352 protein-coding genes, 3 tRNA genes, 1 other RNA gene and 3 pseudogenes (1 of these 359 running past the window's edge) are annotated in these 404998 nt (G+C 58.4%); 166 read left to right on the top strand and 193 right to left on the bottom strand.

Going from position 1 to position 404998, the window contains the following annotated elements; genetic code table 11:
- Positions 1 to 392: 392 nt before the first annotated feature.
- Positions 393 to 485: transfer RNA gene (locus CBB62_15645), tRNA-Ser, on the bottom strand.
- A gap of 279 nt (positions 486 to 764) precedes the next feature.
- Here CBB62_15645 and CBB62_15640 point away from each other — a divergent pair.
- Complete coding sequence (locus CBB62_15640; protein ID OUT39780.1) at positions 765 to 1016, top strand: hypothetical protein; 252 nt, start codon at positions 765 to 767, stop codon at positions 1014 to 1016.
- Between the two features lie 138 nt (positions 1017 to 1154).
- Here CBB62_15640 and CBB62_15635 read toward each other — a convergent pair whose 3' ends face one another.
- From CBB62_15635 to CBB62_15615, 5 genes are all read right to left on the bottom strand, one after another.
- Positions 1155 to 1619 (bottom strand): hypothetical protein, encoded by a 465-nt coding sequence (locus CBB62_15635; GenBank protein ID OUT39779.1) that lies wholly within the window; start codon positions 1617 to 1619, stop codon positions 1155 to 1157.
- Positions 1620 to 1697: 78 nt separating this feature from the next.
- Complete coding sequence (gatB, locus tag CBB62_15630; protein ID OUT39778.1) at positions 1698 to 3152, bottom strand: aspartyl/glutamyl-tRNA amidotransferase subunit B; 1455 nt, start codon at positions 3150 to 3152, stop codon at positions 1698 to 1700.
- 40 nt (positions 3153 to 3192) lie between these two features.
- Positions 3193 to 3426 carry a hypothetical protein gene (locus CBB62_15625; protein OUT39777.1) on the bottom strand — a complete coding sequence of 78 codons (234 nt, stop codon included), beginning with the start codon at positions 3424 to 3426 and terminating at the stop codon, positions 3193 to 3195.
- Positions 3427 to 3473: 47 nt separating this feature from the next.
- Entirely contained in the window at positions 3474 to 4958 is a 1485-nt protein-coding gene (gene gatA / locus CBB62_15620; protein OUT39776.1) for an aspartyl/glutamyl-tRNA amidotransferase subunit A, read from the bottom strand.
- Positions 4959 to 4964: 6 nt separating this feature from the next.
- Positions 4965 to 5252 carry an aspartyl/glutamyl-tRNA(Asn/Gln) amidotransferase subunit C gene (locus CBB62_15615; protein ID OUT39775.1) on the bottom strand — a complete coding sequence of 96 codons (288 nt, stop codon included), beginning with the start codon at positions 5250 to 5252 and terminating at the stop codon, positions 4965 to 4967.
- Positions 5253 to 5475: 223 nt separating this feature from the next.
- Here CBB62_15615 and CBB62_15610 point away from each other — a divergent pair, with 223 nt between their 5' ends.
- The 9 genes from CBB62_15610 to CBB62_15570 all read left to right on the top strand — a co-directional run bounded on the left by CBB62_15610 (position 5476) and on the right by CBB62_15570 (position 17404).
- Positions 5476 to 5979 carry a Holliday junction resolvase RuvX gene (locus CBB62_15610; protein ID OUT39857.1) on the top strand — a complete coding sequence of 168 codons (504 nt, stop codon included), beginning with the start codon at positions 5476 to 5478 and terminating at the stop codon, positions 5977 to 5979.
- Between the two features lie 81 nt (positions 5980 to 6060).
- On the top strand, positions 6061 to 7068 hold the full coding sequence (locus tag CBB62_15605; GenBank protein OUT39774.1) for an aspartate carbamoyltransferase: 1008 nt from the start codon (positions 6061 to 6063) through the stop codon (positions 7066 to 7068).
- The gene (locus tag CBB62_15600; protein OUT39773.1) at positions 7065 to 8393 is read left to right on the top strand and encodes a dihydroorotase; all 1329 of its coding nucleotides are present in this window, start codon (positions 7065 to 7067) and stop codon (positions 8391 to 8393) included. The genes CBB62_15605 and CBB62_15600 overlap by 4 nt, the downstream gene beginning before the upstream one ends.
- Positions 8394 to 8426: 33 nt before the next feature.
- Positions 8427 to 9095: an acyl-phosphate glycerol 3-phosphate acyltransferase gene (locus CBB62_15595; protein OUT39772.1), complete on the top strand. Its 669-nt coding sequence runs from the start codon at positions 8427 to 8429 to the stop codon at positions 9093 to 9095.
- Positions 9095 to 10291: a DNA protecting protein DprA gene (locus CBB62_15590; protein ID OUT39771.1), complete on the top strand. Its 1197-nt coding sequence runs from the start codon at positions 9095 to 9097 to the stop codon at positions 10289 to 10291. The genes CBB62_15595 and CBB62_15590 overlap by 1 nt, the downstream gene beginning before the upstream one ends.
- Before the next feature lie 66 nt (positions 10292 to 10357).
- Positions 10358 to 13054, top strand: coding sequence for a DNA topoisomerase I (locus tag CBB62_15585; GenBank protein ID OUT39770.1), 2697 nt, complete (start codon positions 10358 to 10360; stop codon positions 13052 to 13054).
- A gap of 68 nt (positions 13055 to 13122) precedes the next feature.
- The gene (locus CBB62_15580) at positions 13123 to 15174 is read left to right on the top strand and encodes a ribonuclease R (protein OUT39769.1); all 2052 of its coding nucleotides are present in this window, start codon (positions 13123 to 13125) and stop codon (positions 15172 to 15174) included.
- A gap of 65 nt (positions 15175 to 15239) precedes the next feature.
- Entirely contained in the window at positions 15240 to 17036 is a 1797-nt protein-coding gene (locus CBB62_15575) for a hypothetical protein (GenBank protein OUT39768.1), read from the top strand.
- A gap of 200 nt (positions 17037 to 17236) precedes the next feature.
- Entirely contained in the window at positions 17237 to 17404 is a 168-nt protein-coding gene (locus tag CBB62_15570) for a 50S ribosomal protein L33 (GenBank protein ID OUT39767.1), read from the top strand.
- Positions 17405 to 17530: 126 nt separating this feature from the next.
- Here the strand turns inward: CBB62_15570 and CBB62_15565 are convergent, their stop codons facing one another.
- Both CBB62_15565 and CBB62_15560 read right to left on the bottom strand, forming a co-directional pair.
- Entirely contained in the window at positions 17531 to 18991 is a 1461-nt protein-coding gene (locus CBB62_15565; GenBank protein OUT39766.1) for a PleD family two-component system response regulator, read from the bottom strand.
- 77 nt (positions 18992 to 19068) lie between these two features.
- Complete coding sequence (locus tag CBB62_15560; protein OUT39765.1) at positions 19069 to 19575, bottom strand: hypothetical protein; 507 nt, start codon at positions 19573 to 19575, stop codon at positions 19069 to 19071.
- Between the two features lie 58 nt (positions 19576 to 19633).
- On the opposite strand from CBB62_15560, the gene CBB62_15555 reads away from it, so the two are divergent.
- Complete coding sequence (locus CBB62_15555; protein ID OUT39764.1) at positions 19634 to 20989, top strand: DNA polymerase IV; 1356 nt, start codon at positions 19634 to 19636, stop codon at positions 20987 to 20989.
- Positions 20990 to 20995: 6 nt separating this feature from the next.
- On the opposite strand, the gene CBB62_15550 is transcribed toward CBB62_15555, so the two are convergent.
- The 3 genes from CBB62_15550 to CBB62_15540 form a co-directional block, all read right to left on the bottom strand.
- On the bottom strand, positions 20996 to 21931 hold the full coding sequence (locus CBB62_15550) for a hypothetical protein (GenBank protein ID OUT39763.1): 936 nt from the start codon (positions 21929 to 21931) through the stop codon (positions 20996 to 20998).
- Between the two features lie 75 nt (positions 21932 to 22006).
- Complete coding sequence (locus CBB62_15545) at positions 22007 to 22777, bottom strand: hypothetical protein (GenBank protein ID OUT39762.1); 771 nt, start codon at positions 22775 to 22777, stop codon at positions 22007 to 22009.
- A gap of 18 nt (positions 22778 to 22795) precedes the next feature.
- Positions 22796 to 24607: an aspartate--tRNA ligase gene (locus CBB62_15540; GenBank protein OUT39856.1), complete on the bottom strand. Its 1812-nt coding sequence runs from the start codon at positions 24605 to 24607 to the stop codon at positions 22796 to 22798.
- Between the two features lie 196 nt (positions 24608 to 24803).
- On the opposite strand from CBB62_15540, the gene CBB62_15535 reads away from it, so the two are divergent.
- The 3 genes from CBB62_15535 (at position 24804) to CBB62_15525 (ending at position 28050) form a co-directional block, all read left to right on the top strand.
- Positions 24804 to 25916: an S-(hydroxymethyl)glutathione dehydrogenase/class III alcohol dehydrogenase gene (locus CBB62_15535; protein ID OUT39761.1), complete on the top strand. Its 1113-nt coding sequence runs from the start codon at positions 24804 to 24806 to the stop codon at positions 25914 to 25916.
- A gap of 42 nt (positions 25917 to 25958) precedes the next feature.
- The gene (locus tag CBB62_15530; protein OUT39760.1) at positions 25959 to 26783 is read left to right on the top strand and encodes an S-formylglutathione hydrolase; all 825 of its coding nucleotides are present in this window, start codon (positions 25959 to 25961) and stop codon (positions 26781 to 26783) included.
- A 103-nt stretch (positions 26784 to 26886) separates the two neighbouring features.
- Positions 26887 to 28050 carry a ribonuclease D gene (locus CBB62_15525; protein OUT39759.1) on the top strand — a complete coding sequence of 388 codons (1164 nt, stop codon included), beginning with the start codon at positions 26887 to 26889 and terminating at the stop codon, positions 28048 to 28050.
- Between the two features lie 85 nt (positions 28051 to 28135).
- On the opposite strand, the gene CBB62_15520 is transcribed toward CBB62_15525, so the two are convergent.
- The 3 genes from CBB62_15520 to CBB62_15510 all read right to left on the bottom strand — a co-directional run bounded on the left by CBB62_15520 (position 28136) and on the right by CBB62_15510 (position 32516).
- On the bottom strand, positions 28136 to 28558 hold the full coding sequence (locus CBB62_15520) for a hypothetical protein (GenBank protein ID OUT39758.1): 423 nt from the start codon (positions 28556 to 28558) through the stop codon (positions 28136 to 28138).
- A gap of 103 nt (positions 28559 to 28661) precedes the next feature.
- On the bottom strand, positions 28662 to 30173 hold the full coding sequence (locus CBB62_15515) for an exopolyphosphatase (protein OUT39757.1): 1512 nt from the start codon (positions 30171 to 30173) through the stop codon (positions 28662 to 28664).
- 87 nt (positions 30174 to 30260) lie between these two features.
- Complete coding sequence (locus tag CBB62_15510; protein ID OUT39855.1) at positions 30261 to 32516, bottom strand: RNA degradosome polyphosphate kinase; 2256 nt, start codon at positions 32514 to 32516, stop codon at positions 30261 to 30263.
- A 292-nt stretch (positions 32517 to 32808) separates the two neighbouring features.
- Between CBB62_15510 and CBB62_15505 the strand changes: the two genes are divergently transcribed.
- Together CBB62_15505 and CBB62_15500 are read left to right on the top strand one after the other, a co-directional pair.
- Positions 32809 to 33381: a hypothetical protein gene (locus tag CBB62_15505; GenBank protein OUT39756.1), complete on the top strand. Its 573-nt coding sequence runs from the start codon at positions 32809 to 32811 to the stop codon at positions 33379 to 33381.
- 3 nt (positions 33382 to 33384) lie between these two features.
- Positions 33385 to 34989 carry a hypothetical protein gene (locus tag CBB62_15500; protein OUT39755.1) on the top strand — a complete coding sequence of 535 codons (1605 nt, stop codon included), beginning with the start codon at positions 33385 to 33387 and terminating at the stop codon, positions 34987 to 34989.
- 18 nt (positions 34990 to 35007) lie between these two features.
- Here the strand turns inward: CBB62_15500 and CBB62_15495 are convergent, their stop codons facing one another.
- From CBB62_15495 to CBB62_15480, 4 genes are all read right to left on the bottom strand, one after another.
- Entirely contained in the window at positions 35008 to 35787 is a 780-nt protein-coding gene (locus CBB62_15495; protein OUT39754.1) for a 3-oxoacyl-ACP reductase, read from the bottom strand.
- Positions 35788 to 35806: 19 nt separating this feature from the next.
- A complete protein-coding gene (locus CBB62_15490) occupies positions 35807 to 36520 on the bottom strand; it encodes a hypothetical protein (GenBank protein ID OUT39753.1) in 714 nt (237 codons plus the stop codon).
- On the bottom strand, positions 36513 to 37625 hold the full coding sequence (locus tag CBB62_15485) for an AI-2E family transporter (GenBank protein OUT39854.1): 1113 nt from the start codon (positions 37623 to 37625) through the stop codon (positions 36513 to 36515). The genes CBB62_15490 and CBB62_15485 overlap by 8 nt, the downstream gene beginning before the upstream one ends.
- Before the next feature lie 79 nt (positions 37626 to 37704).
- The gene (locus CBB62_15480) at positions 37705 to 39006 is read right to left on the bottom strand and encodes a hypothetical protein (GenBank protein ID OUT39752.1); all 1302 of its coding nucleotides are present in this window, start codon (positions 39004 to 39006) and stop codon (positions 37705 to 37707) included.
- Positions 39007 to 39076: 70 nt separating this feature from the next.
- Between CBB62_15480 and CBB62_15475 the strand changes: the two genes are divergently transcribed.
- Both CBB62_15475 and CBB62_15470 read left to right on the top strand, forming a co-directional pair.
- The gene (locus tag CBB62_15475) at positions 39077 to 40171 is read left to right on the top strand and encodes a phosphoribosylformylglycinamidine cyclo-ligase (GenBank protein OUT39751.1); all 1095 of its coding nucleotides are present in this window, start codon (positions 39077 to 39079) and stop codon (positions 40169 to 40171) included.
- Positions 40168 to 40788, top strand: a complete 621-nt coding sequence (locus tag CBB62_15470; protein ID OUT39750.1) for a phosphoribosylglycinamide formyltransferase — start codon at positions 40168 to 40170, stop codon at positions 40786 to 40788. Before CBB62_15475 ends, CBB62_15470 begins: the two co-directional genes overlap by 4 nt.
- 353 nt (positions 40789 to 41141) lie before the next feature.
- Here CBB62_15470 and CBB62_15465 read toward each other — a convergent pair whose 3' ends face one another.
- The 3 genes from CBB62_15465 to CBB62_15455 all read right to left on the bottom strand — a co-directional run bounded on the left by CBB62_15465 (position 41142) and on the right by CBB62_15455 (position 43779).
- The gene (locus CBB62_15465; protein ID OUT39749.1) at positions 41142 to 41564 is read right to left on the bottom strand and encodes a nucleoside-diphosphate kinase; all 423 of its coding nucleotides are present in this window, start codon (positions 41562 to 41564) and stop codon (positions 41142 to 41144) included.
- 125 nt (positions 41565 to 41689) lie between these two features.
- Positions 41690 to 42205: a DNA polymerase III subunit chi gene (locus tag CBB62_15460; GenBank protein OUT39748.1), complete on the bottom strand. Its 516-nt coding sequence runs from the start codon at positions 42203 to 42205 to the stop codon at positions 41690 to 41692.
- A 23-nt stretch (positions 42206 to 42228) separates the two neighbouring features.
- Complete coding sequence (locus CBB62_15455; protein OUT39853.1) at positions 42229 to 43779, bottom strand: leucyl aminopeptidase; 1551 nt, start codon at positions 43777 to 43779, stop codon at positions 42229 to 42231.
- 341 nt (positions 43780 to 44120) lie between these two features.
- Between CBB62_15455 and CBB62_15450 the strand changes: the two genes are divergently transcribed.
- From CBB62_15450 to CBB62_15430, 5 genes are read left to right on the top strand one after another with little or no spacing between them, the layout of a single operon-like run.
- Positions 44121 to 45314, top strand: a complete 1194-nt coding sequence (locus tag CBB62_15450; GenBank protein OUT39747.1) for an LPS export ABC transporter permease LptF — start codon at positions 44121 to 44123, stop codon at positions 45312 to 45314.
- 3 nt (positions 45315 to 45317) lie between these two features.
- Positions 45318 to 46415 (top strand): LPS export ABC transporter permease LptG, encoded by a 1098-nt coding sequence (locus CBB62_15445; protein ID OUT39746.1) that lies wholly within the window; start codon positions 45318 to 45320, stop codon positions 46413 to 46415.
- The gene (locus CBB62_15440; protein ID OUT39745.1) at positions 46408 to 47727 is read left to right on the top strand and encodes a hypothetical protein; all 1320 of its coding nucleotides are present in this window, start codon (positions 46408 to 46410) and stop codon (positions 47725 to 47727) included. The genes CBB62_15445 and CBB62_15440 overlap by 8 nt, the downstream gene beginning before the upstream one ends.
- A gap of 21 nt (positions 47728 to 47748) precedes the next feature.
- Positions 47749 to 48780 carry a 4-hydroxythreonine-4-phosphate dehydrogenase PdxA gene (locus CBB62_15435; GenBank protein ID OUT39852.1) on the top strand — a complete coding sequence of 344 codons (1032 nt, stop codon included), beginning with the start codon at positions 47749 to 47751 and terminating at the stop codon, positions 48778 to 48780.
- Positions 48770 to 49636 (top strand): 16S rRNA (adenine(1518)-N(6)/adenine(1519)-N(6))-dimethyltransferase, encoded by an 867-nt coding sequence (locus tag CBB62_15430; GenBank protein ID OUT39744.1) that lies wholly within the window; start codon positions 48770 to 48772, stop codon positions 49634 to 49636. Before CBB62_15435 ends, CBB62_15430 begins: the two co-directional genes overlap by 11 nt.
- A gap of 2 nt (positions 49637 to 49638) precedes the next feature.
- Here CBB62_15430 and CBB62_15425 read toward each other — a convergent pair whose 3' ends face one another.
- The 7 genes from CBB62_15425 to CBB62_15395 all read right to left on the bottom strand — a co-directional run bounded on the left by CBB62_15425 (position 49639) and on the right by CBB62_15395 (position 55900).
- Entirely contained in the window at positions 49639 to 50322 is a 684-nt protein-coding gene (locus CBB62_15425) for a guanylate kinase (protein ID OUT39851.1), read from the bottom strand.
- Positions 50323 to 50433: 111 nt separating this feature from the next.
- A complete protein-coding gene (locus CBB62_15420; GenBank protein OUT39743.1) occupies positions 50434 to 51345 on the bottom strand; it encodes a YicC family protein in 912 nt (303 codons plus the stop codon).
- A gap of 3 nt (positions 51346 to 51348) precedes the next feature.
- On the bottom strand, positions 51349 to 52410 hold the full coding sequence (locus CBB62_15415; GenBank protein ID OUT39742.1) for a hypothetical protein: 1062 nt from the start codon (positions 52408 to 52410) through the stop codon (positions 51349 to 51351).
- 28 nt (positions 52411 to 52438) lie between these two features.
- Positions 52439 to 53704 (bottom strand): beta-ketoacyl-[acyl-carrier-protein] synthase II, encoded by a 1266-nt coding sequence (locus CBB62_15410; protein ID OUT39850.1) that lies wholly within the window; start codon positions 53702 to 53704, stop codon positions 52439 to 52441.
- 79 nt (positions 53705 to 53783) lie between these two features.
- Positions 53784 to 54023 (bottom strand): acyl carrier protein, encoded by a 240-nt coding sequence (locus tag CBB62_15405; protein ID OUT39741.1) that lies wholly within the window; start codon positions 54021 to 54023, stop codon positions 53784 to 53786.
- A gap of 150 nt (positions 54024 to 54173) precedes the next feature.
- Positions 54174 to 54914: a beta-ketoacyl-ACP reductase gene (locus CBB62_15400; GenBank protein OUT39740.1), complete on the bottom strand. Its 741-nt coding sequence runs from the start codon at positions 54912 to 54914 to the stop codon at positions 54174 to 54176.
- Positions 54915 to 54952: 38 nt separating this feature from the next.
- Positions 54953 to 55900, bottom strand: a complete 948-nt coding sequence (locus CBB62_15395; GenBank protein ID OUT39739.1) for a [acyl-carrier-protein] S-malonyltransferase — start codon at positions 55898 to 55900, stop codon at positions 54953 to 54955.
- A gap of 349 nt (positions 55901 to 56249) precedes the next feature.
- Here CBB62_15395 and CBB62_15390 point away from each other — a divergent pair, with 349 nt between their 5' ends.
- The 13 genes from CBB62_15390 to CBB62_15330 all read left to right on the top strand — a co-directional run bounded on the left by CBB62_15390 (position 56250) and on the right by CBB62_15330 (position 68468).
- Complete coding sequence (locus CBB62_15390) at positions 56250 to 56723, top strand: 30S ribosomal protein S6 (GenBank protein OUT39738.1); 474 nt, start codon at positions 56250 to 56252, stop codon at positions 56721 to 56723.
- Positions 56720 to 56965, top strand: coding sequence for a 30S ribosomal protein S18 (locus tag CBB62_15385; GenBank protein OUT39737.1), 246 nt, complete (start codon positions 56720 to 56722; stop codon positions 56963 to 56965). Before CBB62_15390 ends, CBB62_15385 begins: the two co-directional genes overlap by 4 nt.
- Before the next feature lie 54 nt (positions 56966 to 57019).
- Positions 57020 to 58102, top strand: coding sequence for a hypothetical protein (locus tag CBB62_15380; protein ID OUT39736.1), 1083 nt, complete (start codon positions 57020 to 57022; stop codon positions 58100 to 58102).
- Positions 58095 to 58724: a 50S ribosomal protein L9 gene (locus CBB62_15375; GenBank protein OUT39735.1), complete on the top strand. Its 630-nt coding sequence runs from the start codon at positions 58095 to 58097 to the stop codon at positions 58722 to 58724. The genes CBB62_15380 and CBB62_15375 overlap by 8 nt, the downstream gene beginning before the upstream one ends.
- Positions 58725 to 58848: 124 nt before the next feature.
- Positions 58849 to 60360 (top strand): replicative DNA helicase, encoded by a 1512-nt coding sequence (locus tag CBB62_15370; protein ID OUT39734.1) that lies wholly within the window; start codon positions 58849 to 58851, stop codon positions 60358 to 60360.
- Between the two features lie 42 nt (positions 60361 to 60402).
- Positions 60403 to 61536: an alanine racemase gene (locus tag CBB62_15365; GenBank protein OUT39733.1), complete on the top strand. Its 1134-nt coding sequence runs from the start codon at positions 60403 to 60405 to the stop codon at positions 61534 to 61536.
- A 43-nt stretch (positions 61537 to 61579) separates the two neighbouring features.
- The gene (locus CBB62_15360; protein ID OUT39732.1) at positions 61580 to 62371 is read left to right on the top strand and encodes an ABC transporter permease; all 792 of its coding nucleotides are present in this window, start codon (positions 61580 to 61582) and stop codon (positions 62369 to 62371) included.
- Complete coding sequence (locus CBB62_15355; GenBank protein ID OUT39731.1) at positions 62368 to 63177, top strand: ABC transporter ATP-binding protein; 810 nt, start codon at positions 62368 to 62370, stop codon at positions 63175 to 63177. Before CBB62_15360 ends, CBB62_15355 begins: the two co-directional genes overlap by 4 nt.
- Positions 63177 to 64601 carry a DNA repair protein RadA gene (locus CBB62_15350; GenBank protein ID OUT39730.1) on the top strand — a complete coding sequence of 475 codons (1425 nt, stop codon included), beginning with the start codon at positions 63177 to 63179 and terminating at the stop codon, positions 64599 to 64601. Before CBB62_15355 ends, CBB62_15350 begins: the two co-directional genes overlap by 1 nt.
- A complete protein-coding gene (locus CBB62_15345) occupies positions 64601 to 65362 on the top strand; it encodes a hypothetical protein (protein OUT39729.1) in 762 nt (253 codons plus the stop codon). The genes CBB62_15350 and CBB62_15345 overlap by 1 nt, the downstream gene beginning before the upstream one ends.
- 49 nt (positions 65363 to 65411) lie before the next feature.
- On the top strand, positions 65412 to 66899 hold the full coding sequence (locus tag CBB62_15340; protein OUT39849.1) for an amidophosphoribosyltransferase: 1488 nt from the start codon (positions 65412 to 65414) through the stop codon (positions 66897 to 66899).
- Positions 66900 to 67018: 119 nt separating this feature from the next.
- Positions 67019 to 67687 carry a hypothetical protein gene (locus CBB62_15335; protein ID OUT39728.1) on the top strand — a complete coding sequence of 223 codons (669 nt, stop codon included), beginning with the start codon at positions 67019 to 67021 and terminating at the stop codon, positions 67685 to 67687.
- Between the two features lie 79 nt (positions 67688 to 67766).
- Positions 67767 to 68468: a hypothetical protein gene (locus CBB62_15330; GenBank protein ID OUT39727.1), complete on the top strand. Its 702-nt coding sequence runs from the start codon at positions 67767 to 67769 to the stop codon at positions 68466 to 68468.
- A gap of 6 nt (positions 68469 to 68474) precedes the next feature.
- On the opposite strand, the gene CBB62_15325 is transcribed toward CBB62_15330, so the two are convergent.
- From CBB62_15325 to CBB62_15315, 3 genes are read right to left on the bottom strand one after another with little or no spacing between them, the layout of a single operon-like run.
- Positions 68475 to 70040, bottom strand: coding sequence for a ribosome biogenesis GTPase Der (locus CBB62_15325; GenBank protein ID OUT39726.1), 1566 nt, complete (start codon positions 70038 to 70040; stop codon positions 68475 to 68477).
- Positions 70041 to 70085: 45 nt separating this feature from the next.
- Positions 70086 to 71453, bottom strand: coding sequence for a hypothetical protein (locus tag CBB62_15320; GenBank protein OUT39725.1), 1368 nt, complete (start codon positions 71451 to 71453; stop codon positions 70086 to 70088).
- Positions 71425 to 72093, bottom strand: coding sequence for a hypothetical protein (locus tag CBB62_15315; protein OUT39724.1), 669 nt, complete (start codon positions 72091 to 72093; stop codon positions 71425 to 71427). The genes CBB62_15320 and CBB62_15315 overlap by 29 nt, the downstream gene beginning before the upstream one ends.
- Before the next feature lie 246 nt (positions 72094 to 72339).
- On the opposite strand from CBB62_15315, the gene CBB62_15310 reads away from it, so the two are divergent.
- A complete protein-coding gene (locus CBB62_15310; protein OUT39723.1) occupies positions 72340 to 72690 on the top strand; it encodes a hypothetical protein in 351 nt (116 codons plus the stop codon).
- Positions 72691 to 72709: 19 nt separating this feature from the next.
- Here the strand turns inward: CBB62_15310 and CBB62_15305 are convergent, their stop codons facing one another.
- On the bottom strand, positions 72710 to 74191 hold the full coding sequence (locus tag CBB62_15305; protein ID OUT39722.1) for an isocitrate dehydrogenase: 1482 nt from the start codon (positions 74189 to 74191) through the stop codon (positions 72710 to 72712).
- Between the two features lie 195 nt (positions 74192 to 74386).
- On the opposite strand from CBB62_15305, the gene CBB62_15300 reads away from it, so the two are divergent.
- Positions 74387 to 75142, top strand: coding sequence for a hypothetical protein (locus CBB62_15300; GenBank protein OUT39721.1), 756 nt, complete (start codon positions 74387 to 74389; stop codon positions 75140 to 75142).
- A gap of 26 nt (positions 75143 to 75168) precedes the next feature.
- On the opposite strand, the gene CBB62_15295 is transcribed toward CBB62_15300, so the two are convergent.
- Together CBB62_15295 and CBB62_15290 are read right to left on the bottom strand one after the other, a co-directional pair.
- Positions 75169 to 76611, bottom strand: a complete 1443-nt coding sequence (locus CBB62_15295) for a hypothetical protein (protein OUT39720.1) — start codon at positions 76609 to 76611, stop codon at positions 75169 to 75171.
- A 76-nt stretch (positions 76612 to 76687) separates the two neighbouring features.
- The gene (locus tag CBB62_15290) at positions 76688 to 77875 is read right to left on the bottom strand and encodes a VWA domain-containing protein (protein ID OUT39719.1); all 1188 of its coding nucleotides are present in this window, start codon (positions 77873 to 77875) and stop codon (positions 76688 to 76690) included.
- A 182-nt stretch (positions 77876 to 78057) separates the two neighbouring features.
- On the opposite strand from CBB62_15290, the gene CBB62_15285 reads away from it, so the two are divergent.
- Complete coding sequence (locus CBB62_15285; protein OUT39718.1) at positions 78058 to 78726, top strand: hypothetical protein; 669 nt, start codon at positions 78058 to 78060, stop codon at positions 78724 to 78726.
- Between the two features lie 69 nt (positions 78727 to 78795).
- On the opposite strand, the gene CBB62_15280 is transcribed toward CBB62_15285, so the two are convergent.
- The 10 genes from CBB62_15280 to CBB62_15235 form a co-directional block, all read right to left on the bottom strand.
- Complete coding sequence (locus tag CBB62_15280; GenBank protein OUT39717.1) at positions 78796 to 79671, bottom strand: ATP-binding protein; 876 nt, start codon at positions 79669 to 79671, stop codon at positions 78796 to 78798.
- Positions 79668 to 80468, bottom strand: coding sequence for a hypothetical protein (locus CBB62_15275; protein OUT39716.1), 801 nt, complete (start codon positions 80466 to 80468; stop codon positions 79668 to 79670). Before CBB62_15275 ends, CBB62_15280 begins: the two co-directional genes overlap by 4 nt.
- 50 nt (positions 80469 to 80518) lie before the next feature.
- Entirely contained in the window at positions 80519 to 83203 is a 2685-nt protein-coding gene (locus CBB62_15270; GenBank protein ID OUT39715.1) for an alanine--tRNA ligase, read from the bottom strand.
- Between the two features lie 245 nt (positions 83204 to 83448).
- Positions 83449 to 84525 carry a recombinase RecA gene (locus CBB62_15265; GenBank protein ID OUT39714.1) on the bottom strand — a complete coding sequence of 359 codons (1077 nt, stop codon included), beginning with the start codon at positions 84523 to 84525 and terminating at the stop codon, positions 83449 to 83451.
- Between the two features lie 165 nt (positions 84526 to 84690).
- A complete protein-coding gene (locus tag CBB62_15260; protein OUT39713.1) occupies positions 84691 to 85782 on the bottom strand; it encodes a flagellar biosynthesis protein FlhB in 1092 nt (363 codons plus the stop codon).
- 49 nt (positions 85783 to 85831) lie between these two features.
- A complete protein-coding gene (locus CBB62_15255; protein OUT39712.1) occupies positions 85832 to 86605 on the bottom strand; it encodes a flagellar biosynthetic protein FliR in 774 nt (257 codons plus the stop codon).
- Between the two features lie 51 nt (positions 86606 to 86656).
- Positions 86657 to 86926: a flagellar biosynthetic protein FliQ gene (locus CBB62_15250; GenBank protein OUT39711.1), complete on the bottom strand. Its 270-nt coding sequence runs from the start codon at positions 86924 to 86926 to the stop codon at positions 86657 to 86659.
- Between the two features lie 135 nt (positions 86927 to 87061).
- The gene (locus CBB62_15245; GenBank protein OUT39710.1) at positions 87062 to 87403 is read right to left on the bottom strand and encodes a hypothetical protein; all 342 of its coding nucleotides are present in this window, start codon (positions 87401 to 87403) and stop codon (positions 87062 to 87064) included.
- 114 nt (positions 87404 to 87517) lie between these two features.
- Positions 87518 to 87925, bottom strand: a complete 408-nt coding sequence (locus CBB62_15240) for a flagellar basal body rod protein FlgC (GenBank protein OUT39709.1) — start codon at positions 87923 to 87925, stop codon at positions 87518 to 87520.
- Between the two features lie 71 nt (positions 87926 to 87996).
- Positions 87997 to 88404: a flagellar basal-body rod protein FlgB gene (locus tag CBB62_15235; GenBank protein ID OUT39708.1), complete on the bottom strand. Its 408-nt coding sequence runs from the start codon at positions 88402 to 88404 to the stop codon at positions 87997 to 87999.
- Between the two features lie 272 nt (positions 88405 to 88676).
- On the opposite strand from CBB62_15235, the gene CBB62_15230 reads away from it, so the two are divergent.
- The 3 genes from CBB62_15230 to CBB62_15220 all read left to right on the top strand — a co-directional run bounded on the left by CBB62_15230 (position 88677) and on the right by CBB62_15220 (position 90471).
- Positions 88677 to 89129, top strand: a complete 453-nt coding sequence (locus CBB62_15230; GenBank protein ID OUT39848.1) for a hypothetical protein — start codon at positions 88677 to 88679, stop codon at positions 89127 to 89129.
- Positions 89130 to 89209: 80 nt separating this feature from the next.
- Positions 89210 to 89605 carry a hypothetical protein gene (locus tag CBB62_15225; protein OUT39847.1) on the top strand — a complete coding sequence of 132 codons (396 nt, stop codon included), beginning with the start codon at positions 89210 to 89212 and terminating at the stop codon, positions 89603 to 89605.
- Positions 89606 to 89628: 23 nt separating this feature from the next.
- A complete protein-coding gene (locus tag CBB62_15220) occupies positions 89629 to 90471 on the top strand; it encodes a flagellar biosynthetic protein FliP (protein OUT39707.1) in 843 nt (280 codons plus the stop codon).
- 30 nt (positions 90472 to 90501) lie between these two features.
- Here CBB62_15220 and CBB62_15215 read toward each other — a convergent pair whose 3' ends face one another.
- The 9 genes from CBB62_15215 to CBB62_15175 all read right to left on the bottom strand — a co-directional run bounded on the left by CBB62_15215 (position 90502) and on the right by CBB62_15175 (position 100112).
- Positions 90502 to 93864: a hypothetical protein gene (locus CBB62_15215; GenBank protein ID OUT39706.1), complete on the bottom strand. Its 3363-nt coding sequence runs from the start codon at positions 93862 to 93864 to the stop codon at positions 90502 to 90504.
- A 94-nt stretch (positions 93865 to 93958) separates the two neighbouring features.
- Positions 93959 to 94690: a hypothetical protein gene (locus CBB62_15210; GenBank protein OUT39705.1), complete on the bottom strand. Its 732-nt coding sequence runs from the start codon at positions 94688 to 94690 to the stop codon at positions 93959 to 93961.
- Positions 94680 to 95381, bottom strand: a complete 702-nt coding sequence (locus tag CBB62_15205) for a hypothetical protein (GenBank protein ID OUT39704.1) — start codon at positions 95379 to 95381, stop codon at positions 94680 to 94682. The genes CBB62_15210 and CBB62_15205 overlap by 11 nt, the downstream gene beginning before the upstream one ends.
- Positions 95382 to 95392: 11 nt before the next feature.
- Positions 95393 to 96091, bottom strand: a complete 699-nt coding sequence (locus tag CBB62_15200) for a hypothetical protein (GenBank protein OUT39703.1) — start codon at positions 96089 to 96091, stop codon at positions 95393 to 95395.
- A 147-nt stretch (positions 96092 to 96238) separates the two neighbouring features.
- Complete coding sequence (locus CBB62_15195) at positions 96239 to 96625, bottom strand: two-component system response regulator (protein OUT39702.1); 387 nt, start codon at positions 96623 to 96625, stop codon at positions 96239 to 96241.
- 246 nt (positions 96626 to 96871) lie between these two features.
- Positions 96872 to 97576, bottom strand: a complete 705-nt coding sequence (locus CBB62_15190) for a hypothetical protein (protein ID OUT39701.1) — start codon at positions 97574 to 97576, stop codon at positions 96872 to 96874.
- Between the two features lie 66 nt (positions 97577 to 97642).
- Positions 97643 to 98230 (bottom strand): hypothetical protein, encoded by a 588-nt coding sequence (locus tag CBB62_15185; GenBank protein OUT39700.1) that lies wholly within the window; start codon positions 98228 to 98230, stop codon positions 97643 to 97645.
- A gap of 106 nt (positions 98231 to 98336) precedes the next feature.
- Positions 98337 to 99401 carry a flagellar motor switch protein FliM gene (locus CBB62_15180; GenBank protein OUT39699.1) on the bottom strand — a complete coding sequence of 355 codons (1065 nt, stop codon included), beginning with the start codon at positions 99399 to 99401 and terminating at the stop codon, positions 98337 to 98339.
- Between the two features lie 165 nt (positions 99402 to 99566).
- Entirely contained in the window at positions 99567 to 100112 is a 546-nt protein-coding gene (locus tag CBB62_15175; protein ID OUT39698.1) for a flagellar basal body protein FliL, read from the bottom strand.
- 360 nt (positions 100113 to 100472) lie between these two features.
- Here CBB62_15175 and CBB62_15170 point away from each other — a divergent pair, with 360 nt between their 5' ends.
- The 5 genes from CBB62_15170 to CBB62_15150 all read left to right on the top strand — a co-directional run bounded on the left by CBB62_15170 (position 100473) and on the right by CBB62_15150 (position 103973).
- The gene (locus CBB62_15170; GenBank protein OUT39697.1) at positions 100473 to 101216 is read left to right on the top strand and encodes a flagellar basal-body rod protein FlgF; all 744 of its coding nucleotides are present in this window, start codon (positions 100473 to 100475) and stop codon (positions 101214 to 101216) included.
- Positions 101217 to 101294: 78 nt separating this feature from the next.
- Positions 101295 to 102080 carry a flagellar basal-body rod protein FlgG gene (locus CBB62_15165; protein OUT39696.1) on the top strand — a complete coding sequence of 262 codons (786 nt, stop codon included), beginning with the start codon at positions 101295 to 101297 and terminating at the stop codon, positions 102078 to 102080.
- A gap of 82 nt (positions 102081 to 102162) precedes the next feature.
- Entirely contained in the window at positions 102163 to 102402 is a 240-nt protein-coding gene (locus CBB62_15160) for a hypothetical protein (GenBank protein ID OUT39695.1), read from the top strand.
- A gap of 60 nt (positions 102403 to 102462) precedes the next feature.
- Complete coding sequence (locus CBB62_15155; GenBank protein ID OUT39694.1) at positions 102463 to 103089, top strand: flagella basal body P-ring formation protein FlgA; 627 nt, start codon at positions 102463 to 102465, stop codon at positions 103087 to 103089.
- Between the two features lie 83 nt (positions 103090 to 103172).
- Positions 103173 to 103973, top strand: a complete 801-nt coding sequence (locus CBB62_15150; protein OUT39693.1) for a flagellar basal body L-ring protein — start codon at positions 103173 to 103175, stop codon at positions 103971 to 103973.
- 131 nt (positions 103974 to 104104) lie between these two features.
- On the opposite strand, the gene CBB62_15145 is transcribed toward CBB62_15150, so the two are convergent.
- Positions 104105 to 104560: an RNA polymerase-binding protein DksA gene (locus CBB62_15145; GenBank protein OUT39692.1), complete on the bottom strand. Its 456-nt coding sequence runs from the start codon at positions 104558 to 104560 to the stop codon at positions 104105 to 104107.
- 135 nt (positions 104561 to 104695) lie between these two features.
- Positions 104696 to 105187: a hypothetical protein gene (locus tag CBB62_15140; GenBank protein OUT39691.1), complete on the bottom strand. Its 492-nt coding sequence runs from the start codon at positions 105185 to 105187 to the stop codon at positions 104696 to 104698.
- A 195-nt stretch (positions 105188 to 105382) separates the two neighbouring features.
- On the opposite strand from CBB62_15140, the gene flgI reads away from it, so the two are divergent.
- The 6 genes from flgI (at position 105383) to CBB62_15110 (ending at position 111721) form a co-directional block, all read left to right on the top strand.
- Positions 105383 to 106558 (top strand): flagellar biosynthesis protein FlgA, encoded by a 1176-nt coding sequence (gene flgI / locus CBB62_15135; protein OUT39690.1) that lies wholly within the window; start codon positions 105383 to 105385, stop codon positions 106556 to 106558.
- A complete protein-coding gene (locus tag CBB62_15130) occupies positions 106558 to 106929 on the top strand; it encodes a hypothetical protein (GenBank protein ID OUT39689.1) in 372 nt (123 codons plus the stop codon). The genes flgI and CBB62_15130 overlap by 1 nt, the downstream gene beginning before the upstream one ends.
- The gene (locus CBB62_15125; protein OUT39688.1) at positions 106926 to 107435 is read left to right on the top strand and encodes a hypothetical protein; all 510 of its coding nucleotides are present in this window, start codon (positions 106926 to 106928) and stop codon (positions 107433 to 107435) included. Before CBB62_15130 ends, CBB62_15125 begins: the two co-directional genes overlap by 4 nt.
- A 145-nt stretch (positions 107436 to 107580) precedes the next feature.
- A complete protein-coding gene (locus tag CBB62_15120; protein ID OUT39687.1) occupies positions 107581 to 109074 on the top strand; it encodes a hypothetical protein in 1494 nt (497 codons plus the stop codon).
- Positions 109075 to 109106: 32 nt separating this feature from the next.
- Entirely contained in the window at positions 109107 to 109916 is an 810-nt protein-coding gene (locus tag CBB62_15115) for a hypothetical protein (GenBank protein ID OUT39686.1), read from the top strand.
- A 62-nt stretch (positions 109917 to 109978) separates the two neighbouring features.
- Positions 109979 to 111721, top strand: coding sequence for a hypothetical protein (locus tag CBB62_15110; GenBank protein ID OUT39685.1), 1743 nt, complete (start codon positions 109979 to 109981; stop codon positions 111719 to 111721).
- 233 nt (positions 111722 to 111954) lie between these two features.
- On the opposite strand, the gene CBB62_15105 is transcribed toward CBB62_15110, so the two are convergent.
- The 3 genes from CBB62_15105 to CBB62_15095 all read right to left on the bottom strand — a co-directional run bounded on the left by CBB62_15105 (position 111955) and on the right by CBB62_15095 (position 116268).
- On the bottom strand, positions 111955 to 113283 hold the full coding sequence (locus CBB62_15105) for a UDP-N-acetyl-D-glucosamine dehydrogenase (protein OUT39684.1): 1329 nt from the start codon (positions 113281 to 113283) through the stop codon (positions 111955 to 111957).
- Between the two features lie 95 nt (positions 113284 to 113378).
- Complete coding sequence (locus CBB62_15100; GenBank protein OUT39683.1) at positions 113379 to 114050, bottom strand: hypothetical protein; 672 nt, start codon at positions 114048 to 114050, stop codon at positions 113379 to 113381.
- 103 nt (positions 114051 to 114153) lie between these two features.
- On the bottom strand, positions 114154 to 116268 hold the full coding sequence (locus CBB62_15095) for a hypothetical protein (GenBank protein ID OUT39682.1): 2115 nt from the start codon (positions 116266 to 116268) through the stop codon (positions 114154 to 114156).
- A gap of 232 nt (positions 116269 to 116500) precedes the next feature.
- Between CBB62_15095 and CBB62_15090 the strand changes: the two genes are divergently transcribed.
- The 6 genes from CBB62_15090 (at position 116501) to CBB62_15065 (ending at position 123138) form a co-directional block, all read left to right on the top strand.
- Positions 116501 to 117652: a hypothetical protein gene (locus CBB62_15090; GenBank protein ID OUT39681.1), complete on the top strand. Its 1152-nt coding sequence runs from the start codon at positions 116501 to 116503 to the stop codon at positions 117650 to 117652.
- 177 nt (positions 117653 to 117829) lie between these two features.
- Positions 117830 to 119005 carry a hypothetical protein gene (locus CBB62_15085; protein ID OUT39680.1) on the top strand — a complete coding sequence of 392 codons (1176 nt, stop codon included), beginning with the start codon at positions 117830 to 117832 and terminating at the stop codon, positions 119003 to 119005.
- Positions 119006 to 119113: 108 nt separating this feature from the next.
- Positions 119114 to 119539: a hypothetical protein gene (locus tag CBB62_15080; GenBank protein OUT39679.1), complete on the top strand. Its 426-nt coding sequence runs from the start codon at positions 119114 to 119116 to the stop codon at positions 119537 to 119539.
- Positions 119536 to 119985 carry a hypothetical protein gene (locus CBB62_15075; GenBank protein ID OUT39678.1) on the top strand — a complete coding sequence of 150 codons (450 nt, stop codon included), beginning with the start codon at positions 119536 to 119538 and terminating at the stop codon, positions 119983 to 119985. The genes CBB62_15080 and CBB62_15075 overlap by 4 nt, the downstream gene beginning before the upstream one ends.
- Before the next feature lie 195 nt (positions 119986 to 120180).
- A complete protein-coding gene (locus CBB62_15070) occupies positions 120181 to 121899 on the top strand; it encodes a flagellar hook-associated protein FlgK (GenBank protein ID OUT39677.1) in 1719 nt (572 codons plus the stop codon).
- 30 nt (positions 121900 to 121929) lie between these two features.
- Positions 121930 to 123138 (top strand): hypothetical protein, encoded by a 1209-nt coding sequence (locus CBB62_15065; GenBank protein ID OUT39676.1) that lies wholly within the window; start codon positions 121930 to 121932, stop codon positions 123136 to 123138.
- A 69-nt stretch (positions 123139 to 123207) separates the two neighbouring features.
- On the opposite strand, the gene CBB62_15060 is transcribed toward CBB62_15065, so the two are convergent.
- Entirely contained in the window at positions 123208 to 123843 is a 636-nt protein-coding gene (locus CBB62_15060; protein ID OUT39675.1) for a hypothetical protein, read from the bottom strand.
- A gap of 397 nt (positions 123844 to 124240) precedes the next feature.
- On the opposite strand from CBB62_15060, the gene CBB62_15055 reads away from it, so the two are divergent.
- The 10 genes from CBB62_15055 (at position 124241) to CBB62_15010 (ending at position 136657) form a co-directional block, all read left to right on the top strand.
- Positions 124241 to 125935, top strand: coding sequence for a flagellar M-ring protein FliF (locus CBB62_15055; GenBank protein OUT39674.1), 1695 nt, complete (start codon positions 124241 to 124243; stop codon positions 125933 to 125935).
- A gap of 100 nt (positions 125936 to 126035) precedes the next feature.
- Positions 126036 to 127079: a flagellar motor switch protein FliG gene (locus tag CBB62_15050; GenBank protein OUT39846.1), complete on the top strand. Its 1044-nt coding sequence runs from the start codon at positions 126036 to 126038 to the stop codon at positions 127077 to 127079.
- Positions 127080 to 127131: 52 nt separating this feature from the next.
- Positions 127132 to 128121: a hypothetical protein gene (locus tag CBB62_15045; GenBank protein OUT39673.1), complete on the top strand. Its 990-nt coding sequence runs from the start codon at positions 127132 to 127134 to the stop codon at positions 128119 to 128121.
- Positions 128121 to 128468 carry a flagellar motor switch protein FliN gene (locus CBB62_15040; GenBank protein ID OUT39672.1) on the top strand — a complete coding sequence of 116 codons (348 nt, stop codon included), beginning with the start codon at positions 128121 to 128123 and terminating at the stop codon, positions 128466 to 128468. Before CBB62_15045 ends, CBB62_15040 begins: the two co-directional genes overlap by 1 nt.
- A 147-nt stretch (positions 128469 to 128615) precedes the next feature.
- Positions 128616 to 129401, top strand: coding sequence for a flagellar motor protein MotA (locus CBB62_15035; protein ID OUT39671.1), 786 nt, complete (start codon positions 128616 to 128618; stop codon positions 129399 to 129401).
- A gap of 45 nt (positions 129402 to 129446) precedes the next feature.
- Positions 129447 to 130859, top strand: coding sequence for a sigma-54-dependent Fis family transcriptional regulator (locus tag CBB62_15030; protein ID OUT39670.1), 1413 nt, complete (start codon positions 129447 to 129449; stop codon positions 130857 to 130859).
- 4 nt (positions 130860 to 130863) lie between these two features.
- Positions 130864 to 132984, top strand: a complete 2121-nt coding sequence (locus CBB62_15025; GenBank protein ID OUT39669.1) for a flagellar biosynthesis protein FlhA — start codon at positions 130864 to 130866, stop codon at positions 132982 to 132984.
- A gap of 124 nt (positions 132985 to 133108) precedes the next feature.
- Complete coding sequence (locus CBB62_15020; protein ID OUT39668.1) at positions 133109 to 134359, top strand: hypothetical protein; 1251 nt, start codon at positions 133109 to 133111, stop codon at positions 134357 to 134359.
- A 76-nt stretch (positions 134360 to 134435) separates the two neighbouring features.
- Positions 134436 to 136211, top strand: a complete 1776-nt coding sequence (locus tag CBB62_15015; protein OUT39667.1) for a hypothetical protein — start codon at positions 134436 to 134438, stop codon at positions 136209 to 136211.
- A 26-nt stretch (positions 136212 to 136237) separates the two neighbouring features.
- Positions 136238 to 136657 carry a hypothetical protein gene (locus tag CBB62_15010; GenBank protein OUT39666.1) on the top strand — a complete coding sequence of 140 codons (420 nt, stop codon included), beginning with the start codon at positions 136238 to 136240 and terminating at the stop codon, positions 136655 to 136657.
- A gap of 8 nt (positions 136658 to 136665) precedes the next feature.
- Here CBB62_15010 and CBB62_15005 read toward each other — a convergent pair whose 3' ends face one another.
- Both CBB62_15005 and fliI read right to left on the bottom strand, forming a co-directional pair.
- Positions 136666 to 137097 (bottom strand): hypothetical protein, encoded by a 432-nt coding sequence (locus CBB62_15005; GenBank protein OUT39665.1) that lies wholly within the window; start codon positions 137095 to 137097, stop codon positions 136666 to 136668.
- 28 nt (positions 137098 to 137125) lie between these two features.
- Complete coding sequence (gene fliI, locus CBB62_15000) at positions 137126 to 138547, bottom strand: flagellum-specific ATP synthase FliI (protein ID OUT39664.1); 1422 nt, start codon at positions 138545 to 138547, stop codon at positions 137126 to 137128.
- A gap of 172 nt (positions 138548 to 138719) precedes the next feature.
- Between fliI and CBB62_14995 the strand changes: the two genes are divergently transcribed.
- Positions 138720 to 139439 carry a DNA-binding response regulator gene (locus CBB62_14995; GenBank protein OUT39663.1) on the top strand — a complete coding sequence of 240 codons (720 nt, stop codon included), beginning with the start codon at positions 138720 to 138722 and terminating at the stop codon, positions 139437 to 139439.
- 52 nt (positions 139440 to 139491) lie between these two features.
- On the opposite strand, the gene CBB62_14990 is transcribed toward CBB62_14995, so the two are convergent.
- The 6 genes from CBB62_14990 to CBB62_14965 form a co-directional block, all read right to left on the bottom strand.
- The gene (locus CBB62_14990) at positions 139492 to 140358 is read right to left on the bottom strand and encodes a chemotaxis protein CheR (protein ID OUT39662.1); all 867 of its coding nucleotides are present in this window, start codon (positions 140356 to 140358) and stop codon (positions 139492 to 139494) included.
- Positions 140359 to 140365: 7 nt separating this feature from the next.
- Complete coding sequence (locus CBB62_14985; protein ID OUT39845.1) at positions 140366 to 141457, bottom strand: chemotaxis response regulator protein-glutamate methylesterase; 1092 nt, start codon at positions 141455 to 141457, stop codon at positions 140366 to 140368.
- Positions 141458 to 141651: 194 nt separating this feature from the next.
- Positions 141652 to 142017: a two-component system response regulator gene (locus CBB62_14980; protein ID OUT39661.1), complete on the bottom strand. Its 366-nt coding sequence runs from the start codon at positions 142015 to 142017 to the stop codon at positions 141652 to 141654.
- Positions 142018 to 142067: 50 nt separating this feature from the next.
- On the bottom strand, positions 142068 to 142556 hold the full coding sequence (locus CBB62_14975; protein ID OUT39660.1) for a chemotaxis protein CheW: 489 nt from the start codon (positions 142554 to 142556) through the stop codon (positions 142068 to 142070).
- 2 nt (positions 142557 to 142558) lie between these two features.
- Positions 142559 to 145294, bottom strand: coding sequence for a hybrid sensor histidine kinase/response regulator (locus tag CBB62_14970; GenBank protein OUT39659.1), 2736 nt, complete (start codon positions 145292 to 145294; stop codon positions 142559 to 142561).
- Between the two features lie 252 nt (positions 145295 to 145546).
- On the bottom strand, positions 145547 to 146260 hold the full coding sequence (locus tag CBB62_14965) for a hypothetical protein (protein OUT39658.1): 714 nt from the start codon (positions 146258 to 146260) through the stop codon (positions 145547 to 145549).
- Between the two features lie 193 nt (positions 146261 to 146453).
- Here CBB62_14965 and CBB62_14960 point away from each other — a divergent pair, with 193 nt between their 5' ends.
- The 3 genes from CBB62_14960 (at position 146454) to CBB62_14950 (ending at position 148638) form a co-directional block, all read left to right on the top strand.
- The gene (locus CBB62_14960) at positions 146454 to 146633 is read left to right on the top strand and encodes a DUF3553 domain-containing protein (GenBank protein OUT39844.1); all 180 of its coding nucleotides are present in this window, start codon (positions 146454 to 146456) and stop codon (positions 146631 to 146633) included.
- Positions 146634 to 146706: 73 nt separating this feature from the next.
- A complete protein-coding gene (locus CBB62_14955; GenBank protein ID OUT39657.1) occupies positions 146707 to 148011 on the top strand; it encodes an adenylosuccinate lyase in 1305 nt (434 codons plus the stop codon).
- A gap of 60 nt (positions 148012 to 148071) precedes the next feature.
- Positions 148072 to 148638, top strand: coding sequence for a hypothetical protein (locus tag CBB62_14950; GenBank protein OUT39656.1), 567 nt, complete (start codon positions 148072 to 148074; stop codon positions 148636 to 148638).
- Positions 148639 to 148643: 5 nt separating this feature from the next.
- Here the strand turns inward: CBB62_14950 and CBB62_14945 are convergent, their stop codons facing one another.
- From CBB62_14945 to CBB62_14915, 7 genes are all read right to left on the bottom strand, one after another.
- Positions 148644 to 152987, bottom strand: coding sequence for a hypothetical protein (locus tag CBB62_14945; GenBank protein ID OUT39655.1), 4344 nt, complete (start codon positions 152985 to 152987; stop codon positions 148644 to 148646).
- Between the two features lie 8 nt (positions 152988 to 152995).
- Positions 152996 to 154873: a hypothetical protein gene (locus CBB62_14940; GenBank protein OUT39654.1), complete on the bottom strand. Its 1878-nt coding sequence runs from the start codon at positions 154871 to 154873 to the stop codon at positions 152996 to 152998.
- Positions 154874 to 154879: 6 nt separating this feature from the next.
- Positions 154880 to 155881 carry a hypothetical protein gene (locus CBB62_14935; GenBank protein OUT39653.1) on the bottom strand — a complete coding sequence of 334 codons (1002 nt, stop codon included), beginning with the start codon at positions 155879 to 155881 and terminating at the stop codon, positions 154880 to 154882.
- A complete protein-coding gene (locus CBB62_14930; protein ID OUT39652.1) occupies positions 155878 to 157329 on the bottom strand; it encodes a hypothetical protein in 1452 nt (483 codons plus the stop codon). The genes CBB62_14935 and CBB62_14930 overlap by 4 nt, the downstream gene beginning before the upstream one ends.
- 71 nt (positions 157330 to 157400) lie before the next feature.
- The gene (locus CBB62_14925) at positions 157401 to 158402 is read right to left on the bottom strand and encodes a hypothetical protein (protein ID OUT39651.1); all 1002 of its coding nucleotides are present in this window, start codon (positions 158400 to 158402) and stop codon (positions 157401 to 157403) included.
- Positions 158403 to 158404: 2 nt separating this feature from the next.
- A complete protein-coding gene (locus CBB62_14920) occupies positions 158405 to 160981 on the bottom strand; it encodes a hypothetical protein (protein ID OUT39650.1) in 2577 nt (858 codons plus the stop codon).
- A gap of 165 nt (positions 160982 to 161146) precedes the next feature.
- A complete protein-coding gene (locus tag CBB62_14915) occupies positions 161147 to 161692 on the bottom strand; it encodes a hypothetical protein (GenBank protein OUT39649.1) in 546 nt (181 codons plus the stop codon).
- Between the two features lie 69 nt (positions 161693 to 161761).
- Here CBB62_14915 and CBB62_14910 point away from each other — a divergent pair, with 69 nt between their 5' ends.
- From CBB62_14910 to CBB62_14895, 4 genes are all read left to right on the top strand, one after another.
- Positions 161762 to 162172: a hypothetical protein gene (locus CBB62_14910; protein OUT39648.1), complete on the top strand. Its 411-nt coding sequence runs from the start codon at positions 161762 to 161764 to the stop codon at positions 162170 to 162172.
- 77 nt (positions 162173 to 162249) lie between these two features.
- Positions 162250 to 163368 (top strand): hypothetical protein, encoded by a 1119-nt coding sequence (locus CBB62_14905; protein OUT39647.1) that lies wholly within the window; start codon positions 162250 to 162252, stop codon positions 163366 to 163368.
- Between the two features lie 388 nt (positions 163369 to 163756).
- Positions 163757 to 164332 (top strand): hypothetical protein, encoded by a 576-nt coding sequence (locus CBB62_14900; protein ID OUT39646.1) that lies wholly within the window; start codon positions 163757 to 163759, stop codon positions 164330 to 164332.
- 195 nt (positions 164333 to 164527) lie between these two features.
- A complete protein-coding gene (locus CBB62_14895; protein OUT39645.1) occupies positions 164528 to 166831 on the top strand; it encodes a hypothetical protein in 2304 nt (767 codons plus the stop codon).
- Between the two features lie 312 nt (positions 166832 to 167143).
- Here CBB62_14895 and CBB62_14890 read toward each other — a convergent pair whose 3' ends face one another.
- The 3 genes from CBB62_14890 to CBB62_14880 form a co-directional block, all read right to left on the bottom strand.
- Positions 167144 to 167560, bottom strand: coding sequence for a hypothetical protein (locus CBB62_14890; GenBank protein ID OUT39644.1), 417 nt, complete (start codon positions 167558 to 167560; stop codon positions 167144 to 167146).
- A gap of 158 nt (positions 167561 to 167718) precedes the next feature.
- Positions 167719 to 170487, bottom strand: a complete 2769-nt coding sequence (locus CBB62_14885; GenBank protein ID OUT39643.1) for a hypothetical protein — start codon at positions 170485 to 170487, stop codon at positions 167719 to 167721.
- Between the two features lie 113 nt (positions 170488 to 170600).
- On the bottom strand, positions 170601 to 171083 hold the full coding sequence (locus CBB62_14880) for a hypothetical protein (protein ID OUT39642.1): 483 nt from the start codon (positions 171081 to 171083) through the stop codon (positions 170601 to 170603).
- A gap of 341 nt (positions 171084 to 171424) precedes the next feature.
- On the opposite strand from CBB62_14880, the gene CBB62_14875 reads away from it, so the two are divergent.
- The 6 genes from CBB62_14875 to CBB62_14850 all read left to right on the top strand — a co-directional run bounded on the left by CBB62_14875 (position 171425) and on the right by CBB62_14850 (position 176333).
- A complete protein-coding gene (locus tag CBB62_14875) occupies positions 171425 to 171964 on the top strand; it encodes a hypothetical protein (GenBank protein ID OUT39641.1) in 540 nt (179 codons plus the stop codon).
- 65 nt (positions 171965 to 172029) lie between these two features.
- A complete protein-coding gene (locus CBB62_14870; GenBank protein OUT39640.1) occupies positions 172030 to 172566 on the top strand; it encodes a hypothetical protein in 537 nt (178 codons plus the stop codon).
- Positions 172567 to 172655: 89 nt separating this feature from the next.
- Positions 172656 to 173204, top strand: coding sequence for a hypothetical protein (locus CBB62_14865; GenBank protein ID OUT39639.1), 549 nt, complete (start codon positions 172656 to 172658; stop codon positions 173202 to 173204).
- A gap of 69 nt (positions 173205 to 173273) precedes the next feature.
- Positions 173274 to 174431, top strand: coding sequence for a hypothetical protein (locus CBB62_14860; protein OUT39638.1), 1158 nt, complete (start codon positions 173274 to 173276; stop codon positions 174429 to 174431).
- A 121-nt stretch (positions 174432 to 174552) separates the two neighbouring features.
- Positions 174553 to 175665, top strand: coding sequence for a hypothetical protein (locus tag CBB62_14855; protein ID OUT39637.1), 1113 nt, complete (start codon positions 174553 to 174555; stop codon positions 175663 to 175665).
- Between the two features lie 101 nt (positions 175666 to 175766).
- Positions 175767 to 176333 (top strand): hypothetical protein, encoded by a 567-nt coding sequence (locus tag CBB62_14850; GenBank protein ID OUT39636.1) that lies wholly within the window; start codon positions 175767 to 175769, stop codon positions 176331 to 176333.
- Between the two features lie 43 nt (positions 176334 to 176376).
- Here the strand turns inward: CBB62_14850 and CBB62_14845 are convergent, their stop codons facing one another.
- The 10 genes and pseudogenes from CBB62_14845 to CBB62_14800 form a co-directional block, all read right to left on the bottom strand.
- Positions 176377 to 177087: a hypothetical protein gene (locus CBB62_14845; protein OUT39635.1), complete on the bottom strand. Its 711-nt coding sequence runs from the start codon at positions 177085 to 177087 to the stop codon at positions 176377 to 176379.
- 63 nt (positions 177088 to 177150) lie between these two features.
- Complete coding sequence (locus CBB62_14840) at positions 177151 to 178350, bottom strand: transcriptional regulator (GenBank protein ID OUT39634.1); 1200 nt, start codon at positions 178348 to 178350, stop codon at positions 177151 to 177153.
- Positions 178351 to 178377: 27 nt separating this feature from the next.
- On the bottom strand, positions 178378 to 179079 hold the full coding sequence (locus CBB62_14835) for a hypothetical protein (GenBank protein OUT39633.1): 702 nt from the start codon (positions 179077 to 179079) through the stop codon (positions 178378 to 178380).
- A 23-nt stretch (positions 179080 to 179102) separates the two neighbouring features.
- Positions 179103 to 179582 (bottom strand): hypothetical protein, encoded by a 480-nt coding sequence (locus CBB62_14830; GenBank protein ID OUT39632.1) that lies wholly within the window; start codon positions 179580 to 179582, stop codon positions 179103 to 179105.
- A gap of 222 nt (positions 179583 to 179804) precedes the next feature.
- A pseudogene (locus CBB62_14825) lies at positions 179805 to 180872 on the bottom strand (radical SAM protein).
- Positions 180869 to 182044 carry a hypothetical protein gene (locus CBB62_14820; protein OUT39631.1) on the bottom strand — a complete coding sequence of 392 codons (1176 nt, stop codon included), beginning with the start codon at positions 182042 to 182044 and terminating at the stop codon, positions 180869 to 180871. The pseudogene CBB62_14825 and the gene CBB62_14820 overlap by 4 nt, the downstream one beginning before the upstream one ends.
- A complete protein-coding gene (locus CBB62_14815; protein ID OUT39843.1) occupies positions 182041 to 183009 on the bottom strand; it encodes an SPASM domain-containing protein in 969 nt (322 codons plus the stop codon). The genes CBB62_14820 and CBB62_14815 overlap by 4 nt, the downstream gene beginning before the upstream one ends.
- Positions 183010 to 183405: 396 nt before the next feature.
- Positions 183406 to 186894 carry a hypothetical protein gene (locus CBB62_14810; GenBank protein ID OUT39630.1) on the bottom strand — a complete coding sequence of 1163 codons (3489 nt, stop codon included), beginning with the start codon at positions 186892 to 186894 and terminating at the stop codon, positions 183406 to 183408.
- A 17-nt stretch (positions 186895 to 186911) separates the two neighbouring features.
- Positions 186912 to 187607 (bottom strand): hypothetical protein, encoded by a 696-nt coding sequence (locus CBB62_14805; protein ID OUT39629.1) that lies wholly within the window; start codon positions 187605 to 187607, stop codon positions 186912 to 186914.
- Positions 187608 to 187845: 238 nt separating this feature from the next.
- The gene (locus CBB62_14800) at positions 187846 to 188472 is read right to left on the bottom strand and encodes a hypothetical protein (protein ID OUT39628.1); all 627 of its coding nucleotides are present in this window, start codon (positions 188470 to 188472) and stop codon (positions 187846 to 187848) included.
- A gap of 147 nt (positions 188473 to 188619) precedes the next feature.
- On the opposite strand from CBB62_14800, the gene CBB62_14795 reads away from it, so the two are divergent.
- Positions 188620 to 189759, top strand: coding sequence for a hypothetical protein (locus CBB62_14795; protein OUT39627.1), 1140 nt, complete (start codon positions 188620 to 188622; stop codon positions 189757 to 189759).
- 6 nt (positions 189760 to 189765) lie between these two features.
- On the opposite strand, the gene CBB62_14790 is transcribed toward CBB62_14795, so the two are convergent.
- Positions 189766 to 190800 carry a hypothetical protein gene (locus CBB62_14790; protein OUT39626.1) on the bottom strand — a complete coding sequence of 345 codons (1035 nt, stop codon included), beginning with the start codon at positions 190798 to 190800 and terminating at the stop codon, positions 189766 to 189768.
- Entirely contained in the window at positions 190800 to 191171 is a 372-nt protein-coding gene (locus CBB62_14785; protein ID OUT39625.1) for a hypothetical protein, read from the bottom strand. Before CBB62_14785 ends, CBB62_14790 begins: the two co-directional genes overlap by 1 nt.
- A gap of 150 nt (positions 191172 to 191321) precedes the next feature.
- On the opposite strand from CBB62_14785, the gene CBB62_14780 reads away from it, so the two are divergent.
- A complete protein-coding gene (locus CBB62_14780) occupies positions 191322 to 192296 on the top strand; it encodes a pseudouridine synthase (GenBank protein OUT39624.1) in 975 nt (324 codons plus the stop codon).
- Between the two features lie 97 nt (positions 192297 to 192393).
- Positions 192394 to 193281, top strand: a complete 888-nt coding sequence (locus CBB62_14775) for an RNA polymerase factor sigma-32 (protein ID OUT39623.1) — start codon at positions 192394 to 192396, stop codon at positions 193279 to 193281.
- 22 nt (positions 193282 to 193303) lie between these two features.
- Here the strand turns inward: CBB62_14775 and CBB62_14770 are convergent, their stop codons facing one another.
- From CBB62_14770 to CBB62_14690, 17 genes are all read right to left on the bottom strand, one after another.
- A complete protein-coding gene (locus CBB62_14770; protein ID OUT39622.1) occupies positions 193304 to 193894 on the bottom strand; it encodes a hypothetical protein in 591 nt (196 codons plus the stop codon).
- A complete protein-coding gene (locus CBB62_14765; protein ID OUT39621.1) occupies positions 193894 to 195981 on the bottom strand; it encodes a hypothetical protein in 2088 nt (695 codons plus the stop codon). The genes CBB62_14770 and CBB62_14765 overlap by 1 nt, the downstream gene beginning before the upstream one ends.
- 151 nt (positions 195982 to 196132) lie before the next feature.
- Positions 196133 to 197428, bottom strand: a complete 1296-nt coding sequence (locus CBB62_14760) for an adenylosuccinate synthase (GenBank protein OUT39620.1) — start codon at positions 197426 to 197428, stop codon at positions 196133 to 196135.
- 36 nt (positions 197429 to 197464) lie between these two features.
- Positions 197465 to 198661 carry a hypothetical protein gene (locus tag CBB62_14755; protein OUT39619.1) on the bottom strand — a complete coding sequence of 399 codons (1197 nt, stop codon included), beginning with the start codon at positions 198659 to 198661 and terminating at the stop codon, positions 197465 to 197467.
- Positions 198662 to 198743: 82 nt separating this feature from the next.
- Positions 198744 to 199856, bottom strand: a complete 1113-nt coding sequence (locus tag CBB62_14750) for a hypothetical protein (GenBank protein ID OUT39618.1) — start codon at positions 199854 to 199856, stop codon at positions 198744 to 198746.
- 120 nt (positions 199857 to 199976) lie between these two features.
- Positions 199977 to 201557, bottom strand: coding sequence for a phosphoglycerate dehydrogenase (locus tag CBB62_14745; GenBank protein ID OUT39617.1), 1581 nt, complete (start codon positions 201555 to 201557; stop codon positions 199977 to 199979).
- A gap of 125 nt (positions 201558 to 201682) precedes the next feature.
- Positions 201683 to 202852 (bottom strand): phosphoserine aminotransferase, encoded by a 1170-nt coding sequence (locus CBB62_14740; protein OUT39616.1) that lies wholly within the window; start codon positions 202850 to 202852, stop codon positions 201683 to 201685.
- A gap of 112 nt (positions 202853 to 202964) precedes the next feature.
- Complete coding sequence (locus tag CBB62_14735) at positions 202965 to 204716, bottom strand: hypothetical protein (GenBank protein OUT39615.1); 1752 nt, start codon at positions 204714 to 204716, stop codon at positions 202965 to 202967.
- A 72-nt stretch (positions 204717 to 204788) separates the two neighbouring features.
- On the bottom strand, positions 204789 to 205256 hold the full coding sequence (locus CBB62_14730; GenBank protein OUT39614.1) for an acyl dehydratase: 468 nt from the start codon (positions 205254 to 205256) through the stop codon (positions 204789 to 204791).
- A 36-nt stretch (positions 205257 to 205292) separates the two neighbouring features.
- Positions 205293 to 206666 carry a phosphoglucosamine mutase gene (locus CBB62_14725; protein OUT39613.1) on the bottom strand — a complete coding sequence of 458 codons (1374 nt, stop codon included), beginning with the start codon at positions 206664 to 206666 and terminating at the stop codon, positions 205293 to 205295.
- 95 nt (positions 206667 to 206761) lie between these two features.
- Positions 206762 to 207610 (bottom strand): dihydropteroate synthase, encoded by an 849-nt coding sequence (locus CBB62_14720; protein OUT39842.1) that lies wholly within the window; start codon positions 207608 to 207610, stop codon positions 206762 to 206764.
- A 101-nt stretch (positions 207611 to 207711) separates the two neighbouring features.
- Positions 207712 to 209646 (bottom strand): cell division protein FtsH, encoded by a 1935-nt coding sequence (locus CBB62_14715; protein ID OUT39612.1) that lies wholly within the window; start codon positions 209644 to 209646, stop codon positions 207712 to 207714.
- A 134-nt stretch (positions 209647 to 209780) separates the two neighbouring features.
- Complete coding sequence (locus CBB62_14710) at positions 209781 to 211142, bottom strand: tRNA lysidine(34) synthetase TilS (GenBank protein ID OUT39611.1); 1362 nt, start codon at positions 211140 to 211142, stop codon at positions 209781 to 209783.
- Complete coding sequence (locus CBB62_14705) at positions 211129 to 212277, bottom strand: tol-pal system protein YbgF (protein OUT39610.1); 1149 nt, start codon at positions 212275 to 212277, stop codon at positions 211129 to 211131. Before CBB62_14705 ends, CBB62_14710 begins: the two co-directional genes overlap by 14 nt.
- 155 nt (positions 212278 to 212432) lie before the next feature.
- Complete coding sequence (locus tag CBB62_14700; GenBank protein OUT39609.1) at positions 212433 to 212936, bottom strand: peptidoglycan-associated lipoprotein; 504 nt, start codon at positions 212934 to 212936, stop codon at positions 212433 to 212435.
- Positions 212937 to 213107: 171 nt separating this feature from the next.
- Positions 213108 to 214424 (bottom strand): Tol-Pal system beta propeller repeat protein TolB, encoded by a 1317-nt coding sequence (locus CBB62_14695; protein ID OUT39608.1) that lies wholly within the window; start codon positions 214422 to 214424, stop codon positions 213108 to 213110.
- A complete protein-coding gene (locus CBB62_14690; protein OUT39607.1) occupies positions 214424 to 214756 on the bottom strand; it encodes a hypothetical protein in 333 nt (110 codons plus the stop codon). Before CBB62_14690 ends, CBB62_14695 begins: the two co-directional genes overlap by 1 nt.
- Positions 214757 to 214763: 7 nt before the next feature.
- On the opposite strand from CBB62_14690, the pseudogene CBB62_14685 reads away from it, so the two are divergent.
- Positions 214764 to 215192: pseudogene (locus CBB62_14685) on the top strand (hypothetical protein).
- Positions 215193 to 215515: 323 nt separating this feature from the next.
- On the opposite strand, the gene CBB62_14680 reads toward CBB62_14685, so the two are convergent.
- From CBB62_14680 to CBB62_14650, 7 genes are all read right to left on the bottom strand, one after another.
- On the bottom strand, positions 215516 to 215950 hold the full coding sequence (locus CBB62_14680; GenBank protein ID OUT39606.1) for a protein TolR: 435 nt from the start codon (positions 215948 to 215950) through the stop codon (positions 215516 to 215518).
- Between the two features lie 5 nt (positions 215951 to 215955).
- Positions 215956 to 216687: a protein TolQ gene (locus CBB62_14675; protein OUT39605.1), complete on the bottom strand. Its 732-nt coding sequence runs from the start codon at positions 216685 to 216687 to the stop codon at positions 215956 to 215958.
- A gap of 90 nt (positions 216688 to 216777) precedes the next feature.
- Complete coding sequence (locus CBB62_14670; protein OUT39604.1) at positions 216778 to 217290, bottom strand: hypothetical protein; 513 nt, start codon at positions 217288 to 217290, stop codon at positions 216778 to 216780.
- Positions 217290 to 218366, bottom strand: a complete 1077-nt coding sequence (locus CBB62_14665; GenBank protein OUT39603.1) for a Holliday junction branch migration DNA helicase RuvB — start codon at positions 218364 to 218366, stop codon at positions 217290 to 217292. The genes CBB62_14670 and CBB62_14665 overlap by 1 nt, the downstream gene beginning before the upstream one ends.
- Positions 218363 to 219025, bottom strand: coding sequence for a Holliday junction branch migration protein RuvA (locus CBB62_14660; GenBank protein OUT39602.1), 663 nt, complete (start codon positions 219023 to 219025; stop codon positions 218363 to 218365). Before CBB62_14660 ends, CBB62_14665 begins: the two co-directional genes overlap by 4 nt.
- Positions 219022 to 219546: a crossover junction endodeoxyribonuclease RuvC gene (locus tag CBB62_14655; protein OUT39601.1), complete on the bottom strand. Its 525-nt coding sequence runs from the start codon at positions 219544 to 219546 to the stop codon at positions 219022 to 219024. Before CBB62_14655 ends, CBB62_14660 begins: the two co-directional genes overlap by 4 nt.
- A gap of 20 nt (positions 219547 to 219566) precedes the next feature.
- Positions 219567 to 220316 (bottom strand): YebC/PmpR family DNA-binding transcriptional regulator, encoded by a 750-nt coding sequence (locus CBB62_14650; protein OUT39600.1) that lies wholly within the window; start codon positions 220314 to 220316, stop codon positions 219567 to 219569.
- A 187-nt stretch (positions 220317 to 220503) separates the two neighbouring features.
- Between CBB62_14650 and CBB62_14645 the strand changes: the two genes are divergently transcribed.
- Positions 220504 to 221022 (top strand): hypothetical protein, encoded by a 519-nt coding sequence (locus tag CBB62_14645; protein OUT39599.1) that lies wholly within the window; start codon positions 220504 to 220506, stop codon positions 221020 to 221022.
- A gap of 19 nt (positions 221023 to 221041) precedes the next feature.
- Here CBB62_14645 and CBB62_14640 read toward each other — a convergent pair whose 3' ends face one another.
- The 5 genes from CBB62_14640 to CBB62_14620 all read right to left on the bottom strand — a co-directional run bounded on the left by CBB62_14640 (position 221042) and on the right by CBB62_14620 (position 223351).
- Entirely contained in the window at positions 221042 to 221887 is an 846-nt protein-coding gene (locus tag CBB62_14640; protein ID OUT39598.1) for a metallophosphoesterase, read from the bottom strand.
- A gap of 23 nt (positions 221888 to 221910) precedes the next feature.
- Positions 221911 to 222540, bottom strand: coding sequence for a 5-formyltetrahydrofolate cyclo-ligase (locus tag CBB62_14635; GenBank protein ID OUT39597.1), 630 nt, complete (start codon positions 222538 to 222540; stop codon positions 221911 to 221913).
- Between the two features lie 52 nt (positions 222541 to 222592).
- Positions 222593 to 222754: non-coding RNA, 6S RNA (gene ssrS, locus CBB62_14630), on the bottom strand.
- 14 nt (positions 222755 to 222768) lie between these two features.
- The gene (locus tag CBB62_14625) at positions 222769 to 223110 is read right to left on the bottom strand and encodes a hypothetical protein (protein OUT39596.1); all 342 of its coding nucleotides are present in this window, start codon (positions 223108 to 223110) and stop codon (positions 222769 to 222771) included.
- Positions 223091 to 223351, bottom strand: a complete 261-nt coding sequence (locus CBB62_14620) for a hypothetical protein (GenBank protein ID OUT39595.1) — start codon at positions 223349 to 223351, stop codon at positions 223091 to 223093. Before CBB62_14620 ends, CBB62_14625 begins: the two co-directional genes overlap by 20 nt.
- A gap of 351 nt (positions 223352 to 223702) precedes the next feature.
- Here CBB62_14620 and CBB62_14615 point away from each other — a divergent pair, with 351 nt between their 5' ends.
- Both CBB62_14615 and CBB62_14610 read left to right on the top strand, forming a co-directional pair.
- Positions 223703 to 225682, top strand: coding sequence for a transketolase (locus tag CBB62_14615; protein ID OUT39841.1), 1980 nt, complete (start codon positions 223703 to 223705; stop codon positions 225680 to 225682).
- Between the two features lie 51 nt (positions 225683 to 225733).
- Positions 225734 to 226744 (top strand): type I glyceraldehyde-3-phosphate dehydrogenase, encoded by a 1011-nt coding sequence (locus tag CBB62_14610; protein ID OUT39594.1) that lies wholly within the window; start codon positions 225734 to 225736, stop codon positions 226742 to 226744.
- A gap of 24 nt (positions 226745 to 226768) precedes the next feature.
- On the opposite strand, the gene CBB62_14605 is transcribed toward CBB62_14610, so the two are convergent.
- The 6 genes from CBB62_14605 to CBB62_14580 all read right to left on the bottom strand — a co-directional run bounded on the left by CBB62_14605 (position 226769) and on the right by CBB62_14580 (position 233249).
- Positions 226769 to 227371: a hypothetical protein gene (locus CBB62_14605; protein ID OUT39593.1), complete on the bottom strand. Its 603-nt coding sequence runs from the start codon at positions 227369 to 227371 to the stop codon at positions 226769 to 226771.
- 85 nt (positions 227372 to 227456) lie between these two features.
- Positions 227457 to 227999 (bottom strand): hypothetical protein, encoded by a 543-nt coding sequence (locus CBB62_14600; GenBank protein OUT39592.1) that lies wholly within the window; start codon positions 227997 to 227999, stop codon positions 227457 to 227459.
- A 161-nt stretch (positions 228000 to 228160) separates the two neighbouring features.
- A complete protein-coding gene (locus CBB62_14595; GenBank protein OUT39591.1) occupies positions 228161 to 229915 on the bottom strand; it encodes a hypothetical protein in 1755 nt (584 codons plus the stop codon).
- A 67-nt stretch (positions 229916 to 229982) separates the two neighbouring features.
- Positions 229983 to 231686, bottom strand: coding sequence for a thiamine pyrophosphate-binding protein (locus CBB62_14590; GenBank protein ID OUT39590.1), 1704 nt, complete (start codon positions 231684 to 231686; stop codon positions 229983 to 229985).
- Between the two features lie 79 nt (positions 231687 to 231765).
- Positions 231766 to 232131, bottom strand: a complete 366-nt coding sequence (locus tag CBB62_14585) for a hypothetical protein (GenBank protein OUT39589.1) — start codon at positions 232129 to 232131, stop codon at positions 231766 to 231768.
- On the bottom strand, positions 232128 to 233249 hold the full coding sequence (locus tag CBB62_14580) for a hypothetical protein (GenBank protein OUT39588.1): 1122 nt from the start codon (positions 233247 to 233249) through the stop codon (positions 232128 to 232130). The genes CBB62_14585 and CBB62_14580 overlap by 4 nt, the downstream gene beginning before the upstream one ends.
- A gap of 132 nt (positions 233250 to 233381) precedes the next feature.
- On the opposite strand from CBB62_14580, the gene CBB62_14575 reads away from it, so the two are divergent.
- From CBB62_14575 to CBB62_14540, 8 genes are all read left to right on the top strand, one after another.
- Positions 233382 to 233930: a peptidylprolyl isomerase gene (locus CBB62_14575; protein ID OUT39587.1), complete on the top strand. Its 549-nt coding sequence runs from the start codon at positions 233382 to 233384 to the stop codon at positions 233928 to 233930.
- A 297-nt stretch (positions 233931 to 234227) separates the two neighbouring features.
- Entirely contained in the window at positions 234228 to 236249 is a 2022-nt protein-coding gene (locus tag CBB62_14570) for a hypothetical protein (protein ID OUT39586.1), read from the top strand.
- Positions 236250 to 236381: 132 nt separating this feature from the next.
- The gene (locus CBB62_14565; GenBank protein OUT39585.1) at positions 236382 to 237752 is read left to right on the top strand and encodes an outer membrane lipoprotein-sorting protein; all 1371 of its coding nucleotides are present in this window, start codon (positions 236382 to 236384) and stop codon (positions 237750 to 237752) included.
- A gap of 34 nt (positions 237753 to 237786) precedes the next feature.
- Positions 237787 to 238797: a hypothetical protein gene (locus CBB62_14560; GenBank protein OUT39584.1), complete on the top strand. Its 1011-nt coding sequence runs from the start codon at positions 237787 to 237789 to the stop codon at positions 238795 to 238797.
- Positions 238794 to 241163 (top strand): RND transporter, encoded by a 2370-nt coding sequence (locus tag CBB62_14555; protein ID OUT39583.1) that lies wholly within the window; start codon positions 238794 to 238796, stop codon positions 241161 to 241163. Before CBB62_14560 ends, CBB62_14555 begins: the two co-directional genes overlap by 4 nt.
- Positions 241160 to 242023 (top strand): hypothetical protein, encoded by an 864-nt coding sequence (locus CBB62_14550; GenBank protein OUT39582.1) that lies wholly within the window; start codon positions 241160 to 241162, stop codon positions 242021 to 242023. The genes CBB62_14555 and CBB62_14550 overlap by 4 nt, the downstream gene beginning before the upstream one ends.
- 113 nt (positions 242024 to 242136) lie before the next feature.
- Positions 242137 to 242706, top strand: a complete 570-nt coding sequence (locus tag CBB62_14545; GenBank protein ID OUT39581.1) for a hypothetical protein — start codon at positions 242137 to 242139, stop codon at positions 242704 to 242706.
- Positions 242707 to 242733: 27 nt separating this feature from the next.
- On the top strand, positions 242734 to 246231 hold the full coding sequence (locus tag CBB62_14540) for a hypothetical protein (GenBank protein OUT39580.1): 3498 nt from the start codon (positions 242734 to 242736) through the stop codon (positions 246229 to 246231).
- Between the two features lie 11 nt (positions 246232 to 246242).
- Here the strand turns inward: CBB62_14540 and CBB62_14535 are convergent, their stop codons facing one another.
- The 10 genes from CBB62_14535 to CBB62_14490 form a co-directional block, all read right to left on the bottom strand.
- Positions 246243 to 247421 (bottom strand): peptide ABC transporter permease, encoded by a 1179-nt coding sequence (locus tag CBB62_14535; protein OUT39579.1) that lies wholly within the window; start codon positions 247419 to 247421, stop codon positions 246243 to 246245.
- Positions 247422 to 247426: 5 nt separating this feature from the next.
- Positions 247427 to 248425, bottom strand: coding sequence for an ABC transporter permease (locus CBB62_14530; protein OUT39578.1), 999 nt, complete (start codon positions 248423 to 248425; stop codon positions 247427 to 247429).
- Positions 248426 to 248460: 35 nt separating this feature from the next.
- Positions 248461 to 250446, bottom strand: coding sequence for a hypothetical protein (locus CBB62_14525; GenBank protein ID OUT39577.1), 1986 nt, complete (start codon positions 250444 to 250446; stop codon positions 248461 to 248463).
- Positions 250443 to 252341: an ABC transporter ATP-binding protein gene (locus tag CBB62_14520; protein ID OUT39576.1), complete on the bottom strand. Its 1899-nt coding sequence runs from the start codon at positions 252339 to 252341 to the stop codon at positions 250443 to 250445. The genes CBB62_14525 and CBB62_14520 overlap by 4 nt, the downstream gene beginning before the upstream one ends.
- Positions 252342 to 252379: 38 nt before the next feature.
- A complete protein-coding gene (locus CBB62_14515; GenBank protein OUT39575.1) occupies positions 252380 to 253123 on the bottom strand; it encodes a hypothetical protein in 744 nt (247 codons plus the stop codon).
- Positions 253120 to 254289, bottom strand: a complete 1170-nt coding sequence (locus CBB62_14510; protein ID OUT39574.1) for a hypothetical protein — start codon at positions 254287 to 254289, stop codon at positions 253120 to 253122. Before CBB62_14510 ends, CBB62_14515 begins: the two co-directional genes overlap by 4 nt.
- A 74-nt stretch (positions 254290 to 254363) precedes the next feature.
- On the bottom strand, positions 254364 to 255524 hold the full coding sequence (locus tag CBB62_14505) for a hypothetical protein (GenBank protein ID OUT39573.1): 1161 nt from the start codon (positions 255522 to 255524) through the stop codon (positions 254364 to 254366).
- Positions 255521 to 256780 carry a hypothetical protein gene (locus tag CBB62_14500; GenBank protein ID OUT39572.1) on the bottom strand — a complete coding sequence of 420 codons (1260 nt, stop codon included), beginning with the start codon at positions 256778 to 256780 and terminating at the stop codon, positions 255521 to 255523. Before CBB62_14500 ends, CBB62_14505 begins: the two co-directional genes overlap by 4 nt.
- A 101-nt stretch (positions 256781 to 256881) precedes the next feature.
- The gene (locus CBB62_14495; GenBank protein OUT39571.1) at positions 256882 to 258096 is read right to left on the bottom strand and encodes a hypothetical protein; all 1215 of its coding nucleotides are present in this window, start codon (positions 258094 to 258096) and stop codon (positions 256882 to 256884) included.
- 209 nt (positions 258097 to 258305) lie between these two features.
- Positions 258306 to 258800, bottom strand: coding sequence for a hypothetical protein (locus CBB62_14490; protein ID OUT39570.1), 495 nt, complete (start codon positions 258798 to 258800; stop codon positions 258306 to 258308).
- 136 nt (positions 258801 to 258936) lie between these two features.
- On the opposite strand from CBB62_14490, the gene CBB62_14485 reads away from it, so the two are divergent.
- Complete coding sequence (locus CBB62_14485; GenBank protein OUT39569.1) at positions 258937 to 259809, top strand: hypothetical protein; 873 nt, start codon at positions 258937 to 258939, stop codon at positions 259807 to 259809.
- Positions 259810 to 259922: 113 nt separating this feature from the next.
- The gene (locus tag CBB62_14480) at positions 259923 to 261806 is read left to right on the top strand and encodes a hypothetical protein (protein OUT39568.1); all 1884 of its coding nucleotides are present in this window, start codon (positions 259923 to 259925) and stop codon (positions 261804 to 261806) included.
- 6 nt (positions 261807 to 261812) lie between these two features.
- On the opposite strand, the gene CBB62_14475 is transcribed toward CBB62_14480, so the two are convergent.
- Positions 261813 to 263024, bottom strand: a complete 1212-nt coding sequence (locus CBB62_14475) for a glycosyl transferase (protein OUT39567.1) — start codon at positions 263022 to 263024, stop codon at positions 261813 to 261815.
- Between the two features lie 260 nt (positions 263025 to 263284).
- Between CBB62_14475 and CBB62_14470 the strand changes: the two genes are divergently transcribed.
- Both CBB62_14470 and CBB62_14465 read left to right on the top strand, forming a co-directional pair.
- A complete protein-coding gene (locus tag CBB62_14470) occupies positions 263285 to 264073 on the top strand; it encodes a 3-hydroxybutyrate dehydrogenase (protein ID OUT39566.1) in 789 nt (262 codons plus the stop codon).
- Positions 264073 to 265107, top strand: coding sequence for a patatin (locus CBB62_14465; protein OUT39565.1), 1035 nt, complete (start codon positions 264073 to 264075; stop codon positions 265105 to 265107). Before CBB62_14470 ends, CBB62_14465 begins: the two co-directional genes overlap by 1 nt.
- 65 nt (positions 265108 to 265172) lie before the next feature.
- Here CBB62_14465 and CBB62_14460 read toward each other — a convergent pair whose 3' ends face one another.
- Both CBB62_14460 and CBB62_14455 read right to left on the bottom strand, forming a co-directional pair.
- Entirely contained in the window at positions 265173 to 266852 is a 1680-nt protein-coding gene (locus tag CBB62_14460; GenBank protein OUT39564.1) for a hypothetical protein, read from the bottom strand.
- 103 nt (positions 266853 to 266955) lie between these two features.
- Positions 266956 to 267666 carry a hypothetical protein gene (locus tag CBB62_14455; GenBank protein ID OUT39563.1) on the bottom strand — a complete coding sequence of 237 codons (711 nt, stop codon included), beginning with the start codon at positions 267664 to 267666 and terminating at the stop codon, positions 266956 to 266958.
- A 125-nt stretch (positions 267667 to 267791) separates the two neighbouring features.
- On the opposite strand from CBB62_14455, the gene CBB62_14450 reads away from it, so the two are divergent.
- On the top strand, positions 267792 to 269525 hold the full coding sequence (locus CBB62_14450) for a hypothetical protein (protein OUT39562.1): 1734 nt from the start codon (positions 267792 to 267794) through the stop codon (positions 269523 to 269525).
- Here CBB62_14450 and CBB62_14445 read toward each other — a convergent pair.
- From CBB62_14445 to CBB62_14425, 5 genes are all read right to left on the bottom strand, one after another.
- Positions 269522 to 270652 carry a 2-methylcitrate synthase gene (locus CBB62_14445; protein ID OUT39561.1) on the bottom strand — a complete coding sequence of 377 codons (1131 nt, stop codon included), beginning with the start codon at positions 270650 to 270652 and terminating at the stop codon, positions 269522 to 269524. The two genes, CBB62_14450 and CBB62_14445, sit on opposite strands and share 4 nt — an antisense overlap.
- Positions 270653 to 270722: 70 nt before the next feature.
- A complete protein-coding gene (locus tag CBB62_14440) occupies positions 270723 to 270986 on the bottom strand; it encodes a Rho termination factor (GenBank protein ID OUT39560.1) in 264 nt (87 codons plus the stop codon).
- 71 nt (positions 270987 to 271057) lie between these two features.
- Positions 271058 to 271972: a methylisocitrate lyase gene (locus tag CBB62_14435; protein ID OUT39559.1), complete on the bottom strand. Its 915-nt coding sequence runs from the start codon at positions 271970 to 271972 to the stop codon at positions 271058 to 271060.
- A 31-nt stretch (positions 271973 to 272003) separates the two neighbouring features.
- On the bottom strand, positions 272004 to 273515 hold the full coding sequence (locus CBB62_14430; protein ID OUT39840.1) for a 2-methylcitrate dehydratase: 1512 nt from the start codon (positions 273513 to 273515) through the stop codon (positions 272004 to 272006).
- A gap of 311 nt (positions 273516 to 273826) precedes the next feature.
- Complete coding sequence (locus CBB62_14425; GenBank protein ID OUT39558.1) at positions 273827 to 275167, bottom strand: hypothetical protein; 1341 nt, start codon at positions 275165 to 275167, stop codon at positions 273827 to 273829.
- Positions 275168 to 275568: 401 nt separating this feature from the next.
- Between CBB62_14425 and CBB62_14420 the strand changes: the two genes are divergently transcribed.
- The 5 genes from CBB62_14420 to CBB62_14400 all read left to right on the top strand — a co-directional run bounded on the left by CBB62_14420 (position 275569) and on the right by CBB62_14400 (position 280948).
- Positions 275569 to 276585 carry a sulfonate ABC transporter substrate-binding protein gene (locus CBB62_14420; GenBank protein OUT39557.1) on the top strand — a complete coding sequence of 339 codons (1017 nt, stop codon included), beginning with the start codon at positions 275569 to 275571 and terminating at the stop codon, positions 276583 to 276585.
- Between the two features lie 221 nt (positions 276586 to 276806).
- Complete coding sequence (locus CBB62_14415; protein OUT39556.1) at positions 276807 to 277646, top strand: ABC transporter permease; 840 nt, start codon at positions 276807 to 276809, stop codon at positions 277644 to 277646.
- Positions 277647 to 277675: 29 nt separating this feature from the next.
- Positions 277676 to 278482, top strand: a complete 807-nt coding sequence (locus CBB62_14410) for a hypothetical protein (protein OUT39555.1) — start codon at positions 277676 to 277678, stop codon at positions 278480 to 278482.
- Positions 278460 to 278972, top strand: a complete 513-nt coding sequence (locus tag CBB62_14405; protein ID OUT39554.1) for a peroxiredoxin — start codon at positions 278460 to 278462, stop codon at positions 278970 to 278972. The genes CBB62_14410 and CBB62_14405 overlap by 23 nt, the downstream gene beginning before the upstream one ends.
- A gap of 167 nt (positions 278973 to 279139) precedes the next feature.
- Entirely contained in the window at positions 279140 to 280948 is a 1809-nt protein-coding gene (locus CBB62_14400; GenBank protein ID OUT39553.1) for a hypothetical protein, read from the top strand.
- Positions 280949 to 281008: 60 nt separating this feature from the next.
- Here CBB62_14400 and CBB62_14395 read toward each other — a convergent pair whose 3' ends face one another.
- On the bottom strand, positions 281009 to 281944 hold the full coding sequence (locus CBB62_14395; GenBank protein OUT39552.1) for a branched-chain amino acid aminotransferase: 936 nt from the start codon (positions 281942 to 281944) through the stop codon (positions 281009 to 281011).
- A 77-nt stretch (positions 281945 to 282021) separates the two neighbouring features.
- On the opposite strand from CBB62_14395, the gene CBB62_14390 reads away from it, so the two are divergent.
- The 4 genes from CBB62_14390 to CBB62_14375 are packed head-to-tail and all read left to right on the top strand — an operon-like array spanning position 282022 to position 286015.
- Positions 282022 to 282555, top strand: a complete 534-nt coding sequence (locus CBB62_14390; protein ID OUT39551.1) for a MarR family transcriptional regulator — start codon at positions 282022 to 282024, stop codon at positions 282553 to 282555.
- Between the two features lie 12 nt (positions 282556 to 282567).
- Positions 282568 to 283305, top strand: coding sequence for a DNA-binding response regulator (locus CBB62_14385; GenBank protein OUT39550.1), 738 nt, complete (start codon positions 282568 to 282570; stop codon positions 283303 to 283305).
- Positions 283283 to 284752 (top strand): two-component sensor histidine kinase, encoded by a 1470-nt coding sequence (locus CBB62_14380; protein ID OUT39549.1) that lies wholly within the window; start codon positions 283283 to 283285, stop codon positions 284750 to 284752. Before CBB62_14385 ends, CBB62_14380 begins: the two co-directional genes overlap by 23 nt.
- 45 nt (positions 284753 to 284797) lie before the next feature.
- Complete coding sequence (locus tag CBB62_14375; GenBank protein ID OUT39548.1) at positions 284798 to 286015, top strand: hypothetical protein; 1218 nt, start codon at positions 284798 to 284800, stop codon at positions 286013 to 286015.
- Positions 286016 to 286061: 46 nt separating this feature from the next.
- On the opposite strand, the gene CBB62_14370 is transcribed toward CBB62_14375, so the two are convergent.
- The 4 genes from CBB62_14370 to CBB62_14355 form a co-directional block, all read right to left on the bottom strand.
- Entirely contained in the window at positions 286062 to 286751 is a 690-nt protein-coding gene (locus CBB62_14370) for an orotate phosphoribosyltransferase (GenBank protein ID OUT39547.1), read from the bottom strand.
- Between the two features lie 139 nt (positions 286752 to 286890).
- Positions 286891 to 288276, bottom strand: a complete 1386-nt coding sequence (locus CBB62_14365) for a C4-dicarboxylate ABC transporter (protein ID OUT39546.1) — start codon at positions 288274 to 288276, stop codon at positions 286891 to 286893.
- Between the two features lie 101 nt (positions 288277 to 288377).
- Positions 288378 to 288968: a hypothetical protein gene (locus CBB62_14360; GenBank protein ID OUT39839.1), complete on the bottom strand. Its 591-nt coding sequence runs from the start codon at positions 288966 to 288968 to the stop codon at positions 288378 to 288380.
- A gap of 137 nt (positions 288969 to 289105) precedes the next feature.
- Entirely contained in the window at positions 289106 to 290185 is a 1080-nt protein-coding gene (locus CBB62_14355) for a C4-dicarboxylate ABC transporter (GenBank protein OUT39545.1), read from the bottom strand.
- Positions 290186 to 290663: 478 nt separating this feature from the next.
- On the opposite strand from CBB62_14355, the gene CBB62_14350 reads away from it, so the two are divergent.
- On the top strand, positions 290664 to 292160 hold the full coding sequence (locus CBB62_14350) for a methylmalonate-semialdehyde dehydrogenase (CoA acylating) (GenBank protein ID OUT39544.1): 1497 nt from the start codon (positions 290664 to 290666) through the stop codon (positions 292158 to 292160).
- 55 nt (positions 292161 to 292215) lie between these two features.
- On the opposite strand, the gene CBB62_14345 is transcribed toward CBB62_14350, so the two are convergent.
- A complete protein-coding gene (locus tag CBB62_14345) occupies positions 292216 to 292911 on the bottom strand; it encodes a hypothetical protein (protein OUT39543.1) in 696 nt (231 codons plus the stop codon).
- Positions 292912 to 293061: 150 nt separating this feature from the next.
- Between CBB62_14345 and CBB62_14340 the strand changes: the two genes are divergently transcribed.
- The 3 genes from CBB62_14340 (at position 293062) to CBB62_14330 (ending at position 296459) form a co-directional block, all read left to right on the top strand.
- The gene (locus CBB62_14340) at positions 293062 to 294237 is read left to right on the top strand and encodes an alcohol dehydrogenase (GenBank protein ID OUT39542.1); all 1176 of its coding nucleotides are present in this window, start codon (positions 293062 to 293064) and stop codon (positions 294235 to 294237) included.
- A gap of 15 nt (positions 294238 to 294252) precedes the next feature.
- Complete coding sequence (locus CBB62_14335; GenBank protein ID OUT39541.1) at positions 294253 to 295611, top strand: hypothetical protein; 1359 nt, start codon at positions 294253 to 294255, stop codon at positions 295609 to 295611.
- A gap of 287 nt (positions 295612 to 295898) precedes the next feature.
- Positions 295899 to 296459, top strand: a complete 561-nt coding sequence (locus CBB62_14330; GenBank protein OUT39540.1) for a hypothetical protein — start codon at positions 295899 to 295901, stop codon at positions 296457 to 296459.
- Positions 296460 to 296479: 20 nt separating this feature from the next.
- Here CBB62_14330 and CBB62_14325 read toward each other — a convergent pair whose 3' ends face one another.
- Positions 296480 to 297721 carry a hypothetical protein gene (locus CBB62_14325; GenBank protein OUT39539.1) on the bottom strand — a complete coding sequence of 414 codons (1242 nt, stop codon included), beginning with the start codon at positions 297719 to 297721 and terminating at the stop codon, positions 296480 to 296482.
- A gap of 158 nt (positions 297722 to 297879) precedes the next feature.
- Between CBB62_14325 and CBB62_14320 the strand changes: the two genes are divergently transcribed.
- Positions 297880 to 299541, top strand: a complete 1662-nt coding sequence (locus CBB62_14320; GenBank protein OUT39538.1) for a hypothetical protein — start codon at positions 297880 to 297882, stop codon at positions 299539 to 299541.
- Between the two features lie 68 nt (positions 299542 to 299609).
- On the opposite strand, the gene CBB62_14315 is transcribed toward CBB62_14320, so the two are convergent.
- The 4 genes from CBB62_14315 to CBB62_14300 all read right to left on the bottom strand — a co-directional run bounded on the left by CBB62_14315 (position 299610) and on the right by CBB62_14300 (position 305130).
- Positions 299610 to 300689, bottom strand: a complete 1080-nt coding sequence (locus tag CBB62_14315; protein OUT39537.1) for a hypothetical protein — start codon at positions 300687 to 300689, stop codon at positions 299610 to 299612.
- Positions 300690 to 300828: 139 nt separating this feature from the next.
- Positions 300829 to 301851: a signal peptidase I gene (locus CBB62_14310; protein ID OUT39536.1), complete on the bottom strand. Its 1023-nt coding sequence runs from the start codon at positions 301849 to 301851 to the stop codon at positions 300829 to 300831.
- A gap of 91 nt (positions 301852 to 301942) precedes the next feature.
- Positions 301943 to 303574, bottom strand: coding sequence for a hypothetical protein (locus tag CBB62_14305; protein OUT39535.1), 1632 nt, complete (start codon positions 303572 to 303574; stop codon positions 301943 to 301945).
- A gap of 53 nt (positions 303575 to 303627) precedes the next feature.
- Complete coding sequence (locus CBB62_14300) at positions 303628 to 305130, bottom strand: hypothetical protein (GenBank protein OUT39534.1); 1503 nt, start codon at positions 305128 to 305130, stop codon at positions 303628 to 303630.
- Positions 305131 to 305827: 697 nt separating this feature from the next.
- Here CBB62_14300 and CBB62_14295 point away from each other — a divergent pair.
- The 3 genes from CBB62_14295 (at position 305828) to CBB62_14285 (ending at position 308497) form a co-directional block, all read left to right on the top strand.
- Positions 305828 to 306508: a hypothetical protein gene (locus tag CBB62_14295; protein OUT39533.1), complete on the top strand. Its 681-nt coding sequence runs from the start codon at positions 305828 to 305830 to the stop codon at positions 306506 to 306508.
- 224 nt (positions 306509 to 306732) lie between these two features.
- Complete coding sequence (locus tag CBB62_14290; GenBank protein OUT39532.1) at positions 306733 to 307923, top strand: hypothetical protein; 1191 nt, start codon at positions 306733 to 306735, stop codon at positions 307921 to 307923.
- A gap of 169 nt (positions 307924 to 308092) precedes the next feature.
- Positions 308093 to 308497, top strand: coding sequence for a hypothetical protein (locus CBB62_14285; GenBank protein ID OUT39531.1), 405 nt, complete (start codon positions 308093 to 308095; stop codon positions 308495 to 308497).
- 161 nt (positions 308498 to 308658) lie between these two features.
- Here the strand turns inward: CBB62_14285 and CBB62_14280 are convergent.
- Positions 308659 to 308745, bottom strand: a tRNA-Leu gene (locus CBB62_14280).
- Between the two features lie 152 nt (positions 308746 to 308897).
- On the opposite strand from CBB62_14280, the gene CBB62_14275 reads away from it, so the two are divergent.
- Positions 308898 to 309719 carry a hypothetical protein gene (locus CBB62_14275; protein ID OUT39530.1) on the top strand — a complete coding sequence of 274 codons (822 nt, stop codon included), beginning with the start codon at positions 308898 to 308900 and terminating at the stop codon, positions 309717 to 309719.
- Between the two features lie 16 nt (positions 309720 to 309735).
- On the opposite strand, the gene CBB62_14270 is transcribed toward CBB62_14275, so the two are convergent.
- Complete coding sequence (locus CBB62_14270; protein OUT39529.1) at positions 309736 to 310596, bottom strand: hypothetical protein; 861 nt, start codon at positions 310594 to 310596, stop codon at positions 309736 to 309738.
- 278 nt (positions 310597 to 310874) lie between these two features.
- Between CBB62_14270 and CBB62_14265 the strand changes: the two genes are divergently transcribed.
- Together CBB62_14265 and CBB62_14260 are read left to right on the top strand one after the other, a co-directional pair.
- Complete coding sequence (locus CBB62_14265; GenBank protein OUT39528.1) at positions 310875 to 311477, top strand: cytochrome B; 603 nt, start codon at positions 310875 to 310877, stop codon at positions 311475 to 311477.
- Between the two features lie 87 nt (positions 311478 to 311564).
- A complete protein-coding gene (locus CBB62_14260; GenBank protein ID OUT39527.1) occupies positions 311565 to 312161 on the top strand; it encodes a hypothetical protein in 597 nt (198 codons plus the stop codon).
- A gap of 22 nt (positions 312162 to 312183) precedes the next feature.
- Here the strand turns inward: CBB62_14260 and CBB62_14255 are convergent, their stop codons facing one another.
- The 5 genes from CBB62_14255 to CBB62_14235 all read right to left on the bottom strand — a co-directional run bounded on the left by CBB62_14255 (position 312184) and on the right by CBB62_14235 (position 317702).
- Positions 312184 to 313842 (bottom strand): hypothetical protein, encoded by a 1659-nt coding sequence (locus CBB62_14255; protein OUT39526.1) that lies wholly within the window; start codon positions 313840 to 313842, stop codon positions 312184 to 312186.
- Positions 313843 to 313969: 127 nt separating this feature from the next.
- Positions 313970 to 314524 carry an HNH endonuclease gene (locus CBB62_14250; protein OUT39525.1) on the bottom strand — a complete coding sequence of 185 codons (555 nt, stop codon included), beginning with the start codon at positions 314522 to 314524 and terminating at the stop codon, positions 313970 to 313972.
- Between the two features lie 273 nt (positions 314525 to 314797).
- Positions 314798 to 316705: a hypothetical protein gene (locus tag CBB62_14245; GenBank protein OUT39524.1), complete on the bottom strand. Its 1908-nt coding sequence runs from the start codon at positions 316703 to 316705 to the stop codon at positions 314798 to 314800.
- Positions 316696 to 317238 carry a hypothetical protein gene (locus CBB62_14240; GenBank protein OUT39523.1) on the bottom strand — a complete coding sequence of 181 codons (543 nt, stop codon included), beginning with the start codon at positions 317236 to 317238 and terminating at the stop codon, positions 316696 to 316698. Before CBB62_14240 ends, CBB62_14245 begins: the two co-directional genes overlap by 10 nt.
- Positions 317235 to 317702: a hypothetical protein gene (locus CBB62_14235; GenBank protein OUT39522.1), complete on the bottom strand. Its 468-nt coding sequence runs from the start codon at positions 317700 to 317702 to the stop codon at positions 317235 to 317237. The genes CBB62_14240 and CBB62_14235 overlap by 4 nt, the downstream gene beginning before the upstream one ends.
- A 459-nt stretch (positions 317703 to 318161) precedes the next feature.
- Here CBB62_14235 and CBB62_14230 point away from each other — a divergent pair, with 459 nt between their 5' ends.
- Together CBB62_14230 and CBB62_14225 are read left to right on the top strand one after the other, a co-directional pair.
- Positions 318162 to 318959 carry a hypothetical protein gene (locus CBB62_14230; protein OUT39838.1) on the top strand — a complete coding sequence of 266 codons (798 nt, stop codon included), beginning with the start codon at positions 318162 to 318164 and terminating at the stop codon, positions 318957 to 318959.
- Between the two features lie 54 nt (positions 318960 to 319013).
- Positions 319014 to 319664: a hypothetical protein gene (locus CBB62_14225; protein ID OUT39521.1), complete on the top strand. Its 651-nt coding sequence runs from the start codon at positions 319014 to 319016 to the stop codon at positions 319662 to 319664.
- Positions 319665 to 319709: 45 nt separating this feature from the next.
- On the opposite strand, the gene CBB62_14220 is transcribed toward CBB62_14225, so the two are convergent.
- Complete coding sequence (locus CBB62_14220; protein ID OUT39520.1) at positions 319710 to 321389, bottom strand: energy-dependent translational throttle protein EttA; 1680 nt, start codon at positions 321387 to 321389, stop codon at positions 319710 to 319712.
- 90 nt (positions 321390 to 321479) lie between these two features.
- Here CBB62_14220 and CBB62_14215 point away from each other — a divergent pair, with 90 nt between their 5' ends.
- Positions 321480 to 321914, top strand: coding sequence for a hypothetical protein (locus CBB62_14215; GenBank protein ID OUT39519.1), 435 nt, complete (start codon positions 321480 to 321482; stop codon positions 321912 to 321914).
- Here CBB62_14215 and CBB62_14210 read toward each other — a convergent pair.
- Entirely contained in the window at positions 321911 to 322543 is a 633-nt protein-coding gene (locus CBB62_14210; protein OUT39518.1) for a hypothetical protein, read from the bottom strand. The genes CBB62_14215 and CBB62_14210 overlap by 4 nt on opposite strands.
- 409 nt (positions 322544 to 322952) lie before the next feature.
- Here CBB62_14210 and CBB62_14205 point away from each other — a divergent pair, with 409 nt between their 5' ends.
- The 4 genes from CBB62_14205 to CBB62_14190 all read left to right on the top strand — a co-directional run bounded on the left by CBB62_14205 (position 322953) and on the right by CBB62_14190 (position 326583).
- A complete protein-coding gene (locus CBB62_14205; protein OUT39517.1) occupies positions 322953 to 323231 on the top strand; it encodes a hypothetical protein in 279 nt (92 codons plus the stop codon).
- A gap of 14 nt (positions 323232 to 323245) precedes the next feature.
- Complete coding sequence (locus CBB62_14200) at positions 323246 to 325096, top strand: cation acetate symporter (protein ID OUT39516.1); 1851 nt, start codon at positions 323246 to 323248, stop codon at positions 325094 to 325096.
- Positions 325097 to 325377: 281 nt separating this feature from the next.
- A complete protein-coding gene (locus CBB62_14195) occupies positions 325378 to 325623 on the top strand; it encodes a hypothetical protein (protein OUT39515.1) in 246 nt (81 codons plus the stop codon).
- Positions 325624 to 325656: 33 nt separating this feature from the next.
- A complete protein-coding gene (locus CBB62_14190) occupies positions 325657 to 326583 on the top strand; it encodes a hypothetical protein (protein OUT39514.1) in 927 nt (308 codons plus the stop codon).
- A 35-nt stretch (positions 326584 to 326618) separates the two neighbouring features.
- Here the strand turns inward: CBB62_14190 and CBB62_14185 are convergent, their stop codons facing one another.
- Positions 326619 to 327782 carry an alpha-hydroxy-acid oxidizing enzyme gene (locus CBB62_14185; protein OUT39837.1) on the bottom strand — a complete coding sequence of 388 codons (1164 nt, stop codon included), beginning with the start codon at positions 327780 to 327782 and terminating at the stop codon, positions 326619 to 326621.
- 215 nt (positions 327783 to 327997) lie between these two features.
- On the opposite strand from CBB62_14185, the gene CBB62_14180 reads away from it, so the two are divergent.
- From CBB62_14180 to CBB62_14150, 7 genes are all read left to right on the top strand, one after another.
- Entirely contained in the window at positions 327998 to 328435 is a 438-nt protein-coding gene (locus tag CBB62_14180) for a hypothetical protein (GenBank protein OUT39513.1), read from the top strand.
- The gene (locus tag CBB62_14175; GenBank protein OUT39512.1) at positions 328432 to 328740 is read left to right on the top strand and encodes a hypothetical protein; all 309 of its coding nucleotides are present in this window, start codon (positions 328432 to 328434) and stop codon (positions 328738 to 328740) included. The genes CBB62_14180 and CBB62_14175 overlap by 4 nt, the downstream gene beginning before the upstream one ends.
- A gap of 138 nt (positions 328741 to 328878) precedes the next feature.
- Entirely contained in the window at positions 328879 to 329253 is a 375-nt protein-coding gene (locus CBB62_14170) for a hypothetical protein (protein ID OUT39511.1), read from the top strand.
- A gap of 113 nt (positions 329254 to 329366) precedes the next feature.
- Entirely contained in the window at positions 329367 to 330113 is a 747-nt protein-coding gene (locus tag CBB62_14165; protein OUT39510.1) for a hypothetical protein, read from the top strand.
- Between the two features lie 24 nt (positions 330114 to 330137).
- Positions 330138 to 330731: a hypothetical protein gene (locus CBB62_14160; GenBank protein OUT39509.1), complete on the top strand. Its 594-nt coding sequence runs from the start codon at positions 330138 to 330140 to the stop codon at positions 330729 to 330731.
- Positions 330718 to 331320, top strand: coding sequence for a hypothetical protein (locus CBB62_14155; protein OUT39508.1), 603 nt, complete (start codon positions 330718 to 330720; stop codon positions 331318 to 331320). Before CBB62_14160 ends, CBB62_14155 begins: the two co-directional genes overlap by 14 nt.
- Before the next feature lie 15 nt (positions 331321 to 331335).
- Positions 331336 to 332157 (top strand): hypothetical protein, encoded by an 822-nt coding sequence (locus CBB62_14150; GenBank protein ID OUT39507.1) that lies wholly within the window; start codon positions 331336 to 331338, stop codon positions 332155 to 332157.
- Positions 332158 to 332160: 3 nt separating this feature from the next.
- On the opposite strand, the gene CBB62_14145 is transcribed toward CBB62_14150, so the two are convergent.
- Positions 332161 to 332237 (bottom strand) — tRNA-Met (locus CBB62_14145).
- 188 nt (positions 332238 to 332425) lie between these two features.
- Between CBB62_14145 and CBB62_14140 the strand changes: the two are divergent.
- Positions 332426 to 333376: pseudogene (locus tag CBB62_14140) on the top strand (hypothetical protein).
- Here the strand turns inward: CBB62_14140 and CBB62_14135 are convergent.
- Positions 333377 to 334075 (bottom strand): hypothetical protein, encoded by a 699-nt coding sequence (locus CBB62_14135; protein ID OUT39506.1) that lies wholly within the window; start codon positions 334073 to 334075, stop codon positions 333377 to 333379.
- 269 nt (positions 334076 to 334344) lie between these two features.
- Between CBB62_14135 and CBB62_14130 the strand changes: the two genes are divergently transcribed.
- Positions 334345 to 334752, top strand: a complete 408-nt coding sequence (locus tag CBB62_14130; protein ID OUT39505.1) for a hypothetical protein — start codon at positions 334345 to 334347, stop codon at positions 334750 to 334752.
- A gap of 81 nt (positions 334753 to 334833) precedes the next feature.
- Here the strand turns inward: CBB62_14130 and CBB62_14125 are convergent, their stop codons facing one another.
- The 3 genes from CBB62_14125 to CBB62_14115 form a co-directional block, all read right to left on the bottom strand.
- The gene (locus CBB62_14125) at positions 334834 to 336900 is read right to left on the bottom strand and encodes an RNA polymerase sigma factor RpoD (GenBank protein OUT39504.1); all 2067 of its coding nucleotides are present in this window, start codon (positions 336898 to 336900) and stop codon (positions 334834 to 334836) included.
- 305 nt (positions 336901 to 337205) lie between these two features.
- Positions 337206 to 339086: a DNA primase gene (locus tag CBB62_14120; GenBank protein OUT39503.1), complete on the bottom strand. Its 1881-nt coding sequence runs from the start codon at positions 339084 to 339086 to the stop codon at positions 337206 to 337208.
- 130 nt (positions 339087 to 339216) lie between these two features.
- Complete coding sequence (locus CBB62_14115; protein OUT39836.1) at positions 339217 to 339678, bottom strand: glutamyl-tRNA amidotransferase; 462 nt, start codon at positions 339676 to 339678, stop codon at positions 339217 to 339219.
- A 382-nt stretch (positions 339679 to 340060) separates the two neighbouring features.
- Between CBB62_14115 and CBB62_14110 the strand changes: the two genes are divergently transcribed.
- From CBB62_14110 to CBB62_14100, 3 genes are all read left to right on the top strand, one after another.
- Positions 340061 to 341215, top strand: a complete 1155-nt coding sequence (locus CBB62_14110) for a carbamoyl phosphate synthase small subunit (protein OUT39502.1) — start codon at positions 340061 to 340063, stop codon at positions 341213 to 341215.
- Positions 341216 to 341244: 29 nt separating this feature from the next.
- Positions 341245 to 344505: a carbamoyl phosphate synthase large subunit gene (locus CBB62_14105; protein ID OUT39501.1), complete on the top strand. Its 3261-nt coding sequence runs from the start codon at positions 341245 to 341247 to the stop codon at positions 344503 to 344505.
- A gap of 153 nt (positions 344506 to 344658) precedes the next feature.
- Positions 344659 to 345132: a transcription elongation factor GreA gene (locus tag CBB62_14100; GenBank protein OUT39500.1), complete on the top strand. Its 474-nt coding sequence runs from the start codon at positions 344659 to 344661 to the stop codon at positions 345130 to 345132.
- A 111-nt stretch (positions 345133 to 345243) separates the two neighbouring features.
- Here CBB62_14100 and CBB62_14095 read toward each other — a convergent pair whose 3' ends face one another.
- Both CBB62_14095 and CBB62_14090 read right to left on the bottom strand, forming a co-directional pair.
- Positions 345244 to 345606, bottom strand: coding sequence for a hypothetical protein (locus CBB62_14095; protein ID OUT39835.1), 363 nt, complete (start codon positions 345604 to 345606; stop codon positions 345244 to 345246).
- 219 nt (positions 345607 to 345825) lie between these two features.
- Positions 345826 to 346107 (bottom strand): BolA family transcriptional regulator, encoded by a 282-nt coding sequence (locus CBB62_14090; GenBank protein ID OUT39834.1) that lies wholly within the window; start codon positions 346105 to 346107, stop codon positions 345826 to 345828.
- 326 nt (positions 346108 to 346433) lie between these two features.
- On the opposite strand from CBB62_14090, the gene CBB62_14085 reads away from it, so the two are divergent.
- The 3 genes from CBB62_14085 to CBB62_14075 all read left to right on the top strand — a co-directional run bounded on the left by CBB62_14085 (position 346434) and on the right by CBB62_14075 (position 350148).
- Positions 346434 to 347057, top strand: a complete 624-nt coding sequence (locus CBB62_14085; protein OUT39499.1) for a hypothetical protein — start codon at positions 346434 to 346436, stop codon at positions 347055 to 347057.
- Between the two features lie 176 nt (positions 347058 to 347233).
- Positions 347234 to 348256, top strand: a complete 1023-nt coding sequence (locus CBB62_14080; protein OUT39498.1) for a cobaltochelatase subunit CobS — start codon at positions 347234 to 347236, stop codon at positions 348254 to 348256.
- Between the two features lie 20 nt (positions 348257 to 348276).
- Positions 348277 to 350148, top strand: coding sequence for a cobaltochelatase subunit CobT (locus CBB62_14075; GenBank protein OUT39497.1), 1872 nt, complete (start codon positions 348277 to 348279; stop codon positions 350146 to 350148).
- Positions 350149 to 350181: 33 nt separating this feature from the next.
- Here CBB62_14075 and CBB62_14070 read toward each other — a convergent pair whose 3' ends face one another.
- Positions 350182 to 350811, bottom strand: a complete 630-nt coding sequence (locus CBB62_14070; GenBank protein OUT39496.1) for a hypothetical protein — start codon at positions 350809 to 350811, stop codon at positions 350182 to 350184.
- A gap of 258 nt (positions 350812 to 351069) precedes the next feature.
- On the opposite strand from CBB62_14070, the gene CBB62_14065 reads away from it, so the two are divergent.
- Positions 351070 to 352104, top strand: a complete 1035-nt coding sequence (locus CBB62_14065) for a Fe(3+) ABC transporter substrate-binding protein (GenBank protein OUT39495.1) — start codon at positions 351070 to 351072, stop codon at positions 352102 to 352104.
- A 53-nt stretch (positions 352105 to 352157) separates the two neighbouring features.
- Here CBB62_14065 and CBB62_14060 read toward each other — a convergent pair whose 3' ends face one another.
- Positions 352158 to 354005, bottom strand: coding sequence for a hypothetical protein (locus CBB62_14060; protein ID OUT39494.1), 1848 nt, complete (start codon positions 354003 to 354005; stop codon positions 352158 to 352160).
- 81 nt (positions 354006 to 354086) lie between these two features.
- Between CBB62_14060 and CBB62_14055 the strand changes: the two genes are divergently transcribed.
- From CBB62_14055 to CBB62_14035, 5 genes are all read left to right on the top strand, one after another.
- A complete protein-coding gene (locus CBB62_14055; GenBank protein ID OUT39493.1) occupies positions 354087 to 355409 on the top strand; it encodes a histidine--tRNA ligase in 1323 nt (440 codons plus the stop codon).
- A gap of 26 nt (positions 355410 to 355435) precedes the next feature.
- Positions 355436 to 356272 (top strand): purine-nucleoside phosphorylase, encoded by an 837-nt coding sequence (locus tag CBB62_14050; protein ID OUT39492.1) that lies wholly within the window; start codon positions 355436 to 355438, stop codon positions 356270 to 356272.
- A gap of 113 nt (positions 356273 to 356385) precedes the next feature.
- Positions 356386 to 356862: a hypothetical protein gene (locus CBB62_14045; GenBank protein ID OUT39491.1), complete on the top strand. Its 477-nt coding sequence runs from the start codon at positions 356386 to 356388 to the stop codon at positions 356860 to 356862.
- A 170-nt stretch (positions 356863 to 357032) separates the two neighbouring features.
- Complete coding sequence (locus CBB62_14040) at positions 357033 to 357962, top strand: hypothetical protein (GenBank protein ID OUT39490.1); 930 nt, start codon at positions 357033 to 357035, stop codon at positions 357960 to 357962.
- Positions 357963 to 357979: 17 nt separating this feature from the next.
- Complete coding sequence (locus CBB62_14035) at positions 357980 to 358927, top strand: hypothetical protein (protein ID OUT39489.1); 948 nt, start codon at positions 357980 to 357982, stop codon at positions 358925 to 358927.
- Between the two features lie 5 nt (positions 358928 to 358932).
- Here CBB62_14035 and CBB62_14030 read toward each other — a convergent pair whose 3' ends face one another.
- The 4 genes from CBB62_14030 to CBB62_14015 form a co-directional block, all read right to left on the bottom strand.
- Complete coding sequence (locus CBB62_14030) at positions 358933 to 359472, bottom strand: alkyl hydroperoxide reductase (GenBank protein OUT39488.1); 540 nt, start codon at positions 359470 to 359472, stop codon at positions 358933 to 358935.
- Between the two features lie 27 nt (positions 359473 to 359499).
- A complete protein-coding gene (locus tag CBB62_14025; GenBank protein OUT39487.1) occupies positions 359500 to 362658 on the bottom strand; it encodes a hypothetical protein in 3159 nt (1052 codons plus the stop codon).
- A gap of 181 nt (positions 362659 to 362839) precedes the next feature.
- Positions 362840 to 363394, bottom strand: a complete 555-nt coding sequence (locus CBB62_14020; GenBank protein ID OUT39486.1) for a hypothetical protein — start codon at positions 363392 to 363394, stop codon at positions 362840 to 362842.
- A 47-nt stretch (positions 363395 to 363441) separates the two neighbouring features.
- A complete protein-coding gene (locus tag CBB62_14015; protein OUT39485.1) occupies positions 363442 to 364308 on the bottom strand; it encodes a hypothetical protein in 867 nt (288 codons plus the stop codon).
- Between the two features lie 215 nt (positions 364309 to 364523).
- Here CBB62_14015 and CBB62_14010 point away from each other — a divergent pair, with 215 nt between their 5' ends.
- Complete coding sequence (locus CBB62_14010) at positions 364524 to 366344, top strand: translational GTPase TypA (protein OUT39484.1); 1821 nt, start codon at positions 364524 to 364526, stop codon at positions 366342 to 366344.
- Between the two features lie 25 nt (positions 366345 to 366369).
- Here the strand turns inward: CBB62_14010 and CBB62_14005 are convergent, their stop codons facing one another.
- Complete coding sequence (locus tag CBB62_14005) at positions 366370 to 367320, bottom strand: hypothetical protein (protein ID OUT39483.1); 951 nt, start codon at positions 367318 to 367320, stop codon at positions 366370 to 366372.
- Positions 367321 to 367822: 502 nt separating this feature from the next.
- Here CBB62_14005 and CBB62_14000 point away from each other — a divergent pair.
- The 6 genes from CBB62_14000 to CBB62_13975 all read left to right on the top strand — a co-directional run bounded on the left by CBB62_14000 (position 367823) and on the right by CBB62_13975 (position 375002).
- Entirely contained in the window at positions 367823 to 368290 is a 468-nt protein-coding gene (locus CBB62_14000; GenBank protein ID OUT39482.1) for a hypothetical protein, read from the top strand.
- Positions 368291 to 368314: 24 nt separating this feature from the next.
- The gene (locus tag CBB62_13995) at positions 368315 to 370153 is read left to right on the top strand and encodes a hypothetical protein (GenBank protein ID OUT39481.1); all 1839 of its coding nucleotides are present in this window, start codon (positions 368315 to 368317) and stop codon (positions 370151 to 370153) included.
- Positions 370150 to 371220 carry a hypothetical protein gene (locus CBB62_13990; GenBank protein ID OUT39480.1) on the top strand — a complete coding sequence of 357 codons (1071 nt, stop codon included), beginning with the start codon at positions 370150 to 370152 and terminating at the stop codon, positions 371218 to 371220. The genes CBB62_13995 and CBB62_13990 overlap by 4 nt, the downstream gene beginning before the upstream one ends.
- Positions 371221 to 371289: 69 nt before the next feature.
- Positions 371290 to 372540 carry a hypothetical protein gene (locus CBB62_13985; GenBank protein OUT39479.1) on the top strand — a complete coding sequence of 417 codons (1251 nt, stop codon included), beginning with the start codon at positions 371290 to 371292 and terminating at the stop codon, positions 372538 to 372540.
- Positions 372537 to 373643, top strand: coding sequence for a hypothetical protein (locus CBB62_13980; protein OUT39478.1), 1107 nt, complete (start codon positions 372537 to 372539; stop codon positions 373641 to 373643). Before CBB62_13985 ends, CBB62_13980 begins: the two co-directional genes overlap by 4 nt.
- A 12-nt stretch (positions 373644 to 373655) precedes the next feature.
- Positions 373656 to 375002, top strand: a complete 1347-nt coding sequence (locus CBB62_13975; GenBank protein OUT39477.1) for a hypothetical protein — start codon at positions 373656 to 373658, stop codon at positions 375000 to 375002.
- A gap of 5 nt (positions 375003 to 375007) precedes the next feature.
- Here CBB62_13975 and CBB62_13970 read toward each other — a convergent pair whose 3' ends face one another.
- The 9 genes from CBB62_13970 to CBB62_13930 form a co-directional block, all read right to left on the bottom strand.
- Positions 375008 to 376042 (bottom strand): hypothetical protein, encoded by a 1035-nt coding sequence (locus CBB62_13970; protein ID OUT39476.1) that lies wholly within the window; start codon positions 376040 to 376042, stop codon positions 375008 to 375010.
- 227 nt (positions 376043 to 376269) lie between these two features.
- Entirely contained in the window at positions 376270 to 377760 is a 1491-nt protein-coding gene (locus CBB62_13965; protein ID OUT39475.1) for a glycerol kinase, read from the bottom strand.
- 44 nt (positions 377761 to 377804) lie between these two features.
- A complete protein-coding gene (locus CBB62_13960; protein ID OUT39474.1) occupies positions 377805 to 379307 on the bottom strand; it encodes a glycerol-3-phosphate dehydrogenase in 1503 nt (500 codons plus the stop codon).
- Positions 379308 to 379368: 61 nt separating this feature from the next.
- Positions 379369 to 380118 (bottom strand): hypothetical protein, encoded by a 750-nt coding sequence (locus tag CBB62_13955; protein ID OUT39473.1) that lies wholly within the window; start codon positions 380116 to 380118, stop codon positions 379369 to 379371.
- Between the two features lies 1 nt (position 380119).
- A complete protein-coding gene (locus tag CBB62_13950) occupies positions 380120 to 380776 on the bottom strand; it encodes a hypothetical protein (GenBank protein ID OUT39472.1) in 657 nt (218 codons plus the stop codon).
- Complete coding sequence (locus CBB62_13945; GenBank protein ID OUT39471.1) at positions 380773 to 381228, bottom strand: hypothetical protein; 456 nt, start codon at positions 381226 to 381228, stop codon at positions 380773 to 380775. The genes CBB62_13950 and CBB62_13945 overlap by 4 nt, the downstream gene beginning before the upstream one ends.
- Positions 381229 to 381279: 51 nt before the next feature.
- A complete protein-coding gene (locus CBB62_13940) occupies positions 381280 to 382122 on the bottom strand; it encodes a hypothetical protein (protein OUT39470.1) in 843 nt (280 codons plus the stop codon).
- A 17-nt stretch (positions 382123 to 382139) separates the two neighbouring features.
- Positions 382140 to 383939, bottom strand: coding sequence for a hypothetical protein (locus CBB62_13935; protein OUT39469.1), 1800 nt, complete (start codon positions 383937 to 383939; stop codon positions 382140 to 382142).
- A gap of 71 nt (positions 383940 to 384010) precedes the next feature.
- Complete coding sequence (locus tag CBB62_13930) at positions 384011 to 384454, bottom strand: AsnC family transcriptional regulator (protein ID OUT39468.1); 444 nt, start codon at positions 384452 to 384454, stop codon at positions 384011 to 384013.
- 184 nt (positions 384455 to 384638) lie between these two features.
- Here CBB62_13930 and CBB62_13925 point away from each other — a divergent pair, with 184 nt between their 5' ends.
- The 5 genes from CBB62_13925 to CBB62_13905 all read left to right on the top strand — a co-directional run bounded on the left by CBB62_13925 (position 384639) and on the right by CBB62_13905 (position 394105).
- Positions 384639 to 385754 (top strand): alanine dehydrogenase, encoded by a 1116-nt coding sequence (locus CBB62_13925; protein OUT39833.1) that lies wholly within the window; start codon positions 384639 to 384641, stop codon positions 385752 to 385754.
- A gap of 224 nt (positions 385755 to 385978) precedes the next feature.
- Positions 385979 to 386953: a C4-dicarboxylate ABC transporter substrate-binding protein gene (locus tag CBB62_13920; protein OUT39467.1), complete on the top strand. Its 975-nt coding sequence runs from the start codon at positions 385979 to 385981 to the stop codon at positions 386951 to 386953.
- A 148-nt stretch (positions 386954 to 387101) separates the two neighbouring features.
- Positions 387102 to 389402, top strand: a complete 2301-nt coding sequence (locus CBB62_13915) for a C4-dicarboxylate ABC transporter permease (GenBank protein OUT39466.1) — start codon at positions 387102 to 387104, stop codon at positions 389400 to 389402.
- Between the two features lie 135 nt (positions 389403 to 389537).
- Positions 389538 to 392915 (top strand): IMP dehydrogenase, encoded by a 3378-nt coding sequence (locus CBB62_13910; GenBank protein ID OUT39465.1) that lies wholly within the window; start codon positions 389538 to 389540, stop codon positions 392913 to 392915.
- Positions 392912 to 394105, top strand: coding sequence for a hypothetical protein (locus CBB62_13905; GenBank protein OUT39464.1), 1194 nt, complete (start codon positions 392912 to 392914; stop codon positions 394103 to 394105). The genes CBB62_13910 and CBB62_13905 overlap by 4 nt, the downstream gene beginning before the upstream one ends.
- Positions 394106 to 394108: 3 nt before the next feature.
- Here CBB62_13905 and CBB62_13900 read toward each other — a convergent pair whose 3' ends face one another.
- Positions 394109 to 394597 (bottom strand): bacterioferritin, encoded by a 489-nt coding sequence (locus CBB62_13900; GenBank protein OUT39463.1) that lies wholly within the window; start codon positions 394595 to 394597, stop codon positions 394109 to 394111.
- Between the two features lie 163 nt (positions 394598 to 394760).
- The gene (locus tag CBB62_13895) at positions 394761 to 395048 is read right to left on the bottom strand and encodes a hypothetical protein (protein ID OUT39462.1); all 288 of its coding nucleotides are present in this window, start codon (positions 395046 to 395048) and stop codon (positions 394761 to 394763) included.
- Positions 395049 to 395317: 269 nt separating this feature from the next.
- On the opposite strand from CBB62_13895, the gene CBB62_13890 reads away from it, so the two are divergent.
- Entirely contained in the window at positions 395318 to 396724 is a 1407-nt protein-coding gene (locus CBB62_13890; GenBank protein ID OUT39832.1) for a pyruvate kinase, read from the top strand.
- Between the two features lie 15 nt (positions 396725 to 396739).
- On the opposite strand, the gene CBB62_13885 is transcribed toward CBB62_13890, so the two are convergent.
- Positions 396740 to 399184: a hypothetical protein gene (locus CBB62_13885; protein ID OUT39461.1), complete on the bottom strand. Its 2445-nt coding sequence runs from the start codon at positions 399182 to 399184 to the stop codon at positions 396740 to 396742.
- 233 nt (positions 399185 to 399417) lie between these two features.
- Complete coding sequence (locus CBB62_13880) at positions 399418 to 400344, bottom strand: glutaminase (protein OUT39460.1); 927 nt, start codon at positions 400342 to 400344, stop codon at positions 399418 to 399420.
- Between the two features lie 168 nt (positions 400345 to 400512).
- On the opposite strand from CBB62_13880, the gene CBB62_13875 reads away from it, so the two are divergent.
- A complete protein-coding gene (locus CBB62_13875; GenBank protein OUT39459.1) occupies positions 400513 to 401670 on the top strand; it encodes a carnitine dehydratase in 1158 nt (385 codons plus the stop codon).
- A gap of 5 nt (positions 401671 to 401675) precedes the next feature.
- Here CBB62_13875 and CBB62_13870 read toward each other — a convergent pair whose 3' ends face one another.
- Positions 401676 to 402539 carry a formyltetrahydrofolate deformylase gene (locus tag CBB62_13870; GenBank protein OUT39458.1) on the bottom strand — a complete coding sequence of 288 codons (864 nt, stop codon included), beginning with the start codon at positions 402537 to 402539 and terminating at the stop codon, positions 401676 to 401678.
- A 274-nt stretch (positions 402540 to 402813) separates the two neighbouring features.
- On the opposite strand from CBB62_13870, the gene CBB62_13865 reads away from it, so the two are divergent.
- Entirely contained in the window at positions 402814 to 403347 is a 534-nt protein-coding gene (locus CBB62_13865; protein ID OUT39457.1) for an inorganic pyrophosphatase, read from the top strand.
- A 39-nt stretch (positions 403348 to 403386) separates the two neighbouring features.
- Here CBB62_13865 and CBB62_13860 read toward each other — a convergent pair whose 3' ends face one another.
- Together CBB62_13860 and CBB62_13855 are read right to left on the bottom strand one after the other, a co-directional pair.
- Positions 403387 to 404007, bottom strand: coding sequence for a hypothetical protein (locus CBB62_13860; protein ID OUT39831.1), 621 nt, complete (start codon positions 404005 to 404007; stop codon positions 403387 to 403389).
- A 29-nt stretch (positions 404008 to 404036) separates the two neighbouring features.
- A protein-coding gene (locus tag CBB62_13855) for an S-adenosylmethionine--diacylglycerol 3-amino-3-carboxypropyl transferase (GenBank protein ID OUT39456.1) crosses the window boundary here: on the bottom strand, positions 404037 to 404998 show its 3' portion. It continues 319 nt past the right edge of the window; only the last 962 of its 1281 coding nucleotides appear in the window; the start codon falls outside the window, past its right edge; the stop codon is at positions 404037 to 404039.

The following is a 404998-nucleotide window of genomic DNA, read 5'->3' as shown; positions in this document are numbered from 1 at the left end:
GAAATTAAATACCCAATATGCACCTGTTATGCCCGACCATGTTCCCTGTTATGGGTGGAAAATGTCCCTGTTATGCCCCCCAAAACACCCTAAAACAGGACCGCCCTGAATTATTCAATGAATACAGGGACATGACCTCAAAAACTGGGTCAAAAACCCACCCAAATCGCTGTTAAACAGGTCAAAATAAAAAATTTACCCTGTTAACGTGCACACACACCCCAAACTCATCTACCAGCAGACGCGCCAGAGACCGGGCTGCACAAACGGCCATAAGATCGGCTGACCGGATGAGAAACAGCGGCGCATGAATAGGAATCAGCCAGAATAAGCACGACAAAACCGCTGCTTACAGAGCGCCCAGATTTACAAAGACAGTATCTGTGGGTTGATGGCGGTGCGGGAGGGATTCGAACCCTCGATACGGTTTTAAACCGTATAACGGATTAGCAATCCGCCGCCTTCAGCCGCTCGGCCACCGCACCATCGGGGAATGTCGGTCAAGAATAACGAGCGCGGCTTGAACGCTCACCGATCATTCGAACACCGCTTCTAGCGACATGACCCCAAGCCTGTCAATCAGCCATAGCCCTTCAACCGACAAAAGTTTTTGTTATGCCCGCAATCCGTGAGCTAATCGGGCAAATTACTAACAGTCGTGAACGCTTTTTGACAAAAACATCGGGCGGTTAGCGTGGCGTTAACCTTTTTGAACCATCATCAGCATCAGTTAAGCCACATAACCGAGGGATGGACAGGAGGCGATGATGAGCAACATTCAAACCCAGATCGTGGAAGCACAAAAAATTCTCAACCGCCCGGCAGTCGAACTGCTGATCGACATGCTTGATAACAAGCTGACCTGTCTTGAGGTAATTGATCGCGATGATGTACGCGAGCTCAAGCTGATGCGCGATACGATGGAGCGGCTGGAGAGCTGGCTCGTCCATGCACCGTCCGTGCTTGAGACCGGCCGCCGCGGGCGTCGGCCCCGCGTCGATGCGTTGACCGCATAGGGCCAGCCGTCAACTGCTGACGGTAAAACGACTGCTGATCCCGGTATGCCTGTTCACGGAACGGCTTGCGGGGATCGGCATCCTGATCCCGGATCAGATCGGGTCGCGCTCTGTAAGATACGTCCTGTAACAGGCGTCCTAGCTGTCGGACATCAACTCTTCACAGGAGACGATATCCGGCCCCAGGCGCAGCTTGCTCTCTTCCCAACCATTTTTAAAAGCGAGGATTCCCTTGGGACGGTCGGTAATCTCTATCTTTTCCAGATGGACTTTGTAGTCCTCAACCCAGGTTGGATCACCACAGGCCTGACGCACATAGGCACGACCACCCTCAATCTCCATGATACGGAACTGCAGCAATTTGCGTCTTTGTTCCGGTGTCAGCTGGGGCTGCTGGGGCTGGGGCAAAGAGCCCTGCTGCTGGGTTGGTGGCAAGGTACCACCGGAGCCGATGCGTGGTGTCAGCAAGGTCGGCTGGCGCGCAGCACCCTGTGCCCCCTGCTGTGCCAGAGCATCGGACACAGCTACACAAGGCAGCGCCAGACCAACAGCTAAAGCAGCCAGAACCGAAAGTTTTTTCGTGCAAGCCATCATGGCATCCATGCTCCCAAGAGTGTCGGCTGAATACCGACACGCAAAACCAATGCCTAAAATAGCTAAAATTTGATCAAATAACCAGCGTCAGCCTGAAAGCTTTGATTTCAGTAACTGATTAACCACACCCGGATTGGCCTTGCCCTGGCTGGCCTTCATCACCTGACCGACGAAAAAGCCGAACAGCTTGTCCTTGCCACTGCGATATTGCTCAACCATATCCGGGTTGTTGGCCAGAATTTCGTCGATCATGGTTTCGATGGCACCGGTGTCGGAGACCTGCTTCAGCCCCTTCTCCTCGACGATGGCGCTGGCAGCCTTGCCGGTCTCCACCATCTCGGCAAAAACATCCTTGGCGATACGACCGGAAATGGTGTTGTCGGAAATCAGATCGATCAGGCCACCGAGGTCCTGCGCCGATACCGGGCTTTCGCCGATATCCTTGCCTTCCTTGTTCAGCACACCGAACAGCTCGGTTGTCACCCAGTTCACCGCCAGCTTCGCGTCACGGCCATTGGCAACGGCCTCGAAGTAATCGGCAGATTCCCGGTCGGCAACGAGAACGGCAGCGTCATAGAGCGACAGGCCGTAATCATCCATGAAGCGGTGTTTCTTGGCATCCGGCAGTTCCGGCAGGGTTGCCTTCAACTCGTCGACCCAGCTCTGTTCCAGCTCCAGCGGCAGCAGATCGGGGTCGGGGAAATAGCGATAGTCATGCGCCTCTTCCTTCGAGCGCATGGACCGGGTTTCACCGGCACGCGGATCCCAGAGACGGGTTTCCTGTACCACTTCACCGCCATCTTCGATCAGCTCAACCTGACGCTGGGCCTCATACTCAATGGCCTGTTGCACGTGGCGGATCGAGTTGACGTTCTTGATCTCGCAACGCGTACCAAATTCAGCACCCGGCTTGCGCACGGAGATGTTCACGTCACAGCGCATGGAGCCTTCCTCCATATTGCCGTCACAGGTGCCGAGATAACGCACAATGGCGCGGATTTTCTTCAGATAGGCTGCCGCCTCTTCCGGTCCGCGCAGATCGGGTTCGGAGACGATTTCCATCAGCGCCACACCGGATCGGTTCAGGTCGACATAGGTCTTGGTCGGGTGCTGGTCATGCAGGCTCTTGCCCGCATCCTGTTCGAGGTGCAGACGGGTTACGCCGATCATCTTGGTCTCGCCGCCCGGCAGGTCGATCTCAACCTCACCGAGGCCGACAATCGGATGCTCATACTGGGAAATCTGATAACCCTGCGGCAGGTCGGCATAGAAGTAGTTCTTGCGCTCGAACACCGAACGGAGATTGATCGCGGAGTTGATGCCAAGACCGGTACGCACCGCCTGACGCACACATTCCGCGTTCAGCACCGGCAGCATACCGGGCATGGCCGCATCAACGAGGCTGACCTGGGTATTCGGATCGGCACCGAACTCGGTGGCAGCACCAGAAAACAGCTTGGAATTGGAGATGACCTGCGCGTGGATTTCCAGACCGATAACAGCCTCGAAAACACCGGTTTCGCCCTGAATTGTGAACGCCATCTGGCTTTAGCTCCGTATAATCGAAATCAGTTCCGAAAAATCAGTTCTTGTTGGCAGCGGGTGGCACCACCGTGACATTGTCATCCGGCTCGCCATCCGGCGTGGCCTCGACAATCAGGATCACCGCCACATCGCCGTTATCCAGCTCGAATTTGTCGATCTGCACGATCTCATGCACGCCCAGATCGGCCTCATCCTGAAAATCAAGCGCGACAGCCACATCAGCATCGGGTTCGAGGCGACCCAGCACCTCCATGAGTTCTCCGACTTTCATATTTCTGGCCCCGCGTAGTTGTTGGTAGTCGTAATCGTCATGCCTGCTCAGGCCGCAATCAGGCCGTTCGGTTTGGCAGAAAAGGCTGCCGCCTCTTCCATCACGCCACCGACCCGGATCACTGTTTCTTCGTCAAATGGACGACCGATCAGCTGCAGACCGAGCGGCAGGCCATCCTTGTTCACCGTGGCCGGCAGTGACATGCCCGGCAGGCCGGCAAGAGAAGCCGGAACGGTGAAGACATCGTTCAGATACATGGCTACCGGATCATCGGAATTTTCACCGACGGCAAAGGCAGCACTCGGCGCGGTTGGCGTCAGCAATACATCGACCTGCTCGAATGCCTTGCGGAAATCCTCAGCGATCAGCGCACGGACCTTCTGTGCCTTGATGTAATAGGCATCATAGTAACCGGCAGAGAGAACATAGGTGCCGATCAGGATGCGGCGCTTGACCTCGTCACCGAAACCGGCAGCACGGCTGCGCGCATACATGTCGTTGAGGTCTTCACCCTCGACCCGCAGACCATAGCGAACACCATCATAGCGCGCGAGGTTCGATGAACATTCGGCAGGCGCCACAATATAATAGGTCGGCAGGGCATAGGATGTGTGCGGCAGGTCGACTTCCACCGCCTCGGCACCAGCGGCTTTCAGCCACTCAACGCCCTGATCCCACATCGCTTCGATCTCGGCATCCATGCCATCGACGCGGTACTGTTTCGGAATACCGACCTTGAGCCCGCGAATATCGCCGGTCAGCGCTTTTTCATAGTTAGGCACCGGCGTGTTGACGCTGGTGCTGTCCTTCGGATCATAACCGGCCATGGAGCGCATCATGATCGCCGCATCACGCACCGTGCGGGTCATCGGCCCGGCCTGATCGAGCGATGAGGCGAAGGCAATGATGCCCCAGCGTGAGCAACGGCCATAGGTCGGCTTCAGACCGACAATACCGGTGAAGGCAGCTGGCTGGCGGATCGAGCCACCGGTATCGGTGCCGGTTGCCGCCAGTGCGGCACGGGCAGAAACCGCCGCCGCAGAACCGCCGGAAGAACCACCCGGCACCAGCGGACGATTTTCGCCCGGACGCTTCCACGGGCTTTCCACCGGACCGAAGGCACTGGTGATATTGGCTGAACCCATGGCGAATTCGTCCATGTTCAGCTTGCCCAGCATCAGGGCACCATCGCGCCAGAGCTGCGAGGTGACGGTTGATTCATAAGGTGGCTTGAAGCCCTCGAGGATTTTACTGCCAGCAGCAGCCTGCACACCCTTGGTGCAGAACAGATCCTTGATGCCAAGCGGCAGACCCTCAAGCGGACGTGCCTCGCCCTTGGAAATACGCTCGTCACTCAGCTTCGCGCCTTCGAGGGCGGCATCAGGAGTTTCCACGAGATAGGCATTGAGGCTGCGGATTTGCTCAACCGCATCCACATGAGCCTCGGCCAGTTCAACAGCGGAGAAATCCTTGGCAACCAGACCGTCACGCGCTTCGGCCAATGTCAGGCCGGTCAGTTCAGCTTTGCTCATCGTTCCTTACTCCACCACTTTCGGCACAACGAAGAAGCCTTCCATGGCTTCCGGTGCATTGGCGAGCACGTCATCACGCACATTGCCATCATTGACCACGTCTTCACGCAAGGGCGCATCCATCGCCACAACCGAGGTCATCGGCTGCACGCCATCGGTATTCACCTCGGCAAGCTGCTCAACGAATTTCAGGATATTGCCGAGCTCGGCAGCCATTGGCTCGAGTTTGTCATCCGGCACCTCGATGCGGGCGAGCCGGGCAATGCGGGCGACTGTGTTCTGATCGATCGACATGGTCGGTTCAATTCTCCAAACAGGCGGGTCAGCGTAAATGAGGAATGAAAGCTGCCGCTTCCACATAGCGGGTATAAACACCAGCCACGCAGAGGCAAGTAACTTCGTGATTTGTGTGCTGCCTGTGATAACGATGCTTGTGGTAATGAGCGTTGGCTGGCATTTCAAGCGCTTCTCTCAATTACCGCCAATCTATCCGATTGCACCAACCGGCTTTATCCCCATGCCCCTTCTGGAATTATCCGACTTTATCGCCGTCATCCGTCCCGGCAGCGCCGTCCTCGGCCTAGATCTGGGTGAGAAAACCATTGGTGTTGCCGCCTCTGACCGTGGCCTCAGCCTGTCAACGCCGGTCGAGACAATCCAGCGCCGGAAGATCGGTGCCGATCTCGTGCGCCTCGGCGCGCTGGCCAAGGACCGTGATGTGAAAGGCTTCGTTCTGGGCCTGCCGCTCAATATGGATGGCAGCAAGGGCCCCCGAGTCCAGATCACACAAAGCTTTGCCCATGAGATTCTGAAAGCCGCCGCCAAAGACCGCTCGCTGTTCGGTCATATCGATCCGCCGATACTGCTCTGGGATGAGCGCCTGTCGACCAGTGCGGTTGATCGTTTCCTGATTGATGAGGCCGATCTCAGCCGCAAAAAACGCGCTGCAGTTGTGGACAAAATGGCCGCCAGTTTCATTTTGCAGGGCGCTTTGGACGCCATGGCCAATCAGCGTGGCTAGAATCCCGTTTCCTTTTACCGGCAAACGATCTAAGTTGCGCGCTTAGCCGACAATCTGACCTGTATTTAAGCGAGAGACGCCATGACCAGCGCCCCTGCATCCGCTAAGCCTGCGTCCGCATCGGACCAAACCGCCACCGGATATCCCCCTTTCGCCCATCGGCATATTCTCGGCATCGGCGGCATGCCGCCCTATGACATCACCACGATCCTCGATTGCGCCGATAAATATGTCGAGTTGAACCGCCAGTCGGGTCGCAAGTCATCACTCCTCACCGCACGCACGATCATCAACCTGTTCTTCGAGAACTCAACCCGCACCCGTACCAGCTTCGAGCTGGCAGGCCAGCGGCTCGGTGCCGATGTGATCAACATGTCGGTGGCCACCAGTTCGGTGAAGAAGGGTGAAACCCTGATCGATACCGCCCTCACCCTCAACGCCATGCACCCGGACTTCCTGATCGTCCGGCATCAGGAATCAGGCGCGGTCAATCTGCTGTCGCAGAAGGTCAACTGCCCGGTGATCAATGCCGGGGACGGCTCACATGAACACCCGACACAGGCACTGCTCGACGCCCTGACCATCCGCCGCCGGGTCGGCCGGATCGAGGGTCTGCGCATTGCCATCTGCGGCGACATCACCCACAGCCGGGTCGCCCGCTCCAATATCCATCTGCTGAGCGCCATGGGTGCCGAGGTTCGGGTCATCGCCCCACCCACCCTGCTGCCGAGTGGCATCGAGCGTATGGGCTGCACCGCCTTCACCGATATGCGCGAGGGCCTAAAGGATGTGGACATCGTCATGATGCTGCGGCTGCAGACCGAACGGATGCAGGGCAGCTTCGTCCCCTCGATCCGCGAGTACTACCATTTCTATGGCCTGACCTATGAGAAGCTGAAGGTGGCGAAACCGGAAGCACTGGTCATGCACCCCGGCCCGATGAACCGGGGCGTCGAAATCGGCTCGGAACTGGCGGATGACATCAACCGCTCGGTCATTCTCGATCAGGTTGAGCTCGGCGTTGCGGTGCGGATGGCCTGTCTCGACCTGCTCTATCACGTCTGGCATCCGGAAGGAGCTTCAGCATGACCACCAAGACCACCGTTGTCCGCAACGTTCGTATCATTGATCCTGCCAACGGCATGGATGCAGCACCGGGCAACAATGCGGGACTGATCGCCGACCACGGCGTTATCAAGGCTATCGGGCCGGATGCCCTGTCCCAGGGGGTACCGGATGATGCCGTTACCATCGACGGTCAGGGCCTCGTGCTCGCCCCCGGTCTCGTCGATATGCGGGTTACCGTTGGTGAGCCCGGCTTGGCGCACAAGGAAACCCTCGCCACCGCATCCCGCGCCGCTGCCGCCGGTGGCGTTACCAGCATGGTCTGCCTGCCGACCACCGATCCGGTCATCGCCGATGCCGCCGGGCTTGAGTTCATCGCCCGCCGTGCGCGTGAACAGCGCGGTGCCAAATTCTATGCCTATGCCGCTGCCACCCGCGATCTCGCCGGACAGGATCTGACCGAATACGGGCTATTGGCCGAGGCCGGTGCAGTCGGCTTCACCGATGCCGGCAACGCGATTGCCAGCGCATCGGTCATGCGCCGCGCGTTGAGTTACGCCCATCAATTCGACCGCCTGATCATTCAGCACCCGGACGAACCGAGCCTGACCAAGGAAGGCCAGATGAATGGCGGCGAGACCGCCACCCGTCTCGGGCTGAAGGGCATCCCGCGTCTGGCCGAGGTCATGATGATCGAACGCGACCTGCGACTGGTTGAGATGACCGGTGCCCGCTATCACGTCGCCCATATCTCGACCAAGGAAGCCGTCGCGGCCATTCGTCTGGCGAAGAGCCGGGGCTTGCCTGTCTCCTGTGACACCGCCCCGCATTACTTCTCCCTGACCGAGATGGATGTGGCCGACTACCGGACCTTTGCCAAGGTATCGCCGCCCCTGCGCACTGACGAGGACCGGGAAGCCATCGTTGCCGGTATCAGCGATGGCACCATCGACGCCATTGCCTCCGATCACATGCCGGAAGATGTGGACAGCAAGCGTCTGCCATTCGCGCAGGCAGCAACCGGTGTCATCGGCATCGAAACCATGCTGCCGATCGCCCTCAACCTCTACCATCAGGAACATATCGGCCTCGCCGATCTGCTCGCGACCATGACCAGCAATCCGGCCCGTCTGCTCGGCCTCAAGGCTGGTACGCTCGGCATTGGTGCCGCCGCTGATTTCGTCATCATCGACCCGGATCACGCATGGCGGATCGAGGCGGAGAAACTGCATTCCAAGTCGAAAAACTCTGCCTTTGACCGCCGCCCCGTGCTAGGCCGGGTGGAAAAGACGGTCATTGATGGGCGTCTGGTATATGACCGACTGAATGAATTGAGTGCCGCCGCCTGATGGCCCGAACCAGAACTGTACAGAACCAGCACCATGTTTGATCCTGCTTCCTGGCAGCTTTACCTCCTCGCCATCATCATCGGCTATCTCGTCGGTTCAACGCCGTTCGGCCTGATCCTGACCCGCATGGCCGGTCAGGGCGATATCCGCAAGATCGGTTCCGGCAATATCGGTGCCACCAATGTCCTGCGCACCGGCAACAAGGCCCTCGCCGCCCTGACCCTGATACTGGATGCTGGCAAGGGTGCGGTGATGGTCGTGCTTGGCAGCATCCTGTTCGGCACCGATGTTGGCTGGATTGCCGGTCTCGGCGCGTTTCTCGGTCACCTGTTCCCGGTCTGGCTGAAATTCAAGGGCGGCAAGGGTGTTGCCACCACCCTTGGCATCCTGTTTGCCGTCGACCTGTTGCTCGGCGCCGCCACCGCCCTGACATGGCTCGCCACCGCCTTGCTGTTCCGCTACTCGTCGCTGTCAGCGCTGGTCTGCCTCGCTGCCGCGCCGTTCATTGGCTATGCCCTGATCGGCCCGGAAGCGCTGGTCTTTGTCGGTATTCTGAGCGTGATCTCATGGGCCCGGCACAGCAGCAACATCATCCGCCTGATCCGTGGAGAGGAGAGCAAAATCAACCTCTCGCGCAAGCGCAGCCCGGATGCTGATACCAATCCGGCGACCGCTGCGGAAACCGGCGACGGTGGCACCTGATGACACGGACACAGCCGCCACAGCAGATTTCCGATGCCGAGCGGCTTGCCTGGTTACGTCTTGCCCGAACAGAACATCTGAGTGCCGCCGCTGCCGATCAGTTGCTGGCGCGCTACCCCTCCGCCATCGAAGCACTCGCCACCCTGCCGGAACTGGTGAGCAAACGCCGCGGCGGTAAACGCCCGGTCGTCCCGCCCGAGGATATGGCACGGGCCGAACTGGATCGCATCAACCGCCATGGTGCCCATCTGGTCGTGCGCGGTGAAGCACGCTACCCGGAAATTCTGCGCCAGATCGACGGCGCGCCCATTGTCCTGACCGTGATCGGCAATCCGGCGCTGCTGTCCCGCCCCGGCATCGGCATTGTCGGCTCGCGCAACGCCTCGGTAAACGGCCAGCGCTTTGCCGGTGAAATCTCCCGCGACCTCGGACAGGCTGGCCTGACTATTACCTCCGGCCTCGCCCTTGGCATTGATGGCCGGGCACATGAGGCAGCACTGGCAACCGGCACAATTGCCGTGCTCGCCGGTGGTGCTAATGTCATCTATCCGCGCCAACATACGAAACTGTATGAACAGATCGCCGAACAGGGTGCGATTGTCAGTGAACGGCCATGGGGTGCGGAACCCATGGGCAAGATGTTCCCGCATCGCAACCGGATCATCTCCGGCCTTTCCCTCGGTGTGGTTGTGGTCGAAGCGGCGCGGCGTTCCGGCACCCTGATCACCGCAACCCGGGCGGTGGAACAGAACCGCGAGGTCTTTGCCGTGCCGGGCTTCCCCTATGACCCGCGCAGCAGCGGTGCCAACCATCTGTTGCGGCAGGGCGCAGTGCTGACCGAAACCGCTGATGATGTGCTCGATGTGATCCGGCCGATGATGGCTGATCCTGCCGCCGCGCTTGAAAAATACCGCCCGGATAATTTTATGCAGTCCGATGCGCCACTGTTTCAAAGCACAGCCAGAGACATTGAAGATCATGATTTCATTGAAGAAACAGATAGCGCACCTATGTCTCTGGAAGATGACCAGATCATCCTCAATGCGCTCAGCTCTTCACCAACAGCAGTTGACGAGTTAATTCGCGTCTGCAATTTGTCTGCGCCTAAGGTAGCGACGATCCTGACCGAACTGGAGTTGACCGGTCAGGTGGTACGCCACCCGGGAAATATGGTTGCGCGGGTCGGATCATCATGACAAGAGCACGATGGATAGCCCCCAGACCGGCCAGATATAAAACAGTTTAGAAAGAACACGCCGCCCATGTCCGCCAGCAATCTCGTCATCGTTGAGTCGCCCGCAAAGGCCAAGACGATCGAGAAATATCTCGGTTCCGATTACAAGGTACTTGCCTCCTATGGCCATATCCGCGACCTGCCGCCGAAAGACGGATCGGTACGGCCCGATGACGGCTTTTCAATGGATTGGGAACTCGGCGACCGTGCGGGCAAAACGGTCAAGGACATCACCCAGGCGGTAAAGTCTGCCAAGCGCCTCTATCTCGCAACTGACCCGGATCGCGAGGGAGAAGCCATCTCGTGGCATGTCGAGGAAGTCCTGCGGGACAAAAAGCTCCTCGACGACAAGGAAGTGCATCGCATCACCTTCAACGAGATCACCAAGCGCGCGGTTCAGGATGCTATCGAGCATCCGCGTCAGGTGGATGATTCACTGGTTCAGGCCTATCTCGCCCGTCGGGCACTCGATTATCTCGTTGGCTTTACCCTGTCGCCGGTCCTGTGGCGCAAGCTGCCCGGCTCCAAATCCGCAGGCCGCGTGCAGTCGGTTGCCCTGCGCCTGATCTGTGAGCGAGAAGCCGAGATCGAGGTATTCAAGGCCGTTGAATACTGGTCGATCGAGGTCGATTTTACCACCGATGACGGCGCGACCTTCACCGCCCGCCTGACCCATGCCGATGGCAAGAAGCTGGATAAGCTCAGCATCTCCAACGAGGCCGAGGCAAAGGCCCTCGCCGACCGTATTGCCGCCGGTCTGTTCAAGGTCGCGGAGATCGAGAAGAAACAGACCAAGCGCAACCCTTATGCGCCGTTCACAACCTCGACCCTGCAGCAGGATGCGTCCCGTCGCCTCGGTCTCGGTGCCAGCCAGACCATGCGCCTCGCCCAGCAGCTTTATGAAGGTGTCGATATTGGTGGCGAGACGGTCGGTCTCATCACCTATATGCGTACCGACGGCATCCAGCTCAGTCAGGAAGCCATCAGCCAGAGCCGTGCCCTGATCGGTCAGGATTATGGTGCGGATTATGTGCCCGGCAGCCCACGCATCTACAAATCGAAACAGAAGAACGCGCAGGAAGCCCACGAGGCAATCCGCCCCACCGACCTCAGCCGTCGCCCGGGCATGATGCGCAAGTTCCTCAATCCCGAACAGCTCAAGCTCTATGATCTGATCTGGAAGCGCACCATGGCGAGCCAGATGGAATCCGCCGTGCTTGATCAGGCAGCCATTGATCTGGTCGATGACAGCGGCAATCTGACCCTGCGCGCGACCGGTTCGATCATCGCCTTTGACGGCTTCCTGAAGCTGTATCAGGAAGGTCGCGACGAGGATGACGAGGACGAGCAAAGCCGCCGCCTGCCGCCACTGAACAAGGGCGACACACCGAAGCGCGAAACGGTTAAACCGGACCAGCACTTCACCCAGCCGCCACCACGATATTCCGAGGCCAGCCTGGTTAAGAAACTGGAAGAACTCGGCATCGGTCGTCCTTCCACCTATGCCAGCATCATGCAGGTGCTGCAGGATCGTGATTATGTGATCCTCGACAAGCGCCGTTTCGTGCCCGAGGACCGGGGCCGGATGGTTACCGCCTTCCTGTCGAACTTCTTCGAGCGCTATGTGGAATATGATTTCACTGCGCAACTCGAGGAACAGCTCGACGATATTTCCGGCGGTCGCGCCCAGTGGCAGGAAGTGCTCAGCCAGTTCTGGGGCAACTTCTCCAGCGCGGTCGAGGGCACGCAGGATCTGAAGATCAGCGACGTTATCGATGTGCTGGACGAAAATCTCGGCCCGCACTTCTTTCCCGAGCGTCAGGACGGACAGAACCCGCGTGAATGCCCGGCCTGTAAGGAAGGTCGCCTGAGCCTCAAGCTCGGTCGCACCGGTGGCTTCATCGGCTGCAGCCGCTATCCCGAGTGCAAATACACGACGACACTGGCAGTACAGGACGAGACCTCCGGCGAGGGTGTGATCGAGGGCGGGCTGCAGATGCTCGGCCACGATCCGGAAACCGGCCTGCCGGTCACCCTGCGTCAGGGACCATACGGCGCCTATGTCCAGCTCGGACCGTCCGAGGAAGAGGAAGCGGCAGCCGCCGCAGAAGCCGAGGCCGCAGCCGCCGAAGGCAAGAAGCGCAAGCCTAAGAGCAAGGCACCAAAACCGCCACGCGCCTCCCTGCCCAAGGAAATGTCACCGAACAGCATTGATCTCGACATTGCCCTGCAACTGCTGTCCCTGCCCCGTGATGTGGGCATTCATCCGGACAGCGAGCAGATGATTACCGCCGGTATTGGCCGCTATGGTCCATACCTCAAGCTTGGCAGCACGTATCAGTCACTACCGGCTGACGACACAGTTCTGACCATCGGCCTGAACCACGCGGTTCAGATGATGGCCGAGAAGCTGAGCAAGAGCGGCGGCAAGCCTGCCGGCCTGATCCGCGAATTGGGCAACCACCCCGAGGATGAGAAGCCGGTGACGCTGAACAACGGTCGCTTCGGCCCGTATGTGAAGCATGGCAAGGTCATGGCATCGCTGACCAAGGCGGACAGCCCGGATGACATTACCTTCGACCGGGCAATCGAACTGATCGCGATCAAGGCCGAGAAAATGGCTGCCAAGGGAGGCGCAACCAAAGCCGCGCCAAAGAAAAAGGCTGCCCCCGCGAAGAAGACCACGAAGAAAAAAGCGGCCACCAAAACCAAGAAGAGCGCCTGAGGCACTTGGCTAAACGCGACGCCCCTATTCTGCCCCGTGTGGCTGTACTCGAAGTGACCGGCACCGATATGGATGGCGAGCCCTTGGCTCGTCCGGTGAACTGGGAGCACGACACCGATCCGCCGCCGATTATTGTCACCGACAAGGGCAGCCGTGCGGCAAACCTCGGCGTCGGTGACCGGGTACTGGCGGAAATCTCCGGCAATCAGAAAAACGGCTTTGTCGCCAAGATCATGCGCCGCCTGCCCGGCGCACCGGCCCGGATCATCGGTATCTATGAGATGGGCGAGGAAGGCGGTCGCCTCCGCCCCACCGACAAGAAGGCCAAATCCGACTTCATCGTCCGCAGCAAGAATGCCAATGGTGCCACGCCCGGCTCGCTCGTCCTTGCCCAGCCGGTCAGCCGCAAACAGCACCGCCTCGGCCTGCCGGAAGCCAAGGTCATCGAGGTGCTGGGCGATATGTCGGCACCGCGTGCTGTCAGCCTGATCGCCATCACCACCCATGACATCCCGGTCGATTTCCCGGAAGCAGCACTGGAAATTGCCGAGACGGCAGAACCACCAGCCGCCGATGACAAGTACCGGGTCAATCTGCGTGACCTGCCGCTCGTGACAATCGACGGTGCCGATGCTCGCGATTTCGACGATGCGGTCCATGCCGAGCCGGACACCTCGAAGGACAACAAGGGCGGCTGGAAGCTGACCGTCGCGATTGCCGATGTTGCCCATTATGTGCGCAGCGGCTCGGCTCTTGATGAAGCGGCGAAGGAACGTGGCAACTCGGTATACTTCCCGGATCGGGTCGTACCGATGCTGCCGGAACGGCTGTCAAACGACCTCTGCTCCCTCCGGCCGGATGGCGACCGCCCCTGCCTTGCCGCCCGCATGGTAATCGACAAGTCCGGGCGGCTGATCGCCCATCGGTTCGAGCGCGCCTGGATGCGCAGCCATGCCCGTATCACCTATGAGGAAGCGCAGGACGCCCGTGACGGCAAGCCGAGCAAGCAACTTAAGCCGCTGATGAAAACGGTGATCGAGCCGCTCTATGCCGCCTATGCCGTACTGGCCGCAAACCGGGCTGCCCGTGGCACCCTCGATCTAGACCTGCCGGAGCCGGTGATCGTTTTTGATGATGACAATCACATCAAGGAAATCGTCACCCGCCCGCGTCTCGACAGTCACCGGCTGATCGAGGAATTCATGATTACCGCCAATGTCGCCGCCGCCGAGGCGCTGGACAAGGCACAGCAGCCCGCCCTCTATCGCACCCATGACAGCCCGGATCGCGACCGGATCAATGGCCTCAGCGATATTCTGAAGGGCATGAACATCACGCTCGCCAAGGGACAGGTGATCAAGCCCGCTCATCTGGCCAAGGTCATTGAAGAGGTCGAGGGCCATGATGACCAGCGACTGGTGCACCAGCTGATCCTGCGTGCGCAGGCACAGGCGCGCTATGCCCCGAACTGCACCGGCCATTTCGGTCTCGCCCTACGGCACTATGCCCATTTCACCAGCCCGATCCGGCGCTATGCCGATCTGATCGTACACCGGGCGCTGATTGATCTGTTCAAGCTCGGCGAAGACGGGTTGCAGCCATCCGACGCCACCGATCTGGATGAGATCGCAATCCATATCTCCGCCACCGAGCGCAAGGCTATCGCCGCCGAGCGCAGCGCCAATGACCGCTATATGGCGCTCTACCTCAGTGAGCATATCGGCAGCAGGCAGCATGGCCGCATCAGCGGTGTCGGTCGCTTCGGTCTGTTTGTGACGCTGGACCAGACCGGCGGTGACGGGTTGATCCCGATCCGCAACCTGCCGGATGATTACTACATTCACGACGAGGCAAAGCATTCGCTGACAGGACGCCGCCGGGGACGCCAGTTCCGTATGGGCGAGCCGATCATCGTCACGATCAAACGCGCTGACCCGGTCACCGGCATCATCGATCTTGAGCTGCATGACAGCTCGCCGGAAAAATTTGGCAAGGCTCCATCCGAAGGCGGCGCGAAACGCCGAGACGGCAGGAAACATCCAACAAAATCAAGGAAGTCGACAAAAGGTCCGAAGCGGAACAAAAAGGGCAAAGGAACCACACCTAAAGGCCGACGTTAATAAGAACAGACCTCTGATTGAATTTTGCCGCGAATCGAAACCGAATCGATGGTATAACGATTCGCATGCAGTGGTTTCCGGATCGTATCTCGAAAAACAACGCGTTGGGCCTCAACGGACAGGATCGTATTGACCTGATTGACCGGGTCGTGAACGGTCTGCGTCGCGGCATAGCGACCGGCGTTTCAATCGGTCGCCCAACCCTGATCGCCGGACTTGTTCTCGCAGCCTGTAACACGACCGACAGCCTGCCGCTCCAACAGCATACCGCCGCCATCAACACCCAGGCCATTGCCACAACCGATATGGCCGTGGCCACGCCAGAGGCAGCCGTCCTGAGCGCCGGGATCACCCGCATTGCCGAAGTGTTCTTCCGTCATATCAGCCTGCAGGATATGACGCTGGACGGCCTGAATGCCCTCGCCCGCCTCGATAAGGACATTGCCTTCGCGGCAACCGATGACTGGGTCAGTGTCAGCCATAATGGCCGCATCTTCTATCAGATCGAAACGCCGGGCGCGGAAGAGGCCGAGCGCTGGGCGCAGGTTGCGACCCTCGCTCTTGATGCGGCCCGCCAGAAATCCCAGAAACTGTCCGGCGTTGATCGCGAACTGGTGCTGGAAACCATGTTCGATGCCATGACCAGTCGCCTCGACCGTTTCTCGCGCTATGCCAGCGCCAGCAACGGCTCAAAAGAGCGCCGGATGCGTGAAGGCTTCGGCGGTGTCGGCCTCGCCTTCGAGCATACCGATGGCCAGTTTATCGTTCGCAGCATCTTCCCCGATGGTCCGGCCTTCCATGCCGGTCTCGAGGTCGGTGATATCATCAGCCGGATTGATGGCAAGGAGGTTGCAGACCTCACCCTCACTCAGGTGCGCGACAAGCTGCGCGGTCGGGTCGGCAGCTTTGTCATGGTCGATGTTCTGCGCGGTGGCCAGTCGGTCGAGGATATGAGCCTGCTGCGTGAGCGGGTTATCTCGAACACCGTTGTCGGTCGTATCGAGGACAATATCGGCATCGTTACCATTGAGCGCTTCAATGCGGCGACAGAAGCCCATGTCCGCTCCGCCATCGCTGTGATCCAGCATCGCCTCGGCGATAATCTGCGCGGCGTTGTGCTTGATCTGCGTAACAATCCGGGCGGGCTGCTCGAACAGGCGGTGTCCGTCTCTGACCTGTTCATCAAACGGGGCCGGATCATCCGGACTGCCGGGCGCCACCCCGAGAGCTTCCAGAGTTTCTCCGCAGATGATCTCGATATCCTGAATGGCGCGCCGATTGTCGTGCTAGTCAATGGCGGCTCCGCCTCTGCAGCCGAGGTTGTCGCCGCGGCTCTGCAGGAAAGCGGTCGCGCCGTCGTGGTCGGCAGCGCCTCATACGGCAAGGGCAGCGTCCAGACCGTCACCCGCCTGCCCAATGACGGCGAGTTGTTCGTGACATGGTCGGAAATCTTCACCCCCGATGGTCATGGCCTGCATGATGTTGGCATCCTGCCGAATATCTGCACCAGCCAAGGCGAGTTACGCCGCGCCGGTACCACCGGCCCGCTGCTGACCGATGTACTCCAGCGCGCCAAGCCAACCCGGATGATTTGGCATGATCACCTGCAATATGAAAATCACGAGGTAAAGCCGAACCACGAGCTTGTGGTCAATATCGCCTCAGCCGGTCGCAAGGCCTGCCCGCCAAACAGCGAGGCCGCGACCGAGGATCAGGAAATTGCCAAGCTGCTGATCAACAGCCCAAGCCTGATTGCAGAAATCAGCTCCGGCAGCAGTTCGACCGTCGCCAGCCGCAATACCGGCGATTCAATTCAGTCGGCCTCAACAACCGGCATTATTGTCAATCAGCTGAAACAGTGATTTGCCGCATCCCGGGCGCTCAACCGGGTTAAATCATCCCTGCCCTGCGTGTCCTTTCTTGACATCTGTGGGATAGCAGCATAAATCTCCCGCTCACGAATTTACTAAATGGCCGTTATATCGTCCGCGGATTGTGCGACACGCACCCCGGAGCCTTGTAGTCGGTCAGCAGCGCATTTTGTTTTTAAGGAACCAAACCGATGGCTAAATCAGCAACCATCCTCGTCAAGCTCGTCAGCACTGCCGACACGGGCTATTTCTACGTGGCGAAAAAGAACCCACGTCAGATGACCGAAAAAATGCAATTCCGTAAGTATGACCCACGGGTTCGCAAGCACGTCATCTTCAAAGAAGAGAAAATGAAGTAAGCCATAAGGCTTCACAGGGTTCCGACTTGTCCGGAAACTGTTTTATGGCGGGGCGCATCAGCGTATCCCGCCATTTTTCGTTTCCGAAATGCTGTATGGGAAAACCGTAGAGCGGCTCGAACCGCCTTATACCGGCGCGGTATCATCCGAGGTTGCAGTGGCTTCACCACCGGCCTTGCCGATTGATGCCTCTTTCTGGCGCGCGACCTCAAGGTCTTCAACCGTACAGACCTTGTTCCGGCCACTGCGCTTGGCCATATACAGCCCCTCATCCGCCCGTTTGATCAATTCCAGCGGGTTTTCATCCGGGCTGGTGGCATAGGCAACACCAATACTGATCGTGACGTTGAGTTCACCGACCGGACCAGAGACACGAAACGGGCGGCTCTCACAGCTCTTGCGCAGGCGTTCGGCGACAGCCATAGCAGTATCAAGCCCGCTGTCAGGCAGTACGACGGCAAATTCCTCACCACCGATACGCGCGACAAGGTCAAAGCTGCGCGCGCCATTGGCAACCCGCTGGGCCAGTTCACGCAAGACCTCATCACCCACGGCATGGCCATGATTGTCGTTGACCAGTTTGAAGTGATCGACGTCGAAAATGAGGGTTGAGAGCGGCTTCTTGTTCTCGGCAATCCGGTCAAGCAGACGCCGCAGGTGCGCCAGCAGGTACCGGCGGTTGAACAGCCCGGTCAGGCTGTCGGTCAGCGCCAGAGACAGGCTCTCTTCGTAATTCAGGCGCAGGCGCTCCTGATAGCGGCGACGGCGGATCTGGGTACGGCTGCGCGCCAGCAACTCGTTCCGGTCCATCGGCTTCAGGATATAGTCGTTTACGCCGATCTCCAGCCCCTTGGCACTGCGCTCGAGGTCGCTCTCGTCAGCAATCGCAAGGATCGGTATCTGCCGGGTCCGTTCGTTCGAGCGAAGATGCGAGCAGAAGCGCAAGCCATCCTCGTTCTCCAGCGCGAGGGATACGACCACCAGATCGAAATCCTCTTCCTGCAGGGCGGAAATGGCATCCTCGCCCCGCTCGACTGCGCGCACATGGTGACGGTCGCGCAGCAGAGTCTCGTTGATCTTGTCACGATCAATCGCGCTGTCCTCGACCACGAGAACGTAACCGTCCTCATAGGATTCTTCCTGCAGGCTGTTCTCGCCCATCAAAACACCGAGTTGACCGGAGGTGTTCTGGCGCAGACGCCATTCATCCATGGTCATCTTCAGACGCACAAGGGAGCGAACGCGGGCAAACAGGGCGACATCATTGACCGGCTTGGTCAGGAAATCATCGGCACCGGCCTCAAGACCACGGACACGGTCAGAAGTATCCGACAGCGCGGTCACCATGACGATCGGAATATGGGCGGTTTCCGGGTCCGCCTTGATCCGCTCACAGACCTCAAACCCGTCCATGCCGGGCATCATAACATCAAGCAGGATGATATCAGGGCTCTCTTCCTGAACCTTCTGGAGCGCCTCCTGACCATTAAAGGCCGTCACAACGTCAAAATATTCCCGCTGCAGTTTGGCAGCGAGAAGTTTCACGTTGGGCAATACGTCGTCAACAACAAGGACGCGAGCGGTCATAGGTGCGCCAATAGGAAAAGAGCAAAAGAACAACGTTCAAGGTACAACACCATCATCAGGCATCAACCAAAAACATACTAGGCCAGTGTACTGGACGAGACATATTTTTGAACAGTTTCCGTCAATTCGCTTACGGAAATCGGTTTAGCGATATAGGCATCACACCCGGCGTCCAGTATTCGTCCCTCATCATTATTCATCGCCAGCGCCGTAACGGCAATGATCGGTACCGATTTCCAGTGCCTGTCGGCCTTCAGTTCACGGGCCAGCACGAGACCCGATTCATCCGGCAGGCGAATATCGAGCAGGATTGCCGCTGGCATCTCACCGCGCACCCGCAACATGCGCAGAATCTGTCTCGCATCGCCGACGGTTTCGGTTTCAATGCTGTTCCAGCCCTGCACCCGGATAATATCCCGCACGAGCCGCTGATTGACCTTGTTGTCCTCGACGATCAGGATCAACGGCACATCCGGCAGCAATGGTGGCAGTACAGGCAGATTTACCGGCGCGGACAATCTGGAATTTGGCGCATACAGGATCGTGCCTGATATACTATCAGGATCGGCGGGATGACGACGCATTCAATGACGGTACAGCAAGAGTGACAAGACAGGGCAAGAGTAGCGCTTTTCCATGCAAATGACCACGCTTTGCCGCGATTGCCTCAGGTTTTCGGAGAGCGATGAGGATGCCGGCAAGAAACACTGCCCATCCTGCCAGTCCACCCGCCTGCTCCGACACCCCGAACTGGGCACGCTCGCGATTGCCCATCTGGATTGCGATGCCTTCTTTGCCTCGGTCGAGAAACGTGACGATCCATCGCTGCAGGACAAGCCGGTGATCATCGGTGGCGGCAAGCGCGGGGTGGTTGCCACCGCCTGTTATGTCGCCCGCCTGCATGGTGTCCGCTCGGCCATGCCGATGTTCAAGGCACTGGAGCGCTGCCCCGATGCCGTGGTGATCAAGCCCAATATGGCAAAATACAGCGAGACCGGTCGGGCGGTGCGCCAGATGATGCTCGATGTATCCCCTGCGGTCGAACCGCTCTCGATTGATGAGGCCTTCATCGATCTGCGCGGCACCGAACGCCTGCATGGCCACTCACCGGCGGTCACCCTCGCCCGGCTGGCACTCGATATCGAACAGGCCCATGGCATTACGGTGTCAATCGGCCTGTCCCATAACAAGTTTCTGGCCAAGATCGCCTCGGACCGCGACAAGCCGCGCGGATTCTCGATCATCGGTCAAGCCGAAACCGACAGTTTCCTGGCCAATCAGCCGGTCAGCATCATCTGGGGTGTCGGCAAGAAATTCGAGGAAAAGCTGGCCCGTGACGGCTTCCGCAGCCTGCAGGATATCCGCAACAGCAGCGAGAGCGACCTGGTCCGGCGCTATGGCAAGATGGGGCAGCGCCTGCATGATCTGGCCCATGGCCGCGACAGCCGGGAGGTGAAGCCCGACCGGGCGACCAAGAGCGTATCGGCGGAAATCACCTTCGATACCGATATCAGCGATCCGGCAACCCTCGCCAGCCATCTATGGCGACTTAGCGAACGGGTGGCGGACCGGTTGCGGGAGAAAGGCCATGAGGGCAAGACCGTGACCCTCAAGGTCAAGACAGCCCAGTTCAAAACCATCACCCGCAGCCAGACACTGCCGGTAGACATCCGCAGCGCCGAGACCCTGTATCAGGCTGCCCACCCCATGCTCTACAAGCTGGCGGACGGCACGCCCTATCGCCTGCTCGGCGTCGGCCTCGACGTGATCGACCAGCGCAATGCCGCCTCAAGCGAGGCAACGGCCCAGCAGGCATTGTTCGGTGATCTGGAATTGGATCAGCATGATGCCGCCTATCGCTCGGAGCATGAACACAGAAAACTCGAGGATGCCCTGCACACCCTGCGCAGCAAGCTTGGCAAGGACACCATCCTCAAGGGGCGGTCACTGGCGACAAAACGGCCCGCCGCCAAAGACCGGGATAGTCAGAAACGCTGACAATGATTATTCGCAGCCGTCGAGTGCGTCGATGGTGACGAGATCGCCCTTCAGCGTAAACTCGTCATAGTCGATTTCCATATCCCGAACGATGCCATTCTCCAGCAGCGTGATGGTCATCTCGTAATTCGCTTCCGAGGCGTCATTGTTGAAATCGAAGAACGCCATGCGTACGGGCCAGCCAGCCGGGCGCAGCATTTCATTATCCTGATCATCCGCCGTCAGGGCATCAATGGGGTTGCCGATTACCGCATTGACCAGGATCGGGCCGTCATCATCCGAGCCGTCGAACATCACCGCACTGTAGAACTTCTTGCCCGCCGTGGCGGACTGCAACAGCTTGAAGGTATGCTCGGACGGGAAGACAAAGCCCTTGGGGATCGGCATCTGCTTTTCCTCGGGGCGGCTGAAATCCACTTCCCCGCTGCCGCTCTTCTCACGCTCGGCACTGCCGCGATAGACCCGGTTTACCTGACCATTGTTCAGGTTCTTGGAGGTGAAGGAAAAGCTCTGCCCGTCCTTGGCTTCCCATGATGAATAATCGCTGACGTAACGCTGACCGGCGCCTTCGGTGTAGTTGTAATCGAGCTGGAATTTCTGGGTCGTGGTCCATGCCTCGCAGGCATCGCCCCACTCGAAGAACATCTCGCCGCTGACCGAGGAAATCTTCTGCAGATTCCGAATCTCAGTCATGGTGAGTTTGTAGATTGCCTTGTGTGGCTGGAAAATCTCGGCAAACTTTGCTGCCGGATCATCGGCGGCCGGAGCGGCATTGGCAGCGAATGAGAACAGCGCACCACCGACCAGCAAGACCGCGGCACCGCTCCACAACCAGAATGAGCGATCCTGAGCAACAGACCTAACTGTTGATTTTCCACGATAATTTCGGTTCTGGTCAGTCATTGGCATCCGCTTCCGCATCTTCCCGCCTGTAGAATTCATCCACTATCTACATGGGAAGTGTGCCACGGGATCGCCAGACCGACAATCGTTGAAAACAGGCTTAACCTGTCCCGGTCATTTTCGGCGCAGGATTGCTGTACCTTTTTCCGTGCCGACCATTTCACATGTCCATGCCGGGAATTCCTCAAGCCAGCGCTTCAGAGTCGCCTGTTCACCGGGACGGTTGGCGTCATCCAGCACGATTACCGCCTTGTCGCTCAACCGGTCATGCAGCAATGGCAGGGCCGGATAACGCGCGAGCATATTGTCACTGGAGACAATCGGCCCATCAACCAGCAACAGGTCGATCTGTTCCGGGAGCGGCACGCCCTCGGTCTGGTACCAGAGGAAGGTTTCGCCACCGATCACATGCTCCACATGGGGGGCCGCGGCAATGGTCAGGCCCGTACCATCGGGCAAGCCGCGTTCCTGCAACAGGGCGGCTGTCTGGTTGGCGAATGCCTCATTATGATCAAAGCTGACGATATTGCAGTCGGACTGGCCCGCCAGCAGCCTTGCCAGCGTGATGGTGGAAACACCGCTGCCGCACTCGACCACATTGGTCGGCTGGACCTCATCAACAAGGCGCGCGACCACCATGAGGAAGTCAGGCGATGCCGCCCAACCACGCGTCGGCGGCAGCCAACCATTGGAAACCCCGAGACGATCCGAGAGTATCTGCCGGTTCTCAAGCTGCTGGGTAGCAAAGACCAGCCCCCAGTGCACATCGCGCTGGGCCAGCATGTTCAGACGTTGATCCAGACCGTCGAGCCGTTGCTCAATCCGCTCGACCGCGGACAGCAGTTGCTTCAGCGTGTCTTGAGCGTTTTTGTCACTTCCGAACATTGCGCCGGGCCTTTCCTGTTAGCTGGCTTCGGCTACTTTGACCTTTGGCAGGTTCAGCTTGATATGCAGCTCTTTCAGGCGCTCTGGCTCAACCTCTGCCGGTGCCCCCATGAGCAGGTCTTCCGCCTTCTGGTTCATCGGGAAGGTGATAACCTCACGGATATTCGGCTCATCAGCCAGCAGCATGACAATACGGTCGATGCCCGGTGCGGAACCACCATGCGGCGGGGCGCCGAACTTCATGGCTGACAGCATGCCGCCGAAGCGCTCTTCCAACACGCTCTCCGGATAACCGGCAATGTCGAATGCCTTGACCATGATGTCGGGGCGGTGGTTCCGGATGGCACCGGAAGACAGCTCAACGCCGTTACAGACGATATCGTACTGATACGCCTTGATGGTGAGCGGGTCCTGATTTTCCAGTGCTTCGAGACCACCCTGCGGCATGGAGAACGGGTTGTGACTGAACTCGATCTTGCCGGTGTCCTCATCCATTTCATACATCGGGAAGTCGACGATCCAGCAGAACTTGTATTCGTTCGGATCGATCAGCTCGAGATCATGGCCGATCTTGGTGCGGGCAGCGCCAATCAGCTTGGCCGCAGCGCCCGGTTTGTCACAGGCGAAGAACACAGCATCGCCATCCTTGAGACCGGCGAGTTCTTTCAGCTGCGCCTGAGCCGCTGGTGGCACAAATTTGGCAATCGGCCCCTTGCCCTCGCCATCGGCGAAGGTGATGTAGCCGAGGCCCACAGCCCCCTCACCGCGCGCCCAGTCATTCAGCTTGTCGAAGAAGCTGCGCGGCTTGTCGGCAACGCCGGGCACCGGCAGAGCACGGACGACGCCGCCATTGGCGATCACGCCCTTGAATGCCTTGAACTCAACATCGTCACGCTCGAAAATCTCGGTCACGTCGACGATTTCCAGCGGGTTGCGCAGGTCCGGCTTATCGGAACCGTATTTCAGCATCGCTTCATCGAACGGGATACGCGGGAATGGCGGCTTGGTCACAGCGCGCTTGGTGCCGGAAAAGTCGGAGAATTCTTCAAAGATACCGTGCAGCACCGGCTCGATGGCATTGAAGACATCTTCCTGAGTAACAAAGCTCATCTCGAAATCGAGCTGATAGAACTCACCGGGGCTACGGTCGGCGCGGCTGTCCTCATCGCGGAAACATGGGGCGATCTGGAAGTACTTGTCGAAACCGCTCATCATCAGCAGCTGTTTGAACTGCTGTGGTGCCTGTGGCAGGGCATAGAACTTGCCGGGATGAACCCGTGACGGCACGAGATAATCGCGGGCACCCTCGGGGGAAGATGCGGTCAGGATCGGAGTCTGGAACTCCATGAAGCCCTGATCGATCATGCGCTGGCGGATTGACGAGATAACCTTGGAACGCAGCTCGATATTCCGCTGCATCTTGGCCCGGCGCAGGTCGAGATAACGATAGCGCAGGCGGATTTCCTCGCCGTAATCCTCATCGGAATTGACCTGCAGCGGCAGGGTATCGGCATGGGACTGGATTTCCAGTTCCAGCACCTGAACCTCGATCTCGCCGGTCGGGATATTGCTGTTTGTGGTCTCGGCGCTTCGCTTGACCACCTTGCCGGTCACGGTGATGACAGTTTCCAGCCGGGCTGATTCCAGTGCCTTGAACACATCGCTGTTCACCGTGGTGACAACCTGTGTGATGCCGTAACGGTCGCGCAGATCGATAAACAGCAGCTGACCATGGTCGCGCTTGCGATTGATCCAGCCGGACAGGCGGACGGTGTCGTCAACATGATCGGCGCGGAGTTCACCACAGGTATGGGTACGATAGGCGTGCATGGTCATTGATTGCTACCAAGTCTGGACGGAAAAGGGATTGATTGCCGGGAAACCACACCGTTCGCCACGCGAAGTCAAGCCACCATTACACTTGTGACAGCAATTTACCCGTGGCGGATTTTCGATTATGTATACCGCCCTATTCATAAGTTGCTGGATTCACCAGCTTTCGAGCCCCAATCCGAGGACACTACCCATGAGAACACGCGCCGCCGTAGCATATGCCGCAGGCAAACCCCTGTCGGTTGAAGAAGTGAATCTGGAAGGCCCGAAGGCGGGTGAGGTTCTGGTCGAGATCAAGGCAACCGGTATCTGCCATACCGACCAGTTCACCCTGTCCGGCGCCGATCCAGAAGGCGCATTCCCGGCCATTCTCGGCCATGAGGGTGCCGGTATCGTGCTGGAAGTCGGCGAAGGCGTCACCTCGCTCAAGCCCGGCGATCACGTAATCCCGCTCTATACCCCGGAATGCCGTGAGTGCGAATATTGCCTGCATCCGAAAACCAACCTGTGTCAGGCGATCCGCACTACCCAAGGTCAGGGCGTGATGCCTGATGGCACCTCCCGATTCACCAATCTCGATGGCGAGCCGATCCTGCACTATATGGGCTGCTCTACCTTCTCCAATCACACGGTACTGCCGGAAATCGCGCTGGCGAAAATCCGCTCCGACGCGCCGTTCGACAAGGTCTGCTATATCGGCTGCGGCGTCACCACCGGCATCGGTGCCGTGATTCACACCGCGAAGGTTGAAATCGGCTCGAAATGTATCGTGTTCGGCCTTGGCGGCATTGGCCTCAATGTCATTCAGGGTCTGCGCCTCGCTGGTGCCGATATGATCGTTGGCGTCGATCTCAACGAAGGCAAGGTCGATATGGCCAAGCGTTTCGGCATGACCCACTTCGTCAACCCCAATCAGGTCGAAGGCGATCTCGTCCCTTACCTCGTGGATTTGACAAAGGGCGGTGCCGATTACACCTTTGATGCTACCGGCAATGTGCAGGTGATGCGCAATGCCCTCGAATGCGCCCATAAGGGTTGGGGCGAGAGCATTATCATCGGTGTTGCCCCTGCCGGTGCTGAAATCTCCACCCGTCCGTTCCAGCTGGTTACTGGCCGGAGCTGGCGCGGCACGGCCTTCGGTGGTGCCCGTGGCCGGACCGATGTGCCGAAAATCGTCGACTGGTACATGGAAGGCAAGATCGAGATCGACCCGATGATCACCCACACCATGCCGCTGGAAGACATCAACAAGGGCTTTGACCTGATGCATCAGGGCAAGTCGATCCGCGCTGTCGTCACCTACTGATCCCGCCAGCTAGTCACACAAGACAAACCAGGAAACTTTCCAATGGAACTCGTTTCGGAGAACCGCTGTTTCGGCGGCGTTCAGGGCGTTTACAAACACAAGTCGAGTGCCTGTCGCGGTGAGATGACCTTTGCCGTCTATATGCCGCCACAGGCAGAGCACGGCAAAGTGCCATGTCTGTGGTACCTCTCCGGCCTCACCTGCACCCATGAAAACGCCATGACCAAAGCAGGCGCACAGGCATGGGCTGCCGAGGCCGGTATCGCCATCATCTTTCCAGATACCTCCCCGCGCGGTGAAAATGTCGCCGATGACGACGCCTATGACCTCGGTCAGGGTGCCGGTTTCTATGTTGATGCGACCGAGAAACCCTGGGCTCCGCATTTCAGCATGTATTCCTACATCACCAGTGAATTACAGAAGCTGGTGGTGAAGGAATTTGCGATTGATCCTGACCGTCAGGGCATTACCGGCCATTCCATGGGCGGGCATGGCGCCCTCACCCTCGCCATGCGCAAACCGGATTTGTACAAATCGGTGTCAGCCTTTGCCCCGATTGCCCATCCAACCGCATCCGACTGGGGCAGAAAACAGCTATCCGCCTATCTCGGTCCGAATGAAGCCGACTGGCAGGAACACGACTCAACCCTGCTGCTGGATGGCAAGGGCTGGGCGCGAGACATCCTGATCGATCAGGGGACCGATGATCAGTTTCTGGAACTGCTAAAGCCGGAAGCACTGGCCAATGCGATTGCCGAGACACGGACTGCCGGAACCATCAGAATGCAGCGTGACTATGATCACAGCTACTATTTTGTTGCCAGCTTCATGCAGGACCATATCAACTGGCATCGGAACCGGTTGTAACGGTTGACGTTAACGGAAGCGACGAGCGAATTTCTTGTCGCTTACAAGCTCTGGGTTTAAATTCCCGACAATATTCACTGACCGTTACCACATACGGATATGTATGCCCGTCATTACAAAATCTGACGACCTCGCCGCGCTGGCAGAACGTTTGCGCGATGAGCCCTACTTGACTGTTGATACCGAGTTTCTGCGCGACAGCACCTATTACGCCAAACTCTGCCTTGTCCAGATCGCCGGCAAGGACGAGGCCGTCTGTATCGACCCCCTCGCCGATGGCATCGACCTACAACCGCTTTTCGACCTGCTCTCCAATCCCAAGATACTCAAGGTCTTCCACGCCGCCCGGCAGGATCTGGAGATTTTCTATCAACTGATGGGAAAAGTTCCGACCCCGCTGTTTGACAGCCAGATTGCCGCCATGGTCTGTGGCTATGGCGAGAGCGTTGGCTATGAACAGCTCGTTCGGGAAATCGCTCACCAGACACTGGACAAAAGCAACCGGTTTACCGACTGGTCGCGCCGCCCCCTGACCCAGAAACAGATCAAATATGCCCTCGGCGATGTCACCCATCTGCGGGTGATCTACGAACACCTTGCCAAGCAGATCGCCAAACAGGGACGCGAGGCATGGGTGCGTGAGGAAATGGATATTCTCACCGATTCCGCAACCTATGAGATGAAACCGGAAGATGCCTGGCAGCGTCTGAAGCTGCGCAGTACCGAACCGCTGTTCGTCCTGACCGCCCAGATGCTGGCCACATGGCGCGAGACCGAGGCCCAGCAACGCAATCTGCCGCGTAACCGCGTGCTGCGTGATGATGTGATCCTCGAACTGGCGGCTCAGCGCCCGACAAATGCTGACAGCCTTGGCCGTATTCGCGGTCTCGGCGGCAATGCCAAGGGAAAAACCGGAGAAGCCCTGCTAAAGGTTATTCAACAGGCCATGGATACCCCGAGCGATAAACGTCCAAAGCTGGAGCGCAAAAAACCGATCAACAGTAAGGCAGCTGCTTCGGTTGAGTTACTCAAGGTCCTGCTGAAAGGCCGCTGTGCCGCCCATGGCGTCGCCTCAAAGATGGTTGCCACCTCTTCCGAGCTTGAGGGGCTGGCTGATTTCGCCATCAACGGCACCGGCGATGCCAAGGATATTGCCGCCCTGCGTGGCTGGCGCCGCGCCGTCTTCGGTGAGCCCGCCGAACGCCTGATGCGCGGAGAACTGGCGCTGGCGATGAAGGATGGCAAGGTGGTCGAGTTCGAGGTTTGACGCCTCCAGATTACGCTTGGGCCAACAAAAAAGCCGCTGATGCGATTATCAGCGGCTTTTGTTTGTCTGGCATCAGGGGCAACAATCAGATTTGTGCGCGTGCCTGAAAGGTATTCTCGAGCTTGGCAGGCACATGGGCTGCCGGATTGCTCGCGGGGACTTCGGAGTCTCGGAAATGGCGCTTGTACAGCTCTTCCGCCGGACCGGCAGAGTTGCGGATCATGCCATGAACCCGCTGGGCCCATGGCTCAGTGCGGTATGGGGCCGAGGCGACCATGCCCAGATCAGGGCCGATACGCTTGAGGAAATCGGTCATGTCCTTGGTGGCCGGATCGGTGCTGGCACCATCGCGCTTGAGCACGGCGGCGATGCGGGCACTGAGGTCGGCAGGCTTCACGCCCGGCTCGTTGCTGTCATTGGCGACAATCTTGCTGGCTGCCGTCGCGGCGCCAATTGCCTCAAGGGTTACGGTCTCAACTGAATCTGAACGAAGAAATGCTGCGCGCATGGGGGAGAACTCCTGTTTGCGTCAATCACTCATGTTCGTATACGCCCGTTTTAAGAAAGCTGCCCATTTTTAGACAGAATTCAAAAGCTGACATCAGCAGGAGCTATGCCGCCTCGTCCGTCGAAGGCTCGATGGCCGGATTGACGCCGACAACCTTGGCAACGGCATTGAGACGCCGCTCAACCACGTCGGTCACGAGGTCGGAAAATGCCGCCGGCACCTGCAGGATCAGGCGCTTGTCATTGAGAATGAGCGGCATGTGATCGAGTACGTTTTCAGCACCGCCACACAGATTCTGCCCCAGTCTCAGTGCGTTACCGAGCAATTCCGCCTTACGATGCAGACGGTCATCCAGCACATGGGATGCAACTGCATGGGCATCGAACTTACCGCCATAGCGGCGATGCAGCACCGTTGCCAGAAAGACCCGCTCCGGGTGAGTGATGCCGACCATGGTCGAGCGCAAGACCCGCAGGAAGGCATGTTCGGCACGGTAGTCGGGGTGCTCAGCCCAACAGAAGTCACTGAGCAGACAGGACGCCCGGCGCAATCGCTCTTCCGATGCGGTCTCCTCGGGAAACAGGCTTCTGGTCCAGCGGAACAGTGCCGCCGAACCGTCAAACCGGCTGTTGCGCGCCTCGATCGAGCGGCAGGAATAGAGCAAGGGGTCAAGCGCCTGCTGCTTTGCATCCAGACGGTCGAACATCAGCCCTTCTCGCAGGCCATAGGACGAGAACGACAATTCCTTCGGTCGCAATTCCTCAAGCAATACGCGCATCAGCAGGGCAGCATGGGGAATGACATCAATCCGGCGACTGGACAGGCTCGACATCTTTTCCAACGAGCTGCGTGACTGTTTCGACAACAGATCGGTGAAATCCACCGCCTCGGCATAGGGCATGGCATAAGCATGGACGATATGGATCGGGTGCTTGACCTGCTCCATATGCGCCTTGGCAATGGCCCGCCATGCACCACCCACCGCATATAGCCGCTTGCCGCGCTTTTCCTTCAGCCAGTCACAGGCGGCAAACTGCTTGCGGATATATTCGGCTGCTTCTTTCTGGTTCTTGAAGCTATCGGGGAACTTGAACGGGCCGAGCGGCAGGCTGGTGTGATGGTGATGCTGTTGATCGGCAACCGAGACCAGCTCCAGCGACCCACCGCCGAGGTCACCGACAATGCCATCGGCATCGGGCATCCCGGCGATAACCCCCATGGCGGCAAGGCGTGCCTCTTCCTCACCCGAAATCACCTCAATATCCAGTCCGGTATCACGGTGAAGCTTATTGGCAAACTCCACACCATCTTCAGCCGTCCGCAGCGCCGCAGTAGCAGTCGCAAAAACAGTGCTTACCCCAAGCCTGGATAGCAGGCTGGAAAATCGCGTGAGTGTTTTGGCCGCCAGTGCCTTGCCCTCGGGATTAAGGTGCCCATTCTTGGCAAGACCACGGCCAAGCCCGCACATCTGTTTCTCGTTGAACAGGGTCAACGGCGTGCGATCAAGCCGATCAAAGACAACCAGACGGACGGAGTTCGAGCCAATATCGATAACGGCGATCCTGTCGTCATTATTGTCAATGGACTTGCGCGGCGCGGGGTTCTGATCTGGCATAAATACAGTGTGGTTACGGGCTGTTCCCCGTGGTCATACGGTGGCACAGCGCTGAGAGCAAGAACAGCATCGCATTAACAAACGCCGCTAGCGCCTGCGCCGTTCATCGAGGCTCAATGTCGGTGGACGGTGTTGTTCCTGCATCGCACTGCCCCGACCGGACAGGCTCGGATTGGTCATGAAGTAACGATGCGCGGAAAACCGCTCTTTCGGGTCGGCATCCTCGGGCAGATGGAACCGCTCATACTGCCCGTCAGGCTGCATCACCCAACATTGTTCGGTGTCTTTGAGATTGGCGACCATAATCTGGTTCAGCACCTGTCGGTGCACCGTCCGGTTCTCGATCGGGACCAGGGTTTCTATCCGGCGATCAAGATTGCGCGGCATCAAATCAGCCGAGGAGATCATTACCAACGCCTCATCCGACGGCAGACCACGGCCATTACCGAAACAATAGATACGGCTGTGCTCCAGATGGCGACCGACGATGGAATAGACAGTGATGTTTTCCGACAATCCCGGGATGCCGGGCCGCAGGCAACAGATGCCGCGCACAACCAGTGCGACTTTCACACCGGCATTCGATGCCTCATACAACAGATCAATCAGCGTATCATCGACCAGAGAGTTCATCTTGAACCAGATCGCTGCCGGCTCGCCCGCTTTGGCGTGCTCGATCTCCGCCTTGATTGACTGCTCAAGCTTCTCCCGCAGGTTCAGCGGTGCAATCGACAGCTTGTTCATCCGGGATGGCTTGGCATAGCCGGTCATATAGTTGAACAGCTGTGCCGCATCGTAACAGAGCATCGGATCACAGGTGAAGAATGACAGGTCGGTATAAATCTTTGCCGTGATCGGGTGATAATTGCCGGTGCCGAGGTGGACATAGGTCCGCAAACCCTGCGCTTCCTTGCGTACCACCATAGAGACCTTGGCATGGGTTTTGAGATCGGCAAAACCGAGCACCACCTGCGCGCCGGAGCGTTCAAGGTCGCGGGCCCAGCGCAGATTGGCTTCCTCATCGAACCGGGCGCGGATTTCCACCATGGCGGTAACCGATTTGCCCGCCTCGGCGGCCTCGACCAGTGCGCTGATGATCGGAGAGTCCTTACTGGTCCGGTACAGCGTCTGCTTGATCGCGATGACATCCGGATCGCGTGCCGCCTGCCGCAGGAACTGCACCACCACATCGAAGCTCTCATAGGGATGGTGGACCAGAATGTCCTTGTGCCGGATCGCGGCGAAGCAATCGCCGTTGAAATCGCGAATACGCTCGGGGAACCGGGCCTGATAGGGCGGAAACAGCAGATCCTCGCGCTCGTCGAGGATCAGCTCCTTGGTATCGACAAGGCCGAGCAGACCATCGAAGACGAAGCAATCCTCGGGATCGGCTTCCAGTTCCTCGCGCAGAAACTCACGCAGATCGGCGGGCATGCGCTGTTCAAAGGTCAGGCGGATCACCTCACCGCGCTTGCGCCGCTTCAAGGCACTCTCGAAGGTGCGGACGAGGTCTTCCGCCTCTTCATCAAGCTCGACCTCACTGTCCCGGATCACCCGGAACGCTCCACTGCCGACCAGTTCGAATGGTGGCGGGAACAGATGATACAGAAACTCGATAACCATGCGTTCAAGCAGGACAAAACGCGCGGTACCGCTGGCATCACCGGGCAACCGGATAAAGCGCGATAACCCGTTCGGCAGCGGGATCAGCGCATCCATATCCTCGTCACTGTCGGCATTGCGCAGCTTGATCGCCAGCGCAAACCCCTCATTCGGAATGAACGGGAACGGATGCGCCGGATCAATGGCAATCGGCGTCAGCACCGGGAAGAAATCGGCGAGAAACTTGTTCTCCAGCCATTTCAGGTCTTCCGGTTCGAGATCATTGGTGCGCACCACCCTGATCCCCTGCTCCGCCAGCTCCGAACGTAGGGTGCGGTAACAGGTCTGCTGATCCTGCATCAGTTCCGCCGCACGCTGGTTGATCACGGTGAGCTGTTCCGACGGGGTCAGCCCTTCCGGAGTCAGCTTCCTGAAACCTTCCGCCTTCTGACCGATCAGACCGGCCACGCGAACCATGTAGAACTCATCCAGATTGCTGGCCGAGATGGACAGGAACCGGACCCGTTCGAGCAATGGGTGGCTGGCGTTATAACTTTCCTCAAGCACCCGCTGGTTGAACGACAACCAGGACAACTCACGGTTGATAAACCGGTTGGGATCATCGGTTGCGATCGCCTCGGGCACCGGTGCATCACGACCGGTTGCTGGGCGGATTTTCAGGGCATTCTCACCCGGCTGTATCTCCGGTATCTGGTCGATAACCATATCCGGCAGCGACATATCACCATCGAAATCACCGGATTCATCCGCACTCTCATTGCTGGCTAGCGCGGGGTCGAGGGATGGTGTTTCGGTCATGCTCACAACAAAGGGGTGCTGAATTCGGCAGGCTGCAATGGTATGCTGGGAAACATATACAGGAAAACACGCCGCAATCACCAGCGCCAAACGACAGTAAAAACGGTTTTTCATCAATAAACCGCCTGAGAAAACAGACACTTGGTCAAGTTGCTTGGCTAATATTCGTTCTATCAACAAGCGATAATAAACAAACCGGAGACAGGTGAGGAAAATGTCAGAAGCAGCACAACCGGATGAGGACAGGCCGAGGCATCGGCTCATCCTCTTGCGCCACGCCAAATCGGCATGGGATCAACCGGAACTGGCCGACCATGACCGGCCACTGGCACCACGCGGGGTTCGTGCCGCCAAATCCATGGGCCTGTTCATGGCGGAACAGGGCCTGCTACCCGATCTGATCCTGTGCTCCTCAGCGACCCGCGCACTGGACACACTGGAACTGGCCGAACGCAAATGGAGTACCAGCATTACCGCCGAGATTGATCGCGGCCTGTATCTCTGTGGCGTCGAGGGTTTCATCCGGCGGCTGCGGCAGGTGGAGACGGCACCGCGCAGCATCATGATCATTGCCCACAACCCTGACTTGCATGATTTTGGCCTGTCCCTGCTCAGACCCGCCGATATGGATAGCGAGGGTGCCATTGCCATGCGCCGGAAGTACCCGACTGCCGCACTGGCCGTATTCGATCTCGACATACCGGACTGGTCCGCACTGCCCGATGCGCCAACAGGCGATCTGGCCCTGTTCCGCACACCCAAATCACTGATGGCCATGGCGGGGTAAGCGATGGCCGCATCCGGCAAGATCAGGCAGGGCGATAAAACCGGCACGGCCAAGCCAGCGGTCAGTGAAGAAATCGAACTGAAATTCACCCTGCCCCCGGCCCGGCTGAAGCAACTCGCCGAACACGGATTGCCGGACATTAAAGCCGCGGCACCCCGCGCGGTGAAGCTGATCAGCCGTTATTACGATACGCCCGACCGCCTGCTCTGGCAGAACGGCATCGCCCTGCGGGTCCGCAACAAGGGCGATCAATGGCTGCAGCACCTGAAATGGCGCGGTAGCGACAAGGGCTTTGCCGGTGGTTCACGGCGACAGGAATGGGAATGGTCGCTGAACGATGCCGAACCACGGCCCGAAATTCTCGATCTGGCATTTGGCGACAGCATCACCCTGCCGCTGGAGTGGCACCGATCACTGGAACCGGTGTTCGAGACCGATATCACCCGGCATATCCAGAATATCGACCTCAATGGCACCCTGATCGAAATCGCCTATGACCACGGCGTCCTGCGCGCCGGTGCTGCAGAACAGGTTCTGGCCGAGGTGGAGCTTGAGCTGAAAAAGGGCGATGAAAATACTCTGTACCGGCTGGCCGAAATCCTCGTCACCGCAAGCGGTGCCCGGCTGGCCGGGGGCAGCAAGGCCGAACAGGGCTACCGGCTCGCCGATGGCCGTTATCCGGTGGTGCAAAAGGCCAAACCGGCGCAACTCTCACCCACGGACAGCGCCGCCACCGCCCTTGCACGGCAAGCGGGAAAGACCCTTGGCGATCTGCTGGCCAACCAGTTTGTCGTGTTTGCCGACAGCAGCCCCGAGGGCGTGCACCAGATGCGGGTATCACTCCGCCGACTGGATGCGATCACCCGCCCCTTGCGTGCGCAACTTGAAGCCTCACCATGCGGCACCTTGCTGACCGAACTCAAATGGCTGCGCGGCAAGCTCGGCAGTTTGCGCAACTGGGATGTGTTCCTGTCCGAGACCCTGCCCGACCTCCGGCACTGTCATATGGATGATGAAGACAACATCGCTGACTACCTCCAGCCCGCCGCCGACGCCTGTCGACGTGAAGCGCGGGCAAGGCTGATCTCGGCATTGAATGACCAACGCTATGCCGATCTGCTGTTACGCCTGACGCAACTGGCCACCGGCCAGACCAGGCTGCCCAATACCATGCAACAGGAGTTCAGAGCGATTGGCTCCCGCTGGCTGATAGAACAGCTGGACCGCATGGACAGGCGCGGACAGAGGCTGCACAGCCTCAAACCGAGACGCCAGCACCGGTTCCGCCTCAAGGTCAAAAAGACGCGCTATGTCGCTGATATTGTGAGTGAACTGACTGGAACCAGTCATCTAAAAACAGCCACTAAGGCAATGGCGAAGCTGCAGGACAAGCTCGGGCAGCAGAATGATATGTTCACCGCCATCGACCTGCTGGGACGCCTCTCGGAACATGCCTCACTGCGCGGCAATCAGGATGCGGAAACAGCCCTTGGTGAACAGCAGGCGATCTGGCGAACGGCGCTGGAACATGCGGATCCAAAACTGACAAAACGCTGGCAGAAGGTCCGCCGCAAGGCCGATGACTGGATCATCGACCCGAGCCACTAGCGAAAGACAGGCAATAGATCAGAGCGTGCCCCGGAAGGCACCACCATCGAGTACCAGATTTTGCCCGTTGATGAAACCGGCCTTGTCGCTGGCCAGAAACGCACAGGCAGCACCGAACTCCACCGGATCACCGAACCGGCCCGCCGGGTTCTGCGCCATACGCTCGGCCCGAACATCGGCAATCGGTCGTCCGGTCTTGTCGGCAACGGCACCAAGGGTGCTTTTCAGCCGGTCGGTCTCGAACGGTCCCGGCAGCAGATTGTTGATCGTGATCCCGTCACCGGCCAGTTGCCGCGCCAACCCGGCCATAAAGCCGGTCAGACCGGCGCGCGACCCGTTGGACAGGCCGAGCAGCTCGATCGGTGCCTTGACCGCCGCCGAGGTGATATTGATGATCCGACCAAATTTGCGCGCCGCCATGCCATCGACAACGGCCTTGCTCAACATGATCGCGGTCAGCATGTTGGCATCGAGCGCCTTGATCCAGTCATCCCGGCTCCAGTCCCTGAAATCACCGGGCGGCGGGCCACCGGCGTTGTTGACCATAATATCCGGCGTTGGACAGGCCAGCAGTGCTGCCGCCTGTCCTTCTTCTGTTGTGATGTCACCAGCGACATAGCCAACCTTCTGACCAGTCTTCGCCTCGATCTCGCGCGCGGTGGCGATCAGCTGCGCCTCATCACGGGCGGTGATGGTAACGGCACAGCCCTCGGCGGCGAGCGCCTCGGCACAGGCGCGCCCCAGCCCCTTGCTGGCGGCACATACCAATGCTGTTTTTCCGGTCAGGCCCAAATCCATGATTTTATGCTCCCTGGCACTAAAACAATGACTGATCTTGTTCGTTCAATATTTCCCGTGCAAGCGGCACGGTAATCCGGCGGTGTTTGGCGAGCGACAGCTGATCCAGTGCCGCCACCAGATCACGAATGGCAGCATAGGAACGCTCGACCCGCGCCAGCAGGTAATCCACTACTTCCTGTCCGACGATCAACTGTCGGTCGGCAAGCTGTTTCACCAGTAGGGCTGCCATCATGGCGTCATCGGGTGCCGCCAGTGTGATAACCGGCGATGCCTTGAGCCGGGATTCCAGATCGGGCAGCGCCAATCCCCAGCGCGCTGGTTGCTGTGCCGCCGTCAGCAGCATCGAGCCACCCTCGGCCCGGACATGGTTGAACAGGTGAAACAACCCCTCTTCCGCCACCGGATCACCGACAATCCGGTCAGCCTGATCGATGGCCAGCAATGGCGGTTGTTCGCGTCCGCCGATCTCGGCAATCAGGTCAGGTGCCAGTTTCTCAACCGGCAGGTTTTCCGCACCACTCTGTTGTTGCCAGATGGTCAGGAGGTGGGACTTGCCGGCACCCGGTGGGCCGACGAGGACGATAACCGGCGCGGGCCAGTCGGGCCAACGGTCACACCAGGCGAGAGCCGCCTCATTGCTCGCCCCGACCATATAATCGTCGCGCCCGAACCGTGGCGCATTCTCCAGCGGCAGGGCGATCTGGTCGGCTGCTGAAATCGTATCAGCCATTCTCGCCTGCGCCGGTTGTCTCGCTTACCGCCGGGGCAGCCTCAACCGTTTCGCCCCCCTGATAGACGGCGGATTGCTTGTAACGACTGATACCGAAGCGGATAAGTACCCCGATAATCGCCGCAACCGGCACCGCCAGCATCAGCCCGGTAAACCCGAGCAGCGAGCCGCCAACCATCAGGGCAAAGATCACCCAGACATCATGCAGGCCGACACTGCCGCCCACCAGACGCGGGGTCAGGTAATTGCCCTCGACCAGCTGTCCGCCGAGGAAGATGGCGGCGATAATGCCAACCATGGTCGGGTCCTGAAACTGGAAGATCGCAACACCGATACTGGCAACCAGCCCGAAACCGGAACCGATATAGGGGATAAAGGACAGCAGGCCAGAGGTCAGGCCGATCACAAAGCCGAAGTTGAGCCCGGCGATGCTGAGCGCGATGGCATAGAATGAGCCGAGGATAAAGCAGACGGTCAGCTGTCCGCGCACAAAACCGGCCATGGTCCGGTCAATATCCTGCAGGATACCGCGAATGGTCGGCGCATGTTCCTTTGGCAGCAGGTCGTCAACAATTTTGGTTATATGCGGCCAGTCACGCAGCATGTAGAAGGCCACGAGCGGGGTCAGCAGAACCACCGACAGGATATTGGCAATCGCCGCACTGCTGGTGACAATCCCCTCGATCAAGCCGCCGATCCATGACAGGAACGAACCGGCATAGTTACCAGCGGCACTGCGCAGCCGCTCCACATCTTCGCTTGAGAACTGGGCGGTAATATCGGCAATCCGGGGACCGATCACATCCTTGATCTGTCGGGTATATTCCGGGATGGCGGCAATCAGGTCGGCCACCTGCTGCTTGATCAGCGGTGCCGCAATCAGGATCAGCAGGATAAAGGCGAGACCAAAGCTGCCGAGCACACAGAGCACGGCGAGCCAGCGCGGCATGCGCCCAGCCGCCAGTTTCTCCACCACCGGGTCGAGCAGATAGGCGAGAGCAATACCGGCAACAAATGGCAGCAGCACATCATTGAGCAGCCAGACCAGCGCGATGAAGACGAGCGCCGCCAGTCCCCAGAACCGCAGCTGGTCCTTGGCCGGGATGGTTGCCTTGCGCGGTGGCTGGGTATCTGGATCAAGCATGGTCTGGTAGCACTATGTTAGGGGCAGCAGAAAGGTTGGCTCAGGACCGTGACAGGGTCAGCAGATAGGTCGGGGTCGAGATCACTGCCCCCTGACGCTGGGGATCATTGATCGCATTGGTCACCGGATCGATCAGGCGTGGCTGGCTGCGGGTCAGATCGCCATCAAGGGATGGATCGACCGACAGCGCCTCCGCCGACAGGTTCAGGCCCTTCTGGGCCAGCAGGCGACGCAGCTCTCCGACACTGCCAAGATGGTCAACGGCGATGCGGGCACGGTTCTTGGCCATGGACAGGATCGTGACACCGGAAATCGCGGTCTCGCTCGCCAATAGGCGCTGTACCTGACGCCATTCGCCGAGGGAACTGATCGCCACCGCCATATTGATACGCCCGCTCTCGGTCGACAGGGTCACGACACTGGCCTGTTTCCAGGCACGGTTCAGGCGATCGAGTACTGCGGCACGGGCGCGGTACATGAGTTCAGTTTCGCTCTCCCCGGCATTTGCCGACAGGGTGATCGAGGTGGTGTCGATCAGGCCGAAGATACGTTCACCGGCCCGTACGCCCTCACCCCGGATGGCACGCCCGAACTCGGTATATTCCACGGCAAGACGCAGCGGCGCTGTATCTGACGCCGGGATCACACGGGCCGCCGCAACCAGAACCGATTCCGCACCATAGCGGTTGCGCAAATTGACAATCGCCTCTTCCGACCCGGCCATGACCTGATCCACATTGCCTGCCACCATATCATTGAGGCCGCCGGACGGTATCATCAGGCTCAGAAGCTGATACTGGCCGGATGCGTTCTGCCAGATATCGCGCCACGGGTTCGGGGAGTCCCAGAGCCGGTTGCCGAAATCACCCTGCAGTACCGGCAGCACCAGCATCGGCGGGCGGAACGCTTCGGAGAACCCGACACCGTTCTCCCGCAGGAAGCGACGGATCTCCTGTGGTTTGAACTGGACCGTAAACTCGCCGAGATAGCGAACATTGGAGCTGCGCTCACCGGCAATCTCGAAATTCTCCACCAGATTGCCCGGATTGGCCTCGGCCAGTTTCGAGGCACCGACACTATCCAGCAGGGTCAGACGCTGCAGCAGGATTGAGAGCGCACGATTCTGCGCCTGTGCGATGGCCTGCTCACGTGCCTGCACGGCGTTCTTGGCCGTAACATCCACATTGATGCCGGAAACGGTATGCAGGGTTGCAAGCGACGGTTCAGCCTTGGCAAAGCCGGAAAAACCGAGCACAACCACGAGGAACAGGGCGCCAGTCAACAGGGCTGGTATCTGATTTTTTACTATTCTCATCACGCAAAGCATCTGCGGCCATTGCATTGGCCGTAAGGTCCGTTATGTTCGCGGGCACTATAACAGCCACCCATTTGTCAGCCAGCTATAACCCACCGTGACACAAGAAACTAGAACCAGTCAGACATACCGCGATGCCGGGGTCGATATCGATGCCGGAAACGCACTAGTCGAGGCAATCAAGCCACTCGCCCGTTCAACCGCCCGTCCCGGTGCCGATGGTGCCCTCGGTGGCTTTGGCGCGGCCTTTGATCTGAAGGCTGCCGGTTACAAGGACCCGATACTGGTCGCCGGAACCGACGGTGTCGGTACCAAGCTGAAACTGGCGATTGAAAGCGATACCCACCACACGATCGGCATTGATCTCGTCGCCATGTGCGTCAATGACCTCGTGGTACAGGGTGCCGAACCGCTGCTGTTCCTCGACTATTATGCCACCGGGCGTCTGAGTGTTGAAACCGGCCGCGCAATCCTGAGCGGTATCGCCGAGGGTTGCCGCCGCGCCAACTGCGCACTGATCGGTGGCGAGACCGCCGAGATGCCGGGTCTCTATGACAAGGATGATTACGACCTCGCGGGCTTTTCTCTCGGCGCGGTTGAGCGTGAGGAAATGCTGAAAGGCGACCTCACCCGTCCTGGTGATGTTATGTTAGGCATTGCCTCTAACGGCTTGCATTCAAACGGTTTTTCTCTTGTGCGCCAGGTTATCGAGCAGCAGGGTCTGAGCCTCGACGCACCGGCGCCATTTGATGCCGGACAGAGCCTCGCCAGCGCCCTGCTCGCCCCGACCAAAATCTATGTGCGTTCCTGCCTCGCTGCCTTCAGAACCGGGCATGTGCATGGCTTCTGTCACATCACCGGCGGCGGGTTGCCCGAGAACATGCCACGCATCATGCCCGATGATGTGACCGCCGTTTTCGACATGAACAGCTGGAAACCGGCACCGGTATTCGGCTGGCTGTCAAAGGCCGGAAATATCGTCCCGACCGAAATGCTCCGCACCTTCAACTGCGGTATCGGCATGGTTGTGACCGTGCCCGCCGATCAGGCCGATGCGGTCAGCGCCGTGCTGAAACAGAATGGCGAAACCGTCATGAAAATCGGTCGCATTGAGCAACGCGACGGCGATGAGCCACAGGTTCGCTACGAAAATCTGGATGCAGACTGGCTTGCCTGGGAGCCTGCCGCATGAGCAAGCCCCAAACGAAGAAGCGCGTCGGGGTGCTGATCTCTGGTCGCGGCAGCAATCTGCAATCCCTGATCGATGCCGCCCGCGCCGAACAGTACCCGGCGGAAATCGCCCTCGTTATCTCTGACAAACCCGATGCCTATGGCCTGCAACGCGCCAAAGAGGCAGGAATTGAAACCCGGGTGATCGAGCGCAAGGATTTTGCTGACAAACCGGCCTTCGAGGCTGCGATTGACGACAGCCTGCGTAGTGCGGATATCGAGATTGTCTGCCTCGCCGGGTTCATGCGCCTGCTCTCGCCATGGCTGGTGGATCGCTGGCTCGGCAAGCTGATCAATATCCACCCGAGCCTGCTGCCTTCGTTCAAGGGGCTGGATGCGCAGGGTCAGGCGATCCGCGCCGGAGTGCGCATTGCCGGTTGTACCGTGCATTTCGTCACCGCCGAGATGGATGGCGGGCCGATCATCCAGCAGGCCTCGGTTCCTGTGCTCACTGACGATACCCCCGACAGCCTGAGCGACCGGATTCTAACGCTTGAGCACAAGATTTACCCGGAAGCGCTGGCCATGCTGGCCAATGGCGGGGTCACCCTCGACCGGAACCGCGCAACCTTCGCGTAAAAGATCACTAACCGGTACCTGTTTGGCTTGCATGGCTCGCCGACAGGCACCATAAATCAGTCATGCGGTGTTCAGACACCGTAACCCGTTACACAAATTCATTTGCAGGTAGACAGACAATGGCCGGTACACAACAACCACAACAGGTTTCAGCCGAAGATCTCGAGCGCGCCCAGAATGGCTGGAAGTGGTTCACCAAGGTTTCAACCTATGCCACCATCGCTGTGGTTATCGTAGTTGCGCTTATGGGCATTACCCTGCTCTAAAACAATCCCATAAGACATTGTTGCAAAACAAAAAGGCGACCGGATATCCGGTCGCCTTTTCTTGTTTCACATCACTGGAAGCAACGATCAGCCGACAATCTCGGTCTGGGCGAAGAAGTAGCTTACTTCGCGGGCTGCGCTTTCTGGTGAATCAGAGCCGTGAACCGAGTTTGCCTCAATGCTCTCGGCGAAATCCTTGCGGATGGTGCCCGGATCGGCGTTCTCAGGGTTGGTTGCACCCATGATCTCGCGATTTTTGGCAATGGCGCCTTCGCCTTCCAGAACCTGCAGAACAACCGGACCGGAAATCATGAAGGTCACCAGATCACCGAAGAAAGGACGCTCGCTGTGCTCGGCGTAGAAGCCTTCGGCTTCAGCCTTGGTCAGCTGGGTCCGCTTCTGAGCGACGATGCGCAGGCCGGCATCTTCAAAACGGGTGTTGATCTTGCCGGTCAGGTTACGACGGGTGGCATCGGGTTTGATAATTGATAATGTGCGTTCGACCGCCATGGGGACGCTCTCTCATGCTAGTTGGATTGATGGGAAGCACGGGTCGAACAGTGTTGATCGCCCGACCACTTGTTTAACGGGGCGGTTATATCCATGGGAAGGCGCTGCCGCAAGCCTCAGATGGATTATGCATCCGGGCTATGCGCCGCCTTCTGTTCCCAGCCGCCATTCGGGGTTTCCTGCCAGTAGCTGAGCGCGAAACCGGCATCCCGGTAACTGACCCAGCGCTGGCGGGCATCGGCCACCGCCTGCTCGTTCTGGCCATCGAACAGATCACAGCACATGGCATAGGGCCCGATGGCCGCCGCATCGGCGGTTGCCCCGTCGATCTGCAGCAGAATATCAGCGGCATTCGGCGGCACGCCATCAGTGCCCAGCTGGTCGGTGAGCCAGATCGGCTGGTCAGCAATATGCGCCTCCGCTGCCGCATCACCGGCCAGACCATGCGGCAGAAAGCCGTTCGGATTACCGGCCCAGAGCGCCTTGTCGAGCGAAGCTAGATGTTCCGGCAAACCGCCATAGACAAGTGCGCGCTGACCACGATCCATGATGCGTTGCAGGATCATGCCCAGCGCCCGCTCCACCGGCATACGCTGCAGGTGATAGAACCGTATCTCGGTCGGCGATTTTACATCAGACATTCAGAACAAGACCTTGAATGTGCTTACTTTTCGTAATTGTCCCGGACCAGCTGATCAAGCAGACGGACACCAAATGCCGTGCCACCCTTGGGCGTACGCGGCGTGGTCTTTTCTGACCAGGCCATACCGGCAATATCCAGATGCGCCCATGGCACCTCACGGACGAAGCGCTTGAGGAAATGTGCCGCCGTGGCACTGCCCGCGTCACGCCCGCCGATATTCTTCATATCGGCAGCAGCGGTATCCAGCATCTTGTCATAGGCATCGTCCAGCGGCATGCGCCAGACCTTCTCGCCTACCGTTGACCCGGCCGCGCTCAACCGCCCGGCCAGTTCGTCATTGTCGGTGAACATACCGGCAAATTCCTTGCCGAGCGCTACCAGAATGGCGCCGGTCAGGGTTGCCAGATCGACCATGAATTGCGGCTTGAAGCGATCTTCGGTGTACCAGAGGGCATCGGCCAGAACCAGACGGCCCTCGGCATCGGTATTCAGCACCTCAATCGACTGGCCGGAGAGCGAGCCGATGATGTCGCCCGGACGGGTTGCCTTGCCCGATGGCATGTTCTCCGCCAGCGCGATAACACCGACCGCATTGACCTTGGCCTTGCGCCCGGCAAGTGCCGCCATGACGCCGACCACCGCGGCAGACCCGGCCATATCCCATTTCATGTCGCCCATACCGGCAGGCGGCTTCAGTGAAATACCACCGGTATCGAAGGTGATGCCCTTGCCGACAAAAGCCACCGGCGCGGTCGAAAACTCTTTTTCTTTCTTGGACTTGCCCTTCGACTTTGAAGCCTTGCCGCTCTCCAGCCCCTTGTACTTCATCACCACAAGGGCGCTGTTGCGGTCACTGCCCTGCCCAACGGCGAGCAATGCCTTGAAGCCCTGTTTCTCAAGCTGCTTCTGATCCAGCACCTCGACCTCGAGACCCAGCTCCTCGAGCTTGGCAACGCGCTTGGCGTACTCGTCAGGATAGAGCTCATTCGGTGGTTCACTGACCAGATCACGGGCATAATGCACGGCATCGGCCACGGCCTCATAGCCGGTGTAAAGCGTCCGCGCCTTCGCCGCACCATCAGCGACAATTTTCAGTTTTTTCAGCCCCTTGTCTGACTTCTCTGATTTCTTGTCAGCTTTTTTGGTCTTGTACTTCTCAAAGCTGTAATCGCGCAGCGCACAGCCGAAACCGATGCGGGCGGCCAGTTCGGTCAACTCGATGGCGATATCGTCCGGTGCTTCAAGCAACAGGGTCGCGTCGGTTACCTTGATCTCACCAAGGCTGGCGAACAATCGGCCACCGGCCTCTTCTGCCGCCATATCGGTAACAGCGCTGGCCTTGCCGAGGCCGACCAGCACCAACTCGTCATAATCGAGCCCTGATGGCTTGGTCACCACCTGCACCGAACCTGCGGTACCGGTGAAGTCACGCCGTTTCATGACCGCGGAAATATAGCCGCCGGAAGCCTCATCCAGTTCCTTTGCCGCCGTTCCGAGGACAGAATCGGCAAATACAGGGATGACCAGACTGCCGGATTTAGGCAGGGAACGATCCGAGAAACTAACTTTCAACAAGGCAAAAACCCCTCAATCAAGAACCGGTGGCGAGACTGGAGAGCTGTAAAAATCCCAGCTTTCCCTAGCCTGACAATGATTTATGCACCATATGGGACCTGAGAACCGGTCCCGGCAGGATGATAGAGAATAACGGCTGCACGCAATCAGACGATGCCCGTAACGCTCTAATTTGCTAATACCGCCATAGGGTAGCCATGTTTGGCGGTGAAACAAGCATTCGCTTGGGCCAACCGCATAAAAACGCCGGGCCCGAGACAAAATGCACGGCAATCCATTTGTGACCGCAGCTGTGATCACAGATCTGATGCCGGACCCGCTACAGAGACGAATTAGAAGTGCCGCGTCTGTACAGTTACATTCTGACCCTGCTGATGACAGCGACCGGGCTGATTCTGATCACGCTGGCGGTTGCCCTGTGGTTGACCCAGTCCCTGCGGTTTCTCGAACTGGCGGTCAATGGCGGGGCCGGACTGGCCGAGTTTCTGGCACTGGTTCTGTTCACCCTGCCCAACTTCCTGACTGTACTGTTGCCGATCGCAGCCGGGGTCGGAATTGTGTTTGTTTACAACAAATTGCTCAACGATTCTGAACTTGTTGTCATGCGTGCCGTCGGCATCAGCCAGTGGACACTGGCCCAACCTGCCCTGTTCCTGTCGATCGGCATCATGCTGGCCCTCATGGCCCTGCACACCTATGCCCAGCCGAGCGCCAAATGGCAATTCACCCTGCAGCAGGAACAGCTGGCGGCACAGTTCTCCGATGTCCTGATCCGCCCGGGCGTCTTCAACTCCCTCGGCGGCAACATGACCCTCTATGTCCGCGAACGTGAGGAGCGCGGCGTTCTGCATGGCATCGTGTTTCAGGACACCCGCGATCCGGCAAAGCCGGTGGTGATCATGGCCGAGCGCGGCCAGCTGCGCGAAGGGCCACAGGGGCCACAGGTCATCGTGTTCAACGGTGTCAGGCAGGAAGAAACCGAGCAGCCGGGCCGATTGCAGCAGCTCTCGTTCGACCGCTACACCATCGACCTCGCCCTGTTTACCAAGAATGCCGAAGAACCGATCCCGGAAATCGGCGAGCGTACCCTGTGGCAGCTGCTGTTCCCGAAAGAACCGACCGATGCGGAAACCATGCGCCGCTATCGGGCCGAGGCACACAGCCAGCTGTCGCAACCGCTCTATGGCCTCGCAATACCACTCAGCCTGCTGGCGATCCTGCTGACCGGTGAATTCAACCGACGCGGGCAGTCAAAGCGGGTTTCCTTTGCCTTTCTGATGCTGATCATTCTGGAGGCGGCTACCCTCGGCCTCAGCGATGCGGCCAATCGCGGCTGGTGGGGTGTCACGCTGATGTATGCCGTACCGCTGACCGCAACCGCTGTCTCCCTGCTGGTGCTGACCGGCTCCCTGACCCGGTTGCTGCACCGGAAGCCACCACCGGCACGCGGCAATGATGGCGATACCGGCCATACGTCCGGCTCAACATCGCTTGGCCCGCGCCCGGCCTATGCCCCACAGCGGGAGGGTTAGGCCATGCTGAACAAACTGCCGCTCACCCTGTACCGCTATATCGGTCGTACCTTTGCCGGTTACGTGGCGTTGATGCTCGGTATGCTGCTCGGCGTTGTGCTGCTGTTCGATACCCTTGAGCTGTTCCGGCGGGCCTCGAAGAAGGCGGAACTGGACATCTTTGCCGTTCTGCAGATGAGCCTGCTGAAACTGCCCGAGGTCGGCCAGCAGATCATCCCGCTCGCCATCCTGTTCGGCGCCATGTACGCGTTCTGGAAGCTGACCCGCAGTCAGGAGCTGATCGTCGCCCGCTCCGCCGGGGTTTCGGCCTGGCAGTTCCTGTTGCCGGCACTGGTGATCGGTCTCGGCTTCGGCATCGTCAAGATCACGGTTATCAATCCGTTTTCCTCGGTCCTGATCACCAAATTCGTGGAACAGGAAAACCGCTATTTCCGGGGCCAGACCAGTGGGATCAACCTCGCCGCCTCCGGTCTCTGGCTGCGTCAGGCCAATCCGCAGGGCGAAACCATCATCCATGCCGAAAATATCAAGCCGGAAACCATGGAGATCAGCGACGCGGTCGCCCTGTTCTTCGAGGGCGACCAGTTCATGGGCAGGCTCGATGCCACCTATGGCCGTCTGGTCAATGGCGAATGGCAGTTCGGCCATGCCTGGATCAATGAACCCGGGCGTGCGCCGGTCGAGGTTGAGGGCTATCGCATCAACACCGATCTCACCGCCAATACGATCGAGGAAAGTTTTGCCCAGCCGGACCAGATTTCCTTCTGGGCGCTGCCTGACTATATCAGGACGCTGGAGGAAACCGGCTTCTCCGCCATCCGTACGCGACTGCATTATTACGGCCTGCTCGCCGAACCGCTGCTGTTCGCGGGCATGGTGCTGATTGCCGCCGCCTTCTCGCTGCGCCCGCCGCGGCGTGGCGGCACCTTGATGCTGGTCGCCGCAGGGCTTATGACCGGTTTCGGCTTTTTCTTCCTGCGCGATCTGGCACAGGCTCTCGGCACATCGGAAACCATACCACCAACAATCGCCGCCTCTATCCCGGCCATCTGCAGCATCCTGACCGGCCTCGCCGCCCTGCTGCAATCTGAGGATGGATAGCAAAAAACACGCAACAGAAAAACCAAAAACAATGTTCAGAAACACCAAACAACACATTGTAAAGGCGATATTTTTAGCCATCGCCTTCAGCGCATCACTGGCCTTTGCAGCCCCGCCTGCTCATGCGCAGGTAGCGGGCATTGCCGCCGTGGTCAATGACGATGTGATTTCTTTCTCCGACCTGCGTGACCGCATGGCCATCGCCATCAGCGCTGCCGGCTTGCAGGACAGCGAGGAAATCCGCGCGCGGCTGCAGCCACAGGTGGTCCAGACCCTGATCGACGAAAAACTGAAGCTGCAGGAAGCCAAGCGCCTCGAACTTCAGGTCACGGAAGAAGAGCTGGATGAGGAACTGCGCCTCATGGCCGAACGCAACAGCATGACCCCGGAAGGCTTTGCAAGCATGATCAATGGTCTCGGCATTCCCATGTCGAGCCTGCGGGACCAGATGCGTGCTGACGTGGCATGGCGCAAGGTAATTCAGGCGCGCCTGAACCGGCAGGTGTCGATCAGCAAGGATGACATCGCAATTCGTCGCGACCAGATCCGCCAGCAACAGACCCAGACCGCCTATCTGGTACAGGAAATCTTCCTGCCGGTCGATGATCCGTCGCAATCCCAACAGGTAGAAGCCCTCGCCCGGCGTCTGCTGGAGCAGATCCGTCAGGGCGCGCCCTTCGTCGCCGTGGCCGCCCAGTTCTCCCGTGGTGTCGGCGCGCAGAATGGCGGCAGCCTCGGCTGGGTCCAGCCCGGTCAGCTTGCGCCCGAGCTTGACGCGATCCTGCCGCGTATTGGCGTCAACCGGATCAGCCCACCGGTACGCACTCAGGACGGCTGGCACCTGCTCGCCATCCGTAATGTCCGCGAACCTAAGGCCGCCGAGAATACCAAGGTCAGCCTGAAACAGCTGATTTTTGAGCCGGTTGAGGGACAAAGCGCCAGCGAGCGTATTGCAGCCGCAGCCACTGCCGCCAAGAACATTGCTGACTGCGATGCCATGCAGGCAGCGATTGATGCCTCATCATCCAACCTATCGAGCGATATGGGCGAGGTTACGCTCGGCAATCTCAACCCGACGTTTCAGGCCGCCGTATCCAACCTCTCGGTCGGCCAGATCAGCGCGCCACTCAACCTCGGTGAGATTGCCGCCCTCGTCATGGTTTGTGGCCGTGAGGAAGGCGATCTGACCCTGCCGAGCGACACCGAGATCGAGAACACCCTCAGCCTTGAGCGTCTCGACCTGCTGCAAAAGCGCTATCTGCGTGATCTGCGCTCCGCCGCCTATATCGACCGGCGCACAGCAGAAGAGTAAGGCAGCAGGCAACAGGGCATGATGAAACCGCTTCTTGTCACCATGGGCGACCCGGCCGGGATCGGCGGGGAAATCCTGTTGCGCGCCATCGCCGATGCGCGGCTGAAGACCGGCGATCGCCCGGTCATTGCCCTTGATGACCCTGACCGCCTCAACAAACTCAAACAGCAGTTGGGGATCGACACGGCAATCAATGTGCTTGATGCCACCGATACGTTGGACAGCATTCCTGAAGCAAAATCCGACACACTGCATGTCTGGCCGCTGCCGATGCCAGTTGCCGCAGAGCCAGGCAAACCATCGAGCGACAATGCCGCCGCCATTCTGGCCAGTATCGAGCGCGCTGTTGCCGCAACGCTCGATGGCCACGCTGCCGCTGTCATTACCAATCCGATCGCCAAAGACGTGCTGATCCGCGCCGGGTTCAGGCATCCGGGCCATACCGAGTATCTGGGACAGCTCGCCGAGGATGCGGGACATACTGTGCGCCGTCCGGTCATGATGCTGGCGGGACCGTCTCTCCGCACCATACCGGTTACCGTGCATATCGCGCTCGCCACGGTGCCGTTGGTGCTCAACACCGATCTGATTATCGAAACGGCGGAGATTGCCGCTGCCGACCTCACGGCGAATTTCGGCATCACCCACCCACGCCTCGCAATTTCCGGCCTCAACCCCCATGCCGGGGAAAGCGGCCTCATGGGCAAGGAGGATGACGAGATCATCAAACCCGCCATTGCCGCGCTGCAGGCCAAGGGCATTGATGCCAACGGCCCCTTCCCCGCCGATACCCTGTTTGAACAGAGCAAGCGCAGCTTCTATGATGTGGCGCTCTGCATGTATCACGATCAGGCGCTGATCCCGGTAAAGACACTGGATATGGCGAATACGGTGAATGTCACGCTTGGCCTACCGTTTATCCGTACATCACCGGATCACGGCACCGCCTTCGACATTGCCGGCAAGGGTATTGCCCAACCGGACAGCCTGATTGCGGCGATCAATATGGCGGCAGAGATGGCCGATAAGGGCGAGCATGACAATGACCACTGATCTTGCCAGCCGTATTGCCCATGTGGAGGCCATGCCCAAGCTCAGCGATCAGTTGCAGAGCGAGGGGCTGTGGGCGCGCAAATCCTTCGGCCAGCATTTCCTGCTCGACCTGAACCTGACCCGGCGGATCGTGCGTGAAGCCGGGCTGACACCGGCAATCAATGCCATCGAGATCGGCCCTGGCCCCGGTGGCCTGACCCGGGCACTGGTCGAGGCTGACCTCGCCAGCTTTATCGCCATCGAACGCGACGAACGGTTTGTCGCCTTCCAGCAACCGCTGGTCGATGCCTGCGACGGCTTTTTCCGGGTGATCTCCGCCGACGCCCTGACCGTGAACCTCGTTGAGGCAGTACCGGCCCCACGGGCGATCGTCGCCAATCTGCCCTATAATGTGGGCACGCCGATGCTGATCAACTGGCTTGGCCAGATGCCGGAATTTCACTCACTGACCCTGATGTTCCAGCGTGAGGTTGCCGACCGGATAGCCGCTGCGACCGGCAGCAAGGCCTATGGCCGGTTGTCGGTGCTGGCGCAGCTTTGTGCCAATGTCAGCTATGTTATGACCATCCCGGCCCGTGCCTTTACCCCGCCGCCCAAGATCGACAGTGCCGTTGTCCGCCTGACGCCGCGCGAGCCGGGTCTGTCACGCGAAGAATTTTCCGCACTGGAAAAGGTAACAGCAGCCGCTTTCGGTCAGCGGCGCAAGATGCTGCGCAGCAGTCTGAAAACCGTGTTCGATGATCCGGTTGCAGCACTGGAGGAGCTTGGCATCAAACCCACGGCCCGTGCGGAAGAAATCGCACCGCCGGACTTCCTGCGCATCGCACAGATGCGTGTCGGGACAACAGCGGGCTAGAGCTAGCAGCCCTGCTGCAACTGCCGGACGAAGTCGATCAACCCGCTCTGACGCACGCGCTTGAGGCGTTCGGCCTCGATAATGGTCTGCACCCGCTCAACGCTCAGATCCAGATTGTGATTGATGATCACGTAATCATATTCCGAATGGTGGCTCATCTCGCCAGCCGCCTTGCCCATGCGCTTGGCGATCACCTCGGCACTGTCCTGTGCCCGTGCCTTCAGGCGGCGCTCCAGTTCATCCGCTGAGGGCGGCAGGATGAAGACCGTAACGAGGTCCGGGCGGGCACTGTCCGCCATCTGCTGCGTCCCCTGCCAGTCAATATCAAACAGGATATCCCGACCGGCACTCAGGGCCGCCTCAACCGGCGCTTTTGGCGTGCCGTAATAGTTGCCAAAGACCATGGCATGTTCGAGCAACTGGTTATGCTCCACCAGCAGCCGGTACTCTTCCTCGGTGACGAAGTAATAGTCGCGACCATCCTCCTCACCCGGACGCATCGGGCGGGTGGTGACGGAGATCGACAGCGCCATTCCCGGATTATCGGCCAGCAGGCGGCGTGAGATGGTGGTTTTTCCCGCTCCCGATGGCGAGGACAGCACCAGCATCAGGCCGCGACGCTTGACCCCGGGCGCGGCAATCGCGCCCTCACGGTTCGGCACCTCAGAGCCATCGCCCAAGGGCATGGAGTTGAAGCGCTTTGTCAGGGCGACAAGCGCCTCGGGCAGGCCGTTTTCAGCGGTATTGGCAGTGGTCTCGGTCATGGGGCACGCGGTAGCTCAGAGGGTCATAGCCTGTTATTCAACATTTTGAACCTGTTCGCGCAACTGATCGATGACAGTTTTCAGTGCAAGACCGGTTTTTGTCATGCCGGTCGTGCTGGATTTCGAGCACAGGGTATTAGCTTCCCGGTTGAATTCCTGTGCCAGAAAATCGAGCCGCCGCCCGATACCGCGCCCCTCACCCAGCAACTCGTCTAGGCTCGCCATATGGGCCTTCAGCCGGTCGATCTCCTCACGCACATCGGCCTTGGTCGCGAGCATAACGACTTCCTGCGCCAGGCGTTCCTCGGCAATCGAGACATCCGTCTCTCTGGTAAGTTCTTCAATACTTTGGGTCAGTTTGCTGCGCAGTTCGTCCGGTATGGTCCGGGCCTGACCCTCCGCCTGTACAATCAGGTCACCGAGGGTTTGCCGGTGCCCCTTCAGGATATCGTGCAGAGCCGAACCCTCGGCACGGCGAGCGGTCTGCAGGGCACTGATCAGCGCCTCGATATCCGTTGTGATTGATGCTTGAACCGCCTCGATTGTCGTCTCGAGCTGGCGGGTCGGTTCTGCCTCTTCCAGCACACCGCGAATGGTCAGAATATTGTCGAGACTGACCGTCTGGCCGGTAATGGCAGCGGCCTTGTCGGCAATTTCGGTCAGTTGCCGGACCAGTGATTCGTTTAGCGACATGGCGGTATCGGCCTGATCGCTCTCGATCTGAACCGAGATCGAAACATTGCCCCGGACCAAATGCTTGCGGCACTGCTCCTTGATGATCCCATCGAGCACGTCCCAGCCGGATGGCAGGCGCAGCTTGATATCAAGGCCACGGCCATTGACGCTGCGCGCCTCGAACGTCCAGCGCACGCCCTCGGCACCACCGGCGATATTGGCGTATCCGGTCATACTGGATACCGGTGCGGAGGCAGTCTTATCAGTCATGGGTCAGTTTCCGTTCCGCGCAGCCCTGGCCCGCGCGATGTTCCGTTTATGCTCGTCATAGGTGACGGCAAAGGCGTGACCACCGCTGCCATCGGCGACGAAGAAGATGTAATTATGGCTGTCGGGATTAAGCACGGCCTCAATCGACGCCCGACCCGGATTGGCAATCGGTCCCGGCGGCAGTCCGGCAATCCGGTAGGTGTTATAAGGGTGATCGAACTTCCAGTCGGCGCGGGTCAGCATTCGACCCAGCGGCTGCTGCCCGTCGGTCAGGGCATAGATCACGGTCGGGTCCGATTGCAGTTTCATACCGCGCTTCAGGCGATTGACGAAGACAGCGGCAACCTTGGCCCGCTCGGCATCGAGGCCGGTTTCCTTCTCCACGATGGAAGCCAGTGCTAGCGCCTCTTCCTTGGTGTTGAACGGCAAGCCCTCGACGCGGCTGTCCCACAACGCATCAAGGGTGTTACGCATGGCCTGTTCCATGCGTGAGACCAGTTCCTGCCGATCATCATCACGCTGGTAGTTATAGGTCTCGGGCAAGAGCCAGCCTTCCGCTGGCGGGGCAGTGATCTCGCCACTCAACCGGTCATCAGCTTCCAGCCGGTCGAAAACCTCACGGTTGGTCAGACCCTCGGGAATGCGCTGCTGATAGATAACCACATCGCCTTCCTCCAGCAGCGCCAGCGCACCGCGCGGGCTGGTGCCGGGGCTGAAACTGTACTCACCGGCCTTGAGGTTGCGGCCCATATCGTTGAGCCGGGCCCAGAGCACCAGACGCTGCGGATGCTCGATTACCCCGGCAGCCTGCAGGCTTTCGGCAATCGAGGACAGTCCCTGTCCGGATTTGATAACAACGGTCGTCTGCTGGCTGAGCGGCCCGGCGCGGAAGGCCCAAGCGTTGATCCAGGCAAAGCTGCCGGCAATGACCGAGGCGACAACAATCGCCACCACGGCAAAGCCCAGAATCACAAAACGCCATAGCCGTGACTTGCGCGGCCGTGGCGTTTCAGTGGTTTCGGGTTCTGGCACTTCCGGCGTTGTCGTTTGATCCGTGTCGGTCATCAGAAGGCTCGGATAGTGTGTCCAGTGATCAGCTGGCGGCTTTGAAGATCAGGCTGGCATTGGTGCCGCCGAAGCCGAAGCTGTTGGACAGCGCCACATCAATCTTACGCTCTTTTGCCTTCAGAGGCACCAGATCAATCCCGGCAAGACCGTCTGACGGGTCCTTGAGGTTCAGGGTCGGCGGTGCCACCTGATCCCGGATCGCGAGGACCGAGAAGATTGCCTCAACCGCACCGGCAGCACCAAGCAGGTGACCGATGGCTGATTTGGTCGAAGAGATGCTCACATGGTCATAGTCATTGCCAAGCAGGCGACGAACCGCGTTGATCTCGATTTCATCACCGAGCGGAGTCGAGGTGCCGTGCGCATTGACGTAATCAACGTCAGAAGAGTTCAGACCGGCACGCTTGAGCGCGGCCTTCATGGCGCGGTAACCGCCATTGCCATCCTCGGCTGGTGCCGTCACATGGTGGGCGTCACCGGACATGCCGTAGCCGACAACCTCGGCATAGATTTTGGCACCGCGCTTTTTCGCGTGCTCATATTCTTCCAAGACGACGACACCGGCGCCCTCCCCCATGACAAAGCCATCGCGGCCCTTGTCAAACGGACGCGAAGCCTGTTCCGGCGTGTCGTTGTAGCTGGTGGACAGGGCACGGCAAGCGGCGAAACCGGCAATGCCGAGGCGGTTCACCGCGGCTTCTGCACCACCGGCAACCATCACATCGGCATCGTCGAGCGCAATCATCCGGGCCGCATCACCAATGGCGTGGGCACCGGTTGCACAGGCGGTTACGACAGAATGGTTCGGGCCACGGAAACCGTAGCGGATGGATACCTGACCGGACGCCAGATTGATCAGACAGGCCGGGATAAAGAACGGCGACAGACGGCGCGGTCCCTTGGTGTCCATGATGCGGGAACTCTCGTCGATGGTACCGAGACCACCGATACCGGAACCGATCATGACGCCGGTACGGTCCTTGTCCTCATCATCCTCCGGCAACCAGCCGGAGTCTTTTACCGCCTCATCGGCTGCCGCCATGGCGAGCACGATGAAACGGTCATTTTTGCGACGGTCCTTGGCTGCCATGGCAGCATCGGGATCGAAGCCGTGATCGCCCTCGGACACATCAGGCACGGTACCGGCAATCCGGCACGGCAGGTCGCTGGCATCAAAGCTATCAATAGGCCGGATACCGGAATTACCGGCAATCAGGCGGTCCCAGCTGGAGACAACAGAGCCACCAAGCGGTGACACCATGCCAAGTCCAGTTACCACGACGCGTCGCATAACGATCAATTCCCTGAGATTTACATGCAGGTCCAAGCAGGGCCCGGTCCGGGCTTACACCCAGACCAGTTCCCAAAGCTTAGGAATCAGAGTTGGCTTTGATGAACTCGACAGCATCGCCGACGGTCAGAATTTTTTCTGCCGCATCGTCGGGGATCTCGACACCGAACTCTTCTTCAAACGCCATGACCAGCTCAACGGTATCAAGGCTGTCTGCGCCAAGATCATCAATGAAGCTGGCGTTTTCACTTACTTTGTCTTCCTCAACACCGAGGTGTTCAACAACGATCTTCTTAACGCGTTCGGCAATATCGGCCATCGCTATAGGTCCTTCTACTAGTCAGAATTGTCTCGAAACGGACAGTGGAGGCAGCTCATACGAAACTGCCGATTGCAAAATAACGCGGTCCCTTAGCATGATTGTTGGACACGCGCCAAGACTGTTCGGGAAAGTACCGTCCCGATACGGTTAAATCATGGCCATGCCACCATTGACGTGCAGGGTCTGCCCGGTCACGTAACCCGCTTCCGGTGACGCGAGGTAGGCAACAGCCGAGGCGATGTCATCCGGCGCACCGAAAGTCCCTGTAGGAATGCGGCCTAGCATGGTTTCGCGCTGCTTGTCATCCAAAGCATCGGTCATGGCGGTCTGGATAAAACCGGGGGCAACACAGTTGACGGTAATACCCCGGCTGGCAATCTCCTGCGCCAGCGATTTGGTCATACCGATCATACCGGCCTTGGCGGCGGCATAGTTGGTCTGGCCGGGGTTGCCGGTCACGCCAACGACAGAAGTAATGCCGATGATTCGGCCCCAGCGGCGTTTCATCATGCCGCGCAGCATGGCCCGGGCGAGGCTGAAAGGTGCCGTCAGATTGACGTCGAGAACCGATTGCCAGTCCTCTGCCTTCATGCGCATGGCCAGTTGATCACGGGTGATACCGGCGTTGTTGACCAGAATATCGACCTGACCGGTCACCGCTTCGGCATCCTTGGCGAGCTTCTCGATCCCTTCGGCGTCACCGAGATTGGCGGTCACCACATGTACCCGGTCGCCACCGATTTCCTGTGCGACCTCATTCAGCACCGCTTCACGGGTACCGCTCAGAATGACATGGGCGCCATTGGCATGGAGGCTTTTCGCAATGGACTGACCGAGACCACCGGAAGCGCCGGTGACGAGTGCTGTTTTGCCATCAAGACTGAACATGGATTACCTATCCCAACTGTAATGAATGAAAGACCGGATCAGGCGAGCAGCTTGGCGAGTTCTTCGAGCTCACCCGGCGTGCCGACATTACCGGTTTTGATATCGCGGTTGATGCGTTTGACCAGACCCGACAGCACATTGCCGGCACCGAGTTCATAGATCGCCTCAACCTCCTGCGCCGCCATATAATCAACGCAACCGCGCCAGCGCACGGTACCGGTGACCTGATCCACAAGGACACGGCGTAGATCGGATGGTGCAGAGACCGGCTCGGCGATCACATTGGAGACCATCGGCACCGAAGCGGGCTTGAGGTCGATCTGGGCCAGCGCATTGGCCATGGCATCGGCTGCCGGGGCCATCAGGCGACAATGGAATGGCGCACTGACCGGCAATGGCAGCGCACGCTTGGCACCTTTATCCTTGGCAAGCGCAATCGCCCGGTCGACAGCAGCCACATGACCGCTGACCACCACCTGCCCCGGCGCATTGTCATTGGCCACGGCAAGGACATCATCACCGCTTGCCTCACTGACCAGATCGGTCACGGCATCAAGCTCAAGCCCAAGAATGGCAGCCATGGCCCCCTCGCCCGGTGGTACGGCGGCCTGCATGGTCTCACCGCGCAGACGGAGCAGTTTTGCCGTCTGGCCAATGTCAAAGACACCGACAGCAGCGGCAGCGCTGTACTCACCCAGCGAATGCCCAGCGACCAGGCTGGCCTTTGAACAGATATCGATACCCATTTCCCGGCGCAGCACCTCGGTTACGGCGAGGCTGACGGCCATCAGGGCCGGTTGCGCATTGGCGGTCAGGGTCAGTTCCTCGGCCGGGCCATTGAACATCAGGCGGCTCAGATGCTGATCCAGCGCGTCATCCACGGCTTCAAAGACTTCGCGTGCGACGCCGAATGCCTCGGCCAGTTCCTGCCCCATGCCCGGCTTCTGGCTGCCCTGTCCGGGGAATACAAACGCAAGTTTGGTCATGACTGCTGTCACTCTCGTGTTTCGCTGTTGGTGTCCGTGTTCGCACATTGATGTGCTTGTTGTCCTGTTGGGCGCGCATGGATAAACACCATCGGCCCGTTGTCAAGCAATCGCGGGACAGCGGTACTGCAAGGCTGTTCCCCTGTGTTCAGCGACCGGGCTTTCCAAACTGGGCTTGAGTTTGTGCGCGTTCTGGCTATATTGCGCCATCCCCGCCATATGGGGATACCTCCTTGCCGGTATCGCTTTTGATATCGGCTAGATCTGGGCGGCCAAGCCAAAACACTGATTATTCAGCGTTTTTGGAAGTGGCGCCAGATCACTCAACAGCCAGAAGGAGCACATTGCAGTGGCTTTATACGAAACCGTGTTTATTGCACGGCAGGACGTTTCGGCAGCGCAGGTTGATGCGATCACCGAAAGCCTGACCAGCATTTTGACTGAAAATAGCGGCAAAGTCGTCAAGACCGAAAACTGGGGTCTGCGCGCTTTGTCTTACCGGATTCAAAAGAACCGCAAAGGGCATTATGTGATGCTAGGCATCGACGCCCCTCCAGCCGCTCTTGCGGAAATGGAGCGTTCCCTGCGTTTCAACGAAGACGTTATCCGTTACATGAGCATTCGCGTTGAAGAGCTCGACAGCGAGCCATCTGCTGTTCTGCAGCAGCGTGACCGCGGTGAGCGCAGTGAGCGTCCCGGTGGCCGTGGCGAGCGTGGTGATCGTGGTGACCGCAACGATCGTGGTGATCGTGGCAGCCGCCGCCCACGTAACGAAGACTCTTCCGATAACAACGAAACCGAAACCGTAGGAGATGACGCATGAGCAACGTACGTTCAGCACGCCGTCCATTTTTCCGGCGTCGCAAGACTTGCCCATTCTCTGGTGAAGGCGCTCCGGCGATCGACTATAAAGACGTTCGCCTGCTGTCTCGCTATATCTCCGAGCGTGGCAAGATTGTTCCAAGCCGGATCACTGCCGTTTCTGCAAAGAAACAGCGTGAACTGTCCAAGGCGATCAAGCGTGCACGCTTCCTGTCATTGCTGCCTTATGTCGTGAAGTCATAAGGATTTTTTAAGCGACCAGTTATGCGCCCCGATCCGGGCGCGTAACCGGCCGGTTTGGAACTGACGGGTTTCGTCATGACTGACAGTGATATTGACGAAACAGGCAGAACCGAGGTTATCCCGGGCAACAAAAGCTGGCGGCAGAAGATCATCGCCGGAATTTGTTTTGGCATGATTGCCACCGCCTGCATCTGGGCGGCTCAGGTAACTACAATCATTGGCTTGCCATTCTTTTATACGGTGCCCCTGATTTTTGGTCTGCTTGGCTTTATCTATGGTTTTGACAGCCTGTTGGTTGGCTTTTTGACAGTTTTTGTCGGCGGCCTGTTCTATCTGGACCTGCCAAGCCTGATAACGGCGACATGCGGAATTTTCATTCCAATCGCGCTGTTTATCGGATTGCAGGACCGGCGGCTCTGGCCAGACAAAACAGAGGAGAGAAAAGAGAGTAGTAACAGCTTACAGTGGTTTTTATGGCCGGATGTAGCCCATGGCCGATTGAGGAATGGCATCACACTGATGTCCTTTATCGGGGTTTATGGCACTGCATTTGTCGTCTCGGAGCTTGTATTAGGTGAATACAGCATCGGCTTCATGAACGAGTTTCTGTTCGGTGAAATCGACAGCGCTCCGGCAACCGAAGGCCAGCGTCAGATAATGTCGATGCTGATGAATGCAGCACAATACGCACCGACTTATGTGACCGTGGTGTTCAGCATCTGGATATTGGCATCCCTTAAGTTTGCCATGGCCTCTATCCGGTTCATCCAGATGACCGTTCAGCCAACTGTAAGACTGGGACAGGCAGCCTTGCCGGTATGGTACGTGATCATCACGGCACTGTTCGGCATCATTGCCAGCCAGACCATCGGTGATATCAGGTTCATTACCCTGAATATCGCCATGATACTGGCGATACCCGCTGTTATTGCCGGCTTTGGCGTTATTGGCGATATAACCAGACAGATCAAATATGGCTGGTTCCTTCGCTGGATGATTTATCTGGTGGTTACGCTTACCGCGACTTTCGGTTCGCTGGCCATCATTGCAATTTTGGGTTTTTTGGATGCGCCCCTGCAGATGCGCGAATGGTTTATTGCCAAGCTGGGGCCTAAGTTGGAGAAGAAATATGCTTGACGTTATCCTGTTAGAGCGCGTCGAACATCTGGGCCAGATGGGCGATGTCGTTAAAGTAAAGCCGGGCTATGCCCGCAATTTCCTGTTGCCTAAAGGCATTGCGCTGCGGGCCAACAAAGACAACCTCGCTCTCTTCGAAACACAGAAGAAAGAGCTGGAAGCACGCAACCTGAAGCGTCGTCAGGAAGCTGAAGCCGTCGCCAAGAGCATGGACGGTCAGGAAGTTGTCCTGATCCGCCAGGCTGGTGAAGCCGGTCAGCTTTATGGTTCCGTCACCGCCCGTGACGTTGCCGACGCCCTCAACGACGCCGGCTTCAAGGTCGGTCGCGGGCAGGTTGTTCTCAACCTCGCCATCAAGACGCTGGGCCTGTTCGACGTTCGCGTTTCCCTTCACTCCGAAGTCAGCGTGACCGTCTCTGTGAACATCGCCCGTTCTGCCGACGAAGCGAAAATCCAGCGCGAAACCGGTGGTGCCCTCGTCCGTAACGAGGAAGGCGATCTGGTCAGCGAGGAAGAGCTGAAAAACAGCGAGATTGAGGAAGTCGACGAAGCCGATGCGGAAGCACTGGCCGAAGCTGCTGACGCTGAAACCGCTGAAGAGAGCGAAGAAGTTACCGCATAAGGGTTGGCAAGGGTCACGCTTGTTACCGTGATTCACAGCCTGTGAATAAACGGCCGGTGTTTTCACCGGCCGTTTGCTTTTTTCCCGCTGGCTGTCGTCCCCAACTATCGGTAGCTTGTCGCCCATGCAACAGGCTCCCCTATATCCCGGTTCCGGCGACGTGATCGCCGCCAATGATCCCAGCACGCAAGGCGATGTCCAGCGTTCCGTGCCGCCCTCCAATATCGAGGCGGAACAGGGCCTGCTGGGCGCTTTGCTGTATGAAAACCGGCTGCTCGACCGGCTCGATGACAAGCTGAAGCCGGAATATTTCTATGTGCCGGCCCATGGTCGGATTTTTGAAGCGATCCAGCGCCTGATCCAGCAGGGTCAGGTCGCCGATCCGCGCACGCTCCGCACCTATTTCGATCAGGATGCGGATTTGGCCGAGGTCGGTGGCGGCGGCTATCTGGCAGAGATTGCCGCCAATGCCATCACCGGTGGCGCCGTGGTCGATTACGCCAATGCGATTGCCGATCTGTATCTGCGCCGCCGCCTGATCGAACTCGGTCACGACATGGCGACCAAGGCGGCGAAGGCCAGCCTTGAAGACAGCGCGAAAGCACAGCTCGGCGAGGTTGAAACCCAGCTGTTCAATCTCGCCACCACCGGTGATACCGACCGTGGCAGCGTCTCGCTCGTCGAGGCCATGACCGTGGCGATTGATGCTGCGGAGAAGGCCTATCAGCATGGTGGCGGCATTACCGGGGTCACCACCGGCTTCAAGACACTGGATGCCAAAATGGGTGGTTTCCACCCTTCTGACCTGATCATCCTCGCCGGTCGCCCCTCGATGGGTAAAACCGCGCTCGCCACCAATATGGCCTTCCGCGCCGCACGGGAGTTCGACAAGAGCAATGGCGAGGCCGGTGCTCCGGTCCTGATCTTCTCACTCGAGATGTCCGCCGATCAGCTCGCCGGTCGTATTCTGGCCGATGTTACCAGCATTCCGTCACACAAGATCAGACGTGGCGAGTTGACCGACCGCGACATCCCGACCTTTATCGAGGCCAGCCGCGATCTGCAGAATACCGGCCTCTATATCGACGACACGCCTGCCCTTACCATCGGTCAGGTCCGCCAGCGCTCGCGCCGCCTGCAGCGGACCAAGGGCATTGGCATGATCGTCATCGACTACCTGCAGCTGCTGCGCGGTTCTGCAAGCTCATCCGAAAACCGGGTGCAGGAAATCTCCGAAATCACCCGCGGCCTGAAGGCACTCGCCAAGGAACTGCATGTTCCGGTCGTCGCCCTGTCACAGCTCTCGCGTGCCGTCGAGCAGCGTGAAGACAAGCGCCCGCAACTGGCCGATCTGCGGGAATCGGGCTCGATCGAGCAGGATGCGGACGTGGTCATGTTCGTATTCCGCGAGTCCTATTACCTGCAACGGGCAGAACCGGCACAGCGCCCGGATGAGAGTCAGGACCGTTATAACGAGCGTTTCGCGGCATGGTCGGAACGCGCGCAACTCATGGAAGGCAAGGCTGAGGTGGTGATTGCCAAGCAGCGTCACGGTCCGATCGGCAACCCGATGCTGGCCTTCATCGACGAGTTCACCCGCTTTGACGACCTCGACAATTACCATATGGACGACTAGCTTTGTGGGCATCCCGAATGCCCCGATTGGAACTGCTCGCCCATGGATGCCGCCCAGCCTACCTCGCTCAACAGCAATGCCATTCTGCGGATCAATCTCGACGCCATCGCTGCAAATTACCGGAAGCTCCGGGATCGCGTAGAACCCGCGATCTGCGCTGGCGTGGTGAAGGCCGATGCCTATGGCCTCGGTATCGGCAAGGTAGCACCAGTGTTATGGGACAATGGCTGCCGCTGGTTCTTCGTCGCCACGGTCGATGAAGCCATCGAACTGCGCCGAATACTGCCCGAGGCAGAAATCGCGGTCTTGAGCAACTATCTGCGCGGCACCGAGGTCGAGTTGATCAGCAATAAGCTGGTGCCGGTACTGAATGATCCTGCCGATTTTGCCTGCTGGTCCTCCGCCTCCCGCGCCGCCGGGCGCAAACTGCCCGCGATCATACAGCTGGATACCGGCATGTCCCGGCTCGGCATGATGCCGGAAGACGTGGAAAAGCTCGCTGGCGATCAGGATGCCTTCAAGGGCTTCACCGTCAAGTTCATCATGAGCCATCTGGCCTCTGCCGATGTTCATGACAGTGAACAGAATCTGCAGCAGCTCGACAATTTCCGCAATGCGCTGGCCCTGCTGGAACCGCTGGAACCGAATGCCAAGGCCTGTTTCGCCAACTCCGCCGGGATCTTCCTTGGCAGTAATTATCTCTACAACATGGTACGCCCGGGCATCGCGCTTTATGGCGGCAACCCGACCCCGCATCTCAGCAACCCGATGAGCCCCGTGGTCCAGCTCTCCGCCCGCGTCTTGCAGGTCCGCGATGTGCCCGCCGGTACCCATGTGGGGTACAGCGCCACATGGACCGCGAAACGCCCCAGCCGGATCGCCACCCTCGGCCTCGGTTATGCCGATGGCTTTCTGCGCACCGGCAGTGGCAAGGGACGTGTGGCCTTCGGCGATCTGAACGCACCGATCATTGGCCGCATTTCCATGGACATGACCGGCATCGATGTCACCGATATTGCCACCGAGGCCTGTCGTCCCGGCGATTATGTCGAAATCATCGGCCCCAACCGTCCGCTCGACGATGTCGCCACCGATCACCAGACAATCAGCTATGAAATCCTCACGAGCCTTGGCAAGCGCTATCGCCGGGTTTATGAGACATCACACAAATCCTGATCCCCCGTATCCAAGCCTGTATTTTTCGGACAAGCATCAAGCAATGGCCAGCAGTCAGACCGTCAATCCAATCGCCATGATCGGCGCCGCCTTTCTCGGCCTTCTGGCCCAGCTCGGTCGCTTCGGGCTGTTTACCGGCAAGGCCATCTGTCATGTTCTGACACCGCCGTATTTCCCGCGGCTGATCGGTCGCCAGCTGATGCAGATGGGCTTCTACTCCCTGCCGGTGGTCGGCCTGACCGCGCTGTTTACCGGCATGGTGCTGGCCCTGCAGAGCCATACCGGCTTCTCGCGCTTTCAGGCCGAGGGTGCAGTTGCCACGGTTGTCGTTCTGTCCATGACCCGTGAGCTTGGCCCCGTGCTGGCCGGACTAATGGTTGCGGGACGGGTCGGTGCCGCCACCGCCGCTGAAATCGGCACCATGCGCGTAACCGAGCAGATCGACGCGCTCTGGACCCTGTCCACCAACCCGTTCAAATACCTGATCGCCCCGCGCCTGCTCGCCGGTGCCATCACCCTGCCCCTGCTGGTCATCATCGCTGACAGCATCGGCGTCATGGGCGGCTATCTGGTCGGCGTGCATATCCTCGATTTCAACAGTGCCGCCTATCTGAAAAGCACGGTGGAATACCTTGAGCCGATCGACGTTATCTCCGGTCTGGTCAAGGCATCGGCCTTCGGCTTTGTGATCGCGCTCATGGGTTGCTATCAGGGCTATCATTCCGGTCGCGGCGCGCAGGGTGTCGGCAAGGCCACCACCAATGCCGTGGTGACCGCCTCGATCCTGATCCTGACCCTCAATTACCTTATTACCGAACTGTTCTTTGCCGGATGAACCAGACGCTTTCCACTATCGACGCCGCCACAGGCGTTGAGCCAAAAATCGAGATCAATGACCTTAAGAAGTCATTCGGTCCGAAGCATGTGCTGCGCGGCCTCGACCTGACCGTCGGCAAGGGCGAATCCGTTGTCGTCATCGGCGGGTCTGGCACCGGCAAATCCGTACTGCTCAAATGTATTCTCGGCCTGATGCAGCCCGATAGTGGCAGCATCAAAATCGATGGCGAGGAAACCACCGGTCTGCGCGGCAAGAAACAGGAAGAACAGTTCGGTCGCTTCGGCATGCTGTTTCAGGGTGCCGCCCTGTTTGACAGTCTGAGCGTCTGGGAAAATGTCGCCTTTGGCCTGATCCAGGGCAAGAAGATGGCGCGCGCCGCCGCCCGTGATGTTGCGGTTGAGAAGCTGGCGGCGGTCGGCCTCAAAAGCGACGTTGCCAATCTGTTTCCGGCGGAACTCTCTGGCGGGATGCAGAAGCGCGTCGGCCTCGCCCGCGCCATTGCCGGCAATCCCGAGATCATCTTCTTCGATGAGCCAACCACCGGCCTCGACCCGATCATGAGCGACGTGATCAACAAGCTGATCAACGAACAGGTCAAGGCGCTCGGCGCAACGGCGGTATCAATTACGCACGACATGGCCAGCGCCCGCAAGATCGCCGACCGTATTGTCATGCTCTATGAGGGCGAGCTGATCTGGAACGGTCCGGTTGACCAGATCGACAACTCCGGCAATCCCTATGTCGAACAATTCGTCACCGGCAGCGCCGAAGGCCCGATCGCCATGCAGGTGAAAGCGGGATAATGGCCAGAAAACGCCCCAGCTTCGTCTGTCAGGAATGCGGGACTGCCCATGGTCAATGGGTCGGCAAATGCGATGGCTGCGGTGCCTGGAATTCGCTGGTCGAGGAGAGCACGGAAGACCTCAATCCCGGTGGCCTGAAAAATCGCAGCGCCAAGGGCAAGGCAATCGAATTTGCCGATCTGCAGGCCAAAAGCACCGATGTTACCCGCCACCTCACCGGCATCGGCGAGTTTGACCGGGTCTGCGGCGGCGGTGTTGTGCCCGGCGGCGCGCTTCTGGTTGGCGGCGATCCCGGCATCGGCAAATCGACCCTGATGCTGCAGGTTGCGGGCGCGTTGTCCCAGAGCCTGAAGGTCGCCTATATCTCCGGCGAGGAAGGTCTGGAACAGATCCGTATGCGGGCCGCCCGGCTCGGCCTGTCACAGGCACCGGTGCAACTGGCCGCGGCTACCTCGGTCCGCGATATCGTCGCCACCATGAATGATACCGACCGCCCGGATATCCTGATTATCGACTCAATCCAGACCATGTTTGTCGATACCATCGACAGCGCCCCCGGCAGCGTCGGACAGGTCCGGGCCTCGGCGCAGGAAATGATCCGGATCGCCAAGCAACGCAATATCGCCATTATTCTGATCGGTCATGTGACCAAGGAAGGCACCCTCGCCGGTCCCCGTGTGCTCGAACACATGGTCGATACCGTGCTGTATTTCGAGGGCGAGCGCGGCCATCCGTTCCGCATCCTGCGCACGGTCAAAAACCGCTTCGGTGCCACCGATGAAATCGGCGTGTTTGAAATGATCGAAGCTGGCCTTAGCGAGGTAGCCAACCCCTCAGCCCTGTTCCTCGCCGACCGTCGGGAACAGGTGCCCGGCACCTGCGTCTTCGCCGGGATCGAGGGCACCCGCCCGCTGCTGGTCGAAATACAGGCACTGGTCGCGCCCAGCGCCTATGGCACACCGCGCCGCGCCGTGGTTGGCTGGGACAGCAACCGGCTGGCGATGATCCTTGCCGTGCTGGAAACCCGTTGCGGGCTGACCTTCCATACCGAAGACATCTATCTCAACGTCGCCGGTGGGCTGCGGATCAACGAACCGGCAGCCGACCTCGCCGTTGCTGTTGCCCTCATCAGCGCGCTGAAGGAAAAGCCCGCACCATCCGGCACAGTGGTATTCGGGGAAATCGGCCTGACCGGCGAGGTCCGCTCGGTCGCCCGCGCCGATGCCCGCGCCAAGGAAGCCCAGAAGCTTGGCTTCACCCGTGCCTGGATGCCCAAGAGCGTGCAGGGAAAACAGGGCAAGAAAACAATCGAAGGCATAGCGATTGAGACCTTTCACACGGTCGGCGACCTGCCGCAAGCAATCGACTATGCCGATGAAAATCATGCTGCAAGCGACAGCAGCAACCGGGAGCATGTTGCCTGATGGAAAACGAAGCGGCCAATGTTGTTGCCGGCACCATACCGGCCTTTCACTGGGTGGATGCCGCCGCCCTCGCCACCCTGCTGCTCTCTGGACTGCTGGCATTGTTCCGCGGTTTCACCAAGGAGTTCTTTCAGGTGGTGAATGTGGTGACGGCGCTGTTCGTTTCCGCCGCTGCCATGCCCTACGCCCTGCCCTTCGTTGAGGAGTTCATTCCGGCGGGCTGGATATCCAAGGCGGTGACCGGCACCGTTATCTTCATTATCGTCGCGGCGATCATGGCGCTTATCTCCGGTCAAATCTCCAAGGCGATCCGCAAATCAAGTCTGAGCGCGCTTGATCGCTCCCTCGGCTTTGCCTTCGGGCTGGTGCGTGGTGCACTGATTATCTGCCTGACCTATATCGTGCTGCTCTTGGTCTCCAACCCGCAATCGGTTGAGGCGGCAATCTCGGAAGCACGATCTGGAAACTTGATCCTGCTCGGTGCCAACACAATTATACAGTTACTGCCTGAGGAAACCGTCGCCGCTATCGGGCTGGACGAGGCACTGGAGCCAGCGAAAGAGAGCGCAGGCCCGCGTCCAACGCTGGATGAGGTCAAGACGATAGACGAGAACAAGCCATCCGCAGATGAAGACGGCAAGGCATCCGACAGCGATGAAAACGGCGCATCCGGCCAAGATGATGATGCAACGCTGCTGCGTGACGGCTATAAAGAGATTGAACGAAAGGCCATTGAGGCCTTATTAGACGCCAACAGATAGTTAACCGACCAGCCTGCCCCGAAACGGCCTTAGGATTAGTGATATGGCGATGACTGACTGCACTACTACCGACGCTGGTTTTACGACCAATCCGTTTGATGATGACAAGCTGCGCGAGGAATGCGGCGTCTTTGGCATCTTCGGACATGAGGATGCCGCCGCCCTGACGGCGCTCGGTCTGCATGCGCTCCAGCACCGCGGTCAGGAAGGCACCGGGATCATCTCCACCGATGGCGATGACTTCTTTTCCCACCGCGCCCTCGGTCATGTCGGCGACCATTTCTCCAAGCGGGAAGTGATCGAGCAGCTCAGGGGCCATATCGCCATTGGCCACAACCGGTATGCCACCACCGGCGGCTCACAACAGGCCAGCAATGTACAGCCGCTGTTCGCGGAAATGGAATTCGGCGGCTTTGCCCTCGGTCAGAACGGCAATATCACCAATGCCCTGACGGTCCGCGAGCAACTGGTTCGCCGTGGCTCGATCTTTCAGGCAACCACTGATACCGAGGTGATCATTCACCTGATGGCCCTCGCCCGTGGTGCCAGCGTTATCGACCGTCTGGTCGAGGCGATGCGCCAGCTTGAAGGTGCCTATTCCGTCGTCTGCATGACTAATGAACAGATGATCGGTGCCCGTGATCCACTTGGCATCCGGCCACTGGTGCTCGGCAAGCTCGGCGACAGCTATGTGCTGTCTTCTGAGACCTGTGCCCTCGATATTATCGGCGCGACCTTCATCCGTGACATCGAGCCCGGTGAAATGGTCGTGGTCGACAAGAACGGCCTGCAGACCATGCGCCCGTTCAACGAACAGAACTCACGCTTCTGTATCTTTGAATATGTCTATTTCTCACGCCCCGACAGCTTCTTCGCCGACCAGTCGGTCTATGAGGTACGCAAGCAGATCGGGCGCGAACTGGCCAAGGAAAGCCCGGCCCTCGCCGATGTGGTCGTACCGGTACCGGACAGCGGCGTGCCATCGGCCATCGGCTTTGCCGAGCAGTCAGGCATCCCGTTCGAGTTGGGCATCATCCGCAACCACTATGTTGGTCGTACCTTCATTGAGCCGACCGATGAAATCCGCCACCTCGGCGTCAAACTCAAGCATAATGCCAACCGCCGCCTGATCGAAGGCAAGCGCGTGGTTCTCGTCGATGACAGCATCGTGCGTGGCACTACCTCCAAAAAGATTGTCGAGATGATCCGCGCTGCCGGTGCCTCGGCGGTCCATATGCGCATCTCCAGCCCGCCAACCACCCACAGCTGCTTCTACGGCGTTGATACGCCAAGTCAGGACAAGCTGCTGGCGCACCAGTATTCGGTGAAGAAGATGGCGGAAATGATTAATGCCGACAGCCTCAGCTTTGTCTCCATTGACGGGCTGTACCGCGCCGTTGGCGAGGCCAAGCGCAATACCAACCAGCCACAGTTCTGTGACGCGTGCTTCACCGGCGATTATCCGGTTCGCTTGACCGACAAGGCAGCAAAAGAAGCAATCGGTACCGAGAGTGTACAGGTCCGTCGTCAGGCGTGACGTACCGCGCATCGGTGGCATCTGATATTTCCGTGAAGGGCTGTTTAGACTTGGGAAATTCAGCCGCTTTGTGCAAATATCGGGTGAAACAAACCGGTTCAGTGGGAAACACCGAGATCATGCGCATCCAACAGACAACGCTGTCCGTTTCAGGCGTTTCAGGTCATATCGTCAAATTCGCTATTGGCGTATTCACCGCCGCATCGCTGCTCTCCACAACACTGCCGGGTACCGCCAATGCGCAACAGGGCGGACAGATGGATGAGCTCCGTCAACGCATCGTCAACATGTGTAACGAGGCATGGGCCGACGATCAGCCACGCGAAGAGCAGTGCCGCAAGGATAGTATCAAACAGCTCGAAGACTACATCAAACTGGTCAACAGCTACCCGCCGAACAGCGACCATTACCGAGTTCTGATCGAGTGCTCCCAGAAATGGCCGGATGCCATCCCCATGTGGAAGATGTGCGCCAATCTTGAAATGCCAAACGAGCCTGCTTTCAAGCCATTCAGCACCGGCATCACCCCGATGGAGGCCCTGCGCCAGTATCAGGCGGCACAGCCGAACAGCATGGCACCGGCTGACCCGCGCCGCCTGCCTGATAATCTGCGCAACCTACCCAATGTCACCTTACCAAACAGTGATGGCAGCGGCAGCTATGCCGGACAGACCGGATCACCACAGCGCGCACCGGCGAGTTCACTCTACGCCCCGCGCCCGGTCCAGCAGCAACAGCAGCAATCCGGTGGTGGTGTTTATGTTCCCGGTGGTGGCATAAACCGATAAATTCTGCATAACTACGCCCGATTTCATGCGGCTGCCCGGATAGGCGGCTGTTCCCCGTTTTCTTTCGCCTGCCTGATCCATGACTGACCAACCCATCTGCCTGATTACCGGGGCGTCACGCGGCCTCGGCGCTGCCCTCGGCCTCGCCTTTGCCAAGGCCGGTTACCACATCATTGCCGTGGCCCGCACCGTCGGCGGGCTTGAGGCTCTCGACGATCAGATCAAAGCCGCCACCGGTCAGGACGCAACCCTCGTGCCCCTCGACCTGCGCGACAGCGATGCCATCGACCGCATGGGCGGTGCCCTGCACCAACGCTTCGGCAAAATTGATGTGGTGATCAGCAATGCCGCCAATATGGGCACGCTCAGCCCGATCGCCCAAAGCAATCCCAAGCCGTTCGAGGATGCCTGGCGTACCAACTGTCAGGCTCCCTACCGCCTGATCCGTAGCATGGACCCGCTGCTGCAGTTGAGCGGCAATGGCCGGTTTATCGGCGTTACCTGTGCTGCCGCTGTCGATCAGCAACCGTTCTGGGGCGGTTATGGTGCCAGCAAGGCCGCGTTTGACCGCATGGTCATGGGTTATGCCAGCGAGGTGCCGAATGGCAAGGTGCGGGTCAATCTGGTTGATCCCGGTCCGATGGCGACCAAGCTGCGCGCGATTGCCTTCCCCGGTGAGCCGGAGGGCACGCAACCGGACCCGGCAACAAGGACAGATGCCTTCATCGCCCTTGCCAGCGCCGATGACACCCGCCATGGCGAGCGGATCATCCTCGACTGATGACGATCAGGTTTTGCGGGCCTTGTGTGCGTAGGGGTTGTCGGCCTTGCGCATGGAAATCCGCATCGGCACACCACCGAGATCGAATGTCTCCCGCATCCCGTTGAGGAGATAGCGGCGATAGCTCTCGGGCAGGTCTTTCGGGCGCGAACACCAGAGTGCGAAATGCGGTGGCCGGTTCTTGATCTGGGTCATATAGCGCAGCCGGATCGGACGCCCCTGTGATGCCGGTGGCGGATGCGCCCCGATCATGCCATCGAGCCAGCGGTTGAGGCGACCGGTGGAAATACGGGTGTTCCAGCGCTGATAGACATGCAGCACGGCGCCCATCACCTTGTCGAGGCCCTTGCCGCGCAGACCGGAAAGCGTCACCAGCGGCACACCTGCAACCTGGGTCAGTGAGGTCTGCAACCGGTCCTCGAACCCGCGCAGGGTCATGGCCCGGTCATCGACCGCGTCCCATTTATTGACACCGATCACCAGCGCCCGCCCCTCATTGATAACCCGGCGGGCAATGGTCAGGTCCTGCTTGTCCAGCCCTTCATTGGCATCGACCAGCAACAGAACCACCTGTGCCATATCAAGGCTGTTGAGCGTGCTCGAATTGGCAATCTGCTCAAGACGGTCGGTGACCTTGGCACGGCGACGCAGACCGGCGGTATCGACCAGATTGAAGGTCCAGCCCTCATAGGTCCAGTCGCTGGCAATGGCATCACGGGTGATACCCGGCTCCGGCCCGGTCAGCATCCGTTCCTGTCCCAGCAGGGTATTGACCAGTGTCGACTTGCCTGCATTCGGACGACCGATGATCGCCATCTGGATTGGCCGGGCGCGCAACTCCGCCTCAAGCTGATCCGCGAGGCTGGCTTCCTCGGCCTCGTCGATGATCATCATCTCAGGGTCAACGCCCTCGGGCAGGACCATGCCGCTCGTGGATTTAACCGCTTCGCCCTCGCCTTCCTCGTCAATTATCTCGTCGAGGTCGTCTTCATCATCATCCCCGTCATACTCTTCCGGCACATCAGCCCAGCCATCGGCCTCGATCTCGGTCTGCATGCGGATCGCTTCGGTTACCTCGGCGGCCTCATAAGGCAGCAGGGCATCGAACAGCACATTCATGCCATCGCCATGCTCGGCGGACAGGCGCAGCGGCTCACCAAGCCCGAGGGAATATGCCTCGAGATACCCGCTCTCCCCGGCCTTGCCCTCGGCCTTGTTGGCAATCAGGATCACCGGGATCTTGTGACGACGCAGCTTATTGGCGAAGAATTCATCCAGCGGTGTAACACCGGCACGGGCATCGATCAGGAACAGCGCAACATCGGCTTGGCCGAGTGCTTCCTCGGTCTTGAGCCGCATCCGGCCCGCGAGTTTCTCGTCCGGCTCGTCCTCAAGCCCCGCGGTATCGAGCACATCGAAATTGAGCGAGCCGATACGCCCGGTGCCGCGCCGCCAGTCACGGGTCAGCCCCGGCGTGTCATGGACAAGCGCTACCCGCTTGCCGACAAGCCGGTTGAACAGCGTGGATTTGCCCACATTGGGGCGGCCTACCAGCGCGACGGTGAAGCTCATGACATGATGCCGTTGGTTAAAGGTGATGATCGGAAATAGCCCGACCTAGTGATAGGCCGTCAAACGCCCGGTCTCGTCAAGCAGCAGCAGATAGCCGTCAACCACCACCGGATCAACCAGAACCGACGCCCGGCTTTCCCAACTGCGCACGGTACTGCCATCACTCGGGTCCAGTTCAAGCACCTGATCATTGGTGCCCGCCACAATCAGACGGCCACCGGCCAGGACCGGGCTCGTCCAGATGATCGGGTCCTCGCGGTCCTCCTCATCCTCATAGCGTGGCAGCTGCAGCGTCCAGCGGATGCGCCCATCCTGCCGGGTCATCGCAACCAGCTCATTCTCATTGGTCAGCACGAAGATGAAATCGCCCGCCACAACCGGGTTTGCCGTGCTGCCGATACGGCGCTGCCAGAGACGGTTGCCGTTGCGGATATCAATCGCAAGGAAACGCGACGCGTGGCTGATGGCATAGACGGTACCATTAGCAATCACCGGCATGGATTGAATATCGGCAAGGCTGGCCATCATGCCGAGGCGACGGACCGGGGCCAGGCTGTCCTGCCAGACCGATGATCCGTTCTCGACCCGCAGGCCATGGAGCTCACCCGAGGAATAGCCGACAACGATAACCGTGCCATCGGATGCCGGGCTTGCCGCACCGAGCAGGCCCGCAGCCTCGCTCAGACCGCTGTGGCTCCAGCCGACAGTGCCGGTTTCGGCATCATAGGCGAACAGCTGGTTGTCGACGGTCAGGACAAAGACCTTGCCCTGCACCACGGTCGGTGCCGCGCGCGACGGGGCCGCCAGACGCTGCCGCCACAACTCGCCGCCATTCTGGATTTCAAATGCCGCAAGGGTGGCATAGCCCGTGGTAACAAAAATCCGGTCACCGGCAACGGCAATGCCACCGGTCAGGACATCATCATCCTCATTGTCGAGGCGGGTTTCCACCGACCACAGCTCGCGGCCGGTCTCGAGATTATAGGCACGCAGACCAGCATCGGCATCGAGGGTATAGACCCGGCCATCACTGACCACCGGCTGGGCAACGAGACGGACACTGCGGGACGAGCCGGTGCCGATATTTGCCCGCCACTTTTCCTGCAGCAACGGGCCGAGCGCCAGATGCCCCATATTGTGGTCCGGATAACCACCGGCCTGTGGCCACTGGCTGTTGCCGAACTCACCCGGCAGCGAGACCTGTAGCTGGGACAGTTCGGGGTCAGGCTCAAGCTGGGTTTCAAGCTGCAGTACGGAGAGGCGCTTGCCCGGCAATGGCGGCGGCGCGTCATCCTCAAAGAAGTCGCCGACTGTATCGCAAGCGGTCAGGCTAACCAGCAGACCAAGCGCGACACAGACTGTCCGTGCAAACACAGGCAACCGATCAGGATTGTTCAGGGTTGGCAGGCTCACCGTAAATCTCCGTCCATTGGAACAAGCGACGACGCATGCCGAGTGGCAGGTTCGTTACCTCGAGCAGATCGGCAATGATCTGACGCCCCTGCTCTTCATTCCCGTTCTTGATATGCAGCAATGCGGTCAGTTCCTGTGCCGTCAGGTTCCAGGCAACATCAGCACCGGTCAGTGGGGCCAGCTCGGCGATCAGGGCATCCGCCGTCTGGCTCTCGTCATTCATGCGCAGCATGATGCTGTAGAGCGAGGCCAGATCACGCAGCTCCTGTGTCAGGTCGCTATTGGCCGCCAGCTCCTTGTAATTGGCGAGAGCACCATCGACATCACCATCACGTGCCAGTTCACCGGCGAGGTGGAACTGCCCGATTGCGGCAATCTCGCCCTTGGTGTTCGCGACATATTGCTGGAGTTGCTCGACCGAAAGGTCGGTCGGGCGCGGCCCCTCACCGACGATACCTATGAGTTCAGCGGTCGCAGCTTCCCGGCGTTCCATTTCCTGCTCACGCAGATAGACGCCGATGGCGACAAGAAAAATTCCGATCACGCACACGATCAGAATGCGCGGGCCGTATCGCAACAGCCATTCGCGCGCTTTGTCTTGTCGCAACTCACTATCGATTTCTCGAAATAGCTCGCTCATCAGTCGGGTCCTGCCAGCAATGGTTCGGGTAGTCTGAGGCACCGTAACAGGGCCGCATCAACCGGATAATTTTGTGAGGATGGTATAGCCATCTTTGGGCCGGAAAACAAAGGGCAGTTGACCATATATACATATGAACGGCACGATAATGGGGTGGATTGCACAAATGTGACCACCACACAGCTGACCTACGATTGAGATAACCGACGACCGCCGCCTACAGGTATATCAAAACGAGGAGCCTGCATGCCCCATCTGATCCGCCTCTCGGACTATCAGAACAAGCCTAAAGCCAAGAATTCAAAGGTCTTTTTCGACAGAGCGGAATTAACCCAACTCCTCGGCCTCTACAGTGAGTTTGTCGCAAAAGGAGATTGGCGGGACTATGCAATCGACCACCTGAGCGATGCAGCCATGTTCTCGGTTTTCCGGCATGCACACGAATCACCCCTGCTCACGGTGATCAAAACCACCGACCACAAGCGCAAACGGACCGGGTTCCAGCTGTTTCACGGCGAGAAGCGGATCAAGAAAAGCCAAAGCCTGGGTGAGATACTCTCAATCATGAGAGATCGCCCCAGGCTTGTCCGTGACTGATTACGAGAATTGTCCGGCCTTATGAGCCTTGCGCGGCGGAATAGCCGGGACGGCCATCGAAGTCGTACAGATGCTCGGTCTTGATGAAATCAAGGCCGGTTGCATCAATCCGCTTCAGCAGCTCAATGACATCGCCATGGCTGACAATCGCATTGTTCTTGCCCGCATAACGGCAACGCCAGTGATCCGAGCAGAATGTCTCCGGCAGACCATCGGGCCAGACCTTGGTGCCTCGGTTCGAGATCACCTGCAGGTTCATCACCTCACCACCGGTCTCCTTGAGCTTCTCTGCCAGCTCCTCGGTCGTCAGATCGCGGTTGTCGATAAAAACATCGACACCGACCAGATCCTTCTTCGCCGGTTCCGGCACGGTCAGGCGAATGCCGGACTGGTTGCGATCGGTCTCTTTCGGTGAATAGGTCACCGGCGTCATCTGCTCTGGCTTCTCACCGAGGCAATCGATAACCGCCTGCGTGAATTCCTTGGTCGTGCAGCGCTGTTTGGAGTGTTTGCGATCAAAGATATCGCCGGTGTGATAGCCGCGCTCAATGGCGGTCAGCCACGCATTGTGGATGTTCTCGGCCACATCCGGCTGACCGATATGGATCAGCATCATGACCGAGGCCAGCAACAGGCCCGATGGGTTGGCAATCCCCTTGCCTGCAATCGGCGGGGCGGAACCGTGGATCGCCTCGAACATGGCAGACTGGTCGCCGATATTGGCCGAACCGGCAAGACCGACCGACCCGGTGATCTGGGCCGCAATATCCGAGATGATATCGCCATAGAGGTTGAGCGTGACGATAACGTCAAACATTTCCGGTGTATCGGCAATACGGGCCGCACCGATATCAACGATCAGGTGATCAGCTTCGATATCAGGGTAGTCGGCAGCAACCTCATCAAACACCTGATGGAAGATGCCATCGGTGATTTTCATGATGTTGTCCTTGACGAACGCCGTCACCTTCTTGCGGTGGTTGGCGCGGGCATATTCAAAGGCATAGCGGACGATGCGTTCACAACCGGGGCGTGAGATCAGCTTCAGACACTGATAGACATCATCGGTCTGGCGATACTCGATCCCGGCATAGAGATCTTCCTCGTTCTCCCGGATGATCACCACATCCATATCCGGATGGCGGGTGGTGACAAACGGATGATAGGAAACGCAAGGCCGGACGTTTGAATACAGGCCGAGCCCCTTGCGGACCGTCACGTTGAGGGATTTGAAGCCACCGCCCTGCGGGGTGGTGATCGGTGCCTTCAGGAACACCTTGTTCTTGCGCAGCACGTCCCAGCTCTCCGGGGCGATACCGGCAGCGAAGCCCTTGTTGAACATGGCTTCACCGATTTCGATTTCGGTAATGTCGAGACGGGCCTTGGCCGCCTCCAGAATGGCAAGTGTGGCCTCCATGATCTCGGGGCCGATACCATCACCACGGGCAATGGTAATTGGCACGAGACCGGTCGCGCCGTCCGTTGGGGAGTTCCCGTTCATTTCAGGTCCTCATGGGGTAAATAGACAAGACAACTGATTACGGCCTTCACTCTGCCATAACCAGAACGCTAAATTCTTAACATGGAACTGCATTTTGCGCACCAGATACTGGGCAGTGAACGCAAGAATTGTTACTTTACCGACAGTCACTTATCATGGACACCTCACCAGCGGCCAAAGGTATACAGCTGAACCATGCGTGAACTGTTCCCCACTCCAGCCACACTGGCCGACCCGCCGGAGCAGGTCGCACCGGGACCGGACCGTCCGGGCTGGGAACAGATCGATATTGAAAAGCGACCGGAAACCCTCAACGAAATCCTGCACAAGCTGTATTTCGAGACGGTGAACAAGCGCCAGCCCAATGGCCGGATCAATGGCGGTCTCGATCGGAACGGCAACCCGGTCTATTACTTCGTCTCGCCCTATGCCGACCGGTTCTGGGAGAATGTGGAGCCGGGTGTCGAACCGCTGGTACGTGCCCTGAAATCAAAGCGCTACCTGACCTATTCCTCCTGCGAGGGGCATTGTCTGGTCAGCCGCCGCTATGTGGGCGTTGCCTTTGCCGATCACGAGAGCCGGGAGCGGTTCTGTAAGCCGATTGAGGCGGCACGCATACCCGGTGTCGTCCTGAACCGGATCGAGACCGCCGCCAATCAGGTAGCGGAAGTAACGCCATCCGGCACGGTCCGCCTCGTCAAGGAAGCACCAGACCCGGCCAAGGAAGCAACCGGTTTCAACTATGCCTTCGGACGCGAATATGAGCATTACTGCTTCGTCGAACTGATCATCTGTGATCGCCTGCCCGGCAAGTATCCGTTTCTGGCGGTCATGCTGAACCCGCTGAAACATGTGCCGACGGTCTGGCGCAAGGCATTCCGCTGGAACAGCCTCACCGGTCAGGTGGCAAGCCTCATCCGCTCGGACGACGTGCCGAAATACCGCTACTGACGATCAGAATTACTTACGGCTAGCGACTAGAAACCGCCGCTGTCAAATCCGCCGCCCATGCTCATGCCACCACCGACATCGATTGACGACAGGCCACTGTCGATGCTGCCGATGCCACTGTCGATACCGCCGACATCAACGTGGAAATCACCCACATCAACACCTTTGAGATCAAATTCAGCGATGTCGATGCCAGTATCGGTCAGGGCAACATCGATATTGCTGACATCGGGGGTCAGGTCATCGAGATTGAGCCCGGCCTGATCAAGGGCATCGGTGCTGGCCTCAAGCTGTTTGGCACTGAAGTATGAATCATTGTCCGAGGAAGCGAGAATGGCCACGGTCATCAGCAGATACATGTTCGTGGCGCTGGAGGTATCGGTGAACTGGTGACTGCGAACACTGTCACGTACAGATGCGGCATTTGATGCCCGCATCCGCGCCATCGCATTCTGGCCGGTCACCTTATAGGCAATGTCATCGGCATCAACGCGCACACTGCGACCACCGGCACGGCGCAGCTTGCTCATCGGTTTCTCAAGCTGGGCTTTGGTCGTCTCTGCGGTGCTGATCTGGCTGCCAAGATCGGTCGCAACCGCCTCGAGAGCCTTGGCCTTGACTGCATTCGGCAGGGTCTCGGCGACACCGGCCTTCGGAAAATTCCGGGCAAGCTGATCGACATAATCAGCATCAACGGCTCGCTCGACCACAGCCTTGCGCACCCGTTCGGCAATCTGCCCTTCATCAAGCATCCGTTCCCGCAAGCCGATGGCATTGATTTCGTTCTGGAACCCTTCCGCCTTTGTCGTAGCGGCTGCCTTGGCTTTCACTGCCCCCTGATATGACGCGACATCATCAAACGGATTGCCGGTATGATCGGGACGGAAATGATAACCCTTCGCCAGCTTCTCATATTTGGCAATGGCTGAGCGGGCCTGACGGAAATCTGGATCGGTCAGATAACGCCAATATTGGCCGCTGGCATATTCCGTGCTCGTGTTCTTGCCGATTTCGGGCTTGCCAGCTGCCTTCAGCTTCTCATTTGCCTCAATGATCGGCTGAACGACCTTGAGCAGGCCCTTGCGTTTGCTGTCGGCGTTGTCTGCAGTCGCCTGTGCCTTGTTGCGATCATCAATCGCTGTCTTCATGTCACGACCGAGGTCATGCTCCCTGACCCCTGCGTACTCTTTACCGGCAGCAATGCTATCGGCATTGAGGTCGGCCCACATCTTCGCCGGATCAAGCGCGGCATGGGCATCGGTCTTCGGTGCACTGAATTTGCCAAGCTCTCCATCCGGTCCGGTTATCCGGGCTGCTGCAAGTTTCTTAACAGCGGCCAGAACCGGTGTACGCTCTTCATTGGCAGCGCGAAGCGTTTGCTCCTGCTCACTCTGCAGGGTTTCGATCAGACGGCTCTGGCCATCGATCAGGGTTTCAAATTTTGCACGAACTTCGCGGGCGCTGGGCATGGCAACTTCCTGTATCGGGGAGATAGGTTGCCAGTGAAATCACACACTCGATCGAAAGCGCCAACAGGCAAGTTTCCTACCGCCCGAGAACCTGCATGGCCTGATCCAGCCCCTCGAGGGTCAGCGGGTACATCCGGTCTTCGAATATCTGTTTGATCAACCGGGTTGAGTGGGTATAGCGCCAGTAATCCTGTTGTACCGGGTTGAGCCATACCGAATTGGGATAGACCTCACGCAGCCGCTGCAGCCAGATACCGCCTGCGGTTTCGTTCCAGTGCTCAACCGATCCGCCGGGATGGCTGATTTCATAGGGGCTCATGGCGGCATCCCCGACAAAGATCACCCGGTAATCGCTGGCATAGGTGCGCATCACCTCTTCGGTCGGCACGGTGTCCGACTGCCGCCGGGCATTGTCCTGCCACAAGCGTTCATAGGGGCAGTTGTGGAAGTAGAAATACTCCAGATGCTTGAACTCTGTCCGGGCAGCGGAGAACAGCTCCTCACAGGACCGGATAAACGGGTCCATTGAGCCGCCGATATCGAAGAAGATCAGCACCTTGGCCGCATTATGCCGCTCGGGCCGCATTTTCAGATCGAGCCACCCGGCATTCTCCGCCGTCGCCTTCACCGTGCCGTCGAGATCAAGCTCGGTCGGCGCACCGGTGCGGGCGAACTGGCGCAGGCGGCGCAGTGCTACCTTGATATTGCGCGTACCCAGCTCGACGCTGTCATCGAGATTGCGGAACTGGCGCTGGTCCCAGACCTTGACCGCGCGTTTGTGACGGCTCTCATCCTGTCCGATGCGCACCCCTTCCGGGTTATAGCCATAGGCACCGAAGGGCGATGTGCCCGCCGTACCAATCCATTTATTGCCGCCCTGATGGCGTTTCTCCTGTTCAGCCAGACGCTGTTTCAGGGTTTCCATCAGTTTGTCGAACCCGCCCAGCGCCTCGACATCGGCCATCTCTTCCGGGCTCAGATGCTTCTCCGCAAGTCTCCGCAACCACTCTTCCGGCAGACTGGCCATAATCTCCTCAAGTCCGGTGGCGTCGCTCTCGATGCCCTTGAATACCTGTCCGAACACCTGATCGAAGCGGTCGAGATGACGTTCGTCCTTCACCAGTGTGGCGCGCGACAGAAAATAGAATTCCTCGACAGAGAACCGTGCCAACCCTGCCTGCATCGCCGCCATCAGCATCAGGTATTCCTGCAGGCTGACCGGCAAGCGTGCCTCGCGCAGTTGATAGAAGAAGGTCGGAAACATCCTGTGCCATTCGGGTTTGCTGCATTCACGTCACACCATGCAACGGGACCAGCAGCATGGTCCATGATCGTTCAAAAAATTGATCTGTATCAACACAAACGAATCACGACGGGCGTATGACGACCCTATCAAATGTGGCACGCGCCTGCATCCTGCGACGCGGCGTATTGGGGACAAAGACTATGGAACTGAAAAATGCACTGACGGTTGCGGCCGTCGCCGGCCTGATTGCTGCCGGTTTCACACCGGCAACAGCGCAGGCGGAAGAGGTCTTCACCGGTAAATCCGCTGGTGACTTCATGATCCGCGCCCGCGGCCTGCTGGTGGCACCAAGCGAAGATGCGAGCATCAGCCCGATCGGTGGCGATACGGATATCGATGAGAGCTTCGTGCCCGAGGTCGATTTCTCCTACTTCATCACCGACAACATCGCGCTTGAGCTGATCGCGGCGGTTACCCCGCATGATGTAACGGCAACCGGCACCTCTGTCGGTAATGTGGACCTCGGCGATGTCTGGCTGCTGCCACCTACCCTGACCGTGCAGTATCATCCACTGCCGAAGGACAAGTTGAGCCCGTATTTCGGTGCCGGTATCAACTACACCCACTTCTTCAGCGACGATATTCCAGGCGGTGGCCCGGTTACCGGGATCGATTATGACGACAGCTTCGGCTTTGCCCTGCAGGCAGGCGTCGACTACTTCGTCTCTGACAATCTGTTCGTGAACTTCGATGTGAAGAAGGTCTTCATCAACACCGATGTGACCATTGATACAACCCTTGGCCGGGTGAATGCCGATGTGGATATCGATCCATGGATCGTCGGCGTCGGCGTCGGCTACAAGTTCTAAGAAACCGGTTTCAAGAAACCAACAGGGTTGCAAACTGACAGGTCGATGCCATGCGCATCGGCCTGTTTTTTATCCCTGCTCGCGCCGATGCAGGAAGGCGAGCCGCTCCAACTGATGGACGTCCTGCTCGGTTTTCAGCAAGGCACCATAGAGCGGCGGCAAGGCGGTCTTGGGATCGGCATTGCGCAGCACCTCGGGATCAATGTCCTCGACCATGAGAAGCTTGATCCAGTCGAGCAGTTCGGATGTGGATGGCGGCTTTTTCAGGCCCGGTATCTCACGCAGTTCATAGAAAACCGTCAGCGCTTCCTGCAACAGCCGGTCGCGCAGATTTGGAAAATGCACATCGACGATGGAGGCCATGACCTCCGGCTCGGGGAACCGGATATAGTGGAAGAAACAGCGGCGCAGAAAGGCGTCGGGCAGCTCCTTCTCGTTATTCGAGGTGATGAAGACAATCGGCCGGTTTTTGGCCGTCACCGTCTGCTGTGTCTCGTGGACATAGAACTCCATACGGTCGAGTTCCTGCAGCAGATCATTGGGGAACTCGATATCGGCCTTGTCGATCTCATCGATCAACAGAACCGGGCGCACCTCACTGTCGAGCGCTTCCCACAGCTTGCCACGCACAATGTAATTGCCGATGTCATGCACCCGCTCTTCACCGAGCTGGCCATCACGCAACCGGCGCACGGCGTCATATTCATAGAGGCCATGCTGAGCCTTGGTGGTGGATTTCACATGCCATTCGATCAGCGGCGCACCGAGGCTCGCGGCAACCTCGCGGGCCAGAACGGTCTTGCCGGTCCCCGGCTCGCCCTTGATCAGCAAGGGGCGTTCAAGGGCAATCGCGGCATTCACCGCCACAGCCAGATCCGGCGTGGTCACATAGCTGTCGCTGCCGTCAAAGCGCTGGCCCGGACCTGATTGTGTTGCATCGCTCATGATTTACCTGCCTGCCCCATCTGTTCCAACCGGTCCAGCTGTGCGCGGATTGCTGCCATTTCAGCCAGCACCCGGTCGCCCTCGCCATGGGCAATCGCCTCGATTTCTTCCTCGAATTCATGCTGCTCGATCTGGATCGCACTGACCATCACCGCAATGAACAGGTTCAGCATGGTGAAGGTGGCGAACAGGATGAACGGCACGAAAAATGCCCAAGCATAGGGATGGTACACCATAACCGGGTTGACCACATCAGCGGCCCAGCCCTCGAGCGTCATGACCTGAAACAGGCTGTAGGCACTGTTGGGCAGATCGCCGAACAGTTCCGGGTTGGTATGGCCGAACAGCTTGGTCGCCATGACCGAGGCGACATAGAAGAACACGGTCATCAGCCCGATGATCGAAGCCATACCCGGCAGCGCCGCCAGCAGGCCGGAGACGACCCGTCGCATGGATGGCACCACGGAGACCACGCGCAGCACCCGCAAGACGCGCAGCGCCCGCAGGATCGACAGTGCGCCGCCATCGGGGACAAAGGAAATGCCGATCACGGCGGCATCAAACAGCCGCCAGCCGTCACGGAAAAAGCGCATCCGGTGAACAAAGAAGCGGATGCCAAGCTCAACCACGAACAGCCACAGAATGACCTTGTCGATCAGATGCAGCAGCGTGCCGAACGGCTCCATGACCGAGGGTACAGTCTCAAGCCCGAGCACGATGGCATTGATGATAATCAGCCCGAGGATCACAGGGTCCCAAGCAGGGTGACGGATCAGGCGTTCGGCCCGACCACGCATCCCGTCATAGTGCAGTGTTCTTTTAAGCGGCAGTCTCACGTGGCTATCGCTCAGCCTGCGCTGGCAGCGATTGCCTGTTCAACCGCGCTCAGGGCGGCTTCCGCTGCGGCACCGTCCGGACCACCGGCCTGTGCCATGTCGGGACGACCGCCGCCGCCCTTGCCGCCAACGGCATCGGATGCGACGCGAACCAGATCAACCGCACTGACCTTGCCGGTCAGGTCATCGGTGACACCGACCACAACAGAGGCCTTGCCCTCGCTGACCGCTACCAGTGCGACCACCCCGGACCCGAGTTTCTGCTTCATGGTATCGGCGAGCGGTTTCAGCTCCTTGGCTGGCAGATCGGCCAATACCCGACCGATATAGGCAACACCACCCACATCGCGGGCTTCCGCTGACTGATCATTGGAATTGGCACCGCCACCACCGGCAGCCGCCAGTTGACGCCGCAGTTCACTGACTTCACGTTCCAGCTTCTTGCGTTCGTCGAGCAGCGCCTGTACCCGCTCGGTAACCGTTGCCGGGGTGGTTTTCAGCGCCTCGGCAGTGGCCTGCAACTGGCGCTCCTGGGTCAGGGCCAGTTCGAGGGCATCACCGGCGGTCACCGCCTCAACCCGGCGGACACCGGCAGACACCGCGCTCTCGCTGACGATGCGCAACATGCCGATATCACCGGTCTGGGCCACATGGGTACCGCCGCAGAGCTCAACCGAATACTCGATATTGGACCCGGCTTCCGGCTTGCCCATGGAGACAACCCGCACTTCATCGCCGTATTTCTCACCGAACAGTGCGCGGGCACCGCTCTCCATTGCCTCATCAATCGACATCAGGCGGGTGGTGACCGGCGAGTTCTCACGAATGCGGGCATTCACCTCGCGTTCGATCTCGATCAGTTCATCAGCGCTCATCGGCTTCTGGTGTGAAATATCGAAACGCAGGCGTTCCGGTGCCACGAGCGAGCCTTTCTGGGCCACATGATCGCCCAGATGGCGGCGCAGCGCCTCGTGCAGCAGGTGGGTTGCCGAGTGGTTGGCGCGGATGCGTGAGCGGCGGGTGTTGTCGACACTCAACTCAACCGCGAGCCCCTTTTTCAGGGTGCCCTTGGTCACCTTGACCACATGCACGAACAGATCGCCGAGCTTCTTCTGGGTATCGGTGATCGTGGCCTCGACGCCTTCGGCGCTGAACAGCCCGCCGGTATCGCCCATCTGGCCGCCGCTCTCACCATAGAACGGGGTCTGGTTGGTGATGACAAAGCCCTCCCCGCCAGCAGCGATGCTCTCAACCGGTTTGCCATCAGCAACCAGTGCGCGGATTTCAGCCTCTGCATGTTCGGTATCATAGCCGAGGAATTCGGTGGCACCGACCTGCTCACGCAGCTCGAACCAGACGGTTTCGGTTGCCGCCTCGCCGGACCCGGCCCATGCCTTGCGGGCTTCGGCCTTCTGCTGTTCCATCGCGGCATTGAAGCCGTCGGTATCGACAGTCTTGCCCTCGCCGCGCAGCACATCCTGCGTCAGGTCAAGCGGGAAGCCATAGGTGTCATAGAGCTTGAACGCCACATCGCCGGGCAGCGTACCGCGATCGCCCAGTTTCGCACTCTCCTGATCAAGCAGGCCAAGACCGCGGGACAGGGTCTTCTTGAACCGGGATTCCTCGAGCTTCAGGGTCTCGGTAATCAGCGCCTCGGCACGGCGCAGTTCCGGGAATGCCTCACCCATCTGGGCGATCAGCGCCGGCACCAGTTTGTACACCACCGGCTCTTCCGCACCGAGCAGATGGGCATGACGCATGGCGCGGCGCATGATCCGGCGCAGGACATAGCCACGACCTTCATTCGATGGCAGCACGCCATCGGCAATCAGGAAGCTGGTGGCGCGCAAATGGTCGGCAATAACCCGGTGGGAAACCGCACGCTCGCCATCCGGCTCGCCATTGGTGACATTGGCCGATGCCTCGATCAGGGCGCGCATCAGGTCAATATCGTAATTGTCATGCTTGCCCTGCAGGACGGCGGCAATCCGCTCCAGCCCCATGCCGGTATCAATCGACGGTTTCGGCAGGCTGATCCGCTCTTCGAGCGAAACCTGTTCGAACTGCATGAAGACGAGGTTCCAGATTTCGATGAACCGGTCGCCATCCTCATCCGGGCTGCCCGGCGGGCCACCGGGGATATGATCGCCATGGTCGAAAAAGATTTCGGAACACGGACCGCAGGGGCCGGTATCGCCCATGGCCCAGAAATTGTCGGAGGTCGGAATGCGGATGATTTTTTCATCGCTCAAGCCGGCAATTTTTTTCCAAAGGGCGTGGGCCTCATCATCCTCGGAATAGACGGTAACCAGCAGCTTGTCTTTCGGCAGGCCATAATCCCGGGTAATCAGGTTCCAGGCATACTCAATGGCGTTTTCCTTGAAATAATCGCCGAAGGAGAAGTTGCCGAGCATCTCGAAGAAGGTGTGGTGCCGGGCGGTATAGCCGACATTCTCCAGATCATTGTGCTTGCCACCGGCACGCACGCATTTCTGTGACGTCACGGCGCGTTTGTAATCACGCTGCTCGGTGCCGGTGAATACGTTCTTGAACTGAACCATCCCGGCATTGGTGAACATCAGGGTCGGATCATTGCGCGGCACCAGCGGGCTGGATGCAACAGGCTGATGACCGGCATCGGCAAAGAAATCGATGAATTTTTGACGGATTGCGTTGGTTGTGGCGCCGCTGCTCATGATCGGATGACTTTATATAATCGAGTTGGAAGTCTGGTCGTCACCAATCCACCGCAGCAAACCCAGATGGCACAACCGAAGGGCAGAACCAAAGATTTGCTGACAGGCACTCATGGCAACACGGCGCCGTTTGTACACGGGCGCCGTGAAGCCTGTCCAGACAAGCGTGAGGGTTTGGGGGACAAAACCTGCTGGACGTCAGATAATGATGGGCGTGCGGGCAGTCACCTCAGGCGTCGAGGTGCCTATTCCTCACCACCATTATCGTCATTATCGTTCTCTGCATCACCGGTCATCATGGCATCGGCGACCAGCCCGGCATTCTCCCGGATCAGGCTCTCGATAGCATTGGCGATATCGGTGTTTTCCTTGAGGAAACGACGGGCATTCTCACGCCCCTGTCCGATCCGCTGGTCCTTGTAGGAGAACCATGACCCGGCCTTCTCAACCACACCGGCCTTGACGCCGAGATCAAGCAGTTCGCCGGTCTTTGAGATACCCTCACCATACATGATGTCGAATTCGACCTGACGGAATGGCGGGGCGAGCTTGTTCTTGACCACCTTCACCCGGGTCTGGTTGCCAACCACCTCGTCACGATCCTTGAGCGCACCAATGCGGCGGATATCCATACGGATGGAGGAATAGAATTTCAGTGCGTTACCGCCGGTGGTGGTCTCCGGGTTACCGAACATCACGCCGATTTTCAGGCGGATCTGGTTGATGAAGATCACCATGCACTTGGAACGGGAGATCGAGCTGGTCAGCTTGCGCATCGCCTGGCTCATCAGACGGGCCTGCAGACCGGGCAGGCTGTCACCCATCTCGCCTTCCAGCTCGGCCCGTGGCACGAGGGCGGCGACACTATCGATGACCAGAATATCGATAGCCCCGGACCGGACCAGCGTATCGGCAATCTCCAGCGCCTGCTCACCGGCATCAGGCTGGGCGATCAGCAGATCATCGACGTTACAGCCGAGTTTCTTGGCATAGATGGGGTCGAGCGCGTGTTCCGCATCGATAAAGGCCGCCGTACCACCACGTTTCTGGCATTCGGCAACCGCATGCAGCGACAGCGTGGTTTTACCGGAGCTTTCCGGGCCATAAATCTCGATAATCCGCCCCTTGGGCAGGCCACCGATGCCAAGCGCGATATCGAGCCCCAGCGAGCCGGTCGGGATAACTTCGGTTTCAACGGTCTGACGCTGCCCCAGTTTCATCAGCGCACCCTTGCCATGGGCACGTTCGATCTGGGACATGGCCGCTTCAAGGGCCTTCTGCTTATCCATGTTGTCCTCAACAACTCTAAGAGCTGAGCTCATAATCACGCCTCCTCTTCTGGCACAGGGTTCCGGCCGCTGCAACAAGGGTTGTTACATTTGACCGCTGAAAAGCAATGCCAGTTGTACGCTATTTGTTCTTCATGTCAACAAATGAGAACAAAAAGCGAAAAATAATTCCGAAGGCGTTCGCGTAAAAATATCACATCACATGGCAATAGGTTGTTTTGCCAATGACTTACGGTTCAGCTTGAAGACATAGGAGATGATTTCGGCCACAGCCTGATAATGTTCCGGCTGGATGATATCATCGATGTCATAGGCGGCGTGCAAGGTCCGGGCGAGTGGTGGGTTCTCCACCACCGGCACGTCATGTTCAAAAGCGAGATCACGGATTCGCAAGGCGATCAGGTCCTGTCCCTTGGCGACAACCTGCGGCGCATCCATGTCCTCGCCGTTATATTGCAGGGCAACCGCGAAGTGGGTCGGGTTGGTGATCACCACATCAGCCTTGGGGACGCTGTTCATCATCCGGTTGCGCGCCCGCTCCATCCGCAATCGGCGCAGGCGCTGCTTTACATGCGGATCACCCTCCGCCTGCTTCATCTCGTCCTTGACCTCCTGCTTGGTCATGCGCTGCTTTTTCATGTACTCGAAGCGCTGATAGAAGGTGTCGGCGAGCGCAATGATCGCCATGACGAAGACCACGCCGCCAGCCACCTTGAGCGCATAGAAATACATCTGGCTGAGTGCTGCCCCCATCTCCATACCGGAATAGCTGGCAAAGCCCGCCATCACCGGCCAGAGGATGATGCCGGCGACCAGCCCGACAATCGAGATCTTGATAATGCCCTTGATCAGCTCCACCACCTGCCGGAGCGAGAACATCCGGCCGAGGCCCTTGATCACGCTGATCTTGCTCAGCTTCGGTGTGATCGGTTCAACGGTCAGCAGAAGGCCGAACTGGATCGGTCCGGCAATCAGCGCCATGACCACAAACAGCGCCAATGGCAGCGACAGTGCCGTCAATACCGACAGGGTCAGCTGATAAACCAGCGAGCCGATAGAATTGTAATCCACCTGAAACTCGTGGGCATGTTCAAACAGGGCCGCCAGACTGATGTAGATCGAGCCGAGCGTATACGGGGCGAGCACCAACAGAAACAGGGCACCACCAAGCAGCAACAGGAAGTGGTTGACCTCCTGCGAGCGGGCGACCTCGCCCTTCTTCCGGGAGTCCGACAGCTTTTTCTGGGTCGGCTCCTCGGTCTTGCTGGCTTCATCCTGATCTTCGGCCATTGCCTCTTACCGTCTGTTCCTCGTCTTGCCTGCTTCAGGGGCCTGCCAATTACGGCGGATTGAGAAAGATACCGATCTCGCTGTCGGCATATTCGAGCCACCCCATGAGAATAGCACTAATGCCAAGGGTCAGCATGATAATCCCGCCCATCTGCTGGACCGGCAGCGCGACAAAGAAAATCTGCATCTGCGGCATAATCCGGGCAATCACGCCCAGCGCCATAAAGAACAGCAGGCTGACCATGATGAACGGCACGGCAAGCTGGGTACCGATGGTGAAGCTGTCCATGGTCTTGCGGGCGATCAGGTCGGCCATGTCATCGGTCGGGATGAAGACACCCGCCGGAAACACATTATAGGTATCGACCAGCGACATCAGGATAAGATGATGCAGGTTGGTGACGAACAGCAGCACCAGCCCGGCGGTTGCCAGCAACGCCGATGGCAGGGATGATTGGGAATTGAACATCGGGTTGAACAGGAAGGCGTTGGCCAGGCCCATGTTCAGGGACACGATCTGACCGGTAATCTGCAGCACCGACATGATCAGGCGCATGAGGGTCCCATACAGCGCCCCGACAATCATTTCCGCGAATAACAGCAGCATAAGGTCGCTGACCTGCTGCGGTTCGGGTGGCAACTGGTCCTGAACAACCGGCGTGACGATCAGCGACAGAACGAGGGCAAACAGCAACCGTGCCCGTGGCGATACCGTACTGTCACCGAAGCCCGGCAACAGAAACACCGCCGCACCAAGGCGGACAAAGACCAGCATGACGGCAAAAACATTACCGGCGAGGGTTTCGTTCAGAATCTCAAGCATTGGTCTTCCAGCGGATCAGCACGCCCACCCCTTGGCCCTGTTCTGCCCGGTTCAACCGCCAAGACCGATAATCCGGTCGGCGATCGTCTGGGCAAAGGCCTGCAGGACCGACATCATGAATGGCGCCAGAAACAGCATGCTGACGAAGACGGCAAAAATCTTCGGTACGAAGGTCAGGGTAATTTCCTGAATCTGGGTCAGCGCCTGGAACAGAGCGACAATCAGACCGACAACCAGTGATACCAGCATGATCGGGCCGGAAATCTGGATCAGAACCACCATTGATTCCGACAAGACATCAAGAACGTCTGAAGATTCCATGTAGCTGTCCAACCCTGCTCAAAACCGTATCGGCAAGAATTGCCGCAAAAACGATGCCCAAGCTAGACCGGTCCCGCCTGCCTCACAAGTCCGATCCGCATCGGACTTCGGAATAAGACACCGTCATACACCGGATTACATCGGCATACGGAGGATTTCCTGATAGGCGCTGATCATCCGGTCGCGCACGGCAACCACGGATTGCAAGGTCAGTTCGGCATTGTTGATCGCCATGACCACCTCGGTCATATCGGCCTTGCCAAGCACGGCACGGGCGCTGATACGCTCGCCTTCCTGCATGGTGGTGACGGCATCCTTGGCGGCAGTGCCCATCAGCTCCTGAAAGCTCGGCGCCTTGCCGGCACCGGCCTGAACCGTATTGCCGACACCGGATTGCAGATTGTCATCCGCACCAGTGACAAAACGGCGGGACGCCGTGTTATAGGCATTCAGGGCTGATTCAAAACTAATCGCCATTTCAGCAATCCTTACCGCTACCTTGTCAATTCCGGGGCAATCATCATGCCCTTAACAATTAGAACAGTTTACACCAATTTCCAGCCGCGCAGCAGATCAACCGCGCGCAACAGCTTATTTCAACAAATCAACCGTTGAGGACAGCATGCTGCGGCTCATCTCAATCATGCTCAAATTAGCCTCGTAACTGCGCTGGGCCTCACGCATATCGGTCATTTCGATCAGCGGATTGATATTCGGGGTCAGCACATAGCCTTGCGCATTCGCCGCTGGGTGCTGCGGGTTGTATTCACGGCCCAGAGGCGAATAATCCTTGCGGATTCGGTCAATCTCGACCTTGTCAGTACCGCTCGCCCGGTCCAGCTCGTTGCGGAAGGTGATGGTCTTGCGACGATAGGGCAGCTCATCAGGGGTCGAGCCGGTGGTATTCGCATTGGCGATGTTCTCACTGACCACCCGCATCCGGGTGCCCTGAGCTTTCAGACCGCTTACCGCGATGTTCATGGCATTTTGCAGTTCCATATCATGTTCCCCTGCACTCTACTTTCCAACTCAACCGGCAAATCCTGCCGCCACTCCAATCAGACTATGCCTTAACCGGCACCTGTACCGCGCAATGCGTAACGCATCATGGAGATATTCTTTTCATAAACGCGGGTCATCAGGGTGAAATCCATCTGGGTCTGGTTTGCCTTGATAACCTGCTCCTCGATCACCACGCCGTTGCCATCCGGTGAGCTCTCGTAAATCCGACGCTGTTCGGGGCTGGTGAATGGCCGTGGCGAGCCGAGTGTACCGTCCATGTGTTTGACATTGCTGGTTTTCATCATCAGATGATGCCGGTCGATGGTTTCCTCGAACGTGAACGGCTTGAGGTCGCTCGGGATGTATCGGGGCGTATTGGCATTGGCGATATTCTGGGCCAGAACCCGCTGACGCTGGGTCAGATAATTCATCTTCTCACCCAGAGCGTTGAACAATGTTAATGCGCTTGTATCCATAACCAGCAATCCATAATCGGTTTGTCGATATCTGTATCTGCCGGGATATATGCATAAGCCGTGCCAGATTTTGCTTTGGTGATTTGGCGCAATGCTTGCAGAATTGATCGTGAGACAGCCCGAGGGCCAGCAACCGGACGGACAAGCATCAGGCAATGGCATCCAGTGACACCCCCAAACCCGGCCAGAAACCCGGCGCTAAGCCGGGCTCAGGCGACGGCAGACAAACCGGCAGCAACCTGCCGGTGCCGCTGCAGGAGCGCCTTGATGCCATGGATACCGGTGAGGCAGAGGACAAGCCCGATACCGAACCGGCCAAGAGCCGCGCTGACCAGACCGCCATCGCCCTCTCCTATGAAATCGGCGGCGAGCATCTGCCTAAGGTGGTGGCAACCGGGCGCGGCAAGCTGGCAGAGGATATTATCCGCCTTGCCTTCGAGGCCGGGGTAAAGGTCCGTCAGGATGCCGATCTGGCGCAACTGCTGGTTACCCTCGACCTTGATTCCGAAATCCCCACCGAAGCACTCGAAGCGGTCGCGGAAATCCTGTCCTATGTCTATAAGGCGAATGGCAAGATGGCGGAGATGAAGGAAGCCGCGAAGGCCGCTGCCGAGGCCGCCGAAACCGCCGAGGCCGAGGCCGAACGCGCCCTTGCCATGCAGAAAATCGAGAAACCCGTCCCGAGTGAGAAGACAGAAACACCGGAGCCCAATGATAAAATCTGACCGGGCTGCCGCTTTTATGCGGATAACTTGCCTGCTAACACTTGCCCGCTCGCGCAAACCATGCTTCATCACCACTCATGATTGATATGGCTGACTATATCCGCTACGTGGCGGCGCTCGCCTTTGTGGTAGCGCTGATCCTCGGGCTTGCCTACCTGCTGCGCAAACTGGGCACCAGCAGCTTCATGAATGGTGGCAGGGGTCGTGGCGACAAGCGTCTGGGCATCGTCGAGGTACAGCCGATCGACCCGAAACGCAGGCTGGTACTGATTTCCCATGATGACCGGGAGCATCTGGTTCTGCTCGGCCACGAGCGTGATCTGGTGATCGAAGCCGGGCGCCCCAAAACCGGCAGCATCACCAGCCAGCCGGCCACTGACATCACCAGCAATCCCGATGAGCCACACAAGCTGACCGCCCCCCGTTATATCCCCGGCTCCCGCAGCACCGGTAACCCGACCGACAATGGTCACTGAGTTTGAATTCAAGAAATCGCCTCATGTCTGACCAGAAACACTGTTCTTCTTCAACGACCGACCGGGTTGCCAACAAGGCGACGAGCCAGCGTCGGGCCGAGTTGATCGCGGCGCTGCGATCCTTTGCCCTCGCCCTGCTGTTTACCGCTATTGCCGGTGCCGTACTGTCCCTGACCGCCGGTGTCGCCGAGGCGCAGGAACTCAATCTCGATTTCGGTGATGGCGGCGGCAGCAGTACCGCGCGGATCATCCAGATACTGGCGCTGCTGACGGTCATCTCGCTGGCCCCGTCGATACTGGTGATGATGACCTCGTTCACCCGGATCATCGTGGTGCTGTCATTCCTGCGCAATGCCATGGGTACCCAGCAGACGCCGCCGAACAACGTGATGATCAGTCTGGCGCTGTTCCTAACCCTGTTCATCATGACCCCGACCCTTGAGCGGGCCTATAACGAAGGCATCGCACCATTGATCAATCAGGAGATCACCGAGGCGGAAGCGTTTGAGCGCACCATGCTGCCGATGAAGCAGTTCATGATCGTCAATACCCGCGATGAAGACCTCAGCCTGTTCATGGATATCGGCCAGATCGAAACGCCTGAAAATGCCGATGCCACGCCGATCCATGTGGTTATTCCGGCGTTCATGATCTCGGAACTGCGCCGGGCATTCGAGATCGGCTTCCTGCTGTTCCTGCCGTTTCTGGTGATCGATATGGCCGTCGCCTCGATCCTGATGTCGATGGGTATGATGATGCTGCCACCGATCATGGTCTCACTGCCATTCAAGGTGGTGTTCTTCGTGCTGGTCGATGGCTGGTATCTGGTCGCAGGCTCACTGGTCCAGAGCTTCACCCAGCCCTAGAGCCCTCAACAACAACGAAAATCTGGTAGATCAGTTTGGCAGCTGTGCCGTTTGCGGCTCGCCCGTCTCAATCGCGGCATCGTTCTGGATCTGGCGATAGCCCTCAAGGAAACCACCGAACAGATCAACTTCCTGCATCTGCTGCTGCAATGTCTGGAAGTCTGCCAGCAATGAACCGGACAATGGTCGTGTAACCAGACGGAAGCTGTCGGCAACCGGGGTCAGGTTCATCGCCGGGCCATAGGTATCACGCAGACGGTTGAGCGCAGGTTGCTCTCCGGCCAGTGACAGGGCAATCGCCGCGTTCATGACCAGTTGTATCTGCCGCTGCGGCAGGGCAACGCCCTCCGGTGGCGGTGGCTCGAGCAGGTTGGTCAGGGCACGACCGGCCACGTCCCAGCGCCCGAAACGCCAGCCGATATCGGCCCGCAGACGGGTTGCTGCCTCGCTGTCGAGACCACTGATCACAGCCAGTGCCTGATCCGGCTCGCCCATCTGCTGATAGGCCCTACCCTCAAGCAGGGTGCGTTCGCTGGACAGTTCAATCGGCAGCGGCTCATCGACCACGCTCAGCTCCAGCGCCTCCAGCGCCAGTTCCGGCAGATCGTCCAGCAGGCGGACACCGGCAAGGCGCGCACCAAGGCGGGATTTTTCGAGACCAAGCGCCCGGAACTCAACCTGCTGTTGCAGCAATTCGGCGGCCTCACCGAGCAGATCAACACTGATCAGGCGCTCGGCCAGACGCTGAATAACCTTGTCACCGGTATCGCCGAGCGGGTTCAGCTCTCGGAACTCATCGAACAGACCATAGGCCTCGATCGGCGACATCTGATCCGCCTCACCGTCCACATAGAGACGGCGGAAGGCCTGTGCCAGATCGGCGGTCAGGGCCTGTGACTGTGTACTGCCAGGGAAATAGCCCGCCGCACGACGCAGCAGTTCAAAACCGCCAAAGTAATCACCGGTATCGAGATAGAGCACCCCGAGGCGGCGCAGGATCGCCAGTTCAAGCGTATCGCCGCGCCAGGCAAAGCGCAGTTGCTCCAGCGACGGGATCGCCTCTTCCTTGGTGATCGCACCAGCAGCCAGTTCAGATTCAATCAGGCCGAGACGGGCCTTGACCCGATAGAGCTGGTCTTTTCCTTCATCCGCAACCTGCTTCCAAAGGCTCTGGCCATCTTCCAGAAGGCCCTGGCGCAGTGCAATGTCACCACGCAAATAGTTGATGGCAGCCTGATTGACCGAAATCTCAGCACTACGACGGCTCAGTTCGTTCACAATAGCCTCTGCTACATCCACTTCATCAACAACGAGCAGAGCCTCTGCCATCAAACCGGCGATCTCTCGATACAGGCCATTTGGATAAGACAGGATCAGATCACCGGATTGCAGAAATTGTTGCCCGGCCTGTGCCCATCGTCCGAGACGGGTCAGAGCCACACCACGCCAGAGCGCTGCTTCAGGATGAATATTCAGCGCTTCGATTTCCAGATCGGCAAGCGCTTCGGCACCATCACCGCGCAAGGCCATGGCTGCACCACGCAAGGCACGCACCTCGGGCTGCTCTCCAAGTTCCGGCATTATCTCGACCGCAAGTCGGATCAACCCTGTCGCCTCGGCACCGAAACCATGGGCAAAATACAGTCTGGCCAAATCGAGGTAATAAGGCGCGCGTTCGCTGAGCGGAATCTCGGAGATATCCTGCTGCAATTGTATTCGGTTGCCCTCGAAGGCAGCCATTGGTCCGCGTTGCCATTCTTCAAGATCAAACAGCTTGAGACCATCAACTGTCGGTGCGCCCTGTGTTGCCGCACCGAGCAAGTCACTGCGTGACGCAGACAGCAACAGGCCTTCAGGTGCCTGAACCTTTACCGTTTCCGTGCCGGCGGTAACTTCCAGATCATCAATCAGCGGACGGATCACCGCGCCCTGCACCGCTGGGATAAACTCCAGCTCCGGCAAGCGGCGCGCTTCACGCACAGCCACGCCGGCCTTGTTGGCCGGGACCAGGAACAACCGGTCGCCTATCAGTGGATCTTCCAGTTCCATGACCACGCCGGATACATCCATGCCGATGCTGAGACGTTTGCCCGCCGATACCTCGCTGCCCTCGATCTCAATCCGGGCGGTTGGCGTTGGTGTTACGATCGGAGATAGATTGACCTCCCAAACCCGACCATCCAGTTCTGCACGGGGGTAAAGGCCGGGAGGCAGCGGGAAGCGGTAGGCCATGCCATTTTCCAGACGGAAGACATCGGCACGGCGCACCTGACTGGCGGCAGGTCCCTCGATCAGGGGCGTCACGTCAAGGTCTGGCAGGCTGAAGGCAATCCAGAGCGCATCTGCACGGGCAAAGATCGCCGCCGCGGTCGGCACATTGGGATCAATACGAATACTGGTTGTCTGGGCCGCGATCTGATTCTCATCGCTAGCCTCGCCCTCGACAACCGTCAGATCAACGGATTCCTGATCCGGCGCCCGTGGCAGCACGAGTTCCTGTGCCTCGGGCGTTTCCGCCGGTTCTGCTGGTTCATTATTGACCAGCGGCGTTCCTGCCTGCTGAGTGATCGGCGCCGATGGTGTTGCCACCGCCGTTTGCGCGGACGTCCCTGCAGTTACAGCCGGACGCTGATCCGGCACCGGTGCTGTGGGGCTTGGTGCTGCGGCAGGTGCCGGTACCTGTACCGATTGCCGGACCACCGGTTGTGTGTTCGACGGCTGGCCAACGATATCGACCACCACCTTGGTATCGAGCCGGAAGTCGCGGATTTCGGCATCTGCCGGGATGCTCATGCTGAGCGCCATGGCATTTGCCGTGCCCGTGGACACAACCGATGTCGCCAGTTGCAACTCCATGAAGGCAACGGCGCGTAAATCCGGCTCGCCCGGCTGGTCAAACCGGACCGTCAGGCGATCGCCCTGCCGATCCAGCTGATAATCAACCGTCTCCGGCCAATCAAAGACCAGACGCTCGAACCCGGGATGTTTGCCGGCCCGAACAACAATCGCACCCTCTACCGGGGCTGCGGGTGCCGTTGCCTGTGGTCGGGTAGCTGGCGGTGTCGCCTGTGCGGTAACAGCGAGAGCACCGTCATTGTTGATCTGCTCAATCGCCTCGGCATCGGTAAGCGGGCGGACATTGCTGTCAACGCCCTGAACATTGCCTGTTTCGGCAGACGCAGCTGCCGGAGCCGGAGAGGATTGGGCGGAAGGAGATTGCAGGAGGTCAATCGGCCTCTGATCCTGCGCCCGTGCAGTCATCGGCACCGAGGCGAGTGCAACCGACAGAACCGACAAGGCAACGCCATTCAAGAGCCAATGGCGCAATGGTGCTGCCTGCTGATTTGCCCTGTTCTGCGTTTCGGGGTTCTTCACGTCAACAATCCTGCCCATCGGTAGCCGGGCTATGGCCTTTCCTGCGTCACTGATCCTAGTCCAAGACAATGAAGTCTAGAGACCATATGGTACGTTGCGTGGCAAGGAATGGCTATTGTGTTGCTTCAGGGTCGATCAGAATATCAACACGGCGGGCGAGCTTGTAACGCTCGGCTTCCGGGATCGAGGTCGCCAGATCACCATAGCGTCCGTCGCCCATACCCGCGATTACCATGTCTTCCCGATAACCGCTGGAGCGCAGATAGCGCCCGACAGTCACGGCACGGGCCAGTGACAATTCCCAGTTCGACGGATAGGTGCCATTGCGCAGCGGGGTCGGATCGGCATGGCCAAACAGCCGAACCTGGTTTTCGATTCCCCCGAGCAACTGGGCAATCGGCTGCACCGCATCCCGACCATCCGCACTCAATTCAGCGCTGGCTGCCTCAAACAACGCATCGCCAGGCAGGGAAATAATCAGCCCTTCAGCAGTACGATTGATAAGCACCTTCGGCGCATCATCAACCTCGCTCAGCTTCTCATGCAGCAGCGAGGCGAGATAATCGAGGCTGGCGGCCTGCGGAATATCAACAACCGTGACATTGCGCTCGGCATCGGGTCGGACCGGCGTGTCGGGATCCTCGATGATCGGCTGGTCCGACAGGGTCAGCGCCGAGGTCACCTCTTTCCAGGTATCCTCATCCGGCACTGACATGGCAAACAGCATGACGAAGAAGGTCAGCATCAGACAGACCAGATCGGTGAAGGTCACCATCCAGGCGGGCGCATCACCTTCCTGAACGCTGGTCAGCTGGGCTGCGGTATTCATCCCCTCACTGCGCATCACTGCCCTCCCCTGCCGGATCGGGATTTACCAGACCGGTAAACAGGACATCGGAACCGATATCGCGCACCTCGAAATAGAAATGCACCTCATTGCGCAACCGCTGACGCACACCGATGGAGATTGCATAGCCCGGCGCACCATAGGCAGTCAGGGCACGGGCAAAACGTCCACCCCGCCGTACGGCCAGATCACGATCAGAGGCGGAAAGACCAAGCGGGATAATCATGTCCAGATGATAGCGAGCACCATCAATCTGCTTCTTAAGGGTTTCAGACAGGCGGCCCATCAATCCGGCGGTCTCAACCCGCAACTCCATGCTGTCCGGCTCAAACACCGCATCGAGTGGCACGGCGACGATCATCTGATCGCCTTCGGTGACAACCCGCACCTTGGCGAACTGCAATTCATCGCGAAACAGTTTGTCGACCACTTCAAAGAAGGTCTGTTGCTGACTTAGATTACCGTCGCGAGATGTTACTGCCTGATTGCTCAAAAGCATTTCCGGCTGAACTTCAAAGACCTCATCGAGGCTGAACAGGACCTGATCAATCTTCTCGGTTTCGAATTTCGAAATCGCCACCAGCAGAATAAAGAATGCCAGCAAGAGCAGGAACAGCGCCAGTGCCAGTACCGTGGAGGAGCCGGTGCCCCCGCCGCTCGATGCTTCCTCTGGTGCTGAAATGGCCATGAGCCCGACCTTTAATTGTCAAGATCGGCCAAAAGCTTATCAATCTGATCCTGATCGATAGCAGCGCCCGGCAAGGCTGGACCGTTGAGCAGTTTCAGACGCTCGTCATCTTCCAGACTGACGTCCTCAACCTCTTTCTCGGTGGTGGTGGTCGGCATCGGTGCATTGCCGAACACATCCAGCAATTCATCAATGCGGTTTTCCAGATGCTTCAGCGTGCGTACCACCTTGGCGATGCGCTGGCCTGTAATGTCCTGGAAATTACAGCTCTCATAGATTTTGGTGACCCCGTCCACCACGCCGTCACGGGCATGACCTTCCGGGATCTCTGTAACCACCCCCTCGATCTGCTCGCAGGCATCAAGAATGGAACTGGTGGCATCTTCGGTCGCAGCAACCACGGCATCGAGTTCATCAGATGCGTTTGAAATATCCGTCATCTGCCGTTCAACCGGCTGAATGGCAGCGATCTCAAGCTTGGCAGCCTTGATATACTGGGCGATGGCGTCGAGTTCGGAATACAGCTTCACATTGGTGGCGCGCAAGTCGCCATCCATGGTGCCGATAACGCTTGAGACGATTGAGGCAACGTCATCACGTGTTAAAGGCGCACCGGATTGCCGATGCGCTTCAATGATCTTCTCCGGCAATGGACGTCCGTCCTTGCCCGTTTTTTCCGGCGATCCGGTATTACCGTCATGCGCTGCCATAGATACCTTCGTACTTTATACCTCTAACACGTCTGCAGTACATACTAGAGGCGACTTGCCGCCAAGCCCAGCAATATCGCGCAAACTGCGCATTCTTTAAGGCAAGGCACCAAATCACGTGTCCCAATAACAATAGTTTGGGACCGATTAAAAACTACCGAAAACAGCGCCGATTTTCTGTTTCAGCGTTTCGGCATTGAAAGGCTTGACGATATAGTTGGTTACGCCTGCAGCTTTTGCGGCGACAACGTTCTCGGTTTTACTTTCAGCCGTAATCATAATGAACGGCGTTTTTGACAGGCGATTGTCGGCGCGCACTTCTTTCAGCAGCTGCAGACCGGTCATTGGCTCCATGTTCCAGTCGGAAATGATCAGCCCATAATCCTTGTCGCGCAACTTGGCCAAAGCCGTTGCGCCGTCGGTTGCCTCGTCAATCTGCTGAAAACCGATCTGTTTCAGCAGGTTGCCAATAATACGCAACATTGTCTTGTAATCGTCGACCACCAGAATTGGCATATTCAAGTCAACGGCCATTGATAAACTCCATCACACAAGAGACCAACAAAACCGGTCCGATACGCCTGCAATCCCCTGTTGAACAGCGATCCCGCGGATCATTCGGATTGCACTGTAGCGTAACGCCTCACAACTACCGATCATGTCGGGCAGAAACCCAGTCGAAAAATTATTACACTGAGAGCCTAACCCGCTAAACCTTAAAGTCGAGTAAAATTCTTGAATATCGAATGATTTCTGACGCTAAAACCGCAGCGGGTGACCTCATTCCAACACAACCGGCTCAGGCAGGTTGCGCTGATCGGCCAGTTGCAGGGTGACTTCCTTGGCACGATCCGGGGTCATTTCGGCCAGAACGGCAGCAGAGCGCGCTTCTTTCATGCGCATGACAACGTCAAGCAGCACATCCATATCGAGCGTGTCGAAAATCCGCGCGGCGTCCTTCGGCTTCATGCTCTCATAGATTTTGACGAGGCTGTTGAGTTGCGCTTCCTGCTGGCTGTCATGCTGTTTCAGCAGCACCTGCAACTGATCACGCAAGCCCGCCAGCTCGGCAAATTTCTGCTCGAACCGGGATTCCGCGGCTTCAAGCAATGCCTCGCGCTGGTCCAACTGCTGCTCCCGGCGCGCCAGATCCTGACGACGCTCGGACAGTTCCTGCAGCAGCCGCAACTCGGCACGGGTCAACTCACGATTTTCGGGATCGAACCAGAGGTCCTCGTCATCCCCCTCGGCAACCGCTTCATCACCGGCGTCCATGGCGGCAACCTGTCCGCCCTCGCCCATGGTTTCCTCATTCCCGTCAATGGCCTCATCGGCGACCTCATCACCATCCGCAGCACGGGCCTGGGACAGGGTCACCTCGGCGTTGAAATCGAACGGGTCATGGGAAATGCTCTCGCCGGTCACGACATTGACAACGCGCAGCCCCATGACAATGAAGCACACGATGATGAGTGCAGGCAGCAATCGAATTGAAGGTATCATGACTGTATCGCCTTCCCCGGGCGGTTGTTCAAAGAGGATGGTTCCATTTTACCGCATGTTCTGCAGCGCGCGCAGCAGTTCCTGTTCGGCCCGGCTGCGGCCTTCCTGACGACCGCCGCCACTCTTGCCGCGTTCGCCCTCATCACCTTCCGCATCGGCTGCGGCCTCGATTGATCCCGGTGCCGGCGACTGTTTGTCCGCTGGCGCATCGGGCTTTGACAGGGCCGGTGCCGGCGGTGTCGTATCGAGTACGCCGGTATTGTCATCATTGGGCACAAAGGCAGGCTGGGTGCCATAACCCGGCACCTTGCGCCCCTGCTCCACAACGCTCTCCAGCCGTTCGGCGAGACCGTTGCCACTCTCGATCATCAGTTTCAGCTCATCGCTGAGCAACTGGGCGCGCTTGGTATCGCCATCCAGCTTCTGCGAGGTATCACCGGCGGATTTCTGGAAATTGCGGATGGCCAGTTCGGCTTTTGCGGAGGCCTCGAAGAATTGACGGATCGTGGCATCCATCTCCTTCCGGCTCTCGTTGAAGACAGAGAGTTTACGCCACAGGCGAACGCACTGGATGATCGCCACCACCAACAGCACGATGATAACAATGTCGAGTACCAGATTGATAATATTGCCCATTAGGCGCCCCTCCTGATGATTTGGTTAAAGTCGCGGCCAATCATCAACACCGCATTGTCACGAAACGAATATCGCCCTGCCCCTCTCACAGCAGCAAATCCGGGCGTTATTCATCATCCTTGTCGTCATCAACATCATGCTCGATCTTGACGGCGATCTTGCCATTCTTCTGGCCCATACGGGCAAGGAACATGGTCCGGTCACCGCAGCGCAGATCAATCAGATGCTCCGGCCCATTGGGGAGCAGTATCTGCGTACCCGGCGTCCAGTTGATCAGATCGCTCAGGCGCACGGTCATTTCGCCGAGCACGGCACTGAGTTCAATATCGGTACGGTAAAGCTGTCCGGCAAGGTGTTCCTCCCAGATGGAGTCACGACCGAACTTCTCACCCATGAACATCTGCAGCAGCAATTCGCGGATCGGCTCCAGCGTCGCATAGGGCAGCATCAACTCCATCCGGCCACCGCGGTCTTCCATATCAATACGGAACTTGGCAATCACACCGGCGTTTGCAGGTCGGGCAATCGCGGCAAAGCGCGGGTTGGTTTCCAGACGGTCGAAACGGAATGTCACCGGCGACAGCGGATCGAAAGCAGCGGAAATATCCGCCAGCACCACATGCACCATACGCTCGACCAGATTGCGTTCGATGGTCGTATAGGGCCGCCCCTCAATACGCATCGCCGCGGTACCACGACGACCGCCGAGCAGAACATCAACGATCGAATAGATCAGAGCGCTATCGATCACCAGCAGGCCGTAATTGTCCCATTCCTCGGCCTGAAACACCGCCAACATGGCCGGCAGCGGGATCGAGTTCAGGTAATCGCCAAACCGGACCGAGGTAATCTGGTCAAAACTGACCTCGACGTTATCCGAGGTGAAGTTACGCAGGCTGGTCGAGAGCAACCGGACGACCCGGTCGAACACGACCTCGAGCATCGGCAGACGCTCGTAGTTGACGAGGGCCGAGTTGACCAGCGCCTTGACCCCGGAGGTTTCGGAATCATCGTCGCCGTCCTGATCGAACCCGAGAAGACTGTCGATCTCGTCCTGATTGAGGACCCGCGTGGGGGCTTCGCCGTCACCGAATTCGTCATCATCCTCGGCAAGAGCAGCCCATTCGGCGGCAAGGCGTTCCTCCTCGCTCATTCCATCGACATCACTCATATCAACCTCGCCCTACTTAAAGTCGTTACCGGCCTGTGCCGGTGCCCATCGCTCAATTTCGTTGCCACATGCACAAACCGTACCGTTTTTATCAAACCCCGGCTTTTACAGCGCTGCCAGCCCCTCTCGCCAACAGCCTGCAACTGATCTCACCACTATTGCCGGTTACTGGATCAGCATCTCGCGGAACAACACGTTACGAACCTTGGCCGGATAGATCGCCTGACTGACCCGGGCCAGCAATTCCTGCCGCAGCCGGTAAATACCTGCCGAGCCCTGCAGATCCTCGACCCGCAATTCACGCAGATAGGTCTGGAACTGGTCATTCACTCTGGGCAGCAACTGTTCCAATCGCGCCACATCTGACTGGTTCTCAAGCTCGATGCTGATGCTCATTTTCAAGAATCGGGGCTGGCGGCCAGGGGTATTCAGGTTCACCAGCATGTTGTCGATATCGTAGAAAATACCGGCAAGTTTTTCCCCGCCTTCCTCGCCATGCTCACCATCGGCAGCACCATGACCACCATCCTCGGCCATCTCCTCGGAACCGCCCAGCAGCGGGTCGAGCATACCGGTGAAAAACGCCGCAGCGCCGCCGCCCAGCAGCAGAACCAGAAGGGCCACAACAATCAGCAGAACCCGTTTGCCACCGACTTTGGTCCGCGACAATTCTTCCAGTTCATCACCATCATCAACTGCCAAATCCGACATTGAGAAACTTCCTGTTTAGTGAGCATTTTCAGACCGGGTCGCCCCCGACCGGATATTCATTGAACATCTGTCGCCAGTGTACCCCATCATGCCCCACAACAAAATGCTGAGTGCCCCACTCCCTCGCATGGCCCGGCCTTCCCGGCGTGACAAAAATTGCCTGCTGTACAGCTTCGGCATCTGCAGCGTCCGACAACCATCAATATATTTCCCGGATAACCGGGGCTGACTGGAATTGGCACGCTTTATGCTTCATACCCGGCGAGTGCTGTGGCACGTGCCCCGACCGGAACGGCAGAATGTCGTTTATCGGTCCCGGTATACGTCGCGGCCATGTTCTTGAGGGATGGAAATCAAGCCATGGAAAATACCAGCTATATCGCCTTATCCAGTCAGGTCGCGACCCAGCGCCGGATGGATGTATTGTCGAATAATCTGGCGAATATGAACACGCCGGGCTTCAAGTCGGACCAACCGCTGTTTCTTGAATACATCGAGAAGCTGGAGGGACAGGAGTTCCGCGACAGAAACCAGCGGCGCATGTCTATGGTCTCTGACTACGGCACCTTTACCGATTTCCGGCAGGGTGCCTTTGAGCCGACCGGTGGCCCGCTTGATCTGGCACTGAACGGTCCCGGCTTCTTCGCCATTGATGTCGGTGGCGGCGCTCGCGCCTATACCCGCGATGGCAGCTTCCAGCTCGATCGTGACCGCCGGGTGGTGACCAGTGGCGGTATGACAGTGCTCGACGAGAACGACAACGAGATCATTATTCCCGACGGTGACAGCCATATCCGGGTTGCCGATGACGGTACCATTTCATCGGAGACCGGCATTCTCGGCCGCATCAAGGTTGTGCAGTTCGATCGCGAACAGTTCATGACCCCGATGGGCGGCACCCTGCGCATGACCGACGAGCCACCACTCGAAAATGTGGATACCCAGATCAAGCAGGGGATGCTCGAGAGCTCCAATGTGAATGCCATCGAAGGCATGACCGATCTGATCGAAATCAGCCGCGCCTATAACCAGGCACAAAATCTGGCAACGCAGGAGCATGACCGCATCGGTCGTGCGATCCGCAAGCTGAGCGGCACGACCTAAGCAACTGATGTGAACCAGCGCCACTGATCCGGACGAGAGACAGGACAGCCGAGGCGCAACCCCAGAGGAGAAACTGATATGCAAGCGCTCAATACTGCCGCCACCGGCATGTTAGCCCAGCAGTTGAATGTGGAGGTGATGTCGAACAACATCGCCAACCTGACCACAACCGGCTTCAAACGCCAGCGGGCGGAATTTCAGGACCTGTTATACCTGAACGTCCGGCGTCCGGGTGCCACCTCATCCGATATCGGTACCGTGGTGCCATCGGGCATTCAGGTCGGTGTCGGTGTCCGCGCCGGTGCGGTTTATCGCATCCTTGAGCAGGGTCAGCTGCAATTCACCGAAAACCCGCTCGACATTGCGATCGACGGTAACGGCTATTTCAATGTGGAATTGCCGAATGGTGAGACCGGCTATACCCGCTCCGGTGCCTTTGCCCTTAATGATCAGGGTGAGATCGTTACCCCTGATGGCTTCCTCGTCGAGCCGGGCATTACCATTCCCGATGATGCCGTTGCCATCGACATCAACCGGAACGGCTCGGTCTTCGTCAAACTTGATGCCCAGGAAGATCTGGTCGAGGTCGGACAGATCCAGATGACCGTATTTGCCAACCCGAATGGTCTGGAAGCCATCGGCGACAACCTGCTGCTGGTAACCGAAGCCTCCGGCGATCCGATTGACGGTTTTGCCGGTGATGTCGGCTTCGGCACCATCGAACAGGGCGCACTCGAAAGCTCGAATGTGGATGTGGTGAACGAGATCACCGATCTGATCACCGCCCAGCGGGCCTATGAGATGAATTCAAAGGTCATCCAGACCGTTGATGAAATGTTCAACGTGCTCAATCAGGTCGGCTAAGCGCTGATCGCACCATGACGTGAACGAAAAAGGACACCACCCCATGATCATCCGACGCATCCGACGACTGGTCATCCGTACAATGCTCGCATTGGCGGTTATCGGTGGTGTTCTGTTCATGACCGTACGAGCCGATGCGGCAGAAATTCGCCAGCGTGTCGTTGTCGAAGGTGATCAGGTTACCCTGGGCGACCTGTTCGACGGTATTTCAACCGAACAGCTGGAACAAAAGGTCAGCCCGGCCCCCGCGCCCGGTCGTCGCGCCGTGTTCGACTATCGGACCCTCGGTCGCCTCGCCCGTGCCTATCGGGTCAGCTGGTAGCCCGCCAGTACTCTGGACCGGGTAATTATCGAACGCGCGGCCAATATTCTGGATTCAGCCGTGATCGAGCAGGAACTGGTCAAGGCCATTACCGCCGATATGTCTGGCGATGCCGGTGATCTGGACGTCACCCTCGATAACCGGGCGGCAAACATTGCCCTGCCGGTGGATATCGAGCCGAGCATTGCCGTCACCCGCCTGAACCATGATCCGATCTCCGGTCGCTTCACCGCAACCGTGGTGGCTCCGGCCTATGGTGACAGCGTGTATGAGACCACCCTGACCGGGCGCAGCATACCGATCGTCAATGTTCCGGTTCTGGCCGAGCCAATGCGCAAGGGCGACATCATCAGCGAGCGTGACATCGTTATGATCAAGATGCCCGCCGAACGCATGACTGCCGATGTCCTGATCAATGAAGCTGATCTGGTCGGCATGACACCGCGCCGGGCGGTCAGCGCCAATACCCCGGTTCGCGACAGCGATGTGAACGAGCCTATTGTGGTTGAACGCGGTGCACCGGTAACGATCCGCCTGAACCATGGCAGCATCGCACTCACCGCTAAGGGCCGGGCCATGGACAATGCCGCACGCGGTGATGTGCTGCGGGTAATGAATGTTTCCAGCAACCGCGTCGTCGATGCCATCGCGATCGGTCCGAATTCAGTGGAGATTGCACTGCCATAACAGATGTGCCGGCGACGGTATCGGGGGATGACCACCCGGCAACATCGGACATGGCAACACGCATGTATGAGGGGAAGAGAAAGATGATGAAGCAGACAAAACAGATTACCAGCGTCAGACGCACAGGCAGCCTGCAGATCAAACGGGTGACATCCCCGCTGCTGCTCGGCCTCGCCATGCTCGGTATGACCGCCTGCGGGATTCCGGACCGCCTCGCCGATGTGGGACAGGAGCCTGAAATGGCACCGATTACCAATCCGCATCAGGCTGCAGGTTACCAACCGGTCTCCCTGCCGATGCCAACGCCCGAGACGCTGGAATATAATTCCAATTCACTCTGGCGCAGCGGTGCCCGGGCATTTTTCCGGGATCAGCGGGCCAAGCAGGTCGGTGATATCCTGACGGTTGCGATTGATATTCAGGACGAAGCCACCCTCGACAACAGCTCAAGCCGGACGCGCTCAAGCTCCGAGGATGCCAATCTGAGCAGCCTGCTCGGTTATCAGGCCAGCCTTGGCGATGTGTTGCCGGAAGCGGTAACCCCGGACAACCTGATCAACTTCGGCAGCAACACCAACAGCACCGGGACAGGCTCAATCGAGCGTGAGGAAAGCATCCAGCTCCGGGTTGCCGCCCTGATCACACAGGTTCTGCCCAATGGCAATCTGGTGATTGAAGGCCGCCAGCAGGTGCGTGTGAACTTCGAGCTGCGCGAACTGCAGGTGGCCGGTGTCATTCGTCCGGAAGACATCACCTCATCAAACCAGATTACCTATGAGAAAATTGCCGAGGCGCGCCTGTCTTATGGCGGCAAAGGCCATATCTCTGATGTCCAGCAGCCACGTTACGGCCAGCAGGTCTACGACATACTATTCCCGTTCTGAGGCTCTTGCCCCCTCACCTGAAAGCAGCCTCAAGCCCCCTCTCATACCCACGGGAATAGAAAAAGCGGCGATCCAGAACGGATCGCCGCTTTACCTTTGTCTGATATGTCCCTGACCTTTATCCGGCAGGATCAGTCGTCGCGCTGGGTACGTTCGCGGCGCTCGTGCTGCTCCTGCGCTTCCAGGGTCATGGTCGCAATCGGGCGGGCTTCAAGGCGCTTGATGGAGATCGGTTCACCGGTCACTTCGCAATAACCGAACTCGTCATCCTCGATCCGGCGGATCGCAGCATCGATCTTGGAGATCAGCTTGCGGGCGCGGTCACGGGTGCGGAGCTCAAGGGCGCGATCGGTTTCAGCGGAGGCACGATCGGCAATGTCCGGCTCTTGCAAGCCACCATCCTGGAGGCTGACAAGTGTCTCACTGGATTCGCGGACCAACTCGGCTTTCCAGTCCAGCAGCTTCTGGTGGAAATAAGCCAGCATGACCGGGCTCATGAACTCCTTGTCCTCACTGGGGTCATACCCTTCAGGGACGGCAACCTTGGATGATTTTTTAGCAGCTTCTTTAGTATCGGCCTGGACCATCGGTACTGATATCTCACGCTTTGATGTGGGGGTACGAAAAGCGCGCGGAGTATAGGAGCGCTCCCCGCATATCGCAAGGATTCAAAGGCAGCCGGTAACAATTGCGCAGGCTACTGTTTTTGAACGACTTTTTCGTCAGCCGCGGCGGTTCATTTCGATTTTGGCCAGTTCGACCTGTGCCCGCAGGTCGATTTCATCGAGTACGGCGGTCAGCTTGGGATCGTTTACCTGGCCACGCGCCTGCGCCACTTCGGCGCTCAGCGTCTGCATGGTACCAGCCGAGATACGCCCGATCAGGATATCATCGCGCAACCGTTCCAACGCACCGAGAATACGCTCGCCGCGTTGACGGGCCTTCTGTCGACCGCTGGCATCGGGATTGACCTGTTGCAGGGCAAGGATGGCATCGAGGCCGGTAACCGATCCGACACCGCCTGCGGCGGCACTGCCGGATGCCTCAACCTCATCGGCCCCACCGAGCAGTTTGGAAAAACCCGCAGCATCGCCCTTCCGCTCGGTCTTCTTGGACCGTGCGGTACTGGTGGAGCCGGTCTTGCCGATCCGATCGATGCTCATAATATTCCTTACCAACCGGCGTGATCTTTGCGGGTGCCCGATGCACGCCATGGCAACCACGCCAAGACAAACTCATGTCATTAGTATGGAGTGCGTCGGGGCAGGATTAAAGGGGCAAAAACTGCCGCCCTGTGGGGATTATTCCGATTGTGGCCACAATAGCCCAGCAATCGGCAGTTTCCCGCCGCCGCCAATCTGGCACAATTCTCGCATATGGTCTGCCGGGTGTGAGAAGGAGTATGCGAAATGATCGCATCGGAACGAAATACTATGAAGATTAGCCAGCTTATCCGGTCTGCATTTGTCGGCGTCAGCGTTCTTGCGATGGCCGTGACCACCATATCATTCCAGCCGCTGCCGGCCGCCGCACAGGCGCTGCAAAGCCGGGTGAAGGATATCGTGCGCTTTGAAGGCGTGCGGGAGAACCTTTTGGTCGGTTATGGCCTTGTGGTTGGTCTCAACGGTACCGGTGACAGCCTGAACAATGCGCCGTTCACCGAGGAAAGTCTGGTCAGCATGCTGGAGCGCCTCGGCGTCAACACACGCGGCATCAATCTTTCCACCGATAACGTGGCAGCCGTCATGGTGACCGCCACCCTGCCGCCATTTGCTCGTCAGGGTGATGAAATCGACGTACAGGTCTCCTCCCTCGCCGATGCCGAGGATCTGCTCGGCGGCACGCTGGTCGTAACCCCGCTGCTCGGTGCCGATGGCGAGGTCTATGCCGTAGCGCAAGGTCCGGTCGCAACGGCAGCGATTGTCGCGCAGGGTGATGCCGCCAGCATCGTGCGTGGCGTCCCCACCTCCGGTCGCGTGCCGGGTGGCGCCATTGTCGAGCGCGAGGTCGAGTTCGAGCTCAATGAAATGACCCAGATGACCCTGTCCCTGCGCAATCCGGATTTCACCACCGCCCTGCGTATCGCTCAGGTGATCAATGCCCGGCTGAACAGTGCTGCGGCCTTCGCCAAGGACCCATCCAGCGTCGTGCTGACCGTGCCCGAACAATATGCCGGTGACCTCGTCTCCCTGATGGCGGATGTTGAGAACCTGCGGGTCAGCCCGGACCAGATCGCCCGCGTGGTGGTTGATGAAACCTCTGGGGTTATCGTTATGGGTGCCAATGTGCGGATCAGCACGGTCGCGATCGCACAGGGCAACCTGACCATCCGCATTACCGAGACCCCGCAGGTGTCGCAGCCCAACCCGTTCTCCGAAACCGGCGATACGGTGGTCGTGCCACGTACCGAGCTTGAGATCGACACCGATGCCGATCAGCGCCTGACCGTACTTGAGGAAGGCGTCACGCTGCAGCAGTTGGTTGAAGGCTTGAATGCCCTCGGCGTTGGTCCACGGGATATCATCACAATCCTGCAGTCGATCAAGGCTGCGGGTGCCCTGCAGGCCGATCTGGAGATCATCTGATGGATCAGTTGCTGAACCCGCAAACCGCACTCAGCGCCATGGGTCAGGCCGATACCAGCCGCGCACTGCGTGAATTGAACGGTGCCAAGCCGCTCGCCCGCGGCGGCAATGTTGATGCGGAAAAGATGGCCGGTATCGATGCCGCCTCCAAGAAGTTCGAGGCCATGGTGCTGAGCCAGATGCTGCAGCCGATGTTTGCCGGCCTTAAAACCGATGGCCCCTTTGGTGGCGGCTTCTCGGAAGAAATGTATCGCAGTATGCTGGTTGAGGAATACGGTCGGATGATGGCCGATAACGGCGGCCTGGGGATCGCCGATGCAGTCAAGCGCCAGCTTTTGTCAATTCAGGAGACCGGAGGGGTCCAACAATGACTGACACAGACACGACACAGCCTGATGGCCAAACTGACAACCAGAGCAAGCGCCCCGCAGGTCGCCAGTCAGTACCAATCGAGCAGCGCATTGATGATGCCATCATCCTGATGGAAGACCTTGCCGACCTGCTGGACGAGGAAACCGACGCGATCCATCAGCACGACTTCCAGCGCTTTACCGAATTGCAGGCAGACAAGGTCGATCTGGCCACCGAGTACCAGTCACTGGTCGGTCGCCTGCAAAAGCGTCAGACCGAAATCAAGCAACTGCCCGAGGAAATGCAGCAGGCTTTGCGTGCCGCAGCCCAGCGGCTTGATGTCAGCATGGAAGACAATGACCGGCAGGTTGATACCGCCCGGCGTGGTACCCGCTCGATCATCGACACGATCATTGAAGCCGCCCGCAAGGCTGTTGCCACTAGCGATGCCTATACCGAGGAAGCAACGCCGCCGGAAAAGAACCCCAAGAATTCCGGCGCGGTCAGCATTGACGAAGAGCTTTGATACTACCCCGCCGTTTCCGAACAAAAGCCGCTCCCTTGAGCGGCTTTTTTCATGTTTCAAAACAATAAATTACACCGACAATCCACAACTGGCCCGGCACTTGCATTAGTAGCTATGACTTATAACGCCATTCGTGAGGTTGGCTATGCAAGGACTGGGTAATTTACTGGATATGCTGGGCAGTGCCGATCAGGCATCGCTCCGGTCATTGTCGCAATCAGTACAGAATGGTGAGCGTGACGCTGCCGCCCTGTCTGACTTCCTCGGCCTGCTACAGTCCCAGCTTGCCGAACTGGAAGAAGCTGGCGAGATCGCTTCCGGCGACACCAATGTGCTGCTGGGCGAGTTTCTGTCCCCGGCAATTCTTTCCCAGACGGATTTGTCGTCCGGTCTGTCATTCCGTCAGCAGGTGACATCGGCTGATGAAACCACCCCGCTGTCCCTGCTCTACAACCAGATATTTGCCAATGCCAATAACCAGCCGGTTGATCTCGGCGACATTGATCCGGGCATTCTCAAGCTGATCGATTATGACCGTCTGGCGGAAGACCTTGCCGCCCTGCAGAAGCTGGTAACAGCCGTCAGCACCAATGACGGTGAGCCGCTGACCGAGGAAGAACTGCTGGCGATCCTGCAAAGCGCCCTGTCCGAAGACAGCGCTGGGGAAGAGCTTGATACCTCACTTGATATTTCGCTGACCGATGGCGAGGCTTCAGATGGTGACAATGCCGATGATGCACAGGCGGCAGCAGCCGGTTCCCTGACACAGGCTGCTGATGCTGACGGCGAAACCCTTGATCCGGATTCTTTGGGCCATGAGCGTCAGGTAGCTGACAAGCGCCTTGCCGACCGTTTGCAAGCCCGTGATGCCCGTATCGCCGCCACCGAGGAAGGCGCCGAACCGGAAGACGGTGACGGGCTGGATGTGGCCGCAACCGCAATGCCGGTAACGCCGACCACAACCAATGGTCAGGCCGGCACCGGGCCGATCAATCTGAATGCACAGGCGCAGCTTGCCAGCGTCAATGGCCCTGATGTCCACTCGGGCAATACCGGTGGCCGCTCATCCGGACAGGGCGCTTTCGGTGACAGCCCGTTCGGTCCGCCGAGCAATCAGGACGGCCTGACCAATGCCGCTCAGAACGCGGCCAATCTCAATAATACACAGGCCAGCTTCCAGAACATGCTGGCGGCCAGCACCCCATCCCGCGCGCCCATGAACCCGGCAACCATGCAGGTGAATGTCCATCTGCGGAATGCGGTCACTCAAGGCCAGACCCAGCTGCGCATCCAGTTGCAGCCGTCAACCCTAGGCTCGGTTGATGTGGAGTTGACCTTCGACAAGGAAGGATCGGTCCGCGGCAAGTTGATTGCCGACCGTCCCGAAACCCTCGACATGCTCCGCCATGACAGTCGGACACTGGAGAAATCCCTGCAGGATGCAGGTATCCAGCTGGAAAGCGGTGGTCTGGAATTTTCGCTCCGTGATGGCGGCAACGCCCATGGCGACAGCAACCAGGCCAATAACAGTAACAACGGGACCGCCGATGGCAGCATCGGCAGCGACGCGGAAGAACTCGTCGATCTGTCCGGTTCCATTGAAATTATCACAGAAGATCAAGTCGACGTTCGGGTCTGATCCCCTGATCACCCGCGTTATGGAGAACCGATATGTCTGATTCAATTACACTGACGCCGAATACGACGACATCATCATCGTCAATCTCGCAAAGTGGCCAGATCTTTGCCGAGGAGGTCGGCGATTCTGCGTCTCTTGCGCAGGACTTTGACGACTTCCTGACCCTGTTGACCACCCAGTTGCAGAACCAGGATCCGCTCAATCCAACCGATACCACCGAATTTACCAACCAGTTGGTGATGTTCAACCAGGTTGAGCAACAGATCAAATCCAATGACAAGCTGGATGAGTTGATCAATGCCACCATGGCCAACTCATTGCAGCAGGCGCTTGGCTATATCGGCCTTGATGTCAGCTATGAAGGCCAGCAGTTCTACAATGCAGGTGACGGCACCGGTAACCGCTTCGTCTATGACCTCAGCGACGAGGTCGCGACCCTAACCATGCGTGTCGTCGATGCCGAGGGTGAAACGGTTTACACCGAGAAGGTCAGTGAACAGCCCGGCCTGACTGTCGTGCAGTGGGATGGCAAGGATAATAACGGCGAGACGGTAACAGCAGGCAACTACACCCTGCTGCTCGATGTGGTGCCAATCAATCAAAAGGATTCCGTTTCGGTCGAACTTGGCGTCAGCAGCCGGGTGACCGGGATCGAGACCCGTAACGGCGAAACCTATCTGGCCATGGGGGAATCAATTGTGCCGCTCAGCCAGGTATTTTCTGCCGAATATCCGGACTCAAACAGCAAGGTTGGTACCGGCACGATCGGGGATGGCGAGTCCACCGACGCCACCGATACCGGTGATGAGGCTGATGACGGCGAATCTGACGACTCGGTTTAAAACGCCACAAAGTTGGCACGTAATTTGAATAGCTAAAGCAGCTTGTTTTTTAGGAGGTAGCGATGAGCGTCTTCGGTTCATTATTCACAGGGGTTTCGGCGCTGAATGCGCAGAGCCAATCCCTGACCATTATTTCGAACAATATTGCGAACAACCAGACCCCTGGTTTCAAACGGTCTATTGCAACCTTCGCCAATCTGGTGACCGGTACGGATACCAATTCGATCCTGCAGCCGGGCGGTGTACGTGCTGCGTCCCTTGGTACCGTAAACCAGCAGGGCCTGCTGCAAACCACCGGTCGCAAAGAGGATATGGGTATTCTCGGCGAGGGTATGTTTGTCGTTGGGGCGAATGTCGCCAACAGCATCCAGTTCCCCTACTACACCCGGGCTGGGCGCTTTGAGGAGACCGAGGACGGTTATCTCCAGACGCCATCAGAAATCGGCAGTCACGTACTGTATGGCTGGCGCCTTGATGAGAATGGCGATATTCCGACCAACTTCGACAACCTCTCAAGCCTAGAGCCGGTGAACCTGAACTTCCTGCCCGGCTTCAACAATGCGACCAGCACTGTCGACCCGGCAATCAACTTTGACTCGTCAACCCCGATTGATACGGACCTGAGCACCGGCGGTTCAGCCTTCTCCCGTATCATCACGGTTTATGACAGTCTTGGTAACGAGCAACTGCTGACCTTGGATGTGACCAAGGTGGCACCGCCAAACCTTGAGAATGTTGCCTTCGATCAAACTGGCCTGACGCTTGATACCGAACTAAACCCAAGCGGCACACCGACCGGTGCACCACAGGATTTGGATATTACCCTCGGCGGAACATTGACGACGGTTTCTTTACCTGCCGGCATTACCAATCTCACCGTCGGTGAATTGATCGACCGGATCAACGCAGCCCTGCCCGATGCACCTGCAGCGGGCGCGGGTTCTGCCAGCCTCAGTGAAGATGGTGCCCTTGTTATTGTCCCCGTCAACGAAGGTGATGCCGTTGGTCCAATTCAAACTGCAGGCGGCGCCACCCTTTTCACCGCTGTTGACTCCGGCCTTGCTGGCGCAGGTCCATCTGCGGGTACCATAACTGCAGCAACCGTTCTGCCAAGCCCGCCGAACCCGCCGAACAATACCGTTTCCGGTAATGGCACCTTCCCGGCGCTGGGCAGCGACACCGCCAATGCCAACCCGTTTGGTTGGTGGCAGGTTACCCTGTCCGCCGGTGATCAGGTCGGCACCAATGCCTCGATCGGTTATATCAACTTCAATGCTGACGGCTCGATCAATGCGACGGCAAACGCGAATGGCAATCTTGCCATCTCGCTGAACGGCATCAACTACAACAACGGTTCCGATCCGGGCAATTTCGAGTTCCAGATCGATCGTCTGACCCAGTTGAATTCTTCGTTCCTGACCACCGATATCGACCAGAACGGCTCATCATTCGGTGTCCGCCGGGATTACAGCATCGATGAGAACGGTGTGGTCAACGTGTTGTTCTCGAATGACGAGATCGTACCACTGTACCAGATCGCCATTGCCGATTTCCCGAACTACAACGGCCTGAAATCCGAGAGCCTGAACGTCTACACCTCGACCAACGAGAGTGGCGAAGTCAGCTTCCGGGAGGCCAATGTCAACGGTAGTGGCCAGGTTTTCAGCGGCTCATTTGAACAGTCAAACGTTGACCTTGCCGATGAGTTCTCCCGTCTGATCATTACCCAGCGGGCATATTCTGCCGGTACCAAGGTTATCAACACCGCCGACCAGATGTTGGCTGAACTGCTCAACATCCGATAACCGGTAATCAGTTTGACGGTATGACATCATGAAAAGGCCGGGAAGTATTTCGCGGCCTTTTCAATGGCAGAAATCAGTTGGCTAATGCTGTTTTCAGTCTGTTGTTTTTGCAGGACCGCTTCCCCCTCGCATTCGCCCCTCACGGTCCCGTAACCGTCAAAAGTAAAAACGCCGTTGACCAGTCCAGAAAGGCATGGTCAGCGGCGTTTGCTTTTGGAAGTTTGCCTTGAGAACTAGGCCAGAAACAGCGCGTCGCTACTGACACCCTTTTTGCGCATGGCATCACGGGTATCGAGAATGACCGCGGCCTTGCGACCGACCAGCTCATAATCCACCGCATCGTGATCGGTGCAGATGATGACGGCATCGGCCGCCTCGAGCTGTGCCTCCAGATCACCGCTCTCCATGCCCTCAAGCGCTGGAAAATGGCGGAAGGTGCGCAGGATCGGCACATGGGGATCATGGTATTGGGCCACCGCACCACGTTGATGCAGCAGGTCGAGCAGCTTCAGCGCCGGGCTCTCACGGGTATCGCCGACATTCTTCTTGTAGGATGCGCCGATCACCAGAACATTGGCACCATTCAACACCTTGGCCGAACGCGCCTCCAGTGCCCGTGCTAACTGATCGACCACGTAATATGGCATGGCGGTATTGATCTCCCCGGCCAGTTCAATGAACCGGGCCGGCATATCAAATTCCTTTGCCTTGTAGGTCAGATAGAACGGATCAATCGGAATACAGTGCCCGCCAAGCCCCGGACCGGGATAGAACGGCATGAACCCGAACGGTTTGGTCTTGGCCCCTTCGATCACTTCCCAGATATCGATCCCCATGCGCTGATAGATCACCTTCAGCTCATTGATCAGGGCGATATTGACGCTGCGGAAGATATTCTCGGTCAGCTTGACCGCTTCTGCCGCGCGGGTGCTGGAGACAATCTTGACCGATGGCACCAGCGGCTCGAACAATGCAGCCGCGGCGGCGCGTGAGGCCGGGTCATCGGCACCGATCACCTTGGGCGTATTGCCAAAATGATGGGTCGGGTTGCCGGGGTCCTCACGCTCGGGCGAGAAGGCCAGCAGGTAATCGGTGCCGCATTCGAGACCGGTTGCATCGAACAGCGGCTTCAGCACTTCTGCCGTGGTACCCGGATAGCTGGTTGATTGAAACACAACCAGTTGCCCCTTGCGCAGATGTTTGGCAATCGACTGACCGGTTGCTTCCACATGACTCAGATCCGGTTGCTGATGACGGTCGAGCGGCGTTGGCACGCAGATATTGATGACATCAGCATTGACCAGCTCGGCAAAATCAGTGGTCGCATGGAACAGCTTGCCGTCGATAAAGCCCTGCAGGGCATCATTGCCAACCCGGTCGATAATCGAGTGCCCGCGGTTCAGATCATCAACCAGTGACTGGTTGATATCGAAGCCGATAACCCTGATCCCCTGCTCGGCAAAGGCCTTCACCAGCGGCAGGCCCACATAGCCCAGCCCGATTACCCCGATAGTGGCGGATTTCGCCTCCAGCCGCTGCTGGAGGGTTGCAATGCTTGTCATGACAAAACGATCTGATGCGAAACAGCAAATGCCCGATAACGGACATTCAGGAAAACCCGGGCCTGTCTAGCATGAGACAAAACCCGTGCGCTAACCTAATTCAGCATACCGGAGGACATCCCTTCCCGCATCTCGGTGTAACCTGCCTGAATGCTCTTGGAAGTAGGGTTGAAACGCAGGGCTTCCTGAAAGAAAATATCAGCATTCTCGAAATCACCCTGCCGTTTGCACAGCTGAGCCAGAGCATGCCAGAGAGATGCTTCCTCGGGCTGTTCCTCAATCGCGCATCTCAACAGTTCAGTTGCCTGATCAGTATCCCCCTCGATGCCCAGAACCGTCGCCAGCAGGGCGATCGCGGGCACAAAACTATCATCAATGGCAATAGCATCACAGGCAATGCCCTTGGCAGCCTCATTATCGCCAAGCTCGAACATTACTTCCGCCAGATTGCTCAAAACCGTAAGGTTATTCGGCTGCAGATCGTAGGCTTTCTCGTAGTTCCTCAAAGCCTCCATCATATTGCCATTCTGCTTCATGATCTGTCCCAGCATCAGATATGGGTGGGACATATTCGGACGCAGCAGCGAGGCAGCTTCAAACTCGATAATAGCCCGAGGCAGGTTCTTTTCCCCGATGGCCTGTTCCGCGTTATCCATATGCTCAACATAGGCATCCAGAACCGTTCCCGATACCTGCATATCCGGCAAATCTTCAGCCTTCTTTTTTTCCAACTGCGCGGCTGTCGCTTCTTTTGACTTGTCGATCATTGTAATTCCTTAAGGCCAAGACACCTGTTCATGAGAATCATGATGTACATATCGGGGAGCCCTGCTCAAGCAGCTTGCAAAATTCGCACCATGATAGCAACGACTAAGGGCGCTGCTCACCTGCTGATTTTCCAGTCTCGCAATATGAGCGCCACATTGAACGGACTGATGCCGCAAAATGGCTGTTGAAATCATCCCTATCCATCAGAGATGAGGACAGCAGCCTGTCCCGCATGCCTGATTGCAGGTTGCGCAAACGCGGTACATCAAGCGCAAGCTCCGTCGCCAGATTGATATAATCATCCGGGCTTCCAGCAACCAGTTCACCCAGACCGACAGCGTTCATCAGGGACAATCCCACACGGGCCGAATGTACCTCACCGCACATACTCACCACCGGTATGCCCATCAACATTGCCTCACAGCTTGTCGTGGTGCCGTTATAGGGAAACGGATCAAGACCAATATCGATCTCATTATATAGGTTAAGGTGATCAAAAGTATTCGGCATGGCCCCAAATACCTGCAACCGGTCCGGATCAACCCCGTGTGTGATCAGTTGCTGGCGCGCATTCTCAATCATGCTTTCCTCGCCAAACTGCAATGCCTTGATCACCAGCGTTGAGCCGGGCACACGTCTCAATATCTGCACCCAGAGTTGCATCACTCTCGGGTTTACTTTCGAAATCGAATTGAATGATCCAAAAACAATCTTGTCCCGACCGGCCTTGTCCTCAACTTGAGGATGGTCCGCTGGAGGCGAATAACACAGGAAGCATCGGTCCATGCGGACGAGCTCCTCGGTATAGATCGAACGATCGGCACTGACCGGATCGGTAAAATGATCCACAATCCGATAGTCCATATTCCTGATACCGGTCGTGTTGGGATAGCCGAGCCAATTTATCTGCACCGGGGCAACACGGCTGATAAATGCCGGAATGGAATGGTAGGATGTGTGTCCGGCAAGGTCGAAGGCAACATCCAACTCAAGAGATCGAAGCGTATCCGTGATGTCCTCCCATATATTGGTCAGCAGCGGGACCCAGGCATCGGACAAACGACGCAATAGCGTTGCTCGTGGATCTTTGCCCAACCTGCGGGGAATGGCGATAACTTCAAACTTGTCCCGGTCCAGTCCGGCAAAAACGCTTTCAATAAAGAAACTACATGAATGTTCACGAAGGTCCGGGGAAACGAACCCCACCCGCAGCTTTTTGTCCGGATCCAGACTACCGCTATAATGGTATGCCTGCATCGCGGCCATCTTGCGCCCGGCATAAGTCTCATAATCTCTGGTAATCCTGCCCATGACTTCCGGTTTCGGGGGATCTAGGTAGTTCATGCCAAAGATAAGGCTGACATAATTAGCCAGATACTCGGGTTCCATCTCATGACATTTGAGGGCCGCATCAACCGCATCTTCAATTGCCCCCATGCCGGTAAGCGCCGTCCCCTTGATACGATACGCATCATAGTTGTCTGGCTCAGCTTCGATTACTTCGTCACATAGCTCGACGCATTGCGCCGATTTACGCAACGTCATCAAAAGCTGCGCGGCGGTCATCTTGTTTGTGGTGCTCAAGCCCCCGAGCGCGAACGCCTGCTGCAACAAGGCATAAGACCGGTATCCCTGCCCGGTATCAAAATATGCCGAAGCAGCCACAATATAATAGTTCGGATCATCAATACCGGCGCTCTCATCAATCCTGTTTATTACTTCGAGCGCTCTTAACGGTTCCTTTTTCAACCCATAGACATGCGCCTTGGTAATCAGGACACTGGTATTGTCCGGATTGTCGGCCAATATCTCATCCAGTACGGCGAGCGCTTCATCAAACTCATGTGCTTCCATGTGGATCGCGGCCAGATTGACCTTGGCATCCACATGGTCAGGCTGGGCCTTGACCCCTTCCTCGAAGGCTGCCTTGGCTTCGTCGAAACGCTCCAGATTGTAGAGCGCCAATCCCCGATTATAGAGCGCGATATTCCAGCCCGGTTGGGCAGCGAGCGCAAAATCAAACCAGTTCAGCGCTTCCTGATATTGCTCATTCTTGAGTAACGCGTAGCCAAGATTACACATCAGCGGAGCATTATGCGGGCTGAGCTTGATGGCTGTTCTGAAAAGCTTCACCGCCTTAGCCGGTTGACCGTTCTCCAGACATTTGAGGGCGCGCTGATGGATCGACTTAACCTGTTCATCAATCTTGCTGGACAAAATTTCACTCCGCTGGATACCGGTAAGACTTCAACTGGACAGGAAAAGCCTTACCACAGCGATGATTGAATCCAGTGCCTAATAAGGTTTCCCGCTTTCTTGGGATCGGGTCGTGCAAATTTAGCACGTCCCATTAAGCAGTTCTTATCCAAATTCGCCGATATCTGATCTGGCAACGCCCGCACGGGGGCTATGCGGAAGCCCAGAAAGGGCAACGCCGGAGACTCGTGACATGCGTTGCGGCCCGACAGGCAAAACGCCGTGGGCCGGTACTTCACTGACCAACCCAGAAAGGATATCGGTCATGTCACTTCAAAACTCTATCAATACCAATGTCGGCGCGATGGTTGCGCTGAAGAATCTCAGCGCCATCGGTCGTGACCTCAGTTCCGTACAAAACCGTGTTTCAACCGGACTGCGTATCAGCAGCGCCAAGGATGATGCTTCCGCATTTTCCGTAGCACAGGGCATTCGCGGTCAACTGAAAGGCTATGAGGCCGTCAAAAGCTCTCTGGCCGGCTCCAAGGGCATCATCAGTGTTGCCTCGACAGCAGCGACTTCGGTCTCCAGCCTGATGGGCGACATTCGCAGCAAGCTGTCCCAGCTTGCCGATGAAAGCCTGTCCGGCGATCAGCGTGAAATCTACACCGGGGATCTTCGCGCGCAGGTTGATCAGCTCCGCAGCTTCCTTGAGGGCGCTGAATACAATGGCCGCAACATTCTGGCTGGCGATCAGGGCACCAATGGTGACGACTACAGCAACTACGGCGCTGCCCAGTCTGTCAGCACCATTAAGGATATCAATGGCGGCAGCCTGACCATCCGCTCCAATGACCTCATGCTTGGCTCAAGCGGTACCAGCGGTACTACCGGCTTTGTTGCTTTTGCCCGTATTGTCTACTCGACCGATAACACCAATGGCGGTGCCACCGGTCAGGTTGGCAATGATACTGTTGCCACCAATGGTGCCGACACGACCGGTAACAGCTTCACGGCGCGCAGTGTTGTTAACGCCCGTATGGCACAGGCAGCGCTGGCAGACGTTCAGGCTGATGGCACTCGTCAAACCGATGTCTTCTTCGACTCTGATACGGACACCACCGGTGGCGACTCAGTCTTCAACAGCTCCTTCGCCCTGTTCGAGCGTGAAGTCAGCCAGGCTCTTGGCAATCTCGGTGCGGACAACCGCTCGATCGAATTCCAGGTGGAGTTCACCGAAGCCATCGAAGACGCTACCAAGGAAGGCCTCGGCCAGCTGGTGGATGCTGATCTGGCACGTGAGTCGGCCCGACTGCAGTCCCTGCAAACCAAACAGCAACTGGCGATCCAGTCTCTGGCCATCGCCAACCAGCAACCAACCACCATGCTGGCCCTGTTCGGCTAATTAGCAGAATCTTTTTAAAATCAACTATCAAGCGGCCATGCCATCGGTGTGGCCGCTTGTTTTTGCCTGCTGACAACCACCGGCAAAAGGTAAGGAATGATTCAGATTCCTTGATAAAAAGTTGCCAAAAACCGTTCCTTCTGGTTTTATAGCCACATCGGTAGAACCGTGTTCAACATGTCGCCAGAAGGGAGACAACTAATGACTGTACAAAACTCCATCAACACAAACGTTGGTGCTCTGGTTGCACTGCGCAACCTCAACTCAGTTAACCGTGATCTTGAAGCTGTTCAAAATCGCGTTTCAACTGGTCTTCGTGTCAGCTCCGCTCAAGAAGATGCTTCCGTATTCTCTGTTGCTCAGGGTATCCGGGGCGACCTTAAAGGTTATGAAGCCGTTAAGGGTGCACTGTCAGGTGCTAAAGGTCTTACCAGTGTTGCTATCAGTGGTGCGACTCAGGTTTCCAACCTGCTCGCCGATATCCGTGGCAAACTGACCCAGCTTTCTGACGAAGCTATCTCTCAGGATCAACGCGAAATCTACACTGGCGATCTGGTCGAGCAGTTCAAACAACTCCGCAGCTTCCTTGAGGGTGCTGAGTATAATGGGCGTAACCTCATCAGCAGTGACAACGGTACTTACGCTAACGGTGGCAACATCGGCGTGTTCGGTAGCTTTACCTCCGCTTCTGATGCGCAAGTGATCCGTTCTGTGAACGGTGAGCAGTTAACCATTCGGGCAAATGACCTTTTGATCGGTGCTGGCGCTGCCGCTACTGACACGGTTGATGCCTTCCAGGCTCTTGCTCGTGTTGCCTTCGTTACCACAAACAGCACTGCCGCCATCAACAAGGACGATGGTCTTGATGCTGCTGACTTTGGTGCCAACAGCATTACCTCCACTGCATCGGCAACTGGTGTGGCATCGAATGCCGAAGGTACCGGAGCCCTTGTCGCACGTCGTTATGTCGGTGCCCGTATCGCACAGGCTGCACTTGCCGATCTGGACTCCAACGGTCTGCGTGATGCTACTGCATTTGCCGCAGATACCAACGCGAACGCCTTTGAAACCAGTACTGAAACCGTCTTCAACTCTGCTCTGGCATTCTTCGAGCAGGAAGTTGCGGCTGCTCTGGGTAACCTTGGCGCGGATAACCGGTCTATTGAGTTCCAGGTTGACTTCAACACCTCCATTTCGGATGCGGTTGAAGAAGGTCTTGGCGCTCTGGTCGATGCGGATCTGGCTCGCGAATCTGCTCGCTTGCAGGCTCTGCAAACCAAACAGCAGCTGTCAGTACAGACCCTGGCGATTGCGAACCAGAAGCCAACCATTCTGCTCAGCCTGTTCCAATAAGACTGACGCAAATTACACAGAAATTCAGGCGGGGATTATTTCCCCGCCTGTTTTTTTTGCGCTAAACTGAAATTGCCTGCCCCTTCCCATTTGCATACGATGTAACCCATGCCCCTGAAAGTCCGCCTGAAGCCCAGCGAAAAAGTCGTCATTAATGGCGCGGTAATCACTGCTGGCGAAAATGGTGCAACACTGGTTTTGCACAATAAGGCTGCCCTGCTGAGGGCCAAGGATATCATGCAGGAAAGCGACGCCAACACGCCTGCCAAGCGCGTCTACTTCATGATCATGCTGATGTATCTCGATCCACAGAACAAAGCAGACTACATGGATCGCTATATGGGCTTCATGATGGACCTGATGACAACCACATCGTTGCCCGAGTTGAAAAAGTCGCTGGCGCTGATTCATGTGGATGTTGGTGAGAATGAATTTTATCGCGCTTTAAAAACCTGTCGGGCTGTGATGAAATTGGAATCAGAATTGCTTAGTCTGAACCAAACCGACTTGGAAGAGAGGAACTCCTCGGCATGAGCAACTATGCAGCCTATCAACAAAACCAGAATGCGACCCAAAATCCCCGGGATATTGAGTACCGCCTGCTGGGCCAGGTAACGGCTGCACTGGTCAAGGCAGACCAGCATTTCGCAACGGCAAACTCCAATGCCGATCATAAGAAAATGCTGGTTGATGCTGTGCTCTGGAACAACAATGTCTGGTCGGTCTTCCGGGTTGACCTGCTTGATGCCGGTAACCAGCTTCCCAAGGAGCTGAAAGCCCAGCTGATCAGCCTCTCCCTGTTTGTCGAGCGTGAGACACAGGCGGTCATGAATGGCGATGCCGATCTTGAAGCGCTGATTGATATCAACCAGCAGATCATTGAAGGATTGCGCCCGCGATCCATGGCAAGTGCACCAATGCCCGATGCCAGTCAGGGCGCTCCCGTCATGCCACAGCAATCGGTTGACAGTCAGGCATAGACCCGACCGCACGAACCGCCCCTTGCCCGACAGAGAGTTGGCGGCATTTTTTGCCTGCATGGTCCAATTTGCCGGGCTCTTTCCCGACTTCTGATCCGCCTCCAGATAAAAAATCCCGGCAAACTGCCATTTGAATTATGGCCCGGTTCTTGCAGTGACATAATCAGTGTTTTGCTATGATTTGGAGAAGCAAGAATGGCAGGCCTTACAACAGCGCTCTATGCGGCAAATACCTCGCTGTATGTAAATTCCCGTGATCTCGATGTCGTTGCGCGCAACATCGCGAACGTAGAGACGCCCGGCTATACCAAGAAGGTGCTCTCGCGCAGCAGCATCGTCTATGGCACCCAGGGTGGTGGCGTCTACGGCAATGGTGTCGACCGGTTTGTGCCGGTAGAGCTGTTGCGGCAGTCCCGTTTTCAGAACTCAGTGACCACATCGCTTGAGCAGACAAGTGTCAGCCTTTCCCGGGTAGAGGTCGCTTTTGGCAACCCGTCAGACGAGAACTCCATCGGCGCGCTGCTTGGCGAGCTTGAGGATGCGTTCCGGCAGGCCGCACTTGAGCCTGAGGATAATCTTCTCCACCTGCAGGTACTGCAAACCGCCCAGCGCTTTACCGAAGAGCTGAACCAGATGACCGATCTGATTCAGGAGGAACGGCGTCAGGCCGAGCTCTCGATCGAGGAAACCGTCGACACGGTCAATGAGCTGGTCTCCGATATTCACCTGCTCAGCGATGAGATCGTACTGGTTCAGGCTGGTGGCGGGGATTCCAGCGACCTCAAGGACAAGCGTGATGCGCTGGTCAACAGCCTCAGTGAAGAGATCGACATCAGCTATTATGAGGAAACCAACGGTCGGATGATTATCTCCCTGACCGATGGCAAGACCTTGCTTGAAAAGCAGCCCTTCGAGCTGACCTTCACCCGCCGCAACGTCACACCGCAATCCTATTATGATCCGGCCATCCCTGCTCCGGGTGCCGGTAGTGGTCTGCTCGGCGGCATTATTATCGACGTGCCGGGCGGCGGTCCGGATATCGATGTCACCTCATCCTTCAGTGGTGGCAAGCTTGGTGGTCTAATTGAAGTTCGAGACGAAATTCTGCCTCAGGCGCAAGCACAGCTTGATGAGCTGGCAACCAACCTGATGGTCCGTTTCGGCGCTATCCGCGATGTGAACGCCGATGCGCCTCTTGATCGGTCGATCTACGAGCTGTTTGTCGATCCCGGCGATACTGCGCTGGGTATTCCCCTCGGCTCGGCAACGGCTTATGCCGATGCTGCGGTTGCCGGTAATGCCCTGCCGCCGCCGGCCTTCAATGAATTTGACTTCGCCGCAGCCGCCCTTGTCGACAATCAGGATGTTGGTCTTGCCGGTCGTATTCAGGTCAATGCCGCCTTCCTCAACAACCAGTTTCTGGTTCGTCAGGGCACATTCTTCCTTGATGCGGGTGAAGGCAACCCGGACCCGATAACCGGCGATCCGCAGTTTCTTGATTCAGATGGCTCGCTGATCCAGCGGGTAATTGACGAGGTCTTTCTGGCCAGCAGCACTGACATGTCCAACGCGGCACTGTTTGGTGCCGGTGGCCCGGCACAGTTCGGTTATCGTACCAGAGGTGTCGGTGCCAATGATGGCTTGTCTACCCGTCTGGAAAACCGCAGCTCTGTGGAGAGTTACACAAACTCGATTGTAGCCTTTCAGGCCAACCAGCTGGATGGTATAAATCAGAGACTGGATTCCGAGAGCTACATTCAGGAACAGGTAGAAAATGAGCTGCTCGGCACGACCGGGGTTAATATCGACCAAGAACTGGCTCGATTGATTGAGATTGAGGCTGCCTATACCGCCTCAAGCCAGATTATAACGACGATCCGACAGTTGTTTGATGACTTGCTGTCCGTTGTTTAACGTAGATTTTGAATAAAGGAGCATCAGAAGATGTCTATCCTGTCCACTTCGCTACAAACCAAAAATCTCCAGACCAATCTCGGGCGTCTGCAACGGGATATCGATCAACTCGTCTGGCAATCAGGAACCGGTAAAAAGACCGATCGCTTTTCCGGTCTCGGGATCAGTGCCCGCAAGTCTCTTGAGTTTCGCTCCACGCTGACAACCTACAGCCGGTACGAAGTCTCAATCAGCCGCACCAATCTTATCCTGCAAAGTCAGGTCAATACGCTGAATGCGCTCGATGATACCCTGAACGATGCCATTGTTGACCTGACGCAGGAATTGAATGGCGCTGATCCGAATTTTGCCCTGATCAACAATACCTTCGAAGCGTATGTTCGTGAGGCCATTGGCCTGATGAATACCCAATATGACGGACGCTATATCTTTGGCGGTCGGGGCACCACCGGTGCCAATGTCATTGCTGGTGAAGAACGCCCTCCGGTTTTCGGTTTCTTCGACGATGCTGCCGTGCCTGATGCAGGCGTTGATAATTACTTCAGCCTGCTGAGTGATCCGGCTACCGGCGTTACCAATGTTGGCATTGATGCTGGTGCTGGTCCTGCCGTTGCTGGCGCAGATCGGGTGATGAAGCGCCTCGACTATATCTTCGATGGCAGTTCCCCGGTGCCGGATGGTCTGCCGGGCGGTCTTGCCGCGGCTGATGCAGCTACGCCAAATGCCGGTGTACCAGCCAATTCCAGCTCATGGTACAATGGTGATATCAATGCTTCCGGTACCGGCTCGGTTTATCTGAATGCCGAAGTATCCGAGAATGTCAGCGTTACCTATAATTCGGTCATCGTTGATCCGGCATCAACCACCACCAGCGGCTTTGAAGATGTACTCAAAGGCCTAAGTCTGTTTGCTCTCCTGCAACCAACAGGTGGCGCAATCAACGAAACCAACCAGACTGATGTGATTGAAGTCTATAACCGGGGTCTGGCGCTGCTCAAGCAAGGGCAGGAAAAGCTGCAGACTGAAGTTCTGAAACTTGGTGAGACACAGGCTTTTGTCGCCCGCCAGGAAGAACGGAATATCGAAATTCAGACCTTTACCGAGATTTCTCTCTCTGAGGTCGAGGATGTCGATCCGGCAAAGGTCGCAACCGACCTGTTCCAGCGTCAGGCGCAGCTGGAAGCCTCCTATTCGATTATTGGCCAGCTTCGCAATCTGCGCCTCAGCAGCTATCTATAAACGCTGGCAACAAGCCATAAAAAAACGGAGCCGATCGGCTCCGTTTTTCTTTGTCTGTTTCAGACTGATCTAGCTGCTGGTCGCCAGGGTTCTGATCTCGCCCTCACCGACCGCACTGGCGTCAGTGCCGGTATCGGTTACATCGCTGACCCCGTTTGCTGGCTGGCCACTGACCACGGTTTGGGTCACAGGTGCCTCAGGTACTGCGCTGGTTGTTGTGGTATCCGTCGCGACAGACGGGCCACTGATATCTGACGCTGTCGGCGCTTCAGGACCAGCTGTGGCAACGCTTGTATCCGCCTCAACCGTAGTCGGGGCGATCTGGGCCAGTTCCGGCGCTGTCTGGAGTTGCTCAACCGCATTGGCATTCTGCTCTGCTGCCGCAGAACCATCGGATGGTGCCACGTTGGCAAAGAAGCTAGAAAGCTCGGTTGGCGAAATCGCCGTACCATTCTGATAGGAAGCAATCCGCCCATCAGATGGAAACTGTCGGGTCACATCGCCGGTTGCCGTGTCACGGAACCGATACAGGACCAGACTGGTATCCACATCAAGCTCAGCCACCGGGCTGATATAGGTGGCATCGGCCAGATCCACGACTGTGTTGTCGACCTGCTGTGTCGTTGTCGACAGCCGACTCTGGTTGCTGCTTGGCTCCGGCGGGCGAAAAGTCGCTGCCGCACTGATATTCAGACCATCACTCATTGACGCTCTCCACTTTCTGTTCTTTTTAAAATAGTATCTCTATGGCGTTTCGTCAATGAAACCGCGGTTTTCGATAACATTATAACCAATCGGCAATGTCGGTTGGGCGGAACACATAACGCTTGCGACTCATGGCTGGATTCAGCATCCTGTCGATCAAGCTGACTGGAGCTTCCGATTGCGAGAAGCTCAGACGCCCGTCGCATTTGGAATTTCGACTCGCAGGGAATCGAGTTTTTCGCGACGCAGAGAGCACAGCAGGCGCAAAGTCAGGATTTCCCTTGCTTTTCACTTGACCGCGCTAGGCAAAAAATGCCGCCTATGCTATGTGAATTGTAATTTTGCGGGCATTTGCCTGCAATAACGCACCCAAGTCGGCACAACGTTTGCAAGATAGATTTGTCAGATACGTGTGAGGGCGGGATCGAACGTGAATAATTTTTTGGAAACCATACGCAATCTTGGTCTGCCACGCATCGCGGTGCTGACCGGCATCTCTGTCGGATTGCTGATTTTCTTCATCTATATCTCCACGCGTCTCGCCACGCCGGAGTTTTCGCTGCTGTTTGATGACCTGCAGGCCGCAGATGCCGGGGCAATCACCCAACAGCTCGATGCCACCAATGTGCCGTACAAGATCAGCGTCGACGGTCGCCGGATTTCCGTGCCGAATGATCAGGTCGGCAGGCTGCGCATGCAGCTGGCCCAGAATGGCCTGCCGACCGGTGGTTCCGTTGGCTTCAGCCAGCTGTTCGACGATCCACCCGGCCTCGGTGTGACCACCAAGGTTCTGAACATCAACGAAGTGCGCGCCCTGCAGGGTGAGCTGGAAATGACCATCGCCTCCATGGATGATGTGCGCCGCACCCGTGTCCATCTGGTGCTACCCCAGCGCCGTATCTTCGAACGCGATCGCCAGCAGCCGCGCGCCAGCGTGTTCCTCGAACTGGAACAGGGCGCCCAGCTTGACCGCGAAGCCATTTCCGCCATCCAGCAGGTTGTCGCCTTCTCGATCCCTGATCTCGATCCCGGCCAGGTTGCCGTCAGCGACAGCAAGGGCCAGATGCTGGCCAGCCCGAGCGATGAGAACAGCCTCGCCGGTGTGATGAGCGAGACCGAAGATCGCCGCCGTGCCCGTGAGCGGGAACTGATCAACAAGATCGAGGACGTGATCTTCCCGAAGGTAGGTGTCGGCAATGCCCGTATCCAGCTCTCGGCTGATATGGATTTTGACCGGGTGACCGAGAACGAAGTGATTTTCGACACCGAGAATATCTTCGTTGCCAGTGATCAGGAAGTGGTGGAAAGCCGCGAGAGCAATGAATTTGAAGGCCCGGAGCCGGTAACGGTTGAGGAGAATATTCCGAATGCCGATCCGCTTGCCGGTCCGAATGCCTCAGCCTTCACCCGTGAGAGCCGTGAGGAAGTCACCACCAACCGCGAGGTGCCACGCACCGAACGCATGGTGGTCCGTCAGGTCGGCCAGATACGCCGTCTGAACATCTCGGTACTGGTTGACGGCACCTATGTCACCGATGCCGATGGCAATCAGGTCTACCAGCCCCGGACACAGGATGAACTCGATGCCCTTGGCCGTCTGGCCCAGGCAGCGGTTGGCTTCAGCCAGGAACGTGGCGACAGCATCGTCGTTGAGAACCTGCAATTCGAGCGTGATCCGCTGCTGTTCCCCGATCCGGATGCCGGCAAGCTGTTCGGTATTCCGATCGTCGAGCTGCGTCGTCTGAGCGAAATTCTGATCCTGGCGCTGGTTGCGGTGCTGGTGCTGTTGCTGATTGTCCGCCCGATGGTCAATCGCCTGCTGACCCCGGCCACGGCAACCGCTGGCGGACCGGATGATATCGGCCTGCTGACCGATCAGTCCGGCGATATGCAGGCCCTGACCGGCCCCGGTGGCGAGGATGGCGATCTCGGCGATGTCGAGAGCCAGCTTGAACAGATGATCAATATCTCGCAGGTCGAGGGGCGTGTTCGCGCCTCGTCGTTGCGCAAGATTGGCGAGATTGTCGAGAAACACCCTGAGGAAGCCGTCGCGATCCTGCGCAACTGGCTGTACGAGGGACGGGAATCTTGAGGATATTATCGTCCGCCTGGGTTAGCCTGAGTGGATGGCAATGTGAGAAAAATCGGGCTGACACATCGGTTGTCAGCCAAAGTTGAATGAAGGCGTCGAGATGTCCGAAGTCGCACTGAATGAAGACGGCACACCAAAGGAACAGGTCAAGGAACTGTCCGGCCCGGAGAAGGCTGCCGTTCTGACGCTGTCCTTGAGTGACGAGCATACGGCTACCCTGCTCTCCTATATGGATGATGAGGAGATCAAGGAGCTGTCGCAGGTGATGGCCAATCTCGGCTCGATCCATGCCAGTCAGGTCGAGAAACTCTATATGGAGTTTGCCGAGAAAATCTCCGATACCGGTTCTCTCGTCGGCACCATCGACAGCACCGAACGCCTGCTGACCAAGGTACTGGGCGCGGACAAGGTTTCCTCGATCATGGAGGAAATTCGCGGTCCTGCCGGTCGTACCATGTGGGACAAGCTGAGCAACGTGAACGAGCAGGTCCTCGCCAACTACCTGAAGAACGAGTATCCGCAGACCGTTGCCGTCGTGCTCTCGAAAATCCGCCCGGACAACGCCGCGCGGGTTATCGCACTGCTGCCCGAGAGCTTCGCCATGGAAGTCATCATGCGGATGCTGCGCATGGAGAACGTCCAGAAAGAGGTTCTCGACGATGTCGAGCGCACCCTGCGCAACGAGTTCATGTCGAACCTGGCCCGCGCGACCCGCCGTGACAGCCACGAGATGATGGCCGATATCTTCAACTTCCTCGACCGCGCCTCCGAGGCCCGCTTCCTCGGTGCCCTCGAGGAACGCAACCGCGACAGCGCCGAGCGCATCAAGGCGCTCATGTTCACCTTCGAGGATCTTGGCAATCTCGATCCGGCTGGTGCCCAGGCGCTTATCCGTACCGTCGACAAGACCAAACTGGCACTGGCGATGAAAGGTGCGAGCGAAACCCTGCGCGACCTGTTCTTCTCGAACATGTCCGAACGCGCGGCCAAGATCCTGCGCGAGGACATGCAGGCGATGGGCCCGGTACGTGTCCGCGATGTGGACGACGCCCAGCAGCTTCTCGTCAATACCGCCAAGGAACTGGCGGACAAGGGCGAAATCGTCATTGCCGATGGCAAGGGCGACGATCAGTTGCTGTATTGATGATGAATATGGCTATGGGCACAGGAACAGGACCGGGCATCTCGTGAGCAATATGAAAAAGTTCATGTTCGACAATGCCATCTTCGATCCACCGATCGAGGACGACCTTGAGCCTGACCAGGAGACTGCGGAACAGGCCGAGCCGGAAGTGCCACCCCCGCCGGGTGTGACGCTGGATGAGCTGCGCCGTGCCCGCGAGGAAGCCTTTGAACAGGGTATCGCCGCTGGCAAGCAGACCGCTGAGGCCATGGCGCAAGACCAGACCTCAGCCGCCCTGCAGCACATGGCGCGGGTGCTTGACTACATGCTGCAGACAGACAGCAATGAGCGCCGCAATCTCGAACGCCAGATCATTGACGGCGCCATGGTCGTGGCACGCCGGCTGTTTCCCGTGCTGGTTGAACAGGGAAAGATCGAACAGCTGGGCCGCTTCGCCCGCGATGTATTGAATGACCATTCCGATGAGCGGGAAATCCTGATCGCCGTCCCGGTCGGCACGGCCAATACCGTCCGCAATGACCTCAATGACATGCTGGTGTCCCGCGGTCTGACCGAGCGGGTCAAGATTGTCGAGGACAAGACGCTGGGGCCAAGCGATTGTCGGGCGAGCTGGGCCGATGGCGGGGCCAACATGCTGGTTGACCGTATCTGGAAGGCCGTGGAACAGGCCGCCGAACAAGCGCTGGCCACGGCAGCAGCCGACAGCATCCTCGATCATCACGAGGCTGATCAGGCCCCGGATGCCGCTGATTTGATTCGCGATCCCGGTCCGTCACCCGTTGCCTTCACCGCAGTTGAAGACACACCGGCGGCGGAAAAACCCGATTTTTCCACCTTACCCGACTGGTTGGCCGCCAAAATAGCGGAAGAACCGTCACATATTGCCCGTGAATTGGGCCATCAACCGGCTACCACTTCTGCAGACGCAGACAAGGACGCAGAATTGGTGCAGGAAGATGTATCTGGTAATGACCAACAAGATGATAGTGCACCACCGGAAACCGATGATCCCAATCGGCCGGTTGATGAAGGAGCCGTATAATGTCTGATGAAAACGATCTGGCCCTCCAGGATCTGGATGCCGTAACCAAAGCACTCGATGACAATATGGGCAGCGGTGGCAGCAGCAATCCCGGCCAGACCAAGGAACTCGATGCGATCTACGATATCCCGGTGCAGATTTCCGCTGTACTCGGCAAATCCTCCATGCAGGTCAGCCAGTTGCTGAAACTGGGTCGTGGCGCTGTTGTGGAACTCGACCGCAAGGTCGGTGAGCCGATCGACATCTATGTGAACAACCGTCTGGTTGCCCGTGGTGAGGTTGTGGTGGTTGAGGATCGTCTCGGCGTCACCATGACTGAGATCATCAAATCCGACCGGGCCACGTAAACTATCCGCATCTGCCACAAGAGGTGGCACCGCCAGCCCGATTTGACGTCAGTTGAGGGGGCATGAATTGAAGCTGGCAAAACCGATGTCAACCGAGTTGGGCGCAACAAGAACCCGACACCGGCAAATCTGGGGCAAACGCCGATCATGATCGAACGCAGAACTATTGATTTAACAACCGTATTGGGCCTGATTTTCGCCTTTGCCCTTATTGTTGGCGCAATTATGAGCGGTGGCTCTATCGGCTCATTCTTCAACCTGCCATCGGTCCTGATCGTGATACTCGGCACGATGGCCGTGACCGCTGTTTCCTTTGCAGGCAGCGAACTGAAGGTGACGCCACGGCTGTTGAACAATGCGGTTTTCAAGAAGGTCAGTGATCCGGTTGTCATTGGCACCCAGATGATTGAACTGTCCGAGCAGGCACGCAAAAGCGGCCCACTGTCGCTCGAAAGCCGTCTCGGCGACCTGCGCGGCAACCCGTTCCTGTTCAAATCGATCGGTCTGATTGTCGACGGCATTCCCGGTGATGATATCGAGCAGGTCCTGAACAGCGAGATCGAAGCGGATCACAGCCGCACCCAGCGGGCGATTTCGATTATCAAGCGATCGGCAGAGGTGGCCCCGGCCATGGGCCTGATCGGTACGCTGGTTGGTCTGGTGCAGATGCTGGCAAACCTTGAAGACCCCTCGACCATTGGCCCCGCGATGGCGGTCGCACTTCTGACCACCTTCTACGGTGCGGTGCTGGGCACCATGATGCTGACCCCGCTCGCCGGCAAGCTCGAGCGGAATGCCAATGAGGACAACCTGACCAAGCGCATCTTTGCGGTTGGTGCGGCCTCGATTGCCCGGCAGGAAAACCCGCGCCGACTGGAAATGCTGCTGAATACGATCCTGCCGCCAGAAAAGCGGATCAGCTACTTTGAATAAGCCGGGCCTGTTGTCCCGTACACCTTAACTGGAGCCGAATTACCAATGCGTCTGTTGATTGTTGCCAAGCTGGAAGGTCACATCAGCGAAGCTGCGCATCTGGCCATGCAGCGCGGCGCCAAGGTTTCGCAGACCGAGACGGTGGATCAGGCGCTCGCGGCCCTGCGCGGCAAGCAGAGCGCCGATCTGGTCATGATCGATGTCGGCCTCGAAATCTCCCGCCTGATCAAGAGCCTGGAGCAGGAGCGCATCAGCACCACCGTTGTCGCCTGCGGTGTCGGCACCGATGCACAGGCTGCCGTGCGCGCGATTCAGGCCGGGGCCAAGGAATATGTCCCCCTGCCCCCGAATGCCGAGCTGATTGCAGCCATTCTGGAATCCGTGGTCGAGGAAAGCCACGAGATCGTTACCCGCGATCCGGCCATGGCCGCAGTGTTAAAGGTTGCCGATCAGGTCGCCCCGTCCGATGCCAGCGTGCTGATTACCGGTGAAAGCGGTACCGGTAAGGAGCTGATGGCCCGCTACGTCCACCGCAAATCAAAGCGCAAGGACAAGGCGTTCGTCTCGCTCAACTGTGCGGCGATCCCGGATAACCTGCTGGAATCCGAACTGTTCGGTCATGAGAAAGGCGCCTTTACCGGGGCCGTTGCCCGGCGGATCGGCAAGTTCGAGGAAGCCGATGGCGGCACGCTGTTCCTTGACGAGATCAGCGAAATGGATTTGCGCCTGCAGGCCAAGCTGCTGCGCGCCATTCAGGAGCGGGAGATTGACCGCCTCGGCGGCAAGCAGCCAATCCCTGTCGATATCCGTATCGTGGCCACCAGCAACCGCAATATGGAAAAGGAGATTCAGGAAGGTACCTTCCGCGAGGATCTGTATTTCCGCCTCAATGTCCTTAACCTTGAGCTGCCATCCCTTCGTGAGCGGCCACAGGATATCATGCTTATCGCCAATCACTTTGTTGGCAAATACAGCGAAGCCAATGGCCTGCCGCGCAAACCGATTTCCGACGAGGCGGCAAAGCAGCTTCAGAACCACCACTGGCGCGGCAATGTCCGGGAGCTGGAAAACACCATGCATCGGGCCGTCTTGTTATGCACCGGTGATGAGATCGACACCAATGCGGTCATGCTGACCGGTGCCAAACCGCAATCGACCGCCAGCCCGGTCGCACAGGCCGCCGACCGCGTTGCAGCCCAGAATGCGCCGAGAGAAAGTGCAGCGGATGCAGATGACGCCGCCGCCAATATCACTGCCTCCGGCCTTGTTGGTCGCACGGTGGCCGAGGTCGAACGCGACCTGATCCTCGAAACCCTGAGCCATACGCTGGGCAACCGGACCCATGCCGCCAATATTCTCGGCATTTCCATCCGCACCCTGCGCAACAAGCTCAAGCAATATGCCGATGATGGCGCAGACGTCCCGGGTCCCGGTGACGCTGATCCGGCGATGAGTTAGGCCGATGACCGATCAGAGCAATCAGGCACCAACCACCGGCGGCCTTCCCAGTCTCGGTACGCTGAACAAAACGCTGCGCAGCTATCTGCGTGGTGATATTGCGCTGGCCCTTGGTCTGGTCGCCATTCTGGTGGTGCTGATCCTGCCGATGCCGACCTGGCTGCTTGATGCCAGTCTGGCGCTGTCGATCACCTTCTCGGTGCTGATCCTGATGACCGTGCTGTTCATCGAACGGCCACTGGAATTCAGCTCATTCCCATCGATCCTGCTGATCGCCACCATGTTGCGGCTGGCGCTGAACCTCGCCTCGACCCGCCTGATCCTTGCCGGTGGCCATGACGGCACCGATGCCGCCGGTCAGGTGATTCAGGCATTCGGCCAGTTCGTCATGCAGGGTAATTTTGTCATCGGCATTATTGTCTTCGGCATTCTGGTGCTGGTGAACTTCATCGTTATCACCAAAGGTTCCGGACGTATCGCCGAGGTGGCCGCCCGCTTTACCCTTGATGCCATGCCCGGCAAGCAGATGGCAATCGACGCCGATCTTTCTGCCGGTCTGATTGATGAGGACACCGCGCGCACCCGCCGGAAAGACCTCGAGGACGAGAGCACCTTCTTCGGTGCCATGGATGGTGCCGCAAAGTTCGTGCGTGGTGACGCCATTGCCGGCCTGCTGATCGTGTTCATCAACGTCATCGGCGGTATCATCATTGGTGTAGCACAGCAGGAAATGACCTTCGGCGAAGCAGCTAACAACTATACCCTGCTGACCGTCGGTGATGGTCTGGTCAGCCAGATCCCGTCGCTGATCGTTTCTGTTGCCGCCGGTATGCTGGTCTCCAAGGCCGGTATCAGTGGTTCTGCCGACAAAGCGGTCTTCGGTCAGCTCAGCGCCTATCCGAGCGCCCTCGGCCTAAGCTCGATCCTGATGGTCTCCATGGCTCTGCTGCCGGGCATCCCGATGATCCCCTTCCTCGGACTGGCCGGGGTAACCGGCGGAGCCGCCTTCATGCTCCAGCGACGGCGAACCGAAGTCGAGATCGAGATCGAACAGGAAGCCAAGGAAGCGGCACAGGCCGTACCGATTGCCGAGGAACCGATCTCGGCAACACTGGCGATTGACAGCATCCGGCTTGAGCTGGGCTATGGCCTGCTGACCCTGATGAACCAGGCAGAGGGCAGTCGCCTGACCGACCAGATACGCGGCCTGCGCCGACAGCTTGCCGGCGAAATGGGCTTTGTCCTGCCGCCGGTCAGAATTCAGGACAACCTGCAACTGCCCGCCACCGGTTACGTGGTCCGGATCAAGGAGATCGAGGCAGGCGAAGGTGAAATCCTGCCGAACATGCTGCTCTGTATGGACCCCAAGGGTGACAAGATCGCCCTGCCGGGTCAGGAGACAACCGAGCCGACCTTCGGCCTGCCTGCCATGTGGATCGACCAGCAGCATCGCGAGGAAGCGATGTTCAAAGGCTATACCGTGGTTGATCCATCGACGGTGATCACCACCCACCTCACCGAGGTGGTCAAGGATCACATGGCCGAGTTGCTGTCCTATGCCGAGACCCAGAAGCTGCTCGACGAAATGCCACGCGAGCACCAGAAACTGGTGGCCGATGTGGTGCCAAGCCAGATCACCATTGGTGGCCTGCAGCGGGTACTGCAGAACCTGATCGGTGAGCGTATCTCGATCCGGGATATGCCTGGCATCCTTGAGGGCGTGGCCGAGGCGAGCGCCTTTACCCGCAACCTGACCATGATCACCGAGCATGTGCGCAGCCGGATCGCCCGGCAGATTTCCGAGGCGAATACCAACAGTCAGGGCGTATTGCCACTGCTCACCTTGTCACCGGAATGGGAACAGGCGTTTCAGGAGAGCCTGATCGGCGGCGATGACGAGCGCCAGCTCTCCATGGCTCCGACCAAGCTGCAGGAATTCATCAACGCGGTTCGCGAAGCCTATGAGCGCCATGCCATGATGGGCGAAATGCCGGTGCTGCTGACCAGCCCGCAAATCCGCCCCTATGTGCGCTCGATCATCGAACGTTTCCGTCCATCGACCATGGTGATGTCCCAGAACGAGGTACATCCGAAGGCCAAGATCAAGACGCTGGGGCAAATCTGATCCCGTATCTAGCCAACCGTCCCGTCTGGTTAGGTTGCTCTGCCGGTCTTTCCACGCCATGCTAAACGGGCTATAGGCTGCACACAGCTTTTCATGTCATCACTCTTCTGCACTCACGGTTTCAATGCGCATTAAATCCTTCACCGCCGCCTCCATGGGCGAGGCCATGGAACAGGTCAAACAGGCGCTCGGTGAGGATGCAATCATCGTCTCGACCCGTGAGAACCCGGATACCGGTACGTTTCGCGTGACCGCCGCACTCGATGATGGCGGTGATGACGGGTATGAGGAAGCGCTCGACGATCACCCGGCAGCACTCCGCGATACCGGTGATGCCGCAGAATATGAAGCCACCGCGCCCGAGCCAGAGGATATGGATGACGAGGACCCACCGGACCTCGACGGCATGTTGCTGACCCCGGAATCACTGGCCCGACCACAGCAGCCAGCGTCCGAACCAGCCCCCGCCAAACAGAAGCCGAAAGCCAAGGCGAAGGCAAAAGCGGATGATACTGCACCACAGCGGCCACGTCCCCTGCCCGACTGGGTCCGCGCCCATGAGGAACCGGAGTTCATCCATCACCTCGCCGACAGCTGCTATTCCCTTCTGATCGATCATGGCACACCGCGCCGTCTGGCCCGAGTGATCGGTGACAAGATCGATGAGGAACTGGCCCGGGTCCGTGCCCGTCACGAGGCGGAACCCAGCATCCTGAATGCCCTCAGTTATGGGCTCGGTCGCCACTTCTCATTCCAGACACCGGCCGAGCTCTGGACCGAGCGCCCGCTGATCATGGTCGGGCCCCATGGCAGCGGCAAGACACTGGCGCTGGCCAAGATGGCCGCCCGTTCGGTCCTGCGCGGCCTGCAACCGGTGGTGATTACCACAGACGTGGTTCGTGCCGGTGCCATCGAGCAGCTTGCCGCCTTTACCCGGATCATGGGCATCGACCTGAAGACCGCCGACGAACCGGCCAGCCTGCAGGAATTGCTGCAATCCCTGCCGGAAGAGCGGCATCAGGTGCTGATCGATACCGCTGCGGTCAATCCGTTCGATCAGGAGGCGGTTGACCTGCTGGGCGAGATGGTCGCCATCGCCAAGGCCGAACCAATGATCGTGCTTGCCGCCGGTACCGACCCGGTTGAAGCCGGGACCATTGCCACTACTTTACGTGCTGTGGGTGCGCGTCATCTGATTGCCACCCGCCTTGATGCAACGACCCGGTTTGGCAGTTTGCTTGCCGCAGCCGACCTTGGCAGGTTACACTTCGCCTATCTGGGACGGTCAACGAGCGTCACAGCCGGCCTGCAGGAAGCACAGCCGGAAACGCTGGCCGAACTGCTAGCGGCGAAAGGCGGAGTCTCACGGTCATAGAAAATGATCTGACCCGAGCCTGGACACGGCAGCAGCTATCGATCGCCAGTGCGACACGATAAAGGATGGTTGCGCTATGTCCGATGCTCTACCGATTATCCCCCTGACGGCCACAGGCGCGCGCAGCGGCAATCTGTTGGGTCTGCCGGGACAGCCATTCCCGCTTGGCACCGTCGCACTTGAGCAGTTGCCCCCCAATCTGCAATCTCTCAATCGCCAGTTGTTGCTGACCGGTCAATTACAGCTGGTAACCGAAGGCGGCACCGGCACCACCGCATCCGGGGCCCTGCCGGAGGGTGAAGGCAGCCTGTTCCGCCTTACCACCTCATCGGGTGATATTCTGCTGCGAACCACGCTCAATCTACGGCCCGGCTCCGGCTTCATGTTACAGATACCAGCGGGCAATCCACCACGCGGCGGCGTGCTGTTGACGACACCACCACCGGTCAGCGGTACTCCCGGTCAGACAGCAGCAGCAGGCACCATACCGCCCCCTGCTACACCGGCAACCGGCCCGGTGGTCCAGAGCACGCCGGTCAGCCTGCCACTGCTGCAGGTCGGACAAACGACCACTGCACAGCTTCTGCCCACGGCGACACCAACAACCACGGCAAGCGGCCAACCCGCTGCGGCCACTGCAGCCACACCCGGCTCATCGGCCATACCTGCCGCCGCACCGCCTGCCGTATCGGCGAATTTCTCCAGCACCTTGCTGGCCAGCCTGCTCAGCAATGCCAATCCTGATAGCGCTACCGCACGTGCCATTACTGGCGGTGAGGCCGGTTCACGGATTGCCTCTGCGACAACTACACCAGCACAGTCCAGTGCCGCCACCGCGTCACCATCGGTGCCATCGGCAGCAACCGGCAACGCCACTTCCCCCTTTGGTCAGGCGAATAATCTCGGCGATATCCGCATTCTGGCGATCAGCCGCCCCGGCCAGCCGGTGCCATCGGCCCCTACCGGCAATCAAGGGGCTGTCATTACCGCCAGCGTCGTACAGAGCAGCCCAGAAGGGCCGACCCTGCTGAAATTCGGTGAACAACTTCTGCTGTTGCAGGCAAAAGGCGATTTCCCACCCGGCACCCGTGTCCAGCTAAGCCTACCGACCCAGCTGGCGCAGGCCACGGTGACCGATAGTGATCCGCTGATTACCGGTGGGCGCTGGGGCACGCTGGAGGAAACCGCGAAGTTCCTGCAAGCGGTCAACCCGACAACGGCGCAGACCCTGATGAGCGCGATTCCGCAGATCGGTGCGGCTAATCTGGGTACCAGCATGGTGTTCTTCATGGCCGCCCTGCGCCTCGGCGATGTCCGGGCCTGGATCGGTGAGAATACCCTCAGAAGCCTTGAGCGCTATGGCAACAAGGATCTGCGTGACCGGCTGACCGATGATTTCGGTCGAATATCGAAACTGACCGATGATCCCCTGCCCGGCAACTGGCGTCCGATGAGCATGCCGCTGGCCAATCAGGGAGAGATCGGCCTGATCAATTTCTACATCAAGCCGGTCAATGATGAGGAAGAACAGCAGAGCGGTGGCGAAGGTGACGAGAACAAGTCCGGGAACAAGGAAACCCGCTTCCTGATTGATATGGATATGTCCCAGCTCGGCCCGCTGCAAATCGACGGTCTTGCCCAGCCCGGTCAGGTCGATGTCATTCTGCGCTCCAAAACCAGCTTCCCGCTGGATATGCGTCAGGAGTTGCAGGCGCTGTTCCGTGACATTCTCGATGCCCGCGGCATGCAGGGTGGCGTTACCTTCCGCCATAATGGCGAAGGCTGGATCACCCTTACCCGTGCTAAGTGGAAACAGGCACAGGACGAGCCGGTTTCACCGTTTACCGCCTAGTAACCAATGAGTTGCATACTGTTGATATGACACAAGAAAATGCACAAATGATCCAATCAAGGCGCAGTCTGGTCCGCACCAGACCGGCAAATGTCACCAGTCATGACTACCTGATTGATCTGAAGATCAAGCTGTCGCCGGATTATGGCAGCAGCCAACTCAGCCTGCTTCTACGCTATGTGCCGGATCGTGATTTACTGCGCAACAACGCCATGCGGGAGTACTGGCGGTTTGTCGAAGCGACTGAATGGGCAGCAGAGTCAGAGCTTGCTCTCGCCATCCTCGAGGACCTGAACAACGAATTGATCCCCCGCTGGCTGCAGGTACAGATACGCGATGATAATCTGTCGGATTATGTGCAGGGCGTGATGATCACGGTCGAGGACCGGCAGCCGGGCTGGCATAATCAGTATCTGCTGTCACGTATCGGACAGGTCGTCTTCTAGCATCTTTGCTAATCGCCAGCCTTCTGCCGCCTGCTATGGGCATCGACGGCAATATCATCAAGCTCGATATTCTCAAGCCGCTGGAGCCGGGCATCCTCTGCCGCTTCCAGTTCTTCCTGCGCCAGTTCGAACTTCTTGACCTCCTGAAATGCCTCGCGCACTTCCTCGGTCTTCTCGGCAATCTGCTGATCGAGGGATTTCAGCGCCTGTTGCAAGCTGTTCCGGCGCTTGATCATGCCTTCGGTATAATTCCCGAATGTCCCCGCGGCGATAAAGTCGGTTTCCGCAAGAGCCGCCTGTTCGCGCTCATAATCCGCCTGCAGTTTGGCAATTTCCTGCTCAATCCGGGTATAGGCGGCATTCAATTGACCAAGCTGGCGGCGCTGCTCGTCGAGGTCCCATTGCCGGATACGGATCAGGGCTTTGTAATCTGTAGCCATTCTCTATCCGTTACCTGTCCACCAGCGATCAATGCCGGGTCGGTTCGGCATCGGTTTCAGTGTTATCCGGCATGGATAGTTCATGCACGCCCTCAACCTCGTCCGGGCCATAGGCATCCGGGTGATAGCTGGTGCCCAATACCTTGGCGAGCTTCTTGTAACCGGTTTCGAGATCGGTCGGATCGCCCTTGTTCTGCGAGATAAAGTTCTCAATCCCCGGATAGAGCTCGATCGCCCGGTCAATCTCCGGATCACTGCCCTTGCGGTAGGCACCGAGCCGGATCAGCTCGGCCATGTTCTCATAGGCCGAGACCAGCTTCTTGGCATTGCTGACCAACTGGTTCTGTTCGGCGGTATTGCAGTCCGGCATGGTCCGGGAAACCGAGCGCAGAATATTGATCGCCGGATAACGGCCCCGCTCGGCAATCTGGCGGTCGAGTACAATATGGCCGTCAATGATGCCGCGCACCGCGTCGGAAATCGGCTCGTTATGGTCATCGCCCTCAACCAGAACCGAGAACAGACCGGTAATGCTGCCCTGCTCCACACCCGGTCCGGCACGTTCCAGCAGTTTCGCCAGTTCCGAGAAGGTGGTCGGTGGATAGCCCTTGGAGGTTGGTGGCTCCCCGGCGGAGAGGCCGATTTCGCGCTGCGCCATGGCAAAGCGGGTGACACTGTCCATCAGGCAGAGCACATCCAGCCCCTGATCGCGGAAATATTCACAGATCGACAGGGTGGTATAGGCCGCCTGCCGACGCATAACCGCCGGTTCATCCGATGTGGCAACAACCACAACCGCCCGTTTCAGGCCTTCCGGCCCGAGGTCATCTTCGATGAACTCCTGCACCTCGCGGCCACGCTCGCCGACCAGACCGATGACAATGACATCGGCAGAGGTATAGCGCGCCATCATCGACAACAGGGTAGATTTACCGACACCGGAGCCGGAGAAGATACCCATCCGCTGACCACGGCAGCAGGTCAGGAAGGTATTGATACCCCGCACCCCGAGATCGATCTTGTCACCGATCCGGCGGCGGCTTTGTGCTGGCGGGGCAGTATTCTTGAACGGGATACCGGCACTGCCCTGCGGCAGGGCGCCCTCACCGTCAATCGGCTGGCCAAGCGCATTAACAATTCGTCCCAGCCAGGCATCGCAGGGAAAAATCCGTGCCTCATCGCGGCTGACCTCTACCTCACAGCCAAGGCCGATGCCTTCAAGCGCGCCATAGGCCAGCATCAATGCCTTGCGATCGCGAAAACCCACCACCTCGGCCGGAACCACGCGGCCATCACGGGCCTCGATATCGCAGCGGCCACCAATGGCAAGGGCGTGTTGAATACCCGCGACCTCGACCAGCATCCCCTGAATGGCGGTGACGCGGCCATACTCCCGCACGGCGTCCGCGCCGTTGAGCAAACTGTCAAAGGTCTCGATCAGTGGATCCATGGGGCCATGTACGCTCTTTGGAAAACCAACAGTTTGCCTGCTTATGAAAACAAACTGTCTTTTTCCTTCATAAACATTCAACCTGAAATGAATGCGGTGTTAAGTTTTGTTAATAATTTTATCCTATGGTGTCTCAGAGGGAAACAGATAGCAAAGAGAGAGGGCTACCAATATGCGTGTTTTGCTGATTGAGGACGATCTGAGCACATCCAACAGCATTTCGCTGATGCTCCGGTCCGAGGGTTTTATCGTTGACCATACCGACCTTGGGGAAGACGGTCTGGAGATCGGCAAAATCTATGATTACGACATCATGATTCTCGACATCATGCTGCCCGACATCGATGGCTATGAAGTCCTCAGACGGTTGCGTTCCGCGCGTGTTGATACCCCGATCCTGCTGCTTTCCGGCTTGAGTGAGCCGGATGCCAAGATCCGCGGCTTTGGTGTTGGTGCCGATGATTACCTGACCAAACCATTCGACAAACGTGAGCTGATCGCCCGGATTCAGGCGATTGTCCGCCGCAGCAAGGGCCACTCACAGAACATCATCACCACCGGTGTTCTTGATGTCGATCTCGACAACCGGACCGTCTCCGCCAATGGCAAACCGGTACATCTGACCGGAAAAGAGTACTCGATTCTGGAGCTGCTCTCCTTGCGCAAGGGCACGACCCTGACCAAGGAAATGTTCCTCAACCACCTTTATGGCGGTATCGACGAGCCGGAGTTGAAGATCATCGACGTGTTCGTCTGCAAGCTGCGCAAGAAGCTGGCGAAATCTACCAATGGCGAGAACTATATCGAGACTGTCTGGGGTCGTGGCTATGTGCTGCGTGATCCGCAGCCCGATATGTCAGCCGAGGATCTGCCGGTCGCCAGCAGCGCCTGAACCGGCCCCTGACCAACTTAAATCACGGAAATAATAATGCTGTTGCTATGGATCAGACCGTAGCAACAGCATGTTGTTTGAGGAGGACGTTGGAACCCGGCGGCCCATTGGCAGTCACTTCAAATACGCCACGCTGTTCCCGGATTGCCTTGAACCGGTCAGTAACTCCGATAATGGTTTCGGCACCGCCGAGGAATAACAACCCGTCATCAGGCATCCGGCGGCTGAGACGCTCCAGAACCTGTGTCTTGGTCGGCCCGTCAAAATAAATCAGGACGTTACGGCAGAAAATCACGTCGAAAATGCCGAGCGTGCCCGCATCTTCCATCAGGTTGAAGGTCTTGAAGGTGATGTGCTTGCGCAATTCATCCTTCACAATCCACTTGTCGGATTCCTGGGTGAAATGCTTGACCAGCATCTGAATTGGCAGCCCGCGCTGTACCTCGAACTGGTTATACTCACCGCGGCGCGCCTTATCGACCATCTCCTGTGAAATATCAGTCGCCAGAATCTCAATCTTCCAGCCCGCGAGCTTGGCCTGCTCCTCATGTAGCACCATCGCCATGGAATATGGCTCCTGGCCGCTGGAACAGGCAGCTGACCAGATACGGATAAGCCTGCTGCTCCGGCGCGATTGCAACAGTCGCGGCAGCACGAAATTTCTGAATTGCTCAAATGGACGCTGATCCCGGAAGAATGAGGACTCATTGGTCGTCATCGCCTCGGTGATGTCACTGATCAGTGCCGGTGTCTGCTGACGGCGGACAGCATCGGCGAGATCATCAATATTCTTCATGCCCTGCTGGCGGGCAACCGACATCAGTCGGGATTCCAGCAGATACGCCTTGTCCGGGGTCAGGTGGATACCCGACTTGGTTTTCACCAGCTTGGCAAAGAGGTCGAAATCACCTTCTCTCATGGCAATCTCATCCTCTGGTCCGCGTTGCGTAGTTCAGCAACTGCGGCCCAATTTCCTTGATTGGCAAAATCTGGTTACAGATACCGGCATTGGCAACCGCCCCCGGCATCCCCCAGACAACACTTGTCTCCTCATCCTGTGCAATAACCGTTCCGCCGGCATTGACGACTTCCTGCGCACCTTTGAGACCATCCTGCCCCATGCCGGTCAGAATGACGGTCAGCAGACGCCGACCATAAATCTTGACCAGACTGCGCAGCATCGGATCAACCGCCGGGCGACAGAAGTTTTCCGGCTCTTCCTGATTGAGGCTGATCACCTGCTGGCCATCAACGCTTTGTACCGTCATGTGATAACCGCCAGGCGCCACATAGATACGGCCATCGGCTACCGGTTCGCCGTCCTGTGCCTCACTGCAATTCACGCCGCATTGCTTGGCGATATGGTTGGCCAGAATATTGGTAAATGTGCCGGGCATGTGCTGGGTGATGAAGATCGGCTGACGAATGCCTGAACTGAAATGCTTCAACACCTCGAACAGGGCCTGCGGGCCGCCGGTCGAGCTGCCGATGGCAATGGCATCGGGCATCGGTACCGTCGCGGCTCGGGTGACAATCTCGCGTTTGGGGGCTGCAACCTTGCGCTCATGCGGCAGCGTCGGGCGGGACGGGCGACGGGTTGGATCGGAAGGACGAACCCCCTGATCGCGGGCACTCTTGCCCAGCCCCTTGACCTTGCGGATCAGCTCGAGCTTGAAATCATTGGCGCTGCTCAGCTCACGGCTGGTCGATGGCTTCAGCATACATTCGGCAGCACCGATCTCAAGCGCCCGAATGGTGGTGGTGGCATTGCGGTCGGTCAGGGTCGACAGAACGATGATCTTCACCGCCGGATCAATCTCCATCAGCTTCGGCAAGGCGGTAATCCCGTCCATCACCGGCATTTCCACATCGAGAACAATCACATCAACCGGAGTCCGTTTGAGTGAGTTGATCGCCATCTGGCCATCATTGACCGATGCCGAAACCGTTATCTCGGTGTCGGATTCAAGCACGCGCGAGATCAGTCCGCGGGTGACTGCGCTGTCATCAACGAGCATGACGCGGCAAGGCTCCACGGCCAGAGGCACCGGCACCTTTTGCTGCGCGTTATCCGCTGCGGCCTTATTGTTTTCCTGCTCAGTCACAGACATTGACGCTCCCGCCACCGTCGCAACAGCTCAGCCTGGCTAACTCACGCAGAAAACTATGGTTCATGGCAGTTTTTGACACGCTGCCCGTTCCCCCACCCCGGTTAAATCACGCCAATCTGGCGAAACTTGCCCTGCAAGATTTCGCTGTCAAAAGGCTTGAACATATATTCGCTGGCACCAGCCGCGAGCGCCTCATGGATATTTTCCATGTCGCTTTCGGTGGTGCAGAAGACAACTTTCGGCATTTTGCTGCCGGCAAAATCGGACAGCTGGCGCAAAAACTCGATGCCGGTCATGACCGGCATGTTCCAATCGAGCAGGATGACAGCGGGCATTTCCTCGCGGCATGCAGCCAGCGCTTCCTCACCATCGGCGGCTTCGACACAGCCGAAGCCCAGTTCTTCCAGAATTTTGCGAGCGACACGACGAACGATGCGGCTATCGTCGACAACCAGACAGGTTTTCATTTTGCATGCAACATAGGTAACGGCATCAACATTACGGATTCACTTTAACCCTAAGCAGCTTGAGAGTCTGCAAAACTTAGCAAACGTCCGATATCAAGGATAACTAATAACTCACTATCAAGCCGATGGATACCCGCAGAGACATCGAGCCAGCGCCGGTCCATGGTTGCCGGGTTCTTCTCGAAGCTGGCTTCCTCCAGATTGAGCACCTCGCCCACCTCATCGACGATCAGGCTGTATAGCTCGTTCTCGTGCTCGACCACGATGCTCATCTCCCGCAGATTCTGCGGACGGCTCTCCAGTTCGAGGCGTGAACGCACATCGATAGCCGTGACGATCCGGCCACGCAGGTTCAGCGAACCGGCCACTTCCGGCGGGGCCAGCGGGATTCTGGTGATGCGCTGCGGGCCGAGGACATCCTGCACCTGCAGTACCGGAATACCGAACAGCTGCTTGGCGATACGCATGGTGACATAATCCCAATGCGCATCATGGTTGACACTCAATTGCCGCTCGAGGGCTGTAGAAAGAACCGTCATGATCAAGCCGCTCCCTTGTTCTCTGATAATGTTTCAGCCAGCGTCTGCAACAGGCCTTCCCGGTCAAACTTGGCTACATAGTCCGTAAATCCAGCTTGGCGGCCACGGTCAAGATCCTGATCCGATGCATGGGCCGACAGGGCAACCAGCGGGGTTTCACGCCAGCGGCTGTCCTGCTTCAATTTGTGCGCCAGTTCAAAACCGCTCATGCCCGGCATTTCGATATCGCTGACGATGGCGTCGAACGGCTCACCGGCACTGCAGATTTCCAGCGCCTCACCGGCACTGTCCACGGTGGTTACCGAGTACCCGGCTGCCACCAGCAATGGACGCATGAGGTTGCGGAAGAACGGGCTGTCATCAACCAGCAGGATGCGTTTCTCAACACCCGGCGTTGCCACCTGACGCGGCTTGGCCGAGAACCAGTCGGCAAATGCCTGGCTCAGGAAGAAACCGACATCGATAACCTCGGTCGCCTGTCCGGCGATGATCGCGCTGCCGACCAGACCGTCACGTTCTGGTGCCAGCTGTACCTTGATGCTGTCCTCGACAATATCGACGATTTCGTCGACCACGAGGCCCATCGAGCGGTCACCATCGGCAAAGACCAGTATCGGGTGGCTTTCCTTGGCCGAGAAGTCATGCTCGCTGTTATGCGGGATCAGCGGCATAAGCTGACCGCGATACTGGATAACCGGCGAACCGCTTGAATATTCGATACGGTTGGTCTCCACATCCTCAAGGCGGGCAACCAGTGCCAGCGGCACTGCCTTCGGCGTTTTGTTGCCAGCGCGGAACATGAGCAACGAGACCAGATCATCAGCAGCGCTTGCCCGCTGTTTCTCTTCCTCAACCGCATCAGTCTGGCTGGAGGCAATCTCGCCGGTGGTATTGGCGATACCGTTCGGATCAAGGATCATGATCACGCTGCCGTCACCAAGGATGGTGTTGCCGGAATAAATCTCGATATGCCGCAGGATCGGCGAGACCGGCTTGACGACGATCTCCTCGGTATCGAAGACCTGATCGACAATGATACCGAAGGAATAGTTGCCGACCTGGCTGACCACGATATAGCTGTCGCTGCCCTCGTCGATCTCTGCGGTTGCCTCGGCATTGCTCATCAGACCGAGCAGTTTGCGCAGATGCACCAGTGGCAACAGACGGTTGCGCAGGCGCAAGACCGGCGTCCCCTTGATCCGCTCGATCCGGTGATCGCTGTTGGCAGAAGTGCGGACCAGTTCCAGCACGCTGATCTGCGGGATGGCAAAGCGTTCCTTGCCGGATTCCACGATCAGGGCAGAGACAATCGCAAGGGTCAGCGGGATCTTGATGGTAAAGGTCGAGCCCTTGCCCTCTTCCGAGGCCATGTCGATGGTACCGCCGATCCGCTCGATATTGGTGCGGACCACATCCATGCCGACACCGCGACCGGAAACCGAGGTTACGGCTTCGGCTGTCGAGAAACCGGGACGGAAGATAAGCTGCTGGATCTGCTGCTTGGTCATGCTGTCCAGTTCGCTTTCGCTGACCAGACCGTTTGACAGTGCCTTCGCCTTGATCTTGTCGAGCGCCAGACCACGGCCATCATCGGCAATCTTGATGATGATGTGTCCGCCCTCGTGATAGGCGTTCAGGTGAATTTTGCCCACATCGGGTTTGCCGACCTTGCGGCGATCCTCGGGCTTCTCCAGCCCGTGATCAGCGCTGTTGCGGATCATATGGGTAAGTGGGTCGCGGATCAGCTCAAGCACCTGACGGTCAAGCTCGGTTTCCGCGCCGTTCATCACCAGTTCGATCTTCTTGCCCAGATCATGGCCAAGGTCACGGATGATCCGGGGCAGCTTGGCCCAGGCATTGCCTATCGGCTGCATCCGGGTTTTCATCACCCCGTCCTGCAGTTCGGATACGACCTGATTGAGACGTTGCAGCGGTGCGTTGAACTCGCTGTCCTTCATCTGCCGCAGGATCTGCAGCAGCTGGTTCCGGGTCAGCACCAGCTCGCTAACCATGGTCATCAGATTTTCGAGCACATCCACATTGACGCGGATCGACTGATTGGCGAGTGAGCTCTCGCGGGCAACTGCCGCGGGCTCAGCAGCTTGGGTTGCCTCAGGGGCTGCCGCCGGTGTGGCCACCTCTGGCTCATCCGCCTCGTCAACCACGCCCTCGCTCAGGCGCTGGGCAACTTCATCGACCAGCCCCTTGGCACCAGCCGGGGTATCGTCGGCATCCGGATTGTTCGGGAATAACTCGTGAATGGCTTCCTGCATGGCCGCCTCTTCAGCCGCCATGGCACTGACCTCATCGGCAGCGTCAGCGATATCATCTGCCGGGGTCGCAGGGGCCGACTGGACCGAACCGCTCTCAGCCAAGGCGTCCAGACGCGCAATCAGATCGGCATCGTTGCCCGGTGGCTCGGCTTCGGTCTGTTCCAGCGTGGACAGGATAACCTTGATCTGGTCGAGGCTCTCAAGGATCAGGGAGACCGCCTCCGGGGTAACGGTCATTTCACCGCTACGGAACTTGCCAAGGACATTCTCACCCGAGTGAGCGACCGCCTCCAGACGGGGCAGACCGAGGAAACCGCAGGTACCCTTGATCGTGTGCACCAGACGGAAGATGTTGCCCAACAGTTCAGGGTCGTTGGGATTTTTCTCGAGATTGACCAATTCAACATCGAGCGTGTCCATGCTCTCATTGGTCTCAGTCAGAAATTCGCTGAGCAGGTCATCCATGGCTGTACCCCGTTCTTTTTATTGCCGCTTCGGTGACTGTCACCACATCGCCTAGCCCGCGAGTATGATGATTTTTTACAAACGATATCTTAATCACCGCAGCCAAAAATTGATTAAAAAGCATTTCCACCCGTTCTGCGACGCCGACAACGCGCTTTATGCGATGGAAACAATGCCTATGGCAGCCCGGCAACAAGCGGGCAGCGCCAGACAGGCCGCCTGAGCGACCATATTCCAGTATATCAGCGGTCATCAGGCCGGCCCCATATGTATATCGAGACGATCCGCACTGATCGGATCAAAGGTGAGATAGAACCCGTTGTTTCGGATCAGTTTTCCGGTCACATAGGCATGAACGGTCCGGGGGTCGAGTTCATCCGGCGTCACCTGCCCGTCAAAGGCGGTGCGGCTCGGCTCAGACAGCCCCGGTTCGCGCCCGAGGAGCCGCAGGGTCAGACGACCGCGATCTTCCTGGCAGGCGAGTTCGATGGTCCCCCGCTGCAGCGCTTCTTCAGCCAGCAGCAGGGCACAAAGGATCATACGGGAAACGGAATTATTGGCACGCTCGAACGGCACGACGAGATAACGCGGCCAGTCCAGTTCGATACGCCCGACCGAAAACAGATCGCAGGCAACCTGACGGGCATCGAGGATTGGCACCGCCCGTTGCTGGCTGCCCGCTCCATGGGCCAGACGGAAATAGGCCAGCCGCCGGGCAGCAACCAGCGCAGATCCGCCGATCAGCTCAATCGCATCGTCGCGGATGTCATCACCGATTTCATTGATCAGCTCGATGCCATTGGTAATCGCCCCGATCGGGCTGACCAGATCATGACAGAATCTGGAGATCAAAAGCTCGCTCAACCGCAGATCCTCGGCAGCATCATGCGCCGGAACTGCATTATGGTGGTCATCGACTTTACGCTTTGAGGTCGGTGGCATCGCTTCCATATCCCTGTTTAACATTTTCTGAACCGGCGCACGATCTATTGCTTGTCGAAACTTGCCTGAGAACACACAATAAAGTGCCAGTCCAAACGGTATGAAGGACAGTGTCACCCAATCTGGCAAAGAGAGTGTTAACAACGAGCGAATTTCTTAATTTCGCCCTCAACGACAAATCAATCAGAAGGATTTTAGTGTGAGCAATCTCAACGATATGGGCGACAGACTGCTGGTTCCGGGTTCATTCGTGCGCAATCCGGCAGCTGACGATTGGGGCCTCGGCCAGATCCAGAGCGCGATCGGGCACCGGATTACCGTCAATTTCGAGCACCGCGGCAAAGTTGTTCTCGATACAACGCAAATTGACCTTATCCCCGCGCAAGAAGACTGCTAAGTCATCGGGTGACTTTCAGGACCGGTCGGTTTCCGGCCTGAACTCCCTTTACGTTGCCTGATGATGAAATCCCATGATCCCACGCTATACCCGTCCCGAAATGGCTGCCATTTGGGAGCCCGAGAACAAATTCCGTATCTGGCTCGAGATTGAAGCCCATGCCTGTGATGCACAGGCCGAACTCGGTGTTATCCCGAAGGAAGCTGCCAAGGCGGTCTGGGAGCGTGGACAGTTCGATGTGGCGCGTATTGATGCGATCGAAGCCGAGACCAAGCACGACGTCATCGCCTTCCTGACCAACCTTGCCGAATATGTCGGCCCGGAAGCCCGGTTCGTGCATCAGGGCATGACCTCTTCCGACGTTCTCGACACCACCCTGTCAGTGCAGCTGAAACAGGCAACCGAGCTGCTGATGGTCGGCCTCGACCGTCTGCTCAAGGCGCTGAAGGACCGTGCCTATGAGCACAAGGACACGATCTGTATCGGTCGCAGCCACGGCATACATGCCGAGCCGGTCACCTTTGGCCTGAAACTCGCCAACCATTACGCCGCCCTCGAACGCCAGCGTGAACGTCTGGTCCGGGCACTGGACGAGATCGCCACCTGTGCGATTTCCGGTGCGGTTGGCACCTTTGCCAATATCGATCCGGCGGTTGAGGCCCATGTGGCCGACAAGATGGGCCTGAAAATCGAGCCGGTCTCAACCCAGGTTATCCCACGCGACCGCCACGCCTATTACTTCTCCGTGCTCGCCGGTATCGCTGGCTCAATCGAGAATCTGGCAACCGAAATCCGTCACCTGCAACGCACCGAAGTGCGTGAGGCAGAGGAGTATTTCAGCCCCGGCCAGAAGGGTTCCTCGGCCATGCCGCACAAGCGCAACCCGGTCCTGACCGAGAACCTGACCGGCCTCGCCCGTCTGGTACGCGGCATGGTGATCCCGGCACTGGAGAATGTCGCCCTCTGGCATGAGCGGGATATCTCACACTCATCGGTCGAGCGCATGATCGGCCCGGACGCGACCGTCACCCTCGATTTCGCCCTGCACCGCATGGCGCTGGTGATCGAGAAACTGCTGGTCTATCCAGAAACCATGATCGCCAATATGAACCGCCTCGGCGGCCTCGTCTTCTCACAACGCGTGTTGTTGGCCCTCACCCAGGCCGGTGTCAGCCGTGAGGATGCCTATCGTCTGGTTCAGCGCAATGCCATGTCAGTCTGGGCAATCGAGGGCGACCGCACCGGTGCCTTCATGAACAGCCTGCTCAAGGATGGCGAGGTTACCGCCGCCATCAATGAGGATGCGCTGAAGGCCCTGTTCGATCTCAGCTATCACACCAAGAACATCGACAAGATTTTCGATCGCGTGTTCAGCTAATAAGAATAAACAACTAAAAACAAAGGATAAATCGTGAGCAAAGATCGAGCCTGGCAACGCATGCTGAGCGGGCGTCGCCTTGACCTCATCAACCCGTCCCCGGTGGATATCGAGTTCGAGGATATTGCCCACGGTTTATCCCGCGTTGCCCGCTGGAATGGTCAGACCAGCGGCGATCACAGCTTCAGCGTCGCCCAGCACAGCCTGTTGGTGGAAGACATCCTGCGGGATATTCTGCCCTCGGCCGGGCCGCGCGAAAGTCTCGCCGCCCTGCTCCATGATGCCCCGGAATATGTCGTCGGGGATCTGATCTCACCGTTCAAGAGTGCCGTCGGGATTGATTACAAGCAGTTCGAGACCCGGTTGCTCGAAGCGATCCATCTGCGCTTCGGCCTGCCAGCCATTCTGACAACCTCACTCAAACGCACCCTGAAACGGGCCGATCAGATCGCCGCCTATCTGGAGGCAACCCAGCTCGCGGGTTTTGCCCCGGATGAGGCGCGCAAGCTGTTCGGCACACCGCAGGAGGGATTGCACTACACGCTGACGCCGGAACCGGCAGAGACGATAAAAACCATGTTTATCAATCGGTTTTCGACCTGTCTTGCACGCTTTGACGAGCTTTAGGCGGGTCAGTAATCCCACTCGACGCTGAGGCCGACGCTGCTGCTGTTATCGGTGCCGGTCTTGCCCTCGAATTTGAGGATTTCGGTCAGTTCAACCTCGACCTCAACTTCGCTGCCGACATCACCGATGCCTTGGTTGACGCCGACGAAGACGCCCTCACTGATATACTTCCCGGCGGTGACGCTGCCGCCGCCCTCGGTCTGATCGATGCTGAGTTCATCAATGCCGAGCTGTTCCCGCGCCGTACCGATCACGCCGCGACCACTCCGCCCCTGCAGGGTGGCGAGCAGTTCGGTTGCCTGTACCGCCTGCACCGCCGACAGGTTGCCACGTGATTTGCCGAACAGGATGCGTGAGGCGATTTCCCCCTGTGCCAGCGGCGGCTCGGATTGCAGTTTGATTTCCGGTGTCGAGACCGGCCCTTCGACACTGATGATTGCCGTGATATCGCCCGCCGTCCGTGACGCGGCAATATCGAGCACCGGCGTATCATCCGGACCGACGAACTCCAGCCCGCCACGATCAAAGGTCCAGGTCTGACCAGCCACATCGAGCCGCCCTTCAACAAGACCGAAACTGCCTTCAATATCAGGTGATTGCGCTGTACCCTTGACGGCCACATTGCCGCCGACCTGCACATCCAACCCCAGCCCGCGAATGTAAATCCGCCCCGGTGCCTTGATGGCAATATCGAGCGCGGTGCGGATCGGGCTTGGCTTCTCTTCCTCGACCGGTTGCTCGCCTTCCGGCCTCGGGGTCTCATCAACCACATCAAGCCGTGCGACAGAGGCAGGCAGGCGTTTCGGCAGTTTGATCTCTGCCGACACGATGGTCAGGTCACCGGCCACGAGGTGATCAGACAACCGCCCCTCAATGCCGATATCTCCGGCCAGAACGAGGTCTAGCAAATCGCTCTGCACAATCTGGGCATCGTTGAAATCGAAATCGAGACTGATCGGCGTCTCTTCGCCAAAGCCGATACGGCCCTGACCGGTAACCGTACCACCATTGGCCCCGGTCGCTTCAAACTCTGTCAGTTCAAGCCCGCTTTGCGAACCGGTCATGCGGCCATGGATATTATCGAGCATGACGCCATGAACCAGATGCTGATAACTGGCATCGCGGAGCACCACCTCACCGCCATAGACCGGATTGCCGATGGTCCCACTCAGGCTGAGGGCCATGTCGACCATACCGGCAAGGCGATGCCCCTCGGCCTCGACAATCTGGTTCAGCAGGGCAAGGTCGAGATTACCATCGAACCGGCCCGATATATCACCATTCTCCGGCAGCGAAACACCGGCAATCGGTGCTGCGGCAGAGGCCGTCGCGACCAGCGGCATGGCCAGATCGATATCGAGCGGCCCGGCACCGTTGGCATCCGCACCCCTGGCCTGAATACTCAGCTTGCGACCATCCCAGCGACCGGTGCCCTGCAGGTGGTAGGGTGCCAGTGCCTGCCCTGTCTGACCGGTAGCGCCAAGATTGGAGAGATCGAAATTTACTGATCCATCAATAGTTTGTCTGGTTGCGTTGAGGTTAACATCAAGATCAGCCTGTCCCTTTGCCAGCGGCAGATTGGCGATCTCGGCAAAGTCCTTCAGCGCCCAATCACTTGCCTTGATGCTGGCCAACACACGATCCGGGCCATAGGTCCCGGCAATGTCCAGACGGTGCCCCGACAGGGTCAGTGCCGATGGCTGCAGTTCCACCCGCCGACCATTGGCGGATAAGGCAATCACCGCTGGTGCCACCAGACGCACAGGGAATGCGTCATAATCAATCTCAAGAGTACGCAACACGTATCGCTGCTTGCCTTCCGTCCCAACCGACAGCTGCACCCGCGCGGGTTCCCCATTCACCATGGCCCGGAGTGCGGCATCTGCCGTCATGTCGGCCCCTGCGCTGGCATTCACCTTGCCGCGCAGGTCGGCCAGCACGAACCCCGGCATCTCGACTGAACCATCGGCAATGGTCATGGCGATTGCCGGTGCGGCCATGGTGCCGGTTATATTAGCGCTGCTGCTGAACCGCCCTTTCAGATCAGGATTACCGGCAAACTGTCCGATGCCATCGAGCGATGGGGCCTTCACGTCAACCTTGAGACTTAACGGTCTCTCATCCAGCGGAGCCTGTCCCGACACATCCGCCGTCACGCCGAGCGCATCAAGCTGCAGCCGGGAAATATCAATCTGCGCATTACCCCATGACACATCCTGCCCGGTCAGCAGGATCGATTGGCCGGATAACAGGGTAAAGAGCTGCAACTTGGCCAACCGCTCGGCCTCGGGATCAATGCTGGCCTCCAGCTTTGTCTGGCGCATCGGGTGCCCGGCAATGGCGAAGCGGTCCGCGCCCTTCGGCTGCGCCAGTGCGACCGCAATGACCTGACCGGTCCGGGTTACTTCACCGGCAATGACCAGATCACCGGACAACACCGGATCAATCCGCCCGGCATTGGTCAATTTTATTTCTACATCAGAGACTTGCCGTTCACTGCTAAATCCCTTTGGACGCAACATCAGGCTCGCGCTATTGCCAGTCAGCGTTGCTTCGAGCCCGGTGATACTGGCGAGGTTTTCCGTGTTCATATCTGGCCAGTCAACCGCCAGCCGGGGTGTTGCGCCGAGCAATGCCTCAAGCCGTTCGTCGCTATATGTCGCCTGCTCCAGTCGCGCATTGAGGGTCAGGCTGCGTGCTGTGTCAGCGACGGGATCGGCTTCGGCAATCGTCAACTCGGTCTGGAGCAGACCAGCCAGCGGTAGTTGCTGGCCGAACAGCAGTCCGAGATCGGCAACCGGCATATCGCTGACCGTCACATCGGCCTTAACCGGCACGCCCTCGACCACACTCGCGGTCGCGGCAACCTGCCCCTGCAATAGCGTCACCGGATTGAGTACCAGATCGAGGCCACTGGTCGCCGGATCAACGGTAACTGTGCCCTCCAGAACCAGCCGGTTACCCATCTCCGCCAGCAGCGGTTGCATCGCTTGCTCAGACACCTCGATGCCAGACAAATCGACTTTATAATCAAAAAGTTGCGATTGATTATTAAGTAGGCCGGATAGTTGTTCAGCCGACAGCTGCGCAACCAATGATCCGGCCCTGATATCCTGTCCTGTAATCGCATCAAGGGCGAGCGTCAGGGTTGTTTGCTGGTCGAGGCCGGCATAGGCCAGATCAACCCGGCCGCTGCCCCAACCGATATCATCAGCGTAACCATAGGCATCAGCGGTACCCGCCAACACGAGGTTGAGCGCCATGACGGATTGCAGGACATCGCTGTCATCAATCTCTGCCCGCCCGGACAGGGTCGCTGGACCGGCACTCATGTTCTCCAGCAGCAGGGTTGGCGTTTCGGCTCCGAAGCTGGCGATCACGGTACCGGTTATCGGGCCATCCATCAGCCGGGCCAGTTGCTCATCGGGCCAGTCAAGCACCGTAACCGCAGGCTGCATCGTCAGCGTAATGACCTCGCCCAGCCGCTGGATCGAAAGCGGCACCGTCGCCTGCACCAGATCGGGCATGGTGAGCGCCAACTGCCCTTCCCAGGCATTGAGATTGCCCGCCCCGTCGAGGGTCAGGGTAACCGGCATCGGGTCACCAGCGAAGAGCGCAGAGAGTGCCCCTGCTGGATCATCAAACCCGGCAGCAAGATCGAGCGATCCAACCTGCGGATCAACCGCCAGCTTCACCCGACCGGAAACCGCTCCTTCCTCTTGCTCAAGCGTCAGCAGCACATTTTTTTGTGCATCAGAATTACGAGGTAAGCCAATGTTTCCATTTATGTTTACAACAACGGCTTCTTGTTCAGACGCAGTTATCGCGAGATGGTTAACGGCAAGTTCGCTGACCGTCACGTCCACCGGCAGTTGCAAGCCCTCGACCAGATCCCGGACGGCATCAATCTGCTCACCAATCGGGGCAGAAGGTTCGGACGGCGCTTCACTCTCCGGCAGGGTTACGCGTGGGTTCTCAACCGCCAGACGGTTGATCACCAGCGACCGCCGCAACAGGGCACCGGGTGACCATGAGAACTCGAACCGGTCGAAGCCGAGCAGTTCCACACCATTGTTATGGAGCACCAGATCATCAACTGTCAGTGCTGACCACAGGCTGCCCTCGATCGTACCGAGCGACAGCTCATACCCGGCATCAGCCGCCTGAGCGGTTGCCAGCTTGCCGAGATAGCGGTGGCCCGCCGTGGTATCGAGCCATGCAAGCAGTGCCAGCGGCGCACCAATGACAAGGGCGAGCAGCAGCAGAACCACGACAGGCCAGCGTCTGCGTCGTTTGCCTGTTGGTTGTTCGGTTATGTCGTTGCTGTTCTCGGTCACGGGATCACGCATTGTTGCGGTTAGAAGGCCTGACCGAGGCTGAAATATATCTGGAAGGCATCATCATCGTCATCAGCGTTGATCGGTACGCCAAAATCCACACGCAGGGGCCCAAAACCGGTGTAATAGCGCAAGCCGAGACCGGCGCCCAGGCGCGGGTCTTCACTGAAATCGACAAAGCTCTCATCGGTCACAATACCGGCATCAACAAAGGGTACCACACCGATTGTGTCGGTAATGCGGATGCGCATTTCGAGATTGAGCTCGGCCAGCGAGCGGCCACCGCTCGGGTCGTTGTTGCTGTCCTTGGGCCCGATCGCCTGATGGGCATAGCCACGAACCGAGCCATCACCGCCACTGAAGAACCGCCGGTTAGCCGGAATATTGTCGGTACTCGCACCAAAAATGCTGCCAAAGCTGGCACGGCTGGCCAGAACCGCCACATCATCTTCCCACAGGCTCCAGAAATGCCGCCCGTCAACCCGGCTGATCAGGTAGGGTTGGCTGGCATCGGTCAGAGTCAGGACCGGCTCCAGCAACAGATCAATCGCATAGCCCTCGGTCGGATCAAGGACGTCATTGGTCTTGTCGAGGCTTAAGCTATTGGGAAATGCCAGCGTGACAAACAGCTTGCTGGCGGTATCGTCATTATCCTTGATGTCCTCAACCGCGAGCGTCACCCCGGTCCGGCCTCTGGTGTCATCGAACAGCGGGCGCTCCAGAGCTGCCGAAACCTCAAGCGCCTGCCGCTCATAGGCTTCCGGCGCTTCCACCTCGGCAGTCGCGTTCAAATACAGGGTCTGGTCGTTTCTGAGGAAGTCGAACTTCCTGAAATCCGCCTCGACGCCGTAATCGAAACCCTGCGCATCCGGGGCACCGATCCGGCCCACATGGGTCACGATATCAAGCTTTTCCGCCTCGCCCAGAATATTGCGATGGGACCAGCGCCCCTCAATACCGAAACCCTGATCGGTCGACAGGGTAATGCCGCCGCCAATGGTTCGGGATTTGCGTTCTTCAACGGTAATCTGCACGGGTAGCTGCACTGTTTCGGCATCGGGCGGCACGTCTTCAATATCGGCCAGTTCTACTGCAACGTTCGAGAACATCTCCAGTTCCAGAATTTTTGACCGGGTCGTGCGCATGCCGGTCGGCGAGAAGGTATCACCCTTGGCAAACTGCAGCCGCCGCATGACCGCCACCGGGGCAACGGTATCCAGCCCGTCCAGCCGAATATCACCATAAGTAACCAGGGGCCCGGGGACGTAGCGATACCAGACGTTGAGCTTTCTGGTCTCGTGATTGACCGTAATCCGCCGTTGTCCGGATCGGGCCAACGCATATCCGGCACTGCGGAGGGTGGCAATACCCACCGGCTCGGCCTCAAGCACATCGGCGGAGAGCGCCGGATCGCCGCTGCTGATCGGCAGATCACCGGCACCCAGCCCCGGCACCGAGCCGCCACCGGGCTGCTCCACATGCACGGTGCCCACTGTGTAAAGCGGGCCTGTTGCCAGCCTGATAACCGCAACCGGCATCGGCTCGCCGCCATCCTCGACAGGCGGACCGTCCGGTTCTACCTCAGTGATGATTGTGCTGGCGTAAAAGCCACGGGAGCGCATGACGTCATTGATGCGGTCGATATCGGCAATGGCCCGACGCTCAAGCGCGAAGAAGCTCGGCGCACCATCTTGCCGCAACTGCTCAAGCAAGATGGTATCGCGGATCAGTCCGCGGATTTCCTCGGCCTGTTCCTCATCAACATCATCAAGCCCGTCGATCCGGATGGTATAATCCAACGCCAGTGCCGGACGAACATAGTTCAGGGTGAGCAGAACCAGGATAGCGGTCAGAAACAGACCGACCAGCCGGACCGGACTTGGTCGTGTAAAAGCCATAAATAATCAGGCCACGTTCGCCATATTGAAGAAGTCGCTGTACAGGCTGTCGGTCATATCAATCAGCCGGTCCTGGGTCCAGTCAATGAACTCATGCAACCCATGGGCGACAATCATATCAATGCCCTGCGAGCTGATACCCGCACGCAATTCATCAATGATTTCAAGGGCAGTACCGCCGCCTTTTAAACCATAGCGCATCCGCAGGTCATTCAGGGTGACGTCAATGACCGACACGCAATAGCTGAGCGAGCGCGGGAAGCTCTGGTTGAGCAACAGGAAGCCGGCAATCATGGTCGGCTCCAGTCCGCGCGGATAGCTGCGGCGATAGGCGTGGAACGCGGCAGCGGCACGGAGCAGCGCCTGCCACTGCGAGGTATCCAGCGGCGAGCCTACATCCTCAAGCCGTGGCAGCAGGATATGATATTTGATGTCGACCAGCCGGGTGATCTGGTCGGCCCGCTCGGTATGTTTGCCGAGTTGATAGAATGACCAGCCCTGATCGCGCGGGAACGTGCCCTCGGCGATACCGGTATGGTTCTGGCAACTCTCACGGACGAAGTTGCAGACGCTGACGATGTTGTTATCGGCAATATCCAGCGGTCGCAGCGCCAGCATCCGGTTGTAGAACACGTTGAGCTGGGCCCAGATTTCCGAGGACAGCACCGGGCGCAACATCCGGGCATTCTCACGCGCATTGCGGATCGAGGAAACGATGGAGGATACATTCTCGCTGTCGAGCAGATAGAAATGCTTCACCGCTTCCTGCGTCAGCACCGGATGCGCTTCCTTGAACCGCTCCTCATCAGCGTTCAGGCTGACCACCGACTGCCAGCTAAGGGCATTGGCACCATCCTGACTGAAGGTATGGGTCACCGAGAGCAGACGCGCCATGGCTTCCGCCCGCTCCATATAACGACCGAGCCAGAACAGAGCCTCAGCATAACGCGCCAGCAGATGCCCGTGGCGACGACCGCTTTCAATGGTGGTGATGGCAGAACCGCTCATGATGACAGTACCCATGTATCCTTGGAGCCGCCGCCCTGACTGGAATTGACGACCAGTGACCCTTTTTTCAGGGCCACGCGGGTCAATCCGCCCGGTAGTACCCATGTATCCTTGCCCGTGATCGCGAAAGGACGCAGATCCACATGGCGCGGCTGCAAGCCCTCATCGGTGACGGTCGGGGAAACCGACAGGTCAATGGTCGGCTGGCTGATATAGTTTGCCGGATCGGCAATGAGTTTGGCGCGGAACTCCTCAATCTGCTCTGCCGTCGATTTCGGCCCGATCAACATACCGTAGCCACCGCTCTCGCCCACCGGCTTGACCACCAGATCGGCGAGGTTGTCGAGGGTATATTGCAGCCCCTCCTGCTCCCGGCACAGATAGGTGTCGACATTCGGCAGGATCGCATCCTGATCGAGGTAATATTTGATGATACGCGGCATATAGGCATAGATCGCCTTGTCATCGGCGACACCGGTGCCGATGGCATTGGCGATCGCCACCTTGCCTGCGCGCCATGACCGCACCAGCCCCGGCACGCCCAGCATGCTGTCGGGGCGGAATACCTCGGGATCGAGGAAATCATCATCGACCCGGCGATAGATGGTATCGACGCGCTCGGCCCCGCCGATGGTGTTCATATAGACGCAATCATCCTCGCCCACGAACAGGTCACGCCCCTCGACCAGCGCCACGCCCATCTCACGGGCAAGGAACACATGCTCAAAGAAGGCGGAATTGAAAATACCGGGCGACAGCAGCACAACGGTCGGATCACTCACCGATGGCTGGGCAATATCGGTCATCGCCTGCTGCAGGCGCATGCCGTAATCATCCACCGCCCTGATCTGGGCATCGCCGATGAGGTCCGAGAACACCCGCAGCATCATGTGGCGGTTCTCGATGACATAGGACACACCGGACGGCGTGCGGGCATTGTCCTCCAGAACCCGGAAGATGCCCTGCTGATCCCGGATCAGGTCGATGCCACAGATATTGACATAGGCGTTGTTGGCCACCTGCACACCGCGGGCCGCTTCACGGTAATTGGCATTGTTGAGCACCAGTTCGCGCGGCACGATACCGTCGGCGAGAATTTTCTGATCGGCATAGACATCGGTCAGGAAGGCATTGATGGCGGCAACCCGCTGCTGCACGCCTGCTTCCAGTATCTGCCATTCCTGCGCCGTGATCACCCGTGGCACCACGTCGAAGGGCAGAACCCGATCGATGGCATCGGCCTCGGAATAGACGGTGAAGGTGATGCCGAGATTATAAAACTCGCGGTCCACGCGCCCGGCGCGGATCTGCAGTTCCTCGATGCTGAGGGATTTCAGACGTTCAAGCACCTCACGCAACCCCTGCTCCGAAGCCCGGCCGGGGGCGGTCATTTCACAAAAGCTTGTACCTGGCTGATAGGCTTGCATCAGCCCCTGAATATCTGACATGGGGTGCCGCTTGATCGAGTGAATGGTTGTGCTGTCGTCCAATATCGGGGTCGATACGACACACACCGCCCTTAATCAAGCGTGGTATCGGGCACCAAGTCAACGGCTACCGAAAGTTCCTGCGATCCGCCGCCCATAATCACGCCCTTGACCGGGCTGATATCGAGGTAATCCCGCCCCCAGCCGATGACCACATGATCAGTATCGACAATCAGGTTATTGGTCGGGTCGAGATCTACCCAGCCCACATCCGGTCCGCACCAGACCGAAAACCATGCGTGACTGGCATCGGCACCGCGCAGGGCGGCCTCATCAACCGGCAGACTTGTTTCAATCGGCGGCAGTTCGGCAGCCGATTTTGCCGCCTTTTCCAGCGCCTTCTGGGCCGCCGGGTCAGGGGCGGACTGGTTGCCGCCGGTGGTGCGGATATAGCCGGAGACATAGCGGGCAGCCAAGCCGAGACCGCGCAGGCCCGAGATGGCAATCTGGGCAAAGTCCTGACAGACGCCGCGTTTGGCCGCGAAGGCATCGGCCACCGGGGTCGAGACACCGGTCGCACCCGGCTCATAGGTGAAATCCTCGAATATCCGCTGGTTAAGCTCGCGGGCTGCTTCCAGTATCGGGCGACCGGGTACAAAGGACTGGCGGGCATAGGCGGCGATTTCCGGCTCGACCGATACACCGGGCGAGGCGAGCGAGCATTCAAGCGGTAGCAGATTGTTCGGAAAGCCGTCGCCATTGACCATACTGCGCACCTGTTCCCAGGCCAGCGTGGACAAGGGCACCGGCACATCGCGGCGGGAGACGTCAATGGTCGCCTCGGCCACCACACGCAGCGCCTCATGCACCTGCTCTATCGCCAGAAAATGCCGCCAGTTGCCAAAGGTATCCCGGCGGGCAACGATCGTATCAGGCTCCGGCTCGACCCGGATGCTGGGATTGTGAACCTGCTGATATGGCAGATCACGCAGCTGCAGGCACAGATCGTGATGCGCCATGGTGGCGTCGCTGCTGTATTCATAGGTCGTGACATGGCGCAGATGATAGCGCCGGGTGGAAGCACTCGTCGGCATGGTTATTCCTGCCCCTCCCTTGTCCGGGATGGACGCCAGTCGGCGCGCAACACGTGCTCATCCTCGCTGTGCAGGAAATAGCCGCGATAAATCTGGCCCGACAGATTATTGAGGATGCTCTCGGCCTCAAATACCAGACGATCCAGTTCAAGGCTGGCGGCATTCTCGGCATCGGCGGACAATTCCTCGGGAGCCTTGAACAGGTCAATCATGGTACCGAGACTATCGGCTACGTCACGCAGTTCTTCATGGGCATTGATGTGGCGGCGATAGGGGAAGCCCTCAGCCTGCTTCATCATGGCATTGATCTGGAATACTACCGATTTCGGGTTGGTCTCATCGGTCAGGAGCAGATCCAGAACCGGACGCGGGTGCAACTGGCTCAGATAGCGGTTGCGATAGGTGATCAGGGTATCACCAAGCTCCAATGCCAGCCGCAGCTGCATCTGCCCCGGATCATTGACCGCGCCACAGCAACTTGATGCCAGCCGCAGGCCGAAGAATGCGGTTTCCAGCCGTCTGCCAAAGCCGAGGAAGCTCCAGCCGGTACCACGAACCATGCCCTCCGCGACGATGCCGGCAAAGCTGGCGCAACGCTGCAGCACCTCGTCAAAGACATGCAGGCTGAGATCGATATCGCCCGCCGCATGTTGCAGACGGTCAGCCAGCGGACCGGTAAACTCGCTCAGTATCTCCCACATATCGCTGGAGCAGCGATCGCGCAGCCCCATCATCAGGCGACGGGTCTGAGTAAAATCATTGGCCAGCGGGCCATCGCTGGCGGTTGCCTTCAACAGGGTTTCCGGGATGGTGGCCGGGATTTCCGGCGTAATATCCTCTTCCCAGTCAACCAGACCATGGGACCGGAAGAATCCAGTCAGGCAGTTGATCTCACGGTACTCGCCCGATCCCTCGGTGGCGTTGTAAAGGCGATAGAATACCGCCCGTAACAGGCGCACCGACACCTCGATCCGGGCCATATGGCGACCGAGCCAGAACAGGTTGTCGGCAACCCGGCTCTGCAAGCCGCCAGTCGAGCGGACCAGATCAATCTTCTTGGTACTGATCGGCAATGGGTATTGGACCGAGGGCGCTGCCTCGTCATTCAGCACCCAGACATCCTTGGTGATCGAGCCATCGGCGAGAATACCGCTGAATGGACTGCCACTGACCGGCAGGCGGGCAAAACCGCCTGGTAGCACTTCATAGCCATTTGGCCCGGCAACCGTGAATACCCGCAGCACCACCGGGTTCGACTGCATGATCTGGCCGGAAATCATCGGTGCCTGGCTGGGCACCAACCGCTCCTGCGCCACATATTTCTCCGGCTCGCGCCGCATGTCGTCGATCAGTTCGGCCCGGGCCGATGGGCTGAGCGCGGTCGGATCGTTCGGATAGCCGTCACCACCATAGAAGGCCGGCAGAATGATATAGTCGTCGAGGCGATCCAGCACCCGGCGGAGAATCTCCGGCTGGCCGCACCACCATGTCTCGGCACTGACCGCCAGTTGGGTTTCGCCAAGCAGCTCCTGACACAGGCGGGGCAGGAACGGGAACAGGGCTGGCGTCTCAATCGCACCGCTGCCGATGGAATTGGCGATCTGCAATCGCCCTTCCCGCTGCAGATGGGCAAGGCCGCTGACCCCGAGCAGACTGCCGGGGCGCAGGTCGAGCGGATCACAGAAATCGCCATCCAGACGGCGCAACAGCACATCAATCGGCTGCAGCCCGCCAAGTTCTTTCAGCAACAGCTTGTCGCCACGCACGGTCAGGTCGGCTCCCTCGACGAGGGCGATATCCATTTCGCGGGCGAGGTAGACATGCTCGTAATAGCCCGGTGCAAATGGCCCCGGCGTCAGCAGCGCAACACGCGGGTTGCTGCCCTGCGCACCGGTTGCCATGGCCTTCAGCCCATCGGACCAGGTCTTGAAGAACTGGTGACAGCTGCGAATCTGCTGGTTGGTGAACACCTCCGGCATGGCGCGCGCCAGCGTCCGGCGGTTGGCCAGCGCAAAACCGGCACCGGTCGGCACCTGCGTCCGGTCCGCAACGATGGTCCAGTGACCATCCGGGCGGCGCACGAGATCGGTCGCATAAACCTGCAGGTGACGGCGCTCAGGGTCGTATTCGGCCATATCCGTTGCATCGCGGCGCAATGGTCGCAGATAGTTCGGATTGCCATAGACCAGATAGGGCGGAAACAGGCCCTTGCGCAGGGTTTCCTGCGGCCCGTAGAGATCGGCCAGCAACCGGTCGAGCACCTGTGCCCGCTGGATGATCCCAGCCTCGATATAGCGCCATTCCTCACCGGTGAGGATCAGCGGCATTACGTCGAACAGCCATTCCTCGTCATCCCGGCTGCCGGAATGATAGCCCAGTGAAATGCCGGTATCGGCAGAGAGTTGTCGCGCACGCTCAACCCGCTCCTGCAGCCCGTTGGCACCAAGCATCTGGTACTGGGCCATAAAGCTGACCCAGTGCGGCCGTGGGCGACCATCGGCACCGAATGCTTCATCGTATCCCGGTACGCTGCGATCAGCACCGGGCACGAATAATGGTAAATTGGCCTGACTGCTCATAAAGCCCGGTATTTCAGCGGAATGACCTGTGTTCAGGCCCGAAAATCTCTCTGCTCGCTCGTTGGATACCTTTTACGCCAACGACTTTAACCAGAGGAATTCCGCCTAAATATTAATCAATGTCAAGTAGCTGGAAGGATTTAACAGGCGACAGCCGCATTTATCCTAGGCTCCGGATCGGCTGCGTTTCTTGCCCATGGGCCGTTTTGCCCGCTGTTTGCCGCTGGCCTCACCCGGTTGCCTGCCACCGGCTCCCTGAGTCGGTGCACGTACGATCTTGAGCGGCAGGCGCTTGACCGCAAGACGGGCAACCCGGTCAACCCGGCCCTCGTCATTGACGACGATGCGACGCAGATCGAGAAACTCTTTATTGATCAGACCGAATTGCTTGATTGATTTGGTTTTGGCCGGAATGATGATCCTGACAGGCAACTGGTCATCGCTCGGGCGATCCACCTCACTGAGACCTTCCGAGGACAGGGTCAGGGTCGCAGGTGTGATATTTGGGCATAATTCTATATGGGTCCATTCAATTTCATTGAATGCAACAAGCTCTGGTTGTTGGATTCCGAGGAATGGCGCACTATCGATATCACCGATCGCAAAACGACGGGCGACGACCATATTCACTTTCAACGCAAGGGTATCACCGGCACGACCAATCTTTACCAGTCCGTTTCCGGCATGGTTTGCAAGCCAACGCAGAAACATCGACTCTTCAACAACTGGCTGGTTAGTGGCAGTGCGGGACATCCGCGAGGCACCTCAAAATAAAATACTATGCAGGACTTCGGCCCAAATTCAGATCAAGCAGACAAGCTCTCACGTGTTTTTGCCAATGTACTATCGTCTTTGGCAACGCCAATCTTGCTGGCGGGTGAAAACTTGACCCCGGATGAGGCCGCCGCGCTCGACGGTCTGCTGCCTGCTTTCATGCTAGATGCCTGCTCCGTATGGGAAACAATATCAGGAAATCCCGTGGAAGCACCGATCAGCTATGATCCCGATGCTTTGATGGGTGTACGCGTTGCCGATATGCCCGACTTGCCCGCAACGGTCGTGCTCGCCTGTATGACAGAATCGGCATTTTCCGTATTGCGAAATGACGCTATTGTAACAGATGCCCTGCTGTCACGCTGGTCCCGGCAGATCACACAGATCAGATCGGCAGGCTCGGCTGGCGCGGGTTGATGTCATAGCAACCATGTTGGCTTCTGGCCAGCCCGGTAGCGCGAAAAAATGAAGACTGGGTTTTCTAAGGTGAACAGATGAGTCAAGGCGGCGGCAATAGCGGCAATCAGCAGGATCCGACTTTCGGCATTGCACTGGGCATGATCTTCATCGGGATCATCATTTACGTGATCTATACCGCGAACAAGGAAGGCATCCATTTTGTCATCCTGCAGCTGCGGGGGATCGAGCTGTGGCTTACCGGCCAATTCTACTGGCTTGGCGGCTTGATATCGCCAGCCATGGCACAGAAGAGCGAGATGTTGCTCGACTACCGGCAGAACATGCTGCAGACGCCGATCAAGAGTTACAAATGGGCTGATGTAGTCGCGATCTCATCCTATGTCGGCGGGTTTATCAAACTGCCGATCATGCTGGCCCTTTGTGGAACCGGCATCTACTTTATCTTCAAATATCCGAAATCGGTCCTGCGCAAGAAACACAACCTGAGCACCCTGATCAAGTATCAGGCCCGCAGATGGCCCTCGATTACGCCAATCGTCAAAAACGACCCGCTGAATGACAAGGAAGGCCAGTGGCTTGAGGCTCTCGACCCGCGCGAATGGGCCGAACGTCACGGCGTCGATATCGAGGATGGCGCGCCGGACCGCGAGGCGGCCCGTGCCGCCCTTACCCGACAGCTGCGCCGCCCATGGACCGAGGTGTCGGAATTGCCGCCCTATCTGCAGGCAATCGTCGCCGGGTTCGTGCTGCGCGGTAACAAGAAGGGCAAGGAATGTGAGGAACTGTTCACCCGTCTGGCGCGCGGCGCATCTGCCCATGGCTCCGGCGACCGGGCGCTGAAACGGGATGCGACCCTGACCAAGCTGGTCATGAAAACCCTGAAAGACCCGAAGCTGATGGCCGAGCCGAACAAGGTTGCCCGCCAGCATGGCTGGGTCGAAACCGCCATGGCAGCATTGCTCGACTGGGCCCGGATCAATGGCGGAGTGCTGGCTTCGGCAGACTTCCTCTGGCTGAAGCTTGATGACCGGGCAATGTGGTACGTGCTGAATTCGGTTGGTCGCCCGACCTGCCTGATCGAGGCTTCGGGTGCCATTGCCCATTGGCGGGCCGAGGTTGTTACCCGTCGCCCGATGCCTGAGCCGGATGTGGACGAGGCCGTCTTCGGGCTCGAGGAATATCTGGCCGGCTAGGCCAACCCTATTCACGCCTCATACTTTCGGACCAGTGCCCCCAAGGCCATGTTCACGGTTTTGTTTTTGCTGAAAACACCATGACTTGCTTGGGCAATAGCTAAGTATCGGTTACACTGTTCTGTGACTAGTTGGGGGTATTTTTCATATGGGGGCCCACCCTGCACCATCGTCAGATCATGAGTTCTGACTGAACCGGATGTGCAGGGGCCGTTTTCAATCGGTGCGCCGTTCCCTGTTGCCTCTGTGACATTTGTTAAGAAGGGTAAGCGCGGTGGCAAAACGCGATAAACCAGAAGTAATCGGCAAGGATGGGCGTGTTTCCTTGTGGTTTCCGGATTCCAAGACCCCGGCCTTACGGAGTTTTCCGGCTGATTCAGACATCGAAATGACCATGAACAAGGTCGAGGATGGCTGGGGCATCTATGTTGGGCTGGATGGGGCAAAGCCAACCGACGCCGTTGCTATCTATGAGGATGAAGCGGCGGCAACCGATGCGCTGTCACGCACGGCCATGATCCTTGGCGGCTACAAACCGAAAGATGCCTGGTGGTATGCCCGCTGGACCTCGGTTTTCATGCTGCTCGGCGTCATTGCCTCCATGGAAGTCTATTTCGCCATTACCAACCCCGAGGATCTGATTGCCGGCGATGCCATCAGTTCACCGGGCGCAAGCTATGGTGCGCTTGGCGGTTCGTCCCTGCCCTCCACCAGCTTCGGTGGCGGCACCGGTCAGGCCGCAGCAGCGCCACCGGTCAGCGGTGGCTATGGCGCATTGCCGTCAGCACCGGGGCCGGGCGCCATTGCGGCAACCCCGAGCACCAGCGGCATCGCCGCACCCAATCCAGGTGGCGTGCAACTACCGAAACAACCGGGTGGGCTGAGCGCCTTCGGGCTTGATGATCGTTCCCCACCAGCGGGAAGCGATGGCGCACAGAACCCGCTTTTCAATCTGGATAATTGATAACAGATACGCATCAGGGCTTGGGTAAAGCCCTGATGCGCGTTACACTGGGCTCAGCTTTTGAGCGCTTTTTGAGCATTTTAAGCATCGTACCAGCAAGGGGACAGACGCTTGGCAAAGACCCCATACGTTGATTCCAGACGCCACGAATACAGTGCGCTTGCGTTCCTGCGTGACACCAGAACGCTCGGCCAGATGTTCTTCGATGCCATCAAGATGCCGCAAACCGCGGCACTTGGCATGTTCGTCCTGACCGGTATCGCCTTCACCTTCCCCGCCCTTGCCGATATCGCCCTGCTGGCTGGGGGCGGATATCTCTATTTCATGCTCAAGCTGCCGACCGAGCTGCCGTACAAGCTGCCGGCCCAGACCGGTCTGCCTGATCCACACGACGTCAATCCGGGCACCGGCAAGGCCCAGAAGGCCGATGGCATCCTGTATTTTGGCAATGATCTGGATCGGGGTGATGAGCTCTGGTTCTCCAACAGTGATGCCCGGACCCACTTCCTGATCCTCGGGACAACCGGTTCCGGTAAAACCGAAACGCTGGTCTCCATGTCATCCAACGCGCTGAGCTGGGGTTCGGGCTTCCTGTATTGCGATGGTAAGGGTGATACCAGCCTCTGGGGCAAGATTTACTCCCTCGCCCGCCGCTTCGGTCGCGATGATGACGTTCTGATCCTGAACTTCATGACCGGTAACTCCGATGGCGGTGGCGAGAGTAACACCTTCAACCCGTTCGCCCGCGGTTCCGCCGGATCGCTGACCGAGATGCTGGTCTCCCTGATGGATGACCCCGGTAAAGAAGGCGACATGTGGAAAGGCCGGGCGATTTCCCTGCTGACCGCAATCATGATGGCGGTCTGTAAACTGCGCGATGACGGCAAACTGCTGCTGAACATTGAAGCGCTTGGCGACTTCCTCAACCTGCCGAAGATTGTCGACCTCTATCTCGACAAGCACGGCACCTATGACCTGCCCCCGAAAATCCGCTCACAGCTGAAGAACTATCTCGACAGCTTGCCAGGCTTCGACTGGAACGAAGCCCGCGCCGGGCGCCCACAGGCGGCGACCGCGAACGATCAGCACGGTTACCTGCAAATGCAGTTCACCCGTATCCTGACCTCGCTGTCCGGTACTTATGGCCATATCTTTGACCACGAGTTGGGCGATATTGATGTTTATGACATCGTTGTAAACCGCCGCATCCTGCTGGTCCTGCTGCCCGCGCTGGAAAAATCCGAGGACGAACTCGCCAATATCGGCAAAATCGTCGTGGCCTCGCTGAAGGGCATGATGTCCGCCACCCTCGGTGCGAAACTCGAAGGTGACTGGTCCAACGTTATCTCGACCAAGCCAACCAACTCCGCTTCTCCATTCCTCTCGATCCTAGATGAGGTCGGCTACTATACCGTGCCCGGTATGGCGGTCATGGCGGCACAGGCCCGCTCCCTCGGCTTCAGCATGGTATTTGCCGCTCAGGATGTGAGCGCGATGAAGAAGCGCTCGGAGAAAGAGGCTGAGTCGATCATCGCAAACTGCAACATCAAGAGCTTCATGAAGCTCGAGGACCCGGAGCACACCAACAAGCTGTTCGATGCCACCGCCGGTACGTTCTTTGCGGCCGAGGTGTCCGGCTTCACCATGGACCCGAACTCGACCTTCAACAACTATAACGACATCCGCAACGCCTCGGTACGTGAGCGTCGCCGGTCGGAATTCATCGATCTGCGTCTGCAATCATCGGGTGAGAGCCACACCTTCTTCGGTGGTAAGATGGTGCGGGTGAAGATGTATTACGCTAACCCGCCATCTTCCAAGCGCCTGCGCTATAACCGCTTCATTCCGATCCGCTTCCCTGATCCGGCCATGACCGGCGCTGGCAATGTGGAACCGGTGCTGGAGCGTCTGCGCGATCCGAACTGGACCGCCGCCGGTGCTGCCCAAGAGGCACAACCACTCGAAGAGAACCTCAGCCTTGCCGTTCAGGCCATGCAGGCCGCCATGAACAGTGACAGCTCACTGTTCAACGCAGCCGGTGCCGCGATCGGTACTGTCGCCTACTCCTTTGAGGATGCCGCGAAAGGTGGCAGCGGGGTTGATGTCGGTGATGAAGCTGGCGAAAGCGGCGGCAGAAGCGATCAGCCGGTTGCCTATATGCCGGCCCAGCCGAATACAGCGCCAGTGGCCCAGATGCCGAGTATGCCGAGCATGGGGACAGCCGGTGCTGATGATCTCGAGGGCCTGTGCGCCAAGATCTGGGGTGATGAGGCTGCCGATGTCATTGACGGTCTGCGGGCTGTTCAAGCCGCCTGGGTTGATGATGATATTGCGGTTCAGGAGACCCTCGATGCGCTTGAGGACGCAGCCACGGCTGCGCTTGACTATCCTGATGACGACATGCCTGTCCTGCCGAAGCGGGATGATATACCGGATGAAATCCGCGGCCTGATCAGCATCCTGAATGATGAGAAAGCCGCCGAGATGGCATCAGCCTGAGCCTGAGTGACAATCCGTAATAGCAAGCCCCCTCACGGCATATGCCTGAGGGGGTTTCTGTTAGGCGCCCGGACACATGCCCTGCTCCTCACCCCAGCCACCAGCAGCAGCTACAGTCGCGCGTCACAGCGCTTGTGTGAGACATGTAGAAGATAGTTTCTTAGAGCGTTGCCCGAGGGAGGCCTAGCCTGCATTTCACCGGCTGGCTGTGGCGCCCTGCGTATCAACGGGTTCAGAGAAACAATGATCCGGCAACCGCTGCATCAGGCTGTCACGGTATCAGCGAAAGCCCACTATCCCGCTCAACATAGCTTACCGGGGCTTGGGCTTTCTGACCGGCTTGGTCTTTACCTTCTGGGCATCACGGCGACCGGCAATACGGCTGACAATGTGATCGGTCTTCCAGTCACTGAAGCCACGCTCGCTACGGTTGGCGAGACCGACCTTCCCCGCCATGCGTGAACGTGCCGGACGATCTGGCCCTTTGTTGATCTCGGAATAGCCCTTGGAACTGCTGCCGCTATGGCGATCCCAGTCCCAATGGATTCGGCGCCCACGGGCATAGCGTTCATAGACCACGGCATCGTCACGGCTGCGATGACCGCCACCGAGATCATCCTGATACCGCTGGCGTTGCAGCCACAGACGAAGCAGCCATACAGCAACACCAGTGATTATCACAATCACTGCTGCTGTCGCACCGCCAACCATTGCCGCTTCAATCACCATCTATTTTCAACTTCCGTTGCCAAACACCTGTTCAAGATATGCGTGAAGTTAATGAAAAACACAATCGGATCGTCAAGCAAGCCCTTAGATACCCAGTATCATGACACAAAAAATGGGGCCCGTACGGGCCCCATTTTTCTTTTATTAGACTGCCTGGCTTAGCTGCCTTCGTGCTTGTCAACCTTACCGGATGCCGAGGATACGGCGGAGGTGATTGCCCCGGTCTGGATGATTGCAAATGCACCAGACTTGAACTCATCCTCACCGGCACCGCCGCTACCGGAACCAATCCAGCGCAAGACACGATCAGGCAGATCATTGATTAGACCAAAGGCTTTATAGCAGGTGACAACTGTCACGAATGCCATCAGAGCCGTGGTAATAACCGTGCTCATCAGGTCGGCAGGTGCACCGGAGCTTTGAGCAAGCGTCATGGTTGATCCGATGCTCATACCGAGGAATGGTACGAAGATATAGATCAGCATCATGCCCGCCAGCATACCGATAATCATCAGCGCCGGACGCAGGAGCAGGCTCAGAGCCAGCATGTAGCCCTGTTGGCCAGCTGGCCCCATGATGCCTTCACCATCCATGCGCATATGTGCAAGCGCCCAGAGTGGTGCCGCGACAACCGCTTCGATCACCAGGATGAACCAGCCCACAAGACCGCCAATCCACAGAAGCCATGGCAGGAACGGGAAGATGTACCCAAGCAGCAAACCCGGGAACAGCATCATCTGGCCAATTGACCGGAACATGCCGAGGATGTTTTCACCCAGTGGACGCATGGTTTCAACCAGACCGGAAACCGCAGCGGACCGCATGTAATCATCACCAGCCACAGCAAACACCGCTGCTGTATCACCCAGTGTCTTACCACCACTGTCGGCAGCCAGCATGATAATCATGCCGTTTGACCACAATGCACGACCCAGACCAATCACAGCCGATATCGGGTTGGTTGAACCGGAGTCCAGGATAAGACCGCTCTCGCGCAGGAGTATTTCACCACCTGCTGCCATAGCACCATTAACCGTGTCCTCATCACCAGCTGCAGCAACGAGTGAAGCTGTACCGAAAGCGGACCCAATCAACTCACCCCAGGTTGCACCACCAAAGAGCCCACCAAGGAACCCCGTGAATGGCGTAACAACCATAGTGGCGACACGATACTCAGCAGTGTCATTGGCAGCCTCAAGCTCATTGCTTGTACCCATCACACGTGCGAGACGCTCCTGATATTGAGCCTGGGTGGTGCCGTCATAGACACCTGTACGGCCAACCTCGAGGATGGCGTTTTTGTAGTATGTTTCCACATACTGCATCGCTTCACGGAAAGCAGCTTCGGTATCGCTGTCGCAACCACTGCTCCAGAATGCCAGTACATGTTCGTTACCAACGGCTTTACAGATCGCGTTGATATCCATGACATCGGTAGGCTCAACCGGCTGCAGAGACATCATATTCTGCATAACGCCGTTCAGCTTCATCAACTGAAGGAACCATTCGCCAGCAACGACCCAGCCGCCATCTTTTGCAAGGGCACGGAATTCATTCGCAAGCGCTGTGCCTTCAGTATCACCGGTACCAAAGGTTGATTGAACGACATTCTGTACGTTGGTGCGAATTGCATTGCCATAAGTATAGCTTGCATTCAGAAGAGCAACCCCTTCGGTTCTCAGCCGTGCGCTCACATCATTCCGCAATGCATCGAGAGTTGTACGATCTGCAGGCATGACATGGCGACTGATGATTTCACCAGAAATTCTGGCTGTCACCGGATCAAATTGTTTCGCAAGATCACGAAGAGGATTGGCGTATTGAACGGCAATATTGTTCGCCAAAGCCCGGATCTCTGATTGCAGGGTAGCTTCGGCAGTCTCCTCGGCGCTGCTGTTGCCAGACAACCAGTTGAATGCCTGACGGAAGAAGCTGGTACCGGTTTCGGCAAAACGACCGGTGTTGATAACCATGGCACCGCAAGCATTTTTACGGATTTCGGTACCAAACCACCTGTTCAGGAAGCCAGCAGAACCGCGACCAACAGGGGTCCATCCGAGTTCATGGCTGCCACGCCCGACATCACCGCCATCAAGCCATTCGGCATGACGATAAAACAATGGGTTGGAAGGGAAGATTTCAGTCGCCCCAGCAGAAGCACTGTACAGATTGGTCCCGCCGTTAGCCCAGGCCCAACCTTGCGCACCACCGCCCCAGCTATCTGCATCTAGCTCGCCCAGATCGAAATCATCGCTACCGCCGGCAGCCAGACCAATGATGTAATAATTGGCCATATGGAGACACATGTTATTGGCAAATACCTGCTCGGCAATACTTTCGTAATGACCATATGCTGCCGGGGCAATCAGACTGCCGCTGGATGTCAACATACCGTCAACCGTGCGGTTCCACACGGTATTGGCAAGCCCAACACCAGTCAGGGCAATGCTCACAACCAAAGCCTGTGCCAGACAATAACCGCTTGCGGTTGGCACGATCAGAGCGGCAGAACCGGCAACACGGACCGGACCCCAGAGGGTTGACCAGCGCTTGCCAAGAACCTCACCGTCATTCGCGGTTTGCACAATACCGGCAAACAGCTTGTAGGTGAGGACAAGGGAGCCGACGGCCAACGCACCCGAGTTCAGCACCTTGAGCGCTTCCCCCATCAGGGTGGATGGACCGGTCGGGGCATCTTCAGGCGGCGTACCGCCAAGATTTACCAGATCAGGGAATGCCGCCTTGATCCAGTTGGCAGAGATATCCTTCTCTGTCACGCAGAACAGCACGCCCGCGCATGGATCTTCGGACGCCCAGGCGATCTCTGGCAGCGCAACAGCCACCATCGCCAAAGCGATTACCAACATGTACTGAACATATTTGTCCATAACCCCCACTCCCGATTCTGGCTCTTCAAAAACTTGCATGAGCCGGGTAAATCCGTCGTATAACAGCCTTCCAAAAGGCCGATCTGAGCCAAAAATCCCCCTTCGGCTCAGTGTAGTCGCTTTATTGCTCTGATGCTTCTGTCTGCATCATATCATCTCATTCCAAATCTCATGGTCTGCCGTTCCTGACGATCAGGTGCAGGCCGACTTGGCGCCGGTGCCTTGAACTGTGCAGACGGGTCCATGGACATGCGGCCATCGCGTGTCTGGTACATGCCCTCGCCCGGATTTTGTTGCTGGCCGCTGCCACCCATTGCTTCTTTGGCATGAGCAGCTTCAGCGCCCACCTTCATGGCAAGACCAGCCGGGCCGCCGATCGCCGCCCCCCCAGCCATCATCGCGAAGGTTGCAAATTCATTTGCTTCCTCCTGATTCGGGTCTTCATGTTTGTGCTGTTGCTGCATGCCCGGAGCAGGCGCATCGGACTTGGGTCCGGTAGCAGTATTGGCAGGCGCCCCGATCTTAAGGGATGCCTGCAACCGTGCAAGCCCGCCCGGAATGGCAGCATTCACATCACGGTGCATTGCAGCCACCTGCGTGGAACGCGGTGCCCCCAATTCCGGAGACTGCGCCATGCCGTCATTTACTGCTGTTGCTTGTGCACTCACGTTATTGGCCCCCCAGCCAGTTCACGAAAACAATCCACCTGAATATCCCGTGTCACAAAAATGTAATAAACTTTCAAGCCCATCCACTTATGCGACACTTTATTTTAACCCGGTTTTGAAACCCCTTGGCAAGTTATATTTCACCAAACCGTTTCAAGTTATCTAAAATTTGTGATAAACATAGACGATACACAATTTAGGAGCAAGCACGATTTGATAAAAGCTTGGTTTTCCGTGTGTATAAGAGGGATGCACTTTCATAGCTAAAAAGACATCATGCGCAAAAAACATGATGTGCCAGTTTATGAATGCAGCTATGCTATATAGCAGGGTTTGAGGGGTTAGTTTCTACGACAGTGCAACTGGGGGGTTGCCGGAATATGCCAAAACTCGATCAACAGGCGATCAGCGACTATTGGGATCAGAAGGGGGAGAATATGGCCCTCACACTGTCCCATCTCGAGGAATCCGAGCCATGGCCGGTTGCCGATGACGAAGACGTGAACAGCGCGGTTCGTGAACTTGGTGAAACGCTCGAAGAGCTGCCAGAAGGCGAGTTGGCCCAGTTGGCCGCGACCCAGGAGCTCGTCGACTCAGCCCGCGTCTCCCTCGCCTATATGAAGGCATCAACAAGATTGCGCCTGTTATCATGGATGGCCGAGGAGCGGACGGATGGCGCCGCTCTCGCCGCCAATATCCTGTCACCCAATGGCGGTGATGATAACGCGATTCAGGCCGGACGGGTCGTTCGGGACTCGCTAAGACATCTTGCGCGCCTTGATTTAATGTATAAAGTTTTTGCAGTTGAGCGATTGGCGTTGATCCAGGACGCAATCAAAAGGGGGTAAGGATCATGTTACGCAGTATGATGCTGGGTATAGCAGTGGCTATGGTAACGATTGTTTTATCAGCCATGGCGCCATCACAGGCGAAGGCTTTTGATACGTCATTCCAGGGCAACTTTACTCTCGGTCTCGCGGATCTTTATCCGTCCGGCAATGATCCATGCCCTGCAGACCGGCGCCAACAGCTGGAAAGCCGTATTGAGGCGGCAGTGTCCAAATATATCGAGATGATCCCGCTCTGGTTTGTCGAGCCGAAGCATGTGAAGCAGATTGTGAACTGCCTCACTGACCTGCTCAATGTCGGCCTGAGTGTCAGCGCCATTTTTGGTCTGAACTGGACTGCCCTGCTCTCAAACATTCTCTCGGACCTGATCAATCGGGCTTGCGAGGCGGCAACCCGCGCTGTTGACAAGATCGTCAGCGAGATTCAGGCAAATATCCAGTTGCCAAACATTACAGCCAATATTTTCGGCAATGATGTGACGTTGTTCGGCGGATCAATCAGTGGTGGCCTGGTCCGCGGTGCACCGGCCGGTGAGATCAGCATTGATCTGAACACACCGGTAGGCACCACCCGCTACACCAGACCATCCATTATACCGTAAGCTTTTGGGACCGGGACCGACATGTGTTGGCCCCGGTCATCCTATCAATGAGATAGAAACCGGAATTGATCCAAGTTGGGGGCTTTGAAATGAATAAGATGTTTATTCGCCTGTTGGGCCTAACCATCTGTACGCTGGTTGCCGGCGTTATTGTCATGGCCCCGCAACAGTCACGGGCAGCCGATTTCGACCCCTGTATTCCGGAAATTTGCGACCATGTGGAACGTCTGGTTGAGCACGCGAAAGACCAGTTTGTGCAATCAGCCCGCGATGCACTGCCAAATCCGAAGCATGTGAAGCAGGTTGTGGATTGCCTTGATCAGTTGATGAACATTGCCATGAATATTGGCCTGATGCTGACCTGGCCCGATTTCAGTGCCCTGCTTAGCCAGATCATCGATCAGCTGTGCCAGCAGATCCAATCGAAATGGGACGCGATTCTGTCGCAGTTGAATGCTCAATTCCAGTTGCCGGATATCCCGATCGAAATCTTCGGCAATACATATAGCGACTGGATTACCGGCGGCGTAAGCGTTGGCATCACACGTGGCAGCGGCGTTCCGGGTGGCAATATCTCGATGGAACTGGTGTCACCGGTTGACCAGACCTACATCCAGACACCGATTATCAGACCATAAAACTTAACGGTTCCGGGCTATGGCACCGGAGCCTTGGAATTGAACAGGTATAGAAGAGTATTGGGGGATATGAGCATGAAACGGACTATTGGCGCAGCCGCTATCGCATCGTCGCTTCTTGCCGGCACTGCCATTACCATGGTGCCCGGCACCGCACAGGCCTGCGGATGTCTGCCACCGGCCTATGCCAGTACGGTTGCCACCTCCACCGGTGCCATCGGTGCCGGCTTCGGTATGCTGACCCTGATGATCAGCCAGTCATTCGGCGCCCTCAATGCCAGCCTTTCCGCGCAGGCATCGAGCAATGCCGAGGTCGTTACACAGCAAAACAGCGAATATACCCAACTGGCACGATATGAAGCCCGCCATGAAATCCTCAATGGCTTCACATACACCCATGATCCATGCATCTCATATGATGCAACCACCCGGAGTGGCCCCAAAAGCTTGGGATCATTGCAGATTCGTCGTCAGCTCAGCGAAGCCAATGACATGCAGCTCCGCAATATGACCACGGATACGGCAGGATCAGCGACGGCGAATGCCAGGGCTCGCACCGAGAACATGGAAGAAAAGTATTGTGGAGAACTGCCTGCGCGTTTGGGGCGTTGTGATCCTGCGGCAAGTGATATGGACCTCGGCTCCCGTCCGGAACTCCGCGATGGCCATATCAAGCCTTTGGTATTCACTCAGGACACCCTGGATGAGAAGCTTTCTGTGGCAACCAATGATTTTGCCTACACTTTGATGGGCCCTACCCCGCCCGCCCATAGCGCCTCTGTCTATAACAGCCCGCGCGGTGCCATGCGCATGGCCGAGCGTACAACCCGTGATGCGCGGATTGATACCAGCATGGAGACTTGGGAATACCTGATCGGCCTCAAGGCCGAGGTTGGTGAGGAAGACAAGGAGCTGGCCGATAACCTGCGCAAGCACCTGACCGGTAGTGATGATGCCGAGCTCAACGGCTCCAACGAGCACGCTACCCGGATGAGCCTTTATGAACTGATGGCCTTGCAGAATGAATACCGGTTCAAGGATGGAACATGGGTGGAAGGTATGATTACCGCGCCTGATGAACTTGGCCTGCTCAAGGAACTGACCATCATGGAAGCAACCGGTCTCTATACTGACTGGATGCGTTTCGAACTTGACCAGCGAATTGCCGGCAATCTTGCCATCATCGTCGCGGCGAAAGCCGATGAAGCCTATGAACGGGCTCAATAAGACAGAAATTATTGGGTTCGGATAAGGAGGCAAGCACATGGCACGCATATCTGGAGCATCAAAGGCACTACCGTCCATTCTGGTAATTGTCGTATGCCTCGGCATTGCCTCCACGGCAGGCATGGCCTTCCGGCAGGCCAAGAGCTGGGGCTGCCCTTGCGGTGCCAGTGCTGCCATGGTTCAACTGACCGGTCTGACCATTACCGGTTATGTCGAGACTTGGATTGCCTGGACCTATATCCTGCTTGCCAACAACTTCTCGGCATTGAATGCCCAGATCAACGGCAATACACAGGTCAATGTCGAAACAGACAGCTATCAAACGATGGTCAAGGCTCAGGCTGACAGAAGCAGCATGTCATTCACCCAAAGCCTGGCGAATACGGAATCACCTGACGACAAGTTTCAGGCCACTGTTGCCAGCGTTGCTGGTGGTGTTGAAGCTACCACCTACTCCACAAATAAAGCCATTATGGAGCAAAATATCGAATGGCTTCGCGGACTGGATGAAACAACCGCCAATACAACCGCCGCCAATGCCCGCAAAACCATAGAGCGGCAGCAGCAACTGTATTGCGGCGAGCGTGAAGCCGAACTTGGGTTGTGCGAAGCAGTTGATGCAGAGCTTCAGAATGCCCATACCCGCGCAGAATCGATTTACGAATACAGCGTGTTGTCGGAGAAGTTTCGCAATGCCGCTATCGATTTCTGCCGGGCACTGATCGGCAGCAACCCGACCGTAGACTACCCGACATCCGAGGCACCCAGAGAAAGCGTGAAGTATCAGGATCGCGAAACCAGAGATGCAAGGATGGCCCTTTCCCTCGGTACCTGCCAGCATCTGGTAGCACTCCGGGCAGAGGTTTCGGATGGAGAGATTGCCGCATGGGCCGAAACCATGCGCAAACTGATCAGTGGTCAGGAAGGCGGTGTCCCGGATTATCTGAGCGACCTGTCGCCTGATGCAACCGGGTCCAGCTTCCTTGAGGTACTCGGCTTTGCCTCGAAATACCGGCTGTCCAATCCAAAATGGATGACCCACACCCATACAATCGCTGATCCGACAGCTGTCCTGAAACAGATCGTTGCCATCCGTGCAACCCGGATGATGATCAAATGGCAGCGTTTTGAGCTTCACCAGTACAATGCCGCCATGATTGCCACGATCCAGGCTGCAGAATCACAACAGCGCTACGAGACAAATACCGGACGCATCAGCGAAGCAAACTTCTGATGCTACATCTGACAATTTGATCTGGTAGAATTTGCTGGTAAACAGGGTTTATCAGGCCGCAACAGCTGTTGCGGGTTTCCAGCGCAAAGTTTCTTGTCCACATGTCCGATCAAACATCTTCAGCCGACGATTCAGCCTCCTCCGGTAACCAGAAGAAGAAACGCAACTTCAGCGGCTGGGTCCAGCGCCGTTTCTTCCCGATCAATGACGTAAAATCCTCGGCGACGCTTGCTTACAGCATGTTGGAAGCCATTACGCGCAACGAGGGCGCGCCGCGTCATGAGACTTTTGAGGATGCGATCGCCCGTCAGGGGCTGACTGAAAAGGATCTGCTGTCGGCATACCGGCGCCAACGATTGACCGCCATCCTGTTATTCGTAGCCATGATTGCAGCCCTGCTCTATGTGGCATTTCTCATGCTGACGCTGACAACCCTGGCAGACTTCTTTGTCGCCATAATGGCGATCGCACCCGCCTCGGTTCTTGCCATCGGCTCATTCCGCAGCGCGTTTCGAGCCTGGCAAATCCGGACGAAACGCCTTGGCGAACTGAAATATTTCATCAGCAACATGCGCGAATGGTGGCCTGTGAGCATTCACAGCCTCGATCTGGCCCCAACGCCCAAGCTCACTGCGGCCAAGAAAAAGAAGAAACCGGCAAAAGCCTGATACCGGTCAGTTGGCAGCAAAGCCAAGGCCGAATATCGCGGGATTACTCCTGCCAATGATCCGATGATCCGCCGCCACCGCCACCGCCCATATTGGGTGAAGGTGCTGCACTTGGGACCGCTTCCGGCTGGGCCCGGGCCATGGCTTTGACACTGACATCGTGAACCGCTGACACACGGTGTTCGAGCGATACATTAGGCCCGGCATCAAGAATGGCATTGTAAGGCACCTGACGGATGCCGGCCGCCATGGCGTGCTTCATATCCCGTACCGCCGCGATCGTCTTGTTCAGCATCAGGTCGAGCTTTTTACCCTCTTTCTGCAGTTGCCTGGCTTCCTTGCCAGCCTGGCTGATCGAGGATTTGACCCGCTTGGTCGCATTCTTGAAGCCACTATCGCCCCTGATGTTATTCCAGAGACCGAACAGCTGCTCACGGTAATGATGGATCGGATCACCCGCCCGGCGACGGCCCTTGCCACGCCGACGCTTCGAGGCATCGGCAATATCCGCCTTCATCTTCTCGGTCATCTGGCCATCGCGGGCCTTGTCGAAGGCATCCTCGACTTCCTGCAACTGGCCTTCCGACCATATCTTGGCCAATCGCATCGGATTGGCGAGACGACGATCGGATCGACGGGTCACATAGCCCATCCGGTCCTGATTGGTATTGGAAGCCTGCTGGATCTCGGCCACCAGTTGGCTGGCCTTCTCAACCACTTTATAGAGTTCGATATTCTGGGGCTGGTCACTCATGGATCACGGTTCTGCAGATATTTTACCATACAAGCCAATGATACAGGCTAGTTACCGCACGGCTCAATAAAGAACGGGCGGCGCATCACCGGTTATTGCCTTGATGTCGCTTTTGTTCGCCAATACCCATTCCACATAATCCCGGGCACCGAAACAGACATCACCCGCCCGGTTGTCCTTCCAGAACTCCATGATGCACTTGTCCATGTGGTCGCAATCCTGACATTCAGAATTGTTATTGCGCATGACCTGTCGGCGGAGATAGCGCCTGCGCTCCGGCGAGGTCAGCACCTGCTCGAAATCCTGCTCGAGGATATTGCCGAATACCCGCATGAATTCCTGCCAGCCATTATGATAGTCAGGCAGCACAAAATCCCCGTTGGGCAGGAGAAACAGCGTTTGCCCGGCGATATTGGCCAGCAGCGGGCTTTCCGACTGGTGCATGATAAAACGCAACTGGCCGATCTCGGGAACGGCAATACCCTCACCTCGGCGTTTCAGCCAGTGCTCGGACAGGCCGATCATGAAGTCGCAATATTCACGCATCGTCGGCGCAAACTCATTATAAGCGCCGGAATCATTCTGCTCGTTCCACATGAAGGGCAACCAGCTGGTTTCCGCGACGCCGATATCGGCGAGGTAATCGAGGGTCGCTTCCGGTCCCTGATTTAGCAATTCGCGGTTTACCACGCTGATGGTCGACAGCCGCAGGCCAGAGGCAACCACAGCACGAGCACGCTCGTCCCAGCGCTTCATATAGGTCTTGCCGCGCATCATGCCGTCATAGGAACTCTGAACCTCGCCTTCGCCATATTTGTCGAACAGGGAAAACCAGTCATCCTTGACCCCGACCAGAGCCGTCAGGACCGTATGCTTGGTCCGATACCCCTCTTCCGGGCAGAAAACACCATTGATGCTGTCGGCGGCCGATTTGAAATAGGGCTGGCCCATCGATGTGGGCTCACCGCCGTACCAGTAGCAGACGATGGTTTTTTCGCTGATCTGCTGTTTCTGATAATAGCGATCGACCTTGATACAGGCATGGGTCAGATCCTCCACCGACATGATGGATTTATCCTTGCGTTGCTCAAGGCTCAGATAGCAATGCGGGCAGCGCAGCTTGCAGAACAGGCTCGGCATCAGGGTAAAGACGAAATACCCCTGCTCGATGCTGACCAGTGGATTGGACTGATTGGAAAACCGGAGACCGGCTTCGGGCAAGGCCGTGCTGGCTTTGATGATCCGGTCGGCAATCTGGTTCATTGAGAGGGCAGCCCCATCTGCGCAAGGCTAGCCGGCGGCCTGATCACCATCGCCGGTATTCTGGTTCGCCTGTTGCTCAACCAGTTCCTTGATGCACTCGCCGGTAAAATCATGGATTTGCGTCATCATACGGCGGGCAAACTTCTCGAACTCGGCCTGTGATCCGAACAGGGTATAGAAATCCTGCCGCAGCCGATCCTTGAAGGCATCAACGAAAGCCTGATCAGAGAGCAGCATCAACCGATCCTTGATATAGGGATCACTGACCTGAAACTCGGTTTCCTGACCGCGGAGCAGCTCGACAAACAGATATTCGAGATAGTTGGTCACCGGCGCGATGAACTTGCCGAAATTACCTTGCGTCAGATAGACCGCAGCGAAGTCCCGCAACCGGTCAAAATAGGCACCATCAGCCTGTTCGCTATGTTCTTGTGGCGGCAGGAGCGAGAGAGAAAATCCGGCATTGGCCGCAACCGAAACCAGATACTTCGCATCGATATCAGATTGCTCCGCCGGTATCTCAAGAATTACCTCAACCCCGGCCAAACCGTAGGAGATGATGACATCCATCAATGTCTCATCAATATCACCGGCATCGGCCTTGTAGATCAGCGAGATTTCTTCGAGCCCGGCTGGCGGCGTAAAGCTCTCCACATCAACTTCAACACCGTAAAATGCGGTTGATGAGGCATCACCGGCTTTACCATCGACAACATCACTTAAGAGCATAAATACCTTGCCGGGTTATATTTTTAGCGCCAGCCACGTGAACCATGGCATGCACCATGACAAGCACCGTGACAATTGCTGTAGCAGGTGAAAGCACCCCCACCCGAGACATTCGGTGCTGCGCCAGAGTTCACATCTGTACTATCCTGGTTTGCAGCTACCTGCCATTCGCTGAATGGCTGACCGTCAAAATACTCATCCGACAGCGTGACACCGTTACGGGCCAGACGTGAGGTGAAGACATCAAAGCTGGCGCTCACCGCTTCACGAACCGTACGCTTGCCGAGCGCGCTGGTGATTGCCTGATCCAGTTCAGGAGAGACAGCATCGTCGCCGCTCAGGTCGACCTTGTTCTCGCTCGCGGCCTGCGCCATGGCGCTGGTGGCAACCAGTGCAATCGATGTGGATACAGCAATCTTGCCAATGCCAAGCGCTGAAGATGTGACCCCGGACGACTTGTCAGAGCCAGCCCCATTTCCGGTATATTTAATATCGTCAGGCACCCTGCACCCCCTTGCAACAATCTATCTGGCCCATTTGCCCTGAGCAAAAATCATGAGCACGCAGATAACAAAAATCTAAAACAAGTATACCGCACAACGCACGGCATGCCCATTAAATTCTATTTTTACGCCATCCCCGGCTCACACCGTTTCTTCAGCCACTGGACGGTCGAGCGCAATGGTTTGTGGCGTTTGTTTCGATAATAACAATTCAGACGCCAGCTGGAACAGCTGCTGCCCGCCTGAACATTCGCCCGAGCCGTCATCCATCATGCTAGCAAGACAGCCGGATGAGCATATCTTGCGGAACGAGCAGGTTCGGCAATCCCATTGGCGCTCCTTGCGGGCTGCGGTGAAATCGGGAAATGACAGAATCTCGGTTGCCCGCTTGTTGTCGACTTCAGAGGTAACTGCGGTGCAGCCCGCCTTGTAGCCATTGGCATCGATGGTATGGAACTTGGTATCGCAAGAGCCGGACCAGCAGCCATAACCGCCAGCCTGCCCCGCATGCAGGCGCTCGACACTCTGGAACAGCCCGTCCAGCGGTGACACATGCAGCCGGTCATGGGCCTCGACCACATGGCGCATCTCCCGATAACGCCAATAGGCCCGCATGAATCGGCCCATGGCCGCAGAGTATTCGGCATTATCGAGGCCAACCCGGCCCCAGTTCTCGCGCGCATAGCCGGTTCTGGTAACCCGCTCCAGATGTACCCGCTTGACCCCATGCTCCTCCAGCATCTGGAAGAACCGGTACGGATCACGGAAGTGCCGGACAAAAGTGCCGGTGAATGTGATCACCATATAGGGGTCAAGGCCATCGGCCAGCAGCCGTTCGAAATTGGGCCAGAACTTGCGCTCATAGGTATCGTTCGATGCCGCATCACCGCGACGCATCAGGCGTATCTTCGGGTCCCATGACACCCCGACCTCGCCGCCGAAATGGCGCTTGTAGACCGGTACCCAGTCATCGCCATAGGTCATCAGGTTGGTCTGGATACCGTGCTGCCATTTGAATTGCGGTCCAGCCTCCTCAACCGTATGGATCGCATCATCGAGCCACTGGGCACCGAACATGGTAGGCTCACCGCCATGCCATTGCAGCATGATGGTCGAACCCTCCGGTGCAAACCCTGCCACCTTCTCCGGCACCGCCTTCAGATCATCCATGGTCATCCGTTTGGGATTGGACGGGATGAAGCAATGCTCGCAATGCAGATTACAGCCCTCGAAGACGCGGAGATAGACGAGGTGATCAAAGGCAGGGGCATAGGGCAAGCGTCCGGTCATGCGGCAGCGCCCTCCCCGTCCCGGTTCTGATCGGCCAGCACGGCGGCATAGATATTGGTCGCCTGCGAGTACTTCTTCTGCAGTTCCAGATTGTGATCCAGATAGGCATGAAGCGGTGCCACGCCCTGATCGGCAATAAACTGGCGGATATGGGTCAGGAATGTCTTATAGCCCGAGCACTCAACCTCGCCATCGGGTACACCGTTCGGCGTGATCGGGCAGCCGGAATGGCACCAGCTGCTGTTCTCGCAGCCCTGACAATGGCTGCGTTTATGCCCATAGGCCTGCATCCGCAGCCATTTGCGCCGGAAGGCGTTGGTAGCAAAGCCCTTATAGCCGCCCTCGACAGTGCCGTAATTATCCTCGACCGTGGATTTGTCCGGGCAGTTATTGAGCGAGCCGTCAGGCTCCACCACCACGAAATCCGACTGACAGGTGGTGCCCCAGCGATCGCCGGGGGCCTCGAACAATACGCCCATGATCCCGGCCATGACGGCACCGATCACCGGCGCAGCACCGGTTTCGTCCATCCGCTTCATAACCGCATCGAACAGTCCGATCAGGAAGTAGGAATGCTCGAGGTTATTGGGCCGGTCGTCGAAATAACCCTGATAGGCATTATAGCGGTCGAGATTGACCACATCGAAATCACGGTCGACGAACCACTGGATCAGATCATCCTCGCGTCCCACCTCGTTGCGGGTCGGCACAACGCCGGGCACCACCCGAATGTCGTGCCCCCGGACCTTGTCCACCTTCTGCATCCAGAGCTTGTGGTAGTTCTCGACCGAGCCCTTGATCTTGCGCTGGCTGAAATCGAGCGAGGAACCGACCTCCCGGCCACAGCGGTCGATAACCCAATCGGTATATTCATCGCGCCATGGTATCAGCGAGGTCTGGATTGCCTGCATGTGTTTCGGCAGGACACGGTCGAGGATATCACCAGCCGCGTAATACCAGTCAACCGGCACGGTCAGTGGCTCGCCGCCATGCCAGAGGATCAGGGCACCCTCCTTACGCTGGGCGCGGACCATCTCGCCGATCAGGGTTGCCGCCTGTTCGAGCGTCTCAGGCGACATGCGGAACTTGTTGGCACGTACGACCTCGGGCAGATAGCAATGGGTGCAGCCCACATTGCAGTAATTGGTCGGCTTCATATAGGCGACTATCATGCCGCCACCCCCGGCACCGGTTTCATCGTCCGGCGCACCTCGTCAGGGTTCAGGCCATATTTCTCAATCGCGCCATCGGCCTCGCCGTTGCGCACGCTCTCCTTGATCCGGTCAAATACCATCATCCAGGAGTGGCAGTAGTGGAACTTGCCGCCGAGGCCGTGATTGTACAGCACAGCATCACGCATGCAGCCGCCTTCGCACTCACCAAAATGGCGACAGCTCTGGCAATCCAGCGGCAGGTCAACCCGGCGGCGGCGGATCATGGCGGCAGCGCGGCTCTTCATCAGCTCGGGCACAGTCATGTCGTTCAGATTGCCGAATTTGAACTCCGGATCACCGAGATCGGCAAATTCCGAACAGTTATAGGTATCGCCATTCGGCTCCAGCCCTAGGAAATGGCCGCCACATGAGCGGGTCCAGGGACAGCGCGCAACCTCAAGCGCAATCACCTTTTTCAGCATCTCGTCCAGTGGCGTGATGACGAAGACCGGCAGATCGACAATCCAGCGGTTATAGAGACGCAGCAGCATCTCACCATATTCGCGCGGGCTGATCATCTCGCCATTGCCCTCGTCGCGGCCGGCCGGATAGCGATAGTTGAAGCGCAAATGCGGCCCCTTCTCACCATAGGCGAGACTGCGCTCATACATGGCATCGGCCATATGGGCGGTTTCAGAGGTATAGGTGCCGATGATCTTCGGGTAGAAGCCATCATCGAGGACTTCTTCCAGACGGTTGTAGAACAGCCGGGTATAAAGCGCCGCCGAGCCACGATAGATGCGGTTGGTCTCGTCCGGATCAAAGGATGTGGAGACCGAGCCCTTGAAGATGTCCTTAAAGACGTCATACCAACGCTTGTGATTATAGCTCAGCAGGTTGGTCTGGATCGAGAAGTTGAGGTTCGGGTTCGAGGCCCGGGCATACTCCCAGGCCTGCTCATAGAACTCGGGACCGAGCAGCATCGGCTCGCCGCCATGCCAGATGATATAGGCCTGATCGGTCAGATAGGGGCCGATGCGATCGAAATAGCGCTTGAAATCATCAAGGGACCATTTGGGCACACCGTCAGGTGGCGCACTGCAATAGGTGCAGGCGGCATTACAGACCTTGGTCGGCTTGGCTATGACCGTTGAGATCACCGGCCCATCACTCCCCGGGTGCTTCTCCGTCGATAAACACTAGCGTTATCAACTGACTGAAAGTGTGACAGAAACCGGGGCCGCACGCCATGGTTTTCGGAAAACTGGTACCATGTGCAGGATCAAAGCCTTGTGATGTCGCATGAAAAAACGGCCGGAAACAGATCCGGCCGTTTTGATATGTCGTCCTGTATGACGTCGGCCCGTCGCCACGATACCTTAGCTTGGCTCGCAGTAAGCGGTCACAACAGCAACACCGTTATTGATGGTACGCCAGCCTGCATCGTTCTTCTGGCGGGCACGCATGTTAAGGTTGCCACCAGCGCTCATAAATACCTGAACCTCGGTATTGTTATCATAGGCACCGCCGCTCAACAGGGCTCCGGTAGCGGGGTTGATCGTACCGAAGCTCGACACCCGACCACCATCCGTTGTTGTAATGTCGGTAACCCCGATCATGGTCGGCGACAGCCACCATGCCGGCGTGGCGACATAGAGACGGTTACCACCCGGACAGGTTGCCGCAGCACCGTTGTTGAAAGAGTTGCCGACACGGACCACCTGGCTGCCGATCACATGGACCTGCAGGGCATTGCTGAGCCAGGTATTGCGACCACGCAGGAAGATGTCATCAACATCAAGCACACTGCTGGCCGGACCAAGTGGTGAACCACCAAAGGTACCTGTACCACCATTGTTGCCAATCTTCACACCGGTGGAGTTGCCATTGCCCCGAGTATTCACCTGGAACTTCACATTGCCACCATCACTCATCTGCAAGAGTGAACGGTCATTATTGGCATTACCACCCAGCATACGAGTTTTGACGTTGTTGGAATTGTCGCGCAGATCGAAAAGGCTCTCCGTGCCGCCGGCATTGCCACGCATGACAACACCCACATCCGTTCCGTTTGGATTGCGCAACTGGAATTGGCTTGGTGTGTTATTCACCCCGGTTACAAGCAGGGCACGCTGGTTACCGTTCGGGCCATCCATCTGGATTTGAGCCTGGTTGCCATTACCGCCACCCAGAATGCGTACTTTCTCGGTCGCATTGTTATCGATCAGACGAAGCTCCGAACTGCCACCATTGTTACCGGAGAACAGCCGCACTCGTTCCTGACCACCACCTTCATTCCACATGGCCAATTCAGTTGAAGCCGTATTGCCCTGAGCGGTGACAGTAAAGCGGCGATCATTACCAGCATCACGGGTTTCAAGAATGCCCGTACTGCTCTGGTAACGATAACGAAGATCATTATCAGGCTCCCGAATCTCGAACCGGGTATCGCCAGCATCAACGAAGCTGACAATACGGTTATTGCCACCGGCATCCTGAATGATTGCCTGCGCATTACCCCCGGCAGTGTTGACCATGAAGCTGCGCGTATTATCACCGGCAATACGATGCTCGATACGATCAACCCCGCCGGTATCGCGTATTACAGAGAAACTGTTATTGGCGTTGGTAACTTCATTCCGGAAACGGACACGGTTCACGTTATCGGAAATGGTGGTCGCACTGGCAGCACCTGCATATTCATCGGCAAACCGGTTATTGGCTGCCTCATCCCGGATCATTACCCGACCATTATTTGCATCATCATAAGCAGCAACAAACCGCTCCTGATCTGCAGCCTGTTGGCCACGAGACCGGATTGCAATTTGCCCCTGGTTGGGTCCGTTATAGCTCTGCTGATAGCGTACAGCAGCCGTACCGGCAGCAGCACCAGCGGAACGCGCAATAACAGCACCATTGTTGCCATTATAGGATGCAACAAAACGCTCTTCATCAGGATCCTGCAAGGCACGATCACGGATGGTCAGACGCCCTGTATCCGCAGCCGCATAACGCATTTCGTAGCGCATGACGTTGGTTTCATCATTGGCGACAACATTGCCACCAGCTGCTACCGCTGTTCCCGCTTCATTGAGGCCATAATCCTGACGGTACCGAGGCGCAACAGCATTATTATCAAAGACAAGGCTACGACCAACACTGGCATTTGCTGCCGCGGCAGCACTTACAACACCGTAATCCTGCTGAAATCGGGGGGTATTAGTATTATCAGCCATGGTCATTCGCCCCACCACGGGATCCAGACCAGCAGCATTGTCAAGATCTGTACCATATTCCTGACGATAGCGTGTGTTACCACCCTCATCATTAAAGAAGGTAAAACCTTGGGTACTCTGATAGGCATGACGATAGCGCTCAATAGCCCCCTCATCACGAAGCACAATGTTACCCGCAGTAGCATCTGCAACATTTACATCGTTGAGACCGTAGTTCATCTCACCGCGGCGATTGTCTACAAAGGTTGTGTCGCTACCAATAACCACCTGACCATCATTATCCCCGTCAAAGGTCAGAAGTGCACGCTCATCCCCGTCATCATCATATGCCTTAAAACCGGGATCTGTAGAGTCAGCAACATCAACAAGAACACCAGCGGCGGCAGGCGCTACGGCAACTGCATCGAGAACATTCAGGCCAGGATTACCTGGATCATCTGCCAGACCAGAGTCTACAATCGCGCGACGACCATTGGGGGTTTCTCTATTGATCGCCTCCAATCGCTCCAGAGACCGGACACGGTATTCAGCATCAATGGAACTTACTATAGCATCATGTGCCTGTATGCTGACATTACCACGATTGTATGCAGTGGTTGCGACACCGTTTACATTCCGAGAGTTTACGGTATTACCAAAGCGAACAACATCACGCTCAGCACCACCAGCAAATGAATCAATACGGTCAGGACCTGTATCAGCCACATCGTATGGGCGCATATTAGCCGTGATAGGATCAGGCGCAACTCCTGTATCAGCCATATCAGGGTTACCTGTCGGTGCAATCGCTCCGCCACCATTACCGCCGCCGATTTGACGAACATTACCAATGCCGAAATCATTGGCATTGATATTGGCATTCATCTGTTGGGCATCAGGCTGCCCAGGGACAGGATTGCGGTATAAAAAGTCCGCAGTGACACCACCTTCTCCAAAGAAAGCAACCGAAGCCAATCCACCTTCACCAGGGAGGTTGTCTACATCCCCCATCTCTGCCGCATCCATTTCCCAAGCGCCATAGGCCCCTTGGACAACATCATTGGCATATAATGGTGTTGAATCATCTTCCGGGCGAAAACCACCTTCGTTACCAATCGCCGAAGCAATCTGTGCCGCAATGCGCGGCTCAATAACATCACCACCTTGCGTAACTACCTGCACCCGCAATTGTGGAGCATTAGAACCAGGTACAGGCGCGATCGCCCTGACCGAAATCCTGTAGCTTTGGCCAAATGGGTTAAGCCGGATACTTGGTGGCGCTGTAGGTGCGATCAAACGAGGATCGATATAGTCTTCATTTATTAGTGCATTATTCGGGATTTCGACCCAATCGGTCGCCCCCTGCAAATCATTAGCCAGATCCGCACCACAAGTAGCAGCCTGGCAACCAGTATTCTCCAGTTCATCAGGATCATCTCCCAGAACGATATCTGAATACTTATCCCGGACATATGCATTGGCAGCATCGCGCACTATCTGCATTTGTTGTGCTGCGGTCTCTGCCTGAACCTGGGCAATATTTTTCACTTGCAGATCGGCAATTATGCCCAAACCGACACCAAGCGTTGCAACGCCAAGAATCGCTTCGGTCAAGCTTATACCTGATTGCTTATGATTTTTGAAAATATCCATTTTCCCCTACCCTTCGCTCAACCGTCACATACATCTGCAGCGGAAGCATCCAATTCACCATAGCACCGAATATACACAACAGAGCCATTCGGCACAAAACCCGGCAACAAACCAAAACTTGCACCATTCATTACAAGTTCAGCTGCCTGATAACCACGCGTCGTAAATCTACCGCCAGAATTTATACCAATATTTGCAGACCCCTGGAAAATATCGCTAAGCCCCTGACGGAGTGAGTCCCGATCAAGCTGCGTAGTCGTCAGTGTGGTCATATCAAGCCATGCGATCATGGCACCGACTTCCCCTGTAGTGTTACCAGCAGCATCAATCTTCTCGAGCAATCTAATCCCATAATTTTCTGATGGCACAAACAAGGGCGGATAAAACGAGGTTCGTGTCAAACCTTCAGCTATCGCATAGGCACTCGTATCCAGAAAATCCCCAAAGCTTACCCAATCCAAGTCCCATTGCGAAGCTGCTGGGTTGCTGCCATCGTCAAACTCAGCAACAAACTCTCCTCGGGCAGCATAAGTAGGCTCAACTTGGTATTGAGCAATCATCCTGCTCACACCCGAGATCATCATACCAAATTCATTACCCTTAGCGTACGAAGCAGACTCGTAGGGCTTTTCAAAGGATGATGGCTTTAATGTTGATTGCTGATAAGCCCCTGCATTTTGCAAAATGAGAAAGCTCGCAGCCAAAAACAACATTATCAAAACTGGATACATGCTGAAATGCGCCCCCCATGACGCCTAACTCAAATCCAAGCCTTATAATCCCAGAAAAACAATGGATCATACAACTAAAATTTAATGAATTTTATACACTAAACGCTAACGGTCCCGGTAGAGGGTGTGGGGAGAAGGTGGCAGAAACGTGGCGGGATTGGCAAAATTGTCGTGGTGGCTGGGGTGGTTTCCGATGCACGTCTGGCGGTTTCAGGCCGTGTCAGCCGCCGCAATAGGTATTGTCGAGGCAGACGACGATGGCCGGGGCGTTCTGGTTTTCACGGGTGGATGGCAGGTCATGTATCGTACCAAAGCCGTTGATAACGTTTGGCTTTGAGAAATCCTGTGTCAGCAACTGGCCATTGCGCAGCAGGCCGACCGGCACATCGCCGCCAGCGGTCAGGCGCAGCCCGAAGGCAACATCAACCGCCCGCACATCCGGCGGCAGATAGGCCGGATTCACGAAGGCAACCACAGCCCCTACCCCATCAATCCCACCCGGCCCGGCATCGGAATCGGCCGGTTCCCGCGCCGGCAGGAGATAGGCCTGCCACGGCATGGTCGGGCGATAATCGCGCGGCAGCACCGGGGCGTAACGCCGGTTCCGGTCGAGCTGATCAACCCTGATCGCATCGGGATAGCGGGGCAGGCTCTCGGGAAACTCCGCCAGTCGCGCCATCACCGCCTCGGCAAATACTGACATGCTGTGGGCATGAACCTCGGCCTCGGCGGTTCGGGCGGCGGCACGCGGGTTCATGAAATCGAGCGGATCGAAGGCATCGCGGTCGCCAGGCATCATCGCCACCACGAGCAGGGTAATCACCATCGAAATCAGCAGCGTATACATCCGCCCACCTTTTTCTGCCCGATACAGCAGTTCCGGAGATAGCGTTACGCGTATTTCATAAAACCGTAACGCCGACTTTCTGTTACCATTGATACATCATGTTCAGCACCCAAGAACACCTTATTATCAGTTGATTACGTGAAACAGATGTCGTCGAGACCCAAACTGATCGAACAGCGTATTGATACCCCTGCCAGCGCACCGGCGCTGCCCATGGATTTTCCGGATATTATCGAGTTGTGCGACCGCGATTGCGATGGTGGCCATGTGTTCCCGGATCGTGACCGGTTCTTCTCCACCGCCAAAACCGGGCAGATGGTGATGCAGAATGAGCCGCGCGTTACCCTCGACGACTATCTCGACCGCTTCCTCGCCAATCAGGGCCATGCCGACCAGAAGCTTCAACTGATGGCCAGCACCGTCCGGGCGGGCCTGTCCCGTCGTGGCGCCTTTGCCGAGGCAGAGATGACCACCGGCCCCGGATCAAAGCCGGTGGTTGAGATAATCGTACCACGCAAAGCGGTCTTCGACGGCAATATGGCTGCTATCACGCTCGGCGAGCATATGGCTGACAAGCTGAGCCAGATGACCCCGGACATCGACTGGCAGGTCGCCTATGATGTGGTCTATCAGGCCCCGGCCAAGGATCCGAATGCGCCACCACCCGCGCCGCGCCGCCATCCGAAATATGGCAATCAGAGCCTCTACATGGCGACCGAGACCTTTGCCGATCCGGGCCGCTCGAAATACCTGATCGGGGTCGATGATACCTCGCGCTTCGGACGCGCCTTCCGCGACCTGCACCTGTTTGCGGCACAGAACGGCAAGGAGCTGCTCGCGGTTTCCGCGTTTCAGGCCTATGAGGCGGATAACCTCCGCCCGAGCGCACAGACCGTCTCCGAGATGCGTCGCAGCTTCGGCCCCGACGGGTTGGCCAAGCTGGATAAGGGGCTGGCGGCGTTTGGCCTCAACTGCAACGCCCTGACCGAAACCGAAATGCGGTTCTTCACGCAAGACCCGATGCTCGACGCCAAACCCGGCCAGAGCCGCGCCGATGCTGCCCTTGCCTATCTCGAGGATGAGGCGTCCAGACACCGTCTGCCGGTGCTGCTGCCACATAATGATGTGTTCATCCAGAAGATCGCCAATCGTGAGCCGGTCCGGTTCTCCGAGCGTCCGCGCATCGCCGGTGCCCAGCCAGCCGCCGTTGCCAACCAGCGCGAGACCGGCCCGTCAGCACCATCCGGCACCGCCAGTGGTCCCGGTATGGCTCCAGTTCCGGCATAAGATGCTTTAGAGCTTCTGCAGCACCGCGTCGAGCACCGGCCTGACCGGTATGGCATCCATATCGACGCTGTCGCCGAAATCCAGCGCATGAATTACCTGACAGCCGCCCGCGGTGATTGGCTTGAACTTCTCCGCCTCGGTCGGGCCGAACAGGCTGATCAGCGGGCAATCGGCCGCTGCCAGCATATGCCCGGTACCGCAATCATTGCTGACTGCAAGCGACAGACACTGACCCAGTGCGATGGCACGCAGGGGTGAGAAACCTTCGCCCCATATATCCTGACGCTGTTCCGGGAACAGGGCCGATGGCACGGCGGCGGCGATCTCATCCCGCCAGTCAGCCTCATCAGGGCCGAGAAAGAATGCCGGCACGGCATCAGGCCGGTTCAGCACGAGTTGCCCGGCCAGGTCGATATAACGCGCCAATGGCCAGCATTTACGGCGATCCCCTGCCCCCGGCACAAAACCGACATAGCGCTTGGCACTATCCGGCAGGGCCTGCCCGGCCTTGGCCACAATATCGGCAGGCAGCTCAATGCCGCGGTCGAGCTGCACCGGTTCCTGTACCAGCCACTCGATCCACTGAACGAACAGGCGACCAAGATGGCGCGGCAGTTGCTGTCCCGGCTCGGGCTTAATGTCAGAGAACAGGTAAGTCGAGGCCGGAGCAATCATCAACCCTCGCGGCTGGCGGCTGAGCAGACGCCGGAGATAGAAAGCGCGCCAGACCGTGCGTTGGGTATCGAGGATGATGTCAAACGGCCCGATCGCCGGACGCGGCTTGAACAGGTCGGAGATCCGGCGGATAACCCCGCTGTCATCAAGCACCGTATCAAGCAGCCCCTCAACCACGGGGGCGAGAGACCCGGCATAGACCGTATGGCTGCGCGCGATCCAGATTATATGGGCATTCGGAAAGGCACTGCGCAGCGCCCGGATGAAGGGCAGCTTCCATAAGCCGTCACCGATCACCTCGCCGCCGGTATAAATTCCGATGCGCCATGGTTTGATGCGATCCAGCGGCGGCGACAGGCGTGCCATCAATCGGCTCCATCCGGCGCGACACCGATATTGCCGACAATCTCACCCGTCTCGGGCCTGATGATATAGATACGGTCATAGCCCTGCGCATTGTCGGTATGGATGGCCAGCAGGCCGTTTACCGGTGCAATGCTCCTGATCCGCGTGCCGGACGGCAATTCGGCGAGGAAGGGCTCCGCCGCCATCACCGTTATCGTCTCATCCGCAGCCTCATGGCCGGTGATGGCATTGGCCGTGAACTCGGCGGCGGCATCGCTTGCCCGGCGCGCAATCTCGACCCCGACCACAACAAAGCCGACAACAATCAGCACGCCCATGACAATGATGGCAGTCAGGGCGTAACGGGTTTTCTTATCATAATCCTGCGTCATGGCAGCAAACCGGACTCTATCTTCGGGACTGGAGCAACGAACGACGCTTGATAGCGGTACCGGGGCGTCAGGCCAAGCCCTGAACGGCATTTGTCGGGTTTGTTAAGATTTCCGGTTGACCTTGTACCGCAAGACGGTGTCCATGCTCACATGATGACTGAGCATGTGACTGTTACCCTGACAGATGATGATGTGGGACAGCGCCTCGACAAGGCGTTGTCGGTCCGGCTCGACCAGTTCTCCCGCGCCCGGCTGCAAAGCCTGCTGCAGGAGGGCATGGTAAGTGACAGCACCGGCACGGTATTCGATAACCCGGCGCAGAAACTGAAGCAGCCGGTCACTCTGACCATCACCATTCCCGAGGCAATCGAAGCCGATCCGGTTGCCGAGGACATACCGCTCGACATTGTCTTCGAGGATGAGCACCTGCTGGTCATCAACAAGCCCGCCGGTATGGTGGTACACCCGGCCGCAGGTAATTACAGCGGCACTCTGGTCAATGCCCTGCTCTATCATTGCGGGGATCGGCTGTCCGGTATCGGCGGGGTGAAACGGCCCGGCATCGTGCATCGGCTGGATAAGGAAACCAGCGGCCTGATGGTGGTCGCCAAGAGCGATCAGGCCCATAACGGCCTCGCTGCGCAATTCGCCGACCGCAGCCTGTCTCGGCAATATACTGCGCTGATCTGGGGCGCTATATCGCCGCGCGAGGGCCAGATTGACGCCGCAATCGGGCGGCATCCTCATGATCGCAAGAAGATGACCGTGGTGGATACCGGCGGGAAACATGCCGTTACCCATTATGAGACAATCGAGCGCTTTGGTCTTGCCGCGAGCCTCATCGAATGCCGGTTGGAAACCGGTCGCACACACCAGATACGGGTACATATGACCTCGGTCGGACACCCTCTTCTAGGGGACGCAACCTACGGAGAAACAAGACAATCCAGACGTTTGCGCCAAAGCCTGCCGGAGGAGATCAGGTCAAAAATTCCGACAGAACGGCAGGCACTACATGCGTGGAAAATAAAATTCATTCATCCGCTCACGAAGGAAACCTACGAGTACACATCCGCGTTACCTGACGATTTATCCTTGTTAATCGACGCTCTGAGGACCATTTGACAATTAAGCAGTAGTGCTGCCCTATCGTATACTTGGATGACAGTCACGCGATGGCCACCAGCACAAACCAGTTCAGCCTGTAGGGGGCTTTTGACAAATGAGTAGAGTAAATGTGCCGGTTCTGACGGCAGAAAGTAACCTTTCCCGCTATCTCGCAGATATCCGCAAATTCCCGATGCTCAAGCCGGAGGAAGAGTTCATGCTCGCCAAACGCTGGCAGGAGCATGAGGATGTGGAGGCTGCACACCGCCTCGTGACCAGCCACCTGCGGCTGGTGGCCAAGATTGCCATGGGCTATCGCGGCTATGGCCTGCCGCTGGCCGAACTGATCTCGGAAGGCAATGTGGGCATGATGCAGGCGGTCAAACGCTTTGATCCCGACCGCGGTTTCCGCCTTGCCACCTATGCCATGTGGTGGATACGGGCCTCGATACAGGAATATATCCTGCACTCATGGTCACTCGTCAAAATGGGCACCACCGCCGCCCAGAAGAAGCTGTTCTTCAACCTGCGCCGCCTCAAGGGCCAGATGAAGGCCATCGATGAGGGCGACATGACCCCGGAGCAGGTCGAGGAAATTGCCACCAAGCTCAATGTCTCGGAAGACGATGTCATCATGATGAACCGTCGCCTGAGCGGGCCTGACAACTCACTGAACGCACCACTGCGCGCCGACAGCGAGGGCGAATGGCAGGACTGGCTGGTTGATGATCGCCAGATCAGTCAGGAAACGGCCTATGCCAATGATCAGGAACTGACACAGCGCCGCGAGATGCTGCAACTGGCGATGCAGGGGCTGAATGAGCGTGAACAGCATATCCTGACCGAACGCCGCCTGCGGGATAATCCGCAAACGCTGGAAGAACTTAGCGCGGAATACGACATCAGCCGCGAACGGGTCCGCCAGATCGAGGTACGTGCCTTCGAGAAGCTGCAGAAAGCCATGCGCAACGCTGCCGTGGATCAGCGGATCGGTACCGAATAATCAAGGATAGCCGGGATCGGGATCAGGCAGCAGCGGTTCGTTGTGCCGCCATGTTTTCAGCTTGCTCCCGGTTGCGCTTGACCTCTTCCTGAGCCTCACGGGCATCCCGGCGCTCAACCTCGATACGGTTGAGTTCGGCACCCCATTCCTGAATCAGTTCGGCACGGCTCTGACGCAGTTGCTTAAGGCGCCGCTCGGCGGTTGATACGGACAGTGAGGCATAGAGTGCCGGCACACCATACCAGACACCCCAGCCAGCAGCGGCGGCGCTGTACATGATCAGCCAGTTTAGCGGATCAGCAACTAGCGCAAGCGCATAATCAAAGCTGTTTTCACTGATCCACAAGTCCATAAGCGGCACCATGACACCGCACAGGTTAAGCGCGCCGACCGTGATCGGTGCCAGACCATTTTTGCCGTCATCGCTCCAATAGGCAACGATTGTAGGTGCCATACCGGCCAGCAGCAGGATCGTGGTCGGGTAGAAGGCAACAGCAGCGGCCACCATACTGATCATTAAGGCAATCTGTGAGGCACTGAGCTTGCCCAGCCAACCGGACTTCTTCTTGCCGCCCTTCTTCTTCTTCTGCTGCTTCGCTTTTTTCTTCGCCATCAGAAGGTCCCCAGGAAGTAGTAGCCGATAACAGCTGAAATTCCGAACGTGCCGAGAATACCGGAAACGACCGCCGCCAGTTCACGACCAAACCCCTTGGCCAGAATGGTTGGATCGCCGATTTCGTCTTCCAGCTTGGCAATTTCATCAACAATACGCGCAAACTTGGCCTGTGCCTTACCGTATTGATGCTCGTCCTGATTCATCATAGACGGATCATCGAGCGCCTGGGCAATCGGGGTGATCATGCCCTGTTCGGCAAGTTCCTCGATCCGCTGCTTGGTTTTCTGGCGGGTCTTGTGGTTATGCAGACGGTCAATCGCCGGATCGGCCATGACCACAATCCACTTGGCAATACCCGGCAGCTTCTTGTTACCGAGGCGTTCCTGCATGGAGCCAAGTATCTGGGCCATGGCAATAACGCCGCGACCCGGATCGATCTCGTCATTCAGGGCCTTGAGCAGCCAGTCCTCGAGCTTGCGGAACCGGACCATCAGGAAGGCGGCGATATGGGCATCAATCGGCTTGCCGTGGCGGCTCTTGGTCGGTGCCATTCGCTCGAGCGCCCGCAACAGGTCCATCGGCGTCAGCACATAATGCTTGTCCAGCATCGGGCTCAGACAGGGAACGCTGTCATCGAGTTCATAGAGGACCCGCTCAACCCCGAAGCCGAAACCACGACGTTCAAGCAGGTTGCGCGCGAACTCCAGATCCATCGGCGGCGAGAATGGCTCGATCTTGTGCTTTTTCTGGATCGAGTTCCAGTTACCCGGCAATCCGGCGATCAGCATCTGGGCGATCGGGGCCGGATCACGTTTATTGACAAAAGCCTCGGTCAGCGCGGTACCGAAACCGGAAGGATAGATTGCCCGGCCATTCATCCGGATCGGCCCATCGGGAGCCATGGCAATGCCGCAGCGGGCAACCACAACCGCGGGTTCGCGCTGAATCCGTGATCCGGTGCCAGAGGCCTGCAATTCGCCGACCACGATCTCGGTAATATTCTTCTCGCCCAGCGCGCGACGCATCCATGCCTCAACCTCGCCCTTGTGATAGAGATCATAGGCGGTTGCGGCATTGGTGCTCAGAATGCGGGCAAGACCACGAGCTTCCCAGGCCTCATGATCGCCAAACTCGAATGGGCGCACGGCCCGGCGGGGCGGTTCCGGCGGTCGTGGGCTGAGACGACGTCCGCCAAGCCAGCTCTCCAGATCCTCCAACTCCCAGCGTTCATGGGGATCGTCATTCAGCAAGCCGCGCAGCGGTTCGAGCAACGGCGTTGGCATTTTCTGTTTCTGAACCAGCGCATAGAAACTGCCCTGGGTCAGTTTCCGGTCAACGATCTGCGGATCGGACAGGCCCGAGAGCGGTGGTTCGCCCTGAATCAGGGTAATGATCGCCACGCCGAGGGCATAGAGGTCATCGGATGTGCCCCCCTTGCCGCGACCGGAGGCATCGGCCAGTCCGCGCTGCAGGGTCTCGTTCAGCACCGGTTGGTAATAGCCCGCCGGTGATGAGGCACAATCGCCGAGAACAATACCCTCTGCAGGATCGCTCGGCAGGAACATGTTGGATGTACGGATGGCACCGTGAAAAATGTTCCGTGCCTCAAGGTCACGCAACACCCCGATAACTGGTCTGATCAACCGGTTGCAGACCTGATCATAGGACCAGGCGGTGCAGCGCCCATCAGGTCCGGTCAGCCGGGCGCCGCCGGGTTCCCGGAAGATCATGATGACGCGCTGTTCACTGTCACCGGGCCACACAACAATGCCCGAGTGCACCAGCTTGATAAAATTGGCGTTGGTCAGGCCGACCAGAGCCTGCAGGATCGGCAGCCGAACCGGCATCGGACCGATGCTGACAAGCGCGAAATACTTCTTGCCCGGTTCCGAGTTGCTCTGGGCGACATAAGCCTTCGCACCCGGCATATCGTAAACCGGCAGCGACCGCTTGGGATCAACCTGATAATTGCCACCGATCGAAACCAGTCCACCCGCCGAGGCCGGCGCAGCATTATCCGCACCATCCCTAGCGTTCTGGGCATCGGCCTGTGCCGATGCGGGCCTGGTTGTCGTTTCACTCATCCACTGTGCCTCAAGCGATCAGCGCTGCGTTTTGCAATCCTGATATTGTACGAAGACAAATATAGAAAAGGTTAGCAAAATCCGCGCCCGTAAGCAGCATTGTGAGGCATGGGCGATAAAATTTTATCGCCATCGACCAAAGCGCAACGGATCAGATCACAGCAAACGGATCGGTCATCAGGATTGTGTCGTCACGTTCCGGGCTGGTCGACAGCAGGGAGACCGGTGCCTCGATCAGCTCTTCAATCCGGCGGATATACTTGATCGCGGTTGCCGGCAGCTCGGCAAAGCTGCGGGCACCCTGGGTGCTTTCCTTCCAGCCTTCAAAGCTCTCATAGATCGGCTCAACCATTTCCTGCGCCTTCTGGCCTGCGGGCAAATAGTCGATCACCTCACCATTCAGCCGATAGCCGGTACAGACCTTGATCTCGTCCATGCCGTCGAGCACATCGAGCTTGGTCAGGGCAATACCGGTCATGCTGTTCAGCTTGACCGACTGACGCACCAGCACGGCATCGAACCAGCCGCAGCGACGCTTCCGCCCGGTAACCGTACCGAACTCATGGCCACGCTCACCGAGCAGCTGGCCGACCTCGTTATCCTGCTCGGTCGGGAACGGGCCGGAACCGACGCGGGTGGTATAGGCCTTGGTGATACCGAGGATATAGTTCAGCGCGCTTGGCCCCATGCTGCCACCGGTCGCCGCCTGTGCCGCCATGGTGTTGGAGGAAGTGACGAACGGATAGGTACCGTGGTCGATGTCGAGCATCGCGCCCTGTGCGCCCTCGAACAGGATGCGCTTGCCCTCGGCACGCAGCTTCTCGAGGCGACGCCAGATAACATCGGCATAGGGCAGTATCTGATCAGCGATGGCGAGCAGTTGCTCGACCATGGCAGCGGCATCGAAGGTATCAGCACCATGGGCACCGAGCACCGCATTGTGGTGGGTCAGCAGCAGGTCGATCTTCTGGCGCAGTACTTCGGGATCGGACAGGTCACAGACCCGGATCGCCCGGCGGGAAATCTTGTCCTCATAGGCAGGGCCGATACCGCGACCGGTGGTGCCCAGCTTGTGCTCACCCCGCAGGCTTTCCTTCAACGCATCAATGGCACTGTGTACCGGCAGGATCAGGCAGGCATTCTCGGCAATCTTCAGGCTTTCAGGGCCGATCTGCAGCCCCTGCTCACGCAGACGATCGATTTCCGCCAGCAGCGCCCATGGATCGACGACCACGCCATTGCCGATGATCGACAGTTTGCCGGTGCGGACAATGCCGGACGGCAGCAGGCTCAATTTGAATACCTTGCCGTCGATGACCAGCGTATGACCGGCATTGTGCCCGCCCTGAAACCGGACCACCACATCGGCCCGGCTGGACAGCCAGTCAACGATCTTGCCTTTGCCTTCATCGCCCCACTGGGAACCGACAACCACCACATTTGCCATGAGAACTAACCCTGTCTCTCTGTTTGCTGTTCTTCGTTACTGAATTTTGACCGGTGCACCATCGCGCAGCCGGTAATCACAATGTTGTTCACCAGCCGCCGCGATCAGGGCAGCGTCATTCAAGCCGCCCTCAAGCGCACGGACAACCACCCAGCCCTCACCCATCAGCGCCAGCCGTTCGGCCAGCGGCAGTTCGGCGGGGACCAGAACCCGCTGCTCGACCTCGTCATGGGGCAGGCCGCGCATGATGCTGTCCATGAACAGGGTGAAGCCAACCGCAGGCTCGCCAATCCGGCCATTGCCGCTGTCATCTTTCAGCGTTGCGGCAGCGGAGCGATAGCGCCCGCCCCGGCCCAGCTCCCCACGCACGCCTTTGGCGAACAGGGTAAAGCTCAGCCCGGTCTGGTACTCAAACCCGCGATGCTCAAGCGGATCGAGGGTAATTTTCAAGGTCGGCAGATCACGATGCAGCACCTCGACCACCGCATAGAGGCGCTCAAGATCACCACGCAACCCGGCGGGCATATCAATGGATTTCAGTGCCGCCAGTGCCTCATCAATCGGACCGGAGGCCGCGATCAGGGCAGCGATGGTTTCTTTGTGGGCGGCGGCGGATTGCTGTACCGCCTCACGGTCACGGCGACGGACCGCATCCTCAAGGTCATCGAGTGCCGCGCCCTCAAGCCCGCTTTCGCGCAGGAAGTACGGCAACAGCGTCGGCAGGCAGAGATCGAGGGAAATATTCGCAATATCAAGCGACTGCAGCGCGGTCACGGCCATGACCATGATCTCGGCATCGGCAGAGGGCATCATGGCACCGATCAGTTCCGCCCCCACCTGACAGAACTGCCGCTCGGGCCGCAGCTGGGTACCGGACACCCGGACCACATCACCGGCATAGGCAAGACGCAGCGGACGCGCCGATTTCTGCAGCCGTGATCCGGCAATCCGGGCGATCTGGGCGGTAATATCGGCACGCAGGCCGAGCATCTGACGGGAGATCGGGTCCATCAGCCGGAACGTCTGGGCACCAAGCGCGGCACCGGGACCGACGAGCAGACCGGCCTCGAACTCCATCAGGGGTGGTTTGACCAGCATATAGCCGAAACCGGTATAGGTATCGATGAGCTGATGCACCGCCTGCCATTCGCGTGCCGCAACGGGCGGCACAAGATCGGTCAGGCCATTTGGCAATAATGCTGGATGGCTGGCGCGGTGGCTGTCTGTAGACACGGGAGTTACTCGCTCTGGCTACGGTCAGGTCAGTCAAAAGACGATGTGAAGGTGTAGCGCGAACAAGCGTTACGACAGGGTTCTACTGAATAAAAACCGAAAGCGATAGTACCGAGTTGTCCTCAAGCCCCAAAGTAAGGGCATTATCTACCCACAGGATGTTGGTCTTGACCGGTGAAGGCAGCTGCAACACCCCGATTTCCTTAATCTTCCCGGCATCCATGGTCAGAATGCGCAACGTCTCCCTATCAGCCGAAGGAATAATGATATCCGGGCGATTATCGCCGGTTATGTCCTGAATCAGCTGCATATCGGTTTGTGGAGAGCCGACAGCATGGTTTGAAATGCCGCCATAGCGATCCACTTCCACCAGTTGGCCATTGCGGTACTGATAGGCAACCAGCACACCGTTTTCGTGCGGTGTGTTCACCACCAGAATTTCCGGACGGCCATCGAGGTCAAAATCACCGATCCCGACCGGGTTGATCCACAGGTTTTTGCGCCCCATGCGGGGGCCGACAGCCATCTGTTCCAGCGCAATATTGGGGCTGGCCGCGGGTACCACCTTGTAAATATGGATTGCACTGCCGCCCTGGGCATTGGAATTGATGACCAGCACTTCCTCGGTACCATCGCCATCCACATCACCGACCAGCGGCTGGGTGCCCTCGAATACCGACCCGTCATTCAGCCGGGCAATGGCAAACTTGTTGGCTTTGGTAATGATCCGGAGCGCGCCTGCCTCGATATCGTCACCGAGCGCTCCATGGTCATAGCGGTTGGTCGGCTGAATAAGCCAGGCCTCGGCAATCGTGCGCTTGCCCTTCCCGGCCCGGCCATCGGGGATCACATCGCGGGCTGGCAGCATGATCTGTTCATCGCGCGACAGGGGTCGGATGCGCAGGCTGTTATAACCGCGCTCCAGAATGAACTCCTGCCGGGTATCGGCAATAACCCGCGGCTGCCCCTCATCGGTAATATACAGCCCGGCCAGACCCGGCCGGATCAGTACCGAGCGTCCACGCGCCACCAGCATCGGCTCGCCATTCGGGCCGGAGCGGGTCAGCGGTTGCGGGTCATTCATCTGCTCATTCTGGGTGCCCGGAATGATTGCCTTCTGGGCCTGTGCCGGGAACGGCGTCACAGAGGTCAGCGACAGGATAATCGCGAGAGCGGGCAGGATGCGGAGCAGCATGTGTAATGGCATGACGGATCAAACGAAAAACGCGGGACAAGACTGTTGTGCAGTCTAGCCCCGCGCCGTTCATTGTCTAGGGCTCACGCCCTGTCATATCTGTGGATTAAACCGCGTCGATCAGAACGCCAGAACCCGTGCCTGCACCACGTTCGGCAATTCGACGATACGCTTCAGCAAGCCTTCATCGATACGCTGGTCAACGGAAACCACGCAGATCGCCTCATCACCGGCATCGCGGCGACCGAGGTCAAAGCTGGCAATATTGATATTCGCATCACCAAGGGTCCGACCCAGATTGCCGATGAAGCCCGGCTTGTCGTTGTTACGAACAAACAGCATGTTAGGCGTCACAGAGGTCTCGATGGAAACGCCCTCGATCTCGACAATACGCGGACGATCACCGGCCATAAGGCTGCCGGAAATGCTGCGCTTGCGGCGGTCGGTTTCGACCTCGATGGTAACGAGGGTCTGGTAATCCTCAACGGTTTCGGTGCGGCTTTCGGTGACGGCGATATCCCGTTCCTTAGCCAGAACCGGCGCATTGACCATGTTGACGCTGGCGAGCAGAGGCTGGAGCAGTGATTTCAGAATAATCTGGGTCAGCGGCTTCACATTGACCTCTGCGGCAGCACCAGCATAGGTGATACGGACAGATTTCAGACCGGATTCGGTGATCTGACCGGCGAAGCTGCCGAGCTCTTCCGCAAGCTGCATATATGGCCCAAGGCGTTTTGCATCCTCGGCGGAGACCGATGGCATGTTGAGCGCATTCACAATCGCACCGTCGAGCAGGTAGTCGGAAATCTGCTCGGCAACCTGCAGCGCCACATTTTCCTGTGCCTCGTCGGTGGACGCGCCAAGGTGCGGTGTACAGACCACATTTTCCATACCGAACAGCGGGTTTTCCTTCGCCGGTTCCTGCAGGAACACATCAAGCGCGGCACCGGCCACATGACCGGCCTCAAGAGCAGCTTTCAAGGCCACCTCATCAATCAAACCACCACGGGCGCAGTTGATGATGCGGACACCCGGCTTCATCTTGTCGAGCGCTTTGGCGTCGATGATGTTGCGGGTCTGATCGGTAACCGGCACATGCAGAGTGATGAAATCAGAGCGCTTCAGCAGGTCATCCAGCTCGACCTTCTCGACACCGAGGTCGATGGCACGTTCGGCAGACAGGAACGGATCGAAGGCGATGACCTTCATGTTCAGGCCGATGGCACGGTCGGCCACGATAGAGCCGATATTACCGCAACCGATCACGCCGAGGGTCTTGGCGGTCAGCTCGACGCCCATGAACTTGGATTTTTCCCACTTCCCGGCATGGGTCGAGGCATTGGCCTGCGGGATCTGGCGGGCCAGAGAGAACATCATGGCAAGGGCGTGTTCGGCGGTGGTGACCGAGTTGCCGAACGGCGTGTTCATGACCACAACACCGCGCGCGGTGGCTGCGACCTGGTCGATATTGTCGACGCCGATACCGGCACGACCGATAACCTTGAGGTTATGGGCCGCTTCGATGATCTCGGCATTCGGCTTGGTCGCTGACCGAACGGCAAGACCGTCGTAATTGCCGATAATGGCTTTCAGTTCATCATGGGACAGGCCGGTTTTGACATCGACCTCGATACCGCGTTTTTTGAAAATCTCGACAGCGGCTGGGCTGAGTTCATCAGCGATAAGAACCTTAACTGGCATTTGGGATTCCTTGAAGGGTAAAGCATCTCCCTTTGCCGTCACCCGGCGAAAGCCGGGGTCTCGGAGCATCAGTCACGAGATTCCTGCTGGTGCAGAAATGACAGCACAGGGGTGAAGAATGTGGATCAGGCGGCGGCGCGAGTTTCGCGGATGCTGGACAGTGCCCAGTCGAGCCATGGCAGGAGAGCCTGCATGTCAGATGCCTCGACGGTTGCACCACCCCACAGACGCAGGCCCGGAGGGGCCGAGCGATAGCCCGCAATGTCAAAGGCAACGCCTTCCGCTTCCAGCGTGGTTGCAATCTGCTTGGCCACGGCTGCCTGATCATCATCAGACAGAGCGGCAAACCACGGATCGGTGATTTTCAGGCAGATCGAGGTACAGGATCGGCTGGCCTCATCGGTTGCGAGGAAGTCAAAGCCTTCGCTTTGGGCAACCCAGTCGGCCACGATCTTCAGGTTCTGTTCGGAACGATCGATCAGACCTTTCAGACCACCAACCGATTTGGCCCAGTTGAGAGCATCGAGTTGATCCTCAACCGCCAGCATGGACGGGGTATTGATGGTTTCGCCCTTGAAGATGCCTTCATTGAGCTTGCCGCCCTTGGTCATGCGGAAGATTTTCGGCAGTGGACGATCCGGGGTGAAGCTCTCCAGACGCTCAACCGCCCGTGGGCTGAGGATGAGCATGCCATGCTGTGCCTCACCGCCGAGCACTTTCTGCCAGGAATAGGTGGTCACATCGAGTTTCGACCATGGCAGGTCCATGGCGAATGCCGCCGAGGTAGCATCACAGAAGGTGAGCCCTTCGCGGTCGTCGGCAATCCAGTCGCCATTCGGCACCCGGACACCGGAGGTGGTGCCGTTCCAGACAAAGACGCAATCATTGGCCGGATTGACCTTGGTCAGGTCAGGCAGGTCGCCGTAACCGGCTTCGATGACATTGGCATCGATTTTCAGCTGTTTCACCACATCGGTGACCCAGTCTGATGAGAAGCTTTCCCATGCCAGCATATCGACGCCACGGGCACCGAGCATGGACCACAGGGCCATTTCGACGGCGCCGGTATCGGATGCCGGGACGATACCGATACGGTAATCGTCAGGCACACCGAGGATGTCACGGGTCATGTCGATGACCTGTGCCAGCTTGGCCTTACCCTGTTTTGATCTGTGGGAGCGTGCGAGGCACGCGTCTTTGAGCGTATCGAGCGTCCAACCTGGACGTTTGGCGCAGGGCCCTGATGAAAAATAGGGGCTGCGTGGAGCCGTTGTCGGCTTGTGCGATGACTGCATATCGCTATTCCTTCCAGAATAGTAGCACTCCGTTGGGGGAGCGTGACCCACTGGCGAAACTAGAGATATCGACGGTCGCGGTCAATAACCATGCTGAGAGATCAGCCATGCATCAATTTGATGGTTCGTCTTCCATGGCGAGGGCAATCTTGTTGGCCTTCAAACCGTATTCGTGCAGCAGCAATTCCAGCGCTTCATTGGCCTGCTGGCGTACCTTTGAACTGCGGAAACTGTTCCAGAACCGGTTGAAAAACTCCGGCTTCTGGATCGCATCGGCCAGCTTGTCACGGATCAGGGCACTGGTGCGTCCCCGATCCATCGGTGCCGGCAGCCATGTTTTCAGCACCATGATAATCCGGTCGAGATCGTCCCCGCCCTGTTTGGGGTCAAGCATGCTCTGAACCACATCGAGAACGTGGTCATCCACCGCGCCGAGGAGACTATCCTGCGCATTCTCATCAAACAGGTAACCGGCAATACGCTGGTGGAATTTCAAGAGCGGCGGGATTGATCCGGACGGCTTTTCCGATGCTCCGACCAGCTCGCGACCAATTTCCCGGATCGACAGCTGTGCCGCCAACAGACGTCCCAGCTCGTTGCGGTTGCCAAGGCTTCGCATCATCGGGAACAACGAGCTGGCAACGCTCAACCGCTGGGTCGGCTGACGGTTCTGGAGCAGAACCCGTTGCAGGTTGTCAGCGGTCAGTGCCCGGTTGATCCGCTGTTGCCAGACAGCAGCCAGTTCGGGATCACCAACCAGCGTTGGTGCCCGTTGCTCCAGCTGCGCCACGGTACGGTCAACCTCACTCAATTCGGCAATAAGGTCAGTGCCGGTCGCGGAACCGCCAATCGACCGGGCCTCGACAATGATCCGACGACGGATTGCAGCGCGTGTACGGGGCAGAAAACCGGCCAGCATCAGATCATTGAACGGCTGGCAGTCGATGCCGGTTTCCCGATCCTCATCAAACTGGCCCATGAGCATATCCGCCAGCATGCTGAGCCAGAGGATCGGCGGGCGGCCCTTGGCCAGATCGGCCATGAAGCCATGAGCACCGATAATGCTGGCCAGCATGTGATCGAGCGGCTCGGCCTGTGCCCTTGTTTCCACCACATCGGCGAGTTCGACCAGTACCCGCAATTTCTCGGCAAAGGACTCAAACCCGGCCAGCCGGGTTGCCAGCACCCGGGCCATGGCATAACGGGCGCGCAACGGATTGGCTTTGCTCACTCGGTCAAAGACATCAACATAGGTCTCGACGGTGACCATTTCCGGTGGATTGTTCTTCTGCTCCAGCGCCAGTGTCTGAAACAGTTCTTCCAGCATTTTGGTCAGCTCACGCACCCGCTCCGGGCCGGAAAGCTCCATGACATGGGCCTGCATCAGGGCAATCGGCTGCAGGCCGGCCTGCATCGCCTGCCAGGCATTGACCAGCTCCAGCCCACCCGCCGGATGATGCAGCAACTCCTCAACACAGAGGTGACGGCTTTTCAGGAAGGTGGCATAGCCCCGCGCCATCTGATAGCGCGCGAGATCGCTGTAAATGTCGTCAGGGTTCAGCCAGAGCACATCCGCTGGCTTGGCGACCGCGGGCATGACCCGGTCAATGGTGTCGTCAGCATCGGGCCAAAAATGCACTATCGTCTGGTCCCGCAGGGCGCCACGCCTGTCGACGACAAAGCGCACGACACGCAGGGCCTCACCGTTTTCGAGAACATCGTCATCGACCCGGTCCAGTATCGGTCCGAGTGCACGGCGATCAATGTGATCTTCCTCAATCAGCCAGATGCCATCCACCAGACGATGGGTCTGGTAATAAACATCATCCGTCGATTGGGTCGTGTGCTGTGCGGGCCTTGGCATCGCTGGCCGGTCCTTAATCGAGTACCTTTTCAGGCAATCATGACGCAGCAGCAGGGTTTCGTGAAATAAAATCTATACCGCGACTGTTTCCGGGCTGCGGCGCTTGACCAGATGATGGAAGGTTATCTCCATCACCGGCGTTCCCTTCTGGTTGCTGGTGACATAGCGGATGCGCACATTGCCCCGATCTGAACTGGATTTTGACGCTCTGGTCTCCAGTACTTCCAGGCGTACATACAGGGTATCACCGGGACGTACCGGCTGCATCCAGCGCAGGTTCTCACCGCCACCGCTGCCGAGGCCGGTACCGTTCAGCATTCCGGTATCGCATACCAGCCGGAAGCTGAGGCTGAGGGTCTGGAAACCGCTGGCGATGATCCCGCCAAACGGTGATGCCGCCGCCGCAACGGCATCCACATGGAATGGCTGGGGATCGTAGGTTGAGGCGAAGTCGAGTATCTGGCTTTCGGTAATGGTCATACCGGCGGTTTCGATCACATCGCCGACCTGAAAATCCTCGAAATACCGACCTGTCGCCATTGTTCCCTGCCCTGTTGTTTATGTTCTCGTTAGCGCTTATTCCGCAGCGGTTTGTTGCTTGCCGCTCTCGGTTGCGATGGCGGCAATGATATCATCAACCACACGCTCGACCAGTTCCGGATCGTCGCCCTCGGCCATCACCCGGATTTTTGGCTCGGTACCGGATTTGCGCACCAGCACCCGACCGGTCTTGTCCAGTGCTGCCTCACCATTATGGATCGCCGATTTTACCGCCTCGGTCTCAAGCGGATTGGCACCGGCAAAGCGGATGTTTTTCAGCACCTGCGGCACCGGTTCAAACACCGTCAGCAGTGAGGCTGCGTCCTGTTTTTCGGCCACCATGATATCGAGTATCTGCAAGGCCGCCAGCAGACCGTCACCGGTGGTGCTGTAATCGCTCATCACCAGATGACCCGATTGCTCGCCACCGAGGTTGAAGCCATGGGCGCGCATATGCTCAACCACATAGCGGTCACCGACCTTGGTGCGGATCAGTTTCAGCCCCTTGGCGGCGAGATAGCGTTCGAGGCCAAGGTTGGACATGACCGTGGCCACCACCCCATCACCGCGCAGACTGTTGCGCCCGGCCCAATGGCTGGCGAGCAGCGCCATGATCTGATCGCCATCGATAACCGTGCCATGCTGATCGGTAATGATCAGCCGGTCGGCATCACCATCAAGGGCGATACCGATATCAGCGCCGTGTTCCACCACCGTCTTGCCGAGCAGTGCCGGAGCTGTCGCGCCAACATCCTTGTTGATATTGAAGCCATCGGGATCGGTGCCGACCTCAATCACTTCTGCTCCGAGTTCCCAGAGGATTTGGGGAGCGACGCGATAGGCCGCACCATGGGCGCAATCAATCACCACCTTCAAGCCCTCCAGACGGCGACCGTCGGAGAGGGTATTCTTCACATATTCGATATAGCGCCCGGCAGCATCCTCGAGACGGCTGGCCTTGCCGAGATCGGCAGGACCAGCGCGGTCGTGATCGAAACCGTCATGCAGCTTGGCCTCAATCTCCATCTCCACCGCATCGGACAGCTTGAAGCCATCAGCACCGAACAGCTTGATGCCATTGTCCTGATAAGGATTGTGGCTCGCGGAGATCACCACGCCGAGATCGGCGCGCAGGGAGCGGGTCAGCATGGCCACCGCCGGGGTCGGCATCGGGCCGACCAGGATCACATCAATGCCCATGGCGATAAAACCGGCGGTCAGTGCCGGTTCGATCAGGTAGCCGGACAGACGGGTATCCTTGCCGATCAGGGCACGGTGACGATGGCCGCCACGGTTCAGCACGGCCCCGGCGGCCATGGCGACACGCAGGGCCGTTTCCGGCGTCATGGGTTCGAGATTGGCAGTACCGCGAATGCCATCGGTACCGAAATAGTGGCGGGTATCAGACATTGAAATCCATTGCTCGCTCAGTCAGCGTCTTGTTCTTGTCGTTCTTCATGGCACAAAGTCGGTGTCACAGGCCAATGGTCATTTTATGGCGCCAATCAGGCCGCATCCTCAATGGCCCGCCAGATCATCAGCGCCTGCCGGGTCGCCGCCACATCATGTATCCGGAGGATTGCAGCACCCCGGCTGTATCCGGCCAGAGCGGCAGCAAGCGAACCGCCGAGCCGGTCTGTTGCCGGTGCATTGTCATCAAGGAAACCGATGAAGCTCTTGCGGGAGACACCGAGCAGCAAGGGCAAACCACTTTCGGCATAGTCATCGAGATGCTTCATCAGGCTGAGATTGTGCTCAACGGTTTTGCCGAAACCGATACCGGGGTCGAGGATGATAAGGGAGCGGTCGATGCCTGCTGCGACACAGGCCTCGATCCGCGCATCGAGATATTCCCGCACCTCGGTCACCACATCATCATATTGCGGGTTGTCCTGCATCTGCTGCGGCTCGCCCTGCATGTGCATGAGGATAACCGGCAGGCCGGAACGGGCGACCACATCCATGCTCGCCGGATCGCCCTCGAGTGCTGTGATGTCATTGATGATATCGGCACCGGCCTCGATCACCGCCGCCATGGTGGCGGCATTGCGGGTATCGACCGAGAGATAGGCACCGGCCTTGGCAGCGGCATCACGCAACCCCTCGATCACCGGCACCACCCGCGCCTTTTCATCTTCAACACTGACCGTGTCTGCACCAGGACGGGTGGACTCTCCGCCAATATCGAGGATATGCGCGCCCTCTTCCAGCAACCGGCGGCCATGGGCAATCGCGGTGTCGGTGGTGGCGAACTGCCCGCCATCGGAAAAGCTGTCGGGGGTGACATTCACAATTCCCATAACCATCGGCTGACCGGACTGGATATGGGCGAGAAACTGGTCGGTGCGGTTCATCGGCGGCACAATTCCATGACATTACTGACGTGCAGACGCCGCCGGTTATGGCCGACGGCGTTTGCTGTAATCAATAGGAACTCGAGCAATATCCCGAAAGATCAGGTGCTCTGAGGCTCCGGGTCAGGTCCGATCCCGGCAGCAGGCGGCTCACGACGGGTCGAACTGGTCGGCACCGAGGTCGCGCGCGGCTTGCTGGCGTCGGCATCATCTTCTTCGTCATCTCGTTTCAGCGGCTCATTGGCCAGCAGCCTGCGAATATCCTCACCGCTCAGGGTTTCATATTCGAGCAGTGCCTCGGAGACTTTGACCAGATCATCCATCTTGTCGGTCAGGATTTGCTTGGCCTCATCATAAGCAGTATCAACGATGCTGCGGATCTCGCTGTCAACCAACTGGGCCGTAGCATCCGACATGTTCTTGGACTGCGCCACCGAATGACCGAGAAACACTTCCTGCTGGTCTTCGGAATATTTCAGCGGGCCGAGCTTGTCGGAAAGCCCCCATTCGGTGACCATCCGGCGGGCCATCGAGGTCGCCATCTGGATATCGGATGAGGCACCGGTGGTGACCTTCTCATGACCGAAGATCAGTTCCTCGGCGACCCGGCCACCCATAGCGACCGCAAGGTCAGCCTCAAGCTTCTCACGGGACAGGGAGATACGGTCCCCTTCCGGCAGGCGCATGACCATACCGAGGGCACGACCGCGCGGGATGATCGTCGCCTTGTGCACCGGATCGGAGGCCGGGCAGTTGATCGCAACGATCGCATGGCCGCCCTCGTGATAGGCGGTCAGCTTCTTCTCATCATCGGTCATGACCATGGATTTCCGCTCGGAACCCATCATGACCTTGTCCTTGGCGTCCTCGAACTCGGCCATACCGACGACACGCTTGCTGCGGCGGGCGGCGAGCAGTGCGGCCTCGTTCACCAAATTGGCGAGATCGGCACCGGAGAAGCCGGGCGTACCGCGAGCAATGGTCCGTGGCACCACGTCAGCGGCGAGCGGCACCTTGCGCATATGGACCTTGAGGATCTTCTCACGACCGGTGACATCAGGGTTCGGCACCACAACCTGACGGTCGAAACGACCGGGACGGAGCAGCGCCGGGTCGAGTACGTCTGGACGGTTGGTAGCGGCAATCAGGATCACGCCTTCATTCGCCTCGAAACCATCCATCTCGACCAGCAGCTGGTTGAGGGTCTGCTCGCGCTCGTCATTGCCGCCGCCGAGACCGGCACCACGATGACGACCGACCGCATCAATCTCGTCAATGAAGATGATACAGGGGGCGTTCTTCTTGCCCTGTTCGAACATGTCGCGGACACGGCTGGCACCGACACCGACGAACATCTCGACGAAATCGGAACCGGAGATGGTGAAGAACGGTACATTCGCCTCACCAGCAACCGCACGAGCGGTCAGGGTCTTACCGGTACCGGGCGGACCGACGAGCAATACGCCCTTCGGAATTTTGCCGCCAAGGCGCTGGAATTTCTGCGGGTCTTTCAGGAACTCGACAATCTCCTGCAACTCGCTCTTGGCCTCATCAATCCCGGCCACATCGTCAAAGGTCACCCGGCCCGATTTCTCGGTCAGCATCTTGGCCTTGGACTTGCCGAAGCCCATGGCCTTGCCGCCGCCGGACTGCATCTGACGCATGACGAACAGCCAGACACCGATCAGCAGCAGCATCGGGAACCATGAGATCAGGATATTCACCAGCGATGGCACATCGCGCTCAATCGGCTCGGCGACAACCTTGACCCCGCGCTCGGTCAGCTTCTCGACCGGGTTGGCCTGCAGTGGCATGAAGACGTTGTAGATCTCGCCATCGGTGAACACGACACGCAGGTTCTGGCCGCGCATATTGACTTCACGAACCTGTCCCTGATCAACCTGACCAAGGAAGTCGGAATAGGCCATGGTATTCTGCTGCTGGCGTTCGCCAGAGGTCTGGAACAGATTGAAAAGGGTAATCAACAGCACCCCGATGATGACCCAGAGCGCAATGTTTTTGCCGATATTATTCACGTTTTCGCCTTATCGATAATGCTGCAGCTATCCGACCGATTCCGGTTCAGGCAGTCGATATAACAGGTGCACACCATACACCCCTAATACAAGTCTTTGTTAAGAGATAATCCCCTTTAACCATCAAACAAGCATCAAGCGATGCGTAACCATGGTTTACGGGGTAAAAAAACCGTCTTCCAGCCCGACAGCATTTCCTGCGCCGCCATAAACCCGGGAGCCAGAATGCCAATCGCCTGCCCGTCCTCAACAACAGCAGGCAATGACCAGCGGAGCCGTGCGGCCATATCGACAAGGTCACATGGCAGGTCAGGTTTCAAGGCGCGCCAGATCGCATTGTCAGCCGGGACAACATGCCACTGCTTGCCGTAGTCAGAATCTGCTGCCGTAATCAAAAAACGGCTGTCCCAGAGCACTGCCTGTCCTGCGGCCAATATCATTGGACGTACATCAATCGCCGCCACTTCGCGCGTGACGATAATGCGAGACACACCAGCCTGTGTGGTCGGCGTCATCTGGCAACCGCCCAGCGTCATGCCCTTCAACCCCTCAAAATCAGCATCCAGCCAAACATCAAGCCGTGACAGCGCCTCACGGCCGAGCGGGTATCGCCGTCCACCCACCGTTTCAATCATCCGGGCGAGGATTGCAGAGCGGTGGCGGGCTGGCACCCGGACAAAGGCCGGCCAGTCAATGCCCCCCTGCCCCATGGCATCAATAGCGGCAGAACGGACTGCATGGGCCGCCACATCGCGGTTGATCGTATCGGCAATCGCAGCCTGCTCCACGGCACTTGCCTGCAACCGTTCCGGTGTCAGTCCCAGATTGCTGAATGTCGCTGCCTGACGCCGTAATTCGGTCCTGAGGAAGCGTGGATCATCATTGGTCGGATCATCAATCACCGGCAGGTTTGCCACCGCGCAGGTCGCACTCAGACGCTCACGGCCAATGCCAAGCAGGGGGCGCAAGACACGCATGCCTTTGCGATAGGAAACCTCCCGCATTGCCGCCAGCCCATCCGGGCCGCTGGATTTGGCGAGCCGCATCAGCACGGTTTCCGCCTGATCGTTGAGATGATGGCCCGTAAACAGGTGCAGCACCCCATGGCGCGCGCACCAGTCATTCAGCAGCTGCCAGCGATTGTTGCGCGCGGTCTCCTCGATCCGACTGACCGGCGCGCGGTCGGTGACGGTCAGGATATGCGCAGCAACGCCACGGTTTTGCCAAAACGCCGCCGTTCGTTGCGCTTCATGAGCAGCTTCAGGGCGCAGATTGTGGTCAACGGTCAGGATAACAAGCTTGCCGCCCCGGTCGGCAATCCAGCGCTGGAGCAACCAGGCAAGCGCCATGCTGTCACGGCCACCGGAAACGGCGACCGCCAGCCTCGGGCGCGCCTCAAACGGGCCGAGCCGTTCCATGATCGCGGCAAATTCGGTCGCACCGATCGGATCGGCGCTGCCAACAGCCTCGGTATGGAGCAGTTTAGCTGTCACCACATTCCAGATCGCGGCGCTCGGCCAGCGCCTGTTGTTTAACCGAGCTGGTTGCCTGTGGGTATTCCGCGGACAGCCGGGTCAGGGTCATGCAGGCTTCCTGCTTCTGGCCAAGGCGGCCAAGGGACATGCCGAGCTTAAGCAGGTTCTCCGGGCCTTTTTCGGTGCCGGGGAACTTCTCGTAGCCTGTGGCGAAGGCAACTGCCGCCTCACGGTAGTCGCCGTTCACGAAATGGGTTTCTCCAAGCCAGAACTGGGCATTGGCCGCCAGTGGGTCATTGGGATGCAGGGCGAGGAACTGGCCAAGGGCATCTGCCGCCGCATCGAACTGGTAGCGTTTCAGCAGACCGAAAGCGTAATCATACTGGGTCTGGGCATCGCCATCAGGCAGGGTTACGGCAACCGGCGTGGCGGAAGCCGTCTGGTTGGCCATCACACCACCGGTATTTGCGGCACCGGTGGTTGCCGTTTCCAGTGGCTGACTGGCATTGCTGCCCGGCTCAATCGCACCACCGGGCAGGCTGCCCGAGGCATTATCCGCAGGCAGGGCACCGGCACTGCCGCCATCGGCAGGCAAGACACCAAGGGTACGCACCGTGCCGGTATCAGGATCAATATCCGAGACGTTGCCGGTTGTGGTGCTGGCAGGCGGTGCGGATGCCACCGGATTGTTGTTCACATTATTTATGGCATTGGGCCGCACAATACGTGGTTGCTGGGTCAGTGGCGCACCCGGCGCTGACTGAGGTGACACACTCGCGCCATCGCTGTTTTCAAGCCGATATTCGATATCACCCAGCGCCCGGTCGAGGCGGCCATTGAGCTGGTTCATATCATGGCGCAGACGCTCGACCTGTCCGGTCAGGTTGCGCATGGCACCTTCCAGCCCCTGCAGTCGGGTTTCAAACTCCGCCGCGTATCCGGCTGGCAGATCACGAACAGCTCCGGCAGAGGCACCGCCCGATGCACCACCGCGATAGACCTGACGGCTCAGGGTCTGCATTTCCCGCTCGATGCGCTCAAGCCGATTGCCGACATCCTGCGAGCCATATTGCTGGGCAACAGCCGGGGCAACACCCACCACGCAAAACAGGGCAGCGGCGGCAAACAGGCGGGGCATGTGATTTTTGCTAATCATGAAACAACGTACTCAAAGAGGAATTTTCGCGCAGTTTAGCGCATGAATGCGGCCAGATTTCAGCATTTACGCGGCAGTATCAAGCAAACATGGCAAAACGGGCCGCCAGCATGTGGCTGGCAGCCCGTTAGTGCATTTTTCAAACCGAAACCGGATTAACGGAGAACGGTAACGCCGCGGCGATTCTGTGCCCATGCAGATGGGTTGGAGCCGACAACTTCCGGACGCTCTTTACCATAAGAGATGGTGGTGATGCGGTTTGCAGCAACGCCATTGGCGATCAGGTAGCTGCGAACGGCATTGGCACGACGCTCACCGAGGGCGAGGTTGTATTCACGGGTGCCGCGCTCATCGGCATGACCTTCAACAACGACGCTGTAGGTGGTGTACTGGTTCAGCCACGCAGCCTGATTGTCCAGGGAGTTGCGTGCTTCGGCAGACAGGCTGCTTTGGTCGGTATCGAAGAAAACGCGATCACCGACGGTGACGACGAACTGCTCTTCAGAACCGGCAACCGGGCCCGGCCCGCGAGGACGGGTATCTGTTGCGGTATTACTGTCGCCGTCGCCAGTACCGGTGCCGTCGATAGTTGGATCATTGGTCGCACAGGCCGCGACGAGCAGCATGGCAGCAAAGAGAGAAAGCAGGCGGGTACCCATATTCAAGGCTTCCTTATGTCGAGAAGTTAGTTTGTTGTTCATGTGGCCACAGCTGTCACTATTGGCAGCCGGCTTCGTGAAATGGGGTTGTAAAGGAAATTGTCGCGCGAGTGAAGTGTTTGCGTATCGTAAACGCAATTTAACTCATATGGTTCACTTTGTTGATAACAATTATGGGATCAGGGATGACCACGCCGGGTCGGAACCATCCACCGGAGTGCGCACCATCTGTTCATTCTGACCGGTCAGATCGATAGTATAGAGGCGGGCACGGCGCTGGCCGTTACGGGTTTCTTCTTTGAAGTACATCAATACCCGGCCATTCGGCGCCCAGGTCGGTCCCTCCACATGGAAAGCCTCGGTCAGCAGCCGTTCACCGCCACCATCGGGGCGCATGACACCGATATAGAACCGGCCCTTGTGTATCTTGGTAAAGGCGATCAGATCACCGCGTGGTGACCAGACCGGGCTGGCATAACGCCCTTCACCAAAGCTGATCCGCTGGGCCGAGCGGCTGTCGGCATTCATGACATAAAGCTGTTGGGCACCGCCACGATCGCTCTCGAATACGATACGGCGACCATCGGGTGAATAGGATGGCGAGGTATCAATCGCCGGGCTCTCGGTCAGTCGTGCCACCTGCCGGGTGCGCAGATCCATGGAATAGATATCGGTATTGCCGTTCAGCGCTTGGCTCATGATCACCCGGTTGCCATCGGGTGAGAAGCGCGGGGCGAAGGTCATGCCGGGAAATGATCCCAGCACCTCGATCCGGCCGGTGTCGATATTCAGCAGATAGACCCGTGGCTGGTTGTTCACATAAGCGAGATAGGTGATTTCCTGTGCCGTCGGCGAGAAGCGCGGGGTCAACACCAGCGTACTGCGGTCGGTCAGATAGCGGTGGTTGAAGCCGTCCTGATCCATGATCGCGAGACGTTTGATCCGATGGGTCGCCTCGCCCTCCTCGGAGATATAGACGATACGGGTGTCGAAATAGCCGTCCTCACCTGTAATCCGCTTGTAGATCGCATCGGAGACGATGTGCCCGACCCGACGCCAGTTCTCCGGCACGGTGGTATAGGCAAGACCGGCAATTTCCCGCTCGGCGAAAACATCCCAGAGGCGGAACTCAACCCGCAAGCGACCATCCGGCAGGGTTTCAATGGCACCACCGATCAGGGCCTGAGCATCAATGATCCGCCAGTCGGCATAGCGTGGGCCGACCTGCAGGGATTCCGCCGTCTGGATAAAGGCATCGCTGCTGATGGGTCGGAACAGCCCTGAGCGCTGCAGGTTATTGGCGATTACCCCGGCCAGTTCCTGCCCTACCCGCTTGTCATTCGGGGTGGTGCCGACAAATTCGGTAATGGCAACCGGTAACGGCTCCACCACACCCTGTGTGATGTCGATCTCAAGCTGGGCCTGTGCCGGACGGATACCGGCGCTCAAGATAACCAGAGCAGAGAAAACCGTAATCAGTATGCGCATCAGAACATATCCCGGGGGCTGAAAGTCATGATCGTCGTTTTCCACGACTGATAACCATCTAAAGGTAAAGGTGTCAGCGGGCTAGCCTGTTTCACGGCTCGCATGGCCCGTTCGACAAAGGAACGATAGAAGCCGTCGTTGTTATAACGCCGGGTATCCTCGACCAGTTTCACACTCACAACCTCACGCTGGGCATTGAGTGTGATTTCCACAACAGCAATCATATCGGCGATGCCCTGGGCACCGGCATCGATGTTCCAGAACTGGCCCACATGACGGCGCAGGGCATCGGCCTGGCTGGCGGTCAGGCGGTCGGAGGTACCACGGGTCACAACCGAAATGGATGACGCTGTTGCCTCGGCACGGTTGCGTTGCAACTGCTCGGCAATCGCCTCATCGGTACGCGGTGCCGGTTGGGTATCATCCAGATTGCGCAGGACCGAAGCCAGAAAATCGGTACGTGACGGCTCTTTCGGCGTCTCTGCCTGCTGTGCCGGTTGTGGCCGTGGCGGCGGTGGGGTCGGCTTTGCGGTCGGGACCGGGGCCGCCGGGGCTGTTGCCTCGGGCGTTGGCTCTGGTTCCGGTGCCGGGGTTGGTTCGGGGATCGGCTCCGGTGCCGGTTGAGGCTCTGGTGCTGGCTCCACGATTGGATCAGGCGCAGGCGGTTCCGGAGCTGGCACAGGGTCCGGGATAGGTTCTGGTGCCGGTGGCGGCTCATCGGCAACCGGGGCTGGTTCCGGCGCAGGTGTCGGTTGCGGGGCGGGCTGAGGTGGTGCCTGTTCGACCGGTGTTGGCTCAGGCTGCGGCTCCGGCTCGGCCACCGACAGTTGCGGTTCCTCGGCGAGGGTCTCGGTCGGGTCGTTGTTGGTCAGCCGGGTGAATGTGTCGAAGTCGATAACCTCGATCGGTACCGGCGGGGCAATCGGGCCGAGATCACGACCCAACTGTGGCGGCCCGATGATGATCGCCGCGAAGATCGCACCATGCAGCAGAAAAGACAGCGTCAGCCCGCGCCGATCCAGATTTCTGTCCGAGGTGACAGAAGATCGGGCATGAACTTTCGCCTGTCTGGATCGTCCTGCCATAATCAGTTACTTGGGTGTTTCAGTGATAAGGGCAACCCGCCGGAACCCGGCGCTGTTGATGACACCCATGACCTGCATGATATCGCCATAGGCCAGTTGCCGGTCACCACGGACAAAGATGCGGATATCAGGGTTGTTCTGGGTCACCGCACGCAGCAGCGGGGTCACGCGGTCAAGCTCGACCACGGTTTCCTGCACAAAAATCTGCCCCTCGGCATCAACGGTTACAACCACCGGCTCTTCCGGATCATTGAGCGCGCTGGCCTGACTTTGCGGCAGTTCCACCGGCACACCGACGGTCAGCAGCGGAGCCGAGACCATGAACACGATCAGCAGCACCAGCATAACGTCAACGAATGGCGTCACATTGATTTCCGCCATCGGGGTATAGGCACGCCGTCCACCGCGCCGGGAACCGGATTGTTTCAGGGAAACACCCATGATGCTTACAGCTCCTCTTCCAGCGTTCTGGACAGGATGGCGCTGAACTCGACCGAGAATGCCTCGAGCCGGTCGGCATAGCGGGTCAGACGGGTGGACAGGATATTGTAACCGATAACCGCCGGGATCGCGGCGACGAGGCCAAGGGCGGTGGCAAACAGCGCCTCGGCAATCCCCGGCGCGACAACCGCGAGGTTCGTGCTCTGCTCATTGGCGATTGCGGTGAAGGAATTCATGATGCCCCAGACAGTACCGAACAGACCGATAAACGGCGCGGTCGAACCGACACTGGCCAGCACCTGCAGGCCCTTCTCGACCCGCTCCATCTCACGACCGATGGTAACGGCCATCACCCGCTCGATCCGCTGTTGCACGCTGGCGGCGAGGCTGCTGCCCTTCTTGCCCTCGGGTGGCGGGGCATTGCGCCATTCACGCATGGCAGCGGCAAATACCGCGCTCATCGGATCGCGCGGCTTGTCGCCGATGCGCTCGAACAGCGCATCAATCGAACTGCTGCCCCAGAAGTCACGCTCGAACTTGCCGGCGGCAACGCCGAGGCGCTTCAGCTGAAAAGCCTTGGAGAACATGATCCCCCAGCACCAGACGGATACGAAAAGCAGCAGCAGCATCACCGACTTCACAATCAGATCGGCGCGCAAGAACAGGCCAATCATGGTCAGATCGCCGCCATGGGCGAGACCAACGCCTTGGGCCGCAGTGATGACTTCGGTTTCCATATTTTTCCTACTGGTTACTGGTGTTGACCAGCGCGGGGGCCCGGCTGGCTGGATATGCGCTATTCCTATATTGCTGCTTCAGGGGATTGCTCAAGCCCCTGTCACAGCTAAATGTTGGCTCATGAAACTGTCACGTATGTCTGTCGGTAACCGGACCGGCCTGCCACGGTCGTCAATACAGGCCAGCGTGACCGTCAGTGTCGCCAATCTTGTGGGGATATTTTTGTCGGAAGCATGGCCGTCAGATGGCAGTTCCGGTCCATGATCATTATTCCGGTCGATCTGTTGCGCCAAAACCAGCCTCGCACCGCTGATCGATTCCACCCAGGTGTTGACGGTCAGACAATCATCCATCACTGCCGGGGCATCGAAATCGATGGTCAGGCTGCGCGCGGCAAAGACCACGCCGGTATCGGCCTTCATCGCCGTCTGATCGATACCGAGACAGCGCAGGAACTCGGTCCGGCCACGCTCGGCGAATTTCAGGTAATTGGCGTGATAAACGATGCCGCCAAAATCCGTGTCCTCGTAATAGACACGAACCGGCAGGACGTGCTGTCCGTCAGTAATCCGGCCGGTGCTGGGGCGTATAGATTGCTGCATCACGTGCCACTGCCATCCGGGTTGAACAGGTCAGCGGCGGCCCGTTGCTCAATATCCGCCGGTGCGGGCAGGCCCAGATAGCGATAACCGCTGGCGCTCAGGCAACGACCGCGCGGGGTGCGCTGGATCAGCCCCTGTTGCAGCAGGTACGGCTCGATCACTTCCTCGATCACGTCGCGCTGGTCTGCCAATGCCGCCGCGAGGGTCTCCGCCCCGACCGGGCCACCGCCATATTTCTCGGCGAGACAGGCGAGATAGCGGCGATCCATGGCATCGAGGCCATGGGCATCTACCTCAAGGCGCTGCAAGGCACGATCGGCGACCGCCTTGTCCACCAGCGCGGAACCATCGACCACGGCAAAATCCCGCACCCGTTTCAGCAACCGCCCGGCGATACGTGGCGTACCGCGGGCCCGGCGGGCAATCTCCAGCGCCCCGGCATCATTCATGGCAATACCGAGCTTGACCGCATTGCGCCCGACAATGGTTGCCAACTCGTCATGCTCGTAAAATTCCAGCCGCAGCAGAATGCCGAAGCGATCCCGCAGCGGGTTGGTCAGCAGTCCGGCACGGGTTGTCGCCCCAACCAGCGTGAAAGGCGGCAGGTCAATCCGCACCGAGCGTGCGGCAGGCCCCTCACCGATAATCAGATCGAGCTGGAAATCCTCCATTGCCGGATAGAGCACTTCCTCAACCGAGGCGTTGAGGCGGTGGATCTCGTCGATGAACAGAACATCGCGCGGCTCGAGATTGGTCAGGATAGCAGCCAGATCACCGGCCTTGGTCAACATCGGCCCGGATGTAGCCCGGAATCCGACGCCCAGCTCGCGAGAAACAATCTGCGCCAGCGTGGTCTTGCCCAGCCCCGGCGGTCCATGAAACAGGGCATGGTCGAGCGCCTCACCGCGCTGGGCGGCGGCACCGACAAACACCGAGAGATTGTCGCGCAGCTTGGCCTGGCCGACGAAATCGGCAAGGCGTTCGGGGCGCAGGGCACCATCTGCCGCGCGGCCATCATCAATATCATCGGCGGTCGGTTCACCCGTCACCAGTCTGTCGGGGGCAAAATCACTCATGATGGCGCCAGCTCTTTCAGCCCGCCACGGATCAGGGCATCAATGCTCGCATCCTCACCCAGTTCCTGCGCTGCCTTCAGTGCCGCGCGATGGGCATCGGAACGGTCATAGCCGAGATTGGCGAGCGCAGAGACCACATCCGGCACCAGCGCATTGCCACCGGCATTGGCCGGGGCAACCGGGGCGGGAGCAGCAGCTGGCTTGGCACTGCCATTGACGGCAGCAACGGCAACCGGCGTGGTGGCAGAGCCAACCAGCTGTGGAATCTTATCCTTCATTTCCGAGACGATGCGCTGGGCCAGTTTCGGGCCGACACCATCGGCGCGGGTCACCGCACGTTTGTCCTCGGACGCAATGGCGGTCGCCAGATCATTGGCGCTCATGACCGACAGGATTGCCAGCGCCACACGTCCGCCAACGCCCTGCACATTGGTCAACAGTTTGAATGCCTGCTGTTCCTCAGCGGTCGCGAAACCGAACAGGGTGATGGCATCTTCCCGGACCTGCATATGGGTCAGGATGCGCACGGCATTGCCGACACCGCCGAGCAGACCGAGGGTGCGGCTCGATGCCTGCACCGTAAAGCCGACACCACCGACCTCGATCACCGCGCTATCGGCAAAGATGGCGGCAACCTGCCCGTTCAGACTGGCTATCATGAGGCACCTGCCGCAGCGGCAATACGGGCCGCCCGTTGGGCCGCACCGCGATGATGGGCATGACAGATAGCAACGGCGAGCGCGTCTGCCGCATCTTCCGCCCCCGGCCCGGTGCCGAGTTCCGCTGTAGGCAGCAATGCCTTGACCATATGCTGCATCTGGTCCTTGGCCGCATGGCCGAAGCCGGTCAGGGATTTCTTGATCAGATTGGCCGAATACTCACCAACGGTCAGACCGCAACTGGCAGGTGCCACCATGACGACGCCGCGTGCCTGTCCCAGTTTCAGTGTGGATTTCGGATTCTGGTTCACGAATGTCTCTTCTATCGCGGCCTCGGCGACCTGATGCAGCTCAACCAGTCCGCGCACACCGGTAAACAGCGTATTCAGACGCTCGGCGAGCGGAGCATCCGCCTTCGGCTGGATACAACCGGCGGCAACAAACTGCATCCGGCTGCCATTGACCGCAATAACCCCCCAGCCGGTCCGCCGTAATCCGGGGTCGAGACCGAGAATGCGCAAATCACCTGGGGTTGTCTGGATCAAGACGCCAGCCGTTCCATAACCTCGTCGGCAATATCGAAATTAGCCGACACCGTTTGTACGTCGTCATTGTCGTCCAGGACATCGAGCAGCTTCAACAGGGTTGCCGCCTGATCCTCGTTCACCGGGATGGTATTCTGCGGCACCCACGCCAAAGTCGCGCGTTCCGGGTCGCCAAGTTTTTCCGCCAGCGCATCGCGAACCGCGGCGAAATCCTCTACCGGGGTGGTAATTTCGTGGCTTTCCTCGTTCGATTCGACGTTTTCAGCGCCCGCCTCGGCGGCCACTTCAAACATGGTATCGGCATCACCGGCACTGGCCGGATAGACGATCTGGCCAACCCGGTCGAACATGAAGCTGACCGAATTGGTCTCACCCATCGTGCCGCCATGCTTGGTAAAGGCAGAGCGGATTTCAGCCGCAGTCCGGTTACGGTTATCGGTCAGTGCCTCGATGATGACGGCAACGCCGCCGGGGCCATAACCCTCATAGCGCATCTCGTCATAGTTCTCGGCGTCGCCCTCGCCGCTGCCGCTCTTGATCGCACGCTCGATGCGTTCGTTCGGCATATTGGCCTGTTTCGCCGCCGCAATCGCAGCGCGCAGGCGTGGGTTCATGTCAGGGTCAGGCATACCGCTTTTGGTTGCCACCGTGATCTCACGGGCGATCTTGGTGAACAGGCGTGCGCGCTTGGCATCCTGCGCGCCCTTGCGGTGCATGATGTTTTTGAATTTGGAATGGCCAGCCATGGCGGGAAAACTCTCCGTCCAGTCGTAAATCGGATCAAATATTGATGGTAGGCATTGTGTAGCGCACCGGAAAGCACCTGCCAACGTTAAGAATGTGGAAAATGATTAGTGGTTTCTTGGCTTGTTTGTGGGATGCTTTATAAGGCATCACCATTCCAGTTAGCGGTTGAACGGAATTTCCCGATACATGCGCCTGCGTTTTGATCAAATCTCGGTTCTCGTGGCAGACGACAGCCCGACCATGCGGCAGTTGCTGAAATCCAGCCTCGACGGCTTCGGTGTCCGCCGGGTCATGATGGCCCATGATGGCAATCAGGCCTTTGACATGTTCAAGGATGAATGGGCCGATCTCGCCATTGTTGACTGGAACATGAAGCCGACCAATGGCATCGAGTTTGTCCGCCTGCTGCGTAACAGCCCGGAAAGCCCGAACCCCTATGTGCCGGTGCTGATGCTGACCGGCCATGCGGATATGGACCGGATCGCCGAGGCGCGCGACGCCGGTATGACCGAAATCCTGAGCAAGCCGATCTCGCCAAAAATCCTGCACCAGCGGATCGAGGCGGTATTCAGCAACCCGCGTACCTTCATCCGCTCGCGCAATTATTTCGGTCCCGACCGTCGCCGTCGCGGCAGCGGCTATCTCGGCAATGAGCGCCGCTCCACCGCCGATGACATTAAAGGCGACATCAAGGGCGACAACTAAGCCCCCTGAAACTGTTTCGTTAAACCGAGAGCGTTGAAGCAACGACCCAGCTTGCATCCGGCGTTGCCGGTTGCAGGGCACCACCCATGCGGAGCGGCGTTACCCGCTTTGCGAGACCGGTCGCATCATCGGTTTCCAGCAGCAGACCGGAGATTGTCGCCTCACCTGTCGCCGGGCTCATCCGCTCGGTCGGCAGGCGCTGGGTGAACTTGGCGAGTGAAACCGTCTTTTCCATGCCGATCACACTGTCATAGTCGCCGCACATACCCGCATCGGTCTGATAGGCCGTCCCACCGGCAAGGATATGCAGATCGGCGGTCGGCACATGGGTATGGGTGCCCACCACCAGCGATGCCCGACCATCGAGATAATGGCCCATGGCCATCTTTTCGGAAGTTGCCTCGCCGTGGAAATCGAGAATGACCGCCTGCACATTGTCGCCGAGGCGATAGCGGTCGAGCAGCTTTTCGATGGCATCGAACGGGCTGTCATTCAGTTCCATGAACAACCGGGCCATAGCGTTGATGACCAGCACCTGCCGGTCGTCATCGAGCTTGTAGACACCGAAGCCGTTGCCCGGCGTGCCCTTGATGAAGTTCAACGGTCGCAACAACCGGCCATCGCCACCGATATGGTTGATGATCTGGCGCTGGTCCCAGATATGATTGCCCGTGGTGATGCAATCGACACCGGCTGCATAGAGGCTGTTGCAAATCTCGGGCGTGATCCCGAAACCATGCGCCGCGTTCTCGCCATTCACGACCACGAAGTCGAGACCATAGCGTTCACGCAGGTCGGGTACCGCGTTGATAACCGCATCCCGACCGGAACGGCCAACCAGATCACCGAGGAATAATATCTTCACGTCACTACCAGACTTGTCTCATCTCAAACGGACGGCACCGCGTACCGGGTTGGCATCGACATAGCCTCTTGCTCGGTAATGATCCAGTCCAAGCATTGATCGAATTGATCCACCGGCAACTCGTCCACCGCCTGTGCCGTATAGGCAAGCCCAATGGTTACAATGCTTTTCGAGGCTTTGAGCGCGGCAATGGTGCGATCGTAAAAACCACCACCCATGCCGAGGCGATAGCCGCGCGGGTCAAAGGCAACCAGCGGCACCAGTAATATATCCGGCTCCAGCTGCGGCGCAGTTTCGGGCGGCACCAGTATGTTGAGGCGACCGGTTTCCAGCACCATATCCGGCGTCCATTGGCGAAACACCAGCGGCACGTCGAGGCTCAGCACCACCGGCAGGGCAACCCGCTGTCCCGTAGCATTGAGGGCGGTCATGATCGATCCGGGATCGGCCTCGCCCTTGATCGGCCAGTAACCGGCGATCACCGGCGGCGGCGCATCCTGTGGCCAGTCACCGAGCAGTTCTGTCAGCAAGGCGATGGCATGTTGCGCTATACCGGCATCAAGCGCCGGATCGGACACGGCCTTACGGGCCGCCAGCATGGTCTGCCGCAAGCGGTCTTTCCGGGTTTCGATTGTAGGAATGGTGTCGGCCATGAAACCGGCCCTGTTCAGTCAGCCCCGTAATCATCAGCAGGGCAAAAGCGTGAGAGGCACCACAAGTACCGTACTGTCTGTCTTATCCACTAGCGGCCAAACCACTAGGTGGGCGCCGTTAATAACAGGGCCACGGCCCTATCAGTGACAGCTCCCGAGATAATAATTATCGCCCCTGGGATATAGTATGACCACACGCATATCGCAGTCACCTCTCACCCCTTTAATCTAGGGTGCTTCCATGCTGTCTGCAATCGCTGCGACGCGACGGGTCAAATATTCCACCGCTTCGACCGCCTGATCGGTGAGGTCGTCATTCGCCGCTGTCGGCGTGGCATCGCCGTTTTTGGCGCTTGCCTGACGCTTTTGCTCGAACAGCTCATCGGCCACCATCAGCGTGGTGAGCGCCATAACAATGGCATCGCTGCTGCCCGGCGCCGCATTGGAAATCTGCTGAGCCCGGTTATCGACGAAATTCGCCAGTTCCTGTACCCGGCCTTCCTGACCGTCATCACAGACAACCGGATATTTCCGGTGATTGATCGTAATCTCAACCCGCGCCACCGGCACTCTCCTTCAACAGGGTTTCCAGACGGTCGATCGAACTGTCGACCCGGTCGCGCATGGCAACCAGCTTCAATTCCACCTGCGGGTCCGTTGCGGACCCGTTATCCGATGATGCAGGCGCAGCGTTCTTGGCCGCTTCTTCCATCGCCTGCTGATGGCGCGTCGCCTGCTGGGTCGCGTTGCGTTGCAAGCGGTCCAGTTCGCGATCCAGCGCCTGAAGTGCTGTTCTGAGTTTATCCGACACGGGGCATCACCATATGCGGTGGGGTTGTTCTGAAGATTTTTACAAAAACTAGGGCAAGCATGGCGCAAAGGTCCAGCCCAACCAGCGTTGTTTTGCACAGGAAGGCAAAATTAACCCCGGCTTCACGTCGCGTATAGCTGATCTGAGCAAGGAAAGACACCGTGGTTGTTGACGCTTTGCTGTCAGAACGGCATGTTCGCGCCAGAATCAGACACCATTACCGACAGGGCTGTGCTATCCCGATGCGATCCCGACGGTGGTGGGCCAGAAGAAGCTGCCTGAACCCGATCATTTAAACAGCGACAGAGAACGACCCAGACCATGTCTCAAGCCAGTGCCGAAACCCTGCCCATGACCGATGCCGTTCCCCATAACGATCTTGCCAATGCCTTGCGTTTTCTCGCCATTGACGCGGTGGAACAGGCCAATTCCGGTCACCCCGGCATGCCGATGGGCATGGCCGATGTCGCCACTGTCCTCTATCGCAAGTTCCTGAAATTCGATCCGGCAGCCCCGGAATGGCCCGACCGCGACCGCTTCATCCTGTCTGCCGGTCATGGCTCCATGCTGCTTTACGGCCTGCTGCACCTCACCGGTTACAAGGCATTCCCACTGGAATCGCTGAAGAACTTCCGCCAGATCGGCTCGATCACCGCCGGTCACCCGGAAGTCGAGCAACATGCTGGCATCGAGACCACCACCGGGCCACTCGGTCAGGGTATCTCCACCGCCGTCGGCTTCGCCCTTGCCGAGCGCACCATGAATGCACGTTTCGGTGACGATCTGGTTGACCACTACACCTATGTCATCGCCAGCGACGGCGACCTGATGGAAGGCATCAGCCACGAGGCCTGCTCACTCGCCGGTCACCTCGGCCTGTCCCGTCTGATCGTGCTGTTCGACGATAACGGCATCTGCATCGACGGCCCGACCTCGCTCAGCTTCTCCGACGACATCACCAAGCGGTTCGAGAGCTATAACTGGGATGTGCAGGAAATCGATGGCCACAACCCGGCAGAGATCGAAGCCGCCATCGCCAAGGCAAAAACCACCGACACCCCGTCGATTATCCGCTGCAAGACCCAGATCGGTTTCGGTGCACCTAACAAGGCCAATACCTCCGGCGCGCACGGCTCACCACTGGGCAAGGATGAGATCGCAGCAACCCGCGAGGCACTCGGCTGGTCACATGAGCCATTCGTTGTCCCCGCCGCAGTCAAGGCGGCTTGGGAACAGGCTGGCACCCGCAACAAGGCTGATCATGACAGCTGGCAGTCACGCTATGCTACCAATGCCCAGCGCCCGGCCTTCGATGCCGCCATCTCGACCGATGTGCCGGCAGCGCTCGCCAGCACCATCAATGAGTTGAAAAAATCCGCCAGCGCCGACAAGCCATCACCGGCAACCCGCGCGGCGTCCGGCATGGTTCTGGAAGAAATCCTGCCGGTTGTCCCGGAAATGATCGGCGGCTCTGCTGACCTTACCGGCTCAAATAACACCAAGACCAAAACCGGTGGCATCCTCGACCGTGACAACTATGCCGGTCGCTATATCCATTACGGTATCCGCGAGCACGGCATGGCCGCTGCGATGAACGGTATGGCCCTGCATGGCGGCGCTATTCCCTATTCCGGCACCTTCCTTGCCTTCTCCGACTACAACCGTCCGGCACTACGCCTCGCAGCCCTCATGGAACAGCGTGTCATCCACGTCATGACCCATGACAGCATCGGCCTCGGCGAGGATGGCCCGACCCACCAGCCGGTTGAGCATCTGGCTGCCCTGCGTGCCATTCCAAACCTGCTGATGTTCCGCCCATGCGATCTGGTCGAGACTGCAGAGACCTGGCAGGCCGCCCTTGAAGCCACCAAGTCACCATCGGTTCTGGCCCTGACCCGTCAGGGTCTGCCGACCCTGCGTGTCGAGCACACAGAGGAAAACCTGGTCGCCAAGGGTGCCTATATCCTGCGCGAACCTGCCGAGGCACCGAAGGCGCTGATCATGGCTTCCGGTTCTGAGACCCATCTGGCGGTTGAGGCGGCTGAGGCTCTGAATGCCGAGGGTATTCCAACCCGCGTCGTCTCCGCCCCTTGCCTTGACCTGTTTGACTTACAATCTGATGAGTATAAAAAATCGGTTCTCGGCACCGACATCGCCCGTGTGGCGATCGAGGCGGCGATCGGCTTCGGCTGGGAGCGTTATATCGGCACCGATGGCAAGTTCATCGGCATGTCCGGCTTCGGCGCATCCGGTCCGTACAAGGAACTCTACCAACACTTTGGCATCACCGCGGAAGCAGCCGCACAGGCAGTCCGCGACCTTGTCAAATAACCCTGACCCAACCAAACACGAACAAACAACACTAACTCGGGAGCACTCATCATGACGACACGCGTCGCCATCAATGGTTTTGGCCGTATCGGCCGTCTGGTTCTGCGCGGTATCTTCGAAAGCGGCCGCAACGATATCGAAGTTGTCGCGATCAACGATCTGGCACCGGTCGATACCAATGTTCACCTGCTGAAATATGACAGCGTGCACGGTCGTTTCCCCGGCACCGTTACCGGCAAGAACAACGCCATGGTCGTCAATGGCCAGGAAATCACCGTGGTTCAGGAACGCGACCCGGCAAACCTGCCTTGGGCCGATATGGACATCGATGTGGCGCTGGAATGTACCGGCATCTTCACCGACCGCAACGGTGCTGAAAAACACCTGACCGCCGGTGCCAAGAAGGTGCTGATCTCGGCTCCTGCCAAGGAAGAGGACCTCACCGTTGTCTATGGCGTGAACCACGACCAGCTGACCGCCGATCACAAGATCGTCTCCAACGCATCCTGCACCACCAACTGCCTCGCCCCTGTCGCCTATGTGCTGAACAAGGCGATTGGCATCAATCACGGTCTGATGACCACGATTCACAGCTATACCGGTGACCAGCGCACGGTCGACACCATGCACAGCGACCTGCACCGTGCCCGTGCGGCGGCGGTTTCCATGATCCCGACCACCACCGGTGCGGCCAAGGCGGTCGGCAAGGTGCTGCCGGAACTGAATGGCAAGCTGGACGGTGTCTCGATCCGTGTTCCGACCCCGAACGTGTCTCTGGTCGACTTCAAATTCCAGGCTGCGCGCTCAACCACGGTTGAGGAAGTCAACGAGGCGATCAAGGCTGCTGCTGCCGAGGGTTCGCTCAAAGGCATTCTCGGCACCTATGACGAGCCACTGGTTTCCATCGACTTCAACCACGACCCGCACTCTTCAGTTTTCGCGCTGAACGAGACCAAGGTCATGGAAGGCACCTTCGTACGGGTCATGTCCTGGTATGACAATGAGTGGGGCTTCTCCAACCGCATGCCCGACACCGCCGTTGCCATGAAGGCAGCAGGCTAAGCAAGGTACAGGTATGGGGCTGGCCTAACCGCCGGCCCCACCTTCCGGCAGAAAATTGACACTGTCGATGGCAATTCCTTCGGGAAAGGCATCAATAGACTGGCGGATGATCCGTGCATGGGCGATCATCACACGCTCCAGACTTCTATCGGCTGATTGCAACGTGATCTTCAGCGGCACGGCAACCCGCCATTGGTAAATCGCCGCGTCCACACCACTTGAAACCAGCTTCGGTTCGCCCGCCAGTTCCGGTGTCACCACGAACCGACCGCTTTGCATCATGTTCACCACATCGATTCGCTCAAGCGTACGCTCAAACAGCGTCCAGCCGTCATTGGTGAAATAGGGCCGCAACTCCGCCAGCTGGTTATAAAATTCACGGGCATCAAAGGTCACGGCCTTAGCCAACACCTCGGTTGAATATTCCAGCACCTGCTGATCGGTCAGCCCCGGTGCCGCGAGGCGATCACGGCGCAAATCCTCGACATTCGGCGGTGGCGGACCACCGATGCCACCACGCTGATGGATCACCATGGCACTGACGCCGACAACCACCACGATGATGAACGCAATCAGGCTGACATAAAATCGGCCATCGCTGTTCTTTTCATCCAAAGGATCATCCATAGCGACCTACCTTCACAGGTTTTGCAAAAACCAATTACCAGAGTGGATTATACCAGAAATTGAATACGGAACCTGATCAATGTTCTCAGTTCGTTTGCGTATTCCGGTTCACGATTGTCATCGACTGCACTTTCAATCCCAGAAAGGCATTCTCATCCTCGGTTCTGGCAATGATATATTGCAGCCGAACAGGATAGGACAACTCATTGGTTTCAAAAGATATTGTCAGGTTGCTATCACCCTCCAATATCCAGATATAAGTGCCGCCCACCGGCCCCTCGGTTGTCACCTCGGGTATTTCTTCCGGATCGATCGCCACAGTGACATTGCTCTGTCGCAGATAATCGATGCTGCGGGTCTGCTGCAGCAAAGCAATAAACCCACGATAGCCCTCAGGCGTGAAATAGCGTTCCGCAGCTTGCAGTTTCTGGTCGAAATCCGCGGATTTCAACGTCAGGTCCTGAACAATGATCCGGCGTAACCAGGCACGCACCTCAAGCGGTTTTCTGTCGACTTGCGACAAATCATATTCGGGCGTTGGAATAGACGGCACCAGGAAATTCGCCATCAATGCCGCAAACGCAACAAAGCCGAAAATGATCAGACCGCGCCCCAGTGGCGTATTCATTTGCTTGACCAGTACCTGTTAAAATGTCCGGAACGAAACTGACGGCAAGGTTCCCTACCCCTGCTATCCGGGTCAAGCCAGAAATAGAAAACGGGATTTGAGCAGCGGCAAGCTGTCTTGAAATGGTGACGCTGGACAGTTGTCTGAGCTGATTGGCTGGATCAGCCAGTTCCGGCGTCGTCGAAATCCATACGCACCAGATCACGGCGGGTGGACAGCATCTGTACCAGCCGTCGATAATCAACCTTGGCATCATGGTTCCGGTCCATAGGCAGACGATCAACCACAACAATGCCGGAAATGCCGGTCATGCCGATAATCTCCTGCATCGCCTCCAGTTCAAGGCTGGCGCTGCTCTCGATCACCAGCAGGCTGCGGCCCTCGTGATCGACACAGGCAAGCCGCCGCAGGCCAAGCTGGCAACGGGCCGCTGCCTCCACCGCGAGTGGATAGGTGGTGCCAAGCTCATCCTCCATCCGGGCAAGACACCGGCCCATGAGCCAGAGACGCCCCTGCCCGTCGATGGTCCCGGCATCGCCGGTGCGGTGCCATATCTGGCCGCCGACGGTGAACTTGGTCTCGATCTCGCTGCGCCCGTTCACATAGGTTGTCACCATATGATCGGCAGCTATCACCACCTCACCAACCTCACCGGGCTCGAGACAATACTGCTTGAACTCGGAACGGGTGAACGGGCCGATCGGCATACCGTAATCATCCGGCAGGATGGCAAGCTCTACCTCCGGTACCGGCTTGCCCACCAAGACGCCACGCCCGACCGAAGTCGCGAGACGATCGGCGGAAATCATGTCGGCGAAGGACTGCTCAGCAATCGGGTCTACCTCGGGGTGGCCATAGACAATACGCAGCGAGCCATGCTCCAGCGCCTTGTCCAGCTTTTGCGCGATATCCGGGTAAATCGGACCGGTGACGATCACATCATCCATCGGCAGGCTGTCATTGCCGAGGCTGTCGACCAGCTTGGCCGCCATGGCCGGTGAAATAACGAGCCGTGAGACCATCGCCGGTTGCTCGCCCTCGGTCAGCAATATCTCGGCGTTCAGCAGACGATTGACGCTGCGCTTGTCAGCCTGACTGAGCAGCACGGTCGGCACGCCGAGTGCGAGGTTGCTGAGTGCCACGGTCGGAATATTCGTTGCCGTCACCGAAGTTGCCAACGGTGCCAGCACGGCGGACATGGCCGCATGCTGTTCGAGTATCTGGGCATGGGTGCGGACGATACCCAGCGGATAACCGGATGGTCCGGCGGTAAACGTGATAATGGCCGCCTCGGTCAGCGGCAGATTGACCGTCTCCACCGGCTCCGAGGCCATGGCCCGCGCCCATGAGGTCGAGCTCCACGACCAGCCACTGGTACGCAGCCGAGCCGGGATACGCCGGATCGCCGGTTCACCGAGGCTGAGCGACAGCATCCGGGACGGCCCGATAATGCCGAGCGGCTTCAGATCACGACAGGCGGCACGGAGATTGGATTTCAGGTTGGAAGGGTCGATAAATACAGCAGTCGCGCCGACCCGCAGCACCGCCAGCAGGGCGACATAGAGCCGGACCGACATCGGTTGCATGACCAGTACCGGATCACCGGAGCCAATACCGCGCTGACGCAGCCATCCGGCGAGACGGGCGGATTGCGCGTCCAGTTCCTCAATGGTGACCGGTGCCACACCGGAACGGTTGAGGTCGATCAGCACCCGTCCGATGCCATTGACCTGGCCGGACAGGAGTACATCACACGCATTGGTGATCTTCAAATTCGCAAAAGACACTGGAACACCCTTGTATCCCATGTCGCCATCATCCACCCGTGTCGATGGCGGCATATTCGCTCGCCAAATGCTGAACCGGGACAGGGAAAAAGAGGCCCGCCGATGGATCAGCACACTTCCCGACAGCATAGTGATCCATTTTCCCGGCCTTGTCACTCGCCCTGTGGGCAAATTATCGTGACACGGTCCGGGCGGCCTATCGGCGCGTCGAGGTACCGCGAATTTCCGACATGGTCTGGCGCGTGGTAATCGCTTCCGGATCAATGATCAGCTCGAGCAGCGCTGCCTTGCCGCTCGCCTTCGCCCGGGCATAGGCATCGGCAAATTCAGCGGTTTTGGTCAGGCGCTCGCTGTGCCAGCCATAGGAATGCGCCAGCGCGACAAAATCGGGGTTCACCAGCTCGGTACCGATCACGCGATCCGGATATTCCCGCTCCTGATGCATACGGATGGTGCCGTACATGCTGTTATTGACCACGATCAGCACCGGGGTCGCGCCATACTGGGCAGCCGTACCCATCTCCGGCAGCGCCATCTGGAAGCAGCCATCGCCAACCACGGCCACAACATCACGCTCGGGATAGATGATCGAGGCAGCAATCGCCGCCGGTACGCCATAGCCCATGGCCCCGCTGGTCGGGGCCGCCTGTGTGCGGAAACCACGATACTGGAAATGCCGGTGCAGCCAGGCGGTTGAGTTGCCAGCGCCGTTACAGACCAGCGCATCTGCAGGCAGCACCTCGTTCAGATGCGCCACCACCTCGGACATGTTCATCTCACCCGGTGCCGGTTTCGGCTGGATATTCTCCAGGTAATCGGCATGACGTTGCGCGGTCCAGTCATCCCAGCCCCGGCTCGCGACCGGCGGCTCCGCCGCCAGCGCCTGTGCCGCCAGTGCGGTACCGCTCTGGATTGCCAGATCAGGCTGATAGACACTGCCAAGCTCAAGATCGCTCGGATGGATATGGATCAGGGTCTGATGGGTGCGCGGCGGTTTGATCCGGGTATAACCGCCCGTGGTCATCTCGCCCAGACGCGGGCCGATCACCAACAGCAGGTCGCTCTCCATCACCGCCTTGTTCAGCGCCGGGTTGATACCGATCCCCACATCACCGGCATAATTGCGATGACGATTGTCGAACCGGTCCTGCGCGCGGAAGCTGCAGCCGACCGGCAGGTTGTTGGCCTCGGCAAAACGGGTGATGGCGGTAATGCCCTCATCACTCCAGCTTGGACCGCCGAGCAAGACGAACGGCTTCTCGGCCTTCGCCAACATGGCCATAGCCTGCTTGATCTGGCCCGGCTGCGGCGCGGCAAGGGTTGTTGCGGCAGGCTCGACCGGACGGGCGGTCAGGCCACCCGGTGGCAGATCAAAGGTCTCGCTGGTCAGGTCCTCAGGCAGTGACAGGACAACCGGGCCGGGCCGACCGGATTGCGCCATATGGAAGGCACGGGCGATATATTCCGGGATACGCTCGGCCCGGTCGATCTCCGCCACCCATTTGGCGAGCGGGCCAAACATGGCGCGGTAATCCACTTCCTGAAACGCCTCACGGTCCTTCATCGCGCGGCCGACCTGACCGATCAGCACCACCATCGGGGTGCTGTCCTGCATGGCGGTATGGATGCCGATACTGGCATGGGTGGCACCCGGTCCACGGGTCACCATGCAGACACCCGGCTTGCCGGTCAGCTTGCCATAGGTCTCCGCCATATTGGCGGCACCGTTCTCGACCCGGGTAATGACGAACTTGATCCGGTCACGCACCGGATACATGGCATCGAGCACGCCGAGATAGGATTCCCCCGGTACGCCGAAGATCGTATCGACCCCCTGAATCAGCAGTTGTTCAACAAGGATGGTGCCGCCGGTAACCGGATTGGGCGAAGGGGTAAGCATTATCTGACCTCAAGCATGACCACTATATGCAGCAACTCTTAATCGATTGCCGGGCCGGGCGCCACAACGCCATGATCACTCATGCTTGAGGTGAGAATTTCGGGTTGAAGATAGCCAGTTCCGCTTGCAGCAAAGCCATGAGCTGCTCTGCGAAATCACGGTCATGATCAAAGGCTCCTGCCCTGATCCGATCGGCCAGCAGCCGAAGAGCCTCACCGGCATCATGGCCGTCACCCGCGCCATGTCCAGCAAGCCATGCCTGCATCTGTGCCGCGAGCTGCTCATCGACAGCGTCTTGCATGGTCATCTGGCGCTCGGCGATGGCCAGCGCATTGGCGATCATCAGCACTGGATATTTGACCGCATCAGCCTCCTGACCGAGCACGTCCTCGGTCAAGGTCGTGCGCGCCAACCGGATCAGCAATTCGGGGGTGATGCCGGTCATGCGCGCCCTCCTTCCAGTTCGGTGATCTGGGTCAGCATATGGGCTGCACATTCAAGGGCAATCGGGCCGGTCAGCGCCAGTTCAAGACTCTGCTCGCCGCCACTGGTGACCCTGTCGCCCTGCTGCAGGGCAATGATGCCCCAGCGGATCAGCGCCATCACCTCCCAAAGCAGCACACGCTCATGATCAACCCGATGCGGCAGGGCGAGCGTTTCAGCCTGTTGGTCATAGCCCTGATAGAACGCTTCACGACTACCGATACCGCCCGCTTCCCGCGTCATCTGGCCGAAGCGCCAGCAGCGGGCCAGAAACCAGCCCAGATCCTCCATCGGATCGGACCAGGCGGCAAATTCCCAGTCGAGAATGCCGGTCAACTGCCCATCGGCCACCATGTAGTTGCCCGTACGGAAATCCGCATGGATCAGCACAGTGCTTGCCGGTTCGCACTCGTCCATTCGCCGTTCGAGCCAGCGCAGACCATATTCCAGCGCCAACCGCCCGGCGCTGTCAGCCGATGGGAGTTCGTCGAGATAGCGCCGGTACAGCGCTATCCGCGCCGCCATGGGATTGGCCGGTGGTGAGCCTAGAAAGCCGAGATCAGCCGCCAGTTCATGCGCCGGGTGCAGTTGATGCAGGCAGGCCAGTTGCTGCCCGAGTGCCGCCGCCAGATCATCCCCCGCCTGCCCGGCCAGCGCCGAATCACGGACCAGCTTGCGCCCGACGGCCATGCCGTCAATCCGGCGCATTAGGACAAATGGCTGGCCCAGCACCGCATCGTCATCACAGGCCAGAACCGGTTCCGGCACTATAACGCCGATGCTGTACGCAGCCTGCAGAACCCTGAATTCCTGTAACCGGTCAAGGCTGACGGAAACCGAGGATGGCGCATCGGTTCTGAGCACCAGCGCATGCTCCCCGGCCATCGGACCGCCGGTAACCGTGATATCGAGGGCGATATTCTCCTGAATGGCACCACCACTGAGGCGGTTGGCCGTATTCAGAGCAACATTATCGGCAGACCAGCAACGGCAAAGGTAGCCGGGTAGCCGGGCCAGACGGTTATCCAGAGAGACCGGTGAGGCGGCATGAATATTCACGGTAAAAACAGCCCTTCGCATCTGGACAGAACGCACAGGTTATGGAACGTTACAGCCGCTTTGACCAGAGAGGTCGCATCAAACCATCTGAGAAACATTGGTCCCGCACCTCCCGTCTGCATCATTCATCCAACAAACAGCGAGCTTGTTGCCATGACTTACCGGCACATCATCACGCGCTTTCTCATTCTACTTGGGGGCTTGTTTATCCTTATGACCGAAACCGGCGAGGCCGTTGCGGCCGATCTCGAAAATACGCTCTATCTCGACCTGAAAGATGGCCGCGTCACCATTGAAATGCGTCCCGATCTGGCACCACGCCATGTGGACCGCATCAAGGAACTGACCCGCGAAGGCTTCTATAACGGCATCGTTTTCCACCGCGTCATTGACGGCTTCATGGCCCAGACCGGTGATCCGACCGGCACCGGTGCCGGTGGCACTGGCGTCAAGCTGCCAGCAGAGTTTACCCCGACCAATTTCGGGCGCGGCACCATCGGCATGGCCCGTACCAATGACCCGAACAGCGGCGACAGCCAGTGGTTCATCTGCTTCGATGACTGCAGCTTCCTGAACGGCAAATACACCGTCTGGGGTCAGGTCGTTGACGGCATGGACCATGTGGATGCCATCACCCGTGGCGAGCCACCCGCAGACCCGGACCAGATCGTCCAGTTGCAGGTTGCTGCTGACGCACAATAACGCCGTCAAAGAACTGCCATACGGCACTGAAATCAAGAGGCCGACGCCATCCGACGCGTCGGCCTTTTTTTGCGCAGCAAAAACTTGTTTGTGCGCCAATGTTGCTCAAAGTCCCCACTCTCGAAGGCAAGTTGACTTATACGTCACTTACCCTCCAGCTTTCTTGATCAACCCCGGAAAAGCCTATAAATCCTGCGCCTAGTCGATGGTTCTGCCGCATTCTCCACGAGAGTTTCGGCCAGCGCGGGAAAAGCTGCTGTAGCGAAACAATCACAGCGCTTTTCACACACGCCTGACATGCGTGGAACTGTTGGCTTTCGGTGTTTATCACCGACAAAAAAGAACAAAGACAAACACCGGCAACCGCAGCATGTGGGTCGGCGGCTCCAAAAAACGGAGCAAACTTTCGGGGAGGCAAGGAAGCCAATGATCAACAACAACACACTGCTGTCCAGCACGGCATTGAAGCCACTCGCGGGCATTCTCGGCATTGCGGCGATTGCCGGTATGGTTGCAACGGCACCATCGAAAGCCGATGCCGCCGATTTCGAGTTCTGGGGCATCCAGGCACAGTTTGACACCACCCTGACCGCAGGCGCGACCTTCCGTACGCAGGACCGCGACAGCAGCAATGTCGGTATCTCAAACGGCGGCAGTGCCCAATCGGTCAATGGCGATGACGGCAACCTGAACTATGACACCGGCATCGTCTCGCTCGCGTTCAGTGCCAACCACGAACTCGACCTGCAATATGAAAACTACGGTGCCTTTGTCCGCTTCGGCTATCTCTATGACTTCCTGAATGCCAACAAGGACAATACCGAATTTCGTGACCTGAGCGATGATGCGGTCAACCGCGTCGGTCGCCGCTTCGATCTGTTCGATGCCTATGTCACCGCCTCCTATGAGGTTGGCGAGAATGAAATGCCACTCGATTTCCGGGTCGGTAATCAGGTTCTGAGCTGGGGTGAGAGCACTTTTATCCAGAACGGCATCAACGTCATCAACCCGCTGGAGGCAAGCCGCTTCCGCGTTCCCGGTTCGCAGATCCGTGACGCCCTGACCCCGGTGCCGATTCTCGACGCCAATCTCGGTATTACCGACAATCTGAGCGTTGAAGCCTTCTATCAGTTCATGTGGGACAAGACCGAGCCGGAAGCTGCCGGTACCTTCTTCAGCACCAGCGATATTGCGTCGCCCGGTGCCAATCAGGTGTTCCTCGGCTTCGGCCATCCGCTGGTGCCTGACGCTGCGGTTTCTGTCACCACCCCGGTTACCCCGCTCGGCTCGCGCGCTCCACGCGCTGCCGATGACGAGCCGGACGATCAGGGCCAGTTCGGTTTCGCGGCGCGTTACTTCTCGCCCGAGCTGAATGACACCGAATTCGGTGCCTATTTCATCAACTATCACAGCCGTCTGCCGGTTATCAGCGGTGTGACCGGTACCCCGACCGATCTGGCGGGTATTACCAGCGCCAACTACGCGGCCGGTTCACGCTATTTCCTTGAGTACCCGGAAGACATCCAGCTGCTGGGTGCCAGCTTCAACACCACGCTTGATGCCATCGGCCTGCGCGGCATGTCCCTGCAGGGCGAATACTCCTACAAACTAGATCAACCACTCCAGATCGATGATGTGGAGCTGCTGCAGGCTGTTGTCGCACCGGGTGCAATCGCAGGCTCATGCTCTGCTGCTCCAACCTCTGCTGCCTGTCAGGGCACCATCGCCGCCTTCAACACCAATCAGGTGATCCAGAAGGAAGGCGGGATCAATCTCGGCAACCTCAACAGCTTCTTCGGTCGTGAGATTGAGGGCTATAAAGAGTTTGACGTCTCCCAGTTCCAGATGACCGCAACCCAGCTGTTCGGCCCGAACCTCGGTGCCAACCAGGTTGTTGTGCTCGGTGAAGCAGGCTTCACCTATATTCACGGCATGGACAGCGGCGAGCGCCTTGAAGGCCCCGGCACCTATATCGGTGGCAACCCGGTTCTCGCCGGCCCCGAAGGCTTCACCACCGACGGTTTCGGTGATCGCTTCTCATGGGGTTATGTGCTGGCAGCACGGGCCGACTACCTGAACGCCATCGGTGCCATCAACCTGTCACCAAGCATCGCGTTCTCGCACAACGTCAACGGTACGACACCATCGCCGCTCGGCAACTTCGTTGAAGGTCGCAAGGCCATCAGCATCGGTCTTACCGCGACCTATCAGAACCAGATTTCCATGAACATGCAGTACACGAACTTCTTCGATGGCGGTGATTACAACCTGCTGCGGGATCGTGATTTTGCATCGATTTCCATTAGCTACTCGTTCTGATAGACATTACGTAAATAGAACTATCTAATTGTCTGGATTGAATTTCAGACGACTGGCAGGGGCGGTATAACGCCCCGCCTGTTTTATATATCGGTGAAAAACCGACCATAGGGACCAGAGGGAGGAATTTGCATGTACAGGCGTGGCCTACTAACTGCTGCTGTTGCGTTGAGCCTTGGGCTCGGACTGTCCGGATTGACCGTCCATCCCGCCAATGCGGCTGACACCAACTACACCGAAGCCGATCTCGGCGACGCACTGACGCCAACCGGAGCCATCCGCGCCGGCAATGCCGATGGCTCGATCCCGGCATGGACCGGCGGTGTCACCACGCCACCAGCAGGCTACAGCCCCGGCGATCACCACATTGCCCCATTTGCAGCCGACCAGCCGCTGTTCACTATCACGGCCGACAATGCCGATGAGTACAAGGACATGCTGTCCGAAGGGCATTACAAGATGCTCAAGCAGTATCCGTCCTACAAAATGGCGGTCTACCCGACCCATCGCACCTTCTCGGCCCCACAGCGCATTTATGATGAGACACTTGCCAATGCCAGCCGCGCCAGCCTGAGCGATACCGGTAACGGCGTTGATGGTGCGAAAGAGGGGTATCCATTCCCGGTTGCCGAGAATGGCCTCGAAGCGATCTGGAACCATCTGCTGCGCTTCCGCGGTGTTGCCTTCGAACGGCGTGTGGGTCAGGCCAACCCGACCTCGGGCGGTGACTACACGATGATCTTCATCGACGAGAAAACCTACCTGCCCTACAGCCAGCCCGGCGGTAATGGCGGCAGCAATGAACTCGCCTACTTCCTGCAGGAAGTTGTCGCCCCGGCCCGTCTCGCCGGTGAGATCCTGCTGGTGCACGAAACCATCGATCAGGTCGAGGGACCGCGTCAGGCATGGACCTATAACCCCGGCCAGCGCCGCGTCCGTCGCGCGCCGAACGTCGCCTATGACAATCCGGGCACCGCATCGGACGGCCTGCGTACCACCGACAACTTCGACATGTTCAGTGGCGCACCGGACCGGTACAACTGGGAACTCAAGGGCCGCAAGGAAATGCTCGTCCCGTACAATGCCTATGCGCTGCATGCCAAGGGCGTTGCCTATGACGACATCATCAAGCCGGGTCACCTGAATGCCGACTACCTGCGCTATGAGAAGCACCGGGTCTATGTGGTCGAGGCCACCCTGAAGGAAGGCATCTCGAACATCTATTCCAAGCGCGTCTTCTATATCGACGAGGACAGCTGGAACATCGTTGCCATCGACATGTATGACAGCCGCGGCGACTACTGGCGTCTGGCTGAAAGCCATGGCATCAACTATTATGACGTGCCGGTTTACTACAATACCGTCGATGCGGTTTATGATCTGCAATCCGGTCGCTATACCGCCATCGGCTTCAAGAACAACGAAGACATGATCAAATTCGGGCAGGACTTCTCCGCCTCGGATTTCACCCCTGACCGTCTTCGTCGTGCGGGTCGCCGATAAGCAAACTGTCTGGTTTCATTGTTAAGGGACGCCGATGCGTCATAACTCCGCAATGCGAACACTGACAATGGCCAGCCTGGGCATCCTGGGCTGGCCATTGGTCGCTTTACTGCCCACCAATGCGGGCGCACAGGATATGCCGCCACCGGTCGCAGCCATGATCGCGCCGCTGGCCGCCGAGGCAACGGTTCTCGATGCCCTGCAACTGGGCGATGGCATGATTATCGCCGTCGGTGATCGCGGCCATATTCTCCGCTCGACCGATGAAGGGGCCAGCTGGCAGCAAAGCCCGGCCCCCGTCTCGATCCTGCTCACCACAATTGATGCAGCTGCGGACGGCACCCTGCTTGCCGCCGGGCATGATGCCGTGATCCTGCGCTCGACCGATGAGGGGGCGAGCTGGGAGATCGTGCACCGCGAGCCCGAATGGGAGCAGCCGATCCTCGATCTGCACATGATTTCGGCCACCCATGGTTTTGCCATCGGTGCCTATGGCCTCTATCTCGAAACCGATGATGGCGGCATGAGCTGGACCGAGCGCAGCATCTATGACGGCGACAGCCACCTCTATGCCAGCGCCCGTTTGCGCGATGGCAGCTTGCTGATTGCCGGTGAGTTCGGCACCTTGCTGCGCAGCGAGGATGAGGGCGCGACATGGGCTGAACTGGACAGCCCCTATGGCGGCACCTTCTTCGGTCTCACCGTACCGCCCGCTGATGAGGGCGCGGAGCAACCAACCCTCGTCTATGGGTTGCAAGGCCATGTTTTTGCCAGCACCGATTATGGCGCAAGCTGGGCCGCGGTTGATACCGGCGTCGAGAACGGCCTCTACAACGCTATCTGGAGCGATGGCACGGCCCCGATCCTGCTCGGCCATGGCGGGTTGATCCTGATCGACCGGGATACCGGCCCCGGTTTTGACTGGCAGAGCGTTATACGCCCGGCCCGCAAGCCGCTGGCAGGCGGGTTGAAGCTCGATGATGGCCGCTACCTGATCTATGGCGAGACCGGCCTGACCATTCTTGATCTGGACAGCGCATCATGAGCGATACCAAACCAGCTTTCGGTGACCGGGTTCAGGGCTTCATCTTCAACAACCGCGCCGTGTTCCTGATCCTGTTTGCGCTGATCACACTGGTCATGGGCTTTGCCGCCAGCCTGTTGAAGGTCGATGCCGGGTTCGACAAGCGATTGCCGATCTCCCACCCCTATATGGAAACCTTCCGGGAGTATCGGGACGAGTTCGGTGGTGCCAACCGCATTCTGGTGTCGGTGCGTGCGGTCGATGGCGATATGTTCACGCCGGCATTCTTCACCACCCTGCAGCAGGTAACCGACGAGGTTTTCAATATCCCCGGCGTCGACCCGGCGCGGGTGACCTCGATCTTCACGCCCAATGTACGGTTTATCGAGATCGTCGAGGATGGCTTTGCCGGTGGCAACGTCATTCCGGCCGATTTCAAGCCAACGCCTGAGTTTCTCAACATCGTTCGGGAGAACATCCTGAAATCCGGACAGGTTGGACGCCTCGTCGCCACCGATTTCAGCGCTGCCGTGGTCAGCGCCAATCTGGTCGACCGCGATCCGCAGACCGGTGAGCCGATCGACTATATCGCCGTTGGTCAGGAACTGGAACGCGCGCTGCGCGACAAATATCAGACCGATGATATCAATATCGACATCATCGGTTATGCCAAGGTGGTCGCCGATGTTGCCGATGGCGCTGCCGGGGTTGCCCTGTTCTTCCTGCTGGCCTTCGCCATCTCTGCCCTGCTGGTCTATCTCTACAGCAAATGCATCCGCGCGACCTCGATGCTGCTGATCTGTTCGGTGGCGGCGGTGGTCTGGCAGCTCGGCCTGTTGACCATGCTCGGCTATGGCATCGATCCGCTGTCCATTCTGGTGCCGTTTCTGGTTTTCGCCATCGCTGTCAGCCACGGTATGCAGATGATCAATGCCGTCGGTGCCGCCATGATGAACGGTGCCACCACACGGGAAGCGGCAGAGAGTTCCTTCCGCCGCCTGCTGGTGCCCGGCTCGGTTGCCCTGCTCAGCGATACCATCGGGTTTCTGACCATCCTGCTGATCGATATTCCGATGATCAAGGAGCTGGCGATTGCCGCCAGTATCGGTGTTGCGGTTATCATCATTACCAACCTGCTGATCCTGCCGCTGCTGATGTCCTATGTGACACCCGGCCCCGGTTACCGGGATCGGATCGTGCGGGCCGCCATGTGGAAACGGCCGATCTGGCACAAGCTGTCCTATGTCGCGACCCCGAAAATCGGTGGCATCGTTCTGGTCATCGCCGCCCTGCTCTTTGCCATCGGCTGGCAGGGCAGCCAGTCGCTGCAGATCGGTGACCTGCAGGCCGGTGTGCCGGAACTGCGGCCCGACAGCCGCTACAACATCGACACCGATGAAATCATCGAGCGCTATACAATCGGCGTCGACCTGCTGCAGGTCATCGTCGAGGCACCGGCGGACGGCTGTATCGACTATGGCGTGATGAGCGCGCTCGACCGGTTTGAATGGGCCATGCGCAATGTGGATGGCGTGCAGTCGACCATTTCGCTCGCCAGCGTCATGAAGGTGGTCAATGCCGGATGGAATGAAGGCCACCCGGCATGGCAGACCCTGTCACGCAACAGTCAGGTGCTGGTCCGGGCCGTGCGGCCAGTGGAGACCTCAACCGGGCTGCTCAATGCCCAATGCTCGGTCATGCCGGTGCTGATCTTTACCGAGGATCACAAGGCGACCACGATCAACCGCATCATCGACAGCATCAACACCTATGTCGATGAACACAGCGACGACCCCCTGACCTATCGCCTCGCCACCGGCAATGTCGGCATCATGGCCGCAACCAATGACGTGGTCGAAGCGGCACAGGGGCCGATCCTGCTCTATGTCTATATCGCGATCATTGCACTGTGTCTGGTGCTGTTCCGCTCACTCCGGGCGACGCTCTGCACCGTGTTGCCGCTGACGCTGGTTTCCGTACTCTGCTATACCCTGATGGCGCAACTCGGGATCGGGCTGAAGGTCTCGACCCTGCCGGTTGCCGCCCTCGGCGTCGGGATCGGGGTGGATTACGGCATCTATATCTTCACCCGTCTGCTGCATTACATGCGCAATGGCGAACCGCTGCGCGAAGCCTATGAATACACGCTGCGGGAAACCGGCAGCGCCGTGGTCTTCACCGGTGTCACGCTGGCACTCGGTGTGACCACATGGGTTCTGTCCGCCCTGCAGTTCCAAGCAGATATGGGCCTGCTGCTTGCGTTTATGTTCCTGGTCAATATGCTGGGCGCCATTCTCGTGCTGCCGGCCATCGCGGCCATGATCTATCCACGGGAAGGTTTGTCCAAACAGGAGAAGCCGGTCACGGCACCGGCCAGCGCTGAATGAGCCTCAAGGATGTGCCGACCGGCAAACGTCTGCGTTATCTGCGCCTGATGCTGACGCAGCTGTGCGGGCGTGGCGGCGGCTTTTTCATTCCCTATCGCTATGCCGACGGCGTGGACCCGAAAGCACCGATCGCCGGACCGATTGTTGACGCCTTTACCGCGGCTGACGGGCAGTGCCTGTCGGTTATCGAGAGCATCAATGCCCATGCAAATGATCTGGCACGGATCGGCCATGATGCCCCGGCCCCGCAACCGCGCTGGGGACAGGACTGGTTTCCCGGCCTCGATGCCGCCGCCTATTACAGCCTGATCCGAACCACGAAACCGGCACAGATTGTCGAGATCGGCAGCGGCCACTCGACCCGGTTCGCAGCACAGGCCATTCGTGATGGGGGCCTCAACACCCAGATCATTGCCATCGACCCTGCCCCGCGTGCGGCCATTACCGAGGAACTGGCCGATATTGTCACCTGCCGCCGGACAACCGTGGAGAACCTGCCCGCAGACCAGCGCCCGGTGCTGGCGGCAGGCGATATCCTGTTCATCGACAGCAGCCACATCATGATGCCCGGCAGCGATGTGGATCACCTGTTTACCGAATGTCTGCCAAGCCTGCCGCCCGGCGTACTGATCCATATCCACGATATTTTCCTGCCCGCCCCCTACCCGGCCGCATGGCGCTGGCGCGGCTATAACGAACAGCCGCTGGTGGCCGCCCTGATCGGCACCGGCAGTTTCGAGATCGTGTTCGGCAGTGCCTATTGCCGGGCGCATCATCCCAACAGGCTCGAGGCCATCGACCGGATCGCCACGGCACCAAAGGGCGCTCATGAATCCAGCCTGTGGCTGCGCCGAAAATAGGCTGTGAGTGGCACTCTCATCAGAATATTTGCGCTTGAAACCGGGATCGGCCACTCTGCGTTCATTGCTTGTGAGTAATTACTCACTCACATACTTTCAGGAGCCGGAACGCCATGTCTGACGCTTACGAAACCCGGAACAAGATCAACAAGGCCGCCCTCGACCTGTTTGCCGAAAAAGGCGTCGAGGCAACCACCACTAAGGATATTGCCCGTACCGCCGGTATCGCCGAGGGCACAATCTATCGCCACTATGTCAGCAAGGATGATCTGGTCTGGGACCTGTTCTCGACCAACTATGTCGGCTTTGCTGCCAAGCTTGATGAACTCGCTGCCGAACACACCGGGCTGAAATACAAGCTGCTGGTGGTGATCCGCCATTTCTGTGAGCTGTTCGACAATGACCCGGCGCTGTACCGCTTTCTGTTGCTAGTCCAGCACCGCAACCTGCACCGGCTGAAGCAGGGCACACGCACCCCGGTTCTGGCGATCCGTGATCTGATTGTCGAAGCAATCGGCAACGACGAGATACCGAAACAGGATGTGGACCTCGGCACGGCCTTTGTGCTCGGCTCGGTCATGCAGCCCACCACCTTCAACATCTATGGCCGCCTGACCGGTCCCATGATCGACCGGGTCCCGGCCATCACCCAGGCCGCCTATCAGGCCCTCGGCGGCAAGTAACAACACTCCAGTAAAGCGATACACCCCATGTCACACGATACGCCTGCACATGATGCGCCCACACAGGACGCCCGGACCGTTGGAATGCTTGAAATCCTGAAAACCCGGCGCTTCTGGCCATTGTTTGCCACCCAGTTTCTAGGCGCGGTAAACGATAACCTGTTCAAACAGGCGATTACCCTGCTGGTGCTCTACCGCCTTGCGCTCAGTGATGCGGCAGGCGGTCTGTTTGTCGTGGCGGGCACGGCGCTGTTCATTCTGCCCTATATCCTGTTCTCGATACTGGCAGGGCAGCTCGCCGACAAATACGACAAGTCGCGGATCACCCAGATCCTGAAGGTAACCGAGATCGGCGCGGCACTGGTCGGGCTGGTTGGTCTCATCACCACCAATGTGCCGATCCTGCTCGTCTCCTTGTTTCTGTTCGGTATGCAGTCGGCCCTGTTCAGCCCGTCGAAATACTCGATGATGCCGCAGCATCTGCATGACAATGAGCTGCTGAGCGGCAATGCCATGCTGGAATCCGGTGCCTTTTTCGCCATCATCGCCGGGCTGATCGGCGGTGGCCTGATCCTGCTGACCCCGAACCCGACAGCCGCCATCGGGGTTGCCACCATCAGCATTGGGCTGATCGGTCTGGTTGCCAGCCTGTTCATCCCCAAGGCACCACCCCATAGCGGCACCAGCCCGGCGCTCGACGGCTGGAAGCCCACCGCCATCTGGCAACAACTGAAACATGCCGCCGATCAGCCGGTGATCTTCAACACCATTCTGGGCATTTCATGGTTCAACCTGCTGGGCGGGGTGCTGCTGGCACAACTGCCGCTGTTCGCCAAGAACCAGCTCGGCGCATCGGAAACCATGACCACGCTGCTGTTCGTGGCCTTTACCGTGGGTATCGGCGGCGGCGCGATCCTGACCGCCCGGCTGCTGAAAGGCGAGATTACCGGTCAGCTTGCGCCGATCGGTCTGATTGTCGTCTCGGTGTTCATGGCTGATCTGGCACTGATCGCCGATTACCCGCCGCAACTGCTCGCCGGGATTGGTGACAGCAATATCTTCGCCACCATTCTGGGCACGCCCCGAACCTGGCGGCTGCTGATCGACCTGATCGGGGTTGCTGTTGGTGGTGCGATCTTTGTGGTGCCGCTCTATGCCCTCCTCCAGCACACGGCAAAGGATGAGGAACGCGCCCGGATCATCGCCTCCAGCAATGTGGTCAATGCCATCTTCATCGTGATCGGCAGTGCGGTTGCCGCTGCCCTGCTCCAGATCGGTGTCAGTGCCCGCTCGATCATCGGCGTGCTTGCCGTCACCAATATTCTGGCCGCCCTCTATGCCATCAAGCTGGTGCCGACACTGGTAATCCGCGGCATCTTCCGCACCCTGCTGAAACTGCTGTTCCGCCTTGAAAATGATGGTTTCGAGCAGTTGAAGAGTGTGAAGGGACCGGTTGTCTATGTCGCCAACCACGTCTCCTATATCGACGGCATCATTCTGGCCGCCAGCCTGCCGGGCACGCCGGTCTTTGCGGTCCACACCCATGTGGCCAACAAATGGTGGGCCCGACCGTTTCTGGCGCTGGTGGATTTCCGCGCCCTCGACCCGACTAATCCGCTGGCGCTCAAGACCCTGATCTCCGAGGTCAAGAAGGGACGCTCGGTGGTCATCTTCCCGGAAGGCCGGATCACCGAAACCGGCACGCTGATGAAGGTCTATGAGGGACCGGGCATGATTGCCGAGAAAGGCGGCGTGCCGCTGGTACCCCTGCGCATCGACGGCCCGCAATACAGCAAGTTCTCACGCCTGAAAGGCCGGATGCCACAGGGCTGGTTCCCGCAGGTACGGGTCACCGCCGAGGCACCGATCAAGCTCGACATACCGGACGACCTGACCGGTCGCGACCGCCGCACACGGGTCAGTCTGGCACTCTATGACGTGCTCTCGGACCTCAGCTTCAAGACCGCCAACAAGCCGCAGGACATTTATCAGGCCGTGCTTGGTGCCGCCCATCGCTTCGGCATGGACAGCGAGGCACTGGGCGATGTGGAAACGCCATCGATCAATTATCGCAAGGTGATTGCCGGGGCGGAAGCGCTGGGGGCAAAACTCACCGCCTATGCCGACCGCGACGAACGCATCGGCGTGATGCTGCCGAGCAGCATCGGGGCTGCCGTTACCTTTCTGGCACTGCAGGCCCATGGCCGCGTACCCGCCATGCTCAACTTCACCGCCGGGGCCGATGGCGTGCTGAAGGCAACCGAAACCGCCACGATCAAGCGTGTGCTGACCTCACGCCGGTTCATCAAGCAGGCCAAGCTGGAAACCCTGGCCGAGAAGCTGGGCGAGAAACTGGAGCTGATCTATCTCGAGGATATCCGCGCCAGCATCGGCACGCTGGACCGCCTGAAAGCGCTGGCCAGCACCTATAACATCCGCCGCAAGCACAAGCGCCGGGGGATCGATCCCGATGCACCGGCACTGGTGCTGTTCACCTCCGGCTCCGAGGGCGCGCCCAAGGGGGTGGTGCTGAGCCATATGAACCTGCTCGGCAACTGCCATCAGATCGCCTCACGGGTCGATTTTACCCAACGCGACAAGGTGCTGAACGCGCTGCCGCTGTTCCACAGCTTCGGCATGACCGGCGGTACGCTGCTGCCGCTCGTCTCCGGCGTGCCGAGCTTCCTCTACCCGTCGCCGCTGCATTACCGGATCGTGCCGGAGCTGGCCTACAGCTTCAACGCCACCATCATGTTCGGCACCGACACCTTCCTCTCCGGCTATGCCCGTATGGCGCATTCCTATGACTTCTATGCCATGCGCTATGTCTTTGCCGGAGCGGAGCGCCTGCGCCCGGAAACCCGCCGCGCGTGGATGGATCAGTTCGGCGTGCGTATCCTCGAGGGCTATGGCACGACCGAAACCGCGCCGGTGCTGGCGGTGAATACCCCGATGCACAACAAGCGCGGCACCGTCGGTCGCCTGCTGCCCGCCATGACCCACAAGCTGGAGGACATGCCCGGCGTCGATGAAGGCGGCCGCCTGATGGTCTCCGGCCCGAATGTGATGCTCGGTTACCTGAAAATCGAGGAACCCGGCGTGCTGCAACCGGCAGAGGAAGGCCCGACACCGGGCACACGCTGGCACGATACCGGCGACATCGTCACGGTCGATGATGAGGGCTATGTCACCATCCGTGGCCGGGCCAAGCGTTTCGCCAAAATCGCCGGGGAGATGGTCTCACTCGCCTCGGTCGAGGCGCTGGTGGAGGAAGCCTATCCCGAGCGTGAAACCGCCGTCGTCTCTGCCGCCGATGACAGCAAGGGCGAGAAGATCATCCTGTGTATCACCGGCGAGAAGCTGGATATGGGCAAGATCCGCGACATTGCCAAACAGCAGGGCAAGCCGGAACTGATGGTGCCACGCGAACAGCTGGTACTCGACGAAATGCCACTGCTCGGCACCGGCAAGATCGATCAGGTCACGCTGAACAAGAAGGTCGAGGCGATGCTGTCCAAGGACTAGCTGGCAGGGGATTAGTGATAAGGGTCCGCCGCATCACGCAGCCCATCGCCGAGGAAGTTGAAGGCGAGGATCGCGATGATGACCGGCACCACCGGCGCCATCAGCCATGGATAGAGCACGACGATATTCATGTCCTGCGCCTCGGTCAGCAGCACGCCCCAGCTGTTGATCGGCGGACGCAGACCGAGGCCGAGATAGCTGAGCGCGGTTTCACCGAGGATCATGCTCGGGATCGCCAGCGTTGCCGAAGCGATAATGTGGCTGGAGAAATTGGGCACCAGATGCTTGAAGATAATCCGGCGCGGGCGTGCCCCCAGCAGGCGGGCAGCACTGGCAAAATCCTCCTCGCGCAGTGCCAGCAGTTTCGAGCGCACGGCACGGGCCAGACCGGTCCAGTCGATCAGGCCCAGAATGATGGTGATGGCGAAGAAAACGAGGATCGGGCTCCATGTCACCGGCACCGCCGCTGACAGCGCCATCCAGAGCGGCAGTTCCGGCAGGCTGCGGATCGTCTCGATCACCCGCTGCACCACATTATCGACCCAGCCGCCGAAATACCCCGCAATACCGCCGATCAGGATGCCGAGGAACATGCTGACCGCAATGCCGATCAGGCCGACGGTTAGTGAAATTCGCGCGCCATAGATGATCCGCGAGAGCACATCACGACCGAGCCGGTCGGTACCGAGCATGAACAGCGTCCCCTGTTCCGCAGGACAGACAAGGTGCCACTCGGCATTGAACAGGCCCCAGAAGCTGTATTCGTCACCGCGACAGAAAAACCGGATCGGCTGAACCTTGTCGGTATTCTCGGTATAGATGCGTTGCAGTGTCTCCATATCCAGCTTCTGGCTAAAGCCATAGGTGAAGGGACCAACAAATGATCCCTCATGGAACAGGTGGATCGCCTGGGGTGGCGCCAGAATATGACGGCTGTTGCGGGTTGTCTGGTTGTAGGGCGCAATCGGCTCGGCCAGCAATGCGAGCAGATAGAGCAGGATCAGCACGATACCGGAGATAATGGCCAGACGGTGCTGGCGCAGCTTGATCCAAACCAGTTGCCACTGGCTGGCGAAGGCGAGCTTATCGCTGGTAACCGCATCCGGCTCGGATGTACCGGGGTCAAACGGCGCATCGGAGACAAAATGCTGTTCCGGATCGATCGGAGTTGGCAAATGCGTATCAGACATGGAAATCAGGCCACCGTTCCACCGCCGACACGGATACGCGGATCGAGCAGCGCCAGCAGGATATCCGAGATAAACACCCCAACCACGGTCAGCACCGCGAGAAACATCAGGAATGAGCCAGCGAGGAACATATCCTGACTCTGCAGCGCCCGGACCAGCAGCGGCCCGGTCGTCGGCAATGACATCACCACCGAGACGATGGCCGCACCGGAAACCACTTGCGGCAACAGATTGCCGATATCGGCGACGAAGGGATTGAGCGCCATACGCAGCGGATACTTGATCAGCAGGCGCTGTTCGCCCATGCCCTTGGCCCGTGCCGTGGTCACATAATGCTTGCGCAATTCATCGAGCAGATTGGCCCGCAACCGGCGGATCATTGCGGCGGTACCTGCGGTACCGATCACGATTACCGGCACCCAGAGATGGGCGAATACCGACATGGCCTTGCCCAAACTCCATGGCTCGTCGAGATATTGCGGGTCCATCATCCCGCCGATGGTGGTGCCGAACCAGACATTGGCGAGATAGAGCAACACCAGCGCCAGCAGGAAGTTCGGCGTGGCAAGGCCGAGAAAGCCGAGAAAGGTCAGGCCGTAATCGCCAATGCTGTACTGGTGCGTCGCCGAATAGACCGCAATCGGGAACGACACGACCCAGATGAACAGGATGGTCGAGAAATTCAGGATAAAGGTCATCAGAAGCCGGTCGCCAAGCACCTCGGATACCGGTCGGTTGAATTCAAAGCTCTGGCCGAGATCACCCTGCAGCAACCCGGTTACCCAGTTCCAGTACTGCACATACATAGGTTTATCGAGCCCGTACTCGGCGCGCAGGAACTCGATCTGCTGGGCAGCGGTCGCCTCGCCCTGTGCCTGCAATTCGTACAGTTGTGATGTCAGGTAATCGCCGGGTGGCAACTGGATCAGAGTAAACACCAGTATGCTTATCGCGATCAGGGTCGGGATCATCACGGCCAGACGGCGGATCAGGAAATTCAGCATTTGGGTACCCGGTAAGTCATGAACTGGCCGATCAATCAGTTATCCCTGCGGAACTGTTCAAAGGGCAGTTCTTCAGTACCTACCTCAACCGCATCGCTGCGGAAAAACAAATCCATGCGATAAATGCCGAAATAACCGCCGGAGTCCCAGTTATAAACCGCCTTCTCCGGTACATTCTTCAGCACATCGGCAATCACGACCGGTTGTGGCACATGGGAAACCGTACCGATGGTGAACACATTGTCGGTATAGATGTGCTGCATCCGCGCCCAGATATCGGCACGCTCGGCAGTATCTTCGGCGAGAAACCACTCACGGTAGAGATCATACAGTTCCATGACCGGCTGCAAGTTCGGCTCCTCACCGGATGCACCGCCGGTTTCATGGTACTGGCCCCATTTCGGCCATTGCAGGTAATCCTGTTTTACCGGGGCAAACTCGGTCGGCGGCATGTCTGCCGTGGCGATACCGTTATCGAGACCGGTCCAGACCGACATGATGGCATCACCGGCATAGATGCGGTTGCGGAACAGCTCGCGCTGGCTGGGGCGGGTAATCAGGTTGACACCGATACGGGCATAGCTGTCACGGATCAGCAGCAGAATATCGCTCTCGAGGGTTGATTCACCCGAACTCTCGACAATGATCTCGAACGGCTGGCCATTAGGCAGCAGCCGTGAGCCGGAGCCACCCTGACGCTTGATCCCGGCGGCATCGAGCAGAGCCGCCGCCTGTTTCAGATCATATTCGGCATAGGCATTGGCCGCCGCCTCATCATAGAGCGGGCTCTCGCTGACCAGTGCATTGGCCGCTGCCGTGCCGAGGCCATAGAACACCACCTGATTGATCTCTTCCCGATCAATGGCGAGCGACAGGGCGCGGCGTACACGCACATCCTGAAACGCCTCACGCCATACCGGGTTGCTGGCGTTCAGGTTCGGGAACAGCGCCAGTTGCGATCCCCGGCCATTGGCCCAGAGGGCGACCTGATATCCGGTATCATGTGAGCTGCGCTTGAGCAGCGTGTAATCCTCAAACCGCAGATAGCGCGCCTGCAGATCACTCTCGCCGGTTGCGGTTTTAGCCGGGATCAGCTTGGCATCGGCGATGGTCATGACCACCTCGTCGAGATAGGGCAGTTGTACCCCATGGCTGTCGACGCGGTGGAAATAGGGATTGCGGACAAAGATTTTCCGCGTGCCGATACCCGCCTTGTCGAGCACCCATGGCTGCAGGACCGGCAGGTCGGGATTGGTATTCTTATAGGCCTTGTTCACGTCATTCATCAGCGAGGCCCAGCTGCGTTTACCGCCTTCTTCCACCTTCGCCTGCAGCTCACCGGCATCGGCATAATCGCCGTGGAACTGCTTCAGGTAATGGGCCGGCATGTAGATATAGAGCGGGGCCGCCGCCGCCAGTTCACCGAGAAAGGCCGGGTTCGGATCATCCCAGCAGTAGCGCACGGTATAGTCATCGATCACCTCGAACACCGGCAGCTTGTCATTGATGCGCATGACCGTTGGCGGGCCGCTCGGGCTGACCAGCTCGTTGAGCGCAATATCTTCCCAGTAGAAGCGGAAATCCTCAGCCGTGAACGGCTCCCCGTCGGACCAGCGATGACCGGGGCGCAGATGCAGGGTAAAGACCCGCTCGTCCTTGACCTCGACGCTCTCCAGAATATCAGGCCGGATATTGAAATCCTCGTCATAGGCAACCAGCCGGGCATAGCCGTAGACGACCATCTGGCGCACATCTTTGTCACGGGACATCAGCATCGACAGCCGACCGCCGGAGCGACCGAAATCACGGCCAGTCTCGGTCGGATCAGTGACACGCGGTGTCAGCGGCAATCGTTCAGATACCGGCGGCAATTCACCTTGCGCCACCGCCTCATCAAGGCTTGGTGGATTTATATAGGCAGGCAAGTCACCTGCCAGCGCCACATGCCCTGTCAGCAGCATGAAGGCACCGCCAATAACGGCCGCAATGCGTGTCCGGGAAATCAGGTGCTGTTCTGTCATGCCTGTGCTCTTACCAGATGATCGCCCGAGACGCTGACCAGCCCCGGTTGGAAATTCTCATCCACCGTAAAGGGCGCAGGCCAGTTGCTCGGATCATTGTGACCGCCCTGACGGATCAGGTCAAAATCGAGCTTACGGTCGAGCCGTGGCTCGGGCACCGCGGCCAGCAGGGCCTTGGTATAGGGGTGGGTCGGATTGTTAAACAGCTGCTCGCGGCTTGCGACCTCGACCAGCACGCCCTTGCACATCACGGCGATACGGTCGGCGATGTAATCAATCACCGCCAGATTGTGCGAGATGAACAGATAGGTAAGGCCGAGCACCGACTGCAGATCCTTGAGCAGGTTCAATATCTGCGCCTGCACCGAAACATCGAGGGCCGATACCGGCTCGTCACAGATCAGCAGTTCCGGGTGCAGGGCAAGGGCGCGGGCAACGCCGATACGCTGGCGCTGGCCACCGGAAAAGCTGTGCGGGAAGGCTGACAGCTTACGCGGGTCCAGCCCAACCAGATGCATCAGCTCAATCGCCCGCTCCCGTCGCCAGTTGCGGTTGCCGACATTCTGCACCACGAAGGGTTCGGTCAGTATCTCCGAGACCGGCATACGCGGATTGAGTGAGCCATAGGGGTCCTGAAACACAAACTGCAGCCGCTTGCGCAGCCCGTGCTCGCGCCATTGCTGGTCATTGAGCGTGGTCAGGTCGAGCGATGTGTCCTGATCCAGATGATACCGGGCAGCACCGGTATCGGGGCGCAGGGCTCCGACGATAATCTTGCTGAGCGTGGTCTTGCCGCAACCGCTCTCCCCCACCAGCCCCAAGCATTCACCCTTGTTCACCGTCAGATTGATACCGTCCAGCGCCCGGATCGTGCGGACACCACCGCCGAGGCTCTTTTTCGATTTCAGGTGATAGGTTTTGGTGATGTCCTGCAGTTCCAACAGCGGCTGACCGATGGCGATCTCACGGCTCTCAGTTTCGGGAGCCTTTGCCTGTGCCGGTTGCTGACCGCTGAGCGCGCGACTGACCTCGATCGGACGCAGCGGCTGCAAACGTTCATCACGGTTGACACCGATCACCGGCACTGCCTTGAACAGCGCCTTCAGATAGGGGTGGGTGGCATGATCGAAGACCCGCTCAACCGGGCCGCTCTCCATGATCTTGCCACGATAGGCGACGGTTACGTAATCGGCCATATTGGCGACCACGCCGAGATCATGGGTAATCATCAAGACCGACATGCCGAAATCACGCTGCAAATCCCGGATCAGCGTCAGTATCTGCGCCTGAATGGTAACATCGAGCGCCGTGGTCGGCTCATCGGCAATCAGCAGCGCTGGCTGGCAAATCAGCGCCATGGCGATCATGGCCCGTTGGCGCAGCCCGCCGGACAGCTCGAACGGATATTGGTGTACAGCCCGTGACGGATCGGGGAAACCGACCCGATCGAGCATTTCCTCAGCCTTCGCCAGCGCCTTGGCCTTGTCATAGCCACGATGGATGGTCAGCACCTCGCCGATCTGATCACCGATCCGATGCAGTGGCGACAGCGAGGTCATCGGTTCCTGAAAGATCATGCCGAGACGATCACCGCGCAAGGCACGCAGCTTTTTGTCCTTCGGCGACAGGGCGGCGAGATCAATCGGCGACGGCTCCCCATCACCTTGCGCTTGCGTATCGAAAAACAGAATCTTGCCCTGCTGTATCTGGGCGCTGTCGGGCAGCAGGCGCATGATCGAATTGGCGATCACCGATTTGCCGGAACCGCTCTCGCCGACAAGCGCCGTTACCTTGCCCGCCGGAATGGCCAGCGAAACATCGTCAACGGCCTGCACAGGCCCCCGCAGGGTTCTGAACGCAACTGACAGGTTATGAATTTCAACAATGTTGCCCATCTGAATGTCAGCTGTGTTCCTGCACTTATGCCCTGCCCTTATGTATCGCCGGTTACCCAGCGAGCCCCCGGATGGCTGCTCACAAGGCCAGCGAATTTTTCAGTAAATTGCCACACCCTGTCCGTATGCACCAGATGATGTGTCATCATCCCGGCGCGTTCATCGCTGTCCGCCTCGGTTCTTAGCCAACGCAAATGGCTGACGAGCGGTTCCAGCGTGGCCTCCTCCCCCGCAAAATCACGCCCGTCACGCCAGGCGATTGGATCAGCATGGGTATTGCAGCGTGCGAGTCCCGTTGGAAACAACGACATGGCCGGACGCCGGTTGCAGGATGAGACAACGGAGAAACCCAGTTCCGGCAGCATGGCCAGCACATCCCGTTCGATCCGGTTCCAGGGTGGCACCATCATGGCGACCGGCTGGTCAAACAGGTACTGTAACCGCTCGCGACCGGTGGCGAGGTCACGGCGCAATGCCTGCCGATCCACCAGCCCGCCAAGCTCGATGGTCTTGGCATCGGGTGCACCGTTATTGTGGTGGCTCCAGCCATGCTGGGCCACGGTCATCAGCGGGTTATCGGCGAGGCGGTCGGCGAGGCTCTGCTCAACCGGTTCGGGAATGACCGCCAGCGTCATCGGAATGGCATAACGCTCGGCAAGTGCCAGCAACTGCTGCAGCTGAGGTGTATCGGCAACCGCATCATCGTCACGCCACCAGATCGGTGCCGCCTTGTCCTCAGCGGCCCATTGATCCAGTTCGGCGTGCAGCAGGTCTAGGGTCAACGATCGATATGCTCCAGAATGAAGGCTGCGGTCTTGCCCGCGCCATCAAGGGAGATTTCTGGACGGGGATCGAGGACCGTTCCCTCCTCCCACAGCCGGTTAACCGCAGCGGCAAGGCGCTCGGGCGTCAGCCCCTCGGCCGGTTCCACATGGACGAGGCCATGCTGCATCAGGCGGTCGGCCCGCACGCGCTGTTCGGTTTCCTGCCCTTCATCATAGGGCACAGCCAGACCGCGACGACCGGCGAGCAGCCATTCCATCACGGTATTATATCCGGCCTGTCCGATGCTGAGGGCTGCCGTGCTGTGCAGTACCGCCATATCGGGTCGGGCCTTCTCGATCACCACGCCTTCGGGGGCATGGTTCATCAGCCGGGCAATATCCTCACCCGGCATGGACGGGCCACAGATCAGGTGCCAGCGCCGGTCTGCCAGTATCGTATGGGACTTCGCCGACATGGCACAGGCGAGCAGGTCATAGCCGACAGCACCACCACCGGCGGAAACGACAACTTCCTCACCCGGCTCCTGAAACGCAGAGATAACCGGACGAGCGCTGCGCTGATCTACAACAAAGCCGGTATAGGTCAGGCGGTTGGCATAGCTCGGATCGACCGGGAAGCTGTCTTCCAGACGCATGAATTTCGGGTCACCATGCACCAGAATATGATCGATATGCTGGCTCAGCTGGTCGGCGATCCATGGCAGACGCTTTTCCTTGGATGGCGGCACCAGAACATCGCGCACCGAGCTGATGGTGATCGGTCGGTCATCCCAATCGGCAATTTCCGTCAGCAGCGGCTCCAGCTCGAATTTGAAGCCGCGACGCCCGAAGGGATAAAGCTCAAGCACAAGGGCCGCCGGTTTGATCGTCTTGACCAGCGCAATCAGGCGACGGGTACGGGCATGACGGTATTCATCGGTGACCGGATTGCCATCGGCATCACGGTGATCGTTGAAGTCGCGCTCATGGATACCGATCGGCGGCAACTGCTCGACCCGACAGTTCGGCACCATCGTGGTCATGTCATTGGTACCGCCATTGATGACCACCACTTCGACATCCAGCCGCTTGCCCGCCTGCGCCACAGCCTCGGCCAGCGCTGCGGTGCGGTGAACATGGCCCATGCCCAGCAGGTGCTGGATGTAGAAGACAACAGAAGTCATGAGATATGGATGCTTGCGGTTACGAAAAGAAGGTATCGGGTGGCTGGCTGTTTAAACCGTTAATGCGGCGATGACTACAGGCTCATGCCACCGTCGATCATGGTGAGCCCGAGCAATATGTCGTCGAGCCGTTTGGCAACATGCCCAATATTGTGCTGCTCGGCAACCTTGGTCAGGGCTGCAGAGCCCATCGCCTGCCGCCGTGGCGGGTCGGCGATCAGATCGAAAACGCCTTGGGCAAAGGCCCGCATGTCACCCGGCTCGACCAGAATACCGGTGACACCATTCTCAACGATATCCGGTACCCCGCCAACCTTCGCGGAAACCACCGGCAGGCCGGCAGCCTGCGCCTCGAGCAGTGACATGCCATAGGCTTCGTTCACCGCTGGCCAGACGCAAAGATCGCTGGCGCCATAAAGGACAGGTATGGTTTCCGGCGCCACCTGTCCGAGTGGTATCACCTTGGCACCGAGTGGTCGCATGGCGGTCATCACCTCTGACCGGGCCTCACCGTCACCGGCAATGATCAGGCGGAAATCAACGCCCTGCAGCATGGCGAGCGCCTCACTCAACTGCCGGTAGGACGCGTATTTATCGCCCCGCCGCATCATGCCGACCACAACCAGCCATGGCACATTGTCCTCGATATTGAAGCGCCGGGCGAGCACCTTGCGGGCGCTTTCGTGCCGACTGCGCGCCAGGGCATAATCGGCGGGATCGAGGAACGGCTTGATCTCGACCAACATCTCCGGATTATCAAGCAGCGGCAACACACAGGGCGTATCGGCAGAATTGATGCTGATCACCTTACTCGCCTGTTCCAGCGCTTCTCTCACGGCGTTATGGCCCATATCCCATTGTCCGCCTGCCTGCTTCGGCGCATAGGAAGCCTCGGCGACGATATAGGGAATGCCCATGGCCTGACAGAAGCCGGGCCCGATCCAGTCCGGTGCCTTGTGATACAGGTGATAGGTGAACCAGACCGCCGGGCGCAGCTCGGGGCGCAAGGTCTCGGCACGTTGGATCAGCCGGGTTGCGGTCGTCACCCCGACATCGCGCAACCGCAACTGGCGCGTATAGTCACCCGCCCCTTCCCGGCTGCTGAACTTCGACGCCACCTGAACCGTATGACCGGCATATTCGAGCGCCTGTATCAACAGCCGCGCCATCATGCGGTCACCGGACGGTGTCGGATCGTCCGGGGCTTTCATCGGGGCGTAGAACGCAACTCTCATTTCGACGGCAGATCCGCGATGGTTGTGGAGCCGGTATCGGCCTTGGTTTCCCTAACGGCTTGCAGCAGATTGACCAGCGGATCAAGACAATGGTTGAAAGCGAACCCAGTTTGCAACCGGAGTGCCGCAGCGCGACCATACCGCTCGAGCCGCGTCCGATCTGCCGCCAGCCCGGCAATCGCCGCGGCCATGGCCGGGACATCATCCGGCTCGATCAGCCAGCCGGAAACATCATGCTCGATGAATTCCGGCAAGGCCCCGACCCGCGTACCAATGGCAGGGACGGCAAAGCTGGCAGCCTCCATCAGCACATTGGGCAGGCCATCACGGTCACCATTGCCGGTTACCCGACTGGCGATCAGGAACAGATCGGCCTGATTATACAGGTCACGAATAACATCACGCGGCTGCGAGCCGTGCCATGTGATACGACCGGCAATACCGAGGCGGGCGGCCTCTGCCTTCAGATCGGCGAGCAACTCGCCACCACCGGCATGATGCCAATGCCAGTCAAGCTGGTCCGGCAGCTGCGCCAATGCCTGCAGAATGGTGTCCAGCCCCTTCTTGCGCACCGCCCGGCCCACGGTCAGCAAGCGCAGTCCGCTGTTCCCAACAGGCTTGGCGGCTTCCTGCTCCGCAATCACCAGATCGGTCGTATCGAGGCCGTGATAGACGAGATGCACCGCTTCCGGTCGCTTGGTCAGCGGGCGCAAATGAGCGCAATTTCCGGCGGTACAGGTCACAGTCCAGAGCGCATCATCGAGCTTCTCCACCAGTTCCCAATCCTCGCTGGTATAGATATCCTTGGCATGGGCCGAAATCGCGAAGGGCAGATCCAGCAGTCTGGCCGCATAGCGGGTGACCGAGCAGGGCGTATGGATGAAGTGGGCATAGAGCAGATCAGCCGTGCCCGGCAGTTCATGCGCCAATACCAGCGCCTGTCCCAGCCTGCGGATACGATTGGCACTGCGGTCACGTTTGAAATCGCGCCACCACAGGCCCAGCACTGACCGCAAGCGCGGATTGCGCAGCATGGCGAGCAGCGCCGTCAGCACGCGCCACGGCTCCTGATAGAGATATTCCGGCAGATACAAAACCTCGGCCTGTACCCGATCATGAACCGGGTGGCGGTGGCTGTCGGTAGGGTGACGGAGGGAAACCAGCCGCACATCGGCACCGGCATGTTCCAGCCCCTCGATCTCCTGTGCGATGAAGGTTTCGGACAGGCGCGGATAGCCCTTGAGCACGATAGCCAATTTCAGCCCCGTCAACGGGCCTGAAGCATGGCCATCCGCAGGGGCAGCCTTATGGTCTGTATCGTCACGAGGCACGTATCACCGATTAATAAGTTGCCGCGTCAGCCGGAAGCTGATTTGAGGCTGCTTTCCGCGCCATCAAACCAGTTGTCGAGCACATCGCCCATACGAGCCAGCCCGTCCATCATCCCGGCAACCGCAAAATGCGATGGCGGCGGCTGATCCAGCAGATCGCGCAGGGCCTCGACCATCACGGCGGGTTCCCGACGGTTGCCATTGCCCGGCAATACACGGGCGAGTTTGAGTTCATCGGCCCGATTAGCACGCAGGGTCTGTTCCAGCCGCGGCACTTCGCGCGGCACGATCACCGATGGCTTGTCCAGCGACAGCACCTCGCAGAAGGTGTTGTAACCACCCATGCAGACCACCCCGACCGATTGCGCCATCAGTTGCTCCAGATGCGCATCGAAACGGGCGATGGTGACTTTGTCGAGCTTGCCGGTCCGGCGGACAAAGCTGTTCCACACCCGGGTCTTGATGAATGGGCCGGTCACGATATGCGCCTTGACCGGCATATCGGCATCGGCCTCATAGGCCCGCAGCACCCAGTCGATCAGGACATCGCCATCACCACCACCACCGGCAGTCACCAGTACAAACGGCTCCTCAAAGGCATTGCGGCGCTGGCGGTTGACGCCATTGGGCACGCGGCGGCGCAGATAGCCGAGATAGGCCATCTTGTCCTGCACATCATCGCCGATCTGCAAGCCACGGAGCGGATCATAAATCTGTTCCAGACCATAGACCCAGATATTGTCATAGTATTTGCCAAGGGCATTGGTCGCCCCTTTGCGCAACCATTCGGCACGCACGCGCAGCGGCTCATCGAGAATATCGCGCAGACCGAGGACATTGCGCGTCCCCATCTCCTGCAGCATCTCCAGAGTTGGTTCGATCTCTCCGCGCAAGCCGAGCGGTTCCTTGTCGACGATGAACACGTCGGGGCGGAACACCTCTGCGGTATGCTTGATGATCGAGGACCGCATGGCGACAGTCTCGTCGATATTCACATGTTCGTTGAGCGAGACATACTCGCCATTGCGCAGTTTGATGACACCGGGGATGCGGACAAAGTCAACACGGGAGCGGAAATCGAAGCTGCCGATGATCGGCGAGCCGGAGATGATCAGGACCGACACATCCTTGCGGCGTTCGACGATGGCATGCGCAATTGCTCTGGTCCGGCGCAGATGGCCGAGACCAAAGGTATCATGGCTGTACATCAGGACACGTTTGCGCGGGCGATTGGCTATCATGCCGCAGGATGGCTCACAGTTATCGATTGGTCGAATAAACGCGGAATGTGTTTCCCCAAGCCCCCTGTCGTCAAGCAATCAATAAACCTAACCGTCTGCCGACAGGACTGTAAAGCAAAAGGCAGCCCTGAAACAGGCTGCCTTTCCAGTGATTTATCAGGAAAACCACAGATACCGGGGTTTATCCCTTACATAGCGTCACAAACCGGTTATGCGGCGCGATCCGCACCGATTACCGCATTCAGAGCCTGCATGCCGGAGCGCAATTTGCCGAGCACATTGCCAAGTTCGCGATCTTCCTCACCGCCATCGGACGCACCACCCAGCAGGGCCAGCCTGTCCGCCAGAGCGCTGAGTACACGAGCTGCCTCATCGATATCGGCGATCAGATCATCGCCATCATCATATCCGACCGGATCAATATCGGGACTGCTGGCCTCGGCATTGCGCAGGCCGATCTCATCACAGAGCGCGCCCAGAGAACCGGAGCGCTGTTCCAGTGCGTCGATGACCGCATCGGCACGACGGGTGATCGCGACCAGCCGGGTGCTGGTCTTGGTCGAATGCGCCATCATTTTGCGCTCAAGGCGGTCGAGCCGCGCAACATAACCGATCAGCTCTTTCGCCGACATTTCAATCTGCCTCGTCACCATGTCCACATGCTGCAAGGCTGGTGAGTTTTCTTCTCTATGGTCGCCGGACATTGCCTTCTCGCTTTTCTTGCACTTGATCCTCGCCCGGGCGTTCTGCCCGTCGGCGTCATGCTGCAACCTTGCCTGAAGAACCTAAATGTTAGATTAATAGAGGTTGGGATTTCGGATCGGCAGCGTCTGGGGGACGATGATATTGCCCGATGGATCAAACATCATAACCGACAGCAATATGCCGGTGCTGAGCAGCGCCGCTGCTCTTTACCGAACCACAATCAACCGTCTTGCCATTGAAATCCGCACTCAGGACGACCCGACCTACAGCAGTGATATCGGCTGGCAGATAACCGAGTCTGACTGGGCCGCTGCCTCTGCCAATGCGCTTGACCTGCTCCGCAAGGCCGTCGCCGGGGAGCAGGAAGACAGCCCTCTGACCCATCGGCTGGTGCCCATCGCCGATCCCTACAGCCGCCCCGGCCTCGACGAGATCACCATTCAGGAATGGCGCGATCTCGACTTTGCCTTGCTCGACAAACCCTATGCGCCTTCCGGCGATACGATCAGCCGGGAAGAACTGAGCCTGTTGCCCCTGCTGGAATTCTACAGCGGTCTCGTGGACATCGATAACAATGTCGCACGCATGTATGATGCACGGCGTTTTGACCGGATCATGAATATCTGCCTGATCCTTGGCGGTATCCTGCTCGTCAGCACCATCGGTACGGCAATCATCAGCGGCATCAAGGAGTTCGATTGGTCAAAGGTGCCACTCGAAGGCTCGCTCGGCATACTCTGCGGCTTTGTCATAGGTTTCATTCTGGACCGCCGCCGCCGCGCCAAAACCCGGCGGCTGGTAGAGGGCTGGGGTGACCGGTTCGGCTGTGACCTGAAGCAGCTCCGTCACCGCCGCCTGCCGAAATTCGTTGCCCGGATCAAGGCAGAGATTGCCCGCCTCGGCGGTCAGCGCTTTGTCGATATGGATGCCGAGACCCTGCATGCCGAAGTGCACAAGCTGATGACCGCATCCGGTTATCGTCCGATTGGTTCGGAGATTGCCCAATAGGCACCGCCTGACAAAATACATACGCGCACTTGCAATTTTTGATGGCGCATTGTCCCAGCCTTGGCAAACTAGAGGTTTGTTAAGCCGTTCAGCCGCATCAGAAATCATTATCCATGGCCGCCAGCGACACTCAAGAAACCGAACAGCCAACCACTGAACCGGTGCAGGAAGCGCCGTTGCACCGGCTCGATCCCGAGCGCCTGCCCGGCATTCGCAAACGGATCACCGGTCGCCTGCAGGGGCTCTATGGCGACGAGATTGCCGAGCGACTGACCCAGAAGATCATTGACCGTATCTGCCGTCATCCGGGCGCTCCGGAAGATCTGGCGATGGGTGAGAAGCCCAAGCATCATGGCCAGTGGGATGAGACAGACACGATGCTGATCGCCTATGGCGACAGCCTGAACTACCCCGGTGAGGCACCGTTACGCACCCTAGACCGCTTCTGCACCGAATACCTCACCGACAGCATCTCGACGGTGCATATCCTGCCATTCTACCCGGCGTCATCGGATGGCGGGTTTGCGGTCATCGATTATTACGCCGTCAGCCGCAATCTGGGTGACTGGAGCGATATTCACCGCTTGCGTGAACGCTTCGACCTGATGTTCGATCTGGTGCTCAACCATGCCTCCAGCCGCTCGCTCTGGTTTGCCGAATATCTCGCTGATATTCCGCCGGGCAACAGCTATTTCGTCGAGGTCGGCGAGAAAGACAACATCGCCAACGTGGTGCGCCCGCGCCGAACCCCGCTGACCTTCGAGGTCTATACCAAGCGCGGTTACCGCAACGTCTGGGCCACCTTTGGCCACGACCAGATTGATCTGGATTTCCGCAATCCGGAAGTCCTGATGCAGTTCGTCGATATCCTGCTGACCTATGTGGATCAGGGCTCGCGCATCATTCGCCTCGATGCCGTTGCCTATCTCTGGAAAGTCTTCGGCACCACCTGCATCCATCTGGAGCAGACCCATGAAGTGATCAAGCTGTTCCGCGATATTCTGGAAATCGCGGCACCCGAGACCATCCTGCTGACCGAAACCAACGTACCGCACCACGAGAACATCAGCTATTTCGGGAATGGTGACGAAGCGCAGATGATCTATCAGTTCAGCCTGCCGCCGCTGATCCTGCATGCCATCCATACCGGCTCGACCCGCTATCTGCATGAGTGGCTGTCAGAGCTGGAACCACCGCCCTATGGCTGTACCTTCCTCAATTTTACCGCCAGCCATGACGGTATCGGCATGCGCCCACTGGAAGGGATCATTCCCGAGGATGAGCGCGCCACCATGCTGGACGAGATGCGCAATCGCGGTGCCTATGTCACCACCAAGCGTAATGCCGATGGCAGCGAAAGCCCGTATGAGCTGAACATCACCTATTTCGATGCCTTCAAGGCGTCGGAGAATGACCCGCTTCAGGTCTCGCGCTTTCTGCTGTCACAGACCATCCCGATGACACTGCAGGGCATCCCGGCCTTCTATATCCACTCTTTCACCGCCACACCGAACGACCATGTGGGCGTAGAGCAGACCATGACGACCCGCGCCATCAACCGGCGGCGCTGGGATATGGGTGAGTTGAATTTCCTGCTGCGCAATCCGGCCAATGCCTCATCACAGGTCTTCGACGCCCTGCGCCGCCGCCTGCAAATCCGGCGCATGCTGAAGGTGCTGCACCCGGACGTGCCCCAGCGCGTACTTGATCTCGGCCCGGATTTCCTTGGATTTTGGCGGGAAGATACGGAAAACACCCGCTATCTGCTGGCCCTGCACAATGTCACGCCCTATGCCAAGACGTTGTCGATCGGCATCCCGCACCTGCCATCCAAGGTCGGCGCTTGGGCCGATGCCCTCACTGGCGAGACGCTGGACCCTCAGGCAACGGAAATCACCTTCCGCCCATATCAGGCGATCTGGCTGGTGCCACTCGTCGATTGCCCGCACCCGGACCCGCTCAACAGCCCGACAGACAACGCAGAACCGGCAGAATAATCAAGATCAGGCGTTATCCGCCTCAACCGCCTCACGCAGTTGCTCACGCATTTCCGGGTGGGCGCTGAAGACGCGGTTCCAGTTCGGCATGAACGGTGCTTCCATCGGCGTATTGAGGAAATCGTCACCGGCATGGAGCACGCTTTCGAGGAAGACCTCGATTGCCGCTTCCTCCTTGTGCCGGTCGAAGTTCAGGCCGTTGATGCGAGCGTTGTAATAGTACTTCTCAACATCATCGAGGGCGGCACGGTAGTAGTTTGCCTTGATCGTGCGGATCACCGGACCGGAGATCACCTCGCCCTGGGTCGCCAGCTTGCGATAGAGTGATTTGGCGATGTCATAGCTCATCCGCGCCAATCCCTGCGTCATGTCATTGGCCGACAGGTCCTGATGCTTGTGGTCATAGCAGTCGGAAATATCCACCTGACACATCTGGTTGGTGGAGAGGATGTGGTACATCTCGGACAGGGTACCGACCTCAAGCCCCCAGTCGCTCGGAATGCGCAGGGCCGAGATCACATCACGGCGCATGGCAAACTCGCCCGACAGGGCATAACGGAACACACCGAGGTAGTTAAGGAAGTCGGTCGGCCCGATCGTCGCCTTCAGAGAGCGGATCATCGGATCAAAGAACAGGCGGAATACCCGTCCGGCCATGGCATTGTTGTGAATGCGGGCATAAAAGCCCTTGGCGAACTTGATATCGAAACGCGGGTGCACGATCGGATAGAACAGCCGTGCCGGCAGCCAGCGGTCGTAGGTAACAATGTCGCAGTCATGCAGGGCAATGGCCTTGGAGCTGTCCTCCGCCAGCGTATAGCCGAAGCAGTACCAGACATTCCGGCCCTTGCCGCGCTCGGTCGGAGCCAGCTGGCTCTCCTTGAGCTGGCGGTCGATCTCAAGCATCCGCGGGCCGTCATTCCAGAGAATTCGGACCTTCATCGGCAGAACGCTCATGATCTCCTTGACCCGCTTGAACTGATCTTCATCGGCCATATCGAGACCGAGAATAACCTCGTTCAGATAAGGAATTTTGGCGATTTCCTCGACAATTTTGGCCATCGAGGGGGTCTCGAACTCCGAGTACAGCGCGGGCAGTACAAGTGCCATCGGGCTGTTCTCGGCATAGCCTGTCAGTTCCGCCTCAAGGTCCTCGAGAGAACGGTCCCCCAGTTTATGCAGCGTCGCCACAATGCCGTTCTGGTGAAAATCAGCCATATCTGCCCCGGTTATTTTTTTTAAGTTCGTTTTACCCCTAGCCGCTCGGCCCCATCTGGTGCCTGACCGGATTGAGGCGCATAGTAGCGATGGCACACGGCTTGGCAACCCATGCGGCGGGGATCACTTGAATTTAGCCTGAAACCGAACTAGCTAGCTAAGTGTAGCAATTGACCTCTCGGCCAATTCTTTTCCTACCTTACCTTATTGGCCCGCCTGTTCATCCGACCGGCCACACAATTGATACCAGGAGCACTCCCATGACCGAATTATCCGGCAAGAACGCCATTGTCACCGGCTCAACCAGCGGTATTGGCCTCGGCATCGCGACGTCACTCGCCAAGGCTGGCGTGAATGTCATGCTGAACGGCCTCGGCGACGCCGACGAGATCGAGAAAACCCGGGCAGACCTTGAGAAAGAAACCGGCGTTACCGTGCTCTATCACGGTGCTAATATGCTTGCCCCGGCGGAAATTCACGACATGGTACAGGAAACCGAAAAGCAACTCGGTTCGGTCGACATTCTGGTCAACAATGCGGGCATCCAGCACGTCTCACCGATCGAGGATTTCCCGGATGCCAAATGGGATGCAATCATCGGCATCAACCTGTCCTCCAGCTTCCACACCATTAAGGCTGCGGTGCCATATATGAAGAAGCAGGGCTGGGGCCGGATCGTCAATCTGGTATCCGCCCACGGCCTTACCGCCTCACCGTTCAAGGTCGCCTATGTTGCCGCCAAGCACGGCATGATCGGCCTGACCCGCACCATGGCGGTCGAACTGGCCCAGGACGGCATCACCGCCAATTCCATCTGCCCCGGCTATGTACTCACCCCGCTGGTTGAGGCGCAAATCCCCGATACGGCCAAAGCGCGCGGGATTACCGAGGAAGAGGTCAAACGTGACGTTCTGCTCGCCGCCCAACCGACCAAGAAGTTCACCACGGTCGAGCAGATCGGCGAGACGGTTATCTATCTCTGCTCTGATACCGCTGAAAACATGACCGGTCATGCCCTCACCCTTGACGGTGGCTGGACCCAGTACTGATGGCCAAATCACGTCGACGCAACGCGAAGACGATCAACCTCGCCCTTCAAGGTGGCGGCGCCCATGGCGCCTACACCTGGGGCGTGCTTGATGCCATCCTCGAGGATGGCCGCATCACCATTGAGGGCATCAGTGGCACAAGCGCCGGTGCCATGAATGCGGTCGTGCTCGCCGACGGTTTCGAGCGTGATGGCGTGGATGGTGCCCGCAAGGCTCTGCGAGACTTCTGGCGACAAGTAGGTGAGCAGGCGGCATTCAGCCCAATCCAGCGCACCCCGTTCGACTATCTGTTCGGGTCGTGGAATCTGGACATGTCACCGGCATTCCTTGCCTTCGACATGCTGAGCCGGGTTGCCTCCCCCTATGATTTCAACCCAACAGGCATCAACCCGCTGCGCGATCTGATCGCCGGAATGATCGATTTCGACCGGGTTCGCAAATGTCAGGCCTTTAACCTGTTCATTACAGCCACGAATGTCCATACAGGTCGCGCCCGCGTCTTTACCCGCGAGGAACTGGATGTTGATCAAGTGATGGCGTCAACCTGTCTGCCGCAGATGTTTCAGGCGGTGGAGATCGACGGCGTGCCATACTGGGATGGCGGCTATATGGGCAATCCGTCCCTCTGGCCTTTCTTCTCCGAATGCCAGAGCAATGACATTCTGATCGTCCAGATCAACCCGATCGAGCGAAATGAGACCCCGAAAACCGCCACTGAAATCAATAACCGGGCCAATGAGATCACCTTCAATGCCAGCCTGCAGCGGGAACTTCGAGCCATCGACTTCGTTGCACGGCTGATCGAGACGGGCCGCATGAGTCGCAGCGATGATTATGAGAAGATGCTGATCCACCGCATCTATGATGAGGAAGCCTTTGCCGACCTCAACGCCTCAAGCAAGCTGAATGCGGAATTTGATTTTCTCGAACACCTGTTCGACCTCGGCCGGAAATCGGCGCTCTCATGGATCGAGACAAATTTTGACGCGATCGGCGAGCGCTCGACCGTTGATGTCCGCGCCATGTTTGAATAGGCAACGGCAAAAAAGGGCGGACATCACTGGATGCCCGCCCTTGCCATGATGATTTCACAATTTGATCAGGCGGCACTGACTTCAGACAGGAAGCGGCTGACCTCATCGCGCAGATGGTTGCTCTTGCTGGCAACGTCATCGGCGGATTCCAGCAGGCTGCCAACAGTCTTGCGGTTATTCAGCACCACATCGTTGAGCACTTGACCGTTGCTGACAACCTTGCCGGTACCGTCAGCGGCCTGTTGCGCATTGCGGCTGATCTCGGCGGTCGCCGCACTCTGCTGCTCGATCGCCGCTGCCATGGTTGCGGTCTCTTCATTGACCTGTCCCATGACGCTGGAGATATCAGACATGGCCTCTGCTGCTTCCGCAGTTGCCTCCTGAACCGCGGTGACCTGCTCGCTGATCTGCTCGGTCGCCTCGGCAGTCTGGCGGGCCAGCGACTTGACTTCGGAAGCCACGATGGCAAAGCCTCGACCGGCTTCACCGGCACGCGCCGCCTCGATGGTGGCATTGAGTGCAAGCAGGTTGGTCTGCTCGGCAATTTCCGCGATCATGCTAACGACATCCCCGATACGCTTGGCAAATGTCGCCAGATTAACCACCTTCTCGCTGGTATCCTGTGCCTTGCGGGTCGCCCCGGACACGGTCTTCTGGGTGTTTGAGACGCTCCGGTTCAGATCGTGGATCGAGGTTGTCAGTTCTTCCGCCGCCGCGGCAACGGTCTGCACATTCGACGAAGTATTGACCGAAATTTCCGATGCACTGGCGGCACAGGTCGCGGTTTCATCCGTTGCATCATTCAGCGACTGCATATTCTCACGCAATGACACCACCGTTTCGGTAACGCTGCCCAGCACGTCTTCCGAGGTTTCGCGGAATACAGCAATAAGCTCGGCAATCCGGTTCTGCTTCTCACGCTCTTCCTGATGCCGCGCCTCGGTTTCCGCCGACAGCTTTTCACGCTCGGCCAGAACACTACGGAACTGGTTGAGGGCAACGCCCATCGCGCCAAGCTCGTCACGGCGGGTACTGAAATCCGCACCGGTATCGGCACCGGCGGCTACTGCTGACATGGTCTCGGACAGAGCATTGACCGGACGGGTGATGGAGCGGATGACCATCACCACGGTTGCAACAACCACGGCAAGGCACAACAGGCAGGCCACCAGATTGCGCAGGAAGGTTGACCAGACAGTAGCCGACAGGTCATCGACATAAACGCCGGTGCCGATAATCCAGCCCCATGGCTTGAAATCCTGAACATAGGAGACCTTGTCCACCGGCTGATCTGATCCAGCCTTTGGCCAGAGATAGGACACCGTGCCGCTGCCGCTTTTGGCAACAACGCTGGTCATGCTCTGGAAGATCATCACGCCATTGGCATCTTTCAGATCAGCCAGATTGCGGCCGTTCAACTCCGGTTTGATCGGGTGCAGCACCATGTTGTGATCATGGTCAATGACAAAGAAGTATTCGCCACCACGATACCGGGCCAGATTGAGCACACGCTTTATCTGATCCTGCGCATCATCAAGGGTCAGCTTGCCCGCGGCCACGGCCCTGTCGGCGGCTTCTGCCTGTGAAATGACCGATGCGACCAGACTTTTGAGCTCAGCACCGCGTTGATCATAGAGAGAGTGCCGGTAATCCAGCATCATAAGGACCAGAAGTCCGATGACACCCGACACAAAGATCGCAACAATGCCCAGCAGCCGAAATTTAATGCTGAAGTTACCAAGCATCTCTGACTCCTCGAAGGGGATGGTGAAACAGTTCCCCTGTTAAATCAGAGCTTGATAAAGAAGCGGTTAAAGCGCCTGTCGGCCACCCGCCACTTACGCAGGATCAGGCGTTTTCCGCTTCCTCGTCGTCACCATAGAATTTGACGCCGAGTTTGATTTTCTCGCGGCCCTGGGCCATGCGATGCTTGTTGGTATCGCGCAGTGAATAGACACAGCCGCAATATTCCTGCTGATAGAACCGCTCGTCCTTGGACATCTCGATCATGCGGTTGGCTCCACCGCCCTTGCGCCAATTGAAGGTCCAGTACTTCAGATTGTCGTAGCGCGCCGCCGCCCGTTCGCCACAGCCATTAATCTGGGTCATGTTCTTCCAGCGGGAAATGCCGAGGGATGAGGTAAAGACGCGGAACCCGTGCTCCACCGCCCAGAGGGCCGAGCGCTCGAAGCGCATATCGAAACAGGCGGTGCAGCGGATACCGCGCTCCGGCTCCCATTCCATGCCCTTGACCCGCTCGAACCAGTTTTCGGTGTCGTAATCGAGATCGACAAACGGCACGCCGATTTTGTCGGCAAAGCGCTTGTTCTCATCCTTGCGGAGCTCATACTCCTTCTGCGGATGAATATTCGGGTTGTAGAACAGCACCGTATAGTCGATGCCGGAGCGGGTGATTTCGCTCATCACATCCACGGCGCAGGGCGCGCAGCATGAATGCAGCAGGACGTTGGTTTCACCATCCGGCGCACGCAGCATCGGGCGGTCATCCACCTCGGCTTCCGTATTGTTCTGTTCAGTCTGGTCGGTCTGTTTGCTCATGGCCGGAAAATTACTGTTTCAGCCATCAAAATCAAGTCGCAGATCGGATTGGAGCCGACAATGCTTGATTGCCGGATGGCAGATCGCTAACAGAAAGCACTCTGTCGACTGCCCGGACCCCCATTATGCTTTGCCACATCACGCGTCACCTCGACCGCCGGTTCTGGCTCTATGCCGCCCTGATTGCGGCCCTCAGCCTGTGGCTGCGCGACGGCACGCCGATCTGGGCCATCACCGATGCCGGGCATGACGACCAGCTGTTCCTGCGCCATGCCAGTTCAATCCTCAAGGGCGACTGGCTGGGCCATTACGACCGGCTGACCCATGCAAAGCCGCCGTTCTATTCGATCTTCATCGCGCTGGCCTTCCTTGTCAGCATCCCGCTGAAGCTGGCCGAGCATATTGCTTATCTGGCAGCCGGTTTCGGCCTCGCCGCCTATGTCGGCCATCGGGCCGGGTGCCGGGTGACCATGCTGGGCAGCTTTGCCCTTATCGCCTTCTGTCCGGTGCTTTGGCACCCGGAACTGCAACGGGTAATCCGCGAGGGCATCTATATGCCCCAGACCCTCGCCATCCTCGCCCTCGGCGCCCATTGCTTCCTGACCACAGCCCGCAAGGGCTGGCGAAATTGGCTGGTACTGGCCTTGTTCGGCCTGTTATTCGCGAGCTTCTGGGTCACCCGTGAGGAAGGTATCTGGCTGATCCCATCCCTGCTCTTGCTGATGATTGCAGGCGTTGTCATCGGCTGGGTCGAGCAAGGCCGCACCAAACCTGTCCTGCTGGCTCAGGCAAGGCGACAGGCAGCACAGGCGGGCGTCTTTGTGATCGTTGCGGTGATTGGCGTTGCCAGTATCGGCGCCCTGAACTGGCGGGTCTATGACAGCTTCCGCATCAATGATTTCCAGACCCGCGACTTCGCCGCAGCCTATGGCGCGATTGTCCGGGTCAGCGATCCCGAGCCAAAACCGCTGGTGCCGGCCAGCCGATCAAAGCTTGAGCTGATCTACAATGCCAGTCCGGCAGCCGCCGAAATGGCCCCGCATATGTCGGGTAAGGTCGGTGAGTTCTGGGGGCAGGTCGGCTGCGATGCCCGCCCGGTTGAGGGCTGTGAGGAAATCCTCAGCGGCTGGTTCCAATGGGCAATCCGTGATGCAGCCGCCGATGCCGGTCACTACAGCAGTGCCACCGAGGCAAGCCTGTATTTCGAGCGTCTGGCAGCCGAGATCAATGCCGCCTGCGCCGATGGCACGCTTGAATGCGGCGCGCAGCAAAACTCCATGACCCCGAAGTTCAAATCGGAACTGCTCGGTCCGTTGATGACCGCAATATGGGAAGGTACCGTCCTGACCCTGAAACAGCGCGACAGCCGTTTCGGCTCCCTGCCCGCCAGCGGTCATCCGAACAACCGCTCGCTGTTTGCCGATATGACCGGCCATGCAATCCAGCCATGGAGCAACCCGAACAATGCCGAGGCAAAACGCCCACGCAGCGACGAGTTCAACAACCTGCGCATCACCATCGCCCGCTGGCTGACCAATGCCCAACGCGTGGTTACCGGGCTGGCCCTGATCGTCGCCGTGCTCGGCACGCTGTTTGTCCTGCTGAAGCGGGAGCGCATCCGTAGACTCAACTGGCGGCTGGTGGCCCTCACCCTTGCCATCGGCGGGGCGATTGATGCGCGCATCGTGCTGCTCGCCTATGTGCATGTGACCGCACAACCGGCGATCAACCCGCTCTACTTCTCACCCGGTATTGTGCTGGTACCGGCACTGGCCGCCTGCTGGCTCGCCATGTTGATACCGGCATTCAGAAAGCAGACTGCAGAAACGACCGAAATAGCAGAAACAGCCGCGCCTTAACGCTCGGCAATCGGCTTCACCGCACGCTGTGGCACGCCGTTATAGGCGGACAGCGGACGTACGAGGCGGTTGCTTGCAAGCTGCTCCATCACATGCGCGGTCCAGCCGGTTATCCGGCTCATGACGAAGATCGGCGTGAACATGTCGATATCGAAGCCCATCAGATAATAGGATGGACCCGCAGGGTAATCGAGGTTCGGGTGGATGCCCTTCTCCTCGATCATGATCCGGGACAGGATCGCCTCGATCTCGACCCATTTCAGCTCGCGCTTGTGCTTGGCCATTTCGACAAAGGCGTTGTGCATGGTGGGCACACGACTGTCGCCGTTCTTGTAGACCCGGTGGCCGAAGCCCATGACCTTTTTCTTGTTGGCCAGCGCATCACGCATCCAGGCTTCCGCATTATCCGGCTCACCGACTTCGAGCAGCATGTGCATAACGGCCTCATTCGCACCGCCATGCAGCGGCCCCTTCAATGAACCGATGGCCCCGGTAATCGCCGCATAAATCTCAGACAGCGATGAAATGATGGTCCGGGCGGTGAAGGTGGAGGCGTTGAAGCTATGCTCGGCATAAAGGATCATGGAGATATCAAAGCACTTCAGGGTCGCCTGATCCGGTACCTTGCCAAAACACATATGGAAGAAGTTTTCGGCAAAGCCGAGATCGGCACGCGGCTCCACTCGCTCCAGCCCCTTGCGGAAGCGATAGTCGGTGGCGATGATCGTCGGGATACGCGCCATCAGCTTGATCGATTTATCCAGCAGGGCTGCCGGATCATGGTTCCAGCAATCCTTGTCCTCCATCCCGAGGAAGCTGACACCGGTACGGACGGTATCCATCGGATGCGCATCCTTCGGAAACCGGGCAATAACGGCAATCAGGTCTTCAGAGATTTCGCGGTTGTTGCGCTCAACCTTGCGGAACTCTTCCAGTTGCGCCTCGTTCGGCAACTCGCCATTGAGCAACAGATAGGCGGTTTCCTCGAAATTCGAGTGGGCGCATAAATCCTGCACCGCATAACCGCGATAGGTCAGGGAATTGGTGTCGGCCATAACCTTGGAAATGGCTGTTTCATCGGCGACAACGCCTTCCAGACCACGACGGATATCTGCTGCTTCACTCATTGATACTCTCTCCTTGGGCTTCTCTTGTTTTCTTATCTTTATCAGATCGAAGCGCCGGAGATGATCTCATCTAGTGATTGCGCAGCGCGTCGATCAATTCGTCCTTGTTCATGCTGGATCGGCCATCGATACCGATTTCGGCAGCCCGTTCCATCAACTCGTCTTTTGTCCACTCCTCATAAGGCGGGCTCGCACCGCCATGTTTGGCAGGGTTGCTGTGGTCATTGGCCTGCGCATTGGCAATGCGGGCCGACTTCTCCTTTGACATGCCTTTATCGCGAAGGGCTTCGTAAACCTCATCATCCTTGATTGTCGGGCCATGATCTTCAGTCATTTCGGGCTCTCCTGGTTCCGGTTTCATCTTGATAAAACCACCGGGTACCCGCTGACGTTCCCTTCCGTCCCTCAGTTACCCTCGGTATTATTGGCGAGGTCGAAGTTGAAAATCCCGGTGTCGAACTCGTTATAATCCTCGTAATGGATCACCTCATAGAGGCGTGAGCGCGGCTGCATCATCGGGACGACATTCTCCTGCGTGCCCTCATTGTAGATCTGGGTCAGGCCATCCTCGATCGCCTTCATGGCAAGGCGCAGTGTGGTCACCGGATAGATCACGAGGTTGTAACCGAGATCGGTCAGTTGCTGGGTGTTCAGCAGCTTGGTCTTGCCGAACTCGGTCATATTGGCCAGCAGCGGCACATCAACCGCCTCACGGATCGCCTCAAACTCGCTTTCGTTCTGCATCGCTTCCGGAAAGATCATATCGGCCCCGGCATCGACATAGGCCTTGATCCGGTCGATGGTCTTGTCCAGCCCCTCGACCGCACGGGCATCGGTGCGGGCAATCAGCACAAAGTTCGGATCGGATTTGGCATCCACACCGGCCTTGATCTTGCGCACCATATCGGCGGTCGGCACGACCTCCTTGTTATCCAGATGGCCGCAGCGCTTCGGCATGTACTGGTCTTCCATATGGCAACCGGCGAGGCCGAGCTGGGTCAGCTCGACAATCGTGCGGGCCACGCTCATCGGCTCACCGAAGCCGGTATCGATGTCGATGATGGTCGGCAGGTTGGTGGCCCGGGCAACGGCATAGCCCTTCATCGACACTTCGGTCAGGGTGGTGATGCCGAGATCGGGGAAGCCGAGCTCATTCGCCATCACCCCGCCGGAAATATAGACCCCGTCAAAACCGATCTGTTCGATCTGCATGGCCACCACCGGCATGATGGCACCCGGAAAGCGCAGCAATTTGCCGCTGTTCAGCCCGTCGCGAAACGCTTTGCGTCGCTGCTCCGGGGTTGTGTTGATGTGCAGCATGGCTGCCCTCCCTTCTCTCGCTCTTATCGGCTTAGAAAATGCCCTTTTCATTGGCAGCAGGTTCCTGCAGCGCGCCATCAGGCATCACCACATTGAGCTGGCGTACTTCCTCTACTGACAGATTGGGCAGGCGCTGGACCAGTTCAAGGAAACGCTCGCTCTCCGCCGGTGTAATGATGCCGTCGGTCAGGGTCTTGAACTTCTCGATATACTGCGCGCGCTTGAACGGGCGGGCACCGAACGGATGGGCATTGGCGACACCAAGTTCGTCAACCAGCTTCGAGCCATCCTCGAAGGTGATCTCGACCTTGGCACCGAAGGCTTTTTCGTTCGGATCATGGCTGTGATAGCGACGGGTCCATTCAGGGTCCTCGGTGGTCCGGACCTTGTGCCACAGCTCGACCGTATCCGGGCGATTGGCCCGCTCCGGTGCATAGCTGTCCACATGGTGCCATTTGCCATCCTGCAGGGCGACCGCGAAGATATACATGATCGAGTGATCAAGGGTTTCCCGACTCGCTTTCGGGTCCATCTTCTGCGGATCATTGGCACCGGTGCCGATCACATAATGGGTGTGGTGCGAGGTGTGCAGCAGCACGTCCTTGACCTTGGAGAAATCGTCGATCTTCTCGCCCATACGGAAGGCAAGGTCGATTAGCGCCTGGCTCTGATACTCAGCCGAGTGCTCCTTGGTATAGGTATCGAGAATCTGGCGCTTCGACTGCCCCTTGGCCGGCAGCGGCACCTGATAATGCGCATCCGGGCCGTCGAGCACATAGGCAATGACACTGTCCTCACCCTCATAGATCGGGGATGGTGCGCCCTCACCGCGCATCACGCGGTCGACTGCTTCGATCGCCAGCTTGGTGGCATGGGCCGGGGCAAATGCCTTCCAGCTTGAAATCTCGCCCTTGCGCGACTGGCGGGTGGTGACGGTGACATGCAGCCCCTGCTGGATCGCCTGATAGATGGTCTCGGTCGGCAGGTCGAGCAGCGTGCCGATACCGGCGGCACAGGCCGGACCGATATGGGCGATATGGTCGATCTTGTGCTTGTGCAGGCAGATGCCCTTCACCAGTGCTACCTGCAGCTCATAGGCGGTGGCGATACCACGGCACAGCGCCTTACCGTCCTTGCCCATCTGCTGCGCCACCGCGAGCACGCCGGGGATGTTGTCGCCGGGATGCGAGTAATCGGCAGCGAGGAAGGTATCGTGGTAATCCAGCTCACGAACCGCCGTGCCATTGGCCCATGCCGCCCATTCCGCATGGACGGTCAGGTCAGCCGGTGCGCCGAACAGGGTCGCCCCACCGCCCTCGCGCTTGTGTGCCACGGCCTGAGCGCGGGCGGAGATGATCGGGTGCCGGTTGGCCGAGGCAATCGCCACCGAGGCATTGTCGATGATCCGGTTGATGATCATGTCGATAACATCGTCGTCAAGAGCCACCGGATCAGCAGCAACCTCGGCCATCTTCCACGCCAGTTGATCCTCCCGCGCCAGCTTGGCCTTGGATGGGTAGACACGGACATCATGGAGGGTCAGAGCGTTGCTCATCGGCGGGTTTCCTTCGCAAAAAATCAAAGCCATTCGGCGTCGTTATTTGTCAGCGACACACCGGCCCATGCCAGTCATGCCACCTGTTTCGACACGCACTCTATGGCAGGCTCGCTTTTTCCACAACGACAACGCAGCTTTTGGCAAAACCGCTGATTTCTCCCGGTTTTTTGCGGTGTGATCTGGGGAAAACATCACAGGGTGCGACCGAACGCCTCAGGATAAGACGGGGCAGAAAACCGGCCTTTTGGACGAACAGGACGAACTTATGGGCGGAAACAGCCAGAAACCGGCAAACGTTAGAACACGATCTCTGATTCAGCGTAATCGAGTGGGTCGAAGTCCTTGTAATGCTTCGGCACCATGCCGAGCTGTACCCGGGGCGGTGTGTTGCCGTAGCAATCGGCCATCAGGTCGCGGTCGCTCTCGATAAATGCCCCGACACGATCCAGCATCCCCTTGATCCGAACCGGACAACCGCCGGGCTCACCGAAATCGAGTTTGCGCGCCTTCATTGTCGCCTCAAGGGAATGCACCCCGATCTGCGGACAAACCGCAGCCCAGCGACAGCCCTGACAGGCCCGATCCATCAGGCGTTTGCGCACCATGGTTGTCGCCAGAGCCTGACAGGCGGCGTCAATCTGCGGCAGGAGCGGTTCCGGCTGGTCGGCCAGATCGATATGGGCTGTCGGGGTGATGCCGGTACGGGCATTCAACTGCATGTCGCCGATTGCCACCTGCACATGGCCGATCTCGCCCTCGCCATTGATATGCACATCACGGGTCAGCTTCTGGCTAACGCTGGAGATCAGATGCCTGACCGCCGTTACGTCCCCGAAATCGTCGGGTGCCGCCTCGATTGCACGGGCGAGCGATGGCGTGGTGTGGATCTGGTAATTCCGGTTTGCCTGCCAGCCCATGCAGAAGGCACCGATCCAGTCGATGATCTCATCCCAATGCTTGTAGAACGAGAAGATCGAGGTCACGGTCGGTGTCAGGTTGATGGTGACCATGCGGATATTATTGCGGGCCGCAAAGTCATGGAGGCTGTCCGGCGCAATGTTCTGCACCGTGTCGTAGCCGATATTCAGGTTCAGATCGATGCCGCCGAAAGCCGAGTTGATATAGGCAATATTCCGCCCGTATGTGTCTTCGAAATGGGCGATTTTTACCTTCTTCGGATCAAACACCAGACTGACACCGAGGATCTGGTTGTACTTCTGCGTTGCATCATAGAAGTGATCGACGGATTTTCTCAGGCGGTCATGATTGCCGATGGCCGATGCGGTCATGGTGGTCACCGCACGGCCATGCCCGGCCTGCTGCATCCAGGCGATAAACGGATCAATCCGGTCATCACCGATGGAGAAATAATCGCCTTGGCCGAACACCAGACTCAATTCATCGATGGCACCGTCATGCAGTTGATATTGCTCGGCAATGTAGCGATGTACGAAACGGCCAACACGCGCGAAATATTCATCAGACCACAACTCGCCGGACCGGCGCTCGATCGCAGTCAGCGTACAGCCCTCGCAGTTGCCGCCACAGCGGGTCAGCGCCTCAAGGTGAAGGGCCAGCTCAACCTTGTTGCTTAACCGGCTGCCGTTTTGATCTTTTCCATGTTGAGCGGGTTGCATACACGCTTTCACTGCTTCTGGTGACCATGGGTAAAGTCTATCACGGCCCTGCCTGCTTGCCCATAAAACATGAAAAGCCTTTTGGAACTGCCGTTTGTATCAACGTCACAAATCCTTCACAAAAATCTTTTCGATTTCCGCTTGACGCACCGCATCAAAATGGGCCAACGTTTCTTCAGCGCCGATTTGAGCTACAGCTTGCTGGGCGCTTAACAAATGCAGCTAAAGCGTGGGTGAGGATGATCCCGCCCCGGTTTAAGCTGTGGCGGGTTTTTTTATGCCCACCACGGCTTCCCGATTGAAACTGGTAACATTGGCCAGTGTGAATGAGGGATAGTCGTCGAAAGCATAAAGGCCCGCCGTCTCAATTTTGAAACGCATCAGAGACGGAGCCACATCCAATGTCACTTCTTACCAAAGCAACCACCTTTTCACGCCGCGCGGCCCTTGGCCTGCTAGGTGCCGCTACCCTGCTGCCCGCCATCGGTGGTCATAACGCCCATGCAGCGGACCTCAAGCAGATCACCGTCGACTGGGCCTATTACAACCCGGTCAGCCTGATCCTCAAGGACCAGAAACTGCTCGAGAAAGAGTTCGCCGATGATGGCATCAGCATCCGCTGGGTCCAAAGCCATGGCTCGAACAAGGCGATCGAGTTCCTGAACTCACGCAGTGCCGATTTTGCCTCCACCGCCGGTTCCGCCGCCCTGTTGGCCAAGATCAACGGCAGCCCGATCAACGCGATCTATGTCTATTCCAAGCCCGAATGGACCGCGCTCGTCACCAACAAGGACAGCGATATCCAGACGGTCGAGGACCTGAAGGGCAAGAGCGTTGCTGTCACCCGCGGTACCGATCCTTACATCTTCCTGCTGCGCGCGCTCGCCAATCATGGTCTGAGCGAGAGCGACATCAAACCGGTCCTGCTGCAGCATGCCGATGGCGGCAATGCGCTCAAACGTGGACAGGTTGATGCCTGGGCCGGTCTTGACCCGATGATGGCTGCCCAAGAGCTGAAGGATGGCGTTCGCCTGTTCTTCCGCGACCCGGACCTCAACACCTATGGCTTCCTCAACACCCGAACCGCCTTTGCCGAGGCTCATCCAGACATCGTCAACCGCGTGCTGAAAATCTATGAAGAAGCCCGTCAATACGCGCTCGATAACCCGACCGTTCTGCGTGACACCCTGGCGAAGGCTGCCCGCCTCGAGCCGGAAGTTGCCGAGCGTCAGATTGAGCGCACCGATCTGAGCAATCCGTTCATCGGCGACATTCACGCGCAACACATCACCGCTGCCGGTGTTGCCCTGCAAAACGCAGGCATCATTGAAGAAGGTGTCGATGTTGCGGCCAATGTGAACGCCCTGATCGACCGTCAGTTTGTGAAGCCTTTCGTCGACAAGGCCGCGTCAAACTAAGCAACCGAACCGGAACCGGCCGCGCCCTCCCCATCACGACCTCCACCACGGGCGCGGTCGGCTTTCCATCCACCGGAGCAGATCAAAGACCACAGCAAGTCATTGCAGAGAAGGCTGGAACCGGCGCAAACTCGCAGCTTCAGCTTTACCTGGAATGACAGGCCAAGCATCCGGAACAGAAAGTAAAAGGCTTGAGCAAAGGCTTGAAAGGTAACAGGAAGATGAGTTCGATTGCTGCTGACAATGCGCTGACCGGCGCTGAAACCCGCAAGAAGACCGGCTTTCGCATCCCGTCCTTCCGCTGGATTGAACCGCTGCTGCTGCCGGTACTGATCGCGGCACTCTGGGAAGGGGCGGCAAATTGGGGCTGGATCGATGCCCTGCTGCTGCCACCGCCAAGTGCGGTTGCCGACGAGATTGCCTATCTCTGGGAGAATCAGGACCTCGACATGCATGTACTGGCAACCGTCTGGCGGGTTGCGGTCGGCTTTGCCGCCGGTGCCGTGGCCGCCACGGTTCTGGGCGCCATCACCGGCTATGCGCCGCGTGCCTTCAATGCCATCGACCCGACCATTCAGGCCCTGCGGTCGATCCCGTCAATCGCTTGGGTACCGCTGTTCATCCTGTGGTTCGGTATCTTTGAAGCGCCGAAAGTCCTGCTGATTGCCGTCGGTGCGTTCTTCCCGGTCTATCTCGGTCTGTCCACCGCCATTCATGGTGCTGACCGGAAGCTGGTTGAGGTTGGCCGGGTTTACCGCCTGTCTGCATTTGCCATGATCTGGCGCATCCTGCTGCCGAGCGCACTGCCATCCTATATCACCGGCCTGCGCAACGGCCTTGCCCTCGGCTGGATGTTCGTGGTTGCCGCCGAATTCATGGGGGCCAGCGAGGGCCTCGGCTTCCTGCTGATTGACGGTCAGATGACCGGTCGTGCCCAGACCATCATTGCCGCCATCTTCCTCTTCGCCTGCCTTGGAAAGGCCTCGGATTGGCTGCTTGCCGGCCTCAGCCGCCCCCTATTGTCGTGGCAGGATGATTTCCAGTCCGCCAAAGGGCGCTGAACAGATTTACTTCGTGAAGGACCAGAAAAATGAGCCTCCTCATCTCCGGCGTCAGCCGCCAGTTCAACCTCGATAAAGGCCGCACGGTACAGGCCCTCAAGGGCATCGACCTTGCCGTGGCACCAGGCGAATTTATCTGCCTGCTCGGCGGCAGCGGTTGCGGCAAGAGCACCCTGCTCCGCCTGATCGCTGGCCTCGACCAGCCGACCACCGGCAATCTCAGCCTCGACGGCACCGCCATCAACCGGCCACGGGACGAGGTCGGCATCGTGTTTCAGGAACCGCGCCTGCTGCCATGGCGGCGGGTGACCGAGAATGTCGGCTTCGGCCTCAAGGGCGTGGACAAGGAAACCCGCTCGACCCGCATTCAGGCGATCCTCGATGAGGTCGGCCTCGGCGACAAGGGCAAGTCATGGCCACGCCAGCTGTCCGGTGGTCAGGCCCAGCGTGCCGCCATCGCCCGCGCGCTGGTACAGGCACCGGAACTGCTGCTGCTCGACGAGCCGTTTTCTGCCGTTGACGCCCTGACCCGCGCCGATCTGCATGAATTGCTGCTCGGCCTGTGGAAGGAGCATGAATTCACCACCATCATGGTGACCCATGATATCGACGAGGCACTGGCCCTTGCCGACCGGATCGTGGTAATGGGCGCCAATCCGGGTCGGATCGTTGGCGAGGTTATGGTCAGCCAGCGCCGTCCCCGCAACCCGAGTGCACCGGGGCAGCAACAGCTTCGTCGCACCATTCTCGACATGCTGGCCCAGGGCAGTGCCCGGAACAGCCAGACCGATACGGCAACATCAGGAGATAAAGATGCAGTCCGACGCGTTGCGTGAGCTACAGGCTCCGCTGAAATCACAATACAAGGATGATCCCGACAGCGCGGTCATCACCCTGAAAGCCGATGGCGAGCTCGACAGCGACAAGATCGTCTGCAAGATCGACACCGGCAAGGCACTGGTGGAAGCCGGCCTGCACCCGGCAACCGGCGGTAATGGCCTCAGCGCCTGCTCCGGCGATATGCTGCTCGAAGCGCTCGTCGCCTGTGCCGGTGTGACCCTGAAGGCCGTTGCCACCGCGCTCGACCTGCCGGTCAAGGGCGGCAAGGTGAAGGCTGAAGGTGACCTCGACTTCCGCGGTACCCTCGGCGTGGACAAGGAAGCCCCGGTTGGTTTCCGCGATATTCGCCTGACCTTTGAACTCGACACCACCGCCGATGATGAGCAGATCGCGACCCTGCTGAAACTGACCGAGCGCTATTGCGTGGTGCTCCAGACCCTGCAGGCTGGCCTGACCATCGACAGCAAGATCACGGTCGCCGCATAAGGCTGAAGGCTATTCATTACGATAAAACTGAACCAGCCGGTCCGGGCGACACTCCCGAACCGGCTTTTTCATGCCTGCTGTTTCATCTTCAATATCAACGGTGTCGCTATGTTCATCACCGGCGAGAGGCTGTATGATCAACGGATGCCACCGGTGCAGGAGATATAATGGCGCGGCTTTGCTTTTCTGATGCCCATATGGGAAATGGTCTGCTGACCAATACTCATATCAGCGGCTGGATGCAGGATATCGGCAAGGAACTGGTGTCGCTCGACCTCATGTCGCCCGCCCTTGCCGCACATACCGATTTTGCTAGCGAAAACACCCATATCAACAGCGGCGGGTTGAGCTTCAATCCCAACGGGCTGGTCGATGGCATCACCTATAATTTCTACCCGGCGCAATCCGATCCGCGACTGGTACGGATCACCCAAGGACGGGCTGCTGAACGTTGCGGCGCGCTGCCGGTATTCAATAGCGTGAACAAGGCACTCAACGGGATCGACGGGCTGGCCTTTGATTCCTATCTCGCCTTCGGTCAGAAGCGGTTCGATGGGCCGGTCTTCTATAAAAGCTATTTCACCGTCACACCGAATGACGCGACCGGCGCATTCGACAAGCTGGCAGCGGTGATCGCTGGAACCGATGGCACGCCGTTCAGCAAACCGACCGGCAGCCTGCTGCAGTCCCTTGAGCAGCACAGCAAATGCGACGCGTTTGGGATCAATGTCTATGACGGCGAGTCAGAGATCAAAATCTACCTCGTGGATTACAGTGGCTTTGATACGGTTTGGCTGGCGGACACCCTGCGCTATCCTGAGATATCCGGCGTCAGTGACACGGAGTGTCAGCGGTTCCACGATCTTGACCGGCGCTTCAATGATGTCGGATTCTATGCCGTGGGGTTGCTGCCCGATTTCCACACCGATACCACCCAGACCCGTATCTACTATTTCAAGGATGACGGCATTCAGCCGCAGGAACTGACCGGGTTGCTCACCGATCTCGCCCGACCGGAATACCGGGATCGGATCACGACCATGCTCGGCACATTGGAGGCGGCCTCCATGCGGGTCTGGCACCTGCGGATCGCCCCGACCCTGCGCGGTTCAAGCCTGGGCGGGGTTTTGTCGGTGGGTGGCATCAGTGCGGAATCCGCCTCGAAAGGCATCCTCGCACAGTTTGTGAAGCGCATGACTGTCATCACCGAAAACGGCGAGCAAATGTCATGCAGCGCGGATCAGGACAGCGAACAGTTCTACCGCACGCTCTGTGGCGCCGGGCAGGCCGGGCTGATCTGGGATGTGGACATTGCGATTGAGCCGAAACCGGCCACCCATGCGATTTTCCGCAATACGGAGCCGCTGCCGCTGGATCGGCTCGACGGCATACTCGACTTCTTCCTGAAGCGTGACGACAACCTGCCGGAAGGCTGCATCGTGCGTCTCGACAAGACCGCGCAACAGATTGAGAATATTCATCTTATCTACAACTCAAACCAACCCAAGGCCGAGCGGCAGAATATCCTGATCGGCACGGATATTATCCCGCTCGACCGCAAGGTGCCGAATTTCCGGGCGCAGGATGATGTGGAATATTACGGGCGGGACGACTTCTTCATGATCCCCTGCGTGGTCTATGCCGGACGCAGGAACCTAGCCCGGATCATTGAGCTGGCACAGGATGCCGCCGGGTTCATGGCAGCGCATGATCTCGATTACTACCAGAATATCGATGTGGTGAAATCAGCGCCTCTGGATCGGAGCCGCCCGCATTGGCCCAACCATAATGACGAGCCATTCACCACCTCGCTGGAATTGGTCGCCATGGTGCATAAGAGCCAACGGGCGCTGGCCGACCAGCTCCATGACAAACTTCTCGCCTTCACCCGTGCTGCAGCCGCCCATGGCGGGCGCCCATACCGCACCACATGGCATGACGAGGCGATCTACGACACGCCTGCCAAAACCGCATAAAAAAGAGCCGGGCGAAACCATGCCACCCGGCTCAAAATCAGATCAGGTCTTATAGCGCGCTCAGGCGGTCGCCACTGCCGGATGCTCGACGGCACCAAGGGTGCTGACGTCACCTAGTGGTGAGCGATTGACCAGATTGGCATAATCATCGATCAGCATCTGGCAGACCGCACCGGGAGTAAAGGTCATGGTGTCGATCACGCCCACCGGGGTAACCTCGGCTGCGGTACCGGTCAGGAAGATTTCAGATGCCTGGGCAATCTCGTCCGGCATGATCGCGCGCTCGACCACCTCAAGACCACGATATTTCGCAATATCGATCACCGTGCGGCGCGTAATGCCGTCGAGGAAGCAATCGGGCTTTGGCGTATGCAGCTTGCCGTCAGGCATGACGAAGAAGATATTGGCACCGGTTGCCTCTGATACCTGACCGCGATAGTCGAGCATCAGCGCATCATGGAAGCCTTCACGCTCTGCCGCATGTTTGGACAGGGTGCAGATCATGTACAGGCCAGCCGCCTTGGCATTTACCGGGGCACAATCCGGTGCCGGGCGGTGCCATGGGCTGGTCTTCAGCTTGATGCCCTGCATGCGGGCAGCAGGGTCGAAATAGCTCGGCCATTCCCACGCGGCAATCGCGAGGTGGATGGTGTTCTTCTGGGCTGACACACCCATCATTTCCGAACCGCGCCAGGCCACCGGCCGCACATAGCCGTCAACGATCCCGGCCTTGGCGATGACTTCCTTACAGGCAGCATCGATTTCAGCGACTGAATACGGAATTTTCATGTCCATAATCTCAGCCGATTTGACCAGACGCTCACTGTGTTCGGTCAATTTGAAGATTTCACCGCTATAAACGCGTTCGCCTTCGAAGACGGAACTGCCATAATGGAGCGCATGTGAGAGCACATGCACTTTGGTATCGCGCCATGGCACCATCTGGCCGTTCATCCAGATATGGCCGTCCCGATCGTCAAATGAAACTAATGACATGGTTTTTGTTTCCAGTTTGTTATTTTATGTCTCTCTTATGGTCTAATCGAGTAACATTCACCTAGAAAACTGTCAACATGACTGACATATCTTCCCCAGCCGATCCCCTCTTCCTCCGTGAGGAAAATCTGCGTCGTGGCATCGAGATGATGTTCTTCGCCTACCGTGACTTTACCGGTAAACCCGATGAAATTCTTGCGGAAATTGGTTTGGGTCGCGCGCATCACCGGGCACTCTATTTTATCGGCCGGAATCCCGGCATCAATGTGACAGAGCTGCTATCGATTCTACGCATAACTAAGCAATCCCTGTCACGGGTGCTGTCGGAGCTGGTGCGTCAGGATTTCGTTGAACAAAAAACCGGGATTCATGACCGGCGGTTGCGACTGCTGCACCTGACCGACAAAGGCAGGGATCTGGAGCGACGGTTGACCGCTGTGCAGAAGCAACGGTTTGCCGAGGCCTTCAGCGCTGCTGGTGCCGATGCGGTCGAGGGTTTCCGCAAGGTTCTGCTCGGCATCATTGCCGATGATGACCGGATGCGCTTCGATGAGGAGCGTGCCCCGGCAGAGATGCTGGACAAAACCCGGACCGCAGCGGGTAATCGCTGATAAGATGTGCGGATGGAACGCGCCGTGACCGATATTGCTGACATCCCCCATATCCTCGTTGTCGATGACGATACCCGCCTGCGCAAGCTGCTGAGTCGCTATCTGGGCGAGAACGGCTTTCGCGTCACTACGGCAGAGAGCGCCGAACAGGCACGGCGAAAATTCGAGGGGCTGAGCTTTGACCTCGCGGTGCTGGATGTGATGATGCCCGGCGAGGATGGTACCGAACTGACCCGTTCGATCCGACAGGCGAAAGACCTGTCCCCGGCGCATCAGGATTTGCCGATCCTGCTGTTGACCGCACGTGCCGAACCGGAAGACCGGATCGATGGCCTCGAGGCCGGTGCCGATGATTACCTGCCCAAGCCGTTTGAGCCGAAGGAACTGCTGCTGCGCATCCACTCGATCCTGCGCCGCGCAGCACCGGTCATCGAGGTCAAGCAGGCCGTGGAAGGACCACTGAAGATCGGCCCGTGGGTGTTCAACCCGGAGCGGGAGGAACTGATCGGCGATACCGAGACGGTCCGCCTGACCCAGGCCGAAACCAGATTGCTGAAGGCACTGGCCAGAACGCCGGGGGAGATTGTCACCCGCGATGATCTGACCGATGGCAGCGATCTGGCCGGCAATACCCGCACCATTGATGTTCAGATGAACCGCCTGCGCCGTAAGGTCGAGATCGACCCGCGCAACCCGCGCCATCTGATGACCGTGAGGGGAGAAGGCTATGTCCTCCGCCCAGGCGACTAACGATCCTACAGCGCAAAAGAGTAAGAGCCCGAGCCGACCTGCGTCTGCTTCAGGCGTAACCGGTCAAACGGAGCAGCAACGCGACTACAGCTATTATGAGCATGCTATCAGCGCACGTCGTCGCTCACGCAGTCTGATCAAAAAGCTGTTGCCGCGCACATTGTTCGGGCGCTCCCTGATGATCATCGTAACACCGGTTGTGCTGGTCCAGCTAATCGCCACCGTGGTTTTCTACAATCGTCATTGGGACACGATTTCCGAACGACTGTCCAAGGCCGTGGCCGGGGAAATTGCTCTCGTGCTCGGTGAGTTGGAGCGGGACAACAGCCCGGAGAACCGTGCCCGACTGTTCGACCTGACGGCGGATACGACTGCCCTGCTGATTTCCTTTGAGGAAGGGGCAACCCTCGACCCGACCCGACCACGGGAGTGGTGGGACCCCTATCTCCGGCGCTGGCTTACCCGTTCCCTGTCCGAACGCATCCCGCATCCGTTCCGGGTTGATCCATGGTTTGCCAAGGATTGGGTCGAGATCGGCATCCAGCTGGATAATGGTGTGCTGCGTGTCATCGCCCCGCTCCGGCGCTTTTTCAGCTCGACGATTTACGTCTTCATGATCTGGATGATCGGCTCGTCAATCCTGCTGTTCTCGATCGCCATTGTGTTCATGCGCAACCAGATACGCCCGATCCGCCGCCTTGCCTCGGCAGCAGAAGCGTTCGGCAAAGGCCGTGATCAGGAACAGCCGTTCAAGCCGGAAGGCGCCGATGAGGTTCGACAGGCTGGCCTTGCCTTTCTGGTCATGCGTGACCGCCTGACCCGCCAGATCGAACAGCGCACCGCCATGCTGGCCGGTGTCTCCCATGATTTGCGCACGCCGCTGACCCGGATGAAGCTGCAGCTTGCCATGATGGAGAGCGATGAGGAGACCACAGACCTGCAGACCGATCTGGCCGAAATGGAAACCATGCTTGAGGGCTATCTTGCCTTCGCCCGTGGCGAGGCTGGTGAGGAAACACAGCCGACCGACCTGTCAGTGCTGCTCGGCACAATCATCAGCGACTGCCGCCGGGAGGGCGCAAGCATCACCGCCGATCTGCAGTCCGGCATTATCCTGCCCGTACGCCCGGTTGCCATGCGCCGGGCCCTGACCAATCTGATCACCAATGCCGGGCGCTACAGCAAACAGTGCTGGGTCGCCATGCAGGAAGGCGATCACCGGGTGATCATCACGGTTGACGATGACGGCCCCGGTATCCCCGAAGACAAGCATGAGGAAGTGTTCAAGCCGTTCTTCCGGCTCGATCCGTCCCGGAATGTGGAAACCGGTGGTGTCGGCCTCGGCCTGACCATTACCCGCGACATTGTCAGGCGGCATGGCGGTGACGTACTGCTCGGCGATAGCGAACATGGCGGCTTGCAGGTAACCGTTATCTTACCGCTCTGACCCCATATTCAGATTTTCTTAAGCAGCCACCGGCATTCTGGCCAGATGGCACTTTCGGATTCGCTCATTGCAGGACATACTGACGCCCGGACCACATTATGGGATGGCGACAGTATGCTCGGATACCGGATCACGATCTTCCGCCTGTACGGTTTTTACGTTCATGTGGATGTGAGCTGGTTCATCCTGTCGATCCTCATCATGTGGACACTGGCGGTTAATTACTTCCCTTCCGCCTATCCCGGCCTCGACAACCAGCTGTACTGGCAGATGGGCGTCCTCGGCCTGCTGGGCCTCTGCTTCTCCATCATCATGCACGAGATCGGCCACGCCCTTGTTGCCAAGTATTTCCAGATGCAGATTGGCGATATCACGCTATGGATCTTCGGCGGTGTCGCGGACATGCAGGAAGAACGCAGCGTGCCCAAGCATGAGTTGCTGATGGCACTCGCCGGTCCGGCAATGTCAGTTATATTGGCCTTCGTCTTCTTCATCAGTTTTGATGTCATCGGCGGCTATGAGCAACAGACCGTGTTCAGCACACTGGTTGCCTATTTGATGGTCGTGAACATCGCCCTTGCCCTGTTTAATATGATCCCGGCTTTTCCGCTCGATGGCGGTCGGGTGCTGCGCGCCCTGCTCTGGTATTGGCGGCACGACCGCCTCTGGGCCACCCGCATGGCCAGCCATGCCGGATCGCTGCTGGCCTTCGGTATCGGGATATTCGCCACGGTTCAGGTCATGCACGGCCATGTGCTCGGCGGCTTATGGGCCTTTCTGATCGCGGTGTTTATTACCAATGCTGCAGGCTCCAGCGTCCGGGACGCCACCACCTATTACCTGTTCACCGGCCATCCGGTCAGCCGTTATATGCGCAATAATGTGGTCACCGTCTCGCCCGACACCACGATCGAGGAATTTGTCGACAGCTATGTCTACCAGCACTATCTGAAGACCTTTCCGGTGCTGAAGGACAATCATCTGGTCGGGCAGATTTCGGTGGATTCAATTCACGGTACCGACCGGCGGCAATGGCCGTGGAAGACGGTCAGCGACTATCTCACGCCGATCACGCCGGACGTGATTATCGACCCGCAGACCGATGCTGCCGATGCCATTGAGCGGATGCGCCAATCCGGCGAGGCCAATCTGATCGTCATGCAGGAGCAGGAGTTTGTCGGCCTGGTCTCCATGCGCGACCTGCTGCAGCTGCTGTCCATGAAAATGCGGCTTGAGCCGGAAATCACCAGCCCAAGCCGCTAAATGCCTGACGGCTATCGCCGGTCAGATAGTCACGTCAGATAATCAATCAGTCCTTCTTGCCGCCATGGGCATCGGACCAGCCAACCGGATTTTTGAGGTAATCCTCGACCACCTGAACGGTTTTGCTCGGCAGCCATTTGTCATCGCGCGCAACCTTGAGCACATCCCACCATGTGGTCAGCGAATGCAGGCGCAGCTGCAGCTCGGCCATGGTATCGAGGCTGGCATCGAAAATGCCGTAATGGAAGATGACAAAGGTATCATTCACCTCGGCACCGGCCTTGCGCAGCGCCTCGACAAACCGGACCTTGGAACCGCCATCGGTGGTCAGATCCTCAACCAGCAGAGTACGGGCACCTTCGGCCAGATCACCCTCGATCTGCGCCATGCGGCCAAAGCCCTTCGGCTCCTTGCGCACATAGCACATGGGCAGGTCGAGGCGATCAGCCAGCCAGGCGGCAAACGGGATACCCGCGGTCTCGCCACCGGCGATGCAATCAATGCTCTCGACACCGATCTCGCGCACCAGATTGGCCAGCGCGAAATCCATCAGCAGGCGCCGGGCACGCGGGAAGGCAATAATCTTGCGGCAGTCGATATAGACCGGGCTTTTCTTGCCGGAGGTGAAGGTGAACGGCTCGTCAGCGTTAAACAGTACCGCCTCGATCTCGAGCAGCGTGCGCGCGCTCAGTTCGGCGATTTGTTGGCGGTCAGGCAATCCAGCGATAAGCGTCATTGGGGAGATGGCTTTCTAAACAGCAGGTCAGAATATGGTGACGGGAAAAGTCGCCCATGTGAAGGGGACAACCTGTCGCCAGGTTGATGCCCAAATCAGGTTTTAGTCAGGCCGGGCGGCAGGTTCAACGTCAAAGACGTTAGCCATATGCCAATTCGGGCAACCACAGCACGAGTTTCGGGAAGAAGAACACCAGCGTGATCGCCAGAAGCTGCAACAAGACGAACGGGATGATGCCCTTGTAGATGTCGACCGTGGTCACACCCGGTGGCACGACGCCCTTGAGATAGAACAGCGAGAAACCGACCGGCGGGGTCAGGAACGAGGTCTGCAGACTGACCGCAAACAACACCACGAACCAGTAGAGCTGGTCTTCCCCGGTCAGATTGAGAATCTCCAAGTCAAGGCCCGAAATAACCGGTGCCATCAGCGGCAGGAAGATCAGGGTGATTTCCAGCCAGTCGAGGAAGAAGCCAGCAAGGAAGGCAAGGAACAGGATGAACACGACAATACCAATATCCGGCAGCGGCAGACTGGTCAGCAAGTGCTCAATAAAGGAGTCGCCGCCGAGCCAGCGCATGGACAGCGCAAAGGCACTGGCGCCAAGGAAAATACCAAAGATAAAGGCGGTGGTCAGCATGGTTTGACGCCCGACCTCGTCCAGTACCTTCCAGCTTAATTTCTTGTTGGCAAGCGCCAGTATGGTGGCACCGAACGCACCGATACCAGACGCTTCCGTCGGCGTCGCGATACCGGCAAAAATTGAGCCCAGAACAGCCAGAATAAGGACAATCGGCGGAACAACAGCAAGTAGGGTTTCGCCGATCAGTTTACCGCTTATCGGCGGCAAATCCTTTGGTGCCGGAGCCAGATCAGGTTTGACGTTCGCTGCGATGAGGATATAGGCGATATAGAGCAGACCGAGCAGAACACCGGGGATCAGCGCCCCCATGAACAGGTTACCAACCGACAGCGAGAGCTGATCGGCCATGATCACCAGCATGATTGATGGCGGGATCAGAATGCCCAGCGTACCGGCGGAGGCACAGACACCCGAGGCAAATGATTTGGAATAGTTCTGCTGCAGCATGATCGGCATGGACAGAACTGCCAGCAGGACAACCGACGCACCGACAATACCGGTTGAGGCAGCCAGCAGGATGCCGATCACCACAACCGCCAGCGCCAGACCACCACGGAAGCGACCGAATACCTGAATGAACTTCTGCATCAGGTTTTCCGCAATGCCGGAGCGCTCCAGCATCAATCCCATAAAGATGAACATGGGCAGGGCAACCAGCACCCAGTTTTCCATCTGGGACCAGACACGCTGGACTATGTTCGCAAACCGCGACCAGTCATTCATGAAGTAGGTATCAAGGTCATAGAACTCTGCGCCATAGACACCGATACCGGCAAAAATGAACGACAGTCCACCGAGCAGCCAGGCCACCGGGAAACCGGTAAACAGCGTCAGAATAAACGTCGTAAGCATCACGACGACGATAATTTCATACTGTTCCATGAGATCGAATTCCGAAGGCGTAACGCCTGTAACAATGCTGAATAACAAGGCAGGCAGTCATGCCCACACATGCGGTTTAAATAAAAGACAAAGCCGATCGGTCAGCCGAACGCTCCATCCTTGTCGTGATTTATCGGGTCTTCCGGCATCTCGACTTTTGTAATACCAGCCATGGCGGCCTGTATTTCCTCGGGCGTCGCACGCCAGCCGATGATGTATGCGCAAACCCGGGTCAGACGTGAGAATGCGGCAAGGATCATCATTGCAAAACCGATGATGATGAAGCTCTTGATTGCGAAGCGATATGGCAGCCCATCAGGGGCAACCGACACTTCGTTGGATTCATAGGAATCGACAACAAACGGAACTGCATGCCACATGACAAAGACGAGAAATGGCATCAGCAGCAGCAAAATACCGAGAGCATCGATCCATGCCTTCAGTCCGGGGGGAAATTTTTCATAAAGCAGATCAATGCGGACATGTCGATCATGCACGATCGCATATGACAGGCCGATCATGAAACCGACGGCGTACATGTGCCACTGCACTTCCTCAAGCATGATCGAGCCCTGATTGAAGACATAGCGCAGTATGACCTGAAAGAGGATCACGCCGACCAAGACTATCCATATCCACGACGCAATATGGCCAATTTTGTCGAGAATGCCGTCAAGAAACCGGGAAATCATGGTCGTTGGCAGAACAAACCCGGCCGCTTCATTGGCGGCCGGGTTGTTATCTTGCGATTGACCAGTGGGTAGCTCAGCAGAAATATCAGCGGCCACTGAAGCAATCCTTCTTACTAAGGTTGAACCGGAATACTTACTTATTCAGTACCGAAGTCACGTGGCAGATAGCCGAGATTTTTCCAATCGCGGTTCTCTTCCTGGAAAGCACGCATGCTGTCGATGATCTTCTTGAACATCGGATCTTTTTCAGATTCCCGATCAAGTACAACATTGGTTGCTTCCTGCAGAGCGCTCAGAACATCTTTCGGCAGTTGAACCGCAGTCACGCCGTCATCCTGGAACTCTTTCAGGACAGCGCCTTGCAGAGCTTCAGCCCGTGAGATTGCATACATGGTACCGGCCATGCAGGTGGTCTCGATCTGTGCTTTCTGGGTATCGTCCAGCTTGTCCCAACTGTTGGTGTTCACATAGAGGAACTGGTTGGTTGAAGGCTGGTGCCAACCTGGCAGGTGATAGAATTTCGCGACCTGGCTGAAGCCCAGTTGCTTATCAACAGTTGGCAGCGAGAATTCGGTGCCATCAAGAACGCCTTTTTCAAGGGCCTGATAAAGCTCACCACCAGGAAGAACGGTCACAGAAGCGCCCATTTCCTGCATGATCTTGCCACCGAGACCGGCAGCGCGGAATTTCAGACCTTTGAACTGGTCTACACTCTCAACCGGGAACTTGAACCAACCGGCAGCTTCTGGGCTGATGGAACCGCACAGGATCGGACGAACATTGTGTGGGGCAAACAGCTCTTTCAGCAGATCGTCACCACCATGGAAGTACATCCAGGCAGCGAACTGATCGGTTTCGAGACCGAACGGGGTAGCACCGAACAGTGCAGAAGCAGGCAGTTTGCCCTGCTCATAACCCATCCATGAGTAGCCCGCGTCAATTTTACCTTCAGAAACAGCATCATAAATGCCGAGAGCCGGAACCAGCTTGTTTGGTTCAAAGACTTCAAAGGTGATGTCGCCACCGGAAACTTCGTTGATGCGCTCGGCAACCCAGGGAAGGGTATCGCCAAGAGCGGTTAGGGTAGACGCGAATGAAATCGGGACAGCCCAGCGAACTTTCTTCGCTTGAGCTTCTTGTGGTGCAACAGTCATTGCCATTGCACCGATGAGTGCAGCAGCTGCAACGCCGCCAATCAATTTACGGAAATTAACCATGAGCTATAAAGACCTCCCTGCTCTTTGGTCGACATACCAGCAACCGGACCGTCACTGGCCGACAGGATTTTTAACCGGCATTACCGGCTATAAACCTCTGTTTTTGTGATTGCTTCTGTCCCTTGTGTCTTCTTTGGTTACGTACGAGACACTTTGTACAAAAACAATTTCTTGGTTTCGGTCACTACCCGAATTTTCGAGCATCATCAAGCATTGAACATGGTGCAGCGCAGCACGGATTTTTTTTCGAATGACGGCTCAAGATGTGCTCAAATGCCGCTGAAACCATTGGGAAGGGAAGGTCAAAAACCAAGGAAAGACTGGCTTCGCAGAGCAAAAGCCGGCCTTTTTGAGAGACTGGCTGCGACAACAGTTTGTGCACAAATATATTGACCCGTCTGTCGCAACATTGACTAATGCTGCCCATCTGAACCAACAGCAAAAACAATAATAAGCGAATCTTTACACGGAGGAATGAATGTCACGCACAGTAAGTCACTGGATTGATGGCAAAGTGATTGCCGGAACATCCGGCCGCCAGAAGGATGTGTTCAATCCGGCCATCGGCGAACCGGTCGCAAAGGTTGATCTGGCCACCAAAGCCGAGGTCGATAAGGCGGTTGAGATCGCCCATCACGCCTATCTGGAATGGCGTGAGGTAACCCCGCTGCGCCGGGCCCGCGTCATGTTCAAGTTCCGGGAACTGGTCGAAGCCAATCACCGCCAGCTCGCCGAGATGATCACCATCGAGCACGGCAAAACCGTCTCTGACGCCATGGGCGAGGTTGTTCGCGGCCTTGAGGTCGTTGAATATGCCTGCGGCATCCCGGAATTGCTCAAAGGCCAATATACCGAGCAGGTCGGCGGCGGCGTCGATGCCTGGACCACCCGTGAACCGCTTGGCGTGGTTGCCGGCATCACCCCGTTCAACTTCCCGGCCATGGTGCCGATGTGGATGTTCCCGATGGCGCTTGCCACCGGCAACAGCTTTGTCCTCAAGCCATCCGAGCGCGATCCGAGCGTCGCCATCCGTCTTGCCGAACTGCTCAAGGAAGCCGGCCTGCCGGACGGTGTCTTCAATGTCGTCAATGGCGACAAGGAAGCGGTCGATGCGCTACTGCATAACGAGACCGTACAGGCAGTCAGCTTCGTCGGCTCTACTCCGATTGCCGAATATATCTACACCACCGGCACTTCGACCGGTAAGCGCGTACAGGCCCTCGGCGGTGCCAAGAACCACATGGTCGTCATGCCTGATGCCGATATTGATCAGGCGGTCGATGCCCTCATGGGTGCGGGCTATGGCTCGGCCGGTGAGCGCTGCATGGCGATCTCGGTTGCCGTCACCGTCGGCGATGCGGGCGACCGGCTGGTCGAGAAACTGGCACCACAGGTTCGCAACCTGAAAATCGGTCCCGGCATGGATGAAGAGGTCGAAATGGGCCCGCTGGTGACCCGCGAACACCGCGAAAAAGTCCTCGGTTACGTCAACAAGGGCGTCGAGGAAGGTGCCGACCTGATCGTCGATGGCCGTGACTTCACCATGCAGGGCTATGAGAAAGGCCATTTCCTCGGCGGCTGTCTGTTCGACAACGTCACCCCGGACATGACCATCTATAAGGAAGAGATCTTCGGCCCGGTGCTGTCGGTGGTTCGCGCCGATGATTTCGAACAGGCGCTGAAGCTGGTCAACGACCACGAATATGGCAACGGCACCGCGATCTTTACCCGTGACGGTGATGCGGCGCGCGAATATACCCGCCGCTGCAATATCGGCATGGTCGGCGTCAATGTGCCGATCCCTGTCCCGATGGCCTTCCACAGCTTCGGCGGCTGGAAACGGTCACTGTTCGGCGATCACCACATGCACGGGCCGGAAGGCGTACGCTTCTATACCCGTCAGAAAGCCATCACCTCACGCTGGCCGACCGGAATCCGTTCGGGTGCTGAGTTCGTCATGCCAACGATGAAGTAAGCTATCCGCGCACAGCGCATAGAATAAAGCGCCCGCGTGTCATGCCGTCCCTTCCCTACTCGGAAACCGGCTTGATGCGCGGGCATTTCTTATCATCAATGGTGATCGGATCAGGCCGCCAGACCATCGGACGCGGCTGGGCCCGGTATTCGGTCATGATTTCGGTCAACGCCTGTACCGGCGCATCATGCAGATCGACCCGGAAATCAATCGGGCACTCATCCCCATCAGGATAATTCGGCGACCAGACATTCAGGCAAGCCGCCATCGGCCCACGCGCATCACCGCCCATTGCCTGCCCGGCCATCAGGGCACTGAGCAACCGGTCAGCAAGCGGCCCACGGGTCGAAGTAAAGCGCTCAACCATAGCAGAGAGGACATCCTCACTGGCGAGGGTATTGCCGATGGCAACACATTGGTCATCTGCCAGATGGCCCTTGATGCCGGTACACTCATCGCCGGTCCAGCCGAACAGGTGCCCACGGAACGTTGCATACCCATATTGCCTGACCGCAGGCTTGAAGCTGGAGATACTGGCACCCAGATGCCCCGGATGATCCCCGGCGGGCAACCGTGCCAGCTCATCAAGCATGGTTTCCGCCATCATCAGATTCGAGAAATTCTGGGTTGCCACCACACCGACGCCGGGCCGGAACCGCGGCACGAGACCGCCAAGCGCAGGCCAGCAACTGGCACTGGTAATACCCAGTTCTCCTGTTTCCCGGTCAATGGCAATCAGCGTAAAGGTCATGGTCCACCCACTATACCAGCAACTTTCCAGATTCACCGAACAGGATATGACGGCTTATTGCCTCACATCATCAAAATACTATGCAAGCCATGCGCCACCGCTTAATTTCACGCCCAAAGAATTATAAATAGGTTTGAAGGAGATAGCCCAATGTCAGTCACCATCCTTGGCCCGCAGCAACTGCTGATCGGTGCGAATACCACCGCCGAACTGCCGACAGTGCTGAAGCGGCTGGGCGTCAGCCGCCCGCTGATCGTCTCCGATCCCTTTATGGCCGACAGCCCGTTGATGGAACGCGTGACCGGCCCGCTCGGTGAGGCAGGTATCAGTGTCACCATTTTCAAGGATACGGTGCCCGATCCGACCACCGATGTGGTCTATGCCGGGGTTGATCTGATGATGGCTAATGATTTCGACTGTCTGATCGGTTTCGGCGGCGGCAGCCCGATGGATACTGCCAAGGCGATGACAATCCTGCACGCCGCACGATCAGCCGGTGGCAGCGGCATCATGCGCGACTGGAAGGTGCCGAACAGCGCGGATATGGCGGCCCTGCCGGTAATCTGCATCCCGACCACCGCCGGTACTGGCTCCGAAGTGACCAAGTTCACCGTCATCACCGATACGGATACTGATGAGAAGATGCTGATCATGGGGCTGGCCGCAGTACCGACCGCCGCGATCGTCGACTATACCCTCACCTTCAAGAAGCCGTTCCGCCTGACCGCTGATACCGGTGTCGATACCCTGACCCACGCCATCGAGGCCTATGTCAGCCGCAAGGCCAGCGCCTATACCGACATGCTGGCGCTGCAGGCCATGCGACTGGTGGCCGACAATCTGCGCACCGCCTGTTTCGAGCCGGAAAACCCCACAGGGCGTGAAGGTATGATGCTCGCCGCCAATCTCGCCGGGATGGCCTTCTCCAACGCATCCGTAGCACTCGTCCATGGCATGAGCCGCCCGATCGGAGCCCATTTCCATGTGCCGCATGGGTTGTCCAACGCCATGCTGCTGCCCGCCGTCACCAGCTTCTCGCTCAACGCTGCCCTGCCACGCTATGCCGATTGTGCCCGGGCCATGGGTTGGGCTGAGACCGGCGATGCCGATCAGGTTGCTGGCTCAAAGCTGCTGGAGGGTCTGCGTACTCTCAACAAGGATCTGGAAGTGCCGACACCCGCCGATTACGGCATTGATGAAGAGCGTTATCAGGGCCTGATGGAAACCATGGCCCAGCAGGCACTCGCCAGTGGCAGCCCGAACAATAATCCCCGCGTCCCGACCGCCTCGGAAATCGTCGACCTGTACCGGGAAATCTATGCCTGAACCAGTGGCGCCAATGTGAAACAAGCCTTCAGACTGACTGCAAAAACCCTGTTCTTTGCCCTCTGGTTTCTGGAGGTTTGCCTGATCATCCTGCGCCCCGCCCCGGCGCTGGTCGAGCTGATCAGGCCGATTGGCGCCATCGGCCTGCTGCTTCTGATGCTGGTCAGCGTGCCACTGGTGCGCCGCGCCAGTCTGGCCGTGGCCTCGATCGCGGTCATTCTCGGCATTATCATTATGGCGACCGGCACAGCGCATTGGACGGATATGGAGACCGGGCTGGTACGCTCCATGCTGTTCGCCGCCTTCCTGCCGACCCTGCATATATTGCGGGCCTCGGCCCAGTCACAGCCGCGGGTCCGGCTGAGCCAGCGCAAATTTGCCCGCCTGCCCGCCGGCAGCCGCAGCGATGGCATCACGCTCGGCGCGCATGCCTTCGGTGCGGTACTCAATACCGGCAGTTTTCCGGTCATGGCAGCCGTACTGAATGACAAGGCGGATGAGGCAGAGCGCCGCCGCTTCGCACTCTCGGCCCTGCGCGGCATGAATCTGGCCCCGCTCTGGTCACCGTTCTTTGTCGCCATGGCACTGGCCAGCGCCTATCTGCCCTCGGTCAGCCTGATCCAGATCATGCCGGTCGGGCTGATTACCGCTATGGCATCGCTGGTGGTCAGCATCCTGTTTTTCGGCGGCTCCAAACAGCGTGGCACAGGCAATCAGCCCGGCTGGGTCGCCGGGGTTCACGCACTGGCACCAATCGCCCCCGGCCTCGCCATATTGGGGCTGACCGTCGTGCTGATCGCGGTCAGTACCCCGCTGTCATCGCTGGAGACGATCATTCTTATTGTCCCGCCGCTGTGCCTTGCGCTCTGCCGGTTTGAACGGTCGGCGGTCAAGCGTATCTGGCAAACCGCGACCGGACGCATGGCCACCAGCTATGATGACCTGCTGATTGTCGTGGCCGCCATTACGCTGGCGACACTGGCCGGGCATATTGAGGTCACCGCCGATGTTATCCGCGACGTGGTCAGCAGCATTCCGGCACCGCTCGCCATTCTGGCACTGATCCTGACCAGCTTCCTGCCCTCGATGATCGGCATTCATCCGATGATCCCGACCGCAATTCTGCTGGCAGCCCTTACCGGCGGACCGCAACCACTCCATGATGTCATCCTGATGGGCGTTGCCCTGACCGGCTGGTCGGTCGGCACCATGTGCTCGGTTTCCTCGATGAGCGTTGTGGTCTGCGCAGGGCTGTTCCGTGTACCAGCCTGGCGACTGATGATCAGCCCCAACCTGTTGTTTGCCGCGGCTGTGATGGGGATTGCGACTATTGTCCTATCAGCCCTGCAAATTTTGCTTGGTCATTTCCCTTGATGCTTCCGAATCAGATGCGTACTTTCCTTTTCGCAAACTGATTAACGGCCTGTTAACAAACCATTGGCATAATTGCTCATTGTGTTGGGAACAACACGGCGGTTCAGGCCAAGCCATTGTAAGGTTTCGAATATTCGAAACACCAATGCGCCGATAAATTGACGAAGTTTGCCTGATCTCGATTGCCTGAAAACGAATTCCTTGGTGGACTTGGATGTGATCCGGTTCGTCAGGAACATGCTGGCACGGATCTTGAAGCGGCTTATTGCCTAACCTGGAGATTAAAAATGCAGCACCCTATGGTGTCTACATTATCAATCGCGAAACTGAACCGGATGCCAAAGGATGATTTCATCGCGGCAATCGCTCCGGTTTTTGAGGAACTTGATGATCCATGGATTGCCGAGCGCGCTTGGGCTGCTGCTCCGTTCCGGGACATTGAATCCCTGCATCGCGCCATGATCGCGGTCATTGACCGTGCCTGCAAACAGGACCAGCTTGAACTGCTCGCCCGCCAGCCGGACCTTGAGCACCGCAAGGGTGGCCTGTATTTCCGCCGCTTCTCACCGGAGCAGCAGGAAGCTGCGCGCAGCGTGAATGAAGGTTACAAAGACAAGTTCGGTTATCCGTTCCTGTGCTTCTGCAAAACCAGCAGCGCTACCGAAACGCTGGCCAGCATGAACCGCCGTCTGGACAACCCGTCACAGCTCGAGCGGATTACTGCTCTGGCCGAGTTGTCCAAGATCACCCGCGAGCGTCTGGACTGCCTGATCGAGGATCAGATGCCAGTGGTCGCGAATGCACCTGCCGCTGTTATCCAGCAGCAATCAATCGCTGCCGGTCGCTAAGCAACATACCTGCCTGACAGTTATTCCGTCGCCTGCTGATAGGCCAGCGCCGCAATCAGCCTTGCGGCATGGCCAATGTCCGGCTTGGCAACAGAGCGCAGGGCATCAACGCCGAGAAACCGCCGGTTGGGCACCAGTATCATGGCGGTCGGAATACCGGCACCGCTGAGCACAGAGGCATTGCAGGGCCGCCCGATGGTCATGGTCCTGAAGCGCAGGCTGTCCTGCCGCGCCAGCTTGCTCACCTGTTCCAGCAAGCCGTCATCAAAATCGCGCGCCGTGCGGGAAACCACAGCATCGCAATTCAGTACGCTGGCAATATCGGCACCAAGCACCAGCGATTCCGCCTCTTCCAACAGCGAGATCAGCACATCATCATCCGGTGAGTAGAGCACCCAGTCGAGCGACACCCGCTCCGGCAGGGTACCGGGCTTGAACGGATCATGCTCCAGTGCAGCAATGCCCGAGCGCAGCCCCATGGAAGGCGGCATCTCGCCGATATGTTCCTCAAGCTGGTTCACCAGATAGATCACATCAGTCAGGGGATCACGCCGATGGTCGCGGCTGGTATTGGCAATCGGACTGGTTCTGCCGGACAGGCGCAGCTTTACCACCCCGACCGCCTCGGCCCCGCGCACCAGCCCGACGGTCATATCCATTTCTGCAAGATCTGGCCCGGCATCCAGCGCCGGCTCGATATAGCTCGCCATCGGCGTCAGGCGTGACCGTGGCAGGGCCGAGCCAAAGGTCTCGAACATCCGCTCAAGGGTATCATCGAGGCGGATGCCACGATCATCGACCAGCCCGCGACAGGCCTCGAGTGATAATGTCCCGGCCTTGATCTGCGCACCCATCAGGGGTGGGCCGAAGCGTTCACCCTGAGTATTGCTCCAGACCGTCATTTCCACCGATCGTTCGGTTGTGAGATCGGCTTCCTCCAGCGCCTCCAGAACCTCCAACCCGATCAGGGCACCGACCAATCCCTCATAGGCATGACCATCGGTCGAGGTGTCGATATAGCCGCCGATAACGATGGGCGGGGCCTCACGATCCCGACCCGGTCGGCGGATCGAGAGATTGGCGATCTCGTCGAGATAGACCTCGAAGCCGCGATCCTCCGCCCAGTTCACGATCATCGAGCGGCTGGCCAGATCCTCGACCGAGAACGCCGCCCGGTCGATGCCGTCTTCCGCCAGCGCACCAATCTGGGCCATGCGCTGATGCCGCGCGAACAGCCGCCCCTCGTTGATACAGCGTTTCAACAGGGCAAGGTCATCGGACTGTTTTGATCTGTTCGGCAATCACATCCTCATCAAACAAATCATGGTCGCGTTCAGACTTTCATCGAAGGCCACTAGATTAACATAGCTGTCATCAGATTACCGCATGACAGAAAACACGAAACCAGAAGAATATCAGCATGGCCCTCTCCCCGCAGCCAACCGCCGCCGCCCGCACATCCTTCACTGATACAACGGCGTCCAGCCCCACGGATAGCCGCTATAACGTCGCCGATGCTTATAAGGGCACGGATTCCGGCATGCGCAAACTGGATCAGGCGCTGACCGAACTCAGCCGGGCGATTGATACCCTGCGCGGCGACACCGACGAGATGCGCCTCAATCAGGACCATGAATATGCGATCATGGAGAGCGCCAAAACGGTTCAGCAATGGCTGCTCGGCGACCTCCGGCAACCGGAGCCGACCAACCAGTATACGGCGCTGATCGCCGATGGCCCCACCGCCCAGAAAGCAGTTGATGAGTTGCTGTCTTCTGCCGGGCGATTTGCCCGTCGTGACCAGAAGCTGCTGGTCATGCCCAATCCGCTGCTGTTCAAGGATGCACCTAAGCTCGATGCCCTGACCAAGGCGATTGATGGCTTGCGTAGCGCCGCCCCCAGCCTCACCACTGGCCAGATGGAGCACGAGACCAGCAGCCTCAAGAGCCTGCTCACCGATCTCAACCGGCAAAGTGTCGATGGCTTCTTCGCGCCCCTGACCCGCACGGTAGAGACAGCCCGCGATACAGTCACCGCCAAGCCAAAGGCCGATGGCACCGCACCACTGGACAGCCTCGCCCATCATCTGGCGCTTGAGAACACCATCCGTCCGGGCCTCAATCAGGCGCTGGCGGTACTGAAGGACACATGGCCACTGGCCGATATCGGCAACCAGATCAACAAGGTGAAAGAGCCGGAGGCGCGGCAGCAATTGGCGCGGCAGGCCGTTACCGCCCTGATGCAACCAGATGGCGCAACCGATATCGCCCAGCCGGGGATGAGCGACAAGGGCCAGATCATCCTGCCCGGTACGGCACAGGGTGCCGCCGCCGCTGCCGCCGGTGTGCTCATCACCACCAACATCAATGCCGAACTGGAAGCGGTCACCAGCCTGCAGAAGGTTCTCACCGATCCGCATCTGGCCGACAATATTGCCCGGTTTGCCGACCAGCACCGGAAGCTGAAAAGCGATATCAAGGCATTGTTCGCCAATGGCGATACGCCTGACGGCTCACTTACTGTCAATGTTACGGATGATGGCCAGCCACGGGTTGACCTCACTGACCATGCCGAACTGAAACAACTGGTGGTAGCCCGCGATACGGTTGCTAACTGGCTTGAGGGCCAGCCCACCGGGGACAAGAATGCGGCCATGATCATCGCCGCCAGCAAACCCGCCGATCAGAGCGAGCTGGTCCACAGCATTTATGGCAAGGCGCTAGGCAGCGGTTATCGCGGGAGCCGCGACTGGCAGGACCCGGTGGCGCAAATCGCCATGGATATCGAGATTTCTGCCAAGGCACAGTCAACCAGCAATATTGCGGATTTTGCCACCCGCGGCGATCTCGGCGATGCCCAATATCAGGGCCTCAGGCAGCAGACCGTTACGGCCCTTGAAGACAAACAGACAGTAACGGCGCTGATCGAGCGTTTCCCCGATACGGCCGCCAAGCTGGATCAGGCGCTAGCCATCAATCTGCGCAAACCGGATTTCGCTGCCATGGGGATTACCCTGCCGAAACCGGCCACACCGGCCCCTGCCGCTGACGGGCCAAAGCTGATTATTCCAGGCCTGCGCTGATCATAAGCATCTGATCATAAGCATCTAATCACAAGCACCGGCTTCAGACATCATCAGGCCATGGCCTGTTATGGTCGGGGGGTATTTTTCTCCGTCACCGGCACCACGATATCGCCGCCATCGGGGGTTGGCTTACGCTTGACCTCGCCGGTTGGTGCAGCTGGCTGTGGTTTATCCGCCGGGGCGGTACGACTTACCGGCGTCCAGCGCAGATAACCATTCTGCACATCGGCAGCAACCGAGTGCGAGTGACGCTGGCCTTTCTGGCGGCTCAACTTGACCTTGAGATCGGCTTCGGTTGGGCGGAAGCCCTCTGCTGCACGCTGTTCCTGAAAGGTAATCAACTCCTTGATTTCCTTCAACTCGGCACTGCGACGATGACGATCAGCCGCACGGGCTCGCTCCGCCATTCTTTCGCTAAGCGCCTCAAGCTGGGCATCAGGATCGGCACGCTGGGGCAATGGCTTGCCCTGAATTTTGGCGAGCATATCCTCGGCCCGATGCCAGACCCGACGCGCAAAAGCATGGAGCCGGTTGCGCGGACGTTGCTTGTTGATCCGCGCCCGTTCGCGCCGGAACTCGTCATTATCGGCCTTAACCGGCTTGCGGGCACTGGCCTTGCGCTGCTGCTTCTGGCGCTGAACCAGCTCCACAACTTCCTGCAGCTCATATTCGCGCAGTACTTCACGGTCTGGCGTAATGCCGACCTTCAGCCCCTCATTCGGCGCATAGAAAAAGCCGCCGAACTGGGTGTACTCATAGCGCTTGTTGCGCCGGTTGGCGGTGCGCGGGTCGGTGATGACATTGCCATCGTAATCAAGGTTGGTGACCGCCTTGCCGGGGGCCGGTTTATGCCACCAGGTGCCATCCTCCATCTGCCGATACCAGTGATAGTCATTGTTCGGTGCCACGGCGAGGGCAACAACATAATGGCCGGGCTTGGGCTTGGTGCACCCCTCGGTCGCGATAAAACCGTCAGTCATGGCCTTCTCGGCCACTTCCCGGACGGTGATTTCACGTAAATAGGAGAAATGGCGATCACCCGGCTGCGGGCCGTAGGTGCCGGGGTGTCCATCCGGTGAATTGGCCGCAAAGGCATAACAGTTTGTCGAGGCCAGCACATCAGGCTGGTCCCAAACTGCACGCACAAACCTAGGCAGGGAGCCCGGTTCAGGTTTCATAAGGAGGGTTTTATCGGCCATCAACAAGTAGTAACACAGCCCCACGAAACTGGGGTTCTTTATATTTAACACACGAGCAATGCCCAAAACTCAGGGCTGCAGGCGACTAATTGTCATCGAAATTCTGGTCATAAACAGGCGCCAGACTGAGCTTCCTGCGCGGTGACCAGAGAATACCCACCACACGATGGGTAATGTTGTCAATCGGTAAGGGGCCGTGCAAACGCGTTCTGCTGTCTAATGAGTTATCACGATAATCACCCATGACAAACACATGCCCATCCGGCACGACATAGTCAGTCCGGTTGTTATAGTTACCCACGAGGGCGGCGATATTGACGGTATCGATGCTCCGTTCCTCGCTATCCAGCTCTTTCGGCCAGTGCTCCCGCATATGGTTGAAATTCAGCACCAGACCGGGTCGCGGCTCCCATGTATAGGGCTCCATCGGCGTGCGCTCGACGGCATGGCCATTGATGACGAGTTGGCCATCCTTCATGTCCAGATGGTCACCGGGCAAGGCGACAATCCGCTTGATCCAGCGCTCGCCATCGCTCTTCGGATGCCAGTAGACGACAATATCACCGCGGCGCGGCTCATATGTTGTGAAGCGTCCACCGGTCGCGAGCGCCAGATCGGAACTCCACAGCGTCGGAAACATGGAACTGGAGTCGACACCGACCACCGCCGGACCGTTGATCGATGCCGCCAGCCGCTGCCCGGCGCCGAAAGCAATGATGATCGCAAGATAAATCCAGTATCGCTGATACCGGGCCAACTTCATTGGTTGAGGCGCTGTATGAGCCACGATACCGGCAACCACCATACCGAGCAGCCCCTGTCCGATCATCAACACCAGATAGGCAAAGAAACCGACAAAACTCGCCGCCCAGCCGGTAACCAGCCAGACTGCCATCAGGAGCTGCAGCGCCAGAAACGGCCAGACCAGACGCGGCGCACCGGCATAGAGCACACCAGCAATCGGTGACAACAGGGCAATCAGAACAGCAATCCAGGCGCGGCGCGGCGGCGGCAGGCTTTTATCCCGACCCGCCTCATCCTCGCCGACACGGCCCTCTTCTGCGATCTCCATATCAGGGATCTGATCGACAGTTATGTCATCAGCCATATAATGCGATATCCGGTGAGAAAACTTGGTGTACCTACAGCAGGTTAGGCCGATTGCCTGAACAGGCAAGCAAACAATACCGCCGGTCAGGTTACTTCACGAGATTTTTATAAGCAGCTTCAAGCGCCCTGGTACGACCTGCCGTATCAAACAGGCTGTTACGGTCGCGGCCCGATATCAACCGCTCTCTCAGCGCCTGCCGTTGCGCCGGATCACGCGCCAGATCAATCGCCAGATCGCGGTAATCTCCGGTAAAACTCGTAACCAGTTCTGGCATGTCCGCTGCCCGCAACAAACTGGCGGCAACACGGCTCGCCATGTGGCTGCCGTAAAAGGAGATAACCGGCACACCAGCCCAGAGCGCATCCATGGTCGTCGTGTGCCCATTGTAGATCAGTGGATCAAGCGCAATATCAGCCGCCGTTAGCCGGGTTATATGCTCAGGCTTTGCGGCAAAGGACGCAAAAACCAAACGCTCGGGATTAACCCCCCCTGCCGATGCATAACGCATCAGATTCTGCCGGGCTGCCGGATGCCCATCCAACAACCAGAGAACGCTGTCAGGTACCGCCTGTAAAATCTCGAACCACAGAGACAGGGTTTGCCGGTTCAGCTTGTATGGCTGGTTGAGACTGGCGAAAACCAGTTTATCAACCGGTAACCCATTACGTTGGCGCAGATCGGCACGGTCAGCCGATGCCGGTTGTGGCTGGCGGTCATCCGTAGCCTGATAGGTATCAGGCAGTCTGATCAGTTGCTCACTGAATTGCGCCTCGTCACCAACCGGGGCAATCACCCCATCAACAATCATATAGTCGATAAAATCCGCACCACAGCTTGATGGATGGCCCAGATAGCTGATCTGTACCGAGGCAGGCCTACCCGCCAGTGCGGCCATACGGTTCATATGGTTCCAGCCATCGGTGGCAATAAGAATATCCAGCGCATCGCCATGCAGCCGGTCCGCCAGTGCCTGATCGGTAATGCCCTCAAGATCATGGAACTGATCAACAGCCGCTTCAAGACGTTGCCGCACAGCGCTCCTGTCATTACGGCCGGTGCAATAGGCCATGACCTCAAAATAGTCGCGGTCATGATGCTCCAAAACGCCGGTCAGCAGATGGGCACGGGCATGGTTGCGGAACGGTTCGCCCAGATAACCGATGCGGATTTTGTCACGGTCAGGCCGCCGTGATGGCCGTCGGGATGGCGAGATCGTTACGGTCACCGCATCCAGCCTTTGCGCACGCAAGCGGTTAACCGCCAGATTCTTCGCCGCATCATCGCATTGCTCGAATGTATAGACGGCTTCGGCCGCGGCGAGGTCTTCCGGGCGGGTAAGATCACCAGACTGCGCCTGCAATGCCGACCGCAATGATGCCTGTGTTTCCAGATCACAGACATGCAAGGCAATCCGGTACAGATTGGCAAGGCAGCGCGGATGCGCCGGTTTGCGTGCGAGAAGGTCAGTGTAAAGTGCTCTGGCCCGGGTAAAGTCACCTCGCTGTGCCAGCAGGCATGCCTGCTCGAAATCCCGTTGCCAGATATGCTCGGCATCGAGATCGCTGTACCCGGTCAACTCCGCCAGCAACTCAAGCGTTCGATCATAATGCCCGGCCAGACGGGCCGCACGAGCATGGAGGATCAGGAAATCCGCAGAAGGTGCACTGCCCTTATTTTCACAAAGCGCCAAAGCGTCATGAATGCGGCCGCCATCAATCATCCGCTTCAGGTTCGAGGTATTAGACACGGATGAGAGCACCCCGGCTTAACGGATCAGATCGGGATTGCGTACCAGGCAATGCCATCGAGAGACAGGTTCGGATCAGTCGCCTCGATCAGGTCACGCTCGGCCTCGTTGATGGTGTAGAGGTGCGTACCGCTCACCGTATTGAAGAAGCGATAGACCGGCTCCATGCCACCGGCTTCGAACTGGCTGACGCGGAACACCGCGCCCTCTTTCTGATACTGGGGCAGGTTGGCTTCGATTGACGCCATTTCCTCTGGCCGCCAGGTGTAGAGGTGGCCGCCGTTCTGGCTATTGAAATAGCGATAAACCTCAACCGAACCGGGGAAAAACGGTTCGCCTGCCTCAAATACCGGCGCCTCGAAGATGAACTCCGGCTGGGTCGCCATAATATTGTCCCGCTCTGCCTCGCTCGCGGTGTAGAAATGGGCCCCCGTGGTCGGGTTGAAGAAACGGAAGACCGTTTCGTCAAACGGCAAGTCAGATGGCGGCGTCGTAATCGGCCCGGATGTGGGCATGTCAATCACGATACCGGGCAATGGCAGCGGGAATGTAACATCGGGAATATCCGGCTCACCCGGATCGGGATCGGTTGGATCTGTTGGATCAGTCGGATCGCCGGGGCCGCCGAGAATGGGATCGCCGGGGTTCATGCCGTCATTGAAGATGTCACCGACAATATTATCGATCCAGTTCTGATAGAACGACACCCGCGTATCAAAGGAAATCTCACCGAATGACGAGTTCAGAATACCACCGTCAATGTCAGTGGTTCCTGCATCGCTGGTAGTCGTACCACCTGAAACGACGCCGGCAATCTGGCCATTGATGAAGTTAGGGCCACCGCTGTCACCGCTGGTTGAATTGACCTCCGTCTCCCCAAGACCGAGGTCGGACAGGCCATTCAGCAATGGCGATGCATCGTTCGCTGGGTCGCCGCTGTCGAAATCATAAAACAGCAGTGAGCCATCAGGTATTGGCTCACCAAAGATATCATCAAGTTCCGGAGCCGCCCCATCCAGCCCCTCATAGACATTCTGGCCGGTACGCTTGACGTCACCGCTGCCCGGATCCTCAGACAGGCTTAATTGGCCGTTGAGTCCGGTACCTGCAATACCATAGCCGACAAGTGTAAAGGCTGAGCCGATCTCGGCATTGCCACGATAGATATCGTAACCTGCAATCGGTGCGCGCTCTGCCAGACGGATCAGGGCAATGTCATTGGCCGGGTTGAAGCCAGATGATCCGTCATAGCCTTCATGAACGAAGGTCTCGTCCACATCGAGATAGACGCGTCCGGTCGGCAGATCGATGGCGATCTGCATATTCGCGGCAGGTTCATTGAAAATCACATGGGCAGCGGTCAAAACCCATTGCCCATCGCCGAGCAGCGTTCCGGAACCCCGATTGGTTGCGTTATAGACACCGACCACGGCATCGGTCGCCCCACCCGGCGAAACCACATAGCTCTGATCAAACGGATCACTGGTAGGAACGGAAACCCGTGATGTCACGCTGTTGAAAATCGACATGATGCTTCCCCAACATCCTTCGTGTGTCAGCCTCGCAATTCTGGCGATGGCATGCGGTCAGCCATACCACAATCCTGACAGTATCATACTTGCGGTCGAATCCGTCCAGTTACCGAGTGTCCGGCAGCCAGATAATCGTAACCACTGGGTTCAGGCCAACACAGTCATCAAATGCGGCAACGGTCAGCCATACCCCTGAGTCGGCTCGAAAGCAGCAGATTGGCGCCCCGGGACAAGTATGGGTAACAGATCGGTATTGTCATATCATGCTGTTTATGTCCCGGCGCAGCGATAGCTGGACCTTGCGCATTTCGCATGTCGAAAACTGATTGTCGCAATCACTCTTGCGAACGCGAACGAGCAACAATTTATTGAAAAATCAAATACTTAAAAAGACATCGGAAATGGTTTTGACATACCAGAATACAGCATCCGCTCATAGGAGGTGCTTCCCGGATGATACATTCTGAACAAGATTGCAGCAATCTGCGCATCAATCTGATGCAGGCTATCAAACAGTATTATAGCAGCAGGGTAGATCAGGCGTGTTTGCGGTTTGAAATCGGTGTAAGGCTTCTGTATGAATAGACTATGGAAGTGTTTGGCATACCTTATTCGCTTTAGATGTCACTAATATGCCTACATAAGCAGGCAGCAAACACACCAAATTTTCTGACCCGCTAACAAACAGTGATTTATGCCAACTGAAATACAGCACAGCACATATGTCAGCATGGTCCGGGCAATCCTGCTGGATGACGCGACGGCAGTGGCTGAACTGGCCTATCGGCTTGATGACGTAAACATGGTGGATGATACCGGTCGGACTATCCTGCATATCGCTGTTATGCATGGCAGCGATCAGGTTCTGGCCCCCTTGCTGTCTGCCGGTGCCGATGTTGGTATTGTTAATGAGTATGGCCTGACCCCAATCGGCCTTGCACTGCGCGATGGCGCGGAAACCATCGCTCGCATACTGCGCAATGCCCAGATTGAAGCGGAAAAGAACGCAGAAGTGTCCGGCAGCCCTGACCTCGCGGGGGAAGAGGCTCGCCGCAAGGCCGCAGGCAAGCTGCTGTCCATGGAAGTACAGATCAAACCGAGCATGCGTTATGCCAATCTGCGCAATACCGCGAGTGAGGAGGGCCGGGTTGTGGCCACCGCCGTTCCGGCAACCCGCATGGTCGTGGTCGGCATTTCCCAGAGATGGGTCGAGGTTGAGCTTGGTCCGGGTGTCCGCGGCTGGGCGCACCGGGACTGGCTGGACCTGCCGATCGGCGCGGAAACAGATAAAGCCACCCCATCAGGACAGGCTGCCCATCTGCCGCAGCCAAGCAATGATGTGTCCAAAAAGGGCAAGGGCGAAGACCAAAAGTAACGGTCCGGCTCTCTGGCCCATACGGCAAGCAAGCCCCTTGCCATGCGGGTGCCGCCGTTAGACACATCAACCTAGAGTTGTGCCGCATTCTCACCAGCAACCGCGCCTAACTAAATGGGATACTCGCCATAAATATATGATTTAAAAAGCATTTTATCTCGACTTGACTTAGAAAACACTAATATACTGACGCAGTCTCATCCCATGACATATTGAAAGACTGCATGTCTCGACTTTCGCGAACATATCGCAGCTTTGCTGACATACGCAGAGCTGGTAACTCCGCCCGCATCCTGAATCTTCTGGATCCAACCCAGAAAATCGAGGCCGATGAAGAGAGGGATCGCGATCCCGGCGACGGCTACTTTTTCTCCAATTATACATTGAATCGCAGTTTTATCCTGAAGCACCGGTTACGGCCACAGGAGCGCGAGATACTTGGCGGATTGGTTACCGTCGGGACAAAAGTCTTCATACCATTTGATGTGAATGATCTCCGTCAGGGTGGCAAATACGTCTTTATCAATGAGCGGGATTCCGGCCAGATATTTCACGCTAATTTCGGCGTCGCCGGTCAATCGCACGCCAAGCACTCGGAAGAAGATGCCCTCGATATCCAGTTACTGAATATCATTGATGCCCTGCCATCGCTTGATCCGTTCATTCTGCGCGAAAGACTGCGCATGCATGGTTATGAGCCTCACGCGTATTATTTCGAACTCTCTGAGCGGGAATTCACCATCCTGCGCGACAAGATTGAGGCTGACTTTGCCCCTCTGATTGCACAAGCCTTTGCCGGTATGAAGCTGGGCGGACAGTTAAGCGCGTTTGTCAGAAAGCTGTGGGATGCAGAGGATGCCAAGGAAATGGTGCCTTTGTTGAAAACCATGCAGGTTTCGGAAGAGGACTTTCCCGAAACGATCTTCGCCTGGAAAGGCTTTGTGTATTACAAATCCCTCATGGGCAGTTTCGGCAAAGACTTCATGAAACTGACCGAGGCTATTGAAAAAGCGAATATAACCGGCCTCGGCGAGTGCCCGATTGCAAGTGTTGTAACCCGCCTTCAGGATGCGACCCTGACCGGCCTCAGACGTGAGTTGAGAACGGTTACCCGCCACCTGAAAAACTATGAAGAAGCCTATTTCGACGGCCTCATTCGTGAGGGTGATCCCAAGCGGTTTTCTGACTTCCTTGGCAATTCGCCCCGACTGTTCCAGTCCCTCGGCGCCTCTCTCGGCGCGATGCGTCATGCCGTTTCATTCTGGCAGTTCCGCTTTGGCGGTTTTGGCAAGGTAGATTGCGATGTCTATGAGTTTCTGGAGATCATGCGCGACTTCGCCCATGGCCTGAGCGATGCGTCAGAGGAGGATCTGGCCAACCTGTTGCAAGAGGCAGCCATGGCCCAAAGCGCATAGAAACAAGGCTTGATTACCCGGTTAATCAACATGCTGGATATTGGAAGTGCCAGAACCTTGCGATGCCTTGAGATTAGGTCAAGAAATGGCAATAGACACCACATACATCTATGAATTTGAGTACAGAGAACGCCCTTGAATGTGGTAACCTCTACCTAAAATAAGAATCATGAGGCTTGAAGTGGATATAAATTATAATCGTATCGTCATGATCGACACTCAAAGTCAGTTCCTACAAAAGCTAGCAAAACTGGTTGAAACTTTAGGCTTGGTACAACTTGTAGCCCTTACCGATGTTGAAAGAGCATCTAAGACCGGCTATTTAGACCTAATAGCCGACAACCCAAAAACGCTTTTAATTATAGATCTGGATAGCCTAGACGCCAATGCAATAGATGTTTTGAAGAACACAATCACCAGTACTGCAAATGGCGAGATTACAATTTTGGGGCTTTTTGACAAATGGTCAGAATCAATAAAAAAATTGACTGATCTTCTGGCGCTTCCCCATGTTGCCCCAAAGTCTGAATTCACAGACCTCCTCCTGCAAAGAATGAATGCTAAAGCAAGCTAGCGTTTATCAGTAGTGCACCAACTACTCTTTGCACCCATTATGCTTCACCAAGCTATCACTGGTCGGCTTGCGAAACAGGCTGTGCACCTTCTTGTGCTTTGCCTTAAGCCAGAAGAACCAGCTTTTAAATCAATATATTATAACAAAAAACGAGATAAGTATGGTGCCCCGGGTCAGACTCGAACTGACACGCCCGCAAGGGCATCGGATTTTGAGTCCGACGCGTCTACCAATTCCACCACCGGGGCACAAAACCGCATCTTAGGCATTGCGAAGTCACGGTCAATCACAAGCTGACCTGATTTGCACGCTTGCTGTTGGATAATTTCACCAGCGGCGCTACAAATTGGCTGTCAGCACTTCATTTCTGCCGTCCGGCATTACGAAAAGTCTCAGCCCAATGAACCGTCAAGAACGCCGCCGCCTCGAAAAACTGCGCCAGAGAACCCTCACTGATCGCGATTTGAAAAACCCGCAGGTCATGCTGGAGAAGGGCTTCGCGCACCAGCAGTTCGAGGAACATGAGATTGCAGCCGAGTTGTATAACAAGGTGCTGGCGATTGATCCCGAACATGCCGATGCCCATCACATGCTGGGTGCGATTGATTACACCGAGGGCCGCTATCAGGATGCCGCCGACAAAATCACCCGCGCCCTGCAGATCGACGAACAGAATGCTGGCTACTGGACCAATCTCGGTAATGCGCTGAAGGAATTGGAGCGCCACGAAGAGGCTGCCGTTGCCTATGAAAATGCACTGGCACTCAATCCCGAGTTTACCGCTGCCGCCTTCAACCTTGGCAACCTGCACCGCGAGAATGACGAGGTCGATCTGGCCATCGCCGCCTATCAGCGGGCCCTCGAGGTCGATGCGAATTATGAGGAAGCATGGCTCAACCTCGGCACCAGCTATCAGGCCAAGGGTGACCCCACATCTGCTGAAACCGCCTATCGCAAGGCGATTTCCATCGACCCGTCCTATGTCGACGCCCATAACAATCTCGGCAACCTGCTAATTGAGCTGGGGCGCCTCGACGAGGCGGAAGCGGCGGTTCAGAAAGCCCTGGATCTCGCACCGGAATTTCCCGACGCCTTCTATAACAAAGGCAAGCTCGCCGAGGCACGGGGCGACAAACCTGCTGCCAAGGCTGCCTATGAGCAGGCAATCAGCCTCGATGAAGATTACGATGACGCAAAGGAAGCGCTGGCCGCGCTTGGTTAAGCATCAACGGAACCGGTCAGCCTGATCGGGCACGACCGCGCGCAAGCGCCGGTTCCCAGTCATCCTCGACGCCCTCGACCGGCACCATGTTCGGGAACCGGGCACCGGCCTGTTTCGGTAATGCCAGAATATTGATGTCCGGCACCTGCCCGTCGAACAGGTTCTTATCAGCGCGTCGGAAGTTGTTGGGCTGGAACAGATCGGCAAAGTGCCACCATGCCTCATAGCCGAAACTCTCGAGCAGTTTCAGCACCCCGGCCAGACGCCCCTGTCCGGGATATGCCAGAAACAGTACCGGCTGCAGCCGTTCGATAAGCTGGGCCGCACCGCTCAGCACCATTTCCTCGCTGCCGTTCACATCGATCTTGATCAGCCTGCACCGGGCAAATTCCAGCTGGTCGAGCGTCACAACCTGTACCGGATCACCCTGCCCGGCCACATTTGGCAGCTTGGAAAAATCCTGCTTTTTCAGCGGATTCATCAACGGGGTTCGCGCACTGCCTACAGTTTTGCCAACAGCGTGGCGATAATCGAAAACATTGACGAGACGGTTCAGCGCTACATTCATGCTCAACAACTGCTGGTTGAGCCGCGCCGGTTCAAAGGCATAAACCACCCCGCCCTGACGCAACAGCTTGCGCGCCAGCGGGATGGTATAGGCACCGATCCCCGCCCCCACATCGATCACAAGATCATCCGGCTCGATCAGTTCCAGCAGCAGCGATACCTGTGGATCATATAGCTCACCATAGGTCGCCAGTGACCGCCCCTGCACCGTATCGGTCTTGTAGAACCCGAAAACGCCCCGTCGGCATTGCTGGATTTCTAGAAAATCAGCGCTGTAGATCACCGATTGTGATGTGACAGTATCAGCCATGCCCGATCACTCCATTACGTTGATTTTCACAAGCGCCCCACCGGCCCGCCAGTTGGCCCAGATTGGCCGACATGTAACCGATCCTGAGCGGTACGCCATCGTCGCCAGCGACCGGATTGGATGCAGCACTGGTAGGGTGGATGGACCAGTCATGATATTCAAACAGTTATGAATGTTTGTCTTGCGATAGGTACTCAATCTCAGGCATCACCCGTCTAGCACAATGCCCGATGCCCTGTCCCACGGCATTTTCCCATGATCCGTTTCAGATACCGCACATGATTGCCTTTATCGCCCAGCCGATCCGCCGCCTCTATGACTGGAGCCTCGGCCTTGCCGCCCATCGCCATGCCCAATGGTATCTGGCCGGGGTTTCCTTCGCCGAAAGCTCGTTTTTCCCGGTGCCGCCGGACATCATGCTGATCCCGATGGTGATAGCCGACCGGGCCAAGGCATTCCGTCATGCGCTGATCTGTACACTGGCATCGGTTGTGGGCGGCATTGCCGGTTATGCCATCGGCGCCCTGTTCTTTGACCTTATTGCCGAACCGGTGCTGAGTTTTTACGGATACGGCGATAAATTCGAGCACTTCACCGACCTGTATCGGCAATGGGGTATCTGGATCGTGGTGGCCGGTGGATTTACGCCGATCCCCTATAAGGTCATCACCATCGCATCTGGTGTCGCAAGCCTGAACCCGCTGGTCTTTATCGCTGCATCCTTTGCCTCACGCGGCGCGCGGTTCTTCCTGATTGCCACCCTGCTCTACTGGTTCGGGCCGCCGATCAAGAGCTTTATCGAGAAGTATCTGCCCTGGCTGGCCCTTCTGGCCTTCCTGCTGCTGGTTGCCGGATTTGTCGTTATCGGACACGTGATTTGAGTTAGACTGAAAATCGCCTATATAATCAGCCGACATCGGGCAAGCGGCCATGATGGTCGCAACACGGGCAGAAATGGACATCGAAACATGGGATTAGGGCAGCAGTTGAGCGCTTCCGGTATCGGCGGTACTGACCTTCATGGCCTGTCCGGTCGCAATCCTGTGGAGTTCAAAACCGGCCCGCGCATCACCGGTCGCATGACCTGTGTTGGAGCCATCCTGCTGAGTACAATCGCCCTCGGCAGCGCCCTCATCGGTCAGTTCGTTTATGGCCTGCAGCCCTGTGAACTCTGTATCGCCCAGCGCTGGCCGTGGATCGTTGCCATCGGACTAAGCCTGATTGTAGTGACACTGGTACGGAACAAGTTCATTCAGTCGATCCTGATACTGGCAACCGGCATTACCCTGCTCACCAATAGCGGTATTGCCTTCTTCCATGTTGGCGTGGAGCAGGCATGGTGGGCGGGTCTCGCCTCCTGCAGCCCGGCGCTGCCTACCGGTGCTTCGATCGAGGAATTGCGCGCACACCTGCTGGCCGCCCCCACCGTCTCCTGTGGCGATGTAGCGTGGAGCCTGTTCGGCATTTCGATGGCGGGATATAACGCCCTGCTGTCACTGGCCGGCGGTCTGGCACTGATTGTTCAGGCGTGGTTCGTACAGCGTGAACCTGCCGACGCCGAATAGGTCGCTATCGGCGGCCTGATCGTTACTCGACATCCGTATCCTTGACGCCGCGATCATCTTTACGCGACGGCACCCGCCGGAACCGATCCCGCGCAACCCCATCCCCGGCAATGCGACTGCTCTCGTCGATACTCTTGTCACCGGCAGCTTCGCCAGCCTTGGCCATGCGAGCAATAGCAGCAGCCTGGCGACGCGCCTCTGCTGCATCCACAGGAGCACCGCCGGTATCGGCGCTGCGACGCCTTGCCATTGCAGCACGGTTGGCCGCAGCCTCCGCCCGCTCCTGTGCGGACGGTTCCGTCGCTTGTGCCTCAGGGGCTGCAGGCACTTCCGGTTTCTTCTTGCCACCGAGAGCCGCCGACAATGCACTGAGCGCACCGGTTTTCAGGCCTTCGCGAATATCACCGGCAGCGGTTCTGGCCACCTCGCGGTCATTGCCTCTCTGATCCGGCAAGGCTGCAGGGGTCGCTGGCGTTGCGGTTTGCTCTTCCCGCTCCTGCCTGCGGCTAGCCCGTTGCGCGCGGCGTTCCTGTGCCGACATGCGGGCACCGGCCTCGGCACCGCCAGCAGCGGCTGATCGACGACGCCCCCGGCGACGTCCTGCCTGCCGGTTCGCTTCTTCCTCCGCCTGTTTCGCTGCCTCAAGCTCCGCCTGTGCGGCGGCCTCGGCGGCCTTGCGGGCAGTTTCAACCCCGGCCATGGCGCGCAGTTTCGCAGCACGCTCAACCGCCTGTTTGGTCGGCTTCGGCGGCAACCCGGCGGCAGCACGCTTCGCCGCTGCCTCCTCCGCGCGCTGTGCCATCACCAGTGGAATTTCCCGCCGCAGCCACTCTGTCGCACGTGGCCAGAGCTGGTCCTCGCCCATGGGCTCAAAGAAGCCGTGATGGCCTATCTCTTCCAACCCGGCCTTGTGCGGCGTCAGGGGAATATGAACCGAGCGTGAATTGGGAAAACAATCGAGCAGCGCCTGCGCACCGATCATCGAGGACCACTCGTCATCGGCAAAGCTGTAGGCAGTAATCGGTGCCGTCATGGCGCTGAAGCCAGCAGCCTTCTCGACCCCGGCTGCCCCCAGTTCATGCCGGGCCCAACGGACCCAGCGCAGTGCCGCCGGGCCGGGTATCTCCACCTTGTTGCCAAGGGTGCCCCGTGGCAGACAGCCGAAGGTACGGACCAGCATTGGCACCTTGCCGGAGTGACGCCAGCTGCGACGCATCCGCTCGGATTTTGGCCAGTACTGCCAGTGATCGAGGCTGGCACCAATAAACAGATACTCATTCGCCTGATCGGGATTATCGGTCAGCCCGGCGAGTTGACCGCCAATGCCGTGGGCGATCACAAAAACCGGCAGCTTGGCGATATATTGCTGCGCCCATTGCAAGGCACCGGTGGCATCGAGCCTGCCCCATTGGGAGACCGTGACCCGCGCATCCTTCACATCGCCGGTTAATGACCCACCGATTCCCCGGTAATCATAGGTCAGTACCGCTGCCCCGCGCCCGGCCAGATGCTCGGCAAACGACGCATAGAACCGGCGCGGCACACCGGCATCGCCATTGATGACAACGAGGCATAACGGCGCCTCAAGCCCGGTTTTTGCGGTCGGTTCATAGAGTGTCGCCGCCAGCGGCGTACCATCGCTTGCGGTAATGCGAAACTCTTTGGACAGCATCAGGGACATATGAGCAGCGCCACGGACATGGGAAACGGATCGGGTTCAGCAGAATACACCCTGACCCTCGCAAGAAGCATACCGATCAGCAATAGCGGAATGATGGAATTTCGCCCCGTCAGTGGAATAACCGGGATCAGTTATCCTCAAGCTCGGCATCCCAGTACAGGAAGTCACGCCAGCTCTCATGCAGGAAGTTGGGTGGATAGGACCGGCCATTTTCCTGCAGCTGGAAGCTGTTGGGCTCAATCGGCGTATTCATCGGGTGCATGTCGCAATGGGCCGGCATCATGTTGCCCTTGCGCAGGTTACAGCAACCACAGGATGTGACGACGTTATCCCAACTCGTCCGTCCGCCCCTTGACCGTGGAATGACGTGGTCAAAGGTCAGTTCCGGCGTCGGGAACTTGCCACCGCAATACTGGCACATGAAGCGGTCACGTAAGAACACGTTGAAGCGCGTGAAGGCCGGCTTGCGATTGGTGACAATGTAGTCTTTCAGGGAAATAACGCTCGGCAGCTGCATCTCGAAGCTCGGCGAGCTCACTGTCGTATCGTAGCGGCTGACGATATTCACCCGGTCGAGGAACACAGCCTTGACCGCATCCTGCCATGACCAGAGTGACAGGGGAAAATAGCTCAATGGCCGGAAATCGGCATTGAGTACAAGCGCCGGACAGCCGTTAGGCATGGTTTGCACGGAGCACCTCCATCCATCGCCGGTCATGTCCACCTGCGCACCTGCACACCGTTATGACCAGCAGCAAGATTGCCAATTAAGTAAGTGATTTTGCCCGTTAAAACAATGTGAGGGGCAGATTTCCGGGCATTTTGTCATGATACCGTCATGAAAACCGTGGTTTTAGCGCTCGGCCAGCGTCGTTTTGCTGATTTTGCAGGCAAAAACCGGTTTCACCCGCAATCAAAACTGCAAAACCCGCGAATCAGCGGCTCTGTTACGGGCCTAGACATGAGTATGGCCGGAATGCTCGTAGCGCTGGCCACGCTCCTCCGCCCGCGCCTGCAGCAGGGCCTGATAATAGGCGGTCATGACATCATGCTCATGCAGGAAGCCGACGACCACATGGTGCTCCATGCTGTCAACCACCGGTAGATGGCTTTCGCGCGCGCTTTCCATGGTCTCCATCGCCAGATCGAGCGGATCATTGGCGGCCAGCGTGGCGGGCGAGCGTCGACACAGCTCCCCAGCCACCAGTGTATTTACATCCGCCGAGGTGGCGAGTGCCGCCGCATTCAGGTCTGGAATGGTGATTACCCCGATCAGGCGGCGCTGGTTATCCACCACGAACAGCTCACCCCAGACGGCTTCACGCAGTTTGTCCATGACTTCGCTGTAGCTGGCCTCGGGTCCGATGGTTGAGAACTCCCGGCGCATTACCCGACCGACATTTGTGTTGCGGATGATGCCGTCTTCACGCCCGGCATTGATATTGACCCCACGCTGGCGCAACTGCCAGGCGAAGAAGCCATTGGCAAACTCACGGCTGAAACCGGACTGGGCGACGAGACAGGAAACCGCAACGCCGATCATGACGGCGGTAGTCACAGAATAATCGCCGGTCATCTCGAAGATAATCAGGATGGTCGAGATCGGTGCCCCAAGAATTGGTGCCGCCACCGCCCCCATGCCGACCACACCGTAAAGTCCGATATCCGAGGCCAGTGATACCGACAGGGCATTGAGCCCCGCGCCGAAGGCGGTACCGATCATCGCCCCGACAAACAGGGCGGGTGCAAAAATACCGGCGGCATAGCCACTGCCCAGCGTCAGTGCCGTCGCCAAAACCTTGCCGAAGACCATGATCACAAGCAGGGCGAGCGGGAACACATCGCCCCTCAGCGCCAGATCCGTCGCCTCATACCCGATGCCGCTGACCTCCGGCAGGACAATGGCGATCAGACCGAGCGCAACCCCGGCAATCGCCGGTTTGACGAGATGCGGCACATCGAGGCCGTTGAAAATGTTGTTACAGCGCTTGATGGCCACCAGTTGCGCCAATGAAACCAGCGCACAGATCAGCCCGAGTACAACAAATAACGGGTAGTCGATCGGGGCTGGCGTGGTCAGTTCCGGCAAGATAAAGGCAGGATAGTCACCGATAACAACGCGCGAGAGCACGGTGCCAACCACTCCAGCAATCACAATCGGAGCGAAGGCCGAGAGGGCATAATGGCCGATCACCACCTCAAGCGCGAAGAACACGCCCGCAATCGGCGCATTGAAGGATGCCGCAACACCGGCAGCAACGCCGCACCCGACAAGGGTTCGGGTCATGGTTTCGGTTACATGGAGCTTGCGCGCCAGCCATGACGACATGGCGGCAGCAAGGTGCACCGTCGGCCCCTCGCGTCCGGTCGAGCCACCGGCACCGAGTGCCACCACGCTGTTGAGCGCGGAGCCGAGACCATTGCGCAGGGAAATCCGAGCACCGTGCAGCGAGCTTGCCTGAATAATGTCGGCGATGCCGAGAATGCGGCGCTCGGGCAGCAGCAAGCGGCGCAGAATGCCGATCAGCAACCCGCCAATGATCGGTGCAAGCAGCAAATGCCACCACGGCAAGGCGCTCATGGCGCTGTATAACAGCCGTTCATCGGCCCCGTAGAGCAGATGCTGCACCTCATCCACGGCAAGTCGGAACAGCACTGCTGCACCGCCGCTGGCAAACCCAATCAGCACCGCCAGAACCGACAACCAGAAGGCCGGGCGGCGCACAATGGTACGCCACAAGCCGGTCAGCATCAGTCGTCTGTACGCTCCAGCCCTGAACCGCCTGTGATGCTTGGTTTTTTTTGACTTTTCCTGTGACCTGTCAGGGTCCGGGGATGTGTCGGCTTCTTCGGTCACCGACATGTACCGACAGACCCCTGCTTGCAGACACGTACACCATCGATCCAGATGGCACCGGACAGATCGGCATTGCGGAAGATCGCTCCCTCAACGCTGGCATTGGTGAAATTGGCACCATGCAGAATGGCCCCGACAAACCGGGCATTGCGCAGATCGGCATTGGTGAAATTGGCATCGGCCAGTTCAGCCTTGGTGAAGTCAGCCGACTGCAGATTGGCATCGGTGAAGTCAGCATTCTCCAGCTTCGCGCTGATAAACTTGCCGCGATAGATATCGGCACCGATGAACAGGCTGTTATTCAAATCCGCCCGTTTGAAGGTGGCATCGCGCAGTTGCGCACCGGTCAGATCACTATCGGGCAGGCTTTGCCCGTCCTGAAAGCAGCGACGCCAGTTGACGCCGGGTGCAGCAAAATCGGTGCATTCGGCAAGAGCAGCGCCGGTCAGCACAGGCGTCGTCATACCGGTACAAGCGAGCAGGAGAATGCCAAGAATACGCATGATGTTATATCGGAAACCAGTAAGAAAACAGATCATCGCTGCACCTGAATGGCGCGGTTGATACGAGATTTGAGCGCATTGTCGACAAGCGGCTCAACATAAGACCGAAGCCGGGTCTGAACGTCGCTGCCCCATGACACCGCGCGCCGGGTGACCATGTCCACGTGAATAAAAAGATGTTCGCAACTGGCTGCCTGATATGCCCCGTCGAGATTATGCATGGTCATGATGATATGGAGCTTTTTGTCGGTAACCTCAAGCATACTGGCCCGGACCGCGACCTTATCTCCCTCACGCAGCTCCCGGTCATAGACCAGATGCTGCTCGACCGCGAACAGGGAAGATTTTGCCTCCTCCACATACTCCGGACCGATACCCAGTTGCGCAAATACATGATCGGTCGCGACGTCAAAGACCTTCAGATAGCTGGCGACATTCATATGGCCGTTATAGTCGAGCCATGCCGCGAGAACCTGACATTCATATGGAGCAAGAGACATCACGCGGATTTGGAAATCATCATGTTAGGGCAAAAAGCTGAACCGAAAATACACCTAGCACGGATCATCGCCAGACAACAGAAAAGCGCCTGATTTTATGGTTTTTTAAAGTGATTTCAGGCAATTTGTTTGCGTGCGGCCAGAGCCGCCATTCGACATTCCGGCAACACCTATGGTGCGAATTGGCAACACTCGTTCCGCGACGCACAATCCGGAACGGAGCGCCATAGTTATGCCCACCTATAGGTGATACTTGTTGCACGTTAAATCAGCCGGAACTCGGGCAGGCAGCCGCATCCTATATTGGCTGCCGTTTTGACAAGATTTTTATTCCAGTATTCGACGACGAGCATCGCGCCTCAGGACAAGTTTGAACCCATGGTTACTATTTTCAAAGAGCGCTTCTTGACTGCGCATCGCCACACAGCCAGCCGTCTGGGGCAACTCGTCATCGTTCTCATGGCCGCCGTGACCCTGTCAGCATGCGCCAGCACCCAGAACAGCACTGAATTCGGTGAAGTCTATGACCCGATCGAGCCGGTAAATCGCCAGATTTTTGCCTTCAACGATGCGGTTGACGAAGTTGCTCTTGAGCCTGCCGCCGAAGTTTATCGCGATACGCTGCCGGAAACCATTCGCACCGGCATCGCCAACATCCTGCGCAACCTGCGCACCCCGCTGATTTTCGGCAATCAGGTCCTGCAGGGCGACATGGAAGGTGCCGGCACCGCACTGGTGCGCTTTGTCACCAATACACTAGCCGGTCTCGGCGGCTTCCTTGACCCCGCCGGCGAAAACGGTTTCGAGTTCGAGGAAGAAGATTTTGGCCAGACCCTCGCTGTCTGGGGTGTCGGTGAAGGCCCGTATATGGTCCTGCCACTGCTTGGGCCCTCTAACCTGCGTGATACGGTCGGCTTTGTCGTCGATATCGTCACCAACCCGGTTGGCATCCTGATCGACAACCAGCATGTCGGCGGCGAATATGCGATTGCCAGCAGCACCGCAACCGCCCTCACCGCACGGTCGGAGTCACTGGACGCCATTCGCGAGATCAAGTCTTCCTCGGTTGATTACTACGCCAGCCTGCGCAATCTCTATAACCAGCGCCGGGCCAATCTGATTGCAGATGGTGCCGTCTCGGTCGATATCCCGGATTTCAGTGAAATGTCGGATGAAGAACTCGATCAGGCAGACAATGCCGAGGAGCTCGATCCATCAATTCTGGTGTCTGCCCGCCCGGCTGAACTTGTCGACTAGGCACAAGAGCCTAAATTCCTTTCGGAACGCCGATACCAGAAAGATTGAGAGCGCATGTCACTGCTTCGCCGTAACGTTCTGACACTTATTGCCCTTGGTGCCGCCATCGCGATTGCACCGCTCCAGCCCTCTGCCCTCGCACAGGACAAAAAAGCTGCAGAAGAATTCATTGCAGCAACCGGTGACAAGGTTATCGCCGCCCTGAAGGATGGCACAGCAACCGGCGCAAGTGCCGATGACTGGTTCCGCGGCATGCTGACAGATACCCTCGATATTGAAACCATGGGCCGGTTTACGCTTGGCCGTTATTGGCGCAGTGCCACCCCGGCCCAACGGGATGAGTTTCTCAAGACCTTCGAGGACGCACTGGTCAAGGTCTATACCCGTCGCCTGCGTGAATATTCCGGCGAAGAGTTCAGCATTTCCGGCAGCCGGATGGAAGGTGGCAAGGACATTATCGTCACCACCCGTATCACCTCCGGTCAGAGCGGACAGGACATCGATGCCGATTGGCGCGTGCGCCCACAATCCGACGGCAGCTTCCGGGTGATCGATTTCGTGGTTGGCAATGTCAGCCTGCTGGCCAGCCAGCGCTCGGAGTATGCGTCTGTAATCCAACGCAATGGCGGCTCGATCGACGCCCTGATCGACGTGATCCGTCAGAAAGCCGAGCAAGGCACAAGCAGCCTCGACCCGGCACAATAATCCAGCATTAAAGTTCCTGAGATAGTCTCAAGGCGCGCTGCAGCGTTATCGCTGCAGCGGCTTGTACTTGAGGCGTGTCGGCTGATCGGCATCGGCACCGAGGCGGCGCTTGCGGTCAGCCTCGTAATCCTCGTAATTGCCTTCAAACCAGACAACCTGACTGTCGCCTTCATAGGCGAGGATATGGGTTGCGATCCGGTCGAGGAAGAAACGATCGTGGCTGATGATAACCGCACAGCCGGGGAACCGGGTCAGGGCATCCTCAAGCGCGGACAAGGTTTCGGTGTCGAGATCATTGGTCGGCTCATCGAGCAGCAACACATTGGCCTGGCTCTTCAGCATCTTGGCGAGGTGCACGCGGTTGCGCTCACCGCCTGACAGCACGCCAACTTTCTTCTGCTGGTCGCCGCCCTTGAAACCGAAGGTGCCGACATAGGCACGGGACTGCATGCTCTTCTTGCCCAGTTCGATCTCGTCATAACCATTCGAGATTTCCTCCCAGACGGTCTTGTTGGCATCAAGACTGTCGCGGCTCTGGTCGACATAGCCGAGCTGGACCGTTTCACCAACCTTGAGCTCACCGCTATCTGGCTGCTCCTGACCGGTGATCATCTTGAACAGGGTGGTTTTACCGGCACCGTTCGGGCCGATAATACCGACAATGCCGCCGCGCGGCAGGTTGAAGCTGAGATCTTCGATCAGCAGGTGATTGCCGAAGCCCTTGCGGATGTTCTTGGCTTCAATGACATTGTCGCCGAGACGTGCCGGGGTCGGGATCAGGATTTGGGCTGTGCCCGGTGCCTGCTCGTTGGAATCATTCATCAGTTCCTCATAGGCGCTGATCCGGGCCTTTGATTTGGCCTGACGAGCCTTGGGCGACTTGCGGATCCACTCGAGTTCACTGGACAGGGTGCGCTGGCGGGCAGCTTCCTCGCGCGCTTCCTGCTGTAGACGCTTGGCCTTCTTCTCGAGATAGGCAGAGTAATTGCCCTCGTAAGGGATGCCGCGACCGCGATCGAGCTCCAGAATCCAGCCGGTAACATTGTCGAGGAAGTAACGGTCGTGGGTAACCATGACCACACAGCCCTCATAATCCTGCAGCGTGCGCTCAAGCCAGGCGACAGTTTCGGCGTCAAGGTGGTTGGTCGGCTCATCAAGCAGCAGCATGTCAGGCTTGGACAGCAACAAACGGCAGAGCGCTACCCGGCGGCGCTCACCACCGGAGAGTTTGGTAACCGGCCAGTCACCGGGCGGGCAACGCAGGGCATCCATGGCGATCTCGGCCTTGCGCTCCAAGTCCCAGGCATCGGCAGCATCAATTTTTTCCTGCAGCTCGGCCTGACGCTCGATCAGCGCATTCATCTCGTCATCATCGGTGACCTCACCGAACTTCATCGAGACTTCATTGAACTCCTTGACCAGTTCAACCAGTTCACCCATGCCATCAAGCACGTTTTCGGTGACGGTCTTCTTCTCGTCCAGTTCCGGTTCCTGTGACAGGTAGCCGACCTTGGCGCCCTCGGCGGCCCATGCCTCACCGTTATATTCCTTGTCGATACCGGCCATCAGGCGCATCAGCGTGGATTTACCGGCACCGTTCGGCCCCAGCACACCGATCTTGGCATCGGGCAGGAAGTTCAGGTGGATATTCTCCAGCACCTTCTTGCCGCCCGGATAGGCCTTCGTGACGCCGGACATGTGATATACATACTGGTATGAAGCCATGATGTTTTTACGCTCAACTGGTCGATATTTCAGGATTGGTTCGCGGCCTGTTCAACCGCACGCCATTAGCTACGCGAAAGGGCTGTTTGGATGCAATCTATAATGCTGGCAATCCTGCTATCGGCAGGGATTATTTCGCTGCCGCAGCCGGTTTTGGCCGCCCCGGCCATGGCCCATGCCGAATGCCGGGTGGTGGGCAAGGTGCTGGCCGTGACCAAACGAACCGTCGAGCGCGATGCGGGCTGGGCAAAATCATGGGGCATCAGCAGAACGACCGACTACCGCGATGTCATGATGGCAGTCACCTCATCGGAACTGCATCAGGATATCGGCTTCAACAACTGCGCAGAGAAGACGGGCACCCATACATTCCAGCTGCATGACGACTGGCAGAACTGGCTGCAACGCTGGCAGGCCGGTGACTGTATCACCGCCCTCAACCGGTTTGGCGGTGATGAGTTCAGGATCGGCGACTGGCTCTACGATATCGAGGAAACCCAGGCCAGCGACTGCGCGCCGGATTAGGCGACAGGAGCCGGGGCAATGCTGTCCAGCGCTGCCTGCATCTTCTCAGTATTGAGACGGTCGCGCAGATCTTCATGGGTGCGCATGACGTTGAGGCGTACGTTATTGACCACCATATCCCGGTCCAGCTGCCGATGCTCCATATGGATCGGCAAGACATCAAAGATCACGGCTCCCGCCTCAACCGCCACATCATCCGGTGGCAGCGGGGTCGATGCCAGTTGCTGGCGCAAACGATCAACCACATGGTCCGGTGTGGCTGCCATCAGATCGGCATAGGCTGGCGGTGGCGGGTGCATTGCAACACAGTCGGCAGCAATCCCCCGCCAGAATTCCAGACGGCTGTCCGGCGCGATTCGCAGGTTTTGTTGGACAAACATGGTGTCCGCATTGGTGATCAGGCTGCGCAACACACTGTCAAAGGCCACCCATTGCGCCCGTTCAATCCCGTCAACGAAGGCCTGTTCCAGAAACAGCTTGTCCCATTGCAGTCCAGCCCGCATCCGACAGTACTCAAAGGTCGACTTCTGCGCGATAAAAGCAGTTCTCTGGCCCAGAAAGCCTGACAAATCAGCAATATCGGTAATCGGGTCCGGTTTGCGGAACCATGCTTTCAGACGATCAATCACGCGGCGTTTCCCGTTTCTCCGGCGAAGTGTGGGCTGGGGATAGAGTGTGCATAAACCGCTCAGGTTAATATGACAAATTTATTGCGCGATTTTGGCACTAACACTAATCTTCTGCTAAATTAAACGTAGACGTACTTTATTTTGCACCTGCTAAGTATTGAGCAAGTGCAAAAAATAAACGGCCAGCCTTTATCGCTAAAGCGGTTCAGGAACATAAAAACAGAATGGTCGGTGCGAAGGGAGGAACTGAAAATCTATCTGAATCAACACCACCATTGTATCTGATGCCCTGCCGGTATTTTACCGGCAGCCATTTGATTTGCCGTACTGCCAGTGCAGCACGGTCGATAAACGCTAAACGACGACAACAAATAATTAGCGGAACAACCCTTAGGAAGGAGACGTTCTTATGTCAGATCAGACCGAACTGACGCCCGAACAGTCCGCAGCCCATTGGAAAAAAACCAAGGGGCTTATGCTGACCTGTTTGGTCCTATGGCTCATCTTCGGATTTGCCGTCCATTTCTTCGTTGATGCCCTGAACGAGATAGTCATCTTTGGCTTCCCGATGGGCTGGTATATGGGTGCCCAGGGCTCCCTCATCGCCTTTGTGATTATCGTTTTCTGGTTCTCGAATGCGCAGAACCGGATCGATACCGAATTTGGCGTTGCAGAAGATGAAGTGTGAGGGAGCGCCATAACATGAGTGAACAAAAAAGCGATTTTCTAAGCAATCTCGGCAAAATCTACGGCATGTACACCGGCGGTTTTGCTGCGTTTGTTATCCTGCTCGCCATCCTCGAGCAGGCTGGCGTACCTGATAAATTCATCGGTTACCTGTTCGTATTCTTCACCATCGCGGTCTATGCCGGTATCGGCATTATGTCGCGGACCATGCAGGTCTCCGAATACTACGTTGCCGGGCGTAAGGTTCCGGCATTGTACAACGGTATGGCAACGGCAGCGGACTGGATGTCTGCGGCCAGCTTTATCGCCATGGCCGGCGGCCTCTACGCCAAGGGCTACAGCTATATGGCCTTCGTGCTTGGCTGGACCGGCGGTTACGTGCTGGTGGCGGTACTGATTGCGCCTTACTTACGCAAATTCGGTGCCTATACCGTGCCGGACTTCCTTGGCGCCCGATATGGCGGCAACTTCGCCCGCACTATCGGTATCGTCATCCTGTTCTGCTGTTCCTTCAGCTACATACTCGGCCAGATCACCGGTACCGGTCTGATCGCGTCACGCTTCCTTGAAATTCCATTCGAGATTGCCGTGTTTGTCGGTCTTGTCGGCATTCTGGTCTGTTCGATGATGGGCGGTATGCGGGCTGTTACCTGGACCCAGGTTGCCCAGTATATCGTTCTGATCACCGCCTATCTGGTGCCTGTGGTTATCCTGTCTGCCCAGCAGACCGGCGTGCCACTGCCACAGATCATGTATGGTCAGGTGCTGCAGGAAATCCAGACACTGGAACAGACCAAACCGGCGCTTGAGGGCGTAACCCCGTTCATGCAGACGCCACAGGGCGGCACTGAAATCCTGAATTTCTTTGCCCTCATCATCTGTCTGATGATCGGTACCGCGTCACTGCCGCACGTTCTGATGCGTTTCTTCACGACCCCGTCGGTCCGTGATGCGCGTCGTTCGGTCGGTTGGGCATTGCTGTTTATCTTCATCCTGTACTTCACCGCACCTGCCTATGCGTCATTCGCAAAACTTGAGGTGTATCAGAACGTACTGGGTGCCGATCTCAGCTCGCTCGCAGCCATTCAGGCGCTGCCGGATTGGGTCACCATCTATGGTGGCATTGATCTGGTGTCGATCTGTGGTGAGTTTGCCGCCAGCCCGCAGGCCATCTTCGATGCCTGTCAGACTGCCGGTGTAAACTCGCTTGACCACTCGAACTTTGCGATCAAGGCCGATACGGTTGTGATTGCAACGCCGGAGATTGCCGGTCTGCCATATGTCATCGCCGGTCTTGTGGCCGCCGGTGGTCTGGCAGCTGCGCTGTCAACGGCCGATGGTCTGCTGCTGGCAATCGCCAATGCGCTCAGCCACGATGTCTACTACCGCATGGTCGACCCGAACGCCTCTACCAAGAAGCGTCTGGTTGTCGCCCGTATCCTTCTGGTGGTGGTTGCAGTTGCGGCGGCAGCCGTGGCAACAACCCAGCCGGGCGGTATCCTTGCCCTCGTGGCATGGGCATTCTCGCTCGCGGCGGCTGGCCTGTTCCCGGCACTTGTCATGGGTGTCTGGTGGACACGGACAACCAAGCAGGGCGCGATCATCGGTATGCTGGTCGGCTTTGGTGTCACCCTGTTCTACCTGATCCAGACCAAGTATTTCGGCATGGATCTGTGGTTCGGTGTTGCCAACATCTCGGCTGGTATCTTCGGTATCCCGCTGGGCTTCCTGACCATCTATGTGGTGTCCCTGATGACCCCGGCACCAAGTGCCGAAATGCAGGAGTTTGTGATCAAACTCCGGTCACCGAAGGGCGGCACGCTGATGGAGGAAAAAGGCGACGAGCCCGATCCGGCTGTTGCCTGATCACTCAATCAAAAACAACTAAAGAAAAGGCCCGGTTTCCCGGGCCTTTTTTTATACCTGCCAGCACGACTGGCTCATCTGTTCGTAAACCGGATTGATTACTTCTTCACACTTTCTTGAGATTGCGCATGATAGCGCATGGCAGCCACGCGTTTTGCGCAAGCCATGTCCGGCCAGCCTCGACGCCCCTGCCCACTCAACTTGCACATCAATCACGGGTTCATCGAATGAGCGCGCTATTGTCAAATTACGGCAAGGAACTGCCCCGGATAGACGCAGTCATGAATGCTGATAATGAACTTGCCCTCGTCACCGACGACCTGGGCTTGCAAGCGCTTACGGCAATCAGCTACCGCCGCCGCGACGGACAACTGCTCGGGCATGAGGCCGATGGCACGAGACCGCTGGGCAATCTCGCCAAACCCATGATCGGGCGCTTACAGGGCACATCGGAAGTGCTGCTGGTCATCGAACAGGCCGATCAGCCGCCTTACGAGAAAACCCTGACCTTGCTGCGCCACCCATAATCCGAACATCAACGCATTATTCCAGATACGACCATGACCAAACCTGCAACATCACGATTTGCCCGCTTTCTGAAACAGGGCGGCATCGAGGCCAGCCCGACAGACGGCTCAAATGACAGCCCGGCAAAGCGCCCGCTCGGCCGTGCTATTGGCACGCTTGCCACCATCGGTCTGCTTGCCGGTGCCATGGTTATGACACCCGGGTCTCGGGACACGGCCAGTGCCCATGCGCTCGCCACCGCCCCTGTTGCTGCCGAGCAAACGATCCAGGATGAAGCCAAAAGCCGCTATCAGCAGCATCTGGAGCGTGGGATCGAGATGACATGGTTCCGCTCCGGCACCCGCCCGATGACCACCGTGCTGTATTTCGACCGTAACCGTATGTCGATGGGCGTTGAGCGCCATGGCGGCATCGATCGGCCAGCCGAAGCGGAAGGCGCGCCGGAGTTCAGCCAGTTCATGCAGATCAAGCAACTGCAATATCAGATCGGCATGCATCAGGCGCTGGCCTTCAGCGAACAGACGTTGGCGAAGGTGCCCGGCTATAATGAGGCAAAAGCGGATGACGGCTCCGATATGGGCGATATGAAAGCCCAGATCGCCGCGATCAAGAACCCGACCGAGCCACTGACCGTTGTGCAGGCGAGCCAGCGGGTCGACGGCATCGTGCAATCAGCTATCGCCCTTGCCACATATCATGGCATCGAACTGGCTCCCGAAACCGCGGAACAGCAGAAACAGAACACCCGTGAACTGCAGATCAATGCCGTCATCATGAACATGGCCGTCAATGGGCGTATGTCCAATGAGGTCGCGGATGCCGAACAGCGGGTACGCTATCTACAGCATATGCTCACACCACCACCGTCAGAAAATCCCCAGTCGCCGACCTATGAGGTCTCAATGCCGGGCAAAGACCGTACTGCCCCCGCCCCGACACGCCGGTCCGTAACGCTCTGACGACAACCGGCCAGAGTGCTATCAGAGGCAGCCGATCAGAGACCGTTATAGTCGCGCTGACGCAGATGGCTGCGGTTAAGCTGGCTGATCGAGGTAACGCCCATCAGCTTCATGTCCCGTTCGATTTCAGTGCGCATATTCTCCAGCGCCTTTTCGACCCCCGGCTGACCGGCGGCGGCAAGGGAATAGAGATACATGCGACCCCCGGAGACGGCCTTGGCACCCACCGCCAGCGCCTTCAGCACATGGGTGCCGCGCTGGACGCCGCCGTCGCAGATCACATCGATCTTGTCACCGACAGCATCAACGATCTCGGCCAGTTGATCGAACGGGCTGCGTGAGCCATCGAGTTGGCGACCACCATGGTTTGAGACCATGATCCCGGTCGCGCCGATATCGACCGCGCGCTTGGCGTCCTCGACACTCATCACGCCTTTCAGGCAGAACTGACCGTCCCATTTGGCGCTGATCTCCTCCGCGTCCTTCCAGGACATGTTCTGGTCCAGCATCTTGGCGAAGTAATCGGAGACCGATACCGCGATATTGGTGCCTTCCTGCACATGGGTTTCGAGCTGCGGCAGGGAGAATTTCTCATTGGTGAAATAGTTGATAGCCCACATCGGATGCAGGGCAAAGCTGAGCAGGCTCGACGGCGTCAGCTTCGGTGGCGAGGTAAAGCCGGTGCGTTTGTCACGCTCGCGATTGCCACCAACGATGGTATCCACGGTCAGGGCCAGCACGTTGAAATTGGCCGCCTTGGCCCGGTCGATCATGCTGTTGGTCAGCCCCTTGTCCTTGTGGAAATAGAGCTGAAACATCTTGGGCGTGGAGATCAGCTTGCCGATCTCCTCAACACTGACCGTACCGAGGGAGGAAACACCGAACATGGTGCCGAACTTCTGGGCCGCACGCGCAACTGCCCGCTCACCCTCGTGATGGAACAGGCGCTGCAGCGCGGTTGGTGAGCAGAACAGCGGCATATCGAGCTTCTGACCCATGACCTCGACGCTCATGTCGATATCCTGAACGCTGGCCAGAATATTGGGCACCAGATCCACCTGCTCGTAAGCCTCGCTGTTGCGGCGATAGGTGGTTTCATCATCGGCAGCGCCGTCAATGTAGTGAAAGATTGGACCGGGCAGCCGTTGCTTCGCCATACGGCGAAAATCCTTGAAGTTGTGGCAGTCCTTCAATCCCATGAGCATGGTGGTCATTTCCTTCCCGAAAATCTTGTCAATACAAACGCTTGGGGCGCATTCTATCCGCATCTTCCATAGCAGGCCAGATCGCCTATCCACAAGTCCGCTCAACGCAAAAGACTAATACGGCACCAGAGGTAATTGACCCGGTGCCGAAAGCCACTAGAACCAATGGCAACAACAAACGAGAACACCCGAGAGAAGGCGAGACGCCCATGCTTGTCCAGTTTCCGTTCTGGGAATACTGGTATTTCCATGTGCCCAATTATTTGCTGGCAACCATCATGTATACGATGGCGGCCCGCTTTGGCATGGGGCTGTTTGCGCCCGCCGACTGGCCGAACTATATCTGGCAGGGCTTTCGCCGCCTGACCAATATCCCGTTGGTTGCCATCCGCTGGCTCACCCCCCATGCGATTACCGACAAGTTCCTGCCGCTGGTCGGCGTGTTCTGGTTTGCCATCTTGCGTGCCCTCTGGGCCTTGCTGTTCCTGGCACTGGGCTGGTTACCGGGCCTGACGGTTCTCGACGCCGCCCCACAACCGACACCGGATCAGCCCCCGGCGCTTGAGGCGCCTATGGCACCCACCGCGCCGGATGCTGCACCGGTTGATGAGCCGCAAACCGAAGAGCAGGAGGAGCAAGCACAATGACCGGTCGTGACTTCTTTATCTTCTCGCTCATCATGGCCATGGCCAATGGCATCATGAGTCCACTGGTTCTCGCCGTTGCCGTGCTGAACCCGATCTGGTTTCCGGGGCTGGTGCTGCCAGCGACCGAAGGCGTGGTGATTTACCTGTCATCCCTGATCGTTTCGACCGCAACTCTGCTGCTGGCCGGCATTCCTGCAGCGCTGTTCGAGCAGTTCACCAATCGCGAGGAAACCGACAAGACCGCCGGTATTATCTGGTTTATCGGCACCCTCGTCCTGTCCCTGCCAACCTTGCTCGCCGCCTGATTTACGCCGCACTGCAAAAACTATTTCGCAAGTGCAGCATTTTTTGTCATACTCCGGTGTATCAGCGATCGTTTACACCATGGTTGTCAGCCAACCATCGGTGGCTATATCATCGCCCGGTGCCGGAGGATTTTGCAGATGGATCAGGTTGAATACTGTGCCCGTATTTCAGTAATTCGCGGGGTCGGCTTTGCCGCCCTTGGCATAGGCCTGACCATGTTTGCCCTGATGTATGAACCGAGCCTGTCATTGCGGGCCGGTGCCGTGATGCTCGGCATCGTGGCCGCTGTACTGGCGATCAAGGGCTATAACGCCGACCGTACCCCGTACAAACGCACGGAAGTCTGGCTGATGCTCGACTGGAAAACCGATCTGCCGGAAGAACGCATCCAGCAGATCATCAGCTCGGCCCTGCGCACCACCTATCTGCACACCGCCAGGATCACCAGCTATCTCGCCGTCACCGCTTGGGGTCTGGCCCTCGTTGCGGCAACCGATGCGACACCGCTCTGAGCACAGCAACCGCTTGGCTGACCACGCAAGCTTGCCCAGCTTCCTGATATTTGAAATGCTGCAGTTGGTTGATCGGTACCAACCGACAACAACAGACAGTTATCAGGCGTCATATGAACTTCAAGGATCATTTCTCCACCCAATCCACGGCCTATGCCCAGTCGCGACCGACCTATCCGGACGCCCTGTTCGAGTATCTGGCGGCACAGGTCCCTGCCCGGCACTGCGCATTGGACATCGCGACAGGAAATGGGCAGGCCGCCATCGGACTGGCAAAACATTTTGATCAGGTGATCGGGATAGATGCCTCGCAGAGCCAGATAGATCAGGCCCAGCCAGCCGCCAATGTCACCTATCACTGCGCCCCGGCCGATCGGCTGCCGGTCGAGGATGGCACAGTCGACCTCATCACCATCGCACAGGCGCTGCACTGGCTGCCGCTGGAGGCGTTCTATGCCGAGGTCAGGCGCGTTGCCCGGCCCGGCGCGGTGATTGCCGCCATTTCCTATGGGCTGAACAGTTTCAATGATCCGGCAATAGATGGCCCGATCAGTGAACTCTATGGGGATGTGCTCGGTGAGCACTGGCCACCGGAACGGCGGCATGTGGAAAACGGCTACCGTGATCTCGCCTTCCCGTTTTCCGGCATTGCACCGCCGGTTATGTCAATCGAGCGGGAGTGGAGCCTTGATATTCTGCGCGGTTATCTCGAGAGCTGGTCAGCCACCCAGCGCTATATTCGCGAGGTCGGCAACAATCCGGTTGATGACCTGATGAACACATTAAGCGCAATATGGGACAAAAACAGTACCAAAAAATCTCAATTCCCGCTTACACTTAAGCTAGGATATGTCGCGTAACACCGATGCTATAATAATTTCACTATGAACAATCCTTCCAATCAGACAGTCGGTACCTCCGCCAAGGCGCAGACCCTGCACCTGTCGAGGATGAGCATACTGGTCGTTGACGATAATGAATTCGTCCTCAAGCTCGTGACCTCGATCCTCAAGGGGCTGGAGGTGGGACGGGTAATGACCGCGAGTGATGTTCTGGACGGCCAGAATCTGGTGCAGTTGAGCGCCTCACTCGCAGAAGACGGACGCCACCCGGAAATCGACATCATCATCAGCGAGCTGTTTCTTAAAAGTGGCAGCGGCGTTGACCTTCTCAAATGGGTCAGGCAGCATAAGCGTGACCGCACACGATTCATGCCGTTTATCATGATGGGCGGTTTTACAGAGCCGAAACATATTCGCTATGCACGCGATAATGGCGCAAATGAGTTTCTGGCCAAGCCGTTTTCCGTTAATACGATAGCCAGTCGGCTGATTTCGGTTATCGATCGGCCCCGGCCATTTGTTAAGACTGACAAATATTTTGGCCCAGACCGCCGGCGTCAGGAAATGCTTCCGCCCGGTCAGGAGCGTCGCAAGAGCGATAGCGGATTAGTAGAGGTTATCAATGAGCGAGATTGAGCCGAACAACCCGGAAAACGGTGCCGAAGCGTCAGATGACGGCAGCACGGGCACCAAGGTCCAGATCTATAACCGGATCAACCGCCTGCGGGAAAAGGCCGGTGGCTCGCGCCATGAGGGCGGCAATGGTCAACTTGACCGTCGCGTGCTGGACAAGGCCCAATCGGCCATCAACAAGTATGCGCCGGAATACCCTGACAATGTCGAGCGTGATCTGGATATCCTGAATGCCGTCACCCAGGAACTGATGGAAGTACCCGAAGAGCAGCAGGCAGGTGTTCTGAAGCGCCTGTCCAAGGTTGCCAATGACGTGCAATCACTGGGCACCACCTTCGGCTATGACCTGATCACGGCCTTCGGTCAGTCCCTGTGCCGCTATACCGACAGCATGCAGAGCGCAAACAGCAACCAGATGGTCCTGATCCGCGCCCATGTGGATACGATCAGCATTGTCCTGCATCGCAAGATCAAGGGTGATGGCGGTGAAGAGGGTCGACTGCTCGCCAGCGAACTCAAGAAAGCGCTGGAAAAGCATGGCGGCGAGGAAGCCGGCAAAATGCTCGACGAAAGCATGAAGGACATCGCCTGATTGCCGCTATTGGCAATGCTTGGACATGTCATGCCACAGCCCCGCCCCTATTACGCTGAAAACTCCTTCAGCCTGACCTTCTATGACATCATGACCGCCTGTGCCGGTGATCAGTTGAACGGCGAAATAGGGTTTTATGTCCAACTCGCTGGTAAACAACCGGCGCGCATTCTGGAATTGGGCTGCGGAACCGGTCGGGTGACAGCGGCATTGGCCGAACGGGGCCATACCATCTGTGGCGTTGACCTGTCGGCACCAATGCTTGAACAGGCAAGGCTCAAGCTGGCGAATAATGTGGCCTTGGGCAAGGTCCATTTCCTTCAGGCCGATATGTGTGACTTTTCGCTGGATGGCAGGTTCGATCTGATTATTGCGCCATTCTACAGCTTCAGCCATCTGCTGACCATGGAACAGCGGCGCGCCGGCCTTGCCCGGATCGCCGAACATATGGCACCAGACGGGCGTGCCGTGCTGCATCTGATCAAGCGCGATACACTGGCAACCACACTGGACGTCAGCGAACTGACAAACTCGCGCACCACAATACCTCTTCCAAGCCATCAGGCAATTCTGACTGCCCAATCAATTGGTCACTCTGCAGACCATGCTGCGCAACGCTGCGATATCAGCGTGAAGTATCAACTTATGGATAACAATCGCCGCATTGTAGCCGAAAGCGTCGAGCAGCTGACCTATGGCTGGATTGAAGCGGATCAGATAGCGCCCCTGCTCAAGGACACAGGCCTGCACCTGACCCGCCGCGAAACAGGGTTCATAGAAGGTCAGCACGGGAATGAAGACATCTGGGTTCTGGCGCACAAGGATCCAAACGCCTGAAAATGGTGGGCCCGGAGGGACTTGAACCCCCGACCAGACCGTTATGAGCGGTCCGCTCTAACCAACTGAGCTACAGGCCCAACCACGGGATGCTGTTTAGCGGATCAGGCGCGCGGTGGAAAGCCCCCATGCGCATCGGCATGCATCAAGCATTCACGCTCCCCGCATCAGATGTGGTATGTCGAGTGCCCATGAATGGGCAACGTCTCTATTGTGCCATTCAAACCGCCAGCCTCTGATCAATATCATGTCCAGCACGCCAGATAACATGACCGGCGCCACGGCAACGCCCGGCACACCGGAAACAGCTACACAGCCGCTGTATCTGCGCCTGATGCCGGCGATGTTTGTGCCATTGTGGTCTACCGGCTTTATCGGCGCCAAATACGGCCTGCCCTATGTTGAGCCGCTGACCTTTCTCACCTTGCGCTATGTGCTGGTCATTGCGCTAGTACTGCTGGCCATGGCAATCCTGCGGCCACAGCGCATTGACCGTCAGACCGCATTCTACAGTGTCGTTATCGGCATTCTGATCCATGCCTGTTATCTGGGCGCGGTATTCTGGTCGATCAGTGTCGGCATGCCCGCCGGTATCGCCGCCGTGATTGTCGGGTTGCAACCGATCCTCACTGCGCTGCTCGCCGGAGTTCTGCTCAATGAACGGGTCAGTCTGCGCCAATGGGCCGGGCTGCTGCTTGGGCTGCTCGGTGTGATCGGCGTACTGTCGCCCGGCTTGCAGGCCATTTTCGGTGATGGAAACAATCATTCCGGCATCAGCCTGATTACCGTTATCACCTGCGGTGGCGGGTTGGTTGCCATTACCCTCGGCACCATCCTGCAGCGGGCCAAGGCCCAGAATGTGCCGCTCTGATCCGGTGCGCTCTACCAGTATATCGGCGCCTTTATCGTCACCATACCGCTAGCCCTGATCTTTGAGACCAATGAGGTGATCTGGAGCGGCGAGCTGATCTTCGCGCTGTCATGGCTGGTGCTGGTGCTGTCGATCGGTGCCATCAGCCTGCTGGTCATCATGCTGCGCCATGGTGCAGCATCGCGCGTGGCAACGCTGTTCTATCTCGTCCCGCCGGTGGCAGCGCTGATTGCCTGGCTGATGTTCGATGAGCAACTGACCGTGATCCAGCTGGTCGGCATGGTGATTGCGTCAACCGGTGTCTGGCTCGCAACCCGACGCCCGCGTGTACGAATACCGGTGCAGTAATTACTGCAGGAAATCCGGACGTGTATACAGGGTCTCAATAATCTCGGACGGCAATGCCCCACCCAACAGCATCAACAAGACACCATAAATAGCCATCAACATGATCCCGCCCAGGATGGCACCGACATAGGAAACGCCACCGATATCTTCTATCGCTGTCCGCTTTTCCTCATCGGAAAGCGTTGTCTGATCGATCTGGTAGATCCGTCGGAATGCCCGGTTCAGATACATGCCCTTGCCCATGATTCCGGCAACAAGGGGAATGGCGACGAGGGCACCATTCGATAAATCCGACGAGACCTGCGCCAGCAGCCCCGGTATCGCCATGAGCAACACGCCGATCAGCCACATGCGGCGATAGAAGAACCAGGCGAAAGAAAAGAAGAATGCTGAAAACGACCATGTCAGGACCGACAGCTTCCGCTTGCCCACCATCCGCAGATAGGTTTTCGCATAGGGCTTCGGGTTGCGTTTGACATAAACCAGCAGCCAATCAGCCATCCGGTCGGACCAGACATAATCAAGAAAAGCCTGTCGTGGCGATTTCGTATTATCACCGCTGTCAGCCCGCGGTCCCTGCCCGGCATCTGTTCCAGCACCCGATTGTTGTCCGACATTTTCCCGGCGGAACGGTGGAACGCTCGACGACCTGGGATCGTTTTGTTCAAAACTTGCCGAGTTGTGTTGATTGTCAGACATGGCAAAAACCGGAAAATCAGCGATGTAGTGTCAAAGACTTAGCACGCACGCCCCCCGGTTGGACAGGGTTGAGCACGCCCATGTGACCCATATGGGGATCAAAATATGCATGACAGCAAAAATATCCGTGCCACCATTGATATCGATCAACGGTTTGGGCCGGGAAATGTGCCAAACCATAATCAAGCATGGCTCGCAGCAGGATTGGCGGGCCGTGAAGGGGGACTGGTTACTGACTTAAAGAACGTGAACAACCAAGAGGTGTAATCATGCTACAGGACCTGAAACCGGAACAGGCTGGCTATATGATCGTCAAAATGCGGGCCACCGAAGAAGCCGATGAGCTTGATCGGGATGCCCATGACGGCTTCATGCCACGGGATGAAGATGTGAGCCTGCTGATTGATGAACGTGCCCATCCGCTGGATGATCTGGAACTGGAAACCGCTATCCGCCAACTCTCCGAGGATGAGCAATGCGAATTGATTGCCCTCGCCTGGCTGGGCCGCGGCGATTATGAGGCCAGCGAATGGAAAACCGCCCTCAGGGATGCGCGTCAGCGCTGGAACAAACGGACACCGCAATATCTCACCGGCATGTCCATGCTGGCCGATTACCTTGAGGAAGGGCTGGCCGCATTGGAGTACGACATAGAAGATGTCGAGTATCGCCGCTGATTACCGACGAATGTCATTGTTACCCGATAAAAAAAGCCCCCGAAACGGGGGCTTTTCTGTTTCTGATAGTTCGGAACCGGATCAGGTATCGAGGAAGCTGCGCAGCTTGCGGCTCCGGCTCGGGTGCTTGAGCTTGCGCAGCGCCTTCGCCTCGATCTGACGAATACGCTCACGAGTAACAGAGAACTGCTGCCCCACCTCTTCGAGCGTGTGGTCAGTGTTCATGCCGATACCGAAGCGCATGCGCAGGACACGTTCCTCACGCGGGGTGAGTGACGCCAGCACGCGGGTCGTGCTCTCGCGCAGGTTCGAGTGAATGGCGGCATCCAGCGGGATAACCGCATTCTTGTCCTCGATGAAGTCACCGAGATGGCTGTCTTCCTCGTCCCCGATCGGGGTTTCGAGCGAGATCGGCTCCTTGGCGATCTTGAGAACCTTGCGCACCTTCTCCAGCGGCATACCGAGACGCTCGGCCAGTTCTTCCGGCTGCGGCTCGCGACCGATCTCGTGCAGCATCTGACGCGAGGTACGGATGATCTTGTTGATCGTCTCGATCATATGCACCGGAATACGGATGGTACGGGCCTGGTCGGCAATCGAGCGGGTGATTGCCTGCCGAATCCACCATGTTGCATAGGTCGAGAACTTGTAACCGCGGCGATATTCGAATTTGTCCACCGCCTTCATCAGACCGATATTGCCTTCCTGAATCAGGTCGAGGAACTGCAGACCACGGTTGGTGTATTTCTTGGCTATGGAGATCACGAGACGCAGGTTCGCCTCGACCATTTCCTTCTTCGCCTTGGCGGCCTCACGGGCCCCTTTCTGGACGGTGGTCGAGATGCGGCGGAACTCGGTCAGTGGCAGCCCGAAATCGTCGGCAATCTCGGTCGCGCGTTCCTGGGTCTTGTGCACCAGATCTTCATGCTTGGTGACAAAACGCTTCCAGCCACGACCGGTCAGGACACTGACGCGGTTGTAGAATTCAGGATCAAGCTCGGCACCGTAATAGTGCTTGAGGAAATCCTCGCGCTTCACCTTCGCATCGACGGCAGCGCGGAGCATCTTGCCCTCGACTTGCATCAGTGCCTTCTGCATGTTCGACAGCTGCTCAAACAGCTCCTCGATCCGCAGATTGTGCAGACGCACGGCTTTCAAATCCTCAACGAGGGCATCGGCCTTCTTGTTGTATTCCTCAAGGCGGGATTCATCGAGTTGCTTGCCAGCCTTGGCGGCCTCGAGCATCTCTTCCTGACGCATAGCGATTTCAGGATATTCGGACGCGATCTTCTTGAAGACCTCCATCACCTGTGGGCGCAGGGTTTCCTCCAGCACCGCCAGTGACATCTGGGCTTCTTCATCCTCGTCATCGCTGTCATCGGCAGACGGATCAACATCGTCATCATCAGGCGTATCCGCCTCCATGACATCGTCGTCGTCGCTGTCATCATCGTCGTCGTCATCGCTGTCCGCATCGACATCATCGTCGGAATCCTCATCGGACTCACCACGGGCAGCCTGCAGGTGAACAGCGGCGTCGCCATCATCATCAGGATCAGGCACGCCACCATAGGTGGTTTCAAGATCGACGATCTCGCGGAGCAAGATACGCTCTTCGATCAAATCCTGATACCAGCGCACAATCGCCATCAGGGTCAGCGGGCTCTGATAGATGCCGCTGATCATCATTTCGCGACCGGCCTCGATCCGCTTGGCGATGGCGATCTCGCCCTCGCGGCTCAGCAGTTCGACGGAACCCATTTCCCGCAGATACATGCGGACCGGGTCATCGGTACGACCGACGTCCTCGTCATTGATGTTACCGGAAGCGCGCTTGCCGTCATCATCATCGTCATCGTCGTCATTGCTGGCGCTTGGAGCATCGGAATCATCCTGCTCCTCATTCTCGACAACATTGATGCCCATCTCGTTGAGCGCAGACATCGTATCCTCGATCTGTTCCGAGGAATACTGATCGGGCGGCAGGGCGGCATTGAGCTCATCATAGGTGATGAACCCTTTCTCCTTGCCCTTCGCGATCATTTTTTTGACTGCCTGACCGACATTGTCGATCATTGGCTGGTCCTGGCTGTCGTCTTTTGAAGCTTTCGCCTTGTCAGCAGATTTTGCGGCCGTACTCGTCGCCATGCTTACGCTAACCTCACAATTAGCCTGCCCCGTGCACTGGTCAGGCCTGTTCCCGCTCATGAGCCCGGCGCTGGTTCAGCCCGGACGTTAGGACATCATGTCCCAATCCGCAGATTGCGGACGAATATAATGTGGTACCGGCCAAGACTATTTCCAGTCATTCCTCAGCCGGACAGCATCAGATAATGCATCTGTAAAAATTTTTCAGCCCCCACACGCTTATAATTGCATTTTTTTCACGCGCTTTGCGACCCGCATTACGCAAATCCGGGTGTTTTTTTACGAATCGGGCGACATGATTGCGACTATTCCCCCTCATGGGCGGTCAGCCGGGCCTGATCCAACTCCTCATGCAGTGATCGCCAGCGGTCAATATCATCATCAGCCGAGGCCTCCTCCGTCACGCCGAAGCGCCGGGCGGTCTGGGACAATTCCTCACCGAGTGCCTTGCGATGCAGATGGGCAAAGGCTTCCGCAAGTCCCTTGCGTGCCTCACGCAGGGGGGCGGACGGCTTGGCAAAACCGAGAACTTCAATCCCCTGCCCCTGCTGCAACCGTCCGAGCACATCGTCCAGCCCGCGCGCTGACAGGGCATCAGCCAGCGCCTCCGCTGTCACTTCGGGATCATCGGCCCAGACATCGATCATCTGGTCACGCAGGGTGGACAGTCCGGGATCGCCCATAACCAGATCGCATACCGCCGCTTCATATTCGTCGATCAACCCGGGATGATTGATCAGGGTCTTCAGAATGACCCGATACTCGAAGGGTGATGAGGACACCGGCTTGCGCGGTTTTACCGGCGGCGGCAAGGGCACACCGCCACGGCCAAATCTGCGACCGCCGGAATAAGAGCCTCCATAACCGCCCGCATTGGCATTGCCGCCACGCTTGGCCTGCCGCTGCTGATAGGACGCATCCTTGACCCGGCTGTACATTTCATCGGCATAGAAGCGCTGTAACTCGGCATGCTCGATGGTAGCCACCCGCTTGCCCAGCGCCGCCTTCAGCCCGGCCCATGCCTCCGGCGTGGTAAGTTCCCGGCTCTGCAACTCCATCTGCCAGAGCTTGTCGACCAGCGCCTCGGTCTGTTTCAGACAGGCGAGCAACTGCTGCTTGCCGCCGGATTTGATCAGGCTGTCGGGGTCTTCGCCCGCAGGCATGGTGGCAAAACGCACGGTCTTGTCCGGCTGCAGATAGGGCAGCACCCGCTCCACCGCCCGGAATGCCGCGCGCTGACCGGCGGCATCGCCATCAAAGCACAGGATCGGGGCCGCACCACCGGTACCGGCAATACGCCATGCCTCGGCAATCTGGTCCTCGGTCAGGGCCGTGCCGAGCGGTGCTACCGCACCCTCGAACCCGGCGCGGGCCATGGCGATAACGTCCATATACCCTTCGACCACGATGACCGTATGGCCCTTGCCGGCATATTGCCGGGCGCTCGCCATGTTGTAGAGCAGCTTGCTCTTGTGAAACAGCGGGGTATCCGGGGAGTTCAGGTATTTCGGCCCGTCGCCATCAAGCAACCGTCCGCCAAAGGCAACAACCCGACCGCGCCGGTCAGTGACCGGAAACAGCAGACGGTTGGAGAAGAAGGCGAAAGGCTCCTTGTTGCCATATTCGGATTTCTTGACCAACCCGGCCTCGATCATCATGGCATCGTCAAAGCCCTGATCCTTCAGCGCCTGACGCATGGCCTGCCGGTCACCGGGGGCATAGCCGATCCGGAACCGGGCAATGGTCGCATCATCAAGCCCGCGCGCCCTGACATACTCCAGCGCGGCGCGACCTTCCGGCGCTTGCAGGCTGGCCTCGAAATAGACGCAAGCGGCCTCGCAGACATCATGCAGGGTCTTGGCGCGCTCGGCCTGCTCTGCCTGTTGCGGTGTCGGCTTCGGCACGTCCATCCCGGCCTGTGCGGCGAGGGATTCCACCGCCTCGGGGAATGACAGCCCCTCGACCTCCATAACAAAACTGATGATGTCGCCATGCTTGCCGCTGGAAAAGCAGTGATAGAACTGCTTCTGGTCATTGACCGTGAAGGATGGGGTCTTTTCCTTGTTGAACGGGCTGAGACCGGCAAATTCCCGGCCCTGCCGTTTCAACTGCACATGCCGACCGACCACCTGCGATACGGGCAGGCGGTGACGCAGTTCATCGAGGAATTCCGGCGTGATGCTCATGCGCTCAGTTCTACGTCAGCGATCAGGCAAGCACCAGCATACCACGGCCAATTACCGGCAGAACCGGCAAAAGGCGCGGATAACACGGTGCATGTACTGTGGATAACTTCGACGACAGCCCGAAACCGGATCAGGCAGCACCGGCGAGGCGCTGTTTGACCAGTTGGCTGGCCTTGCCGAAATCGATCTGACCGGCGTAACGGGACTTCAGCGCACCCATCGCCTTGCCCATATCCTTGATACTATGGGCATCAATCTCGGTCAGGACATCGTCGATCACCTTGGACAGTTCATCGCCCTCAAGCTGCTGTGGCAGGAACTGCTGGATAATCTCCACCTCATTCCGCTCCTGCTCCGCCAGTTCGCAACGACCGCCCTGTTCATAGAGGGCAATGCTGTCCTGACGCTGCTTGATCATGCTTTGCAGCATGGCAAGGATTTCGTCCTCGTTTATACCGTCATAATTGCCCTTGCTGCGTGCGGCCACATCGCGGTCCTTCAGTGCGGCCATGATCAGGCGCAATGTGGACATGGCGATCTTGTCCTGCGACTTCATCGCGGATTTCAGGCTGGCGGTGAATTGCTCACGCATGGATTCGGACATTTGTCAGACTTTCAGATTCATATTTTGGGGGTGGTTTTCGCTTTTTTGCTGTGCCCAGCGTAATGGTGAGCGAGCAAAGCAGCAATCCCAAAACTTCTCGCAATATTATCTGGCGGTTGGCTGAATGGGGACAAGTGGCGACTTAGCGGGTATGGCTTGCAGCAGACGCATGGGTCGCATCCAACATTTCCTAATTTTTACCCTAGCCAGCAGCGGCAGTTCTGATTACTTTCCCGACTTCGGGTTGACCGGCCAACTGATACGACCTTCGGCTGATCGCACCCACGCTGCATTTTTCGGGCCGCCGCGCCCGGATATTCAGGGGATCAACCCCGGCGTGATTTGACTGTAACCCGAGGATTTCTCGTATATGACGACCAAGCGTCCCACCGGTGCTACAGCGGCTCTGGTACTTGATGATGGAACCGTTTTCTGGGGTCAGGGCCTTGGCGCCCATGGCACAAGCGTTGGCGAAATCTGCTTCAACACCGGTCTGACCGGTTATCAGGAGATTTTGACCGATCCATCCTATGCCGGACAGATCATCACCTTCACCTTCCCGCATATCGGCAATATCGGTGCCAATCTCGAGGATATCGAGACCACCACCCCGGCAGCCCGTGGCCTGATCCTGCGTGCCGACATCACCCAGCCCTCAAGCTGGCGCGCCTCCCGGCCACTGGATGACTGGCTGAAATCCAACGACCTGACCGGTATCGCCGGGATCGACACCCGCCGTCTGACCCGCCGCCTGCGTGATCACGGTGCTGCGCGCGGTGTTATCGGCTTCGCCCCAGATGGCGCGGTTGATGTGGATGCGCTGACAAAACAGGCAGCCGACTGGCCCGGTCTGAAAGGTATGGATCTGGCCAAAGGCGTCACTTGCGGCCAGACCTATAAATGGACCGAAACCGCCTGGGACCTCGTTACCGGCTACGGTGAACAGACCGCGCCGAAACGCAAGGTCGTCGCCATCGATTACGGTGCCAAGCGCAACATCCTGCGCATGCTGGCAAGCCATGGTTGCGACGTGACCGTGGTTCCCGCCACCGCTACCGCTGAAGACATTCTGGTTCATGAACCAGACGGCATCTTCCTCTCAAACGGTCCCGGTGATCCGGCAGCCACCGGCCAATATGCCGTGCCGGTACTGGAGCAGCTGATCACCACCGGCAAGCCGATCTTCGGCATCTGCCTCGGCCACCAGCTTCTGGCCCTCGCCCTTGGTGGGCGGACCGAGAAAATGCACCACGGCCACCGTGGCAGCAACCATCCGGTCAAGGATATCGAGACCGGCAAGGTCGAGATCACCAGCCAGAACCATGGCTTCTGCGTCATCCCTGACAGCCTGCCCGCCAATATCGAGGTAAGCCATGTCAGCCTGTTCGACGGCAGCAACGAGGGGCTGCGCGCCAAGGACAAGCCCTTGTTCTCGGTGCAGTACCACCCTGAAGCCTCACCCGGCCCCCATGACAGCCATTACCTGTTTGAACGCTTCACCAGCCTGATTGACGCCAATCGCTAAGCCCTAACCAGACAAAGACAGCCATCACCATGCCCAAACGTGAAGACATCAAATCCATCGCGATCATCGGCGCTGGCCCGATTGTTATCGGTCAGGCTTGCGAATTCGACTATTCCGGCGCCCAGGCCTGTAAGGCCCTGCGCGAGGAAGGCTACCGCGTCATTCTGATCAACTCGAACCCGGCGACGATCATGACCGATCCGGGGATGGCGGACGCCACCTATATCGAGCCGATCACCCCGAATGCGGTTGCCGCGATCCTGGAGAAGGAGCGCCCCGACGCCCTGCTGCCAACCATGGGCGGCCAGACGGCGCTCAATACCGCACTGGCACTGGCCGAGGACGGCACGCTGAAGGAGCTTGGCATTGAGCTGATCGGTGCCAATCAGGAAGCGATCGAGAAAGCCGAGGACCGCCTGAAATTCCGTGAGGCAATGTCAAAAATCGGTCTGGAATCACCCCGCAGCGCGGTCGTTCACTCGCTTGAGGAAGCGCTCAACGCGCTTGAGGATACCGGCCTGCCCGCAATCATTCGCCCGAGCTTTACCCTCGGTGGTACCGGCGGCGGCATCGCCTATAACAAGGCGGAGTTTGTCGACATTGTCTCCAGCGGCCTGCGCGCGTCACGGGTCGGCGAGGTTCTGGTCGAGGAAAGCGTCCTCGGCTGGAAAGAATATGAGATGGAAGTGGTCCGCGATCAGGCGGATAACTGCATCATCATCTGTTCGATCGAGAATGTGGACCCGATGGGCATCCATACCGGCGACAGCGTCACCGTGGCCCCGGCCCTGACCCTGACCGACAAGGAATACCAGTTGATGCGCAACGCATCGATTGCCTGTCTGCGGGAAATCGGCGTCGATACCGGCGGATCGAACGTCCAGTTCGCGGTCAACCCCGACAATGGCCGCATGGTGGTGATCGAAATGAACCCACGGGTCAGCCGCTCATCGGCGCTGGCGTCCAAGGCAACCGGCTTCCCGATTGCCAAGGTGGCGGCAAAGCTCGCTGTCGGCTACACGCTGGATGAACTTGATAACGACATCACCGGTGGCGTTACCCCGGCTAGTTTCGAGCCTACCATTGATTACGTGGTCACCAAAATTCCGCGCTTTGCCTTTGAGAAGTTCCGTGGTGCCGAGCCATATCTGACCACCGCGATGAAGTCAGTGGGTGAGGTCATGGCCATCGGCCGTACCTTCGCCGAGAGTTACCAGAAAGCGCTGCGCTCCATGGAAACCGGCCTGACCGGCCTCGACGAAACCGCCTTTGAACTCAATGACGGCGAGACCGAGCCAAGCGACACCACCATCCGTGCCGCGCTCAGCACCCCTGTGCCGGACCGTCTGCTGAGCGTCGCCCAGGCCATGCGCCTCGGTGTGACCGTTGAGGAAATTCACGAGATCACCCATTATGACCCGTGGTTCCTGCATCAGATCGAAGACATCATCCGTGCCGAAACCGGTCTGAAGGCCAATGGTCTGCCGGACACCCCGGAAGAATGGATGCGCCTCAAGAAACTCGGCTTTGCCGATGAGCGGATTGCCAAGCTGACCGGTCAGAAGGCCGGTGCGGTCCGCGATGCCCGTCTCGCCCATGATGTGAAACCGGTATTCAAGCGCATCGACACCTGTGCTGCCGAGTTCCCATCACCGACCCCGTATTTCTACTCCTGTTACGAGGGCGACGGTGTCAATGCGCCAGAATGTGAAGCGGAGCCGAGCGACCGCAACAAGGTCATCATCCTTGGCGGCGGTCCGAACCGGATCGGTCAGGGCATCGAGTTCGATTATTGCTGCGTTCATGCGGTTATGGCCTGCCGCGAGGCCGGTCATGAGACCATCATGATCAACTGCAACCCGGAAACCGTTTCCACCGATTACGATACCGCAGACCGCCTCTATTTCGAGCCGCTGACCTCGGAAAACGTCATCGACATTGTGCGTCGGGAACAGGAAAACGGCACCGTCATGGGCGTGATCGTCCAGCTCGGCGGCCAGACCCCGCTGAAACTGGCTCATGATCTTTTGGCCGCCAATATTCCGGTGCTCGGTACCTCACCTGACGCCATCGACCTCGCCGAGGACCGTGAGCGGTTCCAGAAGCTGCTGCAGGAACTGGACCTGAAGCAACCGGCAAACGCCATTGTCCGCACGCTTGAGGAAGCCGAAGCAGCCTCCGTCGACGTTGGTTATCCGCTGGTTATCCGCCCCTCCTATGTTCTGGGCGGCCGGGCCATGGAGATTGTCCACGATGTTGCCGGCCTGCGCCGTTACATGGAGAATGCGGTGGTCGTCTCCGGCGATAACCCAATTCTTATCGACGGCTATCTGCAGGGCGCGATTGAGGTCGATGTGGACGCCCTCGCCGATGAGGACACGGTCTTCATTGCCGGGATCATGGAGCATATCGAGGAAGCCGGCATTCACTCCGGCGACAGCGCGTGTTCACTGCCCCCCTACTCCCTGTCAGAGAAGGTGCTGGCCGATATCAAAGACCAGACCGCCCGTCTCGCCAAGGCGCTCAAGGTGGTTGGCCTGATGAATGTGCAATATGCCGTTCAGGACGAGGTCGTCTATCTGCTTGAGGTCAACCCACGTGCCTCACGGACCGTGCCGTTTGTTGCCAAGGCGACCGGCGTGCCGATTGCCAAGATCGCCGCACGGGTCATGGCTGGTGAGAAACTCGCCAGCTTCAACCTGAGCGAAAAACCGCTCGGCCATACCGCGGTCAAGGAAGCGGTATTCCCGTTCAACCGCTTCCCCGGCGTCGATGTGATCCTCGGACCGGAGATGAAATCCACCGGCGAGGTCATGGGCCTCGACCGCGATTTCGCCATCGCCTTTGCCAAGGCACAGCTCGGTGCCGGCGTTACCCTGCCACTGATGGGCAATGTGTTCATCTCGGTGCGCGAGGGCGACAAACCGGCCTTCCTGCCACTGGCGAAGGAACTGGCGGCACTCGGTTTCCGCATCATCGGCACTCGCGGCACTGCGAAATATCTGAGCGATAACGGTGTCGAGACCACCCAGATCAACAAGGTTCTGGAAGGTCAGCCGCATATCGTGGACGCCATGATTGATGGCCAGATCGCACTGGTTTTCAACACTACGGATGGTCGTCGTGCAATTTCCGACAGCTTTAGCTTGCGACGCACGGCTTTGGTCAATAACATTCCGTATTACACGACTGTTGCCGGTGCACGCGCCGCAGTCGCGGCCATTGCAGCCCTCCGCGAGGGCGAGATGACCGTCGAACCCCTGCAGTCGTACCTTCAGGGATCCTACTAGACTGGATACCTCGTCCCCCGTGAGATCAGGGGATGTGGACGACCGGTTGCTGTTGTTTTCCATGAGAACAGCGACCGGGCGTAAATTTTCTATTGGTCACAACCGGAAGCCGGGATGTGGCCCCTTGAGGCAAGAGGCTGAAAGAATATCGCCATGGATAAGGCACCAATGACAGCAACGGGTCACGCCCGTCTGGAACAAGAGCTCAAGAACCTGAAAACCGTTGAGCGCCCGAATGTAATCAAGGCAATCGCCGAGGCCCGCGAGCACGGCGACCTGTCTGAGAACGCCGAGTATCATGCCGCCCGCGAGCGCCAGAGCTTTATTGAAGGCCGGGTTGCCGAGCTGGAAGACATGCTGGCGCGTGCCGAGGTCATCGATCCGGCAACCCTCAGCGGCGATACCGTCAAGTTCGGTGCGAAGATCGAGCTGGCTGACGAGGATACCGACGAGGAAGTGACCTATCAAATCGTCGGTCAGTACGAATCAGACATCAAAAGCGGCCTGCTCTCGGTCAGCTCGCCACTGGCCCGCGCCCTGATCGGCAAGCAGGTAGGTGACTCAGTCGAGGTTGCCACCCCCGGCGGCAGCAAGTCCTATGAAATCCTGACCGTCACCTTCGGCTGATCAGTCCGACCGCAGGTCGGAACAGCTTCGGGGCCGGTCCATCCGGCCCCTTTTTCATGATCTGCTGGTGCGCCGATGCCAGCAGAGCATGGATTAAAGAGGTTACGGTTATCAGGCAGCGACACTCACAAGCTGTGAAACCGCCTCAAGAGCCTCGCTGAAGGTGCCTTGATTGCTCCAGACCTGCGCTGGCTCGCGCATGCCATGGCCTGCATCCTTGTGACCCTGTTCGGTTGCCGCCTCGCGGTAATAGGCCATGATGAAAACACGTAAAGCCGCAGTCAGTGATGTTTCAGGCCGCTTCAGATTGGCAATTTCCGTTGCGATATCATCCACATGCCGTCCTTCTCGCCGGGCAATGTCGTAAAATGCCGTCCACATGGAAGGCTCCAGCCGGGCGCTGGTGCGTCGCCCATTGACCCGGATATTCCGTCCGACCAGCGTGGTTGACGTCGCCCGCTCCAATGCGCTCATCTTGGGTTTGAAGACATCTGGCCTGTTTTGATCCGGCCCGTCCTGCTCAGCCTTATCTTGCTCAGGCTTGTTCATCGCATACCTCCCACAAAAAGAACAAATCATGACAACCGCAGTCGCAAGAGCACTATTGTAGGAACTAAAAGCGAACACAAGACCAAAATTGCAGATGCCATGATTTTGCAACCATGGCGCGCAAATGGCTCACGAAGAAATTAGCTATTGTTTATCAATAACTTCTTCAGGCGCTTGCAGTTTGAGTGCAAGTGCATGCACCCGGTCCGCCAGTTCATCGGCCAGCACCTTGTGCACCATGCGTTGCCGCTCGACCCGCGACTTGCCAGCGAAGGCGTCGGAGACCAGCGTCAGCCGGAAATGGGATTCCCCGCGGCCATCATGACCGGCATGGCCTTCGTGTCGGTGGCTTTCATCTTTCAGGGCAATGGTTACAGGCTGGAAGGCGGCAACCAGTTTGTCCTGCATGGTATCGGCAACGCTCATCATCATCCCTCATATGCGGCGACAGGTATGCTGACTTAGTGACAAGTTGTGACCGGATGCGCAATAAGTTCCGCCATATCGGATATCATCAACCTTCGCGCCATTGACATGCCGCAGCAGAATCAGAAGGCATCTGACAGGAGAAACCGCTGCCAATTCCGATTTGCCCGGGATTGTCGCCAACAACAGGGGCCGAGCGACTGGGAAAAACCCCGCAAAAAGCCAGCGATCAGGGTTTGGTCAAGTAAAAAACCTTACTTTTCTGCCAATTTTATCGCACCGGGCCGCTTGCCCTGCCCCGCCTATCAACCCATACTTCTGAAACCATGGCACGCAGACAGTACAGATCGTCCTTCAAATGGATGGACCAGAAGGAAGCACCACCCGACCGGGTGTGCGAAGCGCCGGGCTGTACCGAATGTGCCGAGCACCGCGCACCGAAATCCCGTGACCATATGAACGAGTATTACTGGTTCTGCATGGAACATGCGCGCGAGTACAACGCCAAGTGGAACTACTTCTCCGGCATGTCGGCCCATGACATCGACAGCCACCAGCGCAATGCCCACACCTGGGACCGCCCAACATGGCGCATGGGCAGCCGGGGCAACATGGAAGACCAGTTGCGCGACAAGGTGCGCCGACACTTCGGCGTCGGTGATGATGATCCCTTCGTCCGGGCTGAAAAACAGAAACAGTGGCGCCGGGAACAACGGGCGCAGCACAGCGAGGCCGCCCGTGCCGAGATCGATGCCCTCGCCGTACTCGATCTGGAGCCACCGGTCGATTTCGACAAGATCAAGGCCCGCTACAAGCAACTGGTGAAGAAGCACCACCCAGATGTGAATGGCGGCGATCCGGCATCGGAAGAGAAGTTCAAGGCGATCAGTCAGGCCTATAGCGTTCTGCGCACCGCATTTGAGAAAATCAGCAGCCCGGCAGACGCATAAAGCGCCAATCCGGGCCGATAATGGAATTTCCTGTGAAATTGGGTTTTGTCGACTGGACGCCGGATTACAGGCCCGCTACGGTCTTGGTCTTGCACATATGAATTTGATTGCAATGCCCCACCCAAAGGCGACGGTCAGAGGACCCAAGCGCCGTAACATAATTTCGAGATGAACTCATGAGCTCTGCTGCGATTGCCAAGTCGGAAAACGCCATTAACGGCGGGCTGGACCCGAATGCCCATCCGGATATCACGGTGTCTGTACGCCAGACATTCGGCCTCGATACCGACATGGAAGTGCCCGGCTTCTCTGCACCCAGCGAGTATGTCCCGACCATCGACGAAACCTATCGTTTTGACCATGACACCACCATGGCGATCCTCGCCGGTTATGCGCGCAATCGCCGGGTGCTGGTTCAGGGCTATCACGGCACCGGTAAATCCACCCATATCGAACAGGTGGCAGCACGGCTCAACTGGCCCTGTATCCGCATCAACCTCGACAGCCATATCAGCCGGATCGACCTGATCGGCAAGGATGCCATCGTCTTGCGCGATGGCCAGCAGGTAACCGAGTACAAGGAAGGCCTGTTGCCATGGGCGCTGCAACGCCCATGCGCCCTCGTTTTCGATGAATATGATGCCGGTCGCCCCGATGTCATGTTCGTGATCCAGCGCGTGCTCGAAGTGGAAGGCAAGCTGACCCTGCTCGACCAGAACAGCGTGATCCACCCGCACCCGGCCTTCCGGGTGTTCGCGACCTCGAATACGGTCGGCCTTGGCGACACCACAGGCCTGTATCACGGCACGCAGCAGATCAACCAGGGCCAGATGGACCGCTGGAACATCGTCGCCAGCCTCAACTACCTGCCCCATGACGCCGAGGCCAAGATCGTGCTCGCCAAGCTTGCGTCATATGACAATCCGGAGGGCAAGGAGAAGATCGACGCCATGGTGCGCCTCGCCGGGCTGACCCGCGATGCCTTCATGATCGGTGACCTCTCGACGGTCATGTCGCCACGGACGGTAATCACATGGGCCGAGAATGCCGAAATTTTCGGCGGCGATCTCGCCTTTGCCTTCCGCGTCAGCTTCCTCAACAAATGTGATGAACTGGAACGCGCGACCGTGGCCGAGTTCTATCAGCGCTGCTTCGGCACCGAACTGCCGGAAACCGGCGTGGTGACCGCAAGAGCCTAAGGCACGACACAGGCAAGCATATGGCAGATGCCGACGACCATCCCGTTGAGAAGTTCAAGCGCGCCACCACCGCCGTAACCCGTGCCATTGCCCGGGACCACGAGCTTGAGGTGGCGTTCAGCGCGGATGTGCCTGCCCGCCTGCAGGGCAAACGCGCCCGTATCGCCATGCCGGCCCGCGACCTCAATGCCGCCGATGCCGCGCTGGTGCGTGGCTCGGCCGATGCCGCCGCCCTGCGCCGCCGCTATCACAATCAGAGCACCCATCAAAGCGCCTTGCCGACCGGGGAAACCGCCCGCGAGGTATTCGAAGCAATGGAACAGGCGCGCTGCGAAGCGCTCGGTGCCCAGCACATGATCGGCACCCGCGCCAATCTGACCGCCTCGATGATCGAGCGCTGTCGCCGCGCCGGTTACGAAAATAGCCAGAGCCGCGAAGACGTGCCTCTGGCGGAAGCCCTGCACCAGTTGGCTCGCGAAGCCTTCACCGGCGATGCGCCACCACCGGGCATGACCAAAGCCGTCGACTTCTGGCGCCCCTTCGTGGAAACACGTGCCGGCAAACAGCTCAATGATCTGGGCAAGCTGCTCGAGGATCAGGAAGCCTATGGGCAGGCGGTCCGCAGCCTGTTGAACCGGCTCGAAACCGACTTCACCGACGATCAGGACGTCGACGACAAGGATGACAGCGACGGCGATAATCCCGACGAGGATCAGGATCAACAGGACAACCAGTCCCGCGGCGATGCCCAGAGCGATGACGACAACGACATCATGAGTGATGCCTCCGGGCAGGATGCGCAGGAAGTCGACATCGGTGAGGCTCAGGACGAAAACGACAGCGCCGACATGGATGACGGCATGGGTGTGGAAGAACCCGGCCAGCCCCAGAACCGTCCCGACCCGAGCCATGATCTGGACAGCGCCAATCAGGGCTACCGCGCCTTTACCAAGGATTATGACGAGGTCATTGCCGCAGCCGATCTGTGTGATACCGAGGAACTGACCCGCCTGCGGATGCTGCTCGACCAGCAGTTGAGCCATTTGCAGGGCGTTATTTCGCGACTGGCCAACCGGCTGCAACGCCGCCTGCTGGCGAAACAGACCCGTGCCTGGGATTTCGATCTGGAAGAAGGCTTACTCGACAGTGCCCGTCTGTCCCGCGTGGTCGCCAACCCGCAACTGCCCCTGTCCTACAAGCAGGAAAAGGACATGGAGTTCCGGGATACCATTGTCACGCTGCTGATCGATAATTCCGGTTCCATGCGCGGTCGCCCGATTTCCATTGCAGCGGTCAGCGCCGATATCCTCGCCCGCACCCTTGAGCGCTGCGGTGTGAAGGTCGAAATTCTCGGCTTCACCACCAAGGCATGGAAAGGCGGCATGGCACGGGAGAAGTGGATTTCATCCGGCAAGCCCGAACGACCCGGTCGACTCAATGACCTCCGGCACATTGTCTATAAATCAGCTGATGAGCCGTGGCGACGAGCGCGCAAGAATCTCGGCCTGATGCTGCGCGAAGGTATCCTGAAAGAAAATATCGATGGTGAAGCCCTGCTATGGGCCAGCCAGCGCTTGAAATCCCGGCCTGAGCAACGCAAGATCCTGATGGTGATCTCCGATGGTGCGCCGGTGGATGACAGCACCCTGTCAGTCAATCCCGGCGGGTATCTGGAGCGGCATCTGCGCGAGGTGATCGACCAGATCGAACGCCGCAGCCCGGTTGAGCTGTCCGCCATCGGCATCGGTCATGACGTCACCCGCTATTATCGCCGCGCGGTCACCATCGTCGACGCCGAACAACTGGGCGGCACCATGATGAACAGTCTGGCTGAACTGTTTGAAGAGGATCGTGGCAGATCCGGCGGGCGTGGCCTCAGCAAGACCGGTTGACTACTTCTGCCATCGCCTGATTGAGCGCACCGATCAGTTGTTCGGACAGGCGAGTTCGATGCGTTTGTATTCCTGCGGCGTATCAATGGCGATCTGGCGCTGGTTTCGTTTGTCGGTATAGACATCAATAGCGCGTTTCACCATGGCGTTCAGATCGCGCGCCATCTCCGCCTTGCCGGACAACATATCCGGCACCTCATGCACCAGATTTAATCCGGCCCATTTGACCAGCTCACCCTGCAGGTAAGCGTGCATCCACTCCATCATTTCCCGGTCAACAAGAGCATGCTTCTGCTCGTGTCGACGGACTTCATTAGCCACACAACGGGCCCAGGCCAGTTCCTTGGCGAGATAGATTGTCGGCTGGTAATAGGTCAGCTCAATCGAAACCCGTGACAGGCCGAGGCAGTTCGGGCTGGCCCAGCCGCCGAGCTCTTCATTGAAGTCGATCAACTGCCGGTGCATGATTTCTGAGCGATAGAGACCACGGGCATGATGGCCATTGCTGAGCCAAGCCTGCTTGTCGACAAAGGCGGTCAGCTCGGCCTGAGAGCGGGTATAGTCATAGCGCACATCCCACGGCACAACCTTGACCTCAAGGCTCGGCAACGTGCTGGGTGCATCACAATCGGCCAGCGCTACGCCCTGCGCACCCAGCAACATGCAAATTCCAAGCGCGAGCAGCCCAAATGCGCGCCATGGCTTACTGACTATCATCGGTAATTATCGCCGTTCCACCCCATAGTGCAGCCGATACTATCACGAGAAACCACGCATGTCCGCCCCTGAGCGGCAAAGCTGTATGAAAATCAGTCTCAAAATCACTTGACCCGACTTTGCAGACGCGATACCGCTCTGCAAATGAGAAGCGCTCTCAATTAAGCGCCCAGCCTCTCCCCTTCCCTATCGCGAGACAAAACCATGCGCGCCTTTACACACAACCTGCTTGCCGCCAGTGCCGTTCTGGCTGGGATTGCCATCATGGCTCCAACCGCCCAGGCAGCAGAAGTGAATATCTATTCCGGTCGTCATTACGATACCGACCGCCACCTCTATGAACTGTTCACCGAAAAAACGGGTATTGAGGTCAACCTGATCGAGGGCAAGGAAGATGCGCTGATGGAGCGTATCCATGCCGAGGGCGATGCCAGCCCGGCCGATATCCTGATCACCGTCGATGCCGGTCGCCTCTGGCGCGCGGAGAACAACGAGCTGTTCCAGTCGATCCAGTCGGAAACCCTTGATGCCAACATCCCGGCAGCTATCCGCCACCCGGAAGGCCTGTGGTTTGGCCTGTCTAAACGCGTACGCGGCATCGTTTATGCCAAGGATCGGGTTGCCGAGGGTCATGTGCCCGCAACCTATGAAGACCTCGCAACCCCGGCCTATAAGGGCGAAGTCTGCATCCGCTCATCGAACAACATCTACAACCAGTCACTGATCGGCTCCATGATCGCTGCCCATGGCGAGGATGGTGCCCGCGACTGGGCGCAAGGCATCAAGGACAATATGGCCCGCGATCCGCAGGGTGGCGACACCGACCAGATCCGTGCCGTTGCCGCCGGTGAATGCGACTTCGCGGTTGCTAACCACTACTATTACATGCGTCTCGTCACCTCCGACGATGCTGCGGACAAGGCTGTTGCCGATGCTGTGCGCTTCATCACCCCAAATCAGGATGGTCGCGGCGTACATGTGAACATCAGTGGTGCCGGTGTGATCGCTACCGCTCCGAACAAGGACGAGGCCATCAAGTTTCTGGAATACCTTTCCTCACCGGAAGCGCAGGCAATGTTTGCCAATTCCAACAACGAGTACCCGGCCAACCCGGCGGTCACCCCGGTTGCCGCTCTCGAACTGATCGGTGAGTTCAAGGAAGACGCGCTGAATGCCAGTGTGTTCGGCAAGAACAATCCGACCGCGCTGATGATTGCCGATCAGGTCGGCTGGAAATAAGCTCACAATATTACGAATGAAAAAGCCCGGTCTCGCCAGATCGGGCTTTTTTGTTATGCGCCACTGCGGCGAAACATGGTGCGCCCGAGCAGCCAGACCGGGATAATGCCGATCACGACAATGATCAGCGATGGCAGGGCCGCCGACACCAGCCGCTCATCCGCCGCATATCGATAGGCGAGCAGCGCAAGCGTCTCCACATGGAACGGGCGCAGGACCAGCGTGGCTGGCAATTCCTTCACCACCTCAACCGTCACGAATACAATCGCCGTCAGCAGGCTGGGCCGGAGTACCGGCAGATAAATCGACAGCAGGCGCCGCCAGGCACCAGCACCGAGGGTTCGGGCGGCATCGCTGATGGTGTGCGGCAGACGCCCCACCCCAGGCTCGATCCCCTTCACCGCGACCGCCATGAACCGAACCGCATAGGCATAGACCAGCGAGAGCAGCGTGCCGGTAAGCACCAGACCGACACTAATCTCGAACTGGCTGCTCATCAAATGGCTGAACCAGCGATCAAACATGCCAAACGGCACCAGCATCCCGACCGCGAGCACCGTCCCCGGCACCGCATAACCGAGGGTCGCAAGCTTGATACCAAGGCCCGTGGACTTGCGCGCGCGATGTGCCGAATGCCGGACCGCAAGGCTGAGGCCGAGGGCGATTGCCACCGTGACCAGCCCGGCAACCGCCGCAAGGCCGAGGGTATCGCCAATGGCCGGAAACAGCAGCGGGAGGCCGTTCATGCCATCGGGCTTGGCTACCAGATAAATCAGGCCTGCAACCGGCAGGATAAAGCCAACCAGTACCGGCAGACAGCAGGCAACCGTCGCACACCATGCCCCGACCGGCCCCGGATGAATGAATGGATGGCCGCTGCCGGTCCGCTCCTTGTTGGTCAACCGTCCCCGACCACGGCAGGTATATTCGATCGCCATAACCAGCCCGATGGCAAGCAACAGGATTGCCGCCAGTTTGGTCGCGGCAACCGGGGCACCCATGGCAAACCATGTGCGATAAATGCCGGTGGTGAAGGTCGGGATACCGAAATGCTGGACCGTCCCGAAATCCGCTAGTGTCTCCATCACCACCAGTGCCAGCCCGCCAATGATCGCCGGACGGGCCATGGGAATGGCTACAGTGAGGAAACTGTTCCAGGGGCTGCGCCCGAGGCTGCGGGCGATATTGGTGCTGCGCTCGGCCTGTGCGGCAAAGGAGACCATGGTGAAGATATAGACGTAAGGGAAGAATACCGCGCTCATGACCATGATTGCGCCGCCAACACTGCGTATCTGCGGGAACCAGTATTCCCCGACACGCCAGCCGGTATAGCCCCTTAGCGCCTCCTGAATTGGTCCGGCGGTTTGCAGCAGATCGGTATAGGCATAGGCGACCACATAGGCTGGCAGCGCGGCAGGGGCGAGCAACAGCCAGCGCAGCCAGACCCGTCCCGGAAAGGCCGTGGTGGCCACCAGCCAGGCACAGCCGACACCCATGATCAGGGAACAAATACCGGTGCCGAGTGCCAGCATCAGACTGTTGGAGATATAGAGCGGCAGGACGGTTTCCTGCAGGTGCTCCCAGATACCATCGGTCGAGGCAAACAGGCGCGACAGCACGGTCAGCAATGGCAGGGCCACCAGCCCGGCCACCAGCCAGACCGCCAGATCACGCCAGCGCGAAACAGTCTGCCGTGCCGGGCGCAGCGGCGGTGATACCGCACCCGGCAGCCCTGCTGTCGCTGTCTGTCTGCTTGTCATCAACATGGGTTGTTGCCAATTCGTCCTGCACCGATATTCTGTCACCGGCTTTGACATTCTTTCATGTGCACCGGGCACAACTGCGATATGCCTTGAGCAGGCACATATTGACGGCGGGCCATAATCCCCGCTATCCCGCATTGCCTGACAGTTATAAGGCCTAGCCCTACTGTTATTAGGTCTAGTCCTAATGCGCCCACCTGCAATTGACAATCACTCTCGATGAGCAAGCAAAAGATTTATCGCCCGCGCCCGGTCAGCGGCTTCCCCGAATGGCTCCCCGAACAGCGGCTGGTTGAACAGCGCTGGATGGACCATATCCGCAAGGCATTCGAGAGCTATGGTTTCTGCTCGATCGAGACCCCCTCGGTCGAAGAACTGGATGTCCTGCTCGCCAAGGGTGAGGTGGACAAGGAAATCTATGCCATCCAGCGCCTGCAGGCCGATGAGGCAGACAAGTCGGAATCCCGCCTCGCCCTGCACTTCGATGTGACCGTGCCGTTTGCCCGTTATGTGGCCCAGCACTTCAACGATCTCGACTTCCCGTTCAAGCGCTACCAGATGCAGCGCGTCTGGCGTGGTGAGCGCCCGCAGGACGGACGCTTCCGCGAGTTCTATCAATGCGATATCGACGTCATCAATGTCGACCACCTGCCCTTGCATTTTGACGCCGAGATTCCGGCTGCGGCACTGGAATGCGTTGCTGGTCTCGATATCGGCCCGATCCGACTGCATATCTCCAACCGCAAGATTCTGGACGGCTATCTTGCCGGTCTCGGCATTGAGGACCGGGTGCCGGTCATCCGCATTCTCGACCGTTTCGACAAGATTGGCAGCGACGGCGTCATGGCCGCCCTGACCGGCGAGCTCGGCATGGCTGAAGAGCTCGCCCGCAAGGCCCATGCTCTTGCCACCATCCAGACCAGCGACAGCAGCTTCGGCGCTCAGGTCCGTGCCCTCGGTGTCGAGCACGAGACGCTCGAGGAAGGGGTCAGCGAGCTGGAATTCGTGATGGATTATCTGGTCCGCGAAGTGCCGGATGCCGATATTCTGGCCGACCTCTCAATCGCCCGTGGCTTCGATTACTATACCGGCACGGTCTATGAAGGCCGGTTCACCGAATTGCCCGGCTTCGGCAGTGTCATCGCCGGTGGTCGCTATGATGATCTGGCGGGCAGCTATATCAATCGCCGCCTGCCGGGTGTTGGCATCTCCATCGGCCTGACCCGTATCTTCGGCAAGATGGTCGCTGACGGCATGCTGAAAACCGGCCCGAAAACCCCGACCCAGGTCCTGGTTGCCCTGCCGTCCGAGGAACGCCGGGAACTGGCAGCCGAAACCGCAAAAACATTGCGCAAGCGTGGTATGAATGTAGAAATGTTCCACGCAGCAACTAAAATCGGCAAACAGATCGGCTACGCATCCAAAAAGGGCATTCCTTATGTCTGGTTCCCGCCATTCGAAGATGGGCAACCGCATGAGGTCAAATCCATGGAGACCGGCGAGCAGATAGCCGCTACACCGGACAGCTGGACAATCGATTAACGCCGGGTCAGGCAGGACAAGGGACAATGCCCACCTCAAGCCCTAAAGTAGACGAAGCCGCAGCATTCCTCGATCAGCGGAAGCCGGATAACTGGAGCCCACGTGCTGCACTGATTCTGGGGTCGGGGTTAAGCCATATCGCAGCCGCCATGCAGGACGCGGTAGAGATCGATTATAGCGACATACCGCACTTCATCCGCTCCGGTGTTGAAGGCCATCAGGGCAAATTGCTCATGGGCTGGCTTGGTGGATCACCGATTGTCTGTTTTCAGGGCCGCCAGCATTTGTATGAAGGCATTGCCGAGGGGCTGGAGGCAATCAAGGTATCCCTTCGGGCCGTCCGCAAACTCGGGGTTGAAATCCTGTTCATCACCGCAGCAGCAGGCAGCCTTAACCGCTCCATGGGGCCGGGCAATCTGATGATGGTCGCCGACCACATCAACATGACCGGCCAGAACCCGCTGATAGGCCCCAATGACAGCGCCATCGGCCCGCGTTTTCCCAATATGCATGCTGCCTATGACATGGATTTGCGCGGCTGGCTGCTTGATATTGCCATTGCTGACGGCATCAATCTGCATGAGGGCGTGTATGTCGGGTTGCTGGGCCCGAATTTTGAAACCCCGGCCGAAATACGCATGCTGCAGATCATCGGTGGCGATGCGGTCGGCATGTCGGTGGTGCCGGAATGTCTGGTTGCCCATCATTGCGGCATGCGGGTTCTCGCCTGCTCGGCCATTACCAATTTTGCTGAAGGCATAGGGTCAAAACCACCGACCCATGAAGAAACCCTGGAAGTGGCCAATGAGTGCAGCGAAGCCCTGACCCGGCTGTTGTTCGGCTTTTTCGAGAGCCTTGCCTGATTGAATTTTCCCACGCCAATCAAACGCGAATGTGTTAATTTCCCAAGCAACCAAACTCACATGCAGCATGATTTGCGGCAGTCTCCGACACGATCAATCTGAAAGGGATTTTCATGTTCACTCGTTTTTGCAGCCACCTGCTTGCCGCAACATTCCTGACCGCAACCGTACTTGCCGCAGCGCCAGCCGCCGCACAGGGCATCAGCGAAACCACCGAGAATGTTGAAACCATCCCTGCCGACGCCACCGATCTTGTCGGTGTCTTCAGCCGCTACCGCCGCTCGGATTGTTCTGAAAACGAGAACAACCCGCCTGAGTTTTCCGAACTGGAAATACTTGAGGCACCAGCGCATGGAAAGCTGCTGGATTTCGGCACCGGCTATATTGAAACGGGTAATAACTGCGTCATCAACAGCCGGATTGTGGTCTACAAATCCGATGCGGATTTCACCGGCGAGGATCGTGTTTCCATCAAGGACCCGGTAACCGGCGTTCAGATCGTCAATATCTACAAATACGAGCCGGAAAAATGGATCTTCAAAGCCTATGAGCAGTTCTACAAATACGAACCGCCACGCGGAGAAGAATAAGCTCCCGGCTCGGCACCCCTAGCCACTGCATTTTTACCGCGCTGACGATAATGTCAGGCGTCATGCCATGATGGGTTTTGCTTCTGTCTACCCATTGGGATATTGCTGCCCGTATCAAGTTTCATCTGTCGTGACCTGATTGCGCTGCAATCGGGCAGCAAAGCCGTTTTATGTCGTCTGCCACTCCCCACCATCCCATGCTGGGCCCGGCCCTCGGGCTTGGTGCCTATGCTGTTTTCTCCGGTATGGACCTGATTTCCAAGCTGCTTGATGGTGCCTATCCAGCCCATATGCTGATCGTGCTGAACGGCCTTGTTGCCCTTGTCGTCTTCATGATCTGGGCCAGAAGAACCGAGGGCGAGTGGCTACCGAAGCCATTGTTCATGGGCCGGGTTGCGACCAATGGGGCGCTGAGCGGCATTGGTCTCTTGCTGGCGTTTTACGGCTATCGCACCATGCCGACCATTGCCGATGCCTATGCGATTGCCTTCTCCGGCCCACTGATGGCCGTGGTATTGGCGTTTCTGGTCTTGAAAGAGACCGTCTCGCTCAAGCGCTGGGCTGCCGTCGCCATCGGCTTCGCCGGGGTCATGCTGATCCTGCAACCGGACATCGCCAATCTCAATCAGGCCGCGATTGCACCGCTGTCAGCCGCTTTCTGTTTCGCCAGTGCCTCCATCCTGTTGCGCAGCATGAAGGACGAGACCCGGCCACAGGCGATCCTGATCTATACCCATATAACCCTGCTGCTGGTGATGGTGCCGTTTGCCATCTTCATGGAGCTATCCGGCCTGTCGCAGGAGCCAAGCGCCCTGTCGCCGGTAACCCTGTCGCAAGGCGGGTTGATCGCGCTGGCCGCCATCGCCTATGCCATCGGGCAGGTTCTGCTCGTCACGGCACTGGCCAAGGCCGATGCCTCGGTCATCTCACCGATGGCGTTTACCCAGATGTTCTGGGGCGTTTTCTATGGGCTGGTGATCTGGGGCAGTCTGCCGCGTGCGACCACGGTTGTCGGTGTCATCATCATCATGACCGCCACCATCTATATCGTCCGGCACTCGAAACCATCGACCGTGCCGCCGACGCCAATACCGCTGTGACCGATCCTGAGCCTGTTATGACCACCCAGCCAGCGTCACGCCCGCTCATCGGCATCCTGTTCATGATCGCCGGTATCAGCCTGCTGGCGACCCTCGACGCCATCGTCAAGATCCTCAGCCAGGATTACGGCGTTGCCCAGACCATCTTCCTGCGCTCCCTGCTGGCACTGCCGGTTCTGCTGCTGCTCGTGCCATTTGAAGGCGGGTTCAGCGCCCTTAAGACCAGACGTCCGATGCTGCATCTGAGCCGCGGCGTGGTGATGGTTATTACCGCCTGCTGCTTTGTCTACAGCTTCCAGCAACTGCCGCTCTCCGATGCCTATGCGCTGATTTTCTCCAGCCCGCTGATCCTGACTGTACTGGCGGTGCCATTGTTGGGAGAAAAGGTTGGACGGCATCGCGCGATTGCCGTGGTGATCGGCTTTATCGGCGTCCTGATCGCGGTACGACCCGGCTATGTCGCCTTCGAAATCGCCACCGCCATCGCCCTCACCGGCGCGCTCGGCTATGCGCTGGTGCTGATCTTCATCCGCCAGATGAGCAAGACCGAAACCACCATCGCCATCACCTTCTATGCCACGGCCATCCTGACAATAGCCGCCGCAACGACCATGCCATGGCTCTGGCAGACGCCGAGCCTAAAGCACTGCCTGATGTATGTGGCGACCGGGGTGCTCGGCGGTCTCGGGCAATATTGCCTGACCCTCGCCTTCCGTCATGCCAGTGCCAGCCTGCTTGCGCCGTATGAGTACCTGTCGCTGATCTGGGGTGCCTTCTACGGCTATATGGTCTTCGGTGACATTCCCGGCTTCCATACCATCGCCGGTTCGGTATTCATTGTTGCCAGCGGCCTGTACATCATCCACCGCGAACGCATGAAGGCAGGGCCTGAGGCAGCGGTCATCGTCAGCACCGACCCGGCGATTGCCGCCAGTGCCGAGGACCAGAAGGACAGTGCGGGATAAAGCACTCAGGCGGCTGAGACCGTCCGGTCGCCGCGCTGCCAGTTGCAGGGACATTGCTCATCGGTCTGCAGCGCATCGAGGGTGCGCAGAACCTCTGCCGGATTACGCCCGACATTCAGATCATAGACCGAGACATGTCGGATGCGATTGTCTGGATCGAGGATATAGGTCGCGCGCATGCTGACCCCCTCATCGGCATCCAGAATACCAAGCGCGGCAGACAACTCGCGTTTGATATCGGAGAGCATCGGAAATGGCAGGTGGGTCAGGTCAGGGTGATGTTCACGCCATGCCCGATGCACCGCCTCACTATCGATTGACGCGCCATAGAGTACGGCCCCGCGCGCCTCGAACTCATGATTCAGCGCGGCAAAACCGACAATCTCGGTCGGACAGACCACGGTGAAATCCTTGGGCCAGAAGAAAATGATCTTCCATTTCTCGGGATTGGAGCGCTCGGTCAGGGTAATGACCGCATTCTCCGGGTCCGTCGCCACAACCGCCTTCAGCGCGAAGGCCGGAAACTGTGCACCCACTGTCAGCATGAAACTCTTCCCGTTACGCGATCATCATCATTCGGCCACCGGTGCCGTGCCTTCACTGTTCGTGCGCTGGCGCCATTCATCCGCCCGACCGATGGAGCGCAGACCAATACCACGAATAACCGCAAAGGCCAGTTCAGGATCGGTGCGCACGAAGTTGATGAAGACCATCGGATCAATCCGCAAGGCCACAACACGACCAGCCGCCCGCACCCGTGCAACCCGTGGAATATTGGCGAGCACTTCCAGCTCGCCGATCACCCCTTCGGGCCCGAGGGTCGCAACAACCATCTCATCGCCACGCACACCCCGGATCATGTCGACCATACCATCGACGACGACATAGACGCCATCGGGCTGGTCGCCGGGCTCATAGAAGCTGGTTCCGGCATCGAATTGCAGCCGTTCTGCTGTAAAGGACAGGAGCTTGAGCTGCTGGGGCTGCAGATGGGCAAAGATCGGCACCTGTGCCAGCAGCCTGATTTCGGCGCGCTGGCCATCCTCAAGCGCCAGATCGACCACCGATGTCTGGTTGCCATAGGCGGTCGCCCTATCCTGTGGCACATCACCGGCGGTATCCAGCGACTGCTCGATCAGACGACCATCCTCCAGCTTGAACAACCGGTTGAGATCATCGGTATCGACCAGCGCCTGATCGACCCAGATGATCGTAGTTTCAGGCAGCAGATGCCGTATCCGCTTTCTGATCTCATCCCGTTCAACGGCAGAGACCGCCTGCATTGCCGAACTGGCAATCAGGATTTTCGGGCGCTTGATGATGGCCCGCGCCAGTGCAATCCGCTGACGGCCCACAGCCGACAAGCGGCTGCCACCGATACCGGCCTGCACGTTGCGGATCATCAGGATGACGTCATCCTTGATGCCGAGATCGGTCAGCACCTCATCGATCAGCGCCTCGACCTTTTCCTTGGCTCCGGCAGTGCTGAACGCCACGCGACCGAACAACAGGTTGCCCTTGATGCTCAGCTTGGCGTTGTAGTCATGGGGGTAGAACTTGGCGATGGCACCTTTCAGCTCCGGCGGCAGGTTCTTGTGGAAGTAATGGCGTACATCCACCAGCTTCTGCTGCAAGGCTTCATCGATCAGGCCGATGCGGTGACGCTCAACCCGGATTTCAAAGGTCAGGCTCGCGAGCAGATTGCGGGCCTCACGATTGAGCGACGTGCGCCCCTTGGCCTGCACCTGTCGCAATATTTTGCCGAGCCGTTCCAGCGTGTCCTCGTCAACAAAGCTGAACTGCTCATAGAAGGCATGGCCGGGCGGCAGATCCTCGAACATCTCGACCAGCATTTCCGCCAGCCGCAGGCCGATGTCATCAATGGTGTCGACGAGGTCGAACTGCTTGAACACGCTGTAGCAGTAGTCATTGGTCGCCAGTCGGTCGAGCGACAGCCGCTCATCCACCGGATTGCCGAACAGGATATTCTCGGCGACGGAGGCATAGGTGTTGTACTCGTCGAACTCGAAATGCCTGACCAGATGGGACAGTTTGCGACTGGCGAGCTGCTGACGGACATGCTGGCGTGCGCCGAGAATTTGGGCGGCAAAACTCTCATGCTCATTCGGATCAATGACCAGATCGAGGCCGAAGCGGAACAGGGTCTCGGTCGCACCGACCGCGCCTATTACCTGCAGCCACCAGTTGAGCGCATCCGCCTCACCAAAGGCACCGATTGCCTGATAGTTCACCCAGTTGGTGAGGAACGGATCGGTTGAGTTACCGGCGGCCTCGGTTTCCCTGATCCACAGCTTGTGCCCTTCCTCGCTGTTCTGCGGCAGCAGGCTCGGCAATGTAGTCGCCGCTTCCGCCGGAGAGGTTTTCATGCCGAGGAAGACGTTGTCGTAAACCGTGTTGTTAAAGATGTAGCTGTCGGGACCGACATAACCGAAATTGGGGCCGAGAATGGTCTCCGGGATACTGGCAATATCCTGATCGCCAACCGTGATACGACCACTGCTCGGTTGTGTGATCCGGGTCAGCAGCTCGACAAATTGTTCCTGTGCCGTGGTGTCGTTGCCGGTGATTGCAATCGTACTGCCCGCCGGGATGCTCAGGGACATGTTGCTGAAGACAGAGGTGCCGTCGGCCCGGTTCAGGCTCAGATTGCTGATGCGGATATCGGCATCGAGTGGCTTCGGCTCGGTGCCGGGACAATATTGCAGCTGTTTGTCAAGCAGACCATCGGGCACGAACTGCTCATAAAGCTGATCGTATTTGATATTGCTGTCGGCCATGCGCTGATAATAGTTCAGCAGCTCTTTCCATGGTGCCGCGAGGTCCTTGTAGGCGGCAACGGCAGCCACCAGGGCACCGATCGACAAATCCCCCTGAATTACCAGATAACCGCCGATGGCATAGAACAGCAGCGGGGTCATCTGGCCGAGGAAGTTGTTCAGCCCCTTCATGAAGAATTTCTTCTGATAGATCTCCATGCGAATACCGAAAATCTCGCCCAGTTGCTGGGAGAAACCGGCGAGGCTGTAGCGCGCCGTACCGTTGACCCGGATATCACGGATACCGGAAATGCTCTCGCCGATGGTCTCCGAGAGCTGGCGCACCTTCAGCACCCGCTTCTTGCCGAGCAGGTTCACCTGTCGCTGCAGGCGCGGGATGATCGCAGCCTGCACCGGGATCAGTGCCGCCGCCGCAAGCCCAAGGATCGGGTCCTGCACGAACATGAAGATCAGGATGGTCAGCATGGTGCCGCCCTGAAATGCCGGCAGGGCAAGGGCGTCACCCACATAACCGGCGAGCGGTTCGGTTTCCGAGGCGACCATAGAGATCACCTCACCCTGACTGGTGCGCTGGAATTGCGGCATCGGGAACCGCAACACACGATCCAGCATCTGGAAGCGCAGACGACGCAGCATCCGCTCACCCAACACCCCTTTATAGGTGTTGATGCGCATCTTCATGAAACCGGAGGCCAGCACGAGACAGAAGAATGCGCCGCAGAGCAGCATCAGGTAGTCAACTGCATCGACCGAGAACCGGCCCCACAGGATGTCATGGGGATGTGGCTCACCGGACAGGGCATCGTTAATGATGATCTTGGGCAGCTCAAGCGTCAGGTACAACAGCGGGAACGATGCCAGCGTCAGCGCCAGCACCGCAATCTGGTCCCGCTTGGAAAAGCGCCATATGAATCTTGTCAGGGTGGGTTCCATTGCCCAACGCTACCCTTGATTGCCCATAAAAACAGAAACCATCACGGTTTCTTGCGAAACCGTGATGGTCAATATCTCTGTCAGTATTCCTGATCGCGATAATCGCATACAGGTTACTTATGCCGTTCAGGCGTTCGCTGCAATGCAGCAACTCCAAATAAATTGCCTGATTCTACAAATATCAGGCATTAGGACCGGCGAGACGGCGCACCGCTTCCGGACAGACATTGATTGTTGATGGCGCGGCATCGATAGCGGTGTCCTTGCGGAACCGCTCAGGCAACGGGTTCTCGTTTTTCGCCTCATTCATCAGCTGCAGATCACCGCGACGGCGACCGTGATCCGGAACAGCGGCCAGAGCATTGGCGATGCTCTTCTGATGCCCCCGACTGGTGCGGTCGGCCTGATACAGACCGGCATCGATGGCCTTGTCCAGAACATGGGCCGCGGGCACATTTGCCTCCCGCAGGAAGCCCTTTGGCAAAGGCATCGGACCGTCTGCGGAACCCGCATCCGGACTGACCGCCATGCTGCCCTGCTCGCGAACGGCGTGCAGAACGATGGAGCCCGGACCATCGACATTATAGGCCGGGATCGAATTGTCCCGAATGCCGAGGTCAAGCTCGCGTTCAAGCATCTGCACGCCTTTCGGCGCACGATCCTTGCCGGTTTCGGCCTGCAGCCGATCCAGAAACTCGCCAAGATTGACCAGTTTGTTATAGGGAATGTTTTGCATGGTGCTGTTTCCTCAACGTCGCTTTTTTTAATCAGCTTATGCGAGTTTTAAGCACTGCGCTGCCAAAAACTTGGGCCTGATGCTGCAGGACCCGTGCTTGCGTTGCTCGCACGCTGTTCCTGCACACGATCAACCGCATCGAGGCTGATATACAGACCAGAATGCTGTGGCATGGTGCCGACCACCTGTTTCCAGGGACCGTATTTGGCAAAATCACGGGCATAGTCCGTCGAGGACGCGAGTTGGCCGTCATACATCAGGTCAGCCGCGAGCTTCATGGTGGTCAGCAGGCGCTGACCGTCTGCGGAACCCATATTGCCACGGGTAATCTGCAGTTCATCGGCAGCACGACCACTGAAGACATTGTCCGGGGTCATGACCATTGCTGTTTCCTGCAGGGTTGCGAGGTCACGGGCAAAACCGGCCTCAGGCGTCGAACCCGCGCGGGTCTGTTTCCAGCTGACAGCTTCACTGGACATGGATTGACCGAACGCCACATCACCGGCGATGTCCATGAGGCGATCCCGCTCGGCAGCTGAGAAGTCGCCCGACACAGGGCGGATATCAACCAGTGATTTCACGATGGCATTGGCTTTCAGGTAGCTCTCGACAGACGAGGCACTGGTGCCTTCGGGCGACAGCCATACCGCCAGATGTTTCGCCTGATTGCTCTCGGTGCGCATGGTCTGGCCACTGCCGAACCGGTCGGAGAAGCGCGGCGCATCGGCGTAATCGCGCGCAACGCCCATATAACGTGCAGATCGTGGGTCCTTGAACGCCACATCGGCAAGGCGCTTTGCCTGTTCAGGCTCGCGGGCAATGAATTTTTCGATCAGGGGTTTGTCCGCTGCTTCGGCATGGCCTTGGGCAATCAGCTTGTCGGCAAGTCCGGCGACGGCTTTGGGATTGGTCATGGGGGAGTTCCTCTCTTATTTGGGCCCTTAAATCGGACCTCTATTGCGTAAAGGAGCTTTACTAACCCGAACCCGGGAAAGCCGTGAGTGTGCTGTATTCATGCCAGCATTGCAGAAACGGCAAAGACAGCGCTTGCTGCTTTGCTGCATCGCAGTATATAAGCGGGCAAGATTTCCAGACATCCCGTTACATGCATTCAGCCGGAGCCACCGTTATGGACCTGCGCAATATTGCGATCATCGCCCACGTCGACCACGGCAAAACCACCCTCGTCGACCAACTCCTGCGCCAATCAGGTGCGTTCCGCGACAACCAACAGGTTGCTGAACGCGCCATGGACAGCAATGACCTGGAGCGTGAGCGCGGCATTACCATTCTCGCCAAGGCCACTTCGGTCGAGTGGGAAAACTACCGCGTCAATATCGTGGACACCCCCGGTCACGCCGATTTCGGTGGTGAGGTCGAGCGTATCCTGTCGATGGTAGATGGTGCGATCCTGCTCGTTGATGCTGCCGAAGGCCCACTGCCACAGACCAAATTCGTGGTCGGTAAAGCACTGGCACAGGGCATCCGTCCGATTGTCGTGATCAACAAGGTCGACCGTGGCGATGCCCGTCCTGACGAAGTGCTCGACGAGGTGTTTGATCTGTTCTCCGCTCTCGACGCCGATGAAGACCAGCTCGACTTCCCTTACCTGTTCGCGTCCGGTCGTGATGGCTGGGCCGATGACAGCCTCGAAGGCCCACGGGAGAACCTCGACGCGCTGTTCAAGCTGGTGACCAAGCACGTCCCGGCACCGAATGTTGACAAGAATGCGCCTTTCGCCCTGATCGGTACCCTGATGAGCTCCGATCCATATCTGGGTCGCCTGATCACCGGTCGGGTTGCCAGCGGCGTGCTGAAGCCGAACATGGCCGTGAAGGCCCTGAGCCGTGAAGGCGCGTTGATCGAAAACGGCCGCGTTGCCAAGATCCTTGCCTTCCGCAACCTCCAGCAACAGCCGGTTGATGAAGCGGAAGCTGGTGACATCGTCACCATCGCCGGTCTGCCCAAGGCTGGTGTTGCCGACACCATCTGCGATCCATCGGTGACCGAGGCCCTTTACGCCCAGCCGATCGACCCGCCAACCATGGCCATGACCTTTGCGGTCAATGACAGCCCGCTCGCCGGTACCGAGGGTGACAAGGTCACCAGCCGGGTGATCCGTGATCGCCTGATGCGTGAGGCCGAAGGCAATGTCGCGCTCCGCGTGACCGAAACCGATCAGAAGGATGCCTTTGAAGTTGCCGGTCGTGGCGAGCTGCAACTGGCCGTCCTGATCGAGACCATGCGCCGTGAGGGTTATGAGCTGTCAATCTCCCGTCCCCGCGTCCTGTTCAAGGAAGAGGACGGCCAGCGCATGGAGCCGGTCGAGGAAGTCATCATCGATGTGGATGAAGAGCATTCCGGGACCGTGGTCCAGAAGATCTCCGAGCGTAAGGGTGAGCTGCAGGAAATGCGCCCATCCGGCGGTGGCAAGCAGCGTCTGGTCTTCCACGCGCCATCACGCGGCCTGATCGGTTATCTGTCGGAGTTCCTCTCCGATACCCGTGGCACCGGCATCATGAACCGTCTCTTCCATGAGTATCAGCCTTATAAAGGCCCGATCGGCAGCCGCCATACCGGCGTTCTCGTCTCCAACGACAATGGCGAAGCCGTTGCCTATGCCCTCTGGAACCTTGAAGATCGCGGCCCGATGCTGATCGATCCAGGCGTCAAGGTCTATGAAGGCATGATCATCGGTGAACATACCCGTGGCAACGATCTCGATGTGAACGTGCTCAAGGGCAAGAAGCTGACCAACGTCCGTGCTTCCGGTACCGATGACGCGGTCCGCCTGACCCCGCCGAAGAAGCTGAGCCTCGAAGCTGCGCTCTCCTATATCAATGATGATGAGCTGGTTGAGGTAACGCCACAGACCATTCGTCTGCGCAAACGCTATCTGGACCCGAATGTCCGCAAGCGGATGTCAAAACAGATGGCGGAAGCCGGCTGATACCGGCACCCGGCTGTCAGTCAGATCAGGCTGAGAGCGTGACGATACCGGCTGCCAGCGTGGTGCGATAATCGCGAGCGCTGGCCATCCGGTACCAGTCAGCCAGATGGCTGCCGGAGAACGGCGGCACCCGGCCCCTCGGTGCTTTCGGCAAGCTGTCTTCGCTGACGAAACCACCAAAGGGACGGGCGACATCCGTGCCTAGGTCGCGTGCTGCACCGGCGGGCTGTTGCCAGCTCACCAGCGCGTTGATGGGGAAATCACGGACATAGGATGCAATCACTGTTGCCAGTGTGCGAATGACCGAATTTTCGGTCTGTCCATGCAGGTCGTCATCGGTAGCGGCATGTGGGACCGCCCGGACCGGCATGTAATCGATATTAGCGTCATTGATCCAATCGGCGGTTTCAGCCAGCTCGGCCATCAGCGCCTGCATGCAGCCGTGATCGCCAACCGGCATGGGCGCATGGAGCACCCGCTTCACATCACCGAAGAAATCGCCGGTGAAGGCATAGACCCGGAGTTGATGCTCCCAGTCACCGCCATGAACCAGCATGTCGCCGAAATTGCGATCAGTCGCGAAGCCGTGCAGTTGCAGGACCACCGTACCGAACGGATCAACAATATTGATGAACAGGCGTACATCCTCGCCCGGCAGGTCGGCTTCACCCAGCTGGACCGCCCAATGGCCGGTTGCCGGATAGCCGCAATCATAGGCCTGACGGTAGCTCTTGTTGTTCAGGGCCATACCGGCGCTCGAACCCGTCTCGGCCCAGTCGAGGCAGCGACCGGTACCGGCGATTGCCGTGCGACCGATAACGACGTTGCTGTTGTGTAAACTCAGTTGCGGGAACAATCCCTCGACCAGTGATGCAATACCCGCCTCACCGACACCGGAAGACAGATTGGCGATAGGATTTTGTGAGAAACCGGTAATCGCGCTGGAAGCGATGTCACCTGTATCAAGAATACTCATGTAGCCCCCTGATATTCCACCCTGTTCCCGAAGATCGAATGGCCCCCTCTTGTAATTCCGAAGCCTTGTCCGATCCGACATCAGCCAGAACATGATATGCCCCGACTGCTGCTTTTGAGGTTCCGATCAAGCCCCTTATCCCTGAGCCGGAGACCCCGCGCCGATATTTTCGGGTAGAAAGCGATATCGCCATAACTCCGTATCAAATACCAACAACACCATCATCGCTTGGAATTTATCTAAAATACAAGGCTAATTTTGAGCAAACTTTGTTCAAAAATCGGGAAAACTTTTCTCAATCTTTAACGGATCGCGAGACAACCAACTGAATCAGAACAATATTTTACCTGTATACCGACCCTGAAAATTTGTCACCCCTGACCGGGCAAAAGTCAGACACCCGTATGTAAAGATTAACAAACCGCGCTTCTCGTCTTGGCGCTCACCCCGGAAAGGGCCATGATAGACACTGTTTTCGATTGACCATTCCGGGCGATTTTCAATGCGTCACAGGCTTCTGATTTTCTGCGCAATCCTTGTTGCAACATTTGCGGTCACCAGCGCATCCACGGGCCTGGCCGCGAGCGAGATCGCCACAACCCCGGTGGGTAACCTTGCCATCGGCGGTTATGATGCCGTGAGTTACCGGGCCGAGGATGGCCCGCTGCCGGGCAATCCAAAACATGTCTATTACTGGAAGGGTGCCAACTGGCAGTTTGTCACCGAGGAGAATCGCGAGGCATTTCGCGATGATCCCGAGGCATATGCGCCGGTGTATGGCGGCCATGGTGCCTGGGCGGTATCAGTTGGCGAATATCTGCGCGGCGATCCGCGGATTTTCACCATCAGCGATGACACGGTTTATCTGTTCTACAGCGAAGATACCAAGGCGAAGTGGCTGGACAATGCCAAATTCCTGAAACAGCGCGCCGACCGGGAATGGCTCAAAACCCTGCCCAAGATGCAATAAACCGTTCAGGCCGCAATCATCCCCATGCCCAGCGACACCCTTGTTACCGAACAGACCAAACGCCAGTTTGACCTCGATACCATCGTGTATAATTTCAGGCTTGGCTCCGGGCTGATCCTGTTCGCTTTTGTCCTGACCCATCTGCTCAATCACAGCCTCGGCCTGATCAGCCTCGACCTGATGGAACAGGTGCAGGACTGGCGGAAGATGGTCACCCGCCATGCGCTCGGCACGACCATCCTGTACGGTGCCCTCGCCACCCATATGTTTCTGGCACTGGCCAAGACCGCGACCCGCAACTCACTACGCCTGCCGCGCTGGGAACTGGTACAGCTGATCTTCGGCCTCGCCATTCCGATGCTGCTGATCCTGCATCTGGCCGATACCAGAGCCAGCAATTGGCTGATCAATTTCAACGACAGCTACCGCAGCGCCATCCCCGGTTATTGGCCGAAAATGACCTGGCTGCCGATTGCGCTGGTGATTGTGGTCTGGACCCATGCCTGTATGGGCCTGCATTTCTGGCTGCGGCTGAAGCGCTGGTATCGCCGCCGGTTCCTGCTGCTCTTTGCGCTGGCGATCCTGATCCCGACGCTGGCGATTGCCGGTTTTGTCACCGCCGGCAAATCGATCAGTGCTGAACGTGCTCTTAAGCAGGCAAAGCGCGCCGATGTGATCATGGAGCATATCCAGCCAGCATCGCCCCTGCTGACACTGGCCAGCTTCAACCCGGCCCAACAACCATCAGCCCTGACACCACCACCGGCCAATCAGCCGATCCTGGTCGCACAACAGAAGGGCGGCTGGTCCTACGGCAAGATCATTGAGTACGCCAAGATCGGGCAGGTGATGTTCGGCGCCTTTGCCCTGCTCGCCCTGTTCACGCCGACCGCCTTCTATCTGATCCGCCGACGCGGGCCGAAGGTTGTGGTCAATTACCCCGACAACCGGCAGGTCACCGCCCTGCGCGGCACCAGCCTGCTCGAAATCAGCCGTCAGGCGCGCATCCCGCACACCTCGGTCTGCGGTGGGCGCGGACGCTGTTCCACCTGCCGGGTACAGGTTGCCCGCTCATCCGATCCGCAACCGCCACCCAGCGAGATGGAAAACAAGCTGTTGCACAAGATCAAGGCACCGAACGGTGTCCGTCTCGCCTGTCAGCTGGAACCAGTCGGCAAGCTCTCGGTCACCCCGCTGGTCCCGGCAAACAAGGCCATGAACAGCATCGGCAAACTGAACCCGCAATCCCTCGGCATCGAGCGACCGATTGTCGTGCTGTTCGCCGATCTGCGCGGCTTCACCAGCCTGAGCGAGGACAAGCTGCCCTATGACACGGTGTTCCTGCTGAATGAGTACTTCAACCGCCAGCAACAGGCGATTTCCCGCCATGGCGGCCGGATCGACAAGTTCATGGGTGACGGGATCATGGCCCTGTTCGGTGCCGAGGACATATTTGATGCAGACAACAAACCGGCCAGCGACCTACAGACCGCCAGCAAGGGTGCCCTCAGCGCGTTGACCGATATGATTCAGACACTCGAAGATATGAACCGAGACGAACGGCTGGCGCTCGCCCATCCACTTCGGATGGCCATTGGCCTGCATGCCGGGCCCGCCGTACTCGGCGACCTCGGTGCCGGTCAGGCCCGCCGCCCCACGGCCATCGGCGATGTGGTCAATGCTGCCGCCCGGCTGGAAAGCCTCGCCAAAGAATGGGACGCACCGGTCGTGGTGTCGGTCGACGTACTGCAAGCAGCGGGCTTGGGCCTTGAAGGGTTTGAACCGGTCAGCGTTGAGGTACGCGGTAAACAGAACAAGATCGACGTTGTTCGCCTCGATGACCCGGCAGCGCTATCCTTATGAGTGATCCTGACAGTTTACCGTGGTACCGCCACGCGCTGGTCTCCTTTGAACCTGTCTGGCTGGTCCCGCGCAGCCTGCTGCTCGGCACTTTTGGCGCTGTCCTGTTCCAGCTTCTCGGCCTGCCGATCCCATGGCTGACCGGGGCGCTGCTGTTCTCCGCCTGCGCTAATCTGAGTGGCATCCCCATCGGTTTTCCCAATATCTTCGGCACCGTGCTTCTGTCCCTGCTCGGCATCACCATGGGTACCGGCATCACCCCGGATGCGTTTCAGGCCATTACCCAATGGCCGGTATCCGCCATCGGCCTGATCATTACCGTGGTCTGCATCACCTATGGCGGCAGCCTGTTCTTCCAGAAGGTTGCCAAATGGGACCGGCCAACCGCCTTCATGGCCAGCCTGCCGGGCGCGATGGCCTATGTTGCAGCCCTGGTCGAGAGCACGCGGGCAGATCAGAAAAAAGTCATTATCGCCCAGGCCCTGCGGGTGTTTTTCCTCGTCTTCCTGCTGCCGCCCATTCTGCTGCTTGATCAGGGTTCGGCCATGCCGGACCGGGGCGGCGGCTATGGCTTCATGTCACTGCCGGAGATTGCCATCATCGGTCTGCTGACCATGGCGCTGGGTTGGGGCATGACCCGGCTGCGCATTCCGGCTGCCCACATCACTGCCGGGCTGATTGTCTGCGGCGCTGCCAATCTAGCCGATCTGGTCCATGGCGGGCTGCCGACGATCCTGCAGGATGCCATCTATGTCGCTTTCGGCTGTTTCATCGGCAGCCGGTTCATGGGCTCGGGCTGGCGCTCGGTTTATGAGACACTGGCCCCGGCCATTGCCTCGATCATCCTGATGTCGACTATCAGCTTTACCGCTGCCTTCCTGATCTCGCTGATGATCGATATCTCGCTCGGCGCCATCATGCTGGCCTTCGTGCCGGGTGGGCTTGAGGCGATGATTATCATCTCCCTCGCCCTTGATCTGGACCCGGTCTATGTCACTGCGCACCACCTGTTGCGTATGCTGTTGCTGATCTTCACCATGCCGCTGTTCGTCCGGTTCATGAAGCTGTGATCACCACCACCACGGGTCAGGCATCGAAAAAGGTACGCGCAACCGGCGGTTTCTGTTAATATTTCAACCATGAAATACGCGCGTGAGCTGCAGATACAGATTGACGACGTTTACGCCTGTCCGGGCAACTGCGCGGGCTGCATTCTGGTGGCGGATGAGCGGCGCACGCGAACCCCGGATATGTCCGAGCGCCTGCTGCGCCTCAGCATGAATCGGCTCGACGCCTATATCCCGACCCTCGACAACCTCGAATATATCAACCTGACCTATGGCATCGGCGACCATCTGCGGATGGATCAGGACTACCTCAAGCTGCTGCACAGCCTCGGTGCCGATCTGCTCGAGAAGCACGGCTATGACGATCCGAAGAATGCGGTGTTCTTCACTACCAGCCTGATCGGCAAGGCGGATATCCTGCTGCCGCGGCTGGAGGAGTTGGCGCATCACGACCGTCGAGTGCAGTTCTATCCCATCGCCGTGCTCGACCCGGCCAAGCTCTATAACAAAAATTTCGGCGCTGTTTACGAAGGTAATATCCTTCGCGCCAAGGAGCTGTTCGGCAAGGTTGATCTCGCGATCAACCTGAGTGCCGAGGCGATTGAGCGGATCACGCCGCAGGAACTGCATGACTTCGCCGCCGAGAACGAATTCGACGAGGTCACGATCAACTGGACGCCGACCAAGGCGAATATCGCCCATACGGCCCCCTGCATTGATGATCTCGCCGATTGGCTGATCGCCTTCAACCGGGCGGTGGTCAGTGCCGAACGGATCGGATCGAGCTTTGCCCCGGTGCTGCGCCGGTCCATCGATGCGGTGATGTGTCAGGCCGATGATGATCGGCCGACCCTGCAACAGGCGGTCAATGATGTGCTGCCGGAGACGATCCGCAAATCCATCGAGATCGACCATCTGGGCAACCTGCTGCCGAAACTGGAAGCGGTCGGTGATATCACCCATGGCGACCGGTTCGGCCTGCCGACCCTCGGCAATATCAATCAGGGCGAGATTGCCGACCTGCTCGGCACCGCCATGTCGCCGCTAAAAGCCCGCGTGATGGGCATTCACAGCCGCAGCCCGGCCTGTGTCGACTGTCCGCATCTGGCGGTCTGTGCCGTTACCGGCTTCCATGTCCAGACCCATATCCTCGGTCCCCGTGCGGGCCGTGAGACCGGCTGCCCCCATGTGGCGGCCAAGCTGATCGACCACTTCATGGATGAAGCCGTCATCGCCGACGAGTTGCGACAGGAACAGGCCTTCATCGCCCCTGCCGCACGGCGACAAACCAGCCGTGGCAACAGCGAGTGGATGACAGCATGACCAGCACCCGCGCCCCGATCATGGATGAAGATGTCACGACCGATGTGACCATCGAGATCTTCAATCACTGCGAAGGCACCTGTACCGGGTGCCTGTTGTCGGTTGCCGAACGCCGTTCCGCCATGCCGGTCATGACCCTGAGCCGGTTCAAGGATGCGACGGCAGCGGTCAAGCAATGGAGCATCGACAGCGGGCGTTTCTATCGTTGTCTGCTGACCTTTGGCGACATTCCATGGCTGCCACTGAAAACTCAGGAAAACTACTATCAGGCGATCACCGATCAGGGACTGTCCATCGGCCTGACCATGACCATGGTTGAGCAAGACAAGTTCACCCATTACCGGGAAGCGCTGGATCTGGTGACCCAGGCCGATCCCGGTGTTGTGTTTGACATCACCCTCGACCCGATCCGCATGGAACGCCAGCCGGATTATGTCGAACGGCTGCTTGTGGCCATGGACTATGCCCCGCACCTGCACCTGCAAGTGCTGTTGAGCGAGGCGGTGATCCAGCATTATGCGCCGGAGGAACTCTCCGACAGCATTGCCGCCAAGATCGGCAAGCGCCCGATCCTGCTCGGCTTCACCCCGAGCCTCGAGAATCTCGAGCGCAAGAACTACCGCTATCAGGTGTCTTCTGCCGCCGATTATGCCCGGCGGTTCTACAGCCACACCAAAACCGGGCGCAACCATCTGGCGCGGGAACTGGCGCGCTATGATTCCGTTGGCGACCATGCCGACTTTATCGGCCAGACCTTCCATATCGGCCCGGACCTCAATGTCTATCCGATTGCCTGTACTGTCTGGGGCGATGTGATCCTCGACAGCCGCAATGGCGGTCAGCCGCTCGGCAAGATCGGCGCTGATCAGCCGCTGCGCGAAATTCTGACCGGCATCGGCGCAAAGCGGCAATCGATCAAGAGCACCTCATGGATGAGCCGCGGCGATTTCGACTGCGATGACTGCACCTACCGGTCAAGCTGTGAGTTCAATGGCATCGGTGCTGCCCGCCGCCTCTACCGCGATTTCGAGAGCCGTACCGGCTCCTGCTACGGCCCACGGGAAGTGGACAGCGTAATCGCCCCGCAGGTTGCGGCGGAATAAGGGGGTAGCGTTATGAACTTCATTCCCAAGCAAGGCAACGCTGGCCATCACCCGCTCGACAATGGCGGCCCGGTTTTTGATCGTCGTGACTCAACCCTCGGTGTCATGGATGACCTGCAGGTGGCGATCCATACCTATGACGGCTGCTCGCGCGGCTGTCCCGGCTGTGTCGTCGACAAGCATTTCAAGAACCGCGCCCGTGGCGAGCCGATCATGCCGCAGGCCGACCTCGCCATCGCGCAGGCCCGGGTGTCGGAATATTACGACTGGGTACGCGCCAATCTGAACACCCGCGACGACCCCGACGCCTATTTCTCCAAGGACGGGTTTCAGGTCAATCACTACAGTTACACCATGCGTTTCGGAAACCATTCCGAGCTGCCGACCGATGACCTGATCATGATCGCCGATACACTGGCGGCGGAATACAAGGTCTGGTCCACCGCGCCGACCGAGGAAGTGCCGAAATTCGCCGATGTACGCAAGGCCGTGCCCGGACGCTATTTCCTCGAGATCATCTATGACCCGGTCGCCGATGATGCCGCATTCATCCGCGACATGATCCTCGAGATGCGCAGCCACGACATTCTCGGCTACCCGGAAGTGCTGGTGACCCAGCGTCTGCTGAACGCACTATCGCCGGAGCAGTTTGTCGATGAGTATCTGGCCCCGCTCGGTGACCTCGACGTACAGGTCCAGTTCGGGCGCTATTCACCGTCGAAGACCCGCTCCTATTCCACAACGCAGGTCGTGCCGGTTGATCAGGAAGTGGACTTCCTGACCGCCGTTGCCAAGCGCGTGGTGGATCAGAAGCTGAAGCTGCACCCGATCCCGATTGCCGAATATGCGGTGACACTGCTTGATGAATATGAAGAGCTGACGGCATGGGAGGATGGCAAGGGCGTCAACCTCGATGCCCTGCCCGATGAGCAGCCATTCAATGCCAAGCGGATCATGGAAAAGACCCGCGACATCTTCCTGACCAGCCTCTATGTGGACCACAATCTCGACCTGTTCGTCTGGTCCGAGAGCATGGGCCAGCATGTGCTGGACTGGAATTTCGGGTTCAAGGCGCTGGGCAATATCCGCGATCGGTCAATTCAGGACATCGTCACCGAACGGGGCGGTGTGGTCGATCAGATGCTTATTGAGGTCATGCGCAACCTGATGACCCATCCGAAATGCGGCCCCTGCCGGTACAAGAGCTTCTGCGCCAGCCATGCGGTGCCGTTATTCCGCAAATGGCATGATGATGATGGCAAACATTGCTATGGCTATTTGCCGGTCATCCGCGAATTCCAGCGGGATTATCGCTTCCTGCAGAACATGATCGACGGCTTCCGCGATCTGGAGTTCTGATCTTGCTAGAAGCCCGGCCCCGCCGGTGTGGATGGCTGCGGTGCCGCGGGTTTGCGACCATCGCGCCAGCGGGAAACATCGCTCGCATCAATCACCACATTCTGTTCCGGTGCTTTTGGTGGCAGCAACTGCTTGTCCATCGCCTCAAGGCGCGGTTCGAAGCGGGATATAAACCGGTCCATCAAAGCCGCCGTCACCGGATCATCCTTGGCAGACCAGTATGGGCCAGGCTCATTCAGCCCGGTAATCATCGCGGCCTCATCAATGCCGAATGCGCGATCGGCCTGTACCAGCTCGGATTTCTTGGACGCCTGTGATTCAAGCCAGGCCATCATGTAATCATCATAACCCTCGGACCGCAGTGGGCTGCCCACTGTCGGCCATGTCCTGAACGCGGCCTTCATCCCGGCACGGACCGAGCGGTCATCGGTCGCATCAAAGCCCGACGACAACGCCGCTTGCTCGAAGCTCATGGCCATCGGACCGTAATGGGCATCCTTGTAAAGGTTCGACCAGACGTGCTGATACTGGCTATCGGCCTTCGACACCTCCCACAGCACCGCCAGCGCGGTGGCATCCGCATCGGCCTCAAGCACCCGGTTCAGGCGCAGATAGGAACGGGTATCATGGGGCAGCTTCGTGCCCGGCTGGTGATATTCGGTAACCGTCGACCATCCGGCGATAGTTTGCTCGGCATGGCGGGCCTCATGGGCAATATTCTGGATCGTCTCCGCCAGATCACGGGTCTGGGTAAACAATGCCCGGTCATAGGCGAGGTAATAACCGATCGCCTGTCCCGGCTCGAGGCCGCCCAGTTGAATGTCGTTATTCTCAAGCGAATTGATCAGGCGCTGACCGCGTTTGCTCAGCGAGATAACCGAGATGGCGCGGGAAATCCGGCGATTGAACGGCTTTACCGTCTTATCAGCAGGATCGACACTTCGCAGAAAACTGATTGGCCGTGCATTGGGGCGATCAGGGTCAGATGCGTTCAGTGGTGCCGGGCCGGTAACCGGAACATCATCGTCATTTGCCACCATTATGGATGACAAATCGTGTTCCTGATCTGCTTCTGGCTGGGCGACTGACACGGTACTGCTGACGTGGCTTTTCATTCAGGATTGATCGGATCGGCACTGCATGAGCCATGCAAGCGCAACATATCAACAATGCACCAAATGAAAGAAAGCGCGCGAGGCTAAAAATCGCCGCTAGCCCAGTTATCAACAACCTTTACCAATATGCCACGGGTATTGGCGGTTTTGGGTCAGTTATCGCTGAGAGTCCGGCGCACCGCATCGGCCCAGAGCGCCCGATCCTGCTGCCGCGCATCAGCACCTAACTCCGCCTCAAAACGCCGGTCGAGTGCCCAGCTGTCGGCAAACCCCTCGGCATTCGGCCAGACCCCGACCGCCTGCCCGGCCAGCCATGCGGCACCAAGCGCCGTGGTCTCCAGCACCACCGGACGGTCGACATCGGTATCGATGAGATCGGCCAGCCGTTGCATGGTCCAGTCCGATGCCACCATGCCGCCATCGACCCGCAGTACGGGGATCGAGGCCTGCCCGGAATCCTGCGCCATGGCCTCCAGCAGATCGGCGGTCTGGTGACAAACGGAATCAAGAGCCGCCCGACACAGCTCGGCGGGGCCGGTAGCGCGAGTCAGACCGAACAGCGCGCCACGGGCATCGGCGTCCCAATGGGGTGCGCCCAGACCGGTGAAGGCCGGGACCAGATAGACATGTTGCTCGGGATCGGCCTTGGCCGCCAACTCGCCGGACTGGGACGCATCAGAAATGATGCCAAGTCCATCACGCAACCACTGCACCGCCGCCCCGGCAACAAAGATCGAGCCTTCGAGGCCATAGGCGGTCTTGCCACCGAAACGATAGGCGATGGTCGATAACAAGCGGTGCTCGGAAAACACCGGTTTGTCCCCGGTATTCATCAGGATAAAGCAGCCGGTACCATAGGTTGATTTGATCATGCCGGGCTGGAAACAGGCCTGCCCGATTGTCGCCGCCTGCTGGTCCCCGGCAACACCGCGAATAGGCAGTGCGGCACCAAACAGCGCGGTTTCACAAGTACCGAACTCACCATCGCAATCGAGCACGTCCGGCAGCATGGCGCGCGGCACCCGGAACAGGTCGAGCATGGTCTCATCCCAAGCCTGTTCGGTAATGTTGAACAGGCAGGTACGGCTCGCATTGGTAATGTCGGTCACATGGGCCTTGCCACCGGTCAGGTTCCAGATCAGCCAACTGTCCACCGTACCGAAGGCGAGTTCCCCCGCCTCTGCCCGCGCCCGTGCGCCCTCCACATGGTCGAGCACCCAGGCAATCTTGGTGGCCGAGAAATAGGGATCGAGCAACAGGCCGGTTCTGGCCGTCACATCTGCCTCATGGCCATCGGCTTTCAGCTTCTGGCAGGTCTCGGCGGTGCGACGGTCCTGCCAGACCAGCGCCCGATGGATCGGCTCACCGGTTTCACGATCCCAGATGACAACCGTTTCGCGCTGATTGGTGATCCCGACGGCGGCAATCTCGCTGCTATCGACACCGGCCTTGGCAATGGCCGTTTTGATGGTGTCGAGCGTGGTCTGCCATATCTCATCGGCATCATGCTCGACCCAACCGGATTTCGGGTAATGCTGGGTGAACTCCGCCTGCCCCACGCCAACCGGGCGATACCGGTCGTTGAAGACGATGGCACGGGACGAGGTTGTTCCCTGATCGATGGCAAGCACATGGCCGGACATTGGTTGTTTCCTCTGAGATATTTTGATTATTGCTATTCTTGTTCTTATTGAGCCGCGGCGGCCATGAAGCTCTCCAGCGCCTGCACCTGCTCGACCGAGAACTTCAGTCCCAGCTTCGAGCGACGCCACAGGATATCTTCGGCTGTCACCGCCCATTCATTGGCCATCATCCAGCGGACCTCCCGCTCGCTCAACCCATGGCCGAAATCGACACCGAGGTCGTCGAGAGCATCAGCCTTGCCCAGCACCTCACCGGCCTCTGAGCCATACTGATAGATCAGGCGGCGCACCGTTTGCGTGTCCAGAAACGGGTAACTTGCCACCAGCTTTGCCTCGGCATCGGCAATGCCCTGGGGTGGCAGCTTGCCGCCCGGCAATGTTGCGCCACCGGTCCACGGCTTACCGCGCGCGCCGAGTTTGTCCTCGATATGCTCAAGTGCAGATTCTGCCAGCTTGCGATAGGTGGTCAGTTTGCCGCCAAACACATTGAGCAGCGGCTGTTTCGCCGCCTTGTCGAGTGCCAGCACATAATCGCGCGTGGTCTCCTGCGCCTTGGCCGCACCATCCTTATAGAGTGCGCGAACACCGGCATAGGTTGAGACAATATCGGCCCGGCTCAGGGGCTGCTCGATATAGGCGTTGATGGCCTCCAGCAGATAGTCGATTTCCCCGTCCGTCGCGCGGCAGGATGCCGGATCGGTAACATCATGATCGGTGGTACCAATCAGCGTGTAGTCATGGTGGTAGGGAATGGCGAAGACAATGCGTCCATCCGGCTGCTGGAAGATGAAGGCACGGTCATGCTGGAACAGGCGTTTGACGATCAGGTGACTGCCCTGAACCAACCGCAGATTGTCCGGGTTGTTGCGACCAAAGCAATCACGCAGCACCGTATCCACCCATGGACCGGCGGCATTGACCACCATGCGGGCCGAGACGGTTTCAATCACGCCGTCAGCACGCTGCAAATCCGCAGACCAGCCGCCATCGGCGCTTTCCGTCACTTTAGCCACCGCCGTTCGGGTGTTCACCACGGCACCGCGCGCCGCCGCATCCCGGGCATTCAGGAGCGTCAGGCGGCTGTCATCAACCTGCGCATCGGAATATTCAAAACCGCGCTGAAAAATCGGCAGCAAGCCCGCACCCAGCGGCCCCTCAGCCAGATCGACCTTAGTTGTTGCAGGCAACAGCTTGCGCCCGCCGATATTGTCATAGAGGAACAGGCCGAGCCGGATCAGCCAGGCCGGGCGCATCTGTTTGTGCAATGGCAGAACAAAACGGATCGGACGGATGATATGCGGCGCCATGGCCCAGAGCCGTTCACGTTCAATCAGTGCTTCCCGCACCAACCGGAACTCATATTGCTCGAGATAGCGCAGCCCGCCATGGATCAGCTTGGTCGACCAGGCAGAGGTGGCCCCGCCGAGATCAGCTTTCTCGACCAGACAGACGCTGTAGCCCCGGCCAACCGCATCACGGGCAATACCGGCACCGTTGATCCCGCCGCCGATGATCAGAATATCGAAATCATTTTTGGTATCAGTCATAGACTTACGGGCCTACACCAGTCTGCCGCATTTGCAAACCCCGTGAATCCGGCCTTTCAGTTCAAACGCCGGTCTTATCCGCAAGCAGACTGTTCAGCACATCACCGGTGATCCGCAGATCATCCACGTCATTGCGGGCCAGCGCCATGCGCTGACGATTGAAGGCTCCGCGTATCCCGTCAAGCCGCTCAACCGCCTTGGAGACATCCTGCCACTGGTCATCGGACAGCCCGCCGCGGTCATTCAACCGGCCAATGGTATGGGCAAGGTCGACCGCCATCGGTACGTGATGGTGCAGGAAGTTGCGGGAGCGGACCACATCGCCCGGATCGACGCGGTAATCCTCTCCGATGGCAAGAAGGTCCGCGCGCATGCTGGCAATCGAGCTTTCGGCACCGTGCAATCCATGCTCCAGCGGTATGGCATCAAGGGAGTCGATCGCTGCCCCCAGCCTGCGGAAACCATCGGCCATATCGGCAATCGAGAGCATGGTGTGCTGTTGCAGGATTGATGGCGGTTCCGGTTCAAACATGGCGGTCAGACCGAGCCAGCCGACGAGACCGGCAAGACCCGCCTGCCACCAGATCATCCCGGCAAAGCCATCGGCCAGCAGCACCAACCCGGCTGCCGGAATACCAATCGCGATCTGCCGTAACCAGCCCTGCAGGGGCAGCGGCTCAAGCGACGCCAGATAGCGGGCAACATGGGCCTCGGCAGCCCGCAGGTCGTCACGGTCCTGTATCGGCTGGATCTCCGCCGTTACCTGCCGCATGTCGTCAGGTATCTGCAGTATTGTACCGCCCGCCGTCATCCTACTTTTCACGCTCCCAACCGGATTGAGGCGCGTCGGGCTGGCTAATATCGCTGGGATCGACACCGCCAATGTCCCGGTCGAGGCGCTGGGTCTCCTTGCTGTCCGGGGTCAGCAGACTTTCCTTGCGGTAATAGGCGTGCAGATCGGGTACGGAGATACCCACCAGCGCCCGCACCTCATTGACCGTCTTGTCGAAATGATCCTCGAACGGAAACTGCTCCAGTCGGGTTGCCTTGCTCGCGGCACCGGCACCGAAACCGAGTTTCAGCGCGTTAATGTCGGCATCCTCGAAGTTATAGGGCTTGGGATAGAAATGCTTGGTGGCAAAGGCGAAAAACGCCTCCTGCCAGTGTTTTAGCGCCTTGGTCGCCCCCATGGTGAAGCCGATGACGAACGCCTCGTCCTGCGCGCGCAGCCCACGGCCCAGCAGCACATGAATGGCATCATGGCGCTGCAGCGTGATGGCACCCGGCAGGGCAAATCGTGAGGACGGGTTTTCCAGCAAGCGTATCTGCCACGGGATTGAGGACGCCTCGACCTGTGGCATGCTGGACAAGACCTCACCCAATATCCGCTCGCCATTATCGAGACCGGGGTTCCAGCCCCACCATGGCAGCTTCTCAATCCCTTGCTTATGGGTTTCCTGACGGCTCATGAGCCACTCCCGATCAGGATTTCAACCCGCTGCAGACGTCGTTCATAAGCACGGCGGCTCTCGCCCTGCTGCTGTGGCAGGGGTGCCTGATCCGACATCGCGGCAACGGCAATGCGGCGTTCATCGATGCCGGACTGGACCAGCAGGTCGCGCACCGCCTCTGCCCGCGCCTCAGACTGTTCGCGCTTGGCCGCCGGGGCACCGATGGTGCCGGTATGGCCAACGACACGGACCGGCTGATCGCCACGCATCAGCGCATCATCCATCGCGGTCTGCAGCATTGATTTGCCCTGATCGGCAATCTCGTTACCATCAAACGGGATCAGCCAGCGCCGAACCTTGCGCTGCTGGTACTGGATGCCGCTGAAGCCGACATAGCCGGTAGCCAGGGCGACCAGACCGAAACCGGCACCGAAGCGCAAAATGCGGCGGCGTGAGACCGGTTCTTTCATGCGATTATTCCCCTTGAATCTGGACAGGAACCTGCCCGGATATTGTACCCATCAATTATTCAGCTGCTCGAAGCTGCTGCCATCGAAATCCGCCGCTTCGGCCACCGCAGCGGTCAGACCTTGCCGTAATGCCTCACCATTATCGGCTGAGCGATAGATAACCCGGCTCGGGTCATTCAGTGCGTGATTGCGACCAATACAGAAACCCACGGTCTGGATCACAATCGGCGTTTCGATGGTAATTCGATCCAGCATCTGCAGCATCAGCGCCTTGTCCGAGGCCGCACCATCGGTGACCAGCACGATATTGTATTCGCCATAGCCCGCCTGACGCTGTGCCTGATCCTCAAGCAATTTCATCGCCGATTGCAGGGTCAAGCCGATTGGTGTCCCGCCACCGGGGCGGATGCTATCAATCGCTGGCAGGATCACACCGGGCCGGTTGGGGCCGAGCGGGACCAGAACCTGCACCTGTTCGCCCTGAAACGAGACCAGAGAGATATAATCCTCTGGTCCGAGGCTGTTCAAAAACTCTGATACAGCAGGCCGGACAACCGAGAATTTCGGGTCAGTACCGGGCGCACAGCTGTCGTTGTCGCCCATCGAACCACTGGCATCAATCGCCAGCACATAATTCCGGCGGATACGGTTCTGATCCAGTGACGAGGGCGACAGATCCTCAACACCAACCGTACCGGCCCAACTCATCGCAGCCTTGGTTGCCTGATCCGCTGTCCGCAGTTTCGGCGTGTCGCCCGAGCCATTATTGCTTGAACTGTTTTGGCCCATTTCGGTCAGCCCGGCCATGATGCCGACCACAGCGATACCGATAATGATCGGCAACAAGCCCCCAGAGGGTCTGCGGTAACCGGATGAGCGGCGTTTGCGTCCCATAATCCAGCCCTCCCCGATCAGTTTTCAAGCAGAGTGAATTGCGACGCCTCGGCTTCAACAGCGATGAGACGGAAAACAACCCGCATGTTGGAGAGCCACTCGGCCTTGCTCGCCGGGGCCAGTGGCGTGACGCCATCGCCCGACAGCCCGGTTCTCGGATTTTTGAAGCCAAGCCCAAGCGTCTCGAACTGTGCCGGATCGAGCTGGATACCCTCGGATGAGGCATAGGTGATCAGGCTATCACGAACCGAATTGGCCCGTTCGATCGAGAGATTGAGCGCGGCGCGCACCTGACGCTGGAGGGCAACCTGCCCCACATTGCTCTGGCGGGCCTTGAGATAACCGAGCGGATCGCTGTGCCCCTCGATCACCATCACCGCACCTGCATAGGTCGAGGAGAGATCAACCACACGGCTGAAATCATCGCGGTAGACATCGACCGGGAAGTCGCGCTGGTTCGGCTGGAACCGGATTTCAAACTCGAACAGGGTGGCATCATCGAGCGTGCCCTGCGCCTGCTTGGCCGAGACCACCTGATTGACCGCCGCCGCATTGAAGCTGGGTGCCGCCCGGTCAGGCTTCACAACCCCGGATGCCAGTGCCGCAACCGACCATGACGGGACAATCTCCGATGGCAGGCTGATAGCATGTGTCTCACGGATCAGCCCCAGCCCGGCAAGCGCAGTCTGTGCCTGCCCCATGACCGCCTCGAACCGACGTGGGTTATTCGTGTCTTCATAGAAGGCGGCATTGCCTTTGACCCCGATGGTTTCGGCATCACGGTACAACAGCACCAGATCTTCCGCCGCCGCCGCATCATCGAGCAGCATCAGCGCAGATTGCCGTGCCAGCTTGCTGCCCGTGGCATTGTCGCTGAGCAGGGTATTGCGCACCTGCTCTTCCGAACGCAGCAGGGCATTGACGAATTTCGACACCACATCGGGATAGGCACGGAGGAAATCAGCGCGGACAAAATACTGATCGGCAATGATCCGGTTGGCCGAGCGGGTTGATGCCGCCAGCCTGGCATTCTTGACCACCGGGCCATAAAGCCCACCACCGGTCAGCGCCTCGGCATCCGGCAGGATGACAAAGGCTGCGTCAACGCTCTGATCCTCGACAAAGGCCTCACCCGGCGTTGATCCGGTCAGCCCGGTCAGGTCGCGGGTCCAGCGGATCGTCACATCGTCAACGGTCAGTCCGGCATCCTGCAGCAGCTTGGCCATATAATCGATATGCGGACCATCCTGCTGGATCGCGATGGTGGCACCGCGCAGGTTCTCGATCTTGCAGCACAGATCGCCGCGCACAACCAGTGCATCACCACCGGCAGACCATGAGAGCTGGGCAACCGGCACCATGGCTGTGCGTGGATCGCGCTCGGTTACATCGGTGGCCAGCGCCGCCATCCCGGTGGTCGCCCGCAGGAACGGGCTGTCGCAGTTGAGGAAGGCGCTGACCTGCTTGGCGAAGACATCTTCACGATACAGGCGGACATCCAGCCCGGCATCGTTGAACAGGGTACCGCCCTGCGTCTCCGCAGCTCCATTGGCATTGATGGCAATGGTATCAGCACCCCATGTGATCATCGGCACCGACAGGCTTTCCGGCGGGCGACAGTCACGGGCAGCGGTTTTGACCCGCTCCAGCATCGGTGCCGGGTCGACATAATCGACCGCATGGGCGCTGCTGGTGATACCGGTTATCGCAAGGGTCAGGGATAAAAACAGGCTGGCGAGACCAGCACGAAACTGCATTTTGCGCATAGCGTCCTGCAACTTATTTGGCCGCCCGTGCGGGCGGTAGAAAAACATCATTTCGTCAACATACCAGATTATTTGATTGAATACACAACCATGCCGGTGAGTGCGCCTCACCTATGGCAGGCTTACGGTGAGCGATTGACAACCTCGCGCAGGGCAAAGTTGCTCTCGATCCGCGAGACAAAGGGCAAAGCAGAGAGATGCTCGGTGTGGATACGCTCGAAATCACCGAGATCGCGGGCTGCCACCCGTAACAGGTAATCACTGCTGCCGGACAGGAGATAGCAGACAATAACCTCGGGAATATCCAGCACCGCCGCCTCAAACGCTTCCATCTGGTCCCGCCCGAGCGTCTGCAGGGACATATGCACCAGCACGGTCATCGGCAGGCCGATCAGCTCACGGTCGAGCACTGCCCGGTAACCAGCAATAACCCCGGCTTCCTCAAGCGCCTGAATACGCCGTGAACAGGCGGATGCTGATAGCCCCACCAGCTCTGCCAGCTGCACATTGCTGATCCGGGCATTGTCCTGCAATGCCGTCAGGATTTGTTGGTCAAATTGGTCCATACCGCAGCGCACCCAAAGTTAACGCATGAATAACGCGCTATTTTATAAATCACGCATGATACATGCAAATTGCTGCGCAACATACACTTGATTTGCACGGACATGGCGGCATTTTTTCAATATTCTGGCGTGCAAGCCATGTTTGATGGCCCCACTCTATATTTCTTTCAAGGAGGCAGGCATCATGCGCGTCGGATGTCCCAAGGAAATCAAGAACCACGAATACCGTGTCGGCATTACCCCGGCAGCCGCCCGCGAATATGTTCATGCGGGCCATGAGGTCCTGATCGAAACCCAGGCTGGCAGTGGCATCGGCGCCCATGATGACGACTACCGTAAAGCCGGTGCGACCGTGGTTGATACCGCCGCCGAGGTTTTTGAGCGCGCCGATATGGTGGTCAAGGTCAAGGAACCGCAGCCGACGGAATGGGCCCAACTGAAACCCGGCCAAATTCTCTATACCTATCTCCATCTTGCCGCCGACAAGGCCCAGACCGAGGGTCTGATGGCCAGCGGCTGCACCGCCATCGCCTATGAAACGGTCACCGCACCGGAAGGTGGCCTGCCCCTGCTCGCCCCGATGTCAGAGGTCGCCGGTCGTCTGTCGATCCAGTCCGCGGCCCGCTCGCTCGAAGCACCGGCAGGTGGTGAAGGCCTGCTGCTGGGTGGCGTCCCCGGTGTGGCACCGGCCAAGGTCACCGTGATCGGTGGCGGCGTTGTCGGTACCCATGCGGCCAAGATGGCAATCGGCCTCGGTGCCGATGTCACCATCCTCGACCGGTCACTGCCACGCCTGCGCCAGCTCGATGATCTGTTCGGCGGTCGTGCGCGCTGTCTTTATTCAACCGTCGAGGCCATCGCCGAAAATGTTGCCGCATCGGACGCCGTTATCGGCGCGGTGCTGATCCCAGGTGCCAGCGCGCCGAAACTCGTCACGGCAGATATGATCCGCACCATGCGCAAGGGTACAGTGGTTGTCGATGTGGCGATTGATCAGGGTGGCTGCTTTGAAACCTCCCATGCCACCACCCATGCCGACCCAACCTATCTGGTTGATGGTGTCGTTCATTATTGCGTTGCAAACATGCCCGGCGCAGTGCCGAAAACCTCAAGCCACGCGCTGAACAACGCCACCCTGCGTCATGGGGTGATGCTGGCCAATCTCGGCCTCGAGGCGCTGGTCCGTGATCCGCATTTACGCAACGGTTTGAACGTACATCGCGGCCAGATCGTCAATCAGCAGGTCGCCGACAGCCTGTCGCTCGATTTCTGCGATCCGACCACGGTATTGGCCGCCTGATTGCGGTTTCAACCATCAATCAAAAGCCCGCAAGCCATTGCGCCTGCGGGCTTTTTCTTGTTGCGGCGCACAATAGAAAGACGGGGAAAAATCCATGTTTTCCCTTGGGGTTGGTCAGTGCCTGTGACATAAATTGCGCGATCAATTTGCTTGTCGGGAATTTTATAGCAAATGGCAAACGGTCGAAACCAACGACCGCCCCCAATCCTCTAGGGAGTAAATCAATGAAGTCTTTTATCGCCGCGGCAGCCGCCGTTGCCCTCATCGCATTACCGGGCGCAGCCTCTGCTGCTGACAAGTCCGATTGGCCAGCCAGCTTCACCGTTGGCACCGCCAGCCAGGGCGGCACCTATTTCGCCTATGGCACCGGCTGGGCCAACCTCGTTGCTGAGACCATCGGCGTTCCCGGTGGTTCCGAAATCACCGGTGGCCCGGTTCAGAACCTCGGCCTCGTGCACAATGGCGACCTTGCTTTCGGCCTGACCACCATGGGTCCGGCCCGTGATGCCCTCGATGGCAAAAGCCCGCTGGCACCAGGCGTGAAAATGGACAAGGTCTGCGCCATGTTCCCGATGTACCAGACCCCGTTCTCGGTCACGGTTCTGAGCAGTTCCGGCATCACCACCATCGCCGACATTCCTGCTGGTTCAAAAATCGGTTTCGGCCCTGCCGGTTCGACCTCTGACACCTATTTCCCAGCCATGATGGAAACCCTCGGTGTTGATTTCGACCGTCGTAACGGCAGCTGGAGCGACCTTGGCGGTCAGCTTCAGGATGGTCTGATTGATGTTGTCGCCTTCGCGGCTGGCGTTCCGATCCCTGCGGTCAGCCAGCTTGAGGCACAAACCGATATCAACATCATCGAGTTCACCGAAGAAGAGCAGGCCAAAATCATGGATGCTTTCCCGGTGGCTGCCTTCACCATTCCGGCATCAACCTACAACACGCTGACCGAAGACGCGCGCGCGGTTTCCATGTGGAACTTCGCCATCGCCAACTGCGACCTGCCAGAGAGCTTTGTCTATGAAGCAACCAAGGCGGTCATGGGTCAGCACGACAAGATGATGTCGATCCACAAGGCTGCCCGGACCACTATTCCTGAGAATGCGTCCAAGAACACCTTCATTCCATGGCACCCCGGTGCTGCGAAGTGGTTCCGTGAGAATGGCCAGACCATTCCTGACGACCTCGTATACTGATCACTAAGTAAATGATCATATAATTCGGGCCGCACCATGATCTGATGGTTGCGGCCCGTTTTATGAAGCCCTTGTTTCCAGATACAAACTCACGGGCCAATATCTCTGCCGCGGCAGATCGACATAACAACGACAACAAGATTTACCCATGTCCGATAATCACGACACCCCGAACCCGGAACAGACAGCAAACCCATCGGAGGATAGCTTGCCCACCGATGCAATCGGGCAGGAAGTACCCGGCGCCGCTCAAGGTCCTGAAACCTCACCCCCTGAGGTTTTGTCCCCGGTGATCGCGGAAGGTGTCGATGATGAACCGGTCGAGAGCAACCGGCGTCTGTTTGAAGGCTGGTCCTACTGGTTGATGTTTGCACTGGCCATCGGCTATTCGACCTTTCACCTCGTTTCGCTCAATATCTATCCGCTGGAAACCTGGAGTTTCCGTATCGTCCACATCGCCGGCGCACTCATCCTCGGTTACCTGCTGTTTTCCGGTCGGGCATTTCGCATCTTCCCGGAGGGGGAAGAAACCCCGTCGCTGGTCAAACAGATCGGTTTTACCGGTTTCTTGAGCGCCCTGTTCCTGATCCCGGCCCTCTATACCCTCTATATGGTCTATGAGATGTGGCAGATTATGGCCGATGGCGCACCGCGCATTGACGCAGCGATCGAGACCAACCGCTATGGCTGGCCACTACTGGCCGCCGCTGCTGGCGGTATTATCATGTCGTGGATCCACCGCCGCCACCGAGCCACCTTCAACCTTGCCGATGTGGTGCTGGTCATCTGCAGCCTGTCGGTCGCCGCCTATCTGCTGCTGGTGTTCAACTCACAGATGCGGATGACCACAGGCACACCGTTCGCGCCGATCGGCATTTCCTTTGCCGCCGCTGCCGGTACCCTGCTGATCCTTGAACTGACCCGCCGGGTTGCCGGTCTGGCGCTGATTGTCATTGCCGCGGTTTTCGTCGGCTATGTCTATCTCGGGCCATATCTGCCGGGCTTCCTCAATTATCCCGGTCTCTCGACCCAGCGTTTCTTCAGTCAGGTCTATACCGATGCCGGTATCCTCGGCCCGACAACCGCTGTGTCCTCTACCTATATCATCCTGTTCATCATCTTTGCCGCCTTTCTGCAGGCCTCAAAGGTCGGTGATTATTTCGTCAATTTCGCCTTTGCACTCGCCGGTCGCTCCCGTGGTGGCCCGGCCAAGGTGGCGATTTTCGCGTCCGGTCTGATGGGCATGATCAACGGCACCAGCGCCGGTAATGTAGTGGCCACAGGCTCACTCACCATCCCGCTGATGAAAAAGGTCGGCTATCACCGCAAAACCGCCGGTGCTATCGAGGCCGCAGCCTCGACCGGTGGTCAGATCATGCCGCCGATCATGGGCGCAGGCGCCTTCATCATGGCCGAGATCACCGGCATTCCCTATACCGATATCGCGATTGCAGCGGTCATCCCGGCAATCCTCTATTTCGCTTCGATCTATTTCATGATCGATTTCGAGGCCGCCAAGCTGCATATGCGCGGCATGCGCGAGGATGAATTGCCGAAGCTCAAGGACATGCTCGCCCGTGTCTTCCTGTTCATCCCGATCATCATCCTGATCGTGGCCCTGTTCATGGGCTATTCGGTGATCCGTGCCGGTACACTGGCCACCGCTGCCGCCGCGGTTGTCAGTTGGCTGACCCCATACCGCATGGGGCCGAAATCCATTGCCAAAGCGCTTGATCTCGCCAGCACCATGTCGATCCAGATCATCGCGGTCTGCGCCTGTGCCGGTATCATCGTCGGGGTTATCTCGCTCACCGGTGTCGGTGCGCGTTTCTCCTCAGTCCTGCTCAACATTGCCGATGCCAATCAACTGCTGGCACTGGTCTTTGCCATGCTGATCGCGATCCTGCTCGGTATGGGCATGCCGACCACCGCCGCCTATGCCGTTGCCGCCTCGGTCGTGGCACCGGGGCTTGTGGAACTCGGCATTGAGCCACTGGTCGCCCATTTCTTCGTCTTTTACTTTGCCGTGGTCTCGGCGATCACGCCGCCGGTGGCCCTCGCCTCCTATGCGGCGGCAGGCATATCCGGGGCCGGGGCGATGGAGACATCGGTCGCCTCGTTCAAGATCGGCATCGCCGCCTTCATCGTGCCGTTCATGTTCTTCTACAACACAGCCCTGCTGATGGAAGGAACCTGGCTGCAGATTATTCAGGCCGGTGTGACTGCAGCAGTCGGCGTCTTCCTGCTCGCCTGTGCTGTGCAGGGCTGGTTCTGGGGACGGAATGCTGCATGGCCATCGCGTCTGCTGTTGCTGGTTGCGGCTCTCTGCCTGATTCAGGGCGGCATCATTACCGACGGTATCGGTATTGTGCTCACCGCTGCTGCCTTTGGTCTGCAGCGGGTCATCAAGCCGGGTGACGATATCAAACTGGCGCGTGGTGCCGATTAAGGGGCCAGTTGCGCCCCTGATCGGCCCATGGCACGAATATGTGCCATACGCAAAGCCCGGCTTGTGATAGTCTCGATTGCTGAGTAGAAGCGGATTCGTCACGCCGCAACCTTCCTTAGATCAGTCGGGATTTCCATGAGCATCCGCGTTGCGTTAACCCACCGCACAACCTATCGCTATGACAGCCCCGTCGAGCTCGGACCACAGATTGTCCGCCTCCGGCCCGCGCCCCATTGCCGAACCCCGATCCTGAGCTATTCCCAGAAGATCGAGCCGGTCGAACACTTCATCAACTGGCAGCAGGACCCGTTCGGCAACTTCATGGCGCGGCTGGTGTTTCCAGAACATACCCGGCTGTTTCAGGTGACAGTCGATCTGATCGCCCGCATGGATGCCATCAACCCGTTCGATTTCTTCCTTGAGGAAAGCGCCCATGACATCCCCTTCATCTATGATGATGGCACGCGCAAGGAACTGGCCCCCTATCTCGAGGTAACCGAGAACGGCCCGCTGCTGAAAAAGCTGGTGGCCGATGTCGATCTGACCCCGCGCAGCACCGTTGATTTCCTCGTCGACCTCAACACCATGCTGCACCAGCGGATCGGCTACATCGTGCGGATGGAACCGGGCGTTCAGACGCCGGAAGAGACCCTGACGCGTAAGAAAGGCTCCTGCCGTGACAGTGCCTGGCTGTTCGTCCAGATGCTGCGCCATCTGGGCTATGCCGCCCGCTTTGTCTCCGGCTACCTGATCCAGCTGAAGGCCGACCTCAAATCCACCGATGGTGCCGATGGTCCGGAAGCCGACTTCACCGATCTGCACGCATGGGCCGAAATCTATGTGCCGGGTGCCGGCTGGATCGGGCTTGATGCCACCTCCGGCCTGTTCGCCGGTGAGGGCCATATTCCGCTCGCCGCCACGCCAGCCCCGCAGAGCGCCGCGCCGATCAGCGGTTCCCTCAGCGGCAATGCCAAGGTCGCCTTCGACTTCGATATGCAGGTAACCCGGCTGAAGGAAACGCCGCGCATTACTCGCCCCTATTCGCGCGAAGAATGGGGCGACATTGAGGTGGCTGGCGATGCCATCGAGGCAAAGCTGCAGGCCAGCGATGTTCGCCTGACCATGGGCGGTGAGCCGACCTTTGTTGCCACCAACCACCGCGACGATGAGGAATGGAACATCGACGCGGTCGGCCCCAACAAGCGCGACTATGCCGACAAGCTGATCCGCCGCCTGCAGGCCCGCTTTGCGCCGGGTGGCCTGCTGCATCACGGACAGGGCAAATGGTATCCGGGCGAAACCCTGCCGCGCTGGGCATTCGGCCTCTACTGGCGGGGGGATGGCGCACCGCTCTGGAATGCACCTGACCTGATCGCCCCGGAAATTGTCGAGAGCGATACCACGCCCGGCATCGAAGAGGCGGAGAAGTTCACCCGTGCGCTGGCACAAGCGCTGGAGATCGAGGACGACACGGTCCAACCCGCCTATGAAGACCCGGCCGAGTTCATGTTGAAGGAATACAGCCTGGCCCCGGAGATCGATCCCGTGGATAACAACCTCGCCGATCCCGAGGCACGCGCCCGCATGTCTGCGGTCTTTGATCGTGGCCTGAACAAACCGGTCAGCTTCATCCTGCCCGCCCAGCCGATGCAGGCCAAGGCGGCAGCGGACAAATCAAAGCGGCGACGGCATTTCCGCTGGCAGAGCGAGCGCTGGAAAACCCGGCGCAAGGCACTGTTTCTGGTGCCCGGTGACAGTGCGGCCGGTTACCGCCTGCCGCTCGGCTCACTCGCCGGACGCGATGGTGACCCGCTGCAGACCATCCACCAGCTTGACCCGTTCGAGGTACGTGGTGACCTGCCTGCCCGTGGCCCACAACGGCAATCCCGGCTGGCGCAGGAGAGCAAGCTGCGCGAACAGCAGATTGATACGGTCGAAGGTAACTTCACTACCGGCTATGGCTTCAATGCCGAATTCGATGGCGATGGCCCGGCGGTCAAAACCGCGTTGGCCGTGGAGCCGCGCGACGGCAAGCTGTGCATCTTCATCCCGCCACTGCGATCAGCCGATGAATATGTCGATCTGATACAGGCAGTCGAGGAAGTCGCCAGCGACCAGCAGATGCCGGTGCAGATCGAGGGCTATGCCCCGCCCCATGACCATCGCATGAATGTCATCAAGGTCACGCCCGATCCCGGTGTCATCGAGATCAATATCCATCCGGCCACCAGCTGGCGCGAACAGGTGGAGATCACCAAAGCGCTGTATGAGGAAGCCCGGATGGCCGGGCTGGATGCCTCGAAGTTCCATATCGATGGCCGCCCAGCCGGTTCCGGTGGCGGCAATCATATCGTGGTCGGCGGTGCAACGGCGAGCGACAGCCCGTTCCTGCGCCGCCCTGATCTGCTCGCCTCGCTGGTCCGCTACTGGCAGAACCACCCGTCGCTGAGCTACCTGTTCTCCGGCTTGTTTATCGGCCCGACCAGTCAGGCACCACGCTTCGACGAGGCCCGCCATGACAGCCTGTATGAGCTGGAAATCGCACTGGCACAGGTACCGGACCCGACCAAATCCGGACAAGCCGACTGCCCGCCATGGCTGGTTGACCGCCTGTTCCGCCATCTGCTTGTCGATGTCACCGGCAATACCCACCGCTCGGAAATCTGTATCGACAAACTGTACTCGCCCGACGGCCCGACCGGTCGCCTCGGCCTTGTGGAGTTCCGCGGCTTCGAGATGCCACCACACCCGGAGATGAGCCTCGCACAACAGCTCATCATCCGTGCCCTGATCGCCCGGTTCTGGGACCAGCCCTATCACGGCAAGCTACGCCGCCATGGCACCGCATTGCATGACAAATTCATGCTGCCCTATTTCCTCTGGCAGGATTTTGAGGAAGTGCTGCAGGAAACCAGCGATGCCACCGGTGTTCATCTTGATCCCGACTGGTTCAAGGCACAGTTCGAGTTCCGGTTCCCGCGCTGCGGCACGGTACGTTATGACGGTATCGAGCTTGACCTGCGTATGGCACTGGAACCATGGCATGTGCTTGGTGAAGAAGGGGCCATCGGCGGCACCATGCGGTTTGTCGACAGCTCTCTCGACCGGTTGCAGGTCAGCGTCACCGGCGTTGCCGATGACCGTTATGCGGTGACCTGTAACGGCATCGCCCTACCCCTGCACCAGACCGGCCAGCCGGATCGTCAAATCGCCGGGGTGCGGTTCCGCTCATGGCTGCCGTCATCCTGTCTGCACCCGACCATCATGCCCCATGGCCCGCTGGTCTTTGACATTGTCGATACCTGGAACGGTCGCAGCATCGGCGGCTGTACCCATCATGCGGTGCATCCAGGCGGTCGCAATTTCGAGACACGCCCGGTCAATGAGCAGGAAGCACAGGGCCGCCGTGAAGTCCGGTTCAGCCCGACCGGCCATACCCCCGGCCCATTCCAGCCACGCTATGTACCGATCGCGCCGGAATTTCCCTACACCCTTGATCTGAGGCGGTTTTGAGCAGTTTTGACGAACTGATTATCGAAGCAGGTGTCGCTCCGGGCACTGGGATGCGCGATCATTACGATCTCGACCCGGCGCTGATATTCCTCAACCACGGCTCATATGGCGCGGTGGCGAAGCCGCTGAAGGCAGCACAGGATCGATGGCGGCTTGAGATCGACCGCAATCCCGATGGCTTCATCCGGGATCGCTGGCCGGAACTCCAGCGCGCATCCCGTACGGCGCTTGCCGCGTTTCTCGACACCGAAGCGCATCAGATCGGGCTGGTAGCCAATGCCACCTCGGGCCTGCAGGCAGCGGCCGTGGCGGCACCGCTCAAGCCCGGCCAGAAAATACTGATTACCAACCAGACCTATCCAGCGCTGACCAATATCCTGCGCCATGTCTCGGCCCTGCGTGGCACCGAGATCGTCACCATCGATCTGCCGAGCACACCGGAGAGCGGCACATATCTGCTCGACAGGCTGGAGACCTACCTCGCCGATGATGTTGGCCTGATGGTGGTGGATCACATCACCTCACCCACCGCGACCCGCTTCCCGGTTACTGATGTTATCCGCATCTGCAAGGCACAGGGCGTGCCGGTTCTGGTGGATGGTGCCCATGCGCCGGGGCATGTGCCGCTGAACCTTAGCGAGCTTGATGCCGACTGGTATGTGGGCAATGGCCATAAATGGCTGGGCGCACCGCGCGGCACTGCCTTTATCTGGAGCCATGAAAAATGGCTGGAGCGGACCGAAACCCCGGTCATCTCGCATAATTTCGGCAAGGGCTTTGAAGCCGCCTATGTCCAGTATGGCACGATTGATTACAGCGCCTGGGCCAGTATTCCCGACGCCCTCACATGGTACCGCAAGCTGGATCAGGCCGGTGCCTTCGCGCACGCCAAAACCCTAGTGGCCACGAATTACGCCGAGATTGCCGACCGGCTTGAAGCCGACCTGATAACCGATCCCGATGATCCCGGCATGATGGCGGCCATGTTGCTGCCCCGTGACTATACGGCAGACATGGCAATCCCGCTGCGGCTCGCGCTACAGCGGGATCATGGGATCGTTGCCGTGTTTATTCCCTGGCAAGGGCAGCGCCTGATCGCCCGGCTGTCCTGCTACAGCTATTCCAGCCAGAATGATCTGGATACCTATCTGTCAGCAGTCCCGGTGGCACTGCACAGCCTGAGAAGCTGAGCCTTACTCTTCGATCTCGTTGGCCGGGTCGGCTTGCAGCAGACCGTAATTGGCCTCACCGAGGCGCTCGAACAGCTCAAGCTGGGTTTCGAGGAAGTCGATATGGTTTTCCTCATCGGCGAGCAGCTTCTCGAACAGGTTCTTGGTGACGTAATCGCCCTCTTCCTCACAGGCTTCGCGTGCTTCCTTGTACAGGGCACGGGCGCTGTATTCACCCTTGAGATCGCATTCGAGGACTTCCTTGAGATTGGTGCCGATCATCAGCGGGTTGAGGGTCTGCAGGTTCGGGTGACCGCCGAGGAAGATGGTGCGTTTGATGAGGTCATCGGCATGGACCATTTCCTCAAGGCTCTCCTCGCGCTCTTTCTTGGCGAGTTTGGTGTAGCCCCAATCCTCAAGCAGGCGGTAGTGCAGCCAGTACTGGTTGACCGCCGTCAACTCGTGGCGAATTGACTGGTTGAGAAATTCGATGATGCGCTTGTTACCCTTCACGGCTGGATATCCTTCTCTCGTGATATGCGGTTGTTAGGTACAGAAATAACGACGCCAGACAAAATGTCGAGCACCAATTTAGAAATATTCTAAAAAAGGGCAAATTTTCAGAAATCAGGCCAAGATGTTGAAAATAAGAGTAATTTTCAACGGCGAAGGATAATCAGCCGGTGGCTTTGGATTGTTCAGCAACTGCAGCGGGTTGCAGGTCCTGCTCGGTCGGGCAGGCACAGCCGTTACAGGCAGCAGCGCCGGAAGTGACCGCATCCTGAATAACGCTGGTCATCAGTGGAACACACCGGGCACAGCACGGAGTCTCGCCCAGCGCCTTGAAGACGCTGCCCGCTGTCACGCGACCGGAGCCGCCGCCAGATGCCATATCCTCGGCAACCCCTTGGGCCGCACTGCGGATATCCTGACATTTGATTACGTTACAGTGACAAACGATCATAAAGAGAAAGCCGTATCCGGAACCCAGTTAGAGGACAGCATCGAAGGGAAAACCGGGCACCAGCCCATTCAAATCCCCGCCAAATCCACTGTGTTTCATACTATATCCAGTTAAACCGTGATTGCGAATGATTTTCAATCACGTTTTCGATTTTCCCCGTGATAACGCAGTCGCACCGGAAAATCACGTATAAATTGATGCGTTTTCCCGCAGCATTCGGTACCTATACAGGGCATCGAAAAAAAACCAAGAATGCCCAAGCACATAACATGACCCGTCGCACAAAAATCGTTGCCACCGTTGGCCCCGCCAGCAGTTCCGAGGAAATGCTCCGTAAACTCGCCGAAGCCGGCGTCAATGTCTTCCGCCTGAACTTCAGTCACGGCACGGCGGATGATCACCGTGAGCGCGTGAAATCCATCCGCAAGATCGAGAAGGAACTGGGGCGACCGATCTCCATCCTGCAGGATCTGCAGGGGCCGAAATTCCGCGTCGGCACCTTCGCCGATAACGGTGCCAAGCTGGAAGCCGGACAACGTTTTATCTTCACCCTCGATGATGTGGTCGGCGACACCAAACGGGTGAAGCTGCCGCATCCGGAAATCTTCCGCTCGATCATGCCCGGCAACGAGCTGATGGTTGATGACGGCAAGATGCGGTTCCGGGTTACCGGTATCACCGATGACGAAATCACGACCGAAGTCATGCTCGATGGCACGCTCCGGGATCGCAAGGGCGTAAACCTGCCCGGTGCCGATATCGATATTCTGGCTCTGACCGAAAAAGACCTCAAGGATGCCGAAACCGGCAAGGAACTTGGCGTTGACTGGGTTGCCCTGTCCTTTGTCCAGCGCCCCGATGATCTCTATGAGGCACGCAAGCGGATCGGCGACAATGTCGGCCTCTGCGCCAAGATCGAGAAGCCCGGCGCGATCCGCCATCTGGAAGAGATCGTGCGTCTGTCCGATGCCATCATGGTTGCCCGTGGTGACCTCGGTGTCGAACTGCCACCGGAAGATGTGCCCGGCTATCAGCGCGATATCATCAGCGCCTGCCGCAAGGCCGGCAAGCCGGTGATCGTCGCAACGCAGATGCTGGAGAGCATGATCACCGCCCCGACCCCGACCCGCGCAGAAGCATCCGACGTTGCCACCGCCGTGTTCAACGGCAGTGATGCGGTCATGCTGTCGGCGGAGAGTGCCGCCGGTGACTATCCGGTCGAAGCGGTCAGCACCATGGCGCGGATCATCACTTCGACCGAGGGGTACAGCAATTACCGGTCGATCATGTCGATCGACCATCAGGACATTCACGACACCGTGCCCCATGCGGTCGCCAAATCGGCTACCGATCTGGCCGACAATATCCGCGCCCGTGCGATTGTCGTGTTCACCGCCAGCGGCACCACCGCATCACGGATTTCCCGTGAGCGCCCGATGATCGAAACCATCGCCTTCGTCCCCAACCGCGAGGTTGCCGGACGGGTTGCGATGCAATGGGGCGTGCGCCCGGTGATCGAGCCGGAGAGCTTTGACATGGAAGGGATGCAGAACGCGGTAACCAAGGAGTTGACCGAGCGCGGCATTGCCAAGCCCGGCGATCCGGTGGTGATCGTGGCAGGCTTCCCGTTCGGCGTCAGCGGTTCCACCAACCTCGTCCGCGTCCATACGGTCTAGGCTGTAACCCGCACCCTATCGCTGTGAGAAACCAAGCTCAGCCGGGAACAGATCACGGACAACCAGGCCATCACGCTCGCCGAAGGTATAGCGCAAGGACAGCCCGGCGATATATTCCGTGTAGTCGGATGCGCTCGCCCCACCGGCAAAGCCGATCAACTGCCAGCGCGGGCTGATCAGATAGGCACCCTCGACCAGCGCGGACAGCGCCAGCGCCTTGCTGTTGCTGGCGGCAAAGCTGCCGAAGCCCGGATTTTCCGGCAAGATCGGCGAGGATGCCTCGTCAAAGGTTTCATAACCGATCGAGGCCGTGCCACGGAACAGGAAGTCCTTGTACTCCGTGGTCTGGAAATTCATGTCCAGCGAGACGCGGTGAAACTCCTGCGGGCTGAAATAGCCGCCATGCCCGTAGGTGAAAAAGAACTCGTTCTCGCTATAGGTCTCGTAGCGATAGGACGGACCAATACCGAAATGCTCGAACCCGCCGAGATCGAGGTCGTATGAGATACCGGCACCGATACCGAGCCGGTCATTCTCGACGATATTCTCCCCGATGAAGGTTGAGGCCAGCGCCTCGCCGCTGACGGTCCAGCGCTCACCCAACGGCACCACTGCCTGCACCCGCGGTCCCGCCTCCACCACCCGGCCATAGGCGTCACCGGTCACCGGATCATCGATCCCGGCGAGCGAGAGCAGGCTGTCGCGCCGCGATGATGCGGCCAGACTGGCGCTCGCTCGCCAGCCGGACTTGCCGTGATAGATCACGCCGACTTCGCCGGTCGGCAGCGGGCTGACCTCACCGGTCAGCGGCGTTGTGCCAAGCTGGGCAAAGGGCTGTATCTGCGCCTCATAGGTCCAGCTGAAGCTTGGCTCCATGGCATAGAGATCGTCGGTCGGATCAAATCGTCCCATGGCCCCTACCGGCGTCGGGGTACCGACGAGATCGCCTGGGCGCGGGGTCTCGGTATCAATGATCGGCGCGCGGACAATACCGGCCACCCGGTGCCGTCCGATCGGCACGCCCAGCGCCAGTGTCGGCGCCGCGCTCAGAAAGCGGTCCTGCCCCGGCTCGCCATCGGTGTAGCGCACCGCCAAACCGGCCTGCATCCACGGATCGCCGATGCCATGCAACCCGATGGCCTCCAGCCCCTTGCCCGCCACGAGAGATGCGGTCTGCACATGATCGCGGGCCAGAGCCTGATCCCGTCCGACAATGCGCAGGGTCCGGGCAACCTCGCCCGACTGGTTGGCGGCGATACCGATAAGTTCCTCGAACTCGTCATCAGCGGCGAGGCTGAGGGCCAGCCCCTCGGCATTATCCACCGCGTCCTTGCTATCCAGCAGCTGCTCGAACCGTGAGGCCGCCGCCCGGTACTCATTGAGGTGATAGCGTGACCAGGCAGCGATCTTCATGGCCGCGTCATGAATATCCGCATCCGCCTTGCGCTGTTCCTCGGCCAGCGCATCGGCCATGTCCCGTGCCCGCGCATAATCACCGGCATCGAAAGTTTTCTGCACCTCGGACAGGCGGATAATCGCCTTCTGATCCTGTACCTGCCCCTTGAGCCCGTCATTGCCGAGGCGATCGGCGACCTCCGCCACCTCATCAATCAGGGCCAGTGCCGTTTCGATATTACCGCTCTCGATCTCCGCCTGTGCGGCGAGCAGGGTCACCTGTCCCTGCAGCGCCACCACCCGTGGCGATTGCCCGTCGAGTTGCTCCAGCACCAGCCGCGCCTGATCCAGATTGCCGCGCTTCAGGGCAATCGCGGTGGTGCCGAGATAGGCATCCTCAGCAGCGCCCCAGTCAAGCGCCCGCTCGAACCAGCGCCGGGCGGTGCCGGTATCGCCACGCTCCAGCGCCGCATAGCCGAGCCGGATTGCCGGGCCGGGCTGGGCCGCGGTCATCGCCGCCGTTCCGGCCGCACGCAGGCGACCATCGGCCAAGGCATCGGCAAAACGGCGCACCGCGAGATGCTGGCCAAGCACCGCCAGATACTCCACATCACTCTCACTACCGACCGCATATTGCCGTTCCAGTTCCAGCAACATGCTGGCGGCGGACAGTGACAGCGCATCAATCGCCTGCCCGAGTACCGGCATACGCACCGTGGCAAGCGGGCAGTCAGTGACCAGATCACGGTGATATGCAATCAGGGCGGCAGGATCATCGTCGCCGTTGTTCAACCCGACCGGCACGGGGGCGAGACAGGCCGCATCTGTCGTAAGGTCACGGGTCGCACTGATCCCGGCGGAGAGATCAGCGACCTGCACAAAGCTGTCGGTTATCGGATTGGCGTCCGCAGGCGCCTGCACCGCCGGTGCCGGGCTGCCATCGCCCTGCCCTGAGAGGACGGCAATGCCGGTCAGCGCCGCGCTGCCGATGGCAAGCAGGGTCAGCCCTGCGCGCATCGGGCGTAATCTGGCCGGTCCGGTTTTGTCAGCGTCTGGCACGCGCATGGATACAGGCAAAGCACGAAGGGTTGAACTTATCCGCTGATATTATGCCGGACAGAACAGTGCTTGCCGGAGAGATCACCAGTTGACGGGGACCGTTACGCCCCGAACTGTTGCTGCGGCGTGTCAAATTCGGGGGTTGTAGACAGGATACGGTCGAGCCTGTCTGACAAAGCCGCTCCGCAAGCTCGCAGGATCAGGCAATAAACCCCGTCGAGTCGCCTACCGAGCGGTCGCTAGAACACCGACAGATCGGTGAGTGTCGTGAACTGTTCGAGCGCTGCGGTACCGACATAGGAATTGCCCGAACGATCGAGTTCCGGCGCCCAGACGGCGAGGCTCATCCTGTCCGGCACCACGGCGACAATGCCGCCACCGACACCGCTTTTTGCCGGCAACCCGACGCGGTAGGCAAAACTGCCGACACTGTCATAGGTGCCGCAGGTCAGCATTACCGCATTGATCCGCCGCGCCTGCCGGGCGGGCATGATCGTCTCTCCCAACAGCGGCGAGAACCCGCGATTGGCGAGGGCCAGCGTGGCGGCGGCGAGGTCGGTACAGCTCATGCGGATCGCACACATCCGGCAATAGGCACGCAACACCGCATCCACATCGTGATCAATCACGTCATGGCTCTTCATGAAATGGGTCAGGGCCGCATTCACATGGGCGTGCTGCCATTCCGATTGCGCCACCTCTTCGTCGATCTCGATCGCCTGATTGCCACTCAACAGGCGCAGGTAATCGCGCATCATCATGTCCGGTGACGGCCCGGCACTCATCAGCAGATCGACCATGGCCAGCGCACCGGCATTGATGAACGGATTGCGCGGGAAGCCGCCCTCATGCTCAAGCAGGACCAGCGAGTTGAAGGGATCGCCCGATGGCTCCTTGCCCACCTTGGTCCAGACCATGTCACCGGCCCGGACGATGGCAAGCTGGAGCGCGAACAGCTTGGTGATGCTCTGGGCCGAAAACGGTTGTTCCGCCGCACCGATATGGAACGTCTCGCCCGCCACCGTATGCAGCGCCATGCCGAACTGGCGCGGCGGCACATCGGCGAGCGCCGGGATATAATCGGCAACCTTGCCGCGCCCATAGAGCGGCATAATCGCCTCCGCGATCTGTTCGAGAACGCGCTGGTAGTCAATCTGGCGGGTCATAACGGGATGGCCTTTGTTCCGGCTCTTGATCTGATTGGATACAGTCTGCTTGGGTTCCTCACCACCACGCTTAACCGCCTGCACCCCTCACGGGCAAGGACAAGAAAGTGATGTGCGTTACAGCCCTGCTATGCCTATAAGCATATCAATGACAAAAACCCCTAGGAAATGGAGCCTGACATGAGCGGCGGCGCGCTGACTGGTTTGAGAGTGATTGACTGTACCCGTGTACTCGGCGGGCCGTTCTGTACCCAATGGCTCGGCGACCACGGGGCAGAAGTCATCAAGATCGAACCACCGACCGGCGACGAGACCCGCGGCTGGGGCCCGCCATTCGAGGAAGGCTCCGCCGCCTATTTCCGCGGCGTCAACCGCTCGAAAAAAGGCATCACCCTCGACCTGTCATCTGCAGAGGGCCAGGACGCCCTGCTCAGCCTGCTGGAAACCGCCGATATCATGGTGGAGAATTTCAAGACCGGCACGCTGGAGAAATGGGGCATCGGCCATGATGTGCTCTCAGCCAAATTCCCGCAGTTGATCCATTGCCGGATTTCCGGCTTCGGGGCCGATGGCCCCTATGGCGGCCTGCCCGGCTATGACGCCATCGTACAGGCGCAAGCCGGGCTGATGAGCGTCAACGGCACGCCGGAGAGCGGCCCCTTGCGCCTCGGTATCCCGATTGTCGATATCGCCACCGGCATCTCCGCCGCCTTCGGCATCATGTCGGCGGTGTATGAGCGTACGAAATCCGGCAAGGGCCAGTTTGTCGAGGCCAGCCTCTATGACGTTGCCTGCTCCCTGCTCCACCCCCATGCGGCGAATTACTTCATGGGCGGCAAGGAGCCGTCACTGACCGGTAATGCCCATCCGAATATCGTGCCCTATGACATGTTCGAGGCCGGTGACAAACAGGTCTTTATCGGCACCGGCAACGACCGGCAGTTCCAGCGCCTGTGCAAGACCATTGGTGCCGCCGAACTGGCCGAGGACCCGCGCTTTGCCACCAATGCCACGCGCAAGGAGAACACCGATGCGCTCCGCACCCTGCTGGAAGAACAGCTGAAACAGTTCCGGGCGGAAGATATCTGCGAGAAACTGATGGCCGCAGGCGTCCCCGCCGGCCCGGTCAACGGCATCGCCGCCGTGTTCGACAACGAACACACCAAACACCGTGAAATGCTGGTCGAATTCGACAACTACCGCGGCACCGGAAACCCGGTAAAACTCAGCCGCACCCCGGCCCAAATCAACCGCAAACCACCGAAGTTTGGGGAGCATAACGATGAGATTTTGGGCAAGCCTGCACTAGCCGAGCAAACTGACTAGGCCGCTCAATCAAACACCACCGTATTGCTGCCATTGAGCATGACGCGGCCTTCGAGGTGGAGTTTTACGGCGCGGCTTAGGACGAGGGCTTCGATGTCGCGACCCTGGGCGACGAAGTCTTCGGCGGTGCCACTGTGGTCGACGCGTACGGTTTCCTGTTCGATGATCGGGCCTTCATCGAGGTCGGGCGTGACGTAATGCGCGGTCGCGCCGATCAACTTGACCCCACGAGCATGGGCCTGATGGTACGGCTTGGCACCCTTGAAGCTCGGCAGGAACGAGTGGTGAATATTAATGATCTTGCCGAACAGGCGATTTGACAGGTCATTCGACAGGATCTGCATATAGCGCGCTAGGATCACGAGATCGGCCCCGGTCTCCCGTACGAGGTCAAGCAACCTTGCCTCCTGATCCGCCTTGTTATCCTTGGTCACCGCCCAGTGGTGGAACGGCACTTCCTCATAGGCGGCGATACGGGCGGCGTCATCGTGGTTGGAGACGATGGCCGCGACCTCGGCATTCAGCCAGCCGACCCGGATCTGGTAGAGCAGATGCAGCATGGCATGGTCGAATTTCGAGACCATGATGATGACCTTCGGCTTGACCGAGCGGTCGAGCAGCCGGGTCTTCATGCCGAACCGGTCGATGATTGGCTGCAGCGCGCGCTCCACCCCAGTCCGGTCGAGGCCATCAGGCACGGTAAAGCCGATGCGCATGAAGAACCGGTTCGAGCCACGGTCCCAGAACTGGGCACTCTCGGTGATGTTACAGCCATGGGCGGCGAGTTCGGTGGTCAGGGCGGCAACGATACCGACCTGATCGTCACAGGACAGGCTGAGGACATATTCCTGGGTAGTGGTCACGGTCATTATGATCTGGCAAGCAAACAGGCGGGATGAAACAGGAGCAGGCCGGACGGCCCGCTGCCGACCCCACGGTTATGAAGCGCCGATGCCCGGACTGCAAGCATGATGCAGACCGGATATGTGCAGGCTGCGGCATCAAGGCCGCAATAAGGACTGGATAGCCACGCAAGTTTGTGTATGCTGCGCTGCATCATAACCCCCGCGCGCCCGGTCACCAGTCTTCACCCGCACCGGACTGCTGCTTTCAACACACCTGTACGATACGGAAACCGGCTTTATGCATCTTGATCGGCTCCCTCCCGGCGACAACCCGCCCGATAACGTCAATGTCATGATTGAAGTGCCCGTCCGCTCTGACCCCATCAAATACGAGATGGACAAGGACAGTGGCGCACTCTTCGTTGACCGTATCCTCGGCACCGCCATGCACTATCCGGTGAATTACGGCTTTATCCCGAATACGCTCAGCGGTGACGGCGATCCGGTCGATGTTATGGTGTTGTGCGATATTCCGATCCAGAGCGGTGCCCTGATCAAGGTACGCCCGATCGGCGTCATGATGATGACCGATGATGGTGGTGAGGACGAGAAAATCCTCGCCGTACCGGTGCGCAAGATCAGCTCGCTTTACGAGCAATTCCAGACCCATGAGGATGTGCCAGAATCCCTGCGCAAGACCATTGAGCACTTCTTCAGCCACTACAAAGACCTGGAAGAAGGCAAATGGGCCAAGGTCGATGGCTGGGGCGGACCGGAAGAGGCCAGAGGCTTCATCCTGCGCGGCATCGAACGGGTTGTGGGCAAGAAATAAGCCCGCGTCCTGATACGCCAACAGGGTATCAGGCAAGTATCAGCCGACGCTGATCATCCAGCAATAATCGCGATAGAGCGACCGGTGTTCCACCGGCGCTTTGTCGTGTCTGGCGGCGATCTCGCTGATCCGGTCAGCGAGTGCCGGTTGGGCCTTTACATGGAACAGGCCGAGCCAGCGGAACAGCACGCCCCGTGCCAGTGGCGGCATGGCGGCAAGCTGACCGAAATCAAGCACCCGCAAGCGGCCATCGGGCGACAGCACGCGCAGTGCCTGATCCACCGCCTCCTGCCATGGCGGGATCATCGACAAGCTGTAGGAAAAGAAAATCCGCTGGAAATCCGGCACGCCGCACAGTGCCTGCGGATCAAAATTCGTCGCATCGCCCTGCCTCAAGGTGATGCGATCACCCAGCCCGGCACGGTCGATATTGCTCTGCGCGCTCTCGAGCATCTCGGTGGAAATATCAAGGCCATAGAAATGCGCCTCGGGATAGCGTTTCGCCGCCTTTATCAGGTTACGCCCGGTGCCGCAGCCGACCTCGAGCACCCGCTGACCGGCAGCAGGTGCCAGCTCGGCAATCAGCCGGTCACGACCGAACAGAAAGTATTTGCGCGTCGCATCATAGATATATCGCTGGCGGCGATATATCCGGTTCATCAGCTCCGCATGGCTGCTGGCGGTGCTGCTCACGCGTTCAACTCATAAAGATGGAAGCCGCCATAGATTGCCGAGCGGTCACGGGCCGTCATCTCGCGTGAGCGGGCCTCGTGATAGGTCCAGCGCGCCAGTATCTCCGGGCTGACCCGACCGGGCAACAGGCTCGGCTCATCGGCAGTACGGAAAATGACTTTCGAGCCGGGCTTGGCGGTTCTGGTGATCTCGGCCCAGAGCTCATTAAGCTGCTGGTCGGTCATCCAGTCCTGGGCATCGAGCAGGACATAGGCATCCATGCTGCCCTCCGGCTCATCGGCGAGGCGCTGGGTAACCGATCGGTTGACCACGGTTACCCGGTCCGCACGGTTGCGCAGATCGGCGAAGTTGTGGCTCTGCAGATAGAGCGGCAGCGGACCGCCATCACCGGATGGATAGCGGCGACCGAATGCCTGCTGGGCAAAATAGTTCTCGGCGATCGGGAAGTCACAGACCAGCTTCTCCAGCCGCTGTTTCAGCACCACCGACATATCGCCGCCGCCAGCCGAGGCGAGGCTGTCATATTGCGCGGGCGGGATGCCAAGGCCGAACAGCGATGCCTTCATCGAGGTCAGGCTGCGCACCAGCTTGTGCTCAAACAGTGGGGCAAGATAGGTATCGAAATAAGTGCGCTGCTCGGCAGTATCGCGCATTTCAAGCAGCGGCTCGAGCCGCACGCCCAGCAGGCGCGCGCCGAAATGGCTGATGGCGATAAAGCGGCCCAGCAGGCCGTAGCGATAGATGTTGCGCTTGAACAGCTCGACCCGGCGGCGCATCAGCCAGTCGCGGCTGTCCCAATAGCCACGGGTATCCTCGGCCAGATGCGCGCGCAAATAACGGCGATAGAGCGCGGGATTATCCTTATCCACCGCCGCACCAAAGAAGCGGAAGAAGCACTGATAATTCGGCATATGGCGCAACCCGGCCAGCTTGAGCCGGATCAGGTGCACATGATGGT

Source organism: Micavibrio sp. TMED2 (genome assembly GCA_002168225.1).
GTDB lineage: Bacteria > Pseudomonadota > Alphaproteobacteria > TMED2 > TMED2 > TMED2.
Note: the sequence above shows the minus strand (reverse complement) of the source record. Positions and strands in the feature narration are given on the sequence as shown.

What these genes read in the sequence shown, in the direction of transcription:
- CBB62_15640 (OUT39780.1), top strand. Translation starts at nt 765, where the DNA reads ATGATGAGCAACATTCAAACCCAGATCGTGGAAGCACAAAAAATTCTC.
- CBB62_15635 (OUT39779.1), bottom strand. Translation starts at nt 1,619, where the DNA reads ATGGATGCCATGATGGCTTGCACGAAAAAACTTTCGGTTCTGGCTGCT.
- gatB (OUT39778.1), bottom strand. Translation starts at nt 3,152, where the DNA reads ATGGCGTTCACAATTCAGGGCGAAACCGGTGTTTTCGAGGCTGTTATC.
- CBB62_15625 (OUT39777.1), bottom strand. Translation starts at nt 3,426, where the DNA reads ATGAAAGTCGGAGAACTCATGGAGGTGCTGGGTCGCCTCGAACCCGAT.
- gatA (OUT39776.1), bottom strand. Translation starts at nt 4,958, where the DNA reads ATGAGCAAAGCTGAACTGACCGGCCTGACATTGGCCGAAGCGCGTGAC.
- CBB62_15615 (OUT39775.1), bottom strand. Translation starts at nt 5,252, where the DNA reads ATGTCGATCGATCAGAACACAGTCGCCCGCATTGCCCGGCTCGCCCGC.
- CBB62_15610 (OUT39857.1), top strand. Translation starts at nt 5,476, where the DNA reads ATGCCCCTTCTGGAATTATCCGACTTTATCGCCGTCATCCGTCCCGGC.
- CBB62_15605 (OUT39774.1), top strand. Translation starts at nt 6,061, where the DNA reads ATGACCAGCGCCCCTGCATCCGCTAAGCCTGCGTCCGCATCGGACCAA.
- CBB62_15600 (OUT39773.1), top strand. Translation starts at nt 7,065, where the DNA reads ATGACCACCAAGACCACCGTTGTCCGCAACGTTCGTATCATTGATCCT.
- CBB62_15595 (OUT39772.1), top strand. Translation starts at nt 8,427, where the DNA reads ATGTTTGATCCTGCTTCCTGGCAGCTTTACCTCCTCGCCATCATCATC.
- CBB62_15590 (OUT39771.1), top strand. Translation starts at nt 9,095, where the DNA reads ATGACACGGACACAGCCGCCACAGCAGATTTCCGATGCCGAGCGGCTT.
- CBB62_15585 (OUT39770.1), top strand. Translation starts at nt 10,358, where the DNA reads ATGTCCGCCAGCAATCTCGTCATCGTTGAGTCGCCCGCAAAGGCCAAG.
- CBB62_15580 (OUT39769.1), top strand. Translation starts at nt 13,123, where the DNA reads ATGGATGGCGAGCCCTTGGCTCGTCCGGTGAACTGGGAGCACGACACC.
- CBB62_15575 (OUT39768.1), top strand. Translation starts at nt 15,240, where the DNA reads ATGCAGTGGTTTCCGGATCGTATCTCGAAAAACAACGCGTTGGGCCTC.
- CBB62_15570 (OUT39767.1), top strand. Translation starts at nt 17,237, where the DNA reads ATGGCTAAATCAGCAACCATCCTCGTCAAGCTCGTCAGCACTGCCGAC.
- CBB62_15565 (OUT39766.1), bottom strand. Translation starts at nt 18,991, where the DNA reads ATGACCGCTCGCGTCCTTGTTGTTGACGACGTATTGCCCAACGTGAAA.
- CBB62_15560 (OUT39765.1), bottom strand. Translation starts at nt 19,575, where the DNA reads ATGCGTCGTCATCCCGCCGATCCTGATAGTATATCAGGCACGATCCTG.
- CBB62_15555 (OUT39764.1), top strand. Translation starts at nt 19,634, where the DNA reads ATGACCACGCTTTGCCGCGATTGCCTCAGGTTTTCGGAGAGCGATGAG.
- CBB62_15550 (OUT39763.1), bottom strand. Translation starts at nt 21,931, where the DNA reads ATGAATTCTACAGGCGGGAAGATGCGGAAGCGGATGCCAATGACTGAC.
- CBB62_15545 (OUT39762.1), bottom strand. Translation starts at nt 22,777, where the DNA reads ATGTTCGGAAGTGACAAAAACGCTCAAGACACGCTGAAGCAACTGCTG.
- CBB62_15540 (OUT39856.1), bottom strand. Translation starts at nt 24,607, where the DNA reads ATGCACGCCTATCGTACCCATACCTGTGGTGAACTCCGCGCCGATCAT.
- CBB62_15535 (OUT39761.1), top strand. Translation starts at nt 24,804, where the DNA reads ATGAGAACACGCGCCGCCGTAGCATATGCCGCAGGCAAACCCCTGTCG.
- CBB62_15530 (OUT39760.1), top strand. Translation starts at nt 25,959, where the DNA reads ATGGAACTCGTTTCGGAGAACCGCTGTTTCGGCGGCGTTCAGGGCGTT.
- CBB62_15525 (OUT39759.1), top strand. Translation starts at nt 26,887, where the DNA reads ATGCCCGTCATTACAAAATCTGACGACCTCGCCGCGCTGGCAGAACGT.
- CBB62_15520 (OUT39758.1), bottom strand. Translation starts at nt 28,558, where the DNA reads ATGCGCGCAGCATTTCTTCGTTCAGATTCAGTTGAGACCGTAACCCTT.
- CBB62_15515 (OUT39757.1), bottom strand. Translation starts at nt 30,173, where the DNA reads ATGCCAGATCAGAACCCCGCGCCGCGCAAGTCCATTGACAATAATGAC.
- CBB62_15510 (OUT39855.1), bottom strand. Translation starts at nt 32,516, where the DNA reads ATGTCGCTGCCGGATATGGTTATCGACCAGATACCGGAGATACAGCCG.
- CBB62_15505 (OUT39756.1), top strand. Translation starts at nt 32,809, where the DNA reads ATGTCAGAAGCAGCACAACCGGATGAGGACAGGCCGAGGCATCGGCTC.
- CBB62_15500 (OUT39755.1), top strand. Translation starts at nt 33,385, where the DNA reads ATGGCCGCATCCGGCAAGATCAGGCAGGGCGATAAAACCGGCACGGCC.
- CBB62_15495 (OUT39754.1), bottom strand. Translation starts at nt 35,787, where the DNA reads ATGGATTTGGGCCTGACCGGAAAAACAGCATTGGTATGTGCCGCCAGC.
- CBB62_15490 (OUT39753.1), bottom strand. Translation starts at nt 36,520, where the DNA reads ATGGCTGATACGATTTCAGCAGCCGACCAGATCGCCCTGCCGCTGGAG.
- CBB62_15480 (OUT39752.1), bottom strand. Translation starts at nt 39,006, where the DNA reads ATGCAATGGCCGCAGATGCTTTGCGTGATGAGAATAGTAAAAAATCAG.
- CBB62_15470 (OUT39750.1), top strand. Translation starts at nt 40,168, where the DNA reads ATGAGCAAGCCCCAAACGAAGAAGCGCGTCGGGGTGCTGATCTCTGGT.
- CBB62_15465 (OUT39749.1), bottom strand. Translation starts at nt 41,564, where the DNA reads ATGGCGGTCGAACGCACATTATCAATTATCAAACCCGATGCCACCCGT.
- CBB62_15460 (OUT39748.1), bottom strand. Translation starts at nt 42,205, where the DNA reads ATGTCTGATGTAAAATCGCCGACCGAGATACGGTTCTATCACCTGCAG.
- CBB62_15445 (OUT39746.1), top strand. Translation starts at nt 45,318, where the DNA reads ATGCTGAACAAACTGCCGCTCACCCTGTACCGCTATATCGGTCGTACC.
- CBB62_15440 (OUT39745.1), top strand. Translation starts at nt 46,408, where the DNA reads ATGGATAGCAAAAAACACGCAACAGAAAAACCAAAAACAATGTTCAGA.
- CBB62_15435 (OUT39852.1), top strand. Translation starts at nt 47,749, where the DNA reads ATGAAACCGCTTCTTGTCACCATGGGCGACCCGGCCGGGATCGGCGGG.
- CBB62_15430 (OUT39744.1), top strand. Translation starts at nt 48,770, where the DNA reads ATGACCACTGATCTTGCCAGCCGTATTGCCCATGTGGAGGCCATGCCC.
- CBB62_15425 (OUT39851.1), bottom strand. Translation starts at nt 50,322, where the DNA reads ATGCCCTTGGGCGATGGCTCTGAGGTGCCGAACCGTGAGGGCGCGATT.
- CBB62_15420 (OUT39743.1), bottom strand. Translation starts at nt 51,345, where the DNA reads ATGACTGATAAGACTGCCTCCGCACCGGTATCCAGTATGACCGGATAC.
- CBB62_15415 (OUT39742.1), bottom strand. Translation starts at nt 52,410, where the DNA reads ATGACCGACACGGATCAAACGACAACGCCGGAAGTGCCAGAACCCGAA.
- CBB62_15410 (OUT39850.1), bottom strand. Translation starts at nt 53,704, where the DNA reads ATGCGACGCGTCGTGGTAACTGGACTTGGCATGGTGTCACCGCTTGGT.
- CBB62_15405 (OUT39741.1), bottom strand. Translation starts at nt 54,023, where the DNA reads ATGGCCGATATTGCCGAACGCGTTAAGAAGATCGTTGTTGAACACCTC.
- CBB62_15400 (OUT39740.1), bottom strand. Translation starts at nt 54,914, where the DNA reads ATGTTCAGTCTTGATGGCAAAACAGCACTCGTCACCGGCGCTTCCGGT.
- CBB62_15395 (OUT39739.1), bottom strand. Translation starts at nt 55,900, where the DNA reads ATGACCAAACTTGCGTTTGTATTCCCCGGACAGGGCAGCCAGAAGCCG.
- CBB62_15385 (OUT39737.1), top strand. Translation starts at nt 56,720, where the DNA reads ATGAGCAACGTACGTTCAGCACGCCGTCCATTTTTCCGGCGTCGCAAG.
- CBB62_15375 (OUT39735.1), top strand. Translation starts at nt 58,095, where the DNA reads ATGCTTGACGTTATCCTGTTAGAGCGCGTCGAACATCTGGGCCAGATG.
- CBB62_15370 (OUT39734.1), top strand. Translation starts at nt 58,849, where the DNA reads ATGCAACAGGCTCCCCTATATCCCGGTTCCGGCGACGTGATCGCCGCC.
- CBB62_15365 (OUT39733.1), top strand. Translation starts at nt 60,403, where the DNA reads ATGGATGCCGCCCAGCCTACCTCGCTCAACAGCAATGCCATTCTGCGG.
- CBB62_15360 (OUT39732.1), top strand. Translation starts at nt 61,580, where the DNA reads ATGGCCAGCAGTCAGACCGTCAATCCAATCGCCATGATCGGCGCCGCC.
- CBB62_15355 (OUT39731.1), top strand. Translation starts at nt 62,368, where the DNA reads ATGAACCAGACGCTTTCCACTATCGACGCCGCCACAGGCGTTGAGCCA.
- CBB62_15350 (OUT39730.1), top strand. Translation starts at nt 63,177, where the DNA reads ATGGCCAGAAAACGCCCCAGCTTCGTCTGTCAGGAATGCGGGACTGCC.
- CBB62_15345 (OUT39729.1), top strand. Translation starts at nt 64,601, where the DNA reads ATGGAAAACGAAGCGGCCAATGTTGTTGCCGGCACCATACCGGCCTTT.
- CBB62_15340 (OUT39849.1), top strand. Translation starts at nt 65,412, where the DNA reads ATGACTGACTGCACTACTACCGACGCTGGTTTTACGACCAATCCGTTT.
- CBB62_15335 (OUT39728.1), top strand. Translation starts at nt 67,019, where the DNA reads ATGCGCATCCAACAGACAACGCTGTCCGTTTCAGGCGTTTCAGGTCAT.
- CBB62_15330 (OUT39727.1), top strand. Translation starts at nt 67,767, where the DNA reads ATGACTGACCAACCCATCTGCCTGATTACCGGGGCGTCACGCGGCCTC.
- CBB62_15325 (OUT39726.1), bottom strand. Translation starts at nt 70,040, where the DNA reads ATGAGCTTCACCGTCGCGCTGGTAGGCCGCCCCAATGTGGGCAAATCC.
- CBB62_15315 (OUT39724.1), bottom strand. Translation starts at nt 72,093, where the DNA reads ATGAGCGAGCTATTTCGAGAAATCGATAGTGAGTTGCGACAAGACAAA.
- CBB62_15310 (OUT39723.1), top strand. Translation starts at nt 72,340, where the DNA reads ATGCCCCATCTGATCCGCCTCTCGGACTATCAGAACAAGCCTAAAGCC.
- CBB62_15305 (OUT39722.1), bottom strand. Translation starts at nt 74,191, where the DNA reads ATGAACGGGAACTCCCCAACGGACGGCGCGACCGGTCTCGTGCCAATT.
- CBB62_15300 (OUT39721.1), top strand. Translation starts at nt 74,387, where the DNA reads ATGCGTGAACTGTTCCCCACTCCAGCCACACTGGCCGACCCGCCGGAG.
- CBB62_15295 (OUT39720.1), bottom strand. Translation starts at nt 76,611, where the DNA reads ATGCCCAGCGCCCGCGAAGTTCGTGCAAAATTTGAAACCCTGATCGAT.
- CBB62_15290 (OUT39719.1), bottom strand. Translation starts at nt 77,875, where the DNA reads ATGTTTCCGACCTTCTTCTATCAACTGCGCGAGGCACGCTTGCCGGTC.
- CBB62_15285 (OUT39718.1), top strand. Translation starts at nt 78,058, where the DNA reads ATGGAACTGAAAAATGCACTGACGGTTGCGGCCGTCGCCGGCCTGATT.
- CBB62_15280 (OUT39717.1), bottom strand. Translation starts at nt 79,671, where the DNA reads ATGAGCGATGCAACACAATCAGGTCCGGGCCAGCGCTTTGACGGCAGC.
- CBB62_15275 (OUT39716.1), bottom strand. Translation starts at nt 80,468, where the DNA reads ATGCGTGGTCGGGCCGAACGCCTGATCCGTCACCCTGCTTGGGACCCT.
- CBB62_15270 (OUT39715.1), bottom strand. Translation starts at nt 83,203, where the DNA reads ATGAGCAGCGGCGCCACAACCAACGCAATCCGTCAAAAATTCATCGAT.
- CBB62_15265 (OUT39714.1), bottom strand. Translation starts at nt 84,525, where the DNA reads ATGAGCTCAGCTCTTAGAGTTGTTGAGGACAACATGGATAAGCAGAAG.
- CBB62_15260 (OUT39713.1), bottom strand. Translation starts at nt 85,782, where the DNA reads ATGGCCGAAGATCAGGATGAAGCCAGCAAGACCGAGGAGCCGACCCAG.
- CBB62_15255 (OUT39712.1), bottom strand. Translation starts at nt 86,605, where the DNA reads ATGCTTGAGATTCTGAACGAAACCCTCGCCGGTAATGTTTTTGCCGTC.
- CBB62_15250 (OUT39711.1), bottom strand. Translation starts at nt 86,926, where the DNA reads ATGGAATCTTCAGACGTTCTTGATGTCTTGTCGGAATCAATGGTGGTT.
- CBB62_15245 (OUT39710.1), bottom strand. Translation starts at nt 87,403, where the DNA reads ATGGCGATTAGTTTTGAATCAGCCCTGAATGCCTATAACACGGCGTCC.
- CBB62_15240 (OUT39709.1), bottom strand. Translation starts at nt 87,925, where the DNA reads ATGGAACTGCAAAATGCCATGAACATCGCGGTAAGCGGTCTGAAAGCT.
- CBB62_15235 (OUT39708.1), bottom strand. Translation starts at nt 88,404, where the DNA reads ATGGATACAAGCGCATTAACATTGTTCAACGCTCTGGGTGAGAAGATG.
- CBB62_15230 (OUT39848.1), top strand. Translation starts at nt 88,677, where the DNA reads ATGGATACCGGTGAGGCAGAGGACAAGCCCGATACCGAACCGGCCAAG.
- CBB62_15220 (OUT39707.1), top strand. Translation starts at nt 89,629, where the DNA reads ATGTCTGACCAGAAACACTGTTCTTCTTCAACGACCGACCGGGTTGCC.
- CBB62_15215 (OUT39706.1), bottom strand. Translation starts at nt 93,864, where the DNA reads ATGGGCAGGATTGTTGACGTGAAGAACCCCGAAACGCAGAACAGGGCA.
- CBB62_15210 (OUT39705.1), bottom strand. Translation starts at nt 94,690, where the DNA reads ATGCGCAGTGAGGGGATGAATACCGCAGCCCAGCTGACCAGCGTTCAG.
- CBB62_15205 (OUT39704.1), bottom strand. Translation starts at nt 95,381, where the DNA reads ATGGCCATTTCAGCACCAGAGGAAGCATCGAGCGGCGGGGGCACCGGC.
- CBB62_15200 (OUT39703.1), bottom strand. Translation starts at nt 96,091, where the DNA reads ATGGCAGCGCATGACGGTAATACCGGATCGCCGGAAAAAACGGGCAAG.
- CBB62_15195 (OUT39702.1), bottom strand. Translation starts at nt 96,625, where the DNA reads ATGGCCGTTGACTTGAATATGCCAATTCTGGTGGTCGACGATTACAAG.
- CBB62_15185 (OUT39700.1), bottom strand. Translation starts at nt 98,230, where the DNA reads ATGGGCAATATTATCAATCTGGTACTCGACATTGTTATCATCGTGCTG.
- CBB62_15180 (OUT39699.1), bottom strand. Translation starts at nt 99,401, where the DNA reads ATGAGTGATGTCGATGGAATGAGCGAGGAGGAACGCCTTGCCGCCGAA.
- CBB62_15175 (OUT39698.1), bottom strand. Translation starts at nt 100,112, where the DNA reads ATGTCGGATTTGGCAGTTGATGATGGTGATGAACTGGAAGAATTGTCG.
- CBB62_15170 (OUT39697.1), top strand. Translation starts at nt 100,473, where the DNA reads ATGGAAAATACCAGCTATATCGCCTTATCCAGTCAGGTCGCGACCCAG.
- CBB62_15165 (OUT39696.1), top strand. Translation starts at nt 101,295, where the DNA reads ATGCAAGCGCTCAATACTGCCGCCACCGGCATGTTAGCCCAGCAGTTG.
- CBB62_15160 (OUT39695.1), top strand. Translation starts at nt 102,163, where the DNA reads ATGCTCGCATTGGCGGTTATCGGTGGTGTTCTGTTCATGACCGTACGA.
- CBB62_15150 (OUT39693.1), top strand. Translation starts at nt 103,173, where the DNA reads ATGATGAAGCAGACAAAACAGATTACCAGCGTCAGACGCACAGGCAGC.
- CBB62_15145 (OUT39692.1), bottom strand. Translation starts at nt 104,560, where the DNA reads ATGGTCCAGGCCGATACTAAAGAAGCTGCTAAAAAATCATCCAAGGTT.
- CBB62_15140 (OUT39691.1), bottom strand. Translation starts at nt 105,187, where the DNA reads ATGGCGTGCATCGGGCACCCGCAAAGATCACGCCGGTTGGTAAGGAAT.
- flgI (OUT39690.1), top strand. Translation starts at nt 105,383, where the DNA reads ATGATCGCATCGGAACGAAATACTATGAAGATTAGCCAGCTTATCCGG.
- CBB62_15130 (OUT39689.1), top strand. Translation starts at nt 106,558, where the DNA reads ATGGATCAGTTGCTGAACCCGCAAACCGCACTCAGCGCCATGGGTCAG.
- CBB62_15125 (OUT39688.1), top strand. Translation starts at nt 106,926, where the DNA reads ATGACTGACACAGACACGACACAGCCTGATGGCCAAACTGACAACCAG.
- CBB62_15120 (OUT39687.1), top strand. Translation starts at nt 107,581, where the DNA reads ATGCAAGGACTGGGTAATTTACTGGATATGCTGGGCAGTGCCGATCAG.
- CBB62_15115 (OUT39686.1), top strand. Translation starts at nt 109,107, where the DNA reads ATGTCTGATTCAATTACACTGACGCCGAATACGACGACATCATCATCG.
- CBB62_15110 (OUT39685.1), top strand. Translation starts at nt 109,979, where the DNA reads ATGAGCGTCTTCGGTTCATTATTCACAGGGGTTTCGGCGCTGAATGCG.
- CBB62_15105 (OUT39684.1), bottom strand. Translation starts at nt 113,283, where the DNA reads ATGACAAGCATTGCAACCCTCCAGCAGCGGCTGGAGGCGAAATCCGCC.
- CBB62_15100 (OUT39683.1), bottom strand. Translation starts at nt 114,050, where the DNA reads ATGATCGACAAGTCAAAAGAAGCGACAGCCGCGCAGTTGGAAAAAAAG.
- CBB62_15090 (OUT39681.1), top strand. Translation starts at nt 116,501, where the DNA reads ATGCGTTGCGGCCCGACAGGCAAAACGCCGTGGGCCGGTACTTCACTG.
- CBB62_15085 (OUT39680.1), top strand. Translation starts at nt 117,830, where the DNA reads ATGTCGCCAGAAGGGAGACAACTAATGACTGTACAAAACTCCATCAAC.
- CBB62_15080 (OUT39679.1), top strand. Translation starts at nt 119,114, where the DNA reads ATGCCCCTGAAAGTCCGCCTGAAGCCCAGCGAAAAAGTCGTCATTAAT.
- CBB62_15075 (OUT39678.1), top strand. Translation starts at nt 119,536, where the DNA reads ATGAGCAACTATGCAGCCTATCAACAAAACCAGAATGCGACCCAAAAT.
- CBB62_15070 (OUT39677.1), top strand. Translation starts at nt 120,181, where the DNA reads ATGGCAGGCCTTACAACAGCGCTCTATGCGGCAAATACCTCGCTGTAT.
- CBB62_15065 (OUT39676.1), top strand. Translation starts at nt 121,930, where the DNA reads ATGTCTATCCTGTCCACTTCGCTACAAACCAAAAATCTCCAGACCAAT.
- CBB62_15060 (OUT39675.1), bottom strand. Translation starts at nt 123,843, where the DNA reads ATGAGTGATGGTCTGAATATCAGTGCGGCAGCGACTTTTCGCCCGCCG.
- CBB62_15050 (OUT39846.1), top strand. Translation starts at nt 126,036, where the DNA reads ATGTCCGAAGTCGCACTGAATGAAGACGGCACACCAAAGGAACAGGTC.
- CBB62_15045 (OUT39673.1), top strand. Translation starts at nt 127,132, where the DNA reads ATGAAAAAGTTCATGTTCGACAATGCCATCTTCGATCCACCGATCGAG.
- CBB62_15040 (OUT39672.1), top strand. Translation starts at nt 128,121, where the DNA reads ATGTCTGATGAAAACGATCTGGCCCTCCAGGATCTGGATGCCGTAACC.
- CBB62_15035 (OUT39671.1), top strand. Translation starts at nt 128,616, where the DNA reads ATGATCGAACGCAGAACTATTGATTTAACAACCGTATTGGGCCTGATT.
- CBB62_15030 (OUT39670.1), top strand. Translation starts at nt 129,447, where the DNA reads ATGCGTCTGTTGATTGTTGCCAAGCTGGAAGGTCACATCAGCGAAGCT.
- CBB62_15025 (OUT39669.1), top strand. Translation starts at nt 130,864, where the DNA reads ATGACCGATCAGAGCAATCAGGCACCAACCACCGGCGGCCTTCCCAGT.
- CBB62_15020 (OUT39668.1), top strand. Translation starts at nt 133,109, where the DNA reads ATGCGCATTAAATCCTTCACCGCCGCCTCCATGGGCGAGGCCATGGAA.
- CBB62_15015 (OUT39667.1), top strand. Translation starts at nt 134,436, where the DNA reads ATGTCCGATGCTCTACCGATTATCCCCCTGACGGCCACAGGCGCGCGC.
- CBB62_15010 (OUT39666.1), top strand. Translation starts at nt 136,238, where the DNA reads ATGACACAAGAAAATGCACAAATGATCCAATCAAGGCGCAGTCTGGTC.
- CBB62_15005 (OUT39665.1), bottom strand. Translation starts at nt 137,097, where the DNA reads ATGGCTACAGATTACAAAGCCCTGATCCGTATCCGGCAATGGGACCTC.
- fliI (OUT39664.1), bottom strand. Translation starts at nt 138,547, where the DNA reads ATGGATCCACTGATCGAGACCTTTGACAGTTTGCTCAACGGCGCGGAC.
- CBB62_14995 (OUT39663.1), top strand. Translation starts at nt 138,720, where the DNA reads ATGCGTGTTTTGCTGATTGAGGACGATCTGAGCACATCCAACAGCATT.
- CBB62_14990 (OUT39662.1), bottom strand. Translation starts at nt 140,358, where the DNA reads ATGAGAGAAGGTGATTTCGACCTCTTTGCCAAGCTGGTGAAAACCAAG.
- CBB62_14985 (OUT39845.1), bottom strand. Translation starts at nt 141,457, where the DNA reads ATGCTCGTTGATGACAGCGCAGTCACCCGCGGACTGATCTCGCGCGTG.
- CBB62_14980 (OUT39661.1), bottom strand. Translation starts at nt 142,017, where the DNA reads ATGAAAACCTGTCTGGTTGTCGACGATAGCCGCATCGTTCGTCGTGTC.
- CBB62_14975 (OUT39660.1), bottom strand. Translation starts at nt 142,556, where the DNA reads ATGACGGTTCTTTCTACAGCCCTCGAGCGGCAATTGAGTGTCAACCAT.
- CBB62_14970 (OUT39659.1), bottom strand. Translation starts at nt 145,294, where the DNA reads ATGGATGACCTGCTCAGCGAATTTCTGACTGAGACCAATGAGAGCATG.
- CBB62_14965 (OUT39658.1), bottom strand. Translation starts at nt 146,260, where the DNA reads ATGTTAAACAGGGATATGGAAGCGATGCCACCGACCTCAAAGCGTAAA.
- CBB62_14960 (OUT39844.1), top strand. Translation starts at nt 146,454, where the DNA reads ATGGGCGACAGACTGCTGGTTCCGGGTTCATTCGTGCGCAATCCGGCA.
- CBB62_14955 (OUT39657.1), top strand. Translation starts at nt 146,707, where the DNA reads ATGATCCCACGCTATACCCGTCCCGAAATGGCTGCCATTTGGGAGCCC.
- CBB62_14950 (OUT39656.1), top strand. Translation starts at nt 148,072, where the DNA reads ATGCTGAGCGGGCGTCGCCTTGACCTCATCAACCCGTCCCCGGTGGAT.
- CBB62_14945 (OUT39655.1), bottom strand. Translation starts at nt 152,987, where the DNA reads ATGCGTGATCCCGTGACCGAGAACAGCAACGACATAACCGAACAACCA.
- CBB62_14940 (OUT39654.1), bottom strand. Translation starts at nt 154,873, where the DNA reads ATGGCTTTTACACGACCAAGTCCGGTCCGGCTGGTCGGTCTGTTTCTG.
- CBB62_14935 (OUT39653.1), bottom strand. Translation starts at nt 155,881, where the DNA reads ATGAGCGGTTCTGCCATCACCACCATTGAAAGCGGTCGTCGCCACGGG.
- CBB62_14930 (OUT39652.1), bottom strand. Translation starts at nt 157,329, where the DNA reads ATGTCAGATATTCAGGGGCTGATGCAAGCCTATCAGCCAGGTACAAGC.
- CBB62_14925 (OUT39651.1), bottom strand. Translation starts at nt 158,402, where the DNA reads ATGCCGACGAGTGCTTCCACCCGGCGCTATCATCTGCGCCATGTCACG.
- CBB62_14920 (OUT39650.1), bottom strand. Translation starts at nt 160,981, where the DNA reads ATGAGCAGTCAGGCCAATTTACCATTATTCGTGCCCGGTGCTGATCGC.
- CBB62_14915 (OUT39649.1), bottom strand. Translation starts at nt 161,692, where the DNA reads ATGTTTCTGCGTTGGCTTGCAAACCATGCCGGAAACGGACTGGTAAAG.
- CBB62_14910 (OUT39648.1), top strand. Translation starts at nt 161,762, where the DNA reads ATGCAGGACTTCGGCCCAAATTCAGATCAAGCAGACAAGCTCTCACGT.
- CBB62_14905 (OUT39647.1), top strand. Translation starts at nt 162,250, where the DNA reads ATGAGTCAAGGCGGCGGCAATAGCGGCAATCAGCAGGATCCGACTTTC.
- CBB62_14900 (OUT39646.1), top strand. Translation starts at nt 163,757, where the DNA reads ATGACCATGAACAAGGTCGAGGATGGCTGGGGCATCTATGTTGGGCTG.
- CBB62_14895 (OUT39645.1), top strand. Translation starts at nt 164,528, where the DNA reads ATGTTCTTCGATGCCATCAAGATGCCGCAAACCGCGGCACTTGGCATG.
- CBB62_14890 (OUT39644.1), bottom strand. Translation starts at nt 167,560, where the DNA reads ATGGTGATTGAAGCGGCAATGGTTGGCGGTGCGACAGCAGCAGTGATT.
- CBB62_14885 (OUT39643.1), bottom strand. Translation starts at nt 170,487, where the DNA reads ATGCAAGTTTTTGAAGAGCCAGAATCGGGAGTGGGGGTTATGGACAAA.
- CBB62_14880 (OUT39642.1), bottom strand. Translation starts at nt 171,083, where the DNA reads ATGGCGCAGTCTCCGGAATTGGGGGCACCGCGTTCCACGCAGGTGGCT.
- CBB62_14875 (OUT39641.1), top strand. Translation starts at nt 171,425, where the DNA reads ATGCAGCTATGCTATATAGCAGGGTTTGAGGGGTTAGTTTCTACGACA.
- CBB62_14870 (OUT39640.1), top strand. Translation starts at nt 172,030, where the DNA reads ATGGCGCCATCACAGGCGAAGGCTTTTGATACGTCATTCCAGGGCAAC.
- CBB62_14865 (OUT39639.1), top strand. Translation starts at nt 172,656, where the DNA reads ATGAATAAGATGTTTATTCGCCTGTTGGGCCTAACCATCTGTACGCTG.
- CBB62_14860 (OUT39638.1), top strand. Translation starts at nt 173,274, where the DNA reads ATGAGCATGAAACGGACTATTGGCGCAGCCGCTATCGCATCGTCGCTT.
- CBB62_14855 (OUT39637.1), top strand. Translation starts at nt 174,553, where the DNA reads ATGGCCTTCCGGCAGGCCAAGAGCTGGGGCTGCCCTTGCGGTGCCAGT.
- CBB62_14850 (OUT39636.1), top strand. Translation starts at nt 175,767, where the DNA reads ATGTCCGATCAAACATCTTCAGCCGACGATTCAGCCTCCTCCGGTAAC.
- CBB62_14845 (OUT39635.1), bottom strand. Translation starts at nt 177,087, where the DNA reads ATGAGTGACCAGCCCCAGAATATCGAACTCTATAAAGTGGTTGAGAAG.
- CBB62_14840 (OUT39634.1), bottom strand. Translation starts at nt 178,350, where the DNA reads ATGAACCAGATTGCCGACCGGATCATCAAAGCCAGCACGGCCTTGCCC.
- CBB62_14835 (OUT39633.1), bottom strand. Translation starts at nt 179,079, where the DNA reads ATGCTCTTAAGTGATGTTGTCGATGGTAAAGCCGGTGATGCCTCATCA.
- CBB62_14820 (OUT39631.1), bottom strand. Translation starts at nt 182,044, where the DNA reads ATGATAGTCGCCTATATGAAGCCGACCAATTACTGCAATGTGGGCTGC.
- CBB62_14815 (OUT39843.1), bottom strand. Translation starts at nt 183,009, where the DNA reads ATGCTGCTCGGTCCCGAGTTCTATGAGCAGGCCTGGGAGTATGCCCGG.
- CBB62_14810 (OUT39630.1), bottom strand. Translation starts at nt 186,894, where the DNA reads ATGGATATTTTCAAAAATCATAAGCAATCAGGTATAAGCTTGACCGAA.
- CBB62_14805 (OUT39629.1), bottom strand. Translation starts at nt 187,607, where the DNA reads ATGTTGTTTTTGGCTGCGAGCTTTCTCATTTTGCAAAATGCAGGGGCT.
- CBB62_14800 (OUT39628.1), bottom strand. Translation starts at nt 188,472, where the DNA reads ATGTATACGCTGCTGATTTCGATGGTGATTACCCTGCTCGTGGTGGCG.
- CBB62_14795 (OUT39627.1), top strand. Translation starts at nt 188,620, where the DNA reads ATGTCGTCGAGACCCAAACTGATCGAACAGCGTATTGATACCCCTGCC.
- CBB62_14790 (OUT39626.1), bottom strand. Translation starts at nt 190,800, where the DNA reads ATGGCACGCCTGTCGCCGCCGCTGGATCGCATCAAACCATGGCGCATC.
- CBB62_14785 (OUT39625.1), bottom strand. Translation starts at nt 191,171, where the DNA reads ATGACGCAGGATTATGATAAGAAAACCCGTTACGCCCTGACTGCCATC.
- CBB62_14780 (OUT39624.1), top strand. Translation starts at nt 191,322, where the DNA reads ATGATGACTGAGCATGTGACTGTTACCCTGACAGATGATGATGTGGGA.
- CBB62_14775 (OUT39623.1), top strand. Translation starts at nt 192,394, where the DNA reads ATGAGTAGAGTAAATGTGCCGGTTCTGACGGCAGAAAGTAACCTTTCC.
- CBB62_14770 (OUT39622.1), bottom strand. Translation starts at nt 193,894, where the DNA reads ATGGCGAAGAAAAAAGCGAAGCAGCAGAAGAAGAAGAAGGGCGGCAAG.
- CBB62_14765 (OUT39621.1), bottom strand. Translation starts at nt 195,981, where the DNA reads ATGAGTGAAACGACAACCAGGCCCGCATCGGCACAGGCCGATGCCCAG.
- CBB62_14760 (OUT39620.1), bottom strand. Translation starts at nt 197,428, where the DNA reads ATGGCAAATGTGGTGGTTGTCGGTTCCCAGTGGGGCGATGAAGGCAAA.
- CBB62_14750 (OUT39618.1), bottom strand. Translation starts at nt 199,856, where the DNA reads ATGCTGCTCCGCATCCTGCCCGCTCTCGCGATTATCCTGTCGCTGACC.
- CBB62_14745 (OUT39617.1), bottom strand. Translation starts at nt 201,557, where the DNA reads ATGCCAGTTAAGGTTCTTATCGCTGATGAACTCAGCCCAGCCGCTGTC.
- CBB62_14740 (OUT39616.1), bottom strand. Translation starts at nt 202,852, where the DNA reads ATGCAGTCATCGCACAAGCCGACAACGGCTCCACGCAGCCCCTATTTT.
- CBB62_14735 (OUT39615.1), bottom strand. Translation starts at nt 204,716, where the DNA reads ATGCCAAGGCCCGCACAGCACACGACCCAATCGACGGATGATGTTTAT.
- CBB62_14730 (OUT39614.1), bottom strand. Translation starts at nt 205,256, where the DNA reads ATGGCGACAGGTCGGTATTTCGAGGATTTTCAGGTCGGCGATGTGATC.
- CBB62_14725 (OUT39613.1), bottom strand. Translation starts at nt 206,666, where the DNA reads ATGTCTGATACCCGCCACTATTTCGGTACCGATGGCATTCGCGGTACT.
- CBB62_14720 (OUT39842.1), bottom strand. Translation starts at nt 207,610, where the DNA reads ATGAACCGCACCGACCAGTTTCTCGCCCATATCCAGTCCGGTCAGCCG.
- CBB62_14705 (OUT39610.1), bottom strand. Translation starts at nt 212,277, where the DNA reads ATGATTAGCAAAAATCACATGCCCCGCCTGTTTGCCGCCGCTGCCCTG.
- CBB62_14700 (OUT39609.1), bottom strand. Translation starts at nt 212,936, where the DNA reads ATGGGTACCCGCCTGCTTTCTCTCTTTGCTGCCATGCTGCTCGTCGCG.
- CBB62_14695 (OUT39608.1), bottom strand. Translation starts at nt 214,424, where the DNA reads ATGCGCATACTGATTACGGTTTTCTCTGCTCTGGTTATCTTGAGCGCC.
- CBB62_14680 (OUT39606.1), bottom strand. Translation starts at nt 215,950, where the DNA reads ATGGGTGTTTCCCTGAAACAATCCGGTTCCCGGCGCGGTGGACGGCGT.
- CBB62_14675 (OUT39605.1), bottom strand. Translation starts at nt 216,687, where the DNA reads ATGGAAACCGAAGTCATCACTGCGGCCCAAGGCGTTGGTCTCGCCCAT.
- CBB62_14670 (OUT39604.1), bottom strand. Translation starts at nt 217,290, where the DNA reads ATGCAGCAATCTATACGCCCCAGCACCGGCCGGATTACTGACGGACAG.
- CBB62_14665 (OUT39603.1), bottom strand. Translation starts at nt 218,366, where the DNA reads ATGAGTGATTTTGCCCCCGACAGACTGGTGACGGGTGAACCGACCGCC.
- CBB62_14660 (OUT39602.1), bottom strand. Translation starts at nt 219,025, where the DNA reads ATGATAGCCAGTCTGAACGGGCAGGTTGCCGCCATCTTTGCCGATAGC.
- CBB62_14650 (OUT39600.1), bottom strand. Translation starts at nt 220,316, where the DNA reads ATGGCTGGCCATTCCAAATTCAAAAACATCATGCACCGCAAGGGCGCG.
- CBB62_14645 (OUT39599.1), top strand. Translation starts at nt 220,504, where the DNA reads ATGCGCCTGCGTTTTGATCAAATCTCGGTTCTCGTGGCAGACGACAGC.
- CBB62_14635 (OUT39597.1), bottom strand. Translation starts at nt 222,540, where the DNA reads ATGGCCGACACCATTCCTACAATCGAAACCCGGAAAGACCGCTTGCGG.
- CBB62_14615 (OUT39841.1), top strand. Translation starts at nt 223,703, where the DNA reads ATGACCGATGCCGTTCCCCATAACGATCTTGCCAATGCCTTGCGTTTT.
- CBB62_14610 (OUT39594.1), top strand. Translation starts at nt 225,734, where the DNA reads ATGACGACACGCGTCGCCATCAATGGTTTTGGCCGTATCGGCCGTCTG.
- CBB62_14605 (OUT39593.1), bottom strand. Translation starts at nt 227,371, where the DNA reads ATGGATGATCCTTTGGATGAAAAGAACAGCGATGGCCGATTTTATGTC.
- CBB62_14600 (OUT39592.1), bottom strand. Translation starts at nt 227,999, where the DNA reads ATGAATACGCCACTGGGGCGCGGTCTGATCATTTTCGGCTTTGTTGCG.
- CBB62_14595 (OUT39591.1), bottom strand. Translation starts at nt 229,915, where the DNA reads ATGCTGTCGGGAAGTGTGCTGATCCATCGGCGGGCCTCTTTTTCCCTG.
- CBB62_14590 (OUT39590.1), bottom strand. Translation starts at nt 231,686, where the DNA reads ATGCTTACCCCTTCGCCCAATCCGGTTACCGGCGGCACCATCCTTGTT.
- CBB62_14585 (OUT39589.1), bottom strand. Translation starts at nt 232,131, where the DNA reads ATGACCGGCATCACCCCCGAATTGCTGATCCGGTTGGCGCGCACGACC.
- CBB62_14580 (OUT39588.1), bottom strand. Translation starts at nt 233,249, where the DNA reads ATGCGAAGGGCTGTTTTTACCGTGAATATTCATGCCGCCTCACCGGTC.
- CBB62_14575 (OUT39587.1), top strand. Translation starts at nt 233,382, where the DNA reads ATGACTTACCGGCACATCATCACGCGCTTTCTCATTCTACTTGGGGGC.
- CBB62_14570 (OUT39586.1), top strand. Translation starts at nt 234,228, where the DNA reads ATGCGTGGAACTGTTGGCTTTCGGTGTTTATCACCGACAAAAAAGAAC.
- CBB62_14565 (OUT39585.1), top strand. Translation starts at nt 236,382, where the DNA reads ATGTACAGGCGTGGCCTACTAACTGCTGCTGTTGCGTTGAGCCTTGGG.
- CBB62_14560 (OUT39584.1), top strand. Translation starts at nt 237,787, where the DNA reads ATGCGTCATAACTCCGCAATGCGAACACTGACAATGGCCAGCCTGGGC.
- CBB62_14555 (OUT39583.1), top strand. Translation starts at nt 238,794, where the DNA reads ATGAGCGATACCAAACCAGCTTTCGGTGACCGGGTTCAGGGCTTCATC.
- CBB62_14550 (OUT39582.1), top strand. Translation starts at nt 241,160, where the DNA reads ATGAGCCTCAAGGATGTGCCGACCGGCAAACGTCTGCGTTATCTGCGC.
- CBB62_14545 (OUT39581.1), top strand. Translation starts at nt 242,137, where the DNA reads ATGTCTGACGCTTACGAAACCCGGAACAAGATCAACAAGGCCGCCCTC.
- CBB62_14540 (OUT39580.1), top strand. Translation starts at nt 242,734, where the DNA reads ATGTCACACGATACGCCTGCACATGATGCGCCCACACAGGACGCCCGG.
- CBB62_14535 (OUT39579.1), bottom strand. Translation starts at nt 247,421, where the DNA reads ATGTCTGATACGCATTTGCCAACTCCGATCGATCCGGAACAGCATTTT.
- CBB62_14530 (OUT39578.1), bottom strand. Translation starts at nt 248,425, where the DNA reads ATGCTGAATTTCCTGATCCGCCGTCTGGCCGTGATGATCCCGACCCTG.
- CBB62_14525 (OUT39577.1), bottom strand. Translation starts at nt 250,446, where the DNA reads ATGACAGAACAGCACCTGATTTCCCGGACACGCATTGCGGCCGTTATT.
- CBB62_14520 (OUT39576.1), bottom strand. Translation starts at nt 252,341, where the DNA reads ATGGGCAACATTGTTGAAATTCATAACCTGTCAGTTGCGTTCAGAACC.
- CBB62_14510 (OUT39574.1), bottom strand. Translation starts at nt 254,289, where the DNA reads ATGACTTCTGTTGTCTTCTACATCCAGCACCTGCTGGGCATGGGCCAT.
- CBB62_14505 (OUT39573.1), bottom strand. Translation starts at nt 255,524, where the DNA reads ATGAGAGTTGCGTTCTACGCCCCGATGAAAGCCCCGGACGATCCGACA.
- CBB62_14495 (OUT39571.1), bottom strand. Translation starts at nt 258,096, where the DNA reads ATGATAGCCAATCGCCCGCGCAAACGTGTCCTGATGTACAGCCATGAT.
- CBB62_14490 (OUT39570.1), bottom strand. Translation starts at nt 258,800, where the DNA reads ATGTCCGGCGACCATAGAGAAGAAAACTCACCAGCCTTGCAGCATGTG.
- CBB62_14485 (OUT39569.1), top strand. Translation starts at nt 258,937, where the DNA reads ATGATATTGCCCGATGGATCAAACATCATAACCGACAGCAATATGCCG.
- CBB62_14480 (OUT39568.1), top strand. Translation starts at nt 259,923, where the DNA reads ATGGCCGCCAGCGACACTCAAGAAACCGAACAGCCAACCACTGAACCG.
- CBB62_14475 (OUT39567.1), bottom strand. Translation starts at nt 263,024, where the DNA reads ATGGCTGATTTTCACCAGAACGGCATTGTGGCGACGCTGCATAAACTG.
- CBB62_14470 (OUT39566.1), top strand. Translation starts at nt 263,285, where the DNA reads ATGACCGAATTATCCGGCAAGAACGCCATTGTCACCGGCTCAACCAGC.
- CBB62_14465 (OUT39565.1), top strand. Translation starts at nt 264,073, where the DNA reads ATGGCCAAATCACGTCGACGCAACGCGAAGACGATCAACCTCGCCCTT.
- CBB62_14460 (OUT39564.1), bottom strand. Translation starts at nt 266,852, where the DNA reads ATGCTTGGTAACTTCAGCATTAAATTTCGGCTGCTGGGCATTGTTGCG.
- CBB62_14455 (OUT39563.1), bottom strand. Translation starts at nt 267,666, where the DNA reads ATGAGCAAACAGACCGACCAGACTGAACAGAACAATACGGAAGCCGAG.
- CBB62_14450 (OUT39562.1), top strand. Translation starts at nt 267,792, where the DNA reads ATGCTTTGCCACATCACGCGTCACCTCGACCGCCGGTTCTGGCTCTAT.
- CBB62_14445 (OUT39561.1), bottom strand. Translation starts at nt 270,652, where the DNA reads ATGAGTGAAGCAGCAGATATCCGTCGTGGTCTGGAAGGCGTTGTCGCC.
- CBB62_14440 (OUT39560.1), bottom strand. Translation starts at nt 270,986, where the DNA reads ATGACTGAAGATCATGGCCCGACAATCAAGGATGATGAGGTTTACGAA.
- CBB62_14435 (OUT39559.1), bottom strand. Translation starts at nt 271,972, where the DNA reads ATGCTGCACATCAACACAACCCCGGAGCAGCGACGCAAAGCGTTTCGC.
- CBB62_14425 (OUT39558.1), bottom strand. Translation starts at nt 275,167, where the DNA reads ATGCAACCCGCTCAACATGGAAAAGATCAAAACGGCAGCCGGTTAAGC.
- CBB62_14420 (OUT39557.1), top strand. Translation starts at nt 275,569, where the DNA reads ATGTCACTTCTTACCAAAGCAACCACCTTTTCACGCCGCGCGGCCCTT.
- CBB62_14415 (OUT39556.1), top strand. Translation starts at nt 276,807, where the DNA reads ATGAGTTCGATTGCTGCTGACAATGCGCTGACCGGCGCTGAAACCCGC.
- CBB62_14410 (OUT39555.1), top strand. Translation starts at nt 277,676, where the DNA reads ATGAGCCTCCTCATCTCCGGCGTCAGCCGCCAGTTCAACCTCGATAAA.
- CBB62_14405 (OUT39554.1), top strand. Translation starts at nt 278,460, where the DNA reads ATGCAGTCCGACGCGTTGCGTGAGCTACAGGCTCCGCTGAAATCACAA.
- CBB62_14400 (OUT39553.1), top strand. Translation starts at nt 279,140, where the DNA reads ATGGCGCGGCTTTGCTTTTCTGATGCCCATATGGGAAATGGTCTGCTG.
- CBB62_14395 (OUT39552.1), bottom strand. Translation starts at nt 281,944, where the DNA reads ATGTCATTAGTTTCATTTGACGATCGGGACGGCCATATCTGGATGAAC.
- CBB62_14390 (OUT39551.1), top strand. Translation starts at nt 282,022, where the DNA reads ATGACTGACATATCTTCCCCAGCCGATCCCCTCTTCCTCCGTGAGGAA.
- CBB62_14385 (OUT39550.1), top strand. Translation starts at nt 282,568, where the DNA reads ATGGAACGCGCCGTGACCGATATTGCTGACATCCCCCATATCCTCGTT.
- CBB62_14380 (OUT39549.1), top strand. Translation starts at nt 283,283, where the DNA reads ATGTCCTCCGCCCAGGCGACTAACGATCCTACAGCGCAAAAGAGTAAG.
- CBB62_14375 (OUT39548.1), top strand. Translation starts at nt 284,798, where the DNA reads ATGGCACTTTCGGATTCGCTCATTGCAGGACATACTGACGCCCGGACC.
- CBB62_14370 (OUT39547.1), bottom strand. Translation starts at nt 286,751, where the DNA reads ATGACGCTTATCGCTGGATTGCCTGACCGCCAACAAATCGCCGAACTG.
- CBB62_14365 (OUT39546.1), bottom strand. Translation starts at nt 288,276, where the DNA reads ATGGAACAGTATGAAATTATCGTCGTCGTGATGCTTACGACGTTTATT.
- CBB62_14360 (OUT39839.1), bottom strand. Translation starts at nt 288,968, where the DNA reads ATGATTTCCCGGTTTCTTGACGGCATTCTCGACAAAATTGGCCATATT.
- CBB62_14355 (OUT39545.1), bottom strand. Translation starts at nt 290,185, where the DNA reads ATGGTTAATTTCCGTAAATTGATTGGCGGCGTTGCAGCTGCTGCACTC.
- CBB62_14350 (OUT39544.1), top strand. Translation starts at nt 290,664, where the DNA reads ATGTCACGCACAGTAAGTCACTGGATTGATGGCAAAGTGATTGCCGGA.
- CBB62_14345 (OUT39543.1), bottom strand. Translation starts at nt 292,911, where the DNA reads ATGACCTTTACGCTGATTGCCATTGACCGGGAAACAGGAGAACTGGGT.
- CBB62_14340 (OUT39542.1), top strand. Translation starts at nt 293,062, where the DNA reads ATGTCAGTCACCATCCTTGGCCCGCAGCAACTGCTGATCGGTGCGAAT.
- CBB62_14330 (OUT39540.1), top strand. Translation starts at nt 295,899, where the DNA reads ATGCAGCACCCTATGGTGTCTACATTATCAATCGCGAAACTGAACCGG.
- CBB62_14320 (OUT39538.1), top strand. Translation starts at nt 297,880, where the DNA reads ATGGCCCTCTCCCCGCAGCCAACCGCCGCCGCCCGCACATCCTTCACT.
- CBB62_14310 (OUT39536.1), bottom strand. Translation starts at nt 301,851, where the DNA reads ATGGCTGATGACATAACTGTCGATCAGATCCCTGATATGGAGATCGCA.
- CBB62_14305 (OUT39535.1), bottom strand. Translation starts at nt 303,574, where the DNA reads ATGATTGATGGCGGCCGCATTCATGACGCTTTGGCGCTTTGTGAAAAT.
- CBB62_14300 (OUT39534.1), bottom strand. Translation starts at nt 305,130, where the DNA reads ATGTCGATTTTCAACAGCGTGACATCACGGGTTTCCGTTCCTACCAGT.
- CBB62_14295 (OUT39533.1), top strand. Translation starts at nt 305,828, where the DNA reads ATGCCAACTGAAATACAGCACAGCACATATGTCAGCATGGTCCGGGCA.
- CBB62_14290 (OUT39532.1), top strand. Translation starts at nt 306,733, where the DNA reads ATGTCTCGACTTTCGCGAACATATCGCAGCTTTGCTGACATACGCAGA.
- CBB62_14285 (OUT39531.1), top strand. Translation starts at nt 308,093, where the DNA reads ATGAGGCTTGAAGTGGATATAAATTATAATCGTATCGTCATGATCGAC.
- CBB62_14275 (OUT39530.1), top strand. Translation starts at nt 308,898, where the DNA reads ATGAACCGTCAAGAACGCCGCCGCCTCGAAAAACTGCGCCAGAGAACC.
- CBB62_14270 (OUT39529.1), bottom strand. Translation starts at nt 310,596, where the DNA reads ATGGCTGATACTGTCACATCACAATCGGTGATCTACAGCGCTGATTTT.
- CBB62_14265 (OUT39528.1), top strand. Translation starts at nt 310,875, where the DNA reads ATGATTGCCTTTATCGCCCAGCCGATCCGCCGCCTCTATGACTGGAGC.
- CBB62_14260 (OUT39527.1), top strand. Translation starts at nt 311,565, where the DNA reads ATGGGATTAGGGCAGCAGTTGAGCGCTTCCGGTATCGGCGGTACTGAC.
- CBB62_14255 (OUT39526.1), bottom strand. Translation starts at nt 313,842, where the DNA reads ATGTCCCTGATGCTGTCCAAAGAGTTTCGCATTACCGCAAGCGATGGT.
- CBB62_14250 (OUT39525.1), bottom strand. Translation starts at nt 314,524, where the DNA reads ATGCCTAACGGCTGTCCGGCGCTTGTACTCAATGCCGATTTCCGGCCA.
- CBB62_14245 (OUT39524.1), bottom strand. Translation starts at nt 316,705, where the DNA reads ATGTCGGTGACCGAAGAAGCCGACACATCCCCGGACCCTGACAGGTCA.
- CBB62_14240 (OUT39523.1), bottom strand. Translation starts at nt 317,238, where the DNA reads ATGATCTGTTTTCTTACTGGTTTCCGATATAACATCATGCGTATTCTT.
- CBB62_14235 (OUT39522.1), bottom strand. Translation starts at nt 317,702, where the DNA reads ATGTCTCTTGCTCCATATGAATGTCAGGTTCTCGCGGCATGGCTCGAC.
- CBB62_14230 (OUT39838.1), top strand. Translation starts at nt 318,162, where the DNA reads ATGGCCGCCGTGACCCTGTCAGCATGCGCCAGCACCCAGAACAGCACT.
- CBB62_14225 (OUT39521.1), top strand. Translation starts at nt 319,014, where the DNA reads ATGTCACTGCTTCGCCGTAACGTTCTGACACTTATTGCCCTTGGTGCC.
- CBB62_14220 (OUT39520.1), bottom strand. Translation starts at nt 321,389, where the DNA reads ATGGCTTCATACCAGTATGTATATCACATGTCCGGCGTCACGAAGGCC.
- CBB62_14215 (OUT39519.1), top strand. Translation starts at nt 321,480, where the DNA reads ATGCAATCTATAATGCTGGCAATCCTGCTATCGGCAGGGATTATTTCG.
- CBB62_14205 (OUT39517.1), top strand. Translation starts at nt 322,953, where the DNA reads ATGTCAGATCAGACCGAACTGACGCCCGAACAGTCCGCAGCCCATTGG.
- CBB62_14200 (OUT39516.1), top strand. Translation starts at nt 323,246, where the DNA reads ATGAGTGAACAAAAAAGCGATTTTCTAAGCAATCTCGGCAAAATCTAC.
- CBB62_14195 (OUT39515.1), top strand. Translation starts at nt 325,378, where the DNA reads ATGAATGCTGATAATGAACTTGCCCTCGTCACCGACGACCTGGGCTTG.
- CBB62_14190 (OUT39514.1), top strand. Translation starts at nt 325,657, where the DNA reads ATGACCAAACCTGCAACATCACGATTTGCCCGCTTTCTGAAACAGGGC.
- CBB62_14185 (OUT39837.1), bottom strand. Translation starts at nt 327,782, where the DNA reads ATGGGATTGAAGGACTGCCACAACTTCAAGGATTTTCGCCGTATGGCG.
- CBB62_14180 (OUT39513.1), top strand. Translation starts at nt 327,998, where the DNA reads ATGCTTGTCCAGTTTCCGTTCTGGGAATACTGGTATTTCCATGTGCCC.
- CBB62_14175 (OUT39512.1), top strand. Translation starts at nt 328,432, where the DNA reads ATGACCGGTCGTGACTTCTTTATCTTCTCGCTCATCATGGCCATGGCC.
- CBB62_14170 (OUT39511.1), top strand. Translation starts at nt 328,879, where the DNA reads ATGGATCAGGTTGAATACTGTGCCCGTATTTCAGTAATTCGCGGGGTC.
- CBB62_14165 (OUT39510.1), top strand. Translation starts at nt 329,367, where the DNA reads ATGAACTTCAAGGATCATTTCTCCACCCAATCCACGGCCTATGCCCAG.
- CBB62_14160 (OUT39509.1), top strand. Translation starts at nt 330,138, where the DNA reads ATGAACAATCCTTCCAATCAGACAGTCGGTACCTCCGCCAAGGCGCAG.
- CBB62_14155 (OUT39508.1), top strand. Translation starts at nt 330,718, where the DNA reads ATGAGCGAGATTGAGCCGAACAACCCGGAAAACGGTGCCGAAGCGTCA.
- CBB62_14150 (OUT39507.1), top strand. Translation starts at nt 331,336, where the DNA reads ATGCTTGGACATGTCATGCCACAGCCCCGCCCCTATTACGCTGAAAAC.
- CBB62_14135 (OUT39506.1), bottom strand. Translation starts at nt 334,075, where the DNA reads ATGTCTGACAATCAACACAACTCGGCAAGTTTTGAACAAAACGATCCC.
- CBB62_14130 (OUT39505.1), top strand. Translation starts at nt 334,345, where the DNA reads ATGCTACAGGACCTGAAACCGGAACAGGCTGGCTATATGATCGTCAAA.
- CBB62_14125 (OUT39504.1), bottom strand. Translation starts at nt 336,900, where the DNA reads ATGGCGACGAGTACGGCCGCAAAATCTGCTGACAAGGCGAAAGCTTCA.
- CBB62_14120 (OUT39503.1), bottom strand. Translation starts at nt 339,086, where the DNA reads ATGAGCATCACGCCGGAATTCCTCGATGAACTGCGTCACCGCCTGCCC.
- CBB62_14115 (OUT39836.1), bottom strand. Translation starts at nt 339,678, where the DNA reads ATGCGTGAGCAATTCACCGCCAGCCTGAAATCCGCGATGAAGTCGCAG.
- CBB62_14110 (OUT39502.1), top strand. Translation starts at nt 340,061, where the DNA reads ATGACGACCAAGCGTCCCACCGGTGCTACAGCGGCTCTGGTACTTGAT.
- CBB62_14105 (OUT39501.1), top strand. Translation starts at nt 341,245, where the DNA reads ATGCCCAAACGTGAAGACATCAAATCCATCGCGATCATCGGCGCTGGC.
- CBB62_14100 (OUT39500.1), top strand. Translation starts at nt 344,659, where the DNA reads ATGGATAAGGCACCAATGACAGCAACGGGTCACGCCCGTCTGGAACAA.
- CBB62_14095 (OUT39835.1), bottom strand. Translation starts at nt 345,606, where the DNA reads ATGAGCGCATTGGAGCGGGCGACGTCAACCACGCTGGTCGGACGGAAT.
- CBB62_14090 (OUT39834.1), bottom strand. Translation starts at nt 346,107, where the DNA reads ATGAGCGTTGCCGATACCATGCAGGACAAACTGGTTGCCGCCTTCCAG.
- CBB62_14085 (OUT39499.1), top strand. Translation starts at nt 346,434, where the DNA reads ATGGCACGCAGACAGTACAGATCGTCCTTCAAATGGATGGACCAGAAG.
- CBB62_14080 (OUT39498.1), top strand. Translation starts at nt 347,234, where the DNA reads ATGAGCTCTGCTGCGATTGCCAAGTCGGAAAACGCCATTAACGGCGGG.
- CBB62_14075 (OUT39497.1), top strand. Translation starts at nt 348,277, where the DNA reads ATGGCAGATGCCGACGACCATCCCGTTGAGAAGTTCAAGCGCGCCACC.
- CBB62_14070 (OUT39496.1), bottom strand. Translation starts at nt 350,811, where the DNA reads ATGTTGCTGGGTGCGCAGGGCGTAGCGCTGGCCGATTGTGATGCACCC.
- CBB62_14065 (OUT39495.1), top strand. Translation starts at nt 351,070, where the DNA reads ATGCGCGCCTTTACACACAACCTGCTTGCCGCCAGTGCCGTTCTGGCT.
- CBB62_14060 (OUT39494.1), bottom strand. Translation starts at nt 354,005, where the DNA reads ATGCGGGATAGCGGGGATTATGGCCCGCCGTCAATATGTGCCTGCTCA.
- CBB62_14055 (OUT39493.1), top strand. Translation starts at nt 354,087, where the DNA reads ATGAGCAAGCAAAAGATTTATCGCCCGCGCCCGGTCAGCGGCTTCCCC.
- CBB62_14050 (OUT39492.1), top strand. Translation starts at nt 355,436, where the DNA reads ATGCCCACCTCAAGCCCTAAAGTAGACGAAGCCGCAGCATTCCTCGAT.
- CBB62_14045 (OUT39491.1), top strand. Translation starts at nt 356,386, where the DNA reads ATGTTCACTCGTTTTTGCAGCCACCTGCTTGCCGCAACATTCCTGACC.
- CBB62_14040 (OUT39490.1), top strand. Translation starts at nt 357,033, where the DNA reads ATGTCGTCTGCCACTCCCCACCATCCCATGCTGGGCCCGGCCCTCGGG.
- CBB62_14035 (OUT39489.1), top strand. Translation starts at nt 357,980, where the DNA reads ATGACCACCCAGCCAGCGTCACGCCCGCTCATCGGCATCCTGTTCATG.
- CBB62_14030 (OUT39488.1), bottom strand. Translation starts at nt 359,472, where the DNA reads ATGCTGACAGTGGGTGCACAGTTTCCGGCCTTCGCGCTGAAGGCGGTT.
- CBB62_14025 (OUT39487.1), bottom strand. Translation starts at nt 362,658, where the DNA reads ATGGAACCCACCCTGACAAGATTCATATGGCGCTTTTCCAAGCGGGAC.
- CBB62_14020 (OUT39486.1), bottom strand. Translation starts at nt 363,394, where the DNA reads ATGCAAAACATTCCCTATAACAAACTGGTCAATCTTGGCGAGTTTCTG.
- CBB62_14015 (OUT39485.1), bottom strand. Translation starts at nt 364,308, where the DNA reads ATGACCAATCCCAAAGCCGTCGCCGGACTTGCCGACAAGCTGATTGCC.
- CBB62_14010 (OUT39484.1), top strand. Translation starts at nt 364,524, where the DNA reads ATGGACCTGCGCAATATTGCGATCATCGCCCACGTCGACCACGGCAAA.
- CBB62_14005 (OUT39483.1), bottom strand. Translation starts at nt 367,320, where the DNA reads ATGAGTATTCTTGATACAGGTGACATCGCTTCCAGCGCGATTACCGGT.
- CBB62_14000 (OUT39482.1), top strand. Translation starts at nt 367,823, where the DNA reads ATGCGTCACAGGCTTCTGATTTTCTGCGCAATCCTTGTTGCAACATTT.
- CBB62_13995 (OUT39481.1), top strand. Translation starts at nt 368,315, where the DNA reads ATGCCCAGCGACACCCTTGTTACCGAACAGACCAAACGCCAGTTTGAC.
- CBB62_13990 (OUT39480.1), top strand. Translation starts at nt 370,150, where the DNA reads ATGAGTGATCCTGACAGTTTACCGTGGTACCGCCACGCGCTGGTCTCC.
- CBB62_13985 (OUT39479.1), top strand. Translation starts at nt 371,290, where the DNA reads ATGAAATACGCGCGTGAGCTGCAGATACAGATTGACGACGTTTACGCC.
- CBB62_13980 (OUT39478.1), top strand. Translation starts at nt 372,537, where the DNA reads ATGACCAGCACCCGCGCCCCGATCATGGATGAAGATGTCACGACCGAT.
- CBB62_13975 (OUT39477.1), top strand. Translation starts at nt 373,656, where the DNA reads ATGAACTTCATTCCCAAGCAAGGCAACGCTGGCCATCACCCGCTCGAC.
- CBB62_13970 (OUT39476.1), bottom strand. Translation starts at nt 376,042, where the DNA reads ATGGTGGCAAATGACGATGATGTTCCGGTTACCGGCCCGGCACCACTG.
- CBB62_13965 (OUT39475.1), bottom strand. Translation starts at nt 377,760, where the DNA reads ATGTCCGGCCATGTGCTTGCCATCGATCAGGGAACAACCTCGTCCCGT.
- CBB62_13960 (OUT39474.1), bottom strand. Translation starts at nt 379,307, where the DNA reads ATGACTGATACCAAAAATGATTTCGATATTCTGATCATCGGCGGCGGG.
- CBB62_13955 (OUT39473.1), bottom strand. Translation starts at nt 380,118, where the DNA reads ATGACGGCGGGCGGTACAATACTGCAGATACCTGACGACATGCGGCAG.
- CBB62_13950 (OUT39472.1), bottom strand. Translation starts at nt 380,776, where the DNA reads ATGAGCCGTCAGGAAACCCATAAGCAAGGGATTGAGAAGCTGCCATGG.
- CBB62_13945 (OUT39471.1), bottom strand. Translation starts at nt 381,228, where the DNA reads ATGAAAGAACCGGTCTCACGCCGCCGCATTTTGCGCTTCGGTGCCGGT.
- CBB62_13940 (OUT39470.1), bottom strand. Translation starts at nt 382,122, where the DNA reads ATGGGACGCAAACGCCGCTCATCCGGTTACCGCAGACCCTCTGGGGGC.
- CBB62_13935 (OUT39469.1), bottom strand. Translation starts at nt 383,939, where the DNA reads ATGATGTTTTTCTACCGCCCGCACGGGCGGCCAAATAAGTTGCAGGAC.
- CBB62_13930 (OUT39468.1), bottom strand. Translation starts at nt 384,454, where the DNA reads ATGGACCAATTTGACCAACAAATCCTGACGGCATTGCAGGACAATGCC.
- CBB62_13925 (OUT39833.1), top strand. Translation starts at nt 384,639, where the DNA reads ATGCGCGTCGGATGTCCCAAGGAAATCAAGAACCACGAATACCGTGTC.
- CBB62_13920 (OUT39467.1), top strand. Translation starts at nt 385,979, where the DNA reads ATGAAGTCTTTTATCGCCGCGGCAGCCGCCGTTGCCCTCATCGCATTA.
- CBB62_13915 (OUT39466.1), top strand. Translation starts at nt 387,102, where the DNA reads ATGTCCGATAATCACGACACCCCGAACCCGGAACAGACAGCAAACCCA.
- CBB62_13910 (OUT39465.1), top strand. Translation starts at nt 389,538, where the DNA reads ATGAGCATCCGCGTTGCGTTAACCCACCGCACAACCTATCGCTATGAC.
- CBB62_13895 (OUT39462.1), bottom strand. Translation starts at nt 395,048, where the DNA reads ATGATCGTTTGTCACTGTAACGTAATCAAATGTCAGGATATCCGCAGT.
- CBB62_13890 (OUT39832.1), top strand. Translation starts at nt 395,318, where the DNA reads ATGACCCGTCGCACAAAAATCGTTGCCACCGTTGGCCCCGCCAGCAGT.
- CBB62_13885 (OUT39461.1), bottom strand. Translation starts at nt 399,184, where the DNA reads ATGCGCGTGCCAGACGCTGACAAAACCGGACCGGCCAGATTACGCCCG.
- CBB62_13880 (OUT39460.1), bottom strand. Translation starts at nt 400,344, where the DNA reads ATGACCCGCCAGATTGACTACCAGCGCGTTCTCGAACAGATCGCGGAG.
- CBB62_13875 (OUT39459.1), top strand. Translation starts at nt 400,513, where the DNA reads ATGGAGCCTGACATGAGCGGCGGCGCGCTGACTGGTTTGAGAGTGATT.
- CBB62_13870 (OUT39458.1), bottom strand. Translation starts at nt 402,539, where the DNA reads ATGACCGTGACCACTACCCAGGAATATGTCCTCAGCCTGTCCTGTGAC.
- CBB62_13865 (OUT39457.1), top strand. Translation starts at nt 402,814, where the DNA reads ATGCATCTTGATCGGCTCCCTCCCGGCGACAACCCGCCCGATAACGTC.
- CBB62_13860 (OUT39831.1), bottom strand. Translation starts at nt 404,007, where the DNA reads ATGAACCGGATATATCGCCGCCAGCGATATATCTATGATGCGACGCGC.